Annotated in this window: 449 protein-coding genes, 2 tRNA genes, 1 other RNA gene and 7 pseudogenes (1 of these 459 cut by a window edge); 216 read left to right on the top strand and 243 right to left on the bottom strand. The window is 66.1% G+C overall.

Annotation, left to right across the window (positions count from 1 at the left end; translation table 11 throughout):
• The 9 genes and pseudogenes from AC2EAL_RS02295 to AC2EAL_RS02255 all read left to right on the top strand — a co-directional run.
• On the top strand, window positions 1-1128 hold the 3' portion of the coding sequence (locus AC2EAL_RS02295; RefSeq protein WP_484722548.1) for an ABC transporter substrate-binding protein. The gene continues 123 nt to the left of window position 1, outside the view; only the last 1128 of its 1251 coding nucleotides appear in the window; the start codon falls outside the window, past its left edge; it ends in the stop codon at window positions 1126-1128.
• Window positions 1129-1179: 51 nt separating this feature from the next.
• On the top strand, window positions 1180-2049 hold the full coding sequence (locus AC2EAL_RS02290) for a carbohydrate ABC transporter permease (protein WP_484722547.1): 870 nt from the start codon (window positions 1180-1182) through the stop codon (window positions 2047-2049).
• On the top strand, window positions 2046-2915 hold the full coding sequence (locus AC2EAL_RS02285) for a carbohydrate ABC transporter permease (RefSeq protein WP_484722546.1): 870 nt from the start codon (window positions 2046-2048) through the stop codon (window positions 2913-2915). Before AC2EAL_RS02290 ends, AC2EAL_RS02285 begins: the two co-directional genes overlap by 4 nt.
• The gene (locus tag AC2EAL_RS02280) at window positions 2912-3922 is read left to right on the top strand and encodes a LacI family DNA-binding transcriptional regulator (protein WP_484722545.1); all 1011 of its coding nucleotides are present in this window, start codon (window positions 2912-2914) and stop codon (window positions 3920-3922) included. Before AC2EAL_RS02285 ends, AC2EAL_RS02280 begins: the two co-directional genes overlap by 4 nt.
• Before the next feature lie 12 nt (window positions 3923-3934).
• Complete coding sequence (locus tag AC2EAL_RS02275) at window positions 3935-5821, top strand: glycoside hydrolase family 127 protein (RefSeq protein ID WP_484722544.1); 1887 nt, start codon at window positions 3935-3937, stop codon at window positions 5819-5821.
• Between the two features lie 87 nt (window positions 5822-5908).
• A pseudogene (locus AC2EAL_RS02270) lies at window positions 5909-6253 on the top strand (ABC transporter ATP-binding protein); the annotation flags it as partial.
• A gap of 90 nt (window positions 6254-6343) precedes the next feature.
• Window positions 6344-6826: an ABC transporter ATP-binding protein gene (locus AC2EAL_RS02265; RefSeq protein ID WP_484723385.1), complete on the top strand. Its 483-nt coding sequence runs from the start codon at window positions 6344-6346 to the stop codon at window positions 6824-6826.
• Between the two features lie 136 nt (window positions 6827-6962).
• Window positions 6963-7838 (top strand): PfkB family carbohydrate kinase, encoded by an 876-nt coding sequence (locus AC2EAL_RS02260; protein WP_484722543.1) that lies wholly within the window; start codon window positions 6963-6965, stop codon window positions 7836-7838.
• 87 nt (window positions 7839-7925) lie between these two features.
• Complete coding sequence (locus tag AC2EAL_RS02255) at window positions 7926-8768, top strand: amidohydrolase family protein (RefSeq protein WP_484722542.1); 843 nt, start codon at window positions 7926-7928, stop codon at window positions 8766-8768.
• A gap of 2 nt (window positions 8769-8770) precedes the next feature.
• Here the strand turns inward: AC2EAL_RS02255 and AC2EAL_RS02250 are convergent, their stop codons facing one another.
• On the bottom strand, window positions 8771-10282 hold the full coding sequence (locus AC2EAL_RS02250; RefSeq protein WP_484722541.1) for a UxaA family hydrolase: 1512 nt from the start codon (window positions 10280-10282) through the stop codon (window positions 8771-8773).
• A 62-nt stretch (window positions 10283-10344) separates the two neighbouring features.
• Between AC2EAL_RS02250 and AC2EAL_RS02245 the strand changes: the two genes are divergently transcribed.
• Together AC2EAL_RS02245 and AC2EAL_RS02240 are read left to right on the top strand one after the other, a co-directional pair.
• Complete coding sequence (locus AC2EAL_RS02245) at window positions 10345-11082, top strand: GntR family transcriptional regulator (RefSeq protein WP_484722540.1); 738 nt, start codon at window positions 10345-10347, stop codon at window positions 11080-11082.
• The gene (locus AC2EAL_RS02240; RefSeq protein WP_484722539.1) at window positions 11079-12041 is read left to right on the top strand and encodes a sugar phosphate isomerase/epimerase family protein; all 963 of its coding nucleotides are present in this window, start codon (window positions 11079-11081) and stop codon (window positions 12039-12041) included. The genes AC2EAL_RS02245 and AC2EAL_RS02240 overlap by 4 nt, the downstream gene beginning before the upstream one ends.
• A gap of 84 nt (window positions 12042-12125) precedes the next feature.
• On the opposite strand, the gene AC2EAL_RS02235 is transcribed toward AC2EAL_RS02240, so the two are convergent.
• Window positions 12126-13148, bottom strand: a complete 1023-nt coding sequence (locus AC2EAL_RS02235) for an aldo/keto reductase (protein WP_484722538.1) — start codon at window positions 13146-13148, stop codon at window positions 12126-12128.
• Window positions 13149-13240: 92 nt separating this feature from the next.
• On the opposite strand from AC2EAL_RS02235, the gene AC2EAL_RS02230 reads away from it, so the two are divergent.
• The 4 genes from AC2EAL_RS02230 to AC2EAL_RS02215 are packed head-to-tail and all read left to right on the top strand — an operon-like array spanning window position 13241 to window position 17358.
• A complete protein-coding gene (locus AC2EAL_RS02230; RefSeq protein ID WP_484722537.1) occupies window positions 13241-14053 on the top strand; it encodes a BtpA/SgcQ family protein in 813 nt (270 codons plus the stop codon).
• 10 nt (window positions 14054-14063) lie between these two features.
• On the top strand, window positions 14064-15152 hold the full coding sequence (locus AC2EAL_RS02225; protein ID WP_484722536.1) for a M42 family metallopeptidase: 1089 nt from the start codon (window positions 14064-14066) through the stop codon (window positions 15150-15152).
• Window positions 15149-16624 carry an FGGY-family carbohydrate kinase gene (locus tag AC2EAL_RS02220; RefSeq protein ID WP_484722535.1) on the top strand — a complete coding sequence of 492 codons (1476 nt, stop codon included), beginning with the start codon at window positions 15149-15151 and terminating at the stop codon, window positions 16622-16624. The genes AC2EAL_RS02225 and AC2EAL_RS02220 overlap by 4 nt, the downstream gene beginning before the upstream one ends.
• The gene (locus AC2EAL_RS02215; RefSeq protein ID WP_484722534.1) at window positions 16621-17358 is read left to right on the top strand and encodes a creatininase family protein; all 738 of its coding nucleotides are present in this window, start codon (window positions 16621-16623) and stop codon (window positions 17356-17358) included. The genes AC2EAL_RS02220 and AC2EAL_RS02215 overlap by 4 nt, the downstream gene beginning before the upstream one ends.
• 79 nt (window positions 17359-17437) lie before the next feature.
• On the opposite strand, the gene AC2EAL_RS02210 is transcribed toward AC2EAL_RS02215, so the two are convergent.
• From AC2EAL_RS02210 to AC2EAL_RS02200, 3 genes are all read right to left on the bottom strand, one after another.
• Window positions 17438-17893 (bottom strand): RbsD/FucU family protein, encoded by a 456-nt coding sequence (locus AC2EAL_RS02210; RefSeq protein ID WP_484722533.1) that lies wholly within the window; start codon window positions 17891-17893, stop codon window positions 17438-17440.
• A gap of 87 nt (window positions 17894-17980) precedes the next feature.
• Window positions 17981-18946, bottom strand: coding sequence for a carbohydrate ABC transporter permease (locus tag AC2EAL_RS02205; RefSeq protein ID WP_484722532.1), 966 nt, complete (start codon window positions 18944-18946; stop codon window positions 17981-17983).
• A gap of 9 nt (window positions 18947-18955) precedes the next feature.
• Complete coding sequence (locus AC2EAL_RS02200) at window positions 18956-20059, bottom strand: carbohydrate ABC transporter permease (protein WP_484722531.1); 1104 nt, start codon at window positions 20057-20059, stop codon at window positions 18956-18958.
• Between the two features lie 389 nt (window positions 20060-20448).
• Between AC2EAL_RS02200 and pufB the strand changes: the two genes are divergently transcribed.
• The 4 genes from pufB (at window position 20449) to AC2EAL_RS02180 (ending at window position 23196) form a co-directional block, all read left to right on the top strand.
• The gene (pufB, locus tag AC2EAL_RS02195) at window positions 20449-20604 is read left to right on the top strand and encodes a light-harvesting antenna LH1, beta subunit (protein ID WP_484722530.1); all 156 of its coding nucleotides are present in this window, start codon (window positions 20449-20451) and stop codon (window positions 20602-20604) included.
• 10 nt (window positions 20605-20614) lie between these two features.
• Complete coding sequence (locus tag AC2EAL_RS02190; RefSeq protein ID WP_484722529.1) at window positions 20615-20929, top strand: light-harvesting protein; 315 nt, start codon at window positions 20615-20617, stop codon at window positions 20927-20929.
• Window positions 20930-21068: 139 nt separating this feature from the next.
• Entirely contained in the window at window positions 21069-22520 is a 1452-nt protein-coding gene (locus tag AC2EAL_RS02185; RefSeq protein ID WP_484722528.1) for a PucC family protein, read from the top strand.
• A 43-nt stretch (window positions 22521-22563) separates the two neighbouring features.
• Window positions 22564-23196 carry a hypothetical protein gene (locus tag AC2EAL_RS02180; protein ID WP_484722527.1) on the top strand — a complete coding sequence of 211 codons (633 nt, stop codon included), beginning with the start codon at window positions 22564-22566 and terminating at the stop codon, window positions 23194-23196.
• A 104-nt stretch (window positions 23197-23300) separates the two neighbouring features.
• Here AC2EAL_RS02180 and AC2EAL_RS02175 read toward each other — a convergent pair whose 3' ends face one another.
• A complete protein-coding gene (locus AC2EAL_RS02175) occupies window positions 23301-23786 on the bottom strand; it encodes a hypothetical protein (protein ID WP_484722526.1) in 486 nt (161 codons plus the stop codon).
• Window positions 23787-23962: 176 nt separating this feature from the next.
• Window positions 23963-25591 carry an extracellular solute-binding protein gene (locus AC2EAL_RS02170; RefSeq protein ID WP_484722525.1) on the bottom strand — a complete coding sequence of 543 codons (1629 nt, stop codon included), beginning with the start codon at window positions 25589-25591 and terminating at the stop codon, window positions 23963-23965.
• Window positions 25592-25880: 289 nt separating this feature from the next.
• Between AC2EAL_RS02170 and AC2EAL_RS02165 the strand changes: the two genes are divergently transcribed.
• From AC2EAL_RS02165 to rbsK, 3 genes are read left to right on the top strand one after another with little or no spacing between them, the layout of a single operon-like run.
• Window positions 25881-26930, top strand: a complete 1050-nt coding sequence (locus AC2EAL_RS02165) for an ABC transporter ATP-binding protein (RefSeq protein WP_484722524.1) — start codon at window positions 25881-25883, stop codon at window positions 26928-26930.
• A 24-nt stretch (window positions 26931-26954) separates the two neighbouring features.
• Window positions 26955-27407 (top strand): RbsD/FucU family protein, encoded by a 453-nt coding sequence (locus AC2EAL_RS02160; RefSeq protein WP_484722523.1) that lies wholly within the window; start codon window positions 26955-26957, stop codon window positions 27405-27407.
• A gap of 3 nt (window positions 27408-27410) precedes the next feature.
• Window positions 27411-28328, top strand: a complete 918-nt coding sequence (gene rbsK / locus AC2EAL_RS02155) for a ribokinase (RefSeq protein ID WP_484722522.1) — start codon at window positions 27411-27413, stop codon at window positions 28326-28328.
• A gap of 66 nt (window positions 28329-28394) precedes the next feature.
• Here the strand turns inward: rbsK and AC2EAL_RS02150 are convergent, their stop codons facing one another.
• Entirely contained in the window at window positions 28395-29213 is an 819-nt protein-coding gene (locus AC2EAL_RS02150) for a hypothetical protein (RefSeq protein ID WP_484722521.1), read from the bottom strand.
• A gap of 107 nt (window positions 29214-29320) precedes the next feature.
• The gene (locus AC2EAL_RS02145; RefSeq protein WP_484722520.1) at window positions 29321-30022 is read right to left on the bottom strand and encodes a hypothetical protein; all 702 of its coding nucleotides are present in this window, start codon (window positions 30020-30022) and stop codon (window positions 29321-29323) included.
• Between the two features lie 108 nt (window positions 30023-30130).
• On the opposite strand from AC2EAL_RS02145, the gene argE reads away from it, so the two are divergent.
• Window positions 30131-31279 carry an acetylornithine deacetylase gene (gene argE / locus AC2EAL_RS02140; protein ID WP_484722519.1) on the top strand — a complete coding sequence of 383 codons (1149 nt, stop codon included), beginning with the start codon at window positions 30131-30133 and terminating at the stop codon, window positions 31277-31279.
• Between the two features lie 196 nt (window positions 31280-31475).
• Here the strand turns inward: argE and AC2EAL_RS02135 are convergent, their stop codons facing one another.
• The gene (locus AC2EAL_RS02135; protein WP_484722518.1) at window positions 31476-32081 is read right to left on the bottom strand and encodes a DUF1287 domain-containing protein; all 606 of its coding nucleotides are present in this window, start codon (window positions 32079-32081) and stop codon (window positions 31476-31478) included.
• 101 nt (window positions 32082-32182) lie between these two features.
• On the opposite strand from AC2EAL_RS02135, the gene mnmH reads away from it, so the two are divergent.
• Window positions 32183-33238, top strand: coding sequence for a tRNA 2-selenouridine(34) synthase MnmH (gene mnmH / locus AC2EAL_RS02130; RefSeq protein ID WP_484722517.1), 1056 nt, complete (start codon window positions 32183-32185; stop codon window positions 33236-33238).
• Here mnmH and selD read toward each other — a convergent pair.
• From selD to AC2EAL_RS02105, 5 genes are all read right to left on the bottom strand, one after another.
• Entirely contained in the window at window positions 33235-35400 is a 2166-nt protein-coding gene (gene selD / locus AC2EAL_RS02125) for a selenide, water dikinase SelD (protein ID WP_484722516.1), read from the bottom strand. The two genes, mnmH and selD, sit on opposite strands and share 4 nt — an antisense overlap.
• Window positions 35401-35871: 471 nt before the next feature.
• On the bottom strand, window positions 35872-38748 hold the full coding sequence (locus AC2EAL_RS02120; protein ID WP_484722515.1) for an error-prone DNA polymerase: 2877 nt from the start codon (window positions 38746-38748) through the stop codon (window positions 35872-35874).
• A 74-nt stretch (window positions 38749-38822) separates the two neighbouring features.
• On the bottom strand, window positions 38823-39806 hold the full coding sequence (locus AC2EAL_RS02115) for an adenosine kinase (protein WP_484722514.1): 984 nt from the start codon (window positions 39804-39806) through the stop codon (window positions 38823-38825).
• On the bottom strand, window positions 39803-40447 hold the full coding sequence (nth, locus tag AC2EAL_RS02110) for an endonuclease III (protein WP_484722513.1): 645 nt from the start codon (window positions 40445-40447) through the stop codon (window positions 39803-39805). Before nth ends, AC2EAL_RS02115 begins: the two co-directional genes overlap by 4 nt.
• A 46-nt stretch (window positions 40448-40493) precedes the next feature.
• Window positions 40494-40874 (bottom strand): DUF4087 domain-containing protein, encoded by a 381-nt coding sequence (locus tag AC2EAL_RS02105; RefSeq protein WP_484722512.1) that lies wholly within the window; start codon window positions 40872-40874, stop codon window positions 40494-40496.
• A 132-nt stretch (window positions 40875-41006) separates the two neighbouring features.
• Between AC2EAL_RS02105 and AC2EAL_RS02100 the strand changes: the two genes are divergently transcribed.
• From AC2EAL_RS02100 to AC2EAL_RS02090, 3 genes are all read left to right on the top strand, one after another.
• Window positions 41007-41837, top strand: coding sequence for a methylated-DNA--[protein]-cysteine S-methyltransferase (locus AC2EAL_RS02100; RefSeq protein WP_484722511.1), 831 nt, complete (start codon window positions 41007-41009; stop codon window positions 41835-41837).
• Window positions 41838-41956: 119 nt separating this feature from the next.
• Window positions 41957-42616 (top strand): YiaD family glycine zipper/OmpA-like lipoprotein, encoded by a 660-nt coding sequence (locus AC2EAL_RS02095; protein ID WP_484722510.1) that lies wholly within the window; start codon window positions 41957-41959, stop codon window positions 42614-42616.
• 99 nt (window positions 42617-42715) lie between these two features.
• Window positions 42716-43483 carry an FCD domain-containing protein gene (locus tag AC2EAL_RS02090; RefSeq protein WP_484722509.1) on the top strand — a complete coding sequence of 256 codons (768 nt, stop codon included), beginning with the start codon at window positions 42716-42718 and terminating at the stop codon, window positions 43481-43483.
• On the opposite strand, the gene AC2EAL_RS02085 is transcribed toward AC2EAL_RS02090, so the two are convergent.
• Complete coding sequence (locus AC2EAL_RS02085; RefSeq protein ID WP_484722508.1) at window positions 43480-44319, bottom strand: AraC family transcriptional regulator; 840 nt, start codon at window positions 44317-44319, stop codon at window positions 43480-43482. The two genes, AC2EAL_RS02090 and AC2EAL_RS02085, sit on opposite strands and share 4 nt — an antisense overlap.
• A gap of 114 nt (window positions 44320-44433) precedes the next feature.
• Here AC2EAL_RS02085 and AC2EAL_RS02080 point away from each other — a divergent pair, with 114 nt between their 5' ends.
• From AC2EAL_RS02080 to AC2EAL_RS02070, 3 genes are read left to right on the top strand one after another with little or no spacing between them, the layout of a single operon-like run.
• Window positions 44434-45393 (top strand): acetyl-CoA carboxylase carboxyltransferase subunit alpha, encoded by a 960-nt coding sequence (locus tag AC2EAL_RS02080; RefSeq protein ID WP_484722507.1) that lies wholly within the window; start codon window positions 44434-44436, stop codon window positions 45391-45393.
• Complete coding sequence (locus AC2EAL_RS02075) at window positions 45390-45704, top strand: DMT family transporter (protein ID WP_484722506.1); 315 nt, start codon at window positions 45390-45392, stop codon at window positions 45702-45704. The genes AC2EAL_RS02080 and AC2EAL_RS02075 overlap by 4 nt, the downstream gene beginning before the upstream one ends.
• Entirely contained in the window at window positions 45701-46186 is a 486-nt protein-coding gene (locus AC2EAL_RS02070) for a hypothetical protein (protein WP_484722505.1), read from the top strand. Before AC2EAL_RS02075 ends, AC2EAL_RS02070 begins: the two co-directional genes overlap by 4 nt.
• Window positions 46187-46375: 189 nt before the next feature.
• Here the strand turns inward: AC2EAL_RS02070 and AC2EAL_RS02065 are convergent, their stop codons facing one another.
• Window positions 46376-46981 (bottom strand): pyridoxamine 5'-phosphate oxidase family protein, encoded by a 606-nt coding sequence (locus tag AC2EAL_RS02065; protein WP_484722504.1) that lies wholly within the window; start codon window positions 46979-46981, stop codon window positions 46376-46378.
• 183 nt (window positions 46982-47164) lie between these two features.
• Between AC2EAL_RS02065 and AC2EAL_RS02060 the strand changes: the two genes are divergently transcribed.
• On the top strand, window positions 47165-48043 hold the full coding sequence (locus tag AC2EAL_RS02060) for a hypothetical protein (protein ID WP_484722503.1): 879 nt from the start codon (window positions 47165-47167) through the stop codon (window positions 48041-48043).
• Here AC2EAL_RS02060 and AC2EAL_RS02055 read toward each other — a convergent pair.
• The 3 genes from AC2EAL_RS02055 to AC2EAL_RS02045 are packed head-to-tail and all read right to left on the bottom strand — an operon-like array spanning window position 48030 to window position 50319.
• A complete protein-coding gene (locus AC2EAL_RS02055; RefSeq protein WP_484722502.1) occupies window positions 48030-48758 on the bottom strand; it encodes a lysophospholipid acyltransferase family protein in 729 nt (242 codons plus the stop codon). The two genes, AC2EAL_RS02060 and AC2EAL_RS02055, sit on opposite strands and share 14 nt — an antisense overlap.
• Window positions 48755-49651 (bottom strand): cell division protein FtsX, encoded by an 897-nt coding sequence (locus AC2EAL_RS02050; protein WP_484722501.1) that lies wholly within the window; start codon window positions 49649-49651, stop codon window positions 48755-48757. The genes AC2EAL_RS02055 and AC2EAL_RS02050 overlap by 4 nt, the downstream gene beginning before the upstream one ends.
• The gene (locus tag AC2EAL_RS02045) at window positions 49648-50319 is read right to left on the bottom strand and encodes a cell division ATP-binding protein FtsE (RefSeq protein ID WP_484723384.1); all 672 of its coding nucleotides are present in this window, start codon (window positions 50317-50319) and stop codon (window positions 49648-49650) included. The genes AC2EAL_RS02050 and AC2EAL_RS02045 overlap by 4 nt, the downstream gene beginning before the upstream one ends.
• A 177-nt stretch (window positions 50320-50496) precedes the next feature.
• On the opposite strand from AC2EAL_RS02045, the pseudogene AC2EAL_RS02040 reads away from it, so the two are divergent.
• The 5 genes and pseudogenes from AC2EAL_RS02040 to AC2EAL_RS02020 form a co-directional block, all read left to right on the top strand.
• Window positions 50497-50595 (top strand): annotated as a pseudogene (locus tag AC2EAL_RS02040) (DUF7836 family putative zinc-binding protein); the annotation flags it as partial.
• A gap of 12 nt (window positions 50596-50607) precedes the next feature.
• Window positions 50608-51687 carry a hypothetical protein gene (locus AC2EAL_RS02035; RefSeq protein WP_484723409.1) on the top strand — a complete coding sequence of 360 codons (1080 nt, stop codon included), beginning with the start codon at window positions 50608-50610 and terminating at the stop codon, window positions 51685-51687.
• An 85-nt stretch (window positions 51688-51772) separates the two neighbouring features.
• Window positions 51773-53506: a dihydroxy-acid dehydratase gene (gene ilvD, locus AC2EAL_RS02030; RefSeq protein WP_484722500.1), complete on the top strand. Its 1734-nt coding sequence runs from the start codon at window positions 51773-51775 to the stop codon at window positions 53504-53506.
• A 5-nt stretch (window positions 53507-53511) separates the two neighbouring features.
• On the top strand, window positions 53512-54285 hold the full coding sequence (locus AC2EAL_RS02025) for a DUF6478 family protein (RefSeq protein WP_484722499.1): 774 nt from the start codon (window positions 53512-53514) through the stop codon (window positions 54283-54285).
• A gap of 9 nt (window positions 54286-54294) precedes the next feature.
• Entirely contained in the window at window positions 54295-54666 is a 372-nt protein-coding gene (locus AC2EAL_RS02020) for a hypothetical protein (RefSeq protein ID WP_484722498.1), read from the top strand.
• A gap of 73 nt (window positions 54667-54739) precedes the next feature.
• On the opposite strand, the gene AC2EAL_RS02015 is transcribed toward AC2EAL_RS02020, so the two are convergent.
• A complete protein-coding gene (locus AC2EAL_RS02015) occupies window positions 54740-55225 on the bottom strand; it encodes a redoxin family protein (RefSeq protein ID WP_484722497.1) in 486 nt (161 codons plus the stop codon).
• Between the two features lie 89 nt (window positions 55226-55314).
• Between AC2EAL_RS02015 and AC2EAL_RS02010 the strand changes: the two genes are divergently transcribed.
• Genes AC2EAL_RS02010 through AC2EAL_RS01995 form a run of 4 tightly spaced genes read left to right on the top strand, consistent with a single transcriptional unit; the run spans window position 55315 to window position 58287 of the window.
• A complete protein-coding gene (locus tag AC2EAL_RS02010) occupies window positions 55315-56517 on the top strand; it encodes an NAD(P)/FAD-dependent oxidoreductase (protein ID WP_484722496.1) in 1203 nt (400 codons plus the stop codon).
• Window positions 56518-56576: 59 nt separating this feature from the next.
• Complete coding sequence (gene rsmD, locus AC2EAL_RS02005) at window positions 56577-57134, top strand: 16S rRNA (guanine(966)-N(2))-methyltransferase RsmD (RefSeq protein ID WP_484722495.1); 558 nt, start codon at window positions 56577-56579, stop codon at window positions 57132-57134.
• Entirely contained in the window at window positions 57131-57634 is a 504-nt protein-coding gene (locus AC2EAL_RS02000) for a hypothetical protein (protein ID WP_484722494.1), read from the top strand. Before rsmD ends, AC2EAL_RS02000 begins: the two co-directional genes overlap by 4 nt.
• Complete coding sequence (locus AC2EAL_RS01995) at window positions 57631-58287, top strand: HAD family hydrolase (RefSeq protein WP_484722493.1); 657 nt, start codon at window positions 57631-57633, stop codon at window positions 58285-58287. The genes AC2EAL_RS02000 and AC2EAL_RS01995 overlap by 4 nt, the downstream gene beginning before the upstream one ends.
• Window positions 58288-58362: 75 nt before the next feature.
• Here the strand turns inward: AC2EAL_RS01995 and recR are convergent, their stop codons facing one another.
• From recR to AC2EAL_RS01975, 4 genes are read right to left on the bottom strand one after another with little or no spacing between them, the layout of a single operon-like run.
• A complete protein-coding gene (recR, locus tag AC2EAL_RS01990; RefSeq protein WP_484722492.1) occupies window positions 58363-58962 on the bottom strand; it encodes a recombination mediator RecR in 600 nt (199 codons plus the stop codon).
• Window positions 58963-58966: 4 nt separating this feature from the next.
• Entirely contained in the window at window positions 58967-59320 is a 354-nt protein-coding gene (locus tag AC2EAL_RS01985) for a YbaB/EbfC family nucleoid-associated protein (protein ID WP_484722491.1), read from the bottom strand.
• Between the two features lie 54 nt (window positions 59321-59374).
• On the bottom strand, window positions 59375-59836 hold the full coding sequence (locus AC2EAL_RS01980) for a GNAT family N-acetyltransferase (protein ID WP_484722490.1): 462 nt from the start codon (window positions 59834-59836) through the stop codon (window positions 59375-59377).
• Complete coding sequence (locus tag AC2EAL_RS01975) at window positions 59833-61578, bottom strand: DNA polymerase III subunit gamma/tau (protein ID WP_484722489.1); 1746 nt, start codon at window positions 61576-61578, stop codon at window positions 59833-59835. Before AC2EAL_RS01975 ends, AC2EAL_RS01980 begins: the two co-directional genes overlap by 4 nt.
• Before the next feature lie 66 nt (window positions 61579-61644).
• Between AC2EAL_RS01975 and AC2EAL_RS01970 the strand changes: the two genes are divergently transcribed.
• Complete coding sequence (locus AC2EAL_RS01970; protein WP_484722488.1) at window positions 61645-62127, top strand: phosphatase domain-containing putative toxin; 483 nt, start codon at window positions 61645-61647, stop codon at window positions 62125-62127.
• Here AC2EAL_RS01970 and AC2EAL_RS01965 read toward each other — a convergent pair.
• Window positions 62097-62672, bottom strand: coding sequence for a TetR/AcrR family transcriptional regulator (locus tag AC2EAL_RS01965; protein WP_484722487.1), 576 nt, complete (start codon window positions 62670-62672; stop codon window positions 62097-62099). The two genes, AC2EAL_RS01970 and AC2EAL_RS01965, sit on opposite strands and share 31 nt — an antisense overlap.
• Before the next feature lie 95 nt (window positions 62673-62767).
• Here AC2EAL_RS01965 and AC2EAL_RS01960 point away from each other — a divergent pair, with 95 nt between their 5' ends.
• Complete coding sequence (locus AC2EAL_RS01960) at window positions 62768-63631, top strand: alpha/beta hydrolase family protein (RefSeq protein ID WP_484722486.1); 864 nt, start codon at window positions 62768-62770, stop codon at window positions 63629-63631.
• 36 nt (window positions 63632-63667) lie between these two features.
• Here AC2EAL_RS01960 and AC2EAL_RS01955 read toward each other — a convergent pair whose 3' ends face one another.
• On the bottom strand, window positions 63668-64393 hold the full coding sequence (locus AC2EAL_RS01955) for a hypothetical protein (RefSeq protein WP_484722485.1): 726 nt from the start codon (window positions 64391-64393) through the stop codon (window positions 63668-63670).
• Window positions 64394-64474: 81 nt separating this feature from the next.
• Here AC2EAL_RS01955 and AC2EAL_RS01950 point away from each other — a divergent pair, with 81 nt between their 5' ends.
• Entirely contained in the window at window positions 64475-65227 is a 753-nt protein-coding gene (locus AC2EAL_RS01950; protein ID WP_484722484.1) for a DUF6502 family protein, read from the top strand.
• A gap of 125 nt (window positions 65228-65352) precedes the next feature.
• Here the strand turns inward: AC2EAL_RS01950 and ffs are convergent.
• Window positions 65353-65449: signal recognition particle sRNA small type (gene ffs, locus AC2EAL_RS01945), an RNA gene on the bottom strand.
• 115 nt (window positions 65450-65564) lie between these two features.
• Here ffs and AC2EAL_RS01940 point away from each other — a divergent pair.
• Together AC2EAL_RS01940 and AC2EAL_RS01935 are read left to right on the top strand one after the other, a co-directional pair.
• A complete protein-coding gene (locus AC2EAL_RS01940) occupies window positions 65565-66938 on the top strand; it encodes an aminopeptidase P family N-terminal domain-containing protein (RefSeq protein ID WP_484722483.1) in 1374 nt (457 codons plus the stop codon).
• Between the two features lie 63 nt (window positions 66939-67001).
• The gene (locus AC2EAL_RS01935) at window positions 67002-69026 is read left to right on the top strand and encodes a 2,4-dienoyl-CoA reductase FMN-binding domain-containing protein (RefSeq protein WP_484722482.1); all 2025 of its coding nucleotides are present in this window, start codon (window positions 67002-67004) and stop codon (window positions 69024-69026) included.
• An 81-nt stretch (window positions 69027-69107) separates the two neighbouring features.
• On the opposite strand, the gene AC2EAL_RS01930 is transcribed toward AC2EAL_RS01935, so the two are convergent.
• On the bottom strand, window positions 69108-69365 hold the full coding sequence (locus AC2EAL_RS01930; RefSeq protein WP_484722481.1) for an EF-hand domain-containing protein: 258 nt from the start codon (window positions 69363-69365) through the stop codon (window positions 69108-69110).
• 400 nt (window positions 69366-69765) lie between these two features.
• On the opposite strand from AC2EAL_RS01930, the gene AC2EAL_RS01925 reads away from it, so the two are divergent.
• Window positions 69766-70671, top strand: coding sequence for a LysR family transcriptional regulator (locus AC2EAL_RS01925; RefSeq protein ID WP_484722480.1), 906 nt, complete (start codon window positions 69766-69768; stop codon window positions 70669-70671).
• Between the two features lie 60 nt (window positions 70672-70731).
• Here the strand turns inward: AC2EAL_RS01925 and AC2EAL_RS01920 are convergent, their stop codons facing one another.
• From AC2EAL_RS01920 to AC2EAL_RS01910, 3 genes are read right to left on the bottom strand one after another with little or no spacing between them, the layout of a single operon-like run.
• Window positions 70732-71676 carry an OmpA family protein gene (locus AC2EAL_RS01920; RefSeq protein WP_484722479.1) on the bottom strand — a complete coding sequence of 315 codons (945 nt, stop codon included), beginning with the start codon at window positions 71674-71676 and terminating at the stop codon, window positions 70732-70734.
• A gap of 19 nt (window positions 71677-71695) precedes the next feature.
• Complete coding sequence (locus tag AC2EAL_RS01915) at window positions 71696-72391, bottom strand: GNAT family N-acetyltransferase (protein ID WP_484722478.1); 696 nt, start codon at window positions 72389-72391, stop codon at window positions 71696-71698.
• Window positions 72388-73107: a competence/damage-inducible protein A gene (locus AC2EAL_RS01910; protein ID WP_484722477.1), complete on the bottom strand. Its 720-nt coding sequence runs from the start codon at window positions 73105-73107 to the stop codon at window positions 72388-72390. The genes AC2EAL_RS01915 and AC2EAL_RS01910 overlap by 4 nt, the downstream gene beginning before the upstream one ends.
• Before the next feature lie 104 nt (window positions 73108-73211).
• On the opposite strand from AC2EAL_RS01910, the gene map reads away from it, so the two are divergent.
• On the top strand, window positions 73212-74012 hold the full coding sequence (gene map / locus AC2EAL_RS01905) for a type I methionyl aminopeptidase (RefSeq protein ID WP_484723383.1): 801 nt from the start codon (window positions 73212-73214) through the stop codon (window positions 74010-74012).
• Between the two features lie 58 nt (window positions 74013-74070).
• Here the strand turns inward: map and AC2EAL_RS01900 are convergent, their stop codons facing one another.
• A complete protein-coding gene (locus AC2EAL_RS01900) occupies window positions 74071-74835 on the bottom strand; it encodes a molybdopterin-binding protein (RefSeq protein ID WP_484722476.1) in 765 nt (254 codons plus the stop codon).
• Complete coding sequence (locus tag AC2EAL_RS01895; RefSeq protein WP_484722475.1) at window positions 74828-75619, bottom strand: cytochrome b/b6 domain-containing protein; 792 nt, start codon at window positions 75617-75619, stop codon at window positions 74828-74830. The genes AC2EAL_RS01900 and AC2EAL_RS01895 overlap by 8 nt, the downstream gene beginning before the upstream one ends.
• A 136-nt stretch (window positions 75620-75755) precedes the next feature.
• Here AC2EAL_RS01895 and accD point away from each other — a divergent pair, with 136 nt between their 5' ends.
• Window positions 75756-76676 carry an acetyl-CoA carboxylase, carboxyltransferase subunit beta gene (gene accD, locus AC2EAL_RS01890; protein ID WP_484722474.1) on the top strand — a complete coding sequence of 307 codons (921 nt, stop codon included), beginning with the start codon at window positions 75756-75758 and terminating at the stop codon, window positions 76674-76676.
• Window positions 76677-76679: 3 nt separating this feature from the next.
• Window positions 76680-77951 (top strand): bifunctional folylpolyglutamate synthase/dihydrofolate synthase, encoded by a 1272-nt coding sequence (locus tag AC2EAL_RS01885; protein WP_484722473.1) that lies wholly within the window; start codon window positions 76680-76682, stop codon window positions 77949-77951.
• Between the two features lie 38 nt (window positions 77952-77989).
• Here AC2EAL_RS01885 and AC2EAL_RS01880 read toward each other — a convergent pair whose 3' ends face one another.
• Both AC2EAL_RS01880 and AC2EAL_RS01875 read right to left on the bottom strand, forming a co-directional pair.
• Window positions 77990-78628, bottom strand: coding sequence for a TetR/AcrR family transcriptional regulator (locus AC2EAL_RS01880; RefSeq protein ID WP_484722472.1), 639 nt, complete (start codon window positions 78626-78628; stop codon window positions 77990-77992).
• Between the two features lie 59 nt (window positions 78629-78687).
• The gene (locus AC2EAL_RS01875) at window positions 78688-78861 is read right to left on the bottom strand and encodes a hypothetical protein (protein WP_484722471.1); all 174 of its coding nucleotides are present in this window, start codon (window positions 78859-78861) and stop codon (window positions 78688-78690) included.
• A 153-nt stretch (window positions 78862-79014) separates the two neighbouring features.
• On the opposite strand from AC2EAL_RS01875, the gene mbfA reads away from it, so the two are divergent.
• The gene (mbfA, locus tag AC2EAL_RS01870; protein WP_484722470.1) at window positions 79015-79992 is read left to right on the top strand and encodes an iron exporter MbfA; all 978 of its coding nucleotides are present in this window, start codon (window positions 79015-79017) and stop codon (window positions 79990-79992) included.
• Window positions 79992-80687 (top strand): nitroreductase family protein, encoded by a 696-nt coding sequence (locus AC2EAL_RS01865; protein ID WP_484722469.1) that lies wholly within the window; start codon window positions 79992-79994, stop codon window positions 80685-80687. The genes mbfA and AC2EAL_RS01865 overlap by 1 nt, the downstream gene beginning before the upstream one ends.
• Window positions 80688-80693: 6 nt before the next feature.
• Here the strand turns inward: AC2EAL_RS01865 and AC2EAL_RS01860 are convergent, their stop codons facing one another.
• The 3 genes from AC2EAL_RS01860 to AC2EAL_RS01850 are packed head-to-tail and all read right to left on the bottom strand — an operon-like array spanning window position 80694 to window position 84467.
• On the bottom strand, window positions 80694-81950 hold the full coding sequence (locus AC2EAL_RS01860; RefSeq protein ID WP_484722468.1) for a PP2C family protein-serine/threonine phosphatase: 1257 nt from the start codon (window positions 81948-81950) through the stop codon (window positions 80694-80696).
• A complete protein-coding gene (locus AC2EAL_RS01855; protein WP_484722467.1) occupies window positions 81931-82800 on the bottom strand; it encodes an FHA domain-containing protein in 870 nt (289 codons plus the stop codon). The genes AC2EAL_RS01860 and AC2EAL_RS01855 overlap by 20 nt, the downstream gene beginning before the upstream one ends.
• A gap of 35 nt (window positions 82801-82835) precedes the next feature.
• Window positions 82836-84467, bottom strand: coding sequence for a serine/threonine protein kinase (locus AC2EAL_RS01850; protein WP_484722466.1), 1632 nt, complete (start codon window positions 84465-84467; stop codon window positions 82836-82838).
• Between the two features lie 385 nt (window positions 84468-84852).
• Here AC2EAL_RS01850 and AC2EAL_RS01845 point away from each other — a divergent pair, with 385 nt between their 5' ends.
• The 7 genes from AC2EAL_RS01845 (at window position 84853) to AC2EAL_RS01815 (ending at window position 90204) form a co-directional block, all read left to right on the top strand.
• On the top strand, window positions 84853-85788 hold the full coding sequence (locus tag AC2EAL_RS01845) for an AEC family transporter (RefSeq protein WP_484722465.1): 936 nt from the start codon (window positions 84853-84855) through the stop codon (window positions 85786-85788).
• Window positions 85785-86615, top strand: a complete 831-nt coding sequence (gene fghA, locus AC2EAL_RS01840; protein ID WP_484722464.1) for an S-formylglutathione hydrolase — start codon at window positions 85785-85787, stop codon at window positions 86613-86615. Before AC2EAL_RS01845 ends, fghA begins: the two co-directional genes overlap by 4 nt.
• A complete protein-coding gene (locus AC2EAL_RS01835) occupies window positions 86539-87078 on the top strand; it encodes a CAP domain-containing protein (protein ID WP_484722463.1) in 540 nt (179 codons plus the stop codon). The genes fghA and AC2EAL_RS01835 overlap by 77 nt, the downstream gene beginning before the upstream one ends.
• 92 nt (window positions 87079-87170) lie before the next feature.
• The gene (locus tag AC2EAL_RS01830; protein WP_484722462.1) at window positions 87171-87662 is read left to right on the top strand and encodes a hypothetical protein; all 492 of its coding nucleotides are present in this window, start codon (window positions 87171-87173) and stop codon (window positions 87660-87662) included.
• A gap of 94 nt (window positions 87663-87756) precedes the next feature.
• Complete coding sequence (locus AC2EAL_RS01825; RefSeq protein WP_484722461.1) at window positions 87757-88692, top strand: DMT family transporter; 936 nt, start codon at window positions 87757-87759, stop codon at window positions 88690-88692.
• Window positions 88682-89305: an HAD-IA family hydrolase gene (locus AC2EAL_RS01820; protein WP_484722460.1), complete on the top strand. Its 624-nt coding sequence runs from the start codon at window positions 88682-88684 to the stop codon at window positions 89303-89305. The genes AC2EAL_RS01825 and AC2EAL_RS01820 overlap by 11 nt, the downstream gene beginning before the upstream one ends.
• On the top strand, window positions 89302-90204 hold the full coding sequence (locus AC2EAL_RS01815; protein ID WP_484722459.1) for an ornithine cyclodeaminase family protein: 903 nt from the start codon (window positions 89302-89304) through the stop codon (window positions 90202-90204). Before AC2EAL_RS01820 ends, AC2EAL_RS01815 begins: the two co-directional genes overlap by 4 nt.
• Window positions 90205-90211: 7 nt before the next feature.
• Here AC2EAL_RS01815 and AC2EAL_RS01810 read toward each other — a convergent pair whose 3' ends face one another.
• Entirely contained in the window at window positions 90212-90340 is a 129-nt protein-coding gene (locus AC2EAL_RS01810) for a hypothetical protein (protein ID WP_484722458.1), read from the bottom strand.
• Window positions 90341-90399: 59 nt separating this feature from the next.
• Here AC2EAL_RS01810 and AC2EAL_RS01805 point away from each other — a divergent pair, with 59 nt between their 5' ends.
• The 8 genes and pseudogenes from AC2EAL_RS01805 to AC2EAL_RS01770 all read left to right on the top strand — a co-directional run bounded on the left by AC2EAL_RS01805 (window position 90400) and on the right by AC2EAL_RS01770 (window position 96587).
• Window positions 90400-90858 carry an Rrf2 family transcriptional regulator gene (locus tag AC2EAL_RS01805; RefSeq protein WP_484722457.1) on the top strand — a complete coding sequence of 153 codons (459 nt, stop codon included), beginning with the start codon at window positions 90400-90402 and terminating at the stop codon, window positions 90856-90858.
• Between the two features lie 190 nt (window positions 90859-91048).
• Entirely contained in the window at window positions 91049-91180 is a 132-nt protein-coding gene (locus AC2EAL_RS01800; protein ID WP_484722456.1) for a hypothetical protein, read from the top strand.
• A 221-nt stretch (window positions 91181-91401) separates the two neighbouring features.
• Window positions 91402-92075 (top strand): annotated as a pseudogene (locus AC2EAL_RS01795) (sulfate ABC transporter substrate-binding protein); the annotation flags it as partial.
• Between the two features lie 29 nt (window positions 92076-92104).
• Window positions 92105-92529 (top strand): annotated as a pseudogene (locus AC2EAL_RS01790) (ABC transporter permease); the annotation flags it as partial.
• Window positions 92530-92558: 29 nt separating this feature from the next.
• Window positions 92559-93191 (top strand): annotated as a pseudogene (locus AC2EAL_RS01785) (sulfate/molybdate ABC transporter ATP-binding protein); the annotation flags it as partial.
• A 263-nt stretch (window positions 93192-93454) separates the two neighbouring features.
• The gene (locus tag AC2EAL_RS01780) at window positions 93455-94924 is read left to right on the top strand and encodes a DUF4153 domain-containing protein (protein ID WP_484722455.1); all 1470 of its coding nucleotides are present in this window, start codon (window positions 93455-93457) and stop codon (window positions 94922-94924) included.
• A complete protein-coding gene (locus tag AC2EAL_RS01775) occupies window positions 94921-95595 on the top strand; it encodes a response regulator transcription factor (protein ID WP_484722454.1) in 675 nt (224 codons plus the stop codon). Before AC2EAL_RS01780 ends, AC2EAL_RS01775 begins: the two co-directional genes overlap by 4 nt.
• On the top strand, window positions 95592-96587 hold the full coding sequence (locus AC2EAL_RS01770) for a sensor histidine kinase (protein ID WP_484722453.1): 996 nt from the start codon (window positions 95592-95594) through the stop codon (window positions 96585-96587). Before AC2EAL_RS01775 ends, AC2EAL_RS01770 begins: the two co-directional genes overlap by 4 nt.
• A 113-nt stretch (window positions 96588-96700) precedes the next feature.
• On the opposite strand, the gene AC2EAL_RS01765 is transcribed toward AC2EAL_RS01770, so the two are convergent.
• A complete protein-coding gene (locus AC2EAL_RS01765) occupies window positions 96701-97537 on the bottom strand; it encodes a BtpA/SgcQ family protein (RefSeq protein ID WP_484722452.1) in 837 nt (278 codons plus the stop codon).
• A 14-nt stretch (window positions 97538-97551) separates the two neighbouring features.
• On the opposite strand from AC2EAL_RS01765, the gene AC2EAL_RS01760 reads away from it, so the two are divergent.
• Window positions 97552-98451 carry a PfkB family carbohydrate kinase gene (locus tag AC2EAL_RS01760; RefSeq protein ID WP_484722451.1) on the top strand — a complete coding sequence of 300 codons (900 nt, stop codon included), beginning with the start codon at window positions 97552-97554 and terminating at the stop codon, window positions 98449-98451.
• A gap of 6 nt (window positions 98452-98457) precedes the next feature.
• Here AC2EAL_RS01760 and AC2EAL_RS01755 read toward each other — a convergent pair whose 3' ends face one another.
• The 6 genes from AC2EAL_RS01755 to AC2EAL_RS01730 all read right to left on the bottom strand — a co-directional run bounded on the left by AC2EAL_RS01755 (window position 98458) and on the right by AC2EAL_RS01730 (window position 104091).
• Complete coding sequence (locus AC2EAL_RS01755; RefSeq protein ID WP_484722450.1) at window positions 98458-99225, bottom strand: glutamine amidotransferase; 768 nt, start codon at window positions 99223-99225, stop codon at window positions 98458-98460.
• A 7-nt stretch (window positions 99226-99232) separates the two neighbouring features.
• The gene (locus AC2EAL_RS01750; protein ID WP_484722449.1) at window positions 99233-100300 is read right to left on the bottom strand and encodes a phosphotriesterase family protein; all 1068 of its coding nucleotides are present in this window, start codon (window positions 100298-100300) and stop codon (window positions 99233-99235) included.
• Window positions 100297-101298: an ABC transporter permease gene (locus AC2EAL_RS01745; protein WP_484722448.1), complete on the bottom strand. Its 1002-nt coding sequence runs from the start codon at window positions 101296-101298 to the stop codon at window positions 100297-100299. The genes AC2EAL_RS01750 and AC2EAL_RS01745 overlap by 4 nt, the downstream gene beginning before the upstream one ends.
• Window positions 101298-102017: an ATP-binding cassette domain-containing protein gene (locus AC2EAL_RS01740; RefSeq protein WP_484722447.1), complete on the bottom strand. Its 720-nt coding sequence runs from the start codon at window positions 102015-102017 to the stop codon at window positions 101298-101300. Before AC2EAL_RS01740 ends, AC2EAL_RS01745 begins: the two co-directional genes overlap by 1 nt.
• A 71-nt stretch (window positions 102018-102088) precedes the next feature.
• Window positions 102089-103045: a substrate-binding domain-containing protein gene (locus AC2EAL_RS01735; protein WP_484722446.1), complete on the bottom strand. Its 957-nt coding sequence runs from the start codon at window positions 103043-103045 to the stop codon at window positions 102089-102091.
• A gap of 29 nt (window positions 103046-103074) precedes the next feature.
• Window positions 103075-104091, bottom strand: coding sequence for a LacI family DNA-binding transcriptional regulator (locus tag AC2EAL_RS01730; protein WP_484722445.1), 1017 nt, complete (start codon window positions 104089-104091; stop codon window positions 103075-103077).
• 224 nt (window positions 104092-104315) lie between these two features.
• Here AC2EAL_RS01730 and AC2EAL_RS01725 point away from each other — a divergent pair, with 224 nt between their 5' ends.
• Window positions 104316-105071, top strand: coding sequence for an SDR family NAD(P)-dependent oxidoreductase (locus tag AC2EAL_RS01725; protein WP_484723382.1), 756 nt, complete (start codon window positions 104316-104318; stop codon window positions 105069-105071).
• 23 nt (window positions 105072-105094) lie between these two features.
• On the opposite strand, the gene AC2EAL_RS01720 is transcribed toward AC2EAL_RS01725, so the two are convergent.
• The 7 genes from AC2EAL_RS01720 to AC2EAL_RS01690 all read right to left on the bottom strand — a co-directional run bounded on the left by AC2EAL_RS01720 (window position 105095) and on the right by AC2EAL_RS01690 (window position 113281).
• Window positions 105095-107734, bottom strand: a complete 2640-nt coding sequence (locus AC2EAL_RS01720; RefSeq protein WP_484722444.1) for an AAA family ATPase — start codon at window positions 107732-107734, stop codon at window positions 105095-105097.
• A complete protein-coding gene (locus tag AC2EAL_RS01715; RefSeq protein ID WP_484722443.1) occupies window positions 107731-108849 on the bottom strand; it encodes a metallophosphoesterase family protein in 1119 nt (372 codons plus the stop codon). Before AC2EAL_RS01715 ends, AC2EAL_RS01720 begins: the two co-directional genes overlap by 4 nt.
• 294 nt (window positions 108850-109143) lie before the next feature.
• Window positions 109144-109220: transfer RNA gene (locus tag AC2EAL_RS01710), tRNA-Pro, on the bottom strand.
• Window positions 109221-109279: 59 nt separating this feature from the next.
• Window positions 109280-110245 carry a DMT family transporter gene (locus AC2EAL_RS01705; protein ID WP_484722442.1) on the bottom strand — a complete coding sequence of 322 codons (966 nt, stop codon included), beginning with the start codon at window positions 110243-110245 and terminating at the stop codon, window positions 109280-109282.
• Between the two features lie 92 nt (window positions 110246-110337).
• On the bottom strand, window positions 110338-111195 hold the full coding sequence (locus AC2EAL_RS01700; protein WP_484722441.1) for a DMT family transporter: 858 nt from the start codon (window positions 111193-111195) through the stop codon (window positions 110338-110340).
• A 48-nt stretch (window positions 111196-111243) separates the two neighbouring features.
• Window positions 111244-112350 carry a 3-isopropylmalate dehydrogenase gene (leuB, locus tag AC2EAL_RS01695; RefSeq protein WP_484722440.1) on the bottom strand — a complete coding sequence of 369 codons (1107 nt, stop codon included), beginning with the start codon at window positions 112348-112350 and terminating at the stop codon, window positions 111244-111246.
• A 55-nt stretch (window positions 112351-112405) separates the two neighbouring features.
• Window positions 112406-113281 carry a LysR family transcriptional regulator gene (locus tag AC2EAL_RS01690; protein ID WP_484722439.1) on the bottom strand — a complete coding sequence of 292 codons (876 nt, stop codon included), beginning with the start codon at window positions 113279-113281 and terminating at the stop codon, window positions 112406-112408.
• Window positions 113282-113365: 84 nt separating this feature from the next.
• Between AC2EAL_RS01690 and AC2EAL_RS01685 the strand changes: the two genes are divergently transcribed.
• Window positions 113366-114265 carry a Rossmann-fold NAD(P)-binding domain-containing protein gene (locus AC2EAL_RS01685; RefSeq protein ID WP_484722438.1) on the top strand — a complete coding sequence of 300 codons (900 nt, stop codon included), beginning with the start codon at window positions 113366-113368 and terminating at the stop codon, window positions 114263-114265.
• On the opposite strand, the gene AC2EAL_RS01680 is transcribed toward AC2EAL_RS01685, so the two are convergent.
• The 4 genes from AC2EAL_RS01680 to AC2EAL_RS01665 form a co-directional block, all read right to left on the bottom strand.
• Window positions 114229-115251, bottom strand: a complete 1023-nt coding sequence (locus AC2EAL_RS01680) for an endonuclease/exonuclease/phosphatase family protein (protein ID WP_484723381.1) — start codon at window positions 115249-115251, stop codon at window positions 114229-114231. The two genes, AC2EAL_RS01685 and AC2EAL_RS01680, sit on opposite strands and share 37 nt — an antisense overlap.
• A gap of 31 nt (window positions 115252-115282) precedes the next feature.
• Window positions 115283-116224, bottom strand: a complete 942-nt coding sequence (locus AC2EAL_RS01675) for a hypothetical protein (protein WP_484722437.1) — start codon at window positions 116222-116224, stop codon at window positions 115283-115285.
• 191 nt (window positions 116225-116415) lie between these two features.
• Complete coding sequence (locus tag AC2EAL_RS01670) at window positions 116416-117714, bottom strand: HlyD family type I secretion periplasmic adaptor subunit (protein WP_484722436.1); 1299 nt, start codon at window positions 117712-117714, stop codon at window positions 116416-116418.
• Complete coding sequence (locus tag AC2EAL_RS01665) at window positions 117711-119462, bottom strand: type I secretion system permease/ATPase (RefSeq protein ID WP_484723380.1); 1752 nt, start codon at window positions 119460-119462, stop codon at window positions 117711-117713. The genes AC2EAL_RS01670 and AC2EAL_RS01665 overlap by 4 nt, the downstream gene beginning before the upstream one ends.
• Window positions 119463-119603: 141 nt before the next feature.
• On the opposite strand from AC2EAL_RS01665, the gene AC2EAL_RS01660 reads away from it, so the two are divergent.
• The 3 genes from AC2EAL_RS01660 to AC2EAL_RS01650 are packed head-to-tail and all read left to right on the top strand — an operon-like array spanning window position 119604 to window position 121494.
• The gene (locus tag AC2EAL_RS01660) at window positions 119604-120455 is read left to right on the top strand and encodes an MlaA family lipoprotein (protein WP_484722435.1); all 852 of its coding nucleotides are present in this window, start codon (window positions 119604-119606) and stop codon (window positions 120453-120455) included.
• Window positions 120445-121053: an MlaC/ttg2D family ABC transporter substrate-binding protein gene (locus AC2EAL_RS01655; RefSeq protein ID WP_484722434.1), complete on the top strand. Its 609-nt coding sequence runs from the start codon at window positions 120445-120447 to the stop codon at window positions 121051-121053. Before AC2EAL_RS01660 ends, AC2EAL_RS01655 begins: the two co-directional genes overlap by 11 nt.
• Window positions 121054-121056: 3 nt before the next feature.
• Window positions 121057-121494: a bleomycin resistance protein gene (locus AC2EAL_RS01650; protein WP_484722433.1), complete on the top strand. Its 438-nt coding sequence runs from the start codon at window positions 121057-121059 to the stop codon at window positions 121492-121494.
• Window positions 121495-121504: 10 nt separating this feature from the next.
• On the opposite strand, the gene AC2EAL_RS01645 is transcribed toward AC2EAL_RS01650, so the two are convergent.
• Window positions 121505-123823 carry a transglycosylase domain-containing protein gene (locus tag AC2EAL_RS01645; RefSeq protein WP_484722432.1) on the bottom strand — a complete coding sequence of 773 codons (2319 nt, stop codon included), beginning with the start codon at window positions 123821-123823 and terminating at the stop codon, window positions 121505-121507.
• A gap of 277 nt (window positions 123824-124100) precedes the next feature.
• Between AC2EAL_RS01645 and AC2EAL_RS01640 the strand changes: the two genes are divergently transcribed.
• The 3 genes from AC2EAL_RS01640 to AC2EAL_RS01630 all read left to right on the top strand — a co-directional run bounded on the left by AC2EAL_RS01640 (window position 124101) and on the right by AC2EAL_RS01630 (window position 127199).
• Window positions 124101-124439: a P-II family nitrogen regulator gene (locus AC2EAL_RS01640; RefSeq protein ID WP_137111689.1), complete on the top strand. Its 339-nt coding sequence runs from the start codon at window positions 124101-124103 to the stop codon at window positions 124437-124439.
• Between the two features lie 28 nt (window positions 124440-124467).
• Window positions 124468-125991, top strand: a complete 1524-nt coding sequence (locus tag AC2EAL_RS01635) for an ammonium transporter (RefSeq protein ID WP_484722431.1) — start codon at window positions 124468-124470, stop codon at window positions 125989-125991.
• A 344-nt stretch (window positions 125992-126335) separates the two neighbouring features.
• On the top strand, window positions 126336-127199 hold the full coding sequence (locus AC2EAL_RS01630; RefSeq protein WP_484722430.1) for a DMT family transporter: 864 nt from the start codon (window positions 126336-126338) through the stop codon (window positions 127197-127199).
• A 160-nt stretch (window positions 127200-127359) separates the two neighbouring features.
• On the opposite strand, the gene AC2EAL_RS01625 is transcribed toward AC2EAL_RS01630, so the two are convergent.
• From AC2EAL_RS01625 to smpB, 7 genes are all read right to left on the bottom strand, one after another.
• Window positions 127360-128679 (bottom strand): acetyl-CoA hydrolase/transferase family protein, encoded by a 1320-nt coding sequence (locus AC2EAL_RS01625; protein WP_484722429.1) that lies wholly within the window; start codon window positions 128677-128679, stop codon window positions 127360-127362.
• 57 nt (window positions 128680-128736) lie between these two features.
• Complete coding sequence (locus tag AC2EAL_RS01620) at window positions 128737-129612, bottom strand: DMT family transporter (protein WP_484722428.1); 876 nt, start codon at window positions 129610-129612, stop codon at window positions 128737-128739.
• A 35-nt stretch (window positions 129613-129647) separates the two neighbouring features.
• Window positions 129648-130826, bottom strand: a complete 1179-nt coding sequence (locus tag AC2EAL_RS01615; protein WP_484722427.1) for an amino acid aminotransferase — start codon at window positions 130824-130826, stop codon at window positions 129648-129650.
• A gap of 19 nt (window positions 130827-130845) precedes the next feature.
• Window positions 130846-131349, bottom strand: a complete 504-nt coding sequence (locus tag AC2EAL_RS01610; RefSeq protein WP_484722426.1) for a hypothetical protein — start codon at window positions 131347-131349, stop codon at window positions 130846-130848.
• Window positions 131350-132213 carry a 3-mercaptopyruvate sulfurtransferase gene (sseA, locus tag AC2EAL_RS01605; protein WP_484722425.1) on the bottom strand — a complete coding sequence of 288 codons (864 nt, stop codon included), beginning with the start codon at window positions 132211-132213 and terminating at the stop codon, window positions 131350-131352.
• A gap of 99 nt (window positions 132214-132312) precedes the next feature.
• Window positions 132313-132609 (bottom strand): hypothetical protein, encoded by a 297-nt coding sequence (locus AC2EAL_RS01600; RefSeq protein WP_484722424.1) that lies wholly within the window; start codon window positions 132607-132609, stop codon window positions 132313-132315.
• Between the two features lie 135 nt (window positions 132610-132744).
• A complete protein-coding gene (smpB, locus tag AC2EAL_RS01595) occupies window positions 132745-133224 on the bottom strand; it encodes an SsrA-binding protein SmpB (protein ID WP_484722423.1) in 480 nt (159 codons plus the stop codon).
• A 49-nt stretch (window positions 133225-133273) separates the two neighbouring features.
• On the opposite strand from smpB, the gene AC2EAL_RS01590 reads away from it, so the two are divergent.
• The gene (locus AC2EAL_RS01590; protein WP_484722422.1) at window positions 133274-133714 is read left to right on the top strand and encodes an ion channel; all 441 of its coding nucleotides are present in this window, start codon (window positions 133274-133276) and stop codon (window positions 133712-133714) included.
• Between the two features lie 36 nt (window positions 133715-133750).
• On the opposite strand, the gene AC2EAL_RS01585 is transcribed toward AC2EAL_RS01590, so the two are convergent.
• Window positions 133751-135685, bottom strand: coding sequence for a lytic transglycosylase domain-containing protein (locus AC2EAL_RS01585; RefSeq protein ID WP_484722421.1), 1935 nt, complete (start codon window positions 135683-135685; stop codon window positions 133751-133753).
• A 140-nt stretch (window positions 135686-135825) separates the two neighbouring features.
• Here AC2EAL_RS01585 and dapA point away from each other — a divergent pair, with 140 nt between their 5' ends.
• The 5 genes from dapA (at window position 135826) to AC2EAL_RS01560 (ending at window position 140261) form a co-directional block, all read left to right on the top strand.
• Entirely contained in the window at window positions 135826-136698 is an 873-nt protein-coding gene (gene dapA, locus AC2EAL_RS01580) for a 4-hydroxy-tetrahydrodipicolinate synthase (protein WP_484722420.1), read from the top strand.
• Window positions 136699-136809: 111 nt separating this feature from the next.
• The gene (locus AC2EAL_RS01575) at window positions 136810-137130 is read left to right on the top strand and encodes an ArsR/SmtB family transcription factor (RefSeq protein ID WP_484722419.1); all 321 of its coding nucleotides are present in this window, start codon (window positions 136810-136812) and stop codon (window positions 137128-137130) included.
• A 55-nt stretch (window positions 137131-137185) separates the two neighbouring features.
• Window positions 137186-138217: a permease gene (locus AC2EAL_RS01570; protein WP_484722418.1), complete on the top strand. Its 1032-nt coding sequence runs from the start codon at window positions 137186-137188 to the stop codon at window positions 138215-138217.
• 51 nt (window positions 138218-138268) lie between these two features.
• A complete protein-coding gene (locus AC2EAL_RS01565) occupies window positions 138269-139297 on the top strand; it encodes a trans-3-hydroxy-L-proline dehydratase (RefSeq protein ID WP_484722417.1) in 1029 nt (342 codons plus the stop codon).
• 112 nt (window positions 139298-139409) lie between these two features.
• Window positions 139410-140261, top strand: a complete 852-nt coding sequence (locus AC2EAL_RS01560) for a DMT family transporter (RefSeq protein ID WP_484722416.1) — start codon at window positions 139410-139412, stop codon at window positions 140259-140261.
• A 33-nt stretch (window positions 140262-140294) separates the two neighbouring features.
• Here the strand turns inward: AC2EAL_RS01560 and AC2EAL_RS01555 are convergent, their stop codons facing one another.
• The 16 genes from AC2EAL_RS01555 to AC2EAL_RS01480 all read right to left on the bottom strand — a co-directional run bounded on the left by AC2EAL_RS01555 (window position 140295) and on the right by AC2EAL_RS01480 (window position 157188).
• Window positions 140295-142484 (bottom strand): 3-hydroxyacyl-CoA dehydrogenase NAD-binding domain-containing protein, encoded by a 2190-nt coding sequence (locus AC2EAL_RS01555; protein WP_484722415.1) that lies wholly within the window; start codon window positions 142482-142484, stop codon window positions 140295-140297.
• A 4-nt stretch (window positions 142485-142488) separates the two neighbouring features.
• Entirely contained in the window at window positions 142489-142932 is a 444-nt protein-coding gene (locus tag AC2EAL_RS01550; RefSeq protein WP_484722414.1) for a hypothetical protein, read from the bottom strand.
• A 185-nt stretch (window positions 142933-143117) separates the two neighbouring features.
• Window positions 143118-144101 (bottom strand): cupin domain-containing protein, encoded by a 984-nt coding sequence (locus AC2EAL_RS01545; protein ID WP_484722413.1) that lies wholly within the window; start codon window positions 144099-144101, stop codon window positions 143118-143120.
• Window positions 144098-144559: a hypothetical protein gene (locus AC2EAL_RS01540; RefSeq protein WP_484722412.1), complete on the bottom strand. Its 462-nt coding sequence runs from the start codon at window positions 144557-144559 to the stop codon at window positions 144098-144100. The genes AC2EAL_RS01545 and AC2EAL_RS01540 overlap by 4 nt, the downstream gene beginning before the upstream one ends.
• Entirely contained in the window at window positions 144556-145026 is a 471-nt protein-coding gene (locus AC2EAL_RS01535) for a cupin domain-containing protein (RefSeq protein WP_484722411.1), read from the bottom strand. Before AC2EAL_RS01535 ends, AC2EAL_RS01540 begins: the two co-directional genes overlap by 4 nt.
• 48 nt (window positions 145027-145074) lie before the next feature.
• Entirely contained in the window at window positions 145075-145452 is a 378-nt protein-coding gene (locus tag AC2EAL_RS01530; protein WP_484722410.1) for a hypothetical protein, read from the bottom strand.
• 207 nt (window positions 145453-145659) lie between these two features.
• The gene (locus AC2EAL_RS01525; RefSeq protein WP_484722409.1) at window positions 145660-146871 is read right to left on the bottom strand and encodes an acetyl-CoA C-acetyltransferase; all 1212 of its coding nucleotides are present in this window, start codon (window positions 146869-146871) and stop codon (window positions 145660-145662) included.
• Window positions 146872-146882: 11 nt separating this feature from the next.
• Window positions 146883-147506 carry a glutathione S-transferase family protein gene (locus tag AC2EAL_RS01520; protein WP_484722408.1) on the bottom strand — a complete coding sequence of 208 codons (624 nt, stop codon included), beginning with the start codon at window positions 147504-147506 and terminating at the stop codon, window positions 146883-146885.
• A 56-nt stretch (window positions 147507-147562) separates the two neighbouring features.
• A complete protein-coding gene (locus AC2EAL_RS01515; protein WP_484722407.1) occupies window positions 147563-149335 on the bottom strand; it encodes an acyl-CoA dehydrogenase C-terminal domain-containing protein in 1773 nt (590 codons plus the stop codon).
• A 53-nt stretch (window positions 149336-149388) separates the two neighbouring features.
• Window positions 149389-149763, bottom strand: coding sequence for a MerR family transcriptional regulator (locus AC2EAL_RS01510; protein ID WP_484722406.1), 375 nt, complete (start codon window positions 149761-149763; stop codon window positions 149389-149391).
• A gap of 240 nt (window positions 149764-150003) precedes the next feature.
• Complete coding sequence (locus tag AC2EAL_RS01505; RefSeq protein WP_484722405.1) at window positions 150004-151629, bottom strand: DUF4139 domain-containing protein; 1626 nt, start codon at window positions 151627-151629, stop codon at window positions 150004-150006.
• Between the two features lie 102 nt (window positions 151630-151731).
• A complete protein-coding gene (locus AC2EAL_RS01500) occupies window positions 151732-152559 on the bottom strand; it encodes an aldo/keto reductase (RefSeq protein ID WP_484722404.1) in 828 nt (275 codons plus the stop codon).
• Window positions 152560-152615: 56 nt separating this feature from the next.
• Complete coding sequence (locus tag AC2EAL_RS01495; RefSeq protein WP_484722403.1) at window positions 152616-153050, bottom strand: hypothetical protein; 435 nt, start codon at window positions 153048-153050, stop codon at window positions 152616-152618.
• A 36-nt stretch (window positions 153051-153086) separates the two neighbouring features.
• Window positions 153087-154109 carry an aspartate-semialdehyde dehydrogenase gene (locus AC2EAL_RS01490; protein WP_484722402.1) on the bottom strand — a complete coding sequence of 341 codons (1023 nt, stop codon included), beginning with the start codon at window positions 154107-154109 and terminating at the stop codon, window positions 153087-153089.
• 660 nt (window positions 154110-154769) lie between these two features.
• Window positions 154770-155939, bottom strand: coding sequence for an MFS transporter (locus AC2EAL_RS01485; RefSeq protein WP_484722401.1), 1170 nt, complete (start codon window positions 155937-155939; stop codon window positions 154770-154772).
• A gap of 13 nt (window positions 155940-155952) precedes the next feature.
• Window positions 155953-157188, bottom strand: coding sequence for an MFS transporter (locus AC2EAL_RS01480; RefSeq protein WP_484722400.1), 1236 nt, complete (start codon window positions 157186-157188; stop codon window positions 155953-155955).
• A 221-nt stretch (window positions 157189-157409) separates the two neighbouring features.
• On the opposite strand from AC2EAL_RS01480, the gene AC2EAL_RS01475 reads away from it, so the two are divergent.
• Window positions 157410-159020, top strand: coding sequence for an alpha-amylase family glycosyl hydrolase (locus AC2EAL_RS01475; RefSeq protein ID WP_484722399.1), 1611 nt, complete (start codon window positions 157410-157412; stop codon window positions 159018-159020).
• A 30-nt stretch (window positions 159021-159050) separates the two neighbouring features.
• Here AC2EAL_RS01475 and AC2EAL_RS01470 read toward each other — a convergent pair whose 3' ends face one another.
• From AC2EAL_RS01470 to AC2EAL_RS01435, 8 genes are all read right to left on the bottom strand, one after another.
• Window positions 159051-160955: a beta-galactosidase gene (locus AC2EAL_RS01470; RefSeq protein WP_484722398.1), complete on the bottom strand. Its 1905-nt coding sequence runs from the start codon at window positions 160953-160955 to the stop codon at window positions 159051-159053.
• Entirely contained in the window at window positions 160952-161788 is an 837-nt protein-coding gene (locus tag AC2EAL_RS01465) for an SMP-30/gluconolactonase/LRE family protein (RefSeq protein ID WP_484722397.1), read from the bottom strand. The genes AC2EAL_RS01470 and AC2EAL_RS01465 overlap by 4 nt, the downstream gene beginning before the upstream one ends.
• The gene (locus AC2EAL_RS01460) at window positions 161785-162390 is read right to left on the bottom strand and encodes a 2-dehydro-3-deoxy-6-phosphogalactonate aldolase (RefSeq protein ID WP_484722396.1); all 606 of its coding nucleotides are present in this window, start codon (window positions 162388-162390) and stop codon (window positions 161785-161787) included. The genes AC2EAL_RS01465 and AC2EAL_RS01460 overlap by 4 nt, the downstream gene beginning before the upstream one ends.
• Window positions 162387-163298, bottom strand: coding sequence for a 2-dehydro-3-deoxygalactonokinase (locus tag AC2EAL_RS01455; RefSeq protein WP_484722395.1), 912 nt, complete (start codon window positions 163296-163298; stop codon window positions 162387-162389). Before AC2EAL_RS01455 ends, AC2EAL_RS01460 begins: the two co-directional genes overlap by 4 nt.
• On the bottom strand, window positions 163295-164056 hold the full coding sequence (locus tag AC2EAL_RS01450) for an SDR family NAD(P)-dependent oxidoreductase (RefSeq protein WP_484722394.1): 762 nt from the start codon (window positions 164054-164056) through the stop codon (window positions 163295-163297). The genes AC2EAL_RS01455 and AC2EAL_RS01450 overlap by 4 nt, the downstream gene beginning before the upstream one ends.
• Window positions 164057-164136: 80 nt before the next feature.
• Window positions 164137-164982: a carbohydrate ABC transporter permease gene (locus tag AC2EAL_RS01445; RefSeq protein WP_484722393.1), complete on the bottom strand. Its 846-nt coding sequence runs from the start codon at window positions 164980-164982 to the stop codon at window positions 164137-164139.
• A 1-nt stretch (window position 164983) separates the two neighbouring features.
• A complete protein-coding gene (locus AC2EAL_RS01440) occupies window positions 164984-165904 on the bottom strand; it encodes a carbohydrate ABC transporter permease (RefSeq protein WP_484722392.1) in 921 nt (306 codons plus the stop codon).
• A 74-nt stretch (window positions 165905-165978) separates the two neighbouring features.
• A complete protein-coding gene (locus AC2EAL_RS01435) occupies window positions 165979-167232 on the bottom strand; it encodes an ABC transporter substrate-binding protein (RefSeq protein ID WP_484722391.1) in 1254 nt (417 codons plus the stop codon).
• 105 nt (window positions 167233-167337) lie between these two features.
• Here AC2EAL_RS01435 and AC2EAL_RS01430 point away from each other — a divergent pair, with 105 nt between their 5' ends.
• Window positions 167338-168123 (top strand): IclR family transcriptional regulator, encoded by a 786-nt coding sequence (locus tag AC2EAL_RS01430; RefSeq protein WP_484722390.1) that lies wholly within the window; start codon window positions 167338-167340, stop codon window positions 168121-168123.
• 18 nt (window positions 168124-168141) lie between these two features.
• On the top strand, window positions 168142-169194 hold the full coding sequence (locus tag AC2EAL_RS01425) for an ABC transporter ATP-binding protein (RefSeq protein ID WP_484722389.1): 1053 nt from the start codon (window positions 168142-168144) through the stop codon (window positions 169192-169194).
• A gap of 23 nt (window positions 169195-169217) precedes the next feature.
• Here AC2EAL_RS01425 and AC2EAL_RS01420 read toward each other — a convergent pair whose 3' ends face one another.
• Window positions 169218-170189: a sodium-dependent bicarbonate transport family permease gene (locus AC2EAL_RS01420; RefSeq protein ID WP_484722388.1), complete on the bottom strand. Its 972-nt coding sequence runs from the start codon at window positions 170187-170189 to the stop codon at window positions 169218-169220.
• 103 nt (window positions 170190-170292) lie between these two features.
• On the opposite strand from AC2EAL_RS01420, the gene AC2EAL_RS01415 reads away from it, so the two are divergent.
• Window positions 170293-171135, top strand: coding sequence for a LysR family transcriptional regulator (locus AC2EAL_RS01415; RefSeq protein ID WP_484722387.1), 843 nt, complete (start codon window positions 170293-170295; stop codon window positions 171133-171135).
• Between the two features lie 132 nt (window positions 171136-171267).
• On the opposite strand, the gene trxB is transcribed toward AC2EAL_RS01415, so the two are convergent.
• A complete protein-coding gene (trxB, locus tag AC2EAL_RS01410; RefSeq protein ID WP_484722386.1) occupies window positions 171268-172206 on the bottom strand; it encodes a thioredoxin-disulfide reductase in 939 nt (312 codons plus the stop codon).
• A 168-nt stretch (window positions 172207-172374) separates the two neighbouring features.
• Here trxB and AC2EAL_RS01405 point away from each other — a divergent pair, with 168 nt between their 5' ends.
• Entirely contained in the window at window positions 172375-172875 is a 501-nt protein-coding gene (locus tag AC2EAL_RS01405) for an Lrp/AsnC family transcriptional regulator (RefSeq protein ID WP_484722385.1), read from the top strand.
• A 42-nt stretch (window positions 172876-172917) separates the two neighbouring features.
• On the opposite strand, the gene AC2EAL_RS01400 is transcribed toward AC2EAL_RS01405, so the two are convergent.
• The 4 genes from AC2EAL_RS01400 to lgt form a co-directional block, all read right to left on the bottom strand.
• Window positions 172918-173112, bottom strand: coding sequence for a hypothetical protein (locus tag AC2EAL_RS01400; protein WP_484722384.1), 195 nt, complete (start codon window positions 173110-173112; stop codon window positions 172918-172920).
• Window positions 173113-173223: 111 nt separating this feature from the next.
• A complete protein-coding gene (gene pgeF / locus AC2EAL_RS01395) occupies window positions 173224-173982 on the bottom strand; it encodes a peptidoglycan editing factor PgeF (protein WP_484722383.1) in 759 nt (252 codons plus the stop codon).
• Window positions 173982-175034: a class I SAM-dependent methyltransferase gene (locus tag AC2EAL_RS01390; RefSeq protein ID WP_484722382.1), complete on the bottom strand. Its 1053-nt coding sequence runs from the start codon at window positions 175032-175034 to the stop codon at window positions 173982-173984. Before AC2EAL_RS01390 ends, pgeF begins: the two co-directional genes overlap by 1 nt.
• A gap of 11 nt (window positions 175035-175045) precedes the next feature.
• On the bottom strand, window positions 175046-175915 hold the full coding sequence (gene lgt, locus AC2EAL_RS01385; RefSeq protein WP_484722381.1) for a prolipoprotein diacylglyceryl transferase: 870 nt from the start codon (window positions 175913-175915) through the stop codon (window positions 175046-175048).
• 127 nt (window positions 175916-176042) lie between these two features.
• On the opposite strand from lgt, the gene AC2EAL_RS01380 reads away from it, so the two are divergent.
• Window positions 176043-176297, top strand: a complete 255-nt coding sequence (locus AC2EAL_RS01380) for an accessory factor UbiK family protein (protein ID WP_128513963.1) — start codon at window positions 176043-176045, stop codon at window positions 176295-176297.
• Between the two features lie 94 nt (window positions 176298-176391).
• The gene (locus tag AC2EAL_RS01375) at window positions 176392-176871 is read left to right on the top strand and encodes a VOC family protein (protein WP_484722380.1); all 480 of its coding nucleotides are present in this window, start codon (window positions 176392-176394) and stop codon (window positions 176869-176871) included.
• On the opposite strand, the gene AC2EAL_RS01370 is transcribed toward AC2EAL_RS01375, so the two are convergent.
• The 18 genes from AC2EAL_RS01370 to AC2EAL_RS01285 all read right to left on the bottom strand — a co-directional run bounded on the left by AC2EAL_RS01370 (window position 176868) and on the right by AC2EAL_RS01285 (window position 191755).
• Window positions 176868-177629, bottom strand: a complete 762-nt coding sequence (locus tag AC2EAL_RS01370) for a TIGR02186 family protein (protein WP_484722379.1) — start codon at window positions 177627-177629, stop codon at window positions 176868-176870. The genes AC2EAL_RS01375 and AC2EAL_RS01370 overlap by 4 nt on opposite strands.
• Window positions 177626-178546 (bottom strand): sulfite exporter TauE/SafE family protein, encoded by a 921-nt coding sequence (locus tag AC2EAL_RS01365; RefSeq protein WP_484722378.1) that lies wholly within the window; start codon window positions 178544-178546, stop codon window positions 177626-177628. Before AC2EAL_RS01365 ends, AC2EAL_RS01370 begins: the two co-directional genes overlap by 4 nt.
• An 83-nt stretch (window positions 178547-178629) precedes the next feature.
• Window positions 178630-179433, bottom strand: a complete 804-nt coding sequence (locus tag AC2EAL_RS01360) for a purine-nucleoside phosphorylase (protein WP_484722377.1) — start codon at window positions 179431-179433, stop codon at window positions 178630-178632.
• Window positions 179433-180401 carry an ABC transporter permease gene (locus AC2EAL_RS01355; protein ID WP_484722376.1) on the bottom strand — a complete coding sequence of 323 codons (969 nt, stop codon included), beginning with the start codon at window positions 180399-180401 and terminating at the stop codon, window positions 179433-179435. Before AC2EAL_RS01355 ends, AC2EAL_RS01360 begins: the two co-directional genes overlap by 1 nt.
• The gene (locus tag AC2EAL_RS01350) at window positions 180401-181501 is read right to left on the bottom strand and encodes an ABC transporter permease (RefSeq protein WP_484722375.1); all 1101 of its coding nucleotides are present in this window, start codon (window positions 181499-181501) and stop codon (window positions 180401-180403) included. Before AC2EAL_RS01350 ends, AC2EAL_RS01355 begins: the two co-directional genes overlap by 1 nt.
• Window positions 181501-183045, bottom strand: coding sequence for an ABC transporter ATP-binding protein (locus AC2EAL_RS01345; protein WP_484722374.1), 1545 nt, complete (start codon window positions 183043-183045; stop codon window positions 181501-181503). The genes AC2EAL_RS01350 and AC2EAL_RS01345 overlap by 1 nt, the downstream gene beginning before the upstream one ends.
• A gap of 116 nt (window positions 183046-183161) precedes the next feature.
• Window positions 183162-184157 (bottom strand): BMP family lipoprotein, encoded by a 996-nt coding sequence (locus tag AC2EAL_RS01340; protein WP_484722373.1) that lies wholly within the window; start codon window positions 184155-184157, stop codon window positions 183162-183164.
• Between the two features lie 157 nt (window positions 184158-184314).
• Window positions 184315-184746, bottom strand: coding sequence for a GNAT family N-acetyltransferase (locus AC2EAL_RS01335; protein WP_484722372.1), 432 nt, complete (start codon window positions 184744-184746; stop codon window positions 184315-184317).
• Window positions 184743-185348 (bottom strand): tRNA (adenosine(37)-N6)-threonylcarbamoyltransferase complex dimerization subunit type 1 TsaB, encoded by a 606-nt coding sequence (gene tsaB / locus AC2EAL_RS01330; protein ID WP_484722371.1) that lies wholly within the window; start codon window positions 185346-185348, stop codon window positions 184743-184745. Before tsaB ends, AC2EAL_RS01335 begins: the two co-directional genes overlap by 4 nt.
• 7 nt (window positions 185349-185355) lie before the next feature.
• The gene (locus AC2EAL_RS01325; RefSeq protein WP_484722370.1) at window positions 185356-185919 is read right to left on the bottom strand and encodes a NifU family protein; all 564 of its coding nucleotides are present in this window, start codon (window positions 185917-185919) and stop codon (window positions 185356-185358) included.
• Between the two features lie 101 nt (window positions 185920-186020).
• Window positions 186021-186176: a hypothetical protein gene (locus AC2EAL_RS01320; protein ID WP_484722369.1), complete on the bottom strand. Its 156-nt coding sequence runs from the start codon at window positions 186174-186176 to the stop codon at window positions 186021-186023.
• A 105-nt stretch (window positions 186177-186281) separates the two neighbouring features.
• Entirely contained in the window at window positions 186282-186653 is a 372-nt protein-coding gene (locus tag AC2EAL_RS01315) for a diacylglycerol kinase (protein WP_484722368.1), read from the bottom strand.
• Between the two features lie 3 nt (window positions 186654-186656).
• Window positions 186657-188297: a phosphoethanolamine transferase gene (locus AC2EAL_RS01310; RefSeq protein WP_484722367.1), complete on the bottom strand. Its 1641-nt coding sequence runs from the start codon at window positions 188295-188297 to the stop codon at window positions 186657-186659.
• Window positions 188298-188432: 135 nt separating this feature from the next.
• The gene (locus AC2EAL_RS01305) at window positions 188433-188888 is read right to left on the bottom strand and encodes a universal stress protein (RefSeq protein WP_484722366.1); all 456 of its coding nucleotides are present in this window, start codon (window positions 188886-188888) and stop codon (window positions 188433-188435) included.
• Between the two features lie 99 nt (window positions 188889-188987).
• Window positions 188988-189473 carry a hypothetical protein gene (locus AC2EAL_RS01300; protein ID WP_484722365.1) on the bottom strand — a complete coding sequence of 162 codons (486 nt, stop codon included), beginning with the start codon at window positions 189471-189473 and terminating at the stop codon, window positions 188988-188990.
• Window positions 189474-189543: 70 nt separating this feature from the next.
• Window positions 189544-190824: an MATE family efflux transporter gene (locus tag AC2EAL_RS01295; protein ID WP_484723379.1), complete on the bottom strand. Its 1281-nt coding sequence runs from the start codon at window positions 190822-190824 to the stop codon at window positions 189544-189546.
• A 20-nt stretch (window positions 190825-190844) separates the two neighbouring features.
• The gene (locus AC2EAL_RS01290) at window positions 190845-191336 is read right to left on the bottom strand and encodes a PaaI family thioesterase (protein ID WP_484722364.1); all 492 of its coding nucleotides are present in this window, start codon (window positions 191334-191336) and stop codon (window positions 190845-190847) included.
• On the bottom strand, window positions 191333-191755 hold the full coding sequence (locus AC2EAL_RS01285) for a PaaI family thioesterase (protein WP_484722363.1): 423 nt from the start codon (window positions 191753-191755) through the stop codon (window positions 191333-191335). The genes AC2EAL_RS01290 and AC2EAL_RS01285 overlap by 4 nt, the downstream gene beginning before the upstream one ends.
• Window positions 191756-191862: 107 nt before the next feature.
• Between AC2EAL_RS01285 and AC2EAL_RS01280 the strand changes: the two genes are divergently transcribed.
• Window positions 191863-192237, top strand: a complete 375-nt coding sequence (locus tag AC2EAL_RS01280) for a MerR family transcriptional regulator (RefSeq protein ID WP_484722362.1) — start codon at window positions 191863-191865, stop codon at window positions 192235-192237.
• Between the two features lie 151 nt (window positions 192238-192388).
• Window positions 192389-193603 carry a non-hydrolyzing UDP-N-acetylglucosamine 2-epimerase gene (gene wecB, locus AC2EAL_RS01275; protein WP_484722361.1) on the top strand — a complete coding sequence of 405 codons (1215 nt, stop codon included), beginning with the start codon at window positions 192389-192391 and terminating at the stop codon, window positions 193601-193603.
• A gap of 51 nt (window positions 193604-193654) precedes the next feature.
• Here the strand turns inward: wecB and AC2EAL_RS01270 are convergent, their stop codons facing one another.
• Window positions 193655-194500, bottom strand: coding sequence for a universal stress protein (locus AC2EAL_RS01270; RefSeq protein ID WP_484722360.1), 846 nt, complete (start codon window positions 194498-194500; stop codon window positions 193655-193657).
• A gap of 205 nt (window positions 194501-194705) precedes the next feature.
• On the opposite strand from AC2EAL_RS01270, the gene ccoN reads away from it, so the two are divergent.
• The 8 genes from ccoN (at window position 194706) to ccoS (ending at window position 202968) form a co-directional block, all read left to right on the top strand.
• Entirely contained in the window at window positions 194706-196304 is a 1599-nt protein-coding gene (gene ccoN, locus AC2EAL_RS01265; protein WP_484722359.1) for a cytochrome-c oxidase, cbb3-type subunit I, read from the top strand.
• An 11-nt stretch (window positions 196305-196315) separates the two neighbouring features.
• Window positions 196316-197059 (top strand): cytochrome-c oxidase, cbb3-type subunit II, encoded by a 744-nt coding sequence (gene ccoO / locus AC2EAL_RS01260; protein ID WP_484722358.1) that lies wholly within the window; start codon window positions 196316-196318, stop codon window positions 197057-197059.
• Window positions 197060-197069: 10 nt separating this feature from the next.
• Window positions 197070-197264 (top strand): cbb3-type cytochrome c oxidase subunit 3, encoded by a 195-nt coding sequence (locus AC2EAL_RS01255; RefSeq protein ID WP_484722357.1) that lies wholly within the window; start codon window positions 197070-197072, stop codon window positions 197262-197264.
• 3 nt (window positions 197265-197267) lie between these two features.
• Window positions 197268-198143: a cytochrome-c oxidase, cbb3-type subunit III gene (gene ccoP / locus AC2EAL_RS01250; protein ID WP_484722356.1), complete on the top strand. Its 876-nt coding sequence runs from the start codon at window positions 197268-197270 to the stop codon at window positions 198141-198143.
• 492 nt (window positions 198144-198635) lie between these two features.
• A complete protein-coding gene (gene ccoG / locus AC2EAL_RS01245; protein ID WP_484722355.1) occupies window positions 198636-200063 on the top strand; it encodes a cytochrome c oxidase accessory protein CcoG in 1428 nt (475 codons plus the stop codon).
• Window positions 200056-200508, top strand: coding sequence for a FixH family protein (locus tag AC2EAL_RS01240; RefSeq protein ID WP_484722354.1), 453 nt, complete (start codon window positions 200056-200058; stop codon window positions 200506-200508). Before ccoG ends, AC2EAL_RS01240 begins: the two co-directional genes overlap by 8 nt.
• Window position 200509: 1 nt before the next feature.
• Window positions 200510-202810: a heavy metal translocating P-type ATPase gene (locus tag AC2EAL_RS01235; RefSeq protein WP_484722353.1), complete on the top strand. Its 2301-nt coding sequence runs from the start codon at window positions 200510-200512 to the stop codon at window positions 202808-202810.
• On the top strand, window positions 202810-202968 hold the full coding sequence (gene ccoS, locus AC2EAL_RS01230; protein ID WP_137111614.1) for a cbb3-type cytochrome oxidase assembly protein CcoS: 159 nt from the start codon (window positions 202810-202812) through the stop codon (window positions 202966-202968). The genes AC2EAL_RS01235 and ccoS overlap by 1 nt, the downstream gene beginning before the upstream one ends.
• An 84-nt stretch (window positions 202969-203052) precedes the next feature.
• Here ccoS and AC2EAL_RS01225 read toward each other — a convergent pair whose 3' ends face one another.
• The 3 genes and pseudogenes from AC2EAL_RS01225 to AC2EAL_RS01215 all read right to left on the bottom strand — a co-directional run bounded on the left by AC2EAL_RS01225 (window position 203053) and on the right by AC2EAL_RS01215 (window position 206617).
• On the bottom strand, window positions 203053-203730 hold the full coding sequence (locus AC2EAL_RS01225) for a fumarylacetoacetate hydrolase family protein (RefSeq protein ID WP_484722352.1): 678 nt from the start codon (window positions 203728-203730) through the stop codon (window positions 203053-203055).
• Window positions 203731-204652: 922 nt separating this feature from the next.
• A pseudogene (locus tag AC2EAL_RS01220) lies at window positions 204653-205717 on the bottom strand (D-alanyl-D-alanine carboxypeptidase family protein); the annotation flags it as partial.
• Window positions 205718-205921: 204 nt separating this feature from the next.
• Window positions 205922-206617 (bottom strand): HAD family hydrolase, encoded by a 696-nt coding sequence (locus AC2EAL_RS01215; protein WP_484722351.1) that lies wholly within the window; start codon window positions 206615-206617, stop codon window positions 205922-205924.
• Between the two features lie 106 nt (window positions 206618-206723).
• Between AC2EAL_RS01215 and clpS the strand changes: the two genes are divergently transcribed.
• The 3 genes from clpS to AC2EAL_RS01200 are packed head-to-tail and all read left to right on the top strand — an operon-like array spanning window position 206724 to window position 208897.
• Complete coding sequence (gene clpS, locus AC2EAL_RS01210; protein ID WP_484722350.1) at window positions 206724-207044, top strand: ATP-dependent Clp protease adapter ClpS; 321 nt, start codon at window positions 206724-206726, stop codon at window positions 207042-207044.
• Between the two features lie 46 nt (window positions 207045-207090).
• The gene (locus AC2EAL_RS01205; RefSeq protein WP_484722349.1) at window positions 207091-208071 is read left to right on the top strand and encodes a class I SAM-dependent methyltransferase; all 981 of its coding nucleotides are present in this window, start codon (window positions 207091-207093) and stop codon (window positions 208069-208071) included.
• A 13-nt stretch (window positions 208072-208084) separates the two neighbouring features.
• Window positions 208085-208897 (top strand): SDR family NAD(P)-dependent oxidoreductase, encoded by an 813-nt coding sequence (locus AC2EAL_RS01200; RefSeq protein ID WP_484722348.1) that lies wholly within the window; start codon window positions 208085-208087, stop codon window positions 208895-208897.
• Window positions 208898-208913: 16 nt separating this feature from the next.
• Here AC2EAL_RS01200 and AC2EAL_RS01195 read toward each other — a convergent pair whose 3' ends face one another.
• Window positions 208914-209306, bottom strand: coding sequence for a hypothetical protein (locus AC2EAL_RS01195; protein WP_484722347.1), 393 nt, complete (start codon window positions 209304-209306; stop codon window positions 208914-208916).
• A 76-nt stretch (window positions 209307-209382) separates the two neighbouring features.
• Between AC2EAL_RS01195 and hemF the strand changes: the two genes are divergently transcribed.
• Complete coding sequence (gene hemF / locus AC2EAL_RS01190; protein WP_484722346.1) at window positions 209383-210243, top strand: oxygen-dependent coproporphyrinogen oxidase; 861 nt, start codon at window positions 209383-209385, stop codon at window positions 210241-210243.
• Between the two features lie 4 nt (window positions 210244-210247).
• Complete coding sequence (locus AC2EAL_RS01185; RefSeq protein ID WP_484722345.1) at window positions 210248-210598, top strand: hypothetical protein; 351 nt, start codon at window positions 210248-210250, stop codon at window positions 210596-210598.
• A gap of 54 nt (window positions 210599-210652) precedes the next feature.
• Here the strand turns inward: AC2EAL_RS01185 and AC2EAL_RS01180 are convergent, their stop codons facing one another.
• Genes AC2EAL_RS01180 through AC2EAL_RS01155 form a run of 6 tightly spaced genes read right to left on the bottom strand, consistent with a single transcriptional unit; the run spans window position 210653 to window position 213934 of the window.
• Window positions 210653-210928, bottom strand: a complete 276-nt coding sequence (locus AC2EAL_RS01180) for a hypothetical protein (RefSeq protein WP_484722344.1) — start codon at window positions 210926-210928, stop codon at window positions 210653-210655.
• Window positions 210925-211599, bottom strand: coding sequence for a hypothetical protein (locus tag AC2EAL_RS01175; RefSeq protein WP_484722343.1), 675 nt, complete (start codon window positions 211597-211599; stop codon window positions 210925-210927). The genes AC2EAL_RS01180 and AC2EAL_RS01175 overlap by 4 nt, the downstream gene beginning before the upstream one ends.
• A gap of 39 nt (window positions 211600-211638) precedes the next feature.
• On the bottom strand, window positions 211639-213075 hold the full coding sequence (locus AC2EAL_RS01170) for an APC family permease (RefSeq protein ID WP_484722342.1): 1437 nt from the start codon (window positions 213073-213075) through the stop codon (window positions 211639-211641).
• Window positions 213072-213245 (bottom strand): hypothetical protein, encoded by a 174-nt coding sequence (locus tag AC2EAL_RS01165; RefSeq protein WP_484722341.1) that lies wholly within the window; start codon window positions 213243-213245, stop codon window positions 213072-213074. The genes AC2EAL_RS01170 and AC2EAL_RS01165 overlap by 4 nt, the downstream gene beginning before the upstream one ends.
• Window positions 213246-213251: 6 nt before the next feature.
• Window positions 213252-213629 (bottom strand): hypothetical protein, encoded by a 378-nt coding sequence (locus AC2EAL_RS01160; protein ID WP_484722340.1) that lies wholly within the window; start codon window positions 213627-213629, stop codon window positions 213252-213254.
• Entirely contained in the window at window positions 213629-213934 is a 306-nt protein-coding gene (locus tag AC2EAL_RS01155; protein ID WP_484722339.1) for a hypothetical protein, read from the bottom strand. The genes AC2EAL_RS01160 and AC2EAL_RS01155 overlap by 1 nt, the downstream gene beginning before the upstream one ends.
• A 233-nt stretch (window positions 213935-214167) precedes the next feature.
• Here AC2EAL_RS01155 and AC2EAL_RS01150 point away from each other — a divergent pair, with 233 nt between their 5' ends.
• The 4 genes from AC2EAL_RS01150 to glnT are packed head-to-tail and all read left to right on the top strand — an operon-like array spanning window position 214168 to window position 218450.
• Window positions 214168-215064: a class II glutamine amidotransferase gene (locus AC2EAL_RS01150; protein ID WP_484722338.1), complete on the top strand. Its 897-nt coding sequence runs from the start codon at window positions 214168-214170 to the stop codon at window positions 215062-215064.
• Between the two features lie 4 nt (window positions 215065-215068).
• Window positions 215069-215758, top strand: coding sequence for a protein GlxC (locus tag AC2EAL_RS01145; protein ID WP_484722337.1), 690 nt, complete (start codon window positions 215069-215071; stop codon window positions 215756-215758).
• Between the two features lie 7 nt (window positions 215759-215765).
• Window positions 215766-217094 carry an FMN-binding glutamate synthase family protein gene (locus AC2EAL_RS01140; protein WP_484722336.1) on the top strand — a complete coding sequence of 443 codons (1329 nt, stop codon included), beginning with the start codon at window positions 215766-215768 and terminating at the stop codon, window positions 217092-217094.
• Window positions 217095-217142: 48 nt separating this feature from the next.
• Window positions 217143-218450, top strand: a complete 1308-nt coding sequence (glnT, locus tag AC2EAL_RS01135; RefSeq protein WP_484722335.1) for a type III glutamate--ammonia ligase — start codon at window positions 217143-217145, stop codon at window positions 218448-218450.
• 104 nt (window positions 218451-218554) lie between these two features.
• On the opposite strand, the gene AC2EAL_RS01130 is transcribed toward glnT, so the two are convergent.
• Both AC2EAL_RS01130 and AC2EAL_RS01125 read right to left on the bottom strand, forming a co-directional pair.
• Window positions 218555-219232: a hypothetical protein gene (locus AC2EAL_RS01130; protein ID WP_484722334.1), complete on the bottom strand. Its 678-nt coding sequence runs from the start codon at window positions 219230-219232 to the stop codon at window positions 218555-218557.
• 68 nt (window positions 219233-219300) lie between these two features.
• On the bottom strand, window positions 219301-219663 hold the full coding sequence (locus tag AC2EAL_RS01125; RefSeq protein WP_484722333.1) for a cupin domain-containing protein: 363 nt from the start codon (window positions 219661-219663) through the stop codon (window positions 219301-219303).
• A 112-nt stretch (window positions 219664-219775) separates the two neighbouring features.
• On the opposite strand from AC2EAL_RS01125, the gene AC2EAL_RS01120 reads away from it, so the two are divergent.
• From AC2EAL_RS01120 to AC2EAL_RS01075, 10 genes are all read left to right on the top strand, one after another.
• On the top strand, window positions 219776-220189 hold the full coding sequence (locus AC2EAL_RS01120) for a universal stress protein (RefSeq protein WP_484722332.1): 414 nt from the start codon (window positions 219776-219778) through the stop codon (window positions 220187-220189).
• 184 nt (window positions 220190-220373) lie between these two features.
• Entirely contained in the window at window positions 220374-221717 is a 1344-nt protein-coding gene (locus AC2EAL_RS01115) for an NAD(P)-binding domain-containing protein (protein ID WP_484722331.1), read from the top strand.
• A 238-nt stretch (window positions 221718-221955) separates the two neighbouring features.
• Entirely contained in the window at window positions 221956-223341 is a 1386-nt protein-coding gene (locus tag AC2EAL_RS01110) for an ammonium transporter (RefSeq protein ID WP_484722330.1), read from the top strand.
• Window positions 223342-223354: 13 nt separating this feature from the next.
• Window positions 223355-223519, top strand: coding sequence for a hypothetical protein (locus AC2EAL_RS01105; protein ID WP_484722329.1), 165 nt, complete (start codon window positions 223355-223357; stop codon window positions 223517-223519).
• A 353-nt stretch (window positions 223520-223872) separates the two neighbouring features.
• Entirely contained in the window at window positions 223873-225636 is a 1764-nt protein-coding gene (locus AC2EAL_RS01100) for a trimethylamine N-oxide permease (RefSeq protein WP_484722328.1), read from the top strand.
• A 160-nt stretch (window positions 225637-225796) separates the two neighbouring features.
• A complete protein-coding gene (locus tag AC2EAL_RS01095; RefSeq protein WP_484722327.1) occupies window positions 225797-226936 on the top strand; it encodes an aminomethyl transferase family protein in 1140 nt (379 codons plus the stop codon).
• Between the two features lie 93 nt (window positions 226937-227029).
• Window positions 227030-227620 carry a dimethylamine monooxygenase subunit DmmA family protein gene (locus tag AC2EAL_RS01090; protein WP_484722326.1) on the top strand — a complete coding sequence of 197 codons (591 nt, stop codon included), beginning with the start codon at window positions 227030-227032 and terminating at the stop codon, window positions 227618-227620.
• Entirely contained in the window at window positions 227617-228579 is a 963-nt protein-coding gene (locus AC2EAL_RS01085; protein WP_484722325.1) for a PDR/VanB family oxidoreductase, read from the top strand. The genes AC2EAL_RS01090 and AC2EAL_RS01085 overlap by 4 nt, the downstream gene beginning before the upstream one ends.
• 9 nt (window positions 228580-228588) lie before the next feature.
• Window positions 228589-229653, top strand: coding sequence for a heme-dependent oxidative N-demethylase family protein (locus AC2EAL_RS01080; protein ID WP_484722324.1), 1065 nt, complete (start codon window positions 228589-228591; stop codon window positions 229651-229653).
• A 28-nt stretch (window positions 229654-229681) separates the two neighbouring features.
• The gene (locus AC2EAL_RS01075; protein WP_484722323.1) at window positions 229682-230650 is read left to right on the top strand and encodes a GlxA family transcriptional regulator; all 969 of its coding nucleotides are present in this window, start codon (window positions 229682-229684) and stop codon (window positions 230648-230650) included.
• A 9-nt stretch (window positions 230651-230659) separates the two neighbouring features.
• Here the strand turns inward: AC2EAL_RS01075 and AC2EAL_RS01070 are convergent, their stop codons facing one another.
• On the bottom strand, window positions 230660-231517 hold the full coding sequence (locus AC2EAL_RS01070) for an EamA family transporter (RefSeq protein ID WP_484722322.1): 858 nt from the start codon (window positions 231515-231517) through the stop codon (window positions 230660-230662).
• 114 nt (window positions 231518-231631) lie between these two features.
• Between AC2EAL_RS01070 and AC2EAL_RS01065 the strand changes: the two genes are divergently transcribed.
• Window positions 231632-234001, top strand: coding sequence for a trimethylamine N-oxide demethylase (locus tag AC2EAL_RS01065; protein ID WP_484722321.1), 2370 nt, complete (start codon window positions 231632-231634; stop codon window positions 233999-234001).
• 91 nt (window positions 234002-234092) lie between these two features.
• The gene (locus tag AC2EAL_RS01060; protein ID WP_484722320.1) at window positions 234093-234476 is read left to right on the top strand and encodes a group II truncated hemoglobin; all 384 of its coding nucleotides are present in this window, start codon (window positions 234093-234095) and stop codon (window positions 234474-234476) included.
• Between the two features lie 12 nt (window positions 234477-234488).
• Here AC2EAL_RS01060 and AC2EAL_RS01055 read toward each other — a convergent pair whose 3' ends face one another.
• From AC2EAL_RS01055 to cbiB, 4 genes are read right to left on the bottom strand one after another with little or no spacing between them, the layout of a single operon-like run.
• A complete protein-coding gene (locus tag AC2EAL_RS01055; RefSeq protein WP_484722319.1) occupies window positions 234489-234692 on the bottom strand; it encodes a hypothetical protein in 204 nt (67 codons plus the stop codon).
• A gap of 21 nt (window positions 234693-234713) precedes the next feature.
• Window positions 234714-235367, bottom strand: coding sequence for a glycosyltransferase family 2 protein (locus AC2EAL_RS01050; RefSeq protein WP_484722318.1), 654 nt, complete (start codon window positions 235365-235367; stop codon window positions 234714-234716).
• Between the two features lie 26 nt (window positions 235368-235393).
• Entirely contained in the window at window positions 235394-236551 is a 1158-nt protein-coding gene (locus AC2EAL_RS01045) for a lytic murein transglycosylase (protein WP_484722317.1), read from the bottom strand.
• 24 nt (window positions 236552-236575) lie between these two features.
• Window positions 236576-237475, bottom strand: a complete 900-nt coding sequence (gene cbiB / locus AC2EAL_RS01040) for an adenosylcobinamide-phosphate synthase CbiB (RefSeq protein WP_484722316.1) — start codon at window positions 237473-237475, stop codon at window positions 236576-236578.
• Window positions 237476-237697: 222 nt separating this feature from the next.
• Here cbiB and AC2EAL_RS01035 point away from each other — a divergent pair, with 222 nt between their 5' ends.
• Window positions 237698-238051, top strand: coding sequence for a hypothetical protein (locus AC2EAL_RS01035; protein ID WP_484722315.1), 354 nt, complete (start codon window positions 237698-237700; stop codon window positions 238049-238051).
• 26 nt (window positions 238052-238077) lie between these two features.
• Here the strand turns inward: AC2EAL_RS01035 and AC2EAL_RS01030 are convergent, their stop codons facing one another.
• Window positions 238078-238608 (bottom strand): L,D-transpeptidase family protein, encoded by a 531-nt coding sequence (locus AC2EAL_RS01030; protein WP_484722314.1) that lies wholly within the window; start codon window positions 238606-238608, stop codon window positions 238078-238080.
• Window positions 238605-239777, bottom strand: a complete 1173-nt coding sequence (locus AC2EAL_RS01025) for a MalY/PatB family protein (protein WP_484722313.1) — start codon at window positions 239775-239777, stop codon at window positions 238605-238607. Before AC2EAL_RS01025 ends, AC2EAL_RS01030 begins: the two co-directional genes overlap by 4 nt.
• A gap of 196 nt (window positions 239778-239973) precedes the next feature.
• Between AC2EAL_RS01025 and def (AC2EAL_RS01020) the strand changes: the two genes are divergently transcribed.
• The 4 genes from def (AC2EAL_RS01020) to AC2EAL_RS01005 are packed head-to-tail and all read left to right on the top strand — an operon-like array spanning window position 239974 to window position 242161.
• Window positions 239974-240486, top strand: coding sequence for a peptide deformylase (def, locus tag AC2EAL_RS01020; RefSeq protein WP_484722312.1), 513 nt, complete (start codon window positions 239974-239976; stop codon window positions 240484-240486).
• Window positions 240483-240986: a peptide deformylase gene (gene def / locus AC2EAL_RS01015; protein ID WP_484722311.1), complete on the top strand. Its 504-nt coding sequence runs from the start codon at window positions 240483-240485 to the stop codon at window positions 240984-240986. Before def (AC2EAL_RS01020) ends, def (AC2EAL_RS01015) begins: the two co-directional genes overlap by 4 nt.
• Window positions 240983-241873 (top strand): methionyl-tRNA formyltransferase, encoded by an 891-nt coding sequence (gene fmt, locus AC2EAL_RS01010; protein WP_484722310.1) that lies wholly within the window; start codon window positions 240983-240985, stop codon window positions 241871-241873. The genes def (AC2EAL_RS01015) and fmt overlap by 4 nt, the downstream gene beginning before the upstream one ends.
• 54 nt (window positions 241874-241927) lie before the next feature.
• On the top strand, window positions 241928-242161 hold the full coding sequence (locus AC2EAL_RS01005) for a GlsB/YeaQ/YmgE family stress response membrane protein (protein ID WP_484722309.1): 234 nt from the start codon (window positions 241928-241930) through the stop codon (window positions 242159-242161).
• Here AC2EAL_RS01005 and AC2EAL_RS01000 read toward each other — a convergent pair.
• The 8 genes from AC2EAL_RS01000 to AC2EAL_RS00965 all read right to left on the bottom strand — a co-directional run bounded on the left by AC2EAL_RS01000 (window position 242154) and on the right by AC2EAL_RS00965 (window position 246991).
• A complete protein-coding gene (locus AC2EAL_RS01000; RefSeq protein WP_484722308.1) occupies window positions 242154-242654 on the bottom strand; it encodes a transcriptional regulator in 501 nt (166 codons plus the stop codon). The two genes, AC2EAL_RS01005 and AC2EAL_RS01000, sit on opposite strands and share 8 nt — an antisense overlap.
• A gap of 37 nt (window positions 242655-242691) precedes the next feature.
• The gene (locus AC2EAL_RS00995) at window positions 242692-243336 is read right to left on the bottom strand and encodes a trimeric intracellular cation channel family protein (RefSeq protein WP_484722307.1); all 645 of its coding nucleotides are present in this window, start codon (window positions 243334-243336) and stop codon (window positions 242692-242694) included.
• A complete protein-coding gene (rnhA, locus tag AC2EAL_RS00990) occupies window positions 243336-243794 on the bottom strand; it encodes a ribonuclease HI (protein WP_484722306.1) in 459 nt (152 codons plus the stop codon). Before rnhA ends, AC2EAL_RS00995 begins: the two co-directional genes overlap by 1 nt.
• 4 nt (window positions 243795-243798) lie before the next feature.
• Entirely contained in the window at window positions 243799-244260 is a 462-nt protein-coding gene (locus AC2EAL_RS00985) for a DUF3429 domain-containing protein (RefSeq protein WP_484722305.1), read from the bottom strand.
• Window positions 244261-244296: 36 nt separating this feature from the next.
• On the bottom strand, window positions 244297-244767 hold the full coding sequence (locus AC2EAL_RS00980) for a hypothetical protein (RefSeq protein ID WP_484722304.1): 471 nt from the start codon (window positions 244765-244767) through the stop codon (window positions 244297-244299).
• On the bottom strand, window positions 244767-245720 hold the full coding sequence (ispH, locus tag AC2EAL_RS00975) for a 4-hydroxy-3-methylbut-2-enyl diphosphate reductase (protein ID WP_484722303.1): 954 nt from the start codon (window positions 245718-245720) through the stop codon (window positions 244767-244769). The genes AC2EAL_RS00980 and ispH overlap by 1 nt, the downstream gene beginning before the upstream one ends.
• Window positions 245721-245934: 214 nt before the next feature.
• Window positions 245935-246363 carry a YqaA family protein gene (locus tag AC2EAL_RS00970; protein ID WP_484722302.1) on the bottom strand — a complete coding sequence of 143 codons (429 nt, stop codon included), beginning with the start codon at window positions 246361-246363 and terminating at the stop codon, window positions 245935-245937.
• A gap of 52 nt (window positions 246364-246415) precedes the next feature.
• Window positions 246416-246991 carry a LabA-like NYN domain-containing protein gene (locus AC2EAL_RS00965; protein ID WP_484722301.1) on the bottom strand — a complete coding sequence of 192 codons (576 nt, stop codon included), beginning with the start codon at window positions 246989-246991 and terminating at the stop codon, window positions 246416-246418.
• A gap of 143 nt (window positions 246992-247134) precedes the next feature.
• Between AC2EAL_RS00965 and folK the strand changes: the two genes are divergently transcribed.
• From folK to AC2EAL_RS00900, 13 genes are all read left to right on the top strand, one after another.
• Window positions 247135-247707, top strand: coding sequence for a 2-amino-4-hydroxy-6-hydroxymethyldihydropteridine diphosphokinase (gene folK / locus AC2EAL_RS00960; protein WP_484722300.1), 573 nt, complete (start codon window positions 247135-247137; stop codon window positions 247705-247707).
• 110 nt (window positions 247708-247817) lie between these two features.
• Window positions 247818-248171 (top strand): DNA-directed RNA polymerase subunit omega, encoded by a 354-nt coding sequence (gene rpoZ, locus AC2EAL_RS00955; protein ID WP_137111568.1) that lies wholly within the window; start codon window positions 247818-247820, stop codon window positions 248169-248171.
• 28 nt (window positions 248172-248199) lie between these two features.
• Complete coding sequence (locus AC2EAL_RS00950) at window positions 248200-250317, top strand: RelA/SpoT family protein (RefSeq protein WP_484722299.1); 2118 nt, start codon at window positions 248200-248202, stop codon at window positions 250315-250317.
• A gap of 63 nt (window positions 250318-250380) precedes the next feature.
• Window positions 250381-251064 (top strand): DUF2062 domain-containing protein, encoded by a 684-nt coding sequence (locus AC2EAL_RS00945; RefSeq protein WP_484722298.1) that lies wholly within the window; start codon window positions 250381-250383, stop codon window positions 251062-251064.
• Between the two features lie 30 nt (window positions 251065-251094).
• Window positions 251095-251856 carry a pyridoxine 5'-phosphate synthase gene (locus AC2EAL_RS00940; RefSeq protein ID WP_484723378.1) on the top strand — a complete coding sequence of 254 codons (762 nt, stop codon included), beginning with the start codon at window positions 251095-251097 and terminating at the stop codon, window positions 251854-251856.
• Window positions 251857-251858: 2 nt separating this feature from the next.
• The gene (locus tag AC2EAL_RS00935) at window positions 251859-252305 is read left to right on the top strand and encodes a hypothetical protein (RefSeq protein WP_484722297.1); all 447 of its coding nucleotides are present in this window, start codon (window positions 251859-251861) and stop codon (window positions 252303-252305) included.
• A complete protein-coding gene (gene acpS / locus AC2EAL_RS00930) occupies window positions 252302-252727 on the top strand; it encodes a holo-ACP synthase (protein ID WP_484722296.1) in 426 nt (141 codons plus the stop codon). Before AC2EAL_RS00935 ends, acpS begins: the two co-directional genes overlap by 4 nt.
• Before the next feature lie 84 nt (window positions 252728-252811).
• On the top strand, window positions 252812-253612 hold the full coding sequence (gene lepB / locus AC2EAL_RS00925; RefSeq protein WP_484722295.1) for a signal peptidase I: 801 nt from the start codon (window positions 252812-252814) through the stop codon (window positions 253610-253612).
• A gap of 10 nt (window positions 253613-253622) precedes the next feature.
• Window positions 253623-254312 (top strand): ribonuclease III, encoded by a 690-nt coding sequence (rnc, locus tag AC2EAL_RS00920; protein ID WP_484722294.1) that lies wholly within the window; start codon window positions 253623-253625, stop codon window positions 254310-254312.
• A 70-nt stretch (window positions 254313-254382) separates the two neighbouring features.
• Window positions 254383-255294 (top strand): GTPase Era, encoded by a 912-nt coding sequence (gene era, locus AC2EAL_RS00915; RefSeq protein WP_484722293.1) that lies wholly within the window; start codon window positions 254383-254385, stop codon window positions 255292-255294.
• A gap of 126 nt (window positions 255295-255420) precedes the next feature.
• Window positions 255421-255756 (top strand): DUF1491 family protein, encoded by a 336-nt coding sequence (locus tag AC2EAL_RS00910; RefSeq protein ID WP_484722292.1) that lies wholly within the window; start codon window positions 255421-255423, stop codon window positions 255754-255756.
• Window positions 255757-255792: 36 nt separating this feature from the next.
• Window positions 255793-256512 carry a DNA repair protein RecO gene (gene recO / locus AC2EAL_RS00905; protein WP_484722291.1) on the top strand — a complete coding sequence of 240 codons (720 nt, stop codon included), beginning with the start codon at window positions 255793-255795 and terminating at the stop codon, window positions 256510-256512.
• A 62-nt stretch (window positions 256513-256574) separates the two neighbouring features.
• A complete protein-coding gene (locus AC2EAL_RS00900) occupies window positions 256575-257798 on the top strand; it encodes an MFS transporter (RefSeq protein ID WP_484722290.1) in 1224 nt (407 codons plus the stop codon).
• Here AC2EAL_RS00900 and AC2EAL_RS00895 read toward each other — a convergent pair.
• The 4 genes from AC2EAL_RS00895 to AC2EAL_RS00880 all read right to left on the bottom strand — a co-directional run bounded on the left by AC2EAL_RS00895 (window position 257795) and on the right by AC2EAL_RS00880 (window position 261723).
• Window positions 257795-258808 carry an NAD-dependent epimerase/dehydratase family protein gene (locus AC2EAL_RS00895; RefSeq protein WP_484722289.1) on the bottom strand — a complete coding sequence of 338 codons (1014 nt, stop codon included), beginning with the start codon at window positions 258806-258808 and terminating at the stop codon, window positions 257795-257797. The two genes, AC2EAL_RS00900 and AC2EAL_RS00895, sit on opposite strands and share 4 nt — an antisense overlap.
• Before the next feature lie 78 nt (window positions 258809-258886).
• A complete protein-coding gene (locus AC2EAL_RS00890; protein WP_484722288.1) occupies window positions 258887-260530 on the bottom strand; it encodes an acyl-CoA dehydrogenase family protein in 1644 nt (547 codons plus the stop codon).
• 141 nt (window positions 260531-260671) lie between these two features.
• A complete protein-coding gene (locus AC2EAL_RS00885; protein WP_484722287.1) occupies window positions 260672-261199 on the bottom strand; it encodes a DUF3859 domain-containing protein in 528 nt (175 codons plus the stop codon).
• Complete coding sequence (locus AC2EAL_RS00880) at window positions 261196-261723, bottom strand: DUF3859 domain-containing protein (RefSeq protein WP_484722286.1); 528 nt, start codon at window positions 261721-261723, stop codon at window positions 261196-261198. The genes AC2EAL_RS00885 and AC2EAL_RS00880 overlap by 4 nt, the downstream gene beginning before the upstream one ends.
• 127 nt (window positions 261724-261850) lie before the next feature.
• Between AC2EAL_RS00880 and AC2EAL_RS00875 the strand changes: the two genes are divergently transcribed.
• A complete protein-coding gene (locus AC2EAL_RS00875) occupies window positions 261851-262618 on the top strand; it encodes a sulfite exporter TauE/SafE family protein (protein ID WP_484722285.1) in 768 nt (255 codons plus the stop codon).
• A gap of 72 nt (window positions 262619-262690) precedes the next feature.
• Here the strand turns inward: AC2EAL_RS00875 and AC2EAL_RS00870 are convergent, their stop codons facing one another.
• Window positions 262691-264289: a phosphoenolpyruvate carboxykinase gene (locus AC2EAL_RS00870; RefSeq protein WP_484722284.1), complete on the bottom strand. Its 1599-nt coding sequence runs from the start codon at window positions 264287-264289 to the stop codon at window positions 262691-262693.
• Window positions 264290-264648: 359 nt separating this feature from the next.
• On the opposite strand from AC2EAL_RS00870, the gene AC2EAL_RS00865 reads away from it, so the two are divergent.
• Genes AC2EAL_RS00865 through AC2EAL_RS00835 form a run of 7 tightly spaced genes read left to right on the top strand, consistent with a single transcriptional unit; the run spans window position 264649 to window position 270021 of the window.
• Window positions 264649-265350 carry a response regulator transcription factor gene (locus tag AC2EAL_RS00865; protein WP_137111551.1) on the top strand — a complete coding sequence of 234 codons (702 nt, stop codon included), beginning with the start codon at window positions 264649-264651 and terminating at the stop codon, window positions 265348-265350.
• Window positions 265351-265362: 12 nt separating this feature from the next.
• Complete coding sequence (locus AC2EAL_RS00860; RefSeq protein WP_484722283.1) at window positions 265363-267057, top strand: sensor histidine kinase; 1695 nt, start codon at window positions 265363-265365, stop codon at window positions 267055-267057.
• 7 nt (window positions 267058-267064) lie between these two features.
• Window positions 267065-267493 carry an HPr kinase/phosphorylase gene (locus tag AC2EAL_RS00855; RefSeq protein WP_484722282.1) on the top strand — a complete coding sequence of 143 codons (429 nt, stop codon included), beginning with the start codon at window positions 267065-267067 and terminating at the stop codon, window positions 267491-267493.
• Complete coding sequence (gene rapZ / locus AC2EAL_RS00850) at window positions 267490-268425, top strand: RNase adapter RapZ (protein WP_484722281.1); 936 nt, start codon at window positions 267490-267492, stop codon at window positions 268423-268425. Before AC2EAL_RS00855 ends, rapZ begins: the two co-directional genes overlap by 4 nt.
• Window positions 268422-268817 carry a PTS sugar transporter subunit IIA gene (locus AC2EAL_RS00845; protein ID WP_484722280.1) on the top strand — a complete coding sequence of 132 codons (396 nt, stop codon included), beginning with the start codon at window positions 268422-268424 and terminating at the stop codon, window positions 268815-268817. The genes rapZ and AC2EAL_RS00845 overlap by 4 nt, the downstream gene beginning before the upstream one ends.
• Before the next feature lie 9 nt (window positions 268818-268826).
• Window positions 268827-269096, top strand: a complete 270-nt coding sequence (locus AC2EAL_RS00840) for an HPr family phosphocarrier protein (protein WP_484722279.1) — start codon at window positions 268827-268829, stop codon at window positions 269094-269096.
• Between the two features lie 46 nt (window positions 269097-269142).
• A complete protein-coding gene (locus AC2EAL_RS00835; protein ID WP_484722278.1) occupies window positions 269143-270021 on the top strand; it encodes a lysophospholipid acyltransferase family protein in 879 nt (292 codons plus the stop codon).
• A gap of 522 nt (window positions 270022-270543) precedes the next feature.
• Here AC2EAL_RS00835 and AC2EAL_RS00830 read toward each other — a convergent pair.
• Entirely contained in the window at window positions 270544-271419 is an 876-nt protein-coding gene (locus AC2EAL_RS00830; RefSeq protein WP_484722277.1) for a 3-hydroxybutyryl-CoA dehydrogenase, read from the bottom strand.
• A 162-nt stretch (window positions 271420-271581) separates the two neighbouring features.
• Between AC2EAL_RS00830 and AC2EAL_RS00825 the strand changes: the two genes are divergently transcribed.
• Window positions 271582-272433: a DUF6473 family protein gene (locus AC2EAL_RS00825; RefSeq protein WP_484722276.1), complete on the top strand. Its 852-nt coding sequence runs from the start codon at window positions 271582-271584 to the stop codon at window positions 272431-272433.
• A 35-nt stretch (window positions 272434-272468) separates the two neighbouring features.
• Here AC2EAL_RS00825 and AC2EAL_RS00820 read toward each other — a convergent pair whose 3' ends face one another.
• The 5 genes from AC2EAL_RS00820 to AC2EAL_RS00800 form a co-directional block, all read right to left on the bottom strand.
• Window positions 272469-273395 (bottom strand): electron transfer flavoprotein subunit alpha/FixB family protein, encoded by a 927-nt coding sequence (locus AC2EAL_RS00820; RefSeq protein ID WP_484722275.1) that lies wholly within the window; start codon window positions 273393-273395, stop codon window positions 272469-272471.
• 1 nt (window position 273396) lies between these two features.
• Window positions 273397-274158 carry an electron transfer flavoprotein subunit beta/FixA family protein gene (locus tag AC2EAL_RS00815; protein ID WP_484722274.1) on the bottom strand — a complete coding sequence of 254 codons (762 nt, stop codon included), beginning with the start codon at window positions 274156-274158 and terminating at the stop codon, window positions 273397-273399.
• 227 nt (window positions 274159-274385) lie between these two features.
• Window positions 274386-274958 (bottom strand): cob(I)yrinic acid a,c-diamide adenosyltransferase, encoded by a 573-nt coding sequence (locus tag AC2EAL_RS00810; protein ID WP_484722273.1) that lies wholly within the window; start codon window positions 274956-274958, stop codon window positions 274386-274388.
• Window position 274959: 1 nt separating this feature from the next.
• Complete coding sequence (locus AC2EAL_RS00805) at window positions 274960-275166, bottom strand: twin transmembrane helix small protein (RefSeq protein WP_484722272.1); 207 nt, start codon at window positions 275164-275166, stop codon at window positions 274960-274962.
• A gap of 81 nt (window positions 275167-275247) precedes the next feature.
• The gene (locus AC2EAL_RS00800; protein WP_484722271.1) at window positions 275248-275976 is read right to left on the bottom strand and encodes a class II aldolase and adducin N-terminal domain-containing protein; all 729 of its coding nucleotides are present in this window, start codon (window positions 275974-275976) and stop codon (window positions 275248-275250) included.
• A gap of 278 nt (window positions 275977-276254) precedes the next feature.
• On the opposite strand from AC2EAL_RS00800, the gene AC2EAL_RS00795 reads away from it, so the two are divergent.
• Complete coding sequence (locus AC2EAL_RS00795; protein WP_484722270.1) at window positions 276255-276686, top strand: hypothetical protein; 432 nt, start codon at window positions 276255-276257, stop codon at window positions 276684-276686.
• Window positions 276687-276736: 50 nt separating this feature from the next.
• Here AC2EAL_RS00795 and AC2EAL_RS00790 read toward each other — a convergent pair whose 3' ends face one another.
• Window positions 276737-276943 (bottom strand): cold-shock protein, encoded by a 207-nt coding sequence (locus AC2EAL_RS00790; protein WP_103258321.1) that lies wholly within the window; start codon window positions 276941-276943, stop codon window positions 276737-276739.
• 342 nt (window positions 276944-277285) lie between these two features.
• On the opposite strand from AC2EAL_RS00790, the gene AC2EAL_RS00785 reads away from it, so the two are divergent.
• The 11 genes from AC2EAL_RS00785 (at window position 277286) to AC2EAL_RS00735 (ending at window position 286510) form a co-directional block, all read left to right on the top strand.
• Window positions 277286-277879 (top strand): (d)CMP kinase, encoded by a 594-nt coding sequence (locus AC2EAL_RS00785; RefSeq protein WP_484722269.1) that lies wholly within the window; start codon window positions 277286-277288, stop codon window positions 277877-277879.
• Window positions 277876-278844, top strand: a complete 969-nt coding sequence (locus AC2EAL_RS00780; RefSeq protein ID WP_484722268.1) for a hypothetical protein — start codon at window positions 277876-277878, stop codon at window positions 278842-278844. The genes AC2EAL_RS00785 and AC2EAL_RS00780 overlap by 4 nt, the downstream gene beginning before the upstream one ends.
• Before the next feature lie 187 nt (window positions 278845-279031).
• Entirely contained in the window at window positions 279032-280711 is a 1680-nt protein-coding gene (gene rpsA, locus AC2EAL_RS00775; RefSeq protein WP_484722267.1) for a 30S ribosomal protein S1, read from the top strand.
• 176 nt (window positions 280712-280887) lie between these two features.
• Window positions 280888-281169: an integration host factor subunit beta gene (ihfB, locus tag AC2EAL_RS00770; protein ID WP_294983597.1), complete on the top strand. Its 282-nt coding sequence runs from the start codon at window positions 280888-280890 to the stop codon at window positions 281167-281169.
• Window positions 281170-281236: 67 nt separating this feature from the next.
• Window positions 281237-281590 (top strand): LapA family protein, encoded by a 354-nt coding sequence (locus AC2EAL_RS00765; protein ID WP_484722266.1) that lies wholly within the window; start codon window positions 281237-281239, stop codon window positions 281588-281590.
• Window positions 281590-282228 carry a phosphoribosylanthranilate isomerase gene (locus AC2EAL_RS00760; protein WP_484722265.1) on the top strand — a complete coding sequence of 213 codons (639 nt, stop codon included), beginning with the start codon at window positions 281590-281592 and terminating at the stop codon, window positions 282226-282228. The genes AC2EAL_RS00765 and AC2EAL_RS00760 overlap by 1 nt, the downstream gene beginning before the upstream one ends.
• Before the next feature lie 2 nt (window positions 282229-282230).
• Window positions 282231-283382 (top strand): MFS transporter, encoded by a 1152-nt coding sequence (locus tag AC2EAL_RS00755; protein ID WP_484722264.1) that lies wholly within the window; start codon window positions 282231-282233, stop codon window positions 283380-283382.
• A gap of 60 nt (window positions 283383-283442) precedes the next feature.
• Window positions 283443-284675: a tryptophan synthase subunit beta gene (gene trpB, locus AC2EAL_RS00750; protein WP_484722263.1), complete on the top strand. Its 1233-nt coding sequence runs from the start codon at window positions 283443-283445 to the stop codon at window positions 284673-284675.
• A gap of 296 nt (window positions 284676-284971) precedes the next feature.
• Window positions 284972-285421 (top strand): PepSY domain-containing protein, encoded by a 450-nt coding sequence (locus AC2EAL_RS00745; RefSeq protein ID WP_484722262.1) that lies wholly within the window; start codon window positions 284972-284974, stop codon window positions 285419-285421.
• Between the two features lie 90 nt (window positions 285422-285511).
• Window positions 285512-285946 (top strand): hypothetical protein, encoded by a 435-nt coding sequence (locus AC2EAL_RS00740; protein ID WP_484722261.1) that lies wholly within the window; start codon window positions 285512-285514, stop codon window positions 285944-285946.
• Between the two features lie 27 nt (window positions 285947-285973).
• A complete protein-coding gene (locus AC2EAL_RS00735) occupies window positions 285974-286510 on the top strand; it encodes a helix-turn-helix transcriptional regulator (RefSeq protein WP_484722260.1) in 537 nt (178 codons plus the stop codon).
• Here the strand turns inward: AC2EAL_RS00735 and AC2EAL_RS00730 are convergent.
• From AC2EAL_RS00730 to AC2EAL_RS00715, 4 genes are all read right to left on the bottom strand, one after another.
• The gene (locus tag AC2EAL_RS00730; protein WP_484722259.1) at window positions 286499-286891 is read right to left on the bottom strand and encodes a group III truncated hemoglobin; all 393 of its coding nucleotides are present in this window, start codon (window positions 286889-286891) and stop codon (window positions 286499-286501) included. The genes AC2EAL_RS00735 and AC2EAL_RS00730 overlap by 12 nt on opposite strands.
• A gap of 40 nt (window positions 286892-286931) precedes the next feature.
• Entirely contained in the window at window positions 286932-287300 is a 369-nt protein-coding gene (locus AC2EAL_RS00725) for a DUF2237 family protein (protein ID WP_484722258.1), read from the bottom strand.
• A gap of 118 nt (window positions 287301-287418) precedes the next feature.
• Complete coding sequence (locus tag AC2EAL_RS00720; protein WP_484722257.1) at window positions 287419-288231, bottom strand: hypothetical protein; 813 nt, start codon at window positions 288229-288231, stop codon at window positions 287419-287421.
• 104 nt (window positions 288232-288335) lie between these two features.
• Window positions 288336-289490 (bottom strand): FAD-dependent oxidoreductase, encoded by a 1155-nt coding sequence (locus tag AC2EAL_RS00715; protein ID WP_484722256.1) that lies wholly within the window; start codon window positions 289488-289490, stop codon window positions 288336-288338.
• A 361-nt stretch (window positions 289491-289851) separates the two neighbouring features.
• On the opposite strand from AC2EAL_RS00715, the gene ileS reads away from it, so the two are divergent.
• Complete coding sequence (gene ileS / locus AC2EAL_RS00710) at window positions 289852-292842, top strand: isoleucine--tRNA ligase (RefSeq protein ID WP_484722255.1); 2991 nt, start codon at window positions 289852-289854, stop codon at window positions 292840-292842.
• Window positions 292843-292905: 63 nt separating this feature from the next.
• Window positions 292906-294432: an AMP-binding protein gene (locus AC2EAL_RS00705; RefSeq protein WP_484722254.1), complete on the top strand. Its 1527-nt coding sequence runs from the start codon at window positions 292906-292908 to the stop codon at window positions 294430-294432.
• A gap of 117 nt (window positions 294433-294549) precedes the next feature.
• Here AC2EAL_RS00705 and AC2EAL_RS00700 read toward each other — a convergent pair whose 3' ends face one another.
• Window positions 294550-294762 (bottom strand): DUF1127 domain-containing protein, encoded by a 213-nt coding sequence (locus AC2EAL_RS00700; protein ID WP_484722253.1) that lies wholly within the window; start codon window positions 294760-294762, stop codon window positions 294550-294552.
• 78 nt (window positions 294763-294840) lie between these two features.
• Here AC2EAL_RS00700 and AC2EAL_RS00695 point away from each other — a divergent pair, with 78 nt between their 5' ends.
• The 4 genes from AC2EAL_RS00695 to AC2EAL_RS00680 all read left to right on the top strand — a co-directional run bounded on the left by AC2EAL_RS00695 (window position 294841) and on the right by AC2EAL_RS00680 (window position 297677).
• Window positions 294841-295734, top strand: coding sequence for a LysR family transcriptional regulator (locus AC2EAL_RS00695; RefSeq protein WP_484722252.1), 894 nt, complete (start codon window positions 294841-294843; stop codon window positions 295732-295734).
• A complete protein-coding gene (locus tag AC2EAL_RS00690; protein WP_484723377.1) occupies window positions 295734-296177 on the top strand; it encodes a methylated-DNA--[protein]-cysteine S-methyltransferase in 444 nt (147 codons plus the stop codon). The genes AC2EAL_RS00695 and AC2EAL_RS00690 overlap by 1 nt, the downstream gene beginning before the upstream one ends.
• 67 nt (window positions 296178-296244) lie before the next feature.
• Window positions 296245-296739, top strand: coding sequence for an ABZJ_00895 family protein (locus tag AC2EAL_RS00685; protein WP_484722251.1), 495 nt, complete (start codon window positions 296245-296247; stop codon window positions 296737-296739).
• Between the two features lie 101 nt (window positions 296740-296840).
• Window positions 296841-297677, top strand: coding sequence for an EamA family transporter (locus AC2EAL_RS00680; RefSeq protein ID WP_484722250.1), 837 nt, complete (start codon window positions 296841-296843; stop codon window positions 297675-297677).
• A gap of 79 nt (window positions 297678-297756) precedes the next feature.
• Here the strand turns inward: AC2EAL_RS00680 and AC2EAL_RS00675 are convergent, their stop codons facing one another.
• The 3 genes from AC2EAL_RS00675 to AC2EAL_RS00665 form a co-directional block, all read right to left on the bottom strand.
• Entirely contained in the window at window positions 297757-298461 is a 705-nt protein-coding gene (locus tag AC2EAL_RS00675; protein ID WP_484722249.1) for a CDP-alcohol phosphatidyltransferase family protein, read from the bottom strand.
• Window positions 298462-298529: 68 nt separating this feature from the next.
• Window positions 298530-299465, bottom strand: a complete 936-nt coding sequence (locus AC2EAL_RS00670; protein ID WP_484722248.1) for a tyrosine recombinase XerC — start codon at window positions 299463-299465, stop codon at window positions 298530-298532.
• Complete coding sequence (locus tag AC2EAL_RS00665; protein ID WP_484722247.1) at window positions 299453-300151, bottom strand: DUF484 family protein; 699 nt, start codon at window positions 300149-300151, stop codon at window positions 299453-299455. Before AC2EAL_RS00665 ends, AC2EAL_RS00670 begins: the two co-directional genes overlap by 13 nt.
• A gap of 215 nt (window positions 300152-300366) precedes the next feature.
• Here AC2EAL_RS00665 and AC2EAL_RS00660 point away from each other — a divergent pair, with 215 nt between their 5' ends.
• A complete protein-coding gene (locus tag AC2EAL_RS00660; protein WP_484722246.1) occupies window positions 300367-300873 on the top strand; it encodes a BrnA antitoxin family protein in 507 nt (168 codons plus the stop codon).
• 329 nt (window positions 300874-301202) lie between these two features.
• On the opposite strand, the gene AC2EAL_RS00655 is transcribed toward AC2EAL_RS00660, so the two are convergent.
• Together AC2EAL_RS00655 and fsa are read right to left on the bottom strand one after the other, a co-directional pair.
• The gene (locus AC2EAL_RS00655; RefSeq protein ID WP_484722245.1) at window positions 301203-301850 is read right to left on the bottom strand and encodes a hypothetical protein; all 648 of its coding nucleotides are present in this window, start codon (window positions 301848-301850) and stop codon (window positions 301203-301205) included.
• A gap of 538 nt (window positions 301851-302388) precedes the next feature.
• Window positions 302389-303042 carry a fructose-6-phosphate aldolase gene (fsa, locus tag AC2EAL_RS00650; protein ID WP_484722244.1) on the bottom strand — a complete coding sequence of 218 codons (654 nt, stop codon included), beginning with the start codon at window positions 303040-303042 and terminating at the stop codon, window positions 302389-302391.
• Window positions 303043-303136: 94 nt separating this feature from the next.
• Here fsa and AC2EAL_RS00645 point away from each other — a divergent pair, with 94 nt between their 5' ends.
• Window positions 303137-305347 (top strand): primosomal protein N', encoded by a 2211-nt coding sequence (locus tag AC2EAL_RS00645; RefSeq protein ID WP_484722243.1) that lies wholly within the window; start codon window positions 303137-303139, stop codon window positions 305345-305347.
• Window positions 305348-305443: 96 nt separating this feature from the next.
• A complete protein-coding gene (locus tag AC2EAL_RS00640) occupies window positions 305444-306061 on the top strand; it encodes a hypothetical protein (protein ID WP_484722242.1) in 618 nt (205 codons plus the stop codon).
• Between the two features lie 277 nt (window positions 306062-306338).
• Here the strand turns inward: AC2EAL_RS00640 and AC2EAL_RS00635 are convergent, their stop codons facing one another.
• The 5 genes from AC2EAL_RS00635 to AC2EAL_RS00615 are packed head-to-tail and all read right to left on the bottom strand — an operon-like array spanning window position 306339 to window position 310565.
• Window positions 306339-306692, bottom strand: coding sequence for a hypothetical protein (locus AC2EAL_RS00635; protein WP_484722241.1), 354 nt, complete (start codon window positions 306690-306692; stop codon window positions 306339-306341).
• On the bottom strand, window positions 306693-307001 hold the full coding sequence (locus AC2EAL_RS00630) for a hypothetical protein (protein WP_484722240.1): 309 nt from the start codon (window positions 306999-307001) through the stop codon (window positions 306693-306695).
• Window positions 307002-307039: 38 nt separating this feature from the next.
• Window positions 307040-308818 carry an SLC13 family permease gene (locus AC2EAL_RS00625; protein WP_484722239.1) on the bottom strand — a complete coding sequence of 593 codons (1779 nt, stop codon included), beginning with the start codon at window positions 308816-308818 and terminating at the stop codon, window positions 307040-307042.
• A complete protein-coding gene (locus AC2EAL_RS00620; RefSeq protein WP_484722238.1) occupies window positions 308818-309756 on the bottom strand; it encodes a DMT family transporter in 939 nt (312 codons plus the stop codon). Before AC2EAL_RS00620 ends, AC2EAL_RS00625 begins: the two co-directional genes overlap by 1 nt.
• Window positions 309753-310565 (bottom strand): TIGR00282 family metallophosphoesterase, encoded by an 813-nt coding sequence (locus tag AC2EAL_RS00615; protein ID WP_484722237.1) that lies wholly within the window; start codon window positions 310563-310565, stop codon window positions 309753-309755. Before AC2EAL_RS00615 ends, AC2EAL_RS00620 begins: the two co-directional genes overlap by 4 nt.
• Window positions 310566-310803: 238 nt before the next feature.
• Between AC2EAL_RS00615 and AC2EAL_RS00610 the strand changes: the two genes are divergently transcribed.
• From AC2EAL_RS00610 to AC2EAL_RS00600, 3 genes are all read left to right on the top strand, one after another.
• Entirely contained in the window at window positions 310804-313191 is a 2388-nt protein-coding gene (locus AC2EAL_RS00610; RefSeq protein ID WP_484722236.1) for a ligase-associated DNA damage response DEXH box helicase, read from the top strand.
• Between the two features lie 79 nt (window positions 313192-313270).
• A complete protein-coding gene (gene pdeM, locus AC2EAL_RS00605; protein ID WP_484722235.1) occupies window positions 313271-313918 on the top strand; it encodes a ligase-associated DNA damage response endonuclease PdeM in 648 nt (215 codons plus the stop codon).
• Window positions 313919-313970: 52 nt separating this feature from the next.
• A complete protein-coding gene (locus AC2EAL_RS00600) occupies window positions 313971-314540 on the top strand; it encodes a hypothetical protein (protein ID WP_484722234.1) in 570 nt (189 codons plus the stop codon).
• On the opposite strand, the gene folD is transcribed toward AC2EAL_RS00600, so the two are convergent.
• The 19 genes from folD to AC2EAL_RS00505 form a co-directional block, all read right to left on the bottom strand.
• The gene (folD, locus tag AC2EAL_RS00595) at window positions 314537-315427 is read right to left on the bottom strand and encodes a bifunctional methylenetetrahydrofolate dehydrogenase/methenyltetrahydrofolate cyclohydrolase FolD (RefSeq protein ID WP_484722233.1); all 891 of its coding nucleotides are present in this window, start codon (window positions 315425-315427) and stop codon (window positions 314537-314539) included. The genes AC2EAL_RS00600 and folD overlap by 4 nt on opposite strands.
• 14 nt (window positions 315428-315441) lie before the next feature.
• Window positions 315442-316320, bottom strand: a complete 879-nt coding sequence (locus tag AC2EAL_RS00590) for a bifunctional 5,10-methylenetetrahydrofolate dehydrogenase/5,10-methenyltetrahydrofolate cyclohydrolase (RefSeq protein ID WP_484722232.1) — start codon at window positions 316318-316320, stop codon at window positions 315442-315444.
• A gap of 13 nt (window positions 316321-316333) precedes the next feature.
• Window positions 316334-316645, bottom strand: a complete 312-nt coding sequence (locus AC2EAL_RS00585) for a chorismate mutase (protein ID WP_484722231.1) — start codon at window positions 316643-316645, stop codon at window positions 316334-316336.
• 62 nt (window positions 316646-316707) lie between these two features.
• A complete protein-coding gene (locus AC2EAL_RS00580; RefSeq protein ID WP_484722230.1) occupies window positions 316708-318384 on the bottom strand; it encodes a formate--tetrahydrofolate ligase in 1677 nt (558 codons plus the stop codon).
• A gap of 159 nt (window positions 318385-318543) precedes the next feature.
• Window positions 318544-319149: an MOSC domain-containing protein gene (locus AC2EAL_RS00575; RefSeq protein WP_484722229.1), complete on the bottom strand. Its 606-nt coding sequence runs from the start codon at window positions 319147-319149 to the stop codon at window positions 318544-318546.
• Window positions 319149-319931, bottom strand: coding sequence for a methyltransferase domain-containing protein (locus AC2EAL_RS00570; protein WP_484722228.1), 783 nt, complete (start codon window positions 319929-319931; stop codon window positions 319149-319151). The genes AC2EAL_RS00575 and AC2EAL_RS00570 overlap by 1 nt, the downstream gene beginning before the upstream one ends.
• Window positions 319928-320905 carry a magnesium transporter CorA family protein gene (locus tag AC2EAL_RS00565; protein WP_484722227.1) on the bottom strand — a complete coding sequence of 326 codons (978 nt, stop codon included), beginning with the start codon at window positions 320903-320905 and terminating at the stop codon, window positions 319928-319930. The genes AC2EAL_RS00570 and AC2EAL_RS00565 overlap by 4 nt, the downstream gene beginning before the upstream one ends.
• An 83-nt stretch (window positions 320906-320988) precedes the next feature.
• Window positions 320989-322917, bottom strand: coding sequence for an ATP-dependent zinc metalloprotease FtsH (ftsH, locus tag AC2EAL_RS00560; protein ID WP_484722226.1), 1929 nt, complete (start codon window positions 322915-322917; stop codon window positions 320989-320991).
• 84 nt (window positions 322918-323001) lie between these two features.
• Window positions 323002-324201 carry a tRNA lysidine(34) synthetase TilS gene (gene tilS / locus AC2EAL_RS00555; protein WP_484722225.1) on the bottom strand — a complete coding sequence of 400 codons (1200 nt, stop codon included), beginning with the start codon at window positions 324199-324201 and terminating at the stop codon, window positions 323002-323004.
• A complete protein-coding gene (ybgF, locus tag AC2EAL_RS00550) occupies window positions 324192-325025 on the bottom strand; it encodes a tol-pal system protein YbgF (protein WP_484722224.1) in 834 nt (277 codons plus the stop codon). The genes tilS and ybgF overlap by 10 nt, the downstream gene beginning before the upstream one ends.
• Before the next feature lie 4 nt (window positions 325026-325029).
• Window positions 325030-325563 (bottom strand): peptidoglycan-associated lipoprotein Pal, encoded by a 534-nt coding sequence (gene pal, locus AC2EAL_RS00545; protein ID WP_484722223.1) that lies wholly within the window; start codon window positions 325561-325563, stop codon window positions 325030-325032.
• A gap of 81 nt (window positions 325564-325644) precedes the next feature.
• On the bottom strand, window positions 325645-326973 hold the full coding sequence (tolB, locus tag AC2EAL_RS00540) for a Tol-Pal system beta propeller repeat protein TolB (RefSeq protein WP_484722222.1): 1329 nt from the start codon (window positions 326971-326973) through the stop codon (window positions 325645-325647).
• Between the two features lie 95 nt (window positions 326974-327068).
• The gene (locus tag AC2EAL_RS00535) at window positions 327069-327515 is read right to left on the bottom strand and encodes a hypothetical protein (protein ID WP_484722221.1); all 447 of its coding nucleotides are present in this window, start codon (window positions 327513-327515) and stop codon (window positions 327069-327071) included.
• Window positions 327515-328741, bottom strand: a complete 1227-nt coding sequence (locus tag AC2EAL_RS00530; RefSeq protein WP_484722220.1) for a hypothetical protein — start codon at window positions 328739-328741, stop codon at window positions 327515-327517. Before AC2EAL_RS00530 ends, AC2EAL_RS00535 begins: the two co-directional genes overlap by 1 nt.
• Before the next feature lie 5 nt (window positions 328742-328746).
• Entirely contained in the window at window positions 328747-329238 is a 492-nt protein-coding gene (gene tolR, locus AC2EAL_RS00525; RefSeq protein ID WP_484722219.1) for a protein TolR, read from the bottom strand.
• A gap of 3 nt (window positions 329239-329241) precedes the next feature.
• On the bottom strand, window positions 329242-329937 hold the full coding sequence (gene tolQ, locus AC2EAL_RS00520; RefSeq protein WP_484722218.1) for a protein TolQ: 696 nt from the start codon (window positions 329935-329937) through the stop codon (window positions 329242-329244).
• A 214-nt stretch (window positions 329938-330151) separates the two neighbouring features.
• Window positions 330152-330553: a tol-pal system-associated acyl-CoA thioesterase gene (gene ybgC, locus AC2EAL_RS00515; RefSeq protein ID WP_484722217.1), complete on the bottom strand. Its 402-nt coding sequence runs from the start codon at window positions 330551-330553 to the stop codon at window positions 330152-330154.
• A gap of 49 nt (window positions 330554-330602) precedes the next feature.
• Window positions 330603-331028, bottom strand: coding sequence for an S-adenosylmethionine decarboxylase (speD, locus tag AC2EAL_RS00510; protein ID WP_484722216.1), 426 nt, complete (start codon window positions 331026-331028; stop codon window positions 330603-330605).
• Window positions 331021-331479 carry a PACE efflux transporter gene (locus AC2EAL_RS00505; protein WP_484722215.1) on the bottom strand — a complete coding sequence of 153 codons (459 nt, stop codon included), beginning with the start codon at window positions 331477-331479 and terminating at the stop codon, window positions 331021-331023. The genes speD and AC2EAL_RS00505 overlap by 8 nt, the downstream gene beginning before the upstream one ends.
• A gap of 320 nt (window positions 331480-331799) precedes the next feature.
• Between AC2EAL_RS00505 and AC2EAL_RS00500 the strand changes: the two genes are divergently transcribed.
• Entirely contained in the window at window positions 331800-333545 is a 1746-nt protein-coding gene (locus tag AC2EAL_RS00500) for a peroxidase family protein (protein ID WP_484722214.1), read from the top strand.
• A gap of 105 nt (window positions 333546-333650) precedes the next feature.
• On the opposite strand, the gene AC2EAL_RS00495 is transcribed toward AC2EAL_RS00500, so the two are convergent.
• From AC2EAL_RS00495 to ruvC, 5 genes are read right to left on the bottom strand one after another with little or no spacing between them, the layout of a single operon-like run.
• Window positions 333651-334271 carry a hypothetical protein gene (locus AC2EAL_RS00495; RefSeq protein WP_484723376.1) on the bottom strand — a complete coding sequence of 207 codons (621 nt, stop codon included), beginning with the start codon at window positions 334269-334271 and terminating at the stop codon, window positions 333651-333653.
• Between the two features lie 3 nt (window positions 334272-334274).
• Window positions 334275-335303, bottom strand: coding sequence for a Holliday junction branch migration DNA helicase RuvB (gene ruvB, locus AC2EAL_RS00490; protein ID WP_484722213.1), 1029 nt, complete (start codon window positions 335301-335303; stop codon window positions 334275-334277).
• Window positions 335300-335878 carry a hypothetical protein gene (locus AC2EAL_RS00485; RefSeq protein ID WP_484722212.1) on the bottom strand — a complete coding sequence of 193 codons (579 nt, stop codon included), beginning with the start codon at window positions 335876-335878 and terminating at the stop codon, window positions 335300-335302. Before AC2EAL_RS00485 ends, ruvB begins: the two co-directional genes overlap by 4 nt.
• 3 nt (window positions 335879-335881) lie before the next feature.
• Window positions 335882-336559, bottom strand: coding sequence for a Holliday junction branch migration protein RuvA (gene ruvA / locus AC2EAL_RS00480; protein ID WP_484722211.1), 678 nt, complete (start codon window positions 336557-336559; stop codon window positions 335882-335884).
• Window positions 336556-337065, bottom strand: a complete 510-nt coding sequence (gene ruvC, locus AC2EAL_RS00475; protein ID WP_484722210.1) for a crossover junction endodeoxyribonuclease RuvC — start codon at window positions 337063-337065, stop codon at window positions 336556-336558. The genes ruvA and ruvC overlap by 4 nt, the downstream gene beginning before the upstream one ends.
• A gap of 319 nt (window positions 337066-337384) precedes the next feature.
• Between ruvC and AC2EAL_RS00470 the strand changes: the two genes are divergently transcribed.
• The gene (locus tag AC2EAL_RS00470) at window positions 337385-337588 is read left to right on the top strand and encodes a DUF1127 domain-containing protein (protein ID WP_484722209.1); all 204 of its coding nucleotides are present in this window, start codon (window positions 337385-337387) and stop codon (window positions 337586-337588) included.
• 136 nt (window positions 337589-337724) lie between these two features.
• On the opposite strand, the gene AC2EAL_RS00465 is transcribed toward AC2EAL_RS00470, so the two are convergent.
• The 4 genes from AC2EAL_RS00465 to AC2EAL_RS00450 all read right to left on the bottom strand — a co-directional run bounded on the left by AC2EAL_RS00465 (window position 337725) and on the right by AC2EAL_RS00450 (window position 341140).
• Window positions 337725-338072, bottom strand: a complete 348-nt coding sequence (locus tag AC2EAL_RS00465) for a hypothetical protein (protein ID WP_484722208.1) — start codon at window positions 338070-338072, stop codon at window positions 337725-337727.
• Between the two features lie 119 nt (window positions 338073-338191).
• Complete coding sequence (locus tag AC2EAL_RS00460; protein ID WP_484722207.1) at window positions 338192-339064, bottom strand: 50S ribosomal protein L11 methyltransferase; 873 nt, start codon at window positions 339062-339064, stop codon at window positions 338192-338194.
• Window positions 339065-339168: 104 nt separating this feature from the next.
• Window positions 339169-339822, bottom strand: coding sequence for a peptide-methionine (S)-S-oxide reductase MsrA (msrA, locus tag AC2EAL_RS00455; RefSeq protein ID WP_484722206.1), 654 nt, complete (start codon window positions 339820-339822; stop codon window positions 339169-339171).
• Between the two features lie 82 nt (window positions 339823-339904).
• Complete coding sequence (locus AC2EAL_RS00450; protein WP_484722205.1) at window positions 339905-341140, bottom strand: MFS transporter; 1236 nt, start codon at window positions 341138-341140, stop codon at window positions 339905-339907.
• Between the two features lie 166 nt (window positions 341141-341306).
• Between AC2EAL_RS00450 and AC2EAL_RS00445 the strand changes: the two genes are divergently transcribed.
• A complete protein-coding gene (locus AC2EAL_RS00445; RefSeq protein WP_484722204.1) occupies window positions 341307-342047 on the top strand; it encodes a YebC/PmpR family DNA-binding transcriptional regulator in 741 nt (246 codons plus the stop codon).
• A 165-nt stretch (window positions 342048-342212) separates the two neighbouring features.
• Complete coding sequence (locus AC2EAL_RS00440) at window positions 342213-342419, top strand: cold-shock protein (RefSeq protein WP_103258861.1); 207 nt, start codon at window positions 342213-342215, stop codon at window positions 342417-342419.
• A 53-nt stretch (window positions 342420-342472) separates the two neighbouring features.
• Here the strand turns inward: AC2EAL_RS00440 and AC2EAL_RS00435 are convergent, their stop codons facing one another.
• Entirely contained in the window at window positions 342473-343351 is an 879-nt protein-coding gene (locus tag AC2EAL_RS00435; RefSeq protein ID WP_484722203.1) for a LysR family transcriptional regulator ArgP, read from the bottom strand.
• A gap of 85 nt (window positions 343352-343436) precedes the next feature.
• Here AC2EAL_RS00435 and AC2EAL_RS00430 point away from each other — a divergent pair, with 85 nt between their 5' ends.
• Together AC2EAL_RS00430 and AC2EAL_RS00425 are read left to right on the top strand one after the other, a co-directional pair.
• Window positions 343437-343805, top strand: coding sequence for an ACT domain-containing protein (locus tag AC2EAL_RS00430; RefSeq protein WP_484722202.1), 369 nt, complete (start codon window positions 343437-343439; stop codon window positions 343803-343805).
• Window positions 343798-344403 (top strand): LysE/ArgO family amino acid transporter, encoded by a 606-nt coding sequence (locus AC2EAL_RS00425; RefSeq protein ID WP_484722201.1) that lies wholly within the window; start codon window positions 343798-343800, stop codon window positions 344401-344403. Before AC2EAL_RS00430 ends, AC2EAL_RS00425 begins: the two co-directional genes overlap by 8 nt.
• A gap of 204 nt (window positions 344404-344607) precedes the next feature.
• Here the strand turns inward: AC2EAL_RS00425 and AC2EAL_RS00420 are convergent, their stop codons facing one another.
• Both AC2EAL_RS00420 and AC2EAL_RS00415 read right to left on the bottom strand, forming a co-directional pair.
• Entirely contained in the window at window positions 344608-344847 is a 240-nt protein-coding gene (locus AC2EAL_RS00420; RefSeq protein WP_484722200.1) for a hypothetical protein, read from the bottom strand.
• A 112-nt stretch (window positions 344848-344959) separates the two neighbouring features.
• Window positions 344960-345697, bottom strand: a complete 738-nt coding sequence (locus tag AC2EAL_RS00415; protein WP_484722199.1) for a hypothetical protein — start codon at window positions 345695-345697, stop codon at window positions 344960-344962.
• Window positions 345698-346139: 442 nt separating this feature from the next.
• On the opposite strand from AC2EAL_RS00415, the gene AC2EAL_RS00410 reads away from it, so the two are divergent.
• The 6 genes from AC2EAL_RS00410 to galE all read left to right on the top strand — a co-directional run bounded on the left by AC2EAL_RS00410 (window position 346140) and on the right by galE (window position 359615).
• Window positions 346140-347039 (top strand): DMT family transporter, encoded by a 900-nt coding sequence (locus AC2EAL_RS00410; protein ID WP_484722198.1) that lies wholly within the window; start codon window positions 346140-346142, stop codon window positions 347037-347039.
• A gap of 213 nt (window positions 347040-347252) precedes the next feature.
• Window positions 347253-350195 carry a DUF2793 domain-containing protein gene (locus AC2EAL_RS00405; protein WP_484722197.1) on the top strand — a complete coding sequence of 981 codons (2943 nt, stop codon included), beginning with the start codon at window positions 347253-347255 and terminating at the stop codon, window positions 350193-350195.
• A gap of 1 nt (window position 350196) precedes the next feature.
• A complete protein-coding gene (locus AC2EAL_RS00400) occupies window positions 350197-350568 on the top strand; it encodes a hypothetical protein (RefSeq protein ID WP_484722196.1) in 372 nt (123 codons plus the stop codon).
• Between the two features lie 130 nt (window positions 350569-350698).
• Window positions 350699-352003: a UDP-glucose dehydrogenase family protein gene (locus AC2EAL_RS00395; protein WP_484722195.1), complete on the top strand. Its 1305-nt coding sequence runs from the start codon at window positions 350699-350701 to the stop codon at window positions 352001-352003.
• A 159-nt stretch (window positions 352004-352162) separates the two neighbouring features.
• Window positions 352163-358543: a hypothetical protein gene (locus AC2EAL_RS00390; protein WP_484722194.1), complete on the top strand. Its 6381-nt coding sequence runs from the start codon at window positions 352163-352165 to the stop codon at window positions 358541-358543.
• Window positions 358544-358628: 85 nt separating this feature from the next.
• Complete coding sequence (gene galE, locus AC2EAL_RS00385) at window positions 358629-359615, top strand: UDP-glucose 4-epimerase GalE (RefSeq protein WP_484722193.1); 987 nt, start codon at window positions 358629-358631, stop codon at window positions 359613-359615.
• 84 nt (window positions 359616-359699) lie between these two features.
• Here the strand turns inward: galE and AC2EAL_RS00380 are convergent, their stop codons facing one another.
• The 16 genes from AC2EAL_RS00380 to AC2EAL_RS00305 form a co-directional block, all read right to left on the bottom strand.
• Window positions 359700-360809 (bottom strand): hypothetical protein, encoded by a 1110-nt coding sequence (locus tag AC2EAL_RS00380; protein ID WP_484722192.1) that lies wholly within the window; start codon window positions 360807-360809, stop codon window positions 359700-359702.
• A gap of 63 nt (window positions 360810-360872) precedes the next feature.
• On the bottom strand, window positions 360873-361292 hold the full coding sequence (gene cueR / locus AC2EAL_RS00375) for a Cu(I)-responsive transcriptional regulator (protein ID WP_484723375.1): 420 nt from the start codon (window positions 361290-361292) through the stop codon (window positions 360873-360875).
• Window positions 361292-363727, bottom strand: coding sequence for a heavy metal translocating P-type ATPase (locus tag AC2EAL_RS00370; protein WP_484722191.1), 2436 nt, complete (start codon window positions 363725-363727; stop codon window positions 361292-361294). The genes cueR and AC2EAL_RS00370 overlap by 1 nt, the downstream gene beginning before the upstream one ends.
• A gap of 93 nt (window positions 363728-363820) precedes the next feature.
• Entirely contained in the window at window positions 363821-365062 is a 1242-nt protein-coding gene (locus AC2EAL_RS00365) for an NAD(P)/FAD-dependent oxidoreductase (protein ID WP_484722190.1), read from the bottom strand.
• 42 nt (window positions 365063-365104) lie between these two features.
• On the bottom strand, window positions 365105-366265 hold the full coding sequence (locus AC2EAL_RS00360) for an iron-containing alcohol dehydrogenase (protein ID WP_484722189.1): 1161 nt from the start codon (window positions 366263-366265) through the stop codon (window positions 365105-365107).
• Window positions 366266-366269: 4 nt separating this feature from the next.
• Window positions 366270-367646: an aldehyde dehydrogenase family protein gene (locus AC2EAL_RS00355; protein ID WP_484722188.1), complete on the bottom strand. Its 1377-nt coding sequence runs from the start codon at window positions 367644-367646 to the stop codon at window positions 366270-366272.
• A gap of 60 nt (window positions 367647-367706) precedes the next feature.
• Window positions 367707-368204, bottom strand: coding sequence for a GFA family protein (locus AC2EAL_RS00350; protein WP_484722187.1), 498 nt, complete (start codon window positions 368202-368204; stop codon window positions 367707-367709).
• 11 nt (window positions 368205-368215) lie between these two features.
• Window positions 368216-369580: a glutamine synthetase family protein gene (locus AC2EAL_RS00345; RefSeq protein WP_484722186.1), complete on the bottom strand. Its 1365-nt coding sequence runs from the start codon at window positions 369578-369580 to the stop codon at window positions 368216-368218.
• Between the two features lie 192 nt (window positions 369581-369772).
• Window positions 369773-370678, bottom strand: a complete 906-nt coding sequence (locus AC2EAL_RS00340) for a DMT family transporter (RefSeq protein WP_484722185.1) — start codon at window positions 370676-370678, stop codon at window positions 369773-369775.
• Window positions 370679-370828: 150 nt separating this feature from the next.
• The gene (locus tag AC2EAL_RS00335; protein ID WP_484722184.1) at window positions 370829-371743 is read right to left on the bottom strand and encodes a 2-hydroxyacid dehydrogenase; all 915 of its coding nucleotides are present in this window, start codon (window positions 371741-371743) and stop codon (window positions 370829-370831) included.
• 186 nt (window positions 371744-371929) lie between these two features.
• On the bottom strand, window positions 371930-372553 hold the full coding sequence (locus AC2EAL_RS00330; protein WP_484722183.1) for a DUF1345 domain-containing protein: 624 nt from the start codon (window positions 372551-372553) through the stop codon (window positions 371930-371932).
• Between the two features lie 9 nt (window positions 372554-372562).
• Window positions 372563-373702: a rod shape-determining protein RodA gene (gene rodA, locus AC2EAL_RS00325; RefSeq protein ID WP_484722182.1), complete on the bottom strand. Its 1140-nt coding sequence runs from the start codon at window positions 373700-373702 to the stop codon at window positions 372563-372565.
• Between the two features lie 13 nt (window positions 373703-373715).
• On the bottom strand, window positions 373716-375662 hold the full coding sequence (mrdA, locus tag AC2EAL_RS00320) for a penicillin-binding protein 2 (RefSeq protein ID WP_484722181.1): 1947 nt from the start codon (window positions 375660-375662) through the stop codon (window positions 373716-373718).
• Window positions 375659-376198, bottom strand: a complete 540-nt coding sequence (locus AC2EAL_RS00315; RefSeq protein WP_484722180.1) for a rod shape-determining protein MreD — start codon at window positions 376196-376198, stop codon at window positions 375659-375661. Before AC2EAL_RS00315 ends, mrdA begins: the two co-directional genes overlap by 4 nt.
• Window positions 376191-377192, bottom strand: coding sequence for a rod shape-determining protein MreC (gene mreC, locus AC2EAL_RS00310; RefSeq protein WP_484722179.1), 1002 nt, complete (start codon window positions 377190-377192; stop codon window positions 376191-376193). The genes AC2EAL_RS00315 and mreC overlap by 8 nt, the downstream gene beginning before the upstream one ends.
• Window positions 377193-377222: 30 nt before the next feature.
• Window positions 377223-378260: a rod shape-determining protein gene (locus AC2EAL_RS00305; protein ID WP_128515005.1), complete on the bottom strand. Its 1038-nt coding sequence runs from the start codon at window positions 378258-378260 to the stop codon at window positions 377223-377225.
• Between the two features lie 462 nt (window positions 378261-378722).
• Here AC2EAL_RS00305 and AC2EAL_RS00300 point away from each other — a divergent pair, with 462 nt between their 5' ends.
• Together AC2EAL_RS00300 and AC2EAL_RS00295 are read left to right on the top strand one after the other, a co-directional pair.
• Window positions 378723-380498: a glycosyltransferase family 2 protein gene (locus AC2EAL_RS00300; protein WP_484722178.1), complete on the top strand. Its 1776-nt coding sequence runs from the start codon at window positions 378723-378725 to the stop codon at window positions 380496-380498.
• A gap of 3 nt (window positions 380499-380501) precedes the next feature.
• Window positions 380502-381263: an SDR family NAD(P)-dependent oxidoreductase gene (locus AC2EAL_RS00295; RefSeq protein WP_484722177.1), complete on the top strand. Its 762-nt coding sequence runs from the start codon at window positions 380502-380504 to the stop codon at window positions 381261-381263.
• Here AC2EAL_RS00295 and AC2EAL_RS00290 read toward each other — a convergent pair.
• From AC2EAL_RS00290 to AC2EAL_RS00280, 3 genes are read right to left on the bottom strand one after another with little or no spacing between them, the layout of a single operon-like run.
• Window positions 381260-381673, bottom strand: coding sequence for a GFA family protein (locus tag AC2EAL_RS00290; RefSeq protein WP_484722176.1), 414 nt, complete (start codon window positions 381671-381673; stop codon window positions 381260-381262). The two genes, AC2EAL_RS00295 and AC2EAL_RS00290, sit on opposite strands and share 4 nt — an antisense overlap.
• Complete coding sequence (locus AC2EAL_RS00285) at window positions 381666-382079, bottom strand: class I SAM-dependent methyltransferase (protein WP_484722175.1); 414 nt, start codon at window positions 382077-382079, stop codon at window positions 381666-381668. The genes AC2EAL_RS00290 and AC2EAL_RS00285 overlap by 8 nt, the downstream gene beginning before the upstream one ends.
• Before the next feature lie 34 nt (window positions 382080-382113).
• Window positions 382114-382332 carry a DUF1127 domain-containing protein gene (locus tag AC2EAL_RS00280; protein WP_484722174.1) on the bottom strand — a complete coding sequence of 73 codons (219 nt, stop codon included), beginning with the start codon at window positions 382330-382332 and terminating at the stop codon, window positions 382114-382116.
• A gap of 97 nt (window positions 382333-382429) precedes the next feature.
• Between AC2EAL_RS00280 and AC2EAL_RS00275 the strand changes: the two genes are divergently transcribed.
• A complete protein-coding gene (locus AC2EAL_RS00275) occupies window positions 382430-383344 on the top strand; it encodes a LysR family transcriptional regulator (RefSeq protein ID WP_484722173.1) in 915 nt (304 codons plus the stop codon).
• A gap of 70 nt (window positions 383345-383414) precedes the next feature.
• Here AC2EAL_RS00275 and AC2EAL_RS00270 read toward each other — a convergent pair whose 3' ends face one another.
• Complete coding sequence (locus AC2EAL_RS00270) at window positions 383415-384977, bottom strand: 2-isopropylmalate synthase (RefSeq protein WP_484722172.1); 1563 nt, start codon at window positions 384975-384977, stop codon at window positions 383415-383417.
• A 446-nt stretch (window positions 384978-385423) separates the two neighbouring features.
• Here AC2EAL_RS00270 and AC2EAL_RS00265 point away from each other — a divergent pair, with 446 nt between their 5' ends.
• Both AC2EAL_RS00265 and AC2EAL_RS00260 read left to right on the top strand, forming a co-directional pair.
• Window positions 385424-385957 (top strand): DUF7002 family protein, encoded by a 534-nt coding sequence (locus AC2EAL_RS00265; protein ID WP_484722171.1) that lies wholly within the window; start codon window positions 385424-385426, stop codon window positions 385955-385957.
• A gap of 12 nt (window positions 385958-385969) precedes the next feature.
• A complete protein-coding gene (locus AC2EAL_RS00260; RefSeq protein ID WP_484722170.1) occupies window positions 385970-386659 on the top strand; it encodes a DarT1-associated NADAR antitoxin family protein in 690 nt (229 codons plus the stop codon).
• A 359-nt stretch (window positions 386660-387018) separates the two neighbouring features.
• On the opposite strand, the gene AC2EAL_RS00255 is transcribed toward AC2EAL_RS00260, so the two are convergent.
• The gene (locus tag AC2EAL_RS00255) at window positions 387019-387435 is read right to left on the bottom strand and encodes a tellurite resistance TerB family protein (protein WP_137111449.1); all 417 of its coding nucleotides are present in this window, start codon (window positions 387433-387435) and stop codon (window positions 387019-387021) included.
• Window positions 387436-387540: 105 nt separating this feature from the next.
• On the opposite strand from AC2EAL_RS00255, the gene AC2EAL_RS00250 reads away from it, so the two are divergent.
• From AC2EAL_RS00250 to AC2EAL_RS00235, 4 genes are all read left to right on the top strand, one after another.
• Complete coding sequence (locus AC2EAL_RS00250) at window positions 387541-389121, top strand: lysine--tRNA ligase (protein ID WP_484722169.1); 1581 nt, start codon at window positions 387541-387543, stop codon at window positions 389119-389121.
• Window positions 389122-389173: 52 nt separating this feature from the next.
• Window positions 389174-389764 (top strand): hypothetical protein, encoded by a 591-nt coding sequence (locus AC2EAL_RS00245; protein ID WP_484722168.1) that lies wholly within the window; start codon window positions 389174-389176, stop codon window positions 389762-389764.
• A 253-nt stretch (window positions 389765-390017) separates the two neighbouring features.
• Window positions 390018-390395, top strand: coding sequence for a DUF4864 domain-containing protein (locus tag AC2EAL_RS00240; RefSeq protein ID WP_484722167.1), 378 nt, complete (start codon window positions 390018-390020; stop codon window positions 390393-390395).
• Between the two features lie 301 nt (window positions 390396-390696).
• Window positions 390697-392985 carry a right-handed parallel beta-helix repeat-containing protein gene (locus AC2EAL_RS00235; protein ID WP_484722166.1) on the top strand — a complete coding sequence of 763 codons (2289 nt, stop codon included), beginning with the start codon at window positions 390697-390699 and terminating at the stop codon, window positions 392983-392985.
• A gap of 58 nt (window positions 392986-393043) precedes the next feature.
• On the opposite strand, the gene AC2EAL_RS00230 is transcribed toward AC2EAL_RS00235, so the two are convergent.
• On the bottom strand, window positions 393044-393526 hold the full coding sequence (locus AC2EAL_RS00230) for a pyridoxamine 5-phosphate oxidase (RefSeq protein ID WP_484722165.1): 483 nt from the start codon (window positions 393524-393526) through the stop codon (window positions 393044-393046).
• 60 nt (window positions 393527-393586) lie between these two features.
• Between AC2EAL_RS00230 and AC2EAL_RS00225 the strand changes: the two genes are divergently transcribed.
• The 9 genes from AC2EAL_RS00225 (at window position 393587) to AC2EAL_RS00185 (ending at window position 405313) form a co-directional block, all read left to right on the top strand.
• Window positions 393587-395224 carry a SulP family inorganic anion transporter gene (locus AC2EAL_RS00225; RefSeq protein WP_484722164.1) on the top strand — a complete coding sequence of 546 codons (1638 nt, stop codon included), beginning with the start codon at window positions 393587-393589 and terminating at the stop codon, window positions 395222-395224.
• Between the two features lie 299 nt (window positions 395225-395523).
• On the top strand, window positions 395524-397488 hold the full coding sequence (gene acs, locus AC2EAL_RS00220; RefSeq protein WP_484722163.1) for an acetate--CoA ligase: 1965 nt from the start codon (window positions 395524-395526) through the stop codon (window positions 397486-397488).
• A 3-nt stretch (window positions 397489-397491) separates the two neighbouring features.
• Window positions 397492-398154 (top strand): adenylate kinase, encoded by a 663-nt coding sequence (locus tag AC2EAL_RS00215; RefSeq protein ID WP_484722162.1) that lies wholly within the window; start codon window positions 397492-397494, stop codon window positions 398152-398154.
• A 62-nt stretch (window positions 398155-398216) separates the two neighbouring features.
• Entirely contained in the window at window positions 398217-398474 is a 258-nt protein-coding gene (locus tag AC2EAL_RS00210) for a DUF4212 domain-containing protein (RefSeq protein ID WP_484722161.1), read from the top strand.
• Between the two features lie 15 nt (window positions 398475-398489).
• A complete protein-coding gene (locus AC2EAL_RS00205; RefSeq protein WP_484722160.1) occupies window positions 398490-400442 on the top strand; it encodes a sodium:solute symporter family protein in 1953 nt (650 codons plus the stop codon).
• 62 nt (window positions 400443-400504) lie between these two features.
• A complete protein-coding gene (locus AC2EAL_RS00200; protein WP_484722159.1) occupies window positions 400505-402328 on the top strand; it encodes a DUF294 nucleotidyltransferase-like domain-containing protein in 1824 nt (607 codons plus the stop codon).
• Window positions 402329-402337: 9 nt separating this feature from the next.
• On the top strand, window positions 402338-402856 hold the full coding sequence (locus AC2EAL_RS00195) for a hypothetical protein (RefSeq protein ID WP_484722158.1): 519 nt from the start codon (window positions 402338-402340) through the stop codon (window positions 402854-402856).
• 3 nt (window positions 402857-402859) lie between these two features.
• Window positions 402860-403240, top strand: coding sequence for a response regulator transcription factor (locus AC2EAL_RS00190; protein ID WP_484722157.1), 381 nt, complete (start codon window positions 402860-402862; stop codon window positions 403238-403240).
• A gap of 3 nt (window positions 403241-403243) precedes the next feature.
• Window positions 403244-405313: a 3'-5' exonuclease gene (locus AC2EAL_RS00185; RefSeq protein WP_484722156.1), complete on the top strand. Its 2070-nt coding sequence runs from the start codon at window positions 403244-403246 to the stop codon at window positions 405311-405313.
• Window positions 405314-405388: 75 nt separating this feature from the next.
• Here the strand turns inward: AC2EAL_RS00185 and truA are convergent, their stop codons facing one another.
• Window positions 405389-406162 (bottom strand): tRNA pseudouridine(38-40) synthase TruA, encoded by a 774-nt coding sequence (truA, locus tag AC2EAL_RS00180; protein ID WP_484722155.1) that lies wholly within the window; start codon window positions 406160-406162, stop codon window positions 405389-405391.
• A gap of 470 nt (window positions 406163-406632) precedes the next feature.
• On the opposite strand from truA, the gene AC2EAL_RS00175 reads away from it, so the two are divergent.
• Complete coding sequence (locus AC2EAL_RS00175; RefSeq protein ID WP_484722154.1) at window positions 406633-408048, top strand: YcjX family GTP-binding protein; 1416 nt, start codon at window positions 406633-406635, stop codon at window positions 408046-408048.
• Window positions 408049-408077: 29 nt separating this feature from the next.
• Window positions 408078-409028, top strand: a complete 951-nt coding sequence (locus AC2EAL_RS00170) for a YcjF family protein (RefSeq protein ID WP_484723374.1) — start codon at window positions 408078-408080, stop codon at window positions 409026-409028.
• Between the two features lie 127 nt (window positions 409029-409155).
• Here AC2EAL_RS00170 and AC2EAL_RS00165 read toward each other — a convergent pair whose 3' ends face one another.
• Window positions 409156-410172: a DUF2332 domain-containing protein gene (locus tag AC2EAL_RS00165; protein WP_484722153.1), complete on the bottom strand. Its 1017-nt coding sequence runs from the start codon at window positions 410170-410172 to the stop codon at window positions 409156-409158.
• Window positions 410169-410843, bottom strand: coding sequence for an aminoacyl-tRNA hydrolase (pth, locus tag AC2EAL_RS00160; RefSeq protein ID WP_484722152.1), 675 nt, complete (start codon window positions 410841-410843; stop codon window positions 410169-410171). Before pth ends, AC2EAL_RS00165 begins: the two co-directional genes overlap by 4 nt.
• A gap of 67 nt (window positions 410844-410910) precedes the next feature.
• On the opposite strand from pth, the gene AC2EAL_RS00155 reads away from it, so the two are divergent.
• On the top strand, window positions 410911-411594 hold the full coding sequence (locus AC2EAL_RS00155) for an FkbM family methyltransferase (RefSeq protein ID WP_484722151.1): 684 nt from the start codon (window positions 410911-410913) through the stop codon (window positions 411592-411594).
• On the opposite strand, the gene AC2EAL_RS00150 is transcribed toward AC2EAL_RS00155, so the two are convergent.
• Window positions 411571-412158, bottom strand: a complete 588-nt coding sequence (locus tag AC2EAL_RS00150) for an NAD(P)H-dependent oxidoreductase (protein WP_484722150.1) — start codon at window positions 412156-412158, stop codon at window positions 411571-411573. The genes AC2EAL_RS00155 and AC2EAL_RS00150 overlap by 24 nt on opposite strands.
• A 91-nt stretch (window positions 412159-412249) precedes the next feature.
• On the opposite strand from AC2EAL_RS00150, the gene AC2EAL_RS00145 reads away from it, so the two are divergent.
• Entirely contained in the window at window positions 412250-412873 is a 624-nt protein-coding gene (locus AC2EAL_RS00145; protein ID WP_484722149.1) for a TetR/AcrR family transcriptional regulator, read from the top strand.
• Between the two features lie 84 nt (window positions 412874-412957).
• Here the strand turns inward: AC2EAL_RS00145 and AC2EAL_RS00140 are convergent, their stop codons facing one another.
• Together AC2EAL_RS00140 and AC2EAL_RS00135 are read right to left on the bottom strand one after the other, a co-directional pair.
• Window positions 412958-413563 (bottom strand): 50S ribosomal protein L25/general stress protein Ctc, encoded by a 606-nt coding sequence (locus AC2EAL_RS00140; RefSeq protein WP_484722148.1) that lies wholly within the window; start codon window positions 413561-413563, stop codon window positions 412958-412960.
• Window positions 413564-413670: 107 nt separating this feature from the next.
• The gene (locus AC2EAL_RS00135; protein WP_484722147.1) at window positions 413671-414033 is read right to left on the bottom strand and encodes a DUF6404 family protein; all 363 of its coding nucleotides are present in this window, start codon (window positions 414031-414033) and stop codon (window positions 413671-413673) included.
• 159 nt (window positions 414034-414192) lie between these two features.
• Here AC2EAL_RS00135 and AC2EAL_RS00130 point away from each other — a divergent pair, with 159 nt between their 5' ends.
• Entirely contained in the window at window positions 414193-415338 is a 1146-nt protein-coding gene (locus AC2EAL_RS00130) for an MFS transporter (protein WP_484722146.1), read from the top strand.
• Here the strand turns inward: AC2EAL_RS00130 and AC2EAL_RS00125 are convergent.
• From AC2EAL_RS00125 to AC2EAL_RS00105, 5 genes are all read right to left on the bottom strand, one after another.
• The gene (locus AC2EAL_RS00125; RefSeq protein ID WP_484722145.1) at window positions 415326-416909 is read right to left on the bottom strand and encodes a 5-guanidino-2-oxopentanoate decarboxylase; all 1584 of its coding nucleotides are present in this window, start codon (window positions 416907-416909) and stop codon (window positions 415326-415328) included. The genes AC2EAL_RS00130 and AC2EAL_RS00125 overlap by 13 nt on opposite strands.
• Window positions 416906-418093, bottom strand: coding sequence for a pyridoxal phosphate-dependent aminotransferase (locus tag AC2EAL_RS00120; protein ID WP_484722144.1), 1188 nt, complete (start codon window positions 418091-418093; stop codon window positions 416906-416908). The genes AC2EAL_RS00125 and AC2EAL_RS00120 overlap by 4 nt, the downstream gene beginning before the upstream one ends.
• Window positions 418090-418749: a TetR/AcrR family transcriptional regulator gene (locus AC2EAL_RS00115; RefSeq protein WP_484722143.1), complete on the bottom strand. Its 660-nt coding sequence runs from the start codon at window positions 418747-418749 to the stop codon at window positions 418090-418092. The genes AC2EAL_RS00120 and AC2EAL_RS00115 overlap by 4 nt, the downstream gene beginning before the upstream one ends.
• A 75-nt stretch (window positions 418750-418824) precedes the next feature.
• Window positions 418825-419721: a cation diffusion facilitator family transporter gene (locus AC2EAL_RS00110; RefSeq protein WP_484722142.1), complete on the bottom strand. Its 897-nt coding sequence runs from the start codon at window positions 419719-419721 to the stop codon at window positions 418825-418827.
• Window positions 419705-420253 carry an SH3 domain-containing protein gene (locus AC2EAL_RS00105; protein WP_484722141.1) on the bottom strand — a complete coding sequence of 183 codons (549 nt, stop codon included), beginning with the start codon at window positions 420251-420253 and terminating at the stop codon, window positions 419705-419707. Before AC2EAL_RS00105 ends, AC2EAL_RS00110 begins: the two co-directional genes overlap by 17 nt.
• Before the next feature lie 131 nt (window positions 420254-420384).
• Here AC2EAL_RS00105 and AC2EAL_RS00100 point away from each other — a divergent pair, with 131 nt between their 5' ends.
• The 4 genes from AC2EAL_RS00100 (at window position 420385) to AC2EAL_RS00085 (ending at window position 422755) form a co-directional block, all read left to right on the top strand.
• On the top strand, window positions 420385-421371 hold the full coding sequence (locus AC2EAL_RS00100; protein ID WP_484722140.1) for a 2-hydroxyacid dehydrogenase: 987 nt from the start codon (window positions 420385-420387) through the stop codon (window positions 421369-421371).
• Window positions 421372-421551: 180 nt separating this feature from the next.
• The gene (locus AC2EAL_RS00095; RefSeq protein WP_484722139.1) at window positions 421552-421803 is read left to right on the top strand and encodes a hypothetical protein; all 252 of its coding nucleotides are present in this window, start codon (window positions 421552-421554) and stop codon (window positions 421801-421803) included.
• Window positions 421804-422021: 218 nt separating this feature from the next.
• Complete coding sequence (locus AC2EAL_RS00090; RefSeq protein ID WP_484722138.1) at window positions 422022-422219, top strand: hypothetical protein; 198 nt, start codon at window positions 422022-422024, stop codon at window positions 422217-422219.
• Window positions 422220-422485: 266 nt separating this feature from the next.
• On the top strand, window positions 422486-422755 hold the full coding sequence (locus AC2EAL_RS00085; protein ID WP_484722137.1) for a hypothetical protein: 270 nt from the start codon (window positions 422486-422488) through the stop codon (window positions 422753-422755).
• 150 nt (window positions 422756-422905) lie between these two features.
• Here the strand turns inward: AC2EAL_RS00085 and AC2EAL_RS00080 are convergent, their stop codons facing one another.
• The 6 genes from AC2EAL_RS00080 to AC2EAL_RS00055 form a co-directional block, all read right to left on the bottom strand.
• On the bottom strand, window positions 422906-423781 hold the full coding sequence (locus tag AC2EAL_RS00080) for an MBL fold metallo-hydrolase (protein ID WP_484722136.1): 876 nt from the start codon (window positions 423779-423781) through the stop codon (window positions 422906-422908).
• Window positions 423782-423795: 14 nt separating this feature from the next.
• Window positions 423796-424227, bottom strand: a complete 432-nt coding sequence (locus AC2EAL_RS00075) for a DUF6691 family protein (RefSeq protein ID WP_484722135.1) — start codon at window positions 424225-424227, stop codon at window positions 423796-423798.
• A complete protein-coding gene (locus AC2EAL_RS00070) occupies window positions 424227-424661 on the bottom strand; it encodes a YeeE/YedE family protein (protein WP_484722134.1) in 435 nt (144 codons plus the stop codon). The genes AC2EAL_RS00075 and AC2EAL_RS00070 overlap by 1 nt, the downstream gene beginning before the upstream one ends.
• Window positions 424662-424668: 7 nt before the next feature.
• Window positions 424669-424872, bottom strand: a complete 204-nt coding sequence (locus tag AC2EAL_RS00065; RefSeq protein WP_484722133.1) for a YgaP family membrane protein — start codon at window positions 424870-424872, stop codon at window positions 424669-424671.
• A 61-nt stretch (window positions 424873-424933) separates the two neighbouring features.
• Entirely contained in the window at window positions 424934-425590 is a 657-nt protein-coding gene (locus AC2EAL_RS00060; protein WP_484722132.1) for a Crp/Fnr family transcriptional regulator, read from the bottom strand.
• Window positions 425587-428019, bottom strand: coding sequence for a GcvT family protein (locus tag AC2EAL_RS00055; protein WP_484722131.1), 2433 nt, complete (start codon window positions 428017-428019; stop codon window positions 425587-425589). The genes AC2EAL_RS00060 and AC2EAL_RS00055 overlap by 4 nt, the downstream gene beginning before the upstream one ends.
• Before the next feature lie 167 nt (window positions 428020-428186).
• On the opposite strand from AC2EAL_RS00055, the gene AC2EAL_RS00050 reads away from it, so the two are divergent.
• Window positions 428187-428277 (top strand) — tRNA-Ser (locus AC2EAL_RS00050).
• Window positions 428278-428678: 401 nt separating this feature from the next.
• Here AC2EAL_RS00050 and AC2EAL_RS00045 read toward each other — a convergent pair.
• The 3 genes from AC2EAL_RS00045 to AC2EAL_RS00035 are packed head-to-tail and all read right to left on the bottom strand — an operon-like array spanning window position 428679 to window position 431124.
• Window positions 428679-430340, bottom strand: a complete 1662-nt coding sequence (locus AC2EAL_RS00045) for a recombinase family protein (protein ID WP_484722130.1) — start codon at window positions 430338-430340, stop codon at window positions 428679-428681.
• Complete coding sequence (locus tag AC2EAL_RS00040; protein ID WP_484722129.1) at window positions 430322-430810, bottom strand: DUF2924 domain-containing protein; 489 nt, start codon at window positions 430808-430810, stop codon at window positions 430322-430324. Before AC2EAL_RS00040 ends, AC2EAL_RS00045 begins: the two co-directional genes overlap by 19 nt.
• Entirely contained in the window at window positions 430807-431124 is a 318-nt protein-coding gene (locus AC2EAL_RS00035) for a DUF3489 domain-containing protein (RefSeq protein ID WP_484722128.1), read from the bottom strand. Before AC2EAL_RS00035 ends, AC2EAL_RS00040 begins: the two co-directional genes overlap by 4 nt.
• A 465-nt stretch (window positions 431125-431589) precedes the next feature.
• On the opposite strand from AC2EAL_RS00035, the gene AC2EAL_RS00030 reads away from it, so the two are divergent.
• The 6 genes and pseudogenes from AC2EAL_RS00030 to AC2EAL_RS00005 form a co-directional block, all read left to right on the top strand.
• A complete protein-coding gene (locus tag AC2EAL_RS00030; protein ID WP_484722127.1) occupies window positions 431590-432909 on the top strand; it encodes a site-specific DNA-methyltransferase in 1320 nt (439 codons plus the stop codon).
• On the top strand, window positions 432906-433646 hold the full coding sequence (locus tag AC2EAL_RS00025; protein WP_484722126.1) for a DUF5681 domain-containing protein: 741 nt from the start codon (window positions 432906-432908) through the stop codon (window positions 433644-433646). The genes AC2EAL_RS00030 and AC2EAL_RS00025 overlap by 4 nt, the downstream gene beginning before the upstream one ends.
• A 141-nt stretch (window positions 433647-433787) precedes the next feature.
• Window positions 433788-434108, top strand: coding sequence for an H-NS histone family protein (locus AC2EAL_RS00020; protein ID WP_484722125.1), 321 nt, complete (start codon window positions 433788-433790; stop codon window positions 434106-434108).
• A 180-nt stretch (window positions 434109-434288) separates the two neighbouring features.
• Complete coding sequence (locus AC2EAL_RS00015; protein ID WP_484722124.1) at window positions 434289-436655, top strand: hypothetical protein; 2367 nt, start codon at window positions 434289-434291, stop codon at window positions 436653-436655.
• Entirely contained in the window at window positions 436652-439936 is a 3285-nt protein-coding gene (locus tag AC2EAL_RS00010) for an AAA domain-containing protein (protein WP_484722123.1), read from the top strand. The genes AC2EAL_RS00015 and AC2EAL_RS00010 overlap by 4 nt, the downstream gene beginning before the upstream one ends.
• A 45-nt stretch (window positions 439937-439981) precedes the next feature.
• Window positions 439982-440071 (top strand): annotated as a pseudogene (locus tag AC2EAL_RS00005) (IS5/IS1182 family transposase); the annotation flags it as partial.

Genomic DNA, 440071 nt, shown 5'->3' with positions numbered 1-440071 from the left:
GGCAAGCTGATGGTGGACCTGTGGAACTCCACCAGTGAGAACAAGATCACCCTGACTGCCATCCCGGACAACCAGATGGTGACCAAGCTTGCCACCTCGGCCCAGTCGGGGGACTCGCCCGACCTGGTTTCGTTTGACCTGATCTACATGCCGGATTTCATGAAGGCGGGCCTTCTGACCGACCTGACCGACCAGCTGAACGCCGATCCGAACTATGCGACGCACGTCCAAGCCTACAAGGACATCGCCACCTACGAGGACAAGATCTACGGCGTCGGCTTCACGCCGGACGTCTCGGTGCTGGCCTGGAACAAGGACCTCTACAAGGCTGCCGGTCTTGACCCCGAGAAAGGCCCGACCACGGTGGCCGAAATCGTCGACCACGCCCGCAAGATCCGCGCGCTGGGGGGCGACACCTACGGCTTCTGGTTCTCCGGCTCCTGCCCCGGCTGCAACATCTTCGTCACCTCGCCGATGATGGTCGCCGCTGGGTCCAAGATGCTGCCCCGCAACGGCGAGGACGAGGCCTTGACCGGCGACGGGGTGAAGATGGTGCTCGAGGCCTATAAGACCATGTGGGACGAGGGCCTGATCCCCGAGAACGCCGAGGTCGACACCGGGGCAAACTTCGTCTCGGCCTTCGCCTCGGGCAAGATCGGCATCGCGGGCACGGGTGGCTTCCTCATCAGCCTGATGAAGCGCGAGAACCCCGATTTCAACTACGGCCTCACCCTCCTGCCCGGCGCCGAACCGGGCCAGGTCTCGGCCTTCGTCGGCGGTGACGTCGTTGCGATCCCGGCGAACGGCAAGAACGAGGCCGCCGCGCGGGAATTCGTGACCTGGGTCCTGTCGGACGAGGCGCAGCTGCAGGGTCTTGCCAAGAACTCGATCCTCACCACGCGGACCGACCTTGCCGACAACGAATTCACCAAGGGCAACGACAAGGTGCTGACCACCGCCCAGGCTCTGTCGGTGGGCTATGTTCCTTGGGTCTTCCACTTCGCCGACATGGTGAACTCGGACAGCTCGCCCTGGATCATCATGGTGCAGACCGCGATCTTCGATGGCGACATCGACGGCGCCATTGAGACCGCGCGGGCCGAGATGCTGGCCATCGCCGCGAAGTGACCCCTCCGGGGGCCGGTTCCGACTGGCCCCCTTCATTCCGGGAACGCTGAAATGTCCACCCGCAGGAATGCCCTCGTCGGCCTGGCCTGGCTGGCCCCGACACTTGCCTTCGTCGGCTTCTTCGTCCTCTGGCCGATGGTGCATCTGGTCTGGCTCTCGTTCACCTCGACCTCGCTGCTGGGCGGGGGGGAGTGGGTCGGCCTCGACAACTACCGCACTGCCTTTGGCGACCCGAAGTTCTGGGCGGCGTTCAAGTTCACCCTCCTTTATACCGCCGTCATCACGCCGATCCTGATGGGCCTTGGCTTCGCGCTGGCGCTGCTCGTCTCGCCCAACACGCCGCTGCGCCGCCTGACCCGGACCGTGGTCTTCCTGCCCGTGGTCATCGGCCTCGCTTCCTCCTCGCTCCTCTGGTTTTGGCTCTTCGACCAGCAGGTCGGCCTCTTCAACCAGTTGCTCGTCGACCTGGGCGCCATCGACGAACCCGTAGTCTGGTTCCGCAAAGCCGAAACCGGCCTCGCCGCCGTCATCATTTCCGTCACCTGGAAGGTGGTGGGCTTCGGGATGATCCTCATCATGGCCGGCATCCAGTCGATCAGCACCGACCTGTTCGAAGCCGCCCGGATCGACGGCGCCTCCCCCGCGCTGCAGGTCCGCCGGATCATCCTGCCCCTGGCCGCCCGGTCGCTGGTCATGGCCACGGTGATCTCGATCATCGGCTCCATGCTGGCCTTCGACCAGTTCTACCTGATGACTGGCGGGGGGCCGCGGGGGAAGACCTTCACCTCGGTCTACTGGATCTACCAGTCGGGCTTTGTCCGCTTTGACCTCGGCTATTCAGCCGCCCTGTCGGTGATCCTGATGGTCGTCATCATGGCGATGACGGTCATCCAGCTCCGCCTGCAACGGGGGCGGAAATGACCGTTGCGACCCTCGACCTGCCGCCGAAACCCCTTGCCCGCCGGGCCAAGGGCTGGCTCGTGGCTGCGATCTGCCTGATCGTCATCACGCTGATGCTAATGCCGCTGGTGATGTCCGTCCTTGCCTCCTTCCGCCCGCTGGCCGAGACCTCAGCCGTGCCGCCCTCATACCTGCCCTCGGCCCTCAGCCTGGAGAACTACCAGAAGGTCGCCAGCTACCAGCAGGGCGTCTGGACCTATGTCCGCAATTCCACTGTCGTCGCCGGGATGACGATCCTGCTTTGCCTCGCCCTCTCGGTCCCCGCAGGCTTCGCGCTGGCCCGCTTTCCGGTCCCGGGCAAAGAGATCTGGTTCGTCCTGATCCTCGCCTCGATGATGGTGCCCTACCAGGCGCTCTTGGTGCCCCTGTACCTGATGTTCGCCAAGCTTGGTCTGACCGCCAACCACTTCGGCCTGGCGATCCTGCACACGATCCTGCAGCTGCCGTTCTCAGTCTACCTGATGCGCAACAGCTTCGAGGCGATCCCGAAGGAGCTTGAGGAAGCCGCCCGCGTCGACGGGGCCTCGACCGCCTTCCAGCTCCGCCGCGTGTTCATCCCGCTCGCGCTGCCGGGAATGGTCACCGTGGCGCTGTTCGCCTTCATCACCAGCTGGAACGAATTCATCGGCGCCTTGATCCTGATGAACACCGAAAGCGCCTTTACCGTCCCGATCATGCTGACCGGAGTTGTCTCGGGCGATTTCGGCTCGGTCGACTGGGGCGCGCTGCAGGCCTCGGTGGTGGTGTCGATGCTGCCCTGCCTCCTCGTCTATCTCGCGCTGCAGAAGTATTACGTCTCCGGACTATTGGCGGGGGCCGTAAAATGACTGCAGACGACAAGCCGCGCGGCAGCGCCACGATCCACGATGTCGCCAAGGCGGCGGGGGTTTCCATCGGCACCGTGTCGAAGGCGCTGAACGGCACGGGGTCCCTGTCCGAAGAAACCCGGAAACGGGTGATGGAGACGGTCCGCGCGCTGCACTTCCGCCCGAACATGCTGGCGCGCAGCCTGCATACCGGGCTGTCGGGGTCGGTCGGCCTGATATCGAACGACAGCTTCGGCCGCTTCACCATGCCGATCATGGAGGGGCTGGAGGGCGTGCTATCGCAGTCCGGCATCGGCGTCTTCATGGTCAACGCGACCGATGACGCCGAACGGGAACGCGCGCACCTGGACCAGCTTCTCGCCAAGCAGATCGACGGTCTGATCGTCACTGCCCGCCGCGCCGACCGCCGCCCCTCGGTGGACCTGCGCGGCCTGGGCCTGCCGGTGATCTACGTCTTCAGCCAGGGCGATGCCCCCGGCGCGCTGACGCTTCTCCCCGACGACCAGGGCGGCGCGCGGCTGGCGACCGACCACCTGATCCAGCGCGGACGCCGCCGCATCGCCCACGTGACCGGCCCCCAGGACTTCGAGGCCGTCCGCCTGCGTGCCGCTGGTTGGCGCGAGGGGCTTGCCGCCGCAGGCCTGCAGCCCGGCCCCCTGATGCACGGCTCATGGAGCGAGGCCTGGGGCCGCGCCGCCGTGGCGCAACTGCTGAACGGCCCCGCGCGCCCCGACGCCATCGTCTGCGGCAACGACCTGATCGCCCGGGGCGCGGCCGATGCCCTGCGTGAGGCGAGGGTGAACTGTCCGCAGGACATCGCCCTCACCGGCTTCGACAACTGGACCGTGATGGCCGAGGCCTGCCGCCCCGCGCTCACCTCGGTCGACATGAACCTGATCCAGCTTGGCGCCCATGCCGGGCAGAAGATGACGGAAATGATCAAGGGCGCAGAGGCCCAAGGGACCCTGCGCCTGCCCTGCACGCTGGTCGTGCGCGACAGTACCTGAAGGAGGGACCCCATGCGCCGCTATTCATCCATCCCCTTTGCCGATGTGAAGATCACCGGCGCTTTCTGGTCCGAACGGCTGGAAACCGTGCTGACCACCACGATCCCCAGCCAGCACGCCCAGCTGAAGAAGTACAACGTGCTGGAAAGCCTCAAACTTCCCAAGCCCGTCCCGCCCCTGACCTTCAAGCCCCACGCCGACGGGTTCAGCACTCAGATCTTCTGGGACAGCGACGTCGGCAAGTGGATCGAGGCCGCCTCCTACGCCCTCTCCCACCGCCGCGATCCGGTGATCGAGGCCCAGATCGACGCCATCGTCGCGGACCTGGAAAAGGCCCAGGAACCCGACGGCTACGTCAACTGCTGGTATCTGGAGCGGGAACCGCAGAACCGCTGGACGAACCTTCGTGACAACCACGAGCTCTATAACCTCGGCCACATCCTGGAAGGCGCGGTCGCCTACATGCGCGCGACCGGCAAGGACCGGTTGATGCAGGTGATGGAACGCGCCTTCGACCATGTCGCCACCGTCTTCGGACGCGGCCCAGGGCAAAAGCGCGGCTATTGCGGGCATCCGGAGGTGGAGCTTGCGCTCATCAAGGCCTGGCACGCGACGGGCAAGCGCAAGTACCTGGACCTTGCCACCTATTTCGTCGAGGAGCGCGGCCAGCAGCCGCACTACTTCGACCAGGAACGCGACGCGCGGGGGGAACCGCCCGGCAAGTACGGCCAGGGCACCTACGAGTACAGTCAGTCCCACCTGCCCGTCCGCCAGCAGACCAAGGTCGTGGGCCACGCCGTCCGCGCGATGTATCTCTATACCGCGATGGCCGACCTTGCCGCCGAGCATGGCGATGCCGAGCTGAAACAGGTCTGCGAGACGCTGTGGCAGGACGTGACCTCCACCCGGATGTATGTCACAGGCGGCTTCGGCCCCTCGGCCCGGAACGAGGGCTTCACCCAGGACTACGACCTGCCGAACGACACCGCCTATGCCGAAACCTGTGCCTCCTGCGCGATGATCTTCTGGGCGGCGCGGATGCTGAACCTGGACCTCGACGGCCAGTATGCCGACCTCTTGGAGCTTGCGCTTTACAACAACGCGCTGGCCGGCCTGTCGCGGCAGGGGGACACCTATTTCTACGACAACAAGCTCGACAGCGACGGCAGCCACAAGCGCTGGGACTGGCACCCCTGCCCCTGCTGCACGATGAACGTGGCGCGTCTCGTCGCTTCCGTTGGCGGCTATGTCTATGGCCTCGGCGACAACGAGATTGCGGTTCATCTTTACGGCGGGTCCGAGACCGAGGTGACACTCGGCGGCGGCAAGGTCCGCGTCGCCGAAACCTCCTGCTACCCCTGGACCGGGGCGGTCCGCGTGCAGGTCACCCCCGACGCTCCCCGCGACTTGACCCTGTCGCTCCGCATCCCGGCCTGGTGCACGGCCCCCAAGGTCCGCGTCGCCGGAACCGACGTCCCGGTGAAAACCGACCGCGGCTACCTGCGCCTCAACCGCACCTGGAAACCCGGCGACGTGGTCGAGCTTGACCTCCCCATGCCCGGCGAACGCCTCTGGCCGCACCCCGAGATCAAGGCCGACGTGGGCCGCGTCGCCCTGCGCCGGGGGCCGCTCGTCTACTGCTTCGAAGCGCAGGATCAGAAGTCCCCCCTCCACCGCCTTCGCCTGCCGCGGGGGAATGCGGTAACCGATGAATTCCGTGGCGACCTCCTCGGCGGGATCAGCGTCCTTCGCGCCGAAGGGTCGGCCATCACCGATCAGGACCCGGCGCTTTACCGCACCCACCCGCCCGCCGAAGGCCCCTCGCCCCTGATGGCCGTCCCCTATTACATCTGGTGCAACCGGGGCCCGAACCCGATGCAGGTCTGGATGCGGGAGTAAGCGATGCCCGACGCGCAACTGCGCCTGACCTCCCTGCGCAAAAGCTTCGGCGCCTTCGAGGCGATCAAGGGCGTCGACCTGACCGTCCGGAAGGGTGAGTTCTGCGCCCTCCTCGGCCCCTCGGGCTGCGGCAAGTCCACACTCCTCCGCCTGATCGCGGGGCTGGAGGAACCCTCCAGCGGCCGGATCGAGATCGCAGGCCGCGACGTCACGATGCTGGAACCCTCGGACCGGCAGATCGCGATGGTCTTCCAGTCCTACGCGCTTTACCCGCACATGACGGTGGCCGAGAACATCGCCTTCTCGCTGGAAGCCGCCGGGGTCGCCAAGGCAACGAGGCTTGCCCGCGCGGCCGAAGTGGCCAAGCAGTTGCAACTCGACAGCCTGATGACCCGCCGCCCCGCCGAGCTTTCCGGCGGCCAGCGCCAGCGCGTCGCCATCGGCCGGGCGCTCGTCCGCAACCCGCAGGTGTTCCTGTTCGACGAGCCCCTGTCCAACCTCGACGCCCTTCTTCGCGTGCAGATGCGGATCGAGCTGTCGAACCTCCACCGCGACCTCGGTGCCACGATGATCTACGTCACCCACGACCAGGTCGAGGCGATGACGATGGCCGACAAGATCGTGGTGATGAACGCAGGCGAGGTGCAGCAGATCGGCGGGCCGATGGACCTGTACGAAAACCCCGCGAACCGCTTCGTGGCCGGGTTCATCGGCAATCCGGCGATCAACTTCCTGCCCGGCGCCGCGGTGGGCCTGACCGTTGCCGAAATCGGCCTGCGTCCGGAACACCTGCGGCTGGTGCCGGCACCTGGGGCACCCCTGTCGGGCAGCGTCCGCCTGGTCGAGAGGCTGGGCAACCAGACGCTCGTCCATGTGGCGACCACAGCCGGCATCCTCTGCGTGCAGGGCGCAGGCCGCCTTTCCGCGACGATCGGCGACAGCGTCGGCCTTGCGTTCGACGCCGATCAGGCCTTGCGGTTCGATGGCGAGGGGCGGCGCCAGTAGGAAGTTGTGTCACAGGGCCTTGGCGCGGTCATGGGCTTTGGTACAAGGGTGCAGCGGTCCGGCATGGCCGTCTGGCGCAGGCGGGCTGCACCCCGGCCAGATTTGAATCGAACCCTGTAAGCAAGGAGACCTGGCCGTGCCAGACCTGCCCGTCGTGCTTGTCGTCGGATCGCTGCACCATGACATCATGGTCGAAACCGACCACCTGCCGCGCGTGGATGAAACCGCCGTCGGGCGGCGCTGGTATCCCAAGTTCGGCGGCAAGGGCGGCAATCAGGCGGTGGCCGCCGCTGCCGCCGGTGCCGCCGCGCGCATGTTCGGTGCGGTGGGGAAGGACGGCTTCGGCGCCTTCCTTCTGGACGCGCTGGACAAAGGCAGGGTCGACCGCCGCTTTGTCCGGGAACTGGATGGCGTCGGCTCCGGGATGAGCGTGGCGATCCAGGACAGCGCCGGGGACTACGCCGCGACCATCGTCTCGGGCGCCAACCTGATGCTGCAGGCCGCTGACCTGCAGGATGCGGCCCTGTGGTCGGATGTGCGCGCCCTGGTGCTGCAGAACGAAGTCGCCGAGGACATAAATGTTGCGGCGGCCCGGGCAGCCGCGGCGCGAGGCATTCCCGTCGTCCTGAATGCCGCCCCGGCGCGGGCGCTGTCTGCAGACCTGCGCGCGCTCGTCGATGTGCTGGTCGTCAACGCGGTCGAGGCCGAGATGTTTGGCGCGGCCCCGGTGACCGACCTTGCCTCGGCGCAGGCGGCAGCGCGCGGGCTTGCGGCGCAATACCGGGCTGTCGTCGTCACTGCGGGTGCCAGTGGGTTGGCCCTTTGCGCAGCAGGGTCAGAGGCCGAGACCATCCCCGCTCGGAAGGTGCAGGTCACAAGCACCCATGGTGCGGGCGACTGTTTTACCGGAACGCTGGCGGCAAAGCTGGCGCTTGGTCAGGCGCTGGTCGACGCCTGTCGCGCCGCCTCGGACGCCGCCGCGCGCCATGTGTCCAAGGCCGCCGTGGCCTAAGGCCCCATCCGCGCCCAACACGAGGCTGTTCCCATGGCGCAGCGCCGGTGTAGCATCCCGCTGGATGTTCCCAACTGTGAGGCCCGGATGCCCCGCTTTCCGATCATCGACAGCCACCTGCATCTCTGGGACCCCCAACTCATCCATTATCCCTGGCTTTTCGACCCGCTGGACCGGCCCTTCCTGCCCGCAGACTTCCAGGCGGCAAGTGCAGGCGTGGACATCGAGGCGCTGGTCTTCCTGGAATGCGACGCCGCCATCGACCAGGCCTTCGCCGAGGCCGCGCAGGTCTTGTTATGGGCGCAGGAAGAGCCACGGATCGCCGCGATGGTCTGCAATGCCGCGCTGGAGAAGGGCGATGCCGCCCGCGCCGATCTGGAGCGTCTTGCGGGGACGGAAAAGGTCCGCGGCGTCCGGCGCATCTACCAGGACCAGCCCGACCCGGCCTGGTGCCTGCGGCCGGATTTCGTGACCGGCGTCCGGGCGCTGGCCGACTATGGCCTGTCGTTCGACCTGTGCCTGAAACATCCGCAGCTGCAGGCGACCATCGGCCTTGTGGATGCCTGTCCGAACGTGCCGATAGTCTTGGACCACATCGCCAAGCCCGGGATCGTCAAAGGGCTTATGCAGCCCTGGGCCGACCAGATGCGCGACCTTGCCCGGCGTGAGCATGTGGTCTGCAAGCTGTCCGGCGTCGCAACCGAAGCCGCCGCCGACTGGACGCCCGCAACGCTCCGCCCCTACATGGAGGTCGCGTTGGAGGCCTTCGGGCCATCCCGCATCATGTTCGGCGGCGATTGGCCGGTCTCGACCCTTGCGATCACCTACCCCGGCTGGGTCGCGCTGGTGGACGAGGTCATCGCCGACCTCAGCGAGACCGAGCAGCGGCAAATCTACTGCGACACGGCCCGGGCCTTCTACCGCCTCTAGCCCTACATGACCGCGCCAATCTGCCAGGGCACGAACTCGGCCCCGCCAAAGCCCAGCTCCTCGGACAGGGTCCGCTGACCCGAGGCGACGGCGATGATCTTCTCCAGGATTTCCTCGCCCTTCGCCTCGATGCTGGTGCCATCGATGATGTCGCCGCAGTTGATGTCCATGTCCTCGGCCATCCGGGCATACATCTCGTTGTTGGTCGCAAGCTTGATGCAAGGCGAGGGCTTGTAGCCCGACACCGACCCGCGCCCCGTGGTGAAGACGATCATCGTCGCGCCCGAGGCGATCTGGCCGGTGACGCTGCAAGGGTCATAGCCGGGGCTGTCCATATAGACGAAACCGGGTGCGGTAATCGGTTCGGCGAACTTGTAGACGCCCGACAGCGGCGCGGTGCCCCCCTTGGCCACGGCCCCCAGTGACTTCTCCAGGATCGTCGTGAGGCCGCCCCGCTTGTTGCCGGGCGAGGGGTTGTTGTCCATCTCGCCGCCATTGATCGCAGTGTAGTTCTCCCACCACTTGATCCGGTCGATCAGCTTTTCGCCGACCTCCTGCGCCACGGCGCGGCGGGTCAGCAGATGCTCGGCCCCATAGATTTCCGGCGTCTCGGACAGGATCGTCGTGCCCCCCATCCGCACCAGAAGGTCGCTCGCATGGCCTAAAGCCGGGTTCGCCGTGATCCCCGAATAGCCGTCCGACCCGCCGCATTGCAGGCCGATGATCAGCTTCGACACCGGCGCAGGCTTTCGTGCGACCTTCGACGCCACTTCCGCCATCTCGCGCAGCACCTCCAGCCCCTTGGCAATGGTCGCCCGCGTGCCGCCTGTCCCCTGGATCGTCATGTAGCGGAAGTTCCCGTCCGGCCGCAGCCGCCCCTGGCCCACCAGGTCCGGCACCTGCATCACCTCGCAGCCCAGACCCACCAGCAGGATGCCGCCAAAGTTCGCGTTCCGCGCATAGCCCTTCAGCGTGCGCATCAGCGTGTCGTAGCCCTCGTTCACCCCCGACATGCCGCAGCCGGTGTTGTGGACGATGGGGACGAAGCCGTCGATGTTCGGCATTGCGGACAGGACCGGGTCCTTCTCGGCCGCCTCGGCGATGAACCGCGCCACCGACCCCGAACAGTTGACCGAGGTCAGGATCCCCAGATAGTTCCGCGTCCCCACCTGCCCGTCGGCGCGGTGATAGCCCATGAACTCGCGCGCAGGCAGCGGCGAAAGGGGCGTCGCCCCCTGGCCGATGGCATAATCCGTGCTGTGCGGCCCCATGCCCAGGTTGTGGCTATGGATATGCGCGCCCGCCGGGATGTCCTCGGTCGCCTGGCCGATGGACTGACCATAGCGCAAGACGATCTCGCCCTTCGCAATCGCGCGCGCAGCGACCTTGTGCCCACGCGGCACCGGCCCCGGCAGGGGAACCGGCACACCTGGCACCGTTGCGCCCTGGGCAAGGTCCGCCAGCGCAATCACCAGGTTGTCGGTCGCGTGCAGTCGGATCGTCGCATCGGCCATCGCATCCCCCTTGGGCGCCCGCTTTTCGTTGACAGGGGCTTGCCTGAGTCTAACATGTTAGCATGCTACAGGCACCCCGGACCGAACCACAAGACCCGAACACGGCGGCTTCGCTGACGCCGCTCGACCGGCTGCAGGGCTCACTTGGACAGCGCGTCTACCAAAGCCTGAAGGAGGCGATCCTGACGCTCGCCTTCCGTCCCGGCGACATCATCCGCAAGCCCGAGATCTGCGACCGTCTCGGCGTGTCGCGCAGCCCCGTTGCCGATGCCGTCGCGCGGCTCGCCGCGGATGGCCTTGTCGACGTCATCCCCCAGGCCGGGACCTACGTCACCCGCCTGTCGATGACCGACATCCGCGAAGGCGCCTTCATCCGCGAGGCGATCGAGGTCGCCGCAGCCGAACTCGTGGCCCGTCAGATCACCGAGGACCAGCTGCGCGAGCTGCGCCGCAATGTCCGCCTGCAAGAGACTCTGGTGGCCGATGGCGACCAGCAGGGGTTCATGCAGCTCGATGGCCAACTGCATGAGATGATGCTGTCCTTCACCGGCTTTCCCCGCTTGCCGCAGGTCGCCCAGACCGCCTGGCTGTCGGTCCATCGCGCGCGGCAACTGATTTTGCCGGTCGAGGGGCGTCTTCTGACGACGCTGCAGGAACACCAGGCGATTCTTGCCGCCTTCGAGGCCCGCGACCCCCAGGCCGCCCGGCTTGCGGTCCAGCACCATCTGCGCCAACTTCTGACCTACCTCGCGCCGCTTGAGCGCGCCCACCCCGAGCTTTTCGCAGCCCCCACCCCATGATCCCGAACAAACCCCGCTATGCCACCCGCCTGAACGCGTTCAAGCAGAAGGGCGATACCGTGGCCCAGATGATTGCGGCGGCGGGCAGGGTAGGGGGCCTCGATGCCGCCGACCTGAACTTCCCCGACCATTTCGACCACCATTCCCCGGCCGAGCTGTCGCGCCTCCTCGCCGACAACGGCATGGCGCTGAACGGCCTCGCCATGCGCTACTACACCGATCCGGGGTTCCGGCTGGGGGCCTTCTCGCATCCCGATCCTGCGGTCCGCCGCACGGCCATCGACCTGACCAAACGCGGGATCGATGCCTTGTCTGCGATGGGCGGGCGGCTGATGACATTGTGGATGGGGCAGGACGGGTTCGACTATTCCTTCCAGGCCGATTACGCGCGGATGTGGGACGACAGCATTTCGGCCATCGCCGAGGTCGCCGACCACAACCCCGCCGTCGACATCGCCATCGAATACAAGCCCAACGAACCCCGCGCCCACGTCGTGATGCCCGACATGACGACGACGCTTCTCGCCCTGGCCGAGGTCGGCAGGCCCAACACGGGCGTTACGCTCGACTTCTGCCACATGCTCTTTGCCGGTGAGATGCCCGCCCGCGCTGCCATGCTGGCGGGCCGGACCAGCCGCATCCTCGGCGTCCACCTCAACGACGGCTACGGCAAGCGGGACGACGGGTTGATCGCGGGGTCCGTCCATCCGGTGCAGACGGTGGAGCTGTTCATGGCGCTCGACCGTCTTGCATATGACGGGGTGATCTACTTCGACACCTTCCCCGACCACGGCGGCACCGACCCGGTGGGCGAGGCGCGGGCAAACATCGCCGTCACTGACCGCCTGCGGGCCATTGCACGCGATCTTGCGTCAAACCCCGAACTGGCCGAGGCGCAGGCCCGCCAGGACGCCGCCGCCGCCACCCGGATCGTCCTGGCCGCGCTCTACGGCGCCTGAGACACCGCTCGTCGTCGCCTGTTCGGCGCTCCTCGCTGCGTCATCGCACCGACGAGAAGCCGAAGGCGCACGAGGAGGCGTCCATCAAACAGGCGCATCCGGTCGCAGAAGCCCCTCGGCCCGCAACGCCTCCCACAGCGCCTGCGGGATCTCGGCCTTTGCCGCCTGCAGGTTCGATGCCATCTCTCCCAGCCCCTGCCCACCGGGGATCACAGACACCACCGCCGGATGCTTCAGTGGAAACTGAAACGCCGCATCGACCAGCCGCACGCCAAAGCTCTCGCAGACCGCCTGCAACCGCGCGGCCTTCTGCATCACCCAATCTGGCGCGGGGGCGTAGTTCCAATGCGCCCCCGGTCGCGGCCCCGTCGCCAGGATGCCCGAGTTGTAGGGTCCCCCGATCACGATCCCGACGCCCCGCTCCACGCACAAGGGCATCAGCCGCTCCTGCGCCTCCTGCTCCAGCAGGGTATAACGCCCCGCCAACAAGAAGATGTCGATGTCGCACCGATCCAGCAGCCAGAGGCAGGGGTCGACCTCGTTGATGCCGCCGCCAAAGGCCCGGATCACCCCCTGGTCGCGCAAGTCCACCAGCGCGCAGTAAGCCCCCGCGACGAACTCATCCAGCCGCACCTGCATTGCGGCCTGGCTCCCATGGGTGAAGACGTCCAGGTCATGCGCATAGAGGATGTCGATCCGCTCCACCCCCAGCCGTTCCAGCGAAAACTCCAGGCTGCGCATCACGCCGTCATAGCTGTAGTCGAAGACCTCCCGCCGCGCAGGCACGTCGACCCATTTCCCGAACCCGTCGCGCTGGTCGGGCGGGACCGCCCGCAAAAGGCGGCCGATCTTCGACGACAGCACATAAGCATCACGCGGCTTGTCGCGCAGGAAGCGGTTCAGCCGGGTCTCCGACAGCCCCAGCCCATAGAGTGGCGCGGTGTCGTAGTAGCGCACCCCGCCCGCCCAGGCCGCCTCCAGCACCGCATGGGCCTCGTCGTCCGAGACAGCCTTGAACAGGTTGCCGATGGGTGCCGTGCCAAAGCCCAGTTCCGTGAAGGTCAGCCCGCCGTTCCCCAGCCGGTCCCAATGTCGTGTCGCCAGCATCCGCGCCCCTCCCTCGCTTGCTGACATGCTAGTATGATCCGGCTTCCCGTCCAACGCCTTTCGCGCTAGCGTGCCCGCGCAGGGGGGATCACATGTCACGCTTCAAGGCCGTTTTCGGCGACCGCAAACCCGTCATCGCAATGGTCCATCTCGGGGCCTCCCCGGGCGCGCCGCTCTATGACGCGGACCGGGGCGTCGAAGGCATCCTGGCCGGAGCCCGCTCCGACCTGAAGGCGCTGCAGGCCGCAGGCTTCGACGCCGTGATGTTCGGCAACGAAAACGACCGCCCCTACGAGCTGAAGGTCGATACCGCCAGCAGCGCCACGATGGCCTACATTATCGGTCGTCTCCGCGACGAGATCACCGTCCCCTTCGGCGTCAACGTCCTTTGGGACCCGATGTCCAGCTTCGCCGTCGCCGCCGCCACCGGGGCCGCCTTCGTCCGCGAGATCTTCACCGGCACCTATGCCAGCGACATGGGCGTCTGGGCACCCGACGCCGGCGCCGCTGTCCGCTATGCCCAGCGCCTCGGCGCTGGAGGCGTCGCCCGCCTCTACAACGTCTCGGCCGAGTTCGCCGACAGCCTCGACCGCCGCCCCTTGCCCGACCGCGCGCGGTCCGCTGTCTTCTCCTCGATCCCCGATGCGGTGCTGGTATCCGGCGCGATCACCGGTGAGGCCGCACGGATGGAGGACCTCGAAGGCGTGAAGCGCGTCCTGCCGACCACCCCGGTCCTCGCCAACACCGGCGTCAAGCACGCCACCGTGGCCGATGTCCTGGCTGTGGCCGACGGCTGCATCGTCGGCTCCGCGCTGAAAGTGGGCGGAGACACCTGGTCTCCCGTCGACCCCGACCGCGCCGCCGATTTCATGGCCCGCGCCCGCGCCGCCCGAGGTGGGAAATGAGAGGCGGCAAATGACGCTTCCCTCCGTCGCAGACCTGACCGTCGAGCTCATGCTGATCCCCGGCCTCGCCGGATACGAGACCCGCGTCGCTGCCGCCATCGCCGCGCATCTCGACACGCTCGGTCTGGCGCACCACTCCGACCGCCTCGGCAACCTGATCTGCACGATCCCCGGCGACCCCGCCCTTCCGCCTGTGATGGTCTTCACCCACATGGACCAGCTGGGCTTCATCGTCCGCAAGATCGAACCCACCGGCCTCATTCGCCTCGAACGCCTCGGCGGCGTTCCCGAACGCGCCTTGCCCGCGCAAGCCGTCCTCCTTTGCACCGACAGGGGAGACCTCCCCGCCCTTATCGCCAACAAGAGCCACCACGCGACCAGCCCGGAGGAGAAATACAAGGTCCTCCCCTACGCCGACCTCTACGTCGACGCGGGCTTCAGCTCCAAGGCCGAAGCCGAGGCCGCCGGCGTCCGCATCGGCACCGCCGTCACCTACCTCCCCCGCGCCCTCACCCTTGCTAACAACCGCATCGCCGGCACATCCGTCGACGACCGCGCGGGCTGCGCCGCCCTTCTGAAACTCGCCGAGGCCCGCAAAGGCAAACCCGGCCCCACCCTCCACCTCGTCTGGTCGGTGCAAGAGGAATACAACCTCCGCGGCGTACTGCCCGCCGCCACCGCCCTGCAACCGGCCATCGCGCTGCAGATCGACCTCCTCCTCGCCTGCGACACCCCCGACATGACCACCCGAGGCGACGTCACCCTCGGCGGCGGCCCCGGCATCAGCCTCTACTCCTTCCACGGACGTGGCACGCTGAATGGCGTGATCCCCCACCCCGCCCTTGTCCGCCTGTTCGAACAGGCTGCCGCCACCGCCAACCTCCCCCTCCAACGCTCCGCCCACACGGGCGCGCTGACCGACCTCAGCTACATCCAGTTCATGGGCCCCGAAGGCGTCGCCTGCCTCGATGTCGGCTTCCCCATGCGCTACTCACATTCCGCCCTCGAAGTGGTCGACCCTCAGGACCTTGAAGGCCTCGTCACCCTCCTCGACACCGCCCTCTCCGCCATCACTCCCGACCTCAAGCTCACAAGATGACGCATACCCTCGGCATCGACATCGGCACCTTCGAATCCAAGGGCGTCCTCGTCGACGCCCAAGGCCGCATCACCGCGCAGGCCTCGCGCCCGCACAAGATGATCGTCCCCCGCGCCGGATGGGCCGAACACCGGGCGGAGGAGGACTGGTGGGGCGATTTCGTCCACATCACCAAGGCGCTTCTCGCCCAGTCCGGCCTCGACCCGGCAGAGATCAAGGCCGTCGCCGCCAGCGCCATCGGCCCCTGCATGCTGCCGGTGGACAGCGCCGGAAAACCCCTGATGAACGGCGTCCTTTACGGCGTCGACACCCGCGCGACGGACCAGATCGCCAGCCTCAACGCCCGCATCGGCGAGGCCACGATCCACCAGCGCTGCGGCAACGCGCTGACCTCACAATCCGTTGGGCCAAAGATCCTCTGGCTGAAGGAAACCCAGCCCGACCTTTACGCGCGGACCGCCAAGGTCCTGACCTCCACCAGCTACCTGACCTGGAAGCTGACTGGCGAATACGTCATCGACCACTACACCGCCGCGAACTTCTCGCCGCTCTACGACGTCACGACCCAGGACTGGACCACGGACCTCGCCCCCGAGATCATCCCCCTCGACAAGCTCCCCCGCCTCATGTGGTCCACCGAGATCGCCGGCCACATCACCGCCGAGGCCGCCGCAGAGACGGGCCTCGCCCAAGGCACCCCCGTCACCTGCGGCACCATCGACGCGGCGGCCGAAGCGGTCAGCGTCGGCGTCCAGCACCCGGGCGAGATGATGCTGATGTACGGCTCGACCATCTTTATCATCCAGGTCACCGGCCAACCCGTCCGCGACCCGCGCCTCTGGTATGCGCCCTGGCTCTTCCCCGGCACCCATGCCTCGATGGCGGGCCTTGCGACCTCTGGCACCCTCACCCACTGGTTCCGCGACCAGCTGGCCCGCGACACCGACTTCGCGGCCTTGGTGGCCGAGGCGATGGACAGCCCCAAGGGCGCCAAGGGGCTCTTGTGCCTCCCCTATTTCTCAGGTGAGCGCACCCCGATTCACGACCCCCACGCACGCGGCAGCTTCTTCGGGCTGAATCTCACCCACACCCGCGCCGACATGTTCCGCGCGGTTTGCGAAGGCATCGCCGCAGGCACCGCGCATGTGCTGGAAACCTACGCCGAAGTCGGCGCCTCTCCCGCCCGTGTCCTTGCCGTGGGCGGCGGGACGAAGAACCAGCTCTGGCTGCAGGCGACCTCTGACTTCGGCCAAGTCCCGCAGCACGTCTGCGAAAAGACCATTGGCGCAAGCTATGGCGACGCTTTCCTCGCAGCCTGTGCCATCGGGGCGGCGAACCCGCAGGACATCCGGACCTGGAATCCCGAAGCCACGACCGTCCAGCCCGAACAGGTCCCCGCCTACGCCGCGCAATACCCCCTCTGGAAACGGCTCTACACCCAGACCAAAGACCTGATGCAGGCCCTGCCGTGACTGACTTTGCCCGCCTCCGCCCGCACCAGCTGCAAGAGGCGATCGCGGCGAATACCCCCATCGTCCTGCCCATCGGCGTCATGGAGTACCACGGCCAACACCTCCCCGCCGGGGTGGACCTGCTGGCGGTGACCGAAGTCCTCGACCGGCTGGGTGACGCGATTATCACCCTGCCGCCTTTCGCCTACGGAGCGGCGAGCCACGCCGTAGCGGGGCCAGAGGGGACCGGAACGCTCCACATCGATGCGGGTGCGATCCTGCCCCTGGCGGAGGGCCTCTTCACCGCGCTTCTCAAGGCAGGCTTCCGCAACATCCGGGGCGTGATCCACCACCAGACCGAAGGCTTCGACCAGGGCATGCCCACCGACCTCGCCTTCCGCCTGGCAGGTCGCAACGCGATCATGCGGCACCTCGAAGGCACGCGCGGCCCGGGCTGGTGGGGCGACCGGGGTATGCAGGACTACTACGCCCGACAGGCGGAAGGGGCAGACCCGTTCAACTGGATCCGCATCCACCCCCTCTTCCCCAAGGGCGCGGCCTTCCCCTTCGACCACGCCGGAAAGGGAGAGACGGCGCTGATGCAGGCCCTTGCGCCAAAGACGGTGGACATGGGCCGCGCTGGTGATGGGGACCACTGGTACACCGAAGACGCCGCGGAAGCCTCGGCGGAAATGGGAGAGCGCGGTGTCCAGATCGCCCTCACCCACCTGCGACAGGTGCTCGGCCTGACCTGAACCCCCGCTCGTCGGTGGACTTCGTCCCTCCTCGCTGACCTCCCGACGAGAAGCCGAAGGCGCACGAGGAGGCGTCCGATTACAACTCCGGCAGGTCAACCACACCCTTCTTCAGGATGAAGCAGCCATAGGGCCCGGAGTCCGAGGTGCGGATGATCGCGAAGGACCGCTTGGCGGCAGCATAGAAGTCAAACCGCTCTAGTGCCTGAATGGTCACCGGACGCCCTTCGGCCTGGTCGACGACGGCCTGCATCCGGGCGAAGATCGGTACCTGTCCCTCCGGGTTGCCCAAGACCTGCATGCGAGACACCGGCGCGGGGACGAACGTATCCAACGGCATCAGGCTCAGGATCGCCCGTGCGGCGGTAGGGATGTCGCAGCCTGCCATGTCGATCAGGCGGCCATAGGTCGTTTCCGCTGCGATGGTCGCCGCCGGGTGGTTCACGTCGCAGATCACCAAGTCGTCGCCATGGCCCATGAGCATCAGGACATGCACGATCTCGGCGCTAAGCCTCTGGTCGATCCCTTTCAGCATGCGGTTTCCATGTATGAAGAAATTCCTAACAAAAAAATCTCAAACCATTGATTCACAAGGGATTCCAAAGTTTGTCCACCGTGGAAACTACTTCACAGCCCCCGCCGCCATCCCCTTGATGATGAACCGCTCCAGCACGATCCCGATCACGATCAGGGGCAGGATCGCCGCGAAGGACAGCGCCGCCATCGACCACCAGTTGATGCCCTGAGACCCGGTCTGGCTCGCCACCATCACCGGCAGTGTGTTCGCATGGGTGGAGGTGAGGAGGGCCGCGAAGAAATACTCGTTCCAGGTCAGGACGAGGCTCAGGATGAACGCCGCGACCATCCCTGGCAGCGCGATGGGAACGATGATCGTCAGGAACGCCCCCCAGATCGACAACCCGTCCACCAGCGCCGCCTCTTCCAGTTCAGTCGGGATCGTCTCGAACTGGTCCTTCATGATCCAGATGACGATGGGCAGGACGGAAAGCGTGTACAGGAGAATCAGCCCGATCCGGGTGTCGAGGAGTGCGAGTTCCTTGTAGAGGACGAGGAACGGCAGGGCGAGCACCACCGGCGGCAGGATCAGCTGCGACAGGAAGAAGAACAGGATGTCGTCGTTCTTCATCCAGGCCCATTTGTAGCGGAACCGCGACAGCCCATAGGCTGCCATCGCACCCAAAACGACCGCCAGGGTCGAGGACACCAGCGCCACGATGGCCGAGTTCCCGAACCGCTTCAGAAACTCCGCCCGCACCGTGCTTTCCTGTTGCAGGGTTTGGGGCGACATGCCGATCGATTCCCAGCCCTTCCACTTCGGCGCGTAGAAGACCGACTTGGCCCAGTCCCCCTCGGGCGTCCAGGACTGCGGCCAGGGGACCATCTGGCCCTGCATCACGTTCGGTGCCATCTTGAAGCTGGTCGTGGCGGTCCAGTAGATCGGGAAGAGACAGATGACCGCCCAGAACGCCAGCACGCCGTAGATCGCCGTCCGGCTGGCCCACCATTTCATGCGGAAGCCGCGGTCGCTGTCGCTGTCGCGGAAGATCTGGACGGGGGCATCGGTCATCGTGGTCCCTTACGTCCGGGGCTTCGTCAGGCGGTTGGCGAACTTCATCAGCAGGGTCATCGCGATGACGATCAGCACCAGGTAGACCATCGCCAGCATCGTCCCGTAGCCGACATTCGACCTCTCCCGGTACTCGCGGAAGATGAAGCTGGTGACGGTATCCGTGGCACCTCCCGGCCCGCCGGAGGTGACGGTGATGACGATGTCGGCCAGCTTCAGCTTGAAGATGATGCGGATCAGGATCGCGGTGACGGAAACGGGCAGCATCAGGGGGAAGGTGATCTCCCAGAAGCTTTTCCAGCCCGTCGCGCCGTCGACCTTGCTGGCCTCCTGCAGCTCCTTGGGGATCGCCTGGAGGCCCGCAAGCAGCATGATCATCATGAAGGGAATGAAGGTCCAGGCATCCAACACCATGATGGTCAGCTTGGCCATCCAGGGGGATTCGAAGAAACTCGGGTTCTCGATCCCGAGGCTGCGGGCAAGACGGGCAAGCGGGCCGAAGCGGGGCTCCAGCATCGACTTGCCGATCATCCAGCTGACCGCGACGGGCGAGAGCATGAGCGGCATGAGGAACGCGACGCGCCAGAACTTCCGCGCGCGGATCTGGCCGGCCAGGATCAGGGCAAGGCCGAAGGCGATGGCGTATTCGACGAGGATCGCCAGGACATAGATGACCATGTTCAGTAGCGCGTTCCAGTAGAACGGATCACCCCACATCTGCACCAGGTTGTCGACCCCGTTGAACTGCCGACCGTCGAGGCTGGAGAGGTTCCAGCTGGAGAAGGCGATGATCAGCCCGAACAGCAATGGGAAGACAGTCAGCGAGACAACGAACAGCGCGGCAGGCAGGACGAACAGCGTGCGCTTGCCCTGTTCGCCCCGGACCAGCACCTGCGCCCAGCACAGCGCCGTGGCCCAGAGGCAGAAGGCGTAAAGCGTGGGCCGCCAGGTGGAAAAGCCCAGATCCAGCCAACCCATCACATGCGCCGTCTGCGCAAAGGCCATGGCCGCAAGCAGCGCAGCCGTGCCCCAGACCAGCATTCTGCCGAACCGGGCCCGGCTTGGCGGGATGTCGTCCGAGGTGACGACGTGCAGCTGATCGCTTCCACTCATAACTGACATGTTAGCCGTGCGCAGCAGGCGTTGGAAAGGGGGAATCGCTGCGGTCGGAAAGAAGAGAATCAGCCCCGGCAGACAGCGGTTGCGTCGGCCATTTCGGCAAGTTGCACTGCAGAATGCCGCAAGATCGCCGGCAAAGTTCCCGATCCACCTGAAGGTCGATCAGAGGAAAGTCAGGAAGATCAATTTCATGAGGGAATAGATGCTATCCGGTATCACTCTTGTGTAAGTTCATCGTTACAATTGAAGTTGTCATCAATAAGTGACAGATTAACAGTCGGAGCCTCCCGTCCGCCCATTTCTTGGGCAGGTGGCTCGGGCGGGCGGAAGGTCGTCAACCCGTCCAGGAAAGAAAGCGACGACGCGGGCACGGAGGAGCATCTATGTCCAACGATCCTGACAAGGTCTGGCCGACTGGCCTGACGCTTCGGGAAGCCGAAGAAGTACACAGCTATCTGATCGACGGCACGCGGGTCTTCGGGGTGATCGCCCTGATCGCCCACTTGCTGGTGGCCGTTTCTACCCCGTGGCTCGGGTAAGGGGGGCAGCATGAACAACGCGAAAATGTGGCTTGTCGTCAAGCCGACCGTTGGTGTTCCGCTGTTCCTGACGGCCGTCGCCGTCGGGTCATTCGCCGTCCACGTCGCTGTTCTCAGCAACACGACCTGGGTTGCGGATTTCCTGTCCGGCAAGCCGCTGGGCGCCGGGGCAATGGCAGCCGCCGAACTGCCCCTTGCGGACCAGGACGTCGCGAAGGTCTCCTACGTGCCGGGTGGCTCGCAAGAGGTTCTGATCACGATGCCGGATGGCACCACTGCTCGGGCCGTCCTGCAGATGCCGGAAGACCTGGCATCGCTGAACTGAGCGACGGCCCGCGCAGGGCATCGCCTTGCGCGGCGAACTTGATGGGCATGAGGTCCCTCTGTCCTCCGGCGGAGGGACCTCATCCCTGACCCCTGGGGCCCGTGCCGCCGTGCCGGGCCAAACGATGGGTATGCCTGCGATGCTCGATTACAAGCGCTTTGCACTTACCAGACTTGCAGCCATGGGGCCGCGCTGGCTGCCCTTTGCCGATGTCGCATCCGCCGAGGTGCCCCTGTCGCGGCTGTTGCGCCTGTCACTGTTCCAGGTGACCGTCGGCATGGCGCTTGTCCTTATGGTCGGCACGCTGAACCGGGTGATGATCGTCGAACTGAAGGTCCCCGCGACGCTGGTCGCGGTGATGCTGGCCCTGCCGCTGGTCTTCGCGCCGTTCCGGGCGCTGATCGGGTTCAAGTCGGATACCTTCCGCTCGGCTCTGGGGCTGCGGCGGCTGCCCTACATCTACAAGGGAACCATGTACCAGTTCGGCGGGTTCGCGATCATGCCCTTCGCCCTTCTGGTCCTGTCCGGCTATGGCGAGGCAATCGATGCGCCGCGCTGGATCGGGTTAAGCGCGGCAGCCCTGTCCTTTGTCCTGGTCGGCGCCGGGGTGCATATGGTCCAGACGGTCGGGCTGGCGCTGGCCACCGATCTTGTCCCCGAGGAGGACCAGCCCAAGGTCGTGGGCCTGATGTATGTGATGCTGCTGGTCGGCATGATCGTTTCGGCATTCATCTACGGTGCATTGCTTGAAAACTACACCCCCGGGCGGCTGATCCAGGTGATCCAGGGCTCGGCCGTGGTGACGATCGTGCTGAACGGCATGGCCATGTGGAAACAGGAAGCGCGGAACCGTGAGCGGGGGCAGATGCCGCAGCCGGTCGTCCGCTTTGCCGACGCCTGGGCGCGGCTGGCGGCGCGACAGAACATGATGCGGCTTCTGGTCGTCGTGGCACTGGGAACCGCCGGGTTCGGGATGGCCGATGTCCTGCTGGAACCGTTCGGCGGGCAGGTCCTGCAGATGTCGGTGGCCCAGACCACCCGGCTGACCGTGGTTCTTGCCCTGGGCAGCCTGGTCGGGTTCGGACTGGCCTCGCGCTGGCTTGGCCGGGGCGGGCAGCCGATGCTGGTGGCCGCAGTCGGCGCGGCCGTAGGGGTTCCGGCCTTCATTCTGGTCCTGATTTCATCGGTGGTTGCGTCGGTCCCGCTCCTGGTCGCAGCGACACTGACTGCCGGGTTCGGGGCGGGCCTTTTCGGCCATGGCACGCTGACCGCAACGATGCGCACCGCGCCGCGCGACCAGATCGGATTGTCGCTCGGGGCCTGGGGTGCGGTGCAGACGACCGCCGCCGGGGTGGCCATTGCAGTGGGCGGCGTGATCCGCGACGTGATGCTGCTTGCCCCGGGGACAAGCACGGCAGGAGCCGCACCCTATGTGCCGGTCTTCGCGCTGGAGGCGGCCCTGCTTGCCTTGGCGCTGGTCGTGGCCTGGCCCCTGTTCGGCCGCAGGGTCGACAGCGCGAAAGACAACTCTATCTTGGATGACAAGCCCATCGCCGGGGGCCAGGACAGCATCGTGACGACCAAGGCATGACAGACGGCGAACGCGATTTCGGCCTTTCAACAACGGGTGAGACATGACCACCATCATCACAAGACTGTATCCCGACCTGGCCACGGCCCAGGGAGTTGTCGCGGCGCTTTTGGCCAGTGGCCACGAGGCTTCGACCATCGACGTCATCACCAAGGGCGGCGACGGCGCGCCCGAACAGCGCATGCTTGTAGCGCGGGTGCCAAAGGCCTCGGCCGCGGCCTACGCGCCGGGCATCGGCAAGGGCGCGGCCCTTCTGGTGGTGCAGGCCCCCTTCGCGCCGATCGGGACCGCGCGGCATGCCATGAAGGTGGTGAACCGGACGCCTGCGATCAACGTGGGGGTCGCGAACGAAGACCACTACATCCGCGAAGAGCCCAAGGTCGAGACGAGGGGCAGCGTCCAGCGCGGGACGGTCTTCTACATGTCCAACCCGTATCGGTCCCTTGGGCATGGGCATATCCTGGGGTCGAACCCGATCCTGCCGCCGAAGGAACGGACATCGGCGATCCGCGGCGGGGCCTACATGTCGAAGATGTTCTGGCCGATGAAGCTGGTCACGACCGGCCGCCAGGCGAGCTCGGCCATTCCCGGTGGGTTCCTGTTCTCGAAGATGTTCGGGATCCCGACGCTGCTTGCTGACCTGCCCTCGCGCGAGATGATCCCGACGAAGGTCTGAGCGGCGGACCGGTCCGGTCCTGTGAAGGAAGAACGGCGCGCAGTCACGGCGCGCCGTATTTTGCTGCGCGGTAAGTATGGGCCGCAGGGCGGGCGGGACGCCTTCTAGCCTGCGTAAAACACATAGGCGCGGCGGGTGTTCGGGACGACAACAGCAACCAGCCCACCGCGCCCGAAGGCGTAGAAGCTGCCGGGGCTGTTGAGTGCGGCGTCGACGGCGGTCAAATGCTCTTTCGGAACCTCGATGCCGAATCCGTAGCGATCAAGAACCGCAACGACCGTAGGCTCGGGAAATGCACCCGTGGCGCTGTCGGCGCCACCCATCCAGAGTTCGTCACGCGGAACAGGGGTAGCAGACCAATCCGGGTCAAGCCGACCCCCAGGCTGGGCATTGAGCCACGGGATACCGCCATCGGCTATGCGGTCGGCGCCTGTGTCCGACAGGTGAATGACGGCAAAGCCCGTTTCATTGGCGCCGGGCCCGAAACCATTGGCGAAACTGCGCAAAAAGCTTACGCGTGTGGCTTCAAAACTCTCGGGCAGGTTTCGCCGTGTGTCGTTAAGCGAGGCAATGGCCTGGCCAAGTGCCACCGCAGTGACAGCGAACAGAAAGGCTACAAGAACGAGGTTTCGACGGTGGAACACTTGCGGGCTTCCAGTACTTACCCGAGAGGATGCGATGGACCCACCGAAGTACGCAAGATAGGCTTTTCAGCAGAAAGGCGCGCCAGTTGCCCGGCGCGCCTTGGGTCTTAGCTCTAGAGGCCCTACATACCGAGCGAGGCCTTGTACAGCTTGATCTGGTTGTCGCGGCCGATCTGGTCGGTGATCTTTTCCCAGGCGGCGGCGATGGCATCTGCCGTTTCCTGCGCGGATGCGTACTGCCCGGCGAAGCCCTTGGCGAGTTCGTCCTCGGCCACCGAGTAGTACTGGAAGATCCCCGGGATCCGCGGCTCGATCGCGGCGTTCGGGTGGTTGTAGCTGTCGGCGTTCGACCCGAGGTAGTCCTCGATGAAGGCCCGGTCATAGCCCGCCGCTTCCCATTCATCGTAGTTGAAGTGCGAGTTACGGTAGGGCTGGAAGCCCGAAGGATAGGCCGCTGTCCACAGCGACAGGTCCTTGCCGCCAAGATGCGCGGCAGCCGACCATGCGGCCTTGCGCTTCTTCTCGTCGCCCGAGACACGGCTGGTGACGTAGATGCCCCAGCCGATGTAGGCCATCAGCGGCGCCTCGTTCGCGGTCTCTTCCCAGGCGCCCGCGGCCGAGTTGTAGCGGCGGGTCGAGCCGGGGTTGATCCCGAAGCCGACGACGTCGCCCACGACCGAGGTGTCCGAGGTGCGTGCGGACGAACCGATGTCACCCCACCACATCAGCATCGATCCGGTACCGGCCAGGAACTGGCTGAAGCCGGTGGTGCCGGGGTCGGCGTTGATCTGGTCGGCCGGATAGGCGCCGGGGGTGGCAATCAGGTCCAACACGTCCTGGATCGCCTGGACCCAGCCAGGGTTGTTGACGCGGGGCTTCATGGTGTCGGGATCGAACAGCCATGCCGGATCGTCCGGGTGCTTGACATAAGCTGCGGCGCGGTTGGCGATGAAGTACATCCCGAAGCCGCCCCAGCCCTTCAGTGGGTCAAGGTAGCCATGCGCCGGCAGCCCGGTCAGCGGGTCGGTCTGACCAACAAGCGCCTTCGTGACCGCGTTGACGTCCTGCCAGGTCTTCGGAACCTCGGCCCCGCCGATCGCGCCCTCGCCGAAATAGTCTTTCCGGTACGAGAACGTGTGGCAGTCGCCGTCGATGGTGATCCGGTAGGTCTTGCCGTCCCAGGTGCCGACCGGCGGCTTCAGGTAGCCCACAAGGTCGTCGGCTTCGATCTGGGTCGCAACCCAGTCGGGCATCGGGTCGAGAAGGCCCTTGCCGGCGGTGTCGCCTTCGAACGGCGCGCCCATCTCGATGATGTCGAAATCGACGGTGCCGGTGGCGATCGACTGCTGCAGGCGGCTGTTGTAGTCGGCCTGCGCCAGGTCGATCCAGTTGATCTTGGCGCCGGTGTAGGCTTCCCACGGCTTGAGGAAGCCACGGAACAGGAAGTTGTGCAGGTTCTGGTTGTTCAGGCCCAGGAACGTCAGCTCCACGCCCGCGAACTCACCCTCGGCCACGCTGGCCTTGGTCGCGCCAAGGCAGAGCTCGCCCACCTGCTGCCAATGCGCATCCGTCGGGCTGCCCTGGCCTACGCCCGGGATTGCCAGAATCTGGGCGCGAACGTTGTCCTGCGCGCTGGCCATGCGGGCCGTCATCGGCATCGCCGCCATCGCGCCCAGGGCGACCGAGCCCTGCAGCATCCGGCGACGGCTGAGCCGCGACCGGGACATCATCTCGTAAAGATCGACCTTCAAGGTAGCTCCTCCCTTTGGAACATGTCCGCGTCTGGGGTACAGCCGCGGCCTGGTGTCTGGTTATCGTTGGTGCTTGAGCAGCCAGCCTGCGATCCGGGTCCCCCCGTCCGCATGGCGGCGAATGAACGATTGGGGTCTCCCCTTCCCCTTTTTCTGGCAGCTTGCCGGGGGCAGCTTCGCAAGGTGGCAGGGGCCTGTCAAGTTTCTAACATGTTAGTATGGTCAGCGGATGGACAGACCCGGCTTGGCTGGGTTACGACTGCAGCCGGGGCACCAGGGAGACGAGCGCTTGGCCGAAGTGACAATCCGCGCACTGCGCAAGACTTATGGCGGCTTGCAGGTCATCCATGGCCTTGACCTCGACATTCCGGACGGGGCTTTCGTGGTGCTCGTCGGCCCCTCGGGCTGCGGCAAGTCCACCCTTCTGCGGATGATAGCGGGGCTGGAGGAAGTGACGGCGGGCGACATCAACATCGGGCCAAAGCGGGTGAACAACCTGCCGCCCTCGGAACGCGACATCGCGATGGTGTTCCAGAACTACGCGCTTTACCCGCACAAGACCGTCGCCGCGAACATGGGCTTTGCGCTGAAGATGCGCGGGATGGACAAGGACGCGATCCGGGCCAAGGTCGAACGCGCGGCGGAAATCCTGGGCCTGACGCCCTATCTTGACCGCTATCCCCGGGCACTGTCGGGTGGGCAGCGCCAGCGCGTCGCCATGGGCCGGGCCATCGTGCGCGACCCGCAGGTGTTCCTGTTCGACGAACCCCTGTCGAACCTCGACGCCAAGCTGCGGGTCCAGATGCGGACCGAGATCAAGGAACTGCACCAGCGGCTTAAGACCACGACGGTCTATGTCACCCACGACCAGATCGAGGCGATGACGATGGCCGACCGTATCGTCGTGATGCAGGGCGGCCGGATCGAGCAGGTCGGCGCGCCGCTGGAGCTGTACGACCGCCCCGCCAACACCTTCGTCGCCGCCTTCATTGGCAGCCCGTCGATGAACCTCTTGGACGGGCGCGTCGCAGGTGGAAAGGTCGCGGTGGCGGGTGCCACGCTGCCGCTGCCACCTGGCGTCACGGCGCAAGAGGGGCAAGAGGTCGTCTACGGCATCCGGCCTGAACACTTGTCGCTGGCCGATCAGGGGCTGACCGGCACTGTCGCGGTCGTCGAACCCACGGGATCCGAGACCCATGTCGTCGTCCGGCTGGAAGGGCGCGAGATGACCGCCGTTTTCCGCAACCGGGTCGCTTTCGGACCGGGGGCCACGATCACTCTGGCGCCCGACGCCGCAGTGGCGCATCTATTCGACAAGGCGACCGGCAAGCGCATCTAGACCGGCCCGCCACAGGGAGGACACATGCTGAAGGGTATCGACAACCGGCTGAATGCCGAAGTGTTGGCCGTGCTGCGCGCGATGGGCCATGGCGACGTGCTGATCGTGGCTGACACGAACTTTCCCTCCGACTCGGTCGCGCGGGCCACGGTGACGGGCAAGCTTCTGCGGATGGAGAACCTGACCTGCGCGGAAGCCGTGAACGCGATCCTGTCGGTCCTGCCGCTGGATACTTTCGTCGACGATTTCGCTGGCCGGATGGAGGTTGTGGGCAATCCTTCCGAAATCCCGCCGGTGCAGAAGGAAGTCCAGGCCGAGATCGACCGCGCTGAAGGCCGCCCTCGCCCGATGATCGGGATCGAGCGCTTTGCCTTCTACGACATGGCGCGCAAGTCCTATGCGGTGATCCAGACCGGGGAACGCCGCTTCTACGGTTGCTTCATGTTCCGCAAGGGCGTGATCCCTCCGGAGGCCTGAGCCATGAAACCCATCGTGATCCTCGGCATCTTCGTCGCCGACACCGCCTACCGCGCCGAGCGTCAGCCGAAGATGGGCGAGACGATCCTTGGCACATCCTTCGCCCTTGGGCCGGGGGGCAAGGGGTCGAACCAGTCCGTCGCGGCGGCGATGGCGGGGGGCAAGGTCCATTTCATCACCCGGCTTGGGGATGACGCCTTCGCCGACATCGCCCGGGCGACCTGGGCCAAGGCTGGGGTGGTGCCCGAAGTGAAGGTGGATGCCGAAAGCTACACGGGTGCAGCCTACATCTTCATCGAGAACGCCACCGGTAACAACGCGATCATCGTCGCGCCCGGCGCGGCGGGCCGGGTCTCGGTGCAGGATGTCGAGGAGAAGGCCGACCTGATCCGGTCGGCGGCGATCTTCGTGACGCAGCTCGAACAGCCGATCCCGGCGGCCCTGCGCGCCCTGCAGATTGCGCGCGAGGCAGGCGTGACCACGATCCTGAACCCCGCGCCGGCGGCGACGCTGTCCGACGAGATGCTGGCCCTGTGCGACTATGTCACCCCGAACGAATCCGAGGCCGAGGCGCTGACCGGGATGCCGGTGACCACGGTCGACGAGGCGAAGGCGGCAGCCGGGGCGCTCCTGTCCAAGGGCGTGGGGGCGGTGGTCATCACGCTGGGCGACAAGGGTGCGCTTTATCACGACGCGAAGCGCACGGTGCATGTCCCGGTGATCTCGGCCGGGCCGGTGGTGGAAACCACGGGCGCGGGCGATGCCTTCAACGGCGGGTTCTCGGTGGCGCTGGCCGAGGGGCGCGACGTGATCGAGGCCGTCCGCTTTGGCTGTGCGACAGCGGGGATTTCGGTGACGCGTCCGGGGACGGCTCCGTCGATGCCCGCAAGGGCCGAGATCGAGGCACTTCTGGCCAAGTGAACGGAATGAAAGCCAAAAGGCCCCGGAAGCGCAGCTCCGGGGCCTTCCTCGTTTTGGAACGCTGGATCAGTTGGTCAGCAGGTAATAGCTGTTCCGTGACCCGCCCATGTTCTGGACCGTGACGTAGAAATAGCCGTCCCAGGCCGGGGTCCAGTCGCAGTACAGCTTGTCCGACCAGCTGACGTCATAGCAGATCACGTTGCCGTTCTCGTCGGTCACCGCGACGTCGAGGTTGGCATCGCCGTCACCCACGACAGCGATCTCGGCGTAAGAGTTGCCATAAAAGGGAATCTCCCAGACATCGGTCTGGCCCGCAGGCAGGCGCGACAGCCATTCCACCGCCCCGCCGATCCTGCCGCGTGAGGTTTCGGCCATCGCGTCGTCGATCAGGCCCAGCATCGCCTCGTCATCGGCGGCCAGTTCCTTGGCCTTGGCAAACATCGCTTCGGCGGTGACCGGGGCATCGGCCGCGCCTTCTTCCTCGGACGTGGCGCTGAAGAAGGTCGCCTTTGCGGCTGCGCGCGGGGTGCCGTCGTTCATCATCGGCGCCGGAGCAGCAGGGGCTGCCGGTGCGGCCTTCTTGCGGAGGGTTTCCTGGTCGCCCTCGGCAAAGGCGATCTTCGCGGGGTCAAGGGCGGCGGGCTCGGCACTCGCCACATCCACCGATGCCGCCAGCTTGGCTGCAGCCAGCACGGTGACCGCGTCACCCTGGGCGGCCCCGACGGCATAAAGCTCTTGCGCGAGCCCCATGGTCGCGGCTCCGCCCGGGGCGGCATCGGCCGCTGCAGCGCCCACATTCGGGCCCGACTTGTCTTGGGCAATGGACGGAAGCGTGGTTACGGCAATCGCGGTTGAGGCAAGAAGAACGAGGAATGTCCTGGTCATGATGGCGGATCCTGCGGTTTCACCGTCCCGATAAAGGATGGAACGGATCGATCTTTACAGGCCTTTCGGGCGTTGAGAAGGTGGGTTGGCATGACAAATGCCGTCACCTAGCTGCCGACCAGCTGATAGCTGTTCTGCACCTTGCCATGATTGCGGACGGATACGTCGAAAAAGCCGTTGCGGGCCGGGGTGAACCGGCACAGCGCCGGAGCGATGCCCGGCGGCAACGTGCAAACCGTGCTGCCCGTTTCGTCCGTCACAGTCAGTTCCAGCGGGCTGTCCCCGTCGCCGATCAGGCCCAGCTCGGCCGGGACATCGCCGAACAGCGCGATCCGCCAGCTGTCGGTCTGCCCGCCCGCAACCGCCGCCTCGGCCCGGATCGCCGTCGGCTGCCGGCCATGCGGGCGCTGGGCGTCCAGGTCATAGACGATGTCCTGCAGGGAATGATCCTCTCCCGCCAGGGCCTGCGCGATGGCCAGCACCTGCGGCGAGGCCGGGTCCGCTGCCGCCGACCGCCCGACCTCCTGGTCGGCGGCGCCTTCGTCCGTCGTTGTCCGCGTCCAGCCGGTCGGCAGGCGCACGGTCACGGACCGCGCCAGCCGGATTGCCGCCAGCAGAAGGATCGGATCGCCCTCTTGCATCGCGGTTTGATACGCGTTCTGCGCCAGCACCATGCGCGCGGCGGCCCCGCTGGTGCCGGACTGGGTCAGGGCCACATTCGCGGGATCGGCGCCAGCGGGTCCTGTGGTGGCGAGAAGGGCAGCAAGGAACGGAACGGCAAGGCGCATCGGGCGGCTTTCTGCAGGCATGGGCCGGAGTCTCGCAAAGCCCGGGTCCGGCCACAAGGGCGGAACGGCGTGATCGAACGCTTTCCGGGTGGCGGATTTCGCGCTAGCAGGGGTGAAAGCGAGGGGATCATGCGCGAGATACTGGAGCGGCTTCTGGCCTTCGACACGGTGAGCCACCGGCCGAACATGGCGCTGATGGACTATGTTCGCGGCCTCTTGGAGGCCGAGGGGCTGGCGGTGACGCTGGTGCCGGATGCAGGGGACGGGAAGGCGAACCTTTTCGCCTCGACCGGGCCGGGCGCCGTGGGCGGGGTCATGCTGTCAGGTCACACCGACGTGGTGCCGGTCGAGGGGCAGGATTGGACCGTGCCGCCCTTCGCGCTGACCGAGGCGGACGGGCGCTTCTATGGGCGCGGGGCGGCGGACATGAAGGGGTTCGTCGCCTGCGCGGTGGAGGCGATGATCCTGGCCTCGAAGCGGAGCTTGAAGGTCCCGCTGCACCTGGCGCTGTCCTATGATGAGGAGATCGGCTGCATGGGGGTGCGGTCGCTGATCGACCTTCTGGCGGCGGCTCCGATCCGGCCGCGGTTCTGCGTCGTAGGCGAACCTACCGGGATGCAGGTGGCAACGGGCCACAAGGGGAAGGTCGCGCTGCGGGCGACCTGCCGGGGGCGCGAGGGGCACTCGGCGCTGGCACCTCTGGCCCTGAACGCCCTGCATCTGGCGGGGGATTTCCTGGGCGCGGTGCGGCGGGTTCAGGCCGAGGTGGCTGCGACGGGCCTCAGGGACGGGGACTACGACGTGCCCTACACGACGCTGCATGTGGGGAAGATGTCGGGCGGGGTGCAGGTCAACATCGTGCCCAATCTGGCGGTGCTGGATTTCGAGATCCGGTCGCTGGCGGGGGAGGATGTGGCGGGGTTGATCCGGCGGCTGGAGACCGAGGCAGAGGCGATCGTCGCGCCCTTGCGCGGGGAGTTTCCGGAGGCGGCGATCACGGTGGAGCGGATGTGGGATTACCCGGGGCTCGGGACGCTGTCGGATGCCGAGGTGGTGCGGTTCGTGAAGGGTCTGACGGGAGCCAACGGGACGATGAAGGTGGCCTTCGGGACGGAAGGCGGGCTCTTCGATCAGCGGCTCGGGGTGCCGACGGTGATCTGCGGGCCGGGGTCGATGGCACAGGGGCACAAGCCGGACGAATGGGTGTCGGTGGAGCAGGTGGAGCGGTGCCGGGGGATGCTGGCGGCGCTGGTGGACCGGCTGGAGGCGGGGATCTGAGGGGAAGTGTCCACGGTGGACAATCTCTGGGACGTGATTTAAATCAAAGGCTTATGATTTTCCGTTCAGGAATCCTTAAGGTTTCGTCGCGGCACTTTTTGGCCGACCCCGGGGGGTTTCACACCCCCCGGACCCCCGTGGAGTGTTTTCCCAAGGGCAAGCACAGTTTTAAGAAAAGTTGAGCCATCAGGCGGGGCTATTGCAGCGCCTTCAGCCTCTCGGCCTGCTCTTTGCCGATCCGGTAGTGGCCGGTCATCGGATAGGCGAAGAGGATGTCTTCCTCCTGCGCGCCGCGACCGATGTTGTGCAGGATCAGGGGCGTGCCGTCCGGTGTGCGTTGGTCTGACACAATGCCGATATGGTCGAGGTTGCCGGGCAATTTCCACGTCACGATGTCGCCGGGCAGAAATGGCGCGGGACCTTCCTCCAGCGGCACCTCGGCCCCGATGCGGGCGAACAGTGTCTGCAGGTTCGGCACCCGGCGGTGGTCGATGTTGCGGTCGGTCCGGCTGAGGCCCCAGAGCGCGGGGTAGGCCGAGAAGTTCGCCTTCATGTCGCGGTTGACCGCCAGTTGCAGGTCGATCCCCCAGCCGTCGCGGAGCGCGCGGATCACCACGTCGGTGCAGACCCCCCGGTCGCGCGGCAGGTCGCCACCGGGAAAGTCGAGCGACACATAGGCCGGGTCGTAGGTAACCGTCACGCCGACCTGATCCCGCGCCGCTTCGGTCAGGCGGGACGGCTCGGACCCGGCAAGGGCCGGTGCGGCAAGGCTGCACGCAAGGATCAGGACAAGGCTGCGCATGGGCGGAATGATGCACGAAATCGTGTCGTCACGCGAGTAGGGTTTTTCCGCTGCGTTCCGCAGGCTGGCACCTTTCCGCCGGGGCCGGTAAGAAGTGCGTGATGGCGATCACCCTGACCTCTCTGGCCGATCTGGCGACGCATGGCTTCGATGACATCATCGACGTCCGCGCCCCTGCCGAATATGCCGAGGACCATCTGCCAGGCGCGATCTCTCTGCCCGTTCTGGACGATGAGGAACGGGCGCGGGTTGGCACGATCTACAAGCAGGTCTCACCGTTTTCCGCGCGCAAGATCGGCGCGGCGCTGGTGGCGAAGAATGCGGCCGCGCATCTGCAGGGTCCTTTGGCCGACAAGCCGGGGGGCTGGCGGCCCCTGGTCTATTGCTGGCGGGGCGGGCAAAGGTCGGGGTCATTTGCAACGATCCTGGGCCAGATCGGCTGGAGGGTGGAAACCCTGGTTGGCGGCTACAAGACTTGGCGCGGGCTGGTCGTGCGGGAGGTCTATGACACGCCGGTCCGGGCGCCGGTGGTGGTGCTGGATGGCAATACCGGCTCGGCCAAGACCGAGGTGCTGAACCTGTTGCCGGGCTTCGGCGTGCAAGTGATCGACCTTGAGGGGCTGGCGCGGCATCGTGGCTCGCTGTTCGGGGCCGTGGGGCCGCAGCCGTCGCAGAAAGCGTTCGAGGGGGCGCTGGCCTTGGCCCTTGCAGGCTTGGACCCGTCGCGTCCGGTTGTGGTGGAGGCGGAAAGCTCGAAGATCGGCAATTGCCGACTGCCGCCGGAAATCTGGAAGGCGATGGTCGCCGCGCCCCGAGTGGCGATTGCCGCCCCGCGCGCGGCCCGGGCGGAGTATCTGGTACGCGCCTATGCCGACCTGGTTTCCGATCCCGCGCTGCTTGCCGAGACGGTGGCGCGGCTGAAGCCGATGTATGCGGCCGAGGTGATCGAGGGCTGGCTCGCGCAGGCGGCCGCGGGAGAACATCTGGCGCTGGCCGACAGCCTGATGGAGCGGCACTACGACCCGCGCTATGGCAAGCACCGGGCCCGGATGGCGGTGCCGGTGGCGGAGGTCTCGGTGGACAGTCTTGCTGTCGAGGCGTTGTCGGCTGTGGCCGAACGGGTGGCTGGGGCGGTTCTGGGCCTGATGAAGGGCTAGGCGTCCACGGTCAGGTGGGGCGCGCCTTCCGTGACCTGGCCGATGATCGCCGCGTCATGTCCGGCGGCTTGCAGGGCAGCAAGGAGGCTCGTGGCCCGGTCGGCGGGGACGGCGGCCAGAAGTCCTCCGGCGGTTTGCGGGTCTGAGAGCAGGTCGGTGCAAGGGCCCAAGGGCGCGGTCATCCGCCAGGAGACGGCAGCGAGGTTGGCGGGCAGGAGCGAGGAGCCTTGGCCCGCGCGGGCCAGTGCTTCGGCCCCTTGCATCAGGGGGATGTCGGGCAGGCGGATCGTCGCGGCGGTATGGGAGGCGTCGAGGATCTCCAACAGGTGACCGGCGAGGCCGAAGCCGGTGACGTCGGTCATCGCATGGGCGTGGGGTGCGAGGATCGCGGCCGCGGTGCCTTGGGCGCGGGTCATCTGGGCGATGCAGGCAGCCCAGACTTCTCCCAACAGGAGGCCAGGGATCTGGGCCAGGGCCATTTCGGCGGCGAGGATGGTGCCGGAGCCGAGCGGTTTGGTGAGGATCAGCGCGTCGCCGGGTTTTGCGCCGCCCTTTGTGATCGGGCGGGCGGTGGTGCCGGTCACGGTGAAGCCGATGGTCAGTTCGGCGCCCTCAGTGGAGTGGCCGCCGACGATATCGGCCCCGGCGTCGCGGAAGGTTTGGGCGGCCTCGTCCATGATCTCGGCAAGCATGCGGGTCTGAAGGTCGGGGCCAAGGGGTGGGAGGGTGATCTGGGCAAGGGCCACCTGCGGCTCGGCGCCCATGGCCCAGACGTCTCCCATCGCGTGGAGCGCGGTGATGCGGGCCATCAGGCGGGGGTCCTGGCTGAAGGCGCGCAGGTGGTCGGTGGTGAGGACCTGGGTGCCGGTCGGGGTGGCCAGGATCGCCGCGTCGTCGCCGGGGCCGGAGCGGACCTCGGGGCGCTGCGGGGCGGGGAGGGTGGTGAGGGCTTGGGAAAGGACTCCGGGCCCAAGTTTGGCACCGCAGCCGCCGCAGAGGGGGCGTTGGTTCAGGTGTTCGGCAAGGCCTTGTGTCGCGTCCCTTGGTTTGGCAGGGGCGGCCATCGCGGGATAGGCGCCGAAGCGGTCCATGAAGCGGCGGTCGATCCGGTCCTTGAGGCTCCAGAGCCGGGGGCCGGAGGTGGTGAGGCCCCATTTTTCGGCAATCGCGGACTTGGCGCCGAGGGAGATGAGCTTGAGGTAGTCGGATTGCGGGCGGAAGGGTCTCAGCGGCTGGCCGATGAGGCTGGCGCGAAGGTTGTGGAGGAGGATCGGCGCGGCGCGGACGGCGAAGACCCCGGCCTTGGGGCGCGGATCGGGGAGGGCGGCGCAGTCTCCGCTTGCAAAGATTAGGGGGTCGGAGGTGCGGAGGGTGGCGTCGGTGACAAGGAAGCCGTCCCGATGGTCGAGGCCGGTGTCGGCGAGCCAGGGATGCGGGCGGGCTCCGGTCGCGGTGAGGGTGAAGTCGGAGGGGAGGGCTTCGCCGGTGTCGAGGGTGACTTCGGTTGGGGTGATGGCGGTGACGGCGGTGCTGAGGCGGAGGGTGATGTTGGCGGCGGCGAGGTGGTGGCGGAGGGTGGCGCGGGCTTTGGGGGAGAGGGTGGGGAGGAGGTCGGGGGCGCGGTCGATCAGCGTGATTTGGGCGGTGCCCTGCAGGCGGTGGGCGGAGGCGAGGGCGAGTTCGACGCCGCCAAGGCCTGCGCCGACGATGGTGATGTGCGGCGCGGTGGGGCGGCGGGCGAGGAAGGCCTCCCATGCGGCGGCGTAGGGGCCGAGGGGTTTGGCGGCGATGGTGTGGGGGTGGCCGGGGAGGTCCGAGGTGATGCCGATGTCGATGGCGGCGAGGTCGTAAGGCAGCGGAGGGCGGGAGGCCAGTTGGATCAGGCGCTGGTCGCGGTCGATGCCGGTGGCGCGGTCGAGGATCAGGCGGGCACCGGCAAAGCGGGCGAGGCGGACGAGGTCGATCATCAGCTCCTCCCGCCGGTAATGCCCGGCGATGAGGCCGGGAAGCATGCCCGTATAGTGCGCGGCGGGGTCGGGGTTGATGAGGGTGAGGCGTGTGCCAGGGAGGGGGTTCATGGCCCACATCCGGAGGACCAGCGCATGGGAATGCCCGCCGCCGATCAGCACGAGGTCCTTGATCTGGGGAAGGGTGGTTTGCATGTGGCTGGCTTAGCCGAAGGCGCGGCGAAAGGCCATTCCTTGAACGGGGGAGCTGGCCTAGGGGCGCATCGAACCCCTCGGACGGCGCTGTCGCGGAAGATGATCGGGCGGGGGGGGCGAGGGTGGACGTGGCGGATGCCTCCGGCGGGAGTATTTGGGGAAAAGAGCAAGGAGGCTTGAGAGTTTCTTTACCTTCTTTGAGCAAGAAGGTTGGGCGGTACAGGGAGGAGTCACGATGACCGCAAAAGGGCAAGTCGCCCCGGCGGCGTGGGAAGCTCTCCCTTCGCACTGTAAGAGGTGCCGACCGCCGGGGTGCATTGCCTGAAAGGTCGCTCTCGGCTTTGCATTTGCTCTTTTCCCAAATACTCCCGCCGGAGGCATCGACATCAGCCACGGGCGCGGGGGTGTCCTGCTGACCCGCGGATGCGCCGCCGAGCGGGGGCTCGATGCCCCCCGAGGCGGCTCCCCTTTTCAGGCAGCGTCCAGCATGTCGCGCAAAAGTGCCATCGGATGCGACCGCAGGGTCAGGCGCATGGCGACATAGTCTTCGACCACCGCCTCGCCCGTGGTCATCGCGCGGAAGGTGATGGTGGGCTCAAGGATCCCCTCGCCGTCCATGTCCCCGGCGAAAAGGGGGAGGGGTTTGCCTTCGGCCAGCGCTTCGGCGGCCCAGAGCGCGTCGCGGCGGGCGAGGCCGAGGGCGGCGAAGGCGTCGGCTTCGGCGAGGCGGGTCAGGGTGGCGGGGGCGACGCCGGCGCGGCGCCAGACGTCCTCGACCGTCTGGTAGCCGTTGCCGCGTGCGCCGGTGATCCAGCGCGCCTCCTCCTCGGCGATCCCGCGGACCTGGCGGAAGCCGAGGCGGAGGGCGAGTTCGGGCGGTTGACCCTGACGGTCGAGCCATTCCATCCGGTTGTCCCAGTGGCTCGATTGGATGCAGGGCGGCAGGACGGTGACGCCGTGTTCGCGGGCGTCGCGGACGATCTGGGCGGGGGCGTAGAAGCCCATCGGCTGGCTGTTCAGAAGTGCGCAGGCGAAGATGCCGGGGTGGTGGCGCTTGATCCAGGCGCTTGCGTAGACCAGCAATGCGAAGCTCGCCGCATGGCTTTCGGGGAAGCCGTAGCTGCCGAAGCCTTCGATCTGGGCGAAGCAGCGACGGGCGAAATCCGCGTCATAGCCCTTGGCCAGCATCCCGCCGATGAAGCGGTCGTGGAATTCGCTGACGTTGCCATGCTTCTTGAAGGTGGCGAGTGAGCGGCGCAGGCGGTCGGCCTCATCCGGCGTGAACCCTGCGCCGACGATGGCGATCTGCATCGCCTGTTCTTGGAAGAGGGGGACGCCGAGGGTTTTCCCCAAGACCCGGCCCAACTCATCCGAGGGGAAGCTGACCTGTTCCTGCCCGTTCCGTCGCCGCAGGAAGGGGTGGACCATGTCGCCCTGGATCGGGCCGGGGCGGATGATCGCGACCTGGATCACGAGGTCGTAGAAGCATTTCGGCTTCATCCGGGGCAGGAAGTTCATCTGGGCGCGGCTTTCCACCTGGAAGACGCCCAGAGAGTCCGCACGGCAGAGCATGCGGTAGGTCTCCGGGTCCTCGGGCGGCAGGGTTGCCAGCGTGAAATGCTGGTGGTGGTGCTTGTCCAGAAGGTCGAAGGCCTTGCGGATGCAGCTGAGCATCCCCAGGGCCAGGATGTCGACCTTCAGGATCTTCAGCGTGTCGATGTCGTCCTTGTCCCAGGGGATGACAGTCCGGTCCTCCATCGTGGCGTTTTCGACGGGGCAGAGCTCATCAAGGCGGCCTTCGGTGATGATGAAGCCGCCGACGTGCTGGCTGAGGTGCCGGGGGAAGCCCTGGATTTCGTCGATCAAGGCCATGGTCTGGCGAAGGCGGCGGTCGGTGGGGTCGAGGCCGATTTCCCTCAGCCGCGTTTCCGTCACCGCGCCGGGGCCGCCCCAGCCCCAGATCTGGCTGGACATGGCGGCGAGGGTGTCTTCGCTGAGGCCCATGGCGCGGCCGACCTCCCTCACCGCGCGTTTGCCGCGGTAGTGGATGACGGTCGCGCAAAGGCCCGCGCGGTGGCGGCCGTATTTTTCGTAGATGTGCTGGATCACCTCTTCCCGGCGTTCGTGTTCGAAGTCGACGTCGATGTCGGGGGGCTCATTCCGCGCCTCGGAGATGAAGCGTTCGAAGACCATGGTGCCGATTTCGGGGGAGACGGAGGTGACGCCAAGCGCGTAGCAGACGACGGAATTGGCGGCGGAGCCCCGGCCCTGGCAGAGGATGCCGCGTTTGCGGGCGAAGTCGACGATGTCGTGGACGGTGAGGAAGTAGGGCTCGTACCTGAGCTTGGCGATCAGGGCGAGTTCGTGGGCCATCTGGGCGCGGACGCGGTCGGGTGGGCCTTCGGGGTAGCGCCAGTGGAGGCCTGCTTCGGACAGGCGGGCGAGGCGCTGGGCGGCGCTTTCGCCTCCGGCGACCTCGGAGGGGTATTCGTACTGCAGTTCGTCCAGCGAAAAGGCGGCGCGGTCGGCGATCTCTCCGGCGCGATGGACTGCTGCTTCGTGTCCGGCGAAGAGGCGGAGCATCTCGGCTTCGGAGCGCAGGCGGCCTTCGTTGTTGGGGAGCGCCCGGCGGCCGAGCTTGTCGACGGGGGTGCCAAGGCGGATCGCGGTCAGGACATCGGCGAGGCGGCGGCGTTTGCCGTGGTGGAGGAAGGGGAGGCCGGTGGCGACCGTGGGGATGTTCAGCGCCCGGGCGCGCTGGGTAAGGGTGTCGAAGCGGGTCGCGTCCTGCCCGTCATAGCGCGGGGCCATGGCGAGGGAGACCTGGCCGGGGAAGCGTTTGGCCAGTTGCCGGGCGTGGGAGAGCCAGAGTTTCGGGTCAGTGGTGGTGCCGGTCGAGGCGAGGGTCAGGCGCTGGTCGGGGGGGAGGATCAGCATCTCCATCCCCTCGCCCCAGTGCAGGAGGTCGGGGAGGTCAAGCTTGCAGTCGCCCTTTTCGGCGCGGAGGCGGCCGAGGCTGAGGAGGCGGCAGAGGCGGCCCCAGGCGGCGCGGTCGCGGGGGAGGGTGGTGACCTGGAAGCCGCCCTGCAGGACGATGCGGGCGGCGGGGATCAGGCGCACCTTGGGGCCGCCGTCGCGGGCGAGTTCCCGGGCCTTGGTATGGGCGCGGACGATGCCTGCGACGGAGTTCACGTCGGCGACGGCGAGGGCAGGCATCCCCATTTCCGAGGCGCGCAGGATCATCTCCTCGGGGTGGGAGGCCCCGGCGAGGAAGGTGAAGTTCGAAAGCGCAGAGAGTTCGACGAAGGGCAAGCGGGCGACTCGGGGACGTGAACAAAGAAAGAACATTTTGCCACGACAGGTGTCGTCGGGCCAGTCTCGAATTTTCGACGAAAATTCGGGGCCGGTCGCTCTGTTGCGCCCTAGATCAGGCCTTCCTTGCGGAAGAGGGCTTTGAGGTCGGCCTCAGGCCTTGCGCCGAAATGGGAGATGACTTCGGCGGCGGCGACGCAACCCATGCGGCCGGAGGTGGCGAGCGACTGGCCGGTGGCGAGGCCGTAGAGGAAGCCCGCGGCGAACTGGTCGCCAGCGCCGGTGGCATCGACGGGGACGACGCGTTTCACCGGGACGACGGCTTGTTCTTCGCCACGGACGACGATGACGTCGTGGCCGGAGCGGGTGCAGACGACGAGGCCTGCGTCCTGGGCGGCCTGTTCCAGGGCGGCGGAGAGGTCGGTCTGGTAGAGGGACGACCATTCATGTTCGTTGCCGATGACGTAGTCGAGCGACTTGACCAGGCGGCGGAAGTCGTCGCGGTGGCGGTCGACGCAGAAGGGGTCGGAGAGGGCGATGCCGGCCTTGCCGCCTGCCTTGTGGCAGAGCTCGACGGCGCGTTCGAAGGCCTGTTTGCCCTTGGGCTTGTCGTAGAGATAGCCTTCGAGGAACAGGATCTCGGCGCTGCCTGCGACGCTGTCCGACACGTCATCGGGGCCGAGTTCGGAGGAGATGCCGAGGTAGGTGTTCATCGACCGCTCACCGTCGGGGGAGACGAAGATCATGGAGCGGGAGGTGGGAAGTTCGCCGCCGGGGACGGGGGGGTTGACGAAATCGGTGCCTTCGTCGGCCATGGTGCGGGCGTAGAATTTCCCCAGCGCATCGTCGTGGACGCGGCCGATGAAGGCGGTGGTGAGGCCGAGGTTGCCAAGGCCAGCCAGGGTGTTCGCCACCGACCCGCCGGGGGCCTGCTGGCGGTTGGTCATCGCGCCGTAAAGGAGTTCGCCCCGTTCGCGTTCGACGAGCTGCATGATCCCCTTCTGGATCCCCATCAGGTCGAGAAAGCTGTCATCGGCGGTGGAGAACACATCGACGATGGCATTGCCGATGCCGACGACCTGGTAGGATTTCATGCGGTCTTCTCCGGGTAAAGGCACCAGTCCCGGATCGGGCAGATGCCGCATTTGGGTTTGCGCGCGATGCAGATATACCGGCCGTGCAGGATAAGCCAGTGGTGGGCGTGGGCCTGGAATTCGACCGGCACGTTGTCCTCGATCGCGCGTTCGACCTGGGCTTCGTCCTTCCCTGGGCAGATGCCGGTGCGGTTGCCGACGCGGAAGATATGGGTGTCGACGGCCTGGGCGGGGTGGTGGAACCACATCGACAGGACCACGTTCGCGGTTTTCCTGCCTACGCCAGGGAGGGTGACGAGAGCGGCGCGGGACGACGGCACCTCGCCGCCGAAATTGTCGATCAGCAGGCGGGAAAGCTTGATGACGTTCTTCGCCTTGTTGCGGAAAAGGCCGATGGTCTTGATGTGCTCGATCAGGCCCTCTTCGCCAAGGGCCAGCATCTTTTCCGGCGTGTCGGCGATCTGGAACAGCTTGCGGGTGGCCTTGTTCACGCCGACATCGGTGGCCTGAGCGGAGAGCGCGACCGCCACCAGCAGGGTGAAGGCGTTCACATGCTCCAGCTCGCCCTTCGGTTCGGGCTCGATCTCGGCAAAACGCGCGAAGACCTGTTTCAGGGTGGCATAGGGCAGCTGCGGGGTCATTCGGCCCTTTTGCCAGCGAGGCCACCGTGACGCAACCGACTTGGGCCTAAGGTGGCGGCAGGGCCGGGTCCTGTTCGCAGCGTGACAGCGGGATCTCGGTCAGACGCGAGATCGAGATGACGTTGTCGTACTGGCCACCGCCCGCGTCGAACTCGCCCTCGGCGCAGGCGCAACTGTAGCCGTAGCGATCGGTGACCTGACCGGCATAGTCGATGCGCAGCCGGTCGTCGAAGGAACGGGTGTAGGCGTCCTCGAACCCCGGGACGGGCGGCCCGCCCTGCATGGAAATCCACCACTGGCCATCTGCGTCTTCCAGGATGACGTTCGCGGGCGTGGGGTTGTGATACCAGCCGCAGCGGGTTTCGGTTTTGGCCGCCGCGGGCAGGGCGGCCAGAACGGCGGTGGTCAAGAGGATAAGGCGGAGCATCGGAGCCTCGTGCATCGGTGCCGGAACTTGCCCATGCCTGAATGAAACGCTCAAGGCGGGAATTCCGGATGCGCAGGAAGCGGGTCGCGGGACTGCCGCCGCCGGGCTAGGGTGCTGGCCAAGGAGACTGCAATGACCGACCAATCCCCGTCCTACCACTACCAGGTGATCGGCCGCGCGCTTCAGGTGATCGACGCCGAAAGCCCGGCGCTGACGCTGGAAGCGCTCGCTGCCAAGATGAACATGAGCCCGGCGCATTTCCAGCGCGTCTTCAGCCAATGGGTCGGGGTCAGCCCCAAGCGCTATCAGCAGTACCTGACGCTGGGCCATGCGCGCAGGCTTCTGGCCGAGCGGCACACCATGCTGGGCACCGCGCTGGAGACGGGGCTGTCGGGCACCGGACGCCTGCATGACTTGTTCCTGACCTGGGAAGCGATGTCACCCGGCGACTATGCCCGGGGCGGCGAGGGGCTGGAAATCAAGTGGGGCTGGTTCGAAAGCCCCTTCGGTCCGGCCCTGGTGATGGCCACGGCCAAGGGCATCTGCGGCATGGGATTTGCCGACGAGGTGGGGGCCGAGGCGGCGCTGGAGGACCTGGTCAGCCGCTGGCCGAAAGCGCGGTATATCGAGGATCCGATGGCGATCCGCCCGATGGTCGACGCGGCCTTTGGCGGTCAGGCGACCAGCCTGCACCTGATCGGCGCACCATTCCAGATCAAGGTCTGGGAGGCGCTGCTGGCCATTCCTTCGGGCCATGTCACGACCTACGCCGACATCGCCGGGGCCATCGGCCATCCGCAGGCGCATCGCGCCGTGGGGACGGCAGTCGGGCGCAATCCGATCTCGTTTCTTATCCCCTGCCATCGGGCGCTACGCCGGGACGGCGGCCTTGGCGGCTATCACTGGGGCCTGCCGAGGAAGCGCGCCATGCTGGCCTGGGAAGCCGCGCGCACAGAGTTGTGAATGCGCGGAAGCCTGCCGAAAGCCTGCGGAACAGCCTGCCTCTCGACGTGGTTCATGTATTGTGGCAGGGGTCGTAGCACAGGCCCGCCAATGGGCGAACTATCGAGGCGAGAGCAAACATGATGATGAAGACCCCCCTTATCCTGGCCGTGGCCAGCACGCTGGGCCTGACCGCTTGTGTGGTTGACCCGAACGCCTATCCCGATGACCCGAACGCCCGCCAGCGGCAGGGTGCGATCATCGGCGGTCTGACCGGTGCGGTGGCCGGCGTCGCCGTTGCGGGCGACGGGGACGAGCTGAAGGGCGCGATCATCGGCGGCGCCCTGGGTGCCGGTACGGGCGCGCTGATCGGTGCCGACCTTGACCGCCAGGCGGCCGAACTGCGCGGCTCGCTGAACTCGAACATTTCGGTGACGAACACGGGTGAATACCTGATCGTCAACATGCCGCAGGACCTGCTGTTTGCGACCGACAGCGCCGCTGTCCGCCCGGACCTGCGCGCCGACCTGAACACCGTTGCGGCGAGCCTTCTGCGCTATCCGAACAGCCGGATCGAGGTGATCGGCCATACCGACAACACCGGGACCGCGGCCTACAACCAGGACCTGTCGCAGCGCCGTGCAGTGGCGGTTGCGGGTGTCCTGCGCGATGCGGGCGTGCCGGGCGGTCGTCTGGCGGCTTACGGTCGTGGCGAGGACCAGCCGGTTGCGTCGAACCTGACGCCGGAGGGCCGCGCCCAGAACCGTCGGGTTGAGATCATCATCCGCCCGACCAACTGATTTTGTGGGATGACGGGAAAAGGGGGCCGGTCGGCCCCCTTTTGCTTTGCGCTTTTGGCAAGATCGGTCATATTTCCGAACCAATAACCCGGGTTCGTCATGCCATTTCTGAAAGTCACGCCTGAAAAGCTGTCCAACTCGGTCGTCCGCCAGATCGAACAGCTGATCCTGCGCGGCATCCTGCGCCCCGGTGAGCGCCTGCCCTCGGAACGCGACCTGGCCGAGAAGATGGATGTCTCGCGCCCGTCCCTGCGGGAAGCCATCGCCGACCTGGCGGAACGCGGGCTACTGGTCAGCCGGGCCGGGTCGGGTGTCTTCGTGGCGGATGTGCTGGGATCGGCCTTCTCTCCCGCCCTGGCGCAGCTTTTCTCCACCCATGACGAGGCGGTGTTCGACTACATCAGCTTTCGCCGCGACATGGAGGGGCTGGCGGCGGAACGGGCGGCGGTCTACGGGTCCGAGACGGACCTGAAGCTGATCGCCACGATCTTCGGCAAGATGGAAGTGGCGCATCAGAAGCGTGACCCCAGCGACGAGGCGCAGCTGGACGCCGAGTTCCACATGGCGATCATCGAGGCTTCCCACAACGTCATCATGCTGCACATGCTGCGTTCGATGTTCGACCTGTTGCGGCAAGGGGTGTTCTACAATCGCCAGGTCATGTTCAAGAACCGGATGACGCGCGACCAGCTTCTGGACCAGCACCGGGCGATCAACGCCGCGATCCAGGCGCGGGACCCGGTCGCCGCGCGCGAGGCGATTGGCGCGCACATGGCCTATGTGGAACAGGCCTTCCACGACCAGATGCGCGCCGAAAAGCACGAATCCATCGCCCGGCAACGGCTGGAGCAGGAGGCGAGCCGCTAACCCTTCAGCGGCAGGTGCAGTTCGGTCACCAGGGCCTCGGGTGCGGTGTCCATTGGGCTGTTGAGGTAGACCTCGAACGACGGGCTGTCGGCGGGTTCCTCGCCCGAGGCAGGCAGCCAGACCCCGAACAGCTCGTCATATGCGGCGGGGAGGCCTGCATAGGGGCCGGTGTAGGTGAGGACCGCCTGACGCCCGGCGGGGAGGGTGACGTCCTCCAGGGGCGCAGAGAGATCGGAGGCCCCCTTGATTTCAAACCCGGCATGGCTGCGCAGGTCGGGTTCGGGCGTGGACTGCGGGTCGTCGTAGAAGACGGCGATCATCCGGCCCGCATTGCTGAACAGATCGCGGCTGGCCATGACGGCGGACAGCTTCTGGAAGGCGCGGGAAATCTCGAAATAGGCGCCCTGGTGCGGCAGGGCGGCCAGGCGGATCGGGGCCTCGCTGCGAATGGTGACGGGATACATCGGGGGTCTCCTTGGGGTTGGGCTGCGGGCAAAGGGGCGCAATTCGCCCCGTTTGCGGAAGGCGGTGGGGGACATCAGGAACGCGTCGGAAAAGGCGCGCTGGAAGCTGGCGAGGTTCTCCATCCCCACGGCGGCGGCGATGGCGGGCAGCGGATCGTCGGTCATCACCAGAAGGTAGGACGCCCGCTGCATCCGGATCCGCCGCACGGCCTGGGCCAGCGTCTCACCGGTCATCGCGCGGAAGACGCGGTGCCAGTGAAACCGGCTCATCGCCGCGACCTCGGACAGGGCATCGAGCGACAGGTCCCCGGAAGGGTTGTCATGGATATGGTCAAGGACCCGAAGCAGCCGCCTTTCGTTCGCGTTCGTCATGTCGCCTTTCCTTTCGCAAGGTCAGACTTGCACGTCCCCGCTGCACAAATCTTGCCGAGTTGCATCGCTCCCGGCCCGGGGGCATATAAGGGCGGTCCCGCAAAGGAAGCCCGCATGCAATACCTCGAGTTCGAAAAACCTCTGGCAGACATCGAAGGCAAGGCCGAAGAGCTGCGGGCAATGGCGAAGACCAGCCCGGGCATGGATGTCTCGAAAGAGGCCGAGGCGCTGGACCGCAAGGCGGATCAGGCGTTGCGCGATCTCTACAAGACGCTGACGGCCTGGCAGAAATGTCAGGTGGCCCGCCATCCGGAGCGGCCGCACTGCATGGATTATGTGGGCCAGCTGTTCACCGAATTCACGTCGCTGGCGGGCGACCGGGCCTTTGCCGACGACCATGCGGTGATCGGGGGCCTTGCGCGGTTCAACGACCAGCCGGTCGTGGTGATCGGGCATGAAAAGGGCAACGACACCAAATCCCGCATCCAGCGCAACTTTGGCATGGCGCGGCCCGAAGGGTACCGGAAGGCGATCCGCCTTATGGACCTCGCCGACCGCTTCCGCATCCCGGTCATCACGCTGATCGACACGGCAGGCGCCTATCCCGGCAAGGGGGCCGAAGAGCGCGGCCAGGCCGAGGCCATCGCCCGGTCGACCGAGAAATGCCTGGCCATCGGCGTGCCGCTGATCTCGGTGGTGATCGGCGAGGGCGGGTCCGGCGGGGCGGTGGCTTTTGCCACGGCGAACCGGGTCGCGATGCTGGAGCATTCGATCTATTCGGTCATCTCGCCGGAAGGCTGTGCCTCGATCCTGTGGAAGGACGCCGAAAAGATGCGCGAGGCGGCCGAGGCCTTGCGGCTGACGGCGCAGGACCTGCAGAAGCTGGGGATCATCGACCGGATCGTGAAGGAACCGCTGGGGGGCGCTCAGCGCGCGCCAAAAGAGGCGATTGACGCGGTGGGCAAGGCCATCGAGGCGATGCTGGGCGAGCTGTCGGGCAAGAAGCCCGAGGCGCTGATCAAGGATCGGCGGCAGAAGTTCCTGGAGATGGGTTCCAAAGGGCTGGCGGCTTGAACCCCTGGGTGATCGTCGTCATCGCCGGGCTGATGGAAACCGGCTGGGCGCTGGGGCTGAAGTATTCGGAAGGGTTCACCCGGTTTTGGCCGTCGGTCATCACCATCGTGCTGGCGCTAGGGTCGTTCTACCTGTTGTCAGTGGCAATGAAGTCGCTGCCGGTGGGCACGGCCTATGCGGTCTGGGTCGGCATTGGGGCCGTGGGGACCGCCATCGCGGCGGTGTTCCTGTTCGAGGAGCCGGTCAACCTGATGCGGGTGATGGGGGTGATGCTGATCCTGGCCGGCATCGCGGCGCTGAAGTTCGCATGATCCGGGGGCTTTTCCTTGCGGCGCTGCTGGCGGGGTCAGTCCAGGCGGGCACGCTGGACGGGCGGCTGGTGACCTTCACGGTGGAAACCTGGAACGACTTCGAAAACCCGCTGCTGGTCGCGCGGGGGCGGACCGTGATCGTGGGCGAGGGCACCGAGTTCGGCCTGGGTCCCGAGGGGTTTACCGGGGGCCTTGACGTGGTGCCGGTCGCGGTCGAGATCGGTCCCTCGCGGATCGAGCTGAGCTATCCCAAGGGGATCGGGCGGTTCTACGAGGCGCGGTTCAACGGCTATGTCCTGCGGTTCGAGGGGGAATGCGCGCTGTTCGACAAGGTGGCCATCGACCCGGCAGGGACGACGATGCAGGTGACCGAGGTCTGGGCTGAATCGGGATCGCTCTATATCAACGTCTCGGGCCTGGGCTACGGGCCCGAGGCGCGGCTGGCGCTGGACCTGGAGGTCGCGGACTGCCCGCTGAGTTGATCTGTCCACGGTGGACAGGATTCCCAGCCGTATGAAATCAATGGCTTGGTTGCGGGCGTTAGGGATTTGTTAGTCCCCGGGAGTGGCTCGTCGTGCGTCTTCGACTTCTCCTCGTCGGGGCTCGTCGTGCGCCTTCGGCTTCTCCTCGCGGGGCGGCAGCGATGAGGGACGAAGTCCCCGAAGAGCGGTTCACCACATGGTCTTCGCGGCGCGTCCGGGCCAGTCGGCGTCGTAGGCAGTGCCGTCGATCCGACCTTCGGTGATCTCGCGCAGCATGTCGCCGACGGTGGGCAGACCAGCCGACTGGTCACCAGAGGTCCAGAGGGCCGAACGGATCAGGGCGCGGGCGCATTGGGAATAGGCCTCGGCAATGCGGATCACGATGACGGTGCGGGGCTGCTTGCCGTCCCTTTCGAACCGGGCGCGAAGGGCTGGATCGGCGGTGAGCCGCGCTGTGCCATTCACCCGCAGCGCGTTGTTGGCCCCGGGGATCAGGAACATCAGGCTGACCCGCCCGTCGCGGACGATGTTGCGCAGGCTGTCGATCCGGTTGTTGCCGTGCCAGTCAGGCAGCGTCAGCGTCTGCGGGTCAAGGACAGTGACGACCGGCCCCTCGTCGCCTCTGGGTGAGCCATCGGTGCCCTCCGGCCCCACGGTCGTCAGGATGCAGAAGCGCGAGCGGTCGATCCAGGCGCGGTAGGCGGGCGTCAGGTGCGGCGTGACCTTGACGGTCGCGGCCTCGGCCGGCGAGCCGTATTGCGCGTGCAGGTCGTCAAGCGTGGTGATCCAGTCCATGTCGTGGCACCCTTTGCTGGCCCCGGAGGGTTTCACACCCTCCGGACCTCCCGTGGAGTATTTGCCCAAGGGCAAGGAGATTTGCCCTTGATCTTCGCTTTGCCGGGGGATGGCAATCCTGTCCGGGCGGCTTGTGTTCGGCCCGGTGCTGTGGGTTATCCTGCGGACTGGGGGAGGAGCGGAATGCGTCTGTTTCTGGTCAACGACACCGGCGGCTCGCGGCACTTCGGCTGCAAAGCAGTGATGCGGTCGTTGCGGCATGTGCTGGCCGAGATCCCCGAGATCGAGATCGTCGGCATCCATACCGTCAAGGAACGCCAGCTGAACGAGGCGGATTTCACAGCGGCCGAGGTGGTGTTCGTCAATGGCGAGGGCACGATCCACCATGACGGGCCGCGATCCCGGTTCCTGATGGGGGTGATCGCCCGGGCCCGGCGCGAGGGCAAGCGGGTAGTGCTGGCCAACGCGCTGTTCCAGATGCACGCCTATGCGGACCAGCGTATCCTTGAGGGGTTGGCCCTTCTGGCGGTGCGCGAACCGCGCTCTGCGGCCTATGCGCGGGCGTATGGCGGTGCGCCGGTGGTGCTGCTCGATTCCGCGGCCGATCCGCGCTTTACCGGGGGTGGCGAGGCCTTGCCCCTGACCAGCGGCACGGTGATTGGTGGGGAAAACGCGGACGGGCCGCTGCCGGATGCCTTTGCCGGGATGGAGGGGCACCGGCTGACCATGTTCTCTGCCCCCATGCCCGACATGATCGCAACGCTGCGCCAGGCGCAGGTCTATGTGACCGGGCAGCACCATGGCGTCTATGCGGCGGCGCTGGCGGGCTGTCCCTTCGTCGCGGTGCCGTCGAACAGCCACAAGATCGAAGGCTTCATCGAATGGACCGGCCTGCCGATCCCGATCTGCACCCGGAAGCGCGATCTTGAGGGCGCCATCGCCTTCGTCAGGCGCAACCCGGCGATCTTCCGCGACCTGACGGATTTCATGGCGGCGCAGAGCGTGCTGACCTCCGGCCTGCTGCGCGAGGCGTTGGGGCTGGGTCCGGTCAGCGCGGGGTGAAACCGGCCTCGGCCATCAGGCGGTTCGAATGGGTTTCGACGTCGGTTTCAAGCCGGGTCATGAAGTCAGGGATCGCCATGCCCGGGGCGATCGGGTCAAGGAATTCGACCACGGCGAGGCCCGGTTTGCGCAGGATACCGCGCTTGGGCCAGAAGACGCCGACGTTGGCCGCGACCGGATAGCAGGGCTGGCCCAACTGTTCGTAAAGCAGGCCGGTGCCGACCTTGTAGGCCTTGTGCGCCCCCGGGGCGACGCGGGTGCCTTGTGGGTAGATGATCAACTGGCCAGGCTCGGCAGCCCCGGCGGCCACGTCGGATTTCATCTTGGCGATAGCCGCGCCGCGCTTGCCGCGGTTCACCGGAACGCAGCCGATGCGCAGGGCGTACTGGCCCAGGAAGGGGGCGAACATCAGTTCCCGCTTCATGATGAACTTCCCCGCCGGGACCGCGTTGAAGATCAGGATGATGTCGAGAAAGCTTTGGTGCTTTGCCGCGATCAGGCATTCGCCGGTGGGCGGCGTGCCGCGCACTTCGGACTTCAGGCCACAAAGGATTTGCAGGGTGAAGATCGTCCAGCGGCAGAAGGCTTTGCAGGCCACGCGCGCGCCGGTGCGGGAAAACAGCGCCCAGGGCGCGAAGACGACGGCCAGCACGGCCATCGCCAGGTACATCTGGATGATGAAGAGAGCCGAGAGGAGCCAGCGGATCGGGGTCATGTCAGCTCTCGCAGTTTCTGGAACGCGGCGCGGCGGGTGGCGAGGAAGGCCACGATAGCCGCAAGCGGCGGCAGGGCAAAGGGCCAGAGCCAGCCAAGCCCGCTGAACCCAAGGCCGGTCAGGAAGCCCCCGGCAGCATCGGCGGCGGGCAGGGCGGCGACGCCGATCAGGCCGGCAGCGGCCCCGACAGCGGCCCCGCCCAGCGTGCGCAGGGTAAAGCGGCGAACAAAGGCGCGGGCGATGTAGCTGTCCTTGGCCCCGACCAGGCGCAGGACGCGGATCACCTCGGCATTCGTCGCCAGTGCGGCGCGGGCGGCAAGGGTGATCATCGCGGCCATGGCGGCACCGATCAGCACGATGGAGAGGACACCCAGAAGGCGGATGCGGGCGGCAGCCTCGGCCAGGGGGCGGCGCCAGCGGGTATGGTCGTCCAGGATCGCGCCCGGCGCCTCGGCGGTCAGGCGCTGGCGGAGGCCCTCGGAATCATAGGGCGGCTCGGCCTCGACCACCTCGAACAGGCGCGGTATCGGCAGCGCCTCGACCGGCAGGCCGGGGCCGAACCAGGGTTCGAGAAGCGTGCGAGTTTCCGCATCGTCGATCAGTCGGTAGCTGGCGATGCCGGGGGTGGAGGCGAGCGTGGCAAGGATCGCGTCGGTCTGGATCTGCACCTGTTCGGCCGGGGCGGACAGGCGGATGGTGGCGGTCTTGGCCAAGGCCTCGGACCAGCGGGTGGCGAGGCGACCCGAGGCGAGCGAGAGGGCGAGGGCGAAGACGCAGAGGAAGGTCATCGCGCCTGCGGTGAAGGTGGTCAGCCAGGCGGTGGGGCCGGACGGGGGCACAACCTCCAGCGCGCGGGTGGTGGGGCTGGCGGGTTTGGCGGCAGGGGGTCTCACAGGTCGGCCCCCGCAAGCTGGACGCGGTGCTTGGCGATGCGAAGGACGCGGGCCTGGATCTGGGCCTTGGCCTGGCGGATCAGGTTGAGGTCGTGGGTGGCCACCAGGATGGTCTTGCCCATCTTGTTCAGCTCGACCAGCAGGGTGAGGATGCGCAATGACATCTCCCAATCGACGTTGCCGGTGGGCTCATCCGCCAGGATCACGTCGGGATCGACGATGACGGCGCGAGCAAGGGCGGCGCGCTGGCGTTCGCCGCCCGACAGTTGCGGCGGCAATGCGTTGGCCAGGTGCTTCAGGCCGACCCAGGAGAGGAGGTCGTCGAGGTCCTGGGGCGAGCTTTCGCGATCGGACACGGTGAACGGGAGCGCCATGTTCGCGGCAAGGGTCATGTGGTCCAGGAACTTGCAGTCCTGGTGCACGATGCCGATACGGCGGCGGGTGCGGGCCACATCGTCGCGCGACAGGCTTTTCACGTCGCGGTCAAACAGTGTGACCCGGCCCGACGTCGCCTGCAGCTCGGCATAGGCGAGCTTGAGGAAGGTCGATTTGCCCGCCCCCGAAGGCCCGGTCAGAAAGTGGAAGGACCCCGGGGCGAGGCGCAGCGAGACGTCCGAGAGCAGCTCTCCTCCGCCGTAATTGTAGGCCACGTTCTCGAAGGTGATCACGCCGTTCCCCTGCCGCAGTCCCGGGATTTCGGCCTTGTGCCGCGCCCCTGTCACTGCGCTTTCCATCGCACAGGCTGAAACGATTGTACAAGAGCGTGCGACAAGGCCTTGGAACGACAGGAATTAAGGATTACAAATCGACGCGGCGACCGGAAAAACATGCGTTGAGGGATAAGAATGCGGTTGGTTTGCCCGAATTGCGAGGCGAAGTACGAGGTGCCCGAGGACGCGATTCCGGAAACGGGTCGCGACGTGCAATGCGCGAACTGCGGACACGCATGGTATCAGATGCGCCCGCGCGCGGCCGTAGCAGAGGCAGTCGGTGCCGCGCCGGCGGCAGCGGTGCCGGTGGCGAAGGCGCCCGAACCCGAGCCGGTGCCAGAGCCTGCACCCGCCCCGGAACCGGCGGCAGAACCGGTGCCAGAGGTTGCCGCAACGCCCGAACCCGTACCGGCACCAGAACCGGCTCCAGAACCGGCACCTGAGCCCGATCCCGCCCCCGGTGCCGAGCCGGACGTCGTGGCCGAGACTGTTGCTGCGGTCGAACCCTCGGCTGAGGCGACCGTCGAGCCGGAGACCGCCGCGCCGGTTGCAGAGGCCGCCAAGGCTGACGCGGGGCCGTCGGTGACGTCCGAGGTGGTCGAACCTGTTGCAGAAAGCGTGGCACCTGCCGCCGAGTCCGTGCCTGCCGCCGAGGCGGTCGCAGAAACTGTCGTCGCGACAGCGGCAGTTGCCGAGCCCGTCGCTGCACCCGCCGCACCGCTTCCGGATCTCGACGACGAGGATGACTCTGCTTCTGTCGCCGCACAGGCTGCAGCTGCTGGTGCGGCCGCCGCCGCAGCGGCCCCCGCGGCTTATGCGGTCGACGACTCGGTGCTCGCGATCCTGCGCGAAGAGGCCGAGCGGGAAGCCCAAGCGCGCAAGGCCGAGGCAGGCCAGCCCCTGGAAGTGCAGACCGATCTTGGGATCGACGCCGCTGCCCGAGGTGCAAAGCGGTCGGTCGAGGTCATCAGCGCGGACGAGGGCGACAGCGACGACAAGCTTGCCGGGCGCCGTACCCGCCTGCCGGATGTCGAAGAGATCAACTCGACCCTGCGGCCCAGCGAGCGGGCGATGGAGGACATGCCGGTCGATGCCGCAGCGGTCGCGGAAGAGGGGCGCAGCGGGTTCCGCAGCGGTTTCCTTCTGGTGATGACCATCGCGATCCTCGCCTCGGCCCTCTACATCAGCGCCGATGCCCTGAGACAGGCCATTCCGGCGCTGGGCGGTTTCCTCGACGCCTATGTCGGCATAGTCGACAGCTTGCGGCTGCAGCTGGACGGCCTGATGCAAAGTGCGACCGTGGCGATCAACGGCTCCAGCACCTGATGCCCAAATCGGCTTGCCCCGGGCGGGGCGGGCCTTTATCCCTTGCGGCGAGCCAACGCATGCCCATTGCCCGCAAGGAGCCGTCATGACCAACCCGCGTTTCGACAAGTCGAAGCTTCCCAGCCGCCATGTGACCGAAGGCCCGGCGCGCGCTCCGCACCGCAGCTACTTCTATGCGATGGGGATCACCGAGGAAGAAATCCACCAGCCCTGGGTGGGCGTGGCGACTTGCTGGAACGAGGCGGCCCCCTGCAACATCGCGCTGAACCGGCAGGCTCAGGTCGTGAAGCAGGGCGTGAAGAAGGGCGGCGGCACCCCGCGCGAGTTCACCACGATCACCGTGACCGACGGGATCGCGATGGGGCACGAGGGGATGCGGTCCTCGCTTGCCAGCCGTGATGCCATTGCGGATACGGTCGAGCTGACGATGCGCGGGCATTGCTATGACGCGATCGTGGGTCTGGCGGGCTGCGACAAGTCCTTGCCGGGGATGATGATGGCGATGGTGCGGCTGAACACGCCGTCGGTCTTCATCTATGGCGGGTCGATCCTGCCGGGCCGCTATCAGGGCCAGGACATCACCGTGCAGGACATGTTCGAGGCTGTGGGCAAGCACCAGGCCGGGAACCTGTCGGACGTCGAGCTTGCGATCATGGAAAAGGTCGCCTGCCCCTCCTCGGGTGCCTGCGGGGCGCAGTATACGGCCAACACGATGGCCTGCGTGTCGGAAGCGATCGGTCTGGCGCTGCTGAATTCGTCCAGCGCGCCTGCGCCTTATGAATCCCGCGACCAGTTCTGCGAGGCGTCGGGCGTGGCGGTCATGAACCTGATCGAGAAGAACATCCGCGCGCGGGACATCGTGACGCGCAAGTCGCTGGAGAATGCCGCCCGCGTCGTGGGTTGCACCGGCGGCTCGACCAACGCGGCGCTGCACCTGCCCGCCATCGCGCATGAGGCGGGGATCGACTTCGATCTGTTCGACGTGGCGGCCTGCATGAAGGACACGCCCTATTTCGTCGACCTGCGTCCGGGCGGGAAGTACGTGGCGAAGGACCTGCACGAGGTCGGTGGCGTGGCCGTGGTGATGAAGGAGCTGGCGAAGGAAGGCCTGCTGCACCTCGACTGCATCACCGCGTCAGGCAAGACGCTGGGCGAGTCCCTGGACGAGATCCGGGGCGAGGCCGACGGGCGGGTGATCTACCACATCAACAGCCCCATCACCAAGACGGGCGGCGTGGTCAGCCTGAAGGGCAACCTGGCACCCGACGGGGCCATCGTGAAGGTCGCAGGCATGACCGAGGCCGAACAGGTCTTCACCGGCCCGGCGCGCGTCTTCGAATGTGAGGAAGATGCGTTCGCCGCCGTCAAGGCGCGGGAATACAAGGAGGGCGAGGTCATCGTCATCCGCAACGAAGGCCCCGCTGGCGGGCCGGGAATGCGTGAGATGCTGTCGACCACCGCCGCCCTGTCCGGCCAGGGCATGGGCAAGAAGGTGGCGCTGATCACCGATGGCAGGTTCTCGGGCGCGACGCGGGGCTTCTGCGTGGGCCACGTCGGCCCCGAGGCGGCGCATGGCGGGCCGATTGCTCTTCTCAAGAACGGCGATGTCATCACGCTGAACGCGGTGACCGGAGAGCTGTCGGTCGCGCTGTCGGATGAGGAACTGGCCAAGCGCAAGACGGAATGGAAGGGGCCGCGCAAGACGGCTTACACCTCGGGCGCGGTGCACAAGTTCGCCAAGCTTTGCGGTGGCGCGCGCTGGGGGGCGGTGACGCATCCAGGGGCGAAGGGCGAAAGCCACGTCTACATGGACCAGTAAGGCCGATGGCCAGCGGCATTTCCCGGGGCATCGAGGGCTGGCATCAAAAGCGGGCCGAGCGGCGCTGGGCGCGACTGGCCAATGCGGTGGACGACCTGGACGGTTTTGAGGTGCGCGCCCTGCGGACCGAGGCGCGCGGCATGCGGCGGCACCTGGACCGGGTCATCCAGGCCGCCGATGCGCGGCTGGCAGTGCCGTCGCTGAACTCTGGCCTGCCGCAGATGCCCTTGGGCACCGACTGGTCCTGGCGCCCCGATCTGTGGCGCGGGGCCATCGCCGAACCCGGGATCATCGCCCAGGGCGACCGGACGGCCCTGGGCGAGAACCTGGCGCTGTATCACGACTGCCCGTTGGGCGAAGTGGTGGCGCGGCAGGTCCGCAATACTCAGGCCGAGGACCGCGCGCCCTACGGGCTGGCGCTGGATGTCTTCGGCTTCAAGGGCACCTTCCTGTCGGTCGCGATGAACTTGCCGCAGGCGGCCATCGACGGGCTGAAGGCGCGGCATCTGGTGCGGGTCGAACTGGTGGTCGAGACCGACGCGCCGTTCCGCGGCTATGCCCGGCTGAACATCAAGCACGGGCCGAACCTGTCGCAGCCGGTGAGCAGCCTGCCGCAAGACGGGCGCGACAAGCTGGCCGAGTTCGATCTGGCCTATGCCGACATCAACGAAAAACGCGTCGAACGCGCCTGGGTCGACCTGATCCTGAACGATGTCGCGATGAGCCGCATCGTGATCCGGGATGTGCTGGTCAGCCGTCGGCCACGGGCGGAACTGTAAGGGGGCAGCATGGCCAAGGCGACCGGAATGACGCTGGTGCAGACGCGGATCGCGGGCGGGGTCTGGGAAGGCGCACTGAGCGGGGCTGGCGATGCGCCGGTCGTCGAGGCGCTGCACGCAGGGCGGACGGTCGAAGGTGTCGAGGTCTCCCCGAAACCGGGCAAGGCCGGGCAGTTCACCGTCCGGGTGCCGATCCCGGCCTGGGCGCTGAACGAGGGCGTGCAGACCTTCGTGCTGCGGTCGGGCGGGGAAACGCTGGCTGAGTTCACCTTGGTCGCCGGGGTGCCGCTGGACGAGGACATTCGTGCCGAAGTCAGCCTGCTCCGTTCCGAGCTGGACCTCTTGAAGCGCGCCTTCCAGCGTCACGTGCGCGAGGGGTGACGGCCCCTCGTCGTGCGCCTTCGGCTTCTCCTCGGGGCAGCGAAGAGCGCCGAAGGCTGCGATGAGCGGTCGGTCAGAGCTGCGACAAGAGGTGTTCGCCAGCCGAAATCTCGCAGCCGGTGCCGGTTTCCGGGTTGTACTTCGTCACCACCCCGTCCTCGGCCAGAAGCGAATAGCGTTTGGACCGGGCGAAGAAGCCAAGGTGCGGCACGTCGAAGGTGAGACCGATGGCCTTGGTGAAGCTTGCATCCGCATCGCCCAGCATGGTGATCCCGGCGGCGGTGGCCCCGGTCGCCTCGCCCCAGGCCTTCATCACGAAGGGGTCGTTGACGGCCACGCAGATGATCTCGTCCACGCCCTTGTCGGCGAATTTCTTCGCGGTGCGGATGAAGCTGGGGACATGGGCGGTGGAACAGGTCCCGGTATAGGCGCCGGGAAGCCCGAAGATCACCACTTTGCGGCCCTTGAGCTTGTCCGACAGTTTCACCGCCTCGGCCCCGGCGTCGCCCATCTTGAGAAGCGTGGCCTCGGGAAGTTTCGAACCTTCTGCAATCGTCATTTTCGATCCCTCGTTGTCACGGCGCGTTGCGCCCGTCCTGCCTTGGGTTATAGGGTCCGGCGCGGAACATGCCAGAGGGGGGACGGCGGATGCGCGTGGTGATCGTTGGGGCAGGGCAGGCCGGGGCGGCACTGGCGGCGAAGCTGCGTACCCTGGGCCATGACGGCGAGATCGTGATGCTGGGCGACGAGCCCGCGCCGCCCTACCAGCGCCCGCCGCTATCGAAGGCCTATCTTCTGGGCGAGATGGAGGAAGACCGCCTCTGGCTGCGCGCGCCCGAGTTCTGGGCGGAGAACCGGGTGGAGATGCGGCTGGGCCAGCCAGTGACGGCCGTTGATCCGGTGGCGAAGACGGTGACGGTGGGCGGCGAGGCGCTGGAGTATGACCATCTGGCGCTGACTACGGGCTCTACCCCCCGTCGCTTGCCTGCGTCCATTGGCGGGTCGCTAGAGGGCGTCTATACGGTGCGGACCCTGGCCGATGTCGACGCGATGCGGGGCGAGTTCGTTGCGGGCCGCAAGGTCATCATAGTGGGCGGCGGCTACATCGGGCTGGAGGCGGCGGCGGTGGCCTCGAAGCTGGGGCTCGAGGTGACGGTGCTGGAAATGGCCCCGCGCATTCTGCAGCGGGTGGCGGCGCCCGAGACCTCGGATTTCGTGCGGGCGATGCACCAGGCGCATGGGGTGAAGTTGCAGGAATCAACGGGCCTCGACCGGTTGATCGGCGACGACCGGGTGGAAGGCGCGCTCCTGAAGGACGGGCGGACCCTGCCCGCGGACTTCGTGATCGTGGGGGTGGGGATCACGCCGAATACGCATCTTGCCGAACAGGCGGGGCTGGTCCTCGACAACGGGATCGCCACGGATGAGCTGGGCCGGACCTCGGACCAATCGATCTGGTCGGCGGGGGACTGCGCGTCCTTCCCCTGGCAGGGCGGGCGCATCCGGCTGGAGTCGGTCGGCAATGCCATCGACCAGGCCGAGGCGGTGGCGGCGAACATCCTGGGGGCAGGCCAGCCCTATCAGGCCAAGCCCTGGTTCTGGTCGGATCAGTACGACCTCAAGCTGCAGATCGCCGGGCTGAACATCGGCTATGACCATGTCGCGACCCGCAAGGGCGAGGGCGAGGCGGTCAGCTTCTGGTACTATCGCGGCGCGGACCTGCTGGCCGTGGACGCGATGAACGACGGCCGGGCCTACATGGTCGGCAAGCGGCTGATCGAGATGGGCAAATCGCCGGCACCCGAGGTGATCGTATCGACCCCCGACCTGAAGGCGCTGCTGAAGGCCTGACCCCCTCACCCCCGGCCCCTCTCCCCGGACGGGACAGGGGAGACCAGCGCGGAGCGGACATGCGGATCATTGGCGGAAGCCGTCGCGGACTGAAGCTTGCCGAGGTGGGCGAGGGCGATGTCGCGGCGCATCTGCGGCCCACCTCCGACCGGGTGCGCGAGGCGATCTTCAACCTGCTGATCAACGCGCATGGCAACCCGGTTGCGGGGGCGCGAGTGCTGGACCTGTTCGCCGGGACCGGGGCGCTGGGGCTGGAGGCCTTGAGCCGCGGGGCGGCGGAGGTGACGTTCGTCGATGACGGGGTGAAGGCGCTGGCGCTGATCCGGGCGAACATCGGCAAGATGCGGGCTGAGGGGGAGACGAGGGTCCTTCGCCAGGACGCGCGGAAGCTGGGGGCGAATGTGGGGGCGGGCTACGGGCTGGTGTTCCTTGACCCGCCCTATGGCAAAGGGTTGGGCGAGGTGACGCTGGCCGCGGCGCGGATCGGGGGCTGGCTGGCCCCGGAGGCAATGGTCGTCTGGGAGGAAGGCGCGGGCCCCGTGGTGCCGGAGGGGTTCGACCAGGTGGACCAGCGGAAATATGGGGATACGGTGGTGACTCTGGTGAGGGTGGTATGAACGAGATTCTTGTAACTTACGACCCAAGGACAGAGCGCGTGCGGCGCATAGAGCGCGCCTTCAACAACCGAGTTGCCAGGCGGTCGATTGCTCGCTTTGCAACCCCTGCAGCTCTAATTGGCTTTTTCGCGGTGTTCTTCACCGTGCAAGCAAGTGCGTCCCACCCCGGAGATGGCGCAAAATGGCTGCTTCCGGGACTTGCCTTCTTTGTCGTCCACGACCTGTTGCGGCACTTGTCACAGCGTCGTATGGCGGCGGCCGCGGATGCCGCTCCAATCCGGAACCGACCTGTCGCAACTCTTAGCATCGGCCCCGCAGGGGTGAATGCGCAGGGAACGCAATTGTCCTGGCGTGAGATCATCGAGATCGTGCGCATGGATGACGCAACCTTGTTACTGATCTTGCCCTATCAAGCTTTGCTTGTGCCGGATGAAGCTCTTCCTGACGGCGTGACACCGGAGGACCTTCGACGTCGCATCTCCAAGTGGAAAGCCGCATGACCCGCCCTGAAGCCGTTCTATTCGACTGTGACGGCGTGATCGTCGACAGCGAGCGGATGACCTTCCGGATGTTCCGCGAGGATCTCGCCGCGCATGGGCTGCCGCTGACGGAGGAGGAGTTCGAGACGCGCTTTGTGGGCGGCACGGTCGAGATGGTGGCGAACCGGGCCCGCGAGGCGGGGGCGCGGTTGCCGGGGGACTGGGTCGCCCGGTTCTATGACCGGATGTATGCAATGCTGGCGGCGGGTGTGCCGCTGATCGCTGGGGTGGTTGACGTCCTGGACCGGCTGGATGCGGCGGGGGTGCCCTATGCGATGGGGTCGAACGGGTCGATGGAAAAGATGCAGATCACCCTCGGCCAGCACAGGCTGATGCACCGGTTCCGGGTGGTGCTGTCCGGGCAGGCGATCGGCGCGCCCAAGCCCGCGCCGGATGTCTATCTGCAGGCGGCGCAGGCCTGCGGGGCGGAGCCGTCGGGCTGCGTGGTGATCGAGGACAGCGCCTCGGGCGCGCGGGCCGGGCTTGCGGCGGGGATGCGGGTTCTGGGCTATGCCGAACATGGGCCGGACACTCCGACCGCGCGCCAGCTGACAGACCTGGGCGTGCCGTTGTTCCACCGGATGGAGGACTTGCCGGGACTTTTGAGCCTCTGAACGCCTCCTCGTTCGCCTTCGGCTTCTCGTCGGGAGGTCAGCGACGAGTGACGAAGTCATCGAGGAGCGGTGGCGTCAAATCCTGCGGCGGGCGCGGAGGGCGGCACCGATGGTGCCATCGTCGAGGTAGTCAAGCTCTCCCCCGATGGGGACGCCTTGGGCGAGCGTGGTGATCTGGGCCTCGGTCCCGGACAGTGCATCGGCGATGTAATGCGCGGTGGTCTGGCCGTCGACCGTGGCGTTCAGCGCCAGGATGACCTCGCGCGTCCCCTCCTCGGCCACGCGCGCGGCAAGGCGGGGGATGCCAAGCTCCTCGGGGCCGATGGCGTCCAGCGCCGAGAGGGTGCCGCCCAGCACATGGTAGCGGCCGCGGAAGACCTGACCCCGTTCCATCGCCCAAAGGTCGGCCACATCCTCCACTACGCAGATTTCCCCCGTCGCACGGGCTGGGTCGCTGCAGATGCCGCAGACCTCGGTCGTCGAGATGTTGCCACAGACCCGGCAGTCCTTGGCGGTCAGCGCGACCTCGGCCAGCGCCTGGGCCAGCGGGGCCATCAGCTGGCCACGCTTTTTCAACAACGACAAGACGGCGCGGCGGGCAGACCTTGGGCCAAGACCCGGCAGGCGGGCCATCAGCTCGATCAACGCCTCGATGCCGGTGTCGTCCCGTGTCATCAGATCAGAACGGCAGCTTCATGCCCGGAGGCAGGCCCAGGCCTTCGGCAAGCTTCGCCATCTCCTGTTCGCTGCGCGCCTTGGCCTTCAGTTGCACGTCGTGGATTGCGGCAAGGATCAGGTCCTCGACCACCTCTTTTTCGGACGGCACCAGGATCGACGGGTCGATGTCCAGCCCCGTGACCTCGCCCTTGGCCGTCGCGCGGGCCTTGACGAGACCAGCCCCGGCCTCGCCCGTGACGATGGTGCGGGCCAGTTCCTCCTGCAGCTCCACCAGCTTGCCCTGCATTTCCTGGGCGGATTTCATCATCTTGGCCATGTCGCCAAGCCCGCCCAACCCGCCGAAGCCTTTCAGCATATCGTTCCCTCTCTGTTTCCCCAGAGATACGGCGTGCTGGGGCGGGGTGCAAGCTTAGGGCAGGGCGCGGAACAGCATTCGGCGGGGCTCAAAGCCATTCGCGCGGAAGAAGGCCTGGGCCTCGGTGTTGGCGGCCCAGGTATCCAGCATGATCTCGTCGGCCTTGAGGTCGCGGGCGAGGGTCCTTGCGGCCTGAAGCAGCGCGCGGCCTTGGCCCTGGCGACGGGCCTCGGGGGCGACGGCGATGTGGTCGACCATCAGGCGGCGATAGCCGGGGGAAAAGATCGAGGTCTCGCGGGTGTAAAGCTGGCAGAGCGCGTAGCCGGTTGCCGGATCGCCGGCGAGGAAGGCCGTGCAGGCGGGGTCGGCCAGGCGGTCGGCGAAGTAGGCCGCAAGGGCCTTTGGGTCGGGGTCGGGATAGAAGGCCTCGGGATAGTGCGCGGCGTGCCAGCCCTGGACATGGGTGTTCAGCCGCGCAAGCGTTGCCGCATCGGCTGGCGTCGCGCGGCGGATCATGCCTCGAACGGATCCCAGTCGTCGTCGGCCTCGGGCTCGGCGGTCGGCAGAGCGGTTTCGGCGGCGGCGGCGGTGATTGCTTCGGGCGAGCGGACCTCGGCGATGCGCGCTCCGGGGAAGGCGGTCAGGATTGCCTGGACCACCGGGTTGTCGGCGGCTTCGGCCCGGACCTGCGCCAGTTCGCTGTCGCGGCTTTCGGCGATGGTGGGCTGGCCTCCGGTCGAGACGACCGAGACGCCCCACCGCGCCCCGGTCCAGCCCTGCAAGCGTTGTCCCAGCCGGGCGGCAAGGTCGGGCTTCGCGCCGGGGGCGGGTTCGAACTCGATCCTTCCGGGGGCATAGCGGACGAGGCGGAGGCCCATCTCGACCTCGTTCAAGAGGAGGATGTCGCGCTTCTGCCGGATCAGCTCGACCACCTGTTCGAAGCTGGCGTAGACCTGCAGCTGGCTTTCGGCCAGCGCCGGGGCGGCGGCGGACATCGTCGGGCCGCGGGTCGGCGCCGAGTGGGTCGGGGCCATGCGCGGGGAATGGACCGTGCCACCGCCGCCCGCAGGCGCGCCGCCCGGCATCGGCGGGGGACGCGGGCTGTCCTGCAGCTTTTTCACCAGCGTTTCGGGGTCGGGCAGGTCGGCGACATGGGTCAGCCGGATCATCGCCATCTCGGCGGCCATCATGGCGTTCGGGGCGAGTGACACCTCTTCGATCGCCTTCAGAAGCATCTGCCACATGCGGGTCAAGGCGCGCATCGGCAGGCGGGCGGCCATGTCGGTGCCGCGGATCTGTTCGTCGGGCGGAGTAGTCGGGTCCTCGGCGGCAGAGGGGTTGATCTTGATGACGGAAATCCAGTGCGTGATCTCGGCCAGGTCGCGCAGGACGGCCATCGGGTCGGCGCCGTCGGCGTATTGCGCGGAAAGCTCGGCCAGCGCGGCCACAGCGTCGCCCTTCATCACCAGGTCGAACAGGTCCAGCGTGCGGCCCCGGTCGGCCAGGCCCAGCATGGCGCGGACCTGGTCGGCGGTCGTCTCTCCAGCCCCGTGGCTGATCGCCTGGTCAAGAAGGCTGGTCGCATCGCGGGCCGAGCCTTCGGCGGCGCGGGTAATAAGCGCCAGCGCGTCATCGCCAATCGCCGCGCCTTCCGCCGTCGCGATCTTGCGCAGAAGGGCGATCATCACCTCGGGCTCGATCCGTTTCAGGTCAAAGCGCTGGCAGCGCGACAGGACGGTGACGGGGACCTTGCGGATTTCGGTGGTGGCGAAAATGAATTTCACATGCGCCGGAGGTTCCTCCAGCGTCTTCAGAAGCGCGTTGAAGGCCGCGGTCGACAGCATGTGCACTTCGTCGATGATGTAGACCTTGAATCGCGCCGAAGCCGCCCGGTAGTGGACCGAGTCGATGATCTCGCGGATGTCGCCGACCCCGGTGCGGGAGGCCGCGTCCATCTCCAGCACGTCGACGTGGCGGCCTTCGGCGATGGCGCGGCAGGGCTCGCACTGCCCGCAGGGCTCGGTGGTGGGGCCGCCGGTGCCGTCCGGACCGACGCAGTTCAGCCCCTTGGCGATGATGCGGGCGGTAGTGGTCTTCCCCGTCCCCCGGATGCCGGTCATCACGAAAGCATGCGCGATCCGGTCCGCCGCAAAGGCGTTCTTCAGGGTGCGCACCATCGCCTCTTGCCCGACGAGGTCGGCAAAAGTCTCGGGTCGGTACTTGCGGGCAAGGACCTGGTAGGCTTTCTCGTCGGACATGGAACCCCTCGTGAGTCCGGGGGAGATTAGGGCGCGGGGGGCGGAAGGTCCACCGGGAAGGGCGCGATGGTCATTGCAGAGCTGGCAGTCGGCGGGGGTGTGCTGGGGTTGGGGCCGATGCCGGGGCGGGGTGGCGACTATGCGGGCGACCTGACGCAGCTGCTGCGCTGGGGACCAGGGCTGGCGCTGACGATGACCACGGCAGATGAACTGGCGGGGAAGGGAGCGGCGGGGTTGCCCGAGGACCTGGCCGAGGCGGGTGTCGACTGGCTGCACCTGCCCATTGGCGACTACGGCGCGCCCGTCGGGCAGACCCTGGCGGCTTGGCCCGCGGCCTCAACCCGGGCGCGGGCGGTGCTGGCGGCGGGCGGCAAGGTCTGGGTGCATTGCATGGGCGGCTGCGGCCGATCAGGGACGGCGGCCCTTCGGCTGATGGTCGAGGTCGGCGAGGAAGCCCCAGTCGCGCTGGAGCGGCTGCGCGCGGTCAGGCCCTGCGCGGTCGAGACGCCGGAGCAGTTTCAGTGGGCAGCCGCAGGCAGGGGGCCGTAAAGCCGCGCTGGCATCCCGCGCAGGACGTTCGAATCGCGCCGCATCCGGGCCAGCGTCCAGCTGCCCTGGAAGCCGATGATGAAGGTCTCGGCAGCCTCATGCGCCGCGTCCGGGGCCATGCCCAGGCCGACCCCATGGCGGGCGATGGCGGCGATGATGCGGTCGAAGGATTGTTCGGCCTGCGCGCGGAACCGGTCCTGGTCGGGGCCTTCGAACAAGAGGCCGAAGATCGGGCAGGCATCGGCGCTGTGCAGGATGTCGAACAGCTTGGCCATCTTGTAGCAGAAGGTCGTGACCCCGTGCCGCCAGTCGGGCGCGGCGCGAAAGCTGTCGTCGATCACCCGGATGATCTCGGACGCGGTCCAGTCGGCGGCAGCGCAGGCGAGGTCGGCCTTGCCGTCGGGGAAATGGTGATACAGCGAGCCCTTCGGCACCCCCGCCTCGGCCAGGATCTCGGCCAGGCCCGCGCCTTCGTACCCGCGCTGGCGGAACAGGCGCGTGGCAGCCTGGATCAGACGGTCACGGGTGGGCAGATCATCGCTCATGCCGTCAACATAGGAAGTCAGGTCGCGCAGGAAAAGACTAGACCATTCGGTCCAGTCATGTTACTAGACCAATCGGTCTAATGACGGAGGCAGCCATGCTGGATGCAACGCTTCAGACGACAAACGCCGAGGACCTGGATATCCGCAGCGACGGCGCCCTGTTGCGTGGGCGGATCGTGCGGCCGAAGGGGACCCCCCGCGCGGCACTGGTGATCCATGGCGCGACGGGTGCGCCCGCCGGGTACTACCGGGGTTTCGCCGAGTGGGCGGCGCGGGAAAGGGACCTTGCGGTCCTGACTTATGACTATCGCGACTTCGGGGCCTCTCGTCGCCGTCCTTTGCGGCAGTCGAAGGCGACGCTGGCGGACTGGGGGCGGCTTGACCAGGCGGCGGCGCTGGCGACGCTGGCGCGGCTGTATCCCGAGACCGAGCTTTGGGTGCTGGGGCATTCGGTCGGGGGGCTCTGGATGGGCTGGCACGAGGCGATGGGCCGGGTGACCCGCGCGATCACCATCGGGGCGGGGCTGACCCATGTCAGCGACCACCCCTGGCGCTATCAGTGGAAGGCGCGGGTGTTCTGGTCTCCGCCAGTGCGGGCGCTTGCCGCCGTGGCGGGGTATCTGCCGGGAACACTCGTCGGTCTGGGCGCCGACCTGCCGCGCGGAGTGTATGAAGACTGGCGGCGCTGGTGCACGACGCGCGGCTGGCATCTGTCAGATGTGGGCCGGACCCTGCCGCTGCCCGATGTGGCCCGGGTGACGGCGCGACTGCGGATGATCGCGGTGGCGGATGACGACCTGGTGCCCCCGGCCGCGGTCTGGCGGGCGCGGGCGCTGTATCCCGAGGCGGTGAAGGAGCAGAAAGTGCTGCGCCCCGCCGATTTCGGGCTGCACAGCATCGGCCACATCCCGCCCTTCACCCGGCGCAACGCGGTGCTGTGGTCGGCGATCCTGGACTAGCGCATCTCGGCGCACGTCGAGCGGGCATACCGCGTGTCACTCGCCAAGGCCCTTGCGAAGGTCTATCAGCATCGCCTCGATTTCTGGCACCAGAGCCTTGGCCACCTTGGCGGTCGCGCGCTTACGCAAGGCTTCAGACCGCCGATCAGTCCCGAAGCTGCGTCCAAGGCCTGAAATGTCTTCAGACACCGTCGCTGTACCGTACGGAAAGCCATTGCGCACGTCGACCAGAATGGCCTGGCCAACCCCGGCGATCTTGAAGCTACGGGTCGGCAGGAAAGCCCCGCCAATCAACGTTGCATCGGCAAACGCGAACGGAGTGTCACGCTCGCTGCTGCGGGTGCCGATCTCGTAAATCAGGACGTGATCAAGGTGCTGGCGCGCCGCCGCCCGGCGGATCTCGTCGATGGTCGAAGTCTTCCCGGCGACCGTGGTGGTGTTCGCCCCGTTGACCAGTGCTGAGACAAGGGGACTGATCGGCACGAACTCACCCATCTCGGGGTGGCGGGCGATCATGTCGGCCAAAAGCGCGCCTTCTTCGGCATCGGGGGTCGTAAGGTCACCGTTTACGATCCGCGCAATCCCGATCTTTGCCGGAAAGCTTAGGTTCGGTTCGACCGCCGCGATCCGGGCAATGTCCGCATCGATTTCGCTCGCACCTGCCGGGCCGGTCGCGGCTAGGTATTCGGCGCCAGAGGTGAGCTGAGTGCTATGCGTGCAGGCGGTGGCCAGCAAGAGGTGGACAAGGATCAATGCGCGCATCAGCGGGCTCCTCTAGAGATGTGTAATTTGCACATACACAGATTCATCTTGCTTGGCAATAAAAATGTGCAATAAGCACACATGTCGCGCTTCCTTGACTCCATCCTCGCCCCGCTTGCACGGCTTCTGGTCCGACAAGGAGTGCTGATCGGTGCGGCCACGGAACGGCTGAAGCTGCACTATGTTCAGTCGGCACGGGGGATTGCCGGCCCGCAAGCGACCGACAGCCGGATTTCTGTAATGACGGGCCTGCAGCGCCGTGAGGTTGTGCGGCTCTCAGCCTTGCCGGACGGAGAGCCCGCACCGCGCAAAGTCAACCATCTGGCCCGGCTGGTCCAGGTTTGGCGGACCGATCCGCGCTTCACCGGGCGGGACCTGGACCGAACCGGCGACGGCGCTACGTTCGAACTGCTCGCGCAGGGCATCCGCCGCGACGTTCACCCGCGGACGATGCTCGACCAGCTTCTGGCAGCGGGGACGGTGTCGCAGACTGCCGAGGGAAGGCTTAAGCTGGAACAGGCGAGCTATCAGCCCCATGCAGGGTCAGAAGCCCAGCTGGAATACTTCGCCGACAATGCGGGCGATTTCCTCGCAGCGGCGACGGGGAACATCCTCTCGGCCGAAGCGCCGTTCTTCGAACGGGCCGCGCACTTCAACCAGTTGAGCCCCGAGGCCGTAGCGACGTTGGAACGGACGTTTCGCGCCGGGCAGATGGCGCTTCTGAAAGACCTAGCCGCCGAGGCTGCTGCGCTGCAGATCGTGAGTCCCGGAACCCGACGGTTTCGGGCTGGCGGCTATTTCTACACCACCGAAGAGAGCGGGACGGACCAGTAATGCGGACCTTTGTTCTGATTGCGCTGCTGCTTTTGCAGGCCTGCAGCCCGCAGCAAAAAACTCCGGTGGATCAGGATGGGGGCATCGGTGGAACCGGCGTGGCTGCGGACTAGCGCAGCAGCCGGGGTGAGAGGCTGGACAACGACCCAAGCGGGGCTCGTTACGGCTGCTTCCTTCCGGACCTGACCGGGTTGGCGAGGCGCCTGCCCGCGCCAACCTCTCAGGGGTCGATATAGGCGCGGGCGGCGGGATTCGCAAGGAAGCTATCTTCTTGCCTCGCGGGCGACTTCGTGCCCTCCTCTGACCTGAGGACGTACCGCGTCAGGGGGAGGATGCGATGACCAGACTGCAGCGCCTGGATTGGCCAGACAACGGGACCCCGGACCTGCCGCCCGCCTTTTCGCTGGCCGAGGCCGAGGCGCGGCTGGCGGCGGTCCGCGCCGCGATGGCCGGGGCGGGCTATGCGGCACTGGTGATCTATGGCGACCGCGAACATGCGGCGAACCTGCACTGGCTGACCGGCTTTGATCCCCGGTTCGAAGAGGCGGTGCTGGTGGTCACGCCCGATGATGCGCTGTTGATCGCGGGGAATGAATGCCTGGCCTATACCGTGGTCTCGCCTCTGGTGGCCGCTGGTCGGGTGCGCACCGGGCTTTGCGCATCCTTGTCGCTGCCGAGCCAGCCGCGCGGGTCGAAACGCCTGTGGGAATGGCTGGACGAGGTCGTCCCGGCGGGGGTCAAGGTCGGCGCGGTGGGCTGGAAGTGGTACGTTGCCGACGAGCTGCCGCCGGGCGCGGACCCGGCCCTGGCGCTGGATATCCCCGCCTTCCTCGCCGACCCGCTGCGGCAGCGGGCAGGCCGGGTGGAAAACGCGACTGCACTTTTCATGCATCCCGGCCACGGATTGCGCGCCCGGGTCAGCGTCGACGATATCGCCCGGTTGGAGTTTTCGAACCACATGGCGGCCTCGGCCCTGAAGCGCATGGTCTTTGCGCTGCAGGAGGGCATGACCGATTTCGCCGCCGTCGAGGCGGCACGGGTCGGTGGCCTGCCGCTTGGCTGTCACCTGACCTTCGCGATGGGCGACACGCCGGGTCTGTCAGGCCCCATCGGCGACCGCATCCGGCGCGGGGTTCCCGCCAGCTTCAACATCGCGTATTGGGGGTCGAACATCTGCCGGGCAGGCTGGATGGCGCGGGGCCCGGGCGACCTGCCTGCCAGCGCGGCGGGATATCTGGAGGACTTCGTCTACCCCTACGCCCATGCCATGTCGCAGTGGTGCGCGATGATGAAACCGGGCGTGGCGGGGGGCGCGGTCTGGGCGATGATCCATGACCGGTTGCCCGCCGACTTTGGCATCACGCTGAACCCCGGCCACCTGATCGGGCTCGATGAATGGATGTCCTCGCCCATCATGCCGGGGTCGGACATCCCGCTCGCCTCGGGGATGGCGATGCAGATGGACGTGATCCCGGCGCATCCCCGCTGGGGCTCGACCCGGATGGAGGACGGCTATGTCATCGCCCATGCCGACCTGCGCGCGGCGCTGGCCGAGCGGCATCCGAACCTGATGCGCCGCTGCGCCGCGCGGGCCGATTTCATGGCCCGGGTGATCGGGATGGAGGTGCCGGAGACGCTTCTCCCTCTCGCCGACACCTGCGGCATCATCGCGCCCTGGCTTCTGGACCCCGCGCAGGTCGTCATTCTTTGACGTCGCGTTCCGGGTGACGCCGCGCGCGGGCTTCGCCATTCTGCGGCGCCAAGGGAGACACGCATGACCGACTATCCGCACCTTCTGTCGCCGATCACCTTGTCCGGGGTGACCCTGCGCAACCGCAGCCTGATGGGCTCGATGCACACGGGGCTGGAGGAGACTGGCGACTGGAACCGGGTCGCGGCGTTCTACGCGGCCCGCGCGCGGGGCGGGGCCGGGCTGATCGTCACCGGCGGCATGGCCCCGAACCGCGAAGGCGGGGTGTTCCCCGGCGCGGCGCGTCTCTTCTCGGACAAGGACATCGCCAACCACCGCCGCGTGACCGACGCCGTCCATGCCGAAGGCGGCCATATCGCGATGCAGATCCTGCATGCCGGGCGCTATGCCTATGGCAAGGAATGTGTCGCGCCGTCGCCGATCAAGTCACCGATCTCTCCCTTCCCGCCGCATGAGCTGGATGAGGAAGGGATCGAGAAGCAGATCGCCGACATCGCCACCGCCGCCGCCCGGGCCATCGAGGCGGGGTATGATGGGGTCGAGGTGATGGGGTCGGAAGGCTATTTCCTGAACCAGTTCCTGGTGACCCACACCAACCGCCGCACCGATCGCTGGGGCGGCGATTATGCCAACCGGATGCGCCTGCCGGTCGAGGTGGTGGCCCGCGTCCGCGCGGCGATGGGACCCGATCCGGTGCTGGTCTACCGCATTTCGCTGATCGACCTGGTGCCGGATGGCTCGACCTGGGACGAGGTCGTGACGCTGGCCAAGGCCATCGAGGGTGCGGGCGCGTCGGTCCTCAACACTGGCATCGGCTGGCACGAGGCGCGGGTGCCGACGATAGCGACCTCGGTCCCCCGGGCGGGCTTTGCGCATCTGACAGCGCGGCTGCGGCCGGAAGTGTATATACCGGTCATCACCTCGAACCGGATCAACACGCCCGAGGTGGCCGAGAAGCTGTTGGCGACGGGCGCGGCAGACATGGTGTCGATGGCGCGGCCCTGGCTGGCGGATGCCGATTTCATCGCGAAGGCGGCCAGCGGGCGGGCCCGCGAGATCGCGCCCTGCATAGCCTGCAACCAGGCCTGCCTGGACCATACGTTCAGCGGCAAGCTGACCTCCTGCCTGGTAAACCCGCGCGCCTGCCATGAGACAGAGCTTGTATATACGCACGCCGAGACCGCGAAGCGGGTGGCCGTCGTGGGGGCCGGGCCTGCGGGGATGATGACCGCCATCGTGGCCGCCGGGCGGGGCCATCAGGTCACGCTGTTCGACAAGGCGCCGCAGGTGGGCGGGCAGCTGAATCTGGCGAAACAGGTGCCGGGGAAGGAAGAGTTCCACGGGTTGGTCGACTGGTTCGCCACGATGCTGCGCGTGTCGGGGATCACACTGCGGCTGGGCCATGCGGCCACGGCGGACGATCTGGCGGGTTTCGACGAGGTGGTCATCGCAACCGGCGTCACCCCGCGCGATCCGGGAATTCCGGTCGAACCCGGGGCCAAGGTCCTGTCCTATATCGACGTGCTGCAAGGCGCCGACCTGGGCCGCCGGGTCGCCGTGGTGGGGGCGGGCGGGATCGGCTTTGATGTGGCCGAGACGCTGGTACACGAAGGCACAAGCCCGACGCTGGACGCAGGCCTCTGGCGGCAGGAGTGGGGCGTCACCGCGCCGTGGGAAGATCGCGGCGGGCTGGACCCCGAGGGGCCGAAGCCGCATCCCCCGGCGCGCGAGGTGCACCTTCTCCAGCGCAAGGCGGAAAAGCCGGGGCGCGGCCTGGGCAAGACCACCGGCTGGATTCACCGGGCGAGCCTGGCGATGAAGCGGGTCAGGATGCAGGGCGGGGTCAACTACGAACGGCTCACGTCCGAGGGCCTGTGGATCAGCCACGGACCGGGGCGGGAACAGCCGGAACTGATTGCGGTCGATGCCGTGGTGCTGTGCGCGGGGCAGGAACCGGAACGCGGCCTAAGCGCCGAACTGGAGCGGCGCGGCATTCCGCACCATCGGATCGGCGGGGCGGATGTGGCCGCCGAACTGGACGCCAAGCGCGCGATCGATCAGGCCGCGCGCCTGGCTGCTGGGCTTTAGGCGAAACCTCCTCGTTCGACTTCGTCTCCTCGTCGGAAATCAGCGAGGAGCGACGAAGTCGAACGACGAGCGCGCCCCTCGTCAGCCGCCCGAAGCTTCCGGAGCGGTGATCACGCCGCCATCCAGCGCCGCCTGCAACTCGGTCTGGTCGACCTCGCCGTCGGCACCGGTATCGATCTTGGCAAAGGTTTCCTCGTTGAGATCCGTCCAGACCGCCTGAAGCTCGGCCAGCGACCAGGTTCCGTTGCCATCGGCATCCGCAACTTCAGGCAGCGTGGCCTGGGCAAAGGCGGCCGAAGCCAGAAGGGCAGGTGCAGCGAGGAGTGCAAAGCGTTTCATGGAAGTCTCCTTTTCCACTTAGGATTGTGTGGTGCGGCTATTCCGCCGCGGGCCACGATTTACGGCGCAGGTTTCCCTGCCCCGGGGGCTAGCTAGGTGGTTCCGGGAAGATGTTCCATAGACATGTGCCGCACCCGAAAAACTGCGGCGAAGCACTGCCGTTCAACCGGCAACACTGGAACATTTTTCCGCCCGGCTGCCGATGTTGCCCCTTTTTCCGCGCAGGACGGGGCACACTTCCGGCAACAGACTGCCGATTGAATCGGCCCTGGAAACGTTTCCCCGCCTTGAACGATCCCCCACAATACCCCGGATCGGTCGCGCCATTGCCGCCATCCTGCCCGATTTCCTTGTGAAACCTATTTGTGACAAACGGCGTGATTGTTCCCAAGAGGACACTATGGATCGACTGACAGAGATGGAGGCCTTTGCCACGGTAGTGGACCAGGGCGGCTTCACCGATGCAGCCAAGAAGATGGGGATTTCCAAATCCGCCGTCTCGAAACACGTCTCGGCGCTGGAAGCGCGGCTTGGGGCGCGGCTTCTGAACCGGACCACCCGCCGGGTCAGCCCGACCGAGATCGGCCTTGCCTACTATGACCGCGCCCGTCGCGTGCTGAACGACGCGGGCGAGGCGGATGCCCTGGTCACCTCGATGCAGTCCGCGCCGTCGGGCCTTCTGCGCGTGTCGGTGGCGACGGACTTCGGCGTGAACCTGTTGTCACCGATTCTGGGGGATTTCCTGCTGGAATACCCCGACATCACGGTGAACATGGTCCTGAACAACCGCTATGTCGAACTGATCAGCGAAGGCTTCGACATGGCGATCCGGGTGGGTGAACTGGAGGACTCGAGCCTCCGCGCCCGCAAGCTGACCGAAACGACCAAGCGGATGATCGGCTCGCCGTCCTATTTCCAGAAGTTCGGGCGGCCGCAGAAGATCGACGATCTGAACGACCACAAGCTCTTGCACTATTCGAATCAGGCCAACGGCAACGTCTGGAAGATCACCGCGCCCTCGGGCGAAAAGCGGCAGGTCCGCTCGGTGGGCTGGCTGACGGTGAACGACGGGCAAAGCCTGCTGAACGCCGCGATCTCCGGCCTCGGCATCGCTTACCTTCCGTCCTTCCTCTATGCCGACGCGATGCGCCAGGGCCAAGTGGAAGAGGCGATCCCGGGGCTGCCGACCGAAGTGCTGGGCATCTACGCGGTCTACCCGCCGGGCCGGTTCACCCAGCCCAAGGTCCGCGCATTCATCGATTTCCTGGCGCGGCGCTATGCCGACAAGGGTCCCGACAACTGGTGAGCCTCGCGGCCGCCGACTGTTACTGACGACGACCGCACCTCCCCCTTTCCCTCGCGGTCGTCAGCGGGTCGAAGTGACAACCACTTCGACCCGTCTGTTTTTCTGCCGTCCCTCTTCGGTCTGATTCGTCGCGCGCGGGGCCAGGAAGCCCACGCCTTTGGCCACCACCCGATTGCGATCAGCGCCATGGGTTTCGATCAGCACTTCGGCTACCGCCTCGGCCCGGCGTTCGGACAGGGCGATGTTCCCGGCCAGGCTGCCCGAGGCATCGGTATGCCCGACCAGTGCCACCGTGCCATCCGGATTGGCCTGCAGCCAGGCGGCAACCGCGGCCAATGAGGCATAGTCGCCGTTGGTCAGGGTCGCCGCACCGCTGGCGAAGACCAGGTCATCCAGTGCCACAACTCCGACGTCGTCCAGCGCCTTGGCGATACCAGAGGCATCGGCGCTGGTCACGGCGGCCACGGGAGCGGCAACTTCGTCGGGCAGGTCGATCTCGGTCCGCTGCGGAGCGGGGGCCAGGGGCGCCTTCGTGATCCGGGTGATCTGGACATAACCCGCATTCGTGCTGCGGCTGACCAGGATCGACACCACATCGTCACCGGACACGGCGGACAGGAAACGGTAGTCGGACAGGTCGACATGCATGTCCGGCTCGGGCATCACCTCGGTGCCAAACCGGAAATCGAAGCCGCCGCAACTCCTCGCCTCGCATTCGAACAGGATCTCATAGCCCGCAGCCCGGACCTGATCGCGCAACGGGGCCAGGATCGCCAGCGTCGTCTGTCCCGCCGCATCCAGCCGGTAGGCCCGCTGGTCCAGCGCCCCTTCCACGACGCGCGCGGGCACGGTCGATCCGTCGAAGCCAGCAATCGGCAAAGCATAGCTGCCCGGAACCTCGTTGCGGCTTTCCTCGCCCAGCACTTCGGCCGGCAAGTCAAGCGTCAACGCCGCCACGGGCGAGGCCAGCATCAGCATCAGCAGGGATAGGGTTGCCTTCGGCACTGCCCGTCGCTTTCCGCGATCATTTCATCCGATAGTGATACTGTCCCACAACGCCCATGCCAAGACGAGCGTAGAGCGCGCGGGCGGCGACGTTCTGCCGGGTCACGACCAGCGACAGACGCTGGGCGCCTTGACCTACGGCCCAATTCGCCGCAGCCCGCAAAAGCGTCTCTCCCACCCCCTGCCGCCTGAGGCCTGGGCTGACCTCCAGCGCATGCAGCATCGCATCGACGCCGTGGCAGGCGACGAAGGCCACCCCGGCCGACCGGTCCGCATTGCGTGCCAGAAGCGCAGCCTTTGCGCCAGTGACCCGCTCCATAACCGCGATCCGCGCCGGGCCGATGCCGCCCTCGGCCCAAAGCGACCTGGCGATTTCCAGGGGCGGCCAGTGCGGAAAGGCGGCCAAGGGCGGAAGGTCGGCGGTCAAGTCCGCCACCGGGGCGGCATAGGCGACCACCGGATCGACCACCCGCCAGCCGCGGGCGTCAAGGGCCGCGTCAAGCGCCGCCTCGCCCTCGCGGACCAGCATCAGCGGCTCGGCCATCGCGGCCTCCAGCGCATCGAGGCCCTGGTCGGAAAACGGGCCCTCAAGGCTTGCCGCCGAGACGCGCTTGCCGCCCCCCGCGCCGTCGCGCAGGGTGAAGGGGCCAAGGCGGCTGCGGCCGGCCGGGGGCCAGGTCGCCTCCATCACTTCGGCCAGCACATCGGGCGTCATCCGAACATCCGGGTCAGCCGGACCATGGCGGCGTCCAGGAGCGCCGGGTCGGTGCCGCGGATCACCAGGTTCGTCCCATGCGCGCCGTTCTGGATGAAGGGGTAGGAGCCCATCGACAGGTCGGGAAACTCGGCTGCCAGCGCCCCGAAGTCGGCGGCAATCTCGCCCTCGCCCCGGTCGACGCGCAGGGTCTGCGACAGAAGCGGCGGGCCGCCGGTCAGCTTGGGCAGGACGCTGGCCACCATCGCCTCGAAGATCTTCGGCACCCCCGCCATCACATGGACATTGCCGATGGTGAACCCCGGCGCCGTGGACACCGGGTTGTCGATCAGCGCCGCCCCGTCCGGGATGCGGGCCATCCGCTGGCGGGCTTCGTTGAACGGCAGCCCCGCCCGGTCGTAATGCGCCTGGAGGAGAGCCATCGCATCGGCGCGGTGGCTGATCTTCGCGCCCATCGCCTCGGCCACCGCGTCCGCCGTGATGTCGTCATGGGTCGGACCGATACCCCCGCTGGTGAACACATGGGTGTACTTGGCCGACAGGGCGCGGACGGCCGCGACAATCTCGGGATGGATGTCGGCTACCACGCGCGCCTCGCGCAGGGTGATGCCGATCCGCGTCAGCTCGCCCGCCAGGAAATGCATGTTCGAATCGCGGGTGCGCCCGGACAGGATTTCGTCGCCGATCACCAGGATTGCCGCTGTGGGATTGGTCATCGGGGGGCTCCGTACTTCACCTTCGGGTTGGGTATAGCCCCCGGCTCTGGCCATTTCCACGCAAGATAATTATGTATGTCGCGAAGGAGCCGAGATTGGACGACATGCGCGCCCGGATCACCAAGGACGGTATCCGCATCTACGAAGATGCGGACTTTGTCGGCATGCGCACCGCCGGTCGCGTCGCCGCCGAAATCCTTGACGCCGTGGCGCCCCTTGTCGTGCCGGGAACGACCACCGGGGCCATCGACGACTTCATCACATCCGAGATCAAGCGGCGCGGCGTCACCTCGGCCACCATCGGCTACAAGGGCTACAAGCACGCCTCCTGTATCAGCGTGAACCATGTCGTCTGCCACGGGATTCCGGGGTCGAAGGTGCTTTTGGATGGCGACATCCTGAACATCGACGTCACGGTGATCGTGGACGGCTGGTACGGCGATACAAGCCGGATGTATGTGGCGGGCCAACTGGCGCGGAAGGCCGAGCGGCTGATCGAGGTCACCCACGAAGGCCTGATGCGCGGGATCGCGGCGGTGAAGCCCGGGAACACCTTCGGCGACATCGGTTACGCCATTCAGGCTTACGTCGAGGCGCAGCGGATGAGCGTTGTGAGGGACTTCTGCGGCCATGGGCTTGGCCGGGTGTTCCACGCGCCCCCGAACGTCCTGCACTATGGCCGCGCGGGCTCGGGCCCGGTGCTGGAGGAAGGCATGTTCTTCACCATCGAGCCGATGGTGAACCTGGGTCGGCCCGAGACGAAGGTGCTGGCCGACGACTGGACGGCGGTGACCCGCGACAAGTCGCTTTCGGCGCAGTTCGAGCATTCGGTGGGCGTCACGGCAACCGGGTGTGAGATCTTCACGCTGTCCCCGGCGGGCAAGTTCCACCCGACCTGGGGCTGACGCCCAAAATCCTTAAGCAAGGATTTTGACAAATTTCTTACTCAAGAAATTTGGGTCTTCAGATGCCAGCGTACCACTCATACCCGCGGTCGGCCCAATAGCTTCCCCGGCCCGATCCCAGTGCCGCAAGGCTGTCGGTCAGCTCGATGGTATGGACATACTTCGCCATCTTGTAGCCCAGCTGCCGCTCTACCCGCAGCCGCAGGGGCGCGCCGTTCGCCACTGGCAAGGGCGCGCCGTTCATCGCATAGGCGAGGATCGTCTGGGGGTGGAAGGCGTCGATCAGGTCGATGCTTTCATAGTAGAAGACCTCACCCGACAGGCTGCGTTCGATGGCGTCAAAACAGTGGAAGACCGCATAGCGCGCCGTGACCTTCGGCTGCGCCAGCTTCAGCACTGTCCCCAAGGGCACGCCCTGCCACTTGGCGATGCAACTCCACCCCTCCACGCAGTCGTGCCGGGTGATCTGGGTGCGGGAGGGCAGCGCGGTCAGTGCGGCCAGCGAAAGGGTCTGAGGCGTATCGACCAGGCCCGTGACCGTCAGCCGATAGTCGGCAAACCCGGTTTCGGCCATGCGGCGATACTCGGCTCCATCGGGATTGACCGATCCATTGGGCCGCTGGCCCTGACGGATGTCGGCCTCGGAAAACTCGGGCGCAAGCCGGTCGCCGATCAGCGCGCGTTGGGTAGTGCGGGTCAGCCCCTCGTGGCTGGCGAACAGGGCGCGCAGGGCGCTGTCCCCCTCCATCGCGCTGTCGAACACCTTGCAGCCCGACAGCGCCAGGGCGGCCCCGCCCAAGAGAAGTTTGCGGCGGTCAATCATGCTTTCCTCCATCCGTGCGATACCAGCCGGTCAGGATCGACCGCATCTCGTTCAGGGGACCTGCCAGCAGGATCATCGCCATGTGGACGGCGAAGAACCCCAGAAGCGCGACCATGGTCAGGAAGTGGATCGTCCGCGCCGTCTGTCTGCCTCCGAACAGGTCCAAGAGCCACGGCGCGGCGGCGTTGAAACCCGGAGACATCGACAGCCCGGTCAGGATCATCAACGGCAGCGCCACGAACAGGACCGAGGCATAGGCGAGCTTCTGCAGCACCGAGTATTCGCCGGAATGGTGAAACCGCAGCCTGGCATGGTCGACGATGTCCCGGGGCAGTGCGCGCAGGTCGGCCAAGGTCGGGACCAGCTGGCGCAGATGCCCGTTCAGCGCCGAGGCGACCAGCCAGACCGCCAGCGTGCCCACCAGCACCCAGGCAAAGAAGAAGTGGATCACCCGGCCCGTCGCAAGGCTGGTCTTTGACGGGATCGTCAGCGCCGCCGGGAAGGCCCGCGCCTCGCCGTTCGAGACGCCAAGGACCCCCGTGGTATCGAACTCGGCCCCAAGGACGCGGGTCACTCCGCGCAAGGTCCCATCGACCTCGACCGCCCCGATCGTGAGGATCGCGTTGTCGTAGTCAAAGCCGGATTCCTTGCCGATGTGCAGGCTGGGGAAGGCGTTGAAGATCTGCAGGCCGGTCAGCATCAGGAAGAACAGGCTGACGGCCCAAAGCCAATGGGTGACCCGGGTCAGCAGGCGCTGGCGATAGACGAGGGGGCCTTGGGGCATCGGTTCCTCCGTTCTGCGATGCCAAAGCTACGGGGGCCTTGCCCAGAAGTTTCACTCCGCCCACCCGGTGCGGGGCTGATTGCATTTCGCCGCCCCCCGGCTTATTTCGAAGGCTGACCCAAAGGGCAGCAGGCGCATGAACTGGATCACCAACTACGTCCGTCCGAAGATCAACTCGCTGTTCTCGCGCCGGGAGCCGCCGGACAATCTTTGGACGAAATGCCCCGAATGCGGGACGATGCTGTTCCACCGCGAGCTTTCGGCAAACCTGAACGTGTGCCTCAGCTGTGATCATCATATGGCGATCAGTCCGCGTGGCCGGTTTGCCGCCCTGTTTGACGGCGGCATCTACACCGAAGTTAAGGTGCCCGATGCCGTGGTCGACCCGCTGCAGTTCCGCGACCAGAAGAAATACACTGACCGGATCAAGGCCGCCCAGAAGGCATCCGGCGAAAAGGATGCGATGCTGGTGGCGGAAGGCGAGATCGCCCGCACCCCCATCGTTGCCGCCGCGCAGGATTTCAGCTTCATGGCGGGGTCGATGGGCATGTATGTCGGCAACGCGATCATTGCTGCGGCCGAACGTGCGGTGAAACTCAAGCGGCCGCTGGTGCTGTTCTCCGCCTCGGGCGGGGCGCGGATGCAGGAGGGGATGCTGTCCCTGATGCAGATGCCGCGCACGACCGTCGCGGTGCAGATGCTGAAAGAGGCGGGCCTCCCGTACATCGTGGTCCTGACCCACCCGACGACTGGCGGCGTGACGGCGAGCTATGCCATGCTGGGCGACGTGCAGATCGCCGAACCGAACGCCCAGATCGGTTTTGCCGGCGCGCGCGTCATCGAACAGACGATCCGCGAGAAGCTGCCCGAAGGCTTCCAGCGCGCGGAATACCTGCTGGACCACGGGATGCTGGACCGCGTCGTCCACCGCAAGGCGCTGAAGGAAGAACTGGTCACACTGATCCGGATGCTGACCGGCCAGCCCCCGGCGATCAAAGGCGACCTGGCACCTCCGCCCGAAGCCCCCGTCGCCCCAAAGGCCGAGGCGAGCGCCTGAGCCATGACCGAAGGCTCTGACGTCATCCTGGAACGGATGATGACGCTTCATCCCAAGGTGATCGACCTGACCCTGGGCCGCGTCGAACGGCTGCTGGCAGCCCTTGGCAACCCCGAACGCGCCATTCCCCCGGTGATCCACATCGCCGGGACGAACGGCAAGGGGTCCACCCAGGCGATGATCCGCGCGGGGCTTGAAGCAGGTGGCGACCGCGTCCACGCCTACACCTCGCCGCACCTCGCCCGCTTCCACGAACGCATCCGCCTGGCCGGGGAGCTGATCGGCGAAGAACTCCTGACGCAACTCCTCGACGAATGCGTCACCGCGAACGGGCCGGACGAGATCACCTTCTTCGAAATCACCACCTGTGCCGCCTTCCTGGCCTTTGCCCGCGTCCCGGCGGACTGGACGCTGCTGGAGGTCGGCCTGGGCGGCAGGCTGGATGCGACGAATGTGGTGGACCGACCGCGCCTGACGATCATCACGCCGGTCAGCATGGACCATGAGGCCTTCCTCGGTGACACCATCGCCAAGATTGCTGGCGAGAAGGCCGGGATCATCAAGCGAGGGGTGCCGGTGATCGTCGGCCCGCAGCATCCCGACGGTCTGGCGGTGATCGAGGCCAAGGCCGCCGCGATGGGTGCAGCCCCTTGGGTCTTCGGCCAGCACTGGAACGTCTGGGAGGAACGCGGGCGGCTGATCTATCAGGACGAGAACGGGCTTTTGGACCTGCCCATGCCGAACCTGCCCGGCCCCCATCAGGTGCAGAACGCGGGCGCCGCCATCGCTGCATTGCGGATGCTCGGTCGTGATGAGGTCGCCTGCGAGGAGGCGGTGACGAACGCCTACTGGCCCGCCCGGATGCAACGCCTGCGTCAGGGGCCGCTGGTCGATCTGGCACCCTCAATCGAGCTCTGGCTTGATGGAGGCCACAACCCGGCGGGGGGCGAAGCGGTGGCGGCGACGCTCGCCCGGATGCCGAAGCGCGAGACGCATCTGATCTGCGGAATGCTGAACACCAAGGACGTGACCGGCTACATGCGCCCGCTCGCGCCCCAGGTGACCAAGCTGCATGCGGTGTCGATCCCGGGCGAGAAAAACACCCTGCCTGCGGAAACAACGCGCGACGCCGCCCGCGCGGCAGGGATGCAGGCCGAGACGTCAGGTTCGGTGGCCGAGGCTTTGGCCGGGATCGCGGCGACGTCCCCGGACGCACGTGTGCTGATCTGCGGCTCGCTTTACCTGGCGGGCACCGTTCTCCGCGAGAACGGGTGACCAAATTCCTTAAGCAAGGAATTTGACAAATTTCTTACTTAAGAAATTTGGGTCCCGTTCACGCCATACCGCGCTAGGAACATCTCAACCGCGCCATGCACCGTCCGGTGCGCCAGGTCCGGCGTGATCGTCTCGGCCATGCCGAACATCAGCTTTTCATGGATCGTGGCCTTGCACAGCTGCGCGAACTGGTCCGCCGCCAGCTCCAGATCGTCGATCTTCAAGGCCCCGGACTGGACATAGCAGCCCAGGTGATAGACCAGCCGCTGATGGATCAGCCCCGGCCCGAAATCGTAGAACTGGCGGCCAAGGCCTGGGAACCGTTCCCCTTCGCCCACCACGATCCGGAACATCCGCTGGCCGAAATCCGACAGCTGGAACGCGACGATCCGTTCCGCCGCAATGGTCAGCGCAACCCGCACCGGGACATCGCCTTCGACCATCGCCTCGGCCTCTTCGGTCTGGCGATGGCACTCGCAGCGCGCGACTTCCAGGAACAGAAGCTGCTTGTCGGGGAAATAGGCGTAGATCGTGGCCTTCGACACCCCGGCCTCACGCGCGATGTCGTCGACCGAAGCGCGCTCGAACCCGTCGCGCATGAAGATCTTCCGGGCGCCGTCCAGCACCTGGTCGAACTTGCGGCCGCGCCTGACGCCATGATCGGTAGCAACGTTCATCGGTCCCCCTGGAAGGGACCATAGAGCATCGCGGTCGGGCGCGGCAAGCAAGGCGACGGTCACTCGGCCAGTTGGCAGGTGCCGGTGGTCACGGCAGGCGCGCAGCCCTTGGTCGAGGGCGTGACGGTGTCGGTCGGGAAGGTCAGCGTCGGCAGAAGGATGTTCAGCGACTGGGCGGCAACCGGGGCCGCAAGCGACAGAGAAGCAGCAAGGACAAGGGCGATACGGGTCATTTCGATCTCCATTTTGAACTCTACGGTTCAGAATCGTATCTAAACCGATCAGTTCAGTTTGGCAAGCCGATTCTGAACCGCAGAGTTCATATTTTTGCATTGCACCCGCAGCATAGCCGCCTAGATTAGAATCATTCCAGAAAAGGTGCCGCCTTGCTGTCCTCCCTGACCTTCCGCCGCCGCTTCTCCGACCTGTCGGAACAAGAGGTCCTGGCGCTGGCGATTTCCTCGGAAGAGGATGACGCTCGCATCTACCGCAGCTTTGCCGAGCGACTGCGGGCGGACTACCCGGCCTCGGCGGCGGTCTTCGACGGCATGGCGGTCGAGGAGGACGGCCACCGCCAGCGCCTGATCGACCTGCACCGCGTGCGCTTCGGTGACGTCATCCCGTTGATTCGCCGCGAGCATGTCGCGGGCTTCTACGCCCGGCGGCCCGTCTGGCTGTCGCAGAACTTGTCGCTCGACACCATGCGCGGCGAGGCGGCGTCCATGGAAAAGACGGCGCATGACTTCTATGTCCGCGCCGCCGCCCGGACCCAGGATGCAGCGACGCGCAAACTGCTGGGCGACCTCGCCGCAGCCGAGGCCGGTCACGAACGCCACGCCCAGCGGCTGGAGGACACCCACCTGCCTGACGATGCCCGGGCAGAAGAGGACCAGACCGCCAAGCGCCAGTTCGTGCTGACCTGGGTGCAGCCGGGACTTGCGGGGTTGATGGACGGCTCGGTCTCGACCCTTGCACCGATCTTTGCCACGGCCTTTGCCACCCAGGACACCTGGACGACCTTCCTGGTCGGCACTGCGGCCTCGGTCGGCGCGGGCATCTCGATGGGGTTCACCGAGGCCGCGCATGACGACGGCGTCTTGTCGGGCCGCGGCTCGCCCCTGAAGCGCGGTATCGCTTCGGGTGTCATGACCACCATTGGCGGCCTTGGCCATGCGCTCCCCTACCTGATCCCCGACTTCTGGACCGCCACCACCATCGCGATGATCGTCGTCTTCGTGGAACTGTGGGCCATCGCCTGGATCCAGAACCGCTATATGGAAACCCCCTTCCTTCGCGCGGCCTTGCAGGTCGTCGTGGGCGGTGCTTTGGTCTTCGCTGCGGGGGTTCTGATCGGGGGCGGGTGATGTATCGCAAGGGCGAGGTCCGGTATCAGGCGCTGCCACTGCCGGACCGGGTTCAGAAGGACGATGCGGCCGCGCTGGCTGCGGCGCAGGACTTCCTGACCTACATGCGGAAGCGCCATTCGGTGCGCGACTATTCCACCCGCCCGGTGCCCGAAGCCGTGATCGCCGCCTGCATCGCCGCTGCCGGGACCGCGCCCTCGGGCGCCAACCACCAGCCCTGGCACTTCGTCGCGATCAGCGACCCGGCGATGAAAGCCCGCATCCGCGATGGCGCCGAGGAGGAGGAGCGCGCCTTCTACCAGGGCGGGGCCGGGGACGAATGGCTGGCGGCCTTGGAGCCGATCGGGACGGGCGTTTCCAAACCGCACCTGACCGACGCCCCCTGGCTGATCGTGGTCTTCGCGCAGCGCTATGGCGTGACCGAGGACGGGACGCGCTACAAGAACTACTACGTCCCGGAAAGCGTCGGCATCGCGACGGGGATGCTGATCACGGCGATCCACCATGCGGGCCTTGTGTGCCTGGAACACACGCCGAACCCGATGAAGTTCCTCGGGCCCCTGTGCGGCCGGCCGGACCATGAAAAGCCGGTGATGATCCTGCCGGTGGGCTATCCGGCCGAAACCGCCACGGTCCCGGAAGTGGCCAAGCGGAAAAAGCCGCTTGACCGGATCATGACAGTGCTCCGGGGCTGACAGCCCCTAGGCCAGGGCCGCGAACCGGCGCGGGGTGACAACCTTGACCGGTGTCAGGTCCTCCACTTCCGCCGCCTCTGGTTCTGCTTCCTGCTGCGCCGCCGCAGGCTCGACAGCCTCGACAACCGGCAGGCTGACCACGGTCGCGGTCTCCTCGCCGACGGGCAGGCTGACCACGGTCGCCGATTCCTCAACGACAGGCAGGCTGACTACGGTCGCGGTCTCCTCGACGATGGGCAAGCTGACCACGGTCGCCGTTTCCTCTACGGCGGCCAGGCTGGGCACGGTTGCCGTCTCCTCCGCTACCGGCTGGCTGACGATGGTCGCGGCCTCCTCGGGTTCGACAGCTTGGCTTGCGACTTCGGTCAGGACTGGCACCAGCGCGGGGGCGGCCACCACCTTGGTCAGACCGCGCGGGCGGGTGACCGCAACGGCATTCCGCACTGCGTTCGGCATCTTCGGCCGCACCGAGGCGTCGTTCACCTTGATGATCGTAAAGCTGATGTTGTCCTGGTCGGGATCGTTCAGCTTGTAGATCTCTTCCAGAAGCCGTTCGGCAATCTCAGTCGAGCGCGCCTTGCGGTACTTTGCCAGGACCTTGGTGATCTGGGCATTGGACAGGAACTGCAGCCCGTCCGACGAACAGATGACAATGTCCCCGGCCTTCAGCGTCACCGGTTCCGCCGGGCAGTCGATCTTGGAAATCTTCGACCCCATCAGCACCGACACCAGGCAGTTGCGGTCGGGATGGTTCGCGGCCAGCCGGGCATCCAGCAGGCCCGACTGCACCATGAAGTCGATCTGCGGACCCATCGAATGGTCTTCGTTCAGCTGGCTCAGGGTGCCGTTGCGGAACAGGAACAGGGGCGAATCGCCGATGGAAATCCACCATAACCGGTTCTCGACCAGGGCCGGGACGACCAGCGTCGCGCCCATGCCTTCGGTTTCCGGATGGCTGATCGCATGGTCGCGGAGAGTCTGGTTGGCGAACTCGGCCACGCCGCGCAGGATCTCGGGCGCCCGACGCTCGAAGGCATCGACATCGGCGTAATGGAACTTCAGCTCGGAATAGACCTCGGTCAGGACGATCTTGGACGCCACATCCCCCGCGGCATGGCCCCCCATGCCATCGGCCAGGACGACAAAGCCGGCTTCGGCACCGACCGGGAAGTCCGCGGTGATCGCGTCTTCCTGATAGTCCCGCGCGCCCTGGCTGATTCCGGACGCGACGTCGTAACGGGGTTCACGCGATCGCCATATCATGCCCGTCTCCTTCCACCTCCTCGTGGGATGTCCAGTTGAAGTCAGGCGTGCACAGCACCTTCAAAATCAGCGTCGTCTCGCCGATCTGGATCTCGTCGCCATCGCGGGCCGGCTCGGTCGACAGCAGCGGGCGGCCATTCATCCGGACGAGGTTCGACTTGCCGCCATGGCCGATGTGGAATTCATGGGTGGTCGCATCATAGGCGATCGCCGCGTGGTTCTGGCGCGAGATCGCCATGTCGCCGTAGTCCAGCGACACGGTCTGGTCCGCGCCGCGCCCGATGTGCGAAATCCCTTGCGACAGCGCGAACGAGGCACCCTTGCCGGGCCCCTCCTTCACGATCAGCCAGCCGGCCGGGAACATCACATAGCCCTTGCCCAAGGACGGCGGCGTGGCAGCCGGCAGATGCTCGGCGCCTTCGAACAGGGGCACAACCTCGGCCGGTTGCGCCTCAAAGCCCAGGACGCGGGTCTTGGTCCGGGTCGGGCGACGCGGGCCTGCCCCGACAGTGCCTTCGGCATAGTCCGGCAGAACGGCTGCCCTTGCCGTTTCGTCCTCGATATCCCAGATGCCGCGCGCGGCAGGGGCGACACCTTCCGGCAGCGGGGCCTTGACCTTCACCACCCGGTTTGGCCGCGGGATCGCAATGTCCTGCGCGACCTCCGGCTCGGGCTCGGGCGCCGTGGCCGGGGCCTGGGCCGGGGTGGCGGCGGCCAGCGCCTCGCGCAGCCGCTTGACCTCAAGTTCCGCAAGGGCGGCCATCACCGGGTCCGGTCCAGCCTCGATCGAGCCCGGCGTCGTGGCTTCTGCATCATTCTCGCCGAAGATAGAGCGAAGGAACTTTACCATAGTCTCTCCCCAGTCCTGCTTTCCGCTTGCGCAGATCAACCGGCCTCCAGCCGGAACCCTGCGTCCACTGTACGATCACCACGACGAACGACAAAATCATAAGTTGTAACGCCAAGCGCAAACTCGCGCTTTAGTATCTCACTCAGGGCGGTGCCGGTGCCCAGGGTTTCCCCCGACGCCGTATAGACCAGCAGCACGTCACCAACCTGCAGGTTGCTGTTCAGGCCTTCCGGCAACGCAGCGACAATCGTCATCGTTCCGGTCGCCGTCTCGATCGCCTCGAACACCATGCCGTTCGGCAGGTGCACTGCATTCACCACCGGCAGTTGCGCCGCGGCCGGTTCCGCCCCTGACCCTGACGCAACCGCGGCAGGCGCGACCGTCTGGACCGGCGACTTCGAGATCAAGCCGGGCAGCGACAGCAGGCCAACCAGCAAGAGCGCGGCCGCCGCTGCGGTGACCAGAACGTCCTTCGGGCTTTGGAACGTACCCGCGCGCCGGGTGCTCGGGTCGACCACGGCGGGCTCTGGCTGGTCGGGCTCTGCCGCAACCGAGGGTGCCCGCGACGGCATCGACGCAGGTGACGATGGCATCCGGGCAGCGGCGGCATCGACCGGCGCTTCGGGTGCGGCGATCGCAGCCGCCACTTCCGAAGAGATCGCCTTGACCTTGGCAAGCAGCGTGTCGACCGGCACCGAGGGCACGGCAACGGGTTTCGGCCGCGACTGGGCAGCGGGGGTCGCCAGCATCGCGCGCCATTCGTCGACCGACTGCAGCCGGTCGCGCGGGAAGATCGACATCGCCTTGTCGATGGCGCGCAGGAATTCCACCGGATAGGCCCGGAACCGCCCCGCCAGCGGCCGCAGCGGATCGCCCTCGCGTCCGGCAATCGCCGACAGCCGTTCCTGCGAGGTCTTGGGCGTCTCGCCCGAGATCAGGTGATAGAAGCTTGCCGCCAGCGCATAAAGGTCGCTGCACGGCGCCTGCTTGCTGCCGCTGACATAAAGCTCTTGCGGCGAATAGCCGTCCTTCACCACCCGCAGGCCCGACACGGCCCGGCTTTTCCGGTTCACTTCCTTGCGCGAGGCGCCGAAGTCGATCAGCACCGGTTGGCCCCGGGCCACGTCCAGGATCATGTTGTCGGGCGAGATGTCGCGATGCAAGAGCCCCTGGGCATGCACATGGCCGACCGCATCCAGCATAGCCTCCAGATGCGCGATGATTTCTTTCGGCGTCAGCGGCGGCGCGCTGCCTTCGACCGTCTGCAAGAGGTCATAGCCCTGCACATGGTCCATCGACATGTAGGCGGTCTCGTTGCATTCGAAGACCTGATGCACCTTGACGATGTTTGGGTGGCTCAGCTGCGACAGGGTCACCGCTTCCTGCACGAAATGGCGAACCGCCGCGCGGAAGTCGTCGGCCTGCGCCCGAGACCGCGGCCCGACGGTGGTGCCGACCCGCCGGCAATAGGCGGTCGGGAAGCATTCCTTGATGATGACGGAGCGGTCCAGCGAGTCGGTCGCCAGATAGACGATCCCGAACCCGCCACTGTTGACGAACGACGTGATGGTATACTGCCCGAACAGCAGTCGGGTGCCAACCGGCAACTCGTCGCTGCTGGGGCCTCCATCGCCCGTATCGATCCTTAGCGCGGCAGCCGTCATCATCCTACCCGTTCCGCCAAGGCCCGCATTTCCCCCTGAATTGCAGCCTGGCACCGTTCAGGTTTAGCCAAGGAGTTAGGCCAAAACGTGAAGCCATTTCGTTCCTTTTTCGCCACAATCCATCCATGTGCCTTTGAATGAATTGATTTGAATCCACGATTTACTGGGGCAGATTCCGCCAAGAGCTGCGGAATTAACCAAGCAATGCTGGAAGTTGGCAGGCGACTGATCGCGTTGCGGCATGGCCTGCCTGCCCCGGTTTTGCCACATCAGGCCCGGGGGAACGGACCCCGGAATTGCCCTGGGCAAAGGTCCGTTTCCGCGCGTCCGAACCGATTCCTGACCGGCAGTCTTGCCCTTTCCGCCCTTGCGTGACACCAGTGCAGCCATGCTGGCGATACTTCTGAAGACGCTGCCTTTCTTTGCCCTGATCGGGGTCGGCTACATTGCCGGACGGACGCGGTTCTTCTCGGAAGAAGCGACCGCCTACCTGACCCGTTTCGTCTTCTACTTCGCGCTCTCGGCCATGCTGTTCGGTTTTGCCGCCAGCCTGGACCTGTCTGCGATCTTCTCCTGGTCCTTCGTCTTTGCCTATCTCCTCGCGACGACCACCGTCTGGCTGATCGTCGCCGCCGTGGCCCTGGCCCGCCGCACCAGTGCCGAAGAGGCGGTGTTCGAGGCGCATACCGGCGTTATCGGCAATGTGGGCTTCCTCGGCATTCCGATGCTCGCACTTCTCCTCGGGCCGCAGGCCGTGGGGCCGGTGCTCTTGATGCTGGCGGTTGATCTCATCGTGTTCTCCTCGATCCTGACCATGGTCATCACCGGCCTGCGCGCCGGGCGGGTCAGCGCGCAGACCTTTGGCATCCTGGCCATGGGCCTTCTGAAGAACCCGATGATCGTCTCGGTCGGCCTCGGCATCGCCTGGGGGTCCACCGGCCTTGCCCTGCCCGGCCCGGTGACCGAGTTCATGACCATCCTCGGCGCCGCAGCCACGCCCTGCGCGCTGTTTGCCATCGGCGCCTCGCTGGCCGGCCGGTCCGCCGAACGGGTCGAGGTCGCGGCCTGGCTCTCGTTTGCCAAGCTGGTCCTTCATCCGCTGGCCGTCGCCGGGGCCTGCTGGCTGTTCGGGGTCACCGGCTATCAGGCCGGCGTGATGATCGCCGCGGCGGCCTTGCCGGTCGCGGGCAACGTCTTCATTCTGGCGCAGCACTATCGCGTTGCGCCGCAACGGGTTTCCACGGCGATCCTGCTGTCCACGGCGGCCTCGGTGCTGACCGTGACAGCGGTGATCGCGTTGATCAGCCAGGGAGGCTACATATGAAGACCGTCTCGGAAAACCGGGCCTTCGGCGGCGTTCAGGGGGTCTACACCCATGCCTCCCTCGCCTGCGCCTGCGACATGACCTTCGGCCTTTTCCTGCCCGCCCAGGCCGAGGATGGGCCGGTCCCGCTCCTTTGGTTCCTCTCTGGTCTGACCTGCACGCACGAAAACGCGATGATCAAGGCGGGCGCGCAGCGCTGGGCGGCCGAGGCGGGCATCGCGCTCGTGTTCCCCGACACCTCGCCGCGCGGCGAGGGCGTCGCCAACGACCCCGACTTCGCGCTGGGGCAGGGGGCGGGCTTCTACGTCAACGCCACCAAGAAACCCTGGGCCCCGCATTTCAAGATGTGGGATTATGTGACCGAGGAACTTCCCCGCCTCCTCTTCAACGCCTTCCCCCTGGCCGAAGAGGTGCAGGGCATCACCGGCCATTCTATGGGCGGCCATGGTGCCCTGACCATCGCGATGAGCTTTCCAGGCCGGTTCCGCTCTGCCTCGGCTTTCGCTCCGATCTGCAACCCGACGGCGAGTGACTGGGGCCGCGTGCAATTTTCCGCCTATCTGGGAACAGATGAGTCGTCATGGGCGGCTCATGATGCCACTTTGCTGATGCGGCGCCGGGGGTTCGATGGCCCGCTGCTGGTCGATCAGGGGAGTTCTGACCAGTTCCTAGATAAACTTCGCCCCGAGGCGCTGGCGGAAGCGATGGCTTCGTCACGGCAAGGTGGCACGTTCCGGATGCAGAAGGGCTATGACCACAGCTATTTCTTCGTCTCGACCTTCATGGAGGACCACGTGTCCTTCCACGCCCAGGCTTTCCTGGGTTAGCGGGGTCGTCCTTGCCGTTTCTCTGGCCATAACCTCGCCCGTCACCGCAGGTCCGACAGATTCCGTCCTGTCCTCGATCAATGCGGCACGCGCCAAGGCAGGCTGCGGGCCCTTGCGGACCAATCCGAAACTGATGGCGGCGGCACGGTCGCATGCCCGGGCCATGGCGGAACAGAACTTCTTCGCCCATGCCGGCAAGGATGGCAGCCGGATGTCCACCCGGATCGAGCGGCAGGGCTACAGCTACCGTGCAGCGGCGGAAAACATCGCGGCGGGGCACACCTCGGCCGGCGAGGTGGTGCGCGGCTGGCTGAAAAGCTCGGGCCACCGCAAGAACATCCTGAACTGCCGGATGGAAGAAACCGGGATCGCGCTGGTCTACCAGGCCGACGACCGCCCGATCCGCGGCAACCGGGTGCCCTTGCGCTATTACTGGGTCCAGGTCTTCGCCGACCCCGCCTGACCGTCTGGTCCTTTGCCCCCCTGCAACGCGCTTGTGCGATGGCGGCGCATGTGGTCAGGTGCGACCGGAAGCGCCGTTCCGGAGAGTTGCGGATGAAGAACCTTGTCCTTGCCATCGTGGTGGCCTCGCTGGCCATCCTGGGCTTCTACGCCTACCAGTCCAGCCGCAAGGTCACCGAACTGCAGGCCGGGCTGCAGGCCAAGGAAACCGCGCTGGTGACGATCGAGGGCGAGAAGGCCGCGCTGGAAAAGCAGATGGCCGAGGCGCAGGCCAGCCTTGACGCGATGTCCGCCGAAAGCGAAGCCCACGCCGCTGCCGCCGCAGCTGCGGTCGAGACGGAAGCCGCCGCCCTTCTGGAAAAGGTAACCGCGCTCGAGGCGGAAAAGCTTGAAGCCGCCGCCAAGGCGGAAGCCGATGCCAAGGCCCTGAGCGACCGGCTCGCCGCGCTGGAGACCGAGCGGACCGCGCTGATCGAAAAGGCCGCCTCGCTTGAGGCCGAGAAGGCCGCGCTGACCGACCAGGTCGCAGCCCTGCAGGCCAAGGTCGACGAACTGACCGCCGCAGCCGGGACGACCTCGCCCTAGGATCAAGGCGTTAGGCCGCAGACGACGCCTGCCCGCGTCACCCGATGTCGCGCGCAGGACAGACGCACCCGGCCCGCCCGGATCATCTCCTCGCATGGCCCGTTCCCCCGCCCTGACCGGCATCCTTTACGCCATCGGCGGCACGCTGATCTTTTCGATCAACGACGTGTCGATCAAGTTCCTGTCGGGCGGCTATGCGCTGCATCAGGTCATCCTGATCCGGGCCTTCGTTGCCATGGCCTTCATCCTGGTGGTGATCGCCTGGTCCGAACGCGGGTTCGGCCAGATCTCCACCAGCCGCCCCGGCACGCATCTGGTACGGGTCCTGATCGTGATGGTGTCGAACGTCACCTTCTTCGTCGGCCTCGCGGCCATGCCGCTGGCCGATGCCATCGCCGTCGCCTACGTCAGCCCGATCGTCATCACCCTTCTTTCCATCGTCTTCCTGGGCGAGAAAGTCGGCCCCCGGCGCTGGGCTGCTGTGATCATCGGCATGGCGGGCGTGATCGTCATGCTGCGCCCGGGCGCCGGGGTGATCCAGCCCGCAGCACTCCTCGTCCTGATCTCTGCCGTCCTCTATGCCGCAGGCAACCTCCTGGCACGCCAGATGGGCGGGACCGAAAGCGCCATGACCCTGTCCTTCTACGTCCAGGCCGGGTTCATCGTGGTCAGCCTGGGGATGGGCCTCTGGGTTGGCGACGGGCATCTGGCCACCGACGACCCGCTCTGGGCCTTCCTGTTCCGCCCCTGGATCTGGCCGCCCCTGCAGGACTGGCCGATCTTCCTGGCCACCGGCCTGTCGGTGGGCATCGGCGGGCTGATGGTGACGCAGGCCTACCGCACGACCGAGGCCGGCCTGATCGCGCCCTTCGAATATGTCGGCATGCCGCTGGCCATCCTCTGGGGCCTCGTGGTCTTCGGCACCTTCCCCGATGCCGTGTCCTGGGTGGGGATTGCGCTCATCTGTGGCTCCGGCCTTTATGTGATCTGGCGGGAAACGGCGCGGAAACGGGAAACGGATGCAGCCTGAGGCGGTGCTTTTCGACATCGGCAATGTGCTGACCTGCTGGCAGCCCGAGGCCTTCTACGACCGTGTCATCGGCGAAGACCGCCGTCGTCGCCTGTTCGCCGAGGTTGACCTGATCGGCATGAACATCCAGATCGACGCGGGCGCCCTGTTCCGCGAAACGATCTATGACTGCGCCGACCGCAACCCCGCCTGGGCACCGGAAATCCGCCTCTGGTACGACCGCTGGGTCGAACTGGCGTCCCCCCGGATCGAAGGCTCCATCGCGCTGCTCCGCGCGCTGCGGGGCAGGGGCGTGCCGGTCTTCTGCCTGACCAACTTCGGCAGCCATTCCTACGAGGAAGCCCGCACCAAGCTGGATTTCCTGAACGAGTTCGACCGCGAATATGTCTCGGGCCGGTTGCTGATTTCCAAGCCCGACCCGCGCATCTTCCAGGCGGTGGAAGAAGACTGCGGCATCGCCCCCGACCGTCTGCTCTTCACCGACGACAAGGCCGAAAACGTCACCGCCGCCGCCCGGCGCGGCTGGCGCACGCACCAGTTCGAAAGCTGGCAAGGCTGGGCCGAACGGCTGGTGGCGGAAGGACTACTGACACGGAAGGAAGCTGGCCTGTGACCGAGATCGTTCCCAAGGACGCTGAAGCGCTCCTCACCTGGCGCGGGCTGCTCGATGCCTTCGAAGCCGGGCACCGCCTGCCGCGCGCCGAGATCAAGGACATGTTCCTTTATCGTGGCCAGGACACGCTTCTGGACCGCGCCGCCTGGATCGACGGCCTCGGCGCCCTGGTCAAGGTGGCGACCATCTTCCCCGGCAACGCGGCCTGCAACATCCCTACCATCTTTGGTGCGGTAACCTTGTTCGACGACGTGACCGGCGACCTGAGCGCCATCGTCGATTTCCACCTGGTCACCAAGTGGAAGACCGCGGGCGACAGCCTCCTCTCCGCCTCGCGCCTGGCCCGGAAGGAGTCGCGCAATTTCCTCCTCGTCGGCGCCGGTGCCGTCGCGCGCAGCATGGTTCAGGCCTATTCTGCTCTCTTCCCCGACGCCCGCTTCACCGTCTGGAGCCGGACCCGCGCCAGCGCCGAAGCGATGGGCCTGCCTGTGGCCGATGATCTGGAGGCAGCAGTGCGCAAGGCCGACGTGATCTGCTGTGCCACCATGGCGACTGCGCCCCTGATCCAGGGCGACTGGCTGCAACCCGGCCAGCACCTTGACCTGATCGGAGCCTACAAGCCGGGCATGCGCGAGGTCGACGACACCGCCATGGCCCGCGCGCGCATCTTCGTCGATGCCCGCGCCACCACGATCCACCACATCGGCGAGTTGATGGACCCCATCGCCCATGGCGCGATCACGGAAGCCGACATCATCGCCGATTTCTACGACGATCCCGCGCTGTTCGCCCGCCGGTCGGATGACGAGATCACCATCGCCAAGAACGGCGGCGGGGCGCATCTGGACCTGATGACCGCGACCTACATCGCCCGCGCCTGGGCCGCGCGCGGGGCTTAGGCCCGGCTCAGCGCGTGCGCGTGTCGACCGGATAGGCCGTGGTGAACTTCATCCGCTCCATCGCGAAATGGCTGGTCACGTTCTTGATCGGCACCGCATCGGTCAGCCGCTTGTACAGCCCGTCATGGGCCGCCATGTCGGGGACCGAGACGTTCCCACATTGATTCTCGACTTTCCCGGGCATAGCCTTTCTGCATGATCACGCAGAAGATGAAGTACGCGCTGAAGGCCCTTCTGGTCCTGGGGGATGAAGCCGCCAGGGACCGGCCGCAGGCATTGACCATCGAGGAAATCGCCAAACGCTCGGGCACGCCGAAGCGGTTTCTGGAACACATCCTGCTGGAAGTGCGCAACGCAGGCGTGATCGCCTCGATCCGGGGCAGGGCAGGGGGCTACAGCCTGCTGAAGCGCCCGGAGGAGGTTTCGATCTCGGAACTTCTGCGCACCATCGACGGGCCCATCGCGCCCTTGCCCTGCCTGTCGCGTCGCGCCTACCAGCGCTGCGAGGATTGCACCGATGAGGCCACCTGCCGCATCCGCAAGGTCTTTGCCGAGGTGTTCTGGTCCTACCTCCTCATCATCGACTCGCTGACGCTGGAGGACATGCTGAAGTCCGGCGCGGTGGCCGACCAGGTCATCGGTGCGGCGCAATAGCCGCAACCATCTGATTTCCAAAGATTATCCCAAGGGCGCGCGCTCTGCAGTCTTGACTGGATCGAGAGAATTTTTCCTCCAATCACGACCATCTCTGGCGTGAGGATTCCTTTGCAATACCCGACCGTCTCACTCGTTATTTAGGTATCGACCGAGCATCCCGCACCGCCAGCCAGCGAAGGAGATGACGATGAATGCCACCGCATTCCCCCGCAGTCGCGCCGATCAGGCGCCTCGCCCCCTGGCCGCCCCGTCCTGTGCCGTCCGCCTGGTGGACCGCCGCACCGACCTCACCCACCGGGTCAAGTGCAGCCCGCATTGAACCCATCGGAGGTGCCGCATGACGTCTCTCCACCTGCCACAAACCATCCAGGGACTGATGCTTATCACCCGCTTCCGAGATCCAAGGAGACAGCCAAGTTCGCCACCATCACCCTTGCCGGGGGCATCCAGGCCAAGGGCCCCGTCGCCCGCCAGCATGACGATGGCCGCATCACCATCGCCGACGGCAAGCCCCGCCTGACCGGCTGGCCCGTCAGCCGCTTGCGCAATCTGTTTGCCGGGGTGGCGCCAGCGATCCTGGGGCTTGGGGCCGCACCTGCCCCGGTCCAGGCCGAGAGCCTCTTGAACGTCAGCTACGACCCGGCGCGCGAGCTCTTTCGTGAGTTCAAAGAGGCCTTCAGCGCCTGGTGGGTCGCCCAGGGCAACGAGGCACCGACACTGGCGCTGGCGAGTGACATCGACCGCCTCGCGAAGGCCGGGCTCCTGCCCGAGGACTGGCTGGCGAAGCTCCCGAACAACTCCTCGCCCATCGTGTTCCTAGTCCGCGAAGGGAACCCCAAGGGGATCAAGGACTGGGGCGACCTGGTGACCGAAGGCGTCCAGGTGATCACGCCGAACCCGAAGACGAGCGGAGGCGCGCGCTGGAACTACCTGGCCACCTGGGCCTGGGCCGAGAAGAACGGCAAGGACCCCAAGGAATTCGTGGGTGCTCTACAAGAACGTCCCTGTGTTGGACGACGCCGCGCGGCTCGACCACCACCTTCGCGCAGAACGGGATCGGCGACGTGCTCCTCGCCTGGGAGAACGAGGCCTACTTCGCGCTGATGGAGTTGGGCGAGGATCCTTTCGACATCGTGGTCCCCTCGCTTTCCGTGCTGGCCGAACCGCCGGTTGCCTTCGTCGAGGCGAACATCGCCAACGGCGGCAGCTTCGAGCAGATTTACGTGCCGAAGTGAGCGTGGCGATGAAGGGACCGGTGATCCACCGGACCCCCAGGCCCGGACTGGGCCTGAGCATGGGGATCACCCTCACGATCCTGTCCGTCGTCGCCCTGATCCCGTTCGGCGCCCCTCTTCTGAAGGGTGCCAACTACGGTTTGGCCGTGATCTGGGAGACGGTGAACCGTGAACGCGTCTGGACCGCGCTGTTCCTGTCGTTCGCCTGTCCCTGTTCGCGGCCATGCTGAACCTGGTCTTCGGCGTCCTCCTCGCCTGGGTCCTGGTGCGCTACCGCTTTCCGGGCTGCCGCATTCTTGACGCGGCAGTCGACCTGCCCTTCGTCGCCCGAACCGTCCAGCCGGTGATCGAAGAGATCGTGCGTGAGGTCGAAGAGGCCAGCGCCACCCTCGGCGCCTCGCGGCTCCACACGCTCTGCCACGTGATCCTGCCGAGCACATCGCTCGCCATCTCATCGCGCCGCTGGTGGCGCTTCTCGGCCCCTCAGGCTCGGGCAAGACCACGCTTCTGCGCATCCTGGGCGGCCTGGAATACCCGACCTCGGGCCGGGTCCTCTTTGACGGGCAGGATGCGACGGGCCTTACCGTGCAGGAACGCCGGGCGGGGTTCGTGTTCCAAAGCTACGCCCTCTTCCGCCACATGACGGTGTTCGACAACATCGCCTACGGCCTGAACGCCCGCCCCCGCGCCACCCGACCGCAAAAGGCGGAAATCGCCCGGCGGGTCACCAAGCTCCTCGACCTGATCCAGCTCCCCGACATCGGCGGGCGCTACCCCTCGCAGCTCTCCGGCGGCCAGCGCCAGCGCGTGGCCCTCGCCCGCGCCTTGGCCATCGAACCCCGCATGCTCCTTCTGGATGAACCCTTCGGCGCGCTCGACGCCAAGGTCCGCAAGGAGCTGCGCCAGGGCCTGCGCGACATCCACGACACCACGGGCCTCACCACCGTCTTCGTCACCCACGACCAGGACTAGGCGATGGAGCTGGCCGACCTCGTCGTCGTCATGTCGATGGGCCGCATCGAACAGATCGGCAAACCCCAGGACATCCGCGCCAAGCCCGCAACGCCCTTCGTCCGCGAGTTCATCACGGCCTGACGCCCAGTTGGGATTGCCAGTCCAGGTCCTGGAAGGTTCCGCGAAGGGCGGTGAGGACCGGTCTTCGCCCAGCGGGGTAGGGATGCCACGTAGCTTCCACAATCACCGCTACGATGCTGGAGAACGTCGGGCGCTTCGGCATTCCGATTGCTGACTGGTCTTCGCCAACTTTGGATGGAACTGCACGAACCCTGCACAACCTGTCCGCATGGCTTGCACGGATCTTTGCTCACGGTGCGCCAGAGCAAAGCAGGAGAAGCACCATGCCCCGCCCCCTTATCCTCAACGGCGTTCCGCCCGGTCTTGCCAGGGACGCCTGGTGGCTTTCAGCCACGCCCGAGGACGCCGTCCCTGCCCCGGCATCCCGGGCACCTTCCGGCCGGTTGCCCCGCACTCTTTCGGTCCTCGGCCTTGTCCTGCTTGCCGATGCCCTGTTCTGGGGGGCAAACGTCGGGCTCTCTGCGGCGCTGTTTGCAGCGGCCGTCTTCGTCATCATTGTTCTTGATGCGCGTCTTCGCCAATGGCAGCGGCCGGCAGCGCTTCTGGCCCTCGCCGCACTGCCGGTCGCGCAACACGCGCAGCCCTTGTCCCTGGCCTTCCTGACCGCTGGCCTGGTCGCCGCGCTGGTCTGGGCGCGCCATCCCGATGCGCCGGGCGATGCGATCGCGCGATCGACCCTTCGGTTCATGTCACGCCTGCCGCTGGAATGGGCCGTGCGCCTGAACCCGGCCAGGGCCCTGACAGTGACGGGCGACGTCGGAGAGGTTCGGCGTCTGCTCAAGGACTGGGGTTTCCCGCTGGGCGGAGGCCTTGTCATCCTGGCGTTGCTCATGCAGGCAAACCCGGTTCTCTCCGGCGTCCTGACCCCCGACCTCGATCTGGCACAAGCCGTCCGCCGTGGGCTGTTCTGGGCTGGCATCGCGTTGATGATCGCGCCTTTCCTCGCGCCCCTTCCGGTTGCGCCGTCCGGACCTCAGGGCAGCCCGGTCCTGCCGGGGCTTGGCCTGCACTCCGGCTCGGTCCTGCGCGCGCTGGTGGTCTTCAACCTGCTTATCGCGCTGCAGACGCTGACCGACATCACCATCCTTCTGGGTGGCGCGACGCTGCCCCCCGGCATGACCCTGGCCGAGTTCGCACATCGCGGGGCCTATCCGCTGTTCGCAACGGCGATCCTGGCAGGGGGCTTCGCGCTGGTGGCCCGGCCGTTCCTTGGCAGCACGCGGGCGATCCGGCCGCTGCTCCTGCTCTGGCTGGCACAGAACGTCGTCCTTTGCGCGGCAGCAGCGCTGCGGCTGGAGCTTTACATCGAAGGCTTTTCGCTGACCTACCTGCGGCTCTACGCGCTGATCTGGATGGCGGTCGTGGCCGCAGGCCTGGGGCTGATCTTCTGGCAGGTCCTGCGCGACAGGCCGAACCCCTGGCTGCTTGCGCGCAGCTTCATGCTGGGCACAGGGGTGCTTTATGCGTGCTGTTTCGTCAACTTCGCCCAGGTCATTGCCGCGCATAACCTGCGCCAGCCCGATCCCGACCGCAGCTATCTCTGTGCGCTTGGCCCGCTTGCGGCCGGTCCGATCCTGGACAGCGGGCTTGGCATCATGCGGGACGGTTGGCTTGATCTTGGCCAGTGCAGCATGACGCTACCCGAGACGCGCGACTGGCGGGAATGGGGCTTCCGGACCTGGGCTGCCAGCCGCTATGTTCAACGTGTGGCGCCAACCGAGAGACCGCATTGAAGATCCTGATCGTGGACGACGACCCCCGCCTGCGCGACCTTGTCCGCATCGCACTGGAACGGGCCGGTCACCACGTCCTCACGGCCAGCGACGGCAGACAGGCCCTGGTCCAGACTGCCCGTGAAGCGCCAGATCTGGTCGTGCTGGACGTGGGCCTGCCCGAGATGGACGGGTTCGAAACCTGCCGCCGGATCCGCGAACGGTCCGAGGTTCCGATCCTGTTCCTCACCGCCCGGGATGACGAGATTGACCGCATCCTGGGACTGGAGCTTGGCGCCGACGACTATGTGACCAAGCCCTTCAGCCCGCGCGAACTGGTGGCCCGCATCCGCGCGATCCTCAAGCGCAGCGCGGGTTCGCCCTCGGGCGCGCAATTGCAGCTTGGGCCCTTGACCCTGGATACCCGCACCCGCATCTGTCGCATTGCCGGGGGCGAGGCCGACTTGACCGCAACCGAATTCGGTCTCCTGGAGCGGCTGATGCGAGACCATGCCCGCCTGGTGCCAAGGCGTGAGCTTCTGGTGGCGATCTGGGGGCCGAACAGCCAGGTTTCCGACCGCACGCTGGACAGCCACCTCCGCAATCTGCGGCGCAAGTTGATGGAGAACGGCTGCGCCCATGTGATCGAGACGGTGCACGGCCAGGGCATCCGGCTGCGGGCGGCCCCGTGACCCGGCGCTGGCGGCCGAGCCTGGCCTTCGTGCTTGGCGGTGCCCTGGCGGGGACACTGGCCCTTTCCCTTCTCGGCCTTGTCGCGCTCCGCCACTTTGGGCCGGACATCGGCTTCTGGACAGCGGCCATCCTGCTTGCCGCCGCCATCACCCTTGCCACGGCCCTTCTGGGTTGGCTCTTGATCCGCCTCCTCCTGCGCCCGATCCGCGCTTTGGAAGCCTATGCCGTCTCGACCGAGGCCGGCGGCGTCCCCGTCCCGCCGGACCATTTCGGCACCCAGGAACTGCACGCCACCGCGCGCAGCGTCATCGCCATGGCCGAAACCTTGCGCGACCGCGAAACCGCTATCCGTGCCTTCAGCGATCACGTGACCCACGAACTCCGCACCCCGGTCACGGCGATCCGCGCAGCGGCTGAACTTCTGCGGGACGGGGGCACCCTGAACCCCGATGATGCAGCGCTGGTGGCGCAGATCGAAGGGGCCACGGTCCAGATCGAGACGCAGCTCGCCGCCCTTCGCGATGCCGTCCGCGCACGCGAAACGCGCCATTTCGGCCAGTCGGCCCTGGACGATGTCCTGCCTGCCTTGCGCGCCGAATGGCCAATGCTGACTCTCGATGCTCAGGACACGACCCGAACCATCCCGATCGGCGTGGGTGGCCTGAAGATTGTCCTCACCCAGCTTCTTCGCAACGCTGCAGAGAACGGAGCCGCCGTCGTCACCCTGCGCGCCGGGTCACATGGCCCCGATCTTGTGCTTGAGATCGCCGACGATGGGCATGGAATCTCTGTGGGCAATGCCTCGCGCATCTTCGATCCCTTCTTCACGACCCGACGCAGTTCGGAGGGCACGGGCATGGGCCTGACCATCGTGCGGAACCTCCTGCAGGCCCATGGCGCAACGATCGAGCTTGGGCCCGCAGCGACCGGCGCAAGCTTCATCCTTAAGTTTCCTTTGCGGACCGTGTCGAGTGGCCCGGTCAGGGGCTAAAAGGGCGACGAAGCCACCTCGCGACACGTATCCTTCTGGACCCTCGCGTAATCCGGTTTGCCGCCTGTGGATTGGAGGCACTTCGCCGGAACGGCGGGTCGGACGGGCCGACGTCAGAGCCCTGCCGCTGCCCGTTCGACGAACCGCTTGACGCGTTCCGGGTCCACCGGGTTCCACCAGACCCCGCCTGTCTTCAACGACGAAGCGACAATGACGCCGCTGGTGCGTGACAGGATGGCCGCGATGTTGTCTTCGGTGACGCCCGATCCCACCAGGACCGGAAGATGCGTTGCCGCCGCGACTTCGTCGATCTCCTCGGGGCTGGCCGCATGACCGGTGCGCTGGCCGGTGGCGATGACGCAATCGGCATCGAAGAACGCCAGGTCCCGGGTCAGTTCGGCAACGGACCGGTCCGCGACGATGGCGTGGCTGCCGTGCTTCACATGGGCGTCGGCGAAGATACGCACGTTCTCGGCCCGCAGAAGCGAGCGATAGCGCAGCGCCTCGCCCGCGCGACCCTCCATGAAGCCTTCGTTCGCGACATAGGCGTTGGCCCACTGGTTGACCCGGACGAACGCCGCCCCGCCAGCAACCGCCGTGGCGATTGCGGGCAGGGGCGCATTGGCCAGCACGTTGATGCCGACCGGTACGCCCGTCGCGCGCCTGACCCGGTCAGTGACGACCGACAGGAAGGCCGGGGTCTCGGGGCCGATGTCCTCGGGCTTGGAAAACGGAATGTCGCCGTGGTTTTCCACGATCAGCCCATGCATCCCGCCCGCGATCAGCGCCTCGGCATCGCGCAGGCAGGCGTCATAAATGCTCTCCATCGTCGCCCCCCGATATCGCGGCGAGCCGGGAAAGGGCGGGCAGTGGATCATTCCGATCAGGGCTTTCTCGCGCCCGAAGATTTCGCCTATCGCGCCCGAGCTGCGGTTGGATATGGTTTGCATGGCAGGACCCTTAAGTGGAAAGCGGCGACGACATGCGCGCCTTCGTGATCGGCAATGTGGCCCTGGACGAGGCCATGACAGTGGCGGAACCACCCGCGTTCGGTGCGTCGATCCACGCGCAGGCCGCAGGGGTCGATCTGGGCGGCAAGGGTGCGAACCAGGCGATTGTGCTGGGCCGGGCCGGGCTGCCCTGCCGGTTCTGCGCTGCCGTGGGGGACGACAGCCGCGCCCAGGACATCCGGTCCCGGCTGGCCACAGAACCGCTGGAGACCGACCTTGTGCGCATTCCGGGGGTGGCCAGCGATGTCTCGATCATCCTGCGGACGCCGGCGGGCGACAATGCCGTCATCACCACCAATGCGGCGGCATCCGGGCTAAGGCCCGAGGACGCAAGCGCGACGCTTGCCGGTGCCAGGGCGGGCGATCTTCTGGTCCTGCAGGGCAACCTGTCGGCGGAAACCACGACCGCCGCACTGCGGCAGGCCCGGGCGAAGGGGATGCAGACCGCGCTCAACCCCTCGCCCTTGCGCCCGTTCTTTGCGGAACTCTGGGCGCTGGTGGACATGGCCTTTGTCAACGAAAGCGAAGCCGCGGCGCTGGGGGGCGCCGACGCTCTGCTGGCGGCGGGCGTGCGGCAGGTCGTCCTGACGCTGGGGGCGAAGGGCGCGCGCCTGGTAACGGCATCGGAAGATGCCTTCGTGCCCGCGCAGCCCTGCAGGGTCGTGGACACCACTGGGGCAGGGGACTGCTTCATGGCGACCGCGCTCGCCTCGGCTGCCCTGCGGGGGGTGGCCCTGGATCCGCGCGCCCTCGGCCATGCGGCGGCGGCAGCAGCAATCACCGTGTCGCGCCCTGGCACGGGGGCGGCCTTCCCGACGCGGGCCGAACTGGCAGAGATCCTGAAGCAGCCGTAACGGCCGTCAGTTCCGATCATGTGCCAGCCAGCCCAGCAGGTTCTTCCACAGCCGACCATATCCCTCCCAGCCGCAGAACGCCGGTGACAGCCAGTGCGGCCCGATGTCCGAAGTCCAGGCTGCCGTGCGCCCCTTGCCGTAGACACCAAGGACCAGCAAGGGATGGCCGCCCTGGTCTTCCGGGATGCGCGCCAGAACCTGCGCATCGGGGCGCACCTCAACCTCGTTGACGCCCAGGACGAAGGGCCAGGCCCCGTCCAGCCCCGCCATGACCGGGTGGTTGGGTTGCATCACCTCGGCGACCGCGCCTTCGGGCATCTCAACCCGGTCGTCCCAGGGATGGCAGGTGACCGGCAGCACATCCTCGACCGGGGTCTTGCGCCAGCGCGCCTTGCCGTCGATGCCCTGGAAACTGAAATAGCCCCCCACCATCAACAGCCCGCCCCCGCGTTCGACCCAGGCCTTGATCAGCCGCAGCCGGTTCGGCACGGTCTGCGACCGCAGCCACACGGCGGGCGGCAACAGGAACGAGTTTGACCCGATGTCCGACAGGATGATGACGTCATAGGCATCCAGCCCCTCCATCTCAAAGGGAAACTTCTCGACCGCGTCATGTGCGGTCATGTAGGTCAGCTCGAAGCTGGAGCCTTTCAGCGCCTCGACCAGCGGCTCGGCCCCCAGATGGAAGGTCACGCTGCCGAACTGATCGAAGCCCTTGTAATGGGTGGCCGAGGAAACCCAGCTTTCGCCGACCAGAAGCACCTTGGTTGTCATGCCGCCCTCATGCAATGGACGCGTCGAACACGCGCCGCGGATTGGTTGTCATCAGCATATCACGCGACGCGGCGTCCATACCGTGTCGTGCCAGTCGCGGCAGGAAATGCCGTTGCACGAAGGCATAGCCATTCCCGCCATAGCGCGTCAGCATCATCTTGATGAACACGTCCTGCGACAGCAGCACACGGGATAGATGCCCGGCGTCGGCCAGCCGCAGGATCGCCCGCGCCACTTCGTCGTCACTGGGGCATTGCACCTGCTGGTCGGCATAGAAGTAGTCCATCCCGATCATGTCGAATTCGATGAAGGCCCCGCGTTCCGCGACCCGGCGCTGGTAGTCCCAGTCGTCATGCGAGGGGTTCATGTGGCACAAGACTGTGTGGGATAGGTCCGCCCCCTCTGCCTCGACGATGTCCAGCACCCGGTGACCAAGGCGGAACCAGCCCGGCAGATGCACCATCAGGGGCAATCCGGTCCGCACCTGCGCCCGCGCCGCCCCACGCAGGGACTTCTCCTCGTCAGCGGTGAAGTCGGACGACACCCCGATCTCGCCGATGAGCCCGATCTTCGCATCGGTGCCATCGGTGCCGTGCAGCGCCTCGGCCACGATCTGGTCGGCGATGTCGTCGATGGACAGCCGCGCGACCTCATCAGGCATCGAGGAGGCAAGGTAATACCCGGACCCCATCACGATGTTCAGCCCGCTTTCCGCCGCGATGCGCCGCAGCTTCACCGGATCGCGCCCGATCCCGCGACAGGTCGGGTCAACAATTGTCCGCCCGCCCGCCCTGGCAAAGGCGCCGACTTCCTCGATGCACAGGTCCAGCTCGTCCAGCGCGATGTTGTGCTTGTTGACGAAGGGGTCCTGGCGCAGCTCGGACAGGATCTCGATCCGCACCGGGCCATCCACAAGATACTGCCGTGCGGGATCGGAAGGCGGGTGCCACCAGCAGGAACAGTCGTTCTGCAGATGCTCGTGCATCAGTGTCACACCCAGATCGGCGCTGGGGATCGGGCCGTTCACGGTCATCACCCGACCCGACCCGACATGGGCCTCTGACAGTTCCGTCATTTCGGTTTCCTTCCAAGCCGCAAGCCACCGCTGAAAAGCTTCGTGTTCATCCAGATCGCCAGAAGGATGATCGTGCCCGTCACGATCTGGGTGAAGAAGGGCGAGATGTGGACCAGGATCAGCCCGTTGCCGATCACCGCAATCGTCATCGTGCCAAGAACCGTGCCCAGCATGCTGGCCTTGCCGCCCATCAGCGAGGTGCCGCCCAGCACCACCGCGGCGATGACCTGCAGTTCAAACCCGACCGCCGCGTTGGATGACCCCGAGCCAAGCCGCGCCGCGATCAAGAGGCCCGCCATCGCGCAGGCGACGCCCGAGACCATGTAGACCGAGGCCACCGTCCAGCGCGCGGGCATCCCCACCCGTCGCGCCGCCTCCATGTTCGACCCCACGGCCACCACCTGCCGCCCGTACCGCGTGCGCAGCATGACGACGAAGCCAAGGATGGCCACCAGGATCGAGATCAGCGCCGGGACCGGGAACCCCGCCAGCGTCCCGCGCCCCAGCCAGAAAAAGCCGGGCACGTCGGTGATCGGGATCGAATAGCCCTCGGTCAGATACAGCGCATAGCCGCGCAGGATCGACAGGCCAGCCAGCGTCACGATGAAGGCGGGGATGCCCTGATAGGCGATGAACCAGCCCTGGATCGCCCCGATCAGCCCGCCGAGGACCAGCATCAGGATAACGACAATGATCCAGTCCAGCCCCGCCGCCAGCGCAATCGCCGCCACGGCGTTGACCAGCGCCACGGTGGACCCGACCGACAGGTCGATCCCGGCTGTGGTAATCACCAGCGTCATCGCCACCGCCACGATCAGCACCGGCGCCGCCTGCCGGACGATGTTCAGCAGGTTGCCCGCCGTCAGGAAGGTGGGCGTAAGGACGCTGAACAGCAGCATGCAGGCCAGGAAGAACACCGCAATGGACAGGACCTGCGCATTCTCGGCCACGAAATCCGCCAGCGGAGAGCCCTTGGTGCGTTCGGAGTAGGCGGACATCAATGCGACCCCTTCCCGACGATCAGATCGACCAGCTCTTGCAGGTTCGTCTCCTCGATCCGGCGTTCGGCAACCTTGGTGCCTTCATACATCACCGCGATCCGGTCGCAGACCCGAAACAGGTCCTGCAGGCGGTGTGTGATCAAGACGACGCCGACGCCCTTGGCCTTGACCCGGTTTATCAGCGCCAGCACCGCCTCGACTTCGGCCACGGCAAGGGCCGAGGTCGGCTCGTCCATGATCAGCACTTTGGGCTGGAAACTGGCCGCCCGCGCGATGGCGATGGCCTGGCGCTGGCCGCCCGAGAGCTTCTCCACCTTCGCCGTCAGGCGCGGGATGCGAATCTCCAGCGCGTCCAGCATCTGCCGCCCCTCGGCCAGCATGCGCTTCTGGTCCAGGAACGGGCCGCGCGTCAGTTCGCGGCCAAGAAACAGGTTGCCGACCACATCGACATGGTCGCAAAGGCTCAGATCCTGGAAAACCATCTCGATCCGGCGCGCCCGGGCATCGGAGGGGCCAGAGAACCGGACCGGTTCGCCCTCGACGCTGATCGTGCCCGCGTCCGGGATGTAGGTGCCCGACATCACCTTGGACACGGTGGACTTGCCCGCCGCATTGTCGCCGATCAGGCCCAGGCATTCGCCCGGCATCACGTCCAGATCGACGCCCCGCAGCGCCTGATGCGACCCGAAGGTCAGCGAGATCCCTCGCAGCGACACCAGCGGCACGACGTGCGGAAGGGGGCGACCCCCTCCCGCATCGGACGCTTCGGGATGAAGCGCCGTTTCGCTCATTCGAACATCGACCGGAAGTCGTCGACGTTCGCCTTGGTGACGATGGTCACGGGGACCGAGATGTTGCGCTCGACCGTGCCACCCTCGCTCAGCGTCTTCAGCGCATCAATCGCAGCGGCACCCATTCCGGCGGGGTCCTGCTGGATGACGGCCTCGACGTACCCCGCGTCGATCCCGGCGATGGCCGAGGCAGTGAGGTCCCAGCCGAAGACCTTGACGTCGGCCTGCCGCCCCTGGCTTTCCACGGCGGCAATCGCGCCCAGAAGGGCGGGTTCGCCGGTGGCATAGATCGCCGTCATGTCCGGGTTCGCGGTCATCAGGTTTTCGGCCGCCGCCAGCGCGGTGTCCTGCACGTTCTGGCCGTCGACGGTTCCGACGATGGTCACGCCTTCAACCCCGTTCAGAGTGCCGGTGAACCCGTCCATCCGCAGGTTCTGGATGAACGAGTTCAGCGCGCCGACGATGCCCAGCTTGGCCCCGCCCGCACCCTTGGCATATTCGACGAAATAGGCGCCCAGGTCCGCGCCCGCCTTGCCGTTGTCCACCCCGATCACGGCAGATTGCTTGCCGTCCTCGGGCAGGATCGCGTCGATGGCGACGACTGGTATCCCCGCTGCCGCCGCCTGATCGACCGCCGGCATGATGCCGTTCACGTCGATGGCGACGATGGCGATGCCGTCCACGCCTTCCTGGATATAGGTCTCCATCGCAGAGTTCTGCGCGGCCGGGTCATTGTTGGCGTTGAAGATCACCAGCTCGACCCCGGCCGCATCCGCCGCCTTCTGTGCGCCTTCGTTCATCTGGTTGAAGAACAGCGCCTGCTGGTTGATCTGCACCAGCGCGAACTTCTTCTTGTCCTGCGCCATCCCCGGCACTGCCGCCAGCATCACGGCCGTGCCAAGCAGCAACCCAAGTCCCCGGCGCGAAAGGGCAGTCATCGTCATCGTGTTCATGATCGTATCCCTGTGTTGGACGTTGCGGTTCATGACCTGATCACCGGCGCAACGGAGTTCCGGGTGATCAGGGTGACAGGCATGATCTCCTCTGGCGGGAGCTTGGTCGGGTCGGTCCAGTCGGTATCCAGAAGCAAGGACAGGGCCCGGATTCCCAGGTCCCGGACCGGCTGGCGCACCGCTGTCACGGACGGCGCGAAAAGATGCAGCGGGCCGACGTCGTCGAACCCGACCAGGGAAACGTCCTGCGGCACCCGGATGCCCGCGGCATTCAGGACTTCCAGCACCCCGGTGGTAAGCTCGTCCGAGGTCGCGAAGATGGCGCTGACCTCAAGCCGTGCCTCCAGCATGCGCCGGGCCGCCGACCGTCCGAACGCGATGGAGTATTCGCCCTGATAGCGTTCGATCCGGGCATCGGGCCCCCAGACCTCGGTGATGGCACGCCGGAAGCCGCTGAAGCGCCGCGCCCCGCTGAGCATTGCATCGACCCCGCCGATGAAAAGGACCTTGCGGTGCCCGGCCTCCGCCAGGTGCCGCCCGGCCAGGTAGCCGCCCTGTTCGTTGTCGCAGAACAGCTTCGGAACGCGCGTTCCTGCCACGTCTTCGTCAAGGACGACCACCTGACCGCTGGCGTTGATCGCGGCGGCCAGGCTGCCGTCGTCGGGATGGTTGGTGACGAAGATCAGCCCATCCACCTGATTGCGGCGCACGGCCTGCAGATAGGACAGCTCGCGCTCGCCCCGGTTCAGGGTGGCATGCAGGGTCAAGCCCAGCCCGCGCCGGTCTGCCTCGGCCTCGACCGCCGCGACGAGGGTGGCGAAGAACGGGGTCGCGATGTCGGGGATGACAAGGCCTATGGTATCGGACCTCCCGCGGCTCAACCGGCGGGCATGCGGGTTCGGCTGGTAGTTCAGCTGAAGGATCGCCGCCTCGACCGCCGTCCGCGTGCGGTCCGGCAGGTCGAGCGTGCCATTCAGAAAGCGCGAGACGGTTGTCACCGACACCCCCGCCGCCTGCGCCACATCCCTGAGACTTGCCACCGACATGGAACAATCCCGATCAGTGAATCGGTTTACTAAACCGCTTTACAAGGACAACACACCAGAACACGGCGAGTCAACGGTGTTGGTCGGGTGCCTGGCGGGAAAGCGAAAGCCACAGGCCCGGACGTGCAGAACTGCCCGTGAACTCACCCTTTCGGCGCTTGACCATCCCCGTCGCTGCCGCCACCTTGGCCGCCCCTGTCCGCCCGCTTGAATGGATTCCCGACATGTCCGACCGTTTTGCCAGATACCCCAGCCTCGCCGGAAAAGTCGTCTACGTTACCGGTGGCGCCTCGGGGATCGGCGCCGAGATCGTAGCGGCCTTCGCCGATCAGGGCGCCAGGGTCGGGTTCGTCGATCTGGACGCGGAGGGTAGCGCGGCCCTTTGCGCGGCCCATTCCAACGTAACGCATGAAATCTGCGACCTGCGCGACATCGCAAGCCTGCGCGACGCCTTCGCCGCGCTGAAAACCAGGATCGGCCCGGCAGACGTTCTGGTCAACAACGCCGCCCGCGACGACCGTCATTCCTGGACCGAGGTCACGCCGGAATACTGGGACGAACGGATGGACACCAACCTGCGCCACCAGTTCTTTGCTATTCAGGCGGTGGCCCCGGACATGATCGAACGCGGCGGCGGGTCGATCATCAACTTGGGGTCCAACAGCTGGTTCGAGGCAGGGGGCGGCTTTCCCGCCTATGCCACGGCCAAGGCCGCCGTGCATGGCCTGACCCGCACCATGGCGCGGGATCTGGGAAAGCACCGCATCCGCGTCAACGCAGTCGTCCCCGGCTGGATCATGACCGAACGGCAGAAGACGCTCTGGGTCAAGCCGGACACGATCGAGGCCCACCGCAAGCGGCAATGCCTGCCAGACCTGATTGACCCGGTCTATGTGGCCCGGATGGTCCTGTTCCTCGCCTCGGACGATGCCGCCATGTGCACGGCCAGCAGCTATATGGTCGAGGCCGGGTCGATCTAGCCGGGGCTCGCGACAGCGGTCGGTCAGGCGGTTTCGACCGCCACCGTTGCCCGTTCCCCGCCCAGGGCCGCAAATGCCCGCTGACGGCAGGTGAAGACAAGGATCTGCTGATCTTTCGACGTCCGGTGCAGCGCGTCGAACATCGCCTCGATCCGGTCGTCGTCCGAGTGCACGAGCGCATCGTCGAGGATCACCGGGATGGGGCGCCCGGCTGCGGCAAAAAGCCGGGCAAAGGCAAGTCTGGTCAGGATCGCCAGTTGCTCACGCGTGCCGCCAGAAAGGATGTCGAGCGGTTCTTCCTGGCCGTTGCGCGTCAGGGTGGCGGGAAGCAGCGTCGCGTCGTCGATCACCAGCTGTGCGCCGGGGTGCAGGATGTGCAGCAGGGGCTGCAACTCTCGCATGACCGGCTCGAAGTAGGCATCGCGGGCACGGGTGCGGGCCTCCTCAAGCGCCCGTCGCAAGCGGGTCAGCGACCGGACCTCGGCCTCGTAGCGGGCCGCGCGGGCCTCGGCCTCGACCCGTTCCTCGGCAAGCGCAGAGAGCTGCTCTTCCAGGCCCTCGTCCGCCAGCGCGGTGATGGTTGCGTTCAGTCCGGCCAGTTCCTCGCGCGCCTTTGCAACATCGCGCGCAGCCTGGTCAAAGGCGCTCTTCGCGCGGGCCAGACGCGCCTCGGTGGTGGCAAGGTCGGCGGCAGAGGCAAGCAGGTCCGCAAGCGCAGCCTGTGCAGCGGTCCGGGTTGCGGCAAGTGTCGGCATGCCTTGGGTCAGCGCCGCCATTCGGTCGGCAAGCGCCCTGGCATCCCCTGCCTCGGACCGCGCAGCCGCATGCTGACGTTCGGCCGATGCGCGATTGGCCTCGGTGACAGCGCGCGCCTGGTTCGCCTGAACCACAAGGTCATGGGCCGCGTGTAGGGCGGCGGTTGCCGCGGCTTCGGCGGCCTCGGCTTCGGCCAGCGCAGCAGCGAGGCCTTCGGGCTCCTCGACCTCATCCTCGCCCGACACTGCTTCCGCATCGGCCACGGCGCGGGCCAGGGCAGCGCGCAGCGCGTCAAGACCATCTGGCGCAATCGCTGCCAGAAGGGCGGTGGCCTGAGCAATCGCCGCTTCATGGTCGCGGGCTTGCGCCAGTGCTGCACGGGCCTCCGTCCCGTTTTCCACATCGCAGGCGGCCAGTGCGGCGTCCAGCCGCTTGCGGGCGGCAAGGACCTCGGCCGAGGCATCGGTAGACCGGGCAGTGCCGGGGTCGATCCGCAGGCTGCCAAATCCGGGCAGGATCAGTTCCGCCGCAGCAAGCAGAGGTTGGGGCCCGGGCGGCAAGGGGCGGCCTGCCAGAAGCGGCATCGCCCCGCCCTCGGGACTGGCTTCGATGGTGACGGCCTGAGCCTCGGCCCGCGCCTGGGCAAGCTCCAGCGCCGCCTGGGCCTTTTCGGCTGCCAGGACCAATTCCGGCGTTGCCGTGATCCGGCTGCGCCCGGCTTTGGCACGCTCAAGATCGGCCTGAACGACACCGGCCTGGTCCAGACGCCGACGCAAGTCCTCGGCTTGGCTCTGTGCCAGCCGGGCGGATCGCGCGCGGTTTGCCCGATCCAGACGAAGGCGCAATGTGCGGGCAAGTGCCACCGCCGCGTCAAGTCCGTCCGCAGCCAGACGTTCCCGCTGGCCCAGGTCATCGGCGCGGCTACGGGCCGCAGCGGCGGCCTCCTCGGCCTGTCGCTGGGCCTCGGCCGTGTCGGACAGCCGAGCGGTCAGCGACGCAAGCTGCGCGATCTCCGCCTCTGCCCGCCGGGCATCCAGATCGGCCAGTCGCAAGGCGGTCTCGGCCTGTGCAATCCGCGCCTGATGCGCCAAAGCCTCCTGATGGGCGGCCTCGGCCAGGGCAAGCGTCCGGCTCCGCTCGGCCACGGCGTCCGGATCGGTCAAACGAGCGAGCGCCCGCTGCACCTCGGACCGGCGCGCCAGATCGACGGACAGGCGGTCCGCACGGGGCCGCAGGTCGGCCTCGCGCGCAACCAGGGCTTCGACCTGATCCAGGGCCCGCTTCCATTCGCCGTTGGCCTTGGGACGACCACCGTCCGTCGCAAGAACCGCCAGCGCGGCAGTCACCTTGTCGACGACAAGGTCCATCCGTCGGCCGCCGGTCATCATGTCGATCTCGCCCGCGACCGAGGAAAGCAAGTCACGCCGGGTGGCCAGCCCCCGCTCGCGCTCGCGCCGATCGTCGGTGCTGCCGCCCTCGGGCTCCATCCCCAGCATCCCTTGCCTTACCCAAAGCAGGCCCGAAGGACCGTTCAGACCGGACGCCATGATCCGGTCGATCCAGGCTTCTGCCTCGTCCGCCTGCGAGACAAGGCGCCCGGTGGCGTCCAGTACCTGCGCCTGGGGCCGCTGCAGCCAGCGCTTCGAGATGCGAAATCTTCCCTCAGGCAGATCGATGTCGACGGCCACTTCCGGGGCACCGCCTGCGTGCGGTTGCAGCGCCTTGATCACGGCGTTCCGGCTGCCGTGGCGTTCGAAGAACACCGCCTGCAGGGCGTCGAAGAAGGTCGACTTGCCGAACTCGTTGGCCTCGCAAAGCACGGTGATGCCATCGCCAATGCCTGAAAGCGTGGCACTGCGCCCGGCAAAACGGCGAATGTTGGTCAGCTTGATCGTGCGGAGCTTCATGTCCTGACCTCGCGCGACAGGGCATAAAGCCGGGCCAACGCCGATGCGGCCGTATCCCTGTCAAGCTGCGACCGGCCCGGATCTCCTGCTTCTGCCAGCAAGGTCTCTGCCGCCTGTCGCAGGGCCCCGGCGCGGTCGATCTGGTCAAGATCTTCCGGCAGAGCCTCAACCCCAAGACCCGTCAGGTCCGCAAAGAACCAGCCGAAGTCCGGGGCGCGATGGGCCAGGTCCGCTTCAAGTGCGGCACGCTCTGCCAGTGGCATGCGTCCCGTCAGGATCAGACGGACCAGATGGTCGCGCGCAGCCATCTTGGGAAGGGCAGCAGCGATCCGCGCAGCCACATCTTCACCTGGCAACACGTCGATCTGCGGTCGAAGCCACCGGAAACTGGCGACTTCCACCGGTGTGACCTGCGGCGACCGACCGTCGAGCGAGACCAGAAGGGCCGACCCCGGCGCATCGTGCTTGAACCCGTCCGGTTCCGGTGTTCCGGAATACCAGGTCGTGGGGCCAACCCGCAGCTGCCCGTGCCAATCACCCAGCGCCAGATAGTCCAATCCCGATTTCTGCGCCCGGTCGGGTGGAATGATTCCGGTCGTCCCCTCCTCCCCCGAGAAGTCGGTGATCGCGCCATGCCCAAGGCCGATACGCAGCGTTCCGCTTGGGGTAGCAGCCGACATTGACTCGGTCAGATCCCGGCCCGGCTTGCGTTGCGTGCAAGGGGCCGGCAGCAGCCAGACACCAGCCGAGGATTCGACCGGCGCATCGGTGGTAAGCGCGCGCAGGTTCGCCGGACCGTCGGTCGCAATCCGCCGCCAAAGCTCGGTTGCCGCCAGGCTGTCGTGGTTGCCGGGCAGCAGGACCCAAGTCAGGTCGGCAGCCTCGCGCATCGCGGTCATCGCCTGGCGCAATGTGTCGGGGGCGGGGGTCTCAGCGTCGAAGGTGTCGCCCGCCAGGAAAATGGTCCTGGCTCCTCCGTTGCGCGCAGCGGCCGCCAGCCGGGCGATCGCACCATGCCGAGCCTCGCGCAGGCGATGGCGAATGCCTTCCGGGAAGTTGCCGAAAGCCCTGCCAAGGTGCAGGTCCGAGGAGTGGACAAAACGAAATGCTGTCATGTGCTTACTTGCCGCTAAGCAATCCGTTCGAGCAAGGCTGATCTTGACGCTGTTTGCTGCAATCCGAGAGAAGGTTCAGGCTACCGCATGACCCCAAGGCGTTGTCACGGGTTCCGGCATCAGCCAAGGAATCACCCCAGGATGCCAGGATCTACGCCGTCTCGATCAGTCGAAGGGAAGGCTGGCCCCATCGCTCATGAAAGGCGCTGTGCTTAGGTCACCAAGACCGGAAACCTGTTCCAGAGCTGCAGAAAGCTCTGACTTAAGCGCATGAATTTTCGGGATTGCTTTAGATGGTCGGAGCGAGAGGATTCGAACCTCCGACCCCCTGCTCCCGAAGCAGGTGCGCTACCAGACTGCGCTACGCTCCGACCGTGGGCTGCGGGTTATCCGGTCCGCCCGGCTTTGGCAAGAGGCGAAACGGGCCGCCTCATGCCTGATCGCCGCCCCGCTCAAGCCGCTTAAGCCAGGTGGAAATCCGCGGCAGGGTGCCGATTTCCCAGCGCGAGCGGTTTTCCAGCACCGGCCGGTTCTGGCTGATCGACGGCGTGCTTTCCCGCAAGACGATGTAGATGCCCGAAGCGATGATGACCGAGGATCCGATGCCGGTGTAGAGGTCGATGGATTCGTTGAAGAACAGCCAGCCGTACAGCGCCGCCCAGATGATCTGCGAATACTGCATCGGCGCCACGACGATGGCGGGGGCGGTGCGGTAGGCGGCGATCGAGGCCAGCGCACCGAGCGTGCCCAGAAGCGCCATCACCGCGGTCAGCGACAGGTCGGTCACCGGCATCGGCTGGTAGACAAAGGGCATCAGCGCGCCGGTGGCGATGAAGGTTAGCACCATAGGATACAACATCAGCACCACCGACCGCTCATCCCGCCCGATCTTGCGCACGATGATCGAACTGAGCGACCCCGTCGTCGCCGCCCCCAGCGCCGCCAGGTGGCCCAGCGAAAACCCGTCGCCGCTGCCGGGCCGCAGGACGATGATGACGCCGATCAGCCCGACGATGACGGCGATGCCACGCCGCAGGCCCACCCTTTCACCCAGCATCGGGATCGCCATCAGCGTGATGAGAAGCGGCATCGCGAAGAAGATCGCATAGCAGGTGGCCATCGGCAGGACGGAAAAGGCATAGAACCCCATCGCCCCGGTCACCACCGCACTGACCGTCCGGATCACCGTCCACCAGGGATGCCGGGGGATCAGCGTGCCATCGCGCCGGTCGGACAGAAGCAGGATGGTGATCAGCGGAAAGCCCATCAGCCCGGCAAAGAACATGGTCTGGAACGGCGAGTAATGCCCGCCCAGGTACTTCACCACGACATCGTGGGTGGCATAGAAGGCAAAGGCGGCCAGCGACAACAGCGCACCGCGAAGCGTAGGGGACATGCGAAAATATCCGGGGCTGGGGCGCGAAACTGACGCCGCGTTAGCGCCCGCACAATCGCCTGTTCACCCGCCGGATGCAAGGCCGCCAGGCCCTATGCCAGGCTCTTTTGCTGCTCTTGCCGCCAGACCACCAGGATGCTTGCCACCGCGATGATGACCATGCCGATGGCGGTCGTCGCGGTCATCGGCTCGGCGAAGAACAGCGCGCCGAAGACGGCGGCCCAGGCGATCTGCGAATACTGCGTCGGCGCCACCACCACCGGCGGCGCGGCGCGGTAGGCGGCGAACATCGCCAGCGTCCCGGCCAGTCCGAAGACCGATATGCTGGCGATGGTGGCAATGTCATGCAGGGGCATCGGCTGATAGCGCCCCGGCAGCAGCAGGAACGCCGTCAGGCACTGCCCCAGCGCCGGATACAGCAAAAGCGCGACCGAGGATTCCGCGCCCCCCGTCTTGCGGATGATCAGGTAGTGCACCGCTGCCATCAGCATGCCGAGGACCGCCGCCAGATGGCCCCACCCAAACTCAATCCGCCCCGGGTTCAGGGCTACGATCACGCCGATGAGGCCCAGCACCACGGCAAACCCGCTCACCACATCCACCCGGTCGCCCAGGATCGGCCAGGCCAGCAGCGTCAGCACCAGCGGCATGGTGAAGAAGATCGCATAGGCCTGCGCCAAGGGCATCGCGGTGAAGGCGTAGGTCACCAAGAGCGCATTGGCGATCAGCGCCAGGGTCCGGATCGCCATCAGCCAGGGATGCACCGGGCGCAGCCGGACCGGCTGCCACATCCACAGCAGCCCGATCAGCGGCAGGGTGAACAGGCTCGCGAAAGCCACGATCTGCACCGGGTGGTAGGTCCCGCCCAGGAACTTGATCGTGCCATCGGCAATGGAAAACAGCCCGAAGCCCGCCAGCCCGAGAAGCACGCCTTTCAAGGCAGGGGACATCAGAACGCTCCGGGGAAAGGCCGGGGCAACAGCGCCCCGGCGGCGGTCTTACAGGCTCGCGTCCAGGGCGGCCAGGATCGCATCGCCCATCTGGGCGGTCGAGACCGGGGTGCCACCCTCCGGCCCCATCAGGTCGGCGGTGCGGACGCCGTCGGCCAGCACCTTCTCCACCGCCTTCTCGACCCGCGTCGCCTCGTCGCCCATGTCAAAGCTGTACCGCAGCGCCATGGCGAACGACAGGATGCAGGCGATCGGGTTGGCCTTGCCCTGACCCGCGATGTCGGGGGCCGAGCCATGCACGGGTTCGTACAGCGCCTTCGGACGGCCATTGGCCATCGGCGCACCCAGCGATGCGGACGGCAGCATGCCCAGGGACCCGGTCAGCATCGCCGCCGCGTCGGACAACAGGTCGCCGAACAGGTTGTCCGTGACGATCACGTCGAACTGCTTGGGCCAGCGGCAAAGCTGCATCGCGCCCGCATCGGCGTACATGTGCGACAGCTCCACATCCGGGTAATCGCGGTCGTGCACCTCCTGCACCACCTCGCGCCACAGGATGCCCGATTCCATCACGTTGGCCTTCTCCATCGAGCAGACCTTGTTGTTCCGCTTCCGGGCGAGTTCAAAGGCCGACTTCGCCACCCGGGCGATTTCGCTTTCCGTGTAGCGCTGGGTGTTGATCCCCACCCGCTCGTTGCCTTCCTTGAAGATGCCCCGCGGCTCGCCGAAGTAGACGCCACTGGTCAGCTCGCGCACGATGACGATGTCGAGGCCCGCGACGACCTCTTTCTTCAGCGACGAGAAATCGGCCAGCGCGTCAAAGCACTGCGCGGGCCGAAGGTTCGAAAACAGGTCCATCTCCTTGCGCAGACGCAGAAGACCCCGCTCCGGTTTGACGGAAAAGTCCAACTTGTCGTACTTCGGCCCCCCCACGGCACCCAGCAGCACCGCGTCCACTTCCTGCGCCTTGGCCATCGTCGCATCCGTCAGCGGCGTGCCATGCGCGTCATAGGCGCAGCCGCCCACCAGGTCCTCGCTGACGTCGAACTGGACGCCACGCTTGGCCCCCATCCAGCCGATGATCTTCTTCACCTCGGCCATGACTTCGGGGCCGATGCCGTCGCCGGCAAGGATCAGGAGGGACGGGTTGGCCATGACATGCTCCGCTGGAATTGGGTCGCCGTGGCCCTAGCCCTTCGGCCCGAAACTTTCAAGCGGGGAAGGCTGCGGCCAGGATGTCCCAGACCCGTCGCAGCCGGGGCGACTGGCGCAGGCGCGGCGCGGCGGTCAGCCAGACGGGAAGCGAGGGCAGGTCTGGGATCACATCGATCCGCTCCAGCCCCGGGTCGGCATCCCCCACCGCCCGCAGGATGCCGCCCAACCCGCAGCCCGCCCGGACGAGTTCGACATAAGTCACCGGATCGTCGCAGCGCACCGGAAAGAAGCTGCGGCCGACCTCGATGCCCAGGCCCCGCATCACCCGGATGATCTGGTCCATCCGGTCCTGCCCGACGAAGTCATGGCCCATCAGGTCATCGATACTGGCCGGACGCCCGCGCCGGTCCAGATAGGCCTTCGCTGCATACAGCCCCAGCGGCACCTCGCCGATCTGCCGTGCCACAAGGTCGGGCTGCGTTGGCCGGTACATGCGCAAGGCAATGTCCGCCTCGCCGAACAGCAGGTTCTCGGTCGTGTCCGATGGGACCAGGTCGATCTGGATGCCCGGCTCCTCCTCCCTTATGCGCGCCACGATGCCCGGCAGGATCACCTGCGACACCACCCGGCTGGCGGTGATCCGCACTGTCCCCTCGATCCCCGTGGCATGGCCCTTCGCGGTCAGCGCCAGCTCCGCCGCCGCGGCCTCCATCATCCGCGCCGGGGACAATAGCGCCCGCCCCGCCTCGGTCAGCGCCTGCCCCTGTGCGGTCCGAGTGAACAGCTGCACCTGCAGCGCCGCCTCCACCGCCTGGACATGCCGCCCGAGCGTCGGCTGGCTGATCCCCGTCGCCCGCGCCGCCGCCGACAGCGACCCGGCCTCGGCCACCGCAAGGAAGGATCGGATCAGGGTCCAGTCGGGCAGCTCCATTCATTCATGAATGCCCATCCGGCGCTTTCATGCAATTCCTTTCGCGCTTCCCCTCCCGCATATCTTCGGGAAAAGGAGATCACCATGACACAGACAGCACTGGTCCTCGGCGCATCGGGTGGCTTTGGCGGGCAGGTGGCCCTCGCCCTGCAACAGGCAGGCTGGACCATCCGCCGCTATCAGCGCGGCACCGACATGACCGCCGCCGCCAAGGGTGCGGCCCTCATCGTCAACGGCCTGAACCCGCCCGCCTACCACAACTGGGACAGGCTCATCCCCGAGATCACCACCGCCGTGCTGGCGGCGGGCAAGGCCTCGGGTGCCACACTCCTTGTCCCCGGCAATGTCTACCCCTACGGCACGGAACCCGGCCCCTGGAACGCCGACACCCCCCACCGCCCCGTCGCCCGCAAGGGCCACATCCGGGCCGAGATGGAGGCGCGCTATCGCGATGCCGTCGGCCAGCGCACCATCCTCCTCCGCGGTGGTGACTTCCTCCTCCCCGAGGCGCCGCAGATGCTGATGAACCGGGTGATCCTGGGGAGTGTCGCCAAGGGCGTCGTCACCTCGCTGGGCGACCCCGACGCGCTTCACGCCTATGCCTACCTGCCCGACATGGCCCGCGCCGCCGTCCGGCTGGTGGCCCTGGGCGACCGGCTGCCCGCCTATGCCGACATCCCCTTCGCCGGCCACGCCTTTACAATTTCCGACCTCGCAGCCCGGATTTCCCGCCTTCTCGGCCGGCCGATCCGCACAAAACGCTTCCCGACCTGGATCTTCACTGTCACCAGCCCGGTCTGGGAACTCGCCCGCGAACTGCGTGAGATGCTGTACCTCTCCAGCTTCCCGCACCAGCTTGACCCCGCGCCATTGCGCCACTGGCTGCCCGACTGGAAGGACACGCCCCTGGACGAGGTTATCCTGCGCCACCTGCAGGCGCGGGGGCTTCAGGGTAGCTCGACCTCAACCCAGACAGGAAAGTGACGCGAGGCGGCGGTCAGGTCCGGATACAGTGGATCGGTCGCCTTCGGCCACATCACGCCCGCATCCGTCACCCTAAGCCCTGCCGAGGGCAGCACATAGTCCAGCCGCAAGCCCCCCAGGTCATCATAGATCACCGTGTCCAGCGCCGGGTCACCCGCCTGGCCCGGCTCCACCCGCCCATGCGTCCCACGCTGGGCAGGGTCCTGCAGCGCGTTATGCGCAAGCAGCGCCCCGATCCCCTCACGCAACCCGTCGCCATCCGCCGGGTCCAGGTTGCCGTCCCCCAAGAGCACGAACGGAGCCTCCGGCGGCAGCATCGGCAACGCACCGTCCAGATACAGCCGCCAGAACGCGGCCTCGTCATGGTTGCGGCGTCCATTGCGGTCCTCGGGCCCGTCAAACACCGGCGGGGTCGCGTGCCAGGCCAACAGGTGCAGGGGGCCTTGCGGGGTAATCACCGGCACGTCCCAGAACCCCGTCGTCGCCAGGCGTTGCACCTCGATCAGGCCCGGGTCCATGCCATCGGGCAGCATCGCACCGGGCAGGTCGCGCCAAAGGAAAGCCGAGTAGTCGCGCGCCGCGTCCTCATCCACCGGAAAGCGCGACAGGATCGCCATGCCGCCCTGACCCGAAAACAGCCCAAAACCCTGCGCGTCTCGGGGGTCGCCGATCCGGCCATTGCCATCGACATCAAAGCCCGACTGCATCCCGGTGTTGGGGCGCAGCGCAAAACGGTGCGGATAGATCGCTCCCGCTGCCGCCAGCCGGTCGGCCAGCAGCCGCAGCGCCACCCCGCCCCGGTCGTAGTCGACCGCTGTCAGCAGGACCACATCGGCGTCCAGCGCCACCAGCACCCGCACCAATGCCGCGATCTGCGGATCTTCGCCCTTGGCCAGGTCCTGCACCAGGAGGCCCGGACCCTTCCGGTCCAGCCCGACGTTCCAGGTCGCAAAGCGCAAGGTCTCGGCGCTGGCCCCAGCGGACATCAGCGCCCATAGCGTCAGGACGACTCCGACCTTAAAGATCGTCGTCATCCTCGTCGTCGTCCCGGTCCAGCCGCCCCGGCTCGATCGCACCCAGCACCGCAAGCTTCGCGGCCCGCTTGATGCGGATCATGTCGGCAATCCGCGCCATCGCCACGGCCCGCATGATAAGGGCGGCGGGCAGGTAGGCCCACAGCGCCATCGCCCAGATCAGCGTCTGCGGCGAGGTCAGGGCCTCGGCCGGAATGCCACGGGTCAGCACCGCAATGATCGCCGGGATCACGAACGGGAGCAGGAATCCCACCGCCAGGTTCGCATGCGAATCGCGCACCAGCCGGTCGACCACATCGCCGCCCGCCGTCGGCTCGAACGTGGGCAGGTTGACCCAGACGTTGAACGCGCTTTTGGTGTTCGGCCAGCCCGCCAGCTTCAGCACGATCACGAACAGCGCCAGCGAGAAGATCGAGACAAGGTAGGCCGTCCCGGCCGCCACCTTGACCTGGGCGATATGCGCGGCAGTGGCGCTGTCATCCAGCATGTAGCTTGCCAGCCGGACCGGCGAATAGGGGAAGTCCAGCGCAGACCCGATGATCAGCCCAAGCGCGTGGAACAGCCGGGTGACCGTGGTCGGCGATTCCTGGTCGGCGACGATGGCGGACAGGAAGACGACGATGGTCAGCATCATCAGATAGCGAATGCGGTTGTAGGGCGCGCCGTCGCGGAACTCGATCAGGCTGGGGTAGACGGCGTTGTACTCGAAGAACACAAGCGCCCCGCCGAAGATCGCGACCAGCGCCACGATCTGCTTGGTGTCGGTGCCGATGCCCGGCAGGATCACCGAAGGCATCACGATCAGGATCATCACCAGCAATGCACGGACGGCAGCGGCGAAGGCGCGCGTGATCCAGCTGCGGGCCCAGCTCTCCGGCCCGGTCGCCGTTCCCAGCCGCAGCTTCGTGCGCAGCCCTTCGATCATCGCGGTCCCGCTTGCCACAATTCCGCCCAATTCTGCCCCGGTTTCTTGCCGACTCGCTCTGGTTGAGCGCCATCTAGCCCAAGCTTTGTGGCCATTTAAGGGTCAGTCTGGGCCAAGTCGCGGGCGTCGTGCAGTTTTTCCGGACAATCACCCGGCTTTTCGGCTTGATCCCGCCAAGCGGCAGCCTCGGCTCAGCTTTCGCGGAAAGCGCGCGAGAAGTAGTCGGTGAAGGGTTTGACCAGGTAGGCCAGCGGGGTGCGCTGTCCGGTCTGCAGGAAGACTTCCACCGGCATTCCCGGCAGCAACGTGCGGTCACCCAGCCGCGCGGCCTCGCCCGGGTCAAGCTGCAGCCGGGCAGAGTAGTAGGTCGCCCCGGTCTGCCCATCGGTCAGTGCATCGGCCGAAATCAGCGTCACCCGGCCCAGCAGATGCGGCGTGTCGCGGGCCGAGAAGGCCGGGAACACCAGTTCCGCCGGTTGCCCGACGGCGACCTCGTCGATGTGGATCGGCGCGATGCGGGCGCTGATGACCAGCGGGCGGTCCTGCGGGATGACGAACAGCAGCGGGTCGGCCGGACGCAGCACCGCGCGCGGGGTGGTCACCTGCAGACCGAGGACGACCCCGGCCACCGGCGCGCGGATCTCCAGCCGGTCGACGCGTTCGGCCAGCGCCCGGCGACGTTCGGCCAGCTCCAGCATCGCAGGCCCGATCTCGCGCAGCTCGGCCGCCGCTTCCTCGCGCCGGCGGGTTTCCAGGCCCGCGATCTCGATCCGGGTCTCGGTCACCTGGCCCCGGGTCTGCGCGAGGTCAGCGGCAAGCGCGCCAATAAGCCCCTGCAGCCGCGCCCGTTCACGTTGCAGGGCCAGCACCGGCCCGGCCTGGGCCAGCCCCTTGTCAAGCAACCCCTGCCGCGCGGCCAGCTCCTGTTCGATAAGGTCAAGCTGGGCGGCGACAGCCCCGTTCTGCGCGACTATTCCGTTCGATTGTTCGGTGATCTGCTGGGTCCGCTGTTCCAGAAGCGCGCGCTGCTCGGCCAGTGTCGCACGGCGCGCCTCGAACAGGCGGCTTTGCCCGTCCAGCTGCGCGGCCACCTCCGGGGCGCTTGCCGCCTGGGTCACGAGGTCGTCATCAAACACCAGGCCTTCCGCCCCATCACGCTCGGCAATCAGGCGCGCGCTGCGGGCGGCAAGCTCGGACAATTGCCGCTCGACGATCACCAGCTCCGACCGCAAGGCCGCGCCATCCAGCCGGATCAGCGGATCGCCCGCCGCCACCCGGGCGCCCTCGCGGACCAGGATCGCCTCGACCACGCCGCCGTCCGGGTGCTGGACGATCTGGCGGTCCGCTTCGATCTCCACCTGCCCCGGGGCGATGATCGCGCCGGAAATCCGGGTCGTCACCGCCCAGAGGCCGAACCCCGCGACCAGGATCAGCGTTGCGGCCAGGCCCAGGATCACGGGCCCCCGGAACGACAGGCGCCCGCCCGTCATGCCACCCCCCGCGCCGCGACCGGCCGCGCCACGTCACCCGCACTCCGCGCCGCCTCGCGCAGGACGGTGTCGCGCGGCCCGAAGGCGGCGGCGGCCCCTTCGTGCAGCACCAGGAGGAGGTCGCATTCCTGGATCGCCTGCGGCCGATGCGCCATGACCAGGGCCGCCGCCCCCCGCGCCTTTGCCGTCCGGATCGCCATGTTCAGCGCTTGCGAGCCCTCCGCATCCAGGTTCGCGTTTGGCTCATCCAGGATCAACAGGACCGGATCGCCGTACAAGGCCCGCGCGAGGCCGATGCGCTGGATCTGCCCGCCGGACAGCTGGCTTCCAAGGCCCGCGACCGGCGTGTCATAGCCCTGCGGCAGCCGTAGGATCATCTCATGCGCCGCCGCCGCCCGCGCCGCCGCCACCACCGCCGCGGCCTCGGCCCCTGGCTGCAGACGGGCGATGTTCTCGGCAATCGTGCCGTCAAACAGCGTCACCCGCTGCGGCAGATAGCCGATGTAGCTGCCCAGCCGGTCCGGGTCATGCTGGTCAAGCGTCGCGCCATCCAGCCGGATGCGCCCCTCCACCGGGCGCCAGACCCCGGTCAGGGCGCGGGCCAGCGACGACTTCCCCGCCCCCGACGGCCCGATCACCCCCAGGGCCTGTCCAAGGGGCAGCGTGAAGCTCAGGTTGCGCAGAACCGCGCCCGTCCCGCCCGGCGGCACCAGCGTCAGCCCCTGCACCTCGACCAGCCCTTGTGGCCGTGGCAGTTCCGTCCGCGGCGCCAATGGCGGGGCATTGGCCAAAAGCTCTGCCAGCCGCAGCCTTGCCTGCCGGGCGCGGGTCGCCACCGACCAGTGACCCACCGCCTGCTCTACCGGCTGCAGCGCGCGGCCCATCAGGACCGAGGCTGCGATCATCGCGCCCGCCGAAAGCTCTTGCCGCAGCACCAGCCAGGCCGCGAGCCCCAGCATCGCCGACTGCAGGAACAGCCGGAAGGTCCGGATCAGCACGGAATAGCGCCCCGCCGCGTCCGCAGCCATCAGCCCGCTATCCCGAGCCATTGCCCGTCCGGCCCGCAGCCGGGCAAAGACGGCCCCGGCCATGCCCAGGGCCTGCACCAGCTCGGCCTCCTGCTTCAGCCCCTCGGCCTGACGCTCGGCCGCAAGACCCGCGACGCTGGCCTGTTGCAGCGGCCCGGCGGTCGCCAGCTGGTTCAGCCAGCTTAAGCCGATGATGACCAGCCCCCCCGCCAGCGCCAGGACACCCAGCCAAGGGTGGAAGACGAAGATCGCCGCGATGAACAGGGGCGCCCAGGGCGCATCGAAGATCGCCAGCACCACCGGCGAGGCCCAAAACCGCGCGATCGCGTCCAGGTCGCGCTGGGCGGCCTGCGCGGGCACGTCCTGCGGCGCAACACTCAACCGGCGAAAGGCGGCCGACAGCACCCGCGCATCCAGCCTGTCCTGCAGCCGCGCGCCGACCCGCGCCATGATCCGGCCCCGGGCATGATCCAGGACCCCCATGACCAGAAACAGGAAGGCCATCAGCACCGACAGCGCCAGAAGCGTTTCCTCGGACCGCGACACCAGCACCCGGTCATAGACCTGCAGCATGTAAAGGGGTGCCGTCAGCATCAACAGGTTGACCAGCGCCGAGAACAGGAAGGCCGCCAGCACGGCCCGCCGGAACGCCGCGCGGGCGCCCTCCAGCTCGGCCAGACCCGGGGCTATCCCCGGCGCTGCGGTCGCGTCCTGTGCCATCGGTCCTTCCTTGGCGTCTTCCTGCCATGCGCGACGCATCTGCCACGTTTGACCGTTGTCTTGGTCAAGTGCGGCACGTATGCCTTGGCCCAAGGCCGTCGAAGACTATCGTTAACGGCTCTGAGGCCGGACAGTAGGGACATGGGTCTGAACATTTCATTGATTTCCGGGCGTCTTGCGCAGATTTCGGCCCTGCTTCTGTCGGCAGGCCTGCTCGCGGGTTGCGCGGCCCCCACTGGCCCCGACGCGATCAACGACCCGTTCGAACCCGCGAACCGCAAGGTCCATGCCTTCAACAAGGGCCTCGACCGCGCGCTGGTCGGGCCTGCGTCCAAGGGGGTCGGCATCGTGCCCGAACCCGTCAAGCAGGGCATCGGCAACCTGGCCGACACGCTCTCGCTGCCCGGCGACATTGCGAACAACCTCCTGCAGTTGCGCCTCGTCGCTGCTGGGGAAAACACGCTGCGGCTTGCAGGCAACCTGACCTTCGGCCTCGGCGGCCTGATCGACTTTTCCTCGGCCATCGGGCTGGACGGCAGGCCCACCGACTTTGGCGAGACGCTGCATGTCTGGGGCGTGGGCGAGGGGCCTTACCTGGAACTGCCGCTCGCCGGTCCCTCGACCGCGCGCGACACCGTGGGGATGATCGTCGATACCGCGCTTGACCCGGTCAGCCGTGCCCTCCCGGTGCGCGAGGCGAATGCCGCGGCGATGGTCCGCCTCTTCTCACGCCTTGGTGATCGCGACCGCTTCTCGGAAACCGTGGATTCGGTTCTATATGACAGCGCGGACAGCTATGCTCAGGCACGGCTTCTGTACCTGCAGAACCGCCGCTTCACCCTGGCGCGCGGCAAGACAACGGACGAGGCCGCCGCTTCGGATGACGGGTTCATCGATCCATATGCCGACGAAGGCGGCGCGGTCGAGCCTCCTGCCGAAGCGCCCGCCGACCCCGGCTTCATCGACCCCTACGAGGACCCCTATGCCCAGTAACCCGACCCTCTCGCGCCGCGGCCTTCTGGCTGGCCTGGCCGTCGTGCCGCTGATCGCCGCGTTGCCCCGTCCGGCCGCCGCGCTGACCGCCGATGCCGCGAAGGCGCTGGTCGACAAGACGGTCGCCGACATCAATTCGATCATCAACTCGGGCAAGTCCGAAGGCGCCATGCTGAAGGATTTCGAAAAGCTCTTCACCCGCTACGCCGACGTGCCCACCATCGCGCGGTCGGTCCTGGGCACTGCGGCCCGCTCGGCCTCCAAGGGCCAGCTCTCGGCCTATACCAAGGCCTTCCAGGGCTATCTCGCCCGCAAATACGGCCGCCGCTTCCGCGAGTTCGAGGGCGGCCAGATCGACGTGGCCGAGGCCCGCGCGGTGAAAAGCTACTTCGAGGTGATCTCGACCGCCCGCCTGAAGGGCGAGGCCCCGTTCGAGGTGCGCTGGCATGTGTCGGACAAGTCCGGCAAGGACCTGTTCTTCAACATCATCATCGAGGGCGTGAACATGCTCGCCTCGGAACGGACCGAGATGGGCGCCCTTCTCGACCAGCGCGGCGGCGACCTCGACCGGCTGATCGCGGACCTGAAGACGCTCTGACCGATGGCCGAGGCCGAGGGCGAAAGCTGGGCCGCCCTGGTCCCCGAGCTTCTGGTCGCCGATCTTGACCGTTCGCTTGCCTTCTACCGTGACCTTTGCGGCTTTCGGGTCCGCTATGCCCGGCCCGAGGATGGCTTTGCCTATCTGGACCTCGGTGCGGCGCAGCTCATGCTGGAAGAGCTTTCCGACGATGCCTGGCAGACCGGCCCCCTGTCGCCGCCCTTCGGTCGTGGCCTGAACCTGCAGATCGAGGTCGCCGATGCGCCAGCGCTGGCCCAACGGCTGCAGGCCGCAGGTCAGGCGCTGTTCCGCCCGCTTGCCACCGAATGGTATCGGCAGGACGATGTCGAACATGGCCAAAGCCAGTTCCTTGTCCAGGACCCGGACGGCTACCTGCTCCGCTTCATCCAGCCGCTGGAAACGCGGGACGTCCGGTCGTAGCGCATCGACCTCAGTTCCCGCCGCTCAGAAGATCGTCGATCTGTCCCGCCAGGTCGTTCGCCAGCCCGCCTCCGCCTGCGACCGGACCTTCCTGCACGGCCCCGACGGGCGGCGCGCCGTCATAGACCGGGATCGCCTCTCCGGTCTGCGGGTCGATATAGACCTCGTCATAGGTCGGTGCGTTCGGGTCGTCGAAATAGGGCACGTCCTCGGCCGCCACCGTGCCTTCGGTCGTGCTGGGGTCGATCGGCACATAGGTCGAATCCGGAATGTCGGTGACCAGAGGCTTCGCCGGCTGGCCTTCGTTGATCCGCACCATCACCTCATGCCAGATTTCCGCCGGCAGCCCCCCGCCGGTGACCCCGGACAGCGGGCGGTTGTCGTCGTAGCCCATCCAGACGCCCACCACGTAATCCGCGGTGAAGCCCACGAACCAGGCATCCCGCGCGCTTTGCGTCGTGCCGGTCTTGCCCGCCGCCTCGCGGTCGTCCAGCCGCGCCCGGCCCCCGGTGCCCGAGTTCAGGACCTCGGTCATCATGTAGGTCAGCCCATGCGCCGCCTTCTCGCTGATGACCCTCTCACCGATCCCGCCACCCGCGCCGAACAGGGGCTCGTCCATCCCCTTAAGCTTCAGCGCGTCGAACCCGTAGGGCGTGACCGACGACCCCCCGTTCAGGATGCCGGCAAAGGCCCCGGTCATGTCGATCAGCGTCGATTCCGACACCCCCAACGCCAGCGCCGGGCCGTCCGCGAAGTTCTGCGCCAGGCCGAAATCCGTCGCCACCTGCTTGACGAGGTCCCGCCCCACCGCCTCCGATACCCGCACCGCCGGAATGTTCCGGCTCTCCGCCAGCGCCTGGGTCAGCGTAATCTGGCCCTTGAACTCCTTGTCATAGTTCTGCGGACACCAGTCGCCCGACCCGGCCGTATAGATGCACAGGGGCGTGTCCTCGACATAGTCGAGCGGGCTGTAGCCCAGGTCCATCGCCACCGCATAGATGAACGGCTTGAAGGTCGACCCGGTCTGCCGCAACGCCTGCGTGGCCCGGTTGAAGTCCCCGGCGTTGGGCGTATTCCGCCCCCCCACCATCGCGCGCACCGCGCCATCCGCGCTCATCACCACGATGGCGGCCTGCGCCTCAGACCCCTTCTTGACCTTGTTCTCGAACACCCAGGCCAGCGCCTCCTCGGCCTTGCGCTGCATGTCCTGGTCCAGCGTCGTCTCGATGATGACGTCCTCGGTCGTGTCGCGCGCCAGATAGTCCGGCGTCGTCTCCATCACCCAGTCGGCGAAATACCCGCCCGACTTCTGCTTGGCCGCCTTCGACAACACTGCCGGATTGGCCCGCGCCTCGTCGGCCTCGGCCTTGGTGAGGTACCCCTGGTCCTCCATCAGCCCGATGACCACCGCCGCCCGGTTCTGCGCGCGTTCTAGGTTCGCCGTCGGTGCAAAGGTGGACGGAGCCTTCAGAAGACCCGCCAGCATCGCCGCCTCGGCCGGGCTCACGTCCTTGGCCGACTTGCCGAAATAGCGCTGCGAGGCCGCCTCGAACCCCCGCGCCCCCGCCCCCAGATAGGCGCGATTCAGGTAGATCGTCAGGATGTCTTCCTTGGAGTACTTGACCTCCATCGCCAGCGAGAAGGGCACTTCCTTGATCTTCCGCCACATACCCCCCCGGCGGCAGTCCTTTTCGTAGTCGGACTCGGACTTCCACTGTTTCGGGTCCCATTCCACGCCCAGACACAGAAGCTTGGCCGTCTGCTGGGTGATGGTGGACCCGCCGTTGCCTTCGAACGGCCCGCGGCCCTCGGACAGGTTGATCCGGATCGCGCTGGCGATGCCGCGCGGGCTGATGCCCAGGTGCCAGTAGAACCGCTTGTCCTCGGTCGCCACCACTGCATTGTGCAGGGCCGGGGCGACGCTGTCCGCGGTGATCATCCCGCCAAAGGTCTCGCCCCGCCAGGCAAAGACCTCGCCCTCGCGGTCCAGCATGGTGACCGAACCGCGCGCGCGGCCATCGACCAGCGCCTCAAGCTCGGGCAGCTGCGCGTAATAGTACCAGACAAAGCCGCCCAGGATCAGCGCGCCCATCGCCGTGCCGCGCCAGGCAATACCCCAGATCACCCGCCAGATCGCCAGGATCAGCCCCACGATCAGCCCGTGCTGCCGCTTGGGCCGGGCACTGCGCCGACGCGGAGCCTTCGGTGTCTTCGGGGCCGCAGGTTTGCGCGGGCCGCCGGTTGTGGCACCCGCCGATCCCCCTGACCGGGACGACGCATATCGTTTGTCTGCGACAAGGGGGCCGCGCCCCCGGTTTCCAGTTGCCATGCCTGCTCTTGCCACTCGTGACCAGGGTGCTTCCGACCCGTTTGTCCGGCAGCTTATCCCGGATTTCCGGGAAAGCGAAGTCTGGCAGACCGCGATTCGCATATCCAAGTTGCACAACAATTAGGCATATCTGCAAAAAGGTGCAAAAAATGTGCACCAAGTCTCCTGACCGGCCGTCGGCCTGCCGACCACTCCTTGTGCGCCCGCAGCAATCCCCTGCCAGATGTCAGGCGAAGGACCCACCCCTGGGTGCCTGCAAAAGACAGAGGGGAAAGACGTGAAGCTCATCATTGCAGCAATCAAGCCGTTCAAGCTCGAGGAGGTCCGCGAGGCGCTGACCGCCATCGGCGTGCGCGGGATGATGGTGACCGAGATCAAGGGGTTCGGCAGCCAGTCCGGCCACACCGAGATCTACCGTGGCGCCGAATATGCCGTGAACTTCGTGCCGAAGGTCCGGCTGGAAATCGTGGTCTCGGACGCCCTGTCCGACCAGGTCGTCGCCACGATCCAGAAGACCGCCAAGACCGACAAGATCGGCGACGGAAAGATTTTCGTCCTGGACGTTGAACATGCCGTGCGGGTGCGCACCGGCGAAACCGATGACGACGCGCTGTGATCCGGCGGGGAAGAGGGGAACACCTGACATGAAACTCGAAACGAAACTTGGCCTTGGCGCGCTTGCCGCGACGCTTTTCGCCAGCCTTCCCGCCTGGGCGCAGGAAGCGACGGCTGAAGCTGCGACCGAAGCCACGACTACGACTGCCGAACTTGTGCCCTACGTCTACGAGAAGACCGTGCACAACGGCGACGTCGCCTGGATGAGCATCGCAACCGTCCTCGTCCTTATGATGACGGTGCCGGGCCTCGCGCTGTTCTACGGCGGCCTTGTCCGCACCAAGAACATGCTGTCGATGCTGACCCAGGTCTTCGCGATCTCGGCCGTCGTCTGCATCATCTGGGTCGTCTACGGCTATTCGCTCGCCTTCTCTTACGGCGGGTCGATGGACACCTATGTCGGCGGCTTGTCGAAGATGTTCCTTGCGGGGGTCGATGCGACCACGCTGGTGCCGACCTTCACCAACGGGGTCTGGCTGCCGGAATACACCTTCATCGCCTTCCAGATGACCTTTGCGATGATCACGCCCGCGCTGATCGTCGGCGCCTTCGCGGAACGCTTCAAGTTCTCGTCGCTGCTGGTCTTCTCGATCCTCTGGGTGACCTTCATCTACTTCCCGATGGCCCATATGGTCTGGTGGTGGGGCGGCCCGGACTTCCTGGCCGAACAGCAGACCGCCAAGCTGATTGCCGAAGCCGCCGGTGACGCCGCCGCTGCCGAAGCCGCTGCCGCGAACCTGGCCGCGAACGGGCTGATCTGGAACTGGGGTGCCTTGGACTTCGCCGGTGGCACCGTGGTGCACATCAACGCCGGGATCGCGGGACTTGTCGGCTGCATCCTTCTGGGCAAGCGCGTCGGCTACGGCAAGGACTCGATGGCGCCGCATTCGCTGACCATGACGATGGTCGGGGCCGCGCTCCTCTGGGTCGGCTGGTTCGGCTTCAACGCCGGGTCCAACCTGGAAGCCAATGTGATCACCTCGCTTGCGATCGTGAACACCTTCGTCGCGGCTGCCGCTGCGGGCGTGGCGTGGATGTTCGCCGAATGGGCGCTGAAGGGCCGTCCGTCGCTCCTGGGCCTCGTCTCGGGCGTCATCACCGGCCTCGTCGCCGTGACCCCCGCCGCTGGCTTCGCCGGACCGATGGGCGCGATCTGCCTGGGCCTCTTCGCCGGTGCGGTCTGCTTCTGGTTCGTGGCCTACGTGAAGAACATGTTCAAGCTGGATGACAGCCTCGACGTGTTCGGCATCCACGGCCTCGGCGGGATCATCGGCGCCATCGGCACCGGCATCCTGGTCAACCCGGCGCTGGGTGGCGCGGGCATCCCGGACTACACCTCGGTCCCCGGCACGCTGCAGGTCGGCGCCTATGACATGGGCTTCATGCTGACGGCGCAGATCAAGGCGGTCCTGTTCACCGTGGCCTTCTCGGGCATCGGCTCCTTCATCCTCTTCAAGCTCGTCGACCTGGTCATGGGTCTGCGCGTCAAGGAGGAAGTGGAGCGCGAAGGCCTCGACATCGCCGAACACGGCGAGCGCGCCTACAACTACTAAGCCACGATCCGGCGGCAGGCGCTCCTCCCTCCCTGTCTGCCGCCGAGACCAGACGGCCCGCGGGTTCCTCCCCCTGCGGGCCGTTCCCTTTTCTGCCGGACGCCTCCTCGTTCGCCTTCGGCGCCTCGTCGGTGAATGCCCCAGCGAGGAGCGACGAAGTCGAACGACGAGCGTGTCGCGGTAAACGCCCGGTAAATGCCTGCAGCCAACCCCTTGATTTTGCTCTCCCGCGCTTTCCTGTCCTGCGTGGACATACCGGCGAGGAGGCGACGAAGTCGCACGACGAGCCCTTCCCTCCGCTTCCGCCCGCAGCTACCGTCCGACCGACGAAGGAATCCCCCCGCATGCAGCGCGACGGCAATCCCCTGAAAGGCGTGGCCCTGGTCCTGGCCGCGACCTTCCTCTTTGCCTGGGGCGACACGCTCGGCAAGCACCTCTCGATGCTGTATGCGGCCACCATGGTCCTCTCGGCCCGCTACCTGATCAACCTCGTCCTCGTCCTTCTCACCATGTGGCCCCGCCACCGCAGCGCCGTCTGGGCCACGAACCGCACCGGCCTCGTCCTCCTCCGCGGCCTCCTCCTCGCTGTCGCGACCCTCACCATGCTCCTCTCCCTCCGGGTGATGCCGGTGGCCGAGACGGTGGCGATCATCTACATCACCCCCGTCCTCCTGATGCTCGCCTCGGGGCCCATCCTGGGCGAGAAGGTCAGCGCCTTGGGCTGGCTCTGCGCCGCCTTGGGCTTCATGGGCGTCCTGCTCATCGCCCGCCCCGGCAGCGGCCTCGACCCCTGGGGCGTCACCCTCTGCCTTATCAACGCGACCCTCGGCACCGGCTACCACCTTCTCACCCGCATCCTGACCCGGACCGAGACGACGATGGCCCTCCTCTTCCACACCGCGCTGATCGGCTCCGTCCTCTCGGTCACCGCGACCCTGGTCATCGGAGGCGAGACGATGCCCACCCTCCCCGACATCGGCCTGATCCTGATCTACGGCACCTGCGCGACCGTGGGCCACCTCCTCCTGACGACAGCCTACCGCGAGGCACCGGCCTCCACCCTGGCACCCGTCAACTACATGCACATCGCCTTCGCCACGCTTCTGGGCTGGCTGGTGTTCCGGCAACTTCCCGACGCGCTCGGCTTCACCGGCATGGTGCTTATTGCGGCGGCGGGGCTTCTGTCCGCCTGGCGGGCCAGCCGCTGAAGCCGCTCGTCGATGACTTCGTCACTCCTCGCTGATCTCCCGACGAGAAGCCGAAGGCGCACGAGGAGGCGTTCTCCGAGGTGTGAAGAAACCCCTAACAAAAAATCTCAACCCATTGATTCAATAAGCATCCCAGGTTTTGTCCACCGTGGACACCGCCTCAGAAGAACCCCCGCGGGATCAGCCGGTGCTCATAGGCGTCCCGCTCCAGCTCCTCCCGGAAATCCGGGTGCGCGATGGAGATCAACGCCCGCGCCCGCTCGGCAATCGACCGCCCCTTCAGGTTCACCATCCCGTATTCGGTCACCACATACATCATGTCCGTCCGGGGCGTCGTCACCACGTTGCCCCGGGTCAGCGCCGTCACGATCCGGCTCTTCCGCTCCCCCTTCTTGTCGTAGGTCGAGGCGAGACACATGAAGCTTTTCCCGCCCTTCGACCCATAGGCCCCCCGCACGAACTGGAGCTGCCCCCCGGTCCCCGAGATATGCCGGAACCCGTCCGTCTCCGACGCCGCCTGCCCCTGCAGGTCGACCTGGGTCGTGTTGTTGATCGACACCACCCGGTCGTTCCGCATGATGTTGTGGGGGAGGTTGGTATAGTCCACCGGGTGGAACTCCACCTCCGGGTTCCGGTCGATGAAGTCGTAGAGATACTGGGCGCCGAGAGCGAAGGTGCAGACCATCTTCCCCGGATTAATCTGCTTCTTTGCCCCCGTCACCCGCCCCGCGCGATACAGGTCCACGATCCCGTCGGTCATCATCTCGGTGTGGATGCCCAGGTCCGAAACCGGACTCTCCGCCAAGAGCGAACAGACCGCATTCGGCATCCCCCCGATCCCGATCTGCAAGCAGGACCCGTCCTCCACCTCTGCCGCGATCAGCCGGGCGACGGCCTTGTCGACCTCGGTGGCCGCACCCTTCGGCAGCTCGGCCATCGGTCGGTCGTACCCTGGGATGATGTAGTCCACCTCGGACACATGCACCCCGGTCCCTTCGCCCATCACGTAAGGCAGGGTGGGCGTCTCCTCGACGATCACCACGCGGCCCCGCTCTACCAGCGCCCGCATCCACAGCGTGTTCGGACCGAAGTTGAAATACCCCCTCTCATCCATCGGCGCGGTCTTGAAGACCACGATGTCCGGCGGGTCGATGAAGCGGCGGTAGTAGTCGGGCACCTCGCCCAGATTCACCGGCAGGTAATGCGCCATCCCGGCGTCGTGCTTCCGGCGGTCGTAGCCGGAAAAATGGGTGGAGAACCAGTGGACGTGTTTGGCCTCCGGGTCCGCCTCCAGCACCGCGCGGGGGCGGGCGGTGAGGACGGACCGGAAGCGAAGGTCCGTAACCTCCCCCAGCCGTTTGGCCAGCGCCTCGTCAAAGGCATCGGGCTGTGCCAGCACCGCCCCGTAGTCGAGCCACATGCCCGACCGCACCAGCTCCGCCGCTTCCGCGGCCGTGATCCGCTTTGCTGACTTGGCCATTTCCATCCCCCCGGATTTTCGCTGCAGTCAAGCACGGGGCAGGGGGCCTGCCAAGCCTCAGCTGGTGGCAGAGATAAGGGCCGTGCCGATGACCGCCAGTGCGGCCCCGACCCAGGCCAGTGGGCCTGGAATGCGGCGGTAGACGGCCCAGACCATCGGCAGGATCAGGATGGGGGTGGTGGAGGATAGCGTGGTCACGATCCCCACATCCCCCCGCGCAAGCGCCGCCATCAGGAAGGACATCCCCACGACCATCCCGGCCAGCGCCGCAAAGCCGATGTGCCGGATCTCCGACCGCGAGGGCAGGGCGGCCGGGCGGAAGGCGGGGAGCGCAAGGAGCGCGATGAAGAACAGCGCCCCGGTCCCCGACCGCACCACCATAGCCGCCACCGGGTCGGCATCCTCCAGCATCGCGGGGCGGGCGAGGAGGCTGCCTAAAGCCTGCGCGAAAGAGGTGACAAGGCCAAGGCCGATGCCGATCCAAAGGGGCTTAGGCGTCCGCGCGCCCTCGTCCTGTTTGGGGCCCATGACCGCCAGCGCGATCCCCGCGACGATCAGGCCAACCCCTGCGGACTGGGTCAGGGTCACTGTCTCGCCTCGGAAGCCGAAGCCGAGTGCCAGGGCGAAGGGTGAGGCGGTGGTGAAGAGAAGCGCCGAAATCCTCGGGCCGGTAAACTGGATCGTCGCGATATAGGTCAGCGAACCGACCATGATGCCGGAGGCAGAGGAGGCGGTGAGCCAGAGGACCATTTCCAGGTCCAGCGTCTGCCAGCCCCCGGTGACCGCGACGATGGCGGCGGTCATCAGGCAGGCAAGGCTCATCTGCCATCGCGACAATTGCAGCGGGCCGACCCGGCCGGACACGCTGTCGATGAACATTGCCGAGGCCGCAAAGGCCGCCGCCGCTGCCAAGGACAGGACTACCGCAAGCACAGGCGCGACCCCCGTAGGGTGGGCAATCTGCCCACCTACCCGATGACAGATGCGATAGCAGCCGCCAGCACCGGCACGGTCTTCGCGTTCAGGCCCGCGATGTTGATCCGGCTGTCGCCGACCATATAGATGCCGTGCTCTTCCCGCAGCCGGTTCACCTGCGCTTCGGTCAGGCCCAGGCGGCTGAACATGCCACGGTGATGGGCGACGAAGTCGAACCGGTCCGAGTTCGTCGCGCGACGCAGCTCGTCGGCGAGTTGCTTCCGCAGCCCCAGCATGTTCTGGCGGACCTCCTCCAGCTCAGCCTTCCACTCGGCGGTCAGCGCCTGATCCTCAAGGATCATCGTCACCAGCCGCGCGCCGTGGTCCGGCGGGAAGCTGTAGTTCTGGCGGTTCAGGAAGTTCAGGTTGCCCTGCACCACGGCCTTGCGGTCAGGGGAGGTCAGGGCGACGAGAATCCCGGTCCGCTCGCGGTAGATGCCGAAGTTCTTGCTGCACGACGCCGCGATCAGCACCTCCGGGAAAGCCGCTGCGATCTTGCGGGTCGCGGCGGCGTCTTCCTCCAGCCCGTCGCCAAAGCCCTGGTAAGCGAGGTCGACGAAGGGCACCGCCCCTTTCTTCTGCAGAAGCCCGATCAACTGGTCCCACTGGTCCGCCGACAGGTTCGCGCCCGTCGGGTTGTGGCAGCAGCCGTGCAGCAGCACCGCATCTCCAGCCGCGACGCCCTCCAGGTCAGCCATCAGACCCGCGAAGTCGATGCCCGAGGTGGCGACGTCGAAGTAACGATACTCCACCCCGGTCATGCCGAGGTACTTCACGATCGACGGATGGTTCGGCCAGGTCGGCGCCGACATCCAGACCCGCGCCTTGGGGTTGGCCATCTTGATCAGCTCCAGCGCCTGCCGGATCGCCCCCGTCCCGCCGGGGGTCGCGACCGAGGCCGCGCGATCGGCGTAGCCGTCACCGAGGATCATCGACACCAAAGCCGCGTTGTAGGCGGGCTCACCGGCGAGACCCGTATAGGTCTTGGTCTTCTCCGTCTCCCACAGCTGCTTCTCGGCCGCCTTCACCGCGCGCATCACCGGGGTCAGGCCGGTCGCGTCCTTGTAGACGCCGACGCCAAGGTCGATCTTCGTGGTCCGGGGGTCGTCCCGGAACATGGCGATGAGTTGCAGGATCTTGTCCTGCGGCTGGGGATTCAGGGTTTCAAGCATGGCGGTTTCCAAGGGTTGGTCAGGCGCCGGCCGTGATCGCGGCCCTTGCCCGTCGGACATAGGCCCAGTGCCACAGCCAGAGCGGCACGGCAAGAAGGCCCGCGACGCTTCCCACCTCATGCGGGACCAGCGCGAGGATCTGCAAGGCACACCAGCCAAGGCCCGAAATCAGGCCGAAGGTCCCCCTGGTGACGCCGCAGGCTGCGGCCCGGGCCTTCAGCGAGGCCGCGACATTGCCGATGATCCAGAAATCCTCGACGAAGTTGTAAGGGATCAGGAACATCAGCCAGACCGATTTCGGGCGTGCGGCGCGGAAGGGTTCCGGGATCGCTTCCAGTACCCGTTGCAGGTCGCGGGCATACAGCGCCACGGCCAGAAGGAAGGCCAGAACAAGGACCGCCGAGCCCCAGGGACCAAGAAGCGCGAGTTCCGCCAGAAATCCCTTGTCGGGCCGCGCAAGGCTCCAGCCGATCAGGCCGCAGACGCCCGCCGTCAGCAGGAGCTTGAGCGCGATAAGGCGCATTCAGGGGCCAGTGGCGACCCGCAGGTCATCATACATACCCCATTCCGCCCAGGACCCATCATAGAGCGCGTGGTTCCGGTGCCCGACCCGCTCCAGCGCAAGCGACAGGATCGCTGCCGTCACCCCCGAGCCGCAGCTGGTGATCGCGGGTTTCCTCAGGTCGACACCTGCCGCCTCGAACACCTGCTTCAGGGCGGAAGGCGGCTTCATCGTGCCGTCGGGGTTCAGCACCTCGCCGAAGGGGATGTTCTTCGACCCCGGGATATGGCCTGACCGCAGGCCCGCCCGCGGCTCAGGCGCCTCGCCCCGGAAACGCGCCGCCGCACGTGCGTCGAGGATTTCGGCCTCGCCCAGCTTTGCCGCATGGGCAACTTGCGTCACGTCCTTCACCAGATGGTTCTGGCGGGAAACCGTCATGTGCCGGTCGCGGATCACCGGGGCCATGTCCTCGACCTCGCGGCCCTCGGCCTGCCATTTGGGGAATCCGCCGTCCAGCACCGCCACATCGGTCTTGCCCATCAGGCGGAAGGTCCACCAGACGCGGGCGGCCGAGAAGATTCCCGCCCCGTCATAGACCACCACCTGGTGCCCGTCCCCCACGCCCATCGCCCGCATCCGCGACATGAACTTTTCCGGCGGCGGGGCCATGTGGGGCAGGCTGGAGCGATGGTCGGAAATCTCGTCGATGTCGAAGAACCGCGCGCCGGGGATGTGGGCGGCGGCATACTCCGCCTTGGCATCGCGGTTCATCGCCGGAAGATACCAGCTGGCATCCAGCACCCGCAGATCAGGGTCGCGCAGGTGCTTTGCCAGCCAGTCGGTCGAGACCAGCGTCTTCGGATCATCCTGCGGCGATGGGGTCATGCGGGCCTCCGGGCGTTACCCGGATATACCCATGCGGGCGCGCATGGCGCAAGCGGCGCGGGGACGCGTGTTGCCCCCGCGCCTTGTCATTGTGTCCGGTTACTTGACCAGGGCCTTCTTCACCATCCCAAGGATTGCCGTCAGGACGGCTCCACCGACGCCACCGCCCGCGACGGACTGGATGATCGCGCCGATGTCGAGGCCTTCCAGCGCAGCGCCAGCCGCCGCAGCGGCATCACCGCCCAGCATGCCCATGAGCACTCCGCCAAGCCCGCCGCCGACGGCACCGGCGACCGAGTTGCCTGCCGTGCCGAGGCTGAGGTTCTTCAGCCCCGCGCCCGCAGCGTTACCGCCAATCAGACCCGCGATGATCTGGATGATCAGTTCAATACCCATGTCCCACTTACCTTTCCCTCTAGGCCGGTTCCCTTACCGGGTGATCCCGGCTTATCCCCCGGACTTCATGTCCGGCAGGGGAAATTCTGCCAGAAAGCGGCATTTCCAGCAAGAAATGTTCGAAAAGTGAAAGCTTCAGCCGCGGCTGTTCTGCTTCAAGAGCCGCGCCTTGTCGCGGTCCCAGTCGCGCTTGGCGCTGGTCTCGCGCTTGTCTGCAAGCTTCTTGCCCTTGGCGATCCCCAGCTTCAGCTTCACGATCCCGCGGTCGTTGAAGTACATCTTGATCGGCACGATGGTCATGCCCTCGCGGCCCACCGCGCTCCACAGGCGCGAGAGTTCCTTCTTGGAAACCAGAAGCTTGCGCCGCCGCCGCTCCTCATGCCCGAAGGTTTTCGCCTGCAGGTACGGCGCGATGTAGCCGTTGATGAGCCACAGCTCTCCGCCTTCAACCGAGGCATAGCTTTCCGCGATGTTCGACCCGCCCTGGCGCAGGCTTTTCACCTCTGACCCCAGAAGCATGATCCCAGCCTCCAGGTCGCTTTCGATGTGGTAATCGAAACGCGCCCGCCGGTTTTCGGCGATGAGTTTGGAGTTGGGATCGGACTTGGCCACCATGATCCGGTTCAGATAAGGTCTGGGGCAGGCTTAGTCCAGAAGGGTTGCAATGTTCGTCCAGATAGCATTCGGCACCGGGCTTCTGGTCGTGAACGTGCTGATCATGGCAGTAGCGGCGTTTCTCTTGGAGGCCGCCTTTAAGCGGGCCCATCCCTGGCTGATCGCCCAACCGCAGCGGCCGAAACTCCTTCTGATGCTGGTCGGCGTCTGCCTCTGGGTTCTTGCGGTGGTCACCTCGGGCGTCTGGATCTGGGCGCTGGCGCTGTTTGTGCTCGGGGCCTTCCCGACGCTGGAGGCCTCGGTCTACTTCTCGCTTGTCGCTTTCACCACACTGGGCCTTGGCGATGTGGTGGCCCCGCAGGAATGGCGCATCCTGTCGGTCATGGCAGCGGTGAACGGGTTCCTGAGCTTTGGCCTCTTGACCGCGCTCTTGGTCGAGGCTTTGCGCCAGGTCAGGCTGGCGCAGCTGGAGGTTCGGCACAAGGATTAAGGGCGCGATTTTTCGTCGAAAAATCGTGGTCCCGTCTCAACCTTTCAACTCTTCACTAATCCGCACCGGCCCGACCGCGCCCTTCAGCTTGGCCCGGTAGATCACCACGCCCTCGGCCACCCGCATCACATAGGTCCGGGTCTCGGCAAAGGGGATCGTCTCGACCCAGTCGACCACGTCGACATCCGCCCGCCGCGGGTCGCCGAATTCATTGATCCAGCGCCGAGGACGGCCGGGCCCTGCGTTGTAGCCCGAAGCGATGAGGGCGATGGACGGCCCGAACTCCTCGGCCATCTCGGCCAGGTACGCCGCGCCCATCGCGACGTTGTAGGCCGGATCGCTGAAGAGCTTGCCCGCGTCAAAGGGCTTGCCCAGCTTTGCCGCCATCAACTTGGCCGTCCCCGGCAGGACCTGCATCAGCCCCCGCGCATCGGCGCTGGAGCGTGCAGCCGGATCGAACTCGCTTTCCCGCCGCGCGATGGACAGCGCCAGCGCCCGGCTGACCTTCAGCCCGTCGGGCACGAAATCCGGCGTGGGGTAATAGGCGTGCGGCAGGATCAGCCCGCGTTCGGCGGCAGCCTTGGCCACCAGAAGGGCCAGATGCGGCTCGTCCCAGGCCAGCGCCATGTCGGCCATCTGCGTCAGCCCCGTTTCATCCTGGCTTTCGCCAAGGTGCAACAGGAACCGCTTGGCCAGCGTGAGGTCGCCCGCCTTCAACAGAAGCTGCGCTGCGGCCAGGACCGAAGATTGGGTGAAGCCCGCACCTTGCCAATCAGGGGCCGCAGGCCGGGCCAGAAGGCTTGCATCCAGCGTCAGCCCCAGCCGTTCCGCCGCCAGCAGGCCGTAGAACGCGGTCTGGTGCTGGGCCGCGGCCTTGTAGCTGGCAGTGCCGTCCTTGCCCGCCGCCTCTTGCGCGCGCCCGATCCAGTAATGCGCCCGCGCCAGGCTGATGGGCGTCGAGACCCCGGCCAGAAGGTGCTGGAAGTGCTTTTCCGCTGTGGCCGGATCGTCAAGGCGCCGGAGCGCGATGAAGCCCGCCAGGAACTCCAGATCGGCATAGGCCGAGGCACCGCTGTCGACGGGCAGGAAGTGGTTGGCCGCCACCCGGTAGGCCGCCTTGGCCTTGCCGTTCCGCATCAGATAGCGCGCCAGTACCGCCCGGCGTTCGGCCCAGGCTTCCGGGCGACCCAGGCTTTCCGCCGAAACGGACCGCTCCAGGATCAGCTCCTGCGCCTCGTCATAGAGGTCCTTCTTCATCCGCCAGATGAACCGGTCGTAGGCCAGGCCAGGGTCGCCCGTCCGACTTTTCGGCACGGCCTCGATCAGACCGGTGACGCCCTTGGCTTCGGTCTGCAGGGCGATGCGGGCGCGGGCGAGGGCCTGCAGGTCCTCGGGCACGCGGGGAAGCATACGCTCGGCTTCCTGCCTACGACCGTCCCAGAGGAGGTTGTCCAGGCGCAACTCGTGAACAAAGCCCACGGCTTCGGGGGCAAGGGCGATCATCGCCTGCTCGTCCTCGGCGCTGAACGGCAGCTCGGCCCAGGCACGCATCGCCTCGGTCTCGGCATCCGCTGCCCGGCCCGCCGCCAGAAGGGCGCGGACATAGGCGATGGCGCCTTCCCCGGTTTCCGGCGGGCCGACCTCAAACCAGGCGATCACCCGGGCCGGATCGTCGGACCGCGCCACCGCCTCTTCGCCCTTTTCCCGCATCAAGGGCAGGCCGGGCCAGTCCGGGCGGCGCGCGAGGAACTCCTCGTACTCCCCCAGCCGCCCTTCGCCCGCCCGCAGGCGCTGCCATTCGATGACGTCGCGCCCGACGCCCGAGGGCGCCACGGCCAGCGCGCCGTCCCAATCCTTGCCCGCGGCCAGCTCCAAAGCCGTCCGCATTGCCTGTGTCGTGTCTGCTGCTGCCGGAAACGTCTGGAGGCCAAGGGCCAGGACCAGCGCCCGGATCATGTTCTTGCTGCTCATGACGTTGAATCTGCCTGAGCGCCCGCCCGCGGACAACCCACGAGTGCGTTAGTGGGCAACACTTGGCAGCGGGCCTGCCAGCCGCTATGAGAAGCGCGCTAAAGCCCGGGCAATTCCGCCCATCGAGAAGGAGAAGCGTCATGATCAGAGGGTCCCTTCCTGCCCTGGTGACGCCGTTCAAGAACGGCGAGCTGGATCTGGTGACGCTGAAGAAACTTGTCGACTGGCACATTGCCGAAGGCAGCCACGGGATCGTGCCGGTGGGGACGACGGGGGAAAGCCCGACGCTATCCCATGCCGAACACCAGAAGGTCATCGAAGAGGTGGTGGCCGCTGTTGCAGGCCGGGTTCCTGTCATCGCGGGCGCAGGCTCGAACAACACCGTCGAAGGCATCAGCCTGATGCGCCATGCCGAGAAGGTCGGCGCCACCGCAGCGCTGGTCGTGACGCCCTATTACAACAAGCCGACGCAAGCGGGCCTGATCGCGCATTACACCGCGCTGCACGACTGCTGCCAGCTGCCGATCGTGATCTACAACATCCCCGGCCGCTCGGTCATCGACATGTCGCCCGAGACGATGGGAACGCTAGCCAAGCTGCCCCGGATCATCGGGGTCAAGGACGCGACCGGCAAGATCGAGCGCGTCTCGATGCAGCGCGCCTCTTGCGGGGCGGATTTCATCCAGCTTTCGGGCGAAGACGCGACCGCACTGGGCTTCAACGCCCATGGCGGCGTCGGCTGCATCTCGGTGACCGCCAACGTCGCCCCGCGCCTCTGCGCCGAGTTCCAGGAGGCCACCCTGCGCGGCGACCACGCCAAGGCGCTGGAGTACCAGGACAAACTGATGCCGCTGCACGAGGCGATCTTCATCGAGCCGGGCCTCGTGGGCGCCAAGTACGGTCTCTCGCTCCTCGGCCTCTGCTCCGAGGAAGTCCGCCTGCCCTTGGTCGGTCTGACCGACGGGACCAAGGCCAAGATCAAGGCCGCGATGAAGCACGCCGGGCTGATCTGACGCCCCTTGGTCGCGCAGTGCGACCGTGGAATTGACGCCGCTGGCCACCGCCCTGGCCAGCGGCGTTCTCGTTTCGCTTTACAAAACTAGATTCGTAGTTATGTTGAGGGCATGACCACGATGACCACAGAAGCCCGCGCCCTTGCAGCCCTTGGCCATGATGCCCGGCTGTCGATCTTCCGTCTGCTGATCAAGGCGGGGGAGGGCGGTCTGAATGTCGGCCAGATCGGCGCGCATCTTGGCATCGCGCCCTCGACCCTTGCGCACCACCTGGGTACGCTCGTCGACGCCGGTCTTGTCTCGCAAGAAAAGATCGGCCGCGAGGTGGTGAACCGCGCCGAATTCAACGCAATCCGTCGCCTGTCGAGCTTCCTTGTCGCGGAATGCTGCGCAGGCCTGCCCGCCCTGACCCCGGAGGAGGCCACCGTCTGAACGTCAGGCCTTTTCGCGATCCAAAGAAACCACAAATCTAGGGATATAGAATATTATGAACACTCTCGCCCCTCCCGCCCCATCCCCGCTGACGCTGCGCCTCAAGCCCTGGCGCGTCGGTCTTGTCAGTCTGGCCCTCCTCGCGCTTGTCGCCCTGATTTCGCCGACCCAAGGCGCCGAAACCGCCCGCTTCACCGTTGACGCCCTGGTCGGCGTCCTGCCGTTCCTCCTCGCCTCGGCCGCGCTGGCCGCCTATGCCATCGCCTCGGGTGCCGATGCGGTGATCGCCCGCGCCTTCACTGGCAGCCCGGCCCGCATGATCGTGCTCGCCGCCCTGATCGGCGCGCTGTCGCCTTTCTGCTCATGCGGCGTCATCCCGATCATCGCGGCCCTTCTGGCCATGGGTGTGCCCCTCGCCCCCGTCATGGCCTTCTGGCTTGCCTCGCCGATCATGGACCCCGAGATGTTCGTCCTGACCTGGGGCATCCTCGGCCTTGACTTCGCGCTGGCCAAGACCGCCGCCGCCATCGGCCTCGGCCTCTTGGGCGGCACCGTCACGCAGGCGCTTGGCGGCTGGCTCGGCGCGCAGACCTTGCGCGAAGGTGCCACCTCCTGCTCCTGCTCGGCCAAAGCCAAGGCGCGCGGGACAAAGCCCATCGCCTGGGCCGTCTGGCAGGACCCAACCCGCCGCCAGACCTTTGGCACCGAACTGTTCCGCACCGCACGCTTCCTGGTCCAGTGGCTGGTGCTGGCCTTCCTCTTGGAAAGCCTGATGCTGGCCTTCATCCCGGCTGAAACCATCGCGACCCACCTGGGCGGCAGCGGCCTTGGCCCGATTGGCCTGGCCACGCTCGTCGGCGTCCCTGCCTACCTGAACGGCTATGCCGCCCTGCCCCTGGTCAGCGGGTTGATGGAGCAAGGCCTGCAGCCCGGCGCCGCGATGGCTTTCCTGATCGCGGGCGGCGTCACCTCGATCCCCGCCGCCATGGCCGTCTGGGCGCTGGTCCGCCCCCGCGTCTTCGCGCTTTACCTTGGCCTCTCCTTGACCGGCGCCTTCCTGGCCGGGCTTGCCTTCAGCCTGGTCTGAGGCCCCTTGCCATTCTGCCTCCGCCCGGCCAGTTTCCGGGAGGAGGCCCCCATGCGCAGTTCAAAGACCCTTCATGTAATCTCCGCCCATGCCGAGGGCGAGGTCGGTGACGTCATCGTCGGTGGCGTCGCCCCACCAGCAGGCAGCACCCTGTGGGAGATGCGCGAGACCCTCTGGCGCGACCAGACCCTTCGCAACTTCGTCCTGAACGAACCGCGCGGTGGTGTCTTCCGGCACGTGAACCTGCTGGTTCCCCCCAAGGACCCCCGCGCGCAAATGGGCTTCATCATCATGGAGCCCGAGGACAACCCGCCGATGTCCGGGTCCAACTCAATCTGCGTCGCCACGGTGCTGCTGGACAGCGGAATCCTCCCGATGACCGAGCCGGTGACCGAGCTGACCATCGAAGCCCCCGGTGGGCTGGTCACCATCCGCGCCGACTGCCGGAACGGCAAGGCCGAGCGCATCCATGTGCGGAACCTCCCCTCCTTCGCTGACAAGCTGGCTGTGCCGCTGGACGTCCCCGGCTTGGGCCGGATCACCGTGGACACGGCCTATGGCGGCGACAGTTTCGTCGTGGTCGACGCCCAGGCGCTGGGCTTCACCCACGCACCCGAGGACGCACATGCCATGGCGAAACTCGGCGTTCAGATCACCACGGCCGCCGACGAACAGCTTGGCTTCCATCACCCCGAAAATCCCGACTGGCGGCACTTCTCCTTCTGCCTCTTCGCCGGGCCGCTCACCAAGGTGGCGGACGGTTGGGAGACGCAACACGCCGTCTCGATCCGCCCCGGCAAGATCGACCGTTCCCCCACCGGAACTGCCGTCTCGGCCCGCCTGGCCCTGCTCGCCGCCCGAAATCAGATCGGCCCAGGCGAGGTCCTGCGCGCGCACTCGCTGATCGGCGGCCAGTTCGAAGGCCGGATCATTGGCACCGCCAAGGTTGGCGACCTGGATGCGATCCTGCCCGAAATCTCCGGCCGCGCCTGGATCACCGGGACGCACCAGCACATGCTCGACCCCGAGGACCCCTGGCCGCAGGGCTACCGCCTGTCGGACACCTGGGGCGCGCGGTGAGCCTTCCCCCGGCGTTTCCGGGCGACGCACCAACCATCCCGCGCCCCCTCTCCCTGCAAGGGGGAGGGCTGGGGAGGGGGTCTCGCGCCGCCGAGGCCCGGATAGCCCACCCATGCCCCTGACCGACAACCAGCGCGGTGCGCTGTACATGACCGCCTCGATGGCCGGGTTCGCGGTCGAGGACGTCTTCGTCAAGGCCGCCGCCCAGACGCTGCCCCTCGGCCAGGTCCTCTTGACCATTGGCCTCACCGGCATGCTGGTCTTCGCCGCCATGGCCTCACGGGCTGGCGAGGCGCTTATGCCCCCCGCCTTCCTGTCGCGCCCGATGCTGATCCGCTGCGGGTTCGAGATTACCGGGCGGCTCTTCTACGGCCTTGCCATCACTCTCACGGCCCTCTCTACCACCTCGGCCATCCTGCAGGCCACGCCCCTTGTCGTTGTCGCGGGCGCGGCGCTGGTCTTTGGCGAAAGGGTCAGCCTGCAGCGCTGGATCGCCGTGCTGGTGGGCTTTGTCGGTGTGCTTGTCATCCTGCGCCCCGGCTCCGACTTCTCGGCCCTCTCGCTCCTCGCCGTCGTGGGCCTCCTCGGCTTCGCCGGCCGCGACCTCGCCACCCGCGCCGCACCCAAGGGCCTGTCGAACCGCCAGCTTGGAGCGCTGGGCTTTGCCATGCTGGCGACCGCAGGGGCGATCCTGCTGGTGGTCACCGGCGGCGCCCGGGTGCCCACGGGCCCAGACCTGGCCCACCTGGCCGGGGGCGTCGTCTTCGGCATGGCAGGCTACCACGCCCTGACCTACGCCATGCGGACCGGAGAGGTCGGGGCCGTCACGCCCTTCCGCTACACCCGGCTGATCTTCGCGATGGTCCTGGCGATGCTGCTGTTCGGCGAACGGCCCGACCTTGCCACCTGGATCGGGGCCGGGCTGGTCGTGGGGTCGGGGATCTTCACGCTGACGCGAAAGTAGGGTGGGCAGCTTGCCCACCCTACCTTAAGTCACTCAGGCCGCAGCCTTTTCCCCGCCGAACCGGCCGTAGAAGGTCTGCCCCTTCTCGGCCATCTCGCGCAAAAGCGCCGGTGCATGGAACCGCGGCCCGAACTGCGCCGTCAGGCCCCGGCAGATCTCCACCGCCCGGACCGCACCGATGATGTCGAGCCACGAGAACGGCCCGCCCGACCAGGGCGCAAAGCCCCAGCCCAGGATCGCGCCGACGTCGCCCTCGCGGATGTCGGTCAACACGCCCTCTTCCAGCGCGCGCACAGCTTCCAGCACCTGTGCAAACAGAAGCCGGTGCTGCACGTCGGTCAGGCTGGGCTGCATCTTGTCCTGCGGGTACTTCTGCTCCAGCCCCTCCCACAGGCCCAGACGCTCGCCCTTGTCGCTATAGGCATAGAACCCTGCATTGGCTTTCTTGCCCAGACGGCCCTGATCCGCCATCCAGAACAGGACATGGTCCACCGCCTCGTCCGGATAGTCCTTGCCCATCGCGGCCTTCGTGGCCTTGGCGATCTTCACCCCAAGGTCGATGGACGTCTCGTCCACCAGCTGCAGCGGGCCCAGCGGCATGCCCACCAGCTTCGCCGCGTTCTCCACCAGCGCCGGTTCCACGCCTTCGGCCACCATGCGGATGCCTTCGTTGATGTAGGGAATGATGCAGCGGTTGGCATAGAAGAAGCGGGCGTCGTTGACGACGATCGGGGTCTTCCGGATCTGCCGCACGAAGTCGAGCGCCTTCGCCACCGCCCGGTCGCCCGTCGCCTTGCCCCGGATGATCTCCACCAGCATCATCTTGTCCACGGGCGAGAAGAAGTGGATGCCGATGAACTGCTCCGGCCGCTTGCTTGCGGCCGCCAGCCCGGTGATCGGCAGGGTGGAGGTGTTCGTCGCATAGATGCAGTCCGCGCCCACCGCGGCCTCCACCTTCGCCGTCACCTCGGCCTTGATCTTCGGGTCCTCAAAGACCGCCTCAACCACCAGGTCCACCTCCGCCAGCGCCGCGTAGTCCGTCGTCGCCGTGATCCGGCCCAGCACCTCGGCCTTCTTCTCGGCCGTCACCTTGCCGCGCTTCATCCCCTTGTCGAGGATGCCCTCGGAATGAGCCTTGCCGCGGTCCGCCGCGTCTTGCGTCGAGTCGATCAGGACGACCTCGATCCCCGCATTGGCGCTGACATAGGCGATCCCCGCCCCCATCATCCCCGCGCCGATGACGCCCAGTTTCCTGACCGCCTGATCCTCGACCTTCGGCCGGTTCGCGCCTTTCTCCAGCGCTTCCTTGTTGATGAACAAGGACCGGATCATCGCCGAAGAGGAGGGGTTCATCAGGACCGACGTGAAGTGCCGCGCCTCGATCTTGAGGGCGGTGTCGAACGGGACGAGCGAACCCTCATAGACCGCGCCCAGCAACGCCTTCGCCGCCGGATAGACCCCCATCGTCTTGCCATGCACCATGGCACTGGCGCCGACAAAGGTCGGGAACCCCGCCGGATGATAGGGCGCGCCGCCGGGCATCTTGTAGCCCTTGGCGTCCCAGGGCTTCACAAGGTCCGCATCCGTTGCCGACAGCACCCATTCCTTGGCGCGCTTCAGCAGATCCTCGGGTGCCACGACCTCATCGATCAGCCCCGCGCCCTTGGCTTCCTTGGGCGAGACGAGCTTGCCTTCCAAGAGGAACGGCGCCGCCATCATCGCGCCGAGCTTGCGCGACAACCGCGTCGTTCCACCCGCGCCGGGGAAGATGCCGACCATGATCTCGGGCAGGCCGATCTTGGCCTTCGGGTTGTCAGCCGCGATGATCCGGTGGCAAGAGAGGGGCAGCTCCAGCCCGATCCCCAGCGCGGTGCCGGGCAGGGCGGCCACGATGGGCTTGCCGCCCTTCAGCGTCTTCGGGTCCATCCCGGCGCGCTCGATCTTGCGCAACACCTGGTGCATCTGCATCACGCCGTCAAAGATCGCCTGAGCGCCCCCCGCCCGCATCTGGGCAATGACGTTCAGGTCCATCCCCCCGGCAAAGTCCTTCTTGCCAGAGGTGATGATGATCCCCTTCACGCCAGCATCCGCCAGCGCCTGATCGACCATGCCGCTCAGGGCCATGAAAGCCTCTGTCGACATCACGTTCATCGACTTGGACTTAACGTCCCAGGTGATGGTGGCGACGCCGTCGGCGTCTGTGGTCATGGTGAAATCGGTCATCTCATTACTCCTCGATCGTCCAGGTGTCAGAGCCGAGCCGTGAGTAAAGCATCGGCCAGCGCACATCGTCGGTGGTGTTGTGGATTTTTTCCGCCTTCCAGATCCCGTCGAAGCAGCCGATCCACATCTTCGAATGGAAGGTCGGCAGAACTTGCCGTGGCCCATCCAGAAGGCGGGTCTCATAGATGCCGACGATGTGGTCGTTCCCCTGGAACCGGGCGACTTTGACGGTCCGCACCATGTCGGACACGCCCAGGCTGCGCATCATGTCGCAGTATTCGTCAAAGCCGTCCTGCAGGTCATCGACCGTAGCAATCGTCAGGTTCGCCGAAGAGGTCAGGATGTTCAGGGGCAGCTGGATCAGCGAGCAGTAGGTTTCGAACCGCTCGGTCAAGACGGCTTTGCCGACCTCGTCCAGATAGGTCTGCAGGATGGTGCGTGGCTGCACTGAAATCATCTCCTTGCAAAAGCGGCGGCGTACACCCCTGGCAAGGAGGTGGCTTGGGTACACGCCTCCCGTCATATGAGTTGGCAGTGGACCATGCAGGGTCCTGCAATGCAAGGTAGAGGAAACCATTGGAAGGTTCCCGCGAACGGCGAACTGCCCGCTCTGGAGCGTCACGTGCAAACCCATCACCTGCCCACCTCGCGCGGCCAGCCGGGATAGGGGGTGCCGTCCTTGTGTGCGAAGGTCCGCAGCCCGTTTCGGCGCGTGTAGTGCAGGTCGATGTCGGGATAGGTCGCCTCGTCCTCGGCAAAGCGCGAGCCGACGATGAACAGTGTTGCGGGGGCCGAGCCGTCATTCCGCAGGCAGTGGGCGATCGGCACGCCAGCAGGCCAGCAGACGCAAGTGCCCGGGCCGATCAGCTGCGGTCCGTCGTCCTCGATCAGCGTCACCGTGCCGTCCAGGACATACAGGAACTCGTCCTCGTCCGAGTGCCAGTGCCGCAGGCTGGTCTGACCGCCGGGGGCCAGGATTTCGACAAATGCGCCGAACTGGGTCAGGCCGCCGGCATCTGACAAGGCGATGTCCCAGGCATCGCCCAGGTCCGAGAACTCGGCCGGGTAATTGTTGGCGCAAAGGACCTTTGGCACCGACCCGGCCCGCAGCACGTTCGGACGGGCCGAGCCGTCCCAAGGGCTGCCCCAGGGCGCGCGAAGGTGCAATAGCTCCTCCGGCAGGTCGCCCGACCGCAGGACCGACCCGTCCGCCGCCTCGACCCGCCAGGTCGTGTCACCGTTGATCTGGCGCTGGCCCTCGTCGGGGTAGGTGCAGATGTCGCCCCGGCAGCGCGAGCCTACGATCAGCCAGCGCGCAGGCACATCCCCCCGGTTCGTCAGGTGGTGCCCGTTCGGCTGCCCATGTGGCCAAGCGACTGCATCGCCGGGGAAAAGGTCGGTCATCCCGTTATCGTCGTGCAACGTGGCCGTTCCGGACAGAAGGTACAGGAACTCGTCCTCGGCCGAATGCCAGTGCCGCCGGCTGGACCATGCCCCCGGCATCAGCGTGTCGAGATAGGCGCCAAACTGGGTCAGCCCGCCGCCTTGCGACAGATAGACGGTGACCCCGCCGTTCTCGCCTTCGTCCTGGGGTGCGGTTGCGGGATCGACGATCATGATGTGACCCCTGCCTTGGCATCGCGGTCGACATTGGCGAAGAGGTCGCCGTCGGTCAGAGGCCATCGCGTGGCAGTCAGCATGTCATACCGCGCCTCGGAAAACAGCCAGCGGTCGCCGCGCCGGACCAGCGTGTGCCGCGAGACATGCGCGCAGGCCATGGGCTCGCCCTCCGCCAGCGTATGCGTGTGATGCCAGCCCTCGATGCGATCCCGGGCGACATAGTCTGCGGCTCGCGCCACGCGCTCGTAATGGGTGACACCGCGCGACCTCAGACCTAGCGACAATGCGTCAAAGGTCGGGTGCAGGTCGGCAACCGAAGTCACGAGCAGATCGGCTTTCGCGGTATGAATGAGGTAGGGCAGATCGATCATCGCGGCATAGGCGTTGAAATCCGCCGCCATCACAGCACGCGACACCGTATCCAGCGCATCCTGATAGATCGTCAGTGGGTTCATCGCGGACCGTTCCAGTCGCTGCCGTCCTTGTAGGTGAACCGGGCGCGTCCCCCCTCGATTTCGACCCGGAGGTCGACATCGGAATAGGTCGCCACCTCGCGCGGGGCCTTGGTGCCCACCACCAGAAAGCGTGCCACCTTGTCGGTCCGGTTGATGAAATGGTGCCCGTCCGTCGACCCGGCCGGAAAGGCCGCGCAGTCGCCCGGTCGCATCACCGTCTCGCCCGCATCCTGCACCAGCGTGCACTCACCTTCGGTCACCATCACGAACTCGTCCTCGTGCTGATGCCAATGCCGCAGACTGGACAGCGCCCCGGGCTCCAGCGTCACCAGGTTCGCCCCGAACTGCGTCAGCCCCCCCGCCTCGCCCAGCCGCAGCGAGGACCGCCCCCGCATCATGCTGGCGTAGGGTTCAGGGTAGATCGAGCCGGTCTTCACCGGGACTTTCGCGGGATCAATGACGGGCATTTGGGGTCTCCACCGATGGGGCCTGTGCCCGACCGGGGAATCCCGGCGTCAGGCGGACAGGGCAAACGCCTCGAACTGTCCGTTCAGTTCGGGCATCGACAGATGGGTATAGTTCAACATCTCGGTCCGCAGACCAAGCGGGCTTTGGCGGCAGTAGTAGACCGCCTGCGAGATGCGGGACGCCTCTGCCGGAAAGGCAAGTTCGTGCCAGTCGACCCAGATGCGGAACCGGCCTGACCGCGGCAGGTCGATCGCCGAGATCTTCGGGCGCAGCATCACCACGCCGCGCTCGACATAGGCCTTGCGCAGGTGATCGAAGATGCACCAGGCCTGCAGGGGCGAGGTGATGACCATCTGTCGGGGCCCCAGGAAGACCGGCAGCGGATAGTCGAAGTCCGCGATCAGCGTGTCGATCTGCCCGGACATGAGCAGCTCGCCTCGCCGCTGCAATTGTAACGTGACCTGCGAATAAAGCATGAATTCGGTTCCCAAAACGTTTTGGATACCGGTTCATCTTGGGAGAATCACCCTGCAGGCGACGTAGGATTGCGACAGTCGGATGCCGGAAAACGACATCAACGCGGGCATGCATTCCGTGCATGACGTTAACGTCAACTTTGTCGCATTTCTGCATCAGACCCGCTCGATGATCGTGGCCGCGCCCATGCCGCTGGCGATGCACAAAGTGGCCAGTCCCATCGCCTTGTCCTGCCGTTCCAGCTCGTCCAGAAGCGTCCCGATGATGATCGCGCCGGTCGCGCCCAAGGGGTGGCCCATCGCGATCGACCCGCCGTTCACGTTGACCAGCGCCGGGTCCACATCGAAGGCCTGCTGGAACCGCAGCACCACGGACGCGAAGGCCTCGTTCACCTCGAACAGCTCGATGTCGCTGATCTGTAGGCCCGAGTCCTTCAGGATCTTCTCGGTCGCCGGAACCGGGCCGGTCAGCATGATCGTCGGATCGGTCCCGATCTTCGCCGTCGCCCGAATGCAGGCGCGGGGCTTCAGACCATGCGCCTTGCCGAACTCTGCGCTGCCGATCAGCACGGCGGCGGCCCCGTCCACGATGCCACTGGAGTTGCCCGCATGGTGGATGTGGTTGATCTTCTCCAGATGCGGGTACTTCATCATCGCCACCTTGTCGAAGCCAGGCATCATCTCGCCCATCTCCTTGAAGGCCGGCTTCAGCGCCCCCAGCGCCTGCATGTCGGTGCCGGGGCGCATGTATTCATCGGTGGCCAGAATCGGCAGACCGTTCTGGTCCTTGATCGTCAGCACGGACTTTGCAAATCGTCCCTCGGCCCAGGCCACTGCCGCCCGGCGCTGCGATTCCATCGCCAGCGCATCGGCCTGGTCACGCGTGAACCCATACTCAGTGGCGATGATATCCGCCGAAATCCCCTGCGGCACGAAGTAGGTCTTCATCGCCAGGCCTGGGTCCACCGCAATCGCCGCCCCGTCGGACCCCATCGGCACGCGGCCCATCATCTCGACCCCGCCGGCGATATAGGCGTGGCCCGCGCCACCCTTCACCTGGTTCGCGGCCAGGTTCACCGCCTCCATTCCGCTGGCGCAGAACCGGTTGATCGCCAACCCCGGGATGCGTTCGTCAAGGTCCGATGCCAGCACCGCCGACCGCGCCAGGCAGCCGCCCTGTTCGCCGACCTGGGTGACGTTGCCCCAGATCACGTCTTCGACCACGTGGCCCTCCAGCCCGTTCCGCTCCTTCACCGCGTTCAGCACCTTGGCCGACAGCGCGACCGAGGTGAGTTCGTGCAAGGACCCGTCGGGACGGCCCTTGCCGCGGGGGGAACGGACGGCGTCGTAGATGTATGCGTCGGTCATCGGAGGTCTCCTTACGCGGGGAAAGCCCGCTGCATCAGGTCGTAGGGATGTTTCCAGCCGGGCAGGGCGGCGACGCGGTCAAGCCAGGCGTCGATATGGGGCCAGTCCTTGCGGTCGAAACCGTAGGGCTCGGGGTAGTAGAGGTAGCCGCAGCAGCTGAGGTCGGCGATGGTGACGGAGTCCCCCGCGACCCAGGTCCGGTTCGCAAGATGGTCGTTCAGCACCGTGTAGGCGGCTTTCAGGCGGCCCTGCAGGAACGGGATCACCGCCTCGGGGCGCTTTTCCGGAGGCAGGAAGTTCATCAGGAACCGCGTGGTGCCGATGGTGGTGGAAAGCTTGTGGTTGTCCCAGAAGAGCCAGCGCAGCACCTCGCGCCGTTCAGCGGCGGAACGGCCGCCCAGCTTGCCGGTCTTCGAGCTGATGTAGTCAAGGATCACCCCCGACTGCGTCAGCGTCAGGTCGCCGTCGACCAGAACCGGCACCTCGCCCATCTCGTTGATCTTCTTGAACTCCGGCGATCGCGCCTCGCCCTTGAAGAAGTCGACGAAGACCGGCTCCCACTCAAGGTCGGCCATTTCCAGCGCGAGTGCGCATTTGTAGGCGTTGCCGCTTTCGCCGAACGAATAAAGCTTCATCCCGTCCCTCCCGTGCATGTCGGACGGGCCTTGTGGCCCGCCCCTTGGGCGAGAGCCTAGAACGCCTCGGCGGTCAGCGCCATCACGGTATCGGCGCCGGACTCGATGCGCATCAGGTGCATCGCGCAAGCGGGAAGCTGGCGGGCCATGTAGAAGCGGCCGGTGGCGATCTTCGCCTCGTAGAAGTCGCGGTCCTGCGCGCCCTGATCCAGCGCCTCGTAGGCGGCTTTCGCCATCCGGGTCCACATCAGGCCCAGGCAGACATGGCCCATCATGTGCATGAAGTCATAGGACCCGGCCAGCGCGGCGTTGGGGTTCTTCATGCCGTTGTGCATGAAGAACATCCCCGCCTGCTGCAGCGCCTTGGACGCGGTCTTCAAGGGCTCGACGAAGCCCTTCATCCGTTCGTCGCCGTCATGCGACTTGCACTCGGCCTTCACCATCTCGAAGAACGCCATCACATGCTTGCCGCCATCGGTTGCAAGCTTCCGGCCCACCAGGTCCAGCGCCTGCACGCCGTTCGCGCCTTCGTAGATCATCGCGATCCGGGCATCGCGGGCGAACTGCGACATGCCCCATTCCTCGATATAGCCGTGCCCGCCATAGACCTGCTGGGCCTGCACCGCCATCTCGAAACCCTTGTCGGTCTGGAAACCCTTCAGGACCGGGGTCAGAAGTCCGATCAGCCCGTCCGCCGCCGCGTCGCCGTGATGAGCCCGGTCGATCAGCGTCGCGCCCCAGAAGGTCAGCGCCCGTGCGCCTTCGACAAAGCTCTTCTGCTCCATCAGGTTGCGGCGGATGTCGGGATGCACGATCAGCGGATCGGCGGGGCCGTTCGGGTTCTTCACCCCGGTCACGTCACGACCCTGCAGGCGGTCCTTCGCATAGGCCAGCGAGTTCTGGTAGGCGGCCTCGGCCACCGCATAACCCTGCAGCGCCACGCCAAGCCGGGCCTCGTTCATCATCGTGAACATGGCCCGCATGCCCTTGTGCAGGTCACCCAGAAGCCAGCCCGTCGCCCCGTCATAGTTCATGACGCAGGTGGCGTTGCCGTGGATGCCCATCTTCTCCTCGACCTTGCCGACGCTGACAGCATTGCGGTCGCCGAGCGAGCCATCCTCGTTCACCAGGAACTTCGGCACGATGAAGAGGCTGATCCCCTTCGTCCCCTCGCCACCACCCGGGGCCTTGGCAAGGACCAGATGGACGATGTTCGACGCCATGTCGTGGTCCCCGGCCGAGATGAAGATCTTCTGCCCGGTGATCTTGTAGCTGCCATCCGCCTGCGGTTCCGCCTTGGTGCGCAGAAGCCCGAGGTCGGTGCCGCAATGCGGCTCGGTCAGGTTCATCGTGCCGGTCCATTCGCAGGTCACCAGCTTCGGCAGCCACTTCGCCTTCTGCTCGTCCGTCCCGTGCACCAGGATCGCCGAATAGGCGCCATGGGTCAGGCCCTGGTACATGTTGAACGCCATGTTGGCCGAGACAAAGGTCTCGTTCACCGCGGTGTGCATCAGGTAGGGGAGCCCCTGCCCGCCGTATTCCGGGGCCGCGTCCAAGGACATCCAGCCGCCTTCGCGCAGCTTGTCGAAGGCCTGCTTGAACCCGGTCGGCGTCCGAACGACACCGTTTTCCAGCACGCAGCCTTCCTTGTCGCCCACGGCGTTCAGGGGGGTGAGGATGTCCTGAGCCACCTTGGCCGCCTCGTCGAAGACGGCTTCGGTAAAGCTGCGGTCAAGGTCGGAGTAGCCCGGGATATCGGCCTCGCTGATCTTCAGAAGATCGTGCAGCAGGAACTGCATGTCCTTCACGGGGGCGGTATAGCTGGGCATCTCTCACTCCTCTTCCCTGTTCATGCCGCGCCACGGGGGCGCGGGTCTTGTCGTCAGGCCGCGCGCTGCGGCACCAGGCCCTTGGCCTGCGCATCGGCCAGTTCGGCCTTCAGCTCGGCAATGGCCACGTCCAACTCGGCGCGCTGGGCCTCCATCTCGGCCAGGCGTTTCACCGCCAGGTCGTAGGCCTTCTGCCGCTGCGCGGTCAGGCCGCCGTCCCGGTCGTACAGGTCCAGCGTCTGCCGGATATCCTCCAGGCTGAAGCCGAACCGCTTGCCGCGCAGGATCAGCCCTAGCCGCGCCCGGTCGCGCCGGGTGAACAGCCGCTTGGTCCCGATGCGGATCGGGGTCAGCAGTTCCTTGGCCTCGTAGAACCGCAGGGTGCGCGGGGTCACGTCATAAGCCTCGCACATCTCGCGGATGGTCATCACATCAGTCGGTACGCTCGAATTCATCGGTCAACTCGTCATTTGGGAAGCATCTGCTGCGCCGGCAGATGCAAACCCTTCTACAAGATTACCAGAGCAGTTGACGTTAACGTCACTGTGACGTCACGTCAGATCGACGCCTGACGTGAAGTCAGCGTGCGGCGGGCAACTTTGGCGGGTGACGCAACGGCAAGGGCCGGGCGTTGCGGCCCGGCCCTTCGGTGTCCCGGACGGGACGGATCACTGCAGGATCATGCCCTCGGGCCAGGTCAGCACATGTTCCAGGGTGATCGTCTCCTTGCCCCCGGCGGGCAGATCGAACTCCCAGGCCAGGATGCCGCGCTGGCCCTCGACATCGGTCTCCGTGGGTGCGGGAGAGGCGCTCACCTCGATCTCCAGGTCGTCCTGCTCGCTGTATGGCACCTGGTCCAGGATGCGCATTGGCCAGCCTTCCGTCCCGGTATTCTCCACCGTGATTACCGCGCTTTCGCTCTGCTGGTTTGACGAGGTGAACACCCCCGTCTCGCCCCCCGCCCGCACCGGCATCTCGCGCTTGACCGTCAGCGTCTCGATCGCGCCGAAACCGATGTCGGTCTCCACCCCCGGAGCAATGACGTCCAGCCAGGTCGACCCGACCAGCACGCCTTCGCGGAACAGCATCGCCTGCCCGGGCAGCAGCGGTTCGGCGCTGGCATTGGTGAAACTGGCCATCACGAACGCCGTCTTGTCCAGCCGTGGGACGGCCACCGCTTCGACCACGGGCGCAAAGTCCAGGCTGTCCAGCGCCAGCCGCAGGTTCTCGGCCCCGGTGGCGACGGTGACGGCCTCGGGGTACTGATAGACGACCGTATCGCCTTCGATCGCTGCCCCAGCCGTGATCGCCGGCGCGGCGGATTCGGCGACCACCATGCCAAAGTCGGCCTCGCTGTCCGTGGATTTCCGCAGCGCCTCACCTGGCATGACTTCGGCGCCGATGCTGCGCAGTTCCGGCCAAAGCTGCGACGGTGCCGCCTGTTCCGTGGGCCGTGAGGACGACAGCGTCAACGCCACCCCGTCCCAGTCCTCGCCGGTATACTGGGTCACCAGGACCGACCGGTTCAACACCAGCTTGTCGCCATCCTTGCGCGTCAGGTTCAGGTCATAGACCGGCTGCCAGCTGGCATTGCCAACATATTGCGTGACGGTGACCGTCTGCTCCCCCGCAGTTTCGGCCGTCACCGCCACCGACAGCGCGGTGTAGTCCATGTCTGCCGAGGGTAGAGCATCATAGGCCGCTTGCGCCTTGGCCAGCGCCTCCTGCGCCTCGGTCACGGCTTTCTGGACGGCGGGTAGCTCGGCCTTCGCCGCCAAGGCTGACTGGCGGGCGGCCAGCGTTTCAGTCCGTACCATCACGCTCATCGCCTTGATGTCCATCGGCGTCGCCCCGTCCGGCAGCGCGCCGGTGAAGGACGACAGGAACCGCACTTGCGCCTCTGCCGCCTCGACCTTCGCCGCGACCGCCTCCAGCGCCAGCTGCGCCTGATCGGCAACGGCTTGCGCTGCCTCGACTTCGGCCTTCGCCGTCTGTTGCGCCTCGGTCAGCGGGTCCTCGCGCGGAGGCAGCCGGTCGTCGCGCAGGTTGAACGCTCCCACCTGCAACCCTTCTGAGGCGGCAAGCCGGATCATCCCCGGGTCGCTGTCATAGGGCAGGTCGGTGACCAGAAGCTCATGGCTTCCGGCAGCAGGCGCAGTGAAGGTCACCTCCCGCGTCAGCCGGGCACCGTCAGGGTAGACGGTCACGGCGGTGATCCGGCTCGTTGCCGCGATGGTGTCGGCGCAGGCGGGCAGGGCGGTCGAGGCAAGAAGGGCGGCAATCAGGACGCGCATCGGCGGGGCCTTTCGGTTGAAAATCCACTGTGACGGTAGGCCTTCGCCCGCAAGGCCAGCAAGGCCGGGAAACCCGTCCCAAGGATTTCCGCCCGGCCCGCGTCAATCCATGTTGAACTCTGACGGATCGGGCCCGCAACGCTTGCCTTCGTCCAAAGCGGCAATGGCGGCCATCTCCGCCTCGGTCAGGGCAAAGTCGAACAGGTCCAGATTCTCGCGCAGCCCCGCCTCCCGGGTGGACCGCGGGATGACCGAGGCGCCGATCTGCAGGTGCCAGCGCAGGATGACCTGGACCGGGGTCTTGCCGGTCCGCTGTGCGGCCGCCTGGATCGGGCCTGCGTCAAAGCTCCGCCCCTCGCCCAAAGGCGTCCAGCTTTGCGTGACAATGCCGTGCTTTGCGTGGAACGCCCGCAGCGCAGGCTGCTGCAGGCGCGGGTTGATCTCGACCTGGTTCAGGACGGGGGTGACGCCCGTCTCGCCGATGATCCGCTCCAGATGCGGCTCCTTGAAGTTCGACACGCCGATGGACAGCGCGCGGCCCTCCTCCCGCAGCCGGATCAGCGCGCGCCAGGTGTTAAGGTAAAGGTCCTTGGCCGGGCATGGCCAGTGGACGAGGAGGAGGTCGACATGGCTCAGACCCAACCGCTTGAGGCTGCCTTCGGCGGCGCGGATCGCCTTGTCGAACCCCTGCTCGCTGTTCCAGACCTTGGTCGTGACAAAGACCTGATCGCGCGAAAGGGCCGAGGCTCGGACGCCCTCGCCCTGACCCACTTCGTTGCCATAGACCGCCGCGCCGTCGACCAGCCGGTACCCCATGCGCAGGGCAGCGGCCGTTGTCTCGGCGGTCGTCGCGGCGGGAACCCGCCAGAGGCCAAAGCCCAGCTGCGGGATCTGGCGGCCGTCGGAAAGGGGAAGCATCGGCTGGGTCATCGCGGGTCTCCTGTGGGTGGGACAGGAAAGCCCGTGCGACGGGCAGGCGCAAGGGGTCAGGCGCGGGCGAGGGCCTGGGCGGCAATTCCCGGCTGCGGGTGGCCGGGGAAGCCCGTGCCGAAGCGGCGGACGAGCGCCATGTAGGGCGGCCCGACCTGGCTGGACTTGGCGAGTACTTCGCCCGTTGCGAGATCCGTCAGAACCAGCCCGCCGCCTGACGGAACATACCGAAGCCCGCGCTCCCGAAGTGCGATCTGAAGCTCTCCCCAGCTTTCCGAAACCGTCAGCGCTTCAGCGACGAGAAGCCGAAGGCGCACGAGGAGCCGCTCGTCGATGCCTTCGGCACTCCTCGCTTTGCGGCGGTCGCAGCGCTGGACTTCCAGCCGCACAAGATCGCGCAGCACTGCTCCCGGCGTCTCGTCCCGCGCCTTGCATAGCGCCAAGAAACGCGCCCAGAGGATGTCATCGCAATGAAAAAGGGTCTCGGCCATAAGCCAAGACCCTCGCAAATCAGGGTTAAGAAACCCTTAGCCCTTCTTCAGGACCTTGGACCCCAGCAGTTCCGCAATCTGCACCGCGTTCAGCGCCGCGCCCTTGCGCAGGTTGTCGGACACGCACCACAGGTTCAGCCCGTTCTCGATGGTCGAATCCTGCCGCACCCGGCTGACATAGGTCGCAAACTCGCCCACGCATTCGATGGGAGTGATGTAGCCACCCGGTTCCCGCTTATCGACCAGCATGACACCGGGCGCCTCGCGCAGGATGTCCTGCGCCTCCTGCCAGTCCAGGAACTCCTCGGTCTCGATATTGATCGCCTCGGAATGGCCCACGAACACCGGCACCCGGACGCAGGTCGCGGTGACCTTGATCTTCGGGTCGAGGATCTTCTTCGTCTCGGCCACCATCTTCCATTCTTCCTTGGTCTCGCCACTGTCCAGGAAGACGTCGATATGCGGGATCACGTTGAAGGCGATCTGCTTGGAGAACTTCTTCGCCGGAACCTCGTCGACCGGGTTGTAGATCGACTTGGTCTGGTTCCAGAGCTCGTCCATCCCTTCCTTCCCGGCGCCCGAGACGGACTGGTAGGTGCTGACCACGACGCGGGTGATCTTCGCCCGGTCATGCAGCGGCTTCAGCGCCACCACCATCTGCGCGGTCGAGCAGTTCGGGTTCGCGATGATGTTCTTGTTCTTGTAGGCGTGGATCGCGTCGGCGTTCACTTCCGGCACGATCAGCGGGATGTCCGGGTCGTAGCGGTAGAGCGACGAGTTGTCGATCACCACGCAGCCCGCCGCGGCGGCCTTCGGGGCATAGACCTTCGTCGCCTCGGACCCCACGGCAAAAAGCGCGATGTCCCAGCCAGTGAAGTCGAAAGTGTCCAAGTCCTTGGTCTTGATAGTCTTGTCGCCAAAGCTGACTTCAGTGCCGAGAGATTTGCGCGACGCCAGCGCAGCGATCTCATCGACCGGGAACTCGCGCTCGGCGAGGATGTTCAGCATTTCGCGGCCCACGTTGCCCGTGGCACCCGCGACGACGACCTTGTAGCCCATCGGGGTTCTCCTTTGTCCGTCCCAAAGGTGGGACGGGCGGCTGTTAGCCTAAGGTCCGCGCGGGGGGAAGCGGATTCGACGCCGGAACATTGCAACCTTTGGCTGGGAAGGCTTGGTCCTGGCTCCGATTGTCGAACGCGCCGGACATCCACAGGACTGATACGAGTTGCGCAAGAACAGAGGACATCCCAAAGTTGTTGAACCATCTCGTTGAGATCGAACCAACCGTTAGGCTTGGAAAAATGGAACACAGTCGAGTGCGGGTCGCATCGCTGCAAGAGACCTTCCGGAATGAGTATGAAGTATTCTGGGTAGAATCAGCGGATGAAGGATGGGCTGGATACGAACTCTATGAGCGAAGCGTTGAGCCAAGCACATGCGTTTGCAAGGTCATCTTCTGGGAAGCGGTCGGCCAGTATTTTGTTGAGCTCCCGAAGGGTGAACTCAAGGCGGAGTACGTGCTTAAGCTCTTGGTCGAGACATCGAAAAGGATAAATGTGTCAGTGTTTGGGTGCGAGCACCTACTCAAGACCCGATAATCTAATATCGAGTCTGATTGGGACATCGTTGGTCGCGCATTCCTGAACCCCAGAATCCTGACCGCCGCGGACACGGCAACCCGATCCCATGCCGTCCCCCCGCCCTGACCGGCGCCCCGCGTCAGTCCGTCCGGTCCTGTGACAGAAGGTAGACGGCCAGGCCCGCCGCCGTGACCAGCGCGAAGAACAGGAACACCGCCTCGAAAGGAGCGGCGGGGGTCACCGCTTCGGTCCCGGCATGGATGCGCCCCGTCACGATCTGCGCGATCCCGATGGGCGCGATGCCGAAGAGGTTCAAGAGCGTCACCCCCCGCCCCATCAGCTGCGGCGGAAAGAAGGCCCGGCCATGCGCGATGACCATCGGAAAGCTTGCCCCGAAGAACCCCGCCGCCACCAGCAGCGCGGTCGCCACGGCGGCAGGGGCAGCTGCGAACCACCACAGCCCCACCAGGCAGGCCACCGTCAGCACATTGCCCCAGAAGATCACCCATTTCCGCGTGCCGAGCCAGCGGTCCAGCGGCCCATAAGCAAAGTTGCCCGCGACCATCGCCAAGCCCATCCACAGTCCGACCTGCCCGATGGCGCGCTGGTCCGCCCCATGCACATCCGAGAAATACGGCCCGACCCACAGCCCCCGGATCCCCGCGATGGGCATGTAGCAGACCACCATCATCGCCAGGATCGGCCAGATCGCCGGAATGCGCAAAAGGTCCATCAGCGACCCGTCCCGCGCCGTCTGCAGCCGCTCCGGATCGCGGACCAGCACCAGGATCGCCAGCGCCACAGCAGCGGTCACCGCCGCCAGACCCAGCACCGTCTCGCGCCAGCCGAAGGCATCCACCGCCGCCGACAAGGGCAGCGAAGACGCCACGTTGCCCAGCGACCCTACACCGATAGTGATCCCGGCCAAGGTCCCGAAGACCGCAGGCGAAAACTGCCGCGCAAAGATGAAATAGCTCGCCATCAGCACCGGCGCGCAGCCCACCCCGATCAGCGCCATCGCCAGCTTGATCTCGAAGGCCCCGGTCGCGTGGCTGAACAGCAGCGCCCCGCCCGCCCCCACGGCCATCAGCACCCCTGCCGTCAGGCGCGGGCCGACCCGGTCCAACGCCGACCCGATCGGGATCTGCATCGACGCAAAGGCCAGGAACCACCAGCCCGAGGCCGAGGCAAGGTCCGCCGCCGTCACCCCCAGATCCCGGGTCAGCACAGGCGCCAGCACCGCAAGGAAGGCGCGGTAGAACTGACTGAAGACATAGGCAAGCAGGAGGGCGGCGATACCGGCTTTCACGTGCGGGTCTTTCTCAGGCCGGTTGCGCGATGATCGCGCGTTCCCGGATCGGCAGGTGGACCAGTGCGCTGAACGCCCCCACGCCGACCCCGATCCACCAGACCAAAGTGTAGTCGCCGCTCAGGTCATACATCCTGCCCCCCAACCACACCCCCAGGAACCCGCCGATCTGGTGGCTCAGGAACACCACACCGTACAAAGTCCCCATATAGCGGATGCCGTAGATATGCGCGACCAATCCGCTCGTCAGCGGCACCGTCGCCAGCCACAGCGCCCCCATGACGGCTGAAAAGATCAGCACGGAAACCGGCGTGATCGGCAACAGGATGAACACCGCCGCCGCGATGGTCCGCCCGACATAGATGCCGAACAAGAGGTACTTCTTGGTATACCGCTTCCCCAGCCACCCCGCCGTCAGCGTCCCTGCGATGTTGAAAAGGCCGATCACCGCGATGGATACGGCGCCAAGCGCCGAGGTCGTGGTGATCCCCAGCCCCGCCAGCACACCGCCTGCGTCGATGGGCGAGCAGAGCTCGGTCACGAAGGCCGGGAAATGCGCGGTGATGAACGCGAGTTGATAGCCGCAGGAAAAGAACCCCAGGAAGATCAGCGTATAGGACGGGTCCTTGAACGCCCGGACCAGCACGGTCCCCAGGCTCTCCTCCAGCTCCTGCTTGGACGCCAGTTGTGGGCTTCTCAGGAACGGCAACGCCGCCAGCGTCGCCAGGATCACCACGGCAAAGATGATGAACACCGTCTGCCAGCTGTAGGACTGTAGCAGGAACTCGGCCGTCGGCGCGCCGAAGACCTGCCCGGCCGAGCCCGCCGCCGTGGCGATGCCCAAAGCCATCGACCGGTTCTCGGGGCTGGAGGCCCGGCCCACGATGGCCAGGATCACCCCGAACCCGGTCCCCGCGATGCCAAAGCCCACCAGGATCGCCAGCAGCTGATGCTGCCCCGGCGTCACGGCAAAGGCACTGGTCACCAGCCCCGCCGCATACAAAAGCGCCCCCGCGATGATCGCCTTGCGGTCGCCAAAGCGTTCCGCGAGCGCCCCGAACAGCGGCTGTCCGATCCCCCAGGCCAGGTTCTGGATCGCGATGGCCAATGAGAAATCGGCGCGCAGCCAGCCGAACTCGGACGCAATCGGGATCTGGAACACCCCGAAACTGGCCCGGATCGCGAACGAGATCATCAGGATCACGCAGCCGGCGATCAGGACAGGGGTTATCAGGGGGGCTTTGGTCATGCGCTGACGCTCCGGGTAAGGCGCGCAACCTGCGCCCGGTCCCTGCAACGGTCAACCGGGATATTGTCACCGTTACAGCCTATTCCCTGTGCAGCGTCGTGGCCGATGTGCCGCAACGCGCCGGATTCTGCTCTGCAAACAGGCATCCCAAACGCTTTGGACTTTTGCCCCGCCCCGACCGCCGCTATGGCGCAGGGATATCCGAACATCTGGGGGTGGGAATGTCCGACTGGTGGCGTGGCGCCGTGACCTATCAGGTCTATCCCCGGTCCTTCCAGGATTCGAACGGCGACGGCGTCGGCGACCTGCCCGGCATCACCCGCAGGCTCGACCACTTGGCGGCGCTCGGGGTCGATGCTGTCTGGCTGTCCCCGTTCTTCAAAAGCCCGATGAAGGACATGGGCTATGACGTCTCCGACTACTGCGACGTCGACCCGGTCTTCGGCACGCTGGCCGATTTCGACGCGATGGTCGCCCGCGCGCATGAACTGGGCCTCAAGGTCATCATCGACCAGGTCCTCAGCCACACCTCGGACCAGCACCCGTTCTTCGCCGAAAGCCGCAAGGACCGGCTGAACCCGAAGGCCGACTGGTACGTCTGGGCCGACCCGAAACACGACGGCTCTCCGCCCAGCAACTGGATCTCGGTCTTCGGCGGCTCGGTCTGGCAGTGGGACGCGCGCCGCAAGCAGTACTACCTGCACAACTTCCTGACCTCGCAACCCGACCTCAACTACCACAACCCGGACGTCCAGGACTGGGCCCTTGAGGCTATGCGCTTCTGGCTGGAACGGGGCGTCGACGGCTTCCGCTTCGACACCGTCAACTACTTCTTCCACGACCCCCTCTTCCGCGACAATCCAGCCGACTACCGCGTCAAGGCCGAGCCCGAGGCCAACCCCTACGGGATGCAGTACCACATCTTCTCGAAGAACCAGCCCGAGAACCTGATGTGGATGGAACGCATCCGCACCCTCCTTGACGAATACGGCGCGGCGAGCGTGGGAGAGATGGGCGAAGCCCACCACGCGATCCGCATGATGGGCGAATACACCGCGCCCGGGCGGCTGCATCAGTGCTACTCGTTCGAGCTGATGGGGTATGACTATTCCGCCGCCTTCTTTCGTGACCGGATCGAGGGTTTCTTCAAGGGCGCCCCTGACGGCTGGCCGATGTGGGCTTTCTCCAACCACGACGTCGTCCGCCATGCCACCCGCTGGGCCAAGCACGGCGAAAGCGTCGAGGCGGTGGCCAAGCAGGCCGGTTCGCTCCTCCTCGCCTTCGAAGGCTCGATCTGCCTCTGGCAGGGTGAGGAGCTGGGCCAGACCGACACGCCCTTGGACTTCGAGGAACTGACCGATCCCCAGGGCATCAACTTCTGGCCCGAACCTATCGGCCGCGACAACACCCGCACGCCGATGGTCTGGGACGCCTCACCCAACGCGGGCTTTTCGACGGCCAAGCCCTGGCTCCCGGTCAAGCCCGAACAGGCCGCCCGCAATGTCGCCTCGCAAGAGGGCGCGCAGGGGTCAGTGCTGGAACATTACCGGGCTGCCTTGGCCTTCCGCAAAGGCTCCGAGGCGCTGAGGGCGGGCAGGACCCGCTTCCTGGACCTTCGCGAGCCCGTGCTGGGCTTCATCCGCGGCGAAGGCGAAGGGGCGCTTCTCTGTCTCTTCAACCTCTCGCCCGTGGCGCTGTCGGTCACCGTGTCCGGCGTGGGCGCGCCCACCGGCCCCTCGCTCCGCGCTCTCCTGCAGGGCGACCGCCTGACCCTCGGCCCCAACGCCGCCGCCTTCCTGCCGGTCAGCGGCACGGTGTCGGTTCAGGACTGACCCAGGCGTAAGGTGGGCAACCTGCCCACCCTACTTTGCCGTCCACAACACCCCGGCCGGAGGGATCGTGACCCCGCCCCATTCCGCGGGCACCGGGTTGCAGTTGAACAGGAACCGGTGCGTTGCCGTATCCCTGCGCCGCAAGCCTTCGGGCAGCGGGTCGCACTCGATCCCCTCCGCCGCACAGGCACGGTTCAGGATCCGGGTCAGCGCCACCTCGTCCGGCCAGCCGCCAAGGTAGTGCAGCTTGCCCGCCGCCACCAGCGCGGGCCAACCGTCCTCGGCCACTTCCACCACCTGCGCCGAGCCTTCCAGCTTTTCCCGCCAGTTCACCAGCGCGCCACCCTGCGCCAGCGGCACTGGCACGTCCGGCGGCAGACTTTCGACCCGCGCGATCACCGCATCCAGCCCTGGCAGGGCAGGGGGGAGCGGCACCGGGATCGAAAAGTCCTTCGTCTTCGAATTCGTCCTCGGCCCCAGGATCGCCGTCCCCTCGAACCTCGCCAGCGCCGCCTTCAGGGGGTCGGACAAGCTGAACACTCCGGGAGCCAGCACCAGCTTGTAAGCAGACAAGTCGGCCACATCCGGCCGGACAATATCCACGTTCAGCCCCAGCCGCCGCAGGCCCTTGTAGACGTGGAACACCAGCCAGAAATACTGGAAGCTTCGGCCCTGAGGCTGGATCTCCCAGGCCCAGTCGGATTCGTAGTCGAAGACCAGCGCCACATCGGCCTTGCCGGTCCCGGCCTCCGCAGGCATCCCCGCCAGCTCCTGCGCCACCTGCTCGGCCTCGCCAAAGGCCTGCGCGGGCGCACTGTCGGGCCGCAACAGTCCCGCATGCATCTGCTCCTGCGCAAAGGGCGCCTGCCGCCAGCGGAAGTAGCACACCGCCTCGGCCCCATGCGCGAACGCCTCCCAGGCCCAAAGCCGCGCCATCCCGGGCAGCGGATCGGGGTTGTAAGGCGCCCAGTTCACCGGGCCCGGCTGCTGCTCCATGATCCACCAGCGGCCCCGGCCCACGGCGCGGTAGAGGTCATGGTGGAACGCCTGGAAATCCGGGTCGCCCTGCCGCACAAACCGCCGCTTGTGGTCCGCGTCCGCCGGGATGCGGTCGGACAGGAAGCCCAGAGGATAGCTGTCCCAGGACGCGATATCGAGGTCCGCGCCCACGTCCCAATGGTCGAACTCGGTGATCGCGCCCATGAAGTTGTGCGCCACCGGGGCCGTGGAGTGCTTGCGGATGATGTCCACCTGCAGCTTGTTGAAACTCCGCACCTCCTCGGACGCAAAGCGGCGGAAGTCCATCACATGGGACGGGTTCGGCTCGCACACCGTCAGGTTCGGCAGGCCGATCTCGCGGAAGTCGCGGTATTCCATCGACCAGAACACGTTGCCCCAGGCCCGGTTCAGCGCGTCGGGCGACTGGTACTTCTGCGCCAGCCAATCCTGGAACGCGGTCTTCGCGGCCTCGGAATAGGAAAGCGTCGTCTCGTTGCAGGCATATTCGTTGTCGGTCTGCCAGGCGGCCACATGCGGGTTCTTCCCGTAGCGTTCCGCCAGCGCGGTGACGATCTTCGCGCATTCGGCGCGGTAGCCCTGGTGCGAGAAGTCATAGTGCCGCCGTGACCCGAAGACCTTTTGCCGACCCTGGGCGTCCACCGGCAGCATGTCGGGGTGACGGTCGATCATCCAGCGCGGCGGGGTGGCCGTGGGCGTGCCCAGGACGACCTTCAGACCGCGCGCGCCCAGAGTCTCGATCGCGCGGTCGAGCCAGGCCCAGTCATAGCGCCCCGGCTCGGGCTCCATCCGGCTCCAGGCGAATTCGCCGATCCTGACCCAGGTCAGGCCCAGGCGGGCCATCCGGGCGGCGTCCTCGGCCCATTGCGCCTCGTTCCAGTGTTCGGGGTAGTAGCAGACACCAAGCGTTCTTTTCATACTTTGACCTTAGGTTCGGGAAGCCCCTTGGCGACGCCGGGGAAGGCGAAAAGCTGGCCCGAGGCCGGATGCTTCGCGCGCGCCTCGGCGTCCATGTGTTCAAGGGCGGTGGTGACGAAAAGCGTTTTCAGATCCGCGCCGCCGAAGGCCGGGCAGGACGATTGCGGCGCATCAGGCGTCTCGACCGCGTGCAGGAAGGCACCGTCCGGCCCGTAGCAGGCTACCCGGCCCGCGCCCCATTGCGCGTTCCAGAACCGCCCCTCGGCGTCGATTACTGCACCGTCCGGATTGAGACCCGCGCGCGCCAGATCCAGCCAGACCTGCGGCTCGCCCTTGGGCCAGCCTGCCGCATCCAGCGCGACCTTCATTACCTTGCCCGCGATGGTGTCCGCGAAATGCGCCGCCGACCCGTCAGCCGCAAAGCAGATCGAATTCGGGATGCTGATCCCCTTGAAAAGCTGCCGCAATTCGCCGCGATACCAGCGCCAGATCGCGCCTGCGCCCTTCTCGGCTTTCTTCCCCATCGTGCCGAACCAGAACCCGCCCTGCCGGTCCGCGCGACCGTCGTTCGACCGAGTCTCCGCCGTCCCTGCGCTGGCCACGGTTGCGCGGTCGCCCGTCGCCAGATTCAGCCGGAACAGGCCGGTCTCGCAGGCGATCAGCAGCTCATCCGCGCTGATCCAGCCAGCGGCCGAGACGTATTCCGGAAAGGTCCAGGACCGCGTTTGTGAGTGAATGGTCCGGTTCAGGATGTCGAACCAGAACAGCTGTTCACGAATGGGATGCCAGAGCGGGCCTTCGCCCAGCTCACAGGCGCGCGCGTCGAAGATCATCCGAACACCTTGTCATAGGCCGCGACGATATCCGCTGCCCGTGCGGCGATCTCGTCGGTCGAAAGGCCCGGCACATAAAGCGCCGTGCCGATCCCGAACCCGTTCGCCCCGGCTTTTGCCCAATCGGCAAAGTTCGCAGGCCCCGCGCCCCCCACCGCATAGACCGGCAGGCCCTTCGGCAAGACCGCGCGGATCGCCTTCAGCCCTTCGGGACCGATCAGGCTGCCCGGGAACAGCTTCAACCCCGTCGCCCCCGCCTTGATCGCTGCGAAGCACTCGGTCGGCGTCATCACCCCGGGCCAGGATGCCATCCCCGACGCGACAGTCGCCCGGATCACCTCGACATCCGCGTTCGGAGACACCACCAGCGTCCCCCCCGCCGCCTTGACCCGTGCGACCTCTTCGACCGTCAGCACCGTCCCCGCCCCGATCTCGGCCCCCGGGACCGCGGCGACCATTGCAGCGATCGACTCAAACGGCTGCGGCGAGTTCAACGGCACCTCGATCCGCGTGATCCCGGCCTTCACCAGCGCCTCAGCGGCGGCGGCGGCCTCACCCGGAGTGATCCCGCGCAGGATGGCGATCAGGTTTCGGTGGCTCATCTCGCGCCCTCGGTCTGGAAGGAAAGCGAGCCGAGGCCCGCCAGGGTGCAGTCGGTGGCCGACAGCCGTTTCGCTTCGACCCCCTGCAGGGCCAGGGCGCGGGCATAGGCGGCGGACAGCTTTTCCGCCCCGACCAGCGTCACCCTCTGCCCCAGCCAATAGGGTCGGGCGGCGGCGAGTTCGGTGCCGATCAAGAGCCCCGACAACCGCGCCCGGGCCGCACCCGCCGTCAGCCCGGCAATCAGCCCTTCGGCCCGCAGCGAGAAGAGCCGCGCGCCCAGCTTCTCGGGCTTCGACAGTGCGTCCGAAACGGCCGCATCAAAAGCCGTATCGTCCCAGCCCTCGCCCTGCATCCCGTGCCGTAGGACCGAGGCCTCGGACAACAGCGCGAACATCTCGCCGGTCATGAAGGTCTGGAAACTGACCACTTCACCGGCCGAGACCTGCACCCATTTCGAATGCGTGCCCGGCAGGCAGAAGATGCCATCATAGCCCGGCAGCATTTGCAGCGCGCCCGCGATCTGCGTCTCCTCGCCGCGCATCACGTCCGCCGGACTGACCTGCTTCAGCCCCGGCGCGATCAGCACCCGCAGCCGCGGGTCGGTCGTCGGCGCCGCCACCAGCCCCGCCCGGTCCACCGGAGTGCACGGCACCGTCCGATAGGGCGCCTCGCACCAGCCCTGGCGGCTGCCGACCATCCCGCAGGCGACCACCAGCGTCGGCCCGGCCAGCCAACCCTCGATCAGCCGCAACAATGCGGGCTCGAACCCCTCGCGCGTCAGCTTGCCCATGCCTTCGTCCGACACAGCCTCGTCCAGCACGCGGCCATCCGCCGTCATCGCAAAGGCCCGCAGGTTGGACGTCCCCCAGTCAACCGCGATCCAGTCGGGTGTCACCTGCATGGTCATGACGAGATGAACCCTCCATCCAGAACCAGGGTCTGCGACGTCATCATCCGCGAGGCATCCGAGGCCAGGAACAGCACCGTCCCCGCCATGTCCTCTGGCTTGATCTCGTCCGGGATACACTGCCGCGCCAGATGCGCCGCCAGCCCTTCCGGCGTGACCCACATTTCCTTCTGCTTCTCGGTCAACACCCAGCCCGGCGCCACCGCATTGACCCTGATGCGGTCCGCCCCGAACTCGCGCGCCAGCGTTCGGGTCATCCCGACGATCCCGGCATTGGCGGTGATGTAGGCGGCATAGCCCGCATCCGCCATCATGAAGCTGATCGAGGAGAAGTTGATGATCGACCCGCCGCCCGCCGCCTTCATCCCCGGGATGACCGCCTGGCAGGCAAAGAAATACGACCGCAGGTTCACCGCCATCGACCAGTCCCAGAAGGTCTCGTCGGTCTTCAGCGTCTCGTGCCGCTGGTCGTTCGCCGCGTTGTTCACCAGGACGGTGATCGGCCCATGCACCTTGGCCGCCGTCGACAGCGTCAGCTGCAGCTGATCGGTGACCGAGATATCGCAGGGCAGGAACAGCGGCCGGTTCCCCGTCGCCTCCTCCATCGCGTCGCAGAACGCCGTCGCATCCGACCGCTGGCAGAAAGCGACCTTCGCCCCCTGGCGCAGGAACGCCTCGGTCAGCGCCGCGCCGATGCCCGATCCGCCGCCGGTGATGAACACCGACTGGCCCCTCAGATCGTCAAAAACCGCTGCCATGCGTAACGCCTTTCACGCTGCCTTGCGTGTTCTTACCCGGCTGCCAGCCCGGTCGCCATAGGACAGGCCGGCAGACGCACTCACTTGACCGCCCCAAGCGTCAGACCGGCGATGAAATGCTTCTGCATCAGGAAGAACATCGCCACCGGCGGCAGCGCGGCCAGGATCGACCCCGCCGACACCAGATGCCACTGCGCGATCCACTGGCCGTTCAGCGACGACAGACCCGCGGTGATCGGCTGGCTGTCCACCCCTTGTGTCAGCACGGTCGCCCAGAAGAAGTCGTTCCAGATGAAGGTGAAGACCAGCACCGACAGCGCCGCAATCGCAGGCCGCATCAGCGGCAACACAATGTACCAGAAGATCCGCCATTCGCTGACCCCTTCCACCCGTGCGGCCTCGATCAGTTCGAACGGCAGCGCCTTGATGAAGTTCCGCATGAACAGCGTGCAGAACCCGGTCTGGAACGCGATGTGGAACAGCGCCAAGCCATACCAGGTGTCGTACATCCCCAGCTGCAGCGTCATGTCGCGCACCGGGACCATCAGGATCTGGAACGGGACGAAGTTACCCGCCACGAACATGAAGAACACCAGGATGTTCGCCCGGAACCCGTAGACCGCCAGCGCAAAGCCCGTCATCAACGACAGCCCCACCGCGCCGATCACCGTCGGGATCGTCACCCAAAGCGAGTTGATCATGTACTGGCCAATGGGCGTTTCGGTGAAGATGAACTTGTAATTCTCCCAGGCGATGCCGGAGGGCATGCCGAAGTAGTTGCCCTGCGCAAGGTCCGACGCGGGCCGCAGCGAGGTCAGCGCCACGCCGAGGAGCGGGAACAGCCAGATGAGAAGGGCGACCGGCAGGGCGATGGTGTAGATCCACTGCGCGGCGGTCGAGGATTTCTGGATCGGACGCGGAAACATCTCAGCGCTCCTTCTCGTCGCGCCACATCTTCCAGATGAAGCCCGAAATGAAGACCATCATGATCAGGAACAGGACCACGGCAATCGCCGCGCCATAGCCCATGCGGAAGCCGTATTCGCCCAAAGCCATCTCGAACATGTAGTAGGAGAGGACCCGGCTGGAGCCGAACGGCCCCCCGTTGGTCATGATCGACACAAGGTCGAAGGACCGCAGCGCGCCGATGACCGTGACGATGACGGCGATGAACGTGGCCGGGCGCAACTGCGGCAGCACCACATACCACAGCATCCGCCAGCCCTTTGCCCCGTCCAGCCGCGCCGCCTCGACCTGGTCGGGGGCGACGTTGTTCAGGCCGGTGAGGTAGAGGATCATCACATAGGCGATCTGCGGCCAAAGCCCGGCCGCGATGATGCCGTAGGTCACAAGGTCGGGGTCGGCAAGGATCGCGGTGCCCTGGCCGAAAACCTTCTCTGTCAGCAGGTAGAAGAGGCCGAAGTTCGGCGCATAGAACCAGGCGAAGATCAGGCCGACGACGACCTGGCTGATGACGAAGGGGAAGAAGAACAGCGACTTGTAAAGCCGGATTCCGGTGACGGTCTGGTTCAGGAAGATCGCGATGAACAACCCGATGGGCAGCGCCAGCATGTAGAGGATCAGCCATTTCAGGTTGTTCCACAGGCTGACGGTGAAGGCCGGGTCCGTCATCAGCTCGGAATAGTTCCCCATCCCGACGAAGCGGCCCGTGAACTCGCCATCCTTGTTGTAAAGCCCGTCCCAGTCATAGAAGGACAGCGTCACGCTTTCCACGATCGGCCACAGCACATAGATCGTGAACATGATCAGCCCGGGGGCCAGGAACAGCCACGGAGCCACGCTCCTCTGGGTCCAGCGCCGCGGTGCGGTCGAAGCTGCCTCAGCCATGTCTCCCCCCCAGAAAACAGAACGGCAAAACGGAAAAGGCGCCCCCCAGGAAGGGAGGCGCCCGTTAGCCTAGATCACTGCGGATAGAGGCGGGTACGTGCCTGCTCCAGCCGCTCCAGGATCGCGTCGCGCTGGTCCGGCTGCACCAGGAACTGCTGGAAGCCTTCCATGCCGACCTTGGCATATTCGGCATCCGCGTCACGGTCCCAGAACTGGGCGATCCCGCCCGTCGCGGTGGACAGAGCCTGGAAGCCCGCGGTCAGGAACGGGTCGGCCGCATCAACCGTCGCGTTCTTGTTGGTGGGCAGCTGGCCCACGGCCGCGTTCCACTTGGACTGCGCTTCGGCGCTGGCCATGTAGGCCAGGAACGTCTTCGCATCATCGGGGTTCTTCGCGCCCGAGGTCAGGTGGATCGTGTCGGTCGGCGCTTCCTCGGCGCGGGCGATGCCTGGGGTGATTTCCGGGAACACCATGAAGCCCAGGTTGTCGTTCGTCATCCCGCCTTCCTTGAAGACGCCAACGGCGAAGTTGCCCATCACGTAGTTCGCAGCCTTGCCCTGCACGAGGAGAGCCGCCGCATCCTGCCAGTCGATCGCGGCATGGTTCGCGGTGACGAAAGGCTGCAGCTTGCCGAAGTTGTCGAACACCGCCGCCACTTCCGGCGAGGTCCACGAGATCTTGCCGGCAGCAAGGTCCGAGTGGAACTGGTAGCCGTTGGTGCGCATCGAGACATAGTCGAAGATGCCCGCAACCGGCCACAGCGCCGAAGACCCGGTGGTCACGCAGTCGATGCCAGCGGCCTTGAACTTCTCGCAGTTGGCCAGGAACTGGTCCCAGGTCACGCCTTCCGGCCCGGGAACGTCCACGCCAGCGGCCTTGTAGGCGTCGCGGTTATAGTAGATGCCCCACTGATAGTAGGTGTAGGGGATAGCGTACTGCTTGCCGTCGATGGTCGACGACAGCACCGACGAGGCGAGCGAGTCCATCAGCCCGTTGTTGGCCCACACGTCCGAGATGTCCGCGAACAGGCCCGCTTCCACGAACGGACGCATCCGGTTCGCGGCATACCAGTTGGCCAGGTCCGGCGGGTCCGCGGTCAGGAAGTTGCGGATCGCGTTCTTGTAGGCTTCGTGGTCGAAGTTGGTCAGGACCACGTCGATCTCGGGGTTCGCGGCCTCGAAATCGGCGATCAGGGCTTCGGCAGCGGCCAGCGGAATCGGGTCATAGTCCGCGTTCCAGGTGACGACGCGCTTGTCCTGCGCGAAAGCCGAAGTGGACAGCATCAAGGCTGCCCCGAGCGCCAGCGCGCCCGTCAGTTTGTGAACCATGGTTTCCTCCCGTTTGGTTTCACTATTTGAAACTTAGTCTTGAATATTGAAAACTATGTCGGCTATCGTCTATCCTGTCAACAACGACGTTCCGGGGAGGGAACGATGGGGGCGGAGGGACACGCTGACGGTACGGTGGGCAAGGCGCTGGACGTCTTGGACATGGTGGCCAGCCACGGCCGCCCCGTGCGCTTTTCCGATCTGCTGGCCGAGGCCGACTATCCCAAGGCCACGCTCTACCGCCTGCTGCAGACCCTCACGCACCAGGGAATGCTGACGCTCGACCCCGATACCGGCACCTATGCCCTTGGCGTCCGCCTCGTCCGTCTGGCCCACGCCGCCTGGTCGCAATCCTCGCTCGCCCCCATTGCGCGGCCCTATCTCGATGATCTGGCAGCAAAAACCGGCGAGACGATTCACCTCGCCCAGATGGACCTCGGCCAGGTCCTCTACGTCGACAAGCGCAACGCCGCAAAGCCGGTGGAGATGTTCGCCCAGGCCGGCAAGGTCGGCCCCGCCTATTGCACCGGCGTCGGCAAGGCGATGCTCGCCTACCTCCCTGCCGAGGCGCTGGAGGCAGCCCTTGCCCGCCAGTCCTTCCACCGCTTTACGTCCCACACGCTGGCCAGCCGCGAGGCGCTGCTGACTGAGCTTCAGGCGATTCGCCAGCGCGGCCACGCCTGGGACCGGGAAGAGCACGAGTCGGGAATCATCTGCTGCGCCGTCCCGATTCTCTCGCGCCAGGGTCGGGTGATGGGGGCCTTGTCGGTCACCTCGACCACGGCGCGGACGACTTTGGACGCACTCGGGGCTCAGGCTCCGATGATCAAGGACATCGCGGCGAAGATCGCGGCGGAAGCGGAAAGCTGGCGCTTTCCGGAACAGGTTTAACCGGGGGGAGGAAAACCCATGACGGGAGTGACGCTGGAAAAGGTCGTCAAGCGCTTTGGCGACGTGCAGGTGATCCACGGGGTCGACCTGAAGATCGACGATGGCGAGTTCTGCGTTTTCGTCGGCCCCTCGGGTTGCGGGAAGTCGACGCTGCTGCGCATGATCGCGGGACTGGAGGAAACCAGTTCCGGCGCGATCCGCATCGGCGCGCGGGACGTGACCTACATCGACCCCTCCGAACGCGGCGTCGCGATGGTGTTCCAGACCTACGCGCTCTACCCGCACATGACGGTCGCGGAAAACATGGGCTTTGGCCTCAAGATGACCGGCCACCCCAAGGCCGAGATCGACCGCAAGGTCGCCGAGGCTGCCCGCATCCTGAAGCTTGAACCGCTCCTCGAACGCAAACCCAAGGCGCTCTCCGGCGGCCAGCGCCAGCGTGTCGCCATCGGCCGCGCCATCGTCCGTGGGCCGGAGGTGTTCCTGTTCGACGAACCGCTCTCCAACCTCGACGCCGAACTGCGCGTGGAAATGCGCGTCGAAATCGCAAGGCTTCACCGCGAGATCGGCGCGACGATGATCTACGTTACCCACGACCAGGTCGAGGCGATGACGCTGGCCGACAAGATCGTGGTCCTGCGGTCGGGCCGGATCGAACAGGTGGGCAAGCCCCTGGACCTCTACAACAACCCCGACAACAAGTTCGTCGCGGGCTTCATCGGCTCGCCTGCGATGAACTTCGTCGCGGGCGCGGTCGAGGGCGGGTCGGTCGCCGCAAAGGGCCTCGCAGGCTCCGTCGCCAGCACGGTCGCGCTTCCCGCCTCTGGTGCCGAAGTGACCGTCGGCCTTAGGCCCCAGCACCTGAAGATCGGTCCCGGCGACACCCACCGCGTTGAACTGACCGAGGCCTTGGGTGGCGTCTCCTACGTCCACCTCACAGCTCCTTCGGGCGAAAAGCTGATCATCGAACGTCATGACCAGGTCTCGCTGGAACCCGGCGCCAAGGTCGGCGTCAGCTTCGACGCCCGCGACGCGATGCTGTTCGACAAGGACGGGCTGCGGCTGCGCTAAACCCGCGCCGCAACCCCCGTTGCTCACGCCCAGAAGACTGCCATCTGGTAGATGATGGGGATTCCGGCCAGCAGCATGAACGGGAAGGTGATCCCGAGCGACGCCGTCAGGTAGATCCCCGGGTTGGCCTCGGGGAAGGTCGCGCGCACGGCTGCCGGGGCGTCGATATAGCTCGCTGAGGCCGCCACCGCGCCCAAGACGAAGGCCGACCCCACCGACAACCCGGCCGCGGTAGCCAAGCCCGTGACGATGAACCCATGCACCAAGGGCATGACCAGCCCGAAGGCCACCATCCGGCCTCCGACGGACGCAAACTCCCGAAACTGCCGCGCCGCCGTCATGCCCATCTCCAAGATGAACAGGACCAGGACGCCCCGGAACAGGTCGACGAAGAAAGGCTCGATCTTGGCAAAGTTCGTCTCGCCAATCGCCGCCCCGATGACCATCCCGCCCCCCAACAAGAGCAATCCCCGGCCCCGCAGCGTCTCCTGCAGGATCGCCGACAGGGGCGCGCCCCGTCCGCCTTCCGCCCGCGCCAACGCCAGCCGCCCGTAGAACAGCGCCACCAGGATTCCCAGCTCCATCAGCGCCACCAGCCCGGTGATGAACCCCTGCATCGGCGTCCCCATGCTTTCGCTGTAGCTCTGCGCCACCAGGAAAGTCACCGACGACACCGACCCATACAGCGCCGCCACCCCCGCAGCGTTGCGGATGTCCAGCCCCAGCGCCAGCCGGGCCACCAGAAAGGCCAGCGCAGGCACGCCCAGCACGACCACGAGCGTGACCAGCAGCGCCGGACCGATCCCCGACAGGTCCGATGTCGCCAGTTCTCGCCCGCCCTGCAGCCCGATGGAAAACAGAAGGAAGATCGCAAAGATCCGGATCACCGGCTCGGGGATCTCCAGGTCGGACCGGATCAGCGTGGCCAGAATGCCCAGCAGAAACGCCAGGGTGATGGGCGAGATCAGGTTCTCGATCAGAACAGCGGTATCCATGACGGTCTCCAGGGTTTCAGGCCCCGGGTTTCTGCGCTGCGGCTATTGAAAAGAGAAACGGGAAATTCAGATATGACTTATCGGCGATTCGCATGAGACTCTGATGCACGACATTGACACCCAGCTTCTGCGCACCTTCGTCAGCCTGGCCGAAACGCGCAGTTTCAGCCGCACGGGTGCCCGTGTCGGGCGGTCGCAATCCGCCGTTTCCGGCCAGCTGGCCAAGCTTGAGGCCACGCTGGGCGTCCGGCTTTTCGCCCGCGACACCCGCAATGTCGCGCTGACCACCGAAGGTGAACGCCTGCTGCCCGACGCCCGCGCCATGGTGGCCCAGGCCGACGCGATGCTGGCCCGGTTCCGCGCGCCGGACATCGCCGGTCTCGTCCGCTTCGGCAGCCCCGAAGATTTCGCCAGCTTCTACCTGCCCGACATCCTTGGCGTCTTTGCCGCGGCCCATCCGGCGGTGGAGCTGCACGTCACCTGCCAGCTGACCCTGCCCCTGATCGCCGAGTTCGAGGCCGGTGAGCAGGACCTGATCGTCATCAAGCAGGACCCCGCGCAGCCCCATCCCGGCGCGCGGACGCTCTGGCGCGAACGGCTGGTCTGGGCCACCGCGCCGCAGTTCAACGCCAACCGGCGTCCCGTGCCGCTGGTCCTCAGCCCCGCCCCTTGCGTCTACCGCGCACGCGCCATGGGCGCGCTAGAGGCGGCGGGTTGGGACTGGCTTGGCGTCTACACCTCGCCCTCCTTTGCCGGGGCGATTGCAGCGGTCCGGGCGGGACTTGGCGCGACGGTGATGCCCCAGGCGATGGTTCCCCCGGGGCTGGTGGTGCAGGACAGTTGGCCCGCACTGGCCGAGGCCGAGATCGCCCTCCTGACCCCGCCCCGCGCACCCGCCGCCGTGCAGGCGCTGGCGTCCTTCGTGGCCGAAAAGGTCCGGCGCTGATCGGTCGAGGGCAGCGTCATCCGCGACGAGAAGCCGAAGGCGCACGAGGAGCCAACCGTTAAGAACCCCTGAACGTCCACAGCCAACCCATTGATTTCAAAGAGTCGGAAAACCTGTCCACGCAGGACAGCCTCAGTGCCCCGCCAGGAACTTCTCCGCATCCAGTGCCGCCATGCAGCCCATCCCGGCGCTGGTCACCGCCTGCCGGTAGATGTGGTCCGTCAGGTCCCCCGCCGCGAAGACCCCCGGGATCGCGGTCCGGGTCGACCCGGGTTCCACCACCACATAGCCCCCGGAATGCAGCGGCAGCTGGTCCTTCACCAGCTCCGACGCCGGGGCATGCCCGATCGCCACGAAGAACCCGTCGCAGGGGATCACCCCCTCAGCGCCCGTCTTCACATTCTGGACCCGAACGCCCGTCACGCCCAAGGGGGCCTCGGTCCCCAGGATCTCGGTCACCGCGGTATCCCAGACCACCTCGATCTTCGGGTTCTTGAACAGCCGATCCTGCATGATCTTCTCGGCCCGGAAGCTGTCGCGCCGGTGCACGACCGTCACCTTCGAGGCGAAGTTGGTCAGGAACAGCGCCTCTTCGACCGCCGTATTCCCGCCCCCGATCACCACGACCTCTTTCCCGCGGTAGAAGAACCCGTCGCAGGTGGCACAAGCCGACACCCCGAAGCCCTTGAACTTCTCCTCCGATGGCAGCCCCAGCCACTTCGCCTGCGCCCCCGTCGCCAGGATCACCGCGTCCGCCGTATAGGTCGTCCCGCTGTCCGCCTGCGCCGTGAAGGGCCGCTTCGACAGGTCCAGAGAGGTGATGTAGTCCGAGATCACCTCGGCCCCCATCGCCTTCGCATGCTCCTCCATCCGCACCATCAGGTCCGGCCCCTGGACCGAGTGGTCGCCCGGCCAGTTCTCGACCTCGGTGGTGATCGTCAGTTGCCCCCCAGGCTGCAGCCCCTGGATCAGGATCGGGTTCAGCATCGCCCGCGCCGAATAGACCGCCGCCGTATAGCCCGCCGGGCCCGAGCCGATGATCAGAACCTTGGTGTGCCGCGTCTCGCCCATGCTGTCCCCCGAAAGTCAGGCCCCCGATATATCCATGCGCGCGGGGGGCGGAAAGCCCCCGCATGGCTGCTTTGCCGGGCATGCATAGATCGTATTCTTGCGCAATGTTGAAATAATATTGCGCAACCCATGGTCCGCGCGTAAGTAAGTCAGTGCAACGGAGGCACCATGGTCGCGCACAAGCTGGATCCCATCGACCGTCAGATTCTGGCCGAGCTGCAGGCCGATGGCCGGATGACGAACGTCGAGCTTGCCAGCCGCGTCGGAATCTCGGCCCCGCCCTGCCTGCGCCGCGTGCGCGGGCTGGAGGAGCAGGGCTATATCCGCGGCTACCACGCCGACATCAACGCGCGGGAACTGGGGTTCGAGGTCCAGGTTTTCGCGATGGTGCGGCTGAACAGCCAGGCCGAAGCGGACCTTGCGGCCTTCGAGGCACGCTGCCGCGCTTGGCCCTTGGTCCGCGAATGTCACATGCTGAATGGCGAGATCGACTTCATCCTGAAATGCGTCTCGCCGGACCTGTCCAGCTTCCAAAGCTTTCTGACGGAAGAGCTGCTGCGCGCGGATCACGTGGCGAACGTCAAGACTAGCCTGGTGATCCGCTGTGCGAAGGACGAGCCGGGACTGCCCTTCGATGTGCTTGAGGCGCGGCTGGCGAAGAACGCCTGAGACCGGTCGGCAAGACGCCCCCGGTCCAGGCGCAGGAAGACCTTAGCGCGAGGCGTCGCTGACCTGGCGGGTCGCCGTCTTCAGCCGCATCGCGAAACCCTTCTGACCGGCGACCATCGTCCGACCCGTGGTCTGGCGCACCGTCGCGCGGGCCATCACCCGGCTGTCGGTCCCGTCACCCACGGTTTCCAGGATCGACAGGATCCAGCGGCGCTTGGTCTTCATCTGGATAATCATCGGATTCCCCATCGCATGCCAATCAGATGGGCTAAATCTGGTAGGTGATTGCGGCAGGGTTGCGGAAGAACCTTGCTGCAATCGGATCATTTCAGACCCGCTCCCGCCACATCAAAGTCTTATTGTCGAGATCAACCGGCCGTAATCGGCCTCTCCCGCGTGGGTTGTGCGCCGGAAGGAATAGAACCGCTCTGGATCGCGGTAGGTGCAGTGCCCGGTCCACTCGGCATGACCGACTCCGGCCTGGCGCAAACGGTGCAGGCCATAGCCCGGCAGATCGAACAGCAGCCGGTCGCCCTGGCCGTTGGCGAAGAAGCGGGTGCTGGCCTCATCCTCGGCGCGGAAGCGGTCGAAGAACTCGGGTCCGACCTCATAGGCGGCCTGGCTGATCGTCGGGCCGATGACGGCCGTGACCCGCGACCGGTCCGCGCCCAGCCCCTCCATCGCCTCGACCGTGGCCTCCAGCACGCCATCCACCGCCCCGCGCCAGCCGGCATGGGCGGCCCCGATCACCCCGGCATCCGTGTCGGCAAACAGCACGGGCTGGCAATCCGCCGTCAGCACCGCCAGCAGAAGGCCCGGCGTCGCAGTTACCAGCGCGTCGGCCTCGGGCCGGATCGACAGCGGGCCGGTCACTGGCAGCGCCCGCGCGGAATGGACCTGGTGCACCGTGACCAGCGCGTCCGGGCCGACCCCCATCGCTTCTGCCACTCGGCCGCGGTTGATCGCCACGATCTCGGTCTGGTCCGACGACCCGGTGCCGCAGTTCAACCCCGCGAAAATGCCCGAGGATGCCCCGCCCTTGCGCGTGAAAAAGCCGTGCCGGGCCTGCAGGGCGTCCGAGGTGATGATTTCCAGCGTGGTGGGCATCAGCTAAATCCGGGCGGCGTCGGGGCACCGGCCGAAGTGACGGCCAGCACCTTGAACAACGAACCCATTTCTTCCGGATGGGTCAAGCGCCGATGCGCGGCCCAGTGGCTTTCCAACGCCGAGCCGGTCAGACCCTGCGCCAGCCGCTCGGCCCGGGCGTCGATGCCTAGCCGGGTCAGGAACTCGCCTTGGGTCGTATAGAAATGCGCCTCGGCCGCCAGCGCCTCGAAGTCCACATGCGCGGTCAGGTCGGCCTCGCCGGGATGGGCAAGGGGGTCGTCGAAGGCATGTTTCCGAAGCGCCTGCAGCGTATCGCCCCGCGACCGCCAGTCGCCATAGTCGATCACCAGGGCAAGCCCGCCGTGATGGTACAGCCGGTGATGGACCTGCCGCATCACATAGCGCCCGATCCGGTTTTCCTCGATGACCAGGCCGTCATCGCGCTGGTGCATTGCCATGGTGCCGGGGATTGTCGGACGTTCCGCCAGGCCGAAGGCCAGTGCGCCATCCTGCAGGCCGATCAGGCGTTCGTGCCAGCCACCGTTCACCAACTGGAACTGATGGATCGGCAGGGCATCGAAGAACTCGTTTGCCACCAGGAACAGCGGCTGCTCGGGCAGGTCCCCCGCCGCCTCGATCCAGCGTAGGCCCATGTCATGCCCACGACTGATCGTCTGCTCCTGCTTGCGGCGCAGAACCGGAGAGGCCTCGACCAGCACCACCTGCGCCCCAGCATGGAACCCGGGCACCCCCTTCGTCGCCCGCAGGATGTCCGCCATCAGCGTGCCGCGCCCCGGACCCAGCTCGGCCAGCGTGAAGGGCGCAGGCGATCCCCGGTCCAGCCAGGCCTGGGCGAGGGCCAGGCCCAGAAGCTCGCCGAACATCTGGCTGATCTCGGGGGCGGTGGTGAAATCGCCCGCCGACCCAAAGGGATCGCGCGTGGTGTAATAGCCATGGACAGGATGCAGCAGGCATTCCGCCATGTAGTCGGCGACGCTGATCGGCCCGCCCTCACGGATGCGCTCGACCAGCAGGCGGGCAAGGGGGGTCATGCCCGCCCCGCTCACGCAGACCTTGCGCGAAGGACGAACCAGAGGCCCGCCGCGATCATCGGCAGCGACAGAAGCTGCCCCATCGTCAGGCCGAAGTCGCCGAATTGCAGCGCCCAGCCGACCGGATTGCCGGGCGAGACGAACTGCGCGTCGGGCTGCCGCACGAACTCGACCAGGAACCGGGCGATGCCATAGCCCACCAGGAACACCCCCATCAGCGCGCCGGGCCGCTTGAACCAGTCGCGCCGGAAGGCCAACCAAAGCAGGACGGCAAGCAGCAGGAACCCCTCCAACGCTGCCTGGTACAGCTGGCTCGGGTGGCGGGCGCAGATGCCAACGACATCGGTGCAGGTCTGCGCGGCGGCGCCGGGGAAGATCACGCCCCAGGGCAGGTCGGTCGGGCGGCCCCAAAGCTCGGCATTGACGAAGTTCGACAGTCGCCCCAAGGCCAGGCCCAACGGAGTGGCCACGGCCAGAAGATCGCCCATCGACAGCATGGGGATCCGCTCACGCCGACAGAACCAGATCGCGGCCACCACCACCCCGGCAAACCCGCCGTGGAACGCCATGCCGCCCTCCCAGACGAAGGGGATGCGCCAGGGCTCGGCCAGATAGACGGCGGGTTCGTAGAACAGGACATAGCCGATCCGCCCGCCCAGGATCACGCCCACGACCGCCCAGGTGAAGAAGCGTTCGACCTGCTCAGGCGTCAGGGGTGGCTCGCCTGCCCAAAGCCGGGGCGTGCGGATCGCGCGCAGGATGATCCACCAACCGAACAGCAGCCCCGCGATATAGGCCAGCGCATACCAGCGCAGCGCGATCTCGAAGCCGAACAGCTCGAAGGCAAACAGGTTCGGGGAAATGTCGGGGAAGGGGATCATCCGGGTCCTCGGCGGTTTTCCCGCTTGTCGCGGCGGGGGGCGGCGATGTCAACCGGCGGCGACAATGCACCGCCTTGCCCTGCTGGCGGGTCGGGGCCATATAGGCACCAGCAGCAGGAGGTGGCCCATGCAGACCCGGAACAAGTTCTTCGACGACATGAGCCAGCTCATGACCAACGCGATGGGTGTGGCCCAGGGCGCCAAGACCGAGGCCGAGACCGCAATGAAAAGCTGGATCGACCGCTGGATGGCCGACCGCGATTTCGTCACGCGTGAGGAGTTCGACGCCGCCCGCGCCATGGCGCAGAAGGCGCGCGAGGAAAACGCCGCCCTTGAGGCCCGGATTGCGGCGCTTGAGGCGGCGCTGGCCAAGAAGAAGTAGCGCCCGCCGCGCACCGCACTTGTGCGAAAAGCCCTGTAGTCCTGCTGCGCATCCAGGCGTAGGCTGAGTGGCATAGCTGCAGCAAGGTGCCGCGATGTCGCTTCCACCCGAAACCCGTGTCGGTCATGTCCACCTGAAGGTCGCCGATCTTGACCGGGCGATTGCTTTCTACTCTGGCGTCCTCGGCTTTGACCTGGTGGGGCGCTATGGCACCCAGGCCGCCTTCCTGTCTGCGGGGGGCTACCACCACCACATCGGGCTCAATACCTGGGAAAGCCTTGGCGGCTCGCCCCCGCCACCCGGTCATACCGGCCTCTACCACACCGCCTTCCTGTTCCCCGACCGCAAGTCGCTGGCCAACGCCCTGAAACGTTTGGTCGAGGCGGGCCATCCCCTGACCGGTGCCTCCGACCACGGCGTGTCCGAGGCGCTGTACCTGGACGACCCCGACGGCAACGGGGTGGAACTCTACCGCGATCGGCCCCAGGCCGACTGGCCCCGCAACCCGGACGGCTCGCTGACCATGTTCACCAAGCGGCTGGACGTGCAGGCCCTTCTGGCCGAGGCCGATTAGACCCGGATCAGCCGGAACGCCGCCGACGCGCCCCATCCGGCCAGCGCCGCCAGCACCAGCGAGAAAAGGCCGTAGATCAACGGCTGCTCCTGCGCGAGGTTGAAGATGAACCGCTCCAGCCCCTCCTTGCGCACGCCGATCACCCGCTGCTGGCTCGCGATCACCCGCTTGTCGCGCAAAAGGAACAGGCGGACCTTGTATTCGCCTTCGGTCAGGTTCGCGGGCAGCACGATGTCGGCACGGAACAGCGTCTCTTCCGTCAGCTCGACCTTGCCTTCCAGAAGCCGGTACCGCCCCTCGTTCGTCCTGACCCGCAGCAGCGCCAGGATGAACTCACCCGCGCGGTCAGCCTCGTCCGCAATCCCGATGGCCCGGATCACACGTTCAATCGTGATGCCGTAGCGCAGGTTGTCGACGTCCGACAGGATGTGGTTCAGCGGTCCGGTCGTGGCAACCGCGAAAAAGCTCGGGGCGCTGTCGATCTGGACCGAGGCGTTGTTCACCCAGATCCCGGCAACCCGGCCTTTGCGGCGCACGGCCACGGGGGTCGACGGCCCCTCGACCGTCACGATCACCTCCAGCGGCCCCTTGTCCTCGGGCGCGGGGGTATCGCGCTTGACCGCCCCATAGATCAGGATCTCCGACCCGTCGAAATCCGCCGTGATCGACACGCGGTTCTGGCTCATCCCGGCGACGATCTGCTCTTGCGCCGCGACAGGCAGCGTCAGGGCCAGCAGGAACAGCGCCGCCCGGATCATGGCAGGACCCCCGGTGCGACTGAATACAGCTCATCCGGTGTGACCAGCAGGTCGACCGCGATTCGAATCGACACGGCCAGGACCAGAAGCGACAACAGGATGCGCAGCTGTTCCGCCTTCAACCGCACACCCACCCGCGTCCCGATCTGCGCGCCGACTACGCCCCCCAGGATCAGGAGCAGCGCCAGCAGCATGTCCACCGTCTGGCTGTTCACCGCATGCATCACGGTGGTGAAGCTGGTGACAAAGATGATCTGGAACAGCGATGTCCCGATCACGACCTTCGTTGGCATCCCCAGAAGGTAGATCATCGCCGGCACCAGGATGAACCCGCCGCCCACCCCCATGATCGCCGACAGGAACCCGACCGCCGCCCCGATCAGCACCGGGGGGATGACGCTGATGTAAAGCCCGCTGGCGCGGAACTTCATCTTGATGGGCAGGCCATGTACCCAGGAATGCACGTGCGCCCGGCGGATCGGCGCGTTCGCCTTGCGTGATCGCAAAAGGCTCCGCAGGCTTTCCTGGAACATCATCGCGCCGATCAGGCCCAGGAAGATCACATAGGACAGCTGCACGAAGAGGTCGATTTGCCCCAGCCGGGTCATGATCCCGAAGACCCAGACCCCGATGGCCGAACCCACCACGCCCCCGGCCAGCAGGACGCCTCCCATCATGAAGTCCACGCCCTTGCGCCTGAGTTGCGCAAGAACGCCCGAGATCGACGAAGCCACCACCTGGTTCGCGCCGGTGGCCACGGCGACGGCCGGGGGGACGCCGATGAAGAACAGCAAGGGCGTGATCAGGAACCCGCCGCCAACCCCGAACATGCCGGACAGGAACCCCACGATCCCGCCCAGCCCCAGGATGAGGAAGGCATTGACCGAAACCTCGGCGATGGGGAGGTAGAGCTGCATCGAGGCGGCCAGTCAGGAAGCGAAAGCGCAGGAGTCTTCAAACGGTTGCGCGCCTTTACCGGGGATGTCAAATCCCGATTCGATTACTTCCGCTGACGCAGGAATTCCCTGAGAATCCGTTCCAGTTTTGCCGCACCCAGCGGGGCCATCGCCTTGGTGTGTTCGTGGCTGATCTTCTCGTCACTCATCCCGGCTGCCATGTTGGTGATTGTGGAGATCGCCGCGACCTTCAGCCCCAGGAAGCGCGCAAGGATCACCTCGGGGACGGTGGACATCCCCACGGCATCCCCGCCCAGAAGCTTCAGCATCCGGATTTCCGCCGGCGTCTCGAAGGATGGGCCGGAGTACCAGCAGTAGACGCCTTCCGGCAGGTCGATCCCTTCCGCCTTCGCCGCCGCCTTCAGGCTCGCGCGAAGCACGGGGTTGTGCGCATCCGTCATCGGCACGAAGCGCGCATCCGTCTTCTCGCCGATCAGCGGGTTCAGGCCGGAATAGTTGATGTGGTCCGACAGAAGCATCACGTTGCCGGGCGGAATGTCAGGCCGCATCGATCCTGCCGCATTGGTCAGGATCAGGCTCTCCGCCCCCAGCGCCTTCAGGACCTGCAGAGGCAGCAGCATCGCCCGGGGATTGCCGGATTCGTAATAGTGCTCCCGTGCGCCGAAGACCGCGACCCTGACACCCTCCAGCGTCCCCACATGCAGGTTCGGGTTGTGACCCGACACGCCCACATGCGGGAAACCCGGCAGGTCGGCATAGGGGATCGCCACCCCCTCCACCGCATGGGCAAGGTGGCCAAGGCCTGACCCCAGGATCAGCCCCAGCGCCACCGGAGCGTCCCCGGCACGGGCGCGGATCAGGCGCGCAAGCGTCGCAGCGTCGGACATCAGCGTTCTTTCACGTAGGGCTCACCGCCCGCGCGGGGCGGGATCGCCTTGCCGATGAAGCCCGCCAGCACGATCACGGTCAGGACGTAGGGCAGGGCCTCGATGAACGAAACCGGCACCTTCACCTGAACGATCCCCTCGACAATGTCCGGACGCGCCGCCAGCGCCTGGAAGAAGCCGAACAGAAGGCAGGCATACATCGCCGCCACGGGCCGCCACTTGGCGAAGATCAGCGCGGCGAGAGCGATGTAGCCGCGCCCCGCAGTCATCTCCTTGCCAAAGCCCGCCTGCAGCGCGGTGGCCATGTAGGCCCCAGCCAGCCCGCACAGGACCCCGGTGATCATCACTGCCGAAAAGCGCAGGCCCTTGACGCTGACGCCCGCCGTGTCGACCGCCGCCGGGTTCTCGCCCACGGCCCGCAGCCGCAGGCCATAGCGCGTGCGGTACAGGACCCACCAGGTCAGCGCGACGATACCGAAGGCCGCATAGACCAGGATGGAATGGCCCGAAATGACCTCGTGGTAGAACGGTCCGAGGATCGGCACCTCCTTCAGCGCATCGGCGAAGGGCAGGTCGATCGGGTTGAAGCGGGCCGCGCCCTCTAGGGGCGGGGTACGACCGCCCTGGCCGAACAGGCTTTGCGCGACCAGCACGGTCATGCCCGAGGCGAGGAAGTTCAGCGCTACCCCCGCGATCAGCTGGTTGCCCCGGAAGGTGATCGAGGTGACCCCATGGATCAGCGCAAAGATCAGCGAGCCGAAAATGCCCGCCAGCGCGCCCACCCAGGCATTCCCGGTGTAGAAAGCCACCGCCCCCGCACACATCGCGGCGGTCAGCATCTTTCCCTCAAGCCCGATGTCGAAGACGCCAGCGCGTTCCGAGTAGAGGCCCGCGAGGCAAGCCAGCAGCAACGGCGTCGCGAGGCGCAGGGTCGAATCGAGGATCTGCAGCAGCGTTGCGTAATCCATCACGCGGCCTCCAGCTTCTTGGCGCGGAAAAGGGCGAAGATGCGGGTCAGAAGCATCCGCACCATCATGTCGAGCGCGCCGGTGAACAGGATCACCAGACCCTGCACCACGGTCCGCAGTTCAATCGGGATCTTGGTCCAAAGCCCCAGCTCCGCCCCGCCCTGGAACAGGAACCCGAACAGAAGGGCGGCCAGCACCACCCCCACCGGATGGTTCCGCCCCATCAGCGCCACCGCGATGCCGATGAAGCCCGCGCCCGAAGCCGAGTTGCCCAACAGACGCTCCGCCTCGCCCATCACGTTGTTGATCGCCATCAGCCCGGCAAGGCCGCCGGAAATCAGCATGGCGATCATGATGATCTTCGTCGGGTTGATCCCGGCATAGCGGGCCGCTGGTTCCGACTTGCCGAAGGCGCGGATCTGGTAGCCAAGCCGAGTCCGCCAGAGGAGCGCCCACACCACCACAGCCATTGCCAGCGCGATGAAGAAGGTGACGTTCGCCGGCACCCCACTGGTGAAGATCAGGTTCAGCCCGGGGATTTCGTTGAAGCTTGGCAGATGCGTCGCCTCGGGGAAGGTCGCCGTGGCCGGGTCCATCTTCCCCGGCGGGCGCAGCACGTCGACTAGCATGAAGATCAGCAGGCTGGCGGCGATGTAGTTGAACATGATCGTGGTGATCACGATATGGCTGCCGCGTTTCGCCTGCAGATAGGCCGGGATCGCCGCCCAGGCCGCCCCGAATAACGCCGCCCCGCAGGCCGCAGCCAGCAGCGCAATCGTCCAGTGCGGCCACGGGATGAACAGAAGCGCCAGCGCGACGCCCAGGCCGCCCAACTGCGCCTGCCCTTCGCCACCGATGTTGAAAAGGCCCGCATGGAAGGCCACGGTCACGGCAAGGCCAGTGAAGATGAAGCTCGTGGCGTAATAGAGCGTATAGCCCCAGCCATAGGCGTTCATCACCGACCCCTGGACCATCACCGTGATCGCTTCCCACGGGTCCTGCCCGATGGCGATGATGACGAGCGCCGAAATGATCGCGGCCAGCGTCAGCGAGACAAGGGGCACAAGGGCGACATCGGCCCAGCGTGGCAAGCGGTCCATCAGGCGGCCTCCCCTTTGCCGGTCACCCCAGCCATCAACAGGCCAAGCTCGCGTTCGTCGGTCTTCTCCGGATCGCGGAAGCCCATGATCTTGCCGTCGAACATCACCCCGATACGGTCGGAAAGGCTCATGATCTCATCCAGTTCCACCGAAACCAGCAGGATCGCCGCCCCCGCATCCCGCAGGGCGATGATCTGGTTGTGGATGAACTCGATCGCGCCGATGTCCACCCCCCGTGTCGGCTGGCCGATGAGCAAAAGCGCCGGGTTCTGTTCCATCTCGCGCGCCACGACGATCTTCTGCTGGTTCCCGCCCGAGAAGCTTTTGGCCGCCAAAGTCGGGATCGGCGGGCGCACGTCGAACTTCGCCATCTTGCGCTCGGTGTCGGCGCGGATGGCGTCGTTGTCCATGAAAAGCGCGTTCTTCTGGTAGTCCGGGTCGTTGAAATAGCCGAAGGCCACGTTCTCCCAGGCGGTGAAGTCCAGGATCAGCCCGTGGTGATGCCGGTCCTCGGGCACATGGGCGATCCCCGATGCCCGGCGGCTTTGCCCGTCCGACCCGGCACCTGACAGGGGCAGCACCGCCCCCTTCAGCGTGGCCGAGCCCGTCGCGGTCTGCATCCCGCCCAAGGCCGCCAGCAGCTCGGACTGTCCGTTCCCCGCCACCCCCGCGATCCCGAGGATTTCCCCCGCGCGGATCTCGAAACTGACGCCCTTCAGCCGTTCGACCTTGTGCTCATCCCGCACCCGCAGGTCCTTGACGGACAGGACGACCTCACCCGGCTTTGCAGGTCCCTTCTCGACCTCCAAAAGGACCTTGCGGCCCACCATCAGCTCGGCCAGCTGCTCGGGAGATGTCTCCGCCGTCTTCACCGTGGCCACCATCGTGCCCCGGCGCATGACGCTGACGTTATCCGTGGCCTCCATGATCTCGCGCAGCTTGTGGGTGATCAGGATCACCGTCTTCCCCTGGTCCTTCAGCCCCTTCAGGATGCGGAACAGGTGGTCGGCCTCGTCGGGCGTCAAGACACCCGTCGGCTCGTCCAGGATCAGGATGTCGGCCTGCCGATAGAGCGCCTTCAGGATCTCCACCCGCTGCTGGTGGCCCACCGACAGATCCTCGATCAGCGCGTCGGGGTCCACCTCCAGCTCATAGTCCCGCGCCAGCCGCTCCAGCTCTTTCCGCGCCTTCGTCAGCGAGGTGTTGAGCAGCTGCCCTTCCTCGGCCCCCAGGATGATGTTTTCGAGGACGCTGAAATTCTGCACCAGCTTGAAGTGCTGGAAAACCATGCCGATGCCGGCGCGGATTGCGCTCTGGCTGTCCGGGATCGGGGTCAGCTGGCCATTGACGAAGATCTGGCCGGAATCGGCCTTGTAGAAGCCATACAGGATCGACATCAGCGTCGACTTTCCCGCGCCGTTCTCGCCGATGATCCCGTGGATCGTGCCCTTCGGCACCGCGATGTTGATGTCCTTGTTCGCCTGGACCGGACCGAAGGCCTTGGAAATGCCCTTCAGTTCGATGGCATATGCCGCGTCAGCCATATGTTCCCCCTGTCGCCGGGTCCGGCCGCTTATTGTGCGGCTTCGGGGCCCGCCCCTTGCTAAGATGCCGCGCCAGAGGTCTGGCGCGGCATCATTCGTCTCAGGCTGTCAGCCGATCAGAACGTGGCGGCCGGGCAGGTGTTGTCCGACATGTAGTCGTGCACGACCAACTCGCCCGACTTGATCTTCTCTGCCGCCGCATCGACTGCGGCCTGCATTTCCGGGGTCACCAGCGAGGCGTTGTTCTCGTCCATCGCATAGCCCACGCCGTCGTTCGCCAGACCCATGACGTTGATGCCGGGGGCCAGCGCTTCGCCTTCCTTGAAGGCCTCGTAGACGGCGTTGTCCACGCGCTTCAGCATCGAAGTCAGGACCTTGCCCGGGTGCAGGTAGTTCTGGTTGCTATCGACGCCGATCGAGAGGATCCCCTCATCCGCCGCCGCCTGCAGGACGCCCACGCCAGTGCCGCCCGCGGCTGCGTAGATCACGTCCGCGCCTTGCGCCTTCTGGCCCTTGGCCAGTTCCGCGCCCTTCACCGGGTCGTTCCAGGCCGCCGGGGTGGTCCCGGTCATGTTCAGGACGACCTTGGCATCGGGCTTCGCTGCCAGCACGCCCTGGGCATAGCCACAGCCGAACTTGCGGATCAGCGGGATGTCCATGCCGCCGATGAAGCCGACGGTGCCGGTCTTGGTCGCAAGGCCCGCCATCATGCCAACGAGGTACGAGCCCTCATGCTCGTTGAACACGACCGACTTCACGTTCGGCTGTTCCACGACCATGTCGATGATCGCGAACTTGGTGTCCGGGAAATCGGGGGCGACCTTGTTCAGGACGTCGCCGAAGGCGAAGCCGGTCATGACGACGGGGTTCGCGCCGGCTTCGGCCAGACGGCGCAGCGCCTGTTCGCGCTGGGCCTCGTCCTGCATTTCCAGTTCCTTGAAGGTCCCGCCGGTTTCCTCGGCCCAACGGGTCGCACCGTTGAAGGCGGCCTCGTTGAACGACTTGTCGAACTTGCCGCCCAGGTCGAAGATGATTGCGGGTTCCGCCGATGCGACACCTGCAAAGAGTGCAAATGCGCAGGTGGCCCCGGCAAGGGATTTCATAAGGCTCATCGGTGTTCTCCCGGTTGATAAACTCTACGCGCCGCCCTGTCCGCCGGTCTTCCCGGTCGCGAGCGGTTCCTGACACTGATTAGTGGGGAAGCCCGCATGGGGGTCAAGCCGGATTCTTTTTACTTCGGTAAAAAATTGACCTTTTGGTCAAAAAAACTTACCGCACCGCAGCAGAGACAAGATCGCGGCGCAGAACAAGGGCATCTACAAGCTGCCCGTCAGGAGTGTGATAGTACCCACGCCTCCGACCCGCCGGACCGAACCCAGCCGATTCGTACAGCGCGATTGCCGGCGTGTTTTCGGCGGAAACCTCAAGAAACGCGTGTTCTGCGCCCCGCAGGCGGGCCTGGTACAGGAATCGTGCCACCAGCTTGCGTCCCAGGCCCCGACGCCTTGCATCGGGCGACACGGCAAGCGTCAGCAGTTCGGCCTCGCCTGCGACGGCGCGGCCCAAGAGGAACCCCGCGTCGCCTTCGACAAGAAGGAAGCACAAAGGATCGGCGAGGAAGCTGCTGAAATCGGCAGCACTCCACGGTGGCGGCGTGCGGAAGGACCGCGCGTGCAGGGCGGCCAACGCCTCGGGCGTCACGGCAGAATCACCGGGGGCGGGTCTGCCGGCGGCGCGGCATCCGCTCCGCGAAGGTAGAAGGGGGCAGGGCGAGGCTGGGGCGTCATCGCCCGCACTGCGCCGATGCGCGCAATGGCCTCCGTCAGCGGCACGGCCGGGGGCAGGGCACCCTCACCCGCCGCCGAGCCGGTTGCCGGGCAGGCGGGAACCACCCGGTCGGCCAGATGCGCGGCTCCGGGACCTTCGGGGGTGAACATCTGGACATAGACCTGGCCGCGCTTTGCGTCCTCGACGACGACCACCGGGCGTGGCAGGCCATAGGCCAGCGCCTCCAGCCGGGTGACCCCGACCGCCGGAATGCCAAGGCCAAGGGCCAATCCCCGCGCCGCTGCAACCGCGATGCGGACCCCGGTGAAGTTGCCGGGACCCGTGCCAACGGCAATCGCCTTCAGGTCTGCCCAGCCCAGCCCGGCTTCGCACAGCATCTCCTCCAGCAGCGGAACCAGCCGCTCGGCCTGGCCCTTCTCCATCGGTTCGACCCGCTGGATCAGGCCTTCGGGCAAAAGCAAAGCGGCCGCGCAGTGCGCGGCCGAGGTATCAAAGGCCAGGATCGGCAAAAGCACGGCAGGCTCAGGCGGCGACGGGGCGCACTTCCAGCACTTCCGGGATATAGTGCCGCAGCAGGTTCTCGATCCCCATCTTCAGCGTCAGGGTCGAGGACGGGCAGCCCGCGCAGGCGCCCTGCATGTGCAGATAGACGACGCCCCGGTCAAAGCCGTGGAAGGTGATGTCGCCACCATCCTGCGCCACTGCCGGGCGGACGCGGGTGTCGAGAAGCTCCTTGATCTGCCGGACCACGTCGCCGTCCTCGCCGGTATGTTCGGCATGGCCGCCACCGGTCGCGCCTTCGCCCTCGATCACGGGCTGCCCCGACTGGTAATGCTCCATGATCGCGCCCAGGATCTGCGGCTTGATATGGGCCCAGTCGACGCTGTCGGCCTTGGTGACGGTCACGAAGTCGGTGCCGAAGAACACGCCCGTCACGCCGCCCGCCGCGAAGATGCGCTTGGCCAGCGGCGATTTCGCAGCCGCCTCGGCGCTGGGGAAGTCGGCGGTGCCCAGCTCCAGCACGGTCTGGCCGGGCAGGAACTTCAGCGTCGCGGGGTTCGGCGTGGATTCGGTCTGGATGAACATCTGAAGTCTCCGACTATTCCACTCGGATATGCGCCTTCAGCGCCGCAACGTCAAGTCTGGAACCGTTCTAAAGTAGGGTGGGCAACCTGCCCACCTTACGTTCAGGCGCGATCCGAGCCCCAGTAGGCGTACATCTGTTCCAGCGCGGTCAGCGGGCGCAGCTGCGGGGCAGGGACGTCGACGGGTTCGGCGGAAAAGTACGGCTCGATCGGCGTGATGGCCTTGGTCTTGCGGACCGGGAACGGGTGGATCGACATGATGCAGAGCCTTTCGTCTGGCTCCTCCCTGTCGGCAAGATAACCCTCACCGCCCGCTGTCCAAAGGACTTATGCTGCATGGCAGCAATGCATGTGCAGCATAGCCTACCAGATCAGCACCACCGCTGCATAGATCACCAGAACCCCGATCGTGCAGGCCACCGCCAGCGAGCCCAGGTCCTTGGCGTCCTTGGCAAACTGCGACCAGCCCGGGGACAGATGGTCGACCAGCACCTCCAGCGCGGTGTTCAGCGCCTCGACCGCGATCAGCACCAGGCCAAGCGCCAGCATCCCCAGAATCTCGGGCAGCGAGGCACCGAAGACCGCCAGCACGACCAAGAGGCCAGCGATCAGCGCCACTTCCTGCCGGAAGGCGCTTTCCTGCGACAGCCGCTTCAGGCCCCCCAGCGAATAGCCCGCCGCCGCAAGGAAATGCGCGACGCCGGACTTGCGCGGCGGCTTTTCCTGCACCGTCATCGGTCAGCCCGCCACGGCCTGCCGACAGGCCCCCGCCAGGTCCAGCGCCGCATCTTTCGCCGTCGTCGTCACGTCCACCATCCCCAGCACCGTCGAGAACATATTGTCATGGCTGACCGGGTCCGCCGCCGCTGCCTTCAGGCAATCCTGGTCAAGCGCCAGACTGGCACGGAACCTTTCCGACATCCAGATCACCATCGGGACATGGGTCTGATACTCGGGCGCCATGAAATAGGGCGTGCCATGCAGGTAAAGCCCGCCCTCGCCCAAGGACTCGCCATGGTCCGAGACGTAGTACATTGCCGGGATCACCCGGTCGCTTGCCTCCAGGATGTCGATCACCTGGGCCAGGAAGTTATCCGTATAGGCGATGGTGTTGTCATAGGCGTTGACGATCTCCTCGGTCGTGCATTGGGTCAGCTCGGGCGTCTGGCAGGCCGGAGCGAAGATCTCGCGGTCAGCCGGGTAGCGCAGCCAGTAGCTCGGCCCGTGGCTGCCGATCTGGTGCAGGACGATGACCGTGTTCTGCGTGATCGACGCCGCCTTTTCCCGCAGGTCCGCCAGGAAGATGCCATCTGTGCATTCCGGCTGGCAGAACTCTGCCCCGTCCTCGGCCGTCATCATGCGCGACGCCACGCGGTCGGCCACGTTCTTGTGCCCGCCATTGTTGTCCCACCACTCCACGGCAAACCCGGCATGCGACAGCACATCGACCAGGTTCTCGGTCCCCAAGCCCCCTTCGTAGGAATACTCCGCCCGGCTCAGCGGCGAGAACATGCAGGGCAGCGACGTCGCCGTGGCCGTCCCGCAGCTTGAGGCATTTGGGTAATAGACGATGTCGCGCTTTGCGAGTTCGGGGTTCGTCTCGCGCCCATAGCCGCCCAGGGACCAGTTCTGCGCCCGCCCCGTCTCTCCCGCGACGATGACCATCAGCACCGGCTTGTCCGCCTTGGCCAGGTTGGGTCCGGGTGCCGCATCGCGGCCGGTGGGCTGCAGGACGATCTGGGTCGACTTGACCATCATCCTCGCATAGCGCAACGCCCCGGATATCGGTGCCAGCGGCTGGACTGAAGCCATCAGCTCCTTGTTGCCGCGCAGTACCGTCGAATAGGCCTTGAGGTTGGTGAACAGCAGCCCGACCAGAAGCGCTGCCGACACCGCGCCCACCACCCCGTAGCCCACCAGGGCGCGCGGGACCGAGGTTCGCTTTACCCGCACCCAAAGGACCACGACCGCCGGCAGCACGCCATAGACGGCGACGTGCCAGATGAAGTGCAGGGTGATCAGGTGCTTTGATTCCGCGAAGGTCGTGGTCATCGCGTTCTGGATCATCTCGCGGTCGACCACGACGCCCAGAACCTCCACATAGTATGACGTCACCCCCGCGATGAGCAGAAGCGCCACCAGCACAGCCTTCTGCGCCCGGCGCACCGCCAGGGCCGAGATCACGAACATCATCAGCGCCCAGACCGCGCCCGCAAAGACCAGCGCTGTGGCCGTCCGGCCCTCGAAGATACGAAACAGATGACCCCAGAAGGTCGCGTTGCACAGCGCCATCAGATAGGTCGCGACAAGCGCATTCAGCGCGAAGGGCGAAAGTGTGGGGCGATTGCCCGTCTGGGCCGCCCGATCAGGGAAAGTCATGCAGATGTCCGGGGAAACAGGCTCGATGCGGCCCACACCCACTTTAGGTCATCCGCTGTGCCCCTGCAGTAAGCAGGCGCTTAATCGCGCCGTTCTAGCCGTCTGCTGCCGGGAATGTTCCCCGCTGGCAGGATCTCAGGTGATGCTTTCCAGCCGTTCCTTGGACATGTCCCCCGGAACGATGGTGATCGGGATCGGCAGGTTGCCCGAGTTGCGCGACATCGCCGTCACCAGCGGCCCCGGGCCGGACTTGTCCGTTCCCGCCCCTAGGACCAGGACGCCGATCTCCGGGTCTTCGCTCACCTGGGCCAGGATCTCGTTCACCGGGTCACCCTCGCGGATCACCAGTTCCGGGTTCACGCCCTGCTTGTCCCGCATCCACTTGGCAAAGACCTCGAAATGCGCCTCGATCCGTTCCCGCGCCTCGGCCCGCATAAGGTCGGCCACGCCCACCCAGGTCTGGAACTCGTCCGGCGGCACGATCGACAGGATCGTCACACCCCCCCCGGTATGGGCCGCCCGCAGCGCCGCAAAGCGCATGGCATTCAGACACTCGCGACTGTCGTCCAGTACGACCAGGAATTTCCGCATGTCTCTCCCCTTTGGTCGCGCAATATCGCCCGGGCCACCGGGGGAAGGCAAGCCTTACACATGACGGCAAAGTACGGTCAGGTCGCGGTCCCGTCCCGGTCAGGCCTTGTGCGTTTCGTGACACTGTCGGACCAGACCCAGCACGCCGCCCAAGCCAGTGACTTCGAACGCCTCGTCATGCCCGACGCCCATGATCCGCAGCCAGCGACCTTGCGACAGGAAGACATGGGTGTCTGCGATGGGCGCCATGCTGAAGGCGACATGCCTGTCATCCAGCGCAAATGCCTTGCCCAGGGTCGGAGAGCCCGATTCCATCATCAGGCTGGCATCGATCTCTTGCCCCGGCTTGAAGGTCACACCGGGAAAGGCGAAGACCACTTCCATCTTTTCGTCGCGTGTGACGTTCACCCAAAGCTGCTGGCCCTGGGTGTAGGACAGGGTTGCATAGCAATGGCTGTAGACCCCTGTCGCATCCGCCGCCGCGCCCCCGCTCCAAAGCCCGAAGGCGAAGGTTGATCCGGGCAGGTCATCGGCGAGGGTCGGTGCAGGGGCCAAAAGGGCCAGACAGATCAACCAGTGGCGCATGTCGCAATCCTTGCAGGCGGTTCGGCAGCAAGGTGCGCGGATCACGGCGCGCCGCAAAGGTGCGGTTTCCCTACCCCTGCGCCAGCCGTGCGACCTTTGGGCTGTTCCGGTGCATCAGGACACTCCGGACCGCGAAGAGGATCATCATCGCGGCCCAAAGCCCGTGGTTGCCGAAGGGCCAGAAGACCCCCAGCGCCACGACATAGGCCGCAGCTGCGATGAGCATCAACCGGCGCATCTCGCGGGTCAGAAGCGCGCCGATGTAGATGCCGTCATAGGCCCAGGCCAGGGCGCCGAAGACCGGGGCTGCCACGATCCAGGGCAGGTAATGCCGCGCTTCGGCCCGGACCTCGGGTGCCGTGGCCATCAGGTCGATCAGCCAGGGCCCGGCCAGCCAGAAGGCCAGACCCAGGACCACCCCGCTCCAGAACGTCCACATCAATGCCAGCCGGACCGCTTGCCGCACCTCCTGCACGGCCCGTGCGCCGATCGCCTGGCCGACCAGCGTCTCGGCGGCGAAGGCAAAGCCGTCCAGCGCATAGGACAGGATGCCCAGGAACTGCAGCAGCACCTGGTTTGCGGCGAGCGTCACATCGCCATGCCGCGCGCCCAGGAAGACGAAGGCCGTAAAGCACAGTTGCAAGGCGACCGACCGGATCATGATGTCCCGGTTCACCGCGAACATCCTCAGCAGCGCTGCCTTGTCCCCCAGCCGCCCCCAGGCCGCCGCCAGCACCGGCCCGAAAGCGTCACGGCAGAACCACAGGCCCAGGACCAGGCCCGTCCATTCCGCGATCAGCGTCGCCGCCGCCACCCCCGGCACGCCCCAGCCGAGGCCCAGCACGAACCACAGGTCCAGCAGGATGTTCACCCCGTTGATCCACAGCTGCAAAAGGAACACCGCCCGCGTCCGCTCCACCCCGATCAGCCAGCCGGTCACGGCATAAAGCGCGATGGTCGCCGGTGCCCCCCAGATGCGGATCGCCAGATACTGCCGGGTCAGGCCCTCAACCTCCGCGCTCGCCGGAGCCAGAGAAAAAGCCCCCGCGACCAGCGCCAGTTGCAAGAGGATCAATGCCAGGCCCGACCCAAGGCCAACGATCAGCGCCCGCAGCAACACCGCCGCCCGCTCCGCCCCGTTACCCGCGCCTTGGGCCTGCGCGGCCAGTCCGCTGGTCCCCATCCGCAGGAAGCCGAACACCCAGTAGACCGTCGCCAGGATCACCGCCCCCAGGCCCACCGCCCCAATGGGCGCCGCCTGCCCAAGCTGCCCAACGACGCCCGTATCCACCGCCCCAAGCAAAGGCACCGTCGCGTTGGACAGGACAATCGGCCCGGCGATCCGCCACATCCGGGCGTGGGTGACCTCGGTCACTTCGGCTCGACCGGCGGCATCAGGAAATGGCCCGTCGCCTGGGCAAACAGCCGCGCGCGGTTGTCCTGCCAGGCCTCGACATGCACCGACGCATAGCGCCGCCCCGACCGGTTGACCCGCGCCCGGGCATAGGCATCCCGCGGCAGGCCCGACCGCAGATAGTCGACGGTAAAGTCGATGGTCTTCGGCAGCCGCAGCGGCCCCTCGGGCAGCGCACCGTCCGCCTCAACCCCATCCCACAGCGTCGACCACGCCAGCTCGATCATCGCCGCGATTTCCAGGAAGGCCGCCGTCGCCCCGCCATGCAGCGCCGGCAGGCCCGGGTTGCCGATCAGGCTCTCCTTGAACGGCAGGACGGCGGTCAGCTCATCCCCACGCCGGTCGAACTGCACTCCCAGGAAACCGATGTAAGGCACTCCGTCCACCAGCGTCCGCAAGAGCCCCTCACGCCGCTGCTTGATGACATGGACCGGTTCCAGCGCCTTCATCCCTTGCGCTCCACCGTGAAGGCACCCGTCGCCATCGCCACCGGGCGGCTTTCGTCCTCGTCAGTCGCCACCGCCCGCACAAAGGCCACCGACCGCGTCACATGGTGACATTCCGCCCGCGTCCGGATCGTCTGGCCGGGCGTCGCCGGGCGCATGTAGTCGATCCGCAAATCCAGCGTAGCCGTCGAAAACCCCGCCTGCGGATGGCTCATCACCGCCGCCCCGCAGGCCGTGTCCATCAGCGCCGAAACCGCCCCGCCATGGATCACCCCGGTCGTCGGATCGCCGATCAACGCTGGGGAATAAGGCATCGTGATCACCGCCACGCCCTCGCCGATTTCCTCCAGCTGCATCCCCAGCGCATGGCTGTGCGGCAGGGCAGAGATGAAACGGCGGGCGGTATCGGTTGCGTCTGGCATGTGGTCCCTCAGCCGGCATCAAACCGCCCTGCTACGGGGAAGGCAACCCCCGAACCCATTGCACGCGGAACGGGTGCACCTTAGGCTGCCGCGCGGGAGGACAGCGCATGACCGACACCCGGCTCAGCTTCAAGGAGATGTGTGCCCGGTTCGAAGTGACCCCGCGCACGCTGCGCTATTACGAATACATCGAGCTTCTGGCCCCCGAAAAGGAAGGCCGCGCCCGGTTCTACGGGCCTCGCGAAATCGCGCGGATGAAGCTGATCCTGCGCGGCCGCCGCTTTGGCTTTTCGTTGGAAGAGATCCGCCAGTGGCTCCTCATCTACGGCAAGAAGGGCGAACGCCCGCAGCTTGAGGCCTGGCTGCAGTTGGCCGACCGTCAGCTCGCCGCCCTGGAACAGCAGCAGGTCGAGCTGGAAAGCTCGATCGCCGACCTGCGGGCCTTGCGCGAAACCGCGGTCGAGGAACTGGGCCGCCTCTGACCCCCTGCCGTGGCACGGCGCGACCAAGAAAATACCCCTAAAATACTGGCTAAAGCCCCTGCTTCCCCCCAAGCGTTTTTAGGGTTTCCGAAACGTTTAGCTGGCGTCCTGTTCAACATCCTTTCTCAAGAAGTGGGCTACGAACGTGTTGATGGAACGCCACCGGCGCAAGCACCGGATCCTTGTACTGATCGGCACCCGACCCGAGGCGATCAAGCTGGCGCCAGTCGCAATGGCGCTGCGCAACGACCCCCGGGTGCAGCTGACCGTCTGCCTGTCGGGCCAGCACCCCGCCATGGCGCACGATGCCCTGGAAAGCTTTGGCATCACGCCGGACGTCGAACTGACGCTCGATCCCACCGCCACCTCGGCGGGCGCCCGCGTCACCGACCTCCACCGCTCGATCTGCGCGCTTCTCGACCGGCTGCCGCAGGACCGGATCGTGGTGCAGGGCGACACCTCGACCGCGCTGGCCGGTGCGCTCGCTGGCTTCCATTCCAGCGTGCCCGTGGCCCATGTCGAAGCGGGCCTCCGCACCGGCAACCTCGCCGGCCCCTGGCCCGAGGAAGGCTATCGCCGGATGATTGCGCCGATTGCCGACCTGCACTTCGCGCCCACCGAACACGCCCGCCAGAACCTCTTGCGCGAAGGCATCGATCCGGCCTCGGTCCACCTGACCGGCAACACGGTCGTCGATGCCCTGATCGCAATCCGCAGGATCATCGGCCGGTCGCCGACCCTGTCGCTGCGGCTTTCCGACTGGCGCCAGCGCATCGCCGGGGACAAGCCCATCGTCCTGGTCACCCTGCACCGGCGCGAAAGCCACGGCGCGATCATGACCGGGATCGCCACCGCCCTGCGCGACCTGGCGCAGGACTTCCGCGATCACGCCTTCGTCCTGCCGGTCCATCCCAATCCGGCCGTCTCGGGCAGCATCCGCAGCGTCCTTGCTGATCAGCCGAATGTCAGCCTGCTTGACCCGCTGGGGTATGAGGATTTCGTCTATCTGATGTCATCGGCCACGCTGATCGTCACCGACTCCGGCGGCGTCCAGGAAGAAGCCCCGACTTTCGGCGTGCCGATCCTCGTTGTGCGCAACGAATCCGAACGGGCCGAGGCAATCACTGCGGGCTTCGCCCAGCTGACCGGCACCGAACCCGACCGCATCCTTGCCGCTGCCCGCGAGATCCTGCAGCGCGGCGGCAAGCCCGAACTGCGCGGCAAGGTGAACCCGTTCGGCGATGGCATGGCGTCGGACCGGATTGCCCGGCTTCTGATGGCGCGCAGCGCCGTCGGGTCCGAGGCCGAACCGGTTCTGGTCACCCCTCCGGAACGGGTTGTCGATCTGGCAAGCTTCGTCCAGTAACGCAGCCGCGGGCCGGGTGATGCCCGGCCTGCGCAGCACCTGCAGCCGTGCTTAGTGCGCCAGGAAAACTGGCACCTCGGCATGTTCCAGCATGTCGCGCGTCGCCCCGCCCAGGATCGCTTCGCGGAATCGGCTATGGCCATAGGCCCCCATCACCAGAAGCCCTGCGTCGAAATCGCGCAAGTGTTGGGCCAGGACATCGGACACCCGGGGCAGGGTACGGGCCAGGACCGCGACCTCGGCCCGAACGCCGTGCCGGACCAGCAGCTGGCACAACAGGCCACCCGGATCGGACCGTTCCGGTCCATGTGGCGGCGGGTCGATCACCACGATCTGCACCGTCTCGGCCCGCCGCAGGAACGGCATGGCCCGGCGCGCGGCGACCAGCGATTCGCGGCTCTGGTTCCAGGCCACGACGATGCGCTTGGGATCGCCCGGCTTCATGCCTTCGGGCGGCACGATCAGCACCGGCGCCATGCCTTCGAACAGCGCAGCTTCGGTGACAGCCTCATCTTCCACTCCCCGCGTCTTGCCGTAAGGCCTTGGCAATACGACCAGATCGGAATAGCGCGCGCGTGACGCGACCACATCGGTCAGCGCGCCCAGCTGGCTGACGACGGAATCGACCGATGACCGCAAGGCTGGCTGCTGCGCGGCCAGCGCCGCGTTCAGCGCCGCTTCGTTCTCGCGCGCTTCGGCTTCGGCACGGTCCACCGCCGCAGCGATCAGGACGGCGCCCGAGCCGACATAGGAATAGCCGATCTGGGTCCGGTCGACCCCCAGCGCAAGCGCGTCAAGATGGGCGTCCATCCCGACAGCGACCTCAGCCGCCGCAGTGACAGTCGGCAACAGCCCCTCGGGCGAGGTGGCGATGGTCAAGAGGGATTTGTAAGCCATGGTCTGCTCCCGGATGTGATGCGCTCAGGCTTGCCGATCCGGGACAGGCCCGCATTGACGCAGGTCAACTTCGGCGCGTGCAGGGTTTGACACAGATCATGGCAGCCAAACGTCGCTGCGGCGCAGAAGGGGCGTGTCGACGAGACCGGTGTGCCTACGAATCTAGGTAGTTCCGCCGGCAGGACAAGACGAAGGGACGCAAACAATGTGGGATTACCTCAAACTGGCAGGGCTGGGCCTCGTCGCGATCTGCGCCGCGATTGCTGCCAACTATGCCCATGACCTAGCCTATCAGGTGAACGCGGTCACGGTGATGCTGGCCGCGGCCATCGCCTTCCTCTGGGTGCTGCGCACCGCCGGAGATCCGAAACCGAACCTGCAACACGAATACTTCGACAGCGTGGTGCGCGCCGGCGCGATCGCCACCGCCTTCTGGGGGGCCGTGGGCTTTCTGGTCGGCGTCGTCATCGCGTTGCAGCTTGCCTTTCCGCAGCTCAATTTCGAAGGGGCGCAGGGCTACTTGAACTTCGGGCGCCTGAGACCGCTCCACACCAGCGCGGTGATCTTCGCCTTTGGCGGTAACGCGCTGATCATGTCGTCCTTCTACATCGTCCAGCGCACCAGCGCGGCGCGCCTGTTTGGCGGCTCGCTCGGCTGGTTCGTGTTCTGGGGCTGGCAACTGGTCATCGTCCTGGCCGCCACCGGCTATGTCCTCGGCGCGACGCAAGCCAAGGAATATGCCGAACCCGTCTGGTACGTCGACATCCTGATCACCGTGGTCTGGGTCGCCTTCCTGATCGCCTTCATGGGCACCCTCTTCAAGCGGAAGGAACCCCACATCTACGTGGCGAACTGGTTCCTTCTCTCGATGATCCTGACCGTGGCCATGCTCCACTTGGTGAACAACGCCGCGATCCCGGTGTCGATCTTCGGCTCGGCTCAGGTCCAGCTATACGCGGGCGTGCAGGACGCGATGGTGCAATGGTGGTACGGCCACAACGCCGTGGGCTTCTTCCTGACCGCAGGCTTCCTGGGGATGATGTACTACTTCGTCCCGAAACAGGCTGAACGCCCCGTCTTCAGCTACAAGCTGTCGATCATCCACTTCTGGGCGCTGATCTTCCTCTACATCTGGGCTGGCCCCCACCACCTGCACTACACCGCGCTGCCCGACTGGGCCTCGACGCTCGGCATGGTCTTCTCGGTGATCCTCTGGATGCCCTCCTGGGGTGGCATGATCAACGGCCTGATGACGCTGTCGGGCGCCTGGGACAAGCTGCGCACCGACCCGATCATCCGGATGATGGTCGTCTCCATCGGCTTCTACGGCATGTCGACCTTCGAAGGCCCGATGATGTCGATCAAGGCCGTCAACTCGCTGTCGCACTACACCGACTGGACCATCGGCCACGTCCACTCCGGAGCCCTCGGCTGGAACGGGATGATCACCTTCGGCGTCCTCTACTACCTGGTGCCGCGGCTGTGGAACCGCGAGGGCCTCTACTCGCTGAAACTGGTCAGCTGGCACTTCTGGCTCGCGACCATCGGGATCGTCCTCTACGCCTCGGCCATGTGGGTCACGGGCATCATGGAAGGCCTGATGTGGCGTGAGGTCGACGCGAACGGCTTCCTCGTGAACGCCTTCGCCGACACGGTGGCCGCGAAGTTCCCGATGTACGTGGTGCGGGCGACTGGCGGTCTCCTGTTCCTCACCGGCGCGCTGATCATGTGCTGGAACCTCTGGATGACCGTCCGGGCGCAACCCGCCCGCGCCACCCAGAACTCCGCCGTTCCGGCAGAATAAGGACCAAGAAAATGGCTTTTCTTGACAAGCACAAGGTCATCGAGACCAACGCGACCCTTCTGATGATCCTCAGCCTTCTGGTCGTGACCATCGGCGGGATCGTGCAGATTGTCCCCCTGTTCTACCTGGAAAACACCATCGAGAAGGTAGAGGGCGTGCGGCCCTACACCCCTCTCGAACTGGCGGGAAAACAGGTCTACCTGCGCGAAGGCTGCTACGGCTGCCACAGCCAGATGATTAGGCCCATGCGGGATGAGGTGGAACGCTACGGTCACTATTCCCTGGCCGCCGAGTCCATGTACGACCGGCCCTTCCAGTGGGGGTCGAAACGCACCGGGCCGGACTTGGCCCGCGTCGGCGGTCGTTACTCGGACGAATGGCACCAGGACCACTTCACCAATGCCAAGTCCGTGGTGCCGGAATCGGTGATGCCGCCCTACGGCTTCCTTGCGAACAACATCATCGACGGCAAGTACATCCAGGACCTGGTCGCAACGCACCGGATGACTGGCGTGCCCTACACCGACGAGATGGTGGACAGCGCGCTGGCCGACTTCACCGCGCAGGCCGACCCGCTGGGGGACGCCTCGGGGTTTGAGGAACGCTATGGCGAGACCGCCTTCGGCACTCCGGTCAACGTCCGCAACTTCGACGGCCAGCCCGAGCTGACCGAGATGGACGCCCTGATCGCCTACATGCAGGTCCTGGGCACGATGGTCGACTTCTCGACCTACACGCCTGTGGCAAACCGGTAAGGGGGCAAAGATGGAAACCTACACTTTCCTCCGCGCGATGGCCGACAGCTGGTTCCTCCTGGCGATGACGCTGGGCTTCCTGGGCCTCTGCCTCTGGGCCTTCCGGCCCGGCTCGCGCGCCCAGCACCAGGACATCGCCACCTCGATCTTCCGCAACGACGACCGTCCTGCGGCAGACCCCGCCCCAACGCGCAAGGAGGCCTGAGCAATGGCCAAGCCACTCAAGAAAGAAGTCCGGCAGGTTGAAACGACCGGCCACCAGTGGGACGGAATCGAGGAGTACAACAACCCGCTGCCGCGCTGGTGGGTCTGGGTGTTCTACGCCACGATCGTCTGGGGCATCGGCTACACCATCGCCTACCCGGCCTGGCCGCTGATTACCCAGGCGACGCCCGGCCTTCTCGGTGCTTCGACCCGTGCCGATGTCGCGGCGGAAATCGCCTCGGTCGATGCGGCGAACGCGGCAATCAAGGAGAAACTGATCGCCGCCGACCTGAACGCCATCGGCGCCGATCCCGAGCTTGCGGGCTATGCCGAACGGGCCGGGGCGGCCGTGTTCAAGACCAACTGCGCCACCTGTCACGGCGCGGGTGCGGCGGGGGTCGAGGGGAAAGGCTATCCGAACCTCCTCGATGACGACTGGCTCTGGGGTGGCACGATGGAGGATATCCATCTCACGATCACCCACGGCATCCGCAACACCACTGATCCGGACGCCCGCTATTCGGAAATGCCGAAGTTCGGCGTCGACGGCATCCTGGACGAAACCCAGATCGCCCAGGTGACCGAACATGTCCTGGCGATCTCGGGGCAGGAGCATGACGCTGCGCTGGCGGCAGAAGGTGCGACGATCTACGCCGACAACTGCGCCGCCTGTCACCTTGAAGATGGCAAGGGCGACCGTGCCCAAGGTGCGCCGAACCTAACCGACGCGATCTGGCTCTATGGCGGATCGCGCGAGAAGATCATCGAGACGGTGACCAAGGCCCGCTTCGGCGTCATGCCGAACTGGAACACGCGCCTCTCGGAAGACGAAATCCGCGCCGTGGCCTTCTATGTCCACGGACGCGGCGGCGGGGAATGACGTCCCCGGTTCCCTTGAACCTGAAAGGGGGCCTTCGGGTCCCCTTCTTTTTTCGCAGTCCCAGGATCGGGACGACTATCAAAATGAGCGCCTTCCGGCGCGAGCCTCTTGTCTCGCCTCTGGCCTGCGGCCAACCGGCTCGGACGCGCCTCCGGCGGGAGTATTTGGGACATGGGCACGTGAAAGGGAGACAACTCCCCGTCTTTCCCTTCTCCCAAACATCCCAGCCGGAGGCACGCCCGAGCCCTTTTGCGTCCTTCACGCAAAACGGCGAGACAAAAGGCTCGCGCCGGCAGGCGCTCTTTTTCATTCCCGCCCGCAGCCAGGAAGCGCCCCCGCGTCCGCCGTGGACCCACCCAACCTCACGCCGATGTGTGCCGCAGCGCCGCATTCCCCCTGTCAGGCGCGCGGCGCTATTGATGCAGGTCAAGGCCCCGCACGCGCAAATGCCCGATTGAAGGACCAATCCTCGCGCGCCCCAAGGAGCCACCCGTGTCCACTCCCGAAGCCGAACCCAGCCTCTACGCCGCGCGCGAACCCGTCTTCCCGCGCCGGGTGAAGGGCACCTTCCGCACACTGAAGTGGTGGATCATGGGGATCACCCTCGGCATCTACTACATCACCCCCTGGCTGCGCTGGGACCGGGGGCCGAACCTGCCCGACCAAGCGGTTCTGGTGGACCTCGCCAACCGCCGCTTCTTCTTCTTCATGATCGAGATCTGGCCGCACGAATTCTACTTCGTCGCGGGCCTTCTGATCATGGCAGGCCTCGGCCTCTTCCTCTTCACCAGCGCGGCGGGACGGGTCTGGTGCGGCTATGCCTGCCCGCAGACCGTCTGGACCGACCTCTTCATCCTGGTCGAGCGCTGGGTCGAAGGCGACCGCAACGCCCGCATCCGGCTCCACCGCCAGCCCTGGAACTGGGAGAAGCTGATCAAGAACGGCATCAAGTGGTGGATCTGGCTTTTCATCGGGCTCGCCACCGGCGGTGCCTGGGTCTTCTACTTCACCGACGCGCCCACGCTTCTGCGCGATCTGGTGACCTTCCAGGCCCACCCGATCGCCTATTTCACCATCCTGATCCTCACCTTCACCACCTTCTTCTTCGGCGGCTTCGCGCGGGAACAGATCTGCATCTACGCCTGCCCCTGGCCCCGCATCCAGGCCGCGATGATGGACGAGGACACGCTGACCATCGCCTACCGCGAGTGGCGGGGCGAGCCCCGTGGCAAGCCTGGCACCACGACGGGCGACTGCATCGACTGCATGGCCTGCGTCAACGTCTGCCCGATGGGGATCGACATCCGCAACGGCCAGCAGCTCGCCTGCATCACCTGCGGGCTCTGCATCGACGCCTGCAACGACATGATGGACAAGATCGGCAAGCCCCGCGACCTGATCGGCTACCTTGCCCTCACCGACGAAACCCGCGAACGCGCGGGCCAGCCCGCGAAATCCGTCTGGTCCCACGTCTTCCGCGTCCGCACCGTCCTTTACACCGTCCTCTGGTCCGGCGTCGGCATCGGCCTGATCGTCGCCCTCTTCCTCCGTTCCCCCATCGACGTGAACGTGACCCCGGTCCGCAACCCGACCTTCGTCACGCTCTCCGACGGTTCCATCCGCAACGCCTATGACCTGCGCCTGCGCAACATGCACGGGGAAGACGCTCAGTTCACCATCGCCGTCACCTCCGAAGCGCTCGTCACCCTCTCGCTGGAAGGCCAGACCGGCCTCACCGTCACGGTCCCCGCGAACGAGACGATGTCCCAGCGCGTCTACCTCACCGCCGCCCCGGACAGCCACGCCGCGCATGAAGACCGCACCGACGTCCGCCTCTGGGTCGAGGAACAGGGCACCACGAACCGCGTCCATCACGATACCATCTTCAACGGCAAGGATAAGGAAGACGACGATGACTGAACTCACCGGCAAGCACGTCCTCGCCATCACCGTCTCGGCCTTCGCCATCATCATCGGGGTCAACCTGACCCTTGCCTTCAAGGCCGTCTCGACTTTCCCGGGGCTTGAGGTCAAGAACTCCTACGTCGCCTCTCAGGGCTTCAACGCCCGCAAGGCCGCGCAAGAGGCCTTGGGCTGGACCATGACCCCCGCCTATGACCGGGGCCGCATGACGCTCGCCTTCCACGGGGCCGACGGCCTGCCCGTCCAGGTCAACGACCTCCAGGTCCTCGTCGGCCGCACCACGGAAACCACCGCCGACACCTTCCCGGTCTTCACCTTCCAGGGCGACCGCTACGCCGCCGACGTGCCCCTCCTCCACGGCAAATGGATGGTCAAGGTCACCGCCACGTCCGCCGACGGCACGCTCTTCGAACAGCGGTCCGAGCTGTTCGTGAAAGGCTGACATGTCCCTCGCCGAAGACTTCGCCAATACCCGCGCTCCGGTCTCGGCTTGCCCGGCCTGCGTTGTCGTCCCCGCCGCCGAACGCATCGCCGCCCTTCGCGCCGAACGCGCCGGGCGCATTGTCCTGTCGCTACCTAACGCAGGCGGCGCGCAGTCGATCTCCATGGTCGAAGCCGCGCTTCAGGCCCTTCCCGGCGTCCACTCCGCCCGCGTCAACCTCACGCAAAAGCGCGTCAGCATCGAAGCCGAAGCCTCTGTCACCGCCGCCCAGCTGATCGCCGTTCTGGAAGGGCAGGGGCAAGAGGCGCACGAGCTTGACCCCGGCCTCCTCTCGGTCACGGAAACCGACCGCCAGGGCCGCGAGCTTCTCATGCGCCTCGGGGTCGCCTTCTTCAGCATGATGAACGTCATGCTCCTCTCCGTGGCCGTCTGGTCTGGCGCGGAAGACGCAACCCGAGACCTTTTCCACTGGATCTCCGGCGCCATCGCGCTGCCCACGGTCATCTTCGCGGGCCAACCCTTCTTCAAATCCGCCTGGGCCAGCCTTCGTCAGGGCAAGCTCGGCATGGATGTCCCGATCAGCCTCGCCCTGATCCTCGCCTCCTCCATCTCCGTCTTCGAGACCTGGAACTCCGGCCACCACGCCTATTTCGACGCCGCCGTGATGCTGGCCTTCTTCCTTCTCCTCGGCCGCTACCTCGACCACCGCACCCGCGCCATCGCCCGCTCGGCCGCCGAGGAACTGGCCGCCCTGGAAGTCCCCCGCGCGATCCTGCTGGTGGACGGGGCCGAAATTGAAACCCCCATCGCCGCCGTCGCCCCCGGGGACGTGGTCCTTGTCCGTCCCGGCGCCCGGATGCCGGTGGACGGCGTGGTCCTCCACGGCGCGTCCGAGCTTGACCGCAGCCTCCTCACCGGCGAAAGCCTGCCCGTCCCGGCGGGGCAGGGGACCGTGGTCAGCGCGGGCGAAGTCAACCTGACCGGCCCCCTGACCGTGCAAGTCACCGCCGCCGGAAACGACTCGAGTCTTCACCGCATGGCCGACCTCGTCGCCGTGGCCGAGGGCACCAAGACCCGCTACACCAGCCTCGCCGACCGCGCCTCGCGGCTTTACTCGCCGCTTGTCCATATCCTGTCGTTCAGCGCCTTCGGCTACTGGATGTGGGCCACTGGCGGCGATCTGCGTTACGCAATCAACATCTCCGCCGCCGTCCTCATCATCACCTGCCCCTGCGCCCTTGGACTGGCTGTTCCGGCGGTCATCACCTCCGCCTCCGGTCGCCTGTTCCGCAAGGGCCTCCTCATCAAGCACGGCACCGCGCTGGAACGTCTGGCCGAGGTCGACACCGTCGTCTTTGACAAGACCGGCACCCTGACGCTCGGCACGCCCGAACCCGTCGACCTGACCGACCACCCGCAGGTAGCCGTCGCCGTCGCGTCTGCCCTCGCCGCAGGCTCCTCCCACCCCCTCGCCCGCGCGCTGGCCGAGGGCGCGAAGGCCGCAGGCATCGCCCCCGCAACCGTCACCGACATCCGCGAAGTCCCCGGCCATGGCATCGAGGGCGAATACAAAGGTACCCGCGTCCGCCTTGGCCGCGCCGACTGGTGCGGGGCCGCCCCCCTGCCGCAAACCGCCACCTACCTCTCTATCGCGGGGACCCCTGCGCCCGGCGTCCAATTCCGCGCCCCCGCAACCCCAGGCGCCTCCCCTCTCCCCTCCGGGGGGGAGGGGATGGGGGTGGGGGGCGCCCGCCCCGAAACCCACGCCTTCGCCTTTACCGACCGCCTCCGCCCCGGCGCTGAAAAGGCCGTCGCCGCCGTCAAGGCCGCTGGCCTGAACGTCGAACTCCTGTCCGGCGACGCCGAATCCCCCGTCCGCGACCTCGCCGACCGTCTCGGCATCCCCAGCTGGCAGGCCGGCGTCCTCCCCGCCGAGAAAGCCGCCCGCATCTCGCAACTGTCAGCAGAAGGCCGCAAGGTCCTCATGGTCGGCGACGGCCTCAACGACACCGCTGCGCTTGCCGCCGCCCATGTCTCGATCTCCCCCGCCTCGGCCCTCGACGCCGCCCGCGTGGCCTCGGACATCGTGCTTCTCGGCCAGGACATCGCCCCCATCGCCGACGCCACCCGCATCAGCCGTCAGGCCACCCGCCGCATGATCGAAAACTTCCTGATCTCCGGCGGCTACAACATCATCGCCGTGCCGCTGGCGCTGGTCGGCATGGCCACGCCGCTTGCCGCGGCCCTGGCGATGTCGCTATCCTCCATCACCGTCTCGCTGAATGCGATGAGACTCAAGTAATGGAAATCCTCGCGATCCTCATCCCGGTCTCGCTTCTCCTCGGCGGAATAGGCCTTGCGGCCTTCTTCTGGGCGATGCGGACCAAGCAGTTCGACGACCCCGAGGGCGATGCGAACCGCATCCTGATGAAGGACTGGGACGACCGCCCAAGGCCCTGAAATCAAAAGTTAACACCACCCTAACGGAAATCGCCAAGGCTTTGATTTCATTGCCATCGCGGCGTTTGTCCACCGTGGACACTTTCAGGCGATCGTCACCGAAGCCGACTGCAGCCCCTCGATTTCCACCTTGCAGGTGTCCCCCCGGTTCAGCGGTCCCACCCCTGCCGGGGTGCCCGTGAAGATCAGATCGCCCGGCGACAGGCTGACCATCTGCGACAGCGCCGCGATGATCGAGGCCGGGGTCCAGATCATGTCCGAGGTCAGCGCCTCCTGCCGCACCGCCCCGTTCACCGAACAGCGCAGCCTTGCCGCGGCCAGCGGCCCCGGCTTGATCGCCCCCACCACCGCCGACTTGTCGAACCCCTTGGCCATGTCCCAGGGCCGGCGGCGTTCCTTCGCCTCGGCCTGCAGGTCGCGCCGGGTCAGGTCATTGCCCGCCGCATGCCCCCAGATCAGCTTCTCGGCGTCTTCCTCCGAGACCATCTTGCCCCCCTTGCCGATCGCCACCACCAGCTCCCCCTCGTGGTGGAGGTTCTGGGTGGCAGGTGGGTAGGGGATGCGGGACCCGCTCTCCACCACCGCATCGGCAGGCTTCGTGAAGAAGAACGGCGCCTCCCTTTCCGGGTCGCCCCCCATCTCCTTCGTGTGCTCGGCATAGTTCCGGCCCACGCAGAAGATGCGGCGGACCGGGAAGCGTTCGACGCGGCCCGTCACGGGCAGGGTCACGGTCGGCAGTGCCGGGAAGACCAGAGCGACCATGTCAGCCTCCCACCGTTTCGCAGGGGATCGCGCGGGCCGACAGGCGGCGGCAGGCAAGCTCGGCCTGCTCCTCGGTCAGCCCCATGAAGCTCGCCCGCCAGGCCCCGCCCGACTGCGTCGTCTTCCGCAAGCCCTCGTTCAGCGTCGCACTCTCGGCCAGCGCGGTCTTCAACAGCGCTTTTTCAGCCTCGAAGCGCGAGGGATACTCACCCACGTTCACCCCGAAATGTCGCCCGCCCGAGGTGGACATTACCACCACGACTTCCTCGGTCGGATCCGCCTCGGCTTGCACATCGGCTTCCGCCGTCTCGACCGCATCGAAGATCGGCGCCTGCCGCTTGGGTGGCAGGGCGGGCACCGCTTCTGCGAGGTCGACCGAAGGCGTGACGACCGTCGCACCTGCGGCCACGGTCTCGACCTCGGTGACTTCGGGCATCAGTGCGACCGGAGCCGTTTCCCCTGCCAGATCTGGACCCGGGTCGGTCACCACCAGTTCAGGTGTGGCCTCGGCCACGACGATCTCTTCCTCGACCGGCGCGACGGGTGCTGCTTCCGGTTCCGTCACCAAAGCGACGTCGGGCTGCGCCAGCGTCTCTGGCCGCGCCTTCGGCTTCAGCGCTGCAAGGGCAGGGTCGACGGGGGTCTCTTCCGCGGCCTCGGCGACCAGAGTTTCGGTCGCAGGTTGATCCAGCGCCGCAGCCTGGGCGTCAAGCGTGCCGGCTTCGACGGCAGCGACCTCTGTTGCAGCATCGAGTGCCGATGATTGGGTTGCATCCGTCGCGGCCAACGCTTCGGACTGGGCTTCTGCGGCAACCTCCGCCAGCGCCGACGCGATCGCTGCCGCTTCCTCGGGCGAAGCCGTTTCGGCGGGCGGGTTGCCGGCTGCCATCGCTTCGGCCTGGAATTCCAGCGTGCCTTCCGGCGCAGGTTCGGCCGTTGCCTCTGCCAGTGCCCCTTCGACACTTGCCGCCATGGCGACCGCAACCTCTTCGGAGACCGCCGGAACGTCCGGACGTGCCTTCGGACGGGGCGAGGACTTCACTTCGCCCGACACGCGCACGGTCTTGCCCGCACCGCCGACCGCGTCGATCTCGTCGATCCCGGTTTCAAGCGAGGCGACCAGCGCGTCATCCAGCGGTGCTGCCTGTGGCGGCTTCTCCCGGACCCCGTTCTTCGCGCGGTCGAAGCCCAGATCCATCAGCTCCTTCATCTTGGCGTTGCGGTTGGCAGTCGAGGTGCCGCCGAAGACCGTGGCGATGATGTGCTTGTTGCCGCGATGGGCCGAAGCCGTCAGGTTGAACCCCGCGGCGCCGGTATAGCCGGTCTTGATCCCGTCCGCGCCCTCATAGCCGTCCAGAAAGCGCGTGTTGGTGTTCGACACCGTCGCGATCCCGGCATCCGCCGTCCGGCGCGAGAAGATGTGATAGTACTGCGGGAAATCATAGAAAACGTGGCGTCCCAGCACGTTCATGTCATGGGCGGTCGACAGGTGCCCTTCGGCGGTCAGGCCGTTCGCATTCTTGAAGGTGGTGTCGTGCATGCCAAGCTGCCGCGCCGTGCGGGTCATCCGCTTGGCAAAGCTGGCCGCGTCGCCGCTGATGTGGTCGCCAAGCGCCGACGCAGCATCGTTGGCGGACTTGATCGCCGCAGCGCGGATCAGATAGCGCACCGAAATCTTCTGCCCCGACTTCAGCCCCAGGCGCGAAGGCGGCTGCGACGCGGCGTACTTCGTCACAGTCACTTTCGTGTCGAGCGTCAGCCGCCCGGCCTCGATTTCCTGGAAGACGATGTACAGCGTCATCATCTTTGTCAGCGACGCGGGATGCAGCCGCGTGTTCGCGTTCTTTTCGTAAAGGACCTCACCGGTCCGGCCATCCATCACGATTGCCGCGAAAGGCGCGGCCTGCAACGGAGATGTCACCACCACGGTGCTGACAAAAAATGCCAATAAAACAGCGTGAAAAACCCGCCCGAGAAGCGATGCCACGTCGCCCACCCTTTGCCTGTTGGCCCGGATTTTCCGGTGCCTTATTCTGCCTCGGGTGAGACGCTAGCACAGGTTCCCTGTTCGGAAAACCCAAAAAATCCAACGGGTTTCAGGCCGCAGTTGATGTAGTTGCCGCTATGCTTCAGTTCCCGGCGCGACTGCAATATCTTGGGTCGATCTCGCCGGGCGCATCTAATTGTGGGGTCATGGACGCAGCTGATCGACCAGGGCGGGCAGATCGCCAAGATCCTTCAGCAAATGGAATCGCCGATGCCCTGCGGGCGCATCGGCCGCCTCATAGGCCCATTCCAGATCGTGTGGAACATGGACACCCCATGCGCCCGCCTGAAGGGCAGGAATGACGTCCGACTTCAATGAGTTACCGACCATCATCGCCTGATCCGCGCCGGTGCCGTGGCGGGCAAAGGCCGTGCGATAGGTCGCCTCGGTCTTGTCCGAGACGATTTCGACCCCGTGGAACAGATCGCCCAGACCGGACTGCGCCAGCTTGCGTTCCTGATGCAGCAGGTCGCCCTTGGTGATCAGGACCAGCCGGAACTCGACCGACAGCGCCGTCACGGTCGAGCGGGCGTGCGGCAATAACTCCATCGGGTGTTCCAAGAGGTCGCGGCCCATCGCGATCAGATCACCGATCACGGATGCCGGGACGCGCCCCTCGGTCACCTCGACCGCGGTCTCGATCATCGACAGGGTGAAGCCTTTGACGCCAAAGCCATAATAGGACAGGTTCCGCCGCTCGGCTGCCTCCAGCCGTTCCCGGAGCTGGACCGGCTCGGCATGGTCGACCAGCACCTGCAGGAACCGCTCTTGCGTCAGGCGAAAGTAGGTTTCGTTCTGCCAAAGCGTGTCATCCGCGTCGAAGCCAATCGTGGTCAGCATGGCCGCCCCTTTTCCCTGCGGCAAAAGAGGCTATATTTCGCATGTCAGTTGCAACCCCGAATCCTGAAGCCGGAGCCCGCGTCCCGTGCCTATCCGCCCATTTTCCATGTCGGACAAGCCGGAGGGCCCGGGGAATGACACCTCGATCCTGACCAAGCCGAAGACAAAGACCCAGCGCCCGCCGCTGTACAAGGTCTTGCTCTTGAACGACGACTACACCCCGATGGAGTTTGTCGTGCATGTGCTGGAACGCTTCTTCGGCCTGAACCACGCCCAGGCGTTCGAGATCATGCTGACCGTACACAAGAAGGGCCTTGCCGTAGTCGGGGTGTTCAGCTTTGAGGTGGCCGAGACCAAGGTGGCCCAGGTGATGGATTTCGCCCGCCGCCACCAGCATCCCCTGCAATGCACGATGGAAAAGGAATGATCGTGCAGCCTTACAGAAGGGACCGGGGGGCCTGAGGCCCCCGCCCATGCGATCCGCAAGACTGTCCATGGCGCTGGAAACCGGCGCGTTGTCGCTGCCGACCGAGGGTCGGATCGCGGTCTATGGCCCGAGGCTCGGCGACGACCTGTCCGCCTTGCCCCGTGATCGCGTGGTGGCGCTGACCGGCTTCAAGCCGGATCATGATCACTTCGCGGTGCTCTATTCCGTCACTCCGGCGGCGCCCTACGCTGCGGCCATCGTGTGCCTGCCCCGGTCCCGTGAGGCGGCGCGGGCGCTGATCGCACGGGCGGCGGCGGAAGTGGGGCCCGGTGGTTGGGTTGCGGTCGATGGCCAGAAGACCGACGGGATCGACACGGCGCTGAAAGACCTGCGCGGGCGGGTCGATCTGTCGGACAGCCTGTCGAAGGCGCATGGCAAGCTCGCCTCGTTCCCTGTCGGTCCCGACCTTTCTGACTGGCTGGCGCGGCCAGCCCAGGTGGACGGGTTCCAGACGCTGCCCGGTGTCTTTTCGGCGGACGGGGCGGACCCGGGTTCGGTGCTGCTGGCCGCCAGCCTGCCGGACAAGCTGGGCGGCAAGATCGCCGATCTGGGGGCGGGCTGGGGCTTCCTGGCCGCCGCGATCCTGCAGCGCCCCAGCGTCAAGCGGCTTGACCTGGTCGAGGCCGAGGCCGACGCGCTGGCCTGCGCCAGGGTCAACATCACCGACCCCCGCGCGCGGTTCCACTGGGCCGATGCCACGGCTTGGCGGCCGGAGACGCTTCTGGATGCCGTGGTGATGAACCCGCCGTTCCACACCGGTCGGACGGCCGAACCCGCGCTGGGCGCGGCCTTCATCCGCGCGGCCCGGCGGATGCTTGCCCCGGATGGCAGCCTCTGGTTGGTGGCGAACCGCCATCTGCCCTATGATGCGGTGCTGGCCGAGTGCTTCCTGGAGGTCCGGGATGTCGCGGGAGACAGCCGCTTTCGCGTGATCCAAGCCATCAAGCCCCGACGGGCGAAACCCTGACACGAGGCCAGCCATGTCCTTCTCCGTCTCCGGCAAGACTGCCATCGTCACCGGCTCGGCCTCGGGCATCGGGCTGGCCATCGCGCGGCACTTGGTCGACAAGGGCGCGAACGTGATGTTTGCCGATGTCGACGAGGCAAAGCTTGAGGCCGAGGTTGGCGAGGAAGCCCGCGCCGAAGGGCCGATCCGGATGTTTTCCGGCGACCTGACGGAAAAGCTGACCATTGCGAACCTGTTGTCCGCCACCATCGACGCCTTTGACCGCGTCGACATCCTGGTCAACGCCAACCGCCGCACCTTCGTGTCCGACATCCTGTCGCCCGAGGCGGACGGGGTCGAGGAGCTGTGGCGGCACAACGTCCTGTCGGCCCTGCGCATTTCGCAGATCACGGCCAAGCGGATGATCCAGCATGCCCAGCGGGCCGAGGTCGAGGAGGGCACGATGCTCGGCTCGATCATCAACCTGTCCTCGATTGCCGCCCAGGCGACCCGGCCCGAGCTGCTGGCCTATTCCATGGCCGCCGCCGCGATGGACCAGATGACGCGCTCGCTTGCCGTGGCGCTGGCGCCAAAGGGGATCCGGGTGAACGCGGTGGCTTTCGGCAGCGTGATGAGCGCAAGCCTGCAGGCCGCCCTGAAGGAAAACCCGGGATACCGCGACCAGATTGCCGAGGCGACGCCGCTTGGCCGTATCGCAGCCCCGGCGGAACTGGCCGAGGCGGTGCAGTTCCTGGCCTCCGATGCGTCGGCCTTTGTCACCGGGCAGGTCCTGACCGTGGACGGCGGGCGCGGCCTTCTCGATGCGGTCAGCGCCCCCGCCCACTGACCCTTCGACCCCAGACCTATTCCGGATACTGCGCCTTGCACTGGGCGATCACGTCTTCTGCCTGCCGCGCCAGCTCGCGCCGCTTGACCTTCAGGCTGTCCAGCTTGCGGGCTTCCTCATTCAGGTCAATCGCCTTGGGCCGTTTCTCTGTCACGGGACGTTCGTCCAGGCAAAGCCGGGGTGGCGGCACGGGCTGGCCCTCGGCGACCGGCGCTTGCGGGCAGTAGACCCACTCGTCCTCATAGACCGTGACAGTCTCGAAGGCATAGCCGCGGTCAAGATTGCCCTGCGTTTCAGTGATCAGCCGGTCCACGGTGCGCAGGTCGCGAGTGTTGCGGTTGATGCACTGTTCCTGTGGTGTACCACAGGCCGCAAGGGCACCAAGCGCCAGGAGTGCCAGTCGTTTCAAGGGTCCCTCCTTCAACAGTGGAAAGCCGTGCGCGCGGGTGCTAGGCATAGAAGTGTCAACACTCAAGGACACGATCATGACCGATCCCACGGACAGTCGCAACGCCGTCGCAGCCACCTGGTTCCGGACGTTGCGCGACCGGATCGTCGCGGCTTTCGAGGGGCTGGAGGACAAATATGCCAAGGGCAAGCCCGGCCGGTTCGAGGTGACGCCGACCAGTCGCGCCGACGGTGGCGGCGGCATCATGAGCGTGATGCGCGGCGGCGAGGTGTTCGAGAAAGTGGGCGTCAACTGGTCCGAGGTGCACGGCCAACTGGGCGAAAAGGCGCAGCGGGCGATGGCGGCGCGGGGCGTGCCGGGGATGGACAAGGACCCGCGGTTCTGGGCCTCGGGCATTTCCCTTGTCGCCCACATGGTCAACCCGCATGCGCCTGCCGTCCACATGAACACCCGCATGTTCTGGACCCCCGGCGCCTGGTGGTTCGGCGGCGGGTCGGACCTGAACCCCTGCATCGAATATCCCGAGGACACCGCGCATTTCCATGCCGAGATGCAAAAGGCCTGCGATGCGCACAACCCGGACTACTATGCCAAGTTCAAGGCCTGGGCGGACGAGTACTTTTTCATCCCCCACCGTGGCCGCGCGCGCGGTGTGGGCGGGATCTTCTACGACGATCTGAACACCGGCGACTGGCATCGGGACTTTGCCTTCACCCGCTCCGTGGGCGAGCATTTCCTGCCGGCCTTCCTGCCGGTCACTGAACGCCGGGTCCAGACCCCCTGGACGGAAGCCGACCGTGAGACGCAACTGCAGCACCGGGGGCTCTATGCCGAATACAATCTGGTCTACGACCGGGGAACGAAGTTCGGGCTGGAGACGGGCCATGACGCCAACGCCGTGCTGATGAGCCTGCCGCCCGTGGCCAAGTGGTACTAGGCGCATGGCCGACATCACGGTGAAGGCGGCCTACGGGTCCGTCGTCGAAGACGAGGACATGCTGTTCGTAGGCTTCGCCGAGGGCGAAGATGAGGCGGATGGTTATGTCCTCTTCCGACAGCCGTTGGGCGGTGGTCCGATCTGGTTCGAGGCGAGTGACGAGACCTTCGGGGCCGAGGATGCCATCGAAAGCGTCGTCTCGGGGCCGAAGGGGTTCGAAGTGACGATCCATCCGGACAAGCGCGCGGCCTTCGGGTTTGCGGCGACGGTGGCGGTCAGGGTCGGGCCGGGGTGTGAGGACGGAGCCGAGGCGCTTGACGCGCTGAAGGCGATGCTCGGGGACCTTTGGCGGTAGGCTCGTCGTGCGTCTTCGACTTCTCCTCGCCGACGTCAGCGACGAGGGACGAAGTCACCGAGGAGCGTTCCCGTGGCTCCACACCGCGTGGCGAATGCGGGCGGTCTTGTAGGCGTCGAGGATCGCCATCGCCCAGACGAAAAGCCCGCCCGAGACCTTGCCGACGAAGGAGACTTCTGGCGCGGCGGTCTTCAGGGTGAAGGCACCCAAGAGGATCGCGAAGCAGACGAAGATGAGGCCCCGCACCGGTTGGCGGTTCAGCACCTGGCCGACTCCCGGAAGGAGGATCGCGACGGCAAGGATAAGGTAAGGGTTCAGCGGCTTCTTCATGCGGGGTCCTTGAGCGCCAGCACATCCTGTCGGATCGCGGCGAGCCTGTCGAGCAGCGGCTCCAGCCGCGCAGGCGGCAGTGGCGCGCGACCCATCTCGGCCTCACGGAAGATCAGGAACCGGCCACGGTCCGCTTCCTCGGCCAGGATCACGATGCGGAGGCCCTTGGGGGAGAGGACCAGCTCCTTGACGCGCGGGTCCTGGAACAGATCGGCATGGCGAGCGATCAGATCGGGCGGCGGAATGCGGGTCGCGTCGTCGCTGCGAATGGCGATGTCCTTCGGCAGCTCGGGCGGAGTGGGCAGCGACTGGGGCAGGGTGGCGAACTTCGTGAAGGGTTCGTTGCCCGATGGCCGTGCCATGAGGTTGAGTGAGGCGTCCAGCGGCAAGGGTTCGGGCAGGGTGACCAGGACCCAAAGCGCGGGGAGCTTGCGGAAGGTCAGGGTGTCGGGGACGGCCTGCAGGTCGAAGGCGAGGCCAGCGCGGCGGCCGGTCATGCGGGGGAAGCCGGTCGGTTGGACGCGGGTTTCGCCGCCGTCGAAGAGGGGTTTCACCGCGTCGAAATAGCTCGCGCGGGCGGCCGTGCGGGCGCGGGTTTCGCGGATCAGGCGGAGGGCGAGCCAGAGGCCAAGGGCGGCGAGGGCGAGGCCGAGGGGGACAAGTGGGGACATGGGAAAAGGCCCGCGCTTTCGAGGCGCGGGCCATGTGCCTTAGTAGCCCCGGGGTTTCGGCCAGGGCATGGTGAACTGCGCCCCCCGGTTCACGAAGCGATACCGCCAGAAGTGGAACCAGAGCGACACCACGATATAGAAACCGATCATCGCCACCAGCTGGGTCCCGTAGCCCAGGAACACCGCGAAGAAGGTCACACCGCACAAGGTCAGCAGCGTGATCGCGGGGATCGGGTGGAACGGGTGTTCATAGCCGCGCTTGATCGTCTCCAACGGCCACTTGCGCCGGAAGAGGATGATGTTGAGCGGCATGAAGGTATAGCCCAGAAGGCCCGAGAGGATCGAGAAGGTGATCACCTGGTCGAGCGGGGCGCCAAGGGCGAAGATCAGCGCGATGGGGACGAGGAAGACGATCGACCGGTAGGGGGTGCGGTACTTCGGGTGAACCGCGCCGAACCAGCCGGGCAGGTACTTGTCGCGGCCCATGGCGAACCAGGCCCGCGAGGCGTCGTTGATGCAGCCGTTGGCGCTGGCGAGCGTGGCGAAGAGGGTGCCGAAGCCCAGAAGCCAGACGAGGGCGGTGGAGCCCGACAGACGCGCCGTGTCGAAGAGCGGCGCCACCGAGCCGTTGACGCCATCGCCCAGGTACTCCCACGGCAGGACGCCCGAGCAGACGTACCAGGTGAGGGTCGCGGCGATGAGGAGGGTCATGATCCCGGCCAGCGTACCGAACGGCAGAGCGCGGGCGGGGGAGCGGACTTCCTCGGCGGCTTGCGTGGTGCCCTCGATCCCAAGGTAGTACCAGAGGCCGAAGTGCATGGCGGCGAGGACGCCGATCCAGCCGTATGGCAGCTCATGGCCCTCGAACAGCGCCGCATGCTCCATGATCCCAGCCCCGAGGATGCCAGAGGTGGACAGGAACAGGACGATGATGGCGAGGAAGGCGATGGCGGTAATGACCAGGTTGAAGGTCAGCGTCGCAAGGACCCCGCGGTAGTTCAGCCAGGCCAGGAACATGATGACCAGGATGATGAACGGCCGCTGGTCCAGCGCGCCTTCGTGCCCGGTCATCGCCGCCACGACCGAGAAGAGATAGCCTGCCGTGATCGCATTGGCGGCTTCCAGCATGGTGTAGGCGAAGACGAGGTAGAGGCCGACGTTGAAGGCCATCAGCGGGCCGATGATGTGCTTGGCCTGGGTGTACTGGCCCCCGGCCGAGGCGACGGTCGAGGTGACCTCCGAGTCGATCATTGCGACGCAGGAATAAAGGATGCCCGCGAACCAGCAGGCGATCAGCGCCGCATAGGCCCCACCTTTGCCGACGGCGAAGTTCCAGCCCATGTATTCGCCGACCAGAACGATGCCGACGCCCAGGGCCCAGACATGGGCCGGGCCAAGGACGCGGAGAAGGCCGACCTTGGTGCCATGCGGCCCCATGCCGTCCATCGTTTGCGAGGTGATATCAACCTGGGTCATGATTTCACCTTGTGCTCTTCGGCCATCGCCTCAAGCTCGCCTTCGCGCGAGGAGGTGAGGACATCTTCCGAATAGGTCGAGTCGGTCTTCAGCCAGTCGACCAGCATGTGCAGCCCGAACAGGGCAGAAAGCCCCCAGGCGCCGTATTCAAGCCAGTTCCACAGATCCATGGCGGCTTACTCCCCGAATTTTTCTGAAATGACCTCGCGGTATTCCACTTCGGAAAACCGCAGGATCAGGAAGTAGTACAGAAGGATGACCGCGATCATCGTCAGCAGCGCAGTGACCGAGAAGCTGTAGTCGAACCGCGCGAGGATCAAGTCATGCGCGCTTTCGGGCGTGTAGCCGAGCGCCTCGTACTTGGCCGATTGCGCCTCGGTCTGGCCGAGCGTCTCCCAGGTGGGGTTGGTGACCGGCGTCGCAACGGACTTCGCCGCGCCCGCCATCCCAAGCCATAAGGGCACGAACAGCGCGCCGACGGTCAGGACGACCAGCACGATCACGTCGAACAGCTGGCTCGCCTTGCCTTGCTTCGGAGGTTCATAGTGCGCCATCACTTCCTCCCCCCACTCTTCAGCCCTCGGGCTTCGTCGAGGAACTTGATGTCGAGGCCGTACATGAAGTCGCGGTCCTCGCGGTAATGCCGCAGCATCGCGAGGATCGCGGCGGTGTTGAAGATCAGGACGATGGCGCCGCCGATCAGTAGAAGCGTCCTGGCACCGGGCGCCTCGGGCGGGGCCAGTCCCCATGTTGCCCAGGCAACGAAGATCACGGCAAACCAGAGGCCGATCACGAACGCCCATGCCACCAGCACGTCGCGTTTGTGCATCGCCTCAATCCGCTGATTAAGGTCTCCCACAGTTCCCTCCCTTGGGCTCTTATGTGACCCGTGCAACGCGGCCCCGACGCTTTCCCTGCACGGCAAATTTGTTTTCCTTAGGGAAAGCCACCTGCGACAATCTGTCAAGAAAAACCGCAGATGCCTGCATATTAAGCAGCGATTTTCCCGACAGGTGAAAAATGTTTCTCCCCAGTTGATAGAGCGAAAGCCCGGTGCTAGCGTAGCTGCAACGACGAGAAGGAGGCGAATCCATGTGCGGCATCGTTGGGCTGTTCCTGAAGGACCCGAAGCTGGAGCCGAAGCTGGGGGCCATGCTGACAGACATGCTGATCACCATGACTGACCGCGGGCCGGACAGCGCGGGCATCGCGATCTACAGCGGGGCGAAGGATGGATTGGGCAAGCTGACGATCCAGTCAGCCAACCCCGACAAGGACTTCAAGGACCTGGACGGCGATCTGCATGACGCCATCGGCCAGCCGGTGACGATGCTGGTCAAGTCGACCCATGCCGTGCTGGAGGTGCCGCTGGCACAGTTGGACGCCGCCCGTTCCGCCTTGGCCCATCTGCGCCCGGGCGTGAAGGTCATGAGCGCCGGGGATTCCATCGAGATCTTCAAGGAAGTGGGCTTGCCCAAGGACGTGGCCGCCCGCTTTGAAGTGTCGAAGATGAAGGGCACCCACGGCATCGGGCATACCCGCATGGCGACCGAATCCGCGGTGACGACGATGGGCGCGCACCCGTTCTCCACCGGGTCCGACCAGTGCCTGGTGCACAACGGCTCCCTTTCCAACCACAACGGCGTCCGGCGCGAGCTGAAGCGCCTTGGCATGACCTTCGAGACCGAGAACGACACTGAGGTCGGCGCGGCCTTCATCAGCCACAAGCTGCAAACGGGTGAGACGCTGGGCAATGCGCTGGAGGCGACGCTGACCGACCTCGACGGCTTCTTCACCTTCGTCGTCGGCACCAAGAACGGCTTTGGCGTCGTCCGCGACCCGATCGCCTGCAAACCGGCCGTCATGGCCGAGACCGATCAGTACGTCGCCTTCGGGTCGGAATACCGGGCGCTGGTGAACCTGCCGGGCATCGAGGACGCCCGCGTCTGGGAGCCGGAACCCGCAACTGTGTACTTCTGGGAGCGTTGAGAGAATGCAGACCTTCGACCTGGGGAAAGAGGGCCTGCGGGCGCTGAACTCCTCGCTTCACGCCCTGAAGGGCCAGACCAACATGACGGCCTGGGAAGTCATCAACCCGAAAGGCGCGCATGCGATTGCTGCCGGGGTGGACGCGCCGGTGGATATCACGGTGCGCGGGTCCACGGGCTATTACTGCGCTGGCATGAACAAGCAGGCGACGATCCGGATCAAGGGCTCGGCGGGGCCGGGTGTGGCGGAAAACATGATGTCGGGCACCGTCATCATCGACGGCAATGCCAGCCAGTATGCCGGGGCCACGGGCCGCGGCGGGCTCTTGGTCATCAAGGGCAATGCCTCGTCCCGCTGCGGTGTGTCGATGAAGGGCATCGACATCGTCGTCCACGGCTCCATCGGCCACATGTCGGCCTTCATGGCGCAGTCCGGGAACCTTGTCGTGTTGGGCGATGCCGGGGATGCGCTGGGCGACTCGCTCTATGAAGCGCGGCTGTTCGTACGTGGCACGGTAAAATCGCTGGGGGCTGACTGCATCGAGAAAGAAATGCGGGACGAACACTACGTGATCCTGGAGGAGCTGCTGCGGCGGGGTGAGGCCGACCACAAGGCCAAGCCCGAGGAATTCCGCCGTTACGGCAGCGCCCGCAAACTCTATAATTTCAACATCGACAACGCGTCGTCGTACTGAGGCAGCAATGAGCGATCTTCCCCGTACCCCGCCCCGTTTCTCGGCCACCTTCACCCCTGCGGTGAACGCCGAAATCCGCCGCGCGGCTGCCTCTGGCATCTACGACATCCGCGGCGGCGGCACGAAGCGCCACCTGCCGCATTTCGATGACCTCCTGTTCCTTGGCGCGTCGATCTCGCGTTACCCGCTGGAAGGCTACCGCGAGAAATGTGCGACGGACGTGTGGCTTGGCACCCGTTTCGCCAAGAAACCGATCCATCTGGACATCCCGATCACCATCGCCGGGATGTCCTTCGGCGCGCTGTCGGGGCCGGCCAAGGAAGCGCTGGGCCGCGGTGCAACCGCTGCCGGGACCTCGACCACCACCGGCGATGGCGGGATGACCGAGGAAGAGCGCGGCCATTCCAAGACGCTGGTCTATCAGTATCTGCCCAGCCGTTACGGGATGAACCCCGATGACCTGCGCCGCTGTGATGCGATCGAGGTGGTCGTTGGCCAGGGCGCAAAGCCTGGCGGCGGCGGAATGCTGCTGGGCCAGAAGATTTCCGACCGCGTGGCAAACATGCGGAACCTGCCCAAGGGGATCGACCAGCGCAGTGCCTGCCGGCATCCGGACTGGACCGGGCCGGATGATCTGGAAATCAAGATCATGGAACTGCGCGAGATCACCGATTGGGAGAAGCCGATCTACGTCAAGGTCGGCGGTGCGCGGCCCTACTATGACACGGCGCTTGCGGTGAAAGCGGGCGCGGACGTGGTGGTGCTGGACGGCATGCAGGGCGGCACGGCGGCGACGCAGGACGTGTTCATCGAACATGTCGGCATGCCGATCCTCGCTTGCATCCCGCAAGCGGTTAAGGCGCTGCAGGATCTGGGCATGCACCGTAAGGTACAGCTGATCGTCTCGGGCGGTATCCGGTCGGGTGCGGATGTGGCGAAGGCGATGGCCTTGGGCGCGGATGCGGTGGCCATCGGGACAGCGGCGTTGATCGCGCTCGGCGACAACGACCCGAAATGGGAAGAGGAATACCAGAAGCTTGGCACCACGGCGGATGCCTATGACGACTGGCACGAGGGCCGCGACCCGGCCGGGATCACCACGCAGGACCCGGAGCTTTACAAGCGCTTCGACCCGGTGCTGGGCGGTCGTCGCCTGAAGAACTACCTCAAGGTGATGACGCTGGAGGCGCAGACCATCGCGCGGGCCTGCGGCAAGAACCACCTGCACAATCTGGAGCCCGAGGACCTCTGCTCCTTGACCATCGAGGCGGCGGCGATGGCGGGGGTTCCGCTGGCAGGGACCAACTGGATACCGGGACGGAACGGCGGCTGGTAAGGCCGCCGTTTCCCATTCAACGATAGAAAAGACCAGGGAGTTACAGTGATGGCGAAAGATCTGGCCAAGTGGGCCAAGGACAAGGGCGTCAAGTATTTCATGATCTCCTACACCGACCTGTTCGGTGGGCAGCGCGCGAAACTGGTGCCGACGCAGGCGATCAACGACATGGCGGTGGACGGGGCGGGGTTCGCGGGCTTTGCGACCTGGCTGGACCTCACGCCCGCGCACCCCGACCTGATGGCGGTGCCGGACCCGGATTCTGTGATCCAGCTGCCCTGGAAGAAAGAGGTCGCCTGGGTCGCCGCCCGCGCGACGATGGAGGAAAAGCTCGTCGACCAGGCCCCCCGCAACGTGCTGGAGAAGCTGATCGCCGAGGCCGCGAAGGAAGGCCTGCGCGTCAAGACGGGCGTGGAGCCCGAGTTCTTCATCCTGAACGCTGACGGCTCGGGGCCGTCAGACGTCTACGACACTGCCGAGAAGCCCTGCTACGACCAGCAGGCGGTGATGCGGCGCTATGACGTCATCTCTGAGATCTGCGACTACATGCTGGAATTGGGCTGGGAGGCCTACCAGAACGACCACGAAGACGCGATCGGCCAGTTCGAGATGAACTGGAAGTACGACGACGTCCTGCAGACGGCGGACAAGCACAGCTTCTTCAAGTTCATGGTCAAGTCGATTGCCGAAAAGCACGGCTTCCGCGCGACCTTCATGCCGAAGCCGTTCAAGGGGCTGACCGGGTCGGGCTGCCACGCCCATATCTCGGTCTGGACGCTGGACGGGAAGAAGAACGCCTTCGCCGACGCGAAGAAGGAACTGGGGCTGTCCGATCAGGGGCGGCACTTCCTGGGCGGGATCATGAAGCATGCCTCGGCGCTGGCGGCGATCACCAACCCGACGGTGAACAGCTACAAGCGGATCAATGCGCCCCGGACGACGAGCGGAGCCACCTGGGCGCCGAACACGGTGACCTGGACCGGGAACAACCGGACCCACATGGTCCGCGTGCCGGGGCCGGGGCGGTTCGAGTTGCGGCTGCCGGACGGTGCGGCGAACCCCTATCTGATGCAGGCGGTGATCCTGGCCGCGGGCATCGACGGGGTGCGGACGAAGGCGGACCCGGGGCGGCGCTACGACATCGACATGTACCAGGACGGGCACAAGGTGAAGGGAGCGCCGAAGCTGCCGTTGAACCTCTTGGATGCGCTTCGGGAGTACGACAAGGACCGGACCCTGAAGGCGATGATGGGGGACGAGTTCTCGGCCGCCTACCTCAAGCTGAAGCACAAGGAATGGAACGACTATTGCAGCCATTTCTCGGCCTGGGAGACGCAGACGACGCTGGACATCTAAGGTCTGTCCACGGTGGACAAATCTGGATCAAAAAGCGATTACAAATACTTGGCCGTGGGCGTTAGGGAAATGTAAATCTTTGCCCACGGCCTTCGTGGAACGCGTCACTGCATCAAGGCCATGAACCAGGACGAGTTGCGCAAGTCGATGTAGAAGAGGCGGAAGGCGGCATAGGTCAGGATGGCTCCGGCCAAGTAGTAAAGCGGGACTCGGCGGAGGGCGCTGCCGCGCCGGAAAAGGCCGAAAGTCCCGATCAGCAGCGTAAGCATGGTAGCTGCCAGCGCCGCGAGCAGGGCGAGGCCCGAGACCACGTTGTCAGTATTGGGGCTCACCAGACGCGCCGCCGCAGCGAGGAACAGGCTGAAACAGGCGATACCACCGAAGAAAAGCCCGAAGAGCATCGGCCCGAGGGACGACCTGCCTGACGACGGAAGCGGATCGGCCACGTTCGACGCCAGCGCCGGTCCTTTCCGCAGCGACTGCCAAAAGAGCACGATCCCGAAGATGAGGACCGCAAACGCCCCTAGTCCGATACCGATGGCCAGCCCTACGCCGCCATCCGCACGCAGCTTGTCATAGTTTTCGTTGGCAAACCGTATCAGACCGCTTCCGGTCAGAATGACGAGAACAGAGATGACCATCAGGACAAGGTTCGGGCCCCGAGCCTTTGACGCGGCCGCCGCGGTTCGACCGGACGCAGGACGATAGCCAGAGTTATCGGCGATCCGGCGCAGCCGTTCCTGAAAATCGTCGTTCGACATCGTGATGCCTTTCGGTTGCATGCCTTGGTAACTTTCCCCATTGGCATAGCCGAAGCAATGCACTTGAAGTGTCCGTAGGCCGCGCCGCCTTAGTCCACCGATGTTTCCGGTCCGGCGAAATGGACGGCCAGCAGGCAGCCGTTCGGGGTGTAGGAGTTGTGTTCCGTCCCTCCGTGGTAGAAGTCGACGTCTCCGGCCCGCAGGACGGTGCCGTCGCTTTCGTGCAGATCGCCTTCGAGGATCAGGAACTGTTCGTGCCCGTTGTGGCGGTGACCGCGCGTCGTCATGCCGGGGGGCATGCAGTAGACGTGGAAACCCACCCCAAGTTCTTGTTCGTCGTCCAGCTGAAGGACGGCATCGCCAAGTGCCATGCCATCGGGAAAGACGAAGGGCTTGAACTCTGCACTATGGATGCTGGCGACCTTGCGGTCCTTTGGATCGATCGGCTGCATCGCACCCTTCTTTTCTTTACCCCCGAGTAAAATTTCTTGACGCAGGTCAAGGCGGCATCCGGCGATCAATGGTTCCTTTCTGCCAAGGTCTATCAAGCCAAGGATGGAAGCGATGACAGCCAAGATACTCTGCCCCACCGACGGATCGGACCACGCCACCATCGGGGTCCTCCTTTCCGCCGAAGTCGCCAAGGCAACTGGCGGCCATCTGACGATCTGCGCCGTCAACATCGCGCATGGCGGGGTGCGCGGGCCGACGATAAGCCATTGGCGGCCCGAGGAGGTCCAGAAGGTCCTGAGCGAGGCAGAAGCGCTTGCCAAGAGCGAAGGCGCGACAGATGTCGGCGTGGTTGAGGTTGTCGCCCGTGAAGCAGCCCCGGCAATCATCGCCTATGCCGAGCAGAACGGGTACACCCACATCGTCATGGGCACCGGCGACAAGCGTGGCTTGCAGCGGCTGGTGCTGGGGTCCGTCGCCAGTGAAGTGGCGACTCGCGCACATTGCACCGTGACCATTGCCCGTTAGGCATCTTCCCGCCTAACATTCTTGCAGCGGTTGTGATCCCGGACCCCGGAGCCCCTGGTTTCGGGGTCCGGCGTGTTTACCGTGAGTAAGAATATTTGACACAGGCGCAACAGAGTCCTTAGGCTAGCGCAAAATCCAGACGCCCCCAAGCGCCTGAAAAGAATCCAACATCCGGAGGTTGACCATGACTAAGAGAGTAGCCGTCATCGGAGCGGGGCCGTCGGGCCTGGCGCAACTGCGCGCGTTCCAGTCGGCAAAGGCCAAGGGTGAGGCGATCCCCGAAATCGTCTGCTTTGAAAAGCAGTCGAACTGGGGCGGGTTGTGGAACTACACCTGGCGCACGGGCCTGGATGAGCATGGCGAGCCGGTCCACTGCTCCATGTACCGCTATCTCTGGTCGAACGGCCCGAAGGAGGGTCTGGAATTCGCCGATTACTCGTTTGAGGAACACTTCGGCAAGCAGATCGCCAGCTACCCGCCGCGCGCCGTGCTGTTCGACTATATCCAGGGCAGGGTGCAGAAGGCGGGGGTCCGTGACTGGATCCGTTTCTCGACCACCGTCCGCATGGTCAACTACAACAAGGACAAGGGGAATTTCACCGTCACGGTGCATGACCTGAAGAACGACCGGATGTATTCGGAAGACTTCGACAACGTCGTTGTCTGCTCGGGCCACTTCAGCGTGCCGAACGTGCCGGAGTATCCGGGCTTCGACAAGTTCAATGGCCGCGTCCTGCACGCGCACGACTTCCGCGACGCGCGCGAGTTTGCGGGCAAGGACCTGCTGATCCTGGGCACGTCCTATTCGGCCGAGGACATCGGCAGCCAGTGCTGGAAGTACGGGGCGAAGTCGATCACCGTGGCGCACCGCAATGCGCCGATGGGCTTTGACTGGCCGTCGAACTGGAAGGAAGTGCCAAAGCTGGAGCGGGTGGACGAGAACACCGCCTATTTCAAGGACGGCACGTCCAAGAAGGTGGACGCGATCATCCTGTGCACCGGTTACAAGCACCACTTCCCGTTCCTACCCGATGATCTGCGGCTGAAAACGGCGAACCGGCTGGCAACGGCGGACCTCTACAAGGGCGTGGTCTGGGTTCACAACCCCAAGCTGTTCTACATCGGCATGCAGGACCAGTGGTTCACCTTCAACATGTTCGACGCGCAGGCCTGGTGGGTGCGTGACGCGATCATGGGCAAGATCAAGATCCCGACTGACAAGGCGGTGCTGCTGAAGGACGTCGAGGACCGCGTGGCGCATGAGGATGCCGGCAATGATGCCCATGACGCGATCCACTATCAGGGCGACTATGTGAAGGAGCTGATCGCCGAAACGGACTATCCGTCCTTCGACGTGGACGGCGCCTGCGAGGCCTTCTTCGAGTGGAAGGACCACAAGAAGAAGGGGATCATGACCTTCCGCGACAACGCCTACAAGTCGGTCATCACCGGCACGATGGCTCCGGTCCACCACACGCCCTGGAAGGACGCGCTGGAGGATTCGATGGAAAGCTATCTGCGCAACTAGGCGCATATGCAGACGGAGAAGGCCCCGGCATCGCCCGGGGCCTTTTTCGTTTCGCGGACTCGCGGTTGCTGAATTCTTCGGCAGAGCCGACCATTTGTGGCGAAACTTTGGTCACATTATGTCGAAAGCCTGGCTCGGCCTGAAACTAAATTGCTTCACCTCCCTGCTTGCCGCCGTCAGCGGCCTAACCTGACAACGAGCCCCGGGGACAGGGGCGCAACAGCTGGGGAGTGTTTGCATGGAAGAACAGATTGCCGCCCTCACGGCGGAGCTTGCCACGATGAAGGAGAGCCTGGCCGGGCTGAACCGGACCACGGCGGAAACCTTCTACTGGCTGACCATTCCGCTGATGGTCCTGATCCACGCGGGGTTCCTGTCCTACGAGATGGGGGCCAGCCGCGCAAAGAATGCCTTGGCCTCGGGCATCAAGAACATCCTCGCTTTCGCCTTCATCATCCCGACGTTCTATTTTGTGGGTTGGTGGATCTATAACGCCTTCCCGTCGGGCTTAACGATGGCGCCGGGTCCCTTGGGGATCAGCGGAGCGGAATGGGCAGCGGCAGCGACACCTCTCAGCCAGACCATGGGGCCGAATGTCTCGGACAGCGTGACGGGGGTGTTCTTCGGCGCCTTCGCGATGTTCGCGGCGACGACGGCCAGCATCATGTCCGGCAGTCTGATCGAACGGGTGCGGATCATTGGCTTCACCATCCTGGCCATCGTGCTGGGCAGCTTCGTCTGGATCCTGGGCGCGGCGTGGGGCTGGCATGCGGATGGCTGGCTGGTCACGACCTTCGGCTATCATGACTTCGGCGCCTCGGGCGTGGTTCATGCCATCGCCGGGTTCTTCACGCTGGGGGTGCTGATCAACCTTGGCGCGCGGATCGGGAAGTTCAACCCGGACGGGACGGCGAACGCGATTGCCGGGCACTCGATGCCGATGGCGCTGGTCGGGCTGATGCTGATCATCGCGGGCTTCTGGGGGTTCCTGATGGGCTGCGTGATCTTCCCGGGTGAGCCGTGGAGCTGGGGGTCGGGCATCTTCCATTCGATCTACGGAACGCCCGTGACCCTGTCGGCGATGACCTTCAACATCCTGATGGGCTTTGCCGGAGGCGCGATTGCGGCCTGGGTGATGACGCATGACCCGTTCTGGATGATGTCCGGGGCGCTCGGTGGGATCATCAGCGTCGCGGCGGGGCTGGATCTGTACTGGCCGCCGATGGCCTTCGTGATCGCAATGATCGGTGGGGCGATCATGCCGTTGGTCGCAGGCTACGTCGAAAAGCTGCGGATCGACGACGCGGTGGGCGCGGTGGCGCTGCATGGCGTGGTGGGTCTGTGGGGCGTGGTGGCCGTGGGCATCTTTGCCAGCGGTTATCCGGCGCTGACGGGCGAAGGGGCGCCGACGATCACGCTGTACGGTCAGGTGGTGGGCGCGCTGGTGATGGCAGCCCTGGGCTTCATCCCGGGCTATCTGGTGTCACTGGTCCTGGCCAAGCTTGGCATGCTGCGCGTGCCGGATTCGGCCGAGCTTCTGGGTCTCGACAAGGTCAAGGTCCCGGTCGAAGCCTACCCCGAGTTCCTGGGCGCGCGGCCCGCGCCTGCAACCCCTGCCGAGTGAAAGGAGAGCTGCAATGCTGATCGGAACCAACATCACGGACTGGGCGGCCGTAGAAGGTGCCTACTATGCCGGCCAGGGGACGGAAGGAATCTGGTTGGGCCTGTCGATGCTCCTCTGCGTTGTTGCCCTGATTGCCGGGGCACGGCACGAAAAGGCCGCCTACAAGAAAGCCGGCTGACAGGTCTGACTTGACCAGATGACCCGCATCGGGTCGAGTGCGGATCCGGGGGTGACCCCGGGTCCGCGCGGTTTTTTGGGCACTCTGCGCGGCATACCGCCGCTTACCCATGTGCCGGGAAACAAATTTTCGCCTAGATAAAATTCTTCTCGCCTTGCGTGCAAGAGCATGCTTTTCTCGCGACATCAGGCCGCAGCCATGGCTGGCCTGAGACGATTCTGCGCCGCGTGGCGAAGGCCGAGGAGCATACAAGACCTCACGACGATCTGGCGCAAGACACCCAACCGGACATTCGGCAAGACGGGCAGTGCATAAGCCCAAGGTCGGTTTGTCCGTCCAACAGGAGAGAGGGAATGACGACTGAAACTGGATCGGGCCAAATGGTCCGAGCGTTAAGCTGGAAGGGCGCCTTCTGGGTAGCGGCAGGTGTGCCGCCACTGGTGCTGTTCTCGATTGGCGGGATCGCGGGGACGACCGGGCAACTGGCCTTCCTGGTCTGGATGATCTCGATGGTGATGGGTTTCCTGCAGAGCTTTACCTATGCCGAGATGGCGGGGATGTTCGGCAACAAGTCCGGGGGGACCTCGGTCTATGGGGCGACGGCCTGGCTGCGCTATGGCAAGCTGATCGCGCCCTTATCAGTATGGTGCAACTGGTTCGCCTGGTCGCCGGTGCTGTCCTTGGGCTGTGCCATCGCCGCGGGCTATATCCTGAACGCGCTGTTCCCGATCCCCTTGGCGGACAGCCAGCCGGTGATCGACTGGGTGACTGCGAACATCGCCAACTACACCGCCGAGACGCAATCGGTCATCGACTACATGGCCGCAAACGCGGGCACTGCCGTCGAGGATGCGATCAAGGCGGTCGCGGCAGCGGATGGCGTCGCTGCGCTGACCCCCGCCTTCCGCGTCTGGGAGGCCTATGCTCTCACCATCCCGGGGCTTGGGACGCTGCACTTCAACTCGACCTTCGTGATCGGCGTGATCCTGATGCTGATCATCCTGTTCATCCAGGAGCGCGGCATCGCCTCGACGGCAAGCGCACAGAAGTATCTGGCGATCATCGTGCTGGTTCCGCTGCTGCTGGTGGGCCTGGTGCCGCTGTTGAACGGGTCGATCAACTGGATGAACGTGACCAACCTGGTGCCTCCGACCGCGGCCTATTCCGGCGAGAACGGCGATTGGAACATCGGTGGCTGGACGTTGTTCCTTGGCGGTCTCTACATTGCGGCCTGGTCGACCTACGGCTTTGAAACCGCGGTCTGCTATACCCGCGAACTGAAGGACCCGAAGACCGATACCTTCCGGGCTATCTTCTATTCCGGCCTTCTTTGCGTCGTGTTCTTCTTCCTGATCCCCTTCTCGTTCCAGGGGGTCTACGGGGTGGAAGGGATGCTGGCAGGCGGCATCGTCGATGGCACCGGCGTGGGCGAGGCGATGGGCAACATGATCGGCGGCGGGCCGGTGATCACCCAGATCTTCGTGATCCTGATGATCATGGCGCTGTTCCTGGCGATCATGACCGCGATGGCTGGCTCGTCACGGACGCTGTATCAGGGGTCGCGCGATGGCTGGCTGCCGAAGTATCTGGGCAGCGTCAACGATCACGGCGCGCCGCGCAATGCGATGTGGACCGACTTCGCCTTCAACGTGATCCTGCTGGCGCTGGCCTCGGACATTGCGGGGTACTTCTACGTTCTGGCGATTTCCAACGTCGGCTACATCCTGTTCAACTTCCTGAACCTGAATGCCGGCTGGATCCACCGCATCGACAGCGCCCACATGGAGCGTCCGTGGCGGGCCCCGACCTGGCTGATCGGGCTGAACACGATCCTGGCCTTCGTCAACGCCCTGTTCCTGGGCGCGGGCGCCAAGGTCTGGGGCTATGAGAACGCGCTGTGGTCGGGGCTGATCTTCGCGGCCTTCATCTTCCCGGTGTTCTGGTATCGCCACTACATCGTGGACGGCGGCAAGTTCCCGAAGGAAGCCTATGACGACCTGGGCCTGCCCTATGGCGAGCTGGGCGAGAGGAAGGCGGGCGTCCTGCCCTACCTCGCGCTGATCCTGGGGGCTGCTGTGGTTCTTTGGGCGAACTGGTTCTTCGTCCTGCCTGGCTGACCCTAGGGCAAATCGCACCGGAAAAGGCCGTCCCAAAGGGGCGGCCTTTTTCTTGGGCGGATGTTTTCTGACAAGAAAGATTGTTGCACTTGATTATTGCTTTCTGGCGGGAATCGCCTGACACTCGGCGAAAATCAGAACCCACTGGGAGGGACTGCACATGACGAATTCCTGGCGTTTCTCGGCACTGATGGACCGGCACAAGGCGCTCGGCTCCAACCTGGAAGATTGGAGCGGGATGGGCACGGCCTGGTCCTATGCCAAGGGCGACCCGAATGCCGAATACATGGCGATCCGCACTAAGGCGGGGCTGATGGACGTGTCGGGCCTGAAGAAGGTCCACATCACCGGGCATGCGGCCAGCCACGTCATCGACCGGGCGACGACCCGCGACCCCGAGAAGATCGCACCCGGCAAGTCGCTCTATGCCTGCATGCTGAACGATGCGGGCAAGTTCATCGACGACTGCATCATCTACCGGATGGGGCCGAACAGCTATACCGTGGTGCATGGCTCGGGCCAGGGGCATGAGCAGCTGACGATGGCGGCGACGGGCCGCGATGTCTCGATCCGCTTCGACGACAACCTGCACGATCTGTCGCTGCAGGGGCCGCTGGCGGTGACCTACCTGGAAAAGCACATCCCTGGCGTCCGCGCGCTGCCCTACATGGGCCACATGCCGGCGATGCTGTTCGGCAAGCCGATCACCCTGTCGCGGACCGGCTACACCGGCGAGCGCGGCTATGAAATCTTCTGCCGTGGCCAGGACGCCGTGGAGATCTGGGATCGCATCCTTGAGGAAGGCGCGAGCATGGGGATCATCCCCTGCCGCTTTACCACCTTGGACATGCTGCGGGCCGAGAGCTACCTTCTGTTCTTCCCCTTCGATAACTCCGAGATGTACCCGTTCGAGAATGAAGGCCCGGGCGACACCCTGTGGGAGCTGGGCCTGGACTGGACGGTGACCAAGGGCAAGACCGGCTTCCGGGGGTCCGAGGAGCATTACCGGCTGCAGGGCAAGGAACGCTTCAAGATCTCGGGTCTGAAGTTTGCGGACAAGACGAAGGTCCCGGGCAATGCGCCGATCTTCAAGGATGGCAAGAAGGTGGGCGTGGTGACGCAGCCGATGTATTCGCCGCTGAACGACTGGGTCGTCGCGATTGCCCGCCTGCCGGTCGATTGCGCCAACAACGGCACGGAAGTCGAGGTGCGCTGCGGGACGCATGGCCCGCTGAAGGCGGTGTCGGCCGCGCTGCCCTTCTACGACGTGGAAAAGAAGCGCCGGACCGCCAAGGACTGATCTATCGGGGGCCTGCGCTTCCGCGCGGGCCCCTTTCTGCCCAAGGAATGTGCCCCCGTGAAAGTAGAGCTGACCCCTGTGAATGCCCCATCCATGCGCTCGCGCCCGGTCTATGCGGCGCTGGAGCCGCGCCCGGGCAAGCTGCATGTGATTGTCGCCGACGATGCTGGCGCGGATGCCGTGACCGATATGCTGGGCAAGGCGAACAACTCTTCGGAAATCCTTGCCGGCGCGCATGTCATGTACTGCCCCGGCCCGACCGGAACCGATGGAACGGCCAAGCTTGAGGCGCTGGGAGCGGCGCAGTTCTTCCGCGCGCCGACAATTCCGGCGCTGTTGCCGCGTCTGGTGCGGGTCTTGTCGGACGCGCATATGGGGACGCAGTTCTACCTCGCCGGCACCGAAAGCCTGATCGGCCAGGCGGAACGCGAGATCATGTCGACCGGCTTCCCCTATGCCTCGATCCAGAAGGAACAGCGCGGGTCCACGCTGCGGCGGGTGCAATGCGTTCATTGCAAGGGGGTGACCGAGAACGTGGCCACCGATCCGTTCAAATGCAGCCACTGCGGGCTTAACCTCTTTGTCCGCGACCATTATTCCCGGCGCATGGCGGCCTTCCAGGGCGTGAACATCGACGCCGAGGACCCCGGCCTGGTGCCGGAAAGCGTGGTGAGGTTCAAATGAGTGGCGGCGCGAAACTGCAGGTCCGTGTGGCCGAGGTCGTCGAGGTCAACGAGCTGATCAAGCGCTTTCGGTTTGTCAGCCGCGACGGGTCGGAGCTGCCGGCGTTTTCGGGCGGGGCGCATACGGTGGTCGAGATGGATGACCATGGCACGCGCAGGCTGAACCCTTATTCACTTATGTCGGACCCCGAGGATCGCACGGGCTATGAGATCAGCGTCCGGCGTGATGACGCGGGTCGCGGCGGGTCGCTCTACATGCACCGGCATGTGAAGCCGGGGATGGAGATGGTGCTGTCGCACCCGGTCAACCTGTTCCCGCTGGACAACCGTGCGCGGAAGCACCTGATGATCGCGGGCGGGATCGGGATCACCCCGTTCCTGGCCCAGATCTCGCAGTTGACCCATTTCGGCGGGCGGTTTGAACTGCACTACTCGGCGCGGTCGAAGCCGCTTGGCGCCTATATGGACCGGCTGACGGCGGCGCATCCGGATCGGGTCCACTGCTACTTCGACGACCAGAAGCAGGTGATCGACCTGAAGAAAGTTCTGCAAAATCAGCCGATTGGCGCGCACCTCTACGTCTGCGGGCCGAAGGGGATGATTGGCTGGGTGCTGACGACGGCCGAAGCGATGGGCTGGCCGAAGCAGGCGCTGCATCACGAAGAATTCCTTGCCCCCGGCACTGGCCTGCCCTTCCAGGTGGAACTGGCGGCCAGCGGCAAGACCATCACCGTCGGCACGACGCAAAGCCTGCTGGAGGCGATCGAAGCGGCGGGCGTGGATGCCCCCTACCTCTGCCGGGGCGGGGCCTGCGGGCAATGCGAAACGGCCGTTCACAAATGCGACGGGACCATCCTGCACCGTGACCACTGGCTGACGCCGGAAGAGCAGGCCTCGAACCAGAAGATCATGCCCTGCGTCAGCCGCTTTGAGGGCAAGACCCTCGTCATCGACCGATAGGAGACGACGATGAGCCTCGATTTCCGCCCTGGTGCCTTCAGCGACTTCTTCCGGGACGAGACGTTCCGTGAAACCTTCACTTACACGAACAGCAATCCGCGTCGGTTCCCGTTCCCCTTCGACCGCGACGACTACATGTATTCGGTCAACATGGAGCCGCATGTGCCGGGGCGGAAGGGCACGGCATTCGAGCACACGTTCGATGTGGACGAGCACTACGTGGCCGAGATGATCGACCGCGCGAAGGTGCTGGCCGAGGACCCGCTGCGCTGTCAGTCGTTGCCGCACATGACGCTGGCGGGTTGGGACGTGCTGGAACTGATCATGGAGACCAAGGCGCGAGATTATCCGCAATGGTTTTCGCTGACCAAGGACGGCAACCGCTGGCACTGGGTGAACCGGCCGCTGGGAATCGAACAGTCGTTCACATTCCTGGACGAATCGACGCTGCCCTATCCGCCCTTCGAATACATCATGCGGCAGACCCAGGGTGACTGGACGCTTCAGGACGAACGCGACGGGACGCTGTGGATGGATGCGGGGATCGCAACCTCACAGGCCGACTGGTCGGTAGACTTTGACGTCGGCATGAACTTCCACGAATGGCACGCCCCGGTGCCGCTGGCGCATGAGAAGGGCGTCTTCGACCGGGCGCTGAAGTTCCTGCTGCAACTCCAGCACGGCGCCCCGGTGCGGCGGTTCAACTGGACGATGACGGTGAACCCGCTTCTGGACACCGCGCCCGAGACCTACCCAAAGTGGGGGCCGATGAAGACGACGATCACGCAGGAGAACCTGGGCAAGAAGCAGCACCTGCGGGTGGAACTGCAAAGCCTCTACCGCCTGCCCCGGTCCAACGCCATTGCCTTTGACATCCGCTGCTACCTGTGCAGCTTCGAGCAGATCGTGACCGTCCCGAAATGGGCCCGCCGCCTTCACCGCGTCGTCCGCGACCTGCCGGTGGAACTGGCGACCTACAAGGGCTTCATCCGCAACCGCGACGCGATGGTGGAGTGGCTGTCCAAGTATGACGACGGGGCGCCGACCTCGCCCGGCTGGTTCCCAGATGACTGAGCGCGGGCCACTGCGCCTGGGGTTTCTGATGTTCCCCGGCTTTCCGATGGCCTGCCTGACCTCGGCCATCGAACCCCTGCGCGCGGCGAACGAGATCACCGGTCGGCGGGAATTTACCTGGACGCTGGTCTCTGAAACCGATGCGCCGGTCAGGTCCAGCGCCGAGATCGGCTTTGACCCGGACATCACCCTGCAGGCGGTCGAGGGGCTGGACCATCTGTACCTGATCTCGCCCCCGACCGCCGCCTTCGCCGACCCGCGCCGTAGCCCGGCCCGGCTGCGCTGGCTCGACCGCACCGGGGTGACGCTGGGTGCCTTCTCGGGCGGGATTTTCCCGCTGGCCCGGGCCGGGCTGCTGGACGGGCGGCCCTGTTCCGTGCACTGGTGCTATGAGGCGGCGTTCAAGGCGGACTTCCCGTCGGTCGAGGCGCGGGAAGTGACGATCCTGCGCGAGGGCCGCCGCACCACCGCAAGCGGGGCCGGGGCGGTCTTCGACCTGATGCTGCGGCTGATCGAGGAACGCCTGGGGCGCGACTGCATGACCGAGGTCGCCTGCTGGTTCCAGCACCCCTTCGTCCGGGATGCCGATGTCAGCCAGAAAGTCCCCGTCGCGCGGGCCGGTGGCACGACCGACAGCCTTCCCGCCGCGATCCGCGAGGCCATCCGCCTTTTCGAGACCCATGTCGAGGACCCCCTGCGCATCCCCGATGTGGCGCAGGCCGTGGGCCTGTCGGGTCGCCACTTCGAACGCATCTTCAAGCGCGAGACGGGGCAAAGTCCCTTGCGCTATTATCACCACTTGCGGCTGATGAAGGCGCGGCAGCGGGTGCTGTATTCCAGCGACAGCTTGCGCGAGATCGCGGCTTCGGTAGGCTATGTCACCTCCAGTCCGATGATCCGGCACTATACCGAGTTCTTCGGCGTCTCGCCCCGCGACGAACGACGCCTGACCCAGTCAGTCCGCCGCGCGCCAGAACGGGTGGAGGCGGCGGAGTAGGGCGCCTGCCTACCCGCCCTGCAAGCCCAGCACCGCGATCCCCGAGAAGACGGTGGCGATGCCCAGCCATTGCCGGGGGCGGACGGCTTCCTTCAGGAACCAGGCGGCCAGAAGGACGGTCAGCACCCCGAAGAGGGACGAGGTGACCGAGGCATACTCTGCCTTCGGCAGCGCCCCGGAGGCGGTGACGAGGCCAAGCGCCAGCGCGTCGAAGGCACCCATCAGGGCCAGAAGGCCGAGGTTGGCCCGGGGGGGCCGCAGGTTGCGGGTCGCCACCATGGCCAGCGCGATGATGGCGGCGAAGGCGATGACGCGCCCGATCAGGATGACCGGCAGTTCCGACCCAAGGCGCGCTCCGACCTGGCCCAAGGCGAAGGTCGCGGCGAAGCCCACGGCAGACAGGGCGGCCCACACGATGGCGGTGGCAGGCGGGGCGGCATAGAGGTCGGGCGTGTCGTCGCGGGCGGCCAGGGCGACGATGGCGATGCCGGTGACGATCAGAACGACGGCCCACCAGTCAACTGGCGTGATCTCGCGCCCCTGAGCGATGGCGATGAGGAGGGTCAAGAGCGGATAGGCTCCGATCACCGGCGATACCAGGCGGACCGGGGCGATCGAGAAGGCCTTGTAGAGGCTGCCGATGGCGACGGCGAAGGCCAGCCCTCCGGCGATGCTGGCGCGCCAGGCACCTGCGGTCATGGTCGACCAATCGGCCATCAAGGCGAAGGGCACCAGTACGAGGCAACCTGCCCCAAGCACCGTGGCGATGATCGGCAACAGCGCTGCCCCCTGGCTGAGTTTGCGTGCCAGAAGATCGTGGACCGCCCAGATCAGGGCGGCGGTCAGACCGAAGCCGAGTGCCAGCATTTTGAAGACTTTTCCCCGCGTTTCGCTTGTGTCAGGCCGACCCTGACGCTATTCTTGTGAATGAACAAGTTTTATCCTCATTAAACGGCCTTTGGGTCCGATTGCGGGGAAGCCATGCTGGACTCCATCTATCCTTCGGTGAACCCCGGTCCACCCCGACCGTCACGGATTCTGACGCCGCAGCGGTTTTCCCGTCACCACGGGCAGGAACGCCATGCGGTGCCGGGCGGCGGGGCGGTCCTGCTGCAGATCGCGGTCGGCGACCGGTTGACCCTGGTGAACGACGAGGGCGGCCAGCCGGTGGAGTTGGTGGCGGCGGCGAAGGACGGGCGGATTGACGCGGCGATCCTGGGGCAGGCGGCGAATTCGTCGGCCGAAGGGCTGAAGGCGATGCTCGCGTCCGGCGAGGAGAGCCTTTTGCGGCTGCGGAAAGGGCTGGAGGCGCGGCGGATCGATCTTGCAACGGCTGGCGCGGTGCGGCTGTTCTCGGGCGAGACGCCGGCGGGTTCCCGGGCCGAGGTGACAGCGCTGGACGAGGGGTGGCTGGTGGTCTGTGCGCCAGGGCTGGCGATGGCGCCCGAGGCTCAGGACACGGCGACGCCGGTGACGGTGCTTGTGCAAAGGGCCAAGCCGCGGATGGTGGGGCATTATGACTTGCCGGACCCGCTGGCGGACCCCGTGCTGGACCTGCGGGTCAAGTCGGCAACGGCGGAGAGCTATTTCGTCAAGGCGGGGGACTATATCCAGATCATCGACGTGGATGGGCGGCAGTGCACCGACTTCCAGTGCTTTGACGCGCGGAAGCTGGACCGGGGCATCCAGCATGCGCTGGACGTGACGACCTCGCGCACCTTGATGGGCCACGCCTATTCGATGCCGGGGCTGCATTCGAAATACTACGACCAGGACTGGGTGCCGCTGGTCGAGGTCGTGCAGGACACGGTGGGGCGGCACGACGCCTTCGCGATGGCCTGCGCGTCGAAGTACTACGACGACATCGGCTATCCGGGGCATGTCAACTGCTCGGACAACTTCAATCTGGCGCTGAAGGACCGGGGCGTCGATGCGCGGCCGGGCTGGATGGCGGTGAACCTGTTCTTCAATACGAACATTGATTCACATGGGGTGCTGATTTCCGACGAACCCTGGTCCCGGCCGGGCGACTATGTGCTGTTCCGCGCGCTGACCGACATCGTCTGCGTGAACTCGGCCTGCCCGGATGACACCTCGCCCGCCAACGGCTGGTACCTGTCGGACATCCATGTCCGCACCTATTCGGGGGCGGAGAAGTTCAGCCGTTCCATCGCTTATCGCCCCACGCCTGATGCGGAGCCGAAGATGACCAAGGAAACCGCCTTCCACTCCCGCATTGTCGAGAAGACCCGGCATCACGTTGAATACAAAGGCTATTGGCTGCCGCAGGTCTATTCGTCAAACGGTGCGCTGGAGGAATACTGGGCCTGCCGTCAGGCGGCGGTGGTGCTGGACCTGTCCCCCTTGCGGAAGTGGGAGGTCACGGGGCCGGATGCCGAGGCGCTAATGCAGTGGGTTCTGACGCGGGACATGAAGAAGCTGGCCCAAGGCCAGGTGGTCTATTCGGCGATGTGCTATGAGCATGGCGGCATGATCGACGACGGGACGGTGTTCCGGCTGGGCCGCGACAACTTCCGCTGGATCGGCGGGGATGATTACGGCGGGGTCTGGATCCGGGAGCAGGCAGAAAAGCTGGGGCTGAAGGTGATGGTGCGGTCCTCCACGGACCAACTGCACAACCTGGCGGTCCAGGGGCCGAATTCCCGCGAGATCATCAAGCGGATGATCTGGACCGCGCCGCACCAGCCGACCATCGAGGAGCTCGGGTGGTTCCGGTTCACGGTGGGCCGGTTGGGAGGGCCGTCTGGGGCTCCCGTCGTGGTGTCGCGGACGGGCTATACCGGGGAGCTGGGGTTCGAGGTCTTCTGCCACCCGAAGGACGGCTCGGCGGTCTATGACGCGGTCTGGGCGAATGGTGGCGACCTGGGGCTGAAGCCGATGGGGCTGCAGGCCCTGGACATGGTGCGGATTGAGGCGGGGCTGATTTTCGCGGGCTACGACTTCAGCGACCAGACCGACCCGTTCGAGGCGGGGATCGGGTTCACGGTGCCTCTGAAATCGAAGACCGACGATTTCGTGGGCCGCGAGGCGCTGATCCGGCGGAAGGAGCATCCGAGCCGGAAGTTCGTGGGGCTGGAGATCGACAGTAACGTCGACGTCGGCCACGGCGATTGCCTGCATGTGGGCCGGGCGCAGGTCGGGGAGGTCACGTCCTCGGTCCGCTCACCCATCCTGGGCAAGAACATCGCGCTGGCTCGGGTGGATGTGGCGCATGCTGAAGTGGGCACGGCGCTGGAGGTGGGCAAGCTGGATGGCCAGCAAAAGCGGCTGCCGGCGGTGATCGTGCCCTTGTCGCACTACGACCCGAAGAAGACGCGGCCGCAAAGCTGAAGAGCGCCGGACTTTTCGAAAAGTCCGGTTCGCAGAGCCTTTGAAGGCTCCGGTCCGATTTCCTTGAAGAAATCGGCGAAAGGAGGATGCGATGGAGTCGATGATCGACCGGATTGGCGGCGAGCCGCAGGTCAAGCTGCTGGTGAACCATTTCTATGACCTGATCGAAACCCTGCCGCAAGGCGCGGCGATCATGGCGATGCACCAGCGCGGCCACGGCCTGAGCCACGTCCGACCCGAGCAGTTCAACTTCCTCTGCGGCTTCTTCGGCGGGCGGCGGTACTATCATGAACTGCACGGCCACATGAACCTGCGAGAAATCCACGCCCATGTGGAGATCCGCCTTCAGGATGCCGAGGACTGGCTGGCGGTGATGGACCGGGCGATGGTCGACACCGGCGTCGCGGACCGCGAGCGGGCAGAGATCATGGCGACCTTCCGCCGGGCCGCGCTGATGCTGGTGAACGCCGCATAACGCGCGTGCGGGTCAGAGCAAGCCGTCCTTCAGGGCCTGCACCTTTGCGCGAAGTCCAAGGTCAGCGATGATGACCCGACCGTCCTTGACCAATTCCTCCCGCAGGTCGACCGGCAGGATCTGGGTCCGGCGGTAGAACTGGTCGATCTGTTCCGGGGTGGCTTCCATCAGGAATTCCTGCAGCTCGGGGCGGAACTGGTAGGCGCCCTTGGTCATGCGGAACGGCAGAGCGGCAAGTCAGGCGGCCTTGTCCTGGGAATGGAAGTGCAGCAGCTTTATCTCGGGCTGCCTGTTGGCAATCCGGAGAAAATCCTTGTCGACCATGACGGCATGCAGACGCGGCAGCAGGCCCGGGACCCGGGTCCGGTACATCATCTTGCCGACGGAATGCGACAACAACCCATCGCGGATCACCTTGCGATAGGCACTCAGTGCCGCGCGACGACGGGGCCAGTGTTCGTGACGCAGCGCGCCGCGAAACTCACGCGAGGTGTAGATGTCGTCGGGCAACATCGGATCATGCATGGCCTCGAACGGCTCCAGCTTCATGCCGATCTCTTCCGGTGGCGCATCGTCCAGAATTTCGGTGATCGGACGCGAGGGCAGCAGGAACTCGTCAACGTCGATGTGCACGATCCAGTCGGTCGTGACCTTTTCGCGGTAGGTATATCTTGCATTGTGGGTCTGGCGGTTCTGGTGTTGCGGCGGGCGCTTCCTGATGACGCGAACCCAGTGGGCCTCGTCACAAAGCGTCACGGTGACCCGGGGATGGTTGGCCAGGACTGCCGGGATCGGCGTTTCGGGTTCGTCGAAGTAAAGCCAGAGGTGATCTGCGCCCAGTGACAGGTGATAGGCCGCGAAGGCCAGGACCTTTTCCTCCGGGGCCTTCACCGTCGCGACGACGCTCCAACTGGCCTTCAGAGCGCGTCCAGAAGCTCAGTCGTTGGCCAGCCGTCAGCGGGCAGGCCGAGGCGGACCTGCTCCTTCTGCACCCCGGTGCGGGTGCCCGCGCCGAGGATGCCGTCGATCTTGCCGACGTCATGGCCGAGGGTGGCGAGCTTCTCTTGCAGGGCCTTCATCTGGTCGAGGTCCAGCGCTGGGTCGGGGTTGCCCGCGGCATAGGGCTCGGCGCCCTCGATGCGGGTGGCGAAATAGGCTGCGGTGGTGACGTAGACGAAGCTCTTGTTCCATTCGAAGAGCACGCGGTAGTTCGGATAGGCGAGGAAGGCCGGGCCGTTGCGGCCTTGGGGCAGGAGGATAGAGGCGGTCAGGCCCGGGGTCAGCGGGTCGTTGCGCGGGGTGACGCCGAGGGTGGCCCAGTCCTCGGTGGATTTCGCGGTGTCGAGGCCGGTGAGCGACCAGTCGAAGCTTTCGGGCAGGGTGATCTCGGCCAGCCAGGGCTCACCCGCGCGCCAGCCGTGGTGCTGCAGCATCCGTGCGCCGGACAGGATGGCGTCAGCCTGCGACGTTTTCAACAGGATCAGCCCGTCGCCATCGCCGTCGACCCCGCGTTCCAGGATGTCCTTGGGCAGCATCTGGACCATGCCAATCTCGCCCGCCCAGGCGCCGGTGGTGTCGAGGTCGAATTCGTCCAGCGCATGCAGTTGTGCGGCGGCAAGGACCTGCGGCTGGAAGAGCTCGGGTCTGCGGCAGTCATGGGCGAGGGTGAGCAGCGCGTTGCGGGTGTTGAAGTCGCCCTGGACCTGGCCGAAGTCGGTCTCGAAGGCCCAGAAGGCCAGAAGGATGCCACGTGAGACGCCGAACTCGGTTTCGGCCCGGGTGAAGATGTCGTTCAGCGAGTTCGACTTTGACCGGGCAGTGGAGAGGCGCTGCTTCGAGATGAGGGACTGCGAGAAGTCGAGGAAGGTTTTGCGGAAGACGCCCTGGCTGCGGTCTGCCTTCAGCACCTTCTGGTCCTGCCGGGCGCCGGCAAAGAACTCTGCCGCCTTGTCCGCGGGGACGCCTGCGGCAATGGCTTCTGTCTCCATTGCTTGCAGGAAATCGCCGAAGTCGCCGCCACAGGGGGCCGCGGCGGCTGGGCAGGCCAGCAGAAGGGCGAGAAGGGCTGCGCGCATGGGGTCTCCTTCGTTTCGGAGAAGTTAGGTGAGCGCCACCAGAACAGCAACCGCAAGGAGCGCGGCCCATACCCGCCACAGCGCATCGGCGGCGGCGTCGATGTCGTCGGGACCAGGGTCGCGGCGGCCTTCCGGCCAGACCCAGGGGTAGTCCTTGCGGACGCCATTGTAGCTGCGTGGGCCAGAGAGGGCGACGTTCAGGACCGGCGCCAGCGCCGATTCCGGCCAGCCCGCGTTGGGACTGCGGTGCTTGGGCGCGTCGCGCAGGATGGGTTTGGGGTCAAGCCAGCCATGCGTCAGCGCGATCAAAAGCGCGGTCAGGCGGGCGGGGATCAGGTTCAGCACGTCATCGAGGCGCGCGGAAGCCCAGCCGAAGTCTTTGTACTTGGGCGTCATGTGGCCGATCATGCTGTCGGCGGTGTTAACCAGCTTGTAGGCCAGGATGCCGGGCAGGCCGAGGATCAGATACCAGAAGACGGGGGCGACGACGCCGTCCGACAGGTTCTCGGCCGCGCTTTCGATGGCCGCGCGGGAGATGTCGGGGCCGGTCATGTCGGCGGTGTCACGGCCGACGATCATGCTGACGGCGTAGCGACCTTCGGGGATGGACCGGCGGAGTGCGGTCGCCACGGCGCGGACATGTTCGACGAGGGACTTCTGCGCGACGAGGATGGCGACGGCAATGGCCTCCAGCACCCCGTGGTCGGGGATCAGGTGGATCAGCCAGCCGAGGATCAGGCCGGTCAGAGTGAGGAATGCCGCGACCATCGCACCCTTCAGTTTCAGCTCGCCGTTGCGGTTGAAACGGGCGTCGCACCAGCCGACCAGCCGGCCCATCAGAACGGCCGGGTGCGGCAGGCGGTCCCACAGCCAGCGGGGCTCGCCGAAGGCCGCGTCAAGGAGCAGGGCGACGATCAGGATCATGCGCAGGGCTATCCGTGGCGCGATGCTGATTCGCAAGCGCTTCCCGGATCCGGGCGGCTTTTCGCTGCGCAGCATTGTGCGGCCCCGGATGTCTCAACCCATGGTTGCGGCGCTTCGTGACTTTGGTGACATACCGCCTTTACGTTCCGGTAATAGCCTTGTGACAGCTTGATTTTTTGCCGGGCCAATCCAGAATTCAATTGCGGTGTGTACGAGGCTGCCATGCTTGAGTTTCTGCCGAAGGAAGTGCGTGAGGGGCTGGAAGCCGCACGCAAACGCGATCTGAAGCGCAAGTCGCGACTTCGGGTCGAAGTGGGCGATGCCGTCTATCCGGTGCTGCGGTTCTGGGACAACGGCTTTGCGCTGGATGCGGATTTCTCACCGGGCAAGCTGCGCGGGCTGGTTGATGTCTACGACGGCTCGCGGCATGTGTTCCAGTGCCTGATCGTTGCCACCAGCATCGAGGACGGCGAGCTGGTCTGCGACTTCAAGCGGGCGACGGCGGTGACGGGCAAGGCGCCGCTGGATTTCTGGCGCCGCGATGACGCGCCGGTGGGCTATTTGCCGAAAGCCTGATCCAGGCACGATTTTTCTGCGAAAAATCAGGGGCGGATTTCAACCGTGGTGCCAATCGGGGTAACCGCCCAGACCTCTCGCATCTCGGCGTTGGTCAGTGCGATGCAGCCTGCCGTCCAGTCGCCCTTGACCTTCAGGCCGTCCGGCAGGGCGTTTGGCTGGCCGTGGATGAAGATGTCGCCGCCCGGCGAATAGCCGCCAGCACTGGCCCGGATCAGGTCGTCAGCCTGCGGATAGTCGAGGCCCAGCGAAAGGTGAAAAGCGCTTTCATCATTGCGGCGGTCGATCGTGAACTCACCCTCGGGCGTCTTGCCATCGCCCTGCCGTTCCTTGTCGCCCTCGGGCGTGAAGCCAAGGGCGATCCGGTAGCTGCGGACCGGTTTGCCATCCTGGATCAGCTGCATCTGCCGGTCCGACTTGTCGATCACGATACGGTCCACTGCCCCAGTCAGGGGCGGTGGGGGCTGTGTCGGGCGCATCGTGGCGTACTGTGAGGCGGCGATTATTCCAAGACACAGCAGCAGGCAGAGATAGAGAAAAAGCCGCACACGCTTCATTGCAGGTCAGCGAAGGCCCTTTCCAGCCGGGCCACGGCCTCCACCACTTGTGCGCGGGGGCAGGCGAGGTTGAACCGAAGGAAGCTTTCGCCCCCGGTCCCGAAGGCCGAGCCGTGGTTGGTGGCGATCTTGGCCTGTTTCTCGACCCGCTCGATGAACTCGGCAGGCGCCATGCCGGTGCCGGAGAAGTCGACCCAGGCAAGGTAGGTGGCTTCCAGGGGCGTGGAGCGCAGGCCGGGAATCCGGTTCACGCTTTCGTCGAACAGCTGGCGGTTGCCGTCGAGGTAGCGCATCAGCGCGTCGACCCAGGCGGCACCTTCCGGCGAGTAGGCGGCGGTGGCCATGTGCATGCCAAAGGAATTGGGCGAGATGCCCATCGCGTTGATCGTTCCCGCGAAGGTCTTCCGCAGGGCGGGGTCGGCGATGATGACGTTGCCGATATGGGCGCCGGCGATGTTGAAGGTCTTGGTGGTGGCAGTCATCATCACCAGGCGGTCGGCGATCTGCGGGGCGGCCAGTGCCATGACGGTATGCTTCTGGCCGGGGTAGACGAGGTCATGGTGAATCTCGTCCGAGACGAGGATCAGGTCGTGCTTGACGCAGAAGTCGGCGATGGCGCGCAGTTCATCGACCGTCCAGACCCGACCGCCGGGGTTGTGGGGCGAGCAGAGGATGAACATCCGCTCCTTGCCGGTCAGGTGCTTTTCCCAATCGGCGGTATCGACCCTGGCCAGGCCGTCCTTCAGGGTCAGCGGACATTCGGTGACGCTGCGCCCGGCGGCTTTGATGACGCGGGCGAAGGCATGGTAGACCGGAGTCATCAGGACGACGGCGTCGCCGGGCTTGGTGAAGCTGTGGACGCAAAGCGCGGTGCCGTTGACGAGGCCGTGGGTGGTGAAGATCCAGTCAGGGTGAACCTCCCAGCCATGGCGGGTCTGCATCCACCAGCGGATCGCCTCTAGATAGGCGCGATCATCACCGAAATAGCCATAGACTCCGTGGTCGAGCATCTTCTGCAGCGCATCCTGCACCACTTGCGGCGGCTTGAACTCCATGTCTGCGACCCACATGGCAAGGCCTTCGTCCGGTTTCAGACCGTACAGTGGTTCAAGCATGTCCCACTTGACGCAGTGGGACCCGGCGCGGGAGATCGGAGTGTCGAAGGTCATGTCAGACGGCCTGTTGATTGGGACGTTCATCCGATTAATCCATCCTTGTCGGGAAGTCATCCCAATATTGAAACAGTGTTCGGAAATTCATTCCTATAGGACCAATATACAGAGAATATTGGACCTGACATATCGGACTGTCGGCCCTTCCCCCGTTCCTCTTGCCATCGCGGGCCCGCTTTCGTAAATCCCGGACATGATCCGTCCCATCCTGATCCATCCTGACCCGCGCCTCAAGAAGGTCTGCGATCCCGTGGCGGAAATCACGCCCGAGATCCGGGCCTTGGCCGCCGACATGCTGGAAACCATGTATGACGCGCCTGGCATTGGCCTTGCGGCACCGCAAGTGGGCGTGACCAAGCGCGTCATCGTGATGGACTGCATCAAGGAGGGCGATCCGGAGCCGATGGCACTGGTGAACCCCGAAGTGATCTGGTCCTCCGAAGACCTGTCGGTCTACGAGGAAGGCTGCCTGTCGATCCCCGAGCAATATGCCGACGTCAAGCGCCCCGCCGAGGTGCAGGTGCGCTGGCTTGCGCTGGATGGCACGGTGCAGGAACGGCAGTTCGCGGGCCTCTGGGCGACCTGCGTGCAGCACGAGATCGACCATCTGAACGGCAAGCTGTTCATCGATTACCTGGGTCCCCTGAAGCGCCAAATGATCACGCGGAAGATGGAAAAGCTGAAGCGGGAACGGGCGCGGGCGTGACAGTCCGGCGCTGTGTCCCCTGGCCTCATTCGGTGCTGCGGACCCCGGCGGCGGATGTTCCGGCGATCACCGACGAGGTGCGGGCAATCTGGGCCGACATGATCGACACGATGGACGCGATGCCCGGCTATGGGCTGGCGGCCGTGCAGATCGGGGTGCCGTTACGGCTGGCTGTCGTCGATTGCTCCGAGACGCGCGGGCAGGCGGTGCGGATGGCGAACCCGGAAGTGCTGCACGCGAGCGGCCAGATGCGGGAGCATGACGAGGCCAGCCCCAACCTGCCGGGCGTGTCGGCGGTGATCCAGCGGCCTCGGGCGGTGACGGTGCGGTTCCTGAACGACAAGGGCGAAGTCGAGGACCGGGATTTCGTCGGGCTTTGGGCGACGTCAGTGCAGCACCAGATCGATCACCTCGCGGGGAAGATGTACTTCGACCACCTGTCGCCGCTGAAGCGGAAGATGCTGATCGCCAAGGCGCAGAAACTGGGGCGGAAGGCATGAAAATCGTTTTCATGGGAACGCCTGACTTCTCGGTCCCGGTGCTGGACGCACTGCACGCGCGGCACGAGATCGTCGCCGTCTACTGCCAGCCGCCGCGTCCTGCGGGCCGGGGGAAGGCGGACCGGCCAAGCCCGGTGCAGGCGCGGGCGGAGGCGTTGGGGCTGCAGGTGCAGCATCCTGTTTCGCTGCGCAGCGAAGAGGCGCAGCGAGAGTTTGCGGCGCTCGGGGCCGATGTCGCCGTGGTGGTGGCCTATGGGCTGATCCTGCCGCAAGCGGTGCTGGACGCGCCAAGGCTCGGCTGCCTGAATATCCACGCAAGCCTGCTGCCCCGCTGGCGGGGGGCCGCGCCGATCCATCGGGCGATCATGGCGGGCGACCGGGAAACCGGGGTCTGCATCATGCAGATGGAGGCGGGGCTCGACACCGGCCCGGTCCTGATGCGCGAGGCAGTGGAGATCGGGGCCGAGGAGACGACGGCAGAGCTGCATGACCGGTTGAGCGCCCTGGGCGCGCGGCTGATCGTGGAGGCACTGGACCGGTTGCCCCTTCCTGCGGTCCCGCAAGCCACGGATGGCGTGACCTATGCCGCGAAGATCGACAAGGCCGAGGCGCGGGTGGACTGGACCCGGCCTGCGGCAGTGGTTGACCGGCTGATCCGCGGCCTGTCGCCCTTTCCGGGGGCCTGGGTCGAAGTCAATGGCGAACGGGTGAAGCTCCTGCGGTCACGGTTGGCTGAAGGTAAAGGCTCTCCGGGTCAGGTCCTGCAGGGGTTCACCATTGCCTGCGGTGAAGGCGCGGTCGAGATCACCGAGGCGCAGCGCGAGGGCAAGCGGCCGATGCCTGCCTCGGAAGTGCTGCGCGGTCTGATTCTTCCTGCGACGCTATAGCGCAGGGGCACATGGCCCCCCATATTCCGAGTACAAGGGAAGGGGAGGGACGCCATGCCGCTCGTCGCTCTGCTGATCATCGGGGTTGCCGTGGGCTTTCTGGCCAGCCGCATCCTGAAGGTGAACATGGACACGCCGTCCACCATCGCGCTGGGCGTGCTGGGGGCCCTGATCGGGACCGTGGTCCTGCGTGGGCTGGTGATGCTGGCCGGGATCGGCGCGGGCTTTGTCGGCGCGCTGCTTGGGGCGCTGCTGCTGATCTGGGCCTGGAAAACCTGGGCTAGGTAAGCCGCTTTACCGCGTCCTTGACCCGAAACCCGGGGTCCCCGGCCCGCGACCACAGTGCATGGGCTTGCCAGGCCGCGAACAGAAGCGCCGCACTTTCCCGGGCCTTCTGGCCGCCGCCAAGACGCAGTGTCAGCGCGGTCTCGACCCCTTTCCGCCAGCCTTCGGCCCGCTGGGCAAGGTCGGGATCGCCCAAGTCGTGCGCGATGGCCAGCACATCCACCGGGCCGATGGCCTTGAGCAGGCCCTGCGGCCCCTTGTCGGCGGTGTCCGCGATGGCAGTGGCGGTGCGATGCTCCAGCTCCTCCCAGGCCGCAAGCCGCGCGGCGCGCTTCATGCCGTCAAGCGAGCCGTAGCGCTGGACCAGCGTCGGCGGCGCCAGACCGGTGGCCTTGCCGACAGAACCGAACGACACCGCCTTGTCCCCGCCCGCCTTCAGCAGGCGCTGGATGACGGCGAATACGGTGGTGTCAGGAACTGTGCGGGTACGAGGCATGCAGCGAAGATAAACGAATGTTCGTTCATCTGACAAGTCAGCGCTTTGGCGCATCCGGTCGGGGTGGTTGCGATTTGTACACCGGCAGCCGCCACCCCAGCGCGATGCTTCCGGCACGCAGGGTAAAGACCAGGGCGGCACATATGACCAGGGACAAGCCCTGACCAAGTCCCGCGAGACCGGCAATGACCGCGCCCAATGAGCCGGCCATCGCACAGGTTGCATAAAGCTCACCCTGCTTCAGGATCAGCGGGACCTCGTTGCAGACCACATCGCGCAACAGGCCACCCATGCAGCCGGTCAGCATCCCCATGACCAGGACGATGGGCCAGCCCTGACCCTCGGACAGCGCCACGGCCACGCCGGCGGGGACGGCGACCGCAAGCGCGAAGGCGTCGAACCACAACAGCGCGCGGTAGCGGCTTTCCAGAAGATGCGCGGTGAAGAAGACAAGGATGGCGGCGGCAGTGGCGACGCCCAGCACCAGCGGATCGGCGACCCAGAAGACCTCGCGGTTCAGGATCGCATCGCGCAGCGTGCCGCCCCCCACGGCGGTCAGGCAAGCGATGAAGATGAAGCCGACGATGTCCAGCTGCGACCGGCTTGCGGCCAGGGCCCCGGTCAGGGCGAAGACCAGCACCGAGGCATAGTCGAGGCCGTCGAGAAGCGTGAAGCCGCCCATCAGGCCGGGGCCTTGAACGGGGCCATTCCGGCCCGCGCCAGCGCATCGGCGCGTTCGTTTTCGGCGTGTCCCGCATGGCCCTTGATCCAGCGCCATGTCACCTGGTGACGGGCCGCCGCCGCCTCAAGTCTTTGCCAAAGCTCGACATTCTTGACCGGGGACCCACCCGCCGTGCGCCAGTTCTTGCGTTTCCAGCCCTCGACCCATTCGGTGATGCCGTTCTTCACATAGGCCGAGTCCGTGACGATGGTCAGTTCGGTCGGCCGGGTCAGCGCCTCAAGCGCCGAGATCGCGGCGAGGAGCTCCATCCGGTTGTTGGTGGTCAGCGCCTCGCCGCCCTGCAACTCGCGCTCCTTGATGACGGCGCCGTTTTCGCGGGCGATCATCAGGACGCCCCAACCGCCGGGGCCCGGGTTCCCGGAACAGGCGCCGTCGGTATAGGCGAAAAGCTCCGGCATCGCGTCAGGCCTGCAGCGGGATGGCGAGGCATGCCAGGACGACGACGGTCAGCATGACCCGCAGCCGCAGCCACCAGCGCGGCGCAAGGCCCCAGGCCTGGAACATCGTGTCAAGGAGGAGGAGGCCGATGAAACCGGCGGCGAGGAAGATGGCCGAGGTGTCCGAAGCGTCGGAGACCATGAAGAAAGCCCAGAGCGCGGGGATCACCGAAAGGGCATAGGCAACGGCAGCCTCGCGGCCCTCGGTCTTTGTCGCAAAGCCCCAGAGCACGCCGGACATGAAGGACAGAATGACGGTGCCGTAGGTCAGACCGACATAGGAGCCAAGGAACATGGGCGACAGGACTTGCCCGGCCCAGGACGACAGCGCAGGGGACAGGTGGGTTGCCGCCGACCAGAGGAAGGGCAGTAGCCCAGCAAGGCCGAGGAGCAGGGCAGGGCGGGGGATGCGGGTTTCGTCGATCATGCAGGCGGTCTAGCGTGACGCGGCGCGCATGGCCAGTCAGTCCGGATCCATGAAGCGGTCAAAGCGCGGCGGAATGGCGGCGGCGATGGCGGCAAGCACCTTCCCCACGCGTTCGGCATCCGCCTCGGCGGGCTGTGAGGGCAGGTCGATGGTGCCCTCGGCAAGATTGACGCGGCCCCAGGTCAGCCCGCCGCCGACAATGGGCGTGTCGGTCTCGCGGGCGGGTTTCTTCACCAGGCCGCTTTCGGTCGCTGCGGCCCGGATCGCGTCCAGCGCGGCTTCGGGGACCTTGGCCCGGCGCAGCTTGCAGGCGGGGCCTTCCGTCTCATAGCCCGTGCAGTGCTTCAGCTCCAGCTGCCCGTCCTCACGGATCAGGATGCTGGTTTCCCAGGCGTATTCGGGCGGTAGGCTGCCACTGTTGGTCCAGTAATCGGCCAGGACCGGGGCGAGTTCGTCGGCTTGGGAAGGCAGGGCGAGGGCAAGGAGCAGGACGAGCGGCTTCAGCATCAGGCGGGCTCACGCAGGATGCGTGGGACCTTGAACTCGATGTCCTCGACGGCGGTCTCGACGAGGTCGACGGTGACCTGGTAGCGGGCGCGGAAGGCGTCGACGACTTCGTTGACGAGGACCTCGGGGGCGCTGGCTCCGGCGGTGAGGCCGATGGCGCGGACGCCTTCCAGGGCGCGCCAGTCGATGTCGGCGGCGCGCTGGATCAGCATGGAATAGGGGCAACCTGCGGCAGAGCCGACTTCGACCAGGCGTTTCGAGTTCGAGGAGTTGGGGGCGCCGATGACGAGGAGGGCGTCGATCTTCGGGGCCACGGCTTTGACGGCGGCCTGGCGGTTGGTGGTCGCGTAGCAGATGTCGTCGTGGGCGGGGGCGTGGATTTTCGGGAAGCGGGCCTTGAGGGCGGCGGCGATCTCGGCGGTGTCGTCGACCGAGAGAGTGGTCTGGGTGATGAAGGCAAGTTTCGCAGGGTCGCGGACCTGGAGGGTGGCGACGTCCTCCACCGTCTCGACCAGCAGGACCTCGCCGGGCGGGAGCTGGCCCATCGTGCCGACGGTTTCCGGGTGGCCTTCGTGGCCGATGTAGATCATCTGGGTGCCGGCTTCGTGGTGGCGGGCGGCCTCGTTGTGGACCTTCGTCACCAGGGGGCAGGTGGCGTCGACGGCAATCATGTTCCGGCGGTTTGCCTCGGCCGGGACGGATTTTGGGACGCCGTGGGCGGAGAAGACGACGGGGCGGTCGGTGGGGCAGTCTTCCAGCTCCTCGACGAAGATCGCCCCCTGGGCTTTCAGGGCGTCGACGACGAACTTGTTGTGGACGATCTCGTGCCGGACGTAGACCGGAGCGCCCCATTTCTGGAGCGCCATCTCGACGATCTTGATCGCGCGGTCCACCCCGGCACAGAAGCCGCGGGGGGCGGCGAGGTAGAGGGTGAGGGGGGGCAAGTCGGGCATGGGGCGGCCTTCGGCAGTGTTTGGGACAGGTTTACGGGCTGCGGCGGGACCTGTCGAGTGTCCACGCAGGACAAGGGCGCGGGGTCAAGGGATTTCAAGGGGTTGGGCGTGGGCGTTCACGGTTGGTTAACCAGTGCCTCCTCGTGCGCCTTCGGCTTCTCGTCGGGAGGACGCCCCAGCGAGGAGGCCCGAAGGGCTACGACGAGCGGTGGGTCTAGATGCCGAAAGCCGCCGCGCCAAGCCAGCCAAGCGCGATGTAGCGGCCGGTCTTGGCGATGGCGACGAGGAGGAGGAACAGCGGGAAAGGCACGCGCAGCACGCCGGAAAGCGCGACGATCATGTCGCCGAAGGGCGCCCAGGACAGGAGGAGAAGCCATAGGCCCCAGCGGGACCACCAACCTTCGGCGCGGGCCATCTGGACGGGTTTCAAGGGAAACCAGCGGTGGTCGCGCTGGTCAGAGAGCCAGCGGCCAAGACCATAGGTGATGCAGGAGCCAAGCGTGTTGCCGATCGAGGCGACCACGACCAGCAAAAAGGTATCCCATCCCGCGGCCTGCAGGCCGAGGAAGACCAGTTCCGACTGGAACGGAACCGGCGTTGCGGCGAGAAACGCCGCGAGGAACAGACCGGCCAGAGCGATCACGTCGGGATCCCGGGCTCCCCAGCCCCGGAAAGGGACGCGACCTTGCGGCCGGTCACTTCGCCTCGACCGCGACCTCTTCGCCAACCGCTGGACGCGGTTCACGCGGCGGGCGGCCGATGACTTCGCGCAGTTCGTCAAGCTCGATGAAGTTGTCGGCCTGACGGCGCAACTCGTCCGCGATCATCGGCGGCTGGCTGCGGATGGTCGACACGACGGACACCCGAACCCCTTGACGCTGCAGGCTTTCCACCAGCGGACGGAAGTCGCCGTCGCCGGAGAAGAGCACCACATGATCGACCCGCGCGGCCAGTTCCATGGCATCGACGCAAAGTTCGATGTCCATGTTGCCCTTCACCTTCCGCCGTCCCTGGCTGTCGGTGTATTCCTTGGCGGGCTTGGTGCGCATGGTGAAGCCGTTGTAGTGGAGCCAGTCCACCAGCGGCCGGATCGGCGAGTAGTCGTCGTTTTCAAGCAGCGCGGTGTAGTAGAACGCGCGGAGAAGCTTTCCCCGACGCATGAACTCCATCCGCAGAAGCTTGTAGTCGATGTCGAAACCAAGCGCCTTTGCGGCGGCGTAAAGGTTCGAACCATCAATGAACAGCGCGAGCCGTTCGTCCTTGTAAAACATTCAAAGGTCCCCTCAATGTCGCCGCGCGGAGTAATCGTCCGAATTTTGCGCACGTCGGAAGGTAATGTCGCGCAGCTAACTCTTGGTGAATAGCAGTCCGACAGGGTTTCCGACAAGTGAAGTATAGGAAAAAGTTCCCCCTCATGGTGAAATCCATACACGCCTTGGTTGCGCTAGGCGCAAACCTGCCATTTGAAGGCGTCTTCCCGGAAGAAACCTTGCGGCTGGCGCTTAAAGCGCTTTCGGAAGAAGGTCTTACGGTGCTTGCGGTTAGCAGGTTCTTTGCAACGCCGTGTTTTCCAGTGGGCGCAGGCCCGGATTATGTGAATGCGTCCGCCGTTCTGGACGTCGGGCCGAAAAATGACGCAACGTCAACCTTGGCGGTACTTCACCGGATCGAGGCACGGTTTGGCCGAAAACGGGAAACGCGTTGGGGGATGCGGACCCTGGATATCGACCTTCTGGCCTTGGGCGATTCGGTGCTGCCCGATGCGGAAACGCAGGACAATTGGCGTGGCCTGGACCCTGCCCTGCAGGCCAGGCGCGCTCCCGACCGGCTGATCCTGCCGCATCCGCGGCTGCAGGACCGGGCTTTCGTGCTGGTGCCCCTGGCCGATGTCGCACCGGGCTGGGTGCATCCGCGCACTGGCCAGAGCGTGGCCGCGATGCTGGGGGCCCTGCCAGAGGCGGATGTCGGGCAAGTGAAGCCTTTGTGACCGAAAACAGCGACCAAACCCCCGGAATTTGACCGTTTTGCCGCTTGTCAAGCCGAACCTCCCGGCATAAACAGGCCACTTCCAGCGAAGCTTCCCGATTGGAGGATCCCATGGCCCGCGTGACGGTCGAAGATTGCGTTGACAAGGTCCCGAACCGGTTCGAGCTGGTGATGCTGGCCGCCCATCGGGCGCGCGAGATTGCCTCGGGTTCGCCCGTCACGGTGGACCGCGACAACGACAAGAACCCCGTGGTCGCCCTGCGCGAGATCGCGGATGAGGCCCAGCAGGCCGAGGTCCTGCGCGAGCGGATGATCGAAAGCTATCAGACCCAGATCGAGGTCGACGAGCCCGAGGAAGACCAGATGGCGCTTCTCATGGGTGGCGAGATGGATCGTCCGATGGTCGACGACATGTCGGAAGAAAAGCTGCTGCGCGCCTTGATGGAAGCCCAGGGCGAGTTCTGACGGGGGTTTCCCCGCAAGTGGGGCGGTGATGATCGACGTCGAAGACCTCATCGCCCTGGTTCGCAATTACAACCCGCGTTGCAATGCCGACCTGATCCGTCGTGCCTATGCCTATGGCATGAAGATGCACGAGGGGCAGATGCGCAAGTCGGGCGAGCCCTATTTCACGCATCCCGTCGCGGTTGCAGCGATCCTGACCGAGCAACGGCTGGATGACGCGACGATCGTCACGGCCCTTCTGCACGACACGATCGAGGACACGCGATCGACCTATGCTGACCTTGCGGCGATGTTCAGCGAAGAGGTCGCCGAACTGGTCGATGGCGTCACGAAGCTGACCAACCTGCAGCTGTCGAACACCGAAAGTCAGCAGGCCGAGAACTTCCGCAAGCTGTTCATGGCGATGTCCCGCGACCTGCGGGTGATCCTGGTCAAGCTTGCCGACCGTCTGCACAACATGCGGACGATCAAGTCGATGTCGGCGGAAAAGCAGGCCCAGAAGGCGCGCGAGACGATGGAGATCTTCGCTCCGCTGGCGGGCCGGATGGGCATGCAGTGGATGCGCGAGGAGCTGGAGGATCTGGCCTTCAAGGTCCTGAACCCCGAGGCGCGCAACTCGATCATGCGGCGGTTCCTGACGCTGCAGCGGGAAACCGGGGATGTGGTGCATCAGATCAGCGGCGATATCCGGCACGAGCTGGAGAAGGCGCGGATCGAGGCGGATGTGTTCGGGCGGGCGAAGAAGCCCTACTCGATCTGGCGGAAGATGCAGGAGAAGGACCTGGCGTTCAGCCGGTTGTCCGACATCTATGGGTTCCGGGTGATCTGCGGGTCGGTGGCGGACTGCTACCGTATCCTGGGGGTGATCCACCAGCGCTGGCGGGCGGTGCCGGGGCGGTTCAAGGACTATATCAGCCAGCCGAAGAACAACGGCTATCGGTCGATCCATACGACTGTGTCGGGCCGCGACGGCAAGCGGGTCGAGGTGCAGATCCGGACGCGGGAAATGCACGAGGTGGCCGAGGCGGGCGTGGCGGCGCATTGGTCGTACCGTGAGGGCGTGCGGGCGCAGAACCCGTTCGCGGTGGACCCGGCGAAATGGATCGCGGGCCTGACGGAACGGATGGAGGAAGAGGACCACGACGAGTTCCTGGAACACGTGAAGCTGGAGATGTACTCCGACCAGGTGTTCTGCTTCACGCCGAAGGGCGACGTGATCCAGATGCCGCGGGGGGCGACGCCGCTGGACTTTGCCTATGCGATCCATACGCGGATCGGGAACTCTTGCGTGTCGGCGAAGATCGACGGGATCCGGGTGCCGCTTTGGACGCGGCTGAAGAATGGCCAGTCGGTGGAGATCATCACGGCGGAAGGGCAGCGGCCACAGTCCAGCTGGATCGACATCGTGACCACGGGCCGGGCGAAGGCGGCGATCCGGCGGTCCTTGCGAGAGGAGGACCGGGGGCGGTTCGTGAAGCTCGGGCAGGAGCTGGCGCGGGCGGCGTTCGACCATGTCGGCAAGAAGGCCACCGACAAGGCATTGCGGACGGCGGCCAAGATGCTGGGGCTGGCCGACGAGAACGACCTTCTGGCGCGGCTGGGGTCAGCCGAACTGCCCGCGCGGCGGGTGGTGGAGATCCTGTATCCCGAACTCGCGCAGGCGGTGGCGGAAGAGGTCGATTCGGGGCGGCCCGTAGCAGGGCTGACGGCCGACCAGGCCTTCCGCCGCGCGCAGTGCTGCCAGCCGGTGCCGGGCGAACGGATTGTCGGCATCACCTACCGGGGCCAGGGCGTGGTGGTGCACGCAATCGACTGCCCGGCCTTGGAGGAGTTCGAGGACCAGACCTCGCGCTGGGTGGACCTGCACTGGCATTCGGGGCGGCACAAGCCGGTGTTTACCATCAGCCTGGACCTGACGATCTCGAACGACGCAGGCGTTCTGGGCCGCATCTGCACCCTGATCGGCGAGCAGAAGGCCAATATCAGCGACCTCCGCTTCACTGACCGAAAACCGGACTTTTATCGCCTCATTGTTGACGTGGACCTTAGGGACGTTGAGCACTTGCACATGGTCATGACCGCCCTCGAAGCCGAGACGGATGTCGCCCAGATTTCGCGTCATCGGGATTTGACACGGCGGCCCTAGGACCGCAGAACGGGCCGGGCATCGGGAGAGAGGCAAGAGTTGGTTTTCAAGCGCAGGGATCCGGTGGGTTGGGGGGCGTGGCTGCGCGAGCAGGTCTATCCACGGTCCGGATTCAAGCGTGCCACGCGCTATGTCGTCTACCGGATGCGCCGCCTGCCCGACCAGCCGCACCGCGTGGCGCGCGGCGTCTTTGCCGGGTTCTTCATCGGCTTCCTGCCGCTGCCGGGCCTGCAGTTCCTGGCGGCCTGGGGGATGGCGCGGTTGATGCGTGGCAACGTGCTGGCCGCCCTGCTGGGCACCTTCAACACCAACCCGCTGACCACGCCGCCGTTTACGGTCTTTGCGGTCTGGCTGGGGCACTGGATGCTTGGCATCGAGGCGCCCCTGAACGCCAAATACATCCTTGGCGCGCTGGAAAATGCCCTACATGACCTGTGGTTCAACTTCATGGCCCTGTTCGGGCCGGAGAAGGCGCAGTGGGACGGGCTGATCCAGTTCTGGAACGAGATCTACCTGCCGTGGTTCATTGGTGCGCTCGGTCCGGCCATAATCATCAGCGCCATCGCCTATTACCTGACGATCCCGCTGGTCGAGGCCTACCAGAAGGCCCGCGCGGCCACGGCGCATGAGCGGGCCGAGCGGCGCGGCAAGATGCGGGCCAAGCTTGCCGAAGCGGCGGCAAGGCTGAAGCGGCGCAGCGAGAAGGGCGGCGACGAGGCTGATGACGACATGCCGGGAACGCCCTAGTTTCTGGAACAGGAAGAGGCGGACATGACGATGCCATTGCGTGAGGTCAGCAAGCTGCGGCTGGGGGTCAACATCGACCATGTCGCGACCGTGCGGAACGCGCGCGGGAGTGCCTGGCCCGATCCGTTGCGCGCGGCGCTGCTGGCCGAGACGGCGGGGGCGGACGGGATCACCGCGCATCTGCGCGAGGACAGGCGTCACATCCGCGACGCGGACATCGAGGCGCTGATGGCCGCGCTGACGGTGCCGTTGAACTTTGAATGCGCGGCCACGGCCGAGATGCAGGCCATCGTCCTGCGCCACCGCCCGCATGCCGTCTGCCTGGTGCCGGAAAAGCGCGAGGAGCGGACGACCGAAGGCGGGCTGGACGTTGCCAGCGACCAGAACCGGCTGACGGACTACATCACTCCGCTGCGTGAGGCCGGGTGCCGGGTCAGCATGTTCATCAGCCATGACCCGCGCCAGATCGAAGCCAGCGCCCGGATCGGCGCGGCGGTAGTCGAACTGCACACGGGGCTTTATTCCGAGCTGCTGGCCGATGGGGAAACCGCCCTGGCCGAACGCGAGTTGCAGTCCTTGCGCGCCGGGGCCGAATTTGCGGCGAGCCTTGGGCTTGAGGTGCACGCAGGGCATGGCCTGACCTACGAGAACGTGGAACCCATCGCGGCGATCCCCGAATTGATGGAGTTGAACATCGGGCATTTCCTGATCGGCGAGGCGATCTTCCGGGGGCTGGAGCCGGCGATCGAGGAGATGCGCCGTCGGATGGACTTGGCGCGCGGGCTGGTGTGACGATGACCCGGCTGGCCCTGATCGGTGCCTTGGCGCTAATGCCGCTACCTGCCGCCGCCGTGACGGTGACAGCTTGCACCGACCTGGCCAATGTCTGGGCCGTGGCCGAACCCTGGGAGGCGAACACGAAGCTTTTCGCCAACGGGGAGATTCGGCTTGTGGTGCTGGATACGGTCGAACCTGCGGCTGCCGCCTTTCACCTGGTGATCCTGCATCCGCCGCGCGACGAGTTGGGCTTGCCGATGTGCAGCATGGTCTCGGCCACCGAGGGCTATGGTTTTGGCGGCATGGACCTTGGACCGGCCGAGGCCGCCTATGATCCGGCGCGCGGGCTGACCGTGGCCCTTCCGATCCGGGCCTACGATCCGGACAGCGCCGATTTCCTTGACCGGACGCTGTCGGTCACGATCAACCAGGCCTCGGGCCAGGTCGAGGCGGTCACCGAATGATCCTTGGGATAGGCACCGACCTGTGCAACATCGAGCGGATCGAGGGCACGCTCGCCCGCCACGGCGACCGCTTCAAGGAGCGCGTCTTCACCGAGGCCGAGCAGAAGAAGGCCGAAAGCCGGGCAAGGGCGATTGCCGCGACCTATGCGAAACGCTGGGCGGCGAAGGAGGCGTGCTCCAAGGCGCTCGGCACCGGGTTGCGGATGGGGATTTCCTGGAAGGACATGGCGGTGACCAACCTGCGGTCCGGCCAGCCGGTGATGCATGTGACGGGCTGGGCGGCGGAGCGGCTGCGCGCGATGACGCCGGCAGGCCACGAGGCGGTGATCCATGTCACGCTGACCGATGACCACCCCTGGGCGCAGGCTTTCGTGGTGATCGAAGCCCGCCCGGTCGGCGCGGTTCAGCCGCCGCGCGCTTGACTCCCGCCAAACCCCGCGCGCATGTAGCGCCAGAGCAGCAAGGCCCGCGCGCGACAGGCGCGCACGCAATAAAGGCAGGACAACATGGCCAAGGACAAATCCGACGGCGGCATCGTCGAGACCATCAAGACCGTCTTCTGGGCGCTGGTGATCGCCATCGGGTTCCGGTCGATCTTCTATCAGCCGTTCTGGATCCCGTCCGAGTCGATGAAGGACACTCTGCTGATCGGCGACTTCCTGTTCGTCAACAAGATGGCATACGGCTATTCGCGCTATTCCTGCGAGATCCCGTTCACCACCGTATCGCTGTGCCCGTTCGAGGATCGCGTGCTGGGGGCGGACCCTGTCCGGGGTGACGTGGTGGTGTTCCGGCATCCGACGGCGGGAGCGGATTACATCAAGCGGCTGATCGGGTTGCCGGGCGACACGATCCAGATGAAGGACGGTATCCTGTACATCAACGGCGAGGCTGCGCCGCAGGTGGCGGATGGCGTGTTCGAAGAAATCTACGAACCGCAAGGCCCGATGCGCAACCGCCCGCGCTGCGAGAACGGCGCAGTGGGCGAGGGCGGCATTTGCCAGAAGTCGCGCTTCATCGAGACGCTGCCCGAGGGCCGCAAGCATTCGATCCTGAACATCGTTACGGGCGGGCCGGGGGATACGACCGCTGTCTTCACCGTGCCCGAGGGGCATTACTTCGTGATGGGCGACAACCGCGACAACTCGACCGACAGCCGGTTCCCGCAGTCGGTGGGCGGGGTCGACATGCTGCCGGCGAAGTACCTGATCGGTCGGGCGGACCGGGTGATCTTCTCGTCCGCCGGGCGCAGCCTGTTCTTCTTCTGGACCTGGCGCAGCGACCGGTTCTTCAAGGCGATCGAGTGAGCGGGGTCCGGTGAGGCTGGCGGCGGACCTGTTGGCCTTTCAGGGCCGGCTGGGGCACAAGTTCGCGAAGCCCGACCTGCTGGTGCGCGCGGTGACGCATGCCTCGATCGGGACGGCGACGCGGCCCGACAACCAGCGGCTGGAGTTCCTGGGCGACCGGGTGCTGGGGCTGGTGATGGCCGAGGCGTTGCTGTCAGCGGATACGGGCGCGCGCGAGGGACAGCTGGCGCCGCGGTTCAACGCCTTGGTCCGCAAGGAGACCTGCGCCGACGTCGCGCGCGAGATCGGATTGGGCGAGGTGCTGAAGCTAGGCCGGTCCGAGATGCTGACCGGGGGGCGCCGGAAAGAGGCTCTCTTGGGCGACGCGATGGAGGCGGTGATCGCGGCCGTCTACCAGGACGCGGGGTTCGAGGCGGCGAAGGCGCTGGTCCTGCGGCTATGGGGCGCGCGGATCGCGGCGGTGGAACCGGACGCAAGGGATGCGAAGACCAGCCTGCAGGAATGGGCGCAAGGCAGGGGGATGCCGCCTCCGGTCTATGAGGAGGCCGGGCGGTCGGGCCCGGACCACGCGCCGCAATTCACCGTGCGGGTGACGCTGGCATCAGGCGAGGCAGCGGATGCGACGGCAGGGTCGAAGCGGGTGGCGGAACAGGCGGCGGCCAAGGCTTTGCTGGAGCGGATGGACGGGCAGGCTGACTGACAGGAAAGCCAACTGGCCTTTTGCGGCCGTTTCGCCTATGGGGACGGCTTGAGGAAAGGGTTGCCACCACATGACCACACGCGCGGGCTTTGTTGCCCTGATCGGAGAGCCGAACGCCGGCAAGTCCACGCTTCTGAACCGGATGGTCGGGGCGAAGGTCAGTATCGTCACGCACAAGGTGCAGACGACGCGGGCGCGGATCCGGGGGATCGCGATGGCGGGGGAGGCGCAGATTGTCTTCGTCGACACGCCCGGCATCTTCCGGCCCCGGCGGCGGCTGGACCGGTCGATGGTGAAGGCGGCCTGGGGCGGGGCGTCGGATGCCGATGTGATCGTCCTGCTGATCGAGGCGCATCGCGGGCTGACCGAAGGCGCGCAGGCGATCATCGACCGGCTGCGCGACGAGATGCCGAAGGGGAAACCCGTAGCCTTGGCGATCAACAAGATCGACCGGGTGAAGGCCGAGACGCTGCTCGCCCTGGCCGAGGAGGCGAACACGGCCTTCCCCTTTGCCAAGACCTTCATGATCAGTGCCGAGCGGGGCTATGGGGTCGAGGACCTGAAGGAGTGGCTGGGCGCAAACCTGCCCGAGGGCCCGTGGTATTACCCCGAAGACCAGATCGCCGACCTGCCGATGCGGATGATCGCGGCCGAGATGACGCGCGAGAAGCTGACGCTGCGCCTGCATGAGGAACTGCCCTACCAGCTTACGGTCGAGACCGAGAAGTGGGAGGACAAGCCCGACGGCACGACCCGGATCGACCAGGTGGTCTATGTCGCGCGGGACGGGCACAAGGGGATCGTGCTGGGCAACCGGGGCGAGACGATCAAGGCCATCGGCCAGGCGGCGCGGGCGGAAATCTCCGAGTTCCTGGGGCGGACGGTGCACCTGTTCCTGCAGGTCAAGGTCAGGCCGAACTGGCTGGAAGAGGCCGAGCGCTATTCGGAGATGGGCCTGGATTTCAAGGACGGCGATGCCTGAGGGGGCCAAAAGTCTTCGAAGACTTTTGCAAATTCCTTCGAAGGAATTTGGTCCCGGGTCTGATGCGGTGCGCCTGGGGCTGCGGGGGAGCCTCCGGCGGGAGTATTTTTCAAAAGAGCAAGCTGCATGAGTGTGCGGCTGGCCTCGGGGGTCTGGGTTTCGGCCTATCTTACCCGGCTGCGGCTGGCGGATATTCCGGCCTATGTCACGGCGAAGGGCGATGCCGAGGCGGGGGCCGTGGTCGTGAAGGTGGCGCTGCTGGACGGGTCGGCGCGGGCGTTTGAGCGGCGGTCGGACCTGATGACCGGGGCGCGGGCCTGGATCGTGCTGGCCGAAGGTCCGGAGGCCGGGGTCGATGCGCTGATCTCGCGCACCCGCAGCCGTGACCCGGACCTTTGGGTGATCGAGCTGGAGGACCGGCAAGGGCGCACGCTTCTGGATGAGGACGGGTTGTCGGATTGAGTTGCGGCCCGGACCCGGGCGCAGGATAGTCCGGCCATGGACTGGCGCGATGAAGGCATTCTTCTGTCGATGCGGCCGCATGGCGAGACCTCGGCGATCATCGAGGTGCTGACGGCGGCGCATGGGCGGCACATGGGCGTGGTGCGGGGCGGGGCCTCGCGCCGGATGGCGGCCAGCTTGCAGCCAGGGACCGGGTTGACGCTGGAGTGGCGGGCGCGGCTGGATGACCATATCGGCAGCTTTACGGTCGAGCCGCGGAAGAGCCGTGCGCATCTTCTGGTAGACCGGTTGGCGCTGGCGGGACTGATGGCGGTCTGCGCGCTGTTGCACGAGGCGCTGCCGGAACGCGAGCCGCATCCGGCCATGTGGTCGCGGACGCTGGAACTGCTCGACGCGCTGGGGGGCGCGGGCTGGACCGCAGACTATGTCCGGTGGGAGCTGTGCCTGTTGGAGGAGATCGGGTTCGGGCTGGACCTGACCGCCTGTGCGGTAACGGGCGCGATGGAAGGGCTGGCCTATGTCAGTCCGAAGTCTGGGCGTGCGGTCACGGCGAAGGGGGCAGGGGAGTGGGCGGACCGGCTGTTGCCGTTGCCGGAGGGCTTGGCGGGCGAGGGACCGATGACACCGGAGGCGGTGTCCGCGGGCCTGCGGTTGACCGGGTTCTTCCTGGACCGCGAGCTGCGCCCGGTGCTGCACGACCGGCCCCTGCCCGAGGCGCGGGCTCGGCTGGTCGACCTTCTGGCGCGGCCAGCATGATACGACGTTGTATGTCGGCTTTGTGACAGACGGAACCGGGGTCTGGCGGTCCAAGTCGGGACATGGCCAACCGTTACATTCCGCTGGCGCTGACGCACAGCCCAACGCCCAGGATCGAGCATTTCGCCCTGCTCGCGGGTCTGGAGGCGGCGGTGCGGGGCACGCTGATCTCGGCCATGCCGCTGGCGGTCTATGCGGCGCTGCAGGATGCGCAGCTGACCTCGCTGGTCTATTTCCTGGCCGGGATCGTGGCGCTGGCCTGGGGGCTGCTGGTGCCTTGGGCCACGCGGTTGATCCCGCGGCGCTGGGCCTATACGGGCGGGTGCCTGTTGTATCTGGTGGGCATGGGGCTGGCGATCCTGGGGACCTGGTGGTCGGTGCCGATGTCCTTGGCCTGCAACGCGATGGCGACGGCGACGACCTTCGTGTGTCTCAACGCCTATGTGCTGGACTATGTCGACCGCGCGAACCTGGGACGCAGCCAGTCGACGCAGATGCTCTATGCCGCAGCGCCCTGGGCGATTGGGCCGCTGACCGGCGTCTGGCTGCATGACCTTTGGGCGCCTGCGCCGTTCCTGCTGGCGGGGGCCTTCGCGTTGGCGCAGTTGGCGGCGTTCTGGGTGTTGCGGCTGGGGAACGGCAAGCAGATCCAGCGGGCGAAGCGGCCGGCGGTGAACCCGGTGGGCTACCTGGGGCGGTTCTTCAAGCAGCCGAGGCTGATCGCGGGCTGGATGTTCGCGGTGATGCGGTCCTGCGGCTGGTGGGTCTATGTCGTCTACTTGCCAATTTTCTGCATCGAGGCGGGGTTGGGGGACAAGGTCGGGGGCATCGCCTTGTCCATTTCGAACGCGCTCTTGTTCGCGGCGCCTGCACTGAACCGGCTCGGACGGCGGATGTCGGTGCGCCGGTCGGTGCGGGCGGCTTTCGGAATTTGCGGGCTGTTGTTCCTGGCGGCGGGGCTTCTGGCCTTCCTGCCCTGGACGACGGTCGCCTTCTGCATGGCGGCCTCGGTCTTCCTGGTGATGCTGGATGTCGTGGGGGGGCTGCCGTTCCTGATGTCGGTCAAGCCCAGCGAGCGGACCGAGATGTCGGCGGTCTATTCCAGCTTCCGCGATGTGTCGTCGATCCTGACGCCGGGGGCGGCCTGGCTGGTCCTTTGGGTGGCACCCCTGCCAGGGATATTCGTGGCCGCCGGAGTGGGGCTCATCGCGTCATGGGCGGTGGCGGGGCGGATGCACCCGCGGCTTGGGGTGCAAAGGCCGTCGCGCGGGGGCGTTCCGGCCTAGGCCCAGACCTTGCCGTGCTTGGCCAGCCAGTCGGCCGAGGACAGGAGTGCGGCTTTCGGCGCGATGAACTCCATCCCCATTTCGCTGACGGCGCGGGCGTTCGAGACGCGTTCCAGATGGCCGATCTTGGGCAGGACCGCCTTGATCGCCGGGTCGAACAGCGCCAGGAAGCGGAGGAGGAAGGCGGGTGCCTCACGCGTGGCGATGCGGCGGGTCGGGTAGGCTGCCTTGAGCGTGCGGCCCATGTCGACCATCGCCATGGAGCCCGCCGCCGCCAGATAGCGCCGACCGATCGTCTCAGAGCGCTGCACGGCACGCAGGTGCATCTCGGCCACGTCGCGCACGTCGACCGAGGGGAAGCCGAAGCCGGGCAACATCGGGTCCTTGCCCTTCATCAGGCGCTCGACCAGCGCGAGCGAGGAGCCGTAGTGTTCGTCCAAGGGCGGCCCGAGGACGAGGCCAGGGTTGATCGTGGTCAGCTTGAGGCCGCGCTGGCGGGCGATCTCCCAAGCTGCGCGTTCGGCTAAAGTCTTCGACTTGGCATAGGCTGTGGTCGAGGGCAGCGAGATGTCGCACCAGTCGGCCTCGTCCTGCAGGGTGTCGGGCTTGCTTTCGTTCAGGACGGCAACGGTGGAGGAGGTCAGCACCACCCGTTCCACCCCCGTGGCGGCGGCTGCCTTCAGGACCCGCTCGGTGCCTTCCACCGCCGGGCGGATCAGGACGGCGGGGTCCTTGGGCTGGGCCAGCGGGAAAGGCGAGGCGGTGTGGATCACGGCAGAGACACCGGCCATCGCCTCGGCCCAGCCGGCATCCGATTCCAGATCGGCCTGCACAAAGCTGAGCGTCCCGGCCCCTTCGACCAGATGCGGCGTCACGGCGGCGTGCACTTCCTGCGCCCGGTCCAGCCGCCGCAGCGTGCCGCGGACGTTGTAGCCGGCGTTCAGGAACTTCAGCGCAACATGCTTGGCGATAAAGCCGGAAGAGCCGGTCAGAAGGACGGTTTGGGGCATGGGCCGCTCCGGTCTTTACACTGTCAACTTTGGGCTATATGGCCCAGTTTGACCGCGCGGCAAGACCAAAGCAAGCGGTCACTCCAGAAGGCGTCGGGCGATCACCGTGGCTTGAATCTCGGCGGCGCCTTCGAAGATGTTCAGGATGCGCGCATCGCAGAGGATGCGGGAGATCCGGTACTCCAGCGCGAACCCGTTGCCGCCGTGGATCTGCAGGGCGTTGTCGGCGGCGGACCAGGCGACGCGGGCGCCGAGGAGCTTGGCCATCCCGGCCTCAAGGTCGCAGCGGTGGCCGTGGTCCTTTTGCCAGGCAGAGAAGTAGGTCAGCTGGCGGGCGATCATGATTTCCACCGCCATCATGGCAAGCTTGCCCGAGATGCGCGGGAAGGCGATCAGGGGTTTGCCGAACTGCTGGCGGTCAAGGGCGTATTGCATGCCGGTTTCCAGCGCCGATTGCGCCACGCCGATTGCCCGCGCGCCGGTCTGGATGCGGGCGGATTCGAACGTCTGCATCAGCTGCTTGAAGCCCTGGCCCTCGACCTGGCCGAGGAGGTTTTCGCCCTTTACCCGGAAACCGTCGAAGTTGACGGTGTATTCCTTCATGCCGCGATAGCCGAGAACCTCGATCTCGCCCCCCGAGAGGCCGGGGTCGACGAAGGGCGTCTTGTCGGTGCCGGGGGTCTTTTCGGCGAGGAACATCGAGAGGCCGCGATAGTCGGAGGTGCCTTCGACACTTCGCGCGAGGACGGTCATCACATGGGTGCGGGCGGCGTGGGTGATCCAGGTCTTGTTGCCGGTGATGACCCAATCATCGCCATCGCGCTTTGCGCGGGTGCGGAGTGAGCCGAGGTCAGATCCGGTGTTCGGTTCGGTGAAGACGGCAGTCGGGAGTATTTCGCCCGAGGCGAGGCCGGGGAGCCATTTGGCCTTCTGCGCGTCGGTGCCGCCGCAGAGGATGAGTTCGGCGGCGATTTCGGAGCGGGTGCCCAGCGAGCCCACGCCGATGTAGCCGCGCGAGAGTTCCTCGGACACGACGACCATCGAGGCCTTGGAGAGGCCGAAGCCGCCGTATTCTTCGGGGATCGTAAGACCGAAGACGCCCATCCCGGCCAGGTCCTGGATCACCTCCATCGGGATCAACTCGTCCTTCAGGTGCCACTCCTGCGCCCGGGGGATGACCTTTTCGTCCGAGTAACGGCGGAACTGGTCGCGGATCATCTCCAGTTCTTCGTCGAGGCCCGTCGCGCCGAAGGTCGCGCGGCCGTGGTTGTCCTGCATGAGGGCGACGAGCGCGTCACGGGCAGCGGGGGTGTTGCCTTCGGCAATCAGGCGGGCGGCCTCGGGCCCCGGGGTCCAGGTCAGGCCGAGGTCGGCCAGGCGGGCGATCTCACCCTGGCTCATCGGCAGGCCGCCGGCGATCTGGGCCAGGTATTCGCCAAAGCCGATCTGCAGGATCAGCTGCTCCATCGGGCCGAATTGGCCCGCGTCCGACAAGCGCCTGGCCCAGGCCTGCAACTGGCGCAGCGCCTCGACGTAAGTGGCAAGCCAGGACAAGGCGTGCGCCTGGAACTGCCGCGACTCCAGGGCTGCGGCGCTGAGCCTGCCGTCCAGCGTCACTTCGGCCTTCAGCTGGTCGCGGGCCGTATTGAACAGGCCCTCAACCTCGGGCAAGGCGGCGGCGGTCAGCGCCTGAAGGTCAGCGAGGATCGGGGACTGGGTCATCGCCCCTCCGTTCAGGTTGCCATCGGGCATGGGTCGGCTCCGCCAAGATTCTGCACCTGCGAAGGGGTAACGGCTTCGCAACGGCAGCGCAACAAGATTTCAATCGTGCACGCGCAGGAGACTGAAAATGTCGCACCCGATTCACGAGACCGCGCCGCAAGCCTGGGTGATCTGCGGGACGGCGTCGGCGGGGACGACCTCGAACTCGACGGTGTAAAGCTGTTCATCGCCCGACCAGGCCTCGAACCGCCAGATGCCCTGGACCAGCTCGTAGGGGTGGTCGAAGCGGAAGAAGGCGACCGAGGCGGCGATGTCGTAGAAGCTGGAACCCCAGGTTTCGGCGGTCTGGCTGCCGGGCTGGTAGACGCGGATTTCGGCGTTGGCGGACTGCTCCCCCGGGGCGAGCTGCGCGCGAACGCCGAAGGCAAGGCCAAGCGCGGCGGGGACGATCTGGCGGTCGGGCCAGTGAAAGGTGATCTCGCCCTCCGGCACATGGATCCAGCCGGTCCTGGTTCCTGGCGCAGGGGCGCGGTCCATGGCCTGCAGCGCGCAGAAGACGCCGACCTCAAGCGTGGCCACCACGGCGGCAGCCTGGGGTGGCGCAGGCTCGGCCAGGGCGCAGGCGGGCAGAAGCGAAAGCAACGCGGCGGTGAGGCGCATGCGGGTCATGACAGGAGGTTGCAATCAGAGGTGACGCCGGGCAGGGCGTTGCCTGGAAGCACGTCGAATTCGACGCTGTATAGCTGGGTTTCCCCTTCGAAGGCCTGCAGCCGCCAGAGGCCGGTCACCAGCTCGGGCGGAGTTTCGAACATGAAGCCCTGGATATGCGGCGCGTCGGCCGTCATGTCCGAGTACCAGAATTCGGGCCGGGTCGCGCCGGGCTTCCAGGTCAAGAACTGGACGTTGAATATGTCGCGGTCGGGGACGGCGACGATGCCGAACGAGATGCCAAGCCGGGCCGGAATCTCTTGCCCGGGAAAGGCGAATTCGGGCGTGCCGGACAACAGGTTGACCTGGCCGGAGTCGGTGTCCGGGGCGGCGATGGTGCCCGTCGTCTCGACATTGCAGTGGACGCCGTGGTTTTCGATGAAGATCCCGGGCGCGGCCTCGGGTGGGGCGGGGTCTGCCATGGCCAGCCCGGCCGCCAGGGCGACGGGCAGGGCCAGGAGGGGTGCCGGAGGCCGAGTGGTCATGCGCGGTGGTCCTGAAGCGACATGTTGATAAAGCCAGCCCGCGCCGGTCGGGTCAACCGCTGGCGAGGGGGGCTTTTCCTGACCTGCCGAGCCTGCGACAAGGGCGGGCAGCTTAAGGGGAGCGGGCATGGAGCATCTGATGGCGGGGCTGTCGACCGAGGCCTTTCTGGCGGCCCTGGCGATCACGTTGTTCGCGGGGTTCGTGAAGGGCGCGGTCGGCTTTGCGATGCCGATGATCCTGGTTTCCGGCTTTGCGGTGTTCCTGCCGCAGGAGCTGGCGCTGGCCGGGTTGATCCTGCCGACGCTGGTGACGAACCTTTCGCAGGCGTTCCGGCAGGGCACCGGGCCTGCGCTGGAGACGACGCGGACCTACCGGCGGTTCCTGATTGCGACCGTGGTCTTCATCGCCGTCTCGGCGCCCTTTGCCGATGCGATCCCGCGCTGGCTGTACCTTTTGATGCTGGGCGTGCCGATTACCGCCTTTGCCTCCCTGCAGCTGATGGGCCGCAGTCTGGCGATCCGGTTGCACCATCGCGATCGGGCGGAATGGGGGCTGGGGGTGATCGGGGGGCTGTATGGCGGCGTATCGGGCATCTGGGGCCCGCCCTTGCTGGTCTTCCTGTTGTCGACCGGGGCGGACAAGCTGCAGATGATCCGGGCGCAGGGGGTGGTGTTCCTGATCGGCGCGGTGATGCTGCTGGTGGCGCATCTGGGGACGGGGCTGGCGAATGTGCAGAGCCTTGGCTTTTCCGCCGCGCTGTGCGTCCCGGCGCTGATCGGGCTGTTCATCGGCTACCGGGTGCAGGACCGGCTGGACCAGGCGCGGTTCCGCCGCTGGACGCAAGGCCTGCTGGTCGTGACCGGGCTGAACATGGTGCGGCTGGCGCTGATGTGACCGCTCGTCGTGCGCTTCGCTTCTCCTCGCTGGGGATGCCGAGGAGAAGCCGAAGGCGCACGACGAGGGGTGTCAGCCGATTGCGGCGGCCTTCACGTCGGCGTCGATGAACGGCACGTACTGGGCGAAGTTCTTCTGGAACATGCCGACCAGTTTCGCGGCCTGTGCATCATAGGCGGCCGGGTCAGCCCAAGTGCGGCGCGGGTCGAGGAGGGTGGCGTCAACGCCCGGAACCTCGACCGGGACTTCGAAACCGAAATTCGGGTCCTTGCGGAAGGTTGCACTGGCCAGCGAGCCGTCCAGTGCCGCAGCCAAGAGCGCACGGGTCGCCTTGATCGGCATCCGCTTGCCCGTGCCATAGGCGCCGCCGGTCCAGCCGGTGTTCACCAGCCAGCAGGAGGCGCCGTGCTTGGCGATCTTGGCTTGGAGAAGCTTGCCGTAGACTTCCGGGCGGCGCGGCATGAAGGGGGCGCCGAAGCAGGTGGAGAAGGTGGGCTGCGGCTCAGTGATGCCACGTTCCGTCCCGGCGGCCTTGGAGGTGAAGCCGGAGAGGAAGTGGTACATCGCCTGCGCGGGGCTGAGGCGCGCGATGGGCGGCAGGACGCCGAAGGCATCGCATGTGAGCATGACGACATGGCGCGGGTGGCCGCCAAGGCCGGAGGCGCTGGCGTTCGAAATCGCTTCTAACGGATAGGCGCAGCGGGTGTTTTCGGTGAGGCTGCGGTTGGAAAAGTCCAATTCCAGCGTCTCGGGGTCGTAGACCATGTTCTCCACCACGGTCGCAAAGCGGTGGGTGGTGGCGTAGATCTCGGGCTCGGCCTCGGGGCTGAGGTCGATGGTCTTGGCGTAGCAGCCGCCCTCGAAGTTGAAGATGCCTCGGTCGGACCAGCCGTGTTCGTCATCGCCGATCAGTGTGCGGTCGGGCGAGGCGGAGAGCGTGGTCTTGCCGGTGCCCGAGAGGCCGAAGAAGACGGCGGCGTCGACCGGGTTGCCGATGGCGTGGTTCGCGCTGCAGTGCATCGCCATCACGCCCTTGGCGGGCAAAAGGTAGTTCAGGACGGTGAAGACCGACTTCTTGTTCTCGCCCGCATAGGCGGTGTTGGCGATCAGCACGGTCTTGTCGTCGAAGTTCAGGACGATGGCAGTTTCCGTCCGGGTGCCGTGACGCGCGGGGTCGGCCTTGAACGAGGGGACGTTCAGGATCGTCCATTCCGGGGTGAACCCGTCCAGTTCCGACCGATCCGGGCGGCGCAGGAGGTGGCGGATGAAGAGGCCGTGCCAGGCGAGCTCGGTCACCACACGGACGTCGAGCCGGTGGATCGGATCCGCCCCGGCGTAGAGGTCCTGCACGAACAGCTCACGCCCCTGGACATGGGCCAGCATGTCGGCCTTGAGCCGGGCGTAATGCTCGGGCGTCATCGCAGCGTTGTTGTCCCACCAGATCGTGTCCTCGGTCGCGGGGGTGCGGACGACGAACTTGTCCTTGGGCGAGCGGCCGGTGAACTGGCCGGTGGAGCAGAGGAACGCCCCGCCGCGGCCCAGGCGACCCTCGCCCCGGATGACGGCGGCCTCGACCAGCGCGGGCTCGGCATAGTTGTAGTGGGCCACCGCCACACCCGTAATGCCTTGCGTCTCCAGCGTCTGGTTGGGGTTCACGTGTCCGTGGATCATCCTGCAAGCTCCCGTTGCCGCACGTCACATGCGGCGGTTCCAATGGGTCGACATCCGGGCCAATGAATGCCGTGACAAGCCCTGAGGGGGGCCGGCCATAATGGGCCTATAGCATGGGATTTTTGCACGGGAATAGCGTGATTTCAAACAGTTAGCGCAATCATTCCACCGTTAGCGCCACCATGGGCAGGCAAACCCGGGATGGTTGCAGAATTGTCGTCGGTAGGGGCGAAATTGCCACCACTCCGGCCATTGTTTCAGGGGTGATTCGAATTTTAGTTGATTATCCCGGTGCCAGCCCTGAAAATGCTTGCAAAATAAAGACAAGGCAGCTGCAGCAGTTTAAGGGAGGCACGAAGATGTCCCGCATCGCGCTGGTCGACGATGACAGGAATATCCTGACCTCGGTCGCCATGACCCTGGAAGCCGAGGGGTTCGAGGTCGAGACCTATAACGACGGCCAGTCCGCGTTCGAGGCGTTCAGCCGCCGGATGCCGGACATGGCGGTCCTCGATATCAAGATGCCGCGCATGGACGGCATGGATCTGTTGCAGCGCATGCGGCAGAAGACCTCGATCCCGGTGATCTTCCTGACATCGAAGGACGACGAGATCGACGAGGTTCTCGGCCTGCGGATGGGGGCCGACGACTACGTCAAGAAGCCCTTCAGCCAGCGGCTGCTGGTGGAACGCATCCGCGCGCTGCTGCGCCGGCAGGAGGCGATCAACACCGGCGAGGCGGCGGCGACCGAAGAGACCCGGATGATGGAGCGGGGTGCGCTTCGCATGGACCCCTTGCGCCATTCGGTGACCTGGAAGGGGAAAGAGGTCGCGCTGACGGTGACCGAATTCCTGCTTTTGCAGGCCTTGGCCCAGCGGCCCGGCTTCGTGAAAAGCCGCGACCAGCTGATGGACGTGGCCTATGATGACCAGGTCTATGTCGACGACCGGACCATCGACAGCCACATCAAGCGGCTGCGGAAGAAGATGCGGTCCGTTGATGACACATTTTCGGCCATCGAGACGTTGTATGGTATCGGCTATCGCTACAACGAAGAGTGATGGCCGCCCTAGATGTCCTCGGCACCGCGGATTTCACCGAATGACCTGAGACCGAAACGCTCGGGCGATGTCCTCTTGGGCGAGGACTGGGTTTCGCCCGACGCGACGGTCGAGCGGCTGAAGGAAGGCCGGGGCGGGCGCAGCATTGTCGGGCTGAACCGGTCGCCGCTGGCGCGCAAGATCATCGTCTTCAATCTGATGGCGCTGGTGCTGCTGGCGGTGGGGGTTCTGTTCATGAACCCGTTCCGCGACAGCCTGGCGCTGCAGCGCCAGCTGGGCATGGTGCGGCAGGCCGAACTGATATCGGCCGTCTACGAGGCGCACCTGCGGCCTGGAAGTTCGGGGTTCGACTTCCGCGTGCCCCTGCAGGACATCGAGCTTGACCCGGTGCTGGAGGTGTTCGTCTTCGACCCGACCGGGGCGCTGCTTGCCTCGCGGGTGGGGCAGGGGACCGGGACGCTGGTAACGGACCCGGACCAGCCGACGATCCTGACCGATTTCCTGGAAGGCGTCTGGAATGTCGTGACCGTGCTGTTCCGGCAGGGGCGGCCGGAGCGCACCGAGACTATCGATCCGGCCGACAATGCCCGTGCGGCCTTCGAGGGAGCACGCAACGGCGATGTGGTGACCCGCGTCAACCGCAACGGCGAAGGCAGCATTTACTTCACCGTGGCGACCCCGATCACGGTGGCGGGCGATCTGGTCGGCGTGGTGGCGATCACCTCGAACAGCCAGGAGATCGACCGGCTGGTGCGGTACGAGCGCGAGCAGGTCTTGCAGATGTTCCTGTTGGCGGTGGTCCTGTCGATCAGCCTTAGCCTGATGCTGGCCTCGACCATCTCGAACCCCTTGTCCGACCTTGCCGCCGCAGCGGAAGTGGGCCGCGACCGCGACTCGCGCCGGGTGGCGCCAAGCCGGGTCCGCATTCCCGACCTTGCGGCGCGGCCTGACGAAATTGGTCGTCTGTCGGTCGCCATGCGGGGGATGGTGGCGGCGCTTTATGACCGGATCGACGCCAACGAGCAGTTCGCGGCTGACGTGGCGCATGAGATCAAGAACCCCTTGGCGTCCCTGCGCTCGGCGATCGGGTCCTTGCGGTTCGTCAAGAAGGACGACCAGAAGGACAAGCTTCTGGACGTGATCGAGCACGACGTGCGTCGCCTGGACCGGCTGGTCAGCGACATCTCGAACGCCTCGCGGCTGGATTCGGAACTGGTGAAAGAGGAAGAGGAGGAGTTCAACCTTCTCAAGACCCTGTCCAACCTGTGCCAGTACCTGTCGCAGCAGGCGGGCGAGAAGGGGGTGGACTTCATCATCGACCTGCCGCCTGAGCCGATCACCATCCACGGGCTGGAGGCACGGCTGGCGCAGGTCTTCGTGAACCTGGTGACGAACGCGATCTCCTTCTGCGAAGAGGGCGATGCGGTGCGGGTCTGGGCGCGGCGGCGGGAGAACCGGGTGCTGATCGTGGTGGAAGACACCGGGCCGGGTATCCCGGAACAGGCGCTGACCAAGGTGTTCAAGCGGTTCTATTCCGAACGCCCGCAAAGCGAATTCGGCAAGCATTCGGGCCTTGGCCTGGCGATTTCCAAGCAGATTGTGGAAGCCCATGGCGGGGTGATCTGGGCCGAGAACATCCGGCCGACGGCAGCCGATCCGACCTCGGACCCGCTGGGCGCGCGGTTCGTCGTCGGCCTGCCGGTGTGATCCCTTTGTGACCGCGCCAAGCGACACGCTGCACGCGACCTGCGTCGGGCTGGACGGGCGTGGCCTTTTGATCCTTGGCCCCTCGGGCGCGGGCAAGTCGGCCCTGGCGCTTGGGCTCATCTCGCGCGGGGCGGCGCTGGTGTCGGATGACCGGACGCGGCTGACTGTGGTCGGGGACCGGCTGGTTGCCAGCTGCCCGAACCCCGACCTGGCCGGCATGATCGAGGCCTACGGCATCGGCATCCTGCGGGCGCCTGCGGTGGATACGGTCGACGTGCGGTTGGTCGTCGATCTGGGGCAGCGGGAAACCGATCGCCTGCCACCCCGCCGCACGGTCACGATTCTGGGAATTGACCTGGCCCTTGTGCTGCAGGTGCAGAATGACCATTTTCCCGACGCGCTGATGCTCTATCTTCGCCACGGACGTGAGGCATGACCGCCTCGGAACCCAGCATGACGCCAGACCTGTCGATGGATCATCACCTTGTCTTCGTGACCGGCCCCTCGGGCGCCGGGCGGACGACGGCGATCCGGGTGCTTGAGGATCTGGGGTACGAAGGCATCGACAACATCCCGCTGTCGCTGGTGCCGCGGTTGGTGGAAGGCCCGCCCCTGGGTCGTCCCATCGCACTGGGGCTGGACGTGCGCAACCGCGACTTCAACGCGACCTCGCTGATCGAGCTGATCGACAAGCTGACCCGCGACCCCAGGGTCGGGCTGGAAGTGCTGTATCTGGACTGCGCGCCATCCGTCCTGATCCAGCGCTTTTCCGAAACGCGGCGGCGGCATCCGCTGGCCCCGGACGAAACCCCGGCGCAGGGGGTGGAGCGCGAGATCGACCTGTTGACCCCGATCCGGGTCAGGGCCGACCACCTGATCGACACGACCGAGCTGACCCAGCACGACCTGAAGGCCGAGATTGCCCGCCGGTTCGATGCAGGCGTGTCCGGGCGGCTGTCGGTGTCGGTCCAGTCCTTCAGCTACAAGCGCGGGGTGCCGCGCGGGATGGACATGATCTTTGACTGCCGGTTTCTGGCGAATCCCCATTGGCAGCCCGAACTTCGCCCGCTGGATGGCCGCGACCCCTCGGTCGAAGCCTTCGTGCGGAAGGACCCGAGATTCGCCGAATTCTTCCAGAAGGTGAGCGAGCTTCTTCTATTTCTCCTTCCGGCCCATCTGGACGAGGGCAAGGCGCATCTGGCCATCGGCTTTGGCTGTACCGGCGGGCAACATCGGTCGGTTGCCATGGCGGAAATGGTCGGTTCCGCGCTTGCAGAGGCGGGCTGGCCGGTGTCAAAACGGCACCGGGAACTTGAACGCAAGGCGGCCACCGTGCAGCCGGACGCAACGAAGGTGGCGAGCGCTTGATCGGGATCGTGATCGTGGCACATGGCGGCCTGGCGCGAGAGTATCTCTCGGCGGTGGAGCACGTCGTGGGCCGACAGGACGGTGTCCGGGCGATATCCATTGAGGATGACCACGACCGCAGTGCCAAACAGGCGGAAATCTGCGCGGCGGCAGATGCCGTCGATGTGGGGCAGGGCGTGGTCCTGGTGACGGACATGTTCGGGGGCAGCCCGTCGAACCTGTCGTTACCGGCCTGCGCGACCTCGGGCCGCCGGATTCTGTACGGCGCGAACCTGCCGATGCTGATCAAGCTTGCCAAGTCGCGCGACATGGGCGTACCCGAGGCTGTGGCGGCCGCGTTGGACGCGGGACGCAAGTATATCAACAGCCTGGACCTCGGCAGCGGGGCCTGAGGGAACGACATGACCAGCCGCAATCTGCGCATCGTCAACGAAAAGGGCCTGCATGCCCGTGCCAGTGCTAAGTTCGTCGAAGTGGTCGAGGCGCATGACGCCCGGGCCACGGTTGCCAAGGACGGGATGGAGGTTTCGGGCGATTCGATCATGGGACTTCTGATGCTGGGCGCCTCGCGCGGGACCTCGATTGACGTGACCTGCACCGGCGATGAGGCGGAGAAACTCGCCGATGCGCTGGAGGCTTTGGTTGCGGCGCGGTTCGGAGAGGATTATTGAGCGGTGATGCCCCGACTCTGTCGGGACCACCGGGGATAGCCGCTTAGTGACCGAACAGACCCAGATCGCCACCGAGACGCCGACGTCTGCGGCCGGTCGGGTTGACCGCCAGTACGACATGCGTCGGCTGTCCTATGCGGGCACGTTCAAGAACCCCTGGAAGGCTGGCACGATCCGCGCGATCGAGTGGTTGACCGCGAAGATTCAGCTTTTGCGCCTGATCCGCAGCTTTGAAAAGTCCGGTGCGCCGTTCGGGGCGCCGTTCTGGCCCAAGGCGATCCGCCACATGGGCATCCGGATCGACACCCCGCCCGAGGAGATCGCCCTGATCCCGAAGACCGGGCCGCTGGTCGTCTGCTCGAACCACCCTTCGGGCCTGGTGGACGGGATGGTCCTGGCCGAGATGGTCAACCGCGTGCGGTCCGACTTCAAGATCCTGACCCGCTCGCTTTTGACCGGCATCCCCGAGGTCGAGGAGTTCATGATCCCCGTCCCCTTCCCGCACGAGGACAACGCCCGCGAACTGGGCCTGCAGATGCGGGACGAGACGATTGCGCACCTGAAGGCCGGCGGGGTCATCATCCTGTTCCCGGCGGGCAAGGTCGCGATGAGCGAGGGCTGGTGGGGCCCGGCGGTGGAAGGCGAGTGGAACGTCTTCACCCACAAGATCGTCAAGTCCACGGGGGCCACGATCCTGCCGATCTACTTCCCCGGCCAGAACAGCCGCATGTTCCAGATCGCGAACCAGCTGTCGGACACGATCCGGCAGGGGCTTTTGCTGTATGAGATCAAGCGGTGCCTGTTCAAGCCGACCCGTCCGGTGATCGGCGCGCCGATCCCGGCGGAGGAGCTGAAGAACTGGGAAGGCAACCCGCGGGGGTTCCTGGCCTGGCTCAGGGAGCATACGCTGGGGTTAGGAAAGTAATTGGCAGTTGCCGAGTATCGCGGATTTAGGCGAAAGATGTAGGCCTTCGCACAGAGGAATGCCCCGATGCTTCGCGTTGTAATTCCTCTAATCTTTTGCGGTTCAGTAGGGTCTGCAGAGACGGTCGAAGCCCCTCGTCTCGCAGACGGAACTGTGGATGTTGCTGCCGTTATCTCGTCGTTTAGTCTCGAAACGGCCCTGACGACAAAGGGAGCGTCGAGTTCCCATCGTGGGACCTTTCTGGGAACTGACTTCGAAGCGTCAGTCATCGCTGGTCACCCGCAGACTGCGTCAATCTTGGCAATAAGCTCCCCGGACCTGTCAGAGCACGCGACCTACCTGGCAGCTGTCTTGATCACAGGCGCACTATGCGTAGCAGAGGGCCTGAATGCCGCACCGCTTCGGTGGATAGATACGGCGGTCAGAACGGACAACGGCTGGCAAGTTGAGTTTGCCTGTTCAGCGAAAGATGATGCCGCTTCAAGCTAGCAGAGCAGTTGTGCCTCTTGTGCGCTCGCGCCCTCACCGCGTCGGCACCGGCACTTCGCCTCGGTAGTCATAGAACCCCCGCTGCGTCTTGCGGCCCAGCCAGCCCGCCTCGACATATTTCGTGAGCAAAGGACATGGCCGGTACTTGGTATCCGCCAGCCCTTCGTGCAGCACGTTCATGATCGAGAGACACGTATCCAGCCCGATGAAATCCGCCAGCTCCAACGGGCCCATCGGGTGGTTGGCGCCGAGCTTCAGCGACTCGTCGATGGACTTCACCGAGCCCACGCCTTCGTACAGCGTATAGACCGCCTCGTTGATCATCGGCATCAGGATGCGGTTGACGATGAAGGCCGGGAAGTCCTCGGAACTGGAAGCGGTCTTGCCGAGCTTGCGGACGACCTCGTGCAGCGTTTCCCAGGTCTCCTGATCGGTCGCGATCCCCCGGATCAGTTCGACCAGCTGCATCACCGGGACCGGGTTCATGAAGTGGAAGCCCATGAACTTTTCCGGCCGGTCGGTGCGGGAAGCTAGCCGGGTGATCGAGATCGACGAGGTGTTCGAGGTCAGGATCGTCGTGGGCTTCAGGTGCGGCAGCAGGTCCTCGAAGATCGCCTGCTTCACCGTCTCGCGTTCGGTGGCGGCCTCGATGATCAGGTCGCAGGGGCCGAGGTCGGAGAGTTTCAGCGTAGTCTTGATCCGCTCCATCGCCGCGCGCTTGTCGGCGGGCAGGACCTTGCCGCGGCTGACCTGGCGGTCGAGGTTCTTCTCGATGGTGGCAAGCGCCTTGGCCAGGCTGTCTTCCGAGATGTCGTTGATCAGGACGTCGTAACCGGCCAGCGCGAAGACATGGGCGATGCCATTGCCCATCTGCCCGGCGCCGACGACGCCCACCAGTTTGATCTCCATCGCATCCTCCATCTGTCGCCAAGGGTTATGCCCGGCTGATCCCGCCCGCGCAAGGCAGGCAGGAAGTGCTTAGACCTTTAGCCGATCGCCAGATTTTAGCCATTCGGCAACCACCCTCGGGCAGGCTTTGTGGCGGGTGAAGTGAATTCGGGTGGTGGGATGATGCATCTCGATGCGGGCGCGGGGGCGCTCGATTATTTTCCATGCCGCTATGGCGCGTCGAAGGCGCTGTTCCGGGGGCCGCAGCGCGACCTGACCGGCCCCTATGTCGCGGTGCTGGGTGGTTCGGCCAGCTTTGGCAAGTACGTGGCTCGGCCTTACCCTGAGCTGCTGGAGCAGGCATTGCAGCTGCCGGTGGCGAACCTTGCGGCGCAGAACGCCGGGCCGGACCTGTACCTGACGGACCCTGCGGCGCTGAAGATTGCTGCCGGGGCGGCGGTCGCCATCGTCCAGATCACCGGGGCCGAAGGGCTGAGCAACCCGCTCTACACCGTCCACGCGCGGCGGAATGACCGGTTCCTGGCGGCGACCCCGGCCTTGCGCGCGCTGTACCCCGAGGTCGAGTTCACCGAGATTCACTTCACCCGCCACCTGCTGACGGTCCTGCACCGCGCCGATCCGCTGCGGTTCGCGCGGGTGCGGCAGGTCTTGCAGGGCACCTGGCTGCAACGGGTGCGCAGCCTGCTGGCCTGTCTGCCTGCGTGCCGGGTGCTGGTCTGGATGTCGGACACCGCGCCTCTGCCAGTGGCGGTGGAGCCTGACCCCGGGTTCGGCCCCTGGCTGGTCGACCGGACCATGCTTGCGGCGCTGGCCGGACCGGCCACGCCGCTGGTCGAGATCGTGGCATCCCCCGCCGCGATGGCAGAGGGCGCCGCAGGGATGACCGTCCCGCCGACCGAGGCGCTGCAGGCCCGCGCCTTGCCCGGGGCAGCCGTCCACGCCGAAGTGGCCGAAAGGCTTGCCCCCGAAGTCGCGCGGCTGATGGCCAATGAAAAGGGGGCCACCTTGCGGTGACCCCCTCGTAGGGTGGGCAAGCTGCCCACCTTACCTTACAGCTTTTCGATCATCTCCGGCACGGCGGTGAAGAGGTCGGCGACCAGGCCATAATCGGCGACCTGGAAGATCGGCGCCTCTTCGTCCTTGTTGATCGCGACGATGACCTTCGAATCCTTCATCCCCGCCAGGTGCTGGATCGCGCCCGAGATGCCGACAGCCACGTACAGTTCCGGCGCGACGACCTTGCCGGTCTGCCCGACCTGCCAGTCGTTCGGCGCGTAGCCCGAGTCCACCGCAGCGCGCGAGGCACCGACGGCGGCGTTCAGCTTGTCCGCCAGCTTTTCGATCAGCGCGAAGTCGGCCTGGGAGCCCACGCCACGGCCGCCCGAGACGACGATCCCGGCCGAGGTCAATTCCGGACGGTCGGAGGAGGCCACCTTGTCCTCGACCCAGGCCGACATTCCGCCATCGACCGTGGCCGAGACCTTCTCGACCGGCGCGTTGCCGCCCTTGCCCGCCGCGTCGAAGGTCGCGGTGCGGATCGTCATCACCTTCTTCGCGTCCGAGGTCTTCACCGTCTGGATCGCGTTGCCGGCATAGATCGGCCGGTCGAAGGTCGCGGCGTCATGCACCGCAAGGACTTCCGAGATCACCATCACGTCAAGCATCGCCGCCACGCGGGGCAGGACCGACTTCGACAGGGCTCCGCTCGCGGCGACGATGTGCTCGTAGTCCCCCGCCAGCGACACGACCAGCGCGGCGTTGGGTTCGCTCATCCCGTGGCAATAGGCGTGGTCGTCGGCGAAGAGGACCTTGGCCACGCCGTCCAGCGTCGCCGCCTCGGCCGCAGCGGCATCACCGCCCGTGCCCGCGACCAGCACTGTCACCGGACCCAGCGATTTCACCGCGGTCAGCGCCTTGGCGACCTGGTCGGTTGCCAGCTTGCCCTCGACAACATCAGCAAGAAGAAGAACGGCCATCTCAGATCACCCCCGCTTCGTCTTTGAGTTTTGCAATCAGCTCGGCCACCGAGCCGACCTTCACGCCCGCCTTGCGGCCCGCCGGTTCGACGGTCTTCACGACCGACAGGCGCGGCGAGACGTCCACGCCGTAGTCGGCAGGCGTCTTTGCGGCAAGCGGCTTGGCCTTGGCCTTCATGATGTTCGGGAGTGACGCATAGCGCGGCTCGTTCAGGCGCAGGTCGACGGTGATGATCGTCGGCATCTTCACGGTGATGGTCTGCAAGCCGCCGTCGACTTCCCGCGTGACTTTCGCGTGGTCGCCCTCGATGGCGACTTCCGAAGCAAAAGTGGCCTGCGACCAGCCGAGCAGCGCCGCCAGCATCTGGCCCGTCGCGTTCATGTCGTTGTCGATCGCCTGCTTGCCGCAGAGGACCAGGCCCGGGGCCTCTTCCTTGACGACAGCGGCCAGCAACTTCGCCACCGCGAGCGGCTCGATATCGGTGTGAACGTCAGCGGCAGCCTCGATCAGGATCGCGCGGTCGGCACCCATGGCGAGCGCATTGCGCAGCGTCTCCTGCGCCTGCTTCACGCCGATGGAGACGACGACGACCTCGGTCGCCAAGCCCTTTTCCTTCAGGCGGATCGCCTCTTCGACAGCGATCTCGTCGAAGGGGTTCATCGACATCTTGACGTTGGCGAGGTCAACCCCCGACCCGTCCGCCTTCACCCGCACCTTCACGTTGTAGTCGATCACCCGCTTGACCGGGACCAGAACCTTCATGGCCGCAAACTCCTTCGTTCCGCGCCCTTGCGGGCGCACAAGCTCTCGCCCGCCTGTTACCGGAACGGGGGCTTTCGGAACAGACCAAATGCGACAGGTTGGCGCGACGCGACGCCGCGTTTTGATCGTTGCGGGCGATCAGCAGGGGTGGCAACTCCTCGAGCACTTCGTGCACTCGTCGTAAAGACCTGCGAGGAGTGCACGAAGTGCTCGACGAGCCGTCCGTGTCAGCGCGTAAGGCCGGGAACCCACAGCACGTCATCCTTGCCGTCGTTGTTGGCGATGCGGCCCGCGACGAAGAACCAGTCCGACAGGCGGTTGAGGTAGCGGACGGCCTCGGGGTTCACGTCCTCCATCGTCGCGGTTTCGACGACCAGGCGCTCGGCCCGGCGGCAGACGGTGCGGCAGAGGTGCAGTTGGGCGGCGAGGACCGACCCGCCGGGCAGGATGAAACTGCGCAAGGGCGTGAGCTTTTCGTTCATCGCGTCGATCTCACGCTCCAGCCGCGCGACCTGGCCTTCGATCATCCGCAAGGGCGTGTAGGAGAGAGTTGCATCCAGATGCCGGTCGGGCGTGCAAAGGTCCGCGCCCAGGTCGAAGAGGTCGTTCGAGATGCGTTTCAGCGCGTCAGCCATGTCGCCGGTCGCATGCAGGCGGGCGAGGCCCACGGTGGCATTCGTTTCATCGACGGTGCCGTAGGCGCTGACCCGCAGCGAATGCTTTGCCACACGCGCGCCGTTGCCGAGCGCGGTTTCCCCGGCGTCGCCGGTCTTGGTGTAGATCTTCGAGAGAACGACCATGTTACTGCCCCCGCGCCCGCAGCCAGGCGAAGGCGACGATCAGGACGACCGCCACGAACTGGACACCCAGGCGCCAGCGCATGATCTTGTTGGCGTTGCGCTTGTTGAATTCGCCGCCCTTGGCGAAGGTGCCGATGCCGAACAAGAGGATGCCCAGCACGACGATGCAGGCCACGGCGGCGAAGATGAAGAGCGGGTCGGAAAACATTGGGCACTCCCTTTGAACCCTGATCTAGGGCAGGGGCGGCGAAAAGCGAAGCCGATTTTCCGGCGCTGCGGCTATGTGGCGCTAGTCGGCGTAGGACGGGTCCTCGACGTCGAGGATGGCGCGCAGCTCGCGCAGGTGGGTGTCGGCAAAGCCCGGATAGGCCTCCCATTCGCGGGCGGTCTTCTCGGCAATCTCGTCGGGCAGGACCCGCAGCGGGCGGCCGGTTTGCAGCGCGCGGATATAGGTCTCGGCGGCGCGTTCAAAGTAGTAAAGCCGGTTGAACGCCTCGGCGACGCTGCGACCGATGACCAGGACGCCATGGTTGCCCATGACCATCGCCACGATCTTCGGGTCAGCCAGCTGGGCCGCACAGCGCGCGCCCTCGGCCTCGAACGCCATGCCGCCGTAGTGGTCGTCAACGACATGCCGATTGAAGAACATAGCAGAGTTCTGGTCGATGGCAGGCAGGCGCGAGTCGGCGAGGCTGGCCAGGACGGTTGCATGCACGGAATGGACATGCATCACGCAGACGGCATGCGGACAGGCGCGGTGAATCGCGCCATGCAGGCCCCAGGCGGTGGGGTCCGGTGCATCGGGGCGCGACATGGTGCCCGGGTCGTTCGCGTCGATCTCGACCAGGGAGGAAGCGGTGATCCGGCTGAAGTGCCGACCGTTCGGGTTTATGAGGAATCGGGTCCCCTCGCGGTTCACCGCCAGCGAGAAGTGGTTGGCCACTGCTTCGTGCAGGTTCAGCCGGACAGTCCAGCGAAACGCCGCTGCAAGGTCCTTACGGAGATCAATATCTGTCATTTTGATGTGACGATTCATCTTTGTCCTCGCAGGGAATCTTGGGAAATCCGATACTGGGGGCTGCATTTCTGTACGGAATAGGTTAACAGCGTCATCACCGGTTTCCCAGCCGGGCTTAGGGTGAGTCTTGCAGCAACAGTGTTCTGGTGGCCCCGGCGGCTGCCGACTCTGGCTTGAATGTGGCAGCTAGTTGGTAGAATTCCTGCAGTTTTCCTTTTTTCGGGCGAAAGCTCTCCGCATTGTTGGTGACACTGGCATAAGGTAGTGGAGGAGTGCGCATGCAGACTTTCATGCAGACCGACCGCCAGAAGGTTGCATCGCATACCTTGGGTGTGCGGGTCATGGTGTTGACTGACCAGGGTGAGGGGCGCACCTGCCAGCGCCTTGCGGAATACGGCAGCCTTGTGGATGCGACGGACGACCTTCAGGAAGCGGTGACCACGATCCTGCAAGACCGTGTCGGATATGATCTTTTCGTGATGGATTGCGACGGGTTCGGCGGCATCGCCGGGGCGGAAAAGGCGATCTCGGCGCTGATCGCGGGCGATGCGAAGATGCGGGTGATGCTGGTCAGCCGTGAGTTCGACGTTCCCGCCTATCCCCTGGGGCGCCGTACGGCGGTCTGCCTGCCCGAGGATGTGTCCGACGCAAGCTTTCGCATCGGGTTCGATCATGTCCTGCGCGATCGGGCGACAGTGACGATGAATTGAGGTGTCTGGGGGCGGCGCACCGCCCCCGGAACGTTTCGGGCAGCCCGGCCTTACGCCAGAGCGAGGTTCGTAGCCGATTCGCGACCGTCACGGCCCGCTTCGATATCGAAGGTGACCGGCTGGCCGTCTTTCAGGCTGCGCAGACCCGCACGCTCCAGCGCGGTGATGTGCACGAACACGTCCTTCTTGCCGCCTTCCGGGGCAATGAAGCCGTAGCCCTTGGTTTCATTGAACCATTTCACGGTGCCCTTGGCCATCGTGAAGTCTCCTATAGTCGTGCCGCCCGCGGAATGCAGCGGCTTGGCCCCGTCAGCTGTAGTCGATTGCTGTGGCCGATGGTCGGAGACAGTGGTCGAAAAGATAACGTCGCAGAGCCAAAGATAGGCAGCTTGCCGGGTGAATCCAAGCGGGAATCGGCGAAAATGCCTTGCAGTGGCAGATTTTGGCCAAGGATTTTCAAGGGCTTGGGGTAGTTGCCCTAGGGGAAAGCGGGCAGATTGCCTAATCGCCGGGCAGTCGAGGTGCAAAAGGGACTTCACGCTGAAGGCGATTCCCCTTAACCCGGCGTCTTGCATCCAGGGCGGGCGCAGGGCGGGACGATGATCTTCACGGTGGCGATCGATGGGCCGGCGGCGGCGGGGAAGGGCACGATTGGTCGGGCCCTGGCGGCGCGGTTCGGCTTCCGGCATCTGGACACGGGGCTTTTGTACCGCGCCGTCGGCATGCTGGGCGGCGATCCGGTTAAGGCCGCGCGTCGCCTGTCGCCCGAAGACCTGCAGCGCGACGACCTGCGCACCCTCGAGGCCGGGCAGGCCGCCAGCCGGGTGGCCGCGATCCCCGAGGTCCGCGCCGCGCTTCTGGACTTCCAGCGCCGCTTTGCCCGGCAGGCGGGAGGGGCGGTTCTTGACGGGCGCGACATCGGCACGGTGATCTGCCCCGAGGCCGAGGTGAAGCTGTACGTCACCGCGAGCCCCGAGGTGCGCGCGCACCGCCGCTGGCTGGAAGTGGGCGGCGACGAGGCCCGCGTCCTGGACGAGGTCAAGGCGCGGGATGCCCGGGACATGGGCCGGGCCGATGCGCCGTTGCGGACGGCCGAGGATGCGGTGGTGATCGACACCAGCGCCCTTGCGATCCCCGATGCCGTCGCAGCCGCCTGCGCCCTGGTCGAGGCGCGGCTTGCAGGGCGGCGATGACCGCAAGGCCCGAGATTCACCTGCACATCAATCCGCGTGATCTACAGGACTGGCGGGGACGGCCCCGGCTGGCGGTGTTCACCCGGCTGGCCGAGATGTGCGAGGCCCGTGGCCTGACCTTCCGCGCCGTCGCCCGCACGGCCGAGGAAATGCAGCGCGGCCACCAGGTCACCCCGGACGGCAATATCCATGTCGTGGAGAACGGCCGGGTCGAGGCGGATGGCTGGCTGAACGCCGCGCTGGCCTATCTTCTGGGCTTCTGGCAGATGGACCCGCGCGGCGTACATTCCGATAGCGCGGCGTCGCGCGCGGTGTTCGAGGCCGAAGAGGTAGACGGCGATGCGGCAGACCGGTTCTTTGCCCGGTTGAACAAGCAGTTGGTCCAGCGCCGAAGGTCGCGCTTTCAGCAGCCGCGCGAGGTAGCGCAGGACCTGCCGCAAGGCGCGGTGGCCCTGTTCCTGCAGGGACCCTCGGCCTTCTTCATGGGACGCTGCAATCTGGCGATGGACGAGCTGATCCTGGCGGTCGCGCAGGGCGCGGGTGGGCGGCCGGTGCTGGTGAAGCCGCATCCGCAGGTGCTGGAGGAAGGTCGCGCCGCCATCGACCGCGCCATCGCGCAGGGCGCGCGGGTGCAGGCGACCGAGGCCAATGTCCACGACGTGCTCGCGGCGGCGGCGGTGACCGTGTCGGTCAACTCGGCCGTGGCGATGGAGGGGTTCCTGCACCGCAAGCCCGCGATCCTGTTCGGCCGGTCGGGCTTTCCGTCGCTGGTGACCCAGGCGGACGGGGCGGCGGACTTTCCCGCGGCGCTGGAGACCGCGCTGGCCACCGACTGGCCCTATGCAAAGATGGTACATTGGTACTTCAGTCGCCACGCCCTGGACCTGGCCGCCCCGGATTTCGAAGACCGCGCCTTCGCCGCCTTCGCCCGCGTCGGGGTCCCGCGCGAAAGATTCGGGCTTTAGGCATCCTGGCGCACCCTGCTGCGACCGCTTTCCCTTGCCTCACCTGCCTGATGGGGCTATAGGCCGCGCATCCTGAAAGGACTCAAGCTCGCCGGTTTTCCGGATGGGTGTGTTTTTTCGTTCAGGGCCAAGACCGGCGGAGCCAACCGCATGGCCTGTGAAACACGAGAAAAGGAAACTGATCTACATGTGCGCTAAAGCATCCATGGACGAATTCGAAGCCCTGCTGAAGGAAAGCTTCGAGATCGACACCCCTGAAGAGGGCACTGTCGTCAAGGGCAAGGTCATCGCGATCGAAGCGGGCCAGGCCATCATCGATGTCGGCTACAAGATGGAAGGCCGCATCGACCTCAAGGAATTCGCAAACCCGGGCGAAGCCCCGAACATCTCGGTCGGCGATACCGTCGAGGTCTATCTGGACCGCGTGGAGAACGCCCGCGGTGAAGCCCAGATCAGCCGTGAAAAGGCCCGCCGCGAGGAAGCCTGGGACCGTCTGGAAAAAGCCTATGCCGCCGAGCAGCGCGTCGACGGCGCGATCTTCGGTCGCGTCAAGGGCGGCTTCACGGTCGACTTGGGTGGCGCTGTTGCCTTCCTGCCCGGTTCGCAGGTTGACGTCCGCCCGGTGCGTGACGCTGGCCCGCTGATGGGCATGAAGCAGCCGTTCCAGATCCTGAAGATGGACCGTCGTCGCGGCAACATCGTTGTCTCGCGTCGGGCGATCCTGGAAGAGTCGCGTGCCGAACAGCGCGCCGAAGTCATCGGCAACCTGGTCGAAGGTCAGGTCGTGGATGGCGTGGTCAAGAACATCACCGAATACGGTGCCTTCGTTGACTTGGGCGGTGTGGACGGCCTTCTGCACGTCACCGACATGGCCTGGCGCCGCGTCAACCACCCGTCGGAAATCCTGTCGATCGGCGAGACCGTCAAGGTTCAGGTCATCAAGATCAACAAGGACACCCATCGCATCAGCCTCGGCATGAAGCAGCTGCAGTCCGATCCGTGGGATGCGGTCGAGAAGCTGTACGCGCTGGGCACGGTCCACAAGGGCCGCGTCACCAACATCACCGACTACGGCGCCTTCGTGGAGCTGGAAGCCGGGGTCGAGGGCCTGGTTCACGTCAGCGAAATGTCCTGGACCAAGAAGAACGTGCACCCCGGCAAGATCGTCTCCACCTCGCAAGAGGTTGACGTCATGGTGCTGGAAATCGACAGCGCCAAGCGTCGTGTTTCGCTTGGCCTGAAGCAGACCCAGCGCAACCCGTGGGAAGTCTTCGCGGAAACCCACCCGGTCGGCTCGGCGATCGAAGGCGAAGTCAAGAACATCACCGAATTCGGTCTGTTCGTCGGCCTCGACAACGACATCGACGGGATGGTGCACCTTTCCGACCTGTCCTGGGACCAGCGCGGCGAGGAAGCCATCCAGAACTACCGCAAGGGCGACACGGTCAAGGCCGCCGTCACCGAAGTGGACGTCGAGAAGGAACGCATCTCGCTTTCCATCAAGGCTCTGGGCGACGACACCTTCACCGATGCGGTGGACGGCGTGAAGCGTGGCGCGATCATCACCGTGACCGTGACCGCGATCGAGGAAGGCGGGATCGAGGTCGAATACAACGGCCAGAAGTCCTTCATCCGCCGGTCCGACCTGTCGCGTGACCGTGCCGACCAGCGGCCGGAGCGGTTCCAGGTCGGCGACCACGTCGACGTGCGCGTGACCAACATCGACCCGAAGACCCGCAAGCTGGGCCTGTCGATCAAGGCGCGCGAGATCGCCGAAGAGAAGGAAGCGGTCGAACAGTACGGCTCGTCCGATTCGGGCGCCTCGCTGGGCGACATCCTGGGCGCAGCGCTCAAGGACCGCAGCTAAGGGTTCCGACGCGCGAACCTGTGATTGAACCGAGAGGCCCCGCCACAAGCGGGGCCTTTTCCTTTGCGCCAAGTCCCGGTTTTTGTTTGCCCGAACACAAATCCTGCCGCTATAGTCCTGCGAGAACAACAGCGTGGCGGTCGCCTGCCAGGGACCGAACCACAGGGGGGACACGGATGATCCGTTCGGAACTGATCCAGAAGATCGCGGATGAGAACCCGCATTTGACCCAGCGGCATGTCGAGCGGATCGTGAACACGGTCTTCGAGGAGATCATCGAGGCGCTGGCCAAGGGCGACCGAGTGGAGTTGCGCGGCTTCGGCGCGTTCTCGGTCAAGGCGCGCGACGCCCGGGTCGGTCGCAACCCCCGCACCGGCGAGGCTGTGAAGGTCGATGACAAGAAGGTGCCGTTCTTCAAGACTGGCAAGCTTCTGCGCGACCGGCTGAACGGCAAGTAGCCCCGCACGCGCTTGCGCCCGGTCTGGAACGGGCAGATAGTGCGCCCGAACCCCCGGGGGCGCTGACATGATCCGTTATCTTCGCATTATCCTGCTGGTCCTTCTGGGTCTGGCGCTGCTGACCGTCGCCTTGGCCAACCGCGCGCCGGTGACAGTGCGGCTTCTGCCCGACGATCTGGCCACGCTGACCGGGCTGACCTGGGCGATGGAGCTGCCGCTGTTCGTGGTGATCTTTGCCGGGATCATTGCCGGGGTGCTGATCGGCTTTGTCTGGGAATGGTTCCGCGAACACGGCCACCGCGCCGCTGCCAGCCAGAAATCGCGCGAGGTCGCCCGGCTGGAGCGTGAGCTGGCGGTGTTGAAGGACTCCACATCCGTCCCGCCGAAGGACGAGGTCCTGGCGCTGTTGGAAAAGCGCTGATGGGCGAGGTCAGGGTCAAGATCTGCGGGCTGAAGACGCCCGGGGATGTGGCTGCCGTGGCCAAGGCCGGGGCAGCCTATGCCGGGTTCAACTTCTTTCCGAAGTCGCCGCGCTATGTGACGCCCGCCGAGGCGCGGCTTCTGGCGCTGGCCGCGCCGGACGGGCTGTGCAAGGTCGCTCTGGTGGTGGATGCCGACGACGCGACGCTGGACGGGATCGTGGCTGAGGTGCCCCTGGACATGCTGCAGCTTCATGGCCACGAGACCCCGGCCCGCGTGGCCGAAATCAAGGCGCGCTATGGGTTGCCGGTGATGAAGGTGATCGGGGTGGCCGAGGAGGCGGACCTGGCCCAGCTTCTGGACTATCAACTGGTGTCGGACCAGATCCTGGTCGATGCCAAGGCCCCCAAGGGCGCGGTGCTGCCGGGGGGCAACGGGCTGACCTTCGACTGGCGGCTTCTGGTCGGGCGCAAGTGGCTGAAGCCCTGGATGCTGGCCGGGGGCCTGACGCCCGACAACGTGGCGGAGGCGATCCGGCTGACAGGCGCGCGGCAGGTGGATGTGGCTTCGGGCGTCGAAAGCGCGCCGGGGGTGAAGGATGCGGCCAAGATCGCGGCCTTTGTCGCGGCGGCGGGCTGATCTTGAGCTACTTTTCCAACCGCAGTTTCAACCTGGTCTATGTCCACGCCGCACTGCAGGCCTTTGCCTCTTACGGCGGCGAGGCCTTTGCCTTCGTCTACCTGCTGAACGAGGGCATCCCGGCGCCGGTCGTGCTTCTGGCGATCGGGGCGATGTTCGGCAGCCGCATCCTGTTCCGCAAGCTGGTCCTGCCATTGGTGCGAAGGGTCGGCCTGCGCCGCGCGCTGGTGGTGGCGATCCTGGCCGAGGCGGCGACCTACCCGATCCTGTCGCAGATCACCGGGACCGGGTGGCTGTTGTTCGTCTACCTCGCGCTTTGGGCGTTCTCGAGCAGCCTGTACTGGACGACCTACCATTCCTACGTCGCGCTGATGGGCGACAACCATGCGCGCGGCAAGCAGACGAGCGCCATCGAGCTGATCGGGATGGGCATGGGCATCCTGGCCCCCGCGGTGACAGGGCTTCTCTTGACCGCCTTCTCACCCGAAGTCGCCTTTGGCACCGTGGCGCTGGCGATGGCGCTGTCGACGGTGCCGGTCCTTCTGGGTCCCGATCCGGTGGTGGCCCCCCAGGCCGAGATGCCCCGCGAGGCGCGGATTGCGGCGCGGACGGTGCTGTTCGCCGACGGTTTGCGCGCGGGGTCGTTCCATTTCACCTGGCTGATCGCGTTGTTCCTGACCTTGGGGTCCAGCTACGCGGCCTTCGGCGGCGCGATGGCGCTCAGCGGTCTGGCCGGCGCAGTGGGCGGGCTGATCCTGGGCCGGGCCATCGACCTTGGGCGCGGGCTGGGGGCGGTGCAGATCGGCTTTGCCGCGTTGACCCTGGCGGCGGTGGCGCGGATGTTCGGCTGGCCCGTGCCGATGCTGGCGGTGGCGGCCAATGCCCTGGCCGCGCTGGCCTGGCCGCTGTATGCCACCGCCTTCAACGCGCGGGTCTACAACCTGGCCCGCCAGTCGCCCTGTCCCCTGCGCTTCCACATCGTCGCCGAGGGCGGCTGGGACCTGGGCACCTGCCTGTCCTGCCTGACCGCGGCGACGCTTCTGTACCTGGGCTTCGACTACTACCTGCCGCTTGCCATCGGGGTCCTCGCCTGCGGGCTGGGCTACCTGACGATTGCCCGCACCTTCCGCCCCGCGCCCCAACCGGCGCAGTGAGGCCTTTCCCAACGGCTCCCGGGGCGCTACATCGGGGGGAACGGAAAAAGGGGACGGATCATGGCCGAGGACGGGTTGAACAGCTTCATGACGGGGCCTGATGAGCAGGGCCGGTTCGGCCTCTTCGGTGGGCGGTTCGTGTCCGAGACCCTGATGCCGCTGATCCTGGAACTGGAAGAGCGCTACAACTACGCCAAGACCGACCCGAGCTTCTGGGCCGAGATGGACGACCTGTGGAAGCACTATGTGGGCCGTCCCTCGCCGCTGTACTTCGCGCCGCGCCTGACGGAGCACCTCGGCGGCGCCAAGGTCTACATGAAGCGCGACGAGCTGAACCACACCGGCGCGCACAAGATCAACAACGTGCTGGGGCAGATCATCCTGGCGCGGCGGATGGGCAAGACCCGGATCATCGCGGAAACCGGCGCAGGGCAGCATGGCGTGGCGACGGCGACGGTCTGCGCGAAGTTCGGGCTGAAATGCGTGGTCTACATGGGCGCGCATGATGTCGAACGCCAGGCGCCGAACGTCTTCCGGATGAAGCTTCTGGGGGCCGAGGTGATTCCGGTGACCTCCGGTCGCGGCACGCTGAAGGATGCGATGAACGACGCGCTGCGCGATTGGGTGACCAACGTCCGCGACACCTTCTACTGCATCGGCACCGTGGCGGGCCCGCATCCCTATCCGGCGATGGTGCGCGATTTCCAGTCGATCATCGGGAAAGAGGTCCGCTGGCAGCTGGCCGAGCAGGAGGGCGAAGGCCGTCTGCCGGACGTCATCGTTGCGGCCATCGGCGGTGGGTCGAACGCGATGGGGCTGTTCTACCCGTTCCTGGATGATCCCTCGGTGCGGATCGTGGGGGTCGAGGCGGGCGGCAAGGGTGTCGATGACCGGATGGAGCATTGCGCATCCCTTACTGGCGGGCGGCCGGGTGTGCTGCATGGCAACCGGACCTACCTTCTGCAGGACGCCGACGGGCAGATCCTTGAGGGGTTCTCGATCTCGGCGGGCCTCGACTATCCGGGCATCGGGCCGGAGCATTCCTGGCTGCATGATGTGGGCCGTGCCGAATACGTCAGCATCACCGATGCCGAGGCGCTGGAGGCGTTCCAGCTGTGCTGCAAGCTGGAGGGAATCATCCCGGCGCTGGAGCCGAGCCATGCGCTGGCGCAGGTCATGAAGCTGGCGCCGACGCTGTCCAGCGACAAGATCATCGTGATGAACATGTGCGGGCGCGGCGACAAGGACATCTTCACCGTTGCCAAGCACCTGGGCGTGCAAATGAAGGTCTGACGGCCCCCACCCCCCTCTTTCCCGAAAAGCCCGCCGCCCCGTGCTGCGGGCTTTTTTCATAGGGCGATTCGACCTGGGCCACCTCCCCGGCGTGATTTCCCCGCGGAAAGGCGCGCCTGGCCCATCCAAACCCATAAACTTGGGTTTAGGCGCGCAAACCCGGGGACTATGGGCCCGGCAGTAAACCCCAGTCCAATGGTAAGGGCGGCGGAAAGGGCGCTTTCTCCTCCCATGCTCTCGACGGTGGTCATGCGGCCCCTGGACGAGCTGGACCGAAACCAGATGGAGACCACCAGATGAAGCTGAGAACGAAACTCCTGACCTACACCGCGGCGATCGCCCTGTCGGCCGGTGCAGCCTTCGCTGCGATCGATGGCAAGCAGCTGGCCGAAGACTATCGGGCCAAGGGCTTTTCCTACGTGGAAGTGAAGATCGGCCTGACCCAGACCAAGGTGGAAGCCGTCAAGGGCGATCGCAAGGTCGAGGTCATCTACGACAACGAGACCGGCGACATCATCAAGCAGGAAGAAGAAGCCGCGGATGACGACTACCGCGACCGGACCGGCATCGAGGTGAAGACCGTCAAGAAGGACTTCGAAGACGACGAGGATGAGGACGACGACGACGATCATCATGGGTCGGATCATGACGACGATGACGACGACGACGATGATGATGACGATGATGACGATGATGATGATGACGACGATGACGACAACAGCGGCAAGGGCGGGGACGACGACTGAAGGCCCCTGCAGTGACGCAAGCGAAAGCCCCGGTCTTGCCGGGGCTTTCGGCATGGAACATAGTTGTTCGACCAAGATCGGGGTGACGAAATGAAACGGCGGGCGTTTCTTTCCGGACTGGCCGCAGGGATCGCTGTGGCGACACCGGCGTTTTCAAACGAGGTTGTCGACAGCATTGTCCGGCAACTCAGGCGGCTGGGGTTCCGTGACATCGAACAGGAGCGCACCCTCTTGGGGCGCGTCCGCATCACCGGCGTCCGCGGGGACGGCAACCGCGAAATCATCGTCAACCCGAACAGTGGCGAGATCCTGCGTGACCTCTGGTCGCCGAAAAGCGGCAAGGACGGCAAGGTGGCGATCATCGATGACCGCGGCTCCAAGTCGGGCCGTGACCACGACGATGACGACGATGACGATGATGATGACGACGATGATGACGATGACGATGATGACGACGACAACAGCGGTTCGGGTGGTGGCAACAGCGGCTCGGGCGGCAGCGGCGGCGGCGATGACGACGACTGATCCCCGTATCTGCCGTCGGCCCACCAGGTGAAACGCGCTGCACCCTTCATCGCGATCTTCGTGATCCAGGCCCTTTGCGCCTTCTTCTTCGTGTCCGACATCCTGTCATCGGTTCTGGGCATCCGCAGCACACCAATCAGCTGGGAAATGCGCGAGGCGATGGAGATCGGAGCCTCGCTGGGCCTGATTCTGGGCCTGGTGTTGGGCGGTCTGATGCTGCGCCGCGCGCTGAAGGACCGTCACCGCGCCGAAGAGCAGTTGCGCCGCGCCTCGGGTGCCTTTGGCGACCTCTTGCTTGAGCGGTTCCAGGAATGGGGACTGACGCCCTCGGAAAGCGATGTGGCGCTGTTCGCGATCAAGGGCATGTCGACAGCCGAGATCGCCCAGCTGCGCTCGACCAGCGAAGGCACGGTCAAGGCGCAGACCAACGCGATCTACCGCAAGGCGGGGGTGACGGGGCGACCGCAGCTTCTGTCGCTGTTCATCGAGGACCTGATGCGCGACGACGGGTCGATCCGGCCGATGCAGGACACCGCGCCGAAGGCTGCCGTTTCAGCGAAGTGACGGCGGCGCGCCCTCGGCGCCCTGCATCCCGAACATCAGGCCGCGCCCGATCCGATGCGCCAGCGCCGACCAGGCGGCGGCGGGCTCGGGCGGGAGTTCCAGCTTCAGCACGCTGTCGAAGAGGCCGAGCCAGACGTCGAACATTCCCAGCCGGACATCCCCTGCGGCGCGGTGCACGGCCAGCGGGTTCCCGTCGTAGCTGCGTTCGTGCAGGATCGCGTTCCGCCAGAAGCGGGTGATCTTCGCCTCGTGCGCGGGCCAATCCGTGACATGGGCGGCGAAGACCGGACCCAGGCCGGGGTGTTCGCGGATGCAGGCGTAGAACGTCGTCACGACGCGGGCGATCTGGTCTTCGCCGATGTCAAAGCGGGGCGGGATCATGGGTCAGGTGTCGCGCCGCGGGGGACGGCTGTCCACCCGGTCAGTCGGTGGCGTATTGCCGCAGGATGTCCAGGGGGACGACGGCAAGCGTTGCCTGGTGCGTCGCGGCAAGGCGGACCTTGGGGGCGGCGCCTTCCTCGTGCGCCTGCAGGAACCGGGACGCGCAGAGGCACCACTGATCGCCTGCCTTCAGCCCTTTGAACCCGTATTCTGGCCGGGGGGTCGACAGGTCGTTGCCGAGGTATTTGGACAGGGCCAGGAATTCCTCGGTCATCAGGGCGCAGACGGTGTGGAGGCCGCGGTCCATGGGACCCGTGTTGCAGCAGCCGTCGCGGAAGAAGCCGGTGACCGGGTCGGTGGAGCAGGACTCCAAGGGTTCGCCGAGGACGTTGAGGGAGGGGGCTTTCATGGGGTCAGGATGGCAGGTCGGGCGGCGGCTGTCCAGAGGTGTCCACGGTGGACAGCCGCTTTCAGGCAAATGAAATCAATGGCTTGTCTGCGGGCGTTCACGAAAACTTAAGACCTGGTCAGCGGCAGTCGACCCCGTAGCCTGCGACGATGGGGAAGCTGCCATCCTCGCCGAATTCGCCCATCGTGGTGACGCCCAGGTTGCCAGCGGGCCCCGAATAGGCATAGCCGCAGAAGCCGAAGCCGGTGCCGGAACAGATGTCGACCTCCGTCACCCCACGCGCGGCGATCTCGCCGTCGAGGCCCATGCTTTCGGACCGGTCGCCGGAGAAGGGCACGGGCTGCCACCCGGCGTCGGCCAGCTCTTTCCGCGCGATGTCGATGGGCAGGTTGTAGATCAGCGGGACCTCGGCGGTGCCGTTGCAGACCGGCTCGGAGGCGGCCAGCGCGGTGACAGTGATGCCATCGGCCTGCAGCTGGATGTCGGCGATGGGCATGGGCAGGTAGTCGCCCGACCAGAGGCGCAGGCCGCCGTCGGCGAAGGGGCGGATGAAGCCGATGGGCATTTCCATTGCATCGGTGGCATAGATCAGCGCGGTCAGCCGGTCGCCCGCGAAGAACCCGACGTTGCCGTCCTGGCGCAGGCAGGTGCCGGAGGTGCCCTGCACGAAGCTGCCGACGAAGCTGACGGCGGTCAGGTCGCCGAAGGGAACCTCGGCGGTCACGGACCAGCCAAGCGCCTGCACGGCGCGTCCGGCGGCGGTTTCGGGCGGGGTGGCGAGGTGGCCGCAGAATTCGGCATCGCCGGGTCCGCCCTTGGCGGCGGGCAGACGGTCCAGCGCGACGATCTCGAGGCCCGGGATCTGCGAGGCGAGGGGCGTTTCGGCCAGGGCTGGGCTGGCGGCGAGGGTAAGGAGGAGGGCAAGGCGCATGGCAGGTCCCGGGGTCAAGGCTTGGGTGCAGGGAAGCGTCTTGGGGCGGGTTTGTCGAGTGGGGTTCGGCCGACCCTGGTGGGGGAGTCGGGGCAGGCCCCGACCTACGGGCGGTGCGGGGGGATCAGGTCGCCCGAGACAAGGGCGGTGAGGATGCGCGGCAGGGGCCAGAGGCGCGAGAGGGGGGCGAGCAGGTGGTCGCGGAGCAGCGGCAGGGCGCGGCTGTGCGACTGGTACTGCGGGGTGAAGGCGGCGGAGAGCGTCTGGTAGAGGCCCAGGTGCCAGCGGCGGGCGCGGTGGTAGGCGGGGAGTGCCTCGGCGAGAGGCTGGCGGAGGGCGAGGGCCAGCGCCTGGGCGTCGAGAAGCGCCATGTTCGCTCCCTGGCCAAGCTGCGGGCTGGCGCGGTGGGCGGCGTCGCCGATGTGGATCAGGCGATTGGTGAAGGGGCGACGCAATGTGCCGTGGCTGTAGCGGGCGGGGGTCAGCTGGGCCTTGTCGGTGATCTGGTCGAGGAAGGGGGCCATCGCGGGCCAGAAGCTGGCGACCTCGGCCTTCCAGGTGTCGAGGGGTTTTTCGGGCCAGGCCGCAAGCTCGGCGGCAGAGAGGGACCAGAAGACGGCGGCGCGGGGCGTCGGGTCGCCGGGCAGGCAGCCGATGGGCAGGATGCCCGCCATGCGCGAGGCGCGGTGATAGCGCTGGCGAAGCTCGGTGGTGGGCAGGTCGGTGGTGGGCCAGGGGACATGGGACCAGACCGCGCCGAAGGGGAGGGGCCTTGCGGTGAGGGGAGAGAGCTTCGAGGCCGCGCCCGAGGCGTCGATGATGAGGTCGAAGGGGCCGTGCTCGCCCTGGTCGGTGGTCAGGTGGATGGCGGTTGGCGTCTCGGCGGTGAAGAGCGCGGTGTGGCCCGTGAGGGGGGTGACGCCCTGTGCGGTGGCGGCCTGCCAGAGGCTGTGGAACAGGGCCGCGCGGTGCATGGCGAGGCCGGGCTGGTGGGCGCGGTAGGCGACATCAAGGGCGATGCGGCGGCCGGAATGTCCGAGCATACGGGTAAGCGGGGCGCCGAGGCCGCGCGCCTCATCCCCGGCGCCGAGGGCGTCGAGGACGGCAAGGCCGACGGGCTGGACGACGAGGCCGGAGCCTATGGGTTTCGGCGCGGGGAAGCGTTCAAACAGGCTGATGTCGTGGCCGTCGCGGGCGAGAAGGGCGGCGGCGGCGAGGCCGCCGATCCCGGCCCCGGCGATGGCGATCTTGTGTGTCATGGGCGCATGGGTGGCAGGGGATTCGAACGCTGGCAAGAGTGCGGGCGGTCGCGGGCGGTTTTCGAAAGGAGCGCTGGCGCGCGAAGACTCCTTGTCTCGTCGTCGGGACTTGTGCCCTCCTCCTCGGCGGATGGGGGTTTCACCCCCAAGCCCCCAGAGTATTTGTGGAATGGGCAAGTGCAGGGGCCGGGCCGGGCTGGACCGTTCCCGGGGCATTGTCTATAAGGCCGCCCATGCAGATGTGGTGGGTCGTTCCTTCGCGAATTACCGGCCCGGCGGGCTGAGGCCCGGCCGGGTTTGTCGTCTTGCCGCTGGCCCTTGTCGGGCCGACCTGCCCCTGATCCTTTGAGGTTCCCCTCCCATGTGCGCCGATACCGCCGCCCCCCCGTCTGACACGCCCGACTATCGCGATACCGTTTTCCTGCCCGAGACCGCCTTCCCGATGCGGGCAGGCCTGCCCCAACGCGAGCCGGAGTGGCTTGCGCGGTGGGAGCGGATCGGGGTCTATGACCGGCTGCGGTCGTCTGCCGCGGGGCGCGCGCCCTTCGTGCTGCACGATGGCCCTCCTTACGCGAACGGGCACCTGCACATCGGCCACGCGCTGAACAAGGTGTTGAAGGACATGGTGGTGCGGTCGCAGCAGATGATGGGCCGCGATGCCCGTTATGTGCCAGGCTGGGACTGTCATGGCCTGCCCATCGAGTGGAAGATCGAGGAGCAGTACCGCGCCAAGGGTCTGAACAAGGACGACGTGGACACGGTTGTCTTCCGGCAGGAGTGCCGGAAGTTTGCCGAGGGCTGGATCGACGTCCAGCGCGAGGAGTTCAAGCGGCTGGGGGTCACGGGGGCCTGGGACCGGCCCTACCTGACAATGGACTACCATGCCGAGGCGGTGATCGCGGACGAGTTCATGAAGTTTCTCATGAACGGGACGCTGTACCAGGGGTCGAAGCCGGTGATGTGGTCTCCGGTCGAGAAGACCGCCTTGGCCGAGGCGGAGGTGGAGTATCACGACCATACGAGCCATCAGGTTTGGGTGCGGTTTGCTGTTTACGGACTGAAACCTGGAGTTGGTGCGAAGGAAGTTGCGGCCGCATTGGGAGTGTCCGAACGCGAACTTCAGCCGGGCGGGCCGACTTCGCAACTTCTCGGTGCTAGTGTTGTAATCTGGACGACAACGCCATGGACGATCCCTCAGAACCGGGCTGTCGCCTATAACCCTGCCATCACATACTCCATCTTCGAAGTTGAGAAGGTTGCAGAGAGTAGTGCCGCGAGGCCAGGCGAACGGGTGGTCGTCGCCGAGGCGCTCGCGGGGGCGGTGTTCGCGGCCGCAAAAGTGGAAGGGTTCAAGAAGCTTCGCGATGTTTCCGCGGCTGAGTTTGAGCTGATCGAGCTGTGGCATCCGTTCCGCAATCACCCCGAGGGCATCGGCGAGTGGGACTATGACGTCCCGATGCTCCCCGGGGACCATGTCACCGATGATGCGGGCACGGGCTTCGTGCATACGGCCCCATCCCACGGCGATGACGACTATCAACTGGGCGTGAAGTTCGGGCTGCCGATGACCTACAACGTCGAGGCGGATGGGTCGTATCGGGCCAATCTGCCGCTGTTCGGTGGGCAGCACATCATCACTCCGGACGGCAAGGAGGGGCCGGCGAACGTGTCGGTCATCAAGCAGCTGGCCTATGCGGGGGCGCTGTTTGCCAAGGCGAAGCTGAAGCATTCCTATCCGCATTCCTGGCGGTCGAAGGCGCCGGTCATCTACCGGAATACTCCGCAGTGGTTCGTGGCGATCGACCGGGCGCTGGACGACGGGATGTCGACCTATGGCGAGACGATCCGGAAGCGGGCGCTGAATTCGATCAATCAGCTGGTGGAGTGGACGCCCTCCACCGGCCGCAACCGGCTGCACTCGATGATCGAGGCGCGGCCGGACTGGGTGCTGTCGCGCCAGCGCGCCTGGGGTGTGCCGCTGACCTGTTTCGTGAAGAAGGGGGCGTTGCCGACGGACGCGGACTTCCTGCTGAAGAACGCCGAGGTGAACGCGCGGATCAAGGCGGCGTTTGAGGCCGAGGGTGCCGATGTTTGGTATGTGCAAGGATTCAAGGAGCGCGTGCTGGAAGGCATCGTTCCCGCGCAGGATTATGAACAGGTCTATGACGTGCTGGACGTCTGGTTCGACTCAGGGTCCACGCATGCCTTCGTGCTGCGCGACCGGGAGGATGGGTCGGCGGACGGTCTGGCGGACCTTTACCTGGAAGGCACCGACCAGCATCGCGGGTGGTTCCATTCCTCGATGCTGCAGGCCTGCGGCACCAAGGGGCGGGCTCCGTACCGGGGGGTGCTGACCCACGGGTTCACGCTGGACGAGAAGGGCATGAAGATGTCCAAATCGCTCGGCAACACCGTGGCCCCGCAGGAGGTGATCGGCGAATACGGCGCGGATATCCTGCGGCTTTGGGTGGCGCAGTCGGACTACACGGTGGACCTGCGGATCGGGAAAGAGATCCTGAAAGGGGTCGCCGACAGCTATCGTCGGCTGCGGAACACGATGCGGTACATGCTGGGAGCCTTGGCGGGGTTCAGCGAGGCTGAGCGGGTCGACGTGGCCCAGATGCCGGAGCTGGAGCGCTGGGTCTTGCACCGGCTGGCGGAGCTTGATGCCGAGGTGCGCGAGGGCTATGCGAAGTACGACTTCCAGGGCGTGTTCCAGAAGCTCTTCACCTTCTGCACGTCCGATCTGTCGGCGGTCTATTTCGACATCCGCAAGGACTCGCTTTATTGCGACGCGCCGACCAGCCTGACCCGGCGGTCCTGCCGGACGGTGATGGACATCCTGTTCCACCGGCTGACCACCTGGCTGGCACCGGTCCTCGTGTTCACCATGGAGGAGGTCTGGCTGGAGCGGTTCCCGGGCGAGGAATCCTCGGTGCATCTGGTGGACTTCCCAGAGACACCCGCAAGCTGGCGCGATGAGGCGCTGGCCGCGAAGTGGGAAACCATCCGCGACGTCCGGCGCGTGGTGACGGGGGCGCTGGAGGTGCAGCGGACGGCGAAGGTGATCGGGTCGAGCCTGGAGGCCGCGCCGACGGTCTTCGTCTCGCCGCAGATGATGTCCCTGCTGGAGACGGTGCCGTTTGAGGAGGTCTGCATCACCTCTTGCGTCTGGCTGTCGACGAAGCCGGTGCCGGAGGGCGTCTTCGCGCTGGCCGATGTGCCGGGCGTGGCGGTGGAGTTCGAACCCGCCAAGGGCCAGAAGTGCGAGCGCTGCTGGAAGGTCCTGCCTGACGTCGGCACGCACAAGCACCCGGGCACCTGCCAGCGCTGCAACGACGCGTTGGGCTGACAGCGCACGGCTGAAACTTTTCGGCGGAAAGCGTGGTATCCTTCCCGCAAAGGGGAGGTTGCCATGATCTACACAAGTCCCTATCCGCCGATCAGCCTGAGCGGCGAGAGCATCACCGAACGGGTCCTGCGGGGTCTGGCCGGGGACCCGAACCGGGTGGCGATGATCGACGGGCCCACGGGGCGCGAGGTCACGGCGGGGGCGCTGGAGGCGGGCATCCGGCGGCTGGCGGGGTGCCTCAAGGCGCGCGGGATGGGCAAGGGCGACGTGGTCGCGATCCTGGCCCCGAACCTGCCGGAATATGCGGTGGTCTTCCATGGCGTGGCCTATGCAGGGGCGACGATCACCACGATCAACCCGACCTATACCGCCCCCGAGGTAGCGCATCAGCTGAAGGACTCGGGCGCGCGCCTGCTGGTCACCATACCCGCCTTTCTGGAGACGGCGCGCGCCGCAGCCGAAGGTATCGAGGTCGCGGTGATCGGCGAGGCGGAGGGCGCAATGCCTCTGGCCGCGCTGATGGGCGAGCCGTTGGCGGCGCAGGTGCCGGTCGACGATGCGGTGGACGTGGCGGTGCTGCCCTATTCGAGCGGGACGACTGGCTTGCCGAAAGGGGTGCGGCTGACGCACCGGAACCTGGTGGCCAATGTCGAGCAGTGCCAGGTCTGCTTCCAGGTGCAGACGGGCGAGAAGGTGGTGGCCTTCCTGCCCTTCTTCCACATCTACGGCCAGACCGTGCTGATGAACGTCTATCTCGCCACCAGCGGAACGGTCATCACCCTGCCGCGCTTTGACCTGGAGCAGTTCCTGCGGCTTTGCGTCCAGCATGCGACGCCGACGATGTTCATCGCTCCGCCCGTGGCGGTGGCCCTGGCCAAGCATCCGCTGGTGGACCAGTTCGACCTGTCGCCGGTGAAGCGGCTGGTCTCAGGTGCCGCCCCGCTGAGCGCCGAGCTGGCCGAGGCGGTGACGAGGCGGACCGGGGTGCAGGCGCGGCAGGGCTACGGGATGACAGAGATGAGTCCCGTCAGTCATTCGGTGCCCTTTGGCAGATCGGTGCCGGGGGCGATCGGGGTGGCGGTGGCCTCGACCGAATTCCGCGTCGTCGATCCGGTGACGGGGCAGGATGTGGCGGCAGGGGCGGAGGGTGAGCTTTGGGTGCGCGGGCCGCAGGTGATGCCGGGCTACCACAACCGTCCCGAGGCGACGGCGGCGACGCTGACGGAGGATGGATGGCTGAAGACCGGGGACCTGGCGCAGGTGGATGCACAGGGCCATGTCTACATCCGTGACCGGCTGAAGGAACTGATCAAGGTCAAGGGCTTCCAGGTCGCCCCGGCCGAAGTTGAGGCGGCTTTGCTGACCTCGCCCATGGTCAAGGACGCGGCAGTGCGGGGCGTGCCGGACGACGAGGCGGGCGAGGTCCCGGTGGCTTTCGTCGTGCCCGCCGAGGGGGCGGAGGAGGCGGCGATCCGGGCGCATCTGGCGGGGCAGTTGGCGCACTACAAGCTGCCGAAGCGGATCAGCTTCATCGAGGCGGTGCCGAAGTCGGCCTCGGGCAAGATCCTGCGGCGGATGCTGCCGGTGTGAGGGCTCGTCGAAGCCCTTCGGGCACTCCTCGCGGGTCGACCGACGAGAGACTGGAAGGATCGAGGAGGCGTTGGCTGGGAAAAACTTCGCCGAGGGTGGGGTGCCCCCGGCGAAGAGTCAGGCCGACCTCACGGGGAGACCGCGGGGTGTCGGCGTCGAATGCAGGCGGGTGGTCTTGACCAGCGCGTCGAAGAACTGCTCGCTGCTGCGCAGCGCGCGGAGGTCTTCGCGGGTCAGGCCGATGTCCTTCAGAAGATGGTCGTCTTCGCGTTCCAGCAGGAACGCGGTCGACCGGCGCAGCTGCAGATGGGCGAAGAGGCGGGCGAACATCTTTCAATCTCCTATGCTTGAGACCCGAAGATAGGGGCGGGTTTGACATTTCACAAACGAATAGGTTTGATAGGTGACATGAGCCTGACTCATGGGTGGGTGATGCAGCCGCTGGACAGTGACCTTATGCGGAGTTTCCTGGCGGTGGCCGACAGCGGGTCGGTCACGGCGGCGGCGGGGCGGCTCTTTCGGACGCAGTCGGCGGTCAGCCTGCAGGTCAAGCGGCTGGAGGAGAGCCTTGGGCAGCCCCTTTTCGAAAGGCAGGCCCGTGGGGTGGTGCTGACCCCGCGCGGCGAGCAGCTGGTGCCTTATGCGCGGCGGGTGGTGGCGCTTCTGGACGAGGCGGCGGTGGCCCTGCGGGAGAAGCCCCTCGTCGGGCCAGTGCGGGTGGGGATTTCGGACGAGTACTCGGGCACGGTCCTGCCGCGCGCCTTGGCGGCGTTTGATGAGCGGCATGAGGGGGTGCAGGTCTCAGTCCGGGTTGACCATTCCAGTGCCCAGATCAAGGCGCTGGAGGCGGATGAGATCGACCTCGCGGTGATTTACGACTGGCAATACGTGCAGGAGGGCGAGGTGTTGTGCATCGACCCGACGGTCTGGGTGACATCGGTCACTCATGCCCAGCACCTGCGGCGTCCGGTGCCGGTGGCGTTGTATTTCCAGTCGGAGTGGAGCCGGGACTATGTGGAGCTGTCGTTGAACCGCCTCGGGATCGACTGGCGCGCGGCCTGGGCCTGCGACATGGCCGGGGGGTTCCGCGTGGCGGTGACGAACGGGATGGCAATCGCGCCCCTGTCGCGCAGCACGATCCCGGCGGGGTGTCGGGAACTGACCACGGAGGACGGCTATCCCATCGTCGATAACGCTCGGGTGGTCCTGCGGCGCAACCCGCGCGGGACGTCCCAGGCCGTGGAGGGGATGGCTGAGGTGCTGCGGGCGGCCTTTGCCCCCTTGCGGGACGGCGCGCGGTGATCCGGGCGGGGATCACGGGGCCGTTCGGGCCGGTGACGCTGGTGGAGCGGGACAGGGTTCTGGTGGGGGTGGAGTGGCGGCTGCCCGAGGTTGCGGGGGACAGCCCCTTGCTGCGGGAAGGCCTGGCGCAGTTGCAGGCCTATTTCGACGGGCGGCTTGTGCGGTTCGACCTGGCGCTCGACTGGGGCACGGGGCTGAACGAGGCCGTGCGCCGGGCGATGGCCGCGATTCCTTACGGCGAGACGCGGACCTATGGCGACATCGCCAGGGCGGTGGGCGCTCCGGCCCAGGCGGTGGGGCAGGCCTGCGGGGCGAACCCGCTGCCGATCCTGATCCCCTGCCACCGGGTGACCGGGACCGGTTGGTTCGGCGGGTTCTCGGCGCCCGGCGGGGTGGAGACGAAGGCCGCGCTCTTGCGGCATGAGGGGGCGCTCCTCTTGTAAACCTGACTTGTCCGTCCGTCGGGCCGAGCAGAAAGTGCCGGCCAGTCGCAACAAGAAGGGACAGAAAATGACCAACCTGACGGAAAAGGCCCCGCTGGGGCGGATGCTGGCGATCTTTCTTGGCCTCTTGATCCTGGCCAACATCGTGCTGGCGGGAGTGGGCTATGCCTTCCCCGACCTGCCGATCCCATCCTCGATGGGCATTGTCCTGGCCATGGTGGCGGCGATGTCGGCGGGGCAGTCCGGCGCCAAGGCCGTGGGCCGGAAGCTGGTCTTTGCCGAGAAGGCAGTCTTCGCCCTGCTGGCGACGGTCCTGTCGGCAGCACTGGGCATCGCGGTGCTGTGGGGCATCTTTGCCTGGTTCGGCGTGCCTTTCACCCAGGAAAATCTCATCCTGGGGATGACGGGCGATACGGCTCCTGCAGCCGAGATCATCAGCATCATGGCCTGGGTCATTCCCGTCGTGCTGGTGATCTATGTGCTGATCACCTACTTCGGCGCGGCAATGGGCGCGCGCAACCAGATCAAGCTGCAGGAAAAGCTGGCCGCGAAGGGCCGGTAGTCTGACCCTATCGAAATCAGGCGGCTGGACCTATCTGGCCGCTTGTGCTGCGACTTACCGCGGCATACGCCTGCAGGTAACAGTTTCACGACAGGTCCGCCTTGACCCTTGGCGTCTTCCTGGCCGTCCTTGGAGCGGCCTTCCTCCATGCGCTGTGGAATGCGCTGATCAAGCTTGGCACCTCGAAGGTTGGCGGGATGGTGATCCTGTCGATCGTCGAGGTCCCGATCGGCCTTGCGGTCGTACTGCTGACGCCCGCCATCGACCCCGCCGCAATCCCCTGGGTGATCGCTGCAGGCTGCACGCATTTCGCCTACAAGTTCTTCCTGACCTATGCCTATGACCGGGGCGACCTGAGCCGGGTCTATCCCATCGCCCGGGGGGCCGCGCCGATGATCGTCGCGCTGTTCGGTGCGGCGTTTCTGGCCGATGCGGTGACGCAGCAGGAATACATCGGCATCGCGGTCCTTGCCGCCGGGATCCTCTTGATGGCGCGGGGGGTCTTCACCAGCGGCGAGGACCGGAAGCTTTTGCCCTTTGCACTCGGGTCCGCCTGCGCCACGGCGACCTATACGCTGATCGACGGGATGGGCGCGCGGATTTCCGGTTCTCCGGCGGCCTATGTCGCCTGGGTCTTCGTCGCGGACGGGGTGTTCTTCACGGTCGGCATGCTGGCCCTGCGCGGCTGGGACGTGATCCCGCGGAACTGGCATGCCTGGCGGATGGGTTCCATCGCCTCGGCCGCGAGCTATGGGGCCTATGCCGTGTCGATCTGGGCAATGACGATGGCGCCGATAGCGGTGGTGGCCGCGCTGCGCGAGACCTCGATCCTGTTTGCCGTGCTGATCGGATGGCTGGCCTTTGGCGAGCGGATGACGGGGGAGAAGGCGGTGGCGGCGCTGGTGATCGTGGCCGGGGTGATGCTGACGCGGCTTTGAGGCGCGGGCTCGTCGTGCGAATTCGGCTTCTCCTCGCAAGGTCAGCGAGGAGTGACGAACTCATCGACGAGCGGCCCGTTCACCGCACCCGGCGGATGCCTTCCGGGATGATCTGCTGCACGATCCCGGCCAGAAGCAGGTAAAGCGAGGTCAGCACCAGAAGCCACTTCGCGATTGGGCCTTCGTTGAAATCCCACCAGGCGGCCCAGGCGGCAAGGATGACCCAGGCGACGCAGACAGTCAGCGAGATTTCGTACCAGCGGCTGGTGCGCACCGGGTGGATGAACTTGAGGTTGGTGAACATCGCCACGGTCAGGAAGATGACGACGAGAAGGATCATCATCTCGCCCGGTTTTGTCGCAAACAGGACCAGCACCACCATGTTCCAGCAGGCCGGAAAGCCCGCGAAACTCTTGTCCTTGGTCTTCATCCGCGTGTCGGCGAAGTAGATCACCGAGCCGTAGCAGATGACGATGATCGCCAGCCACCCGGTCCAGCCGGGCAGAAGGCCGGACTGGAAGAGGGCAAAGGCCGGGATGAAGACGTAAGTGAGGTAGTCGACGATCAGGTCCATCAGGACCCCGTCATAGGTCGGCCAGTTCTTGTGCACCTCGAACCGGCGTGCGAGCGGCCCGTCGATTCCGTCGACGATCAGCGCCACGACCAGCCAGAGGAACATCAGGCTCCATTCGCCCTTTACCGCGGCCAGCATCGCGAACATCGCCAGCACCGCGCCGGTGGCGGTGAGGAGGTGGACGGACAGGGCCTTCATGCGCGGGTTCATGGGCAGTTGATCGCCGATTATCGGAATGGGTGCAACAGAAAGGGGCGCCTTGCGAGCGGGTTCACGGGTCAGGCGCGGGGATGTGCCTGTTCGTAGACCTCCATCAGCCGGGTGGCGTCGACGGCGGTGTAGGCCTGGGTGGTGGACAGCGAGGCGTGGCCGAGCAGCTCCTGGATGGCGCGGAGATCGCCGCCCGCCGACAGTAGGTGCGTGGCAAAGCTGTGCCGCAGCGCGTGCGGCGTGGCGGTGGCGGGCAGGCCGAGCCGCAGGCGGGCACGTTCCATCGCGGCCTGGATCAGGCGCGGGTTCACCGGGCCGCCGCGTGCGCCGCGGAAAAGGGGCGCGACTGGCGAAAGATCATGCGGGCAAAGCGTGACATAGTCGTTAACGGCGCGCGCGGCGGCCGGGATCACTGGGACGGGCCGCGTCTTGCCGCCCTTGCCGGTGATCCGCAGCGTGGGCGGCAGGGGGTGGTCGGCGCCGGTCAGGGACAGCGCCTCGCTGATCCGGAGGCCGAGACCGTAAAGGAGCGTGGCGATGGCGGTGTCGCGAGCGGCGATCCAGTCTTCGCGGGCGTCTGCGCCGATTTCGGTCAGGATTTCCGTGGCTCCGTCTTCGCTGAGCGGGCGGGGCAGCTTGCGGCGGAACTTCGGGCTGCGGGTGGACAGGGTGGTTGTGGCGTCAGCCCCGGTGCGGTCGGCGGCCCAGGCGGTGAAGCTCTTGACCGCGGAAAGTGCGCGCGCGAGGGACCGGGCCGACAGACCGCGCCCGCGTTCCTCGGCCATCCAGGCGCGCAGGTCGGAGGGGCTTGCCCCGGTGACCTGCGCCAAGCCGCCCGCCCCGCCGTGGTGAGCGATCAGGAACTTCAGATAGCGCGATACGTCGCGGCGGTAGGCGTCGATGGTGTTTTGTGCTGCCCCGTCAAGGGCTTGCAAGTGCTGCAGCCATTGCGTCAGCGCGGCCCCGAGCGCTGGGGGCAGGAAGGGGTCGGTCAGCCCAGCCACCGGCGCATCGCCCGTTCGAAGACCCCGGCGAAGAAGGCCAGGAGGTCGGTGCCATGGGTCGACTTGAACTGGTTCGGGTCCGCGGAGGCGAAGACCAGCATGCCGGGCAGCCGACCGGGGCCGAGGTCCAGTTTCATCAGCGCTTCGGACTGGATGCGGTCGGCATTTTCGCCATAGAAATCAAGCGCCAACCCGGTCACCGAGCGCAGCACCACCGCGCGGCCGGGGCCGTTGCGGCCGTTGGTGAGGTAGGTCCCGACAAAGCCGCGCGGGGCGATCTGGAGGACTTCGCCGAGGCGGGCGAGGGTCGGGTCGGGTTCGGCGTCGTCCTGCAGGGTTTCGAGCACCAGGCGGACGTGATCGACCCGCAGGGTCTGGGCGACCTGGTCGGTCAGGTTGGCCATGAAGGCCTCGAAATTCGTGGGCTCCAAGAGCTGCAGCACGGCCCGGTGGACCTGGTTCGTCCCGGCCAGGTTCTCGTAAGCCGCTGCAATCACTGACCTATGTGTGTCCTCTAGCCGGTCGAGACGGCTTTCCAGCCGCTGCATCGCGATGCCGCGCAGGTCGACGATATTCTCGCCAAGCGCGCGGTCGGTGGCGGCGACGAGGGCGTTCATCACGTCGCGGTCGTCGAGAAGGCGCTCCGGCTCGGCAAGGATACGGTCGCGGAGGTCGGGTTCGATCATGCTCGGGCCGGTTCTTGAAGGATTTCCGCAGACTATAGGCGAAAGTTCAGACGGATGGCGACAGGATTTCGATGGGCCGGGCGGTGGATGGGGCAGGGATGCAACAGTGGGTCTACAGGTGGTATACGCCGCGTATTCATCCCATGCATACGCGCGTATGCCTCGTCTGTCGTTAACCTTTGGGCGCGAAGGTGGGGCCGCAAAGGACTCCGCCCATGCCTGACCTGAAGAAACAGACCCCCCGCCAGCGCGCGCAGATGACCTACATGATGGACGTCATGCGGCGTCTGGAATGGGACCTGCACAACACCATCGAACTGACCGGCCGCATCCCGGAGGCTTGGCACGAGATCGCCACGGCCACGCCCCGGTCGGTGAAGAAGCGGGTCTGCATCGCGCTGGAGGCGGATGTGCTGAAGTTCTTCAAGTCGATGGGCGAGGGCTATGGGCCGCGGATCAACGACGTGTTGCGCAGCTACATGCACGCGCGGCTGGCCGGGGTGATCCGCGGGGCCGAGACGCTGGCGCACTACCGGGAGCGGGAGGAGGCCTGGTCGGGCGAGAAGCCTGCCTTTGGGGATGTGGCGCGGGCGATGGGCGGGGAGTGGGAGGACGTGGGGCCGGGGGTGGTGCAGGCGGACCGGGTGGTGGTGCAGGAGGCCGCGCAGAAGGCGGTAGCGGAGGGGGCGGAGCGGGTGTTCGGCGGGCCGTTGGTGCGGTGAGGGCTTCTCTGAAACGTGCTGTTTCCAGCACAGACTTGAGGCGGTATGATGGAAGCATGAAATCAATCAATATGGGAAACGAACCTTGAGAAAGTCGGAAGTTCGTGGAGCGTTCCCTTCACTCTTAGAGGCATGGATAGTTGAGACCAACCAGGATCGAGACCAACTTGGCGACTTAAGGTTCGGCACATTCTATTCTTGGCTTCGTGATCGCTATCCACACTACACACGATTTCGGTCAACTATGGGTGCCGATGAAGACCTAGAACTTTGGTTTGATGAAGAGACTGGCCAGCTTTGGAGACGATGAAACCGACGACGTTGTTGCTTTATTTTTTCTTGGGCTTCTGATCGGTTGGCAGTCTCTCAAAAAGTGCTACCTGAACGTCGCCTGTAGCATCCGTTTGCATCAGTACGGCAAACACAATTTCCTCATCAATCTTCACCCAGTGACTGCTGAGTAGCTTAGTCAGTTTTGACAGCCAGTCACCTATTTCTTTGAACAATCGATCATGGTCGTTCAAGAGAGTTCTATCTCTTGATGCGTGCAAGTATTTCCCGCACACACGGTCATAGAGTACGCCAAATTCTTCCTTGGTAAGGGCTCCATCTACCTCAACCATAACCCATGCGTCCTCGACCTTTTCACTGCTTCGTGACAAAGCCTTCGGAAAGAATTCAGGGTTCACTCGACCTAGAAACTTCATGATCGTCGTGGCGTTCCATGCGTTCTGAACCAATTTATTCTGCAGCTCGATTCCTCTGTGATAATGAGCAGTAATCGATGCAAGCATTACTAACTCAAGGCACTTTCTAAGCTGCAAAAGGCAGAGTTCGATATCACTCTCGCGATAGCCCGTTAAAGATGAAGCGTTCGCGTGTTTTTCGAGCGCGCGAGAAATGACGTTTACGCGTTCCTTGATTTCCTGCATAAAGCTGGAATAGACCTCCAGTGCTCTCTCAGGTGACTTCGTCATATTGAAGCATCCTTTCGCCAATAACGTGCAAACTGGTTCTAGGGAGTCACTTTTCGCATTCATGGTTTGGGTCACAGCTGCGCGCATTGATATACTGGAGCAGACCGGGCCGCCACTCTTCTAATAGGAACGCAGATGGCAGCGTGTCGGCAGTTGGGCGCTCTAGGGCACCAGACCATGATCTCGGCTAGGCACCCAATATTCGGCAGCGCCCCTTGGCCCGGAATCAAGGCGCTTGCGCCGCCGGGCCGCGCCCTCCCTCCCCCCGGGAGGGCGCTTTGGACGTGTCACGCGCAGAACTGCGGTGCGAGGGGTGGTGCCATAAAGTGCTCCGCTCGGGCGTTGGTGCGCCCGCCCGAGGGAGGGCGCGGCCCTCGGGTTCGGCGGGGGAGTCGGGCTGAAGCCCGACCTACGGGGTGTGCAGTGGTTTGTGGTGGTGCCCCCCCACCCCCATCCCCTCCCCACGGAGGGGGAGGGGAGGTGCGGGGTGGTTGGGGGGCGGTGTGGTGCGCCATTAATGCGCACCCTACGTGCGGGGTTACAGGATCTTCTGACCCGTCTTCGCCCAGTCGGCGGTGAACTGGTCGAGGCCCTTGTCGGTCAGCACGTGGCTCGCCAGCGCCTTGATGACGGCCGGGGGGGCGGTGACGACGTCGGCTCCGATCAGGGCGCAGTCCTTGACGTGGTTGGCGCTGCGGATCGAGGCCGCAAGGATCTGGGTCTTGAAGTCGTAGTTGTCATAGATCGTGCGGATGTCGCCGATCAGGTCCAGCCCGTCGAGGTTGATGTCGTCCAGGCGCCCGATGAAGGGCGAGATGAAGGTGGCCCCGGCCTTGGCGGCGATCAGCGCCTGGTTGGCCGAGAAGCAGAGGGTGACGTTGACCATGAAGCCCTCGTCCGACAGGGTCTTGCAGGTCTTGAGGCCGTCCCAGGTCAGCGGGACTTTGACGGCGATATTGGGGGCGATGGCGGCCAGCTTGCGGCCCTCGGCGATCATGTCGTCGGCTTTCAGCGCCACGACTTCGGCGGAAACGGGGCCTTTGACGAAGGAGCAGATTTCCTTGGTGACTTCCAGGATGTTGCGGCCGGATTTCAGGATCAGCGACGGGTTGGTGGTGACGCCGTCGACCATGCCGAGGTCATGGAGCTCGCGGATGGCGTCGACGTCGGCGGTGTCGATGAAGAATTTCATTTGGGCCTCGTAGGGTTTTCGCGCGGGGGGCGGTTGCGGCGGGTGCCGCGCGGGGGTTGAATGCTCTCGGGGCGCGGTTTAGCCCAAATGGCGGATGAGCGAAAGGTTTCAGGTGGCGGACCGGGTCTATCAGGCGGGCGATCTGGTTGGCGTGCTGACGACGGAGCCTTTGGGCCGCGTGCTGGACTACCGCGCGCCGGAAGGGGGCTGCGGGGACGGGGATTTCGTCGAGGTGCCCTTGGGGCCGCGGCGGGTGATGGGGGTGGTCTGGGGGCCTGCGGTCGGCGGGTGGGACCCGGCGAAGGTGCGCCCCGTGAACCGGGTGCTGGATGCGCGGCCGATGCGGGCGGAGTTGCGGAGTTTCCTCGCGCGGGCGGCAGAGTACACGCTGACGCCTCTCCCATCGATGCTGCGGCTGGCGACTAGGGCCCCGGGCCTGGGGGAGCCGGCGTCGATGCGGCGGGTGTATCGGCTTAGCGGCGTTGTGCCCAATCAGTTAACCGAGGCGCGGCATCGGGTGGTGGAGGCGCTGCGGGAGTTCCGGGGGGCTCCGGTGACGCTGGGCGAGCTGGTGGAGGCGGCGGCCTGTGGCAGTTCGGTGGTGAAGGGGCTGGTGAAGCTGGGGGTGGTGGCGGAGGAGGATGCGCCTCGGGATACGCCCTATCCGCGCTTGAAGGCCGATGTGGGGATGCGGCTGGAGGGGGAGCAGGTTGCGGCGGGGGATGCGCTGGTGGCCGATGTGGCGGCGGGTGCCTATGCGGCGACGCTCTTGAAGGGGGTGACGGGGTCGGGGAAGACCGAGGTTTATCTGGAGGCGGTGGCGGAGTGTCTTAGGGCCGGGCGGCAGGCGCTTGTGCTGCTGCCGGAGATCGCGCTGACGGCGGAGTTTCTGACGCGGGTGGAGGCGCGGTTTGGGGCGAAGCCGGCGGAGTGGCATTCGGGCGTGACGATGACGGAACGGCGGCGGCTGTGGCGGATGGTGTCCGAAGGCGGGGCGGAGCTGGTGGTGGGGGCGCGGTCGGCGCTGTTTCTGCCGTTCCAGGACCTCGGCCTGATCGTCGTCGATGAGGAGCATGACACGTCCTACAAGCAGGAGGATGGCGTTCTGTACAACGCGCGGGACATGGCGGTCTTGCGGGCGGCGATCTGTGGGTGCCCGGTGGTGCTGGCCTCGGCCACGCCGTCGCTGGAGACCTGGGCTAATGTCGAGGCGGGGAAGTATCGGCGGCTGGACCTCGGGAGCCGCTTCGGCGCGGCGGAGATGCCGGAGATGCGGGCGATCGACATGCGGGCCGAGAAGCTGCCGGGGGATCGGTGGATTTCGGAGACCCTCGCGGCCAAGGTCTCGGCGGTGGTCCAGCGGGGGGAGCAGGCGCTGTTGTTCCTGAACCGGCGGGGGTTTGCGCCGGTGACGCTCTGCCGGGCCTGCGGGCATCAGGTGGGCTGCGACCAGTGCGACGCGCGGATGGTGGAGCACCGGTTCCAGAAGCGGCTGGTCTGCCACCAGTGCGGGGCGACGAAGCCGGTTCCGGTGGCTTGTCCGGCCTGCGGGGTGGAGGGCCGGATGGCCGCCGTGGGGCCGGGGGTGGAGCGGCTGGCCGAGGAGGTGGCGGCGCGGTTCCCGGAGGCTCGGGTGGCGGTGCTGTCATCGGATCTGTTCGGCTCGGCCCGCGCGCTGAAGGAAAAGATCGCCGAGATTTCCGGGGGCGGCGCGGACATCATCATCGGGACGCAGATCGTGGCGAAGGGGCACAACTTTCCCTTGCTGACGCTTGTGGGCGTGATCGACGCGGACCTCGGGCTGCAGGGGTCGGACCTGCGGGCGGCGGAGCGGACCTTCCAGCTGATGCGCCAGGTCGCGGGCCGGGCGGGGCGGACGGCGGAGCGGAAGGGCGAGGCCTGGCTGCAGACCCACCAGCCGGAGCATCCGGTGATCCGCGCGATCCTAGGCGGGGACGAGGAGGCGTTCTGGCGGGCCGAGGCGGCGGAGCGGAGGGCCTCGGGCGTGCCGCCCTATGGGCGGATGGCGGGGATCATCCTGTCGTCGCCCGATGTGGCGGAGGTGTTCGATTTCGGCGGGGAGTTGGCGCGGCGGTGTGAGCCGTTGAAGCGGATCGGGGCAGAGGTCTGGGGGCCTGCTCCGGCCCCGATTGCCCGGGTCAGGGGGCGGCATAGGGTGCGGCTGCTGGTGAAGGCAGAGAAGGGTGCGCCGCTGCAGGCGGCTTTGGCAGAGTGGCTGGCGGGGTTCAAACTGCCGAGGGATTTGAGGCTCGCGGTGGATATTGATCCGCAGAGTTTTTTGTGAGGGGGCAGGGAGTAAGCACTCACAGAACGCTCTCGTTGGTTGACACTCAAGTATCGAAACAGGAAAGTTAATCGAAGACGATTTTGGAGGAAGTAAATGCAGCTCTTGGCAGTAAAGAATGTTTACGGCGATGAAGACGACTGCTTGAACTCGGACTTCGTACGACTTCTTGACAACCCTCCAAGTGGTTTCCTGATCCTCGATGGAAATGCAGGTCTCGGAGCGGATTGGCCAGCAGCGATTTGGAAAAGCACTCAGGCATTAACAATTGCCTTGGCGGTATTCTCTGCGCCAGCGACGATCAAGGAGAATTGGCCTATCTGGAAGGAGATATACGATCAAGCGGTTGCTCTCATGCTTGAGTTCCATGAGGAATTCCGTATTGACCGGGATACTGCCCAAATGATTGCAATGAATCATGCGGTTGCCGAAATAGGGATGAAGCCGGAACATCTTAATGTTCATATGGCAGTACGCCACTATCGACAGAGCGGGTGCTCTTATCAGGACTTGTTGGTAGACGACAGAGTCGACATGCAGTGGCCTAATGATGCCGAATTTGGCTCGGATGGGTTCTCTCAAGGTGTTCGAAGCAATGAGGAGGCATCTAAGCAGGCCATTTGCCGCTACATATTCGGAATTAATGACTTGGAAAAGTGCTGGACTATAGTCATCGAGCAGAATGGCACAGTGTCACTATCAGTCGAGTTGTAGGCGTTCACGTTGCAATCCCACACAGGGCAACGCCTGACCGTCGGGTGGGCGCTGCCACGGTGGTTCTGGGCGGTTTATGGTTCAATTCCTCCCACCGAGGTTCTGCAGGCTGACGGTGCAGAAGCGCCCGCCCGAGGGGGCGGTCGGGCGCTGCCCGGGTCTCTGGTCGCGACTAGTCCGGGCGAAGTGTAGGGTGGGCTACAGCGCACCATCCGTCGGTGCGCTGTAGCGCACCCTACGCTTGAACTGGCGGGGCGCGGGGGCGGGGGGCCGGGCGTTAGGTGTTGTCCGGCGGCGGGGAGACGAAGACGTGGTCGCGGCCCATGGCGTCGGTGATCACGACCTCGGCCATCGGGGGGACGGAGCCTTCGGCTCCCAAAGCCTCGGTCAGGCCGGTGAAAAGCTGGCGGAGGAGGTTCGGGTTCTCGATCACCCGGACGGAATAGCCGAAGCCGGGGCCGCAGGTCTCCAGCCGGCCCTCGGGGGCGGTGGACCAGTTGGCGCGGCAGACCGTGCCATCGGCCAGCGTCAGGGTCAGGACCTCGGAGGACAGGCGGGCGGCCTGGGGCACCGGGGCGGGTTGCAGGGTGGTGCAGCCTGCAAGTGCAGCCAGGGCGATGATCCAGCGCATCTAGTCCTCTCCTTCGTCCGGGCCCGCGTCCCGCCTGGCATTGCGCCACCGGTAGATCAGCTCGGTCTCTACCGCCTTGAACACCAGGTAGGCGGCAAGTGCCAGTCCGGCTTTCGCGCCGATCTCCAGAAGTTGCATGAACCCGCCTTCGCGCAAGCCCATGATCCCGTAACGCGAGAGGAACCCGTAGTTGGCCATCGCGAGGTTGATGAGGCCGAACGACATCCACGCGGTCACCGTTGCCGCAAGGGCCAGGAGGGCGAGGAGCGCCGCCCAGTGGTAGGTGGACAACATCAGCCAGCGGCGCATCCGGTCCTCTCTTTGTCCTGCCGTGGTCGGCGACCCGATTACAGCGGCCAGATCAGCGGGATCAGGGCGCAGGTCACCAGCATGACGATGATGTTCAAGGGGATGCCGACGCGGGCGAAGTCCGAGAACTTGTAGCCCCCCGGCCCGTAGACCATCATGTTGGTCTGATAGCCCACCGGGGTCGCGAAGGCGAGGGTGGCGGAGAACATCACGGCCACCACGAAGGGGCGGGGGTCGTGGCCCAGTTTCTCGGCCAGTTCGATGGCGACGGGGGTGTAGATCACCGCGACGGCGTTGTTCGACAGGAACTCGGTCAGGATCAGGCCGATCAGGTAGACGGCAAGGATGATCGCGAAGGGGCCGAGACCTTCAAGCCAGGGGGCGACGGCGGAGACGATCATCTCGACCGCGCCGGACTGGTCGAGGCCTTCGCCGACGGCGAGCATGGCGAAGATCATGGCGAGAAGCCGCCCGTCGACGAAGGAGAAGGCCTCGTCGCTGTCGACGCAGCGGGTGATGAGGACGCCCGCAACGGCGATGAGGGCGAGGGGCAGGATGGGCGCGACGTCCAGCGCCGAGAGGGTCACGATCAGGGCAAGCGCGGCAAGCGCGATGGGGGCCTTGGACCGGCGGTAGGCCATGACGCGGGGGCGGTTGACGTCGAGGAGGTTCATGTCGGCGGCGAGGCGCTGGATGTCCTCGATGGTGCCTTCGAGAAGGAGCGTGTCGCCGACCCGCACGATCAGGTCGTCAAGCTGGCGGCCGATGTTCTGGTTGTGGCGGTGGGCGGCCAGCACGTAGACCCCGTAGCGGCGGCGGAGGCGCAGGTCGCCAAGGCGGTGGCCTTCCATCCGGCAGCCGGGGCCGATCAGGACCTCGACCGTTTCGGTGTTGACCGAGGAGAGCTTGTCGACGAGGTGGACGTCCTTGCGTTCGTGGAGGCCCATGAGCTCGGTCATCTCGGTCCTGAGGACGACGCGGTCGCCGGCCTGCAGGGTCACGGGGGCAAGGTCGCGGCGGAGCGAGGCGTCACCGCGGAGGACGTCGATCACCCGGACGCCGTCGCGCTTGAAGATGTCGATGTCCATCACGGGCTGGCCGATGAGGGTGGAATCCTCAGGCACGGCGACCTCGGTGAAGAACTTCATCTTCCGCTTTTCCGAGAGGAGGACGCCCATCGACTGGCGGACCGGCAGAAGGCGGTCGCCGAACAGGAGGAGGAACGCACCCCCGGCAAGGGTGACTGCAATCCCAAGGGGGGCGATCTCGAAGAGGCCGAAGTGTTCCAGGCCACGGTCCACGGCGACGCCGTCGACGAGAAGGTTGGTGGAGGTGCCGATCAGGGTGATCATGCCGCCGAGGACGGTCATGTAGGAGAGCGGGATCAACAGCTTGGAGGGCGCGGTGCCGATCCTCATTGCAAGCTGCATGACGACTGGGATCATCACGGCGACGAGGGGGGTGTTGTTCATGAAGGCCGAGGCGACGGCGATGGCGCCGATCAGCACCACGACGGTCAACCCGGGGCGGTCGCCGGCGTGGCGGGTGACCTCGGCCACCACGGCCTCGACCGCGCCGGTGCGGACAAGGCCGCCCATGATGAGGAACATCATCGCGATGGTCCAGGGCGCGGGGTTGGCGAGGACCGAGGTCGCCTCCTTGATCGGGAGGATGCCGAGGATCAGCATGAGGGCCGCGCCGCCGATGGCGGTCACCTCGACCGGGGTCCGTTCCAGGACGAAGAGCACGAACATCACGGCCAGGATCGACAGGGCGACCCAGGGGGCGGCCTCGGCCGGGATCGAAATGCCGAACATCAGCTCTCCACCGTCTTCACACGTTCGCGCGGCTGCACGAGGGCCACGCCCGCAAGCATCACCGCCAGCGCGAGCCAGACCGCGGGGCTGGGCCGTTCGCCCAGCAGGACGATGGCCCAGAGCATCCCGGCCGCCGTCACCAGATAGCTGGATTGCGCGGCGAAGACGGCCCCTGCGGTGGCGGCAAGCCAGACATAGGCGGCGTAGAGGAGGGCATGCAGCGCCGAGGAGAGCACAAGCGCCCAGTCGTCGCGGCCCATGGGCCAGGGCGAATAGCTTTGGTCCATCGCCAACATCACCGGCGCGCAAAGGATGAGGCCCGCAATGCTGGCCCCCAGCATCGCCTGGAGCGCGTCCATCCCTTGCGTGCCGCGCCAGGCCACGTAGGTCGCCTCCATCGCGTAGAAGAACGGGCCGACCAGCGCTACCGGCAGCCAGACCAGCATCGCCGCATCGGGCAGGGCCGCACCCGGGGCCGCGAGCACGGCCACCCCGGCAAGCCCCATGCCCAGGCCCACAAGCCGCAGCGCCGAGAACCGGTCGAGGCCCAGGACCAGGGCCATCGGGAAGGCCAGCATCGGGATCATCGCGATGATGATCGACATGATGCCTGACGGCAGATGCGCCACCGCGGTGTAGAAGGTGCCGTTGGGGATGATCGTCCCGAGGACCGCCACGATCACGTAGAACCGGATTGCCGCCGGGGTCAGCTTCACGCCCTTGCGGCGCACCAGGGCGATCGCGCCCAGCACCAGGACCATCACCACCTGCTGCCAGAAGATCAGCCCGAAGGCGCCATGGCCGGTCTCGGTCGCGATCTTGCCCAGGGGGTGCGTCGCGCCCCAGCCGATGCCAAGACAGACCAGCACGGCCACGAAGAACAGGCGCCCCCGCCTGCGCTTGTCGGGCACGGGTGATGCAGCGGCAAGGTCGGTCATGGCAGGGCTTCCTGCAGCTTGCCGCCGACCCGGATCATCCTGACCTTGGTGGCGAGGCCCGTCTTGTCGTCGGTTTCCACATAGACGCCGGACAGGGTCGCCTCGCCCCCCGCAGGTTCGAACCGGCCCTTGGCCATGCCGGTCAGGAAGCGGCGCAGGGGTTCCAGCTTTTCCATCCCGATGACGCTGTCATAGTCGCCGCACATGCCGGCGTCGGACTGGTAAGCGGTGCCCTTGCCCAGGATCATCGTGTCCGAGGTCGGCACATGGGTGTGGGTGCCAACGACCAGGCTGGCCGTCCCGTCGCACCAATGGCCCATGCCCATCTTTTCCGACGTTGCCTCGGCGTGGAAATCGACGATGGTCGCCTGCACCACGCTGCCAAGCGTATGGGCTTTCAACACGCTTTCCACCGCGCTGAACGGGTCATCGAAGGGCCGCTTCATGAAAACCTGGCCAAGCGCCTGGGTCACCAGCACTTTGCGCCCCTGCGTCGCCTCGAACACCCGCGCGCCACGGCCGGGCGCGACCTTGGAGAAATTGAGCGGGCGGATGATGCGCGGCTCTTCCTCGATGAACTGGGCCATGTCCTTCTGGTCGAAGGCATGATCGCCGAGCGTCAGGCAATCGGCGCCCGCCGCCAGCAGCTCCTTGGCATGCTCGCCGGTGATCCCGGCGCCCTGGCTGGCGTTCTCGCCGTTGACGACGACGAAATCCAGCCCCCAGGCCGCCCGAAGGCCTGGAAGCCGGGTGGTCACCGCCGTCCGGCCCGACCGGCCCATGACATCGCCGAGGAACAGAAGTCTCATGCGGCAGGGATTAGGCGGGAGCCGGGGTTCCGGCAAGCGGAATGACGCTGGCCTCGCTGAAAAAGCACCGCAATTCCGGTGGCGTGATGCGGAAAAGAACAACCGCCCACGGCGAAGATCGTTCTCTGGAAATCCTCCGCCACGGCGGAGCGTTCTGTTGCGGACCGAATCCTGGTGCGCGACGGCCGTATCGCAGCTGAGTGTTCCCCTCAGTGTCCTGCCGGACTATCTCTGTGCCATGGCCACGCTTCCCCCCGCCCTGTCCGACTGGTTCGCCGCCAAGGGCTGGACCCTACACCCGCACCAGTTGGAGATGCTGGAGCGGTCGGGTGAGCCTGCGAGCCTTCTGATTGCGCCGACCGGGGGCGGGAAGACGCTGGCCGGATTCCTGCCCACGCTGGCCGAACTGGGGTCGGACCCTGCGCCCGGGCTGCACACGCTGTACGTCTCGCCGCTGAAGGCGTTGACAGCGGACATCCGGCGGAACCTCGGCACGCCGATTGAAGGCGCGAGGCTGAAGATCCGGGTGGAGGATCGGACCGGCGACACCAGTTACACCCAGCGGAGGCGGCAGCGCGCCGATCCGCCGCATATCCTGCTGACGACACCTGAGAGCCTGGCGCTGCTGTTGTCCTACGAGGACGCCCCGCGGATGTTTGCGGGCCTGCGGCGGGTGATCGTCGATGAGATTCATGCCCTGGCGGAATCGAAGCGCGGCGACCAGCTGGTGCTGCAGATCGCCCGGCTGCAGTCGCTGAACCCGTCCTTGCGGCGGGTGGGCCTGTCGGCGACGGTGGAGAACCCGCCCGCGCTGGCCCGGTTCCTGGCGCCGAGGACCACGATCCTGGAGGCGGACCCCGGCCCCGACCCTGACATCTCCATGCTGGAGACCGAGGCCCCGCCGCCCTGGTCCGGTGGTGGGGGGCGCTATGCGATCCCGGCGATCCTGAACGAGATCACGCGGCACAGGACGACGCTGATCTTTCACAACACCCGGGCGCAGGCCGAGCTGTTCTTCCACGACCTCTGGCTGGCGAATACCGAGGACCTGCCGATCGGCATCCACCACGGGTCACTGTCGCGGGAACAGCGGGAGCGGGTCGAGCAGGCGATGACGGCGGGGGCCTTGCGGGCGGTGGTCTGTACCGGGTCGCTGGACCTGGGGATCGACTGGGGTGATGTGGACCTGGTGATCCAGGTTGGCGCGCCGAAGAACGTGAAGCGCCTGGTGCAGCGGATCGGGCGGGCGAACCACCGCTACAACGCGCCGTCGAAGGCCCTGCTGGTGCCCGCGAACCGGTTCGAGGTGGTGGAATGCCAGGCGGCGCTGGATGCGGTGCGGGCGCATGCTCTGGACGGCGAGCCGCGCGGGCCGGGGCCGAGGGATGTGCTCTGCCAGCATATCCTCGCCACCGCATGTGCCGGGCCGTTCGAGGCGGAGGTGCTGTATGCCGAGATCATCACAGCGGGTCCCTATGCCCAGCTAACGCGGTCGGAGTTCGACGCCTGTCTGGATTTCGTCGCGACCGGAGGTTATGCGCTGAAGGCCTACGACCGCTGGCAACGGCTGAAGCAGACCGCGGGCAAGTGGCACCTGCGCGACCCGCGTGCGGCGGCGCTGATCCGGCAGAATCTGGGGACGATCATCGACATCGAGACGCTGAAGGTCCGCTTCCGCGGCCATGGCGCGCCGCTGGGAGAGGTTGAGGAGAGCTTTGCCGCCACGCTGACCCCCGGCGACACCTTCCTGATCGGCGGCCAGATCGTCCGCTACGAGGGCCTGCGCGAGATGACGGTGGAGGTTTCGAAATCGCCAGGCCGTGAGCCGCGCGTCGCGGTGTTCAACGGCACGAAATTCGCCACCTCGACCCTGCTGACCGACCGGATCCTGCAGATTTTCCAGCAGGACAGCTGGCCCGACCTGCCGGCCCACACCGCCTGGTGGCTGGCCAAGCAGCGCGAGGTTTCCCGCCTGCCGGACCCTACTTCGCTGCTTCTGGAAAGCTTCCCGCATGACGGGCGCGAGCATCTGGTGGTCTACGGCTTTGCGGGTCGGAACGCGCAGCAGACGCTGGGGCTGTTGGTGACGAAGCAGATGGAGGCACAGGGGCTGGCACCCTTGGGCTTTGTCGCGACCGACTATGCCACGCTGATCTGGGGCCTGGACCCCGTCACCGATCCAGGGCCGCTGTTCGACATCGGCACCCTGCGTGAGGGCCTGGACACCTGGCTCTCCGGCAACGCGGTGATGAAGCGCACCTTCCGGTCGACCGCCATCATCGCGGGCCTGATCGAACGCAGCCACCAGGGCCGCCGCAAGACCGGGCGGCAGGCGACGTTTTCATCCGACATCCTCTACGACACGCTGCGCCGCTATGACCCCGACCACTTGCTCCTCCAGATCACCCGGGAAGAGGCGCTGCGGGGCCTCATCGACTTTTCGCGCATCGAGGCGATGCTGGAGCGGATCGAGGGCCGGATCGACCTGCGCCGGCTGATGCGCGTCACGCCGCTCGCCGCGCCGATGTTCTTTGAACCGGGCCGCATCCCGGTACAGGGCGAGGGGCGCGAGCGACTTGCCACCGCCCAGGCGCAGGCGTTGATGGAGGCGGCGGGTCTCGCCTAACCCCTTGCCCATGTTGCAAATACTCCCCGCGGAGCGTCCGCCCTTGCCAGCAGGCACGCGCTTTGGCAGGTAGGCACCCATGCACCACGCGCTTTTCTTCCATGGCGAGACGCTGCACCTGATGCCCTCGGGCGCCCTCTACTGGCCCGCGCGGAGGGCGCTTGCCGTGTCGGACCTGCACCTCGGCAAATCCGAACGCCTGGCCCGGCGCGGCGGGGCGCTGTTGCCGCCCTATGAGACGCAGGCGACGCTGGAGAAGCTCGACCGCGATCTGGAGCACACGCGGGCCGAGACGGTGATCTGCCTGGGCGACAGTTTCGATGACCTCGCGGCGCTGGACGGGATCGAGGAGGCGTCGCGGCTTTGGCTGTCGCGGCTGATGGCGGGGCGGGATTGGACCTGGATCACGGGGAACCATGACCCGGGCCCGATGGAGATCGGCGGCACGCATCGGGCCGAGCTGAAGCAGACACCCTTCACCTTCCGCCACATCGCCGAACCGTCCGAACGGGCCGAGATCTCGGGCCACTACCACCCCAAGGCGCGCCTTGCCGGGCAGTCGCGGCCCTGTTTCCTGGCCGATGCGGCCCGGCTGATCCTGCCGGCCTATGGCGCCTACACCGGGGGCCTGCGCTGCGAGGACCCGGCGCTGACCGGCCTGATGGCCAAGGATGCGCTGGCGGTGCTGACGGGCAGGAAAGCCATACCGATGCCAATGCCGCATTAGGCGGGTCGCGTCGCTGGGTGTTAGCGTTGCAGGGTGTCGCGAGGAGCCAATCATGCGAACCCCAGTCCTGACCCTTGCCCTGCTGCTGCCGGCGCTTGCCGCCAGTGCCGATCCCGCCGCTGACTATGAACGGCTGATGGACGTACTGCCCGGTCTGTCGTTCCACGGCGATACCGAAGGCCAGGCCAAGGCCGTCAAGGCCAGCCTTCCGGGTCTGGAAGGGCGCTGGATCGAGGGGCAGGTACTGCGCATGGGGCAGGAGGAGAACTTTGTCTTTCCTGATGCCGAGCGATTTGCCGAGCTTTGCAGCAAGGCGCCCGTCCAACTGACGCCTGTTGGCGAGCTTGGCCTTGACCTGACCCGCGAGGCAAAGTTCGGCAGCGTCACCTTTCACCTGCAATGGGTGGGCGGCAGCACCTTTCTGTCGCATGTCGACGAAGGCGAGTTTCTGACCTTCGTCTTCGGCAAGGACTACCAGGGGAATGAGCTGCTTCCGGTGTACCAGACTCTGGCTCAGACACCGTGGTTGGGCGAGATCAGCCTGATGCCGGTCTCGTCTGATCTGATCCTGCTGCAGTTCCCGCGCGGCGCTGCCGAGATGCTGGTGCGCTGCCCGGCCTAGGCGGTCAGCCCCTTGGGTTCCGCCAGGCCGTTCGCGCGGCAGCAGGCGGTCAGCGTGTTCGCCAGGAGGCAGGCGATGGTCATCGGTCCGACTCCGCCCGGCACCGGGGTGATTGCACCCGCCACAGCGGCGGCGCTTTCGTAGTGGACGTCACCCACCAGCTTGGCCTTGCCGTCGCGCTCAATCCGGTTGATGCCGACGTCGATCACCGTCGCCCCCGGGCGCACCATGTCGCCGGTAATCATCTCGGGGCGGCCCACGGCGGCGACCAGGATGTCGGCGCGGCGGCACACCTCGGCCAGGTCCTTCGTCCGGCTGTGCGCGATGGTGACCGTGCAGCTGTCACCCAGCAGCAGTTGCGCCATCGGCTTGCCGACGATGTTCGACCGGCCGACCACGACGGCGTTGAGGCCAGCAAGCTTGCCATGGTGGTCGCGCAGCATCATCAGGCAGCCCAAGGGCGTGCAGGGGACCATCGACTTCTGGCCCGTGCCGAGCAAGCCAACGTTCGAAATGTGGAATCCGTCGACATCCTTGGCCCGATCGATGCGGTTGATGACCAGCTCGGAGTTCAGGTGCCCCGGCAGCGGCAATTGCACGAGAATTCCGTGCACCTTGGGGTCGGCGTTCAGCTGGTCGATCAGTGCCAGCAGCGCGGCCTCGGACGTCTCGGCGGGCAGGCGATGTTCGAAAGATGCCATGCCGACCTCGATGGTCGAGGCGTGCTTGTTGCGGACATAGACCTGGGAGGCCGGGTCTTCGCCCACCAGCACCACGGCGAGACCGGGCTGGATCCCGTTCTCTTCCTTCAGCCGCGCCACATGCTGGGCGACCTGCGCGCGCACGTTCGCTGCAAAGGCCTTGCCGTCAATCACCTTGGCCGTCATCCCCGTATCCTCCCTCAGACCGCAGCCGCAAAGGCCGTGCGGTAGTGTTCCATCTGCATGGCCGTCGCCAGCACCGCGTTCTTCATCAGGCATGCCTCCGTCACCGGACCGACCCCGCCAGGGACCGGAGTGATCCAGCCCGCGACGTCCTTGCAACTGTCGAAATCGGCGTCACCCACGGTTTTCCCTTCCACCCGGTTGATCCCGATGTCGATCAGCGCCGCGCCCGGCTTCAGCATCTCGCCCCGCACCAACCCAGGCTTGCCCACCGCCACGAAGACCGCATCCGCCGCGCGGCTATGTACGGCGACCTGCCGCGTCATGTGATGGCAGACCGTCACCGTCGCGCCGAGGCCCATCATCAGGAAGGCGATGGGCTTGCCCACGATTTCCGAATGCCCGATCACGCAGACATCCAGGCCTTCCATCTTCAGGGGTAGCGTCTTCAGGATCTCCACCGCCGCCACGGCCGTACAGGGGCCAAGCGTCAGGTCGTTGTAGACGATGTTGCCGATGGACGAAGGGTGCATCCCTTCCACGTCCTTCATCGGATGCACCGCCTTCTGCAGTGCCTTGACCGGGATATGCGTCGGAAGGGGCCGCTGGATGATGATCCCATTGACCCTCGGGTCCGCGTTCAGGCCCGCGAGGACGCCATGCAGTTGCTCCAGGCTGATGCTTTCCGGGTAGTTCCGCGCCTCGAACCCGACGCCCGCGGCCTCGGCCGACTTCTGCTGGTTGCGGACATAAAGCTCTGCCGCCGCCACATCACCGACCGAGATCGACACCAAGCGGGGCGACCAACCAAGGGCGGTGAGCCGCGCCGCCTCGGCCCTCGTCTCGTCACGCATCCGGGCCGCGATGGCCTTGCCGTCGATCAATGTGGCAGTCATCGCGCCCCTGCTTTCATCCCTTCCGCAGACTGTCCGGCCCAAGCTTGCTTTCCTCGCGCGCGATGGACCAGTCGATCAGCCGCCGCCAGAGCTTCTCCACCAGGTCGGGCGGCAGCCCGTAGGTGTCGGCGTGGCGGCGGACGTTCCCAACCACTTCTTCAACGCGGCTGCCGATCCGGGCGGGCAAATCCACCTCTGCCTTGATCTCGGCCGCCCGGTCGATGTAGCCCGCCCGTTCCGCGAACAGCCGGACGAGGTCTTCGTCCAGCCGGTCGATCTCGGCCCGGATTTCGGCCATCGTGGTGCAGTCGGCGGGCTTTCGCATCTTCGTCTCCCTTGGGCGAGGCTGCCCCCGAGATAAGGGGACAGCCGCGGAAGGGCAACGCGTCAGAACAGCCCTTCGACGTGGCCCTGGTCGTTCAGCCGGATCACTTCGGCGGACGGCACCTTGGGCAGGCCGGGCATGGTCATGATCTCACCACAGATCACCACGATGAAGCCTGCGCCTGCCGAGAGCCGCACTTCGCGGACCGGGACCGAGTGGCCGGTCGGCGCGCCACGGACGTTCGGGTCGGTGGTGAAGCTGTACTGGGTCTTCGCCATGCAGATCGGCAGGTGGCCGTAGCCTGCGGCTTCCCAGGCCTTCAGCTGGTCGCGGATCGACTTGTCGGCCAGCACCTCGTCGGCGTGGTAGATGCGCTTGGCGATGGTCTCGACCTTCTGGAAGAGCGGCATCTCGTCGGGGTAGAGCGGCGCAAAGTGCGACGAGCCGCTTTCGGCCAGCTTGACCACCGCATTCGCCAGGTCTTCGATGCCAGCGCTGCCGTTGGCCCAGTGCTTGCAGAGGATTGCTTCGGCACCCTGTTCGGCGACATAGGCCTTCACCGCAGCCACTTCGGCGTCGGTGTCCGAGTAGAAGTGGTTGATCGCCACGACCACCGGCACGCCGAAGGATTTGACGTTGGCGATGTGACGGCCGAGGTTCGGGCAGCCCTTCTTCACCGCGTCCACGTTCTCGGCCCCGAGGTCGGCCTTGGCGACGCCGCCGTTCATCTTCATCGCGCGGACCGTGGCGACGATCACGGCAGCGGAGGGCTTCAGGCCCGCCTTGCGGCACTTGATGTCGAAGAACTTCTCGGCACCGAGGTCCGCGCCGAAACCGGCTTCGGTCACCACATACTCGCCCAGCTTCAGCGCGGTCTTGGTCGCGATGACGCTGTTGCAGCCATGGGCGATGTTGGCAAACGGGCCGCCGTGGACGAAGGCCGGGTTGTTTTCCAGCGTCTGCACCAGGTTCGGCTGCATCGCGTCTTTCAGAAGCACCGTCATCGCGCCGTCGGCCTTGATGTCGCGGCAGTAGATCGGCTTCTTCTCGCGGGTGTAGGCGACGACGATGTCGCCCAGGCGCTTCTGCAGGTCTTCCAGGTCGTTCGAGAGGCAAAGGATCGCCATGACTTCCGAGGCCACAGTGATGTCGAACCCGGTCTGGCGCGGGAAGCCGTTCGAGACGCCGCCGAGGTTCACCACGATGTCGCGGAGCGCGCGGTCGTTCATGTCCATCACCCGGCGCCACACCACGCGGCGGGCGTCGATGTTCAGCTCATTCCCCCAGTAGATGTGGTTGTCGATCATCGCCGACAGGAGGTTGTGGGCGCTGGTGATCGCGTGGAAGTCGCCGGTGAAGTGAAGGTTCATCTCCTCCATCGGGACGACCTGGGCCATCCCGCCGCCCGCCGCGCCGCCCTTCATCCCGAAGTTCGGGCCGAGAGAGGCTTCGCGGATGCAGATGACCGCCTTCTTGCCGATGCGGTTCAGACCGTCGCCCAGACCCACGGTCGTCGTGGTCTTGCCTTCGCCCGCCGGGGTCGGGTTGATCGCGGTGACGAGGACGAGCTTGCCGTCCTTCTTGCCGGAAAGCGACTTGATGAACTCCTGACTGACCTTGGCCTTGTCGTGGCCGTAGGGCAGAAGGTGCTCCGAGGGGATGCCAAGCTTGGCGCCGATCTCCATGATCGGCTTCTTCTTGGCTTCGCGTGCAATCTCGATGTCGGTCTTGAAGGCCATGTACGTCTCCCACGGGGCGGATTATGCCGTTTGCGACGTGATACCGGGCGAGAGGCCCTTGTCGAAGGCGTTTTGCGACCTAAAGGCCGCCAAATTCGCCAGCCGGTGTTTCCGATACGAAACCTACCGCAGTGGGGACGAAATTTTCCCCAGGATTAACTATTTTTCCGGAGCGTCCTTCAACGGTCGCCAGCCGCGCTGCGCCGGGATGTGCAGCCGCAGCGTGTCACCAAGGCGCAGGGTGCCGGGACGTTCCACCCAGGCGGTCACGCCGCGCTTGCCCTGGGCGGCGGTCTTGAAGCCCTTGCCTTGGCCGGGCAGCGCCTTGTCGATGGTGACGGCGGGTTCCTGGCAGGGCAGGTTTTCCATGTCGACGACCAGCGTTACCCCGTCCGGGCCCTGCAACCGGCTGGACGGCGGCAGGTGGGTGAGATCGGGGATGCCTTCCAGGACGAGGCTGGCACCGACCCAGGCGTAGTCGAGCCGGTCGAGCCCCATGTCGGCGGCGACTTCGGCCATCTCCTCGGCGCTGACGACGCAGAGCTGGCGGACGTTCCTGATTTCGGTGTCGCGGGGATGCTGTTTGGCCACGCGGCTGCAGGCGGGACGGGTGAGGCCGGCGTGCACCTCGCCGTCGAAGCCGGCAAAGGTCAGCGGCATCTCGGTCAGGGGCTTGGCGGTGATGACCAGCTTTTCCACCGGCACCGGCTGGTAGCCCAGCCAGACAACGCGGGCGGTGTGGTCGGTCGGGATCAGGGCAGGCATCAGGGACGCTCCAGGACAAAGAAGACGCGGGTGAAGGGGAACGGCACGCGGCCATCGGGCAAGGCCGGGTAGGCCTGTGCCAGGGCGGCGTCGTAGGCGGCATGGTAGGCGCGCAGGTCGGCGTCCGACAGCCCGGCGACATAGGGGCGCATGGCAGTGCTTTCGGTGAAGGCGCGGACCGGGTGGCCCTTGGCTACGGGGTCGAGGAGCTGAAGGTAGTCGGTCGTCCAGGACCGCACCTCGCCGAAGGGCAAGAGAAGTTCGACATAGTCTGCGGCCTGCAGCACAGGCGAGGACGGGGGCAGGGCGCGGGCGGGGAACAGCGAGAGCGCCACGTCACGCAGCAGGCGGTGCGACGGTGCCTCATGCTGGCGCGGCATCTGCACGGCCAGAACGCCACCCGGTGCCAGCAAGGCGGCAAGGCGGGGCATCAGCGCGGCATGGTCGCGGACCCAGTTCAGCGCGGCGTTGGAGAAGATCAGGGCCGGCGGCGCCTCGGGTGTCCAGTCGGCGATGTCGGCAAGGTCGACGCGTTCGTAGCAGCGGCGGAGCGCGGCATTGGCCAGCATCGATTCGGACACATCGACGCCGATCAGGCTGCGGGTGGGGAAGCGCGACAGCAAGGCCGGAGCGACTGCCCCGTCGCCGCAGCCGAGGTCGATGATGTCGCCCCGGGGCAGGTCGGGAACCTGCGCCAGAAGATCGAGCGCCGGGCGCAGCCGCAGGTCGCGGAAGGCGGCATAGCGGGCGGGGTCCCAGTCCTGGGCGAAGGGTCGGGTCACAGCCATTTCTTCCAGCGGAAGATCAGGTAGGGTACCAGTGCCGACAGCACCATCAGCCCCAGCGCCATCGGATAGCCCCAGGGCCATTCCAGTTCCGGCATATGCTTGAAGTTCATTCCGTAGATGCTGGCGATCAGCGTGGGCGGCAGGAAGACGAATGCCACGACCGAGAAGATCTTGATGACGTCGGACTGGCGGATGTTGATGACGCCCAGGGTCGCGTCCAGAAGAAAGCGGACCTTTTCCGACTGCGCTTGCGCCACCTCGCGCAATGACCGCAGGTCCTGCAGTTGCGCCAGCGCCAAAGGCATCTGCCGGGCGTGCAGGCAGGGGCCTTCGGCGGCCTCTGGCGTGGCGGTCAGGTAGGTCAGCAGCCGCAGGATCGTCGCCAGGCTTTCGTTGACCTTGCCGTTCATCGCCTCGGCCCGACCGATCCGCTGCAGCACCACCTGCAGGGTGTCAGCTTTGCCCGAGGGCCGATGGGCGGCGAAAATCGCCTTCGACAGAAGCTCGTGCTGCCGGGCCTCGGCTTCCAGGATGTCGGCAAGGCGGTCCACGACGGCTTCCATCAGGCCCATCGCCGCGTCGAGGCCGGAGTCCAGCGGCGTGTCGTGTCGTGCGGCCCAGTCGGCGAAATAGCCAAGCGACCGGGGGGCGTGGTAGTGCACGGTGACCAGCCGGTCGGGCCGGACGACGAAGGTGACGGGACCGATTTCGGCCTCACGCGCGTCGGGGCTGGCGATGACCTGGGCGGTCAGGAACAGCGCGCCATCTTCGCGGTAGATGCGCGAGGAGACCTCGATCTCCTGCATGTCCTCACGCGTTGGGATGTCGATGCCGAGCGCGGCCTCGACGGCATCTTCCTCGGCCTCGGTCGGGGCGGTCAGGTCGATCCAGAGCGCTTCGCCAAGGTGGTGGTCGGAAAGGTTCAGCTGTTCGAGCCGGTTCCCGCGCGACCTGTATGCCGTGATCATTGCGTCCCTCGTCGCGCCGTCCGGGCCGGAAGACTAGCGGCCCAGGCAGCCAAGGAAAAGGGCCCCGCGCGGGGGCCCTTCTGTCAAAGCGGTGCGGGTTCCGGTTCCGCGCCGGGCTTCGGCTTGCGCGGCTTGGTCTTCGGGATTGCCGCGACCGAGCCGCCACTGCTGCCCGAGGAGGAGGGCTTGTCGGCATCATCGTCGCCGCCCAGCGGTTCGCCGGCCAGGACCTTGCGGATCTCGTCCCCGGTCAGGGTTTCGTATTCCAGAAGACCCTTGGCCAGACGCTCGAACTCTTCCTCGTTCTCGTTCAGGACCTGCATGGCGCGTTCAAAGCCTTCGTCGACGATGGCTTTCACCTCATCCTCGATCATGCGCTTGGTCTCGGCCGAAACGCTGAAGCCGCCAGTGTTGCCGTTGTAGCCTTCATGGGCTTCGGAATAGTCGATGTTGCCGATCTTTTCCGACATGCCCCAGCGCATGACCATGGCGCGGGCCACGGCCGAGACGCTCTGGATGTCGCCCGAGGCGCCCGAGGAGACGCGCTCTTCGCCCCATTTCTTGATCTCGGCGGCCTTGCCGGCCATGCCCATGGCGATCCGGTCCTTCATCTGGTCCTTGTGCCAGGAATGGCGGTCCATTTCCGGCAGGCTCATCACCATGCCAAGCGCGCCGCCGCGGGGCATGATCGTGGCCTTGTAGACCGGGTCGCACTTGGGCAGCTTCATGCCGACGATGGCGTGGCCGGCCTCGTGGTAGGCGGTCATTTCCTTGTCTTCCGGCGACATGACCATGCTGCGGCGTTCCGGCCCCATCATGACCTTGTCCTTGGCGTTCTCGAAATCGACCATGGTCACGAAGCGGCGACCGATGCGGGCGGCCAGAAGCGCGGCCTCGTTCACTAGGTTCATCAGGTCGGCACCGGAAAAGCCGGGCGTGCCGCGGGCGATGGTGCGCAGGTCGACGTCCGGCCCCAGCGGCACCTTGCGGGCGTGGACGGACAGGATCTTCTCGCGCCCCTTGATGTCGGGGTTCGAGACGGTGATCTGGCGGTCGAAACGGCCCGGACGCAGAAGGGCAGGATCCAGCACGTCCTTGCGGTTGGTGGCGGCGATGATGATGACGCCTTCGTTCGCCTCGAACCCGTCCATTTCCACCAGAAGCTGGTTGAGGGTCTGTTCGCGTTCGTCGTTGCCGCCGCCCATGCCGACGCCACGGGCGCGACCGACGGCGTCAATCTCGTCGATGAAGACGATGCAGGGGGCGTTCTTCTTGGCCTGTTCGAACATGTCGCGGACGCGGGAGGCGCCGACGCCGACAAACATTTCCACGAAGTCGGAACCCGAGATGGTGAAGAAGGGGACCCCCGCCTCACCCGCGATGGCGCGGGCCAAGAGCGTCTTGCCGGTGCCGGGCGGGCCGACCAGCAGCGCGCCCTTCGGGATCTTGCCGCCGAGACGGCTGAACTTCTGCGGGTTGCGCAGGAATTCCACGATCTCTTCCAGCTCTTCCTTGGCTTCGTCGATGCCCGCGACGTCGTCGAAGGTCACGCGGCCCTGCTTTTCGGTCAGAAGCTTCGCGCGGGACTTGCCAAAGCCCATCGCACCGCCGCGCCCGCCGCCCTGCATCCGGTTCATGAAGTAGATCCAGACGCCGATCAGCAGAAGGAAGGGCAGGAAGCTGAGGAGGACCGAGACAAAGCCCGACTGGGCCTGGGGTTCGGCCTCGACCTCGATGCCCTTGGCGATCAGCTCGCGCGTGAGGCTTTCGGTGACGAAGTCGCCCGCGGGCTTGATGGTCTGGAAGGTGGCGTTGTCCTTGCCGGTGACGATGATGCGTTCGCCGTCGAGCGTGACCTTGCTGACCTGCCCCGCCTCGACCCGCTCCATGAAGTCGGAATAGGTGAGCGAGCGCGAGGACATGGTGGTCTGGTTGCCCGAGAACAGCTGGAACAGGGCCATGATGAGGATCAAGAGCACGACCCAGAACGCGATATTGCGTGCATTACCCAAGGTGAGGGATCTCCCGAATGCGCCTGAGGCCCCCCATGAGGCCAAGGCGACTTTGGGCATAAGATAAACCTTTGGGCCTCAGGTTCAATCACCTATCCCGAAAAGGTGGAACGGTCGGTCCAGTTTTGCCTGCCAGTCCGAGGGGAGCCCGGCAAGGGGGGCGGACAGCAGGGTTTCGCCCTGCCAGACTGCGGGGGTGACGAGGAGAATTTCGCGCGGCAGGCCAAGCTCTTTCCAGTCGGGTTGCTGGCGGAGGCCCTCCGCCCCGAGTGCCCGGACTTCGCCCTGCGGCCCCGTGACGCGCCAGCGACCGTCCCAGAGCGCGCCCGTGGGCACCGGCCCGCCCAGGGCGCGGGGTTCGCGGGTCAGCCAGCCCCGGCGGGCCCGACAGCCTGCCAAGGTTGCGTCGGTTCCCTGCGCAAGGGCGTGCAGCACTCGTTCCAGTTCTGCCGCGCGCGGGGCGTAGGGTGCGCCATTCAACCAAAGCACCCCGGCAGCGACGGTTTGCCGCTGCACTTCGGCGGGTTCGGTCCAGAGACCGGCGGCGAACTGCAGGGCACCAGCCGCTTCGGTGACATGGCGCGCGGCGGCGGCAGTCACCTGGACCGTCAGCGCGGCCCTGGCTTCGGCCAGATGCCCAGCGACCTCGGCCAGCCGGGGAGCGGTTATGCCAAGAGGGGCTAGCGCCGCCAGCGCCTTGCGGGCCTTGATCCGGGTGAAGCGGTCGTTGTCGTTCGTCGGATCGTCGATCCAGTCGATGCCTTCGCGGCGCAGCCAGTCGCGCAAGTCCTGACGTCCGGCTGTCAGAAGCGGGCGGCAGAAGCGGAGGCCCGCGTCCGTCCAGGCGGGGCGCATGCCGGAGAGGCCCGCGAGCCCTGCCGCCCTGGCAAGGCCCATGAGCAGCGTTTCGGCCTGGTCATCCTGGGTGTGGCCAAGGGCGACCACGCCCAGTCCCTGCGCCCGCGCCCAGTCGCCAATCAGCGCCATCCGCGCCCGCCGTGCCTGATCCATCAGATTGCCCGCGACCGCGTCGTGCTGCCAGACCAGCACCTGGTGCGGAACGCCAAGTACCGCGCAGTCGGCGGCGACCCTGGCGGCTTCGGCGGCGCTTTCAGCGCGCAGTCGGTGATCGACCGTTGCGGCCTGGACCTTGAGCCCGGCCCGCAGGCAAAGATGCAGAAGGGCGGTGGAATCGCCACCGCCCGAAAGCGCAACCAAGATGGGTTCGTCGGATGGCAGATGGTCGCGGATCAGCCCGACCAGCCGGCCGCTGTCTACTGGCACCCCAGCCCCTGCATCGCCACGGTCGACTGCGTTGCGGCGCTGCTGCCGGGGAAGCGGTTGCCGACCTCGGCCAGGGTCACGCAGGCCTCTTGCACCTGGCCCAGGGCGCCCAGCCCCTCGCCCAGTTTGAGGAGCGCATCGGGGGCAAGCGGGCCTTGCGGCGCGGCAGAGAAGGCGTCGAGATAGGCCCGCGCCGCATTGCCGGTATCGCCGGTCTTGGACAGCGCCTCGCCGCGCAGGTAATGCGCTTCGGGGACTAGCGGTCCGCCAGGATAGGATTGGGCATAGGTCGCAAAGAGCGCTGCAGCTCCGGGAAAGTCACCCGAACCGAGCACCTCCTTGGCCCGGTCAAAGTCCTGCTGTTCGGCAACGGCGAGTTCCGCCCCGCCAGTGCCCGCCGCAGGGGCAGCGCCCGCATCGGCTGCCGGGGCAGGGGCCGCGCCGGTGTCACCGCCCAGCGTGGGCGTCGCGCCCAGTGTGGCCGGGTCGCAGCCTTCGGTCACTTCGCAGAGCCGGTATTCGATGTCGCCGATCCGGTTGGTGCCATCGGCGACCACCCGGTTCAGCTTCAGCTCCACCTCTTCGGTCCGCGCGGTCAGGCGGGCCAGCGTCGCCTCGATCGTGTCCATCCGGGTCAGCGCATCGCCGCCTGCGGCCCCGCTGGTCGCCGCGCCGGTCGAGACCAGCTCGGCCTTCAGCGCATTGAACTCGGCGGCAAGCGCGGAAAGCTCGGCACGGATGTCGGCCAGCGTCTGCTGGCGGTCCTGGGCGTGACCCAGAACCGGCAGAAGGCAGAGCGCCAGGGCAAGACCAAGGCGGCGCATCGGGTCAGACCCCGGCGCCTGCCGAAAGCACCGTCACCGCGCGGCGGTTCTTGGCGTAGCAGGATTCGTCCGAGCAGACCTCCAGCGGGCGTTCCTTGCCGTAGCTGATGGTGCGCAGCCGGTTCGCGGCGACGCCCTGGCTGATAAGGAAGTTCTGCACTGCCGCCGCCCGGCGCGCGCCGAGGGCGAGGTTGTATTCCCGGGTGCCCTGTTCGTCGGCATGGCCTTCGATGATCGCGGCGTAGCCCGGGTTCTGGTTCAGCCAGTTGGCCTGGGCGGTCAGGACGCCGCGCGCTTCGGGCGAAAGGGTCGACTGGTCCACTGCGAAGAGGACGCGGTCACCTACGGTCTGGTTGAAGTAGGCGATCGAGGTCGGGTTGTTCGGATCGCCGAGACCCGTGGTGTCGATCCCGCCTGCGCCACCTGCGCCACCGGCCCCACCAGCGCCCGCGCCACCGGCGCCGTAACGGTCAGGGTTGTTGCAGGCCGCCAGGCCCAGGACGGCGATCAGAAGCAGCGACTTCGCGGCGATGGACATGAGGTTCTTCCTTCTTGTTGGCTCGATTGCGGGCAGATTAACAGCTTTGCGCCGCCGAGGGAATCGGCGGCGCGTCACATTTCAGGGCAAAAGCGGCGACCAGGCCGGGTCCGAGGCCGGACCTTCGGTCGGGATCTGCTTGAGGTTCCGCCCGGTGATGTCGACGGACCAGAGCGAGGTCTGCCCGCCCGCGCCACTGGTTTCGCGGGTGAACATCAGGACGCGCCCGTTCGGGGCCCAGGTCGGGCCTTCGTCGAGGAAGCTGGCGGTCAGGAGGCGTTCTTCCGACCCGTCGGTGCGCATGACGCCGATGTGGAAGCGGCCCGCGTTCTGCTTGGTGAAGGCGATGTAGTCGCCGCGCGGAGACCAGACCGGGGTGCCATAGCGCCCCTCGCCGCCGGAAATCCGGCTGCCTTCGCCGCCCGAGGCAGGCATGACATAGATCTGCGGCGTGCCGGTGCGGTCGCTCTCGAAGACGATCTGGCTGCCGTCCGGGCTGAAGCTCGGCGCGGTCTCGATCGAGGGTGCGTTGGTCAGCTGGCGCAATCCGCCGCCGCCCAGCGACAAGGAGTAGATGTCGGTGTTGCCGCCGCGTTCCAGGCTGAAGACGATGGTCCCGCCATCGGGCGAGAAGCGCGGGGCAAAGGTCATGGTGCCGGGCTGTTCCTCCAGCGTCTGCCGGCGCAGGCTGGCCACATCCAGCAGGGTGATCCGGGGGAAGCCCGTCTCGTAGCTGGTGTAGATGATCCGGTCGCCCTGGGGCGAGAAGCGGGGGGCCAGCACGATGGCGGAGCTATCGGTGAGGTAGGCCACGTTCGCGCCGTCGTAGTCCATGACGGCAAGGCGCTTCAGGCGGTTGTTCTTGGGCCCGCTTTCGCTGACGAAGACGACGCGGCTGTCGAAATAGCCGCCCTCGCCGGTGATCTTGGAATAGATGACGTCGGCCACCTTGTGCGCCATCCGCCGCCAGCCGTCGGTGGTGCCTGCGAATTGCAGGGCCGCGCCTTCCAGCGTGTTGCCGTTGAAGACGTCATAGGCGCGGAACTTCACGGTGATCCGGTCACCCGCAACGCTGACCGCGCCGGTGACCAGGACCTGGGCATTGATCGCCTTCCAGTCCTCGAAGGCGATGCCGCCGTCAAAGCTGGTGATCCTGCTGATATGCGCCTCTTCCCCGATGTTGCGGAAGAAGCCGGTGCCTTCGAGGTCCGAGATCACCACGCGGCTGATTTCCCGCGCATAGTCCCCCGCGCCGCCTTCGTCGATGAAGGTGGGCACCGCGATGGGCATGGGTTCGATGACCCCGGGGCCGATGACGATCCGCGGCGGGTCCTGGGCCAGGACGGGTGTCGCAACCAGGGTCCCAAGCCCGAAAGCCAGCGCCAGAAGTGTGCGGAAGGTTGTTCTCATGGGTCTCACCATCGGCCTCATGCTCCGTTCTTTTGTTTGTCCTTGCCCGCCTGCCCGGCGGGAGAAAAGGGGAAAAATGCCTGCAAGGTTCCCGGTCATCGTGCCCTCATCCCATTGGCATCGAAAACGAGATCAAGCACCTGCCAGGCATCATCGTTGTCCGAAGGCAGCGGAAGTCCGCCGTCGATGTGGGCGCGCAGGATCGCGCGGCGCGCGGTCTGGAACAGCCGGTCAACTGCATCTTCGGTGGGGCCATCGGCGGCCAAAAGGATCACATTCTCTGGCCGACCCTGTTCGGTCAGGCAGACCCGGACTGTAATCCGGCTTTCCAGCGTCTCGGCCGAGGCCATGCCAAGGTTCCACTTCCGACCAATGCCATCGGCGATGGCCTTTTGCTGCCCGGCCGTCAGCGCCAGAGGTGGCACGGAACAGTCAAAGCCGAACCTTTGTTCCGTTGGCTGCACCACATCCGCGCGCACCAGTGACGGACCGCCCAGAAGCACCGCGAGTCCTCCGATCCAGACAGACGAGATTGCGCGCATCACCGTGCCCTCATCCCATTGGCATCGAAAACGAGATCAAGCACCTGCCAGGTGTCGAATTTGTCTGGCGGAAGCGGAAGTCCGCCGTCGATGTGGGCGCGGTTCACGGCCCGCTGCGCGGTGTCGTACAGCTTGTCGATCCCGCTTTGGCTGGGCCCGCTGGAGTCGATCAGTTCGAAGTCGATGGGCGTGCCATCCGCCGCAAAGCTGACGCGGATCACCACCATCGAGCTTAACGCATCGGTCGAGGAGGCGCCGAGATTCCATTTCCGGGCGATGGCCGAGGAGATGTTGCCCATCTCGCCGCCGGTCAGCGGCGGGCCTTGCGGCAGGTCCTGGCCGCCGGTGTCGGAGGCTTCCTCGACCGGCTCTTCGGCCGCTTCGCCCAGAAGCGCCTCGATAGCGGCGTCGGTTTCGGCGTCGTCGACCGGCTGGACGTTCAGTTGGGCCGATTCCTGCGGCTCTTCGGCGGGTTCCTCGACGGGGGTCTCGGCGGCTACTTCGGTTTCCGGTTCGGGTTCCAGCTCGGGCGCGCGTTCGGGGCGGGCGCGGGGACGCAGCGAGGTCTGCATGCCGGTTTCGGCGTCCTGGTCTTCGGTCGCTTCGGTGCGGGTCACGTCGCCGGTGTCTTCGGCCACCGTCTCGGTGGTCGGTTCTTCCTGCACGATCTCTTCTGCCGCGGGGTCCTCGCTGACGGCGGGTTCGGGCGTGTCGGAGGTCTCGGCTTCGGTTTCCGGCTGGACCGGATCGGGAGCGATGATGTCTTCGGCCTCGGCAATGGCCTGTTCTTCGGTCGATTCCGATTCGAAGACCTGTTCTTCCTCGGCCTGCGGCAGGTCGCTGGGTGGCGGCTCGACGACCGGCTGCGGCTCGGGTTCCGGTTCGGGAAGAGGTTCCGGTTCGGGAAGAGGTTCCGGTTCGGGAAGCGGTTCAGGTTCGGGAAGCGGTTCCGGTTCTGGCAGGGGCTCTGGTTCGGGTTCCGGCACCGGCTCCGGTTCTGGCTCTGGCCGCGGCTCAGGGCGGACGGGCGCGGGCGTTTCGGATGGGGTTGCCGTCATCGCCTGCAATTCGGCGAATTGGTCGCTGGTCACGGTCGAGACCGTCATCACCAGGGTCTCGGGCGGTTTTTCGGCCGCGAACAGCCAGTCGCCGACCAGCGCCCACAGGATCAACCCTGCGTGCCCGATCGCCGATACAACCGTTCCGGTCTGGAACCGCTTTTCCATCCGCCTCAGCCGCCGTCGTTACCAGATTGAGACGCATCACCCGCCCCAAGGCTTGGCGTGGCTGCGTCGGTGACGAAGGCAATCTCGTTGAAGCCGCCCGCGTTCAGCGCGCCCATGACCTGGGCCACCCGTTCATAGGGGATCGAGCCATCCGCCCGGAGGTAGATCTTCTTCGACGTCCGTTCCGCCGCGATGGCCGTCAGCCGCGGGATCAGTTCACCAGCGCTGACCTCGGTCGTCTGGATCGCCAACCTGCCGTCTGCGGTGATGGTCACCGACAGGGGTTCTTCCTGTTCGGTGGGGAGTGCCGTGGCCGCGGTTTCCGGCAGCTTGACCGGCACGCCCACGGTCAGCATTGGGGCCGCCACCATGAAGATGATGAGCAGAACCAGCATCACGTCGACCATCGGCGTGATGTTGATCTCGCTCATCGCGGCAGACCGCCGCCCGCGCCGACCCCTGCCGCCGCCGCCCGGTTTGTTCCCGACCGCGTCCATGGCTTACGAATCCAGCTGGCGCGACAGGATCGTCGCGAATTCGTCGGCAAAGGCCTCGTACCCGCCGATCACCCGGTCATTGTCCGCCGACAGCTTGTTGTAGAAGACCGCCGCCGGGATGGCCGCGATCAGACCGATGCCGGTTGCCAGAAGCGCCTCGGCGATACCGGGGGCGACGACGGCGAGCGACGTGTTCTGGCTGATGGCGATCTGTTCGAAGCTGTGCTTGATCCCCCAGACCGTGCCGAAGAGGCCGATGAAGGTCGCGGTCGAGCCGGTGGTGGCCAGGAAACTGAGGCCGCGGTTCATGACTTCGCTTTCGCGCGCGATGGCGACGTTCATCGCTCGGTCGATGCGCGACTGTGCCCCCGCGATCAGGCCGCCATCCTGCTTGTGGCTGCGCCGCCATTCCAGCATCCCGGCCGCGAAGATCTTTTCCGATGACCCCTGCGGGTCAGGGCCGATCTTTTCGTAGAGCTCGTCCAGAGGCTCGCCCGACCAGAAGGCCCGGTCGAAGATCGCCGCCTCGGCGCGCGCCTTGCGCAGCATGATGTGCTTCTGGATGATGATCGCCCAGCTCCAGAACGACATGACCATCAGCATGATCATGACGATCTTCACCGTCAGGGTGGCTTTGGCAAAAAGGGCGAACATGGAGAAATCAATCTCCTGCGCCATCGCAAGGGTTTCGGTTTCCATACGCCTGCTCTTGTTGATCGGGCCGTTTCCCGGCTCCGTTATCGCTGATTCTAGCAAGGTTGCAGGGGGAATGCCAACACAAGTCTGTTGGCGGCAGGGTTTCGCCGCCCGGATGACAGGATTTGTCACCTGAACCGACGCCTCCTCGTGCGACTTCGTCTTCTCGTCGGAGAGCGCCCAGCGAGGAGTGACGAAGTCATCGACGAGCGGTCCGTCAATGCAACGGCCCCGACAGCCTTGCCCGCACTTCCGTCGGCAGCCGCGCGGCATGGCCGTCCTCGGTCAGGCAGACCAGCGTAACGACCGAGGCGAACAACCGCTCGCCGCCGCGCAGCACCACCTGTTCCAGGACGATCCGCGCCCCGCCCAGCGTCTGCAGCCTTGTCTCCACCACCAGCTCATCGGCAAACTTGGCGGGCCGCAGGTAATCCGCCTCAATCCGCCGGACCGCGAAGACGATCCCCTGCTCGGTCTTCAGCTGTCCCTGATCGACCCCCAGCGAGGCGACCCATTCCGTCCGGGCGCGTTCGATGAACTTGAGGTAATTGGCGTAATAGACGATCCCCGCCAGATCGGTGTCCTCGTAATAGACTTTCACGCCGAAGCGATGCGCCACGCCTGTCCCCCTTCGCCTTTGCCACGGGGATAGCACGGCGCAGCAGGGTTCAGAAAGCCGCCAGGTTTTCTGCCGGATAGCGCAGGCCGCGCTCCTGGACATGCACCTCGGCGTCGGTCAGCTGGAAGGCCTGCAGAAGCCGGTCGATCGTCGCCTGGCGGTTCAGGCCGGTCTGGCAGGTGTAAAGGTCGATGGTCACGAAACCGCGCCCGGGAAAGGTGTGAAAGCTGATGTGGCTTTCCGCGATCATGACAAAGCCGGACAGCCCGCCCGGGTCCTTCAGGCAGTTCGGCCCGACTTCGACGACGACGGGCGTGCAGATCGCGTGCATGCCCATTTCGGCAGGCAGGACGTCCAGAAGGTGCCGCAGCGCGACCGTGTCGGTCATGAGGGGGCCAGAGGCGCTGTAGCCGTCGATCATCAGATGCACGCCGAAGGGTTCCTGCCGGGGCAGGGTCGGGGAAAGGTCAGTCATGGACGGCGCTCCGCAGGGGGGGCACCCGGGGGCGGACCGGCCGCAGCCGGTCGTAGACCAGATGGAAGACATAGGCGTAGGCCGCGTAGAGGAGCGTGAGCCCGAGATCGGCGATCAGCGCCGTCCAGAAGCCGAACCCGCCCAGCCAGATCAGGATCGGCAGGGTCACGATCACGGTCGTCGCCTCGTGGCTGGCGGCATGGACCAGGCGCCAGCGTTGTGGGCGGTCGCTGGCCAGCCGCCCGCTGAGCCGAAGGTCAAGCCAGTCGAAGACGGTGTTGTGGATCGGCGACCAGATCAGGACGGCAGCCGCCAGGGCCAGCATCAGCCAGAACGCCTCACCCGCCGAGCCGCCGCCGAACAGGGCGACCAGCGGGACGGACAGGCAAAGCCCGCCGACTTCGTAGGAAATGGTCTGGATCAACCGCTCACGCGGGGAACGCAGGGTCATGGTGGCTCCGCAAAATGGGCCTTGGGTGATCGAAATCGGGTCAGGTCAAATCTGCGGCGAAGCTAGCATGAGCGGGGCAGGCACGCGCGTGAATTTCGCGCAAGTGCACTGCGGTCGCGCATGGGGGCAGCAGGGGGCCGTTCGGGTAGGGATTCCCGTGCCCCGGGACTTTTGCGTTGCTGGAAACCGGATCGCGTGTAATACTTGCCCAATAATGGAATTGTTTATTTTCGAGTAACAACGCAATTACCCTGGGCTGCAATTTGCCGCAGTCCTGACGACCAAAGCCCAATTCAAACATTCAAATATTAGGTGATCCCATGCTTTATTCCACTGGCCATGGCGGCCAAATCGTCCCTGCATCTGTGACCACGGGCCTGGCGGAAGGCCCGGCCGTTTTCGAGACGGCGGCGGCCACGCCCGTCCTGATCCCTTCGACCCGCAAGGCGGCGGTGCCGGAGGTCGCGGCGCGGTCGGCGCGGCTGGAAAGCACCGGTGGCGGGGCCTTCCGCTATCTGTTCCCAAATGCCCCGGCCTTCCCGGCCACCGGCACCATGCTGGCGGCGCTGGATGCGCTGGGCGAGTCGATGTTCGACCCGGCCAACCCCTCGCCACCCGTCAGCCTGCCACCGATCCTGACCTATTTCGGCCAGTTCATCGACCATGACATCACCGCCAATACCGACCGGAAGGTCGAAGGCCTGTCCGATGTCGACGGCAATTTCCTGCCCACCGCGCGGGCGGATGTCATCGCGGGCGTCGACAACCTGCGCGACGGCTCGCTGGGGCTGGACAGCCTCTATGGCGACAGCGTCGGGCAGGATGCCTTTTCGGCCAAGCTGGCCGGGCTGATGCGGCATCCGACGCTGACGAAGAAGATGCGGCTTGGCGTTCCCGCGCCCACGCCGCAGGGGCCGATCACCCCGCCTGCCGACAATGCGACCGACCTTCTGCGGCTGGGCTTCCTGCTGGATCGCGGCGATCTGACCCTGGCCGAGCTGAACGCCCTGCCGCCCGGCCAGCGTGCGGCGTTCATCGACGGCAGCAATGCCCCGATCCGGCAGCGCGCGATCCTGGGCGATTTCCGCAACGACGAGAACCTGTTGATCGCGCAGCTGCAGGTCGCCTTCCTGCGGTTCCACAACAAGCTGGCCGACCTGGTCCCGACCTTTGACGAAGCGCGCAAGCTGACCCGCTATCACTATCAGTGGCTGGTCGCACACGAATACCTGCCCAGCCTCTGCGACCGGTCCGTGGTCGATGAGCTGATCGCCACCGGATCACCGCTGTATGGCGCGTTCTTCGATGCGAATGTCCCGGCGCTGGCGCCGAAGATGCCGATGCCGCTGGAGTTCTCGGCCGCCTGCTTCCGCTTTGGCCACACCATGGTGCGCGGCGGTTATGACCACAACCGCGTCTTCGGCCGGCCCGAGCCGGGCAAGCCGAACATCCTGCCCTTTGCGGCGTTCAACCTCTTGTTTGCCTTCACCGGCGACGGGCGGATGTCGGGGCAAAGCGACACGCAGCTGCCCGACAACTGGGTCATCGACTGGTCGCGCTTCGTCAATGCCGAGACCCCGGTCCGGTCGGCCAAGGGCATCGACACCCGGCTGGATGCGCCGCTGGACGACATGGTCAACCAGCCCGCGGGCATCTTCAAGCATCTGGCCAAGCGCAACCTGCGCCGCGGCTACCGGCTGAACCTGCCGAGCGCGCAGGATTGCATCGCCGGGATCAACGCGAGCGGCCATTTCCGGCCCATCGCGGCGCTGGACGCTGCGACGATCATGCAGGGGCGCAACATCCCGGGGGCGGACTTCGGCACGAGCACGCCGCTGTGGTTCTACATCCTGCGCGAGGCCGAGCTTCTGGGCAGCACCCATCTTGGACCGCTGGGAACCCACATCGTCGCGGGGACCCTGCTGGGCCTGATCATCAAGGACCAAAGCTCGTACTGGAACGACACTTCCGCCGGGCATCGCTGGTCGCCCAGCACCTTCCGTCCCGGCGCGCCGATCGACAGCCTGAAGGCGATGCTGCGCTTTACCGGGCAGCTGGCGTTCTAGAGTCTGTCCGACGCTGATAGAAGCGCCGAACAGCCTCTAGGCTTTTCGAGGTCGCCTGTCTTTCGACAAAACCGGATTCCACTTTTGTCGGACAGGCTCTAGTGCCTACTGTACGCCGGTCCGCGCGGCGAGCCTGAGGGCATGGCTGGCATCACGCGCGACCGGCGGCATCACCGGATCATATGCGGCCCGGATCACCGCCCCGATCTCGGGCCGCAGGATAACCTTGCTGCCAACCCGGGCCAAAGACGAGGTACCGTCGAAGGCGCGGTCCGACCAGAGGACCACCGTTTGTACGGCTTGGGCGAGGGCCAGCGTCTCGGCCTCCATCGCCGCCAGGGCCGCATCCATCCGCAGGAAGACGAAAGCCGCCTTGATCGCGCCCTGGGCGTCAAAGCGGAAGATCCGGTACTGGTTCGCGTCCGCCGTCTGCAGCTTGGCCACCAGCGCGGGCAGTTCCGGCACCAGGCGGCCAAGGTCGCGGACCTCCAGAAGCTCGGCCCAGTCGCGGAAACAGAAGACCATCAGGTTCGCGCCAAGTTCGGGGTCGGTTTCGGCCATCCGGTGGCCCGCGAGCGTCACCACCGCCTCGAAGGCTCCCTTGAACACGGCCAGCGAGGCATCATCGACGCCGAAGACGACAGGCACCAGCGGGCGGCCCCAGCGCGCGAAGAGGTATTGCCCGTCGCTGCGGGTGAAGAGGGCGGCGATGTCGTCCAGTGTCATCATCTACTTTCCGCCGAAAAGGTCCGCCTGGCCGACGGTCTTCGGCGCCTCAAGCCCCAGGTGCCGCCAGGCCTTCTGGCCCAGCATCCGCCCGCGCGGGGTGCGCAGGATCAGGCCTTGCTGGAGGAGGTAGGGCTCGATCACCTCTTCGATGGCGTCGCGGGGCTCAGAGAGGGCGGCAGCGATGGTTTCCACCCCCACCGGCCCGCCGCCGTAGTTTTCGGCCAGAAGGGTCAGATAGCGCCGGTCGGCACCGTCGAGGCCAAGATTGTCGACCTGCAGCCGGGTCAGCGCGCGGTCGGCGAGTTCGCGGCTGATGCGGCCCCCGGCCTCGACCAACGCAAAGTCGGCGACGCGGCGGAGGAGGCGACCGGCGATGCGCGGTGTGCCCCGGGCGCGGCGGGCGATCTCGCGGCAGCCCTCGGGGTCGGCCTGCAGGCCCATCAGGCGGGCACCCCGGGCGACGATCTCGTACAGTTCGGCGTCCGAGTAGAACTCCAGCCGGGTCGGGATGCCGAAGCGGTCGCGGAGGGGGGTGGTGAGGAGGCCAAGCCGGGTGGTGGCACCCACCAGGGTAAAGGGCTGCAGGTCGATCCGTACCGTCCGCGCCGCCGGGCCTTCGCCGATGACGAGGTCGAGGGCGAAGTCTTCGAGGGCGGGGTAGAGGACTTCCTCGACCACCGGGGAGAGGCGGTGGATTTCGTCGATGAAGAGGACGTCGCGGGGTTCGAGGTTGGTGAGGATCGCCGCCAGGTCGCCGGGCTTGGCGAGGACGGGACCCGAGGTCATGCGGAAGCCGACGCCAAGCTCGCGTGCCATGATCTGGGCGAGGGTGGTCTTGCCGAGGCCCGGGGGGCCGTGGAAGAGGGTGTGGTCCATCGCCTCGCCCCGCATCCGGGCGGATTCGATGAACACGGCAAGGTTTGCCCGCGCCTCGGCCTGCCCGATGAACTCGGCCAGCATCTGCGGGCGGAGCGCCTTGTCGGTATCCTCGGGCAGGCGTTCGGGCCGGAGAGTGGGGTCAGAGGTCATAGCACAGCACTATTCTTTGCAGGCTGATGTCCCGGCAAGTGCTCCTTGATCCATCCGACGATCAATGCAGCCTGAGCCTCATCAAGGCCCGGCAGCAACAGCACTCTGCGCCCGCGATAAGTAAAGCCAATTGATCCATATTGCCTTGAAATAGCAAACGGAAGGTCAAGCAGCATTGGTGCCACCCAGAACGGCCTTGGCTCGACCGTCGCCTGCTGGATTTCTGCCAAGCGAAAGCGACGGCGTCGCTTTAGTCCGAAGGCTTGATGGACCACGCACAAATCAGAACCGTCAAACTTCAGCGTCTCCTTGCCGGACAACCAAGAGGTGAGGAAGAACGCCCCGAAAAGCCAACCCGCCGCCAAAGGCCCGACCGCCTGCTTCAGGATCGTGTCGGTGTCGATGCCCAGCGCAAGACGAACGACGACAGCGATACAGCCCACAGACCAGAACGAGAGAAAAACCCAGAGCACCCGTACCATCGGATGAATTCTACCAATTGGAAACGTCAGACAATCGTCCTTAAAGTCCGAGTGCAGTACGAAGGATGAGATGTCGAGTGTCCGGTCAGCCATCGGCTATGCCTTCGGCGCCAGAAGCTTCAGCGTCGCCCGGATAAGCGCCGCCGCGTCAGCCTCGGGTTGGTCGCCCGCCACCGTCGCCACGGCCTGTGCGGCGTCGCCCTGGCCGTAGCCGAGGTTCACCAGCGCGGACAGGGCGTCAGCCGAGGCGGCGGCGCGCTTCTGCGCCCCCTCATCAACCCGTGCGGGTTTCTTCGGTGCGGGCGCGGTGTCCTCGACCACGACATCATCTGCCTCGGCCTTGGACGACAGGCCCACGCCCGACGCCATTACGCCTGGCGCTTTCGCCTTGAGTTCCAGGATGACACGCTGGGCAAGCTTTGGCCCCACCCCAGGGGCCGCCTGCACGGCGCGGGCGTCGCCGAGCGTGATCGCGCGGCCCACGCCTTCGGCCCCGAGCGTGCCGAGGATCGCCATCGAGGCCTTGGCGCCGACACCTTGGACGGTCATCAGAAGTTTGTGCCACTCTTTCTCCAGCATGGTCGGAAAGCCGAAAAGCTGCAGCAGGTCCTCGCGCACCAGAAGGTCGGTGTAGAGGCTGACCGCCTCGCCCACCCCGGGCAGGCCCGCGAGGGTGCGTTCGCTGACGTGGACGATGTAGCCCACGCCGCGCACGTCGATCAGGACGTGGTCGGGGCCGCGCCAGTCGAGCCGTCCGGAGATGCGCCCGATCATTCCGCTGCCCTCAAGGCGGCCGCCAGACGGCCCGAGGACTGGACGTGGTGGGCATGGCAGATCGCGATGGCAAGCGCATCGGCCGCGTCGGGGCCGGTGACCTTGACCCCGGGGAACTGCAGCTTGACCATGTGATCAACCTGGACTTTGGCCGCGTGGCCCACGCCGACGACGGTCTTCTTCACCGCGTTTGGCGCATATTCCCCCACGGCCAGCCCGAATTGCGCCGGGACCAAGAGGGCAATTCCCCGCGCCTGGCCCAGTTTCAGCGTCGCCACCGCGTCCTTGTTGACGAATGTGTGCTCCACCGCCGCCGTTTCCGGCTGCCAGATGCGGAAAACTTCAGTCAATTGCGCATGAAGACTGAGGAGACGCAGCGCCAGATCGCCGTCGGCGCCGTCGGAATGGCAGATACCGTTCGCCACGTGGGAAAGGCGCGAGCCCGCCACGTCGATCACGCCCCAGCCAAGGTTCCGTAGCCCCGGATCGATGCCTATGACCCGCATCTTGTCCCCGATTTCCTGCCTGCCACAAGGGCTAGCACGAAAAGGGAACATCCGCCAATGGCTTTCCGCAGGCCCCGCCAAAAGGCCCCTGCATTTTGCACTTGCAGAAAGCGACGCTGTGCGCAAGATATGCGACGTGGCCCGGTCGCCGGCCCGGAACAATTTGAATCATTTGACAAAATTTTGACACGCGTCATGCAGCGCGTGCATGGCGGCTTTGCTTTGCCGCAGCTTGCTTTGCGCCTGCAGCACAACTATTTCGCTTGGCATGGAGGAATGAGCCTCCGATTTGAGCAGTATGTAAACAAGGAAAACCGCCATGGCCGCTGTCGAGACGACCCGCCCGGCGCCCTACGGCGCCATCACCACCTACCGTGCCATCAATGCCCTGTCGAACGTCGCCCTGGCGTTCCAGGCGTGGAACGACGCCCGCGTGACCCGCAAGGCGCTGAACAAGCTTTCGGATCGCGAACTGGACGATATCGGCCTGTGCCGCGGCGACATCGCCGACATCGGCCGCTGATTGCCGGACGGCCCCCCCGGGGGCCGTTCACCAGATCGGACGGAACCACCAACGGAAAACGGGCCGCATCGAAAGATGCGGCCCTTCTTCGTTGAAAGGCAGCCGATCTATGTCTGGGGGGGTAAAGTCTGGGGGGTTAACGCGGAAGAACGGATTGCAGCTGGCCAGAGACCCAGAGGGTCGCGGGATCTGCATGCATCAGCCAGGCGCCCACCGGATCGAACCCCTGTCCGGCCGCAAGGGCGCTGACGCGGTTTTCGTAGGTCTGGGCCCCGACGAAGTAGTGGATCACACCCTTCACGCCGATGCCCACCGCCAGGACGAAGATCAGCGGCTTGGCCAGCTTGAGGAGCCGACCTGCACCGCGTCCCGCCGCGCGGCGGCTGACAGTCCCCGCAGCCTCGAAGCCGTAGCCCTTGGCATGGGACTTTTCGATCCGCGAAACGCGGCTGTAGAAATCATTTAAATTCGGATCAACCCACATATCTCTCACCCAGAGTAGCAGCTCTGACGATTAATTTCTGCCGCATGGTTATGGCGAAATTGCGGCGTATTTCCAAGGGTGTCGACTGAGGCCCGCAAACGCAAGGATTGTCTACGATTTCAATCCCTTTGTAGAACAAGCGTCGACCATTCCCCGATATCGTTCCGACTTTCCAGACAAAGTCCTGCCGTAAGGTAAGCCTCGGTCACCGAATCTGCTTGCACAGATAGAAGGCCCGACAGGATCGCTCTACCACCGGTTGCAAGGTGAGTCGCGATTGCGGGGGCAAGCTCGATCAGGGGGCCCTTCAGGATGTTCGCGAAGACCAGATCATAGGGTCCGGCAGCCCTGATTCTGTCATGATCCAGCCCTGCTGCCTCCAGGCATTCGACACGACCGTCGAGACCGTTGATCGCGATATTGGCCTCGGCCACGTCGACGGCGACCCGGTCGATGTCGCTGGCGATGACCAGAGCGTCGGGCAGGGTTGCTGCGGCGGCCATGGCGAGGACGGCGGTGCCGCAGCCGATGTCGGCGACCTTGGCCGGACGCCAGCCTTCGGTCAGAAGCCGGTCGAAGGCCAACAGGCAGCCGAGCGTGGTGCCGTGGTGCCCGGTGCCGAAGGCCACGGTCGCCTCGATCTGCAGGGGCACGCGGCCCGGCGGGACCTTGTCGGCGTCGTGGCTGCCGAAGACGAAGAAGCGACCGGCATCGACGGGTGACAGCTCGCGCCGGACATGGGCGACCCAGTCGACTTCGGGGAGTTCCGAAAGGGCGAAGGGCTTGGCGCCGAAGGCGGTGGCCAGAACCTCAAGCATGACCTGGTCGGGGGCTTCCAGAAAATATGCCCCGACCTCCCAGAGGCCCGAGCCATCCTCGATCTCGAACACGCCGACGCCGGTGGGTTCCGGTTGCATCCGTTCCATCGCCTGGGCCAAGGACTGGGCAGCGTCTTCGCCGGGCAGGGTGGTCAGGGCGGAATAGGTGGGCATGGGCGGGCACTCCTTTGCCTTGGGCCATACGCGCGCCCGCCCTGTCCTTCAAGCCGATCCGCTGCCCGGGGGCCACGAATTTTCGGCGAAAATTCGTCCCCCGCTCAGGCCCGCACACCTGTCCCGATCGGGCAGGTCACCCCGGTGCCGCCGACGCCGCAGTAGCCGCCGGGGTTCTTGGCCAGGTACTGCTGGTGGTAGTCCTCGGCAAAGTAGAAGGTCGGCACGGGTAGGATCTCGGTGGTGATCGGCCCCATGCCCGCAGCCTTCAGCGCCTGGGCGTAGACCTCTTTCGAGGCCTTGGCGGCCTCCATCTGCTCCGGCGTGTAGGTGTAGATGCCCGAACGATAGGTGGAGCCCACGTCATTGCCCTGCCGCATGCCCTGCGTCGGGTCGTGGCCTTCCCAGAACACTTTCAGCAACTGGTCATAGCTGACCTTGGCGGGGTCGTAGATCACCCGCACCACCTCGTTATGGCCGGTCAGCTGGGTGCAGGTTTCCTTGTAAGTCGGGTTCGGCGTGTAGCCGCCGGCATAGCCCACCATGGTCAGCCAGACGCCCGGGGTCTGCCAGAACTTGCGTTCCACCCCCCAGAAGCAGCCCATGCCGAACATCGCCTCTTCCATCCCATCGGGGACGGGCGATTTCAGCGGGATGCCGGACAGGAAATGCGTCTCGGCCGTGGGCAGCGGCTCGGCCCGGCCGGGCAGGGCATCCTCGGGGCGGACCATTTCCATCGACTTGCGGGTGAAGAACATGAGCGGACCTCCTTATCCGAGGATCGTATATAGCGCCGCAGGACGGAATCCCAACGCAGGTTACAGCGGTCTCACCGCGCCTTTACTCGGCTGCAACAGGCAGACCGCGCGAGAAGACCGTCTCGTGTCCCGGGGCGGGGTGGCGCGGGATCAGGCAGATGAGGGCGACCGCGACCAGCGCCATCCCGGCCCCCATGACGAAGACATAGTCCGGCGACTGCGCCCAGAGATAGCCCAGAGCGGCGGGCAGGAAGACGGCGGCGATGTGGTTGATGGTGAAGGCGACAGCGGCGGTGGGAGCGATGTCGCGGGGATCGGCGATCTTCTGGAAATAGGTCTTCAGGCTGAAGGACAGCGCAAAGAACAGCTGGTCGAGGATGTAAAGGCCGCTGGCCACGATCAGGCCCCAGCCGAACCAGTAAAGCCCGCCGTAGGCCAGGAAGACGAGGGTCAGCCCGACATATTCGAAGGCCATCACGTTGCGCTCGCCGAACCGGCCCAGGGCCCGGCCCATCGCCGGGGCGACGGCCATGTTGATGAGGTAGTTGAGAAGAAGGAGCAGCGTCATCTCGGACACCTTCATCCCGAAGCGTTCCACCATCATGAAGCCCGCGAAGACCACGAAGATCTGCCGTCGCGCGCCGGCCATGAACTGAAGCGCGTAATACAGCCAGTAGCGCCGGCGCAGGACCATGTGCTTGTGCTGCGGATGGGGGCTTTGGAATTGCGGATAGGCGACGGCGGCGAAAAGGACGATGAGCACGGTCAGCCCGCCCGAGGCGAGGTAGACCGTGTTGTAGTCAAGTGCCAGCGCGTCCCACAGCGCGACGATGGCGCCATAGGCGGCCAGAGAGGCTCCGGCGCCCACGGCGACGATCCGGCCCAGCACGATGGGCGCGCGGTCCTTGTCGATCCACTGCAGCTGCAGCGACTGGTTCACCGTCTCGAAATAGTGGAAGCCGATCGAGGAGAGGAGCGTCATCACCAAGAGCCCCTGGAAGCTGGTGAACCAGCCTGTCACCGCCGTCGCCGCACCCAACAAAGCCAGTGCCACCAGGGCGAGGACCTGTTCGCGCACGACAAGCAGCACCAGGATCACCCCGATGGCCAGGAAACCCGGGATTTCGCGCACGGTATGCAGCCAGCCGATCTCTTTCCCGGTGAAGGAGGCCACTTCGATGACGAAGTTGTTCAAGAGCGCCGACCAGGTTGCGAAACTAAGCGGCATGGCCGCCGCCATCAGGTACAGGAGCGATTCAGGCCGCTGCCAGAGCGGCAGGTCGGTTGTCTTGGACAGGGGCACGGGGTCGCGCGGCATGGCCCCGGCATACAGGGCAACCCGGGCAAGGCAAAGGGCAAGCTTGTGTCCAAAACAATTCGGGCTTCCGGTTCAGCCCTTGGCCGACCGCCTTGCCGGGGTTGCCCTTCTGCCCGTGGCAGGTGTAGAGGGGCGGGATCACCGAAACGGGACCGAGGGTAGGGCCATGGCAGGCCATTCGAAATGGGCGAACATCCAGCATCGCAAGGGCAAGCAGGACAAGCTGCGCTCGAAGATGTTTTCCAAGCTGTCGAAGGAAATCACCGTCGCGGCCAAGATGGGGATGCCTGACCCCGACATGAACCCGCGTCTGCGGCTGGCGGTTAAGGCCGCGAAGGCCGTGTCGATGCCGAAGGACGTGATCGACCGCGCGATCAAGAAGTCCCAGATGGGCGACGGGGCGGACTACACCGAAATCCGCTATGAGGGCTACGGCGTGAACGGCATCGCGATCATCGTCGAGGCGATGACTGACAACCTGAACCGGACGGCGTCGAACGTGCGGTCCTATTTCACCAAGTGCGGCGGGAACCTGGGGACGACTGGCAGCGTCGCGCACAGTTTTGACCGGGTGGGCGAGATTTCCTATCCGGCCTCGGTCGGGTCGGCGGACGATGTGATGATGGCGGCGCTGGATGCCGGGGCCGATGACGTCGAAAGCGACGAGGACGGCCACTGGATCTATTGCCAGGTCGAGAACCTGTCCGAAGTGTCGGACGCGCTGGAGAAGGCGCTGGGCGAGTCCACGGAATCCAAACTGGTCTGGCGGCCGCAGAGCCGGACCGAGGTCGATCTGGACACGGCGCAAAAGCTGATGCGCCTCATCGACCTTCTGGAAGAGGACGACGACGTTCAGACCGTGACGCACAACTTCGATGTGCCGGAAGATGTGGCGGCGCAGCTTTAATTCCGCTCTGCCCCTTGCTTTGTTGCCCGCAAAGGCGCATGTGCGAGGGGCGTAGCTTCTTCTCTTTCGTTCTACTGTCTGCTTCGGCCTTCAGCTTCGATCGCGACGACACTGGGCCAGGCCACCGCAAGCTCGCGGGTGGCATACATGACAGGAGACATCACGATGGCCAATGGCACCGTGAAATGGTTCAACGCCACCAAGGGTTTCGGCTTCATCGCCCCCGCAGGCGGTTCGAAGGACGTGTTCGTCCACGTGACCGCGCTGGAGCGTGCGGGCATCCGCTCGCTGCCCGATGGGCAGGCCGTGACCTATGACATCGAGCAGGATCGCAACGGCCGGGAATCGGCTGTGAACCTGGCTCTGGCGTAAGCCTTTCCCAATCGGGAACCGTGAACGGGGGTGGCTTGAGGCCGCCCCCGTTTTCATTGGACAAGGCGGTGCTTCGCGGCCTGCCGGATCGCCTCGGTCACCGGGGATAGCGCTGGTGCTGCAAGGCGGGTGAACTGCCAGTAGAGCGCCACGTCCAGCGGCGTGTCGGCGATCAGCTCGACCAGGGCGCCAGACCTCAGGTGGGATGTGACGAGCGCTTCGGGGTTCATCCCCCAGCCCAGGCCGGCGAGGCAGGCATCGACGAAAGCCTGCGAGGACGCCATGCGGTGTGTGGGCAACAGCGGCCGTTTGAGGCCCGGGACCCGGGTGGCGGCCCAGCGGACCTGCAGCTGGTCCTTGTCGGAAAAGGTCAGGGTCGGGGCGCGGGTCATCGCCCGGGCGGCGACGCCCTGCGGGAACCAGCGTTTCAGGTAGGCCGGAGAGGCGGTGGCGCGGTAGCGCAGCGCGCCGAGCGGGATCGTGTCGCAACCCTGCAGCGGCCCGGGATGGGCAGTGATGGCGGCGACCACCTCGCCCCGGCGCAGCCAGTCCTGGCTTACGTCCTGATCGTCGATAACCAGGTCGAAGAGGAAACCCTCGGTCGCAGCGAGCGCCTGGATGACCCAGGTGGCCAGGCTGTCGGCATTGACCGCGATGCGCAGCGTGGCGAGGCCGGGGGCAAGGCCAAGGTCCTGGGCGAGGGTGCGTTCCAGGAGGGTGACTTCGTCATGGTGGCGAATGAGACGCAGGCCGGTCTCGGTGGCCGTGCAGGGCTGGCCGCGGCGGATAAGTAGGGTGCCGGTCGCCTCCTCCAGCGCCTTGATCCGCTGGGAGATGGCCGAAGGGGTGACATGCAGGTCCGCCGCCGCAAGGTCGAAGGACCCGCGGCGGTGGACGGCGGCCAGGGCGGCGAGCTGGGCGGGATCGAGCATTAGCAGCGCTTAATCGGTGACAGGAAGATTAACTGGAGTTTGCCGGGACGGGGCCTTAGGTCAAGCGGGAAAGCAGGGGGTGACGATGGGCGAGACGGATCTGCAGGTGCTGCTGGCGACGATGGAGCCGGTGCTGTTTGCCGAGCCCTATGGCTTCGTGGTCTGGCGGGGGGCTTTGCCGGACGGGGTCTTCGCCACGGTGGCCGAGGACGAGGGGCTGACGGTGGTGGCCCCGCTGGCGGTGCTGGGCGGGGGCGAGCCTTGGGCGCGGATCAGCCTGACGGTTCACAGCGATCTGGCGGCGGTGGGGCTGACGGCGGCCTTTGCGGGGGCCTTGGGGGCGGAGGGGATCAGCTGCAACGTGATCGCCGGGGTGCATCACGACCACCTGTTCGTGCCGTGGGACCGGCGGTTCGATGCGATGGCGGCGCTGGAGGCCTTGGCCCGTGCTTGAGGCGGCGGTGCAGGGCTATCTGGTCGCGCTGAGCCTGATCCTGGCGATCGGGGCGCAGAATGCCTTTGTCCTGCGGCAGGGGCTGCGGCGGGAACATGTGGGGCCGGTGGTGGCGGTCTGCGCCGTCTCGGACGCGGTCTTGATCGCGGCGGGGGTGGCGGGGTTCGGGTCGTTGTCGGCGGCGTTGCCGTGGTTTGCCCCGGCGATGCGGTGGCTGGGGGTCGCGTTCCTGCTGGTCTATGGGGCCCTGCGGTTCCGGGCTGCGCTGCGGGGCGGCGAGGCACTGCGGCCGTCGGAGGCGGGGGCGGCGTCGCTGAAGTCGGTCTTGGGGACCTGCCTGGTCCTGACCTGGGCCAACCCGCATGTCTACCTGGATACGGTGGTCCTGATCGGGTCGATCAGTGCCCAGCATGCGCCGCACCAGGCGGTGTTCGGGGTGGCGGCGGCCTGTGCTTCCCTCAGCTTCTTCACGGCGCTGGGGTTCGGGGCGCGGGCTCTGGCCCCGGTCTTTGCGAGGCCTGCGGCCTGGGTCTGGCTGGAGGTGGGCGTGGGGGGGACGATGTGGGCCATCGCGGCAGGACTGGCCTTCGGGGGGTGAAGTGTCCACGGTGGACAGAACCCGGTTACTTGAATGATTTCAATACTCTGGGGTTTTTCGTTAGGGTGGCGTTAACCACTTGCAACGGGGCAGGAAAGCCGAGCGAAACCTGTTCCCGTGGAACGGCGGGTCCGAGGCGCACCGTCGTGGAAGGGCTTCGTCAGGCACTGTATTGGAGTTTGAAGATCACACCCGGATCTTTGGTCAGGGCAGCGGCGAGGGGGGGGTGCGGAGGCGGTCGGTAAGGCTGTCCTTGGCGGCCCGGGTTTCCAGGTCGTCGGTCAGGCGAGCGAACAGGCGGAAGTCGGCTGCTGTGCGGGTTTGGAGGGTGAGGGGCAGCACCGCGAGGAGGAGGATCCAGGCGAGCGCGGCGAGGGTAGTGACGCCTTGGCGGGGGTTGCGGGGTATGGCGGGAGGGTGGCACGGGCGGCGGAGCTGGGCCAAAATGGCACCACGGTCGACAGGATTGGTGGTCGTTGACGTAGTGTGTGGCGGGTAGGCATCCACCCGACAGTTTGCTGGATTTTGATTGCTTCCAAAAGAATGCTGAGGGCACTCATCTTTGCTCTCCATTCGTTCGAACTTTGTTCAGAATTTGCGCAGCTGAAATTGCTGCTGCCAGCGTGAATGAAAGCGAGATACACGCCAGAAGTGGATAGCCCAATGCCCAAACGATCCCTAGACCGGAAGCAATGGAGAGCCCAAAGTCGCTAGAGTAGACGATTAGCAACGATAGAAGCAACGGGCTTAGGAGAACGGCGGTTCGCACCGTCATGGTGGCAATTGTGTCGCCAGTGGCGGCGGAGTTGAATTCTATAATTCTTTGCTTGAGACCGATTTTGGGGTGTTGCACGCCCAAGAATGCCATGAAGAGTAAGACGTCGCCGACGAGCAGGTACAATGGCCCAAATAGGTAAAGCCTGACGCCAGCAAAGGTGAACTCAAAATCTCTTGAGATCGGCTTCGCGAGTAGGTATCTTTCCTCGATTGTCTCCAGCATTCCTTGGAGTGCCCCTTCTGAGAAGAGGTAGTCAGCCGAAGTTGAAATCGCGACGCACATAATGGCTGCAACCAGTGACCAACGCCACACCGGAAGTTTGATCGGTGCATCACGCTGTGAATTCATGACTTCGGGTGTTCGAAGTGTTGAGTAAATCAGAAGAAGTGCCAGGACTGGAGTTGCGGCGATTCCCAGAGTTGCAGTGAGCAAGAATGCTGCTGCAGGTAAGGGCGACCAGTAGCTATTGTGGTTATGTATCATTTGGGTCGTCCATTCAAATCCATAGTTGCCCATGATTTCAAGGCGACTGATGCTCGAAAAGGCGAGCGAAGCTTCTCAGCTTGCATGCGGTCGCAGTATCCAAGACGACTGTATTGGACAAGCCGAACTTCCTCTGGGCCACTCGCAGTGGATCTGGTCGAGCAGCATTGGTCAAGCTGTTCATGCAATAGAAGCGAGGCAAGGGCTGGTGCACCAGAGGCAGCTTCTCACTCTTTCAGCCTAAGAGTTTGAGGGTCGGGTGCGGGTAGGTCAGGAACGGCTCGGCCCCCGCTACCAGCCAGTTCCGGATCTTTACCGCGCCGAAGTCGGTGGCGGTGTTGGCATTGGCCGAAAGGGCGGTGCAGTCTTGTTTGGGGGTAGGCCCTCGATCTTTTGGATGCGCTAGGCCAGTCGGCGTAAGGCATATCAGGGGGAGTGGCTTGCCTTCCCCCGCCTGTTCAGCTTCTGTCCCGCCATGCGCGCGGTGAGTGATCTGGGGCGGCCCCTTGAGGGGGCCTTGTGGATGGCGGGGGCGGGGCTTTCGTTCGTGGGGGTGAACGGGATTGTCCGTTACCTTGGGACGGAGCTGCCTGCGGCGCAGTCAGCGTTCATCCGGTTCGGGTTTGGGCTTCTTTTCCTGCTGCCCGCCCTGTGGGCGATGCGGGGGATGCGGTTTCCTTCGGGCGTGGGGCGGATGTTCCTGGGGCGCGGGGCGTTGCATGTCGTGGCGGTGGTCCTGTGGTTCTATGCCATGGCGCGGGTGCCGGTGGCGGAGATGGCGGCGATTGCCTTCCTGGGGCCGGTGATGGTGCTGGTGATCGGCGGGCTTTTGCTGGGCGAGGGGCTGGGGGCGCGGCGGGTGGCGGCGGTGCTGGTGGCGCTGGCGGGCGGGCTGATTGTCTTGCGGCCGGGATTGCGGGAGTTGTCCCTGGGGCATCTGTCGCAGCTGGGCGCCACGGTGTTCTTTTCCATGAGTTACATCATCGCCAAGCGATTGAGCCGGGAGGCCCCGGCATCCAGCATCGTGGCGGTCCTGTCGGTGACGGTGACGCTGGGGCTGTTGCCCATGGCCGTGGCGCAGTGGCAGCCGGTGCGGCTGGAGCAATGCGCCTGGCTCGCCTGCGTTGCGGCATTGGCGACGCTGGGGCATTACGCGATGGCGAAGGCCTTCCGGGCGGCTCCGCTGGCGGTGACGCAGCCGGTGACTTTCCTGCAGCTGATCTGGGCGGCGATCCTGGGCGCGCTGGCCTTTGGCGAGCCGGTGGAGGTCTGGGTCATCGCCGGGGGCGCGCTGATCATCCTCGCGATCAGTGCGAACACCTGGGCCGAGGCGCGGCGGGAGCGGGTGGGTCCGGCGGTGGTCGAGGAGCCCTGAACGGGCGGTGGGCGGATCGCCCACCCTACGCCCTTGCGCTTGCCTTGGGTGGGAAGGGGTGGTGGCGTCGGCTGCCTCCGGCGGGAGTATTTGGCAAAGGGCAAGACGAGGCGTCGTGTTTCGCGGGGCGGCGGTCGGGCGCGCGGTATCCTCATCGGGTGTGAAGGAAGCTTTCCTAGGGTCCCGGACCAAGGCGATCCCGCGGAGGTTCTGATGCCCGATGAAACGACGATCCTGTCGCTGCCCCTGATCCTTCCGGCGCAGGCGCAGAAGCATGTCACCCACAACGAGGCGCTGGTGAAGCTGGACCTGATGGTGCAGCTGGCGGTCCTCAACCGGACGCTGACCACGCCGCCGCCGCTGCCGACGATCGGCGACCGGCATATCGTGGCGGCGGGCGCGACGGGGCCTTGGGTCGGGCAGACGGGGCGGATCGCGCTGTTCACCCAGGCGGGCTGGCAGTTCACGGTGCCGCTGCCGGGCTGGCAGGCCTATGTGATCGCCGAAAGCCAGATGGCCTTTTACAACGGGCTGACCTGGATCGCGCTGTCGGACGGGCCGTTCACGGTGGGGCGGCTGGGGGTTTCGGCCACGCCGGATGCGACGAACCGGCTGTCGGTGTCCTCGCCCGCGACGCTGCTCAACCATGCAGGCGCGGGGCATCAGCTGAAGCTGAACAAGGCCCTGGCCGGCGATACCGCGAGCCTTCTGTTCCAGACCGGGTTCAGCGGCCGGGCCGAGATGGGCACGGCGGGGTCGGATGACTTCTCGGTCAAGGTCAGCGCGGATGGCACGACCTTCTTCACCGCGCTGGAGGCGGATGCGGCGACGGGTGAGGTGCTGCTGCCCTGGCCGGTGCATCTGGGCGGGCAGGCGGCGGACCCGACGACCCCGGTGGACGGGACGCTGTGGCTGAACACCACCACGGGTGAAGTGAAGGTGCGGAGCGCCGGCGTGACGCAGGTGGTCGGTGGCTCGGGCGGCGGGGTGACCGACGGCGACAAGGGCGACATCACCGTGTCGGGTGGCGGCGCGGCCTGGATCATCGACACGGGCGCGGTCAGCCTGGACAAGCTGGCCGACATCGCGACGGACAGCTTCCTGGGCCGCGACACGGCCGGGACCGGCGTGCCGGAGGTGCTGACGGCGGCCCAGGCGCGCGGCATCCTGAACGTGGCGGATGGGGCGACGGCGAATGCCTCGGACGCGGCCCTGCGCGACCGGGCGACGCATACCGGGACGCAGGCTGCAGCGACGATCACCGGGCTGGCGGCGGTGGCGACCAGCGGCTCGGCAACGGACCTGACGGCGGGCACGCTGCCCGCGGCGCGGTTCGACGACACGGCGCATGGCACCCGGGCCGGTGGCACGCTGCATGCGAACGCGACGACGGCGGTCGCGGGGTTCATGTCCGGCGCGGACAAGACCAAGCTGGACGCGATCACCGGCACCAACACGGGCGACCAGACGATCACGCTGACCGGGCCGGTGACGGGTTCGGGCACAGGGTCCTTTGCCACCACGATCTCGGCGGATGCTGTCGGCAACACGCAGCTTGCCAACATGGCGGCGAACACCATCAAGGCCAATACCACGGCTGCCACGGCAGACCCGGCCGATCTGGCGGTGGGCACGAACACCGTGGTTGGCCGGGTGGCGGGCAACATCGTCGCGGCGCAGGTCGTCGATGCCCAGGTGGCGACGGCGACGCTGACCAACGCCAAGCTGGCCAACGTCGCGACGGCGACGCTGAAGGGCCGGGTGACGGCGGGCACCGGCGCGCCGGAAGACCTGACGGGGACCCAGGCGACGACGCTGCTTGACACCTTCTCGAGCACGCTGAAGGGTCTTGCTCCGGCGTCTGGTGGCGGCACGACCAACTTCCTGCGGGCGGATGGCACCTGGGCGGCCCCTGCCGGGGGCGGCGGCGTCTCGGATGGCGACAAGGGCGACATCACGGTCAGTGGGTCCGGGGCGACCTGGACGGTCGACGCGGATGCGGTGACGAATGCCAAGCTGGCCAACATGGCGGCGAACAGCCTGAAGGGGAACAACACCGGCGCGGCGGCGGACCCGGCGGACCTGACGGCGACGCAGGTGACGGCGATGCTGGACACGTTCTCGAGCGGCGCCAAGGGGCTTGCGCCGGCCTCGGGCGGGGGGACGACGAACTTCCTGCGGGCGGATGGCACCTGGGCGGCCCCGGCCGGGGGAGGCGGCGGGTCGCCAGGCGGGGCCTCGGGCCAGATCCAGTTCAACAACGCGGGCGCCTTCGGCGGTGCGGCGGATGTCGAGGTCGAGGGTGGGCAGCTGCGGTTGAACGAGATTGCGGTGCCCGCTGCGCCGGCGACCAACGGTGTCAAGCTGTTCGGCCGCGAGATGGCCGGGCGCACATTCCCGGGCATGCGGACCGAAGCGGGCCGGGCGATGGCCCTGCAGGCATCGATGGCCGAGACCCGACTGTCCTGGTGGCAGGCATCGGGCAACGCCCAGACCGACACGCAGTCCGGCTTTCAGGCGGGGTCGAGCGGCACCTCGACCGGGGTCAACGTCGCGACCACCAACTTCCGCACCCGGATGCGCTGGCGGGAGTGGCTGGTGACCACGGCCTCGACCACGGCGATTGCCGGCTTCCGCGGCGGTGCGACGCAATACACGGTCGGCAGCAACATTGCGGGAACGGGTGGCTTTTCCTTTGCGATCACCTTCTCGCCAGCCACGGGTGTCACCAATGCCAGCCACCGCCTGTTTGTCGGGATGCAACCCAGCGTTTCTGCGCCGAGCGATGTGAACCCCTCGACGCTGCTGAACACCTGCGGGGTCGGCTATGATGCCGCCGACACGCAGATCCAGTTCATCCACAACGACGGCACCGGCGCGGCAACCAAGATTGCCCTGGGCGCAAGCTTCCCGAAGCCGAGCGCGGACCGGACAAAGGTGTATCAGCTGATGCTGTTTTCTCCGCCCGGGACCACGCAAAGCGTGTCCTACCTGCTGCGTGACCTGGAAACCGGGGCAGAAGCCGCGGGGACGGTCACGACCGACCTGCCGTCCACGACCACGCTTGTCGCGCCCAACTGCTATATCAGCGTTGGCGGGGTGTCATCAGTGGTTGGGCTTGCGGTCGGGCATATGATCATCGAGACGGACTACTGACATGACGCTACACATCCTGTTCACCAAGGACGGCATCCCGGGCTGGATCGGCAGCGAGCCGCGCGAGGGCAGTGAGCCCGTGGATGACCTGTCGATCGAGTTCCTGGCCGCCCACCGCCGGACATCGCGTGGCAAGTGGGTTGAGCGGACCCCGCCCGCCGAGGTCGAGCCCACGCCGGAAGAGATCGCGGCCCGCCGCGAGGCCGAGTACCAGGCGGCGCTCGCGGCGCGCGACGAGGCGCTGCGTCTGGCGCTGGCCGCCGAGGCTGATCCGGTGTTCTTCCGCTGGCAGCGCGGCGAGGCGGAGAAGGCCGACTGGCTGGCCGCGGTGGCCGAGGTCAAGGCGCGGTTTCCGAAGCCGGAACCGGTCTGAAACTTGCCAAGGGGGCCTGCCGCAAGCGGCGGGCCCCGGGCCATTTGCCCCGGTCGGGTCGCGCTCAGGCGTTTGACAGCCTTGGCCCCGCCCTGCATAGACAGGCGCACAGGTTCAGCGGGGCGGCGTCATGCGCATTGCGATGATCGGGACGGGGTATGTGGGGCTGGTCTCGGGCGCCTGCTTTTCCGACTTTGGCCATGACGTCATCTGCGTCGACAAGGATGCCGCCAAGATCGACCGGCTGAACCGGGGCGAGGTGCCGATCTTCGAGCCCGGGCTTGAGGCGCTGATCGCCAAGAACGCGGCCGCGGGGCGGCTGTCGTTCACGACCGACCTGACGGCGGCGGTGGACGGGGCCGAGGCGATCTTCATCGCGGTCGGCACGCCCACCCGCCGCGGTGATGGCCATGCCGACCTGACTTATGTGATGGCGGCGGCGGCCGAGATCGGCCAGGCGATGACCGGCTATGCCGTGGTGGTGACCAAGTCGACGGTGCCCGTTGGGACCAACCGCAAGGTGGCCGAGGCGGTGCGCGCGGCAAACCCGAAGGCGGCGTTCGATGTCGCCTCGAACCCGGAATTCCTGCGCGAAGGGGCGGCGATCGACGATTTCATGCGGCCCGACCGGGTGGTGGTGGGGGCTGAGACGCCCCGGGCGCGGAAGGTGATGGCCGAGCTGTACCGGCCCCTCAGCTTGCGCGAGTTTCCGATGGTCTACACCGGGCTTGAGAGCGCAGAGATGATCAAATACGCGGCGAATGCCTTCCTGGCCACCAAGATCACCTTCATCAACGAGATCGCCGCGCTGTGCGAAAAGGTCGGCGCGGATGTGAAGACGGTGGCCAAGGGCATCGGCATGGATGGGCGCATCGGCGACAAGTTCCTGCATGCGGGTCCGGGCTACGGCGGCAGCTGTTTTCCAAAGGATACCAAGGCCTTGGCCCGGATCGGGCAGGACCATGCCACGCCGATGCAGATCGTCGAGGCGGTCATCAAGGTGAACGAGGAAGTGAAGCGCCGGATGATCGACAAGATCGTCGACCTCTGCGGCGGGTCGCTGCGCGACAAGACCGTCGCGGTCCTGGGCGTGACCTTCAAGCCGAACACCGACGACATGCGCGAGGCGCCCTCGCTGACCATCGTCCCGGCGCTGGTGGGCGCGGGCGCCAAGGTGCGGGTCTGCGATCCGCAGGGCCGGCACGAGGGCGAGGCGCTGCTGGCGGGCGTGAAGTGGATCGACAACCCCTACCAGGCGGCCAACGATGCCGATCTTGTCGTCCTTCTGACCGAGTGGAACGAGTTTCGCGGTCTCGACCTGGCGAAGCTTGCCCGCAAGATGGCGGTGCCGCAGATGGCGGACCTGCGCAACATCTATGACCCGACCGAAGTCCGCGAGGCGGGCTTTGTCGCCTATGTGGGCGTCGGGCGCTAACCAGGTCGTCCGCCGCGATCTGCGGGCCTTTTCCGAAAATCCCGGCCAATTGCCCAGATTGCGCCCAGATCGCGTCACCGCACATTAGGACATCTCGCGGCATTCTTACCCTTGGGTAATTGGGTGTGTCTGGGGCCGGGAGTGATCAACTTTCTGGTGATGCAAACGTTCACGGCCGCGCCGTTGAACATGGTTTCGGGTATCAACGACCTGGAACTTGTCGTCCAGGGCGGCAAGACGATCCTGTATTCCGCGACGCGGGCCGGCGGGGGCGTGCTGGCGCTTGAGGTCGGCCCGAGCCTGACGCTGCTGGACCAGGAATACATCGCCCCCGGCGTCTCGCTGCCGACCGAAGCCACCATCGAGACGGTGACGATCAACGGCACGAGCCACCTGATCGTGACTGGGGCGAACCAGGCCGGGGTCAATGCCTATGGCATCAGCGCGACCGGGGCGCTGAACGCTCCGATCCAGTTGCCGGGCAGCCTGGTGGGCGCGATCACGGCGCAGGCGGTGATGCAGGTCGGGGCCACGACCTATTTCTACGCCGCTCGGATGAACGAAAGCACGATCTACACCTATTCGGTCGCGGCGAACGGGACGATGACGCTCGTCGGCACCCGGGTGCTGGACGGGGCGCATCCCGGGGTGGACATCGGCGCGATGATCCCGGTGACGGTGGGCGCGCAGCGGTTTCTGGTCAGCCTTTCCCTGGACGCCGACGTGGTGCGGGCCATTGCGGTCGGGGCGAACGGTCTGCTGGGCGCGTCTACCTCGATGGGTGTGCCGCAGGGCTTGGGCGTTGCCGACCCCTCGGCCGTCCGCACGGTCGAGATGGGCGGGGTCACCTATCTGGTCGTCGCCTCGACGGTGTCCTCGTCGATCAGCGTCATCGGGCTGGCGGCGGACGGGTCGCTGTTCGTCACCGATCACGTGATCGACACGCTGGACACCCGGTTTCAAAGCGTGCAGGCCGTGGCGACCGTCAAGGTGGGCGACCGGGCCTTTGTCTTCGCGGGGGGCGCGGATGACGGACTGACGGTGATGACCCTGATGCCGGACGGCCGGTTGATGGTCTGCGGGCAGATTCTGGGCGGACCGGGCCTGCCGATCGACAACATCAGCGCCCTGACCGCCCGCGTTGTCGGCGGGGTGATCGAGCTGTTCATCGGCACCGAAGGCACCGGGATCACCCGGATGCAGATCGACCCGGGCACCCTGACGCCGATCCGGACCGGCACGCTGTCAGCCGACACCCTGACCGGCACCGCAGATGGCGACATGATCATGGGCGGCGATGGCGCGGAACAGATCCTGGGTGACGCCGGCAACGATATCCTGTCCGACGGCGGCGGGGCGGACACGCTGTTTGGCGGCGCCGGGGCCGACCTGTTTGTCCTGACCGCGGATGGCGAGGTCGACCGGATCGCGGACTTCCAGTTCGGCATCGACCGGATCGACCTGTCGGCCTGGGGGCGGATCAGCTCGGTCGCCGCGCTGACGATCACGGCCACGGCAACGGGGGCGACTGTCGCCTGGGGCAACGAGCTTCTGGAACTGTTCACGCCGAACGGCCTGCCTTTGGTGCCCGAGCACTTTCAGCTGACCGATTTCGTCGGCCTCTGGCATGCGATGCCGACGCCACCCGATCCGGCGAACCTGCGCTATGGCACCAGCCAGATCGACATCCTGACCGGCACCAGCGGCGACGATTTCTTCCTGGTCTCGACCGGCGCCGACACGATCGACGGTGGTGCCGGGTTCGACACCATCATCCTGACCGGCGCGACCGCCGGCATCCGCGTCAACCTGGACGCAGCCAACCACAGCACCAACATCGCCGTCGGCCAGATCTACATCTCGATCGAAGGCCTCATCGGGTCCATGTTCTCGGACACCCTGACCGGCAACACCCTGGCCAACCGGATCGACGGACTGGACGGCAACGACCGGCTGAATGGATCTTCCGGCAATGACACGGTCATCGGCGGCAACGGCAACGACACGCTGCTGGGGGGCCTTGGCGCGGACATCCTGGATGGCGGGATCGGGCGGGACCGCGCCAGCTATCTGGAATCGCTGGTCAGCCTGGTCGCGGATCTGGCCAACCCCGCCGCCAATACCGCCGAGGCGGCGGGCGACACCTATTTCGGCATCGAGGACCTGGAGGGGTCGGGCTTCAACGACACGCTGGCCGGCGATGACCAGGCCAACAACCTCGTCGGGCTTACCGGCAATGACCGGCTGGAGGGGCGGGCCGGGGCGGACAGCCTGTTTGGCGGCGACGGCAATGACGTGCTGATCGGGGGCGAAGGTGCCGACCGGCTGGAGGGCGGCAACAACATCGACCTTGCCAGCTATGAGACCGCCACCGCCGCCGTGCGGATCGACCTGGTCACCCCCAGCCTGAACCTGGGCGATGCGCTGGGCGACACCTTCGTCACCATCGAGGGCTATATCCTGACCGGGTTCGCGGACACCTTCTCGGGTTCGGCAGCGGGCGAGCAGGCGTTCGGCGGGGCGGGCAATGACACGCTGACCAGCCTTGCTGGCAATGACCTGCTGTCGGGTGGGATCGGCAACGATCTGCTTTATGGTGGCGACGGCGACGACACGCTGATGGGCGGTGCCGGGGCCGACCGGCTGGAAGGCGGCAACGGCAACGACCTGGTCAGCTATGCCGATGCGACGGCTGGTGTCCGGGCCGATTTCACCACGTCGGCGCTGAACACCGGCGACGCGTCGGGCGATGTCTATGTGACGGTCGAGAACCTTGAAGGCTCCAACTTCGGCGACACGCTGGTGGGCGATGGCCTAGCGAACGTGATCTTCGGCCTGCAGGGCAACGACCAGGTCTGGTCGCGTGCGGGCAACGACATTCTGTACGGTGGCGACGGCGACGATACGCTGATGGGGGGCACCGGGTCGGACACCATGTTCGGCGGGGCCGGCATTGACATCGCGTCCTATGCCGAAAGCACGACCGCCGTGCGTGTCGACCTGACCACGCCCAGCCTGTCGAACGGCGAGGCGCTGGGCGATGTCTTCAACAGCGTCGAGGGGCTTCTGGGCGGGGCCTTGGCCGACACGCTGCAGGGCGACGCGCTGGCCAATCTGCTTATGGGCGGCGCGGGCAACGACAGCCTTGAAGGGCGGGCGGGCGACGACACCTTGCAGGGCGGCGACGGGCTTGACACGCTTTGGGGCGGCGATGGGATCGACCGGCTGGAGGGGGGGCTTGGCAACGACCTGCTTGCGGGCGGCACCGGCACCGACAGCCTGATCGGGGGTGACGGCAACGACTTGCTTTACGGCGAGACCGAAAACGACACTCTGCTGGGCGATGTCGGCAACGACACGCTGTTCGGTGGCGATGGCGATGACCGGCTGGACGGCGGCACTGGCAACGACCGGTTCGAAGGCGGGCTCGGGAACGACTTCTACCTGGTCGACAGCGCGCTGGACGTGGTGGTGGAAGCCGCAGGCGCGGGCAACGACACGGTCCAGACGGCGATGACCACGCATACGATGGCCGCCCATGTCGAGGTCCTGCAGATGACCTCGGCCCTGAATTCGGTGGCCACCGGCAATGCCCAGGACAACCTGATCACGACGGGGGTGGGCAACGACACGCTTTCGGGCGGTGACGGGCTGGACACCCTTGTCAGTGGCGACGGGGACGACCGGCTGGATGGCGGGACCGGCATCGACCGGCTGGAGGGCGGGCTCGGCAATGACGTTTACGTCGTCGACAACGCGGCGGACGTGGTGGTGGAAGCCGCAGGCGCGGGCACCGATACGGTGCAGTCCACGGCGACCTCGTATACGCTGGCCGCCAATGTCGAGATCCTGCAGCTGACCTCGGGGGTGGGCGCGACCGGTATCGGCAACGCCCTGAACAACACGATCGTGGGCGGGGCGGGGAATGACACGTTGCAGGGTGGCGACGGGGTAGACCGGCTGGAGGGCGGCCTGGGCCACGACCGCCTGGAAGGCGGCGCGGGGACCGACAGCCTGATTGGGGGCGACGGCAATGATCTTCTGTACGGCGACAGCGAAAACGACACCCTTCTGGGCGACTTGGGCAACGACATCTTGTTCGGCGGCGATGGCGACGACCGGCTGGAGGGGGGTCTTGGCAGCGACCGCCTGGAGGGCGGCACTGGGGCCGACAGCCTGATTGCGGGCGACGGCAATGATCTTCTCTACGGCGACAGCGAAGACGACACGCTTGTGGGCGGCGATGGCGACGACCGGCTGGAGGGCGGCACGGGCAACGACCAGTTGGACGGCGGGCTGGGGAACGACCTTTATCTGATCGACAGCGCGCTGGACGTGGTGGTCGAAAACGCCGGCGCGGGCAACGACACGGTGCAGACGGCGCTGACAGCCTACACGATGGCCGCCAATGTCGAGGTCCTGCAGATGACCTCGGCCCTGAATTCGGTGGCCACCGGCAATGCCCAGGACAACCTGATCACGACGGGCGCGGGGAACGACACGCTTCTGGGCGATGTCGGCAACGACACGCTGTTCGGTGGCGACGGCGATGACCGGCTGGACGGCGGCACTGGCAACGACCGGTTCGAGGGGGGGCTGGGGAACGACTTCTACCTGGTCGACAGCGCGCTGGACGTGGTGGTGGAAGCCGCAGGCGCGGGCAACGACACGGTCCAGACGGCGATGACCACGCATACGCTGGCCGCCAACGTCGAGGTCCTGCAGATGACCTCGGCCCTGAATTCGGTGGCCACCGGCAATGCCCAGGACAACCTGATCACGACGGGCGCGGGCAACGACACGCTTTCGGGCGGTGACGGGCTGGATACCCTTGTCAGTGGCGACGGGGACGACCGGCTGGACGGCGGCACCGGCATCGACCGGCTGGAGGGCGGGCTGGGCAATGACGTTTACGTCGTCGACAACGCGGCGGACGTGGTGGTGGAAAACGCAGGCGCGGGCACCGATACGGTGCAGTCCACCGCGACCTCGTACACGCTGGCCGCCAATATCGAGATCCTGCAGCTGACCTCGGGGGTGGGCGCAACCGGCATCGGCAACGCCCTGAACAACACGATCGTGGGCGGGGCGGGGAACGACACCCTGCAGGGCGGCGACGGGGTGGACCGGTTGGAGGGCGGCCTGGGCCACGACCGCCTGGAAGGCGGCGCGGGGGCCGACAGCCTGCTTGGGGGCGACGGCAACGACCTTCTGTACGGCGACAGCGAGAACGACACGCTGTTGGGCGACATCGGCAACGACACCCTGTTCGGTGGCGACGGCGACGACCGGCTGGAGGGTGGCACGGGCAACGACCAGCTGGACGGCGGGCTGGGGAACGACCTGTACCTCGTGGACAGTGCGCTGGATGTGGTGGTGGAAAACGCAGGCGCGGGCACCGACACGGTGCAAACGGCGCTGACCGCCTACACGATGGCCGCCCATGTCGAGATCCTGCTGATGACCTCGGGCCTCAGCTCGACGGCCACGGGCAATGCCCAGGACAACACGATTGCCGCAGGGGCGGGGAATGACACGCTGCTGGGGCTGGCCGGTTTCGATTGGCTCTACGGTGACACCGGCAACGACAGCCTGGACGGCGGGACCGAGACCGATGCGCTGTGGGGCGGCACGGGCGATGACACGCTGATCGGCGGCGATGGCGGCGACGCGCTGCAGGCCGAGGTCGGCAATGACCGGCTGTTCGGCGGCAATGGCGTCGACTGGCTGTTCGGCGGCGATGGCGACGACCGGCTGGAAGGCGGCGCGGACACTGACGCGCTGTTCGGCGAGTTTGGCAATGATCTGCTGTACGGCGACGCGGGTGGCGACAACCTGGACGGCAGCTTTGGCAATGACGTGCTGTACGGCGGGCAGGGGGTCGACTGGCTCTACGGCTCATTCGGCGAGGATTCGCTGTACGGCGGGACCGAGACGGATGCGCTGTTCGGGCAAGAGGGCTTTGACCTTCTGGACGGCGGCGACGGCGGCGACAACCTGGATGGCGGGTCGGGCAGCGACAGCCTGTTCGGTGGCGCGGGTTTCGACTGGATTTACGGGCAGGAAGGGGCGGACCTTCTGTACGGCGGGGCCGACGACGACGTGCTGTGGGGCGGGTCCGAGGATGACCGATTATTCGGCGATGGCGGCAGCGACCACCTGGATGGTGGCGACGGCAACGACACGCTGACCGGCGGTGCGGGACGCGATGTCTATCACGGCGGGGCGGGGGTCGATCACTTCGTGATCGTGACCGCCGATGCCGAGGACCTGTTCCTCGATTTCACCACCGGCACCGACAAGGTGGTGCTGGACCGCGCGGCCCTTGGCATTGCCGCAGGCGCGACGCTCGCGGGCATGTGGCAGACCGGGGCGGGGCTGCCGGGCGGCTTTGCCGACAGCTCTCCGGTTCTTTTCTTCGACACCAATTTCCGCGCCCTGTTCATGGATCTGGACGGCGGCTCATCGGCGAATGCGGTCGCCTTGTTCAGCCTGGACGAAGGGCTGACGCTGGCGCTTCCCGACCTTCTGCTGGTGTGACCGTCCACGTCCCGGCGCGGGAATGCGCTGGACATCGGCCGGGCTTTCGATTCAAACCTCGGCAGGACCTGGTGGGTGGCGTGCGATGACAGAGAAAATCCTGGTGACCGGCGGCGCGGGCTATATCGGGTCGCATGCCTGCAAGGCGCTGACGCGGGCGGGCTTCCAGCCGGTGGTGTTCGACAACCTGTCGACCGGCTGGTCCGGCGCGGTGAAATGGGGGCCGCTGGTCAAGGGCGACCTGATGGACCGGGCCTCGATTGATGCGGCGCTGGCCGAACACCGCCCCGTCGCCGTGATGCACTTCGCCGCGCTGTCGCTGGTGGGCGAGTCGATGAAGGACCCCGGGAAGTACTGGCGGGTCAACGTCACCGGCGCGCTGAACCTCTTGGAGGCCTGCGCCGCGGCGGGCATCCGGAACTTTGTCTTCTCCTCGACCTGCGCGACCTATGGCGATCAGGATGGGGTTCTCTTGACCGAAGACACGCCGCAGCGCCCGATCAACGCCTATGGCGGGTCAAAGCTCGCAATTGAACAAATGCTGCGCGACTTCGGGGTTTCCGCTGGGATTTCCCACGTGATCTTTCGATATTTCAACGTCGCGGGCGCGGACCCCGAAGGTGAGATCGGCGAACAGCACACGCCAGAGACCCACCTGATCCCCCTCATGCTGGATGCCGTAGCGGGCAAGCGCCCGGCGCTGACCGTCTTCGGCACCGATTACCCCACGCCCGACGGCACCTGCGTGCGCGACTATGTCCATGTCTCGGACCTGGCCGACGCGCATGTGCTGGGGGTGCAGCGGCTGCTCGCAGGCCAGGGGAACGGGGTGTTCTGCCTGGGCACCGGGCGCGGTTTTTCCGTGCGCGAGGTGATCGAGGCGAGCCGGCTGGTCACCAACCGCGAAGTGCCGGTGGTGATCGGGGGTCGGCGTCCGGGCGATGCGGCAGCGCTGGTTTCCTCCTCGACCCACGCGATCCAGGAGCTGGGGTGGGAGCCGGAACGGTCCACCCTGCGTCAGATGATCGGTGACGCCTGGGCCTGGGCGCAGAAGCCGGGGTTCAGCGAATAGGGGAGCGATTTCTTCGAAGAAATCGCGACGGAGCCTTCAAAGGCTCCGGTCCGGACTTTTTGAAAAGTCCGGGCTGACGGCCCGTCACAGGTCCCAGTCGAGCGCGGGCTTCTTCGGCGCGCTGGCCTCGGGCGCCGGACCGCCCAGCCAGGACCCGCGCAGCGGCACCTTGCGTTCGGCCCCCCAGTCGCCGGTGATGGTCAGCACATCGCCCTCCAGCATCACGCCCGCGACCGACTGCCCCTCGGGCCAGGCGATCGCGCCGATGACGTGGCGTACCTCCACCGTGCCCTGCGGGTCCAGCCGGACCATGGGCGGCTGACCGGCAGCGGACAGGGGGTCGGGGGTTTCCTGCGACGACAGCCCCAGCATCGGCAGCGCGGCGCCTTCCTCGACCCCCAGGCAGCCCTTGTGCCGCCCGTTCCACGGCGCATAGTCGCGCCCGCCGTTCGAATGCCACAGCATGGTCATCGGCAGCACCGCCGGGTTGCGCAAGGACAGGAACACATCGCCCTCGCTCGGGCGGACGACGGCAGTCCAGCCGAGGCGCGAGGCCGGGTCCTCGATCCCTGCGACGAAATCCTCATGGCGCTCGCCCCAGGGATAGCGGTGCAGGTTCACCACGCCGCCATCAGCCCCCGGAAACTCCGCCGCATCCTCGGCCCGGCGCGGATAGGCCAGGCAGGAGCGGCCGCGTGTGGTCTCCAAGGGGGTGGCCAGCGTCTCCCACCAGCGCTTGCGCGAGAACGATAGCTTTGCGCCGTTCGGCACCGACACCATCGCGTGGTTCGCCACCGGCAAGGCACCCGTGCCACCGATGAAGAGGTGCCGCTGGTAGACGAAGGGATGGCCGTCCGTCACAGACAGTTCCTTTACCACCGTAGCCCCGTTCACCGCCCCGGACAGGACCGCGCGCAAGGTGCCGGGGTCCGAGGCCACGACCTGCCAGTCACCGTTGGCCGGCAAGCCGTGCAGGCCATGCGGGGTGGCAACGCCCATCGGCGCGGCCAGGAAGTCGCCCGCCAGCCAGGCCTGGTGCGGCGGGGCGTCCGGCGGGGCCTCGGCCTCGGCCCAGGGTGCGCGGTGCAGGGGGGCGATGTCGCGGCCAGCATAGGTGACGGTCATGTCATCCAGCACCCCGCCCCGGGGGAAGAAGTCGAACCGGATGCCAAAAGCCGTGATGCGGTGGGTCATGCGCGTCGGTCCTTCTGGTTGCGGGCCCAAGCTTGGCGTTTCGGGTCCGGCCATGCAAGACCGTCAGCGCGCGGCGGTGGCGGCCTGTCGGGCAGGTTGACCCCCAAGATCCTCCAGGATCGGACAGTCCGGCCGTTCGTCGCCCGCGCAGGCGTGGACCAGATGCGCCAGCGTCGCCTTCATCGCCTCCATCTCGCGGATGCGGGCCTCCAGCGCCTCGATCTGGTCCTCGGCCAGCCGCTTGACATCGGCGCTGGCGCGGGAGCGGTCACGCCACAGCGCCAGCAGGTCCGCGACCTTTTCCATCGGAAAGCCCAGGTCGCGCGCCCGGCGGACAAAGCGCAGGACCTGCACCTCCTTGGGCCCATAGGTGCGATAGCCCGACCCGGTGCGCCCGGCGGCGGGGATCAGGCCCGTCTCCTCATAGTAGCGGATCATCTTGGCCGACACGCCACTGGCGCGGGCGGCTTCACCGATATTCATCATGTGCGGGCTCCATGGCGTTTGAGGCGGAGGGCGTTGGTCACGACAAAGACCGAAGACAGGGCCATCGCCCCGGCGGCAAGGACGGGGGACAGCAGGATGCCGTAGGCCGGATACAGGACACCGGCGGCGACCGGGATCAGGGCGGCGTTGTAGGCAAAGGCCCAGAACAGGTTCTGCCGGATGTTGCGCATCGTGGCGCGGCTCAGGCTGATCGCATCGGCCAGCGTCGGGAGGCGGCCCGAGACGAGCACCACATCCGCCGCCTCGATGGCGATGTCGGTGCCGGTGCCCATCGCGATGCCCACGTCGGCCTCGGCCAGAGCAGGAGCATCGTTGATCCCGTCGCCCGCAAAGGCCAGCGCACCTTGCGCCTTCAGTTGGCGGATGACCTCGACCTTGCCCTCGGGCGTGACCTCGGCCACCACTTCGTCGATCCCCAAGTCGCGCGCGATGGCCCGCGCGGTCCGCGCATTGTCGCCCGAGATCATCGCCAGCTTCAGCCCCATCGCCTTCATCGCCGCGATGGCCGTCGGCGTCGTCTCCTTCACCCGGTCGGCCACTGACAGGAGCGCCACGGCCTTGCCATCCCGCGCCGCATAGAGCGGGCTTTCGCCGCGGTCAGCGAGGCGTTCGGCGTCAGCCTGGAAGGCTGCGATGTCGATGCCGCGATTGCCCATTTCGCGCGCCGAGCCGAGGGCGATGTCCGCGCCATTCACCCGGGCCGAGACACCGTGGCCGGGCTTGGCCTGGAACCCTTCGACCGGGGGCAGCGCCATCCCCTCCGCGGCGGCCACGATGGCGCGGGCGACGGGATGTTCCGACTGCGCCTCGACGGCGGCGAGGATCGGCAACAGCGCCGCCTTCGTCTCACCCGGCGCGGGGTGGAAGCCGGTCAGTACGGGTTTGCCTTCGGTCAACGTGCCGGTCTTGTCGAAGGCCACGACCGTGACGCCTTGCAGCGCCTGCAGCGCCTCGCCCTTGCGGAAAAGGACGCCCAACTCCGCCCCCCGGCCCGTGCCGACCAGGATGGAGACAGGCGTCGCCAGCCCCATCGCGCAGGGGCAGGCGATGATCAGGACGGCCACGCCATTGACCAGCGCCATCGGCAGGGCGGGGGCGGGGCCGAAGATCAGCCAGACCACGAAGGTCAACGCCGCCAGCGCCATCACCGCCGGGACGAACCACAGCGTGATCTTGTCGACCAGCGCCTGGATCGGGAGTTTCCCACCCTGCGCGGCCTCGACCATGCGGATGATGCGGGACAGCATCGTGTCCGCGCCCACCGCCACCGCCTGCATCACGAGCGCGCCGGTCTGGTTCACCGTCCCGCCGATGACCCGGTCGCCCGGGTGTTTTTCGACCGGCAGCGGCTCACCCGTGACCATGCTTTCGTCGACCCAGCTGGCGCCGTCCGAGACCTGGCCGTCGACCGGCACCCGTTCGCCCGGACGCAGTTCCAGAAGATCGCCGGGCCGGACCTCGGCCACGGGCAGGTCAACCACCCGATCATCCCGCCGGACATGGGCCACGGCGGGTTGCAGCGCGACAAGCCGCGCGATGGCTTGCGACGACCTTCCCTTGGCGCGGGCTTCCAAGAGGCGGCCCAGCAGGATCAGCGTCACGATCACTGCCGCCGCCTCGAAATAGACCGCGACGGACCCCGGCGGCATCAGCCCGGGCAGGAAGGTTGCCAGCATCGAATAGACCCAGGCCGCGCCGGACCCGACGGCGACCAGCGAGGACATGTCGGGCGCGCCCTTCAGAAGGGCCGGGATCCCGCGCAGGAAGAACCGGCGTCCGGGGACGGCAAGGACCAGCGTCGTCAGCACGAACTGGATCAGCCAGCTGGTCCCCTGGCCGATGGTGGCCATCACCCAGTGGTGGAAGGCCGGAATCAGGTGGCTGCCCATCTCCAGGACGAAGACCGGCAGGGTCAGCGCGGCGGCCAGGATCAGGTCGCGGGTCAGCCCGCGCGCCTCTTCCTCGCGCCGCATCGTGGGCGTCTCCACCGCCGCCGAGGCCGGGCGGGCGCTGAAGCCCACGGCCTTGATCGCGGCCGTCAGCGCAGCGGTATCCGCGACGCCTTCCACACGCGCGCTTTCGGTAGCCAGGTTCACGGTCGCCCCCGTGACGCCCGGCACCGCCATCAGCGCCCTTTCGACCCGCGCGACGCAAGAGGCGCAGGTCATGCCCTCCACCACCAGCTCTTGCGCCTGGGCCGGGACGCTGTAGCCCACCTTCTCCACCGCGCCGATCAGCGCCTGCGGTGCGGCAGAGCCCTCAACCTCGGCCCGCTCGGTCGCGAGGTTCACCCGCGCCGCCGTGACGCCCGGCACTGCCTTCAGCGCGCGTTCCACCCGGCCCGCGCAAGAGGCGCAGGTCATGCCCTCGATGGGCAGGTCGATTGTCAGGTCTTTCGGATGTGCGGTCATGGTCCGTCCTCCTTTTCGGCAGGGACGTACCAGCATATGGGGCTTCCCATGATGGGAAGGTCAAGGGGGCAGGTGGATTTTCTTTGGCAGCGGTCAGAACCGGGTCGGGAGGTAAGGCTGCAGTGCGATCCCGGTCGGGTGCCCGTCGATCAGCCCCGCAACGATGCGCGCAGTCACCGGGGCGAGCGTCACGCCCAGATGGCCGTGCCCGAAGGCGTGGATCACCTCAGGACCGCCGCGCGAGGGGCCGATGACCGGCAGGCTGTCGGGGATGGAAGGCCGGAAGCCCATCCACTCACGGTCCGGGGCGGGCAGGTCCGGGAAGAAGGCCCGTGCGCCCTCGACCAATTTCGCGATGCGGTGGGGTGAGGGCGGGAGGGTCAGGCCCCCAAGTTCCACCGTCCCCGCGACCCGCAAGCGGCCTGCCATCGGGCAGAAGTAGAACCCCCGCGCCGTGGGGCAGGAGGGGCGGGAGAGGAGCGGCTCGGCCATATCCCATTCGACATGGTAGCCGCGCTCGGTGTCCAGGGGGATGCGGTCGCCCGCCATTGCCGCAAGGCCGCGAGAAAGCGCCCCGGCGGCGATCACCACGCGGCGGGCGTGCAGGTGCAGACCCGGCCCTTCGACCACCACTCCGTCGGGCCGCCGCTCCAGCCGTTCGGCGCGGGCCGGGATATGACGGGCCTTCTCCAGCACCGCCGCCGCGATCAGCCCCATCATACGGCCCGGATCGTCCAGGAAGGTCGCCCCGGTGAAGAAGGCCGCCCCGCCAAGGCCCGGCGGCAGGTTCGGCTCCAGCTCCGCCAGCCGGTCGGGGCCGACAAGGTCAACCTCGACCCCGAGCTTCCGGCGCTGGTCCAGCTCGGTCCAGGCCTGGGTAAAGGCCTTGGGCGTCTCGTAGAGGTAAAGGCACCCCCGCCGCTGCAGGATGCCCGCGCCCTGCACCCGCAGCGCCAGGTCGTCCCACATCTCGGCAGCGCCGGTCAGCAGGGCGGCAAGGCTGCGGGCATTGCGCTCGGCCTGGGCGGGAAGGGATTGCCAGAGGAACCGCAGAAGCCAGGGGGCCAGCGAAGGCAGTGCCCGGTGGCGGATCGCCAGGGGAGAGGTCTTCGAGAAGAGGAGCGACGGCAATGATCGCAGCACGTCCGGCGTGCCGACCGGACTCGTGGCATAGCCAGCGATGGTCCCGGCGTTGCCATAGCTTGCGCCCATCCCGGGCTGGCCGGGATCGACCAGCACCACCTCGTGGCCCTGGTCGATCAGCTCCAGCGCGATGGTCAGGCCGATGACCCCGGCCCCGATCACGGCGATATCGGTCGTCTCGCGCAATGTCATCCCCCGGGCGAACCCCAAGGTAGGGTGGGCAATCTGCCCACCTTACAGGCAGGCCTCGAAGAGGGTGCGAGTGTTCTTCTTCGTCATCTTGACCGGGTTGCCGCCGCAGGACGGGTCCTCCAGCGCCATCTTGGTCAGGGTGTCGAGGTCGGGGTTGGTGACGCCAAGCTTGGTCAGGGTCTCCGGGATATTCAGCGTGGCCCGCAGGTCCAGGATGCGCTGGTAGAACCCCTTGTACCCGCCCTTGATCCCGCAATAGGCGGCCGCCGAGGCCAGCCGGTCCTTCACGGCCTTGCGGTTGAAGTCCAGCACCATCGGCATCACGACGGCGTTCGTGGTGCCGTGATGGGTGTTGTAGACCGCCCCGATCGGGTGGCTAAGGGCATGGATCGCCCCCAGCCCCTTCTGGAACGCCACCGCCCCCATCGCCGCCGCGCTCATCATATGCGCCCGCGCGTCGAGGTCACCCGGGTCGGCGTAGACCTTAGGCAGGTTCTCGAACACCAGCCGCATGCCTTCCAGCGCGATGCCTTGGGACATCGGGTGGTAGAAGGGGCTGGAGAACGCCTCCAGGCAATGCGCCAGCGCGTCCATGCCGGTGCCGGCAGTGATGAACTTCGGCATCCCCGTCGTCAACGCCGGATCGCAGATCGTGACGGCGGGCATCAGCTTCGGGTGGAAGATGATCTTCTTCTTGTGGGTTTCACTGTTCGTCAGCACCCCCGCCCGGCCCACTTCCGACCCGGTCCCCGCCGTGGTCGGCACCGCGATGATCGGCGCGATCTTCGAGGCATCGGCGCGGGTGTACCAGTCGTCGATATCCTCCAGCTGCCAGACCTTCAGCTTCTTCGGCTGATGCGCCATCAGCGCGATCATCTTGCCAAGGTCCAGGGCCGAGCCGCCACCGAAGCAGATCACCCCGTCATGGCTGCCGGCGAGGTAGACCGCGATCCCGGCCTCCATGTTCTTCTCGTTCGGGTTCGGGTCCACGTCCGAGAAGACCGCGCGGCCAAGGCCACCGGCCTCCAGCACGTCGAGCGCGCCCTTGGTGATGGGCAGGCTTGCCAGCGCCTTGTCGGTCACGAGAAGCGGCTTGGTCAGGCCGATGCTTTTCGCATGGTCGGCCAGCTCGGCGATCCGGCCGACGCCGAACTTGATTGCGGTGGGGTAGGACCAGTTCCGGTTGGGAACGTTGTGGGTCATGGTCTCAGACTTTCTTGAGGTGATAGGATTTCGGCCGGGTCACCGAATGGAACCCGAGATAGGAAAGCGACGTGCCCCGCCCGGTGTCCTTGACCCCGGTCCAGGTCAGCGCCGGGTCAAGGTAGTCGGCCCGGTTCATGAACACCGTCCCGGTCTCCACCTGCGCACCGATGGCGGCGGCGGTGCCGTAGTCCTGCGTCCAGATGCTGGCGGTCAGGCCGTAGGGCGAGTCGTTCATCAGGGCGATGGCCTCGGCGTCGTTCTTCACCGGCATGATGCCGACGACGGGGCCGAAGCTTTCTTCCTTCATGACGCGCATGGAGTGGTCGACGTTGACCAGAATCTGCGGGGCCAGGTAGGCGCCCCCGTCATCCGCGAACTTCTTCGGGTCAAGAAGCGGCTTCGCGCCCTTGGCGATGGCCTCCGCCGTCTGGTCCCGCACGGTCTGGGCAAAGCGCCTGTGCGCCATCGGGCCAAGGGTGGTGGAGGCGTCGAAGGGGTTGCCGAGTTTCAGCTGTCCCACCCAGGCCACGGACTTCTCGACGAAGCTGTCGAACAGTTTCTCGTGGACATAGATCCGCTCGATCCCGCAGCAGCACTGCCCAGCGTTGTACATCGCGCCGTCCATCAGCACGTCGACAGCGAGGTCCAGGTTCGCATCCTCGCGCACGTAGCCCGGGTCCTTGCCGCCAAGCTCCAGCCCCAGGGGCGTGAAGGTCCCGGCGGCCGCCCGTTCGATGGCCTGCCCGCCACCCACCGAGCCGGTGAAGTTCACGAAGCCGAAGCTGCGCTTGGCGATCAGGGCTTCGGTGGTGGCGTGGTCAAGGACGACGTTCTGGAACACGTCCTCGGGCACGCCCGCCGCGTGGAAGGCCTCGGCCAGCCGTTCGCCCACCAGCAGCGTCTGCGAGGCGTGCTTCAGCACCACCGTGTTCCCGGCGATCAGCGCGGGGACGAGGGTGTTGATCGTGGTGAGGTAGGGGTAGTTCCACGGCGCGATGATGAAGACGACGCCCACGGGTTCGCGCGCGAGGTAGCGGCGGAACTTGTCGCTGTCCTCGATCATCTCCGGCGCAAGGGTCTTCGCCGCGATCGAGGCCATGTAGTCGGTCCGGGCATTCACGCCCCCGAACTCGCCGCCGTAACGGGTAGGGCGGCCCATCTGCCAGGCGATTTCCTCGACCACCACCTCGGACATGGTGTTCAGCTTGGCAACGCCCGCTTTTACCAGGGCGATGCGGTCCTCCAGCGGACGGGCGGCCCAGGGCTTCTGCGCGGCTTTCGCGCGGGCGACGACGGCAAGCGCTTCGGTGGGAGAAAGCGGCGTCCGCTCGGCGTAGACCCGGCCGTCGACCGGAGAGATCAGTTGGATAGGTTTCATTTCGTCCTCGTAGGGCGGGGCCTGCCCCGCCGTTTTCAAAGAGTCGGGGCAAGCCCCGACCTACATTCGATTCGGCGGCCAGACCGCGGTGTCGTGGTCGGGATGCTGAAGGTTGCTGTGCCGGATCAGGTCGAAGCGCTCCACGGTGTCGCCGACGCCATTATCGCCCTCGCCCGTCCGGGTCGAGGGCATCGACGCGATCCCGGTCAGCCAGTGCTCCATCGCCTCGGTCCCCACATTATGCTCGGGACGCAACTCGGCATGGCGGTCGAGCGAGCCGATGGTGACCTCGATCCGGGGACGCGAGAGCGCCTCGTAGGTCAGGGGCGTGCCGCAGTCCCGGCAGAAGCCGCGCAGCGCGTCGGCAGAGCTTTGGAAATGCGCCAGCGTGCCTCGCGTCAGTTGGAAGTGGTCGCGGTGCGATCCGGCCCAGGCGGCGAAGGGTCCGCCGACCTGTTTCTGGCACATGCGGCAATGGCAGAGACAGGCGTTGTCCGGCCGGGTGGTGAACGCATAGCGCACCGCCCCGCACTGACATCCGCCTGCCCATCTGTCCATTGGGGTCCCCCTTACGCGCGTTCCAGAAGCCGCTCGCGTTCGAAATCCGTGACGACGCGGTCGGTCTCGGAAATCTCCCACTGGGCGGCGTGGTGGTAGTGGTCGATCACGTCATCGCCGAAGGCCTCGCGCAGCATCGTGGACTTGTTGAGAAGGTCCGCCGCCTCACGCAGGGTATGCGGGATCTCGCGGATGCCCTTGGTGTTGTACATGTCGCCCTTCATTTCGGGCTCGAGCGCCATCTTCTTCTCGATCCCGTCCAGACCCGCCGCCAGAAGCGCGGCACAGGCGAGGTAGGGGTTCACGTCCGACCCGGGGATACGGCATTCCACCCGCACGGCCTTGGTATGCACCCCGCAGACGCGGAAGCCCGCCGTGCGGTTGTCCGCGCTCCAGACCGCCTTGGTCGGCGCGAACATCCCGATGGTGAAGCGCTTGTAGCTGTTCACGTAGGGCGCAAGGAAGGCCGTGATGTCGCGGGCGTGGTGCAGCTGTCCCGCCAGGTAGTGCTTCATCAGGTCGGACATGCCGTGGCCGTCCTTCTTGTCGGCGAACGAGGCCTTGCCGTCCGTCGACCACAGCGACTGGTGAATATGTGAAGACGACCCCGCGCGGCGGTGGTCGTACTTGGCCATGAAGGTCACCGACTTGCCTTTTGACCAGGCGATTTCCTTGATCGCGTTCTTGATGATGACGTGGTTGTCGGCGGTATCCAGCGCGTCCGAATAGCGATAGTTGATCTCCTCCTGCCCTGCCTCGGCCTCGCCCTTGGAATTCTCCACCGGGATCCCCGCGCCGTACAGACCGTTGCGGACGGCGCGCATCACGTCCTCTTCCTTGGTCGTCTGGAAGATGTGGTAATCCTCGTTGTAGCCGCCCACGGTGCGCAGCGCGTTCAGCCCCCCGTCGCGCAGGTTCTCGTAAGAGTTCTCGAAAAGGTAGAACTCCAGCTCCGTCGCCATCATCGGCTCGAAGCCCATCGCCCGCGCCCGGGCGACCTGAGCCTTCAGGATCGACCGGGGCGCGTGGGGGACGTCGTGGTGATGGTGGTCCTGCGTGTCGCCCAGGACCAGCACGGTGCCCGGCAGCCAGGGGATGCGGCGCATCGTGGAAAGGTCGGGCTTCAGCACATAGTCGCCATAGCCGGTTTCCCAGCTGGAGGACTTGTAGCCCTGGACCGTGTTCATCTCCATGTCCACGGTCAGCAGGTAGTTGCAGCAGTGGGTCTCTTCCCAGCCGCCGTCCACGAAGAACTGCGCGTGGAAGCGCTTGCCCATCAGGCGGCCCTGCATGTCGATGCCAGCCGCGATCACGGTGTCGATTTCGCCGGATTTCACGGCCTTCTTCAGTTCGTCTAGGGTCAGATTACCGGGCATGTCGTGCCTCTTTCCTGAATGTCGGTTTGGGGGAGGGGGCCGTGGCCCCGGGAATGCAAGCTGCAAATCCCGACGCCCCGCCGAATTCAGGCTTGCGCGGCCAGCACGGGCCGCCCTCGGTATCCTGCGGCTCGGACCGCATCTGATCACTCTCCCCGGGACTCGCGGTGCTTCCATGGCCCGCGAATTTGATCAATCATTCACAGGTCGGGGCGTTTCCGCAACCCCCTCATGACGCGGCCCCCGCGCCCCCATTGCCGCGTTGAAGAGGACACCCGCCAGCAGCACACCGCCCCCGATCAGGGTATTGCGGCTGGCGGTTTCCCCCAGCGCAAGCCAGACCCAGATCGGGCCCAGCAGCACCTCGACCAGCGACAGCAGCGTCAGTTCCGCCGCCGGGACGACGCGGCTGCCAAGGGTGAAAAGAACCATCCCCAGCGCGACGACGAAGAAGCCGATGGCGAAGGCCACCGCCATGTCCTGCGGCAGGGCGGGGATCGGTTCGCCCCTGACGATCAGTACGCCGCCCGCAAAAAGGGTAGAGAAGACACTGCCCAGGAAAGCCACCGGCATCATGTCGCCGACCCGGCCCCAGCGCAGCGCGACCGAGAAGATGCCGAAGCCTGCGGCCGAGGCCAACGCGGCCAGGTTCCCGGCGATGGCCCCGGTCTCAAGCCCGTCGCTGACCATCAGGTACATGCCGAAGACGGCGATGGCGATAGCGATCCAGGTTGTCGGTCGCACCGCCTCGCGCAGGACCAGCCAGCCGAGGATGGCGGCGACGAAGGGGGAGGCGGCGAAGAGAAGGACCGCATTGGCGACCGTGGTGGTCTGGAAGGCGTAGATCGCGCCGGAAAAGGCAAGGACGAGGCCAAGCCCTCCGGCGATGCCCGCCCCGCCCACGGCGCGCAGCGCGGCGAGCGGGCGGCCCTGCGACGTCCACCACATGAAACCGAGGAGGAGGGGCATCATCCCCACCGACCGCCAGAACAGGATCTGCCAGACCGAGGCCGCCTCGATCTGCCGCAGGCCCAGGCCCATCAGTGACCAGATGGTCCCCGCCGCCAGACACAGCGCCACGCCCGTTCCGTATCGCATTTCCGCCCCTCTTTCCGGTCAGGCTGGCATGGCGGACCGGGGGCGGCTGTTCCGTTCCCGACCTGTTGCGTGCCGGATGCTCCTCGCTTCCTTCGGTCGCTCCTCGCGGGCGGTCAGCGAAGAGCGACCGCAGGAAGCGATGAGCGGCGGTCAGTAGCCCCGCGCGCGGTCGACCTGGTGGAGGAACGGTTCCCCGGCCTCGCCGCGCCGGATGTTCTCGGCGATCACGCGGGAGGAGGTGACGGCGCGGGTGTCGGCGGCGATGTGGGGGGTGACGGTGACCCTTGGGTGGGTCCAGTAGGGATGGTCCTGCGACAGCGGTTCCACGCGAAAGACGTCCAGCGTGGCGTGGCCGATGTGGCCCGCGTTCAGCGCAGCAAGAAGGGCGTCGTCGTCAATCAGCGCGCCGCGGCCGGGGTTCAGGATCACGGCGCCGCGCGGCAGGAGGGCCAAGCGGGCGGCGTTCAGGAGGTTCTCGGTCTCCGGCGTCTTGGGCAGGAGGGTGACCAGGATCTGCGCGGTGGAGAGGGCCTTCCGCAGCCCATGTTCGCCGTGAAGTTGGCCGGGTTTCTCGGTGCGGCTCCAGCCGGTGACGGGGAAGTTCAGCGCGCGGAGGGCGGCGGCGCAGGCGGAGCCGAGGGCGCCCATCCCGAGGATCGTCACCGGGCGCTCGCGGGCGAGCGGCGGGCAGGTCGGGTCCCAGACGCGACCGGGGTTCACGATGTGGCGGTCCATGCCGAGGTGGTGGCGGAGGGTGTGGCCCACTACCCACTCCACCATGCCTTCGGTCAGGCCGGGGTCGACCATGCGGGTCAGGGGTTGGGTGAGGGTCGGGTTGCCGACGATCCGCTCTACCCCGGCCCAGAGGTTCAGGACGGCCTTCGTGCGGGTGTAGGGGGTGAAGTCCTGCAGGGGCGAGGCGGGGGCGTAGACGATGTAGTCGACCGCCGCGGGGTCGGCTTCCAGGACGATGCGGGCGTCGATCCCGGCCTCGGACAGGGCCTGGGGCAGGGCGTCCTGGTATTCCGGCCAGAGGGCGGGGGCGGCGAAGAGGATCAGGGGCATGGGGGCATCCGGGGCGTCCACGGTGGACAGGATTTCGGGGCGAAGGATTTCAACAGGTTGGGCGCGGGCGTTAGGGATTTGTCAAGGGTTTCCCCGTGCGCGGGCGGCTGGCCGGGCGACGGACTTTTCGAAAAGTCCGGATCGGAGCCTTTGCAGGCTCCGGTCCGATTTCTTCGAAGAAATCGGCTACTGCCCCGCCGTGACCGCCGCATTCACCGCCAGCGCCAGGATGCCGGTGTTGTAGAAGAAGCTGGCCACGCCATGCACCAGAACCGCGCGGCGCATTTCGGGGGTGGCGACCTCGACATCCGAGACCTGGGCGGTCATGCCGATCGTGAAGCTCGCATACAGGAAATCCCAGGCGTCCGGATCGCCCTTGCCGGGGAAACGCATCCCCGGCCCCTCGCCGCGATAGTGCAGATGGGCATAGTGGAAAGCCGCCAGAACATGGATCGTTGCCCAACCGAGCGGCAGGCTGAGCAATGCCGCAAGTCGGGCGTAAAGGCTGCTGGCTTCGGCGCTTGTCACAAGGAAGATACCGGTGACGCTTGCCAGCACTGCGATAAGCGCCAGAAACAGGATCAGCGGCAGACCCTCGTCATCCGCTTCGGCTTGGCGACTGAGGTCGGAAGACGACAGGCTGCCGGCCAATCTCAGCATCAGCGCGATGTACAAGACAAAGAAGGCATTGACCCCGGCGAGAAGGTTGTAGACCTCGGGGCCCGGCAGAGCGTTGCTTCCAGCACCAACGCCCACCCCGACGATGAAGGCCAGCAGAAAGCGTTGATGGCGTCGAAGCAGGCTGCTCATGCCAGGTGCTTACCTCGGCCGATGAACATGCGCGCTTTGCACTAGGCCGAAGCCCACCAGAAGCACCATCATCGCCGACCCGCCGTAGGACAGAAGCGGCAGCGGCACGCCCACCACCGGGGCCAGGCCCATCACCATCGACAGGTTCACCGCGATGTAGAAGAAGAAGTTCGCCGCCACCCCGATGATCAACAGAGCCGAGAACCGGTCGCGGTTCTGCAGGGCCGCAACGATGCAGAAGCCGATGATCAGCGCATACAGGATCAGCAGCGAGAAGGCACCGATGAAGCCGAATTCCTCGGCCAGCGTGGTGAAGATGAAGTCAGTGTGCTTTTCCGGCAGGAAGTTGAGCCGCGACTGGGTGCCCTGCATGAAGCCCTTGCCGCTCCACCCGCCGGACCCCAGCGCAATCTTGGCCTGGATGATGTTGTAGCCCGCCCCCAGCGGGTCGGCGGCGGGGTCAAGGAAGGTGTCGATCCGTTTGTACTGGTAGTCGTGCAGGAACTGCCAGGGCGTGCCGCGCAGGGTGAAGACGCCAACGACGGCCGATACTGCCAAGGCAAGCACCGCTCCGAAGTACCAAAGCGAGACTCCGGCGACGAACATCACCGTGGCCCCGGCCAGAAGCAGCATCAGCGACGTGCCAAGGTTCGGCTGCATCAGCACAAGGATCGTGGGCGCCACGATCATCAGGACGGGCAACAGCACATAGAGAGGCCGCGACACCAGTTTGGGGTCAAGCCAGTCGTAGTAGACTGCCAGCAGCATGACCAAGGTGAACTTCATCATCTCGGACGGCTGCAGGCGGATGAACCCCAGGTCGATCCAGCGCTGCGCGCCCATCCCGACGTCGCCGAAGAATTCCACCACCAGAAGCAAGAGGAAGGCCACCATGTAGGCAATGCCCGACATCGACCGCCAGAACCAGATCGGGATCATGGCGACGATGAACATCAGCACCATGCCGACGGCAAAACGCTCCATCTGCGGCCGCGCCCAGGTGTCGAGCTTCCCGCCCGCGATGGAATAGAGCATCAGGAACCCGACCGAGGCGACGGCGGTGACCAGCAGGACCAGCGGCCAGTTCAGGTACAGGATCTTGCGGATGCCCGTCGGCGCAAACTTGACGCGGTATTCCAGAAAGCTCATCGCCCGCGCCCCTTCAGGTTTCGGTCTTCACGGGCGTCTGCCCGGTGACGGGGTCGCGCAAGGGCAGTTCCTTCAGCATCGTCTCGATCCGGCCGCGCTGGCTGGAGGGGTAGGCCTCCAGCGACGGCAGGCCGTCCGACATCGCGCGCAGCAGGACATCGCGCGCGATCGGGGCTGCGGCGGTCGACCCGCCGCCGCCATGTTCCACCACGACCGAGATCGCATAGCGCGGCGCGTCATAGGGCGCATAGCCCACGAACAGCGCATGGTCGCGGCGGTTCCAGGGCAAGTCCTCGTTGGAAATCACCCCGGCCTCGCGTTCGGCCTTCGATATGTTCCTGACCTGGCTGGTGCCGGTCTTGCCGGCCATCACCATGGTCGGTTCGACGATGCGGCTGGATTTCGCGGTGCCGTGTTCGCCGTTCACCACCTCGTACATGCCCGACCGGATCTTCGCCAGGTATTCCGGCGTCACATCCAGCGGAGGGGCCTCGGGGGTTGGCAGTTCCTGGTCGTTGACCATGCGCACAAGCCGCGGCTCGACCGCACGGCCACTGGCAAGCCGCGCGGTCATCACCGCCAGCTGCAAGGGCGAGGACAGGACATAGCCCTGCCCGATCGAGGCGTTGATCGTGTCGCCGATCCGCCAGTCCTGCTTGTGCCGTTCCAGCTTCCAGGCCTTGTCGGGCATGTTGCCTTCGGTGATGGCCGACATCGGGATGTCAAAGCGCTGGCCCAGGCCCAGCTTGCGGCCCATCTCGGCGATCTTGTCGATGCCGACCTTCTGCGCGATCTCGTAGTAATAGACGTCGCAGCTTTCGGACAGGCTGCGTTCCAGCCCGACCGTGCCGTGGCCTGCGCGCTTCCAGCAATGGAACCGGCGTTCGCCGAATTCGATGTAGCCGGGGCAGCGGACCTTGGTCTCGGCATTGGCGACGCCTGCCTCAAGGGCGGCCAGGGCGGTGACCATCTTGAAGGTCGAGCCGGGCGGATAGGCGCCGGACACGGTCTTGTTGGCCAGGGGGCGGTGGTCGTTTTCCGTCAGCAGGTTGTATTCGGTATGGCTGATGCCGCGCACGAAGAGGTTCGGGTCAAAGGACGGTGACGAGGCGATGCAGATGATGTCGCCGTTGGTGACGTCGATCACCACCACGGCAGCGCTTTCGGTGCCAAGCCGGGCCTGGGCAAAGTTCTGGATGTCGGCGTCGATGGTCAGCCGGACGTCATTGCCCGGATTGCCCTCTTGCCGTTCCAGCTCGCGCATGACTCGCCCGGCCGAGTTGACCTCGATCCGTTTGGTCCCGGCCTCGCCGCGCAGGGTGTCTTCCATCCATTTCTCGACGCCGATCTTGCCGATCTGGAACTTGGGGATGCGCAGGAGGGGGTCGGGTGTGTCCACCCCTTCCAGGTCCTTGTCGGACACGGGGCCGACGTAGCCCACGACATGGGCGAAATCGGTGTCCAGGGGATAGCGGCGGGACTGGCCGACCTCGGGCACCACGCCGGGCAGCGCAGGCGCGTTGACCGCGACCTTCGAGAAGTCGTCCCAGCTTAGCCGTTCGGCCACGGTCACCGGCACGAAGGCCGACAGGGCGTTCACCTCTTCGATGGCCTGGTTCATCTCTTCGGCGGTCATCGGGATGATGCTGGCAAGGCGGCGCAGCACCAGCCCGACATCGCCTGCCGCCTCGCGCGTGATGACGACGCGGTAGTTCTGTTCGTTGCCGGCGATGATCTTGCCGTTGCGGTCCTGGATCAGGCCGCGTTCGGGCGGGATCAGGCGGATGTTGATCCGGTTTTCCTCGGCCAGCAGCTTGAACTCGTCGGCCTGGTCGACCTGCAAATAGCGCATCCGACCGCCCAGGACGGCGATCATCGCGGCCATCGCCCCGCCCAAGAGCAGGGTGCGGCGGTTCAGCACTCGGTTGCTTGCCTCTGTGTCGCGGGCGGTCCGTCTCACAGCCGTCTCCCGAAATCGTCCACTTCACCGGTCGCAGGCTTGCGCAGGTCCAAGGCCAGCCGCGACAGGCCCACGACCACCGGATAGACCGCGATCGACCACAGGACCTGCACGATGACAAAGCCGAAGGGGGCTTGCGGCACGAAGGCAAGGCCAAGGGTCAGCCGGTAGACCAGCATCATGCCCAGCATCATGCCCGAGACCAAGAGCCATTCGACGAGGAAACTTAACTCTCGCGTGAGCGCGATGCGCCCCCGCAGGAATTCGGTCGCCAGGATCACGATGGCGGTCCACAGGCCCGGCGGGCGCATCAGGATCAGGTCCTCGACCAGGAAGACCAGCAGGATCAGCGGCATCGGCAGGAAATCCGGGCGGCGGACGATCCAGGCGAGCGTCACGCAGACCAGAAGGTCGGGGCCGGGCAAGGCCCCCGGCGCATTGCCGAGCGGCAGAAGCCGCACGAACAGAAGCACCAGCGCGATGGCCAGGAAGAGGCCACGGAAGATCCATTGCTCTTGCCGCCAGAACTCACCCATCGACGGCCTCCGGGGTCGGGCCTTCGGCATCGCCGGACCCGGCGGCCTCGACATTGCCGCCCTCGGTCTCAGCGGGCGGCGCGCCTGCCGCAGCCTCGGCAGCACCGGCTGAGGTGTCGGGTGTGGGGTTTGCCGCGGGCGGCGCCACCAGGCTGCCGGGGTCGGTGATCGGTTCCAGCTCGTGGCTGCGCAAGACGCGCAGGAATTCCAGCCGCTGGAAGTCCGCTGACAGCACGACCCGGAGCCGCTTGTCATTGCCAAGCGCCACCTGGCCGACCAGGAGGCCCGCCGGGAACACCGCCCCGTCGCCCGAGGTCACCACCCGATCCCCCGGACGCACCTCGTCGGTGTCCTCGATGAACTCCAGGGGCGGCAGGGGCGAGTTGTCACCGGACAGAAGCGCCTTCTGCCCGGAGGGCTGGATGGTGACGGGGATGCGGCTGTTGGAATCGGTGACGAGGATCACCCGGCTGGTGCGTGCGCCGACGCCCGAGATGCGGCCCACAAGTCCGATCCCGTCCATCGTGGCCCAGCCGTCACGAATGCCGTCGCGTTCGCCCACGTTCAGAAGCACCGACTGCCGGAACGGGCTGCCGCTGTCGGCCATGACGACGCCGGTGACATGAGTCAGCTTCGGGTCCAGCCGCACGTTGTTCAGGTCCAGAAGACGCGCATTCTTCTGTTCCAGCTGCAGAGCGGCCTCTTTCCAGGCCTTCATCTGCTGCAGTTCCCGCTTCAGCTCCTGGTTCTGTTCGTAGATCCGGGTGTAGCTTTGGAAATCGTCGATCATGCCTGCGACCGCCGTGACCGGGGCCATCGCCCAGTCGAAGTTCGGCACCACCGCGTCGATCAGCGCTGCGCGAAAGCGTTCCACCCGCGGGCTGTCGATCCGCCAGAGGAGGAAGAAGGCCAAGAGGACCAGCACCGCCAGCCAGACCAGAAGCCTGCGCAGGGGGCGCGAGTATTCCTCGGGTGCGGTACGGTTCTTGGCCACGTCTCAGCCTTCCATCGCCGCGGGACCGGCTCAGGTGTCGTAGTCGATCACATGCCGAAGCTGCTTTTCGTATTCCAGCGCTTTCCCGGTGCCCAGGGCAACACAATTCAGTGACTCGTTGGCCACGCTGATCGAGAGGCCCGTCTGTTCGCGCAAGCTGAGGTCGAGCTCGCCCAGCAAAGCCCCGCCCCCGGTCAGCATCACGCCGCGGTCGACGATGTCGGCGGCCAGGTCGGGCGGGGTGGCTTCCAGCGCCTGCATCACCGCATCGCAAATTTGCTGCACGGGTTCGGCGAGCGCCTCGGCCACCTGGGCCTGGTTGATCTCGGTTTCCTTCGGGACCCCGTTCAAGAGGTCACGGCCCCGGATGGTCATCGACGACCCGCGCCCGTCGTCGGGCATCCGCGCCGTGCCGATCGAGGTCTTGATCCGCTCGGCAGTGCTTTCGCCGATCAGCAGGTTCTGATGGCGGCGCAGGTAGGAGACGATGGCCTCATCCATCCGGTCGCCGCCGACGCGGACGGACCGGGCGTAAACGATGTCACCCAGCGAAAGGACCGCGACCTCGGTGGTGCCGCCGCCGATGTCGACGACCATGTTGCCGGTGGGTTCGGTGATCGGCATGCCCGCCCCGATGGCCGCCGCGATGGGCTCGGCAATCAGCCCCGCGCGCTTGGCGCCCGCCGAGAGAACCGACTGGCGGATGGCGCGCTTTTCGACGGGCGTCGCGCCGTGGGGGACACAGACGATGATCTTGGGCTTCGAGATGGTGGACCGCTTGTGCACCTTGCGGATGAAATGCTTGATCATCTCTTCCGCCGCCTCGAAGTCGGCGATCACCCCGTCGCGCATCGGGCGGATCGCCTCGATGGTGCCCGGCGTCCGGCCCAGCATGAGCTTGGCATCCTCGCCCACTGCGAGGACAACCTTCTTGCCGTCCTTGTTGTGGTAGGCCACCACTGACGGCTCGTTCAGCACGATCCCCTTGCCGCGGATGTAGACCAGCGTGTTCGCGGTCCCGAGGTCGATGGCCATGTCGGATGAGAACAGGCTGGGGAAAAGCGACATGAGCGGTCCTTTGGTGGTCTCTGGGGCAAGCAACAGGTTTGGCCCCGACTCGGGCGGTCCGACGGGGCGTCTTCTTATAAGGGCATGGGAGCGACAAGCGAAAGCCCTGCCGGTTCCGTTCCGCACACTTCCGCGTGCTTGCATAAATACGACAAGTATACCCCGTTTTCCATGAAGTGTGACGAAGTCACTTGTGTTTTTCCGCTATTCTTTTCTTCTGCCACCTACCTGTGCGCCTTTCGAGCGCACTGGACATGGGCCGGGATGGGTCCAAGGCATCCGACGGGAATCGGCCCAGGTGATGTCCTGCCCGTCCCGTCGGGGGTGACAGTTACCTGTGAAACGCGTGGTCTGCGGCTGAATTCGGTTCAGCTGCGATTGCGGGTGCAATGCAAGCAAGCGATGGAAAGTGCGATCGGCGGGTGCTATCCAGCCCGCGGCCGCGGATGAGGAGAATGCGGGTTGAAAGTCATCAGACGCCTGAAGGTCAAGGCAAAGCGGCTGCGTGAGCGGGTCATCGCCCTTGCGACACCAAAGCCGAAGCCGCACCTTCCGGTCCTGGACATGGTGTCGATCTCGATGGTGCGCAACGAGCAGGACATCATCGAACCCTTCATCCGCCACCATGCCGCGGTGATGGATCTGATGTTCATCCTCGACAATCGTTCGACCGACCGCACGCGGGCGATCCTGCAGGACCTTGCGCGCGAACTTGGCAACGTCATTGTCACCGACTGCCCCGACGAGGGCTACAACCAGTCGCAGATCATGTCGTCGGCGCTGCAAAGCGTGCAGGCCGCCGTCTTCGCCGACTATGTGTTCTTCCTGGACGCCGACGAGTTCTTGCCGACCCGGTCCAAGGCTGACGTCCTGAACGCCCTGCGCGTGGTCCCGAAAGAGGGCATGGCGCTGATGCCGTGGAAGACGATGGTTCCGGACCCTGGCATTGCGGAAGACCAGGTTCCCGACCCCCTGCATCGCCTGAAATGGCTGCGCTTGATCGAGAAGCCCAGTTACAGCAAGGCGGTGCTTGCGGCGGCGGGCGGCGTATTGCCGGACCTGAAGGTTGCGCAGGGCAACCACTCCATCTCTGACGGCACCGGCAAACCACTGCCCGCTTTGGTCCTGCCGGACCTGCCACTTTACCACATGCCGCTTCGGTCCAGCGAACAGCTTGCTGCAAAGGGACTGATCGGCTGGCAGTCGAACCTGGCGCGGAAGGACCGCCAGCCCGAGATTGGCGAAGCCGCGCAGTGGAAGCGCCTGCATGATCTGGCCCAGGCCGGGCAGCGCCCCTCCACGCAGGACCTGACGCAGGAAGCGCTGCGCTACGCCGGCGCCGTCGAGGCGCCTGTCTTCGAAGAGGCCGTCGTCCCGTTCGATCATGGTGTCCGCGTCGAGCGGCGGTACTCCGATGGGCGCTTTGCCGTGGCCGAAACGCTGCTGGCGGATGCAGCCCGCTTTCGCTATGAAGACTTCCCGGTCCCGGCCCGCCCGCGCAGTGACACGGCCAACACCGGAATTGCGAACGCGTTCGACAGCGAGTGGCACTGGGACCTCTTGTTCGTCGATGTCGCGCCGATCCGCTGGATCATTGAACGGGAACGTCCGGCCTCGATCCTGGACCTTGGCTGCGGCAATGGACTTTACCCGCGGCTCTATCAGCATCTGGGCGTGGATGACGTCCTGGGTGTCGACGGGCTGGACCTGTCGGCAACAGTGCTGGACGACCGCACCTACCGCGAGTTTGACCTGCAGAAGCCCTTCGACGCCGGTCGCCGCTTTGATCTTGTGGTCTGCCTGGAGGTTCTGGAACACCTTTTCCCTGAAACCAGCGAGGTGCTTCTGGACTCGATCGCGCAGCATGCAACCGACACGATCCTGTTTTCCATGGCCGAACCGGGCCAGCCCGGCAACGGTCACATCAACTGTCTGAGCATCGACAAGGTGCTGGAGCACTGGGAAAAGCGCGGCTGGTATCCGGACCTGGGCCAGACGCTTGCGATGCGGGGGCTGGCGACGATGTCGTGGTTCCGCCGCAACATGCTGGTCCTGCGCCGAACAAGGGATGCGCGCTACCCGGACGCTGCCGCCCGGCTACGGCGGATCGGGTCGCTCGGGTACACCTGGTACGGGCAAGGCTCTGGTGTCCGGTCCTTCGCCTTCCAGGAGCCTTTGCCGCGCGCGGAGGATGGCTATGGCATCCTTCGGAAGCCGCCGCCCAAGATGATCGGTTGACCGATGGCGCGGACGGGCGTGGCAGGTCGGGTGGCGCTGGTGACGGGCGCCGGGGCGGCGGGCGGGATCGGTTTCGCCATCGCCCGCACGTTGGCTTCGGCGGGTGCCAAGGTCTGCATCACCGCCACGACCGACCGCATCCATGCCCGGGGGGCAGAGCTTGGCGTGATGTCCCACATCGCAGACCTGACCGACCCCGGCCAGGTGGCAGACCTGTTCCAGGCGGTCGAGGCGCAGCTGGGCCCGGTGGAGATCCTGGTGAACAACGCGGGCATGGTGCAGACCGGCCGCGACGTGCCGCGCGGGCACCTGGCCGACTGGTCGGACGGAATTTGGGCGCATCACATGGCGCTGAACATCAACACCACCTTCCATTCGTGCCGCGCTGCCCTGCCCGGGATGGCCGCGCGTGGCTACGGCCGGATCGTCAACATCTCCTCGGTCACCGGGCCGGTCGTAACCATCGACGGCTCCTCGGCCTATGCCACGGCCAAGGCCGCGATCACCGGGATGACGCGGTCCATCGCGCTGGAATACGGGTCGCACGGGGTGACCTGCAACGCCGTGCTGCCCGGCTGGATCGCTACCGAAAGCTCCTCCGCCGATGAGATCGCCGCCGGAGGCCGCACCCCCGTCGGTCGCCCCGGCACCCCGGACGAGGTCGCGGCCTGCGCGCTGTTCCTCGCCTCGGACCAGGCCTCCTATGTCACCGGCGCGATGCTGGTGGTGGACGGCGGGAATACCTTGCAGGAAATGAAGGGCTAGTCCGGCGCGGCCCCGGCAAAGGCGGGCAGGCAGGGTTCGGCCGGGTCCCAGGGGACGGTGCTTGCCGTGTGGATCGAGAGCTCCGGGACGAACCGCTCCACCGGACCCAGGCTGCCCGCATAGAAGATGCGAAACCCGGGGGCCGAGCCTGGGATGGAATAAGCCCGCGCGCCGCAGGTCGGGCAGAAGTGCCGGGTGATGCCGCCGCCGTTGGCGGCGGTGTCCGCATAGCTGGCGGTCTGGCCTTCCAGCGTCACGCGGTCCGCCTCGAACCCCATGAAGGGTGTGCGCCCGCAGCCCGAGATCCGGCGGCAATGGTCGCAATGGCAAAAGCCCTGAAAGTCGCGAGCGCCCTCTGCCACCCAGCGGAACTGGCCGCAGTGACAGGCGCCATGCAGCTGGTCAGGCATCCAGGTCCTCCGCGCGGATCGGGGGCAGGTCGTCGATGACCAAGAGGCCCTCGGGCTTCAGCACCTGTCGCAGCACCTGCCGCGCAGGCGTCCCGTCGTGTCGTCCGTCCAGCACGCCGACCCGCTGGGCATAGGCCAGGTCGAACCGCGGTTCGCCGTCCTGCAGGGCAAAGTCCTCGATGGACGAGACGCGGAATTCCAACCGGCCCGAGGCGATCTCGGGGCCCGAGCCGCGGATCGCCTGGGCGATGGCGGTTGCCGACCGGTCGATGGCGATGATTTTCCCGTCGCCGATCCGCGCCGCCACCGCCCGGGCCGCGACGCCGGGGCCGCAGCCGATTTCCAGAACCCGCATGCCGGGGGTCAGCGGCAAGGCATCCACCGCGCGCTGCAATCGGTCGGACATCTGTGGCATCGGTGCTCTACCTTTGGTTCGCCCCTCAACTGCCGTCGGCGCGGACGGTTCCCAACCGCACCGGGACCGCCTTCAGCGGGTGCCGATAGCACTCGCGCTCCTGCCGGGGTGCGGCCCGACCGTGGACCAGATCGCGCAGCTCGGACCGTTCCAGGCCAATGTCCTTCAGCATGCGATCATTCAGGCCTGCAAGCTTGGCCAGATCCCCCTCGGCGCGCCACCAGGTTTTCAACCGTTCAAACATGTCAGCCTCCATCCTTTGGGAAGGCCCGGTTGTGCCACAGCAACATTCCTGCGATAATCCGACAATATCAGAATGGCTATTTAAGCAGAGGTAATGAATGCGCGGCAGCGACTACGCGGAATTGCGCGCCTTTGCCGCCGTGGTGCGGCACGGCAGCTTTACCCAGGCGGCGGCGCATCTGGGGGTGTCGCCCTCGGCCCTGTCGCAGACCATCCGCGCGCTGGAGGATCGGTTGGGCCAGCGCCTCTTGAACCGGACGACGCGCTCGGTCGCCCCCAGTGCCGCCGGGCAGGCGCTGGCGGAACGGCTGCTGCCGGTGCTGGACGATCTGGAGGGGGTGGTGGACACCGCCTTCGCCGCGGCGGGCGAAGTTTCAGGTCCCCTGAAGCTCAACGTGGTACGGGTGGCTGTACCGGCGCTGGCCGAGATGCTGCCCGCCTTCCTGGCCCGACACCCCCGCGTGACCGTGCAGGTCGAGGCGAGCGATGCCCTGGTCGACATCGTGGCCCAGGGCTTCGACGCTGGTATCCGTCTGGCCGAGCGGCTGGAGGGCGACATGATCGCGGTGCCCTTCGGCGGCGCGCTGCGGATGGCCGTTGTGGCTGCCCCCGCTTACCTGGCGGGCCGAGAAGCTCTGCAACATCCCCGCGACCTGGAGGCCCATGAGTGCCTTGTCTCTCTCGCCCCATCCACGGGAACCCCCTACCGCTGGGAGCTGGACAAGGACGGGGTCGAACTGCGGGTGCCGGTGACGGGTCGGCTGGTCGGCTCGGACCTGCGCCTGCGGCTGACGGCCTGCCTTGCCGGGGTGGGGATCGGCTATTTCTTCGAAAGCGAAGTGGCCGAGCCCATCGCCGCGGGCCGTCTGGTGCGGCTTCTGGACGACTGGACCCCGCCGTTCCCGGGCTGCTACCTCTACTACCCCAGCCGCCGCAACCAGTCCCCGCCGCTTGCGGCCTTCGTGGACTACGTGCGGGAAAGGGGGTGTGGACAGCCCTTTCCAAAAGGTTAACGTCCACGGGATAGGTTTTTGGAATCAGAGGTTTGCCCGAAATGTCCACCGTGGACACTTCGGGCCATTCTCACTCGGCGTGGTAGGTGACGGTCTTCACGTCGTCACCCGGGGCCGTCTTCTGCCGCCGGACGATGAGGCGGTTCAGCGCGTTGATATAGGCCCGGGTCGAGGCGACGATGGTGTCGGTATCGGCCGAGGACCCCGTCACGATCCGCCCGTCTTCCTGTAAACGGACCGACACGGTGGCCTGCGCGTCCGTCCCCTCGGTCACCGCGTGGACCTGGTAGACCTCGAGCCGCGCCTTGTGGGGGAAGAGCATCTTCACGCAGTTGAACGCGGCATCGACAGGCCCGTCCCCGGTCGCGTCGATGTGGTGGTCCTTGCCGTCGATCGACAGGACCATCTCGGCTTCCTGAGGGCCATCCGTGCCACAGACGACCCGCAGCTTCTTCAGCTGGAGGAACTCGTAGGCATCGTTGGTCTGCTCATCGCTGACCAGCGCAATCAGGTCGTCGTCGTAGACTTCCTTCTTGCGGTCGGCGAGCGCCTTGAAGCGGACGAAGACGTCGTTCAGCTGGTTGTCGGCGAGGTCGAAGCCCAGTTCCTTCAGCTTGGCGCGCAGGGCGGCCCGGCCCGAATGCTTGCCCATCGCGATGTTCTTCTGGGTCAGGCCGATGTCTTCGGGCCGCATGATCTCGAAGGTCTGGACGTTCTTCAGGACCCCGTCCTGGTGGATGCCGGATTCATGCAGGAAGGCGTTCTTGCCGACGATGGCCTTGTTGAACTGGACCGGGAAGCCCGAGACCTGGGAGACGCGGCGGGAGAGGTTCATGATCTTGGTCGTGTCGATGCCCGTCCGGAACGGCAGGATGTCATTCCGGACCCGCATGGCCATCACGACCTCTTCCAGCGCCGTGTTGCCCGCGCGTTCGCCGAGGCCGTTGATCGTGCATTCGATCTGCCTTGCCCCGGCTTCGACGGCGGCGAGGGCGTTGGCGGTCGCCATGCCGAGGTCGTTGTGGCAGTGAGTGGCGAAGATGATCGTGTCGGCGCCGGGGACGCGTTCGAGGAGCATGCGGATGATCTTCGCCGACTCCATCGGGTAGGTGTAGCCGACGGTGTCGGGGATGTTGATCGTCGTGGCGCCGGCCTTGATCGCGATTTCGACGACGCGGCAGAGGTAGTCGGGCTCGGTCCGGGTGGCGTCCATGGGCGACCACTGGACGTTGTCACAGAGGTTGCGGGCGTGGGTCACCGTCTCGTGGATCCGGTCGGCCATCTGGTCCATGTCGAGGTTCGGAATCGCGCGGTGGAGGGGGGAGGTGCCGATGAAGGTGTGGATGCGGGGGGAGCGGGCGTGCTTCACCGCCTCCCAGCAGCGGTCGATGTCCTTGAAGTTCGCGCGGGCGAGGCCGCAGATGGTGCTGTTCCGGCTCCGCTTCGCGATCTCGGTCACGGCGGCGAAGTCGCCTTCGGAGGCAATGGGGAAGCCGGCCTCGATGATGTCGACGCCCATCTCGTCGAGGAGGGAGGCGATCTCCAGCTTCTCTTCATGGGTCATGGTCGCGCCGGGGCTCTGCTCGCCGTCGCGGAGGGTGGTGTCGAAGATGACGACTTTATCTTGGGTCATGGTGGGGTCCTTTTCTTAGCTTTGGCCGGGGGGGGGCGCTGGTCACCTCTGAGCGGTCGCGCCCGGGGGCACGCTCAGAGGCGGCTAAGAAGGAGGAGACCACGGGGCAGGAGAGGCCGCGAGACGGCCCCGAGGGAGTGGATATGTCGGCCCCTGATCATGGGGGGCGACTATACGGGGGAAATCGGGGAAGGGAAGGGGGTTTCTTGGGGGCGGGGGCCGCAAGGGACTCCGGTGTGGTGTCCACGGTGGACAGATGGGGGTAAGGGGTTGATTTTGCTGGGGAATGGGTGTGGACGGTAAGGGTTTGTTAAGGGGGTGGTTAATGGGAATAAACAAGGCAAAATCTCTGAGCTCTCTTCGAGACCACCGCTGCACACATCCCTTGATTTCGCAATCGCACCTCCTTAAATTGCGATCAGAGCGATTGAAAAGTAGGTCAAAAAATGACAATTGACGAGTTCATTGATCGGGTTCTGAGGGAATCCTTTAAGTACAAGTTTGTCTATCACTTCACTGATAGGCCTAACTTAGAAAGCATTCGAAAGCACGGGCTTCTATCGAAAGCCGAATTGGAAAGGCTGTCGATAGTGCCCACTAATCCTGGCGGTGACGTGGAAAGTAGGCATTCTGACCAACGCCTTGGGAACTACGACAAGGTAAGCCTTGCTTTGTCTCCGCAACATCCAATGGCAAAAACCTGCAAAGCTGATGGGCGGCATCCGGATCAAGTTTTTCTGCCGATTAGCCTAGAGGTGCTCAAGATTCCTGGCGTTGTCTTTTGTGATGGAATGGCAAATTCTCCCGCCTCTCGGCGGTTGTCAGTTGAGGAAGGTATCAACATCATCGACTTTGAGACCTTCTATACTAATCACGGTAAGCCCTATGCCGAGGTCCGGCACCTTGTGGAAGCGCAAAGAAAATTCGAGATCCTCGTTCCCAATAGGGTCGATCCAAGTTTGATCGGAAAAGCCTTCTAATGGACTGTTGAGTTGGCGATAAGACCCATATTTAGGCCACTTCAAGGCAGGAAGCTTTCCGAAGGCCGTTTCGGTGGCGGCCCTTTGGTTGAAGCAATTGATATTGAGATTTCCTGGCATGGTGGCTTTGCCGTTTCCCAGAAACAGAAGAATGTATACGAGTTACACAAAAAAGCTCGATCTATGGGCATTTACCCTGTCTTGGAGGTGTCGACAAAATCGCCAGATGAAGTTGGGCGTCGGCTCTCCGCATTTAGTTTGAAGATCGAAGTTGATGGTGTGATGCGATCGTTGGAAAGTGCTTACCAAAGCTCAAAAGTCTTCTCACGATCAGGGCAGCATAGCGAAGTGTTAGAGCTTGGTCCTTTTGAAGCAAAGAAAAGGATAAGAGAACTAGGAGAAGGTTCAATTGTGAAGTTTCGGTTCTTGGGGAGAGATTTCGAGACGGAACCAAAGAACGCATTCTATGATTGGCTCTACCTGAGAGCGATTGCGCCGTACGAAGAATGGATCAAGAAGAATCTGGATTATGCAGCGTATTCTGATATCGAATTTACGCCAGGAAAGTCAATTAACTGCCAAGCGCGCGCGGTGGCGGAGTTCCAAGCTCTCTCGATGAGAGGTAGGGCAATCGAATGTGCGCGTGATTTTGATGAGTTCAGAACATTGTTAGCTATGGCCCAACGCGAAGATACGCTCTGAATACCTTCCGCCAGTTGTGGTGGTTCATCCCATGGCCCGGAATAAAGTACGAAGCCCGCCGGGCCGCGCCCTCCCCACTGCCCGGCCACGGGCCGGGCGTTCTTCGCGGAAATCCTCCACTGCAGGATTTCTTTTCGCTCATCACCCCCCGGGAGGGCGCGGCCCTATTGTTGCGAGGGGTGGGTGGTGGGGTGGTGCGCCATGAATGCGCACCCTACGGGCGTGTCCGGGCGGGGAGTTCGGTGGCTGGCCGTGTATGGATCCCCGCCTGCGCGGGGATGACAGGTGGGCGCGGGGATGACAGGGGGGGAGGGAGTCGGGCTGAAGCCCGACCTACGGGGTGCGCGTTTGGGGCGGCCTCACACCCCCATATGCCGCACCCGCGCGCCCCATTCGATGGCGGCGGCGTGGAGGCGGTCGATCTTCAGCTCCTCGCGGACCTCTTCCAACATGCGGAGCTCGACCTGGGAGTGCCTCCCGTCCGCGGTGACCACGTCGCAGGCCAGGGCATAGGCGGTCTCGTAGAGGCGCTCGGGCAATGCCTCGCGGATCAGGCCGAAGAGGGCGGCGAGGCCGTCTTCTTCCTCGAACAGGTCGAACACGGTGCGGGTGACGCGCTGGATGCGGTCGGGGTCGTAGGTGGCGAAGGCGGGCATGTGGTTGACCATGCGGGTGATCGCCACCAGCTCGGCTGTGCGCATGTTCTCGTCCGAGGCGGAGCAGGCGACCATGACGGCCACAAGCGCGTCTTGGGGGGACATGGCGGATTCGGGCATTGGGCGGCTCCTGACACGGGTTTGGCTGGCAGATTATTGACGGGGGGGCGGGGGGGCAATAGAGGACGGGCGGTCGGGGGTTGGCCCCGTTTCAGGAGAGATGCGATGAGTGCGTTGCGCGATGCGGCGATGAATTCGAAGGCCTGGCCCTTTGAAGAGGCCCGCGCGGTCCTGAAACGGTACGAGAAGGCGCCGCCGAAGAAGGGGTATGTGCTGTTCGAGACGGGCTATGGGCCGTCGGGGTTGCCGCATATCGGGACCTTCGGGGAAGTGGCGCGGACGACGATGATCCGGCGCGCCTTCGAGATCATCAGCGACATTCCGACGCGTCTGATCTGTTTCTCGGACGACGTGGACGGGATGCGGAAGGTGCCGGAGAACGTGCCGCAGCAGGAGATGCTGCGCCAGCACATGCAGAAGCCGTTGACCTCGGTCCCGGACCCCTATGGCGAGTTCGAGAGTTTCGGGCACCACAACAACGCGATGTTGCGGCGGTTCCTCGACACGTTCGGCTTCGAGTACGAGTTCATCTCGGCCACGGAGTTCTACAAGAGCGGGCGGTTCGACGACACGCTGCGGCTGTGTGCCGAGCGGTATGACCGGATCATGGCGATCATGCTGGCGTCGTTGCGGGAGGAGCGGCAGCAGACCTACAGCTGCTTCCTGCCGATCCATCCGGAGACGGGGCGGGTTCTGTATGTGCCGATGAAGGAGGTCAATGCGAAGGACGCGACGATCACCTTCGATGACGAGCAGGGCCGTGAGTGGACGCTGCCGGTGACGGGCGGGCATGTGAAGCTGCAGTGGAAGCCGGACTTTGGTGCTCGGTGGGCGGCCCTGGATGTGGACTTCGAGATGTACGGGAAGGACCACTCGACGAACACTCCGATCTACGACGGGATCTGCGAGGTGCTGGGGGGGCGGAAGCCGAACCACATGACCTACGAGCTGTTCCTGGATGACCAGGGGCAGAAGATCTCGAAGTCGAAGGGGAATGGGCTGACCATTGATGAGTGGCTGACCTATGCGGCGACGGAGAGCCTGTCGTACTTCATGTACCAGAAGCCGAAGACGGCGAAGCGGATGCATTTCGACGTGATCCCGCGGGCGGTGGATGAGTATCACCAGCAGCTGAAGGCCTATCCGACGCAGGACGTGGCGGGGCAGGTGAACAACCCGGTGTGGCATATTCATGGGGGGAAGCCTCCCGAAAGCCGGATGGTTGTCAGCTTTGGGATGCTGCTGAACCTGGCCTCGGTCGCGGCGGCGAAGGATGCGGCGGGGTTGTGGAAGTTCATCCGGCGCTATGCTCCGGAGGCGTCGCCGGAGACGCATCCGGACCTCGATGGGGCGGCGGGGTTCGCGGTGCGGTATTTCGCGGACAAGATCGCTCCGACCCGGGGGTTCCGTCTGCCGGACGCGAAGGAGCGGGCGGCGATGGAGGACCTGGTCGGGCGGTTGAAGGCCTGGGACGGGGGGCTGGACGACGAGGCGCTGCAGTCGATGGTCTTTGCGGTGGGCAAGGAGCACGGGTTCGAGCCGCTGCGCGACTGGTTCAAGGCGCTGTATGAGGTGCTGCTGGGAGCCTCGGACGGGCCTCGGTTCGGCGGGTTCATCGCGCTTTACGGCGTCGAGGAGACGGTGGCGCTGATGGAGCGGGCCTTGAAGGGCGAGCTGGTCGGCTGACGGCTTCGGCTTCCGGTGGTATCCTTCGCGGCAGGTTGCGGCGGAGGGTGCTATGGGGCGCGAGGCGGAAGGGCATGCGATCTGGCGGGGCGCTTCCGGCGCGGTGAAGGCCTATCTTGAGAGCGACGGGATCATCCTGCGGGGTGAGGTGCGGGGGAAGTTGCCTCGGGCCGGTCTGATGGGCTGGCGGGTCGAGGGGGAGGACCTGCGTCTGCGCTCGGATGGAGAGTCTTTGGTCCTGACGCTCGGGGCGAAGGAGGCGGCGGCCTGGGTGAAGGCGCTGGAGAAGCCGGTGCCGTCGCTGGCGCAGAAGCTGGGAGTGTCGGCGGACGCGCGGGCCTGGGTGATGGGCGGGCCTGCGCCGGAGGAGATCGCGGTGGCGGTCGCCGGGGCAAATGCCGCGGGGCCAGAGGGCGCGGCGGTGATCGTCGCGGTTTTGACGGGCCCTGGTGATCTGGAGGCGGCTTTGGCCGCGGGGCGCAAGACCGGCCTGCGGGTCTGGTGCGTGCATGGCAAGGGCAAGGGGGCTGCGGTGCCGGATGCGCGGGTGCGTGAGGTGTTCCGGGCGGCGGGCTGGATGGACATCAAGACGAGTGCGGTGTCCGAGGGGTTTTCTGCCACGCTGTACCGGCCGCCTCTGTGACGGGCGGCCCCCCACCCCATCCCTCCCCCACGGAGGGGGGAGGGAGGCGTTTGCGGAGGCGGCGGTGCGCCGAATGTGGCGATGGCGCGGGTTGTTATGGGGGCCTCCGGCAGGAGTATTTGGCAAAGGGCAAGGGGATTGGCGCCGTGCCTGGGCGCGTGGGGCGTTGACTTTGGGGCGGGCGGTCTAGGTTTGCCTCAGGGGACGTCCGATCACGGAGCACTTGCCAATGCGCAATCGTCTTTATGCTGTCTTGCTGTCTGCCGTCCTGGCGCTGCCTGCCACCGCGCAGGAAGAGCCGATCCAGAACACGATCCAGAGCCAGATCGACGCCTTCCTGGCCGACGACTTCGCCCGCGCCTTCACCTTTGCCAGCCCGACCATCAAGCAGATGTTCGGCACGCCCGAGAATTTCGGGGCGATGGTGAAGAACGGCTATCCGATGGTCTACCGGCCCTCGACCGTCGAGATGCAGGACCTGCGCGAGATCGCAGGGAACCTGTGGCAGCGGGTCCGGATCGTCGACCAGGCCGGGGCAGGCTGGTATCTGGACTACATGATGGTCGAGACGGCGGAAGGCTGGCAGATCAATGCCGTCCAGCTGATGCCCGCGCCGGATGTGGGTGCCTGAGCCGGGTCGTCTGAGGCTTTTTCTCAAGGACAGTCGCAGTTGGGGCGTTGCAACCCCCTCCCTGGCCCTCCCCCTGGCAGGGGGAGGGGACGCGGGGTGGTGACGGCAGTTTGCCGACCCTGACCGTCGCGCAGCTGTTGCGCGGGTGACCTTGCCAGCGCGCGCTGCCCTAAGCCCCGGTCAAGCCTTCCTTGTTACCCACTTTGCCCCATGGCGGCGCGGTTTGTCAGAGGTGGCCCTTCGGGGTCCTGACGCATCGCGCGTAGGCCGGTGGCGCGAAGCGAGGCAAGGGAAATCGAAGATGAACAAGGCTATCACTGACGGGCTGGTCCTGATGCCGCCGCCGTTCTCGGCAGGCCTCAACCTTTGGTCGCGCGAGGACGGGACGCCCGGCTCGGGGTCGTACCAGGGCCAGCCGAACGCGGCGCTGGTGTCGAACGACCAGGACTTCGGCGGCTGCCTGGAACTGCAGAAGACCGAGGCCACGCAGAAGGTCCGGTCCTTCGCGCAGACCCCGATCCAGCCGGGGCTGTACCTGCAGGTGACGGTGCGGCTGAAGGCAGTGTCGGGGAACCTGCCCTCGGTCCGGATCGCGGCCTGGGCGGGGGATATCAACGGGCAGAACGTGGTGGGCCTGCCACAGACCGGGCCGTCGGTGGCGCTGACGACCTATGGCCAGGTGGTGACTGTGAGCGCGATCATCTCTCCGGCCAGCCGGACCGGGGTGACGCTGCCCTGGTCCTTGCAGTCGATCTATGCCCATGTCGGCCTGGACCTGACGGGGGCGAACGGTGGCGTCGTGCGGATCGACGACATCGTGGTCGAGGACGTGACCAACGTCTTCATCCGCAAGCTGATGGACTGGGTCGACGTGCGCGACTATGGCGCGCTGGGCAACGGGACGACGAACGATGCTCCGGCCTTTCTGGCAGCGGATGCCGATGCGCAGGGTCGCGAGATCCTGGTGCCGTCGGGGACGTTCCGGCTGACGCAGGACGTCACGATCAACAGCCGCATCCGGTTCGAGGGCACGCTGTCGATGCCGACGAACCGCCGCCTGGTGCTGACGCGGAACTATGACCTGAACACCTACAGCCAGGCCTTCGCGACCGAGCTGGAGGGTTTCCGGCGCATGCTGCAGGCGCTGTTCTACTTCACCGATTACGTGACGCTGGATCTGTCGGGCCGCCGGGTCGACATCACCGGGCCGATCGACGTTTCGGCGCTGTGCGGGCTGACGAACTTTGGCAACCGCCGCGGCATCCGCAACGGGTCGCTGAGTGCAGTGCCTGGGCCGGCCTGGGCGACGGAGGATACGACCTCGATCGGGACCTACGCGACATCGGCCAACCTGACGCTGACCGGGGTGGCCAACGTGGCCAACATCCAGGTCGGATCGCTGGTCATTGGCACCGGAGTCGGGCGCGAGGTCTATGTCACCGCGAAGAACGTGGCGGCGGGCACCCTCACGCTGAGCCAGCCTCTGTACGCTGCGGTGGGGACGCGGACCTATACCTTCCGCCGGTTCAAGTACATGCTGGACTTCAGCGGGTTCGAGCTTTTGTCGCGGTTCGAGTTCGAGGATATCGAGTTCAACAACAACGGCGTCGGCTCGGCGGTGATGCTGCCGGTCTCTGGCAACACCCAGCGCTTTGTGTCCTGCACCTTCAACAGGCCGCAGGACAGGGGCATCACCTCGCTGGGGGAAGGCTGCCAGGGCATGTTCGTCGACATGTGCCAGTTCCTGTCGAACGAACAGTCGATTGCGGTGTTGGACCGGACCTCGATCGCGCTGAACATCAACGCGAACGACACCAAGCTGCGCAACAACCGGGTCGTGCGCTTTGCGCATTTCGCCATCGTCCATGGCACAGGCCACCTGATCCACGCCAACCACTTCTTCCAGGGCGACAGCGTCGGGTCGGGCCTACGCCGGGCCGGGCTGGTGTTCACGCAGACGAACGTGTCGACCGTGGTCACCGGCAACTACATCGACAACTGCCATATCGAATGGGGCAACGAACATGACTCGGATCCGGCGGAGAACGGCGAGTTCTCGTTCGGCGGCCTGAACATCGTAGGCAACGTGTTCATCGCCTCGGACACGATCCCGGCCTACCGCTGGATCGTGATCAAGCCCTATGGGCCGGGGCATTTCATAAGCGGGATGTCGATCACCAACAACAGCTTCCGTTGCTTTGGCCTGACCGTTGACCGGGTGGAGGTGGTGGACTCCTCTTTCGCGACGCTGGACTTTACCAGGTCCCGCAACGTGCGGGTCGAGGGGAACAGCTTCAACGGCGTGGCCCAGTGGATCATCAACCCGGTGCAGGTCGTGCATAACCAGAACACCGCAGCCGAGACGTGGAACGTCAGCGCGGGCGGGTTCGTGCCGTTCGGCGGGCGGATCCGGATGGTCGAGTCAGTGGCACCGGAGGGGATCATCCTGAACGCCTCGAACGCGGCGCGCTATGTCTTCCCCTATTCGGTGCCGGGCACCGGGGCGGGGGGCAACGAGGCGCAGATCCGCTGGGGCGAGGCGGTCCGGGGCCGGGCGATTGTCACCATGCGGATGGACGTGCCGGCCTGATCCGGGGAAAAGGTTTCGGCGACACTTCTGGCGGGCGGTCCTGCGGGGCCGCCCGTCTTCACAGGTCCTCGGGCGCGATGTGGAAGGCGCGAGCGAAGCCGCCGTTCAACAGGGCCGAGATCGGGGTCAGGCGGACGAAGGCGAAGTCGGGCAGGTCGATGTAGATCGTGGCCTTCGGGTTCTGCTGCAGCCAGCGGTCGCGGAGGCCGGGGCGGGCGGGGTCGTCGGGGGCCACGAAGGCTGCCCGTGCGCGGATCATCAGGCGGGGGTGGGTAAGGGGATCGCCCTTGTCGCCGACCTCGCCCAGCATGAGCGCGCAGTCGGGCCGGTCGCGCAGCGCGCGGAAGTGCGGCGCAAGCCCCGAGACGAGCGTCAGGAGCCCTGCCTCGGGGTCGCGGTGAAAGGCGATGCGGCTGATCCCGGGAGTGCCGGTGTCGGGGTCCTGCCACGCCAGCGCGGCATGGCCAAGCCCCAGAAGCTGGTGGGCCAGGGTGAGGGCATCCTCGGTCGCGGTCTGGACGGGGTCGGGGCGGGTGGTCATGGCGATTGACAGCGGGGTCGGGTGGGGCGTTATCCTGTGCCCAATCGATAGGCCGGGATCATGTTCGGCACAAGCCAGAGCCCCGAATTCACTCCGAAACTCCTGACCGTCTGGCGCGAGGGCTACGGCCTGGCCGCGCTCCGTGCCGATGCGCTGGCCGGGCTGACCGTTGCGATCGTGGCGCTGCCCCTGTCGATGGCGATCGCGATCGCGAGTGGGGTTGGGCCCGAGCGCGGGCTGTATACGGCCATCGTTGGCGGCTTCCTCGTCTCGGCGCTGGGCGGGTCGCGCTATCAGATCGGCGGGCCGGCGGGGGCGTTCATCGTGCTCGTCTCGGCCTGTGTCATGGCAACGGGTTTGCAGGGGCTGATCCTGGCGACCTTCCTTTCCGGGCTGGTCCTGATCCTGGCCGGGGTGCTGCGCCTGGGGACCTACATCCGCTATATCCCCTATCCGGTCACGGTGGGCTTTACCGCCGGGATTGCCGTCATCATCTTTGCCAGCCAGCTGCGCGAGATCTTCGGGCTGACCTTGCTCGGGGGCGAGCCGGCCGAGATCCTGCAGAAGGTCGAGGCGCTTTGGGCCGCGCGGGATACGGTGACGCCTGCCGCCCTGGCCATCGCTGTCCTGACCGCAGGGCTGATCCTGGGTTTGCGGCGGGTCCGACCGCACTGGCCGGGAATGCTGATCGCCGTCACGCTGGCCGGGGCGCTTGTCGCGGTGTTCCAGTTGCCGGTCGCGACCATCGGCAACCGGTTCGGAGAACTGCCGCATTTCCTGCCGATGCCTGTCATGCCGGGCCTGTCCTGGGCCGAGGTTCAGATCGCGCTGCCCTGGGCGCTGAGTTTCGCGCTGCTCGGGGCGATTGAATCGCTGTTGTCCGCAGTGGTTGCGGACGGGATGTCGGGCGCGCGGCATCGGTCGAATGCGGAACTAGTGGCGCAGGGGGTGGCGAACATCGGGTCGAGCCTCTTTGGCGGGTTCTGCGTCACCGGGACCATCGCGCGCACCGCGACCAACGTGCGGGCGGGGAGCCGGGGGCCGGTGTCGGGGATGCTGCATTCGGTCTTCCTTCTGGTCTTCATGGCCGTCGCGGCACCCCTTGCCGCCTATATCCCGCTTGCCGCCCTGGCGGGTGTGCTGGCCGTCGTCGCCTGGGGCATGGCCGAACGGCATGAGTTTGCGGCGCTGCTGAAGTCGTCCCGGGGGGATGCGCTGGTGGTCAGCGTGACCTTCCTTTTGGTCGTCTTCCGCGACCTGACCGAAGGGATCGTGGTGGGCTTTGCCCTGGCGGGCCTGGTGTTCATCAAGCGGATGTCCGAGACCGCCGCGATGCGCCCGCGCGAGGAGCAGCTGGAGACCCCGCGGCCTGACCGGGTGGTCTATCACCTGGAGGGTCCGTATTTCTTTGGCGCCGCGGCGCAGTTGGGCAGTGTCCTGGACCGGATCGCCGAAAGCCCGCGCGTGCTGGTGCTGGAGATGTCGGGCGTGCCGCTGATCGACAGTTCCGGCGCGCGGGGGGTGCGTTCGCTGGCCGCGCGGGCGCACAAGCGGGGCGGGCGGCTGTTCCTTGTGGGCTTGCGCCCGCCCTTGCGCCATCAGCTGGAGGCACAGGGCCTGCGCGAGCCGGAGGTGCGGTTCCTGCCCGATCTGGCGGCGGTGGACCGGCTGCTCGACGTCGGGTCCGAATCGACCTGACACTTCCGGAACCGGGCCGGCACCCCCGTTTGCGCTAACGGATTCCGCGGTCACGCCTGCTCACGCCCGCGTGAGGCGCATCGGGTTGAAAACCAAGGGGATTTCGGGCCGCCCTTTTCAGGTCTTTACAGTATTGACGGCAAAGGGGTCAATAAATTTACAGAAATATGATGCAGAATTAGGGGGTTACACGATTCTTCACAAAGTGGTAACATTATGGCGGGAGAGAGCGTTCCGCGGGACGGAATGACAGCAGTCGAGGGGTCATTGGCCGGGCCCCATCGGCAAGGAGGATCGCCATGACCGACCAGAGTGCCCGGAAATCCATCTACCCTGCATCGCCCGATTTCGTGGCGAAAGCCCATGTGGATGCGGCAGCCTACGAGGCGCGGTATGCGGCCTCGGTGAAGGACCCTGAGGGGTTCTGGGGCCAGGAAGGGCTGCGGCTGGACTGGATCAAGCCTTACACGAAGGTCAAGAACACCTCGTTCGCGCCGGGCAACATCTCGATCAAGTGGTTCGAGGATGGCGTCCTGAACGTCAGCGCCAACTGCATCGACCGCCACATGCTGACCCGAGCGAACCAGACCGCGATCATCTGGGAACCCGATGATCCGAAGGAACCCGCGCAGCACATCACCTATGCGCATTTACTTGAGCAGACCTGCCGCCTGGCGAACGTGCTGAAGGCGCATGGCGTGACCAAGGGCGACCGGGTCGTCCTTTACATGCCGATGATCCCCGAGGCCGCCTATGCGATGCTGGCCTGTACGCGGATCGGGGCGATCCATTCCATCGTGTTCGGGGGCTTCTCGCCTGACGCGCTGGCGAACCGGGTCAACGACTCTGAGGCCAAGGTCGTCATCACTGCCGACTGGGCTCCGCGCGGCGGCAAGAAGACCGGGCTGAAGGACAACACCGACAAGGCGCTTTTGCATTGCTCGGACAAGGTCAAGGTGCTGGTGGTCAAGCGGACCGGGGACCAGACGAGCTGGGTCGATGGCCGCGACTTTGACCTGACGGCAGAGATGGCGGCGGCCAAGCCCTATTGTCCGTATGTCGAGGTCGGCGCGGAAGACCCGATGTTCATCCTGTATACCTCTGGGTCGACGGGGAAACCGAAGGGCGTGGTGCATACGACGGGGGGGTATCTGGTCTATGCGAGCCTGACGCATCAGGTGACCTTCGATTACCATGACGGCGACATCTTCTGGTGCACGGCGGACGTGGGCTGGGTCACGGGGCACAGCTATATCGTCTATGGCCCGCTGGCCAATGGCGCGACGACGCTGATGTTCGAGGGCGTGCCGACCTACCCGGACGCGGGCCGCTTCTGGGAGGTCTGCGCCAAGCACAAGGTCAACCAGTTCTATACCGCGCCGACCGCGATCCGCAGCCTGATGGGCCTGGGGCCGGAGTGGGTGGAGAAGCATGATCTGTCCAGCCTGAAGCTTCTGGGCTCGGTCGGGGAGCCGATCAACCCCGAAGCCTGGTCCTGGTACAACACCCATGTCGGCAAGGGGAAATGCCCGATCGTGGATACGTTCTGGCAGACGGAAACCGGCGGGCACATCATCACGCCGATCCCGGGCGCGATCCCGCAGAAGCCGGGGAGTGCCACGAAGCCGTTCTTCGGTGTGAAGCCCGAGGTCCTGGACCCCGCGACCGCCAAGGTGCAGACGGAAACGGCGACCGAGGGCGTCCTGTGCATCACCGACAGCTGGCCAGGACAGATGCGGACGCTGTGGGGCGACCATGCGCGGTTCGAAGAGGCCTATTTCAGCCAGTACAAGGGCTATTACTTCACCGGCGACGGCTGCCGCCGCGATGCGGACGGCTATTATTGGATCACGGGCCGGGTCGATGACGTCATCAACGTCTCGGGCCACCGGATGGGCACGGCCGAAGTCGAAAGCGCGCTCGTGGCGCATGAGGCGGTGGCCGAGGCGGCGGTCGTGGGTTACCCGCACGACATCAAGGGGCAGGGCATCTATGCCTATGTCACGCTGATGAAGGGAATCGAGCCCTCCGAGGACCTGCGCAAGAAGCTTGAGGCCTGGGTCCGGACCGAGATCGGCCCGATTGCCAAGCCCGACCTGATCCAGTGGGCCCCGGGCCTGCCGAAGACGCGGTCCGGCAAGATCATGCGCCGCATCCTGCGCAAGATCGCCGAGAACGACTTTGGCGCGCTGGGCGATACTTCGACGCTGGCCGATCCGTCGGTCGTGGACGACCTGATCGCCAACCGCATGAACAAGGGCTGAGGGATGGGACCTGTCCTGATCCTTCTTGGTCCCCCCGGCGCGGGCAAGGGCACGCAGGCGCGGATGCTGGAGGAAGACTTCGGTCTGGTCCAGCTTTCGACCGGCGACCTTTTGCGCGCTGCCGTCGCGGCGGGGACCGAGGCGGGCAGGAAGGCCAAGGCAGTGATGGAGGCCGGGCAGCTGGTGTCGGATGACATCGTGCTGGCGATCCTGAAAGACCGGATGGCCGAGCCGGACGTGGGCCGGGGCGTGATCCTGGACGGCTTTCCCCGCACGGGACCGCAGGCCGCAGCGCTGGACAAGCTTTTGGCCGAGGCCGGTGGGCGGGTCACCGCCGCGATCAGCCTGGAGGTCGAGGACGAGGCGATGATCGCCCGCGTGTCCGGCCGCTATACCTGCGCCACCTGTGGCGAAGGCTATCATGACGAGTTCAAGCAGCCCGCCACGGCGGGGACCTGCGACAAATGCGGCGGCACGGCGTTCAAGCGCCGCGCCGACGACAACGCCGAGACGGTGCGCGAAAGGCTGACCGCCTATCACGCCCAAACGGCACCGCTGATCGCGCATTACGACCGTCTGTCCGTTCTGGAACGGGTGCCGGCGATGGGGTCCATCGACGGTATCCGCGCCAGACTGGCCGACATCGTGGGGCGCGTCTCAGCCTGACGGGAGGGGCCGTTCCCCTGGATCCCCCGGGGGTGCGGAAAACAAACAAGGGAGTTCACCTCATGGCAGACAAAACCTCTGCCAACGCCTATTGGGCAGCGAACATCAAGGTCATCGTCATTTCCTTGATCATCTGGTTCGGCTGTTCCTTCGGGCTTGGCATCCTGCTTCGGCCGGCACTTTCCGGGATCAGCGTCGGCGGTGCCGACCTTGGGTTCTGGTTCGCGCAGAACGGCTCGATCTTCGTGTTCCTGATCCTGATCTTCGTCTACGCGAAGGTCATGAACGGGATCGACCGCGCCCACGGCGTGGAAGAGTAAGGGGGCCAGGGACAGATGGACCAGTTTACTCTCAACCTTCTCGTGATCGGCGCGTCCTTCGCGCTGTATTTCGGGATCGCGTTCTGGGCCCGGGCGGGTTCGACCGCGGAATTCTATGCCGCGAGCCAGGGCGTGCCCCCGGTCATGAACGGCATGGCGACGGCGGCGGACTGGATGTCGGCCGCGTCCTTCATCTCGATGGCGGGTCTCCTCGCCTTCGGGGGCTACAACAACTCGGTCTTCCTGATGGGCTGGACCGGCGGCTACGTGCTTCTGGCGCTGCTGCTTGCCCCCTATCTGCGCAAGTTCGGCAAGTTCACCGTGCCGGAATTCGTCGGTGACCGCTTCTATTCGACCGGCGCTCGCATGATCGCCGTGATCTGCCTTCTGGTGATCTCGATCACCTACGTTATCGGGCAGATGGTGGGCGTGGGCGTGACCTTCGCGCGCTTCCTGGAAGTGTCGACCACGACGGGCCTCTTGATCGGCTCGGCGGTGGTGTTCGCCTATGCGGTGTTCGGCGGCATGAAGGGCATCACCTACACCCAGGTGGCGCAGTACATCGTGCTGATCATCGCCTACACCATCCCGGCGCTATTCATCTCGCTGAACTTGACCGGCAACATCCTGCCGCAGCTGGGCTTCATCGGGACCTATGCGCCTTCGGGTGGCGAGACCTACTTCCTGGACAAGCTTGACCAGGTCGTGACCGACCTTGGCTTCACCGCCTATACTGCCGACACCACGAACATGCTGAACATGTTCCTCGTCACGATGTCGCTGATGATCGGGACCGCGGGCCTGCCGCACGTGATCATCCGCTTCTTCACCGTGCCGAAAGTGTCGGACGCCCGCATCTCGGCCGGCTGGGCCCTGGTGTTCATCGCGCTGCTTTACACCGTCGCCCCCGCCGTGGGTTCGATGGCGCGTCTGAACATCACCACCACCTTCTGGCCTGGTGCGATCGACGGCGAGACCTTCTCGAAGCCCGCGCTTACGATCGCCGAGATCGACAGCAACCCGGACCTCGCCTGGATCCGGAACTGGGAAAAGACTGGCCTTCTGGCGTTCTCGGACAAGAACGGCGACGGCATGATCCAGTACTTCAACGAGAAGAAGCCGGTGACCGACGCCAATGCGGCGCTGGCTGCCGCGAAGAAGGCCCTGGAAGAGGCTGCTGCCGACGCCGACAAGGCGGCGCTGGAAGCCAAGGTCGTCGAGGCTCAGGCTGCGGTGGATGCCGCGCTGGCCGATCCGGCCAACGGCATCGGTGGCAAGTCGCTGGCCGAGCAGGGCATCGTCGGCAACGAACTGACCACGGTCAACAACGACATCATGGTTCTGGCGAACCCTGAGATCGCTGCTCTGCCCGGCTGGGTCATCGCCCTTGTCGCCGCCGGTGGTCTTGCCGCCGCGCTGTCGACCGCTGCGGGCCTGCTGCTGGCCATTTCCTCGGCCATCAGCCACGACCTGATCAAGGGTGCGATCAACCCGAAGATCAGCGAGAAGGGCGAGCTTCTGGCCGCACGGATCTCGATGGCCTTCGCCATCGTGCTGGCGACCTGGCTTGGCTATGACCCGCCCGGCTTTGCCGCGCAGGTGGTGGCACTGGCCTTCGGTCTGGCAGCCGCGACGATCTTCCCGGTGCTGATGATGGGTATCTTCTCGACCCGCATCGGCAAGGAAGGCGCGATTGCCGGCATGATCGTCGGCCTGATCACGACCTCGGTCTACATCTTCCTGTTCCTGGGCTGGTTCTTCATCCCCGGCACGAACGTGTACCCGAACACGCCTGACCAGCACTGGTTCGGCATCTCTCCGGCGGCCTTCGGTCCGATCGGCGCGCTGCTGAACTTTGCGACGGCCTACATCGTCTCGATGATGACCAAGGCTCCGCCGCAGGAAGTGCAGGACCTGATCCAGTCGATCCGCGTGCCGAAAGGTGCGGGCAAGGCCCAGGCCCACTAAGGCCCTTGCGCCCCCGGGACCACCCCGGGGGCGCATCCCTTTTTCACCGGACACCTGGGATCATGGATCAGGACAGCACCAAGCTTCTGGCCTTCCTGGAGACGGTGCACCCCTATGACAGCCTGCCGCGGGACGAGATGGCGCGGGTCGCCGCCTCTTTCAGCCGCAGGCATTTCGACGACGGCGCCGTGATCTATGCGGCGGGTCAGCCGATGACGGGGATCTACCTGATCCTCGACGGGTCGGTGGAAGTGCTGGAGCCTTCGGGCGGTCTGGTCTCGCTTCTGGGTCCCCGCAACAGTTTCGGCGAGCGCGGGCTGATGCGCGACGGGATCGCGGTGACGACGGCGCGGGCCAGTGAGGGCGCCGAGATCCTGATGCTGCCCGAGGTGGAGTTCCGCCGCCTGATCGCGACCTATCCGGCCTTCGAGCGGTTCTTCCATCGGGGTCGGGGGCAGGACAACCGCGCGGCCGACATCTCGACCCGCAAGGTCGGCGACCTGATCGCCCGCGCGCCGATTGCGGTTCCGCCGAAGACCACGATCCGCGAGGCGGCTGAAACGATGCGGCAGGCTCATATCTCGTGCCTGGCGGTGACCGAGGGCGAGCGTCTGGTCGGCATCGTCACCGCGCGGGACTTCGTGAACAAGGTGCTGGCCGAGGGGCTGGACCCTGCGGCCCCGGTCAGCCGGGTGATGGCGGCGGACCCGATGGTGCTGACGCCGGACAGTCTGGGGTCGGACGTGCTGAACCGGATGCTGGAACACCGGATCGGGCATCTGCCGGTGGTGGATGACGGCAAGCTCGTCGGGATGATTACCCAGACCGATCTGGTGCGGTTCCAGGCGGTGTCCTCGGCGCTCTTGGTGCGCGATGCGGCGACGGCGGGGACAGTGGCAGAGCTGGCCGAGAACACCGCGCGGATTCCGCAGCTTCTGGTGCAGCTGGTCGGGGGCGGGTCGGCGCATGAGGTCGTCACGCGCCTGATTACCGACATCGCCGATACGGTGACGCGCCGCCTGCTGGCGATGGCCGAGGCGGAACTGGGACCGGCGCCGGTCCCCTACCTTTGGCTCGCCTGTGGGTCCCAGGGGCGGCAAGAGCAGACCGGCGTCAGCGACCAGGACAACTGCCTGATGATCGACGATGCCGCGTCGGATGCCGACATGGCTTATTTCGCGAAGCTGGCGAAGATCGTGTCGGACGGGCTGAACGCCTGCGGTTACGTCTATTGCCCCGGTGACATGATGGCCACGAACCCGCAATGGTGCCAGCGGATGTCGGTCTGGCGCGGCTATTTCCGCAAATGGGTGACGACGCCGGACCCGATGGCGCAGATGCTGGCATCGGTCATGTTCGACCTGCGGCCCATCGGCGGGACGGCAAGCCTTTACAGCGACTTGCAGGCCGAGGTGCTGGATATGGCCGCGAAGAACTCGATCTTCGTGGCGCACATGATTTCGAACAGCCTGAAGCACAACCCGCCCTTGGGCCTTCTGCGCGGCTTTGCGACGATCCGGTCGGGCGAGCACAAGAACCACATCGACCTGAAGATGAACGGCGTCGTGCCGGTGGTGGACCTGGGCCGCGTCTATGCGCTGATCGGCGAGCTGCCGGCGGTGAACACCCGCGCCAGGCTGGAAGCGGCGGTCGAGGCGGGGGTCATCAGCCACAGCGGCGGGACCGATCTGCTCGACGCCTATGACCTGATCGCCGAAACCCGGCTGCAGCATCAGGCGCGTCGCGTGAAGGCGGGCGAGAAGCCCGACAACTTCATCGCGCCGTCGGAACTGTCGGATTTTGAACGCAGCCACTTGCGCGACGCCTTCGTCGTCGTCCGCACCATGCAATCCGCCGTGGGATCATCCCGCGGCGCCAGGAGTTGAGACCCCAAGATGACCTTTGAACTCCTCGGTTCGTTCTTCGTCGCCCTGACCGTGGGCCTGTTCCTCTGGGCGCTGCGCAAGAAGGTTCCGGCGATCCCCGGCTGGCTGACGCCGGTCGCGGCGGGCGCCGGGCTGATCGGAACCGCGATCTACATGGAATACAGCTGGTTCGACCGCGTCTCGCGCGCGCTTCCGGGCCAGTTCGTCGTGGCGAACGAGGAGGCGACCGCCTCGCCTCTGCGGCCCTGGACCTATGTCGTGCCGCTGATCAACCGCTTCACCGCGCTCGACAGCTCGAAACTGGCCCGCCACCCGGAGCGGAACGAGCTGATCGTCGCCCCGGTCTTCGGCTTTGCCCGCTGGGAGAACCCGCAGAACGCGCTGATGGTCTTCGACTGCGCCGGGAACCGCCGCGTGCCGGTGACCGAGGGGATGGCGATCGACGCGAACGGGACCCTGACCGGGGCCGACTGGGTGGTGCTGAGTGGAACCGACGGCCTGCAAGAGGCCGCCTGCAAGGAGGGGTAGGGCATGGACCGCAAGCCGCGCATCCTTGTCGTCGAGGATGAGGACAACATCGCCGTCGCGCTGGACTACCTGATGACCCGCGAGGGCTATGACCATGACCGCGTGGCCAGCGGGGCCGATGCATTGCCGCGCATCCGCGACACCCATCCCGACCTGGTCCTGCTGGACGTCATGCTGCCCGAGGTCTCGGGCTATGAGATCTGCGAGGGCATCCGCACCGATCCCTCGCTGTCGGACGTGAAGGTGCTGATGATGACCGCCCGGGGATCGACCATCGAACGGCGCAAGGGGATTGCGCTTGGGGCGGATGGGTTCATCTCGAAACCCTTCGAACTCAAGGACCTGCGCGACGAGGTGCGGCGGCTTCTGGCTCCAGGAGCATAGCGGATGCTCACCCGCCTCAGCCTTCGCCTGCGGGTCTTCCTGATCTTCGCGGGCCTTGCCGCCGCGATCCTTGCGGCGACCGGATTGGGCCTCTGGCTGGGGTACAGCCGACTTGGCCAGCCCGGGGTGGGGCAGGGGTTCGTGCAGGCGGGCGTGCTGGCCGGGTTTGCGGCGCTGGGGCTGGTGGCCACTGTCTGGTACCTGTTCGACCTGAACGTCGCCAAGCCCATCGAGACCCTCTCTGGCGCCCTGCGCGCCCGCGCCCATTCCGACGTCACCGCCGAGATGGACGCGGCCATCGCCCGCTATCTGGGCGACCTGGCCCCCGCCGCCCAGGCCGCCGCGCAAAGCCTGGCCGAGACGCGGTCGGCCCTGGCCGAGGCGGTGGCGCGGGAGACCCTGCGCCTGGGGTCGGAAAAGGCGCGGCTTGAGGCTTTGCTTTCGGATGTGCCGGTGGGGGTGATCCTCTGTTCCGCAGACCATGCGCTGGTCTTCTACAACGGCCCCGCCGCCGACATCATCGGCACCAGCCGGGGGCTGGAAGCGGGGCTGGATCGCAAGCTCTTCGACTATCTCCACGCCGCGCCCCTGCAACTGGCGCATGAACGACTGGTGGCCACCGGCGACCCCGACGCGGTGTCGGACCTTCTGTGCACCACGACGACCGGCGCTCGGGTGCTCGCCGCGCGAATGCGGCTTCTGGGCGATGGCGGCACGCAGGGCTATGTCCTGACCTTGCGCGACATCACCGGCGACATGGCGGCGGAGGCCCGCCGCGAGGCGATGCTGGAGACGGCCATCGACAGCCTGCGCCGCCCGGCCGCGACCCTGACCGCGCTGATCGAGGTCATCGCCGAAGATGCGGTGCCGCCCCCGATGCTGCAGGCGATGAAGGACGAAGTCGCGCGCCTGTCGCTGGCGGTGACCGGCTTTGCCGCGGCGCGCGATGAAGGCCAGGCCGAGCTGGCGGCCCTGCCTGCCACGCGGGCGGCGGACCTGACCGAAGGGCTGAAGGCCCGGCTGGCCGCGTCGGGAATTGCGGTCGAGGCGCGGACTGCCGATCTGATCCTGCGCTGCAACGGCTATGAGATCCTGACGCTTCTGGAAAGCCTGGCGCGGCGACTGGCGGACCGGGCCGAAGGGCGGCGGCTTGAGCTGGTGATCGACGAGGAGGACAGCGGCGCGGTGATACGTCTGGTCTGGAGCGGCGCACGGGTCGGAGTGGGCGAGCTGGACCGCTGGCTGGCCGAGCCCTTGTCGCCCGACCTGCCGGACCGGCCCGCGCGCGCTGCGCTGGCTGCCCATGCCACCGAGATCTGGCCCGAGCCGCTGCCGGACGGTCGCCCGGCGGTCTGTCTGCCGATCCGCCAGGCCCGCCGCGCCGTGACCCGCCCGAAGCCGGTGGCGCGCAAGGTCGTCTACGACTTCGACCTCCTGTCTCCTGCACGCACCGACCGGCTGGCGGAGGCGCGGCTCGACAAGCTGACCTATGTGGTCTTCGACAGCGAGACGACGGGCCTGAACCCGCGCCAGGGCGACGAGATCGTGCAGCTGGCCGCCGTTCGGATCGTCAACGGGCGCCGGGTGGAGGGCGAGGTCTTCGACACGCTGGTGAACCCTGGCCGGCCGATCCCGGCGGTGTCGACCGAGGTGCACGGGATCACCGACGCGATGGTGGCCGATGCGCCGGGGGTGGCGGATGTGGTGCGCCGGTTCCACAAGTTCGCGGAAGGCGCGGTGCTGATCGCGCATAACGCCCCCTTCGACATGGAGTTCCTGCGTCGGGTCGAGGGGCAGCTGGGGGTGAGTTTCGACATGCCGGTGCTGGACACGGTGCTTCTGTCCGCCGTGGTCTACGGCCAGCATGAGGTGCATAGTCTGGACGCGCTGTCGCATCGCCTCGGGATCACCATCCCTGAGGAGGACCGCCATACGGCCCTCGGCGACACCGTCGCCACGGCGGATGCCTTCCTGAAGCTGGTGCCGATGCTGGCAGGCCGGGGGCTGGAGACCTTCGGGGCAGTCCTGACCGAGGTCCGCAAGCACGGGCGGCTGTTGAAGGACCTGAACTGACCGGTTGCCTCCTCGTTCGCCTTCGGCTCCTCGTCGGTGGAGCCCTGCGAGGAGGGACGAAGTCCCCGACGAGCCTCACCCTGCGAAGGGGTCTTCCGGATAGCTGACGCCCACCAGGTATAGCCCCTGCGGCGGGCAGACCGGGCCGCAGGCGGCGCGGTCCCTGGCCTCCAGCGCTGTCTTCACGTCCTGCGGCGTCCAGGCCCCCGCGCCCACCCGCTCCAGCGTGCCGACGATGGACCGGACCTGGTTGTGCAGGAAGCTGCGGGCGGCGAGGTCGAAGCGGTATTCGGTGCCGCCGGGGTAGGGGTGTTCGCTGATGTCGATCCGGTCCAGCGTCTTCACCGGGCTTTTCGCCTGGCAGAGGGTCGAGCGGAAGGTGGTGAAGTCGTGGCTGCCGATCAGTTGGGCCGCTCCGGCACGCATGGCGTCGATGTCGAGCCGGTTCAGCACCTGCCAGACGAGGCCCCGGTCATGCGTCACCGGGGCGCGGCGGGCGACAAGGCGGAAGGTGTAGCGTCGGCCGGTGGCCGAGAAGCGGGCGTGGAAATCGTCGGGAACCCTTGCGGCGGCAAGGATCGCCACCGGGTCGGGACGCAGATGGGCGTTCAGCGCCGAGGCAAGCTTGAACGGGTCCCAGTCCTTCGTCAGGTCGGCATGGGCCACCTGCGCCGTGGCATGGACCCCGGCATCGGTGCGCCCGGCGGCAGCGATGGTGTGTGGACCGGGTTCCAGTTGGCCCAGGGCGCGCTCGACCGCCTCTTGCACCGAGGGCAGCCCCTGCGCCTGCCGCTGCCAGCCCGCAAAGGGGCCGCCGTCGTATTCGATCTGCAGGGCATAGCGGGGCATGGCCTTCCCTAGCGCGGAAGGTGCGGCTTGTGAATGCGGCACTCCACTGGTGGCCCAGTCATCGGCTCCACTGATAGGCCATCCGAAGGTAGGAGATCGTAACCGCAGCAGCGATGACAAGCAGGGCGGCGAGGATGGTCGCGGTCCGCTTCCATCTACCCTCGCCCGGGGTACCTTTACGGAGGCGGACCAGGCACCGTTCCGCGAACCTTGCCAGCGCGTACATTATTCGAGACCCAATCCTTAAGTGCACGACGGAACGTGGGCGGCTGCCGAACCAATGACAAGAGGCCCCAGAAAACTCGCGCCAAATCCAATCCTACGCAACCCTTGCCAGTCTCCTAACGCCCACAGCCGAGCGCTTGGAATTGCCGGATACGACAAGCCTGTCCCGCGTGGACAAGCCCTATGGCTTCCATTCCCGGCCCTGGCCCCCTATCTTGACCCCACGCAGGAAAGGGACGCGGGACGTGGCATTCTCCGGGCTGACGGACGGGATCACCCGCGGGATCGAGACGGCCGGGGCGAGCCTTTCGGAGACCTTCTTTGACACCACGCTCCGCCTTGGCGTCACCGGCCTCTCCCGGGCGGGCAAGACCGTCTTCATCACCGCCCTCGTCGCGAACCTTCTGAACCGGGGCCGGATGCCGCAGCTGCGCGCGCAAGCCGAGGGCCGCATCCAGGCCGTCTACTTGCAGCCCCAACCCGACGTCACGCTGCCCCGCTTCGACTACGAGGCGCACCTTGCCGCGCTGACGGGAGACCAGCCGCGCTGGCCTGCCTCCACCCGCGCGATATCCGAGCTGCGCCTGTCTTTCCGGGTGCAGCCTGCCGGGTTCTTCTCGTCCTGGCGGGGGCCGCACACGCTGCATCTCGACATCGTCGATTACCCGGGCGAGTGGCTCCTTGACCTCTCCCTCCTCGACCAGAGCTATGAGGCCTGGTCAGAAGGCACCTTGGCCCGGCTGGAGAAACGCGCCGAGGCGGCGGCCTACCTTGCGCTCGCCCGGGCCGAAGATGGCGCGCTGAAGCTGGAGGAGGCGAAGGCCCGGGCGCTGGCCGAGGCATTCACCGCCTACCTGACCGCCGCGCGCGATCTGGGCCGGGTCGATGTCACCCCGGGCCGGTTCCTGTTGCCGGGGGACCTGGCAGGGTCCCCGGTCCTGACCTTTGCGCCCTTGCCGAAGCCCGCCACCACGGGCCGGTCGAGCCTTTGGCGCGAGATGGAGCGGCGGTATGAGGCCTACAAGTCGCGCGTGGTCCAGCCCTTCTTCCGCGAGCATTTCCAGAAGATTGACCGGCAGGTGGTGCTGGCTGACGTGCTGGGCGCGATCCACCAGGGGCCGCGCGCCGTGGAGGACCTGCGGCGGGTGATGGCGGAGGTGCTGCAGGCCTTCCGGCCGGGGCGGAACACCTGGCTTTCGGGCCTGTTCGGCGCGCATCGGGTGGAACGCATCCTGTTCGCGGCGACGAAGGCTGACCATTTGCACCATGAACAGCACCCGGCGCTGACGGCGATCACGGCGGGGCTTCTGGCTGACGCGAAGGCCCGCGCCGACTATTCCGGCGCGCGGACCGAGGCGATGTCGCTGGCGAGCTTGCGGGCGACGGTCGAGGAAGTGGTGACGCGGGACGGGGTGGAGGTTCCGGCGGTGCGAGGCGTGCTGCAGGCGACGGGGAAGCCCGCGCTGATGTATCCCGGCGCGCTGCCGTCTGACCCTGCGCGCCTGTTATCCCCGGCGCGCGAGGGGGCGGAGGCCTGGCTGGATGCGGACTACAGTCTGATGACCTTTGCGCCTGCGCGGTTGAACCTGAAGCCGGGGGAAGGGCCGCCGCATATCCGGCTGGACCGGGCCGTCGAGTTCCTGATCGGAGACCAGCTGTGAGCCGTCCGCCGAAGCCCTTCCTGGAAGAGATGGAGGAGGCCGTCGATCCGTCGCTGGCGCCGCCTGTGCCCGATGCACTGCCCGAGGGGCAGGCGATGCAGGCCGTTGCGGCCCTGGCACAACGGCGCGGGTCGGGGCTGACGCGGTTCGCGGTCTGGGCCTTCGGGGCGCTGTTCAGCTTTGCGCTGTCGGTCGCGGCCTATGACTTTGTCACGGCCTTGCTGGCGCGGAACGTGGTGCTGGGCTGGGCGGCCTTTGTCCTGGTGGTGCTGGCGGTCATGGCAGGGCTGGTCCTGGCCTTGCGCGAATGGGGGGCCTTCCTGCGGCTCGGGCGGCTAGATGCCCTGCGGGCGCGGGCGGTGGAAGCGCGGGCGGCGGCGGACCTTAAGGCGGCGCGGGGGGTCGTCTCCGGGTTGGTTTCGCTATACGGCGCGCGGGGGGATACCGCCTGGGGCCGGGCGCGGCTGGCCGAGCGCGAGGGCGAGGTGATGGATGCCGATGCCCTGCTGTCGCTGGCCGAGCGGGAGCTGCTGACCACGCTCGACGCCGAGGCGCGGCTGGTGATCGAGAGCGCGGCGCGGCAGGTGGCGACGGTCACGGCGTTGGTGCCCATCGCCTTGGCCGATGTGGCGACGGCGGCGGTGGCGAACCTGCGGATGATCCGGCGGATTGCCGAGATCTACGGGGGTCGGTCGGGGAGTTTCGGGAGTTTGAAGCTTTTGCGCCGGGTGTTCGGATCGCTGGTGGCGGCGGGGGCCCTGGCGCTGACCGATGACATGATCGGGTCGGTCGCGGGGGGCGGGGTGCTGTCGAAGCTGTCGCGTCGGTTCGGTGAGGGCGTGGTGAACGGTGCGCTGACGGCACGGGTGGGGGTGGCGGCGATGGAGCTGTGCCGGCCCTTGCCCTTTGTCGCGCTGGAGCGGCCGGCCGTGTCGTCGCTGGTGTCGCGGGCGCTGACGGGGCTGGTGGCGCGCGGGTAGGGGCGGGTTTCGAAAGGAGCGCTGGCGCGCGAGCCTTTTGTCTCGTCGTCGGGCTGCGCCTCCTCCTCGGGCGCCCGGGGGCGCTTCGCCCCCCAAACCCCCCGAGGATACTTGTGGAAGAGAAAGCCTAGGGCGCGGGGGCCTGCCAGTCGACCCAGCGGCCGTGGAAATCGGCGCGGCCGAGGGGGAGGGTGTCGCCGCCGGGCCAGAGGGTCAGGGTGAGGGCGGCTCCGGGGCTTTGGCCGTCGGCTTCCATCGACAGGCGGGCGATGGGGGTGGTTTGCCCGGCACGTTCCATCGCGGCGAGCGCTCGGGCCTGCGTGGCGGGTGGGAAGTATTGCCAGGCGACGGTGTGGAAGACCAAGTGCAGGGCGTCGGGGGTGGGGGTGGCGAGGCGGGTTTCCAGCCAGTCGGCGGCATCGGCGCGGTCGATTTGCGGGCGGGCTCGGGCGGCGAGGTCGAGCGCGGCGCGGGTGCGAGCTAGGCGGTCGGGTTGGTCGGGCCAGAGGTAGGCCAGGAGGCGGAGGCTGTCCGTGACCGGGTCGAGCGGGTTCAGGTCGGTGCCTCGGCGGTCAAGTATTGTGGGCGTCGCTTGAGGCGGGGGCGGGCCGGTCCAGTCTGGGGTCAGGGTGAGGGCCGGGGCGGGGGGACCGAAGGACCGGTCGCCGATGCGCAGGGCGTAGTTGTCCCAGAGGAGATTGAGGCCTGCGCTGGCGCCGAGTTCGGAGAGGATGAGGGGCAGGCCGAAGCGCTGGGTCAGCCAGTGCGCGGCGGCGATCAGGGGGGCGGAGCGGCGGACTTCGTTGGTCTGGGGTGGAGATTTCAGCCAGTCGAGGAGGAAGGCGGGGTGGCGGGCCAGGGCGGCAAGGGCCTCGGGGGTAGGGTCGATGCCGGAGGCATAGGCGGCGGCGAGGGTGGGGTCGTTGCCCGTGAGGACGAGGGCGTGGAGGCCTCCGGCAAGGCGAAGCGGAACGGAGTCGGCTTTGGCAGAGGGGTCGCCCTGCCAGCCGAGAACGCGGTCTGCGACGGGGTCACCGGGTTCAAGCCGGTCTGCAAGGCCCGTCATCAGGCGTTCCATCAGGGGCGAGCCGAGTGCGGCGCAAGCTTCGGCCTGTTGGTGGAAGGCCTGGCGGATGGGGGTCACCGGAACTTGTCCAAAAGCTTTTGCATCGGGCTGCGGGTGTCTTGCGGCGGCTCCTGGGTTGGTGCTGGTGCCTCGGGCTTTTCTTTCGTCGTCGAGGAGCGCGGCGGGGCGGTGCGGAGGGCGACGGCGTTCATGAACTTTTGCCCGTCGCCCTCGGCCAGAGCCGGGGCGCCGTCGGAGATGCCGCGGAGGAGGTCTTCGAGCCACTCGGCATCGGCCTTGGCGAAGTCGTGCAGGACGTAAGCGGCGACGGCGTCCTTGTGGCCGGGGTGGCCGATGCCAAGGCGGACGCGGGCGTAATCATCGCCGAGGTGGCCGTGGATCGAGCGGAGGCCGTTGTGGCCCGCATGGCCGCCGCCCTGTTTCAGGCGCAGTTTGCCGGGGGCGAGGTCAAGTTCGTCATGGAAGACGGTGAGGTCGGCGAGGGGGAGTTTCCAGAAGGCGACGGCGGCCTGGACCGATTGGCCGGAGAGGTTCATGAAGGTCTCGGGTTTCAGGAGCGCGACCTTTTCGGCCCCCAGGCGGCCTTCGGCGACGAGGCCCTGGAAGGCCTTGCGCCAGGGGGAAAAGCCGTGATCGGCGGCGATGCGGTCAAGGGCCATGAAGCCGATGTTGTGCCGGTTGCCCGCATATTTCGCGCCGGGATTGCCGAGACCGACCCAGAGTTTCACGAATGCTCTCCCCAACTGCGTCGGGTGGGGTATAGCTTTGGCGCAGGATTGAGACAACGGGACCCGGATGCGCGCCTTCACCCTACGCGGCCTGACGCTGTACCTGCCGGAGGCGGCGCTGAAGGGCAACCTGGAGCGGTCGCTGTCGGCGGGCCGCTACGAGAACCACGAGGCGGATGCGCTGCTGCTGCATCTGCGGCCGGGGGACCGGATGCTGGATCTGGGCGCTGGGCTGGGTCTGACCTGCGCGCTGGCGGCGGGGGTGGTGGGGGAGGACGCAGTGATGGGGGTCGAGGCGGGGCCGGAGACGGTAAGGCTCGCCCGGCGGAACCTGGCGGCGAACGGGTTCGAAGGCGTCAAGGTGCTTAAGGGCGCTGTGGTGGCGGCGGGAGAAGGCGAAGTGGAGTTTGGCCAGCGGCCTGCCTTCTGGGCGAGCGCGCTGAAGGGGCCGGACGGCTGGCCGGAGAATGCCGAAGTGATCCGGGTTCCGGCGCGGCCCTTGGGCAAGCTGCTCGCGCGGTTCGCGCCCACAGTGATTTCCTGCGACATCGAGGGGGGCGAGCTGGAGGTGTTGTGCGAACCGCTGCCGGGGGTACGGCTGGTGGTGGTGGAGACGCATCCTCAGGTCTATGGCCCGGAGGGCGTGGCGCGGATCGCGGCGGCGCTGGCGGCGCAGGGGTTCGAGACGGCCGAGGGCGCGAAGAAGGACACGTTGGTCTTTCGCCGGTCAGGCGGCACGGGCTCCGAGTGATCGGGTGTCGCTGATCCAGCGCGCGCGGAGGTCGGGCGTACTGTGCTCGACGGGCGAGTAATGCGTATGGCGCACGGGTTTGAGACCGACGAAGGCCAGGATCTGGCGGTGGACCTGCTGTTTCAGCGCCCGACCATACATCAGCCAGAAGGCCCAGGCGGGGGTGTCGGAGGTCAGCATGAAATGTGCAGTGCGGCCGGAGAGGAGCGGGGTCGGTACGCCCATCCGACGCTGGCGCGGGTCGAAGGCGAAGCCGGGGAGCAGGGTGCGGTCGAACAGGCCCTTGGCCTTGGCTGGCAGCCCGCCCCACCACATGGGTGTGACGAACACGACATGTTCGGCCCAGAGGAGGTTCTCGCGGAAGGTTTCGAGATCGGGTTCCAGGGCGGGGGCGTTGCGAAAGCTTGCCTGCCCGAAGTCGGGGTTGAAGGCCATTTCGGACAGGGTGGCCGTGCGGACCTCGTGGCCCGACGCCTCGGCGCCCGAGCGATAGGCTTGCGCAAGGGCGGCGCTGAGTGACAGTCTGGCAGGGTGAAGATCGACGATGAGGATACGACGGGACATGGGAGCCTCTTAAATTGACCATGGTCAGTATTGTAGATAAAATGACCGTAGTCAAATATTTTGACCGGTGTCAGTTTCACGGGGGCCGCGCATGACGCGGAAAGTGCAGGCGCGGACGCTGGCGACACGGGAACGGCTGTTGACTGCCGGTCGGGAGATCGTAGCCGAAGCGGGCATGGCTGGCCTGCGGACCGAGGAGGTCGTGCTGCGGGCGGGGACAGCGAAGGGGACGTTCTTCGCGCATTTTCCCGACCGCGATCATTTCCTGGCGGCGCTGCTGGCGGAACGGCTGGCCGAAGAGCTGGAGGGGCTGCCGGTCCCGCAGGATCGGGCCCAACTGATGCAGGCCGTAGAACGGATCTACGCGCTATATGCCGCTGATGCCGATACGGTGGCGCTTCTGGCGCGGTTCAGTGGGCCGGCTGGGGCGGGTCTGGGATTGGACTGGCTGATCTGCCTACTGATCGAGCGGCTTGCCGAAGGCCTGGCCAGAATGCAGGCAAGGGGAGGGATCGACCCGCGCCGGGCGCCGGAGGTGCTGGCTGAGGCGCTGATGGCGTTGATCTTCCATGCCGCGGCCTCGGCCCAGTGCGGGATGCATGGGGATGCGGCGGCGGTGCGGGCGCGGGCGGACAGACTGCTGATCGACATGACCGAAGCGCTGCTGGGACCATCTGGAGGAGGCAGCTCTGTCTACGACTTTGTCTTCTCGTAGGTGGGTGCGCGCCACTGGAGCGTAGGTCCGAAAAATGCAGCGGGGGGCCCGAAGGCCCCCCGAGCGATGGTTCTGTCGGACGACTTATGCCGAAGCTTCGGCGTTCTCTTCCGACACCAGGCCCGACGGGGCCGCGATGTTGGCGATCACGAAGTTCCGCGCGATGGTCGGCTTCACGCCGGCGGGAAGCTCGATGTCGTTGATGTGGATGACGTCGCCGATCTTCCTTCCGGTCAGGTCGACCGTGATGTGATCGGGGATGTCGGCCGCGGTGACTTCCAGTTCCACTTCCGGGCGCACCACGGTCAGCGTGCCGCCACGCTTGAGGCCGGGCGAGGCTTCGTGGTTGATGAAGGTCACGTGGATGAACAGCTCGATCCGGCTGTCATCGTGGATGCGCATGAAGTCGACATGCGTAGGCAGGTCCTTGACCACGTCACGCTGGACGCCGCGGCAGACGACGTGCACGTCGGGCTGGCCTTCGACTTTCAGGTTGAACAGCGTCTGCAGGAAACGGCCCTGCCGCAGCTTGGTCAGGAGGTAGTTGTAGTTCATCTTGATCGGCTGGGGTGCAACCCCGTCGCCGTAGACGATGCCAGGTACGGTGCCCTCACGACGGGCTTGACGGGCGGCCCCCTTGCCTGTCCCCGTCCGTACCTCGGCCAGAAGATCGACGATCTCGCGTGCCATAGGTGTTCTCCAGTATGTTAGGTCCGCCATCCTCCAAGGGTGCATGGCGCGACCCGGGGGCTATAGCGACGAATCGGCAGGAAGGAAAGCGCGAAGTTCCCCTGCGGTCAGAGGTCGCGCCAGGCGGGCAGATCGGCGCGAAGGGCCTGGAATCGGATCACGATGGCGGTAAGCATGCCCGCCGTCACGCCGAAGGCAATGCTGCCCGAGACGCCGATGTTCTGCAAGACGCGCACAGCCCAGGCTGCGCTATCAAGGGACATGGCCAGCCAGTGGAAACACAGGATGACGGTGCTGAGGCCAAGGGTCAGGAAGATCACCAGCCCTGGGACCGACATGTAATGCAGGGGACGGACCGGCAGGCCGAGTTTGCTGAGGCTGCGCAGGAGGGGAGGAAAGCTGCCCGAGATCCCCGCCTCGATGGCGAGGCCAAGCGCGCGCTGAAGCTTCAGGTGGTATTCTGAACTCATCCTGCACCTCTGGTTGTGTCGTGCCGAAGCTATCCTTCCAGAAGTTGGCAGGATTTTGGCTCGGCGCTGTCGCTTTCGGCATGGTGCGAGGTCGCGGGTGGGCAGGATACAGGCGGCCCGGCGGGCTAGCTGTCGTCTTCCTGCCCCCGGAGCAACCTGATGATCCCCCTACATACGCTTGCCATCGCGCGCCCCGCCATCGGGGCCTTTGCGGCGATGGGTGTGCTTTGGGGGACCTTTGCGGCAGTCCTGCCGGACCTAAAGGCGATGCTGGGGGTCGACGAGGCGCAGCTGGGCCTGCTGATCTTCATGACGCCCATCGCGGCAATCAGCGCGATGCTGGCAGCGCCGATGTTCGGGGCGGCGATGGGGCGGGTGGCGCTGCCACTGGCGGTGCTCATGATGGCGCTGGCCTTCGCGCTGCCGGGGCAGGCGTCGGTCTGGTGGCTGTTCCCGCTGGCGATGGCTTGTGCCGGGGCGGCGACGGGCTTGACCGATGTGCTGATGAACGCGCGCGTCGCGGCAATCGAGACGCAGCGGGGGGTTCACCTGATGAACCTCGCGCACGCGGCCTATTCCTTCGGTTATGCGGGCGGCGCGGTGCTGACCGGGGTCTTGCGCGGCGCGGGCTGGGGCCCGGACTGGGTGATGGGGACGATGGCCGCCGTGGGGGTCGCCTGCGCGGCCCTGACCATCGAGCGTGACGGGCGGATCGACGGGCTGCGCAAGCCCAAGGACGGCTCGGCCGCGCCTTTGGGCTGGGTGCCGGTGATCGGGGGTGGCATGGTGCTGATCGCCTTCATGACCGAGAACGCGGCCGAGAACTGGTCGGCGCTGCATATCGAGAAGACGCTTGGCGGCAGCCCGGAGGAAGGCGCGCTGGGCCCGGCGATGCTGGCCTTGACGATGGGCTTTGCGCGGCTTGGGGGACAGTGGCTTGCGGGGCGGGTCGATCCCTTCACCATCCTGCGGACAGGCGCGGTGATCGCGGCGTTGGGCGCACTGGTCGTGGCGCAGGCCTGGGCGCCCTGGGTGGCCTACCTGGGGTTCTTCGTGATGGGCATCGGCGCCTCGGTCCTGGCGCCGACGGCGTTTTCGTTGGTGGGGCAGATGAGCGACGATAAAGCCCGCGCCCGGGCCATCGCGCGGGCGACGCTGCTGGGCTACTTCGGCTATTTCGTCGGACCGCCGCTTCTGGGCGTGATCGCGGGCACCTTTGGCCTGCGCTTTGCCTTCATCTGGGCCGCCTGCCTGGTGGCGATGGTCTTCGTCCTGGCCCCGATCCTGCGGCGTCAGCGGGCCTGAACCTCAAGGAACCGGGGGCCGTCCTGGGGGGTGTCGAGGATCTCGGCCAGTTCGTAGGGGTCCTGCGAGACGCGGGCGAAGGGCAGGTCGCAGGCCATGGCGAAGTGCTCCATGTCCAAGGGCGAGGGGTCGCAGCCGAGGATCGGGTCGACCTTGCCCTGCCGCATGGCGTCGGCGATTTCGCGGAAGCCCGCGTTGTTCCAGACGATGAAGGTGATGGGCAGCTTTTCGTCCAGCGCGGTGCGCAACTCTCCCGGTGAGAACTGCAACCCGCCGTCGCCGATCAGGCAGACCACGGGCACGCCGGGGGCGGCGAGGGCGGCGCCGACCGCGGCACCCGGGGCATAGCCAAGCGCGCCATAGCCGGTGGCGGCGTTGAACCAGCCGCCGGGGCGGTCGTGGTCGTAGTAGAGGTTCGCGGCATAGACCGGCTGGGTGCTGTCGCCGACGATGATGGCGTGCTGCAGGGTGTCGCGGATCGCCTCGACCATGTCGAGCTGGGCGGGCATCTGTTCGGACAGGGTGGCAAGCTCGGCCCGGGCGGCCTGGCGCGTGGCTTCGGCCCGTTCGGCGCCTTCGCGGTTGGCACGGATCGTCATCGGCATCAGCGCGGCCATCATCGCCCCGGCATCGGCCTTGATCGGCATCTTCGCCTTGTGGCGTGCGAGCTGGTCGGCGCAAATGTCGATGCGGATCATGTTCGACAGGTCGGGGACGCGGCCGTTGACGTACATATCATAGTCGGTGGGGCCAAGTTCCGTCCCGATGGCGAGGATCTGGTCGGCCTCGGCAATCAGCTTGCGGACGGATGCGAGGCTGGGAGAGGCGGGGACCACGAGCCGGTGGCCGAACATCGCGCCGCGGGCGTTGACGGTCTGGACCACCGGCGCGTCGATGGATTCGGCCAGCTTCTGCAGGGCTGTCTCGGCCCCGCGGGTGCCGCCACCGGCAAGGATGACGATCTTCTCGGCCTCGTTCAGCGCGGTGGCGATGGAGCGAAGGCGACCCAGCGGCAGGGGCACGGCACTGCCCGAGACGACCGGGGGCGGCAGTTCCGGGCAGGGCTGGCCCATCATGTTGGTGGAAATCTGGATATGCGCGGGGCCGGGGCGACCGGCGGTCATCGCGGCGAAGGCGCGGTCCAGGACCTCGCCCAGTTTCTTGGGGTCGGTGACGGTTTCGGTGTGGCAGAGGGCGGCCACCATCGCGCCCTGGTCGGGGAGTTCGTGCAGGCGGCCGAGGCCCTTGCCGAGCGTATCGCTGCGGCCAAGGCCCGAGACGACGAGCATGGGGACGCTGTCGGCCTTGGCCTGGGCCATTGCGGTGAGGGTGTTGGTGAGGCCCGGTCCGGTGATGACGAAGGCAGCGGCGGGTTTGCCAGCGACCCGGGCATAGCCGTCGGCCATGAAGCCAGCGCCCTGTTCGTGGCGGGGGGTGACGTGGCGGATCTTGTCCCCGGCGGCGGCGAGGCCGCGGTAAAGCTCGATCGTGTGGACGCCCGGAATGCCGAAGACGGTGTCGATGCCGCGGGCGATCAGGCCCTCGACCAGACGGATGCCGACGGTGGTCATGCTGCGTTCCCCAGAATGCTTGCCGCATGGGCGGCAATGCGCGTCGCCGCCAGAGTGGTACGGTCATCGGGTTGGGTCAAGGACAGGCGCAGCCAGCCGCTGAGCCCGGCCCCGAAGCTTTCGCCGGGCATGACCGCGACCTTCTGGCTGTCGAGAAGGCCCGAGGCGAAGGCCTCCCCCGAAAGGCCGGTGGCGCGGACGTCGACCAGGGCGAACATGCCCGCCTCGGGCCGGTGGACGCGCAGGCCGCCGACGCCATCCAGCGTCTGGGCCAGGATCGCGGCGCGGCGGGAGAAGCGGTCGACCATCCCGTCCGACACCGGCGAAGGTTCGGAAACTGCAAGTTCGGTGAGGTCGGCGATGAAGGGCTGCGACCCGAAAAGCATGGTTTCTGAAAGCGGCAGGAGGCGGGCGCAGAATTCGGCCGGGCCGACGCACCAGCCCGAGCGGAAGCCGGGGGCGGCATGCGACTTGGAGATCGAGGAGGCGACCACGGTGCGGTCGGCGAGTTCGGGAAAGTCCAGCGGCGAGGCGAAGGGGACGTTGGGGAAGACCAGATCCTCATACACCTCGTCCGAGACGATCCAGAGGTCGTGAGCCTGGGCAAGGGCACCGAGCGCGCGGATGTCCTCGGCCCGCAGGACGGCGCCGGTGGGGTTGTGGGGGGTGTTCAGGAACAGGACGCGCGAGCGGGGCGTGATACGGGCGGCGACATCGGCGACCTGCATGCGGAAGCCATGTTCGGGGCGCAGCGGCACCGGGACTGCGGTGGCGCCGGTCTGGGCGATCAGGCCTTCGTAGGTGGCATACATCGGGTCGCCGATCAGCACTTCGTCCCCGGCCTCGGCCAGAGCGCGCAGGACGCCGTAGAGGACGGTCTGGGTGCCGGGCAGGCACATGATCTGGTCGCGGGTGATTTCGCGGCCCCGCCGGGCAGAATAGCGGGCGGCAAGGGCAGCGACGACGCCAGGCTCGCCCCGCCCGTTGGAATAGCCGGTGCGGCCCGAAGACATCGAGCGCGTCGCAGCCTCGATGAAGCGGGTTGGCGTCGGCACGTCGGGTTCACCGATGGTCAGTTCGATGATCTCTTCCCCTGCCGCCTTCATGGCGCGGGCGCGGGCATGGAGCGCCCACTTGGCACCCCCCAGTCCGGCCAGCCGGTCGGTGACAGAGGCGTATCTCATGCTTTGGTCCTTCCGAAGTCCGGCAAGAGGGCCGTATAGGCAAGCAAGTCAACCCCGAGGATCGCTCCGATCGATTGCAGGCCGATCGACACCACTTCGCCCGGGGCAAAGGTTGTCGGCAACAGCGAACCTTCGACCCAGAGCCCGTCGATCACCGCGTTGCAGGCGATGGCCTCGCGCCGGGTCTGGCCCGGCTCGGTTTCACGCGGCAGGGTCTCGATCAGCTTTTGCAGCGTGTCCCGATAGGACAGATAGGCCGATTCGTGAACCGCCAGCAGATCAGGGTCACTGCGCACCTTGTGCATGTACCCGGCCCAGAGCACGACGGCGCCTGCGTCAAGCACCGGCGGGCGCAGCGAGGCGGCGACGAAGGCGGCCAGGCGTTCGGCAGGCTGGGCCCCCACCCCTTCGATCGCATCCGAGCCCTTGGCGGTCATCCCGTCCATCAGCGCGCGGTAGGCGGCGCGGTTCAACTCGTCCTTGGACTGGAAGTAATGCCGGATCAGGCCCGGCGTCACCCCGGCGCGTTCCGCGATAGCGCGGACGGTTGCGGCCTCGGGTCCCCCCTGGGCGACAAGCTCTTGTGTGGCGGCAATCAAGGCGGATCGGCGGTTCTCTTCACTTTCACGGCGGTAGAGACGGCGGGGGGGTTGCATCAGGTCACCTTTTATACACTCGTATAAATACCAGATTATGCCCAAGAGTCAACCGGATGGCGAGTGATTCGTCGTCTAGTCGCCATGGACATCCTTGTGAATGATGACATCTGCCTGCGGATAGGCCGCCAGGATGGCGCGGCGCAGGCTTGCCCCGATTGCATGGGCGTCGCGGAGGGACTGGTCGCCGTCCAGTTCGATGTGCAGGTTGACGAAGACGCGGCTGCCGGCGCGGCGGGTCTTCAGGTCATGAAAGCCGCGCACCCCCGGCCAGTCGCGGGCGATGGCGGCGATGCCGTCGAGGATCGCGGGATCGGCGGCGCGGTCCATCAGCGCGTCCCAGGCGTCCTTGCCGATGCGCAGCGCTCCGATGGCCATGACGCCCGCGGCCAGAAGTGCCACGACGGCATCAACCGACCCGATGCCGAAGCGGCTGGAGACCGAGAGCGCCAGTATCGCGCCAAGGCTGGGGAGAAGGTCACCCAGGTAGTGCAGGCGGTCGGCGGCGACGACCTTGCTGCCGGTCCGGCGGGCGACGCGGCCCTGCCACCAGACCAGCCCCAGCGTCAGGACGATAGACAGGACCATGACGATCAGGCCCCTTCCCTCGGACGCGAGTTGCGGGGGCGTGTCGGCGGCAAGGCGGGCTATGGCGGCCCAGCCGATCAGCCCGGCCGAGACCATGATGAAGGCGGATTGGCCAAGCGCGGCCAGGTCCTCGGCCGAGGTGTGGCCAAAGGCGTGATCCTCGTCGGCGGGGCGGGCGGCATAGACGATGGCGGCGGCGGCCCCGAGCGACATGATCAGGTCCATCGCGCTGTCAGCCAAGGAGGCGGCGATGGACAGAGCACCGGTTTCGGCCAGCGCCCAGAGCTTGAGCGCGACCAAGAGGGCCGCCACCAGAACCGAGGCAATCCCGGCCGAAAGGGTAAGCGTTGTGCCGGACTGGGAAGGGTTATTCGATGATTTCATCGGCCTTCACGCCCCAAAGCGCCGATTTCTGCAGCCAGCCGCGCGTGCCGTCCAACGAGACGCGGCACCAGTCGGGCTTGCATTCCAGGACGCGCCCGACGACGCCAAGCTCGGCCTGGGCGAGCACGGTGGAGTTGGGGTCGGGGGCATCGCGCAGTTCGGCCATGTCGAGCGTGATGAGGACGGTCCGCACGCCTGAGAGCAGCGAGTAGTGCACCCAGCCGCCCGCGCCTTCGGAATCCTCGACCCGGCGCCAGTTTTCAAACTCGGCGGTGATGCGGAGCGGCATGCCCGCACGGGTGAAGACCCAGTCGATCCGGTGGGTCAGGCCGGGGCCGCGCCGGGCGTTCCCCTCGCTGCCCTTCAGCGAGACGAAACGGGGCAGGGGCAGGTTCGTCACGCAGCCGACATCGGGCTGGCACTGTTTTTCCGGCGGCTTGTCCGAGGTGGCAGGCTGGTCCGCTTCCTGCGCCGCCAGGGAACTGCCCCAGAGCACCCCGAGAAGTGCCAGTACGCCTGCAATCCGTTTCATCCTGCCGCCCTATCCGGTGCCGCGCCTGCGTCACCGCCACCGTTACCGCTCTACCGGGTCTTGTGCATCGCCCCGCTTGGCTGCACCTTGCCCGAAGGACGCCGGATTTGGAAGGGTCGGGGAGAATAAGCATGCCTGCCAGCCGCCTGACTGTGGTCGTGACGCGACGGCTGCCCGAGGCCGTGGAGACGCGGATGAAAGAGCTGTTCGACGTCGAGCTGCGCGATCCCGATGTGCCGATGAGCCGCGAGGAGCTGGCCAGTGCGATGCGGCGGGCGGATGTGCTGGTGCCGACGATCACCGACACGATCGATGCGGGCCTGTTGGCGCAGGCGGGCGAGAAGCTGAAGCTGATTGCGAACTACGGGGCGGGGTTCGACCATATCGACGTGGCCACCGCCCGGCAGCGGGGGATACTGGTGTCGAACACGCCCGGCGTTTCGACCGAGGATACGGCGGACATGGTGATGGCGCTGATGCTGGCGGTGACGCGGCGGATCCCGGAGGGGTTGCAGGTCATGCAGTCGGGCCGGTGGACCGGCTGGTCGCCGATGGCGAACCTGGGCGGGCGGCTGGGCGGGCGGCGGCTGGGCATCCTGGGGATGGGACGGATCGGCCAGGCGGTGGCGCGGCGGGCCAGGGCCTTCGGGCTACAGGTCCATTATCACAACCGCAAGCGCCTGCGCCCCGAGATCGAGGCCGAATATGAGGCGACATACTGGGAAAGCCTGGACCAGATGCTGGCGCGGATGGATATCGTCAGCGTCAACTGCCCGCACACGCCGTCGACCTTTCACTTGCTGAATGCACGGAGGCTGAAGCTGATGAAGCCCTCGGCCGTCGTGGTGAACACCTCGCGTGGGGAGGTGATCGACCAGAACGCCCTTACCCGGGCTCTGCGGGCCGGGGAACTGGCGGGGGCGGGGCTGGACGTCTATGAGCACGGCACCGACATCAACCCGCGGCTTCTGGAACTTCCCAACGTGGTGTTGTTGCCGCACATGGGCTCGGCCACCATCGAGGGACGGGTGGAAATGGGCGAGAAGGTCATCATCAATATCAAGACCTTCGCCGACGGACACCGGCCGCCCGACCAGGTTGTCCCGGGGATGTTCTAGTCTCGAACTGCCCGCCTGGCCGAGTGTCGGAACCACAACCTATAGTGGTGCCGGGCGAGATTCCTGTGGAAAACCGCCAATGGCTGACCGGGTTTGTTGCGGCGGTCGCCGAGCCGCACTAAGGGTTTAAGGAAAGATAGCGGCAGCCAAGCCGCCACCCAGGGACATGGAGAGGATCCAATGCAGAAACTCCTGAAATCTGCCGTGCTTGCGGCATTGGTCGTCAACGGATCAGTCGCCTATGCCGGGGGGCCGGTCATCATCGAGGAAGGCAACGACGAGCTGATCGAGGACAACACGAACCGGTCGGTGGGTATTCTGCCGGTTTTGGGGGCGCTGCTTCTGATCGGTCTGGTTGCAAGCGCCGGCGGCGGCGATGATCCTGCGCCGACCCCGACACCGACGCCCGAACCGGTGAAAGTCCTGAACTGACCTGGGGCTGACTGCACAAGGCGGCGCTGGTTTCGTCGATAAACGGCCCTGGCCGCGAACGTGGCAATGCCCGGAAATGTTGCAATAAAGCCTAAATCTGTCACTGATTGGACTCAGCGGCCAAGAAACCGTTGAATGGGGCTTTCTGGCTGCCTAGCGTATCCATGGAACCGGCGAAGGCTGGTCCAGGTGTCCTCGGACAACAGAAAGGATATCCCATGAAGAAGTTTGCCGCGCCGCTGCTGGCGCTTGCCATGACCGCCTCGTCCGCCTTTGCCGGCGGCCCTGTCGTGGTCGAAGAAGAACCCGTTGTCGAAGCCTCCGAGCCGCGGTCGGGCTGGATCGTACCCGTCGTGGTCGGTCTGGTGCTGATTTGCGCGATTGCCTGTGGTGGTGACGACGACCCGCAAACCTGAGTCCTGAGCCAGTCTCAGTGACGATGGAGACCTGACGCGGCAACCAGACCGGTTTGCCGCGTCAGTATTTCCAGGGGGTCGATTGCGACGCTCGCCATCCGGCGGCGACCGGGAATCATCGGCGAATGCAGGTCTCACCGATCCCTTCCTTGCCGACTTAACCTGTCGAATTTTGGCCCGGCCGGACCGCCTGGCTTGGCAATATGAGGCAAGTTTGGCACAGGTCGCATTTGTTGCGACGGAAGGCTCCGGTCTGCTTGCAATTCGTGAAACGCGATGCAAAGAGGGATTATCCGATGGATGGACACCGTCGCGTGAAAGAAGGGAAACTGGAAATGAAACGTATTGCTGCCCCCGTTCTGGCGCTCACGATCGCTCTCACCGCTTCGACCAGCTTTGCTGGCGGCCCGGTTGTCGTTGCCGAAGAGCCGGCTGTCGAAGCTGCTTCGCCCCGTTCGGGCTGGATCGTTCCGGTCGTCGTCGGCCTGGTCCTGATCTGCGCAGTCGCTTGCGGCGGCGACGACGCAGCCAACTAAGGCTTTCTGACCGACACCTTAGCGTGTCGATCAAGCGGCAGCGCCTGATGGCGCTGCCGTTTTCATTTTGTCACTTGAGATGAACGATCGTCTGAGTCGCCCCGGATCAGTACGGGCGACAAAGCACTGCCGACCTGTGGGCCGTGCCCGTCAAAGCCCGTTGATCGGCACCTTGAGGAACCGCTTGCCGTCCTCGTCCGCCGGGGGCAGGTCGCCGCCGCGCATGTTCACCTGCAGGGACGGGATGATCAGCTTTGGCATGGCAAGGGTCGCGTCGCGGGCGGTGCGCAGCGCGATGAACTCTGCCCGCGACTTGCCTGCGATGTGGATGTTGTGGGCGCGTTCCTCGCCCACGGTCGTCTCCCAACGGATGTCGCGGCCGTTCGGCCCGTAGTCGTGGCACATGAAAAGCCGCGTCTCGTCCGGCAGGGCGAGCACCTTCTGGATGCTGTCATAAAGCTGGCCGGCATCACCACCCGGAAAATCGGCACGGGCCGAGCCGCCGTCGGGCATGAAGAGCGTGTCGCCGACAAAGGCGGCATCGCCCATCAGGTGCGTCATGCAGGCGGGCGTGTGGCCCGGCGTGTGCATCGCGGTGCAGGTCATCTGCCCGACCTGGTAGGTATCGCCGTCGTCGAACAGCCGGTCGAACTGTGACCCGTCGCGCTGGAATTCCGTCCCTTCGTTGAAGATCTTCCCGAACGTGTCCTGCACAAGGGTGATGTTGCGCCCGATGCCGATCTTGCCGCCAAGCTGCCGCTGGATATAGGGCGCGGCGGAAAGGTGGTCGGCGTGGACGTGTGTCTCGATCAGCCATTCGACCGTCAGGCCATTGGCGCGGACATGGGCGATGAGTTCGTCCGCGTGGTCATAGGTGATGCGCCCGGCGGCATAGTCGATGTCCATGACAGAATCGACGATGGCGCAGGCGTTCGAGGCCGGGTCCTTGACCACATAGCTGATCGTATTCGTGGCGGGGTCGAAGAAGCCTTTGACTTCGGGTTTCACGGTCAGATCGATGGACATGGCTGGCCTCCGCTTCAGGCTGGTTTGCGCGCCGGGCTGCGGGCCTGCAGGACCCGGGCGATGAGAAGGCCGCCGATCAGGGCGGCGAGGAACAGGAAGACGGTGGGGTCTCCGGTGCCGATGGCCGGAAGCGCCCCACCCGGGCAGAAGCCGGCGATGCCCCAGCCGACGCCAAAGGTGGCCGAGCCGAGGATCAGGCGGCGGTCGATGACACGGGTGTCGGGGAGCTGGAAGCCAGGCTCGAACGTGGGCGCGGGGCGGGCAAGGACCAGGCGGTAGCCGGGGATGGCCACGGCAAGCGCCCCGGCCATGACGAAGGCGAGGCTGGGGTCCCAGGTGCCCGCGAGGTCGAAGAAATTCAGCACCTTGGCCGGGTTTATCATGCCCGAGACCGAGATGCCGAGGCCGAAGATCAGGCCGATGAGGAGGGCGGAGACAAGGCGCATCAGACCCCCCCGATGACGTGGCGCAGGACGAAGACGGTGGCGAAGGCGGTGGCCATGAAGCACACCGTCGCCACCATCGACCGGCGCGAGAAGCGGGCGTTGCCGCAGACCCCGTGGCCCGAGGTGCAGCCGCCGCCATAGCTGACGCCGATGCCGACGATCAGGCCTCCGACGACGACGGCAAGGTTCGAGATCGGCAGGTCGATCACCGGCATCTGCCCGGTCACGAGTAGATAGACCAGCGGCCCGGCGGCCATGCCCACGACAAGGGCCGCGCGGACCCGCCAGTCCGACAGGTCGTCAAAGCGCATCAGGCCACTGAGGATGCCGGTAGCCCCCAGAATGCGGCCGTGAAGCGCCATCAGGAGAACGGCCGCGAGGCCGATCAGGACGCCTCCCCCCAGTGAGGCCCAGGGGGTGAAAGCTGTTTCCATGTAACCCTCAGATCTTGCAGGTGTTGACCCCCACCAGCCGGTAAAGCGGGCAGAAGCCCACGGCCGCGGTGCCCAGCATGATGACACCAACTGCCGCCGCTGCCCAGTGTGTCCAGCCGGTGAACCAGCCGAACACAAACGCGCCGAGGAGCGCAAGGATTCCGATCACCGCGCGCAGGGCCCGATCCGCATTTCCAACATTCCGTCCCATTTCGACTCTCCTTTCGGTTTCGATGACGCATCATCGCACCTGAGGGAGCGGCTGTCGGTGACTAGGTCACAGAGCGGGCAAGGTTTTCGAGCGCCTTGCGATTGCCGATGCGAATCTCGCCGCGGGCGGTTTCGACCCAGCCGCGCCGGTGGAATTCGCCCAGCGTGCGCGAGATGACCTCGCGGGCGGTGCCAAGTTCGACGGCGAGGGCCTGGTGAGTGGCGTGGACGGTGTTGTCTGTTGCGAGGTGTAGGAGGCGTTCGGCTAGGCGGACGTCGATGCGCTGGAAGACGATGTCGTCAATAAGCGCAAAGAGGTCGGCGATGCGGCGGGAGTAGGCGCGGAAGACGAAGGTGCGGAAGGTGGTGGAGCGGCCCGCAAGGTCGTCGAAGACCGCGCGCGGGATGGCGACGGCCTCGATGTCGGTCTCGGCGATGCCTTCGGCGGCGTAGTCCTCGTCGGCCAGCATGCAGGCGGTGGTGAGGATGCAGCTTTCCCCGGCGTGGACGCGGTAGAGAAAGACCTCGCGTCCGGTGTCCGAGACCTGCTGGACGCGGACGGTGCCGGACAGGAGGAGGAGCATGTTCTGCGCGCGCTGCCCGGCCTCAAACACCCGGGTCCCGGCGGGGAGGCGGACGATGCGGCTGCGGTTGACGAGTTCGGCCGAGAGGTCGGCGGGCAGGGGGGCGAGCTCGGCAAAGCGCTGGGTCCAGGTCATGCGCGGATCCGGGTACCGTCGGGGTCGACGGCGGGGCGGAGGGTGAGGGTGGCGGGGAGTTCCTCGCCCGCGACGATCAGGCTGTAGTGTCCTTTCGTCAGCCAGTCCTCGGTGACGCCTGCATCGTTCCTGACATAGCCGTTGCCGATGCTTTGCCCGATGGTGTAGCCGTAGCCGCCCGAGGTGAGGTAGCCCACGGGTTGGCCGTTCCGCAGGATCGTCTCGCGCCCCACGAGGACGGCCTGCGGGTCGGTGACGGTGAAGCCGGTGAAATGCTTTTTCAGGGGCTGCGCCTGTTGGGTGATTATGGCCTCGCGGCCCAGGAACGGAAGGCCGGATTTCAGCTTGACCGCCCAGCCGAGGCCCGCCTCGAAGGGGGTGTCGTTGGGGGTGATGTCAGAGGACCAGGCGCGGTAGCCTTTCTCCAGCCGGAGGGATTCAAGCGCGCGGTAGCCCACGGGTTTGAGCAGCGGGTCGGCGGCGATGAGGGCGTCGTAGACCCGGGCGAGGGCGGCGATGGGGACGTGAAGCTCCCAGCCGAGCTCGCCCACATAGGTGACGCGGAGGGCACGGACGGGGGTGTCTGCGATGGTGATTTCGCGGGCGGAGCCGAAGGGAAGAGCGGTGTTGCTGACGTCGTGCGTCGTCACCTTGGCGAGGATGTCGCGGGCGCGGGGACCCATGAGGGAAAGCGTGCCCCAGTCCTCGGTCACGTCGCGGAAAGTCACGCCATGGGCGGGCAGGTGGTCGGCGATCCAGCCGAAGTCATGGGTGCGGAAGCCGGTGCCGGTGACGATGTAGAAGTGGTCTTGTGCCAGCCGCGCGACGGTGAGGTCGCATTCGATCCCGCCGCGGGTGTTCAGAAGCTGGGTATAGGTCAGGCGGCCCACGTCGCGCGCAACGCGGTTGGCGCAGATCGCCTCCAGCGCTTCGGCGGCCTTGGGGCCGGACAACTCGTACTTGGCGAAGGAGGATTGGTCGAAGACCCCGGCATGGGCGCGGACGTGGAGGTGTTCTTGGCCCACCGCGTCGAACCAGTTCTGGCGGCCCATGGAGTAGATGTCCTTGGGTTCCATGCCCTTGGGGGCGAACCAGTTCGGGCGTTCCCACCCCAGTTTCGAGCCGAAGACCGCGCCTGCGGCCTTAAGGCGGTCGTACAAAGGCGAGACGATGCGGGGCCGGCCGGAGGTGTATTCCTCGTGCGGGAAGGCGACGGTGTAGTGCTTGCCGTAGGCCTCCAGCGTGCGCTCGGCCACCCAGTCGCGGTCGCGGTGGAGGGTGGAGAAGCGGCGGATGTCGACGGCCCAGAGGTCGAGCGGCGCCTCGCCCCGCATGACCCAGTCGGCCAGCACCCAGCCCGCGCCGCCCCCGCTTGCGATGCCGAAGGCGTTGAAGCCCGCGCCCACGTACATGTTGGCGCAGTCAGGGGCGGGGCCGAGGATGAAGTTCCCGTCCGGCGTGAAGCTTTCCGCCCCGTTGATCATCTGCTTGACGCCGACCGCGGCCAGGGCCGGAACACGGGCGATGGCCTGTTCCAGGTGCTGGCCGAAATGGTCGTAGTCGTCGTCGAAGAGCCGGAACTCCCAGTTCTCCGGAATGTCGCCGGTGACCCAGCCCTGGGGGTTCGGCTCATACCCGCCCATGACAAGGCCGCCGACTTCCTCTTTGAAGTACGTCCGGCGGTCGGGGTCGCGGAGGGTGGCGGCGTCAGGGGAGAGGCCCGCGATCTTTTCGGTGACGATATACTGGTGCTTGACCGGGTGGAGCGGCACCGCGACGCCCGCCATCGCGCCGATCTGACGCGCCCACATGCCGCCGCAGTTGACGACCTTCTCGCAGGCGATGTTGCCTTGGTCGGTCTCGACATGGGTGATGCGGCGGCCGTCCATCCGGAAGCCGGTGACCTTGACGCCCTCATGGATCTTCGCCCCATGCATCCGCGCGCCCTTGGCGAGGGATTGCGTGATGTCCGAGGGGCTGGCCTGCCCGTCGGTGGGCAGCCAGGAGGCGCCGATCAGGTCGGAGGTGTCCATCAGCGGCCACATGCGCTTGACCTCGTCCGGGCCGATCAGCTCCATCTCCATCCCGAAACTGCGCGCCGTGGTGGCCAGCCGCTTGAACTCGGTCCAGCGGTCGTCGGTGGTGGCCAGGCGCAGGCAGCCGGTCATCTTCCAGCCGGTATCAAGGCCGGTCTCGGCGGCAAGGCCCTTGTAGAGCTCGACCGAATACTTGAGGACCTTGGTGATTGACGCCGAGGAGCGAAGCTGCCCGACGAGTCCCGCCGCGTGCCAGGTGGAACCGGAGGTGATCTTGCCTTGCTCCAGCAGGATCACGTCTGCCTTGTGGTCGCGGGCGAGGTGATAGGCAGTCGAACAGCCGATGATCCCCCCGCCGATGACGACGATCTGGGCTTGGGTCGGAAGGGTCATGGTCGGCAATCCTGTGTTGGGCTGTAGCCATCCCGGTGCCGCAGCACGGCACGAGTTTCGGACAGGTTAGTGCGGGGTGTGCCGGACCGGAAGCCTTCTCTGCACGCTGAAACGCGGCCAAACCTTTTCCCTTGCCCCGGCTGCCCCGCCCCGATAAACGGGCAGGCGGAGACGTGGCCGAGTGGTCGAAGGCACGCCCCTGCTAAGGGCGCAGACCTCTAAAGGGTCTCGAGGGTTCGAATCCCTTCGTCTCCGCCACCCACCCCTTGATATTCCTGCTCTTTCCGTTCCTGCGGCAAATTCTTCCCTGTTTCCGGGGGTTAGCGGGGCTCGCCGACAACAGAGACTGCACTTACCGCCGTTCCTCCTGGCTTTCTGGCCAGTAGTCTCCGCTCCCGACACGCCCCGCTCCGTTTGCCTCTCGTGCAAGAACAGGGAAAAAACAGGGTATCTCGGAATCTTCAGGCCTCCTTAGATGTTTTCGATCCGGAATAGCGTCGTAATTTCCGTGGGTTACGGTCAATTTCCCTGCACTCCAGGAACAGGGAATTTATCTCGGCGTATCAGGGAAAGAAATTCCACCGAACAGCGAAACAACTGCGAATAACAGGGAAGCGCTCAAGCCGGCGATCCAACGATGGCACCTGATCGCTGATGCGTCACCCAAGCCCGAACATGCGAGCCTGTTCGCCCCAATCCCTTGACAGGTCCTCGCGGATGATCCGGGCGACGCAGAAGTCCGCGGGCTGGCGCCCGTCCAGGATCGCAGCCTGAACACGGGGCGCGAGGAATGCCAGTGGAAGACGTGAGCGCAGGTAGGGTGTGGAGTGCCCCGTCCTGCGCGAGATCTCAGTTAGAGATATGCCGGCCCGAAGCTCGCGCGCCCAGACATGCGCTTCCGCAAGTGTCCGCTGCAGAACCTGATCAGGTGCCGGGATCGTCGCGCCGGCGATAATCCTGGTTTCCACGCCCCGGCGCCGCAGAGTGAACGGGCACGACATCTGCAGGAGCCTGTCGGAAAGCCGGCCTTCTGCGACGCCTAGGGCCGTCGAAACAGTGGCCGGATCCAGTCGCAGGTTGATGCAGCCCGAAGCGAGTGATCCCGAAGCGATCATGCTGCCTAGAAGTGCCGGCTCCTTCTCGACCCGACCCGAAAGTGCGGATGCGCGAACGACTAGATCCGCTGCATCTCGCGCGTTGGGGTCTGTCAGAAGGCTCTGTCCGGCAGCCGTATGGCGCAGGTGGCCAGCAAGGATCGAACGCAGAGAAGTCTCTAACGCTGCCGCGGGCAGGCGCCAGCCGGACGGATCAGGACCGCCAGCGATCAGCCGGTTCGAGACATAGTAGGCGAAGCGCCGACCACGGCGCTGGGTATGGGTCGGGGTGAGCAGATCCCCGGTCTCGTCTCGCAGCTTGCCCGTCAGGATCCGGGCGTCGGTCGAGCTGACACTCCGCCCGCGTGGCCGGGCTCCGGCAGCCATCATCTTGGCTTGCACCCGTTCCCAGAGGTCAGGGTCGATGATCCCGGGATGCTGACCGGGATAGGTCTGGTCCTTGTGGCGGATGCGCCCGATGTAGACCGGGTTGGTCAGAAGGTAGTGAAGCTGTCCGCGGGTGAAGGGGAGATCTCCGCGAACTCGGCCTGATCGCGTGGTCCCAGGCTTGGGATGCAGTCCCAGTCGCGCGGCCTCCGCTTCGACCAGTCGCAAGTTGCCAAGATTATCGTAGAGGCCGAAGAGCTTCTGGACCACGGTCGCCTCGACAGGATTGACCACCAGCTCCCGGCGATGCGGATCGGAGTGGCGGTCGTACCCAAGGGGCAGGCACCCGCCCATCCAGAGCCCCTTCTTCTTCGACGCGGCGATCTTGTCCCGAATACGCTCGGCCGTGACCTCGCGCTCGAATTGGGCAAAGGACAGAAGCACGTTCAGGGTCAGCCTGCCCATGGAGGTTGCCGTATTGAACGCCTGCGTCACCGACACGAAGGAACAGCCATTTGCGTCGAGCCGTTCAACCAGACGTCCGAAGTCGACCAGCGACCGTGTCAGCCGGTCGATCTTGTAGACCACCACCATGCCGATGCGCCCAGCGTCGATCTCGGCCAAGAGACGCTGCAAGGCCGGGCGATCGAGCGTGCCGCCGGACAGCCCGCCGTCATCGTAGCGATCCGGAAGGAGCTTCCAGCCTTCGTGGCGCTGGCTCGCGATGTAAGCAGCACAGGCCTCGTGCTGGGCATCAAGCGAGTTGAAGGCCTGATCAAGGCCTTCGTCGCTCGACTTGCGGGTGTAGATCGCGCAGCGGATCACCGGCTTCTGGGCCATGCGAGATCATCCCGGCGCGATTGACAGCTCTTGGATGCCTTGCCCTTCGCTGGCCCTGCGCCATTACCATCCGCCGCATTGGTCAGCCCAAAGAACCGTGGCCCCGACCAGCGCGCCCCGGTGATGGTGCGTGCGATAGACGAGAGCGAGCGATGCGAACGGCCGTTCCAGAGGAAGCCGTCGGGCAAGACATCGACGACATGGGTTGAGCCATTCCATTCCCGAAGAAGCCGGGATCCGGGTTGCAGGGTCGGCGAAGGCGTGCGTTCATCGCCAGCAGCGATCCGGTCAAGCCGCGCGCGAAGGGCGGCCGGTAGGCCACCCTCCACTCTTGCCTGCAGCTCGAAGGCGAGGAACCTGCGTTGCATCGGCTGGCTCATGCTGGCCGGGACATCGCCGCCGATCAGATCCGACCAGAGCTTGGCCAGACCCTTCCGATCCATACTGGCGAGATCGGCAATCGAGGTCATGTGCCGCTCTCCAGCGAACCGGAGGTGTCAGACCCGGCTGTCTCGATCGCATAGATCGTATCCTGTCCCTCGCGGTGCCGAGTCACGGTCAGTCCCTCCTTGCGCAACCCGCTGAGGGCCGCGCGCAGGGTATGGGCCTGCCATCCGGTCACCTCGATCAAGGCGGCAAGGGAGACGCCGCCGGGTTCGGACAGCCGGGCCCGCAACAGAGCTGCCTTGGTCTGCCGCGGGGCTTTGGGCAGTGGGGCTGCGGCAGAGGGTTCCGGTCCCTTCACCTCATCGGTTGAGCGGGTCTTGGTTTTGGCTTTGGTCATGATCTGCTCCGGTTCTACAGGGCGGGCGGGATGCCGCGCCCTGGTACCGAGCCGAGCCCGGACGGCGCCGGGCATGGCCAACAGCAATGCTCTGGTCACAGGCGAAGTCCAGCGAAGACTTGACGGTGGCACCAGGTGATGCTGTGGCCTTGATTTGTTCTCACATCGGATGGTATTTTGGGGGTCAGGAGGAGGCCGCACTGGCGAGTCGCCTGGATCACGACGCCGTTCACCAATGAGGTCTTCGGCATCGCCCAGGAGCACGACTCACAAAGTCCGGCGATGAGACCAACCGCTCCAGAATGTCGCTGCCCTCACGGGCCTGCGACTCCCGAGTTGGCGTCTCGTAAAGACCGTGCTCCGCAAGGACCACGGCGCACTAGCAGAGCATAGCCGCCCCCTGGGCGATCCAAATCCTGTCCGATCCGAACGCAGTTTGCGTCGGGTCCTTCTCGGAGATCAATCATGGCGCAAAGCCACATCGAACACCTCAGCCCTGCCAGCTTGCGGCCATGGGCAAAGAACGCACGGACCCATTCGAAGAAGCAGCTTCGCCAGATCGCGAAGTCGATCGAGACTTTCGGCTTCACCAATCCTGTGCTCATCGACCAGCATGGCACGATCCTTGCGGGACATGGCAGGGTGGAGGCGGCAAAGAGCCTCGGGATGGCAGCGGTGCCGTGCATTCGGATCGAGCACATGACCGAGGCCGAGAAGCGGGCCTATGTCATTGCGGACAACAAGCTCGCGTTGAATGCGGGTTGGGATGAAGAGCTCCTGGCCCAGGAGTTACAAGGCCTTCTCGCCACGGAGAACCTTGGGTACGACCTCGATGTCATCGGCTTCGAGATTGCGGAGATCGACAGCCTGGTCGAGGGGCTGAACCCCGAAGAGCCGGGCAACCCGGAAGATGACGTGATCCCGGAGATCGCACCGCGTCGTGTCAACTCGGGCGACATCTGGCAGTTGGGCAATCACAGGCTGATCTGCGGTGATGCGCTTGATCCCCGGGTACTGGATGACCTGATGCAGGGCGAGCTCGCGCGGATGGTCTTTGCAGACCCGCCCTACAACGTGAAGATCGACGGCCATGTCGGCGGCTCGGGCAAGACCAAGCACCGAGAGTTCGCCATGGCTTCGGGCGAGATGTCGGAAGGCGAGTTCACCACCTTCCTGACGAAGGCGCTACAAAATATGGCCAACCACAGCCTGGACGGGTCGATCCACTACCAGTGCATGGACTGGCGTCACATGGGCGAGATGCTCGCCGCAGGGAATGCCGTTTATGACGAGTTGAAGAACCTGATCATCTGGGCCAAGGACAATGGCGGCATGGGCACCTTCTACCGGTCGCGACACGAGCTAATCTTCGCCTTCAAGAAGGGCAACGCGGCGCATGTGAACAGCTTCGAGCTTGGCCAGCACGGCCGCTACCGCACCAATGTCTGGAACTACCGCGGCGTGAACACGATGCGGGCGGGGCGGATGGAAGAACTGCAGCTGCATCCCACCGTTAAGCCGGTGCAGATGATCGCGGACGCAATCAAGGACGTCTCGGCCCGTGGTGAGATCGTCCTCGACAGCTTCGGCGGATCCGGCTCGACCCTGATCGCAGCCGAGAAGACCGGGCGCCGGGCTCGGCTGGTGGAACTCGATGCGATCTACTGCGACCGCATTCTCGTTCGCTGGGAGCGGATGGCCAAGGACACGGCAGTGCAACTGGTCTGTGGCTGGCCTCGGGCGGGACAGAGCGTGGGTGCGGGTATCCTGGAGGCTGCGGAATGAAGGATCGCCGCAAGTCTGGACTGGAGGGCCCGGGGCCAGGGAAACCTGGACCGCTCGCCTCCGGTCCCGGTTACGAGGTGGGCTACGGGAAGCCACCGGAAGGCAGCAAGTTCCAAAAGGGTGTTTCCGGCAATCCGCGGGGGCGGCCAAAGGGATCGAAGAACAAGGTGCCCGAGCTGAACGAAGAGCGGATGAAGGCGATCATCCTGGAAGAGGCCTATCGGACCATAACAGTGCGGGACGGCACGAAGAACGTGACCGTGCCGATTGCGCGGGCGGTGCTGCGGTCTCTGGCCGTCAATGCCGTCAAGGGCCAGCACCGGTCGCAGCGGCTCTTCTCCGAGCTTCTGGCGAGCGTTGAGGCATCGAACCGGGCCCTGCACAACGAGTGGCTTCAGACTGCGATGGACTACAAGGTCGAATGGGAACGTGAACTCGATCGCCGGAAGCGGTTGGGCATTAAGGACGCGCCGGAGCCGCTGCCACATCCCGATCATGTGGTGATCGACATCCGGGCTGGCACCGCCAAGATCATCGGCCCAGCGACGAAGGAGGAGCTGGCCGAGTGGGAAACCTGGGTAAAGCGGCGAAAGATCTTCGAGGAGGAATTGGAAGAACTCCAGCAATTGCTGGAAGACGCCACCGAGGACAATGAGATTGTCAAACTCAACTTTGAAATCTCCCAAACAGAAAAGGTGTTGAGGATCATTCGCAGGACGCTGGGGGAGGCCGAATAGCGGGGATCAGAAAACTGAGTTCTCTCATATGCTTGCCAAACATCAGGACCAGTCGATACCTTTAGCCGAACTCATCCCGGACGATTGCGTAATCGGGGTGAACTGGCTACTGTCCGGCAAAACAAAAACAAGGATCCTGCCATGGCCAGCTTCAATCTGAACGACCTGTCGCTTTCTGAACTGAAGTCACTCCAGAAGGACGTGGGAAAGGCCATTGCCGACTTCTCGGATCGCAAGAAGACGGAAGCGATGGCCGCCCTCGAGGCTCACGCCAAGGAGCTGGGCTTCAGCCTCGCTGAATTGACCGGCGGCAAGAAGACCCGCAGGAGCTCTGGACCGACCGGCGCAAAGTACCGTCATCCGGAAAACCCTGAAGTGACCTGGTCAGGTCGCGGGCGTCAGCCAGGCTGGTTCAAGGCTGCGATCGATGCTGGTAAGGCGCCGGAGACAATGGCCGTCTGACGACGGCCGGGCGTGGGCGTACTGGCACAGATATTGTTCGCCGGTGTCGGCAATGCTGCATAGCTCACGAATGACTACTATGGGCGGTGAGCCGACCGATGCAGGCGAGGCGGACCACATTTCAGGGGACAGACGACCGCGGTGACAGTCCAGCCTACGCATTGCGCATGAACGGATAAGATGATCACATTCGCCCGAACGCAGCATAAGCGACGCAGGCAATGTGCCGGCGCATTAGGGGGGACAATGGCTTCGGGACTAAGCGGTTCGACCATCAAGTCCTGGTTTCAATATCGGTGCGAAAGGAAGACCCGGTATGAAATCATGGATGCAATTGAGCTTGCAGCAGTTCCTGTCGCCAAGGACCATCGCGAGCAACCTTGGGCGACCCTTGGCGTCGACTACGAGGAGCGCGTGGTCGCCCGGCTAGGTCGTGAAACCGGTGTTCTGCTTCCGGCGTTCGGCGAAGACGGGTTGCTCGAGCGTCACGCTATAGCCTTTCTAAAGGGCCAGGGCTCGGCGGAGTATGCGGCGCAGGTCAATCTTCGTCCTAAGGGCAAGCCGGTGTTCGTCGGTGGACATTCCGATCTGACGGTTCGGCGCAGCTTTGCCGACCTCATTCGCCGCGAGATCCGCATCGACGGCCCGCATTTTCGCATTATCGATATCAAAGCGACACGGTCGGCGCGCGCCTTTCACAAGACCCAGGTTGCATTTTACGCCCTGCTCCTGCGTGCAATCCTCGACGAAACTGGAATTCCCGGCACGGTCGATCCGTTTGGCGAAATCTGGCACATTCCAGACGACGGTGACGCCGAAGGGGACCGTTGGCAGATCGACGAATTCTCGCTGGCGCCCTATCTTCGGCTCGTCGAAGATTTCTGCCGGACCACACTCCCGTCTATAGCCAGCAAGATTGTGGCCCCTGGGCGCGACGAAACCTTCTTTCACGTATACTTCAAGTGCGAACAATGCGCTTACCTGCCGCATTGCATCGAAGCTGTCGGACCATCGCGTTCGCCCTATCTCCGCGACGTCTCCGCGGTTGCCGGCCTTAGCCACGAAGCCAAACGGACACTTTTGTCGATCGGAGTCGGGACGGTCGCGACCTTGGCCGATCTAGGTGCTGGTGTTGGCCGGATCGACGGCGCCGGATGGTCGCTATCGCGGCGTGCCGAGCAATTGGTCAGCCGAGCCCGAGCGCTTCGCGACGATCGTGTCCAGCCCGGCACTGATCTGCACAGCTTCCTAATGCCGCCTCAGGTAGATGCCGCAATCTATCTGGTCGCAGACACCGATCCGGTCGACGATTGCCTCGTCACGCTCGGATATCGCTATGTCGACCAGACCGGCATCCGCGATTTTGTTGAGGTTCTGCCAACCGCCGACCGGGCTGCAGAGGCCGACGCGCTGGTTGGAGTGTTCGGACGGCTTATTCTCGATCTTGAGGCCATTGATGCCCACAACGCCGCCATAGACGACCCAACCGATCCGGCAAGCCGGTTTGCCCATATCTTTCTGTACGAAGCTACTGAAGCCCTCGCGCTGCAAGACGCAGTCAAACGACACCTCGACGATCCGCGCGTTCGCAACGGACTTTTGCATATGGTCAGGCTCTTTCCGCCCGACGAAGTGGTGCCGGAACCTGAATTCCGAGGGATGCAGCATTTGCCGGCAACCGCGTTGCGGAGCGTCGTCGAACAATTGCTCTCGTTGCCGGTAACGGTATCCTACGATCTGCGCCAGGTATCGCAGGCGATGGAGCGAACTGGATTGATCGCCGTCGCTTATCACCCAGCGGAAGCGTTCGAACGCCCATTTTCCTCGTTACTCCCACTCGACGTCAGCCGGCACCTGCGCGCTGGACGTGGCGCCGGACCCGGTGCCGATGCGATCCGCGCTGACGTCACAAGCCGCTTAGCGGCGACGCAGGCAATCGCCGAATGGCTTCTTAGCGAGCACAGTCGCCGCATAGCATCAGGCGAAGGGCCGATGCTGCGGCTGAACAAACAGCCCTTTCGGCTTCAGGCAACCTTCAACCCGCTCGACGCTGGCGACCTCGACGTGCTGCGTGCATTCGAATTGCTCGAAAATCGCGCTGGCCTTCTTGAGACGATGATCCGCCTCGCACAACCGAGGCGGGTGCGCCGCGACGCTGGACGGGCGATCGGACCAATGCGCCTTCTCAACATCAACGAGAAGGGCCGATATGCCTATCTGCGCTTCGCCATTCCGCGGGAATGCGAAGAAGCGGACCTCTCCGCCGGCGCACTCGGGCTTATCCTTAGCGATGGCGAGCCTGATTTCGTCCTTGAACCGCGACTCTGGTCAAGCCTGAGTTGCGATCTTCAGCCGCCTTGGTCGAACGATGGACCTACCGTCATCAGCGTCCGGGTGTTTCGCGGCAATTTCAACGGGTCGACCTTTCGGGAGATTAAGCGGCGGGCTGGGCCGGATGGCTGGTGGCTCGACCAGACGTTCGTCGATTTCAACTCCTCGAAAGCCGATGCCTTCTTGAGCTTTCTCGGCGCGCAGGCGATACCATGACTACCCGCGACGATATCCTGTCCTTTCTGCGTGACCCGGCAGAGTTTGCGCGCTCAGCAACCGATCGGGCACTTTGGACAGAGGGTCTCGACGTCTTTGCCATCCCGTCGATCGCGCATCATGGGGATAGGACTTTGCGCTCCGCGCAGGAGGCGGCGTGGCGAGGCCTCGCTGACCAGCGCGTCGGACTGGTGCTGGGGCCGCCCGGCACCGGAAAGACTCACTTGCTGTCATGGTTGATTACCGGCTTTGGCGCGGTGCGGCCTGCTGCCGGGCGCACTGCACGCACATTGGTCACCGCTTTCACTAAGAATGCCGTGGGCAATGTCCTCGACGCCGTAGCAAAGCGGCAAGCTCTGCATGATCCGGCGGCGCCGGCTCCCATCTATTACGGCGCGCCGCCGACCGGTGGCCTCAGCCCGGGAGTACAGTTGCTTGCCCGCGGCGACGAAACCGCTGTTGCGCAGAGTATTGGTTCGGGTCGGGCCGTCATCGGCGCAACCGTCTGGTCGCTCTATCGGCTGATCGGGTCTGGCGCCTTGCCGGTCATCGATGGTCCAACAGCGCCGCTGTTTGACCTCATCTGCATCGATGAGGCATCGCAAATGGTACTCGGACAGGGACTAATGGCGCTTGCCGGGATGGCACCGAGTTGCCGGATCGTTGTATCGGGAGACGATCAGCAACTGCCTCCAGTGCGCTCGATGCCCTCGACCCAGATCGAAGGTCGGGAATTGGGGGGCTCGCTCTATGCCTTCTTGAAATCCGCCGGCGCCGCGGAGTTTCCGCTTGAGGAAACCTTCCGCCTCAATGCGCCGCTCGCGCATTTCCCTGAGCGCAAATTCTATCCTGGCCGCTATGTCTCGGCGGCTCCGGCCGAGACACTGGCCCTGCGGGAGGGTTGGCGCGAAGGGCTCGATCTTGTCGCCCGGCTCGCGCTCGACCCGGCGTTGCCGATCGTCACGCTGGTGCACGACGGTCCGGCCTCGGCCACGTCCAATCCGTTCGAGGCGGTGCTTGCTGCCAAGCTGACTACCGAATTGAGCGATCGCGTGATCGGTCCCGACGGTCCGGTTGCGCCTGCTGCTTTCTGGTCGGATGTCGTCGCTGTGGTCAGTCCCCATCGTGCGCAAAATGCGGCCATCCGGGCCTTGATGCCCACGGCGCTCAAGACCGATGCCTTTGTCGAAACCGTCGATCGCATCCAAGGCAAAGAGCGCGATGCGATAATCCTGTCGTATTGCGTCGCCGATCCCGAATTCGCGCTGGCCGAAGCCGATTTCATCTTTTCGCCAGAGAGGCTGAATGTCGCCTCGACCCGGGCAAGAACCAAGCTCGTTCTGATCATCAGCCGGCGTCTGCTCGAGGCGGCACCGGCCGAGCAGGAGACGATGGATAAGGCCGAACTGTTACGCGAGTTCGTGTATTCTTGCGACTATGTGACCGACACCATTGTTGATGGGCCGGCGGGACGACAGGTCAAAGTCCAGATCCGAGCGCGCGGGTTTGACGGCGACCACCTCCACGTCGACCTTACGCCCGACACAACAACCAAGGCCGTTCGACCCGAGATGACCCCGGCGCTCGAGGGTTTGCTCGCGGCCATTCGCCGCGCCACGGCCGCCAGCAGCCACGGTAGCGCCACTTTGTCGCAGATCCGCAAGTCGATGGCCTTGCCGAATGAACCATTTGCCGACGCCAGGCTGCTGCATCTGCTGGGCTGGATCTCCCTCGAGCAGCGCTACGGCAGATTTGGCCGCTACTGGCAGGTGCGCCCCTTCGAGGAACCGCGGCGGGTTTATGATATCGACATCGACACGGTGCGAGCGCGGATTGGAACGATCATTCGCGAAACCCGCTCTGGCAAGCACTGCTTCTACGACTGGTCCAATGGTCGCGGCGCACGCGATCGCTTCGCGTGGATGTCCGAGCGCGGCGAAGATCTGCTCATGCCGGTAATACAGAGACTCCAAGCGGAAGGATTGCTGGTCCTTGGCGCGGCGTCTGGGTCGATGACAATCGCCATGACAGCCGCTGACGTAGACATCGGTGGTGCGGAACCCGATGTGCCGGTCGCGGCGGTCGAGGAAGACGATTACCGGCTGCTCAACCTGCTTGAGGACATCGAAGCGGCCCGGATCAACTTCGGCGTATTCGAATCCTGGACCTCCATCGTCTATCTCGCCCGCCAAGGCGGGCGCTCTGCGGACAGCACCTTGTCGGCGCTCTCGCGGCTCGAGGCCAATGGTTTTGTCATGCTTGCGCAGGACTCCAGGGTGCGCAGTCGCATGGCCGAACTCGGACGCGAGCTGCGTAATGTAAAGCAGCGCTTCAAGACCGATGATGCCGGTGATCAACCCTATCTGGTGCGCAACCTCAAGGTAGAATTGCGCGACCGCAACAAACCCGACCGTAACCGTCCGCTCCGATCGGTGTTCGACGAGGCTATTGCCGAAGCGAGCCCCGCCCAAGCCGAAGCGTTAGCCGGACTGAACCGCGCCTTGGCGGGCATCTGGGGGGACGACGCAGCGCTCGCCGAATTTCAGCGGAAGGGATTGATGCTGGGTCTAGCGGCGTGGCGCGGCGAGGGCGTGCCGAACATCGCCATCGCGGCCAATACAGGCTCGGGTAAGACCGAAGCCGCCGTGCTACCCCTCATCGCGGGAGCGCTCGGCGATCGCCTCAGCGGAATAGCCGGTGTGCGTGCGATCCTAGCCTATCCCCGCATTAGGCTTGCCACCAACCAGGCTCAACGGCTTGCGGCGTATTTGGCGGCGGTCGCGGCTGTCCCCGACCTGCCGTTGCTGACCTTGGGCCTGCAAGTATCCGACGTGCCCGACAGTTTCGAGACAATGAACGCCCGCTACCGCGAGACTTGGCGTTCGGCAGGCCCGAATGCGTTCGAGTTCCCTTTCTTCGCCTGCCCATTATGCGGTCATGGACTCCACTTGCGCGCCGGCGGCGGGCAGGACGGCGCCGATGCACTTGTCTGTACCACCGGCGACTGGCGGTTCGATGGATGGATCGGATCGAAAGCACAGTTGCGTAAACGACCGCCGGCATTGTTCCTGCCAACGACAGACAGCCTTCATCAGTGGCTGCACGATCCACGCTACGGTGCGTTATTCGGTGACGACATGTGCTTCGCACCGCCGCGTGCGCTGCTTGCCGACGAGATCCACCTCTATACGCATATTCATGGCGCGCAGGTCGGTATGGCTCTGCGCCGACTGGCTGCGCGCGCGGAGACAGCGGACGGCGTTAGGGTCAGGACCCATTGATCTTGCGTCTGCGGCGTGATTCAGCCTCCGTAAGGAGACTGAGCGATGAGCAACCTTTTCTGGCTGACGGAGGCGCAGATGGCGCGGCTGCAGCCTTTCTTTCCCAAGAGCCACGGCAAGCCGCGCGTGGATGAC

The organism is Tabrizicola sp. T74 (assembly GCF_057219935.1).
This window is presented reverse-complemented; position numbering and strand designations above follow the sequence as displayed.

Bases quoted from the DNA above. Each gene is read 5' to 3' on its own strand.
- AC2EAL_RS02290 (WP_484722547.1), top strand. From the start codon at position 1,180: ATGTCCACCCGCAGGAATGCCCTCGTCGGCCTGGCCTGGCTGGCCCCG.
- AC2EAL_RS02285 (WP_484722546.1), top strand. From the start codon at position 2,046: ATGACCGTTGCGACCCTCGACCTGCCGCCGAAACCCCTTGCCCGCCGG.
- AC2EAL_RS02280 (WP_484722545.1), top strand. From the start codon at position 2,912: ATGACTGCAGACGACAAGCCGCGCGGCAGCGCCACGATCCACGATGTC.
- AC2EAL_RS02275 (WP_484722544.1), top strand. From the start codon at position 3,935: ATGCGCCGCTATTCATCCATCCCCTTTGCCGATGTGAAGATCACCGGC.
- AC2EAL_RS02265 (WP_484723385.1), top strand. From the start codon at position 6,344: ATGCGGATCGAGCTGTCGAACCTCCACCGCGACCTCGGTGCCACGATG.
- AC2EAL_RS02255 (WP_484722542.1), top strand. From the start codon at position 7,926: ATGCCCCGCTTTCCGATCATCGACAGCCACCTGCATCTCTGGGACCCC.
- AC2EAL_RS02250 (WP_484722541.1), bottom strand. From the start codon at position 10,282: ATGGCCGATGCGACGATCCGACTGCACGCGACCGACAACCTGGTGATT.
- AC2EAL_RS02245 (WP_484722540.1), top strand. From the start codon at position 10,345: ATGCTACAGGCACCCCGGACCGAACCACAAGACCCGAACACGGCGGCT.
- AC2EAL_RS02240 (WP_484722539.1), top strand. From the start codon at position 11,079: ATGATCCCGAACAAACCCCGCTATGCCACCCGCCTGAACGCGTTCAAG.
- AC2EAL_RS02235 (WP_484722538.1), bottom strand. From the start codon at position 13,148: ATGCTGGCGACACGACATTGGGACCGGCTGGGGAACGGCGGGCTGACC.
- AC2EAL_RS02230 (WP_484722537.1), top strand. From the start codon at position 13,241: ATGTCACGCTTCAAGGCCGTTTTCGGCGACCGCAAACCCGTCATCGCA.
- AC2EAL_RS02225 (WP_484722536.1), top strand. From the start codon at position 14,064: ATGACGCTTCCCTCCGTCGCAGACCTGACCGTCGAGCTCATGCTGATC.
- AC2EAL_RS02220 (WP_484722535.1), top strand. From the start codon at position 15,149: ATGACGCATACCCTCGGCATCGACATCGGCACCTTCGAATCCAAGGGC.
- AC2EAL_RS02210 (WP_484722533.1), bottom strand. From the start codon at position 17,893: ATGCTGAAAGGGATCGACCAGAGGCTTAGCGCCGAGATCGTGCATGTC.
- AC2EAL_RS02205 (WP_484722532.1), bottom strand. From the start codon at position 18,946: ATGACCGATGCCCCCGTCCAGATCTTCCGCGACAGCGACAGCGACCGC.
- AC2EAL_RS02200 (WP_484722531.1), bottom strand. From the start codon at position 20,059: ATGAGTGGAAGCGATCAGCTGCACGTCGTCACCTCGGACGACATCCCG.
- pufB (WP_484722530.1), top strand. From the start codon at position 20,449: ATGTCCAACGATCCTGACAAGGTCTGGCCGACTGGCCTGACGCTTCGG.
- AC2EAL_RS02190 (WP_484722529.1), top strand. From the start codon at position 20,615: ATGAACAACGCGAAAATGTGGCTTGTCGTCAAGCCGACCGTTGGTGTT.
- AC2EAL_RS02185 (WP_484722528.1), top strand. From the start codon at position 21,069: ATGCTCGATTACAAGCGCTTTGCACTTACCAGACTTGCAGCCATGGGG.
- AC2EAL_RS02180 (WP_484722527.1), top strand. From the start codon at position 22,564: ATGACCACCATCATCACAAGACTGTATCCCGACCTGGCCACGGCCCAG.
- AC2EAL_RS02160 (WP_484722523.1), top strand. From the start codon at position 26,955: ATGCTGAAGGGTATCGACAACCGGCTGAATGCCGAAGTGTTGGCCGTG.
- rbsK (WP_484722522.1), top strand. From the start codon at position 27,411: ATGAAACCCATCGTGATCCTCGGCATCTTCGTCGCCGACACCGCCTAC.
- AC2EAL_RS02150 (WP_484722521.1), bottom strand. From the start codon at position 29,213: ATGACCAGGACATTCCTCGTTCTTCTTGCCTCAACCGCGATTGCCGTA.
- AC2EAL_RS02145 (WP_484722520.1), bottom strand. From the start codon at position 30,022: ATGCCTGCAGAAAGCCGCCCGATGCGCCTTGCCGTTCCGTTCCTTGCT.
- argE (WP_484722519.1), top strand. From the start codon at position 30,131: ATGCGCGAGATACTGGAGCGGCTTCTGGCCTTCGACACGGTGAGCCAC.
- AC2EAL_RS02135 (WP_484722518.1), bottom strand. From the start codon at position 32,081: ATGCGCAGCCTTGTCCTGATCCTTGCGTGCAGCCTTGCCGCACCGGCC.
- mnmH (WP_484722517.1), top strand. From the start codon at position 32,183: ATGGCGATCACCCTGACCTCTCTGGCCGATCTGGCGACGCATGGCTTC.
- selD (WP_484722516.1), bottom strand. From the start codon at position 35,400: ATGCAAACCACCCTTCCCCAGATCAAGGACCTCGTGCTGATCGGCGGC.
- AC2EAL_RS02120 (WP_484722515.1), bottom strand. From the start codon at position 38,748: ATGTTCTTTCTTTGTTCACGTCCCCGAGTCGCCCGCTTGCCCTTCGTC.
- AC2EAL_RS02115 (WP_484722514.1), bottom strand. From the start codon at position 39,806: ATGAAATCCTACCAGGTCGTCGGCATCGGCAATGCCATCGTCGATGTG.
- nth (WP_484722513.1), bottom strand. From the start codon at position 40,447: ATGACCCCGCAGCTGCCCTATGCCACCCTGAAACAGGTCTTCGCGCGT.
- AC2EAL_RS02105 (WP_484722512.1), bottom strand. From the start codon at position 40,874: ATGCTCCGCCTTATCCTCTTGACCACCGCCGTTCTGGCCGCCCTGCCC.
- AC2EAL_RS02100 (WP_484722511.1), top strand. From the start codon at position 41,007: ATGACCGACCAATCCCCGTCCTACCACTACCAGGTGATCGGCCGCGCG.
- AC2EAL_RS02095 (WP_484722510.1), top strand. From the start codon at position 41,957: ATGATGATGAAGACCCCCCTTATCCTGGCCGTGGCCAGCACGCTGGGC.
- AC2EAL_RS02090 (WP_484722509.1), top strand. From the start codon at position 42,716: ATGCCATTTCTGAAAGTCACGCCTGAAAAGCTGTCCAACTCGGTCGTC.
- AC2EAL_RS02085 (WP_484722508.1), bottom strand. From the start codon at position 44,319: ATGACGAACGCGAACGAAAGGCGGCTGCTTCGGGTCCTTGACCATATC.
- AC2EAL_RS02080 (WP_484722507.1), top strand. From the start codon at position 44,434: ATGCAATACCTCGAGTTCGAAAAACCTCTGGCAGACATCGAAGGCAAG.
- AC2EAL_RS02070 (WP_484722505.1), top strand. From the start codon at position 45,701: ATGATCCGGGGGCTTTTCCTTGCGGCGCTGCTGGCGGGGTCAGTCCAG.
- AC2EAL_RS02065 (WP_484722504.1), bottom strand. From the start codon at position 46,981: ATGGACTGGATCACCACGCTTGACGACCTGCACGCGCAATACGGCTCG.
- AC2EAL_RS02060 (WP_484722503.1), top strand. From the start codon at position 47,165: ATGCGTCTGTTTCTGGTCAACGACACCGGCGGCTCGCGGCACTTCGGC.
- AC2EAL_RS02055 (WP_484722502.1), bottom strand. From the start codon at position 48,758: ATGACCCCGATCCGCTGGCTCCTCTCGGCTCTCTTCATCATCCAGATG.
- AC2EAL_RS02035 (WP_484723409.1), top strand. From the start codon at position 50,608: ATGCGCCCGCGCGCGGCCGTAGCAGAGGCAGTCGGTGCCGCGCCGGCG.
- ilvD (WP_484722500.1), top strand. From the start codon at position 51,773: ATGACCAACCCGCGTTTCGACAAGTCGAAGCTTCCCAGCCGCCATGTG.
- AC2EAL_RS02025 (WP_484722499.1), top strand. From the start codon at position 53,512: ATGGCCAGCGGCATTTCCCGGGGCATCGAGGGCTGGCATCAAAAGCGG.
- AC2EAL_RS02020 (WP_484722498.1), top strand. From the start codon at position 54,295: ATGGCCAAGGCGACCGGAATGACGCTGGTGCAGACGCGGATCGCGGGC.
- AC2EAL_RS02015 (WP_484722497.1), bottom strand. From the start codon at position 55,225: ATGACGATTGCAGAAGGTTCGAAACTTCCCGAGGCCACGCTTCTCAAG.
- AC2EAL_RS02010 (WP_484722496.1), top strand. From the start codon at position 55,315: ATGCGCGTGGTGATCGTTGGGGCAGGGCAGGCCGGGGCGGCACTGGCG.
- rsmD (WP_484722495.1), top strand. From the start codon at position 56,577: ATGCGGATCATTGGCGGAAGCCGTCGCGGACTGAAGCTTGCCGAGGTG.
- AC2EAL_RS02000 (WP_484722494.1), top strand. From the start codon at position 57,131: ATGAACGAGATTCTTGTAACTTACGACCCAAGGACAGAGCGCGTGCGG.
- AC2EAL_RS01995 (WP_484722493.1), top strand. From the start codon at position 57,631: ATGACCCGCCCTGAAGCCGTTCTATTCGACTGTGACGGCGTGATCGTC.
- recR (WP_484722492.1), bottom strand. From the start codon at position 58,962: ATGACACGGGACGACACCGGCATCGAGGCGTTGATCGAGCTGATGGCC.
- AC2EAL_RS01985 (WP_484722491.1), bottom strand. From the start codon at position 59,320: ATGCTGAAAGGCTTCGGCGGGTTGGGCGGGCTTGGCGACATGGCCAAG.
- AC2EAL_RS01980 (WP_484722490.1), bottom strand. From the start codon at position 59,836: ATGATCCGCCGCGCGACGCCAGCCGATGCGGCAACGCTTGCGCGGCTG.
- AC2EAL_RS01975 (WP_484722489.1), bottom strand. From the start codon at position 61,578: ATGTCCGACGAGAAAGCCTACCAGGTCCTTGCCCGCAAGTACCGACCC.
- AC2EAL_RS01970 (WP_484722488.1), top strand. From the start codon at position 61,645: ATGGTCATTGCAGAGCTGGCAGTCGGCGGGGGTGTGCTGGGGTTGGGG.
- AC2EAL_RS01965 (WP_484722487.1), bottom strand. From the start codon at position 62,672: ATGAGCGATGATCTGCCCACCCGTGACCGTCTGATCCAGGCTGCCACG.
- AC2EAL_RS01960 (WP_484722486.1), top strand. From the start codon at position 62,768: ATGCTGGATGCAACGCTTCAGACGACAAACGCCGAGGACCTGGATATC.
- AC2EAL_RS01955 (WP_484722485.1), bottom strand. From the start codon at position 64,393: ATGCGCGCATTGATCCTTGTCCACCTCTTGCTGGCCACCGCCTGCACG.
- AC2EAL_RS01950 (WP_484722484.1), top strand. From the start codon at position 64,475: ATGTCGCGCTTCCTTGACTCCATCCTCGCCCCGCTTGCACGGCTTCTG.
- AC2EAL_RS01940 (WP_484722483.1), top strand. From the start codon at position 65,565: ATGACCAGACTGCAGCGCCTGGATTGGCCAGACAACGGGACCCCGGAC.
- AC2EAL_RS01935 (WP_484722482.1), top strand. From the start codon at position 67,002: ATGACCGACTATCCGCACCTTCTGTCGCCGATCACCTTGTCCGGGGTG.
- AC2EAL_RS01930 (WP_484722481.1), bottom strand. From the start codon at position 69,365: ATGAAACGCTTTGCACTCCTCGCTGCACCTGCCCTTCTGGCTTCGGCC.
- AC2EAL_RS01925 (WP_484722480.1), top strand. From the start codon at position 69,766: ATGGATCGACTGACAGAGATGGAGGCCTTTGCCACGGTAGTGGACCAG.
- AC2EAL_RS01915 (WP_484722478.1), bottom strand. From the start codon at position 72,391: ATGACGCCCGATGTGCTGGCCGAAGTGATGGAGGCGACCTGGCCCCCG.
- AC2EAL_RS01910 (WP_484722477.1), bottom strand. From the start codon at position 73,107: ATGACCAATCCCACAGCGGCAATCCTGGTGATCGGCGACGAAATCCTG.
- map (WP_484723383.1), top strand. From the start codon at position 73,212: ATGCGCGCCCGGATCACCAAGGACGGTATCCGCATCTACGAAGATGCG.
- AC2EAL_RS01900 (WP_484722476.1), bottom strand. From the start codon at position 74,835: ATGATTGACCGCCGCAAACTTCTCTTGGGCGGGGCCGCCCTGGCGCTG.
- AC2EAL_RS01895 (WP_484722475.1), bottom strand. From the start codon at position 75,619: ATGCCCCAAGGCCCCCTCGTCTATCGCCAGCGCCTGCTGACCCGGGTC.
- accD (WP_484722474.1), top strand. From the start codon at position 75,756: ATGAACTGGATCACCAACTACGTCCGTCCGAAGATCAACTCGCTGTTC.
- AC2EAL_RS01885 (WP_484722473.1), top strand. From the start codon at position 76,680: ATGACCGAAGGCTCTGACGTCATCCTGGAACGGATGATGACGCTTCAT.
- AC2EAL_RS01880 (WP_484722472.1), bottom strand. From the start codon at position 78,628: ATGAACGTTGCTACCGATCATGGCGTCAGGCGCGGCCGCAAGTTCGAC.
- AC2EAL_RS01875 (WP_484722471.1), bottom strand. From the start codon at position 78,861: ATGACCCGTATCGCCCTTGTCCTTGCTGCTTCTCTGTCGCTTGCGGCC.
- AC2EAL_RS01865 (WP_484722469.1), top strand. From the start codon at position 79,992: ATGTATCGCAAGGGCGAGGTCCGGTATCAGGCGCTGCCACTGCCGGAC.
- AC2EAL_RS01860 (WP_484722468.1), bottom strand. From the start codon at position 81,950: ATGATATGGCGATCGCGTGAACCCCGTTACGACGTCGCGTCCGGAATC.
- AC2EAL_RS01855 (WP_484722467.1), bottom strand. From the start codon at position 82,800: ATGGTAAAGTTCCTTCGCTCTATCTTCGGCGAGAATGATGCAGAAGCC.
- AC2EAL_RS01850 (WP_484722466.1), bottom strand. From the start codon at position 84,467: ATGATGACGGCTGCCGCGCTAAGGATCGATACGGGCGATGGAGGCCCC.
- AC2EAL_RS01845 (WP_484722465.1), top strand. From the start codon at position 84,853: ATGCTGGCGATACTTCTGAAGACGCTGCCTTTCTTTGCCCTGATCGGG.
- fghA (WP_484722464.1), top strand. From the start codon at position 85,785: ATGAAGACCGTCTCGGAAAACCGGGCCTTCGGCGGCGTTCAGGGGGTC.
- AC2EAL_RS01835 (WP_484722463.1), top strand. From the start codon at position 86,539: ATGACCACAGCTATTTCTTCGTCTCGACCTTCATGGAGGACCACGTGT.
- AC2EAL_RS01830 (WP_484722462.1), top strand. From the start codon at position 87,171: ATGAAGAACCTTGTCCTTGCCATCGTGGTGGCCTCGCTGGCCATCCTG.
- AC2EAL_RS01825 (WP_484722461.1), top strand. From the start codon at position 87,757: ATGGCCCGTTCCCCCGCCCTGACCGGCATCCTTTACGCCATCGGCGGC.
- AC2EAL_RS01820 (WP_484722460.1), top strand. From the start codon at position 88,682: ATGCAGCCTGAGGCGGTGCTTTTCGACATCGGCAATGTGCTGACCTGC.
- AC2EAL_RS01810 (WP_484722458.1), bottom strand. From the start codon at position 90,340: ATGGCGGCCCATGACGGGCTGTACAAGCGGCTGACCGATGCGGTGCCG.
- AC2EAL_RS01805 (WP_484722457.1), top strand. From the start codon at position 90,400: ATGATCACGCAGAAGATGAAGTACGCGCTGAAGGCCCTTCTGGTCCTG.
- AC2EAL_RS01800 (WP_484722456.1), top strand. From the start codon at position 91,049: ATGAATGCCACCGCATTCCCCCGCAGTCGCGCCGATCAGGCGCCTCGC.
- AC2EAL_RS01780 (WP_484722455.1), top strand. From the start codon at position 93,455: ATGCCCCGCCCCCTTATCCTCAACGGCGTTCCGCCCGGTCTTGCCAGG.
- AC2EAL_RS01765 (WP_484722452.1), bottom strand. From the start codon at position 97,537: ATGCAAACCATATCCAACCGCAGCTCGGGCGCGATAGGCGAAATCTTC.
- AC2EAL_RS01755 (WP_484722450.1), bottom strand. From the start codon at position 99,225: ATGACAACCAAGGTGCTTCTGGTCGGCGAAAGCTGGGTTTCCTCGGCC.
- AC2EAL_RS01750 (WP_484722449.1), bottom strand. From the start codon at position 100,300: ATGACGGAACTGTCAGAGGCCCATGTCGGGTCGGGTCGGGTGATGACC.
- AC2EAL_RS01745 (WP_484722448.1), bottom strand. From the start codon at position 101,298: ATGTCCGCCTACTCCGAACGCACCAAGGGCTCTCCGCTGGCGGATTTC.
- AC2EAL_RS01735 (WP_484722446.1), bottom strand. From the start codon at position 103,045: ATGAACACGATGACGATGACTGCCCTTTCGCGCCGGGGACTTGGGTTG.
- AC2EAL_RS01730 (WP_484722445.1), bottom strand. From the start codon at position 104,091: ATGTCGGTGGCAAGTCTCAGGGATGTGGCGCAGGCGGCGGGGGTGTCG.
- AC2EAL_RS01725 (WP_484723382.1), top strand. From the start codon at position 104,316: ATGTCCGACCGTTTTGCCAGATACCCCAGCCTCGCCGGAAAAGTCGTC.
- AC2EAL_RS01720 (WP_484722444.1), bottom strand. From the start codon at position 107,734: ATGAAGCTCCGCACGATCAAGCTGACCAACATTCGCCGTTTTGCCGGG.
- AC2EAL_RS01715 (WP_484722443.1), bottom strand. From the start codon at position 108,849: ATGACAGCATTTCGTTTTGTCCACTCCTCGGACCTGCACCTTGGCAGG.
- AC2EAL_RS01705 (WP_484722442.1), bottom strand. From the start codon at position 110,245: ATGTCCCCTACGCTTCGCGGTGCGCTGTTGTCGCTGGCCGCCTTTGCC.
- AC2EAL_RS01700 (WP_484722441.1), bottom strand. From the start codon at position 111,195: ATGTCCCCTGCCTTGAAAGGCGTGCTTCTCGGGCTGGCGGGCTTCGGG.
- leuB (WP_484722440.1), bottom strand. From the start codon at position 112,350: ATGGCCAACCCGTCCCTCCTGATCCTTGCCGGCGACGGCATCGGCCCC.
- AC2EAL_RS01690 (WP_484722439.1), bottom strand. From the start codon at position 113,281: ATGGAGCTGCCCGACTGGACCCTGATCCGATCCTTCCTTGCGGTGGCC.
- AC2EAL_RS01685 (WP_484722438.1), top strand. From the start codon at position 113,366: ATGACACAGACAGCACTGGTCCTCGGCGCATCGGGTGGCTTTGGCGGG.
- AC2EAL_RS01680 (WP_484723381.1), bottom strand. From the start codon at position 115,251: ATGTCCGCTGGGGCCAGCGCCGAGACCTTGCGCTTTGCGACCTGGAAC.
- AC2EAL_RS01675 (WP_484722437.1), bottom strand. From the start codon at position 116,224: ATGATCGAAGGGCTGCGCACGAAGCTGCGGCTGGGAACGGCGACCGGG.
- AC2EAL_RS01670 (WP_484722436.1), bottom strand. From the start codon at position 117,714: ATGACGGGCGGGCGCCTGTCGTTCCGGGGGCCCGTGATCCTGGGCCTG.
- AC2EAL_RS01665 (WP_484723380.1), bottom strand. From the start codon at position 119,462: ATGGCACAGGACGCGACCGCAGCGCCGGGGATAGCCCCGGGTCTGGCC.
- AC2EAL_RS01660 (WP_484722435.1), top strand. From the start codon at position 119,604: ATGGGTCTGAACATTTCATTGATTTCCGGGCGTCTTGCGCAGATTTCG.
- AC2EAL_RS01655 (WP_484722434.1), top strand. From the start codon at position 120,445: ATGCCCAGTAACCCGACCCTCTCGCGCCGCGGCCTTCTGGCTGGCCTG.
- AC2EAL_RS01650 (WP_484722433.1), top strand. From the start codon at position 121,057: ATGGCCGAGGCCGAGGGCGAAAGCTGGGCCGCCCTGGTCCCCGAGCTT.
- AC2EAL_RS01645 (WP_484722432.1), bottom strand. From the start codon at position 123,823: ATGGCAACTGGAAACCGGGGGCGCGGCCCCCTTGTCGCAGACAAACGA.
- AC2EAL_RS01635 (WP_484722431.1), top strand. From the start codon at position 124,468: ATGAAACTCGAAACGAAACTTGGCCTTGGCGCGCTTGCCGCGACGCTT.
- AC2EAL_RS01630 (WP_484722430.1), top strand. From the start codon at position 126,336: ATGCAGCGCGACGGCAATCCCCTGAAAGGCGTGGCCCTGGTCCTGGCC.
- AC2EAL_RS01625 (WP_484722429.1), bottom strand. From the start codon at position 128,679: ATGGCCAAGTCAGCAAAGCGGATCACGGCCGCGGAAGCGGCGGAGCTG.
- AC2EAL_RS01615 (WP_484722427.1), bottom strand. From the start codon at position 130,826: ATGCTTGAAACCCTGAATCCCCAGCCGCAGGACAAGATCCTGCAACTC.
- AC2EAL_RS01610 (WP_484722426.1), bottom strand. From the start codon at position 131,349: ATGCGCCTTATCGCGCTCAAGCTCCTGCTGACGGCGGGCGTCTGCGGC.
- sseA (WP_484722425.1), bottom strand. From the start codon at position 132,213: ATGACCCCATCGCCGCAGGATGATCCGAAGACGCTGGTCTCGACCGAC.
- AC2EAL_RS01600 (WP_484722424.1), bottom strand. From the start codon at position 132,609: ATGGGTATTGAACTGATCATCCAGATCATCGCGGGTCTGATTGGCGGT.
- smpB (WP_484722423.1), bottom strand. From the start codon at position 133,224: ATGGTGGCCAAGTCCGATCCCAACTCCAAACTCATCGCCGAAAACCGG.
- AC2EAL_RS01590 (WP_484722422.1), top strand. From the start codon at position 133,274: ATGTTCGTCCAGATAGCATTCGGCACCGGGCTTCTGGTCGTGAACGTG.
- AC2EAL_RS01585 (WP_484722421.1), bottom strand. From the start codon at position 135,685: ATGAGCAGCAAGAACATGATCCGGGCGCTGGTCCTGGCCCTTGGCCTC.
- dapA (WP_484722420.1), top strand. From the start codon at position 135,826: ATGATCAGAGGGTCCCTTCCTGCCCTGGTGACGCCGTTCAAGAACGGC.
- AC2EAL_RS01575 (WP_484722419.1), top strand. From the start codon at position 136,810: ATGACCACGATGACCACAGAAGCCCGCGCCCTTGCAGCCCTTGGCCAT.
- AC2EAL_RS01570 (WP_484722418.1), top strand. From the start codon at position 137,186: ATGAACACTCTCGCCCCTCCCGCCCCATCCCCGCTGACGCTGCGCCTC.
- AC2EAL_RS01565 (WP_484722417.1), top strand. From the start codon at position 138,269: ATGCGCAGTTCAAAGACCCTTCATGTAATCTCCGCCCATGCCGAGGGC.
- AC2EAL_RS01560 (WP_484722416.1), top strand. From the start codon at position 139,410: ATGCCCCTGACCGACAACCAGCGCGGTGCGCTGTACATGACCGCCTCG.
- AC2EAL_RS01555 (WP_484722415.1), bottom strand. From the start codon at position 142,484: ATGACCGATTTCACCATGACCACAGACGCCGACGGCGTCGCCACCATC.
- AC2EAL_RS01545 (WP_484722413.1), bottom strand. From the start codon at position 144,101: ATGATCGTCGATCCCGCAACCGCACCCCAGGACGAAGGCGAGAACGGC.
- AC2EAL_RS01540 (WP_484722412.1), bottom strand. From the start codon at position 144,559: ATGAACCCACTGACGATCTATCAGGATGCGCTGGATACGGTGTCGCGT.
- AC2EAL_RS01535 (WP_484722411.1), bottom strand. From the start codon at position 145,026: ATGCCCGTCATTGATCCCGCGAAAGTCCCGGTGAAGACCGGCTCGATC.
- AC2EAL_RS01530 (WP_484722410.1), bottom strand. From the start codon at position 145,452: ATGTCCGGGCAGATCGACACGCTGATCGCGGACTTCGACTATCCGCTG.
- AC2EAL_RS01525 (WP_484722409.1), bottom strand. From the start codon at position 146,871: ATGACCGACGCATACATCTACGACGCCGTCCGTTCCCCCCGCGGCAAG.
- AC2EAL_RS01520 (WP_484722408.1), bottom strand. From the start codon at position 147,506: ATGAAGCTTTATTCGTTCGGCGAAAGCGGCAACGCCTACAAATGCGCA.
- AC2EAL_RS01515 (WP_484722407.1), bottom strand. From the start codon at position 149,335: ATGCCCAGCTATACCGCCCCCGTGAAGGACATGCAGTTCCTGCTGCAC.
- AC2EAL_RS01510 (WP_484722406.1), bottom strand. From the start codon at position 149,763: ATGACCATCCGCGAGATGTGCGAGGCTTATGACGTGACCCCGCGCACC.
- AC2EAL_RS01505 (WP_484722405.1), bottom strand. From the start codon at position 151,629: ATGCGCGTCCTGATTGCCGCCCTTCTTGCCTCGACCGCCCTGCCCGCC.
- AC2EAL_RS01500 (WP_484722404.1), bottom strand. From the start codon at position 152,559: ATGACCCAGCCGATGCTTCCCCTTTCCGACGGCCGCCAGATCCCGCAG.
- AC2EAL_RS01495 (WP_484722403.1), bottom strand. From the start codon at position 153,050: ATGGCCGAGACCCTTTTTCATTGCGATGACATCCTCTGGGCGCGTTTC.
- AC2EAL_RS01490 (WP_484722402.1), bottom strand. From the start codon at position 154,109: ATGGGCTACAAGGTCGTCGTCGCGGGTGCCACGGGCAACGTGGGCCGC.
- AC2EAL_RS01480 (WP_484722400.1), bottom strand. From the start codon at position 157,188: ATGACCAAAGCCCCCCTGATAACCCCTGTCCTGATCGCCGGCTGCGTG.
- AC2EAL_RS01475 (WP_484722399.1), top strand. From the start codon at position 157,410: ATGTCCGACTGGTGGCGTGGCGCCGTGACCTATCAGGTCTATCCCCGG.
- AC2EAL_RS01470 (WP_484722398.1), bottom strand. From the start codon at position 160,955: ATGAAAAGAACGCTTGGTGTCTGCTACTACCCCGAACACTGGAACGAG.
- AC2EAL_RS01465 (WP_484722397.1), bottom strand. From the start codon at position 161,788: ATGATCTTCGACGCGCGCGCCTGTGAGCTGGGCGAAGGCCCGCTCTGG.
- AC2EAL_RS01460 (WP_484722396.1), bottom strand. From the start codon at position 162,390: ATGAGCCACCGAAACCTGATCGCCATCCTGCGCGGGATCACTCCGGGT.
- AC2EAL_RS01455 (WP_484722395.1), bottom strand. From the start codon at position 163,298: ATGACCATGCAGGTGACACCCGACTGGATCGCGGTTGACTGGGGGACG.
- AC2EAL_RS01450 (WP_484722394.1), bottom strand. From the start codon at position 164,056: ATGGCAGCGGTTTTTGACGATCTGAGGGGCCAGTCGGTGTTCATCACC.
- AC2EAL_RS01445 (WP_484722393.1), bottom strand. From the start codon at position 164,982: ATGTTTCCGCGTCCGATCCAGAAATCCTCGACCGCCGCGCAGTGGATC.
- AC2EAL_RS01440 (WP_484722392.1), bottom strand. From the start codon at position 165,904: ATGGCTGAGGCAGCTTCGACCGCACCGCGGCGCTGGACCCAGAGGAGC.
- AC2EAL_RS01435 (WP_484722391.1), bottom strand. From the start codon at position 167,232: ATGGTTCACAAACTGACGGGCGCGCTGGCGCTCGGGGCAGCCTTGATG.
- AC2EAL_RS01430 (WP_484722390.1), top strand. From the start codon at position 167,338: ATGGGGGCGGAGGGACACGCTGACGGTACGGTGGGCAAGGCGCTGGAC.
- AC2EAL_RS01425 (WP_484722389.1), top strand. From the start codon at position 168,142: ATGACGGGAGTGACGCTGGAAAAGGTCGTCAAGCGCTTTGGCGACGTG.
- AC2EAL_RS01420 (WP_484722388.1), bottom strand. From the start codon at position 170,189: ATGGATACCGCTGTTCTGATCGAGAACCTGATCTCGCCCATCACCCTG.
- AC2EAL_RS01415 (WP_484722387.1), top strand. From the start codon at position 170,293: ATGCACGACATTGACACCCAGCTTCTGCGCACCTTCGTCAGCCTGGCC.
- trxB (WP_484722386.1), bottom strand. From the start codon at position 172,206: ATGGGCGAGACGCGGCACACCAAGGTTCTGATCATCGGCTCGGGCCCG.
- AC2EAL_RS01405 (WP_484722385.1), top strand. From the start codon at position 172,375: ATGGTCGCGCACAAGCTGGATCCCATCGACCGTCAGATTCTGGCCGAG.
- AC2EAL_RS01400 (WP_484722384.1), bottom strand. From the start codon at position 173,112: ATGATTATCCAGATGAAGACCAAGCGCCGCTGGATCCTGTCGATCCTG.
- pgeF (WP_484722383.1), bottom strand. From the start codon at position 173,982: ATGCCCACCACGCTGGAAATCATCACCTCGGACGCCCTGCAGGCCCGG.
- AC2EAL_RS01390 (WP_484722382.1), bottom strand. From the start codon at position 175,034: ATGACCCCCCTTGCCCGCCTGCTGGTCGAGCGCATCCGTGAGGGCGGG.
- lgt (WP_484722381.1), bottom strand. From the start codon at position 175,915: ATGATCCCCTTCCCCGACATTTCCCCGAACCTGTTTGCCTTCGAGCTG.
- AC2EAL_RS01380 (WP_128513963.1), top strand. From the start codon at position 176,043: ATGCAGACCCGGAACAAGTTCTTCGACGACATGAGCCAGCTCATGACC.
- AC2EAL_RS01375 (WP_484722380.1), top strand. From the start codon at position 176,392: ATGTCGCTTCCACCCGAAACCCGTGTCGGTCATGTCCACCTGAAGGTC.
- AC2EAL_RS01370 (WP_484722379.1), bottom strand. From the start codon at position 177,629: ATGATCCGGGCGGCGCTGTTCCTGCTGGCCCTGACGCTGCCTGTCGCG.
- AC2EAL_RS01365 (WP_484722378.1), bottom strand. From the start codon at position 178,546: ATGCAGCTCTACCTCCCCATCGCCGAGGTTTCGGTCAATGCCTTCCTC.
- AC2EAL_RS01360 (WP_484722377.1), bottom strand. From the start codon at position 179,433: ATGTCCGACGCTGCGACGCTTGCGCGCCTGATCCGCGCCCGTGCCGGG.
- AC2EAL_RS01355 (WP_484722376.1), bottom strand. From the start codon at position 180,401: ATGGATTACGCAACGCTGCTGCAGATCCTCGATTCGACCCTGCGCCTC.
- AC2EAL_RS01350 (WP_484722375.1), bottom strand. From the start codon at position 181,501: ATGGACCGCTTGCCACGCTGGGCCGATGTCGCCCTTGTGCCCCTTGTC.
- AC2EAL_RS01345 (WP_484722374.1), bottom strand. From the start codon at position 183,045: ATGGCTGACGCGGCATATGCCATCGAACTGAAGGGCATTTCCAAGGCC.
- AC2EAL_RS01340 (WP_484722373.1), bottom strand. From the start codon at position 184,157: ATGAGCCTTATGAAATCCCTTGCCGGGGCCACCTGCGCATTTGCACTC.
- AC2EAL_RS01325 (WP_484722370.1), bottom strand. From the start codon at position 185,919: ATGTTCATCCAGACCGAATCCACGCCGAACCCCGCGACGCTGAAGTTC.
- AC2EAL_RS01320 (WP_484722369.1), bottom strand. From the start codon at position 186,176: ATGTCGATCCACCCGTTCCCGGTCCGCAAGACCAAGGCCATCACGCCG.
- AC2EAL_RS01315 (WP_484722368.1), bottom strand. From the start codon at position 186,653: ATGACGGTGCAGGAAAAGCCGCCGCGCAAGTCCGGCGTCGCGCATTTC.
- AC2EAL_RS01310 (WP_484722367.1), bottom strand. From the start codon at position 188,297: ATGACTTTCCCTGATCGGGCGGCCCAGACGGGCAATCGCCCCACACTT.
- AC2EAL_RS01305 (WP_484722366.1), bottom strand. From the start codon at position 188,888: ATGCGGAAATTCCTGGTCGTACTGGACGACAGTCGCGAGTGTCTGAAT.
- AC2EAL_RS01300 (WP_484722365.1), bottom strand. From the start codon at position 189,473: ATGCGCCACTGGTTGATCTGTCTGGCCCTTTTGGCCCCTGCACCGACC.
- AC2EAL_RS01295 (WP_484723379.1), bottom strand. From the start codon at position 190,824: ATGTGGCGGATCGCCGGGCCGATTGTCCTGTCCAACGCGACGGTGCCT.
- AC2EAL_RS01290 (WP_484722364.1), bottom strand. From the start codon at position 191,336: ATGAAGGCGCTGGAACCGGTCCATGTCATCAAGCAGCGGCGTGAGGGG.
- AC2EAL_RS01285 (WP_484722363.1), bottom strand. From the start codon at position 191,755: ATGCCAGACGCAACCGATACCGCCCGCCGTTTCATCTCTGCCCTGCCG.
- AC2EAL_RS01280 (WP_484722362.1), top strand. From the start codon at position 191,863: ATGACCGACACCCGGCTCAGCTTCAAGGAGATGTGTGCCCGGTTCGAA.
- wecB (WP_484722361.1), top strand. From the start codon at position 192,389: ATGGAACGCCACCGGCGCAAGCACCGGATCCTTGTACTGATCGGCACC.
- AC2EAL_RS01270 (WP_484722360.1), bottom strand. From the start codon at position 194,500: ATGGCTTACAAATCCCTCTTGACCATCGCCACCTCGCCCGAGGGGCTG.
- ccoN (WP_484722359.1), top strand. From the start codon at position 194,706: ATGTGGGATTACCTCAAACTGGCAGGGCTGGGCCTCGTCGCGATCTGC.
- ccoO (WP_484722358.1), top strand. From the start codon at position 196,316: ATGGCTTTTCTTGACAAGCACAAGGTCATCGAGACCAACGCGACCCTT.
- AC2EAL_RS01255 (WP_484722357.1), top strand. From the start codon at position 197,070: ATGGAAACCTACACTTTCCTCCGCGCGATGGCCGACAGCTGGTTCCTC.
- ccoP (WP_484722356.1), top strand. From the start codon at position 197,268: ATGGCCAAGCCACTCAAGAAAGAAGTCCGGCAGGTTGAAACGACCGGC.
- AC2EAL_RS01240 (WP_484722354.1), top strand. From the start codon at position 200,056: ATGACTGAACTCACCGGCAAGCACGTCCTCGCCATCACCGTCTCGGCC.
- AC2EAL_RS01235 (WP_484722353.1), top strand. From the start codon at position 200,510: ATGTCCCTCGCCGAAGACTTCGCCAATACCCGCGCTCCGGTCTCGGCT.
- ccoS (WP_137111614.1), top strand. From the start codon at position 202,810: ATGGAAATCCTCGCGATCCTCATCCCGGTCTCGCTTCTCCTCGGCGGA.
- AC2EAL_RS01225 (WP_484722352.1), bottom strand. From the start codon at position 203,730: ATGGTCGCTCTGGTCTTCCCGGCACTGCCGACCGTGACCCTGCCCGTG.
- AC2EAL_RS01215 (WP_484722351.1), bottom strand. From the start codon at position 206,617: ATGCTGACCACGATTGGCTTCGACGCGGATGACACGCTTTGGCAGAAC.
- clpS (WP_484722350.1), top strand. From the start codon at position 206,724: ATGTCGGACAAGCCGGAGGGCCCGGGGAATGACACCTCGATCCTGACC.
- AC2EAL_RS01205 (WP_484722349.1), top strand. From the start codon at position 207,091: ATGCGATCCGCAAGACTGTCCATGGCGCTGGAAACCGGCGCGTTGTCG.
- AC2EAL_RS01200 (WP_484722348.1), top strand. From the start codon at position 208,085: ATGTCCTTCTCCGTCTCCGGCAAGACTGCCATCGTCACCGGCTCGGCC.
- hemF (WP_484722346.1), top strand. From the start codon at position 209,383: ATGACCGATCCCACGGACAGTCGCAACGCCGTCGCAGCCACCTGGTTC.
- AC2EAL_RS01185 (WP_484722345.1), top strand. From the start codon at position 210,248: ATGGCCGACATCACGGTGAAGGCGGCCTACGGGTCCGTCGTCGAAGAC.
- AC2EAL_RS01180 (WP_484722344.1), bottom strand. From the start codon at position 210,928: ATGAAGAAGCCGCTGAACCCTTACCTTATCCTTGCCGTCGCGATCCTC.
- AC2EAL_RS01175 (WP_484722343.1), bottom strand. From the start codon at position 211,599: ATGTCCCCACTTGTCCCCCTCGGCCTCGCCCTCGCCGCCCTTGGCCTC.
- AC2EAL_RS01170 (WP_484722342.1), bottom strand. From the start codon at position 213,075: ATGACCCAGGTTGATATCACCTCGCAAACGATGGACGGCATGGGGCCG.
- AC2EAL_RS01165 (WP_484722341.1), bottom strand. From the start codon at position 213,245: ATGGATCTGTGGAACTGGCTTGAATACGGCGCCTGGGGGCTTTCTGCC.
- AC2EAL_RS01160 (WP_484722340.1), bottom strand. From the start codon at position 213,629: ATGGCGCACTATGAACCTCCGAAGCAAGGCAAGGCGAGCCAGCTGTTC.
- AC2EAL_RS01150 (WP_484722338.1), top strand. From the start codon at position 214,168: ATGTGCGGCATCGTTGGGCTGTTCCTGAAGGACCCGAAGCTGGAGCCG.
- AC2EAL_RS01145 (WP_484722337.1), top strand. From the start codon at position 215,069: ATGCAGACCTTCGACCTGGGGAAAGAGGGCCTGCGGGCGCTGAACTCC.
- AC2EAL_RS01140 (WP_484722336.1), top strand. From the start codon at position 215,766: ATGAGCGATCTTCCCCGTACCCCGCCCCGTTTCTCGGCCACCTTCACC.
- glnT (WP_484722335.1), top strand. From the start codon at position 217,143: ATGGCGAAAGATCTGGCCAAGTGGGCCAAGGACAAGGGCGTCAAGTAT.
- AC2EAL_RS01130 (WP_484722334.1), bottom strand. From the start codon at position 219,232: ATGCAACCGAAAGGCATCACGATGTCGAACGACGATTTTCAGGAACGG.
- AC2EAL_RS01125 (WP_484722333.1), bottom strand. From the start codon at position 219,663: ATGCAGCCGATCGATCCAAAGGACCGCAAGGTCGCCAGCATCCATAGT.
- AC2EAL_RS01120 (WP_484722332.1), top strand. From the start codon at position 219,776: ATGACAGCCAAGATACTCTGCCCCACCGACGGATCGGACCACGCCACC.
- AC2EAL_RS01115 (WP_484722331.1), top strand. From the start codon at position 220,374: ATGACTAAGAGAGTAGCCGTCATCGGAGCGGGGCCGTCGGGCCTGGCG.
- AC2EAL_RS01110 (WP_484722330.1), top strand. From the start codon at position 221,956: ATGGAAGAACAGATTGCCGCCCTCACGGCGGAGCTTGCCACGATGAAG.
- AC2EAL_RS01105 (WP_484722329.1), top strand. From the start codon at position 223,355: ATGCTGATCGGAACCAACATCACGGACTGGGCGGCCGTAGAAGGTGCC.
- AC2EAL_RS01100 (WP_484722328.1), top strand. From the start codon at position 223,873: ATGACGACTGAAACTGGATCGGGCCAAATGGTCCGAGCGTTAAGCTGG.
- AC2EAL_RS01095 (WP_484722327.1), top strand. From the start codon at position 225,797: ATGACGAATTCCTGGCGTTTCTCGGCACTGATGGACCGGCACAAGGCG.
- AC2EAL_RS01090 (WP_484722326.1), top strand. From the start codon at position 227,030: ATGCGCTCGCGCCCGGTCTATGCGGCGCTGGAGCCGCGCCCGGGCAAG.
- AC2EAL_RS01085 (WP_484722325.1), top strand. From the start codon at position 227,617: ATGAGTGGCGGCGCGAAACTGCAGGTCCGTGTGGCCGAGGTCGTCGAG.
- AC2EAL_RS01080 (WP_484722324.1), top strand. From the start codon at position 228,589: ATGAGCCTCGATTTCCGCCCTGGTGCCTTCAGCGACTTCTTCCGGGAC.
- AC2EAL_RS01075 (WP_484722323.1), top strand. From the start codon at position 229,682: ATGTTCCCCGGCTTTCCGATGGCCTGCCTGACCTCGGCCATCGAACCC.
- AC2EAL_RS01070 (WP_484722322.1), bottom strand. From the start codon at position 231,517: ATGCTGGCACTCGGCTTCGGTCTGACCGCCGCCCTGATCTGGGCGGTC.
- AC2EAL_RS01065 (WP_484722321.1), top strand. From the start codon at position 231,632: ATGCTGGACTCCATCTATCCTTCGGTGAACCCCGGTCCACCCCGACCG.
- AC2EAL_RS01060 (WP_484722320.1), top strand. From the start codon at position 234,093: ATGGAGTCGATGATCGACCGGATTGGCGGCGAGCCGCAGGTCAAGCTG.
- AC2EAL_RS01055 (WP_484722319.1), bottom strand. From the start codon at position 234,692: ATGACCAAGGGCGCCTACCAGTTCCGCCCCGAGCTGCAGGAATTCCTG.
- AC2EAL_RS01045 (WP_484722317.1), bottom strand. From the start codon at position 236,551: ATGCGCGCAGCCCTTCTCGCCCTTCTGCTGGCCTGCCCAGCCGCCGCG.
- cbiB (WP_484722316.1), bottom strand. From the start codon at position 237,475: ATGATCCTGATCGTCGCCCTGCTCCTTGACGCGGCCTTCGGCGAGCCC.
- AC2EAL_RS01035 (WP_484722315.1), top strand. From the start codon at position 237,698: ATGCTTGAGTTTCTGCCGAAGGAAGTGCGTGAGGGGCTGGAAGCCGCA.
- AC2EAL_RS01030 (WP_484722314.1), bottom strand. From the start codon at position 238,608: ATGAAGCGTGTGCGGCTTTTTCTCTATCTCTGCCTGCTGCTGTGTCTT.
- AC2EAL_RS01025 (WP_484722313.1), bottom strand. From the start codon at position 239,777: ATGACCTTCGACACTCCGATCTCCCGCGCCGGGTCCCACTGCGTCAAG.
- def (WP_484722312.1), top strand. From the start codon at position 239,974: ATGATCCGTCCCATCCTGATCCATCCTGACCCGCGCCTCAAGAAGGTC.
- fmt (WP_484722310.1), top strand. From the start codon at position 240,983: ATGAAAATCGTTTTCATGGGAACGCCTGACTTCTCGGTCCCGGTGCTG.
- AC2EAL_RS01005 (WP_484722309.1), top strand. From the start codon at position 241,928: ATGCCGCTCGTCGCTCTGCTGATCATCGGGGTTGCCGTGGGCTTTCTG.
- AC2EAL_RS01000 (WP_484722308.1), bottom strand. From the start codon at position 242,654: ATGCCTCGTACCCGCACAGTTCCTGACACCACCGTATTCGCCGTCATC.
- AC2EAL_RS00995 (WP_484722307.1), bottom strand. From the start codon at position 243,336: ATGGGCGGCTTCACGCTTCTCGACGGCCTCGACTATGCCTCGGTGCTG.
- rnhA (WP_484722306.1), bottom strand. From the start codon at position 243,794: ATGCCGGAGCTTTTCGCCTATACCGACGGCGCCTGTTCCGGGAACCCG.
- AC2EAL_RS00985 (WP_484722305.1), bottom strand. From the start codon at position 244,260: ATGATCGACGAAACCCGCATCCCCCGCCCTGCCCTGCTCCTCGGCCTT.
- AC2EAL_RS00980 (WP_484722304.1), bottom strand. From the start codon at position 244,767: ATGCTGAAGCCGCTCGTCCTGCTCCTTGCCCTCGCCCTGCCTTCCCAA.
- ispH (WP_484722303.1), bottom strand. From the start codon at position 245,720: ATGCCCGACTTGCCCCCCCTCACCCTCTACCTCGCCGCCCCCCGCGGC.
- AC2EAL_RS00965 (WP_484722301.1), bottom strand. From the start codon at position 246,991: ATGTTTTACAAGGACGAACGGCTCGCGCTGTTCATTGATGGTTCGAAC.
- folK (WP_484722300.1), top strand. From the start codon at position 247,135: ATGGTGAAATCCATACACGCCTTGGTTGCGCTAGGCGCAAACCTGCCA.
- rpoZ (WP_137111568.1), top strand. From the start codon at position 247,818: ATGGCCCGCGTGACGGTCGAAGATTGCGTTGACAAGGTCCCGAACCGG.
- AC2EAL_RS00950 (WP_484722299.1), top strand. From the start codon at position 248,200: ATGATCGACGTCGAAGACCTCATCGCCCTGGTTCGCAATTACAACCCG.
- AC2EAL_RS00940 (WP_484723378.1), top strand. From the start codon at position 251,095: ATGCCATTGCGTGAGGTCAGCAAGCTGCGGCTGGGGGTCAACATCGAC.
- AC2EAL_RS00935 (WP_484722297.1), top strand. From the start codon at position 251,859: ATGACCCGGCTGGCCCTGATCGGTGCCTTGGCGCTAATGCCGCTACCT.
- acpS (WP_484722296.1), top strand. From the start codon at position 252,302: ATGATCCTTGGGATAGGCACCGACCTGTGCAACATCGAGCGGATCGAG.
- lepB (WP_484722295.1), top strand. From the start codon at position 252,812: ATGGCCAAGGACAAATCCGACGGCGGCATCGTCGAGACCATCAAGACC.
- era (WP_484722293.1), top strand. From the start codon at position 254,383: ATGACCACACGCGCGGGCTTTGTTGCCCTGATCGGAGAGCCGAACGCC.
- AC2EAL_RS00910 (WP_484722292.1), top strand. From the start codon at position 255,421: ATGAGTGTGCGGCTGGCCTCGGGGGTCTGGGTTTCGGCCTATCTTACC.
- recO (WP_484722291.1), top strand. From the start codon at position 255,793: ATGGACTGGCGCGATGAAGGCATTCTTCTGTCGATGCGGCCGCATGGC.
- AC2EAL_RS00900 (WP_484722290.1), top strand. From the start codon at position 256,575: ATGGCCAACCGTTACATTCCGCTGGCGCTGACGCACAGCCCAACGCCC.
- AC2EAL_RS00895 (WP_484722289.1), bottom strand. From the start codon at position 258,808: ATGCCCCAAACCGTCCTTCTGACCGGCTCTTCCGGCTTTATCGCCAAG.
- AC2EAL_RS00890 (WP_484722288.1), bottom strand. From the start codon at position 260,530: ATGACCCAGTCCCCGATCCTCGCTGACCTTCAGGCGCTGACCGCCGCC.
- AC2EAL_RS00885 (WP_484722287.1), bottom strand. From the start codon at position 261,199: ATGACCCGCATGCGCCTCACCGCCGCGTTGCTTTCGCTTCTGCCCGCC.
- AC2EAL_RS00880 (WP_484722286.1), bottom strand. From the start codon at position 261,723: ATGACCACTCGGCCTCCGGCACCCCTCCTGGCCCTGCCCGTCGCCCTG.
- AC2EAL_RS00875 (WP_484722285.1), top strand. From the start codon at position 261,851: ATGGAGCATCTGATGGCGGGGCTGTCGACCGAGGCCTTTCTGGCGGCC.
- AC2EAL_RS00870 (WP_484722284.1), bottom strand. From the start codon at position 264,289: ATGATCCACGGACACGTGAACCCCAACCAGACGCTGGAGACGCAAGGC.
- AC2EAL_RS00865 (WP_137111551.1), top strand. From the start codon at position 264,649: ATGTCCCGCATCGCGCTGGTCGACGATGACAGGAATATCCTGACCTCG.
- AC2EAL_RS00860 (WP_484722283.1), top strand. From the start codon at position 265,363: ATGTCCTCGGCACCGCGGATTTCACCGAATGACCTGAGACCGAAACGC.
- rapZ (WP_484722281.1), top strand. From the start codon at position 267,490: ATGACCGCCTCGGAACCCAGCATGACGCCAGACCTGTCGATGGATCAT.
- AC2EAL_RS00840 (WP_484722279.1), top strand. From the start codon at position 268,827: ATGACCAGCCGCAATCTGCGCATCGTCAACGAAAAGGGCCTGCATGCC.
- AC2EAL_RS00830 (WP_484722277.1), bottom strand. From the start codon at position 271,419: ATGGAGATCAAACTGGTGGGCGTCGTCGGCGCCGGGCAGATGGGCAAT.
- AC2EAL_RS00825 (WP_484722276.1), top strand. From the start codon at position 271,582: ATGCATCTCGATGCGGGCGCGGGGGCGCTCGATTATTTTCCATGCCGC.
- AC2EAL_RS00820 (WP_484722275.1), bottom strand. From the start codon at position 273,395: ATGGCCGTTCTTCTTCTTGCTGATGTTGTCGAGGGCAAGCTGGCAACC.
- AC2EAL_RS00815 (WP_484722274.1), bottom strand. From the start codon at position 274,158: ATGAAGGTTCTGGTCCCGGTCAAGCGGGTGATCGACTACAACGTGAAG.
- AC2EAL_RS00810 (WP_484722273.1), bottom strand. From the start codon at position 274,958: ATGGTCGTTCTCTCGAAGATCTACACCAAGACCGGCGACGCCGGGGAA.
- AC2EAL_RS00805 (WP_484722272.1), bottom strand. From the start codon at position 275,166: ATGTTTTCCGACCCGCTCTTCATCTTCGCCGCCGTGGCCTGCATCGTC.
- AC2EAL_RS00800 (WP_484722271.1), bottom strand. From the start codon at position 275,976: ATGACAGATATTGATCTCCGTAAGGACCTTGCAGCGGCGTTTCGCTGG.
- AC2EAL_RS00795 (WP_484722270.1), top strand. From the start codon at position 276,255: ATGCAGACTTTCATGCAGACCGACCGCCAGAAGGTTGCATCGCATACC.
- AC2EAL_RS00790 (WP_103258321.1), bottom strand. From the start codon at position 276,943: ATGGCCAAGGGCACCGTGAAATGGTTCAATGAAACCAAGGGCTACGGC.
- AC2EAL_RS00785 (WP_484722269.1), top strand. From the start codon at position 277,286: ATGATCTTCACGGTGGCGATCGATGGGCCGGCGGCGGCGGGGAAGGGC.
- AC2EAL_RS00780 (WP_484722268.1), top strand. From the start codon at position 277,876: ATGACCGCAAGGCCCGAGATTCACCTGCACATCAATCCGCGTGATCTA.
- rpsA (WP_484722267.1), top strand. From the start codon at position 279,032: ATGTGCGCTAAAGCATCCATGGACGAATTCGAAGCCCTGCTGAAGGAA.
- ihfB (WP_294983597.1), top strand. From the start codon at position 280,888: ATGATCCGTTCGGAACTGATCCAGAAGATCGCGGATGAGAACCCGCAT.
- AC2EAL_RS00765 (WP_484722266.1), top strand. From the start codon at position 281,237: ATGATCCGTTATCTTCGCATTATCCTGCTGGTCCTTCTGGGTCTGGCG.
- AC2EAL_RS00760 (WP_484722265.1), top strand. From the start codon at position 281,590: ATGGGCGAGGTCAGGGTCAAGATCTGCGGGCTGAAGACGCCCGGGGAT.
- trpB (WP_484722263.1), top strand. From the start codon at position 283,443: ATGGCCGAGGACGGGTTGAACAGCTTCATGACGGGGCCTGATGAGCAG.
- AC2EAL_RS00745 (WP_484722262.1), top strand. From the start codon at position 284,972: ATGAAGCTGAGAACGAAACTCCTGACCTACACCGCGGCGATCGCCCTG.
- AC2EAL_RS00740 (WP_484722261.1), top strand. From the start codon at position 285,512: ATGAAACGGCGGGCGTTTCTTTCCGGACTGGCCGCAGGGATCGCTGTG.
- AC2EAL_RS00730 (WP_484722259.1), bottom strand. From the start codon at position 286,891: ATGATCCCGCCCCGCTTTGACATCGGCGAAGACCAGATCGCCCGCGTC.
- AC2EAL_RS00725 (WP_484722258.1), bottom strand. From the start codon at position 287,300: ATGAAAGCCCCCTCCCTCAACGTCCTCGGCGAACCCTTGGAGTCCTGC.
- AC2EAL_RS00720 (WP_484722257.1), bottom strand. From the start codon at position 288,231: ATGCGCCTTGCCCTCCTCCTTACCCTCGCCGCCAGCCCAGCCCTGGCC.
- AC2EAL_RS00715 (WP_484722256.1), bottom strand. From the start codon at position 289,490: ATGACACACAAGATCGCCATCGCCGGGGCCGGGATCGGCGGCCTCGCC.
- ileS (WP_484722255.1), top strand. From the start codon at position 289,852: ATGTGCGCCGATACCGCCGCCCCCCCGTCTGACACGCCCGACTATCGC.
- AC2EAL_RS00705 (WP_484722254.1), top strand. From the start codon at position 292,906: ATGATCTACACAAGTCCCTATCCGCCGATCAGCCTGAGCGGCGAGAGC.
- AC2EAL_RS00700 (WP_484722253.1), bottom strand. From the start codon at position 294,762: ATGTTCGCCCGCCTCTTCGCCCATCTGCAGCTGCGCCGGTCGACCGCG.
- AC2EAL_RS00695 (WP_484722252.1), top strand. From the start codon at position 294,841: ATGAGCCTGACTCATGGGTGGGTGATGCAGCCGCTGGACAGTGACCTT.
- AC2EAL_RS00685 (WP_484722251.1), top strand. From the start codon at position 296,245: ATGACCAACCTGACGGAAAAGGCCCCGCTGGGGCGGATGCTGGCGATC.
- AC2EAL_RS00675 (WP_484722249.1), bottom strand. From the start codon at position 298,461: ATGAACCCGCGCATGAAGGCCCTGTCCGTCCACCTCCTCACCGCCACC.
- AC2EAL_RS00665 (WP_484722247.1), bottom strand. From the start codon at position 300,151: ATGATCGAACCCGACCTCCGCGACCGTATCCTTGCCGAGCCGGAGCGC.
- AC2EAL_RS00660 (WP_484722246.1), top strand. From the start codon at position 300,367: ATGCCTGACCTGAAGAAACAGACCCCCCGCCAGCGCGCGCAGATGACC.
- AC2EAL_RS00655 (WP_484722245.1), bottom strand. From the start codon at position 301,850: ATGACGAAGTCACCTGAGAGAGCACTGGAGGTCTATTCCAGCTTTATG.
- fsa (WP_484722244.1), bottom strand. From the start codon at position 303,042: ATGAAATTCTTCATCGACACCGCCGACGTCGACGCCATCCGCGAGCTC.
- AC2EAL_RS00645 (WP_484722243.1), top strand. From the start codon at position 303,137: ATGAGCGAAAGGTTTCAGGTGGCGGACCGGGTCTATCAGGCGGGCGAT.
- AC2EAL_RS00640 (WP_484722242.1), top strand. From the start codon at position 305,444: ATGCAGCTCTTGGCAGTAAAGAATGTTTACGGCGATGAAGACGACTGC.
- AC2EAL_RS00635 (WP_484722241.1), bottom strand. From the start codon at position 306,692: ATGCGCTGGATCATCGCCCTGGCTGCACTTGCAGGCTGCACCACCCTG.
- AC2EAL_RS00630 (WP_484722240.1), bottom strand. From the start codon at position 307,001: ATGCGCCGCTGGCTGATGTTGTCCACCTACCACTGGGCGGCGCTCCTC.
- AC2EAL_RS00625 (WP_484722239.1), bottom strand. From the start codon at position 308,818: ATGTTCGGCATTTCGATCCCGGCCGAGGCCGCCCCCTGGGTCGCCCTG.
- AC2EAL_RS00620 (WP_484722238.1), bottom strand. From the start codon at position 309,756: ATGACCGACCTTGCCGCTGCATCACCCGTGCCCGACAAGCGCAGGCGG.
- AC2EAL_RS00615 (WP_484722237.1), bottom strand. From the start codon at position 310,565: ATGAGACTTCTGTTCCTCGGCGATGTCATGGGCCGGTCGGGCCGGACG.
- AC2EAL_RS00610 (WP_484722236.1), top strand. From the start codon at position 310,804: ATGGCCACGCTTCCCCCCGCCCTGTCCGACTGGTTCGCCGCCAAGGGC.
- pdeM (WP_484722235.1), top strand. From the start codon at position 313,271: ATGCACCACGCGCTTTTCTTCCATGGCGAGACGCTGCACCTGATGCCC.
- AC2EAL_RS00600 (WP_484722234.1), top strand. From the start codon at position 313,971: ATGCGAACCCCAGTCCTGACCCTTGCCCTGCTGCTGCCGGCGCTTGCC.
- folD (WP_484722233.1), bottom strand. From the start codon at position 315,427: ATGACGGCCAAGGTGATTGACGGCAAGGCCTTTGCAGCGAACGTGCGC.
- AC2EAL_RS00590 (WP_484722232.1), bottom strand. From the start codon at position 316,320: ATGACTGCCACATTGATCGACGGCAAGGCCATCGCGGCCCGGATGCGT.
- AC2EAL_RS00585 (WP_484722231.1), bottom strand. From the start codon at position 316,645: ATGCGAAAGCCCGCCGACTGCACCACGATGGCCGAAATCCGGGCCGAG.
- AC2EAL_RS00580 (WP_484722230.1), bottom strand. From the start codon at position 318,384: ATGGCCTTCAAGACCGACATCGAGATTGCACGCGAAGCCAAGAAGAAG.
- AC2EAL_RS00575 (WP_484722229.1), bottom strand. From the start codon at position 319,149: ATGCCTGCCCTGATCCCGACCGACCACACCGCCCGCGTTGTCTGGCTG.
- AC2EAL_RS00565 (WP_484722227.1), bottom strand. From the start codon at position 320,905: ATGATCACGGCATACAGGTCGCGCGGGAACCGGCTCGAACAGCTGAAC.
- ybgF (WP_484722224.1), bottom strand. From the start codon at position 325,025: ATGCGCCGCCTTGGTCTTGCCCTGGCGCTCTGCCTTCTGCCGGTTCTG.
- pal (WP_484722223.1), bottom strand. From the start codon at position 325,563: ATGTCCATCGCCGCGAAGTCGCTGCTTCTGATCGCCGTCCTGGGCCTG.
- tolB (WP_484722222.1), bottom strand. From the start codon at position 326,973: ATGAGAACAACCTTCCGCACACTTCTGGCGCTGGCTTTCGGGCTTGGG.
- AC2EAL_RS00535 (WP_484722221.1), bottom strand. From the start codon at position 327,515: ATGCGCGCAATCTCGTCTGTCTGGATCGGAGGACTCGCGGTGCTTCTG.
- AC2EAL_RS00530 (WP_484722220.1), bottom strand. From the start codon at position 328,741: ATGGAAAAGCGGTTCCAGACCGGAACGGTTGTATCGGCGATCGGGCAC.
- tolR (WP_484722219.1), bottom strand. From the start codon at position 329,238: ATGGACGCGGTCGGGAACAAACCGGGCGGCGGCGGCAGGGGTCGGCGC.
- tolQ (WP_484722218.1), bottom strand. From the start codon at position 329,937: ATGGAAACCGAAACCCTTGCGATGGCGCAGGAGATTGATTTCTCCATG.
- speD (WP_484722216.1), bottom strand. From the start codon at position 331,028: ATGACTGACCTTTCCCCGACCCTGCCCCGGCAGGAACCCTTCGGCGTG.
- AC2EAL_RS00505 (WP_484722215.1), bottom strand. From the start codon at position 331,479: ATGACCCTGCGTTCCCCGCGTGAGCGGTTGATCCAGACCATTTCCTAC.
- AC2EAL_RS00500 (WP_484722214.1), top strand. From the start codon at position 331,800: ATGCTTTATTCCACTGGCCATGGCGGCCAAATCGTCCCTGCATCTGTG.
- AC2EAL_RS00495 (WP_484723376.1), bottom strand. From the start codon at position 334,271: ATGACACTGGACGACATCGCCGCCCTCTTCACCCGCAGCGACGGGCAA.
- ruvB (WP_484722213.1), bottom strand. From the start codon at position 335,303: ATGACCTCTGACCCCACTCTCCGGCCCGAACGCCTGCCCGAGGATACC.
- AC2EAL_RS00485 (WP_484722212.1), bottom strand. From the start codon at position 335,878: ATGGCTGACCGGACACTCGACATCTCATCCTTCGTACTGCACTCGGAC.
- ruvA (WP_484722211.1), bottom strand. From the start codon at position 336,559: ATGATCGGGCGCATCTCCGGACGGCTCGACTGGCGCGGCCCCGACCAC.
- ruvC (WP_484722210.1), bottom strand. From the start codon at position 337,065: ATGCGGGTCATAGGCATCGATCCGGGGCTACGGAACCTTGGCTGGGGC.
- AC2EAL_RS00470 (WP_484722209.1), top strand. From the start codon at position 337,385: ATGGCCGCTGTCGAGACGACCCGCCCGGCGCCCTACGGCGCCATCACC.
- AC2EAL_RS00465 (WP_484722208.1), bottom strand. From the start codon at position 338,072: ATGTGGGTTGATCCGAATTTAAATGATTTCTACAGCCGCGTTTCGCGG.
- AC2EAL_RS00460 (WP_484722207.1), bottom strand. From the start codon at position 339,064: ATGCCCACCTATTCCGCCCTGACCACCCTGCCCGGCGAAGACGCTGCC.
- msrA (WP_484722206.1), bottom strand. From the start codon at position 339,822: ATGTTCTTCACCCGCAAGTCGATGGAAATGGTCCGCCCCGAGGATGCC.
- AC2EAL_RS00450 (WP_484722205.1), bottom strand. From the start codon at position 341,140: ATGCCGCGCGACCCCGTGCCCCTGTCCAAGACAACCGACCTGCCGCTC.
- AC2EAL_RS00445 (WP_484722204.1), top strand. From the start codon at position 341,307: ATGGCAGGCCATTCGAAATGGGCGAACATCCAGCATCGCAAGGGCAAG.
- AC2EAL_RS00440 (WP_103258861.1), top strand. From the start codon at position 342,213: ATGGCCAATGGCACCGTGAAATGGTTCAACGCCACCAAGGGTTTCGGC.
- AC2EAL_RS00435 (WP_484722203.1), bottom strand. From the start codon at position 343,351: ATGCTCGATCCCGCCCAGCTCGCCGCCCTGGCCGCCGTCCACCGCCGC.
- AC2EAL_RS00430 (WP_484722202.1), top strand. From the start codon at position 343,437: ATGGGCGAGACGGATCTGCAGGTGCTGCTGGCGACGATGGAGCCGGTG.
- AC2EAL_RS00415 (WP_484722199.1), bottom strand. From the start codon at position 345,697: ATGGGCAACTATGGATTTGAATGGACGACCCAAATGATACATAACCAC.
- AC2EAL_RS00410 (WP_484722198.1), top strand. From the start codon at position 346,140: ATGCGCGCGGTGAGTGATCTGGGGCGGCCCCTTGAGGGGGCCTTGTGG.
- AC2EAL_RS00405 (WP_484722197.1), top strand. From the start codon at position 347,253: ATGCCCGATGAAACGACGATCCTGTCGCTGCCCCTGATCCTTCCGGCG.
- AC2EAL_RS00400 (WP_484722196.1), top strand. From the start codon at position 350,197: ATGACGCTACACATCCTGTTCACCAAGGACGGCATCCCGGGCTGGATC.
- AC2EAL_RS00395 (WP_484722195.1), top strand. From the start codon at position 350,699: ATGCGCATTGCGATGATCGGGACGGGGTATGTGGGGCTGGTCTCGGGC.
- AC2EAL_RS00390 (WP_484722194.1), top strand. From the start codon at position 352,163: ATGCAAACGTTCACGGCCGCGCCGTTGAACATGGTTTCGGGTATCAAC.
- galE (WP_484722193.1), top strand. From the start codon at position 358,629: ATGACAGAGAAAATCCTGGTGACCGGCGGCGCGGGCTATATCGGGTCG.
- AC2EAL_RS00380 (WP_484722192.1), bottom strand. From the start codon at position 360,809: ATGACCCACCGCATCACGGCTTTTGGCATCCGGTTCGACTTCTTCCCC.
- cueR (WP_484723375.1), bottom strand. From the start codon at position 361,292: ATGAATATCGGTGAAGCCGCCCGCGCCAGTGGCGTGTCGGCCAAGATG.
- AC2EAL_RS00370 (WP_484722191.1), bottom strand. From the start codon at position 363,727: ATGACCGCACATCCGAAAGACCTGACAATCGACCTGCCCATCGAGGGC.
- AC2EAL_RS00365 (WP_484722190.1), bottom strand. From the start codon at position 365,062: ATGACATTGCGCGAGACGACCGATATCGCCGTGATCGGGGCCGGGGTC.
- AC2EAL_RS00360 (WP_484722189.1), bottom strand. From the start codon at position 366,265: ATGACCCACAACGTTCCCAACCGGAACTGGTCCTACCCCACCGCAATC.
- AC2EAL_RS00355 (WP_484722188.1), bottom strand. From the start codon at position 367,646: ATGAAACCTATCCAACTGATCTCTCCGGTCGACGGCCGGGTCTACGCC.
- AC2EAL_RS00350 (WP_484722187.1), bottom strand. From the start codon at position 368,204: ATGGACAGATGGGCAGGCGGATGTCAGTGCGGGGCGGTGCGCTATGCG.
- AC2EAL_RS00345 (WP_484722186.1), bottom strand. From the start codon at position 369,580: ATGCCCGGTAATCTGACCCTAGACGAACTGAAGAAGGCCGTGAAATCC.
- AC2EAL_RS00340 (WP_484722185.1), bottom strand. From the start codon at position 370,678: ATGCGATACGGAACGGGCGTGGCGCTGTGTCTGGCGGCGGGGACCATC.
- AC2EAL_RS00335 (WP_484722184.1), bottom strand. From the start codon at position 371,743: ATGCCCCTGATCCTCTTCGCCGCCCCCGCCCTCTGGCCGGAATACCAG.
- AC2EAL_RS00330 (WP_484722183.1), bottom strand. From the start codon at position 372,553: ATGAGCAGCCTGCTTCGACGCCATCAACGCTTTCTGCTGGCCTTCATC.
- rodA (WP_484722182.1), bottom strand. From the start codon at position 373,702: ATGAGCTTTCTGGAATACCGCGTCAAGTTTGCGCCGACGGGCATCCGC.
- AC2EAL_RS00315 (WP_484722180.1), bottom strand. From the start codon at position 376,198: ATGGGTGAGTTCTGGCGGCAAGAGCAATGGATCTTCCGTGGCCTCTTC.
- AC2EAL_RS00305 (WP_128515005.1), bottom strand. From the start codon at position 378,260: ATGTCGCTTTTCCCCAGCCTGTTCTCATCCGACATGGCCATCGACCTC.
- AC2EAL_RS00295 (WP_484722177.1), top strand. From the start codon at position 380,502: ATGGCGCGGACGGGCGTGGCAGGTCGGGTGGCGCTGGTGACGGGCGCC.
- AC2EAL_RS00290 (WP_484722176.1), bottom strand. From the start codon at position 381,673: ATGCCTGACCAGCTGCATGGCGCCTGTCACTGCGGCCAGTTCCGCTGG.
- AC2EAL_RS00285 (WP_484722175.1), bottom strand. From the start codon at position 382,079: ATGTCCGACCGATTGCAGCGCGCGGTGGATGCCTTGCCGCTGACCCCC.
- AC2EAL_RS00280 (WP_484722174.1), bottom strand. From the start codon at position 382,332: ATGTTTGAACGGTTGAAAACCTGGTGGCGCGCCGAGGGGGATCTGGCC.
- AC2EAL_RS00275 (WP_484722173.1), top strand. From the start codon at position 382,430: ATGCGCGGCAGCGACTACGCGGAATTGCGCGCCTTTGCCGCCGTGGTG.
- AC2EAL_RS00270 (WP_484722172.1), bottom strand. From the start codon at position 384,977: ATGACCCAAGATAAAGTCGTCATCTTCGACACCACCCTCCGCGACGGC.
- AC2EAL_RS00265 (WP_484722171.1), top strand. From the start codon at position 385,424: ATGACAATTGACGAGTTCATTGATCGGGTTCTGAGGGAATCCTTTAAG.
- AC2EAL_RS00255 (WP_137111449.1), bottom strand. From the start codon at position 387,435: ATGCCCGAATCCGCCATGTCCCCCCAAGACGCGCTTGTGGCCGTCATG.
- AC2EAL_RS00250 (WP_484722169.1), top strand. From the start codon at position 387,541: ATGAGTGCGTTGCGCGATGCGGCGATGAATTCGAAGGCCTGGCCCTTT.
- AC2EAL_RS00245 (WP_484722168.1), top strand. From the start codon at position 389,174: ATGGGGCGCGAGGCGGAAGGGCATGCGATCTGGCGGGGCGCTTCCGGC.
- AC2EAL_RS00235 (WP_484722166.1), top strand. From the start codon at position 390,697: ATGAACAAGGCTATCACTGACGGGCTGGTCCTGATGCCGCCGCCGTTC.
- AC2EAL_RS00230 (WP_484722165.1), bottom strand. From the start codon at position 393,526: ATGACCACCCGCCCCGACCCCGTCCAGACCGCGACCGAGGATGCCCTC.
- AC2EAL_RS00225 (WP_484722164.1), top strand. From the start codon at position 393,587: ATGTTCGGCACAAGCCAGAGCCCCGAATTCACTCCGAAACTCCTGACC.
- acs (WP_484722163.1), top strand. From the start codon at position 395,524: ATGACCGACCAGAGTGCCCGGAAATCCATCTACCCTGCATCGCCCGAT.
- AC2EAL_RS00215 (WP_484722162.1), top strand. From the start codon at position 397,492: ATGGGACCTGTCCTGATCCTTCTTGGTCCCCCCGGCGCGGGCAAGGGC.
- AC2EAL_RS00210 (WP_484722161.1), top strand. From the start codon at position 398,217: ATGGCAGACAAAACCTCTGCCAACGCCTATTGGGCAGCGAACATCAAG.
- AC2EAL_RS00205 (WP_484722160.1), top strand. From the start codon at position 398,490: ATGGACCAGTTTACTCTCAACCTTCTCGTGATCGGCGCGTCCTTCGCG.
- AC2EAL_RS00200 (WP_484722159.1), top strand. From the start codon at position 400,505: ATGGATCAGGACAGCACCAAGCTTCTGGCCTTCCTGGAGACGGTGCAC.
- AC2EAL_RS00195 (WP_484722158.1), top strand. From the start codon at position 402,338: ATGACCTTTGAACTCCTCGGTTCGTTCTTCGTCGCCCTGACCGTGGGC.
- AC2EAL_RS00190 (WP_484722157.1), top strand. From the start codon at position 402,860: ATGGACCGCAAGCCGCGCATCCTTGTCGTCGAGGATGAGGACAACATC.
- AC2EAL_RS00185 (WP_484722156.1), top strand. From the start codon at position 403,244: ATGCTCACCCGCCTCAGCCTTCGCCTGCGGGTCTTCCTGATCTTCGCG.
- truA (WP_484722155.1), bottom strand. From the start codon at position 406,162: ATGCCCCGCTATGCCCTGCAGATCGAATACGACGGCGGCCCCTTTGCG.
- AC2EAL_RS00170 (WP_484723374.1), top strand. From the start codon at position 408,078: ATGGAGGAGGCCGTCGATCCGTCGCTGGCGCCGCCTGTGCCCGATGCA.
- AC2EAL_RS00155 (WP_484722151.1), top strand. From the start codon at position 410,911: ATGCGCGCCTTCACCCTACGCGGCCTGACGCTGTACCTGCCGGAGGCG.
- AC2EAL_RS00150 (WP_484722150.1), bottom strand. From the start codon at position 412,158: ATGTCCCGTCGTATCCTCATCGTCGATCTTCACCCTGCCAGACTGTCA.
- AC2EAL_RS00145 (WP_484722149.1), top strand. From the start codon at position 412,250: ATGACGCGGAAAGTGCAGGCGCGGACGCTGGCGACACGGGAACGGCTG.
- AC2EAL_RS00140 (WP_484722148.1), bottom strand. From the start codon at position 413,563: ATGGCACGCGAGATCGTCGATCTTCTGGCCGAGGTACGGACGGGGACA.
- AC2EAL_RS00135 (WP_484722147.1), bottom strand. From the start codon at position 414,033: ATGAGTTCAGAATACCACCTGAAGCTTCAGCGCGCGCTTGGCCTCGCC.
- AC2EAL_RS00130 (WP_484722146.1), top strand. From the start codon at position 414,193: ATGATCCCCCTACATACGCTTGCCATCGCGCGCCCCGCCATCGGGGCC.
- AC2EAL_RS00125 (WP_484722145.1), bottom strand. From the start codon at position 416,909: ATGACCACCGTCGGCATCCGTCTGGTCGAGGGCCTGATCGCCCGCGGC.
- AC2EAL_RS00120 (WP_484722144.1), bottom strand. From the start codon at position 418,093: ATGAGATACGCCTCTGTCACCGACCGGCTGGCCGGACTGGGGGGTGCC.
- AC2EAL_RS00115 (WP_484722143.1), bottom strand. From the start codon at position 418,749: ATGCAACCCCCCCGCCGTCTCTACCGCCGTGAAAGTGAAGAGAACCGC.
- AC2EAL_RS00110 (WP_484722142.1), bottom strand. From the start codon at position 419,721: ATGAAATCATCGAATAACCCTTCCCAGTCCGGCACAACGCTTACCCTT.
- AC2EAL_RS00105 (WP_484722141.1), bottom strand. From the start codon at position 420,253: ATGAAACGGATTGCAGGCGTACTGGCACTTCTCGGGGTGCTCTGGGGC.
- AC2EAL_RS00100 (WP_484722140.1), top strand. From the start codon at position 420,385: ATGCCTGCCAGCCGCCTGACTGTGGTCGTGACGCGACGGCTGCCCGAG.
- AC2EAL_RS00095 (WP_484722139.1), top strand. From the start codon at position 421,552: ATGCAGAAACTCCTGAAATCTGCCGTGCTTGCGGCATTGGTCGTCAAC.
- AC2EAL_RS00090 (WP_484722138.1), top strand. From the start codon at position 422,022: ATGAAGAAGTTTGCCGCGCCGCTGCTGGCGCTTGCCATGACCGCCTCG.
- AC2EAL_RS00080 (WP_484722136.1), bottom strand. From the start codon at position 423,781: ATGTCCATCGATCTGACCGTGAAACCCGAAGTCAAAGGCTTCTTCGAC.
- AC2EAL_RS00075 (WP_484722135.1), bottom strand. From the start codon at position 424,227: ATGCGCCTTGTCTCCGCCCTCCTCATCGGCCTGATCTTCGGCCTCGGC.
- AC2EAL_RS00070 (WP_484722134.1), bottom strand. From the start codon at position 424,661: ATGGAAACAGCTTTCACCCCCTGGGCCTCACTGGGGGGAGGCGTCCTG.
- AC2EAL_RS00065 (WP_484722133.1), bottom strand. From the start codon at position 424,872: ATGGGACGGAATGTTGGAAATGCGGATCGGGCCCTGCGCGCGGTGATC.
- AC2EAL_RS00060 (WP_484722132.1), bottom strand. From the start codon at position 425,590: ATGACCTGGACCCAGCGCTTTGCCGAGCTCGCCCCCCTGCCCGCCGAC.
- AC2EAL_RS00055 (WP_484722131.1), bottom strand. From the start codon at position 428,019: ATGACCCTTCCGACCCAAGCCCAGATCGTCGTCATCGGCGGGGGGATC.
- AC2EAL_RS00045 (WP_484722130.1), bottom strand. From the start codon at position 430,340: ATGGCCCAGAAGCCGGTGATCCGCTGCGCGATCTACACCCGCAAGTCG.
- AC2EAL_RS00040 (WP_484722129.1), bottom strand. From the start codon at position 430,810: ATGACCTCGATTGCCGATCTCGCCAGTATGGATCGGAAGGGTCTGGCC.
- AC2EAL_RS00035 (WP_484722128.1), bottom strand. From the start codon at position 431,124: ATGACCAAAGCCAAAACCAAGACCCGCTCAACCGATGAGGTGAAGGGA.
- AC2EAL_RS00030 (WP_484722127.1), top strand. From the start codon at position 431,590: ATGGCGCAAAGCCACATCGAACACCTCAGCCCTGCCAGCTTGCGGCCA.
- AC2EAL_RS00025 (WP_484722126.1), top strand. From the start codon at position 432,906: ATGAAGGATCGCCGCAAGTCTGGACTGGAGGGCCCGGGGCCAGGGAAA.
- AC2EAL_RS00020 (WP_484722125.1), top strand. From the start codon at position 433,788: ATGGCCAGCTTCAATCTGAACGACCTGTCGCTTTCTGAACTGAAGTCA.
- AC2EAL_RS00015 (WP_484722124.1), top strand. From the start codon at position 434,289: ATGATCACATTCGCCCGAACGCAGCATAAGCGACGCAGGCAATGTGCC.
- AC2EAL_RS00010 (WP_484722123.1), top strand. From the start codon at position 436,652: ATGACTACCCGCGACGATATCCTGTCCTTTCTGCGTGACCCGGCAGAG.